We start from the raw sequence: 325303 nt of genomic DNA on the forward strand, positions 1-325303 counted from the left end.
AAGATCGATTTAGTGATACTCGATGAACTGTATTACCTGCCGTTCAGCACATCAGGCGGCGCTCTACTCTTCCACCTTCTCAGCAAACTTTATGAACGAACCAGCGTAATCATCACGACCAATCTTAGCTTTAGTAAATGGGCGACGGTCTTCGGTGACGCCAAGATGACCACTGCCTTGCTCGATCGGCTAACACACAGATGCCACATACTGGAGACTGGCAATGACAGTTACCGCTTCAAAGCCAGCGCTGAAATTGCAAAACAGAAACGAAAGGAAACAACACCATTGACCAAATCATGACGAAGAAAGCATAACGACTTAGCGGGTCAAATCTCGGTGACAATACCAGGTCAGTTCTAAGTGACATTCAACAGTGTCTCACTTTATGACACACCTGAACACACAATACCTAAGTACTTGAATTATAGTAAAATGGCGGAGACGAAGGGATTCGAACCCTCGAGACAGTTACCCATCTACGCCCTTAGCAGGGGCGCGCCTTCGACCACTCGGCCACATCTCCGAGACCGTTGCTATATAAAAGATGTTCTGATTTCAACGGTAATTATGCTGCGAATGGATTTCTTTTGTTAAAATCAAAAGAAGAAGTGCCCATTTGGCTATAATTCATATACCGCTAGCCCATAATTTTACCACGAGACAGCCATGACAATCAAAATAGACGCCCATATTCAAGCTTTACCTGCAACGATTCCCTTTGTGGCTCCCGAACGCACAGAAAGAGAATCAGGCAACCAATTTGTGGCGCGTCTTGGCGCGAATGAAAATAATCTGGGCTGTTCACCAAACGCCATTGAAGCAATGGCGCGTATCGCCAGCCAAAGTGTTGGCCAATATGCTGATCCTGAGAACTTTTCACTGAGGCTCGCACTTTGCCAACATCTCGGCATTGAAATGAACAATGTCGTTATTGGTTCAGGCATTGATGGGCTGCTTGGCTTGATTGTGCGTATATTCTCATCGCCCAAAGATACGATTTTGACGTCGGCTGGCGCTTACCCGACTTTCAACTACCATGTTGCAGCCTATGACCGCACATTGCTGACTGTGCCTTACCGAGATGACCATGAAGATCTTGATGCATTGGCACAAGAAGCGCAGAAAACGCATCCGGCCATTGTTTACGTCTCTAATCCGGACAATCCGATGGGAACATGGTGGCCTGCCAAGGATATTGAAGATTTCATCAACAAAATCCCTGAGGACACATTGATCATTCTTGATGAAGCCTATGGTGAAACAGCTCCCGAAGGCACCCTGCCCCCTATTGATTGCACGCGGGCGAACCTGCTGCGGGTTCGCACCTTTTCAAAAGCATATGGCATTGCAGGCCTTAGATGCGGCTATGCCATTGGCAACAGCGCATTGATTTTACCTTTCGAGAAAATTCGGAACCATTTTGGCATCAACATTATGGCGCAGGCTGCAAGTGAAGCAGCCTTGAAGGACCAGAAGTGGCTCATGCAGACACTTGAGACAAATGCGCAAGCACGTGATCGTTTGAGCGCAATCGCCATTGAAAACGGTCTAAAGCCAATAAAATCTGCAACGAATTTCGTGACAATTGATTGTGGGCAAGATGGCGCCTACGCAATGCAAGTTCTCAAAGGCCTCATGGAACGCAGAATTTTTGTGCGTAAACCAATGGCTCCTGTTCTTGATCGTTGCATCAGAGTTAGCACCGGCAAAGATGAAGAAATCAATCAGTTTTCAACGGCACTTGCCGCTGTGTTAAAAGATTTGCAATGAGCGACGAAAAAACGATTACCGGTTATGATGCCATTACATTGGCACGTGAAAGCCGTCACACACTCATCGAAGATATTTTCGCGATTTCCATCGGCGTTATCCTCGTTTCTTTTGGTGTATTTTTGTTCAAGCTTGCCGGCATCGTGCTCGGCGGCGTGGCCGGCATATCGCTGATCGTCAGCTATGCAACGGGCCTAAAATTTGGACTTTTGTTTTTTGTTATAAACTTGCCGTTTTATTTTTTCGGCATGGGTAGCATGGGCATTCGTTACATCGCCAAAACATTTTGCGCGGTGATGGGCATGTCTGTTCTTGTGCCATTTTTCCCAAACTATATCGAGATCGGCACCGTACATCCAGCGCTTGCGGCCATCGCAGGCGGAACCATGATTGGGCTGGGCTTGCTGGCGTTATTTCGTCATGGCGCAGGTCTCGGCGGCGTCAATATTTTGGTATATTGGCTGCAAAACAATAAAAACATGCGCGCAGGATATGTTCAGCTTGCGATCGACTTTATCATTTTAGGCGCAGCGGCCTTTGTCGTCACGTGGGAACAACTATTCTGGTCCGTGATCGGTGCATTGATTTTCAACATGATTTTGGGCGTCAACCACAAACCTGGCCGCTATATGGGTGCCAGCTAAGCGCCTCGTCTTCCAAATCATTGCCAAGCATCAGCACAGACTAATACATTTCCTATAGACGCGCCCCAATGTGGGCGCGGCAGTACACCAATTAGTGTGTTGTCATCCACTCACGTGCTGAACGCAAAGCTGAAGCAATTTCAGGTTTTGACATATATTCTGAAATCTCGCTGCGAAGCTGAGCTGCTCGCGGTGATCCTTTGATCGCTGCAATGTTAAGCCATTTATGTGCTTCAACAAGGTTGATTTCGCAGTCGCGACCTGTCGCAGCAACCAAACCCATTTCAAAAAGAATATCAGCAGTAGCGCCTCCGCCGATTGCTGCCATATCCGCATTTTCCATCTCAAAGCGTGCCATTTTACATTCCCCTGTATATTGTCACTGTTGTTTTATTTCTATCGAGCCTGTTTGAAGCCCGTTTTTGTTATGGGGGTAGAATGGCCCTAAATTTTGAATTCCTTGCTAAAAAGCGTCCTTAATTTTGAGCAAACACGATTAAAATACTTTATAAATTTATATTATCGTTAAACATTCAACACATTGATTTTAAATAGAAAAATAGTAAATTCTTATCTTGTAAACCATATGGGCTTCAACCATTCATTCACCTTGATTTGTGGAGGCCATAAAAATACGCGTTAAATTTGAAATGCATTTTACCTAAAATGATCTACATAGATCGCTCAACCGGCCTGTTGACGTTGCCCCGCTTCGCGTAAAATATCATTTTACTTTTACGTGTGCGTCAATATTATATATCGCAGGCTGGTCGAGAGTGACCGGACACATCGGGAGGACATCATGAAGAATACTTTTTTTGCGGCACTGGCCGCGACTGCATTGCTCACAACACCAGCGATGGCAGCAGATATTGAAGGCAATTGGCGCACTGCAAGCGGCGAGACTGCAAAGATCGCTAAATGCGGCGGGTCATTTTGTATCAATCTGACAACGGGCAAATATAAGGGCAAACAAATCGGCAAAGTTTCAGGCAGCGGCCCTTACACCGGCACTGTGACTGACCCTGCAGATGACAAGCAATATTCTGGCAAAGCAACCATATCAGGTTCTACGATGAAGATGCGTGGCTGCGCACTGAAAGTGTTCTGCAAAACACAAACGTGGAAAAAGCTCTAATCTTTCAAGCATCACCAAGACTATAAAGGCGGCCATGTGGTCGCCTTTTATTTTGCCCAGCAAGCCAAGCCCTTTAAACTCTAGCAGAACGTTAGTTGGACTTCTGGCCGAACAAAATGCTTTGGGCGGCATCATTGCCCGCAATGTTTGACTGCTTATCCAAGTCTTGGGCAATGGACATGCCGCGCTTTACAGCAGGACGGTCCATCATCGCCTCATACCAGCGTTTAAGGTTGGGAAATGTGTTTAAGTCTTGTCCTTGGCGTTCATGCCGACTGATCCAGCCGATGCATGCGATATCGGCGATTGAGTAATCAGCCCCTGCAAGCCATTCATTGTCAGCCAATCTGCGATCCATCACGCCATAAAGGCGGTTGCATTCATTTGTATAACGATCAACCGCGTACTCAATTTTTTCAGGCGCATAAATGCGGAAATGGTGCGCTTGGCCAGCCATAGGTCCGAGGCCGCCCATCTGCCACATCAACCATTCTTCAACCGCAACTCTGCTGCGTTCATCGTTAGGATATAATTTTCCGGTTTTACGCCCAAGATATTGAAGAATTGCGCCAGATTCAAAAATCGAAATCGGCGCACCATCTGGACCATTGGGGTCAACAATTGCAGGCATACGGTTATTGGGCGCAATATTGAGAAAAGACGGCTCGAATTGATCGCCCTTCCCGATATTCACGAAATTGACGTTATAAGGCAGGCCGAGCTCTTCCAATGCGATGGTAATTTTCCATCCATTGGGCGTCGGCCAATAATATAGTTCGATTGCAGCTGTCATTTTCATCTCCCGATGCGAGCAAATAAACAGACCGTCCCCTCATTGCCAAGGCCGCCTGCCCCTGAGATCGTCTGTTTTGTTCACTGCTGCAGATAGAAACCTGAACGGAATATGAATGAGGGTCTCAGCAATGGTTCACCGACAGCCCTGCATATTGTCCTTACACAATGAGGGACAGACAATGCTAACACGCCGCTTCACTATTATTTGTTTGATTGCAACGCTCTTCGCAATGGCAATCGTTTCGCTGCTCAATAATACGACACGTCCAGCTTACGCTCTACAAATCGATTTCAGCACACCGTGCATTTATCAGGCTCCTCATAGCTGCCGCGCGCAATAAGGAATTTACCTATGACTAATATTTATCAAAGATATCTTCGTCCGAGCTTACGCGTTGCTGCTCTTGTTATGCTTTTTGTAGGCCCACTTGCAGGCATCGCCTCAGCCATTGCTGATGGTAATAGCAAAAGCACCAATGGTGCTGGCTTCGTACTTTATGTATCTTTGATGCGCGGATAAGAAATCAACTTAATTTTCGTCAATTGACTGTCATTATTGTTGGTCTATAAATGGCCATGAAAACAGAAAACAAAATACACGCGGGCGCATCGGCGCTCAACACCCCCTCTACAAAAGCGAATTACTTGCTGCCGCCTGCTGCGCTGCCCCAATATTTCGATAATGCGGCAGATGCTGTTGCTGCGCTGACTGCGCTTTATGAACGCAACACGACATTCCTGTACGAGCATTTCAATAAACTCATTAAAGGCGGTGATAGTGATAAGCGGGTTCGCGCTTATTATCCCGCGCTTTCGATACGCTCCGATAGTTATGCAAAAGCAGATTCGCGTCTGGCATATGGTCATTTGGCTCAGCCTGGTCATTATGAGACGACGATCACGCGGCCAGACCTATTTAAAAATTACCTCACGCAGCAAATTGATCTTTTGATACGCAACCATGATGTCAAAGTGGAAGTGTCAGAAAGCGGCACGCCAATTCCGCTTCACTTTGCCTTTAAAGAAGGCACCTATGTCGATCAATCAGATCCCGACGCCATGGTTCGCCCTCTTCGCGATATTTTTGATGTGCCAGACCTTAATGTTACCAATGATGACATTGCCAATGGTGATTTTGAGCCGCGTGAAGGTGAGCCATCACCGCTTGCACCGTTTACCGGACAGAGAATTGATTATTCACTCGCGCGGCTTGCTCATTATACAGCAACAAGCCCGAGCCATTTCCAGAATTTCGTTCTGTTTACGAACTACCAGTTCTATATCGACGAATTTTGCGCCTATGCGCGCAATGAAATGGCTGACCCAAACAGTCAATATATCGCATTCGTTGAGCCCGGCAATCTTGTGACGAAACATGGTGAAACATCCCATGCTTCTGGTGTTGAACCACAACGGCTGCCGCAAATGCCTGCCTATCACCTCGTTAAAAAGAATGGCGGCGGCATCACGATGGTCAATATTGGCGTTGGACCTTCCAATGCGAAAACGATCACGGACCATATTGCCGTTCTTCGTCCCGATGCTTGGTTGATGCTTGGCCATTGCGCTGGCCTTCGCAACACGCAAGCGCTTGGCGATTATGTTCTTGCCCATGCCTATGTGCGCGAAGATTCAGTGCTGGATGATGATTTGCCATTGTCCGTTCCAGTCCCTGCGCTTGCAGAAGTTCAAGTTGCGCTTGAACAAGCCGTTGCCGAAGTCACAGGCCTTGAAGGCTATGAGCTTAAAGCAATTATGCGCACGGGCACGGTTGCCACCATCGACAACAGGAACTGGGAGCTGCGCGATCAACGCGGACCGGTTAAACGGCTTAGCCAGTCACGTGCTATTGCCTTGGATATGGAATCGGCGACGATTGCAGCAAATGGTTTCCGGTTCCGTGTGCCCTATGGCACATTGCTTTGTGTTTCTGACAAACCGCTACATGGCGAGTTAAAACTACCGGGCATGGCAACCGATTTCTACAAGCGGCAGGTCAACCAACATCTGATTATTGGTATTCGTGCAATGGAAAAGTTGGGCCAGATGCCTTCGGAACGTTTGCATTCACGTAAGCTTCGCAGCTTTTCAGAAACCGCATTTCAATAACAGAACACGGCATTTGTAATATTTGTAAGATTAGTTGAGTTCCACAATTAGCACTTTGAATGGAACTCACAAGCGCGACACGCATTGTAGACCCACACAAGGTGATATCTATAGAGCGTCATATGTTTACGTTCAAAGGTATCACCTCACTGCAATGCTATGTTCGCTTTGAACATGGCCAATTAAGAGGTCTAATCATGACTTTACGTAATAATATTATTGCCCTTACTTCAGCTGCAACGCTTGCGGCGCTGCCAATTGCTTCAAGTGCATATGCGCAGGATGCCGGTGTACAGCTTGGACAATTAACGTGTGACGTTGATGGCGGAACAGGGTTCGTGTTCGGCTCCTCTAAAGATATGACATGCTCATTCACACCCGCTAATGCCAGCGAACCAACAGAAACCTATGTTGGTCAAATCGACAAATATGGCGTGGATATCGGCTTTACAGGCAAATCAATTATTGGCTGGACTGTCGTTGCAGCCGAATCTGATAAATATGCCCCTAATGCCCTTGCCGGCACTTACTCAGGTGCATCTGCATCCGCAGCTTTTGCAGCAGGATTGGGCGCAAATGTCTTGGTTGGCGGCTCTGCTGATTCATTTGCCCTTCAACCGCTCAGCCTATCAGCATCTGAAGGCGCCAATATCGCTGTTGGCTTTACACAGATCACACTTAAATAATGTGACATTAAACTGATGAATTAAGATTGGCTCGGCTATTAATGCCGAGCCTTTTTGTATAAGTGTCATATGCATTGTTCGGGCTTGAGCCAATGCTGCAAATCACGCATGCTCTGCACAGATTTTGAGGACCGACATGCCAGCACTTCCCCGCTCTACAATGCCCTTATTTGTTGGGTCCGCCTTTCTTATGTTTGCGGGCGGCGTCAACGGGTTGATCTTGCCATTGCGCGGATCAGTCGAAGGCTTTTCGTCGTTTTCACTTGGCCTATTGGGTACGGGATGGGCAATTGGTTTTGTGCTCGGTTGCCTGCTGGTGCCGCGCACGGTGCAACGTGTCGGCCATATTCGCGCATTCGGCGCTATGACTGCGCTGGCTGTCGTTTCAATTCTTGGCTCGCTTATCATTATCCATCCTGCGGCGTGGATACCGCTACGCGGTGTTGCCGGATTTTGCTTTGCTGGCGCAGCGATGATCGTTGAAAGCTGGCTCAATGAGCGTTCCGAGGCCAATGTTCGTGGCCGCGTGTTTGGCATTTACACGATGGTCAATCTGGCAGCGGTCACAGCTGGCCAGATGGTCATCACATTGGGAGACAGCAATGCGCCCCTATTCTTCGTTATCGCTGCGATCTTCTATTCACTCGCTTTGTTGCCGACGGCGCTTTACACAGCCGAACAGCCGCAGCCTCTGACAGAGACAAAGCTTGATCTTGCAACGCTTTGGAAAAACTCTCCGATTGCCGTGGCGGCGGTTATTCTTATCGGTGTCTCCAATAGTGCCTTTGGTACGTTGGGTGCGGTTTACGGCGAACGCATTGGCCTGTCTGTGCCTGCGATTGCCCTGTTTATGAGTGTTTCAATTCTTGCAGGTGCCGTCGCGCAAATTCCCATTGGCTACATTTCTGACAAAATGGATCGACGCATCGTGCTTGTTGCCGTTGTAGCCATTGCAGCACTGTGTGATGCTTATTTTGTATTTTTGGAGCCACAAAGCGCAACAGCCGTGCTGATTGCATCAAGTCTTTTTGGCGCCTGTATTTTCGCCATGTATCCGGTCGTTGTTGCCCATGCCAATGACCACGCACCGGACAATTATTTTCTGCGCACATCATCAGGGCTGCTACTCTTGTTTGGCTGTGGCTCAATTGGCGGGCCGCTTATTGCTGGTGGCGTCATGTCATTTGTCGGCCCATCCGGCCTGTTCATCACAACGGCTGCGGCCCATGTTGTGTTGATTATTTATGCCATCTACCGGATCACACAGCGTGCACCAGTGCCTATGGATGAGCGCGGTGATTTCGTGAATATGTCGCCGACACGTATGCAAACAACTGAAACAATCGCGATGGACCCGCGTGTTGAAGAAGAAGAGCGTGAGACACAATCAGCGCAATAAAAAAGCGCGGGTTTAAAACCCGCGCTTTTATTCGTTTAGAATTGATCCGATAGATTACATATTCGGATAAACGGGCCCTTCGCCGCCTTGCGGCACTGTCCAGTTGATATTCTGGTTCGGGTCTTTGATATCACATGTTTTACAATGCACGCAGTTTTGCGCGTTGATCTGAAAGCGCACATCATCTGATGCTTCATAGTCATGTGGTGCGGTGATTGTATTGCCCGCGCTATCCACCCATTCATAAACACCAGCTGGGCAGTAACGATAAGAAAGCCCTGCAAATTCAGCGTATTCCGATGATTTTTGAAGTTCTTGATTCAAAACCTTCAAGTGAACAGGCTGGTTCTCTTCATGGTTCGTATTTGACAAAAACACCGATGAAAGCCGATCAAATGTAAGCACGCCATCTGGTTTTGGGTAATTGATTGGCTTATGCTTATCTGCTTTTTCAACAGAGGCAGCATCCGTTTTTCCATGCTTCAACGTGCCTAGCGGCGACCAACCCTTGGTGAGCTGGTTGATCCACATATCAATGCCGCCAATGCCGACACCAAGTGCAGTACCAAAACGTGACCATAGCGGCTTAACATTACGGACTTTCTTCAAGTCATCGCCGATTTCACTGCTACGCCATTCATTTTCATAGGTGATAAGCGCATCATCATTGGCCTTGCCAGCCGCTAAAGCTTCAACCACTTTTTCCGCAGCAATTATGCCAGAAAGAACCGCATTATGTGATCCTTTGATACGCGGTACATTCACAAATCCTGCCGAGCAACCAATCAGTGCGCCGCCTGGAAACGACACTTTCGGCACAGACTGCCAGCCGCCTTCAGTAATCGCGCGTGCGCCATAAGAAATGCGTTTGCCGCCTTCAAATGTTTCACGAATACGCGGATGCGTTTTGAAGCGCTGAAACTCTTCAAATGGCGAGAGGTATGGATTCTTGTAATTCAGATGCAGCACAAAGCCGACAGCAACCTGATTGTCTTCCAAATGATAAAGGAATGAACCACCGCCAGTTTTCATATCGAGCGGCCAGCCAAAAGAGTGCTGAACAAGGCCCGGCTTGTGCTTGGATGGATCGACCTGCCAAAGCTCTTTAATGCCGAGGCCGAATTTACCTGGTTCGCAATCCTTATCCAAATCAAACTTGTTAATCAGCTGCTTGGCGATAGAGCCGCGCACACCTTCTGCGATCAGCACATATTTGCCATGAAGCTCCATACCGCGAGCGAACATCGGACCGGGCGAGCCATCTTTTTCGATGCCCATATCGCCGGTTGCAACACCTTTCATTGCGCCATTATCATCGTAAATGATTTCAGCGGCAGCAAAGCCTGGATAAATTTCAACACCAAGCGCTTCGGCGCGGGCCGCCATCCAGCGTGCCACATTACCAAGCGAAACAATGTAATTGCCATGATTGTTCATCAATGGCGGCATTGCAAAATTTGGCAAGCGTATAGAGCCAGCAGGCCCGAGGAATAGAAACTGATCATCCGTAACGGGTGTTTTCATTGGATGATCGGGATCATTTCGCCAATCAGGGATTAATTTGTCGAGACCAATCGGATCAACCACCGCACCTGAAAGAATGTGAGCGCCGACTTCAGCCCCCTTTTCCAGAACAACAACGGAGAGATTTTCATCGAGTTGCTTGAGCTTAATCGCAGCGGCAAGACCAGCAGGACCAGCGCCAACAATAACGACATCAAACTCCATACTCTCGCGTGGTTCATTCATTGGGTTATCGCTCATCAATGTCTCCCGATTATTTGCCCAGCATTTGCTGAGGCTGTCTTATCTTTACAGTGCCAGACCCGCTAACCAAATACAGCCAGCATAGCAATCTCCAACACTTTTATTCTGTTTGTCGTATTTAATTTTGACGTTTACGTCAATAATGCAAGATAAAATGTCGCTATAAGACTGGAATGCATAACTATGCTTATTGAACTTTTGCCTTGGAATTTCCTTTTAATGCGTAACCGTGCACGATATAGAACACAACAATGAGCGATACCGAAAATACATCTGAAATGACTGTCGAGGAAATTCATTCCCTTTTGCGCTTTTATGCCGAAAGTGGATTAGATTTCCCCATATCAGATGTCGCTTTGGATCGTTTCGAGATGGCTCCCGAGCAAGCTGCACCTCAAAGTGTTGCACCTGTTGAAAACATCAAGGCTGAAAACAAAAAGAGCACTGATCCGCACGAACCTGAATTGATGGAAATGGACCCGCGCAAGCGCATGAAAGATGCGCCGCGCCCCATCGCACAGGCAAATTTAGCTGTTACGCTTCCGACAGAAGAAGTTGTCGCTAAAGCCGTTGCAATGGCCGATGCGGCACAGGATTTGGATGCACTCAAACAAGCGGTAGAAACTTTTGAGGGCTGTAATCTGAAAAGAAGCGCCCGCTCCACGATATTTGAAGGCGGAAAACGCGGCGCTAGGCTTATGATCATCGGCGGCGCGCCGACCGGTAACGACGACAATGCTGGCAGCGCATTTTCAGGGCCTAATGGTTTATTGCTTGAAAAAATGCTGGGTGCGATTGGCCTATCGCGCCATGAGGATGTTTATATGTCCTATTGCGTGCCGTGGAATCCACCGGGAAATTCCGCACCAACACCGCTGCATTTAGAAATGTGCGCTCCGTTTCTTGCAAGGCAAATCCAACTCGCAAAGCCCGAATTGATACTTGTGCTTGGCAATGGCGCTGTGCGTCATATTTTAAAGACGCGCCAAACAATTATGCAAGCGCGTGGAAAATGGACTGAACTGCCCAATTTCGGCATCCAAGCCATTGCAACCTTTGATCCAGCAATGCTGATTAATCAGCCAAAGTTGAAACGTCATGCTTGGCTGGATTTATTATCGGTGAAGGCAAAATTAGCCGCGCAATAGCGAGTATTCTATTTGCGTCACAAAGTTCATTTATATGTCGCATTTGTTTGACCTGAGCCAGTTCGAACAGCGCATAGAGCCCGCAAATTCACAGCCCTTTTTAATGGTGCAAAAGACAATGATTTTACAGCTTCGCCCCATTGCAGGACTGTTGATATCAACATTCTTCCTTCTTATCGGCTCCGGTTTGACCGGTATCCTATTGCCGCTGCGCGCTGGGCTGGAAGGCTGGTCTCCGCTGACCATTGGTTTTATGGGCGCATTTTATGCAGCATGTTTTGTTGGCGGCTGTGTTTACATTCCGCGCCTTGTTCGCCGTGTTGGTCATGTACGCGTTTATGCCGTTGTTGCAGCCATGTTGGCGATCTCATTGATGGCCCATGCGATTTTCGTCAATATTCCGGTTTGGTTTTTGCTGCGCGGCGTTGCGGGCTTTGCGTTGTCGGGTGCTTATATGGTGGTGGAAAGCTGGCTCAATGAGCGAAGCACCAACGAATCGCGCGGCCTTGTTTTCTCTTCTTATATGGTCACAAACACAGTCGGGCTGATGATCGGGCAATTTTTGCTGATTACATCGGACCCTGCCCTTACGACATTATTCATTCTTGCAGCCATGAGCTATGCCGCAGCAATTATTCCAACCGCCGTATCGCCAGCGATATCACCGCAGCCGCCAGCAGAAGTGAAAATTGATATCAGGCGCCTTTATGCAATGTCTCCTGTTGCAACCGTTGGCGCGTTTGTTACTGGTTTCACATTCGGAGCATGGAGCTATCAAGCACCTGTTTACGGCTCCCTGCTCGGCTATTCCGGCTCTCAGATCGCGATAATGCTTGTCGTGGCAATGCTGGGCGGCGTTTTGCTTCAGTTTCCGCTTGGGCGCGCTTCAGACAAAATGGACCGCCGCTATGTCATGCTTGCTGCAACAATCGTCGGCATTATCGTTTCTGGCATACTCACATTTTACGAACCGACCAATAATATAGCGCTGTTTATTGCCATGTTCGTGTTTGGCGGCATTATGATGCCACTCTACTCGCTCGTGGTTTCGCACGCCAATGACCACGCAGAGCCCGGTGCATTTATTGAAACATCATCGAGCCTGCTTATTGTTTATGCGATTGGCTCTATGGTCGGTCCGATTATTGCAGGCCTATTGATCGGCTTAATCGGAGGCTCTGGATTATTCTCGACAATCCTCGTTGGGTTTATTGCTTTTGCAATTTTCACAATATTGCGTCTGAAAGTGGCAGATGCGCCGACAGAAGAAGAACGCGGCGAATTTGCGTATACATCTTTTGGCCGCACGCAGACGCCGGAAATGTATCAGCTTGACCCCCGCTCAGATGAAGAAGTCGACCCTTCAGAAAGTGGCGTTTGAGGCTAAAGCCCCTTCATATTGGCGGATCTGCGTTCTGCAGAGCGTTTAATTCCCAAAGATCGCTCACGGAAGATGATGAAAATACCGGAGCCAACAACGATGAGCGAGCCGATAATCGTTGACCATGACGGTGCCTCGCTGAAAAGCCAGATGCCGATGGCAAGTGAAAAAATCACTGAGGTATATTCAAAGGGCGCAATGATCGATGTTTCCGCGTAGCGATAACTTTGCGTCAGCAGGATTTGGCCAAGCCCGCCGAAAACACCTGCAGCAACCAAAAAGCCTATTTGGTTCCAACTAAGGGGCTCCCAGCCGAACGGAAGCGTCATAAGTGCAAACGCACTGGCTGTGATTGAGAAATAAAGCACGATGGTCGGCGTGCGCTCGGTTTTGACAAGCTGCCTTACCAACACAAAAGCAAAGGATGCTACAACCGCCTGCAAAAGCGTTGCAATCACACCTAATGCTTCTTGGTTCTCAAACCCACCAGCGCCGCGCAAAATTTGAAGTTTCGGCCAAGAAATAATCATCACACCGACAAAACCAACCATCACCGCTCCCCAGCGGTAACGACGCACGACTTCGCCCAGAATGACAGCGCCTAACACAATGGTGATTAAGGGGCGCGAATAACTCAGCGCGATAGCATCCGGCAACGGTATGCGCGTCAGCCCATAAAATCCGAGCCCCATTGCAAACACGCCAATAGCCCCGCGCCAAATGTGGCTTTTTAAATGATTGGTTTTCAGCACGCCTTTATGTTGTTGGGTAATCAACAGATAGATGACAATTGGCCAAATGGCCCAAAATGAACGGTAAAATGCGATCTGCCCAACAGGCAATTGCCCTGCAAGTTTGATCACAGTTGCCATAACCAAAAACGCGCAAACAGAAATGATTTTGAGTGTGATTGCTAAAAGCGGATTACTTTCGTCCGCCTCATTTTGACCTTCTACTGCCACGATGCCCGTCACTTTCTTTGGGCAAGCCAATAGCAGAGGCAAGACGATATGACGAGGCTCATAAATGCTCTTTGAGGAAGATGTTACAAATTATTCAACGACATATAAAAAACGCCCCGCAATTTAATGCGAGGCGCATATAGAGCATTAGAAATCTGCGGTTAGCTTACCGCTGCAGACAGAGAGCGTTCAATTTCTGCGACAGGATGGTTCACTAAGGTTTTTGGCAATTCCATACAGATTTTGCTCTGCACTTCCTTATGCAAAAGCGGCCGAACCTCACCGAGTGTATCAGGATCAAGCGCTAAGACGACATTATCAAAAGACCCTTTATGTGCTTTTGCATAGAGGTCCTCTGCTAGTATTTTAGAAAATGTCATCTCCATGGATTCCTTATCCGACATATCCGGCGGCTGTTTTCCTGATGGACCTTGATCCGCCAGATTGCCCGGCTTTAATGAGCCTTCAGCTTTGAGTTTGATATTGAGGTTTGTGCCAATATTGCGAAAATATTGGGCTCCTTCACCGGAGCCAACGACAATCAGTGCGTCAGCTGGAACTGTGCCTTTAGACATTTTGTCTCCTTCGGGTTTTTCATTATTTATCGACCCAATTTAACAACGCTGAGCCGTGATGATTGTTCCCCCAAATTGCCACGAAATTTGGGCCCGATTGACCATTAGAATTGAAATAACTTTAGGGGCTTAACAACAGGCCATAGATTTACCTATAACCAAATTTCAACAGTCCCTATCTCTACACCTTAAGGTCATCTATGCGCACGCAAACTGGAACAGCAATTCTACTCGAAGACTACCGCCCAAGCGATTATCAGATAGACAAGGTGGATTTAGATTTCTCTTTAGATGCGCAGGAAACTCTTGTGACATCCATCCTGTCCATGCGCCGTGCTGAGGGCGTTGCGGAAGGCGCGCCTTTAGTGCTGCATGGTGATGAGCTTGAGCTCGTCTCTATTGCCGTTAATGATACGGCACTGAGCGAAGATGGTTATGAATTATCCGCCGATGGCATCAGCATAAACAAGCTGCCTGCGAGCGACGTCTTTACCCTAAAGATCGTCACAAAAATCAATCCGACAGCGAATAAAAAGTTGATGGGGCTTTACCGCACATCTGGTAATTTTTGTACGCAATGTGAAGCTGAAGGCTTTCGCCGCATTACCTATTATCTGGACCGACCAGACATTTTGTCTGTTTTCACTGTTCGCATTGAAGGTGACAGCAAGACCGTTCCGTTGCTTCTTTCAAACGGAAATTGCACCGATAAGGGCAGCCTTGAGAACGGCCGTCACTTTGCTGTCTGGCATGACCCACATCCAAAACCTGCTTATTTGTTTGCTTTATTCGCCGGAGATCTAGGCGTTCTGAAAGATCGCTTTAAGACCCGTTCCGGCCGCGATGTTGCTCTGGAAATCTATGTTGAACACGGCAAAGAACCACGTGCTGCTTATGCGATGGATTCGCTCATCCGCTCCATGAAATGGGACGAAGAGGTTTACGGCTGCGAATATGATCTGGACATATTCATGATCGTCGCGGTTTCAGATTTCAATATGGGCGCAATGGAAAACAAAGGCCTCAATGTTTTCAATGATAAATATGTCCTGGCCGATCCTGAAACGGCAACAGACCAAGACTATGCCAATATTGAAGCGATTATTGCGCATGAATATTTTCACAACTGGACCGGCAACCGCATTACTTGTCGTGACTGGTTCCAGCTTTGTTTGAAAGAAGGCCTTACAGTTTATCGTGACCATTCTTTTTCTGCCGATATGCGCTCTGCGCCCGTTAAGCGGATTGCGGAAGTGCGCGGCCTTCGCGCCCACCAATTTCCGGAAGATGCTGGCCCCCTTGCCCACCCTGTGCGTCCGCGCCGCTATTCCGAGATCAATAATTTCTACACCTCGACCGTCTATGAAAAGGGTTCTGAAGTCGTTGGCATGTTCAAAACCATTGTCGGCGAAGAAGGCTATAAGCGTGCGCTTGATTTATATTTCGAGCGCCATGACGGCGACGCGGCGACAATTGAAGATTTCATCAAATGTTTTGAAGATGCAACCGGTGCTGATCTCAAACAATTTTCGCTTTGGTATGATCAGGCTGGCACACCAAATCTAGCAATTGAGACAAATTATGACGAAGCGCACAAACGCTTTACGATCAACATTGCTCAGAGCCTGAAATCTTCTGTCGTCACGGGCAATGTTGAGCCGATGCATATTCCGGTACGATTTGGACTTGTTGGCCCGCAAGGCAATGATTTGGCTTATAGCGGTGTAACAGGTGCAGATGTGACCGGCGATGTCATTCATGTGCGCGAGCCGAAACACAGCATCCATTTTGAAGGTGTTGAACAAGCACCGGTCATTTCATTATTGCGCGGTTTTTCTGCGCCCGTGACGATTATTCCTGAACGCGCGGACAGTGAACTCGCGTTTTTAGCGCGACACGACAATGATGAATTTGCCCGCTGGGAGGCATTGTCCAGCCTTGCGATGCGCCAGCTACGCCAAGCCACGCATGATGTTGAGAGCGGCAAAGCCGTAAAATCGTCACCAGAGCTAACAACAATTCTCCATGAGATTTTGAGCGATGAAACGCTTGAACCCGCTTATCGTGCGTTATGTCTAAGCCTGCCGAGTGAGGCAAATATAGCCCGTGAAATTGGCAGCGACATTAATCCTGATGCGATCTACACTGCACGGTCGCAAATCCTCGATGATATTGCCAAAGAATGCCTTGCGACACTGCAGGCGACTTATGACAAACTTAATCCTGCAAAACCATTTGTGCCCGATGCTACGAGTGCAGGCATAAGGTCTTTGCGCAATAGGACCCTTGGTCTCATTGTGCGTGCAACGGGCGATGTGGAACTGGCTGCAAAGCATTTTTCTAATGCTGACAACATGACAGATCGTGCAGATGCTTTGAGCGTTCTTGCGCTGCAAGCGCCAGATGCGGAAGAAACAGCTCTTGCGCTCGAAACTTTCCGTGCGCGTTATGCGGATAATCCGATTGTTATGGATAAATGGTTTGCCATTCAGGCCATGATACCGGGCGGTGGTGCTTTAGAGCGTGTGGAACAATTGAGCAAATCCGAAAGCTTCTCTTGGGAAAATCCAAACCGTGTACGGGCGCTGATCGGATCATTCTCCGTTGGCAACGCAACAGGTTTTAACAGAGCTGATGGGGCGGGATACCGCTTTTTGTGCAATGCGACCGCGCGATTGGACGATATTAACCCGCAAGTTGCAGCCCGTTTGATAACGGCAATGCGATCATGGCGCAATTTAGAAAAGAAGCGTTCTGATTTTGCGCATGAAGCGCTTAAATCATTATTATCAAAAGAAAAGCTGTCACGAGACGTTCGCGACATTCTCGAACGTACTCTTGCTTAAAAACACGGGTAATAGTGCTTAAATTAAGTACTAAAAGTAAATAATTAAATTTTTTCTTAATTATTTGACTCTGAGGACTAGACACAGGGAATCACTTTTGATTCACTGTGTCTAGCTGCTTCGTTGTGTTTCGGCAGCGCGTATCCAAAATTTATCGACGAGAACAGCTATGGGGGCTGTTTTTATAAAGCGCGGCTTTGCGCTAAGGGGACTGCTTTGTCATTCGCTGATCTAACAAGATTTGATGCCGACGGAATGGAAGGTCATGCAAAGTTTCTTGCAGAGCCTGTAGCAAACCCGATCTCTGTACTTGAGCCTTATCTCAAGCGTTCTATCCCTATTCTTATTATGATTTTCCTTTGCGGGCTTTTCTTCGTGCGCGGTACGACTTTACTCGCTGACAGGCAGGCTTCTGGCGAACAGGGCCGCATGTTTGTTTCGCTTCTCGCATCTGCTGCAAAAAGCACGATTGAAGGCGCACGCGATGATGGCTTTGCCCCTGTAAATGGCTCGGACTTCGAGCAGATTCTCATTCGTGCCTTGCCGCAAGAAGCCACAAATGAAGGCCGGTTTGTTGTTGTCACAGATAGCGATGGAGAAATCATCGGTATGCGCGGCGGTGATCAATCATTGTTTGGCAAAAACCTTCCTTCTATTTTAAGCCAGTCACAAGCGCTGTTCCTCTTTGGTGAATCGGCAGGCGTTCAAACATTGCTGCTTAACGGTACATCGCATATTGTTAGTGCAACGAAGATCGGTGAAGGTTCTTCCGTTGTTGCCGTGCTGCAATCTGAAGCCGACTTATATGCCGCTTGGCAAAGACGATGCGCGCTCACGGTCACGGTCTTTGCGCTAACGTCCAGCATCTTGATCATTTTACTCTACGCTTATTTTGCGCAAATCGCGCGTAGCCGTTCGGCTGGTAAAGTTTATCGCGAAACATTAAAGCGCGTTGAAACGGCCCTCGCCCGTGGTCATTGCGGCCTATGGGACTGGGATTTGGCGCATGGCCGTATTTTCTGGTCGCGCTCCATGTTTGAAATGCTGGGGTATGAGCCTATCGACGACGTGCTGTCCTTTGGTGAAATTTCGCCCATGGTTCACAGCGAAGATTTAGACTTGTTTGAACTGGCGCAGCGCGCCGCAGCGCAAGAAATTACCGCTGTCGATGAAATCATCCGCATGCGCCATGCAGAGGGTCACTATGTCAGACTGCGTATCCGCACCAAGCTTGTGGAACATCCATCGGGTGGCAATCACCTCATTGGTATCGCTGTTGATGTTACTGAAAATCACCGCCTTGCGGAGCAATCCGAGATTGCCAGCCAAAACCTAAAAGCTGCGATTGAGAGCACTTCAGAATCCTTCTCGCTTTGGGATGATGATGACAAACTCGTTCTGTGTAACAAGAAATTTGCTGAATATAATGGTCTATCCGAAGAAGCCTTAATACCAGGCACACCGCGCAGCCAAATCTCAAAACTGGTCAGAGAACCACTTATCGAACGCCGTCTTGTCAGCGATGACAGTCTTGGAACGTCAAAAACCTATGAGCGCCAAATTGCCGATGGTCGCTGGTTGCAGGTCAATGAACGACGCACACAAGCTGGTGGCATGATCTCAGTTGGCACTGATATTACGCAATTGAAACTGCAAGAAGAGCGCCTGCAGGAAAGCAAGCGCTGCCTGATTTCATCGGTTGAACAAGTAACAATCGAGCGCACGAAATCACAGCTCAAAGCAATGGAACTTTCTGAACTCAACAAAAAGTATCTTAAAGCGAAGGAAGTCGCCGAGGCTGCATATCTGGCTAAAACCGAGTTTCTGGCCAATGTAAGCCATGAATTGCGCACGCCGCTCAACGCGATCATTGGCTTTTCAGATATCATGCAAAACCAAATGTTCGGCCCTCTTGGCTCTGGCCGTTATGATGAATATGCAAAAGACATCAATACGAGTGGCAACTTTCTATTGGGCGTTATCAACGACATTTTAGAAATGTCTAAGATTGAAGCTGGCCGCGTTATTCTTGAAAAAGAAGAGATTGAACTGCGCCCGCTAATTGAAGAAAGCGTACAGATGTTGTCGCTTCAAGCGGAGCAGAAAAACATTCATGTTGAGCAAGCAATTAGCTGCGACATGACGCTCATGGCTGATCGCCGCGCAATGAAGCAAATTTTGATTAATCTGGTTTCAAACGCCGTTAAGTTCACCGAACAAGGCGGCCGTATAAAAGTGCGCTGTAAAGCTCTTTCTACGGCTCTTCAAATCACCATCGAAGATACGGGCTGCGGCATACCAAAATCGGCTTTAAAGCGGATAGGAAAGCCATTTGAACAGGTGCAAAACCAGTTCTCAAAAAATCATACAGGTTCAGGTCTGGGCTTGGCGATTTCCAAATCACTGACGCAGCTGCATGGCGGTTCTATGAAAATCCGCTCAACGGAAGGCAAAGGAACGATTGTTTCTGTGCGCATTCCTTTGGAACTCGCTGCTCCATTGGAAGAGGCCGCTGAATAAACAACGGCCCCTCAAAAGTTTAGGCAGAATTAGCCGCGATCGCCGCGATCTTTCTTGCCTTTATGATGACCTTTGTTTTTGCCATGTTTTGGCATTTCTTCCATTGTGGCAAAGCCATCATCGTTTTTGTCCATCAGTGCAAAAACCTTCTGTTGACGGTTTTCCACTTCTTGGCGCGTGACTTCTTCATTGCCATCAAGGTCAAAGCGCTTGATTATTCCCATAGCGCGGCGCTTCTCGCCTTTTTTCTCTGTTTTGAGCGCTTCGATTTCGGCTTTGGTAACAATACCGTTTTTATCCGTGTCGAGTTCATCAAATTTTTCGATAAGTGGCGCATAGAATTCGGCTAAATCTAGCTTTCCGTCGCTATTAGCATCCATTTGTTCAAAGCGCATTGCTCCACGCTCGCCGCCACGATCTCCGCCACGTTTTTCGGCGAATGAAGCTGTGACAGAACCAGCGATTACTGCAACACTCAAGAGTGCGATTGTTGTTTTTTTAAATGCAGACATTTTATTCTCCATGCATAATAATTGAACCCAATGGAGTTGGCATGCCTGCACTTTTATCAGGACTACTCCAAAGGAATGTACCGTTCGAAAATGGATCGAACAGCGCGAGTATGCTCTTGAAGATGGGCTTCCAGTTGAATGATATCCGGCATATTTGTCGCCGCACATAATTCTTCTATTAGACCTTTGGTTGCGTTTTGCGGATCAAATTTCTCCGCCGAACATAGCGCAATCAATTGGCTAATCTTACTGTAAATGTCCAAAGCTGCGATCAGCTCTTTCCTGTCATTTTCAGCAATGATTTCTTCATCAAGCAGTTTCAGAATATCGCTTGCACCATGAGTATTCAAATTACGGTTCGTTAAATCACCCTTACAATTTGGTAAGTCAGTGAGCATCCAATATTGCGTTAAAAACTCAATATCGACGATACCGCCCGCAACCATTTTCAAATTCCATATTGACTTTGCAGGCTTTTCTTTTTGCAAGCGAAGTCGCATTGAACCGATATCAGCAATGGTTTTAACGCGGTCACGCTCAATACAAATAATTGCACTTCGCTCGGCCGAAAACCGTTCCATGAGCTGCGTATCGCCGCAAACAGGGCGTGCCCGTGTCAGCGCCATATGCTCCCACGTCCAAGCATCATCGCGTTGATATTTGGAAAAAGCTTTAAGAGACGTCGCGAGCGGCCCTTTATTGCCAGATGGCCGCAAGCGGAAGTCAACTTCATAAAGCACACCCTCCGCAGTAGGTGCAGACAAGGCGGCTATGAGCCGCTGCGTGAGGCGCGCGAAATATTGCGATGGTGCCAATGGTTTTTCGCCATTGCTTTCAGCCAATTCATCGGGCGCATCATATATCAACATCAGGTCAACATCGCTGCCAGCCGTCATCTCTTTGCTGCCAAGCTTTCCAAGAGCGACTAAGCACATGGACGCACCTTCAATTGTGCCATGCTTGGCCTCAACTTCATCGGTTACAGCAATGAGAGCTTTTTCCAGCAACATATCGGCAAGCGCCGACAGTGCTTTGGCAGTCGTTTCAGGATCAATCGATCCCGTCAGCATACGCACACCAATCAGGAAGCGTTGTTCTGCTGCAAAAATACGTAAGCGGTCCAGTACATCTTCATATACTCTGCCCTCACCGACAAAGAAGTTCAGGCGCTCCTGAAGCTCTGAATGATCAGGCATGCGCTCAAAAAAGGCTGGCTCCAACATGCCGTCAAAAATGAGCGGACGCGCTGTGACAATATTGGCAAGGCGCGGCGCCGACGACAAAATCTTAGACATGAGCCCAAGCAATTGCCGGTTAGAATTAAGCATCGACAATAGCTGCACACCAGCAGGCAGGCCCGCCAGAAGCTTATCGAACTTAATCAGCGTTTCATCAGCTTGGCCAAATTGTGCAAAGCTATCTAGCAGATTTGGTACGAGCACAGTGAGTTGCTCGCGCGCTTTGACTGACGATAAAGAGCGATAACGCCCAAAATGCCACGTGCGAATGATATTCCAAATATCTATCGCACGCTCAAAACCCATTGCATGTAAATTAGTCAAAGTGTCTGGGTCTGGGTCGCCGCCAGTGAAGACAAGGTTTCCTGCAGGGCCGCTTAATGTTTGACCATCTTCGAACAAATCGCCGAAATGTTTCTCAACAATTTTCAAATGCGCCATTAATTCGGCGCTGAATGCGGCAACGCCATCAATACCCAACAAGCCAGCAATGACGGCTAGGTCTTCATCGCTTTGCGGCAAGTCATGTGTCTGCTCATCAGCGACCATTTGAACAGCATGTTCAGCACGGCGCAAAAAGCTGTAGGCCGCCGTCATCTCGTCGCGCACATCAGCATCAATCCAATGCTCATCTGTGAGGCGGTTTAGCATTTCAACCGTTTCACGGTGCCGCAGACTCTCAGCGCGCCCGCCAGCAATCAATTGCTGCGTTTGTACGAAAAACTCAATTTCACGTATTCCGCCGCGGCCAAGTTTTAAATTATGGCCATGCACGGCAATCTTTCCATGCCCTTTGTGCGCATGTATCTGACGCTTAATCGACTGCACGTCAGAAATCGCTGCGTAATCAAGATATTTGCGCCAAATGAAGGGCTTAAGCTCGCTTAGAAAACGTGTGGAAGCTTGATGATCGCCTGCGACTGAACGGGCTTTTATGAACGCAGCGCGCTCCCAGTTTTGGCCCCTGCTCTCATAATAATTAAGCGCTGCCTCAACATTGATAGCCAAGGGTGTTGCTCCAGGATCAGGGCGCAATCTCAAATCAGTACGGAAAACATACCCATCACCCGTGCGCTCTTGCATAATGCGCACAAGACGCCGCACAAAACGGCTCATCACTTCGGTTGGATCTTGCCCTTCGGCAAATTGCAAACCTTTTGCATCAAGATCGAAGTAAATAACAATATCAATATCGGATGAATAATTTAGCTCACGGCCGCCAAGCTTGCCCATGCCGAGAATAACAAGGCCGCAGTCTTTGGACGGATCTTGCAAGTCATTAATGTTAATCTTGCCGCTTTGCGCTGTTGATTTGAGCAACCAATTGACTGCAGATGTTAAGCAGTTTTCAGCGAGCTGCGATAAGAAATTCGTTGTGTTCGCAACATTGTGGCACTGCGCCAAATCCCCAAGTGCAATCAGCATATGGGCTTCGTGCTTGAGCTTTCGCAGCCGCGTCATCAGCTCCGCTTCGCTCATATCGTCCGTTGAGCCAAGTTGGAGCGCCTCATCAATAAGGCTCTGAATACGCTTGTTCAAACCTTGATCGAACAAGACTTCCAAACTGCCTGCGAAATTCAAAATGCCGCCTCGCAGAAAAGGCGAAAGGCACATGATCTTCGCTAGAAAATCTGAAAGTGCGTCATCTTTGTTTTCAATTGATGAAGCGAGCCTATCTGCTCCTGCATTTTGTGCAGCTGCAAGCAGTGTTGCCTTAGCATCAGTGATTGCCTGCACATCAGAAAAGAACAGACGTGCAGGCGTTTTATCAAACCATTTTTCAGAAGCGCTCAAATCAAACCTCGACCTATTTTACTTAGGTCTTAGCAGTTGTCTTTTGAATTGGAAATGTCAGAACTGCGCGCAATCCGGGCTCTGCATCTTCTAAGACAAACGTGCCTTTATGCATGTCCATAATCGCAGCAACAAGGCTAAGGCCGAGGCCAGACCCTGGTTCCGAACGGCTCTCATCCAAACGAACAAAACGCTGTAGTGCACGTTCACGATTCTCAGGTGGAATGCCTAGCCCATTGTCCTCGATAATCAAGACAGCGCTTTTTTGGTCCTCAGAACGCCGTCCATATATGGAAATAACTGTATCTTCGCTGCGACCATATTTTACCGCATTGTCGACGAGATTTGTCAGTGCCTGCCCTATCAATTGGCGATTGCCCACGACCATTAGATTGTTATCAATAGAAGATACGAGCTTGCCGCCGAACTCATCCACCAAAGGTTCGTAAAGTTCAGCAACACCTTCTGCTATTTCTGTTAGCTGAAGTTCCGTTTCATTATGCTTGGAATATCCTGCTTCTACGCGAGATATCAGCAGCATCGCATTGAACAGCTGGATGAGTTGATCTGATTCAGCGATCATATCGTTTAATGCATCACGGTAATCCTCGTCCGATTTACCGCTACGCAAAGCCGCCTCAGCGCGATTGCGAAGCCGTGTTAGAGGCGTTTTTAAATCATGCGCAATATTGTCTGAAACTTCACGTAAACCGCTGTTCAACTTCTCAATACGGCCTAGCATAGCATTGAGACTAACAGACAAGCGGTCGAACTCATCGTTCGCCGTTGAGACAGGCAATCGTTTGCTTAAATCGCCGCCAACAATATGTGCACTTGCTTGCGATACGCTATCAATCCGGCGCAATGCACGGCGCCCGACAAAGAACCATATCAATAAACCGCCCACACCCATCATGCCAAGAGCAAGACCAAGTGAGCTTCGAATAATTTTTCTAAAGCGATCTGGCTCGCCCAAATCACGACCAACAAGGATTGTCAGTCCATTTGGAAACTTGATGCGTTGGCCGATTGCGCGTGGTGCGTCATCATCATCAAGCTCTTCATCCTGCTCACCAATGCGAGTGTAACGAAATGGCTTGGATGTGTAACCTTCGCTCTTTAAAACCCCAGCATCTATTTTAGCAATATTGCCCGCAAGAAACCGGCTTTCTTGATCTGAAATCAAATAAACAAAAGCATCTGGCCGACGCGAGCGCCGATCAATTTCTCGTACCAATAACCGTATTCCACCACGGTTATAAACACGGTTGAGGCTTTGCAATTCTTGATCCAAAGACACTTTTGTTTGGTTGACTAAAAAGCCACCAGCCAAATGTGTCATGTAAAAAACAAGAAAGATTGCGCATAAGGAAAACAACAGCAGGTAAAGCGCAGATAGCCGCGCTGCGGTTGTTTTCATCATAGAGGAAAATTTACATAGCATTAGGCGCGCATCACATAACCTGCACCACGGATCGTGTGCAAAAGAGGTTTCTCGAAACCTTTTTCAATCTTGCCGCGCAACCTTGAAATGTGAACGTCGATGACGTTTGTCTGAGGGTCAAAATGATAGTCCCATACGTGCTCTAATAGCATCGTGCGGGTGACGACTTGCCCTGCATTTCGCATCAGATACTCTAAAAGGCGGAATTCACGCGGCTGCAAAAGGATGGATTGGTCAGCGCGTTTTACATCGCGTGACAAACGATCAAGCACCAAATCACCAACTTGGTATTGCGATTGGTTATCGCTGGTACTGCCTCGCCTTACCAATGCTTCTAATCGTGCAAGCAATTCTGAAAAAGCATAAGGCTTGGTGAGATAATCATCGCCGCCAGCACGAAGGCCAGTGACACGGTCATCCACCTCACCGAGCGCTGACAAGATCAGAACAGGCGTATTGTCGCCATTCTCACGCAGTTCAGCAACCACAGAAAGGCCATCGCGTTTGGGCATCATACGGTCGACAACCAACGCATCATAGCCACCGTGGTCCGCCAAAGCGAAACCATCAATGCCGTTATGGGCCAAGTCAGCGACATGTCCCGCCTCGTCTAAAGCGTGCCGTAAATACTTTGCAGCTTCGACATCATCTTCAATAATAAGAAATTTCATACTCATGTTTAACAATGCCAAGCCAAAGAGAAAAGTAAAAATGCGGCAGCAAGTAAGGGCCTTGCTGCCGCAACGTTCACGGCTAAAAATTGATACTTGATGTACCAGCCGGAACTTGTGAGTTTAGAAGGTTAATCAACCTATCTGGACAGCGACGAAACGGCTGCGACTTTCATTTTCAAGTCTAAGCAATGCAGCTTTTCGGCCGTCTTTTTTGGCAGTTTCTAATTGCGCTTCGATATCGCGTGCAGAACTTACAGGCTCATTATTCACCTCGGAAATAATATCACCCGCACGAATGCCGACATCAGAGGCACTTGACCCTGGCTCAACCGAAGTGACCAGAATGCCATCGCCTTGATCATTCTTCATCACCGTAAGGCCGAGGTCTTCCATTGCCGTTGGCTGTACTTCAGCATTGGAACCAGAATCTGCAACGTCGACCGGAAGCTCACCAAGCTTTAGATTGATGGTTTTTTCCTTGCCGCTTCGCAAGATTTTGATTTCAACATCTGAGCCTGGATCAATAGCTGCAATCATTTTGGAAAGTGTGCGTGGGTCTTTGATTTCCGTGCCGTTGACTTCAGTAATGATATCGCCTGCACGAATGCCTGCGGCTTCCGCCGGAGCACCTTTTTGCGGCTGGGATACCAACGCGCCAGCTTGACCATCAAGCCCCAGTGACTCAGCTATATCTGCGGTTACGGGCTGTATCGCAACGCCTAGCCATCCACGCTCAACGGAGCCACCTTTCATCAGGTCAGAAATGACTTCTTTTGCAAGAGTAGCGGGTACAGCAAAGGCAATACCAACATTACCGCCTGACGGCGAATAGATTGCAGTGTTGATACCAACAACTTGTCCAGAAAGATTGAAAGTTGGTCCGCCCGAGTTACCGCGGTTAACTGCAGCATCGATTTGCAAGAAATCATCATATGGACCAGCGCCAATATCACGGCCTCTTGCTGATAATATGCCAGCGGTTACTGTGCCGCCAAGGCCAAACGGATTGCCAACAGCCACAACCCAATCGCCAATGCGCACATCGTTTTCATCGGCAAAATCTACATATGTGAATTCGCGGTCGTCATCGACTTTTAGCACGGCCAAATCGGTGCGTTGGTCTTTGCCAATTAACGTCGCATCAAGTTCGGTTCCGTCATCCATGAGAACAGTAAATTCTGTTCCACCTTCAACGACGTGATTATTGGTAACGAGAAAACCATCTTCGGAAATGAAGAAACCTGAACCCTGCCCAATTGGGCGGGCTTCCTCAAAGCGCTCAGAGCGGCGTTGACGGTTCGGACGCGCATTACCGCTTCTATCTTCGAAAAAGCGGCGCAGTTGGTCTTCAAAGTTGCCGCGCGGATTGAATTGGAAGTCTCCGCCTTGGCTAGCGACAGGGCGAATATTTGACTTTACACGGACAGATACGACGGCCGGAGACACAGCATCCACAACATCGGCAAATCCTGGCACTGCTGCCGTTTGAACATCCACGGCATCAGCATAAGCAGGCATAATTGAAGAAGCCGTATAGCCCGTAAAGCCTGCGCCGATGACGGCAAGAGCCATTGCAGTTTGAGAAAGACGTTTTGTAACTTTTTGCATTGTAATTCCTCGAATATACCTGCTGGAGGTCAGGTGTTGATCCAGTCAAAGAATGCGAACTTTCACGCTCCTTGTATGGTCATTGATATCGAGTCTCACATTGCGGCAACCTTTCCAAAGCATGAAATAACTGTAATATTAGCACCATCATTCAGCCATATTTATTCATATAGCGGCTGCTTAAATGACCTTTGTTATAATTTTTGCACCTTGCTCCAAAGTCTTATGAACTGGGCATTTATTGGCAATTTCGACAATTTTATCCGCTATTTCAGGGGAGATTTCTCCCTCTACCGAAATATGACGTTCAAAGCGATCTACTTTGCCTGATTTTTGCTGTTCATTTTGCGTGCATTCCTGACAGTCTTTAAAATGAACTTTTTTATGACTGACATCGACGGTCACGGCACCAAGGTCCAGCTTTTTGAAATCAGCATACATGCGCAATGTCATTGACGTGCAAGCACCAAGTGCTGCCCCCAACAAATCATAAGGGCTTGGGCCAGAATCAGCACCGCCAACCGATTGGGGTTCATCAGCGAAAAATCGGTGACTGCCTGCCTGAACCGTATTTTGAAATTTGCTGTCACGCGTTTCTTTGACACGTATATGTTCGATTTCGGCCACACCTTGCGGTGCATCTTTAGGCAATAATTTTGTTGCCCACGCCGAGATCATTTCAGATGCAAACTCTGCATCTTCTTCAACCGATAGAAGATGATCCGCACGATCAAGAGATATGAAAGATTTGGGATGTTTTGCGGCCACAAAAATTCGTGTCGCATTATCAACACCTACGGTCTGGTCGATGGGTGAATGCATAACCAGCAGCGAGGCTCTTATTTTTGCTACTTTATCCAGCAATTTTGTATCACGCGCAGCTTCTATAAACCCCTTACCAATCTTCATTTTTCGCCCGGCAAGAAAGACCTCTGCCACACCGTTTTCTTCGATTTCCGATATTTTTTCATCAAACATATGGAGCACATGTTCGGCATCGGCAGGTGCGCCAATTGTGACAACGCCTTTAATATCTGGAATTTCTGTTGCTGCTGCTAATACCGCCGCACCACCCAAGGAATGTCCTATCAGTATGGACGGTGCTTCTCCCTGTTCGCGCATATATTCTGCCGCTTTGACCAAATCTTCGACATTGGATGCAAAACTAGTATTGGCAAACTCACCTTGACTGGAACCAAGGCCAGTAAAGTCAAATCGCAGTACTGCAACGCCAAGACGCGCAAGATGTGTGGCGATACGCCGTGCAGCGAGAATATCTTTTGTGCAAGTGAAACAATGCGCAAAAAGCGCATAACCGCGAATCTTGCCATCTGGTCGATCAAATCGTGCAGCAAGCATTTCACCAGATATAGATTTAAATTCGCGTTTCTCAGTAGCCATAATACACCTCAGTTTGAACTTTCGGTATATTAGCGACAGTTACAGTAACCTACACCTCAAACTTTTGAGAGCAGTTATTTATCGTCTTCGTCGCCCAAAAGTTTGTTAAGGCGTTCTTCTTCTTCATGAGTAAGCGAGACTGGCCCGCTGGCGCTAGAACTATACCGCCTGCTATAGGCGAAAGCGGCAATCGCGCCCAAGATTAATACAAATATGGGTGTGCCCCATAAGAGAATATTACGCGCAGAGAATGCAGGCCTTAGCAAAACGAACTCACCATAGCGATCGACAACATAATCCATCACCTGCGCGTCTGTATCGCCCGATACCAAGCGCTCGCGCACGATGACACGTAAATCGCGTGCAAGCTCTGCATCTGAATCGTCGATGGATTGATTTTGGCAAACAAGACAACGAAGATTTGCTGAAATGTCACGCGCTCTTTGCTCAAGCTGTGGGTTGCCTAGAATTTCGTCTGGATTAACGGCAAAAGCTGGCGCAGCAGACAATAATAGCGCCAAGACGCAACTTAATAGAAAGCGGATAATCATTCAGCCGCCCCCGATGAGCTTTGCGACATTGGCTTTTGGCGCAGCTTAGCAGCAACAGGTGCACCGATGCGCAATCGGCGATCAGAAAGAGAAATGACGCCCGCAATAGTCATCATGAGGCAGCCCAACCAAATCAGCGTAATCATCGGCTTCCACCAAATACGCACGACAATTTCATCGCTACCTTCTGCTTTATCGCCCAATGACACATAGAACTGATTGAATGCGCTCGTTAAGATACCGGCTTCAGTTGTCGGCTGGCCGCTTGCCGTATAAATGCGTTTTTCCGGTTTAACCTCACCAACAATTTTGCCGTTTCGCATTACCGTAAACACGGCTTGTTCAAAGGTGTAGTTGGGGCCCTGATAGGCTTTGAGTTCTTCGAACTTCATGTCAAAGCCAACAAATTGAGTTGTTTGCCCCGACGCCATACGCAAAACGGTTTCATCTTCAAATGTTGTGACGGCAACAATGCCAAGCGTTGTTATACCAACGCCAGCATGCGCTAATGCGCCTCCCCATGCCGAACGCGGCAATCCTTTAAGGCGCGCCCAAGCGACGTTTGGTTTTGCTTTCGGCAAACCTGCTTTTGCCCAAAGGTCGGCAAGCGCACCAAAGATCAACCAGAATGCCATTGCAAAGGCTAAAACAGCCAAAATTGGTGCTCCATATATGACATAGGCAAACACGAGGGCAGCGAACAGCGATAGTCCGCCAGCAACCCAGAGCCTTTCAAACGCTCCATAAAGATTACCCCGCTTCCAAGCCAGAAACGGTCCAAAAGGAACGGCGATCAGCAGAGGGATCATCAGCGGTGCGAATGTCATGTTGAAGTATGGCGCGCCGACAGAGATTTTCTCACCGGAGACCGCTTCAACCAAAAGAGGATACAGCGTGCCGACCAATACGGTTGCTGCAGCCGTTGTCAAAAACAGATTGTTTAAAACAAGCGCGCCTTCACGTGAGATCGGATGAAACATGCCGCCATTCTTTAGCGTCGAAGCACGCATGGCAAAAAGCACTAATGCACCGCCGATAAAGGCGATAAGAATGAATAAGATAAACAATCCCCGCGATGGGTCATTGGCGAAGGAATGAACGGATGTCAAAACGCCAGAGCGAACTAGGAAAGTGCCCAAAAGCGAGAATGAGAACGCAAGGATAGACAACAGAATTGTCCATACTTTTAGTGCTTCACGCTTTTCCATAACCAATGCTGAATGGAGAAGTGCTGTACCGACGAGCCAAGGCATGAAGGATGCGTTTTCAACGGGGTCCCAGAACCACCAGCCGCCCCAACCCAATTCGTAATAAGCCCAATATGAGCCCATAGCGATTCCGGCAGTTAAAAAGAGCCATGCGGTTAAAGTCCAAGGGCGAACCCAACGTGCCCAAGCTGCATCAATGCGGCCTTCAATCAAGGCCGTTATCGCAAATGAAAAGCAGATCGAAAATCCAACATAACCAAGGTAAAGCAATGGCGGATGGATAGCCAAACCAATATCTTGCAAAATCGGATTGAGGTCTTGCCCTTCAATGGGTGCAGGCACCAAGCGAATAAACGGGTTTGAGGTCAAAAGAAGAAATGCCGTAAACGCAACGGTAATCGCGCCTTGCGTTGCCAAGACACCCGCTTTCAAACGGGCAGGCAAATTATTACCAAACAAGGCGACCAATGCACCAAAAAGAGCAAGAATTAGCACCCAAAGCAGCATCGAGCCTTCATGGTTGCCCCAAACGCCCGTAAATTTATAAAGCAAAGGTTTCGCAGAATAGGAGTTTTCCCACACATTCTTGACCGAAAAATCAGACGTAACATAGGCCCAAGTCAAGGCGCCAAACGCAAAGGCAATTGTCAGAAAAGTCGCAATCGATAAGGATGGAGCAATGGCGATAAATCGACGATCACCACTACGCAGCCCAGCATAAGGCAATATCATTTGTGCCAATGCTAAAGCAAAGGCCAGAACAAGAGCATAATGTCCAAGTTCAACAATCATTGTGTCTCATCACCCTTCCAGTAGCCCTGCTCTTTCAAGCTATCTGCGACTTCTCGTGGCATGTATGTTTCATCATGCTTGGCAAGAACGGTATCAGCAGAAAATGTACCATCGGGGCCCATGATACCTTCGGCCACGATGCCCTGTCCTTCACGAAATAAATCCGGCAAGATGCCTGCATAACGCACTTTCAACGCTGCATTTGCATCCTCCACTGCGAATGTCACACCATCGCCCGAGGAGCTATCGACTGAACCTTCAACGACAACGCCGCCAAGGCGCACACGTGAACTTTCATTCGGTATGACATTTACTAAATCCGAAGGTGTGCGGAAAAATGTCACTTGTTCACTCAGCGCCGTCAGCACGAGTGCAACGGCAACAGCCAATGTGCCCAAGGCACCAAAGATAACAATTGAACGCTTTTGTTTACGTGTCATTGACATTTTCTTCCGCCCTTATTGTATTTCTTTCAAACCAATATCTTTTGCAAAAGACTGAATTTGTAATTGCTTTTGCGGCTCGTCTGCAAAGGCAGCTATAGCACGCTTCACGGCTGCAACAGCTTCATCTCTTTGATTTAAGACCATGCGCGCGCGGATCAATCGTTGCCACTCTTCAACCGTGCCGACATTACTTTCAAGGCGGCTATCGAGTTGCTCGACCATACCGGCAATCATTTCTTGCCGATCTACTTCATTCATCTGCTCGGCGTCTTCGACTGCCTGCTTGTCTGGTCCGGGCAGATCAATGGCTTTTTGCCCTGCCAAACGTGCCATGCTTTGTGCAGCGACGACGCGCCAATTTCCATCAATGTTTTCATTATTCACAATGAGGTTCCATTGACGGGCAGCATCATCTGGACGTCCCGCTTGAGCATTTCTCAACCCAATATAATATAATGCACGGCCATTTGAAGGCTCTAGCGTCACAGCTTTTTGAAAATGCGCTTCGGCTTCAGCTGTCACAGCACCGCCAGCTTGTGCCGACAACACTTCGCCTAAGCCAGCAAGTCGCGGTGCGCTTTCGCCCAACAGCCGAATAGCGCTGCGATAGGCATCAGCTGCCTTTGCGCCCTGCCCCAAACGAAAATACACAGGCGCTAGCACATCCCAGCCGCGGCCATCTTCCGGATTTTCCGCCAAGTGTTTTTCTGCACGTTCAACAAGCTGTATCAGCTGTTTGTTTTCTTTTGTTGATTCTGCTTCCGCTTTTTTTATCATCTCAAGGCGAGCAGCCAGCGGCTGCGCTTTTATCGTTGGGGAGCCAAGTGAGGTATACATCAGCAGCGATAAGCCCGGTATAAAGATAATCGCCACAGCGCCTAGAATGCGATTACCGAAGACATGATCACGCCGCATATGCGTATCTGTTTTTTTAGACCCCAGCTTGTCTTCAGCCGCTAAAAGCCGCCGGACAATTTCAACACGTGCCTGCTTTGCATCATCTTTAGAGAAAACGCCGCTCGCCAGTTCCAAATCTAGCTCTGTTAGCTGATCCTTATAAACCGCAATATCATGCTCGAAATCAGCGACCTGATTATCGACATTGTCGCCTTGGTTTGCTTGTGAAAAAGCAGGCCAAAAAGCCAGAATCAAAACAGTAAGCGTTAGTACAGTAATTAAAATCCAGAAAATCATGGCTGCAGATATGCACTCGTCGTTCAAAATACCAAGTAAATTCGACTAGGTGCGACAAAGATGCCGTGAAATGCGGCTGGTAACAATCAGCTCAAGAGCGACCAACTACCACCCTCATTTCGGCATGCCGTTCCTTTGACCGATGATTCCACACCGCGATCAACCACAGTATGTTCATATTGGCGGCAGTCTTGCGAACCGACCCTATAGGGCTGCGAAGGCACGATGCGCCCAGAAAGCGTTTTACCTTGCCATAGCACTGCCTCGCCGGGCGCCGTATATTCAAGTGCAAGATACTCGTTTTGAAGGGCTGTGGATTTATCGCCGCGCACAACTTCATTGCCCTTTAAGCGCGTGATCAAGCCGCCATCCAAAGCCGCAATTAACTCACCGGAAGCCAGCACCTTTGTCTTTTGAGGCAAAATAGAAGGCGTTAGCGATGTATTCAACCCAGTAGAGGTGCAGCCCGCAAGCGCCATCAAAAGCGCCACACTACCCAATACTGATGATTGTCGAAGCGATGTCATATTTATCAAATACCCAAACTTCATTACTATCTTATTCTTCTCTATGACAAATGTTACGTGACAACAATGTGGCCTAATTACTGTTTACAGCGGGCAAATGTACAAATACTTGCAGCCCACCAAGGTCGCTTTTCCCAAGCACAACATCGCCGCCATAAGCGATAGCCGTATCATTAACGATCGAAAGTCCTAACCCTGTACCTGGTACTTTTTCATCTAAGCGCTGTCCCCGCTTGAGCGCTTTTTCATAACCATCCTGCGGAATTCCTTCACCATCATCTTCCACGCTAAGTATAATCCAAGGCCGCTCTGTATCATTACGCGCATCCAAGCGAGCGCTTATTAAAACTTTTCCAGAGGCCCATTTACATGCATTTTCAACAAGGTTTCCAAGAATTTCTTCAAAATCCTCTTTTTCACCAGCAAACAATAACTGATCAGCGCTTATGTCTACTTTGATTGCCAAATCAGGATTAAGTTTTCGCATGACTTTGGCCATGCGCTCAATTGCTTGAATAATGTCAGTGCGGAACGTCAAACTGCCTTGCTGGGCTGCGATGCGCGCACGGTTTAGGTAGTGATCAACCTGAATCTGCATTGATGCGGCTTGCGTTCTCACAATCTGCGAAGAAACGGGCGTGTCGGAGCGGCCTTCATTTTGAAGCACCGCAATGGGTGTTTTAAGAGAATGAGCAAGATTGCCGACTTGTGTTCTTGCTCGCTCAACAATGCGTTTATTGTTCTCAACGAGCGTATTCATCTCGGAAATCATAGGCTCCAGCTCTGTCGGAAAATCGCCGCTGAGCTTATCGGCGCGTCCATCACGGATTTCTCCGAGAGCAATACGAATGCGATCAAGCGGCTTTAAACCAAACAAAATGACCAGCACATTTATGACAACGACGCCCAAGCCAAAAGCACTCAATAAGCCGGCAGCATTCAGTGCGAAGTCACGAATTCCGCGTTCGAATTCGCTTTGATTGCCGCCAACTTGAAACAACGCAATGCGCCCTTCGCCCAGATCAATTTCTGATTCTTTGACGCGAATTTTAAGTTTCTTTGGTCCATTCACAAAATATGTACGAACAAACTGATTATCATAAGGGACGCTGTTCAAATCAGCACGTGGAAAGGTAAAGCCACTAAGCGATGGTGAAGCAAGAGCATTATTGGGTGTGTCGCCGATAATTTCAACGCGCCAGAACCAGCCTGATTCAGGTGCTAGAAAACTGTTTTCGCCAAGGTTAGGCGCGCCGGTAAGATTACCATTTTCGTTAATATCAACGGCACCAATTAACGAGAAAAGTTGTGCTTGCTGCAGCTCGGAAAAGTTTCTTTCTGCACCCGCTTTAAACTGCGCCAACAATAGCCAGCCTAAGATTACAATAGCCAGCACGGTCCACGCGCTGGATAGAATGGTAACCCTGCGTGTGAGCGAAAAGGCTTTCATGCCTATTTCAAGTCCTTGGTTTCTTTCGATGAGGGATCGGCCATCCGATAACCAAGCCCCCTTACGGTCTCAATCAAATTATGTCCTAGTTTCTTGCGCAAACGCCCAACGAACACTTCAACAGTATTGGAGTCGCGATCAAAATCCTGATCGTACATATGTTCAGTCAATTCGGTGCGTGACACGACTTCGGACTGGTGATGAATTAAATAAGATAGCAACCGAAATTCATGGGATGTGAGTTTTAGGGTTACCCCATCGACAACCGCCTTTGATGCTTTCACATCAACGCTTAGTGGACCACACCGCAATTCTGAGGAAGCATGACCTGCTGCACGCCGGATAAGAGCCCTTACCCGCGCTAAGATCTCTTCAATATGGAAAGGTTTGGTGACATAATCATCAGCACCAGCATCGATGCCAGATACTTTGTCACTCCAGCGGTCACGCGCGGTCAAAATTAAGACAGGCATTGAACGGCCATCTTCACGCCAGCGCTGCAAAACGCTAATGCCGTCCATTTGGGGCAGACCTATATCGAGAACGACACAATCATAGGGCTCTGTATCACCTAGATAATGCCCCTCTTCACCATCACTAGCCGTATCAACGACATATCCGGCATCCTCTAGCGCCTGCTTAAGTTGGCGGTTTAGATCAGCATCGTCTTCGACAACCAGAATGCGCATAAAGCTCCCCCGTAATGATTCTCTTGTTGTTCATCATCAAAGATGAAATCTAGAGCACACTCAAGGTGCTATTATTGCGGAATATAAGCGACTTCCCGCTTAGGCCGTTCACCATTATTCGCTTGTGTAAGAATAACGACCTTACACACGTTCTGGCCACCTTGTGTTGTAGCCTCGGCAGCAACAAGTGTTGAAGCTTGTCGTGCTGCATATTGCTGTCCTGCCGCAAAACAATTGTCTGCGGCAAGTTCTATTGCTTGCGCATTATGCGCTGAATAGCTCATGGCACTCAAAAAGAGTGCGGCTGACATGGTATGTTTAAATAATTTTCTCATCATGACACCACATATACAATTATCTGTCTGAATGGGACATGAACGCACGCACGTCAATTTATTTACGAAATTTTTGCGGAAGCAGAAACCCGGCCAAAGATTGTAATAATACCTGCAATGGCTGTTACCAACTGCAAAAGCCCGCTGCTTAAGCTCTCGCGCAGGCCATCATCAATTGTGATGCCAAAGAAAGCGGCTAGCGTTGCTATAATGCTGACTAAGGCTGCCCAAATCGTTTTTGATAGGTACCAAGGTTTATTCTCGTTCATGTTTGTTCCTTTCGGTTTGATGATTTAAGTGATCTCGATATGAGCAAATGCAGGGATACCCTCGCCCACTCTTTGGCTGAGTTGTGCGATACGCACCGACAGCGATGTTGGTTGTTCACCGAACATGTCGTTCGCCATGGTGGCTGTAAGAAGAAAATCCGGTTGGCTGGTTTCAAAGCTGCCGAGGATGACTTGGGCATTATCCAAAATATCGATTTTGTAACGCTCAAACGCTTCGCCAAGCGGTATATCCAAACCAAGCCAACTGTCAGCATTGGTGCGGCCACGGCGAAGCCATTTGATCAAAATGTCATTGTCTTCTAAGCGGCTTGCACAAATATGAACGGGGGATAGTGGCTTTAGAGCACGCAGACCGCCTTCTGCGCTAAATGTACTGTAATAACGGTCGGAAAAATCTTTACCGGCCTCACCAATACGGAAATTCAGAACACTACCAATCTCTGCATCCTTTAGCCCTAATGGCGTAACAGCATCATTAAGAAGTATGAATTTTGCACCGATGTTCGCACCGTATGATGAGAAGTCTTCTGTGCCCCCTTGCCCGCGCAAAAGCGCAGATAGTCGCCAAGTATCAGTGCTGATTTCCTCAGCATTGGCAAATTGCAAAACCTCCCAATCTCCATTCGCGACTTCAACCGCAGCAAGGTTTCGACCAGCGAATAGTGACAGCATATCAATGCTCTCCAACTCTCCGTTTCTTAAATCGACATCGATTGTATTGGCATAATCAAACCTGCCTGAAGCGGCAGGTATAAGAGGTGTAGCCAATGTAGCAATCGTTGCGTTCTGTTCAATAACACCGCGCAAATCGAACCCTTGCGTCGTTGCGCTCGCGAAAATATTTTGAGCACGTTCTGGCGAACTTAAAGATGCGACACGCAACTGCTCATTTTCAGACGCCCCACTTATCAACGGCAAATCAAGCACCGCCAATTCAGGTGGGCCGCCAAATGCACCATAAAACGCTGCAATCTCTTGGCCACCGGGCAATGTTGGCAAAACAGGAACCTGCCTTGGTTTTGAGATTGAGCGTGCTTCTATGGCCATGAAATCACTGAGGGTGATTTGCTCAATAATGAAATGCTGATCGGGAGCATCATCAAATGCGATCACATCCCCCGTACTCAATGCGCAATTTGATAAGGGCAGACCAAATTTGATTGTTTCACGGCCGGACCAAGCGTTTGACAAAATTCTATCAGCAAATTTACGCGCTTCATTTGCATCCAAGATCGCAGGAACATCTAAAACGACTTGGCGGTCTGCTGTATGCTCTCTTCGCCGCGAATAGCTTGTTCGCGCCTGATAATCTTGGAGTTGGTCTCGAAACCCAATCTGCACCTCGTTTGGCAGCTCACTGACCTGAGATAATGTTCGCTCGATAATTGGCTCGTTGCCATCAAGAACAATTGTTTCGCGGTCAAGAATATGCGTTTGATAAGCATCAATGCTTGAAAAACATAGGTCATCTGCATCACTAGCTATGCCGCCAAACAATTTAAGCAACGGCTCTATCGTTGCACGCACACTTGCAGGCGTTGATAAAACCATCCCCGTAATAGAGCCATTTAAAGTGTCTGTTTTGGGGTGTGGTAAACCGTGATCATTGAAAATAGCTGTAATGAGCTCTGCAGCAACGGCAGCTCCAAACCGGCCATTCATCCAGTGACCACGCAACCAGTTTTCGCCGTCTCCCCACACATTAACATTCAGCGGGAATGCCGGTAGCGGTCTTGCATCCCATGTCCAAACATAAAGCCTTTCAGGATCAACCATAAGCTTGTTTGTTAAAGTTGATCGCGGATTAGCGGCGACACCTGACGTCCAATGATTATGGTGCGCGCTTAAAAAAGCACGTTGAACATCATCGTCACGGCTACCATTTGAAAAATAAGGTAACTTGGTTTCACTCGAATTCTTATCAATGAAAGCATTGGGTTGGTTTGCGCCGCAATGAATTGCAGAACAACCTATCTCATCACACCAGGCTGCAGAAAATTGTGGTCCGCGCAGCCGCTCTGGGTCATGTGCAGAATATGCTTCTGCTACAATACCGTTTGGCCAAAGCAGGCGTCTTCTTGTCGGTTCATAACGCGGCCTTTCATAAGGTGCGTTTGCACAAATACCAGCTGGTCCCTCAATCATAACCTCACGAATATCGGCAAATGTTTCACCAACCAAAGCAATCGGCCCAGTTGGTGCGACCCTCAATAGGCCAGTCGCAATAGCGTGCACCCACGCACTTCCCGCCCGCGTTTTGCCGGACCCACGCCCACCCAATAACAGCCATGTACGCCAGTTACTGTCGTTAGGCGGTCTTTGAGATTGGCGCAGATTGAGTGTCGAGCTCGCTGCGACTTTTTTGACAGTCGCAAGAGATGTCATTTTCAAGTAGGATTGCATCGGCACGTTTCCTTGCGAGCTGTTCAATCCTTTCTTCAATCTCAATCAGTACATTTTTAATTGCAGTTTCTTCATCAGGCCGTTCAATGTCATCACCATCCTGCTTCTGAGCAAAGTCTTCTAGCTTCTCAACAACCTTCAATGTGGATTGAAGATTGTCTATGGCAGCTTTCGTAAAAGGCTCACCTTGCGGGTTCATCTCCAAAAGCATTTTTGCCTGGTTCCGAAGACCATCCAGCAATGCTTGAATAAGCTTTGGTTCCATGTCCTCAACTTTCGAACGTATATGTCATCAAAAAGCCGGCTGCTTTTACAACCGGCTCATCGACGCAATTCCGTGATTATGTCATGACAATACATCGCAACCGTCACGCTGTCAAGAATATATTCCTAACTTTTGAAATTATTTAAATCGAGATCATTTATGTCTATTGATGACCAATACCCGCCGCTTAAACCAGAACACAGTGGAATGCTGGGAAAATGCCCACGCTGCGGCAGCGGCAAATTATTCTCAGGTTTTTTAGGCATTGCCGATAAATGTAATGTCTGCGACCTTGATTATGGCTTTGCTGACGCTGGTGATGGGCCTGCATTTTTTGCAATTTGTATAGCAGTCGTGCCTGTAGCAGGCTTTTCGGTATGGCTGGAAGTCTCCGCTGGTGCACCCTATTGGCTCAATGCACTTTTAACTGCGCCGTTTCTCATATTGGCATGCTTGCTACCCATGCGCCCGCTCAAAGGCTATCTCATTGCGAGCCAATATTACTTTAAAGCGCGTGAAGGCCGTCTTGATGAGCTTAAAAATGATACAGTCGATCCTGAAGTTAACCGCGATTAATGTCGCCTCTTGTTGCCTGTTGCGAAATCGGGCAAAACAGATGGTGTAACGCACTATTGGGTGCGCGGTCGGGGCATATGCGACTATGAATAATCCACTGGATAATGATCCACATACAAAGGCAAAGCCTTACAAGAAATCATCTTTCCTTTTGGAAATTGATGCGTGGATCGATTCAACCCTTTATGAGGGTAAATTCGCAGCTGGTGAAATTTGGGAAGATATAACAATTTTCTTTCGACGCTTTCGCCCTTACGGTGCCAAACGCGTTTTTTTCGAATTAGCTGGCGAAGGCTTTACCCTCGGCATGGGCGGCTTGATCGTCATGCTTATGCTTGCTCTACCCGCAGCCGATGAAATTTCATCCAACTGGATGGACCGCAATGATTTTGCGGTGACGTTCCTTGACCGTTACGGCAATGAGATCGGTCAACGGGGCATTCTTCATTCCGAAGCTATTCCTATTGAAGAGCTGCCAGACCATTTAATCAAAGCCGTTTTAGCTACGGAAGACAGGCGCTTTTTTCAACATTATGGACTGGATTTCTTAGGCCTTGCCCGCGCGATGACTGAAAATGTGCGCGCAAATTCAGTTGTACAAGGCGGTTCAACACTTTCGCAGCAGCTTGCTAAAAACCTGTTTTTAACGAACGAGCGAACTCTCGACAGAAAAATCAAAGAAGCCTTTCTTGCGCTATGGCTGGAATCAAACCTTAGCAAGGATGAGATTTTAAAACTATATTTAGATCGCGCTTATATGGGCGGCGGTACATTTGGCGTCGCGGCTGCCACTGAGTTTTACTTCGACAAAAATGCACGTGATCTCACATTAGCGGAATCTGCTATTTTGGCTGGTCTGTTCAAAGCGCCTGCAAAATACGCACCGCATGTGAACTTGCCTGCTGCGCGTGCACGCGCCAATGAAGTTCTGACCAATATGGTTCAGGCAGAGTTTTTAACCGAAGGCCAGGTTACCGGCGCGAGGCGCAACCCGGCTGACGTGGTCATTCGAAATGATGCTGATAGCCCTGACTATTTTCTCGATTGGGCTTTCGATGAGGTGAAGAAATTCATCATCGATAACAAAATTCCGTCGCGGTCCGTGATTGTGCGAACCACTGTTGATCTTAATCTTCAACATGCGTCCGAGGAATCTATAGAGTTCTACCTTCGGCAAAATGGCCGCGAATATAATGTTACTGAATCTGCAGCTGTTTTGATTGAAAACAATGGTGCTGTGCGCGCGCTTGTTGGCGGGCGCGATTACGGGCTTAGTCAATTCAACCGCGCAACGCGCGCCGAAAGACAAGTTGGCTCCTCGTTCAAACCATTTGTATATGCAGCAGCCTTAGAAACAGGCTTGAAGCCTGAAAGTATTGTAAGAGACGAGCCCATTACTTGGCGCGGATGGTCACCGCAGAATTATAACCGGAGTTATTCCGGTTCGATCACCCTTGCCAACGCACTTGCTCGTTCAATAAACACAGTGCCGGTTCGGCTCACACGTGATTATATTGGTGGCACGCAGCCCGTCGTCGATCTTGCTCACAAGATGGGTGTCGAATCTGAAATCAGCGGCCACCATACGATGGTTCTAGGCACGCATGGTATGACGGTGCTCGATCAAGCCACAGGCTATATGACATTTGCCACGGGCGGCATTGCAGGGCTTAGACATGGATTTACGCAAATCATGTCAACCAATGGCGAAATTCTTTATGATCGACGTGCGACGCCTCCCACGACAGAGCGCGTATTATCTGAAGAAGCCGACATTGCCATGAACAACATGCTTGTGGGTGTTACAGAATTTGGTACAGCGCGCCGCGCCGCAATTGAAGGTTTCCGTGTCGCAGGAAAAACCGGCACCACTCAGTCCTACCGTGATGCATGGTTTGTAGGATATACAGGCAATTTTACGGCCGCCGTTTGGTACGGCAATGATGACTATACACCGACCAACAGATTGACTGGCGGTCGGCTACCAGCAGAAACTTTTCAACGTATCATGGCATACGCTCTACAAGGGGCCGAACTTAAACCGCTCATTGGCGTTGAGAACTCTATTCCCCTGCCCCAAACAGATAGCGATACAGAAGTTGCAGAAGAGGCTGGCGCTGAAGATGATCAACAATTAGCACAGATGCGACCGCGCTTGCTTTCGAAGGCAACATCAGATTTCTTACAGAATCTCACTTTAAAGCTGGAAAATACGCCGCCACTTAAGCGTGATCTTCAAAACATTTCCAGCACCAGCAATTGATTTGAATATGATGTCCTACACCATGAGCACTCGGCGACTATTCCTGAATATGATCTTGATTGGTTGCGAAGCTAAACATGTTTAAGCAGTTAACGCCGATACTTATCGCGCTTGTCATCGCTATCACGGGCGGCATTTATTCGGCGGATGTCATGACACGCGAATTTGCAGGGTTTGGTGCTCTTCAATATGGCGCATGGGTTTCTCACCCCCAAACGGGCACACAGGACGCTGACCCTTATGCGAGAGCTAGCGCAGCACGAACGGGTGAAATAGCTCTTGGCAGTGCCGAAGGGTTGGTTTTCATCGCTGCGCATGACGACCAAAAACAAATAATAGATGCTGCTTGTGATTACGTTATAGAAGGCAAAACACCTGCTGCGCGTGTTTGGTCACTGCGTATAACAGATAAAAACTTATTACCAATTCTTACTCAGAGCGGCGCAGTAAGCGGCCTTCATTCTGGCAACACATTAAGAAACGGCCAAAACGCGTTTAAAATTTCAATCTCTTCTGAAATCGCTGAAGGAAATTGGATTCCTCAAATGGGAAATGGCGAACGTCGTTTCGTCTTAACGCTTTATGACACCAGCGTTGCGAGCACGACGGGCGTGAGTGAAATAAAAATGCCAACGATCAAAGCGATAGGCTGTGATAATGAGTAGGTTCATTTTAGCTGTTTTCGCCGGTCTCATCGGTGCCGCTATATTGCATCTTGCAATTATCTTCATGCTTCCTTGGCTATCAGAGAACAGCAGCGCGGCTTATATACAGACTATTGCCGCCCCTTTTGAAACTGTCGTTCTTAAAAATGATGTATCGACAGAGCAGCATAATCCTCACATGGACCCACTGTTTGAAACTGCTTTATGCCGTTATGATTTATCTGAAGGTGCCGCACGGTTCAGTGCTTCTGGCCACCCACTTTATTGGTCATTATCGGTCTATGATGTGTCAGGGACTGTATTTTTCAGCGCAAATGACCGAATTGCCGATAGCACAAATGTTGATCTTGTTATTGCGAACAAGCAGCAACTTCGTTTTGTCAGAGAAAATACGCCCGATGAAATATCTCAAGCAATAATAGCACCCACAGATTCCGATATGGGCTTTGTTTTACTGCGCGTATTTTCACCAGATGCGAGCTGGAAACCTGTCGTCGACGATTACTTGAGCACCATTCAATGCCAAGCTATTGATATACAGAGGTAAGTTCCAACCCTAAAACGGCCTACGTTTTCTCTTGGCGCCAAGAGCGCCTCTTAATGGCGTGCCATCAGTTTCCGGAGGAACAACATCCGTTCGCTCATATTGAACACCCGTGAATAAAATAATCTCTGCATCACCCTGCTCTACATGAGTGGTTTGACGCGATAATCTTCGTAACTCGAACTCTTTAAACGCAACGATACTGCTCATGTGAGCCTCCATCTTTGGAGTTGCGACCAGTGTAAGCTTAGTCACTGGTTGGTTAACGTAATCCTAACAATTTTAAGCTATTTTCCCTAGGTAAAGTAACAGTAAATTGAGTAAATAGTATGGGTATTATGCATAATCATGTCGTAACATTAGTGCGTGATTTCTGTGCACTTAACCGGCCTAGCACTATTAAAAAAACACAGTTGCAAGATCTTCTAATGGAATATCAAAACTGCTTGTCGCCAGACGATCTAAAGACAATTTGTAGCCTTTTTGCGCAAAATAACAATGTTCCAAAACCATTAATCATCGCATTGTGCCATCACAGCGCCTCTATCTGTCACCCGCTTCTCTTAGCCTCTAGCATTCTAGCGAGTGATGATCTGATCGAAATCATTGATGCTAAAGGTTTGGAACATGCGCGCATAATCGCTCGGCGCAGCAATATCGACCCTAAACTCCGGTTTCATCTACGTGAACGAAACGACGAACGCATTGATCGTGCTCTCGAACTTCGGCAGATTCCGTTGCCTGTAGAAGGCAGCGTATCTCCGGCGTTTAAGAATATTCGCGTACACCAGATCAATTCGGCCCTTGATGAAGAGTTCATACAGCTCACCAAAGAAAGCGACATTAGTTTTATTCACACTGCATTAGTGGATAATTTATCGCTCGAATTTGTAAGCGTTCGTAATCTTTGCAGCGATTTTACTTCGCGCAATTTGCCAATAGCGCTGCATTATTTACGGCTGTCTACTCAGACTGCTTGGCTCGTTTTTGTATCTTTGGCGCATGAAACAAACCTTAGCGACGATGTCCACGCTCAATTTGTTAAAACATACGAGAACCTTGATTACTCAATTTCAGTCGCGACTGTTAAATCATGGCAGCAGGATGATCTAAGGGCTCGGAAAATTTACAGCAATGTTGCCAATCAATCGCGCTCAGAGCTTATAAAAAAGACTGCAAGCTAAACAATCAGAACGGTTTCTTTTAGCACCTGCGCCGATACGCCCTCAATATCGACAACCCAGAAGTCTGGGTCAAAGCGTTCTTCACGTATGAAGCGCTCATTTAGATCGAAATCCGTCTGCCCTTCTGCAAGAAGCGAAAAAGCGCGTGAATCGCGATCTAGTTCTTCATCTGATGCAACAAATTGCGGCACTGGTTCATAAAGGCAATAAGAGCGTGTTTCCACATCATAGAGTGTGATGAAAATCGCGCCAGCACCATCCGCACCGCGCCGCCTAATATAGGCCGCGCCCTGGTGCAGCGAAGCCATTCTGGTAATAGCTGAAATTACTATTGATGATGCAAGACGCGCCATTTTGAATTCTAATTGATCAAGCCAACGGCCGTCATTTTAGTGACGAGTTGCTCATCAATCTTACCGGTAGTCGGCAAGCGGAATAGGCTTTGAAACTCTTTTATCGCGTTTTGTGTATTTGACCCAAGTACGCCGTCAACCGATACCGTTTCATTGCCAAAAGCCCGAAGACCAGCCTGCACCTTTGCAACGGTGTTAGACTTCATCGTTGAGATATCCTGAACCTTTTTTGCAGGTGGGATATAGGCCGCAACTTCATCTTTTGGTTCAGCTTTAATTTCTACCGCTGGTGCTTTTGGTCGTGCTTTAGGCACAGCCGCTGTGACAATAAGGTTATTACGAGCGCTAAGTGCTAGCTCATCATAACTTAGATCAATTCCCTTAAGGCCGACATTTGCCTTATAGCTTTCAATCGCCGAACGCGTTTTCGGGCCTGTCAAACCATCCAAATCGCCATCATAATATCCAAGCTCAGCTAGCAGTTTTTGAAGTTCCGCAAGCGCTTTTTTGCCGTTATCTTCAACATCAAGCGAAGCGTTACCTTCACTTGCAGATGCAATTTCTGGACGCGGCATGACTGTTGGCAATGGCTTTGGCAACGACTGCGTGCGCGTTTCGGTGTCCGTATCATAAACAATACGTGTCACTTCTTTATCTGGTTCACTGGGTGCAACCGGCAGATCAAGTTCATCAACTTGCAACGCGCTATTTTGGCTTACAACGCGTGTTTCAAATATAGCCGCAGGATGTTTTCCGCTCTGAAAAAACAGTGCATTCGAGAATACGAAACCAACAGTTACAACGGCGCCAACTGTCCATGCGATATTGGACGGCTTGCTAAGTAAGTGGCCATACCGCGCTGACAATGCGTCCAATAAACCGTAAGGTTCGTCATCAAATTGATCATCCAACCTTGCGTGCGTCATGGCTGATCTCCTTGTTATTTACCTGTAAACTATTCAATTTCACATGCGGCAGCATGTCTTTAAGCTGGCTAAGGGCAGCGTTCTGCTCAGCGTTGCTGTCAGCTGTATCTTGGTCCGGAATATGGATAGAAATCCGAGTACCAACATCCTGCTTGCTGGTTATTGTCATTGTGCCGCCATGCAGCTCAACAAGACCTTTCACAAGAACGAGACCAAGACCAGTACCTTCACAATTACGCGTTGTACTATTGTCCAATTGTGCAAATGGCTTGCCGATTTTCTCTAACTCATGTGCTTCCATACCAATGCCGGTATCTGACACTTCAAACCAAAAGCCCGATTTGTCGTGATCTGCATCAACGGTAACAAAGCCGCCATCATGCGTATATTTTATCGCATTGGAGAGCAAATTGATGAGTATCTGTTTGATTGCACGACGGTCGCCATTAACGTGTTTTAACTCGCCAACTATGCGGTCGTTAATCTGCACGTTTTTAATCTTGGCCTGACCGGAAAGCATCGCGATACAATCGCGTGCAGTTACGCCGAATTCAAACTCGTCGCGGTGAATTTCATAAGCGCCAGAATCTAATTTTGATACATCAAGGATCGTATTGACCAATGATAGCAAGTGCGTGCCTGCACCATGGATTAGATTGACATATTCCTCTTGTGTTTCTTGCGGCAACGAGCGGCCAATGTCACTGCGCAGCACATCAGAAAAACCAATGATCGCATTAAGAGGCGTGCGCAACTCATGGCTCACAATCGTCAAAAAGCGGTTATTGTTCTGCTCTTTGGCATTTGTGTCTTCAGGCTCAAATACAACTTCTTGCTCTGCGATTTCAGTTTCTTGTTGTGCGATTTCATTGGCTGCCGACACAGCAATGTTTGCACCATCTCTTTGTAAAACAAGTGCCATCGTCTCGTAGCGCGGAACACTATTCGCAGCGCTTACATTGGCGCGAACTGATATTTCCACTTGCTCGTTCGTATCAGAGCGAAGGTCCGAAAGCGCACGCAAAAAGCTGACACGATCCGTTAAGTGAAGCCGCTCGGCAAGGTGCTCACCCGCTTTAATATGAAACGAACCGATACAAAAATCATGGATCGCCTCGCCTTTTGTATTGATAGAGTGTTCGCTGGGCGTTTCAGCTGTAATTGTATTTTGCATTTCTTGATGTGCAACAGTGTCACTTGATGCTTGGGCTTGCTTCGGCAATAAATCTGCCTTGTAAAAGCTTGCGCCCAATGCTGCGAGCATAATGGCTGCGGCGGCTGGATGTGTGCTTGCCACAAAGCCTGATGCTGCGAGCCAAACGGCCCCATTTGCTAGAAACGTATAATGCGGCGCAGCTTTACGTTTTAACATTACCAAGCTCAAAATACTGCTGGCTGCTAATGCAAAGCTTGCTGTTACAAGCACAGGCGCATCTACCTGCATAGCAATTAAACCTATACCGGCGCTTGCTGTTCCAAAACCCAACGCGCCAAGACGCAATGTTATATCGGCAGATATATCAGCTTTCTTTTGCTCAATAGCTGACTGCGTTGAAGGATCGCAAATGGCGCGCCTCGCAACGTTTTTGGCTGACTGATAAAATTCGCTGAGATATGACAACGTTTAAACACTCGGTACAAAATAAACAAAATAGCAATCGCTAACTTGTTCCATTTTGACCATTAGGCTTTAACGAATGCATAAATTTGCAAGCTAGCGAACGCGAATATGCCAAATTTTTCTCAAAATCGTTTGGTTTTATAAACGTGGTAAACAGGCGCTTAACAGATGCAAAGCCTCTAAAAACAAGCGAAAATTACTGATTGCTAAAATTTGATTTATATTTTGCTCAATTTGCGACACCAAAACTGAATAAAATTTCAGATGCTTATGTCATCACTGTTGCGGGACCGGCTTTTAAGCCAAACAGGATGAGACGATGCGATTTATATTCAAGCTTATGTTTTATGGATTCTTGGCTCTAGCAATTTTGCCAAGCTTTGCGGATTCACCGGTTGAAACGTCAATCAAAGATGAGCAAAGCCAAACCGCGCAAAAAGAAACAGCCCTTAACTCTGTTGAAGCACTGCAATTAGCAGCCAGTGTTGCAAGCGATGTGAGATCAATCTGTAGCCGCGACCCTTATGTTTGCGAAACTGGTCAGAAAATTGTTATAGCCACTTTGGAGCGTGCAAAACACGGAGCGCAAATTGTTGCTGGCATGGTCGAAAACCACCGTGACAAGCGCCAAAGTGAAGCCGACATAACGATTACCGGCAGTGTTCAATAGGCGTGAATAGAATACTTTAATGCGTGGGTTGCTGCATTGCATTACCGGGCCTATGTAAACGCTGTTAAAGTCAATAGCGGGGCAATATGGCCAACGACATCAAAACAATTATAGACGATTTTGAATTTCTCGACGATTGGGAAGATAAGTACCGTTATGTCATCGAACTTGGCAAAGCCATGCCGGAACTTGATGAAGCGCAGCGGACAGCAGAAAACAAAGTAAATGGCTGTGTTAGCCAAGTTTGGCTCGCGACATCCTGCACGGATGAAGACAAAAAAATCATTCATTTTGATGGCGCCTCTGATGCTCACATCGTACGCGGCCTCGTCGCGATTATGATCGCCGCTTTGTCTGATCGCCAAGCAAAAGATATCGTAGATTTTGATGCTGAAGGCTTGATGAAAAATTTAGGGCTTGATAGCCACCTGTCGCCGCAACGTTCAAATGGTTTGCGTGCAATGATCGAGCGCATGAAGTCAGACGCTGAAGCTGCGCTCGTTTAATACATTACATTTCTGGACGGTAATCTTCCTGTCCCCAGTGACGCGGCTTTGAAGTTCGCGTGCTCACTTGGGGCGGATTATAGTGGCGTGCCAACATAGACAGCGCCGTTTTGAGCATAAGTTTTGCTGATCTCCGCGGCCATTGCCTCTCTCTTTCTATATCTTCCATTCCTTTTAAGAAACAACACACATCAACCAGGACGCCAGATAATTCAGGGCCAACAGCATCAATTGCACGCTGCATGCGTGTGCGTGCACCTATTGCTCGATCTGAAAATGTTTGAGACGGCCTGCGACCACCTTTTCCACCATTTAGATGCGCTGTTGGATCCCATGAAGCCGTTATCTTGGGGCCCAATTGTGCATATTCAAAATCGACACGAAGGCGCTCTCCAGCATCAAACTCTGCCGAACTAAGCCAAGCCTTTTTTCCCGCGCCATAAGCTCTATAGAGACCAGAAAGCGGCGATTCTTTTATATTGCGTTTTACAGATTGGATACAGTCGCCCACTGTAATATGGTCTGTCTCAATTACTCTATGCTGTGCTGCATAATCATTCTCATCATTACGAATGACATGTTTACGCCCAAGCTCAGTAATAGATATTTTTTGGACATCTGCGGTAAGCGCCACCGAAACCAACTCATTGGCGATCCAGTTAGTCAGAATGGTTTTATCGCATTTTACACGCCGCACGCCTTCAAAATACAAGAAATAATATGCGCCATCAGCACTTGGCTCTAATATCGCCTGATGCTTGGCTAGCATCATGAGCAAACGTAAACTGCGTCTATGATCGAGTGATTGCTTATTTGTAATCATTATCACCAACCTTTGCTGATAAAACGTGCTTGAAAGCTGCACCAACAACCGCTTCCACACGTGTAATGATTAGATCAAATTCCTCATCATCGCGAAGGTCCTCAATAAGGTGGCAAGCATGGGTAACCGTGCTTTTGTCACGCGCAAACCCGTCGGCGATCAGGCGAATATTCAGGCAAAGTGTGACACGCGCAATATACATGCCGATTTGCCTCACACGGGCAATGTCTTTTCTGTCACGCTGCGGTGAACGCAATTGCCGCCCTGAAACATTGAAAAGCGCGGCCATTATATCAATCAAACCGTCACAAATCTCCATATGCAAATCTGCGCTTGCTGTGGCAGCACAATCGCACAAAGGTGTGTAAATCTGATCTTCAACGCGCTGTTTAGATGCTGCTGATGGTAGAAAATCATTCAGATAATTATTGCGTTTTATTGCTTTGGTCTTGCGCATTCAGTCCTCCGTATTGAGGACTATATTCCTACATCATTCCCACCTCTATTTTATAGGCATTTATTCCCATTTATTTAGAGATGCTAATTTTCTTTATAAAATCAAAGAAAATTCACTTGGAAGCGGCGAACTTATCCAACCATCAAAAACATTGAATAGATTTTAGATCGCCACAAACTCTAAAAGAGAACTGTCCATGATCTTTAACATTCACGAGCGCAGCTCATTTTTCATGCTCAAACTGCTTTTTGATATCTCGCCCAAGCAGCTCGATACGGCCCTGCCGCATCAAATCCGCGACTGGATTAAAACAATCGAAATAAAGCTCAATTTAGAGCGCAATCGTGGCCTGTCACGACATTATCGTTACGACCTAAATAAACACCTTGCTTTAGCATCAGCAAAGCATTTGTTACGTGCAAAACTATAATGATATGACTTGTTTATTTGCTTTTACGCCCCAGCCCCATCTCCTGAGCAAGCTTTGATCTACGCTCTGCATAAGATGGTGCAACCATCGGATAATCAGAAGGCAAATCCCACTTTTCACGATAGTCTTGCGGCGTTAGCCCGTGATGGCTCATGAGATGGCGTTTGAGCGATTTAAACTGCATTCCGTCCTCAAGACATGTAATGCAATCATCAAGAACAGATTTTTTCGGGTTCACAGCAGGCTTAGGTTTCTCAACTTCACCGGCTTGGACGTTTCCAACAGTACTGTTAAGTGCTCCGTGAACATTGCTAATCAGGCTAGGTAGTTCATCGGCCGTGATGTTGTTATTGCCAACATATGCCGATACTACTTGAGCCGTTAACTCTGCGAGATATTCGTTAAATTCAGTATTTTTTTCGTTCGAATCCATGAACCACCTATTATTGTTATTGTGGCGAGTGTTTTTGTAAAAAACAAAAACTAACCTGCACGCGTAATGATATTTAAAGAGTGAATCGCCTTAAGTTAAGTTAGTATCTAAAATAATAGTATGAACAATAAATTTATTCAATGCATATGCATACATAAAAAATTTATACACATGCAGCATACTTGATTTCTCTTATAGCAGAGGTTCAGTATTTTAGCTTTTGGTAATTTTCGATAATTTTCGTTTGTGTATAAAAACGAACCTACTGACAGCTTTAGTCAGCATGCAAATGTATAAGAGGCTTTTGAGGATATTATGCGCGCATCACTAAAACAAAAAATAATTACTGTTTGCGATTTGAAAATTGCACAAAAAGGAGACCAAGTTGGCCTCTCCTTCTATGCATTTTTTGCCAATAAGAACGACAATCCCGAACTATTAATGGAAGCGGCGCAGTGGTGGATTTCAACCCACCAACTAGATCACTTTGAAAAAGCGGTAAAAATAAAAAAACTTATTGAAACTGAGACCTGAAATTCAAAACAGGTCAGTCTTTCAATTCATCTATAACCGATATGTCTGTTAGCCTATAGCCAACTGCATAGGATGCTTTAGCCAATAGATGCGCGGAAATCGGTGCGGTTAGCAAGAAAAACACAACGCCAGCAAGAGCGCGTGTAAAGGTTGAAGTGTCCCCCACATGCGCGGCTAATGCCAAGAGCAGCAATCCAGACCCAAGCGTTCCAGCCTTTGAAGCAGCATGCATGCGCGTGTAAATATCAGGCAAACGCCATAAGCCAACGGCTGCTAGAAAAGCAAAAATTGAACCTGTGATAATCATTACGCCCGCAATTATGTCCGACAAGCCATCAATCATGATTTTGTCTCCGGTTTGGCTGGTGCTTTTCGTGATCGTGCTTTGGTGGTTTTTGTCGTTCTTTGTGCAGGAGTTTTCTTGGCTGCGGGCTTTTTCTTAGGTGTTGTTACCTCGGCTTCGGCCTTACCTTCTGAAACTCCCTGCACTGCTGCGCTTTTTTCGTGCTTTTGGTTGTCTTCATTGCGCTGTCTTTCGCGCCCCTCTTCTGTTTGCCCGCGCGCCAAGATAAAGCGTGCGAATGCAACAGTTGCCAAGAAGCCGACGAGGCCAAGCGCAATAGCGATATCCACATATAAAGTGTAACCGGTTTTAAGACCGATAACGGCAATGAAACCAATTGCTGCTGCAACCAGCATGTCGAGCGCCAAAATGCGATCGGGCAAAGTTGGCCCCATTATCACTTTGAACACGGTGAGTAGAAAGGCTGCGCTCAGTAATATGAGGGCAAACTGAACAGAGAAATTTAGAAATTCGGATGACATTATCGAAACGCCTCCAATATTTTGCGCTCGAAACCTTCCGCTATATCTTTGCGAATTTGATCTATGTCTGAGCAATCAAGTGCGTGGATATAAAGCGTTGATCTATCTTCCGATACATCAACTGACAATGTTCCCGGTGTCAGCGTAATGAGGTTTGCAAGCAGAGTGATTTCATGATCGCGGTCAACCTGCAGCTTATAGGCAAAGATGCCAGGCTTTAAGTTCATGTTTGGCTTAACCACCAAAATGGCGACACGTACAGCCGACATCACCAACTCATAGAGAAACAGCATAAGCAGCGACATAATGCGCCCCAGCTTTGAAAAATACCCGACAGAGCCTACCTGTTCGCGAATGAGCGACAATGCAACAGCAGAAAGCACAAAGCCGAAGATCATATTCCCTAAGCCGAATGAATCAGTCAGCGTCATCCAAGCTATTGCGAGCAATAGGTTTACAACATAGAGGTTCATAGCCCGTTTCCTCCTTGTTTCTCGCCAAACACCGCATCGATGTAAGTTTGAGGATGCGTTAGCTCAAATGCTACCCGATCGCTCACTTGTATAAATGGCTCTGGATAAACGCCAGCAATGACAGTCAATGCCGTTAACCCCAAAGCTGCGTAAAGCTTAATCCGGCCTTCGCGCGAGATTGGCCCTATTTCGACCAATCCTTCAGGGCGACTGCGCCAGAAGGCAAACAAGAACATGCGAACCACCGCTATAGTTGTCAAAAAGCCTGACACAATAATCGCAGCAGCAAGCCACCATGCACCAACATCAATGGAACCTTTTACGAGAAGAACTTTAGGCCAAAGGCCTGAAAACGGTGGCAGTCCAGAAACAGAGAAAGCAAGAATAAGGCAAAGCCCGCCAAGCCAAGGCGAGGCTTGATAAAGGCCACCCGCTTTATTGAGATCAAATGTTCCCATTAAGCGCCCAATAATGCCTGCCAACAAATAAAGCGCTGTCATAACAATCATCGAATGGGCAGCATAAAACACAGAGCCAGAAATGCCAATTTCGCTACCAAGTCCCAAGCCAGCCAACATCAGGCCAATGCCTGAAATAACCAGATAACCAAGAACACGGCGAATATCTGTTTGAGCTATCGCGCCTAATGCACCTATCAACATTGTGAGCGCTGCAATGATAGCAATGACACCGCCAAGCTCATCGCGGTCAGCAGGAAACAAGGTCAAGAATATGCGTAGCAATGCATAGACACCAACCTTCGTCAGCAAGCCAGCAAAGACAGCTGATACGGCAATGCGCGGCGTATGGTATGAAGCAGGCAGCCAAGCATTAAGCGGGAAAGCTGCCGCTTTCATGCCGAACGCAAAGAGAAACATAATTGCGATTGTAAAATGCGGCCCAGTATCCTGCAATGCAGGCGCTTTGCGCGCGATGTCAGCCATGTTCAACGTTCCAAACACGCCATACATATAGGCCACGCCGATTAGGAACAGTGTCGTCGCGATCAAATTCAAGAACGCGTATTTGATCGCACCATCCAATTGTCTGCGTTCAGAACCCAAAACGAGCAAGCCGAAGGATGAGATAAGCAACACTTCAAACCAGACGTAAAGATTGAAAATATCGCCGGTTAAAAACGCTGTTGTCACGCCTGCCAACATCAGCAGCAAGAATGGATAGAAACCATAACGCCGTGATGTGCTATCAACGTCGCTTAGCGCGTAAATACCGCCGGCTAATCCAACAATACCGGCCACAAGTGCAAATGTGGCGCCGAGCATATCTGCCGCAAAGGTTATGCCAAATGGTGGCAACCAACGCCCCATCGTCATCACGACAGTGCCGTTTTGCCAAACATTTATAAAAAGCCCGATATCTGCAATCAGCATCAATAACAGGCCGAAAAGTGCGATACGCGTTTGCACGATCACGTTTTTGCGCTGCATTAAACACAGCGCACCAAACAAAAAGCCCAAGATCAGCGGAGCCGCAACCAGCCAATCGGCCAGAGCCGGTTCGGTGAGCAGCATAGCATTTTCAAGATTTACATCAGTATTATTCGCAGAAGCCATTACATGTTCTTCCTAATAGCCAAGCGGAGGCGATGCTTCGCCTTTTGGTTCAGCATCACGCATTTCTGCCGTGTCATCAGTGCCAAGCTCTTGATAGGTGCGAAAAACCAGCACGAGCAAAAAAGCAAAGAATGAAAAGGCAATTACGATAGCCGTCAGTACGAGTGCCTGCGGCAATGGATTGGCAATACCCTCAAGTGGAACACTTGCATTATTGCCAATAATCGGTGGGATTTCCCGTGTAATTCGTCCCGCTGTGAAAATGGTCAAATTCACACCATTGCCAAGCATGGCCACCCCTAACAACACACGAATAATATGGCGTGAGAGTATCAGGTAGATCGATACGAGAAAAAACACGCCCGTCAGAATAACAATCGCAACTTCCATTAGTCACGCTCCCTTTCTTCCAAGGCTAGTGCTGTAGAGGTAATTGACCCAAGCACGACAAGGTACACGCCAATATCGAAGACAAGTGTTGTCGACAGCTTCAACTCAACACCAAAAATTTCAGGATAAATCCAAAGTCCGGTCAAAAACGGCACATTGACAAAAAGCGAGATAATGCCTGCAATCGCTGCCATAAAAAGACCAAACCCAGCAATCGCCATGGGATGGAACCGGATTGCACGACGCACCGGCGAAACACCGCAAGCAATACCATAAATTGCCAATGCTGACGCTGCGATCAAGCCGCCAATGAACCCGCCGCCTGGTTCGTTATGACCACGCAGTAGAACGAACACCGAATAAATAAGCATCAAGCTTGTGAAGTAAGGAGCAACGGTGCGGAAAATGAGCGTACGCATCAGATAATCTCCTCCGTATTTTCCGACCTTGGTAGATCAGGGTTCGTTTTCCTTGGCATAATTCGAATAAGCGCAAGAATGGCCAAACCCGACACCATGACAACAGCAATTTCTCCGAACGTATCCACCCCGCGGAAGTCAACGAGTATGACATTCACGATATTTTTGCCGTGGGCGATTGTGTAAGAATAAGCATTGAAGAATTCGGTTAAAGTAGGGTCAAATTCTGTTTGAACCACGCCAAGCAAAATGAGCGTCAGCGCTGTAGCAACACCCAGAGAAATCAAGCCATCCTGTACAATTTGATAGTTTGATCGATGGTCCTGCGGCAGTAGGCGTAGCCGCGTCATAACCAGAGCAAGAATGACAACAGATAATGTCTCCACCATGAATTGCGTGAAGGCCAAATCTGGCGCGCCCATCAGCATAAAGAGCAAAGCCACACCGAAGCCTTGAATACCCAGCGACACGATCGCAGTCAGGCGGTTTTTCGCGATAATGACGGAGAACAGACCGATCACGCAAATGAGTATCACAGCCCATTCATAGACAAACAGTCGTGGAAACTCTGGGATTTGCGGCCATTCATCAGCTTTATAAAGCCCGCCAAACAGGCTTGCGAGTAAAGCAACAAACACGATGGTGACATAAGTCTCCATTGAGCCTGTCTGTATTTTGCGCGTTAAAGCTGCTGCGCCTTTGACCAAACTTTGCATGAACTGGTCAAAGCCAATATCTGGCCCCCAGCCAATGGCCTCAAGAAGATTTGCCATACGGGCTCGAAGCCAAGCCATTGCCCAATACATAGCGACACCGAGCGCAACGGTTACCAATGATAAGGTGAGTGCCAAACCAAGATGCGGCACAACACTTATCTCAATTTTAAGCGGTGTACCTGCAACGGCAGAGGCCATTGGGCTAGAGAAGAATTTATGAAACGCGCCCGACAACAAGCCGCCGATCAAGCCTAATACGGCAAGGACAACAGGGCCAGCAAACATCAACAGTGGTGCTTCATGGGCAGCTTTAGGCGTTTCAACTTTAGGACCCAGAAACGGTTTTAGCGCGACAGCAAAACCGATGACGAGCATCAAAGCGTTGCCGACAATTGCGATCGCTGTAATGAACATCGACCACCCGTCTGCAGCAGCAATACCGTAGTAAATTTCTTCTTTTGCAAGAAAGCCAACAAATGGCGGCAGTCCGCCCATAGATAAAGCAGCAAGGAGAGCTGCGCCAAATGTTATTGGCATTGCTGCCATCAAGCCGCCAAGCTTTGTCACATCGCGCGTACCAGCTTCATGGTCGACATTACCCGCCACCATAAAGAGGCAACCTTTGAACAATGAGTGGGCGATCAGATATAAAACAGCACCTTCGATTGCTTTGTCAGTGCCAAATCCGGTCAACATCACAAGCAAGCCAAGCGAGGCAACCGTGGTATAAGCAAGCATCAGTTTTAGGTCAGTTTGGCGCACCGCCAACCAGGTTCCAACAAGCAGCGTCACGCCGCCAAACAATGGCAGAACTGTTTCCCATAAAACAGTGTCTCCCATCACTGGGTTCATCCGCATAAGCAGGAAAACGCCAGCTTTTACCATCGTTGCCGAATGAAGATAGGCAGACACTGGTGTTGGCGCTTCCATCGCATTTGGTAGCCAGAAATGAAGCGGGAACTGCGCAGATTTAGTAAACGCACCGCCCAAAATCAACAAGAATGCGGCGAGATAATAAGGGCTTTCGCGCAGCGCATCGCCCGTGCCTAATAGAAGTGAAATTTCAGAAACACCTGTGATGTTCCAAATGACAATCAATCCAGCCAAGAGAGACAAGCCGCCGAGGCCAGTTACCACCAGCGCCTGCATCGCAGCGCGGCGTGATCGCTCTTTATCGTGGTTGAAACCGATAAGCAGGAATGACGTTATGGACGTTAATTCCCAGAACACGAAAAACATCAGAAAACTATCTGAAAGCACCAAGCCCTGCATTGCGCCCATAAACATGAGCATAAATGAAAGAAAGCGCCCCTGCTGCGGATGGCCCTTCATATAACCAGCTGCATAGAGAATAATGAGCGTGCCTATACCTGTTATCAAAAGCGCGAATGTGAGCGATAAACCGTCGATAAACCAAGAAAAATTGACATTGAACGAAGGTATCCATTCAACGCCGCCGGTAACGCGTCCACCGTCTGCAATTTCAGGCAAAAACCCCGTATAATGAAAGAACAACAGCGCCGGCACCGCTGCGAGAATCCAACCTGCATTGTGGTTGAACATTCGAACGAGCATCGGCGCGAACAAAGCTGCGATAAACGGCGCAAAAAGAGCATAGAACGTAAGTTGCATAAGGTCGCTTCTGTCCTGTTTACGTGCGGTCGTATTTAATTTCGGCTTGTCGTGTTTTTAAAAGGCGAGATTATGTTGAGCAAGGTGCCGCGAGCAGGAAAAGTTTTTTTTACAGACATTTCTGCAATTCTGCGATCATGTTTTTGTGACTAAGCTTGCCGCAGATCAAAGCATTGCCTATTTGAGCACGTAATGAGGAGAATGGAAATGACAATTAATTCAGATCCTAAGGTTCACAAGAGTGAAGAAGAATGGCGCGAGCTTTTAACGCCTGAGCAATTTCACGTCTTACGCAAGCACGGCACAGAACGTGCGGGAAGCTCCACCCTCAATGATGAGCACCGAGACGGTACATTCATTTGTGCGGCATGTGACAATTTGCTCTTTAAGACAAATGCAAAATTTGAAAGTGGCACCGGTTGGCCAAGCTTCTTTCAACCCTATAGCGCGGATGCCATTACCGAGCATAAGGATCGCTCGTTTTTTATGACTCGCATCGAAGTGCGCTGCGCTAATTGCGATGGCCATTTGGGACATGTCTTTAAAGACGGCCCTCAACCAACAGGCCTTCGTTATTGTATGAATGGCGTTGCCATGAACTTTACGCCAGACGAGAATGACTAATTCTGCAACCTTTAATATCCGGATACCAAATGACAGCTTTAGCCTTTAGCACTGATCTTACACCACCTATTGCCGAAAAACGTGAGAGCAAAGATACGCGCCACGGCATTGAACGGATCGATGAATATGCATGGCTAAGGGCAGATAACTGGCAAGCCGTTTTCAAAGACACTTCTGTTCTCGACCCAGCAATACGCAGCCATTTGGATGCAGAAAACGAATACGCAAAATCATTGATGAGCGATACGGACGCATTGCAGAAGCAATTATTTGCCGAAATGAAGGGCCGCATCAAAGAAGATGATGAAAGTGTCCCTGCCCCACATGGCAACTTTTTCTACGGATCATCTTTTGTAACGGGCGGCCAGCAACCGCGGTTTTACCGTATTGAAGGCAGCGACATTAACGGCGAGCGTTCCATCATTTTAGACGGCGATAAAGAGGCTGAAGGCAAAGACTATTTCCGCCTTGCTAGCGCTGACCACTCGAACGATCATAGCCATATGATCTGGGGCTATGATGACAAGGGTTCAGAATATTTCACGCTTCGTGTTCGAGATTTGAATACACTTAAAGATATCGACGACCAGTTAGAAGATACAGCAGGCGGCGGCGTTTGGGATGCAAAGCGCGAAGGCATTTTCTATGCGAAAATGGATGAGAACCACCGCCCGAGCAAAGTTTTCTATCACAAAATAGGAACCGCTCAGAGCGACGATATTTTGATCTATGAAGAGCAGGATTCAGGTTTCTTCATGGGCGTAGGTGGCACGCGGCTTGATGATTATATCATCATTGATATTCATGATCACGAAACCTCGGAAATCCGCCTTTTACCTGCAAACGACCCAGCCGCTACGCCGGTTATCGTTGCGCCGCGTCAAGTTGGCGTTGAGTACTCCTTAGAAGAAGGCGGCGATGTCTGGCTCATATTGACCAATGCTGACGACGCGAAAGATTTTAAAATCATGACCGCGCCTGTCGACGCCCCACAAAAAGAAAATTGGCGCGAGCTTGTTGCACACACACCGGGCCGTCTTATCCTTTCAGTTGATGCCTACAAAGATCACATTGTATGGTTAGAGCGCGATGAAGGTCTGCCCCGCATTGCGATTATGGATCGCAAATCTGGCGACGTTCATCGCATTGCATTTGATGAAGAGGCCTATTCTTTAGGCATGTCCGGCTCATATGAATATGACACAGATATTATCCGCTTTTCATATTCGTCCATGTCTACACCAAGCCAGGTCTTTGATTACAATATGGTCACGCGTGAGCGCACACTGCTCAAAACTCAAGAAGTGCCATCTGGCCACAACAGTGACGACTATAAAACCGAGCGCTTGATGGTGCCATCACATGATGGAGCATTGGTGCCTGTGTCGCTCGTCATGCGCGCCGACACGAAACTGGATGGCACTGCGCCTTGCTTGCTCTATGGTTATGGTTCCTACGGCATGTCGATGCCAGCTTCATTCAGCACCACTTGTCTTTCACTGGTTGATCGCGGTTTTGTTTATGCCATTGCCCATATTCGCGGCGGAAAAGACAAGGGCTTTGCTTGGTATGAAGATGGCAAACGCCAAGCAAAAATGAATACGTTTAAGGACTTCATCGCCGTTGCCAAATATCTAGCAGAACACAAATACACAGCGGCTGAAAAAATCGTTGCCCATGGCGGTTCCGCTGGTGGCATGTTGATGGGTGCCGTGGCCAATATGGCACCGGAAGCCTTTGGAAGCATTATCGCAGAAGTTCCATTTGTTGATGTTTTGAACACGATGCTCGACGACACATTGCCGCTAACCCCGCCTGAGTGGCCAGAATGGGGCAACCCTGTCACCAATAAAGAGGATTATGAGAATATTGCCAGCTATTCACCTTATGACAATGTTGGTGCACGGCCTTACCCGCCCATTCTCGCAATCTCCGGCCTAACTGATCCACGGGTTACCTATTGGGAGCCGACAAAATGGGTTGCGCGTTTGCGTGATCATACAACATCGAACAATCCTGTCTTGCTTAAAACCAATATGGGCGCAGGTCATGGCGGCGCGTCTGGTCGTTTTTCAAGACTTGAAGAAGTTGCCTATTCTTACGCTTTTGCAGTCAAAACAGCGATAGGGGTAAACAATCAAGGCTAATTGACACGAAATAGTGAACAGTAAGTCAACGCAAAAGCATTTGCAGAAGCGCTGGTGAAATATAGATTAGACCATCAGCGTATATGCGCGATTGCAATACTTCCCGTCAATTAATCATGTTTAGGAACGAACTATATGAAACGTTTTGCCAAAATTGCAGCAGCACTTGCTGTTGCTACAGCTGCCGCAAGTATTACAACTGCACAAGCAGCAGAATGGACACTCGATTCAAGCCACAGCCAGATTGTATTTTCATATGATCACCTTGGTTTTTCGACAACAACTGGCATGTTTTCCGGCTTTACCGGTGACATTTCGTTCGACCCAGAAAATCCTGAAGCATCATCTGTGTCTGTTGAAATTCCAACAGAATCACTCATCACAGGCTGGCCTGACCGCGACAAGCATTTCTTGACTGCTGACTTTTTCGACAAGGACGCAGCGCCGCTTATCACATTTAAATCGACAGCAGTTGAAGTAACAGGTGATAACACTGCCAATATCACGGGTGATCTCACACTCAACAGTGTGACAAAGCCGGTTGTACTTGAGACAACCTTTAACGGTTCAAAAGAACACCCAATGATGAAGAAGCCTTGGGCTGGTTTTGATGCGACAGCAAAAATCGTTCGCTCTGAGTTCGATATGGGCAACTTCGCTCCATTCATCTCTGACGAAATCGACATCAAAATTTCAGTGGAAGCTATGCCTGCTGAATAAGCACATTTATCGTAATAAAACCGCGCAAACCTGTATGGCTTGCGCGGTTTTTTTATGTCTCAAATCGGTTGTTGATTAAGCTAAAAGCCCGATCATTGTTTTTCTGCGACAAGATCAATCATAATCTCAACGGGAAAACCGACTGAATCCTCATTTGCATATTTCTGAGCGCCAACCTCATAATCCATGCGGTTCAGCTCAGTGCGGGTCTGCATTTTCGCACGATTGCCCTCAAGGAAAAGTTCGAAGTTCAATGTGAACGGTTTAGCTACACCAGCAATCTCTAACGTGCCTTGTGCCTCATAGTTATTTTCACCAGTGCTTTGAAAATCATCGGATGTAAAACGTGCTTCTGCATATTCATCCGCATTCAAAAAGTCAGCACTTTTTGCCTGATCAGAAACACTGCCTAGCTGAAGACTGCCAACAGCAATGCGTGCATCAACAAACGATGTCTCCAAATTATCTGGATCAAAATTTATTACCGCATCCCAATTTTTAAATTCGCCTTCAACAGGTGAACCAAGCTGTTTGATGCTGATTTTCAAAGTGCTTTCAGCAGCAATGACTTTCCAAACTGCATCACCCTTCACATCAGCGGGCGTATTAATGACCTGCCCTTGGCTCGCACTATCAGCGGCCTTATTTTTAGCGCTTACGTTTAAGCCAATAGCGCCAAGGCTAAAACCAACAACAATGATTGCCGCAACAGCTGCCAAGCCTTTTGGCAGATGTTTTGCATCAGAATAGGCAAGTTTAAAGTCTTCACTTAATTTACTCGGCACCATGCGATCAATCGTGACATCTTTATCGATGACCAAATGCTTCAACGCACCGCCAATATGCGCAATCAAAGTCAATGTTATACCAAGCGCTAAAATCCAGTGCATCGACGCAAAGATTTTCGACAGGTTCTCACTTTGAGGCACGAAAGGTAGTTCTTGCCCAAACGGCCACCAAATCGGTGCAAAACCTGTACTGGATGCATGATAGAGAAGGCCTGTCACAGGCATCGCAACAATGGCGATATATAAAACCCAATGCGCGGTCTCAGCTGCAAAAGTTTCTAATTTCCGTTCAGGATGAAGCGGGTTAGGCCGCGGGTTAGCGAATGCCCAGACAATACGTAAAATCGCGACAAGCAGTACAATCACGCCGATCGTTTTATGCATAGAATACATGAAAACTTTTCGCGCGATTTGGTCGGCGGTTCCATCAGGCAAATATGTCATGATCGTACCGGCAATCAAAAGCCCCAAAATCAAGAGTGCCGTAAGCCAGTGGAAAATTTGTGCTACTTTACCGTAGCGCTCTTTTGTATTTGTCAGTGCCATAAATCATTATCCAAATGCAGTGTGGAGTTTCCTTACTCCATGCCGTGCGAACTGCAAGCATGACGGGTGTGAACACGCTGTATAGAAAATGAAATAGACGGGTGCTTATGGCTGGATAATCTTCAAATAAGCCGCAATGGCTTCGCGATCACTGGCAGGCACGAACGCATAATTAGCAGCAACATCTGCCATGGAGTTGCCGACGGAATCAAAATCCGGTGTGAACCCTGTTTCAAGCAAATATGCGATATCGCTCTCAGACCAGCTTTCTAAATCATCCGGTCCATTCGTAATACCTGGGATTCGGCCCTCACCTTCTGGCGACGGCGCTCCTTGCAACCAGTTGCTGCGTTTCATACCGCCAGCCAGCGAACGCGGCGTATGGCACTCACCGCAATGGCCAGGCCCCTCCACCAAATAACGTCCACGCAAAAGCTGTTCGTCATCGCCAATCGCTGCATCGCTTATGACGGGCATATCGTTCAAATAGAGCAATTTCCAAAACCCCAATCCGCGCCGCACATTGAAAGGAAAAGCAATATCGGAGGGTTTGTCAGCTTCTTCAGATGATGGGAGCTGTTTTAAAAATGCGAACAGATCAGATAAATCTTCAATCGTCATGTGAGCGTAAGACGCATAGGGAAATGCTGGATAATAGTGTCTGCCCTCAGGTGAAACGCCCTTTTTCATCGCGTTCGAAAAGTCTTCAAAAGACCAGCTACCTAGTCCATGCTCACGGCTTGGCGATATATTTGGCACGGCAAAGTCGCCAAATTCTGTTGCCAAAACCAATCCGCCTGAAAGAACTTTCTTAGCATCTCCCGACGCTTTGGGCGCGGCATGACAGGAGGCGCAGCCCCCTGCCCAAAAAAGCGTTTCGCCATTGCCCAAGTCGGGCTCATGGCCATCAATCGCAGCAAACAAGCTCTCATCAAGCCTTTGAGGCGCAGTCAATAACCAAAAGACAGCGCCTCCGATGAGGCCGGTAACAACGAGAGCAATAAGGAGACGTTTCAAACGAAACTCCAGAGTTATTTTTTAGAAATGCGGTACGCTTTATGGCAAACACCGCAGTTTGCGGCCACTTTGCCAAATGTCGTTTTAAATGCATCTAAATCAGCTGGTGCTGCAGCAATAGCCTCGGCTGTGTCTGTTTCAAATTTTGCAACAGCTGCTTCAAAACCCGCTCGGTCTTCCCAAATTTTAGGACTAACCGTTGTATCGCCGCCAGTTTCAGAACCTTCTGGAAAATAGCTCACGAAATCTTTGGAAACATCGTTCATTGTCTGAAAAGCAGCAAGTGCGGCGGCTGCGTCAAACGGTTTTTCACCTTTAATCATCTCGGATGCGCTTTTCGCAGCACCGCCAACCATCTTCATGGCTTTTTGGCGATCTGAAATAGGATCTTGCGCATAAGCGACACTAGCTGCGACCAATACGGCTGAAAGTGATAGAAATATTTTCTTTGAAGGCATAGCATCTCTCCTGATATTGCATATCTGTAAAGTATTACGGCTATTAAATGCGTTCACGTCAAGTCACAGAAACTTGATCAAGTATACCTAACAAAAACCCGACTTGAAAGCCGGGTTTTAAAATATTTATAGAGATGAATTACTTTGTAGCTTCTTCATACATTTTCTCGACATATTCCCAGTTGATCATATTATCAACGAATGCTTCGAGATATTTTGGACGCGCGTTGCGGTAATCAATGTAATAAGAATGTTCCCAAACATCGACACCCAAAATTGGCATCGCACCATGTACCAAAGGATTTTCTCCGTTTGGTGTTTTTGTGATTTCAAGCTTGCCGTCTTTAACAACAACCCAAGCCCAACCTGAACCGAATTGGCCAACACCAGCGGCAACGAAATCGGAACGGAATTTATCAAAACCACCTAGATCGCTATCGATAGAAGCCTGCAATTTACCAGGCAGCTTGTTACCGCCGCCATCTTTCTTCATCCAATTCCAAAAATGGACGTGGTTATAATGCTGGCCAGCATTATTGAAGAGTGGTGCGTTTGAGCCATAAGACTTTTTTACGATCTCTTCCAAAGATAGATCAGCCATGCCTGCAGCTTCTGCAAGTTCATTGCCTTTTGTCACATAAGCATTGTGGTGCTTGTCATGGTGAAACTCTAGTGTTTCTGCTGACATATAAGGTGCGAGTGCATCATATGCGTATGGAAGTTCTGGAAGTTTGAAGGCCATTTTTCTGTCCTCTTCATAGTTAAAGCGATCTGACACGACACTGCGCATCTGTTCACAAATTACATAGTTGTTCTACACTGATCCGACAACGGGCCGGAGCTGTTTGAATGAAATTAATTGAGTTAGCTATGCGCCCATTCCCAATAAAGTTCACGGGCTTTTTGCCCAACTGGTCCTGCCTGTATTTCTCGGTCTTCTACCTTGATAATAGGTACAACCTTTGAATGGTTCCCTGTTGAGAAAATCTCGTCCGCTTCCATCACGTCTTGCATCGTGATTGTTTGCTCTTTGGTCTTAAAACCATAGCCCAGCAATAAGTCCATAACACGGTGGCGCGTAATGCCTGTCAAAAACGAACCGTTACCGGCTGGCGTCATTACCTGTCCGTCTTTGACAAGGAAAATGTTTGATGTTCCGGTTTCACAAATATTGCCGAGCATGTCGCGTGTCAGGCAATTATCAAATCCGCGCTTTTTAGCCTCCATAATCGCCCGCCCGTTATTCGGGTACAGGCAACCAGCTTTGGCATCAGTTGGCATACACTCCATAGTTGGACGTCTGAAAGGCGACAAAGAAACAGAAAAACCTTTTGGTTCAATCATCGGAGATTCAAACATGCAAAGTGCAAAGCGTGTCGATTCTGGATCGGCAGGAACAGACATATATCCGCCATGCTCTGCCCAGTACATCGGACGGATATAAACAGCCGTCTTTCCGTCAAACTTTTTCAAACCATCTTTGGCCAGCGCAATGATTTCATCTGCTTCCATTGTTGGCTTAAGGCCAAGTGCAATTGCAGACCGGTTAACGCGTGCGCAATGTAGATCAAGGTCAGGCGCGACGCCTTCAAACCAGCGCGCTCCATCAAACACAGTAGAGCCGAGCCATACTGCGTGTGTGCGTGCGCCCATAATCGGCACATTACCTTCGTGCCAATCTCCATCCAAATAAGTCCAAGTCTGGCTTTGCGCCGTCGTATCAACCATCATAGATTGTCTCCTTTTAACGGCAGGCTTCGATTATTTTTGCCGAGAGGTCAATCCTCTTGTGACAAATCCAATACCTATAAAAAACCTCCCAAGCCATCAGTTTTGACGCAAACCCCAATGCAGGGTATTGGTATTTGAAAATTATTACCGTCGTTTGCTAGAGAAGATTACGCTCATGAGTTCTGACGCCTACGTGTTTGATGCCTATGGCACCTTATTTGACGTCCATTCAGCTGTACGCAAACATGCTGATGCATTAGGGCCAGCAGGCGCCCGCATGAGCCAAGTTTGGCGTCAAAAGCAGCTCGAATATTCTTGGGTACGCAGCCTAATGGGCTCTTACAGCGACTTTTGGAAGCTCACAGAAGAATCATTGGATTATGCGCTGGCGGCCAACGATCTCGGCGATAAAAACGGGCATTTACGCGAAATCCTATTGGAGGCCTATTGGACGCTCGATTGCTATCCAGAAGTGCCCAAAGTGCTCAAGCGATTGCGCAAGAATGGCGCACGTATCGGCATTTTATCCAATGGCTCACCTGAAATGCTGAACGCTGCAATCGAATCATCTGATCTTGGGCATTTAATCGATGATGTTTTTTCTGTTGATGCCGTCAAAAAGTTCAAAACCGCGCCGGATGTGTACCGAATGGTCACCGACAGCTGGGACATGAAGGCAAAAAAAGTGTCGTTTCAGTCATCAAATCGCTGGGATATAGCTGGAGCAACGAAATTCGGGTTCAAAACAGTGTGGATTAACCGCACAGAACAGCCTGACGAATACAAATCTTATGCCCCGAACAAAGTGCTTTCCACACTCGAAGAGCTATAATCTTTCTGCATATTTTTATAATCCCTCTTCCAGATGCGTCATCGCAGCGTTGCTAAAGCAACACAGCTGCCTAACTTCGTATGTCTTGGGCAGTTCCTTCTCACAATTGGTCTTTCCAGCGGACTGAGCTTTTCGTACTCAAAACGCACCAATCGAATCAGGGTGTGTTATGCAAAAACTAAACCGACGCAGTATTCTTAAATTCGGTGCTTTAGCACCTCTCGTTCTAACCGGCGCATGTTCGACAGTCGGCGGCGGCGCGAAAGAAGATGCCGCAACACTGCCACGCATAAAAAACCCACTACCATTTACAAAAGCACCAGAATTTCCTCCTTTTGAAGAAATGTATGCGGCAAAGTCCGATGGTGGCTTTTCCATCCCCGCTGTTCCTTATCAGAAAATCAATGAGCGCTATTTGCGCCAAGTCGTGAATGACCCAACGGGTGAAAAGCCAGGGACAATCATTGTTGATACAAGGTCGCACCACCTTTTCTTAGTACTACCAGGCGGCAAAGCTGTACGTTACGGCGTTGGCCTTGGTCGTGCAGGATTTGAATGGTCTGGACGCGCGGTAGTAAAGCGTAAAGCAGCATGGCCTAAATGGCATCCACCTGAAGAGATGATTGAACGCCAACCTAAGCTGGAAAAATACCGCACAACATATAATCGTGAGACCGGCATATATGAAGGTGGTATGGATGGCGGCCCATTTAACCCATTGGGTGCACGTGCACTTTACCTTTATCAGGGCAATGTAGACACATTGTACCGCCTGCACGGATCTCCAGAGTGGAACTCAATCGGCAAGTCTGTTTCTTCAGGCTGCGTGCGCCTTATGAATCAGGATGCGCTTGATCTACACAGCCGTGCAAATACTGGCGCTGAGGTTCTCGTCCGCTGATCTTTGCCGAATGTTTAAAATAAAAAGCGCCTTTTAAGGCGCTTTTTTTGGTTCATGCTTATCGCTCACAGACCACGTTTGATTGAGCCCAATATACCGCGCACCAAAGCTCTTCCCAGCGATGATGATACGCTTCGCACAATTGACTTCACTGCGGCTTCAGTTGGTGTTTGACGATTACCGTATTTAGAACGTGAACGAGACGATGTTTTACGTTTGGTTTTGGTTTTGCGGCGGCGGTCACGGTCATAATCACGATCATCGTCATCATCGTCGTCGTCGCCAAATCCAGGCAGGCGCCATTTAGAACGTGCGCTGCTGTCGCGATCATCATCTTCTTCTTCACGGCGGCGCTCTTCCTCTTCAAGTTCCGCCTCTTTTTTGGCGCGCGCAGCGAGTTTTTCAAACGCGCTTTCACGGTCTAATGTCTCATCATACTGGCCAAAAATAGGGCTTTGTTTAACATATTCAGCGCGTTCAGTATCGTTTAGCGGGCCAAGCCGCGATGATGGCGGGCGAATGAGCGTCCGTTGCACCATGCCGGGGACACCCTTAGCTTGCAGCGTAGAGACCAGTGCCTCGCCCACACCCAATTGTGTAATTGTCTCGAAACAATCAAAATCAGGATTGGGTCTGAAAGTATCTGCGGCTGTTTTTACGGCCTTTTGCTCGCGCGGTGTGTAGGCACGCAGCGCATGCTGAATGCGATTACCAAGCTGCGATAGAACACGGTCAGGCACATCAAGCGGGTTTTGCGTAACAAAGAAGACGCTTACTCCCTTTGAACGGATCAGGCGCACGACCTGCTCAACACGCTCGATCAGAATGTCTGGTGCTTCGGAAAACAACAAATGTGCTTCATCAAAGAAAAACACGAGGCGCGGTTTATCTGGGTCACCAATTTCAGGTAGTTCTTCGAACAATTCCGACAGCAACCAGAGCAAGAACACACCATAAAGGCGCGGGTTCATCATCAATTGATCTGCCGCCAAAACACTAATTGCGCCGCGCCCATCAGGTGTTGTGCGCATAATGTCAGATATTTTTAGAGCTGGCTCACCAAAGAACAACTCCGCGTGCTGCTGCTCAAGAACAAGCAGTTTACGCTGAATGGCACCAATGGACTGCTTGTTTACCGAACCGTACTCGCCTGAAAGCTCTGATGCGTGCTCTGCCATATGAAGCAGTAACGAGCGCAGATCCTTCATATCGAGAAGCAAAAGCCCCTCCTCGTCGGCAAGTTTGAAGGCAATATTGATAATGCCTTCTTGGGCATCGGTCAGGTCCATCATGCGTGAAAGCAGCAATGGTCCCATTTCCAAGATCGTTGCGCGGATCGGATGACCTTTTTTGCCAAATAAATCCCAAAAGAGCACTGGAAACTCTTGGAACACATAATCTTCAAAACCAATTTTTTCTGCGCGCTCGGTCAAGAATTCTTTGCCAACAGCACTGCCCATCGCAGCCACACCGGAAAGGTCGCCCTTCACATCGGCGCAAAAGACAGGAACGCCGGCATTTGAAAAGCCTTCTGCCAATATCTGCAAGGTAACCGTTTTTCCTGTACCCGTTGCGCCTGTAATCAAGCCATGCCGGTTCGCATAAGCCAAAGACATAAATTCTTTTTGTTGAATACTATCATCAGGCTTTCGGCTGGTGCCTAGGAAAATGCTGTTTGTCGGTTCGGTCATCTGATCGCTTCCGTTAAAATCTTTGTCCTTTGGCTATAATCAGCCCTGACGTTGCAAACAATGGCCAAGTAAAGATTTTGCCTCAAGATAAACTATTCAGTTAGTGTCTTGCATTCACGGCAAATTATGAACATATGACGTAAACGTCAAAATTTAACCGGAGATAATCATGGAACAACTAATCGCACGTATCGCAGACAATGTAGGAATTGATGCAGACAAAGCGACAAAAGCAGTCGGCGCTATCCTCGCTTTCCTTCAAAAAGAAGGTCCTGCAGATGAAGTTGGACAAATGCTTGCTGCTGTTCCTGGTTCTCAAGAAGCAATTGCCAATGCTGACAGCGGCGGATTTCTTTCCGGTGTAATGCCAGGTGTGATGGGCCTTGGCTCTCAGCTTATGGGCATGGGCCTTGGCATGGGCGAAATTCAGGGCGTTGCAAAAGAAACGATTTCTTTTGCCAAAGAAAATGCAGGCGAAGAAACAGTAGACAACGTTATCGCTGCTATTCCAGGTCTTGGTCAGTTCATCTGATCTTTCTCAATTTTACTATGAATATGATCCCGGCTTTGCGCCGGGATTTTTTTGCCGCTTAGATTTTTTGGTATTCATCTTGCATTGATATATGCATGAAGAAGAATTTCATCGATAGACGCCAATTTTTGATCCAAGCTGGCACATATGCGGCCGCATTGAGCTTTGCGCGTCCCGCATTGGCACGCGATGCACGTGAGTACGGCGTATTGCCAAACAGGCGTGAAGACCAAACACGCGCATTTCAAAAAATGATTGATCGTGCTGCCAAACAGCGCGTTAAAGTTTATCTTCCCAACGGAACTTATGCCATTTCTGGCGTGCAGCTTCCTGATTTTGTTGATCTAGTCGGCGATGGTGATCACGTAACGCTCGTCAATACCACAAGGAACCCTCTGCTTAACTCTCGTGGCGGATCAACGGCGCTGCTTGAGAACATTTTGATCGATGGCGTTCATTTGGGAGGCGAAGACAGCAACTCTGCGCTTATTGACCTTCGCCAAGTATCAAGAGTTGAACTCAAAGGCATTACGATTAGGCGTGCCAGATATGATGCTTTGCGCTTAGAGCGATGCAGTGGCTCCATCACACAATGCAACATCTCTGATAGTGGACGTTTTGGGCTTTATGCGATTGAAAGCAAAGCCTTGAATATCAGCCATAACACGGTTGAAGATTGTGCTGATGGCGGCATCATCATTCATCGTTATGAGCAAGGCTATGATGGTTCGCGCGTGCGCAATAACATTGTGCGCCGCATTTCTGCTGTGCGTGGCGGCACGGGTCAATGGGGCAACGGCATCAATATATTTAAGACAGATGATGTCGAAATCACCGACAATACGATTGAAGATTGCGCCTTTTCAGCCATGCGCGCCAACACCGCGCGTAATTTCAAAATGAACAACAACACATGTTTACGATCTGGTGAAATGGCAATTTTTGCCGAATTCGGTTTTCGTGACGCAGAAATAAAGGACAATATTGTCATTGGCGCTGCAAGCGGCATTTCTGCAACCAATGCCAATGTGGGCGGCGGCGGCGCTATCATTACTGGCAATATAGTAAAAGACATGAACGCCATTGGCCCATACAAGCCGCAAGCCCCCTACTTCGGTCAAGGTATTAGCGCCGAGGCGGACGCATTGGTGGCCCAAAACACAATCGAGAATACAGCTGGTTACGGTATCAATCTTGGTTGGGGACCATATTTGCGCAATGTTGATGTGATTGGCAACACGATCAAAAACGCCAAAATTGGTATTGGCATTTCCGCAGCGAAAGGCGCAGGTCCAGTCAGCATAAAAGGCAATCAGATCAATGCGCGCGAAGGTAATATCCGCACGCATGAATGGGATAAAATTAGCACAATAGATATTGGGCTAAAGCCAGATCAAGCGCCCAATCACATTACGCTAGAAGCCAATATCATTGGTTGAAGCATTGTTTACACGCCAACCGAGCGCATTTCACCGGTATTGATGCCGTTCCAATTATTAATTGGTCTTGTTGTCAGCGCCGTTATTGCCTCGCCCAGATCAGTGTCTTTGCCAAGTAGCTTATTTAGCACACCTGCAAGCATCATCTCAGCTGCACGTTCTGCTCCGTCATCCGCTTTCAGCGCAATACCAAGCCCAAGCTCTGGAATAGCGCCTGTATAAACGCCCTCCGCGCCAACTTTAGCAAAGATACGCCCTTTACCTATTTCCATAACACGGGTGCAAAAGCGGTTCGTGCCAGCCATATACCAAGGCTCGGCCATACAGGCTTGCATTAAACGATTAGCACTTTTAGCACGGATGGGTTCTAGCCCTGTGCCAGTTCCAAGCTTTGCAAACCCTTGCGCCAAGCCCTTTAAGCTGGCGGCAAGTGTTGGCGCAGAACAACCATCAACACCGCACTGATCGCCCGGTATCGCCTCACCTGTCACATCTTCCATCGTTGCAACAATGTTGCGTTGTAATTCATGGTCGTTATTCAAATAATCTTTTGTTTGCATGCCGCTATGTTTAGCACAGCACAAAAAGCCGGCATGTTTTCCTGAACAGTTATTATGAAGCTGCGATGGATTTTCGCCAGCACGGGCCATATCGATTTTGGCTTTTTCAGCAGCAGCACCGATTAAAGGCCAATGTGCGCCACATTCCATATCTGGTTCACTTAAACCCGCTGCGGCCAGCATTCTGCCAGCTGTTTGCGCATGTTCTGGTTCAGATGAATGGGACGCGCACGCAAGTGACAGCTCAACATTGCCAAAACCATAAGCATCAGCTGCCCCGCTTTCGACGAGCGGCAAGGCTTGAATCATCTTCATTGCCGAGCGCGGATATACAGGTCTATCCACAGTACCGACGGATAATACTGTACTTCCATCAGCATCAACCACAGCGATTGAGCCACGGTGAACGCTTTCAACGATAGCGCCTCTAATCAGTTCGACAAGAATTGGATGGTTCAAAAGATGCTCCACAGTTGCGTTAATTCAGCCTTATTTAGCCGCTATTCCTATCGCAATTATCCAATAAAGAAAGCCCGATGCGTTTCGTTTTTCGTTACAGTTTTATATTCCTGCTGCCGTTCTTGCTTCCAACCATAGGGGCTGCGGCGTGGTGGACGAGTGTTGAAAGACCAGCAACATGGCGCAGTGCAGACTGGGGCTCTTCGGGTCTTCTATCAAAACAGCGCGATAAAGATCAGGCCGCAATATACATTATGGCAGCACGTACTGGCGGATTTAAAGGTGCGTTCGCGGTACATAGCTGGATTGTGATAAAGCGCGAAGACCAAGATGGCTATGATCGTTATGACAAACTCGGATGGGGCAGTCCAATACGCAAAAACAATTATGCAGCTGACGCATATTGGTATTCGAACAAACCATCAATCATTGCCAAAGTAACGGGCGAAGAAGCCAAGCGCCTTATTCCAAAAGTTGAAAATGCTATTAGCGCCTACAGATATGCAAACGCTGGTGATTATACAATTTGGCCCGGGCCGAACTCAAACACCTTCGTTGCAGATGTTCTTAGAAACGTGCCGGAACTGAATGCGAGCTTGCCACCCAATGCTGTTGGCAAAGATTATTTGGGTGATGACACTTGGTTTATGCGCACGAGCAACAACAGCGATACTTATATTAATTTGGGCGGCTATATCGGCTTTGCATTTGGCCGTACCGTCGGTTTTGAACTACAGTTCATGGGGCAAACAATAGGCCTCGACATACAAAAGCCGGCAATAAAATTACCGGCTTTGGGCGTTTGGAATTAAGCAAAGATGCAGCGCTTTAAATCGACTGGTTGTATTCTCCAACTTCGTCGTTTTCGCGCAATATTGCATCTACGGCTTTGAACATTTCAAGCTTACGCTCTTCTGAGACAGGGCTTTCCACGACCACCACCAATTCAGGCTTGTTCGACGATGCGCGCACAAGTCCCCATGTACCGTCATCGCTAACGACACGGACGCCGTTTACTGTGACAAGATCAATGATATCATGGCCTGCAACTTTTTCGCCCGCTGCTTTCATCGCTTCAAAGCGTGCAACAACCTTATCCACAATCCCGTATTTTGTTTCATCAGGACAATGAGGCGACATTGTTGGCGAGCCAAAAGTCAGCGGCAAATCACGATATAGATCAGCCATTGTCTTATCTGGGTTACGTTCAAGCATTTCACAAACAGCTATGCCGGTAATAATGCCATCATCATAACCGCGGCCAATCGGCGGGTTGAAGAAGAAGTGACCAGATTTCTCAAAGCCTGCAATTGCACCAAGCTCTGCAACACGGCGTTTAATATAAGAATGACCCGTCTTATAGTAATCTGTTGTGGCGCCCTGCGCCTTTAGAACTGGGTCAGTCATATAAAGACCCGTTGATTTAACATCTGCAACAAAGACTGCATTTTCATGGTTTGCAGAAATATCACGTGCGAGCATCACGCCTACTTTATCGGCAAAAATCTCATTGCCTTCATTGTCAACAACGCCGCAGCGATCACCATCACCGTCAAAGCCAAGGCCGATATCTGCCCCTGTTTCCAACACTTTGTCGCGGATCGCATGGAGCATTTCCATGTCTTCAGGATTTGGGTTGTAGCGTGGGAATGTGTGATCAAGTTCAGCATCAAGCGGGATAACCTCAACACCAATGCGCTCCAAAGCTTCAGGCGCAAAGGCACCTGCAGTGCCGTTACCGCAGGCCGCAACAACTTTCAGTTTTCGTTTGATGTTTTTACCTTCAACAAGGTCGGCAATATATTTTTCGCGGAAGCCCTCGATATATTCATAAGACCCGCCGCTACCAGTTACAAAATCACCTTCAAGAACGATGGCTTTAAGTTCGTTCATTTCATCTGGACCAAATGTCAAAGGCCGTTCACAGCCCATTTTCACACCAGTCCAACCGTTTTCATTATGTGAAGCAGTGACCATCGCAACAGATGGAACATCCAGCTCAAATTGGCCGAAATAAGCCATAGGCGATAGCGCAAGACCGATGTCTTTTACTTGCATACCTGCTGCCATAAGCCCTTGAATGAGGGCTAATTTGATTGAAAGAGAATAGCTACGGAAATCATGGCCAACAACAATACCGCGATCAATGCCGCGGCGGCCAATCATCGTACCAATGCCCATGCCAAGCGCTTGTATGCCGATCAAATTAAGTTCAGGCGCTTTATCTGAGGCTGGATGACCAAACCACCAGCGTGCATCATATTCGCGAAAACCTGTCGGCTTGACCAGTGCAGTTGTTTCAAAGGCATAAGTATTAGGGCTGAGTTCTGAAACCGGCTTCATTCAATTGTCCATTCTATGAAAAATTAGTCTCTTCATACGTCAAAAGTGACATTTAGAACCTTAGTGCGAAAGAACAATGAATAAATTGAACTTACGTTTATCATTTACTATGCGCGGATATTTGGCACGCCAACCTGATCGCGTCCCAATGCAGCAAAGACAGTTTTGACAATGCTTGCGGCATCCAACCCAGCGAGTTCGTAAAGTCTTTCAGGAGAGGCTTGTTCGAAGAAGCGGTCAGGCATGAACATTGAGCGGAAACGTACAGATCCATCAAGATGGCCGCGACTGCTTAATAGCTGCGCCACATGGCTACCAAACCCGCCGATTGAGCCTTCTTCCACGGTGATAATCAATTCATGATTGCGCGCAAGATTTTCAATAAGTTCGTCATCAATTGGCTTGGCAAATCGAGCATCTGCAACGGTGGCCGAAAGACCATAGGTTTCCAAATCTTCGGCTGCGAGCAGCGCCTCTTTAAGCCTTGCGCCTAAAGAGACAATCGCAACTTTGCTGCCCTCGCGCATTATGCGCCCCTTACCGATTTGAAGAATTTCTCCGCGTTCCGGCATATCTACGCCTACGCCCTCGCCGCGCGGATATCGGAAAGCCATTGGCCCTTCATCATATTCGGCGGCCGTGCGGACCATATGTTTTAGATCAGCCTCATCACCAGCGGCCATAACAACCATGTTTGGAATACAGCTTAAATATGCAACATCGAATGATCCAGCATGTGTGGAGCCGTCGGCACCAACAAATCCAGCGCGGTCAATTGGAAAACGAACAGGCAGGCTCTGAATAGCGCAGTCGTGAACAACCTGATCATATGCGCGTTGTAGAAATGTGGAATAAATAGCGCAAAATGGCTTCATACCATCGGCAGCCATTCCCGCAGCAAATGTTACCGCATGCTGCTCGGCTATGCCAACATCATAGGTGCGATCAGGGTGAATTTGTTCAAATATATCAACACCCGTACCGCCAGGCATCGCTGCTGAAATCGCCACGATACGGTCGTCAAACGTGCCTTCTTGTGCCAATGACTGACCAAAAACCTTCGTGTAACTTGGCGCATTGGGTTTTGCTTTTGCTTGTGCACCAGTAACAACATCAAACTTGCTGACACCGTGATACTTGTCGCTTGCAGCTTCTGCAGGCGCATAGCCCTTGCCCTTTTGCGTCACAACATGAATGAGGATCGGGCCAACCTTTGCATCGCGCGCATTGCGTAATACAGGCAGCAAATGTTCCAAATTGTGCCCATCGATTGGACCAACATAGAAGAAACCCAATTCTTCAAACAGTGTCCCGCCTGACCAGAACGCCCGCGCATATTCTTCTGTTTTGCGCGCTTTATCTTGAAAAAACTTCGGCAAACGCTTGGATAATTGTTTGGCTGACTCACGCAGCGAAATATATGTCTTGCCGGAAACCAGACGTGCCAAATATGCACTCATCGCACCTGTTGGCGGTGCGATGGACATGTCGTTGTCATTAAGAATAACGATTTGCTGTGCATCTATCGCGCCAGCATTATTCATTGCTTCATAGGCCATGCCTGCCGACATTGAGCCATCACCAATGACAGATACAACATTGCGCTGTGTGCCTTGCAACCGTGCAGCCTCCACCATGCCAAGTCCAGCGGAGATAGAAGTGGACGAATGTGCCGCGCCAAAAGGATCAAATTCGCTTTCTGAGCGTTTCGTAAAGCCTGAAAGACCATCTTCTTTGCGAATGGTCGCCATCTGCGCCCGGCGGCCTGTCAACATTTTGTGCGGGTAACATTGATGCCCAACATCCCACAAAATGCGGTCGTGCGGCGTATCAAAAACATGGTGCAAAGCAACTGTAAGCTCCACAACGCCCAAATTAGAGCCTAAATGACCACCCGACTTTGAGACAGAATGAACCAAATCCGCACGCAATTCATCTGCAACTTGAGGCAGGTCTGCATCTGAAAATTTTCTGAGATCTGAAGGTGAATTGATCTGGTCGAGCAGCGGTGTAGCAGGCTTCGTCATATTTTCGGTCACTCCTGACACCAATACGCTTTTAAAAATCGAAATCGCCATAGGGCATTTACGAACGGTGTTTCTTGTTACACTACTATGTCCGGCTTTAATAAACGCGGCAATGTGGCATTTGTTTGCATTTAAAATCAGGCTTTAACTTAGAAAAGCACTGCGCTGCAAGCTGATACCCTCCGCGCTTAGTGCAAACTGTCTGGAATATGCGTTGAGCCCCAGACCATTATGTCCTGCCGCGCTCGTAATTTGGCAATGTGTGAGCCTAATTTCGGGCGGGCATTTTCAAATGTAATCAGTTCTCCGCGCTTAATGTCTTTCAACGCTGTACCATCTTGCAGCAAACCACAAGGCACGGCTGCTTTGGCACGCGATTCAAGCGCCGTCATTGTCCATGATCGGTAGCAATATTCACCCACAGCATCCAAAACTTCACCTGCTTTAATATCTCGCTTAGCAACAGCGCAAACATCAGCTACAGGCTTTGAAAGCGGCACCATATCGGCTTTGCCATGCAAGACAACACGCGCAGCCGTGAGTGGCACCTCCAGCGAGGTTAAATGATAAGGCCTATGGAAGGTGAAATATGGCCCCTCACCCATTTTCAGATCAGCCATACGCTCATGAACACGCGGATGTTCGGCTTTGATAACAACAAACACACCGGGCGAAACGCCTTTGCCTATTGAATAATCTACGCAGCCTGACTGTGTGAGAACACCGCCATCTTCAACAGGAATAAGCGTTTTTGCCAATTCGCTCACGCCAGCGCTTGGGCCGTGCATGCCCGGCACATCCGGCACGAGGCCCGTTGCATTGGCAATCGCTGCCATTTCAACCATCGTTTTTGAGCCATCAACAAACTCAACCAACATACGCACATTCATATTGCGGCGTTCAGCTTCCGCTCTGTAATCATCAGGCACGGCATGAAAATCGAGCGGGTTATTCTTCCCTTTACCAGCAGAAACAACCGAATGCCCCATAGCCGTTACAAACTCGATCAGCTCCATACATGATGAGGGTTCATCGCCAGCACCAAGCGTGTAAATGACACCAGCTTTGTCGGCTTCAGACTTTAAATAGGGGCCAATACAAACATCACATTCCACATTCATCATGATTAGATGTTTGCCAAACCCTATCGCGCGCATGCCGATGTCTGCACCGACTTCCGGAATACCTGTCGCGTCAATGACGACATCAATCATGTCATGGCTGAGCGCCAAATCCATGTCCTGCGTGACAGCGATTTTACCTGCTTCCATCGCAGCCGACATTTCATCATGCGTCGCGGTATCAACAGTGTGGCCATCTTCGCTATAGGCTAGTCTCGATGCTATATGGGCTTTCCCCTGGGTACGCTCTACGACTGCGCCGACCTTGATGCCCTGCATCATGGCGACCTGCGTAAAGATATCGGTTCCCATTTCGCCTGTACCAACAAGGCCGATACGAATTGGTTTTCCGTTTTCTTCAAGCGCTTTGAGTTCAGCGGCAAGGCCGACAAGCTGCACATTAGGCTTAAATGGAAACAAAAGATCACTCCAAAAACAATGCGCCTTCTTCCACTTTACTTAAGGAAAAAGCAATAACGAGCTTCAAATTATTGATATTATAGACGGAGTTTAAGGCTTGTAACCGTTGGGATTTTGCGATTGCCAGCGCCACGTATCAACGCACATATCTTCAAGCGTTTTGGTTGCTTTCCAGCCTATCAGCGCTTCTGCTTTTGACGCATCGGCATAACATGAGGCAATATCACCTGGGCGCCGCGCTGTAATTTCATAAGGCACCTTTTGTCCGCTTGCACTTTCAAACGCACGCACCATTTCAAGTACGCTGATACCGTTTCCAGTGCCCAGATTAACCGCCGTACATTGTGGCTTTGCCATAAGCTCAAGAGCCGCAACATGGCCTTTGGCCAGATCAACGACATGAATATAGTCGCGTACACCAGTGCCGTCGGGCGTATCATAATCATTGCCAAAGACAGATAATTTTTCACGCCGTCCAACAGCCGTTTGGCTAATGAACGGCATCAAATTATTGGGAATATCAGATGGATCTTCGCCTATCAGCCCAGACAAATGCGCGCCGACAGGATTAAAATATCGAAGAATACAAATAGACCATTCAGGGTCGGATGCATAAAGCGCACGCAGCATTTCCTCGACCATCAGCTTTGTTTGTCCGTAAACACTGGCCGTAGAAAGAGGATGATCTTCTGGTATCGGTAATTGCTGTGGATCACCATAAACGGTTGCAGAAGAAGAGAAAATCAACTTTTTAACGTTGGCGTTTCGCATCGCCGAAAGCAAACGTTCGCTTCCGCCGACATTTACCTCATAATATTTGAGCGGCTCTGCCATGCTTTCGCCAACGGCTTTATACCCTGCAAAGTGTATGACCGATTCGCATTGATATTCTTTAAGCGTGCGCTCAATCAGATCGGGATCGCGTATATCACCCTCAACAAAGATTGGTGCCTGCTGAAAAAGTTGGCTTAACCGTTCCAGCACCCCAGAAGAGGAATTGGAAAAATTATCCAATATAACAGGAGTGTAGCCAGCTTCCTTAAGCTCCACATAGGTGTGAGAACCAATATAGCCGGCGCCACCTGTTACAAGGATATTTTTACTCATTATCGAGTTCTGCAATGATACCACGTTTGGCCAAATCTGCGATGATAGCATCGGCAGATTGTTCAGCTGTCAAACTTGTCGTGTTAACGGTCATATCCGCATTTTCCGGTACTTCATAAGCAGAATCAATCCCTGTGAAGTTCTTAATCTCTCCGGCACGCGCCTTCTTGTAAAGCCCTTTTACATCGCGCTCTTCAGCCACGTTCAATGGCGTATCAACATAAACTTCAATGAACTCGCCCTCTTTGACCATCGCACGCGCCATACGCCGCTCTGCTTCAAACGGTGAAATAAATGATACCAATGTAATCAATCCAGCATCGACCATGAGCGATGATACTTCAGCCACACGGCGCACATTTTCAACACGGTCAGTATCCGTAAAGCCCAGATCCTTGTTCAAGCCGTGACGCACATTATCGCCGTCTAGCAACATGGTGTGATAACCAGCCGATGTAAGTTTTTTCTCAAGAACATTGGCAATCGTGGATTTACCAGAACCAGAAAGACCCGTGAACCAAAGAACACAAGGCTTTTGACCTTTAAGGCCAGCACGCGCTTCTTTGTTTACCTCTGTTGCCTGCCAATGGACATTGGCTGAACGGCGAAGTGCAAAGTTGAGCATGCCCATGCCGACTGTCGCATTGGACATTTTGTCGATCAGGATAAAACCACCTGTTTCGCGGTTCGCAGAATAAGGATCAAACGCAATATTCCGGTCGAGCGAAATATTACAAATACCGATCTCATTGAGCATCAAATTACGTGTGGCTTCATGCGCCATTGTATTGACGTCAATCTTGTATTTTGGTGTCGCAAGTGTTGCCTGCGCGTTCGACGTTCCGCACTTCATAATGTAAGTACGGCCCGGGAACATTTTCTCGTCCGACATCCAGATGATCTTGGCTTCGAACTGGCTGCCAATCTCGGCTGGCTGGTCCGCTTTACAGATCAAATCGCCACGTGAAATGTCGATCTCATCATTCAGCGTCAGTGTGATGGATTGACCCGCAACAGCCTCATCAAGTTCGCCATTCATTGTGACAATTGACTTAACCGTGCTTTCCTTTGCAGAAGGCAGAACTTTAATCTTATCGCCGGGCTTGATTGTACCGCCAGCAATTTGTCCGGCAAAACCACGGAAGTCCAAATTAGGACGGTTCACCCATTGGACTGGCAACCTAAATGGCAAAGCCTGATCGACTTCATCAATCGCTACATCTTCAAGGTGCTGCATGAGTGTTGGCCCCGAATACCAACATAAATTCTCGCCGCGCTCAACAACATTGTCTCCTGCAAGGGCAGACAATGGAATAGTCATAATATTGAAGTCAGCATTTAGTGTTTCGGCAAATGCGCGATACGCAACATCAATATTGTTGAATGTCTGCTGGTCGTAATCCACCAAATCCATCTTGTTAACAGCAAGCACAACATTACGAATACCAACACTGGACGCAATAAACGAATGGCGACGTGTTTGGGTCAATATGCCCTTACGCGCATCGATAAGAATAATGGCCAGATCAGCGGTTGAAGCGCCTGTTGCCATATTGCGGGTATATTGCTCGTGGCCCGGTGTATCAGCGACAATAAACTTGCGCTTTTCCGTTGAGAAAAAGCGGTAAGCAACATCAATCGTGATGCCCTGCTCACGCTCAGAAGCCAATCCATCTACAAGCAGGGCAAAATCTATTTCATCGCCCTGTGTGCCGGACTTCTTTGAATCAGCTTCCAATGAGGCAAGTTGGTCTTCAAAAATCATTTTCGATTCATAAAGCAATCGGCCAATAAGGGTCGACTTGCCGTCATCCACACTGCCGCAAGTAATAAAGCGCAGAAGCGATTTCTCCTCATGGCTTTTAAGATAAGCGTGAATATCGGATGCAATGAGGTCTGATTGATGGGCCATTAGAAGTAGCCCTCCTGCTTTTTCTTCTCCATCGACGCAGACTGATCGTGGTCGATCGCACGTCCCTGTCGCTCGGAGGTGGTTGTTAATAGCATCTCTTGGATGATTTCAGGCAATGTCGCCGCTTCACTTTCAACGGCGCCCGTTAGTGGGTAACAGCCTAGCGTTCTAAAGCGCACCATTTTTTCTTCAGGCACTTCGCCCTCTTTTAATGGCATTCTATCGTCGTCGACCATGATGAGCATGCCATCGCGCTCCACAACAGGACGTTTCGCTGAATAATAAAGAGGAACGATGTCGATATTCTCAAGATGGATATATTGCCAGATATCCAGCTCGGTCCAGTTCGATAGAGGAAATACGCGGATCGATTCCCCTTGCGCTTTGCGCGCATTGTACAGCTTCCAAAGTTCAGGACGCTGACTTTTAGGATCCCATCGGTGGTCTGCTGTACGGAACGAAAAGATGCGTTCTTTCGCACGGGACTTTTCTTCGTCGCGCCGCGCACCGCCAAAAGCAGCATCAAACTTATAATGATCCAAAGCCTGCTTGAGCGCCTGCGTTTTCATAACATCGGTATGCACTGCCGAGCCGTGCGAGAACGGGCCAACGCCCTGCTCTAACCCATCTGGGTTCGTGTGCGTTAAAAGCTCCATACCTGTCTTTTGAGCGATTTTATCGCGGAACTTATACATTTCCTGAAACTTCCATGTCGTATCAACATGCAGCAGCGGAAATGGCGGGCGTGATGGATAAAAGGCTTTTAGCGCCAAATGCAACATCACCGCCGAATCCTTGCCGATGGAATACATCATGACTGGATTTTCAACCTCAGCCACGACCTCGCGCATAATGTGTATGCTTTCAGCTTCCAGTCGCTGAAGATGCGTTAATGTTTTCATATCGGCCTACTGTTTTAATTTAAATGAGTATCAAGGTGCTAAGACAGGCACCGTTTAAAAGCATGTGGGCTACATGCTATGAAATTGGGATTCCGAAAGTCAGGCTTGCCATATTTAAAGGGCGAGCCGTCAATATTGACCACCTGACCACCAGCGCCAGATAAGACCGCATGTCCAGCGGCAGTGTCCCATTCCATCGTGGGTCCAAAGCGTGGATAAATGTCGGCTTCTCCTGCGGCCAAAACGCAAAACTTCAATGATGAGCCTGCGCTAACACATTCTGAAATCTTGTTTTTATCGAGGAAATCTTGTGTTTCAGGTGTATTATGAGACCGGCTGGCAACTGCAATCAGCGCAGAATCATCTGTGCAATCACGCACCCGCAAATCTTTTCGTTGATCATTTTCATCAAGCTCATAACAAGAACCATCTGTATCAGCGATAAACAACCGACCAAGTGCTGGCGCATAGACAATGCCCGCTGTCGGCACACCGTTTTCGATCAAGCCAATATTGATCGTGAACTCACCGGTCTTCTTGATAAATTCTTTCGTGCCATCAATTGGATCAACCAGAAAAAAGCGGCCACTTCCAATATCCAAATTATGGGTATCGGCCTGCTCTTCGGTCACCATTGGACAGGCAGGGAATTGATCAGCAATCCCTTTTGTTAAGATAGCATCGACCGCCAAATCAGCCTCAGTGACAGGTGAATGGTCAGCTTTATAAGCGACATCTATGTTCAGATCATAGATTTCCATCGCTTTTCGGCCAGCATCTCTTACCGTCGCTATTAAGTTTTTTAGGCGCATAATGCAGTGTCTCGCATCTTTATAAATCCCAGTATCACATGCAATTAACATCGACACTTCAAGTCAATGAAGAGCCGCCGGATATCGCAATTGTTTTACTAGGTCTACAGCGCCAGAAAAATGAAAACACATTTTCTAAAGTCTCTTGCGAGACCATATGTTTTTTCTACTAAGGAGCAATGGGGAAGAAATAAATTTGGCTGGGGTGGAAGGATTCGAACCTTCGGTACACGCTACCAAAAAGCGTTGCCTTACCGCTTGGCTACACCCCAACTGGAGTTGTGACTATCCAAACCAGCAAGCGATATCAAGTACATTTTTCACTATTTTCACATACAACCCCATACAATTTAATCTTGAACCGCTGCTTGCAAGGAACTTAACAGCTTTCAAGATGCCACAGTGGAGGAAATTTTTCTAAATTTGGTGCAATTTCAAACCTGCAAAGCGTCAATGAGGGTCTTGAATTATCACAGCCTTTATTCACCGCACATATGGCATTACGGACATTGAACGCCTTCAAGTCGAACTTTACAACGGATCGCCCTTATGTTGGCGATTCTGTCGTTTTCCTTTGCTGTATTGCGAATACTGGCTGGCAAAAAGATAACCGCAATTCAACATGGTAAAAGTACGGCTCCCACCTTTCGATGGCTAAACGACATTCACCCCAAAGCCTGCTCCCATATTTGAGGATAAGGTTTTGGGCTATTTTACGTTCTACTCTTGTCAAAAACCATTAAAAGCAGGCAGCTAAATCAGTCTAGTTTCTAAACTCAATCGCAGACCAAGAAAATCCAAAACACTGCAAAGACATTCCAGCGGCATTGCAACGCCCAAGGAATAATGGCTTCCATTCATTTCCATCCTTCATAGCAGGCGTTAATATAAAACTTGCCGGAGAAGCCAGATAAAAAGCATTGGTTGATGTTGGGGCACTGCCTTGCGTATCAAGCGCGCCTATTAAATGGTCCCTGAATGTTTCTGTAATAGCGCCACCTTTCTCATATCCAGGTTTAATCAATGCCAACGCATCATCGCCGCCAGCTGTTGCGCGAATTACCCCAGAAAGAACCATGGTTATAAGTAGCGATGTGTCACTTCTCGTTGCTGTGATTGAAGCGTTATCTGTCACCCTTGCCAGTGACGTTGTCGTGTTCGTGTAACCGGTGAGTTCAAGTCCTGCATTAACGTTTAAATCTAACCCAGCTTTGCTGCCACGACTTAAAACCCCTTCAGGAAAATCAACCTCCCCCGACGTTTTATTGATTTGCAAAGCCGTCAGCCAATTGCTGCCGTCTTCGGATGTCTTTATCGAAAAATCATCAGAGCCGATCAAACCAAATTCTGCACGTCCGCCCCATGCCGTTTGGAAAAGCACACTTGCAGTCGCGCTGCCAGCAACTTTGTTTATACTCATACGGTGGTCAGAACCATTATGGGTAAAAAGTGATGCGTTACCACGTACACTCAAAGCATTATTGGGATCTGGTCCCGTATTAACACCCAGATTATTTATCTGCGCGTTTTCAACTGATGTGAGCAATTTATCTGCGTAAAGCCCCCATAGGCCGTCTGCATAAATCAAAGATGTTGCTGTTTCTGTATCCCATACGAGCCAGCCTTCTTTGGGCGGGAAAAAAAGCCACGCCCCATCGGCATATGCAGCCAGCTTTTGCTCGTGCCCCTGCCAAGCGTCTGCCGCATTATCAGCAACAATGTAGCGTGCGCCTTCATCGGGCGCGATTGGCGGTGTGCTTAACGAGGCAGAAACGACGGCCAATTGAACCAAACTATCAAGCATTCTGATAGCTTCGTTGTGCGTAACATGTTTTTGTGCCTGAGAAGGCATAATATACGGTAATTTGATATTCGGCGATGTTTCCATAATAATCCATTTCAACAAATGGCTTATTATGGAATGTCATCCCACTGGGTGAATAAGTGCGGTGGCTTTATCTGCACATTCGTTTGTTATCAGCGCCTTACAAAAATGACGGCCGTAATTAATCCAACTTTTACTGCGTATTTTGAACAAAGTTCTGATTGCACCAATTGCCCCAAAAGCATGTAAAATACGTGTTGAGCGCAACGCTTAATGCTAATTTAAGCCCAAGAGAATGTTCTCTGGCGTTGCAGGTGTTTTGAGATCGAAACTACCTTCCTTATTTGAACCGATAGCATCTTTAATCGCCAGATATACCGAAATTGCCAGCATTAGCGGTGGCTCGCCAACAGCTTTTGAGCGGAAAACAGTTTCCTCAATATTGGAAGCATTGTTGAGCAGAGAGACATTAAATTCCGGCGGCACATCACGCGACCCTGGAATTTTATATGTTGAAGGCCCTATCGTGCGCAATTTCCCTTTTTTATCCCACCAAAGCTCTTCGCACGTTAGCCAGCCCATCCCCTGAACAAACGCTCCTTCAATTTGCCCAAGATCAATCGCTGGATTAAGTGAGGCACCACAATCTTGCAAAATGTCTGCGCGCAAGCAGCGGCTTTCGCCTGTAATTGTATCAATCGCTACTTCAGCGACTGCTGCACCATAGGTGAAGTAAAAGAACGGCCTGCCTTTTAGTTTTTGAGCATCCCAATGAATTTTTGGTGTCGCATAATGCCCCGCCTCTGACAGCGAGACACGTTGCGCCCAACTCAATCTTGCAAGTTCAGCAAATGTTAGCGACTGCCCCTCAGCATGAACTTCATTATCTTTGAAGAGAATATTGTCTTCATTCGCTTTAAAATGTTCGGCAGCGACTTTCAGCATGCGCGACTTAATCGCAGAAGCGGCGTTGAAAGCAGCCATACCATTGAGGTCTGAACCTGTAGATGCGGCGGTCGCGCTTGTGTTCGGCACTTTACCCGTTTGGGTTTCTGTAATTTTTACGCGGTCCACGTCTATCTGAAAGACTTCAGCGACAACCTGCGCAACTTTCATAAACAGGCCTTGCCCCATTTCAGTGCCGCCATGATTGAGATGAACAGAACCGTCCTGATATACATGGACCAAAGCGCCCGCCTGATTGAGCGATGGCAAGTTGAAAGAAATGCCAAATTTGACCGGCATCATGGCTAAACCCTTGCGGATAATTGGATTTTTTGCGTTATGCGCCTCGATTTCAGCGCGGCGCCGATCCCATTCAGCAGAGGCCAACAACGTTTCTGTAACGGGCACAAGCTGATTTTGCTCAACCTGCTGATCGTAGGGCGTTAACTCGCCATTATCAGGCGCGTAATAATTAATTGCTCTTACATCATTCGGGTTGAGGCCAAGTTCCCGTGCGATTTGATCAATAATCGTTTCCGAGGTGATAACCCCCTGCGGGCCACCAAAGCCACGGAACGCTGTATTTGAAACAGTGTTGGTCTTGCAGGCATGACCGACAATACGGGCATTTGGCACGAAATAAGCATTATCAGTATGAGTGATGGCGCGGGTTATTACCGGCCCTGTCAAGTCAGCGGAGTAACCTGCGCGCGCCAAATACTCGACATCCATGCCAAGAATTTTGCCCTCTGCAGTGACCCCCACACGCCATTTGGAAACCATATCATGACGCTTGCCGGTGGCCGTCATATCAACCGCGCGTTTAAGGCGCAATTTCGCAGGCTTGCCTGTTTTAAGCGATATCAATGCCGCGGCAGAGGCAATAATTGTTGCCTGACTTTCCTTGCCGCCAAAACCGCCACCCATGCGCCTGACTTTAACATCAACCGAATTTGCTAACGTCCCAAGCACGTGAGCTACATGGTGCTGCACTTCTGTTGGGTGCTGCGTTGACGAATAGACCAACATGTCATTGTCTTCGCCCGGTATCGTATAGGCGATTTGCGTTTCGAGATAAAAATGGTCCTGACCACCAATCTCTAACCTTCCTTCAAAAACATGCGCTGCATCTTTAAGCGCAGCTTCAACATCGCCTTGAATAAGCTCCTGCGCCGGCAACACATATTCTTTGCGTTGATGCGCGATCTCTACATCTAAAACAGGTTCGAGCTCTTCATAATCAATCACCACCGCATGAGCAGCTTTTATTGCAAGTTCAATGCTATCAGCGGCAATCACCCCAATCGGTTGACCAAGATGCTCAACTTTTTCATCTGTAAAAAGCGGCTCTCCAGACATGATCGGCGCAATATCATTATGGCCGGGAATATCTTTTGCTGTGAGAAACAAATGCACACCCTGCATTGCAAGGGCTTCTGTCGCATCGATGGATTTTATAATGCCATGGGCAATTGTTGATACAACCAAAGCAGCGTGAAGCGTACCTGGCAGTTCTGCCATATCATCAATATAAATTGCCTGACCTGCGACATGTTTTTTCGCGCTATCATGGGCAATGCCCTTGCCGACAACTGAGCGTTCCATTGATGTTGTTTGCATGTGCTTATTCATAGTGCCATCACCTCTACCGCTTCGCCGTTCAGATCGTGCATGAAGCGCTTAATCAGGCCTGATGCCACTTTCTCTCGGTAATTTGCGCTGCCGCGCCAATCGGACAAAGGTGTTAAATCCTCACCCAATAGCTTGCCTGCTTTTTCAACATTATCAGCTGTCATCGCTTTGCCTCTCAAGGCATCTTCAGCATGTTTCGCGCGTTTAGGGATTGCTGCCATACCGCCAAATGCCAAGCGAACATCCTCAACTGTATCGCCAGACATTTTCACCCAGAAAGCACCGCATACCGTTGAGATATCCTGATCGTAGCGTTTAGAAACCTTATAAACGCGGAAATGCTCATCTGACTTTGGCTTAGGAATGTGGATTGAAACAATGACCCCGTTCTGCGGTAATTCAGTCTTACGGTAATCAAGAAAGAAGTCTTCGAGCGGCATTGTGGTTTGAGTGCCATCCACGGCCGCAAATGTTATCTGCGCCCCAAGCGCAATCAATGCAGGCGGTCCATCACCAATCGGGCTCGCGGTGCCAATATTACCGCCCATCGTTCCCATGGAGCGAATCTGAGTGGAGCCGAACCTGCGGATCAGCGTGCCAAAACTCGGCAATGCCTGCCCCACATTCTCCAATATTTCTTGCCAAGTGACCGCAGCACCAAATGTCCAGCCAGCAGCATCTTCCTTTGTGCTACGCAGCTCTTTGACATTGTTTGTTACAATGATGGATGACCAGTCTTTCTCATAAGCGGCGCGTGCTACACCAAGGTCTGTACCGCCAGCCAGCAATGTCGCATTTGGCAATTCGCGGCGCGCTTCAAGCAATTCAGCAAGCGATGTCGGCCGTTTCGCAATAGAACCATCGAAACTGATTTCTTCATTTGAAACCGTGTTTTGCATTTCTGCAGCCGCTAAAAGATGGATTTTTCCTGCGGCCTTTTGTGCAGCTTCAACAATTGGGCGATAGCCTGTGCAGCGGCAAAGGTTTCCAGCCAAAGCATCATGGATCTGCTCTTCACTCGGTGCGGAATTTTTTGCAAGCAGTCCAGTTAGGGCAACAGCAATTCCAGGTGTACAAAATCCACATTGTGACGCACCATTTTCAGCCATCGCCTCTTGCAGAAGATTAAGCACGCCTTCATGCGCCAGCCCTTCAACCGTTGTAATTTCCGCACCATCAATTTGTGCGGCGGTCATTATGCAGGCGTTGGCAGCGTTGGCGATGCCTCCATTAATGCCCTTACGTTTAAGCAAAACAGTGCAAGCGCCACAATCACCCTCGGCACAGCCCTCTTTGGTTCCAGTTGTGTTTAACGGACCTCGAAGAAGATCAAGTACAGTCGTGTCTGGACGAACAGAAACACGTACAGGTTTACCATTAAGGGTAAAGGATATTGCTTGCGCCATAGGCACTCCTTGTCGTTCTGCTCAAGCGACGAATGGTCATCACGCTACAAGCTAGAATAGTGATATTATGTCCACCATGCTCTTAGACATCAAATTATTCAACGATAAGGTGCTAACAATCAATAGGCCAAACAGCGTTCAACAAAAAGCCGCGCCCAAAAGAGCGCGGCTTCTCAATAATTTTATTTAATATTACTTACGGCGAAAAATTGCTGCAACAGCAGGAATAAGCGCTGATGCCAATACAGCTTTTGTTAGTTCACCCAAAGCAAAGGGTGCAACACCAAAGGTCCAAGCTTTTTCAGCGCCAATCAGACCTGAAAGCCAAAGGTAGCCAAGCCCCATAAGAAGCACGGCTCCAAGCAGCGTTGCGCCAAACAATTTAAACGCGTTTGCGCCCCAACCGCGATCGACAGCAGAACCAATAACGGCAGCAGCAACAAGAAAACCTGCAAGAAAGCCACCTGTTGGTCCAGCCATATAAGCAAGCCCCGCACCGCCTGTGAATACTGGCAGGCCAGCAGCGCCTTGCGCTAGGTAAAGCGCAACAGTTGCAACAGCCAAATTACGGCCATATGCAGCGGCAATCATAAAGACTGCCAAGGTTTGAAGCGTTGCAGGAACGGGATAAAATGGCACTTTAATTTGGCCAGATATTGTAAGCAAAAGTGATCCGGCGATTGCCAACACGACCAAACCTGCAATGCGCGTTACACTTGCCTCGGGCAGCGCACGGTACACCAGCGCCTGCGCAGAAGTTGAAGTTGCCATTTTAATAATCCTGTTTACGTGAATCTGTTTTAAAACATTGCGCGTATCTTTAAGCGACAATATGCAAGTATATAACTTCCATTGCCATTCACAGCAAGCATAACAGTTAAGCGCAAATTTATGACTACAAATGATATGTTCAGCAAGAACTTTACACCGCAGCATGGAGAAGCTGTTTCGGTAGCTCCGAACGTTATGCGTGTTACTTGCGCCAATACCGGACCGTTTACTTTTCAAGGCACCAACTCCTATATTGTTGGCAGTGACACTCTTGCTGTTATTGATCCTGGTCCGGAAAATGATGCCCATTTACAAGCATTGCTTCAGGCAATTAACGGGCGAACCGTTAGCCATATCATCATTACCCATACACACATTGATCATTCTCCACTCGCTGCACGCTTGAAGAATCATACAGGTGCAAAAATTGTCGGAGCAGCGCCTCATTTTTCGGCACGAGAGCTTCACTTAGGTGAAGTGAATGCACTTGATGCCTCTGCAGATCGCGATTATGCGCCTGATGCCATACTTGCTGATGGTGAATTGGTAGAAGGTTCAGAGTGGGCGTTGCAGGCCATTTCAACACCTGGACATACAGCCAATCATTTATCTTTTGCTTTAAATGATACTGGCATTGTTTTTACAGGCGATCACATTATGGCATGGGCAACGTCAATTGTTGCCCCGCCCGATGGCTCTATGAACCAATATATGGATTCGCTCGATAAAATGCTCGCGCGTGATGATCGGTTATATTTTCCCGGACATGGTGGGCCCGTAACGAGCCCGAAAAGATTTGTGCGCGGGTTAAAAACACATAGAAAAATGCGTGAGGGTGCAATCCTAGAGCGTCTTTCTAAAGGCGATGAGACAATTCCCGAAATGGTGAGCCAGATTTATCGCAGCACCGATCCGCGGTTACATGGCGCAGCAGGACTGTCCGTATTTGCACAGTTAGAGGCCTTAATTGAAAGAGGGCTCGTCACTTGTGATGGCGATGCCTCACTCGAAAACCGCTTCAAACTCGCGAACGATAAAATTTAATCGCTGACTTGGCCAATGAGCGACAAGTCGATCTCGCGCAGAAATTCAGTGACAATTTGCGCGTTGGTTCCAAGGTCGTGAACAAGGCCGGGCATTTGCGACCGTATATCGAGGTAACTTGTGTCCCCCTCGTCTACAATCCGAACCACGGTTTCGATTGGAAAAGCCAGTAATGTTGTGTGGTGCATAAATTCGACGATAAGTTCATCGTCAGCACCAATGCGTCCTGAACGGTTAACGACACGCCAACCGAAGAGAGCTGCTTGTTTCAAAACGGTATCTAGCACCGTTTCTAGTGGCGCTTCATATTGTCTTCCAGTTATTGCAGGATAGCCATCGCGCAATTCACCAGCAACAATGATCGCGGCACGGTTTCCGAATTCGGCGATCTCGGCGCGGAACACGGGCGGATCAATTAAATCAGTAGATAGGTCCGCTTGAAGCGGTCTTGTGAACCAAAGGGTTGCCGAAAACACAAAAGGCGCAAGCACGATGGCGGCTAATATCAATGCCCATGTTGCGCGGCGTCCACCACGCTTCCCATGCGTCCAGAGGCTGCGAAATGCCACGACCACCAGAAAAAGCGTAAGGAGCCCCAAAAGTCCGACAACGGCCAGAAGAACAAGAAACGCTTGCGTATCCACGCTTGAGCCACGGTAGGCAAGAACCGACAATGCAGCCAAAACAGGCGTGAAAAGAGCAACACGCATCGCCCATTTTGCCGATTTTGATGGCAAGCGTCTCGGCAATGGCCGCATAATAAAATTCCAACTACCCAATTTTGTTTGCCGTTAAGGCAAAACATTGCATTGGATTTATCAATCAATTTGCCAAGGCGCAATAATCGTCGTCATCAAGCCAAGATTTTATCAATATGCCCCGCACTTAAAGGATTATTGCATCTTCTTAGAAATAGCTGCTTGCGCCGCCGCCAATCGTGCGATTGGCACCCTGTAAGGCGAACAGGATACATAATCGAGACCGAGATTGTCACAGAATGTAATTGAAGTCGGATCACCGCCATGCTCACCGGTAATTCCCAAAAGCAATTTTGGTTTTGCTTTGCGGCCACGCTCCGTAGCAATGCGCATGAGCTCGCCAACGCCCTCAACATCCAGATTGATGAACGGATCGAGTTGAATAACGCCTTTTCGAAGATAAGTTGACAGAAATGTCGACGCATCATCGCGCGAAATACCAAGCGTTGTTTGTGTTAAATCATTCGTACCAAAGGAAAAGAAATCAGCGCTTTGAGCGATTAATTCCGCACGAATAGCCGCACGAGGCAACTCAATGATACAGCCAACCAAATATTCGATTTTTTGATCGTGAGCAGCCATCACATCGTCGGCAACTTTATCAATGCGTGCTCGGATATATTCAAGCTCGGCATTGTACGCGACAAGCGGGACTACGATCTCTGGCACCACAAGTTCGCCGGACTTTCTGCCAGCCAAAATGGCAGCTTCAAAAATCGCACGGGTTTGCATTTCAGCAATTTCAGGGAAGCAAATTGCAAGCCGAACGCCGCGATTACCCAGCATAGGGTTGATCTCACGTAATTCTTCAACTCGGCGCATCATTTTTGCGCCATCAATCCCCAATGCTTTGGCCGATTTGAGAATGCTGTCTTCATCTTTCGGCAAAAATTCATGAAGCGGCGGATCGAAAAGACGAATAGCGACCGGTTGCCCCTGCATAATCTCAAACAGTTCAATAAAATCACTGCGCTGCATTGGCATTAGCCGATCCAAAACCGCACGGCGCTCTTCTTCGCTTTCAGCAACAATCATCTCGCGCATAATGTTTGAACGCTCACCCTCGGTGAACATATGTTCTGTGCGGCAAAGGCCAATGCCATCGGCCTGAAAATTACGTGCAACTTTCGCCTCGGTTGGCGTATCAGCATTTGTGCGTACTTTTAAGCGCCGTTCCGCATCGCTCCAAGCCATCAAGGTTGCAAAATCGCCCGACAGCTCGCTGTCGACCATTGGCAGCTTACCTTCCAGCACCTGCCCTTTATTACCATCCAGCGTCAGATAATCGCCGCCGCGCAGCATAACACCGCCAGCAACCAGCGCTTTGTTATGCTTGTCGATACGCATGCCGCCTGCGCCAGTAATGCAAGGCTTACCCATACCACGTGCGACAACGGCAGCGTGGCTAGTCATCCCGCCCCGCGATGTCAAAATACCAACGGCAGCTTCCATGCCATGAATGTCATCGGGACTTGTTTCTGGACGCACAAGAATAACACTTCGCCCTTCTGCTTTAGCTGCAACAGCATCGGCAGATGAAAAAACAATTTCACCGCAAGCAGCACCGGGGGAAGCAGGCAAGCCGGACGCAATAATTTTGCGCTGCGCTTTGGGGTCAATTGAAGGGTGCAGTAATTGATCCAGCGAAGACGCATCAACACGCATTAAAGCTGTTTGCCGTGTAATCACGTTATTATTGGCCATTTCAATTGCAATGCGGATAGCCGCTTTAGCGGTTCGCTTTCCGGCGCGGGTTTGCAAAAGCCACAGTCTTCCTGCTTCAACCGTAAACTCGATATCCTGCATATCACCAAAATGCTGCTCAAGATCATTGGCTAAGCTGATCAAGGTTTTATAGGATTCCGGCAGGCGCTCCTGCATGGATGCACCGGGCTTATCGCTAACAATACTAAGCGGGTCAGGTGTTCTAAAACCAGCCACAACATCTTCGCCCTGAGCATCGACGAGAAACTCACCAAAGAGGATATTTTCTCCCGTTGAAGGGTTACGTGTGAAGGCAACGCCCGTTGCCGAATTGGGGCCGGAGTTGCCAAAAACCATCGCCTGTACGGTTACGGCTGTGCCCCATTCAACAGGGATATTGTGCAAAGCGCGATAGGTAACTGCGCGCGGGTTATTCCAGCTTTTGAAAACAGCTTCGACTGTGCGCCACAATTGCTCTTTTGGATCTTGGGGAAATGTTTCGTCCAGATCATCTTGAATGGCATGTTTGTAAGCTTTTACAACTTTGCGCAAATCATCAACGCCAAGTTCATTGTCTCTTAGCGCGCCTGCACTTTCACGTGCTTCGTCAAGAATATCTTCAAACAATCCATGATCGCAGCCCATAACAACAGTTGCGTACATCTGAATAAAACGGCGGTAGGTGTCATAAGCAAAGCGTTCATCGCCGCTTTGCTCGCTTAATGCCTCAACAGTTTCATCATTAAGACCAAGGTTGAGGACGGTATCCATCATACCGGGCATGGAAACACGCGCACCGGAGCGAACCGACACGACCAGCGGATTGCTGGTTGCACCGAATTTTTTGCCGCTCATTATTTCGCAATGACGCAGCGCCGCATCGACTTGGTCACGTACGCGTTTTGAAATTTCACCGTCTTGAAGCGCGCGATTGCAAGCATCCGTCGTGATGGTAAATCCTGGCGGAACAGGCAGCCCAATACGGCTCATTTCAGCAAGATTTGCGCCTTTACCGCCAAGTAGCGCTACATCAGCAGCTGAACCCTCGGCCATACCGTCAGCAAATGTGTAGACCCATTTTCTCATTTAGCACAATTCTTCGTTCGGGTTACAGCTTCAACGGCATCCACAGCACTATAAGTCTGGATAGTTCAACATACTAGGTCTAGCTTGCCTCACGAAGTTCTTCTGCTTCTTGAAGGTCAACCGAAACCAGCTGAGATACGCCCTGCTCTTTCATGGTAACACCGAACAAGCGGTCCATACGGGCCATCGTGATCGGGTTATGCGTAATAATCACAAAGCGTGTATCTGTTTCTGCGCTCATCTTATCCATCAGATCGCAGAAGCGCTCCACATTGTGATCATCCAGCGGCGCATCAACCTCATCCAGCACGCAAATCGGTGCGGGATTGGTCAAGAATACCGCGAAAATCAAAGCCATCGCTGTCAATGCCTGCTCACCACCGGAAAGAAGTGTCATTGTTTGCGGCTTTTTGCCCGGAGGTCGCGCAATGATTTCAAGTCCAGCTTCCAGCGGATCATCGCTCTCGATAAGCTGCAACTCTGCCGTTCCACCATTGAACAAATGCGTGAAAAGACGTTTGAAATGATCCTGTACAGCTTCGAACGCAACGAGAAGACGTTCACGGCCCTCTTTGTTGAGCGACGAAATAGCCGAACGCAATTCTGCAATAGCCTGAACAACATCTTCACGTTCAGAGGTAATCAAACCAAAGCGCTCAGATAATTCGTTTTGTTCTTCTTCAGCACGCAAGTTGACTGCGCCGAGACGCTCACGTTCAATTTTTAGACGTTCGAGGCGTTTTTCGGTCGGGTCCATGTCCGGCATTGCGTCATCGACAGCTAAGCCCGTTTGTTCAAATGCTTTATGTGGTTCACAGTTCAGTGCTTCATGAATTCTAGCTTCAATATCACTGCGGCGCTCAGATGCAGCAGCAGCACGTTCTTCTGCACGCGCACGCGCTTCGCGTGATGTTGATAAATCTTGGATTGTAGCTGTTGCCGCGCGGTCAGCTTCAGCAGCAGACGTTTCAGCTTTTGCCAGCTTGTCGGCAGCTTCATTGCGTTTTGCTTCAGCGGCTTCTATCTGACGCAGTAACTCACGTTGGCGGGCTTCAAACTCGCCGGGGCTATCTGCCAACTCTTCCAGAAGCTTCTGTGTTTCTGTCTCGCGGGCACGTAGAATTGCAATCTGGCTGTCAGCATTCGCGCGGCGGTCTGTCCAGCTTTTGGTCTCGCGCTCAATCGCCTTGAGCCTTTGGCGTCTTGCTTCAACCTCACGCGAAAGACCTTGATGCTCAGCGCGTAGTTCTGCCAAAACAGCACGGTCTTTTGCAACATCTGTCTGCAAGCTTTGAAGGCGTGCATCAAAAGCTGTGACTTCTGGCTCTGCGGCCAATGCAGCTTCCGCTTCGGCCAAAACGCCAACAGCTTCATTTAAATCAATACGAATACGCCCGAATGATTCATCTAATACAGCACGGCGGCGCGAAAGTTCACCAGAGGAACGCTCTGCAGCGGCGAGTTCATCGCGGGCTTTGCGTGCATCATTTTGCCGATCTTTTAATGATTGGCGGGCCGAATTTTCTGCCGCTACAGCATTACGCGTTGCCGTTTCTGCAGCTTGCATTGATGCTTCAATCGCAGTTTTTGCTTTGGTTGCATCGACAATTTCGGCATCAAGTTCGCTCAAGCGGTTCTTCTGTGCGAGGCGCTGCGCTGCCATTGTTGGCGCATCAGCTGCGGCACGATATCCATCCCAGCGCCATAGAGCGCCTTGCTTCGTGACAAGGCGCTGTCCCGTTTTTAGGGATGGCGCTAAAGCGGCACCTGCCGCATCATCGGCAACGATACCAATCTGGTTTAAACGACGGCCAATCGCATCACCGCCGCGCACATGTTCACCAAGCGGTGTCGCGCCTGCAGGCAATTGCGGATCATCGCTGGCAATTTGTGCGCCTGCAAAATACACGGCAGCATTTGCGTCTGTTGGCACGTCCAAATCATCGCCCAAGGCAGCGCCCAATGCGGTTTCAAAACCCTTATCGACTTTGAGGCTTTCGATGATTGCTGGAAATAGATCATTGCCACCAGCATTGAGCAATTTTGCGATCGTGCGGGCTTCGGCTTCAAGCGTATTAAGTGCCTCACGTGCCGTTGCAAGATCAGGCCGCAGCTGTGTTTCGACAGCACGTGCTTTGGCAACATCGCTTTCGCTTTGCGTAACGGTCTTTTCCGCATCAACAATCGAAGCTTCTGCCTTTTCGACAAGCGCTTGCTTCTCTGCAGGATCATCCAATTGGCTGATCTTATCATTGAGCGTTGTTAATTCAGCATCAACATTGCGTTCTTGTGTCTCAAGGCGCGTGCGACGGTCTGTCAGCTCACCGATACGGCGCTGTAATTGTGTGCGAAGCGCTTGTGCTTCTGCGCGTTCAGCTGTGATTTTTGACAGTTCTGCTTCTGAGCTTTCTAATTCAGCCTTAGCAGTCTCTACTTTCGCGGCCAGCTCTGCTTCGCGCTCGTCTGCGCCTTCGTCTTGCGCTTTAAGTGTTTTTTCTTCTTCGCTTAACTGACTAAGAATATCAGCATTCTCAACCAACATGCGCTCTTCACGCTCTATATCGGTGGATAGCTGCGTAATACGTTGCTCATATTCACGTTTGCGCGCACGCAAGCGTTCAGCTTCCGTGTCCAGTTGATCACGCGCAATTGTCAAGCGTTGCAGGGCTGCTGCTGCGGCCGCTTCTGCCTCACGCAGAGGCGGTAATGCTTTTTGAGCAATACCTTGCAAGCGCGCTGCATCCATTTGCAATTGCGCACGTTCAGCAACTTCGTTCGTTGCTTTGGAAAGCGTTGATTGGCTTTCACCTTCAGCCGTTTTTGCTTGCATCCATTTTAGATGCAGTAATGTCGCCTCAGCTTGGCGGATATCGCGCGATAATGTGCGGAACCTGTTTGCTTGACGCGCTTGACGTTTCAAGCTTTCGATCTGGCTTTCGAGTTCGGATGTTACATCATCCAAACGCTCCAAATTGGTCTCTGCACCGCGCAAGCGCAATTCGGCTTCGTGACGCCGCGAATGGAGCCCCGAAATACCCGCAGCTTCTTCTAAAAGCGCACGCCTTGCCTGTGGTTTTGCTTGAATAAGCTCACCAATTCGCCCCTGCCCGACCATTGAAGGAGAACGGGCACCGGTGGACTGATCGGCAAACAAAAGTTGCACATCTTTTGCACGGGCATCCTTACCGTTGATACGGTAAGCAGAACCGTTTTCGCGTTCGATCCTGCGCGTTACCTGCAGCAACTCGCTATCATTGAAAGCGGCAGGTGCAGTGCGATCGTCATTATCGAGAAAAAGCGCAACTTCTGCCGAGTTACGTGATGGACGGGTTCCGGAACCGGAAAAGATGACATCATCCATGCCCGAAGCGCGCATGTTTTTGTATGAGCTTTCGCCCATCACCCAGCGCAACGCTTCGACCAAATTGGATTTGCCACAACCGTTCGGGCCGACCACACCGGTCAGGCCACGTTCAATCGCAAACTCTGTTGGCTCAACAAATGATTTGAAACCAAGAAGGCGTAATTTATTAAACTTCATACGCCACCACCTTCGCGCAAAGCCAAGCTTTGCGCGATAAATTTCTGCTTAGAGCAGATCGTCAATGATGGCAGACAGTTGATCAATTGTCAGCGCTCCGGCGTATTTTTCGCCATTGATAAAAAATGTTGGGGTCGCGTTTACTTCAAACTCAGTCTGACCACGTTCCCGTACTTTATTCACATCATTCAAAAGCTGCTGGTCGGTCAAGCATTTCTCGAATGACTCCTGTGTAAAACCAGCTAATTTGGCAATGTTTTCCAACGGAGCACGTGCATTTTCTGCTCGCGCCCATGTTGCTTGCTGTTTGAATAACACATCAACCATTGGAAAATAAGCACCATTTGGCGCGCAGCGTGCAAGCATGAAGGCTGCTGCAGCGCGTGGATCAAATGGAAACTCACGCAAAATCAAGCGTACCTTTCCGGTATCGATATATTTTTCTTTTAGCTCAGGGTAAGTGTTTTTATGGAAACTCGCACAATGTCCACATGTCATGGAAGCATATTCAACAATCGTAACGGGAGCATCTTCTTCGCCTTCAAACATTTCTGGCAAAGCACCTTCAGACATTAGTTTTTCTACATCCACGCTGCCTTCGGACTTTGGCGCACTTTGTGCAAAAGCAGGCAGAGTAGTAACACTCAACGCAGCAGGAATTGCGGCCATGGATAAAAGGGCATTACGGCGAGAAATCAGCGTTGACTGAGACATTAACAGCTCCAAATTACTTAGTTTTGCGATCTTATAGCGGTTTGAATCGGGCAGTACCAAGGCAAATATTGCCTCATCTACAGCGAACTCTTCACGAAGTTGTTATGATACCGCCCAGATATTTCTAGTTCGTGCAGAAATAATCGCCATTTGCGTCGCGCAACGCCTGCGAATAAGAGCCATCGGCATTTAAGCAACTGGGCGCGCTATCAACATCACCCTGATAGGCTTGGCTATCATAGCTATAGTCTGAGTTGCTATTGCCACCTGTAACCGCATTACCAACGGCCTTACCGCCGCGGTAAACAAGTTTTCCTGCACCCACAGTGCCTTTAACAGCTGTTTTGGCGACAAACACGGTGGAGCCAACGACTGTGTCCGCGACAGCTATTGCCGCGCACCCCTGAAGCAGGAATGGCAATAGGATTACAGCAGAAAACTTAGCGTTTTTTAGAATACATCTTCTCATAATCGATAAAATGCATCGGAAAGCCTTAATGTTTGATTAGGCTTCACTGGTCAGATGTAGCACGACCTGCCGATTATGCGGCCTGTCACGATGTTCAAACAAATAGATGCCCTGCCATGTGCCGAGCACCATTTGCCCGCTGATGACAGGAATTCCGATTGACGTTTGCGTCAACGCCGCTTTGATATGCGCTGGCATATCATCAGGCCCCTCATAGGTATGCCGAAGATAAGACATTGAAGGATCACTCGTTGGTGGCACCAATCGGGCAAAAAACGCCTTCATATCCGATTGAACTTCACTATCTGCATTTTCCTGCACCAAAAGTGAGCAAGAAGTGTGGCGCACAAAGAGCGTTAAAAGAGCATCGCTTGGCGCGTGCTCTTCAACAAATTGCTTCACATCGTATGTAAATTCATACAGTCCCTGCCCGTGCGTGTTTAGCTTAACAATGTGATGTGGCATGGTTTTCACTTTCAGCAATAGTTGGAACGCAACGCATTTGACTTACACGAGATATGCAAACGGATGAATATGGTCGAGATACATGAAAGCTGGCTAAACCATTTAAGCCAAGAGTTTGACAGTCCCTATATGGCGAAACTTAAAGCTTTTTTGCAGTCAGAGCGTGATGCTGGAAAGCAAATATTCCCACCATCTGAGCTTTGGTTCAAAGCGCTGGATATGACGCCGCTCGACCAAGTGAAAATCGTCATTCTGGGACAAGACCCTTATCATGGTCCTGGCCAAGCGCATGGTTTGAGTTTTTCTGTTCCCCAAGGCGTGCGCACGCCGCCATCACTCGTCAACATATTTAAAGAACTCAATAGTGATCTTGGTATCGAACCCGCCAGCCATGGAAATCTGGAAGCATGGGCACAGCAAGGCGTGCTTCTTCTCAATTCAGTTTTAACCGTCGAAGCGCATAGGGCTGGCTCGCACCAGAAAAAAGGCTGGGAAACATTTACGGATGCTGTGATCAGGCTCGTTAATGAACAATCGCGCCCAATCGTTTTTATATTATGGGGCGCATATGCGCAGGCAAAAGCTTCTTTTGTTGATGAAAGCAGACATTTGGTTATCCGCTCGGTTCACCCTTCCCCGCTCTCTGCTCATAGGGGTTTTTTCGGCACGAAACCATTTTCCAAAGCCAATGCCTTCTTGGAGAAAAACGATGTCACGCCAATAGATTGGGCCTTATAAAAAACCCGGCTCCATGGCCGGGTTTTGTATTCTATTTAGCTGTTCTTACTGATCCAAGAAAGAGCGCAACTTGCGGCTTCGGCTTGGGTGCTTCAGCTTGCGAAGCGCTTTCGCCTCAATCTGACGAATACGTTCACGCGTAACAGAGAACTGCTGACCCACTTCTTCAAGTGTGTGGTCGGTGTTCATGCCGATACCAAAGCGCATACGAAGAACACGTTCCTCACGCGGTGTCAGTGAAGCCAAAACGCGTGTTGTTGTTTCGCGTAGGTTCGCTTGAATAGCCGCATCGATCGGCAAGATTGCCTGCTTGTCCTCAATGAAATCGCCCAGATGTGAATCGTCCTCATCGCCAACTGGCGTTTCGAGCGAAATCGGTTCTTTTGCGATCTTGAGAACTTTACGAACTTTTTCCAATGGCATTGCCAGTTTTTCTGACAATTCTTCTGGCGTTGGTTCGCGGCCAATCTCATGCAACATCTGACGTGATGTACGCACAATTTTGTTGATCGTTTCAATCATGTGGACAGGAATACGGATCGTGCGTGCTTGGTCAGCGATTGAACGCGTAATAGCCTGACGAATCCACCATGTCGCATAGGTCGAGAATTTGTAACCACGGCGATATTCGAACTTATCCACGGCCTTCATCAGACCAATGTTGCCCTCTTGAATGAGATCAAGGAACTGTAGGCCACGGTTCGTGTATTTTTTCGCAATAGAAATCACGAGACGAAGGTTCGCTTCGACCATTTCTTTCTTAGCTATGCGTGCTTCGCGTTCACCTTTTTGAACCTGATTCACAATACGGCGGAATTCAGGAATAGCGATACCGGTTTCAGTGGCAAGCTCTTGAATTTCCGCACGCAGGTCTTCAATCGTGTGCGGCTCTTTTTCTGCGAATGTTTTCCACGCTTTGGAATCAATTTGCGAGATTGTCTCAACCCAATTTGGATCAAGCTCAGAACCTTGGTAATGCTTCAAAAACGCTTCACGGCTTACGCCATAAGTTTCTGCAAGTCGTAGCAAACGGCCTTCGTTTTGAACGAAACCACGGTTAATCGAGTAAAGCTGTTCAACAAGCGCATCAATACGCTGATTGTTAAGCGATAGAGACTTAACCAGCGTAATCAGTTCATCCTGAAGTTGCTTGTAACGGCGCTTCTGGCTTGATGACAATTCACCCTCATCGGCCAAGGCGCTTTCAACTTGCTGATCCTGTAGTTTACGCAACTTGCTATAAACATTAGCAATGTTGTCGAAAATTTCCATGACCTGCGGACGTAGCTCGCCCTCCATCGCCGCTAGCGATAGGTTCACTTCGTCTTCTTCGTCATCATCATCGTCGATCTGACCTTCACCACCAACATTGGTAATGTCATCATCACGGCGACGCGGCTGACGCAGCAGACGTTCTTTTTCTTCACGCTCTTTGCGCGCCTGATCAATTTCTTCAGGCGTTGGCACCTTTGGTGTCGCCTTAGCCTCAGGACCGGCATAGGTTGTTTCAAGGTCAATAATATCGCGCAGGAGGATGTTTTCCTCCATCAGCTCATCACGCCAGATAATAATCGCTTGGAATGACAACGGGCTTTCACAAAGACCAGCGATCATCGTTTCACGGCCAGCCTCAATGCGCTTGGCAATTGCGATTTCGCCTTCGCGTGAAAGCAGTTCAACCTGCCCCATCTCACGCAAATACATGCGAACCGGATCATCGGTTCGATCGGTTGGTTCTTTTTTCTTAACCGTTGTTGTAACGGCGCTGCCACTTGCTGTTGCAACTTCTTTAGAACCGGCCGTAGCATCAGCGTCGTTCGTATCAGCATCGCTGTCGTCGTCGTCTTCCACGACATTAATGCCCATTTCTGACAGCGCGGACATAACGTCCTCAATCTTGTCAGGATCGGTCTGATCGGAAGGTAAGACAGAGTTCAGCTCGTCGACAGTAACAAAGCCGCGCTTTTTTGCAGCGCGTATCATTTTTTTGACGGTATCAGCCGTTAGATCGAGCAATGGCCCATCTGCGGTCTGCGCCTCTGTACTCGGGGCCCCAGATTCGGGATTTTTTTTTGTTTTAGTCGTTGTCGCCATAGACGTTTGTTCTCCGGCGTATTAAGGCAATTAAGCCGTCGCCTTGTTCACTTTGTTTATTCGGTAATTACCGAATCAGTCGCATGTAGCCAAAAGCTAACAACCGCGTCTTAAACATTGATTAAGTGTGTTTATCTGAAAGCCATTTCTATGTTGCTTCTCTTATGGAAATAGTGCTGCCCACTGCAGATTTCCACCTTCGCGTATAATTATAACTCTGATTCCCGTGATTCGGCCTCACGTCAAGCGTTTCTGTGAATTAATTGACATGATTCTTTTGCCAAAAAGCGCAAAATCTCGCTTAAAAGTTACGACTCGGACGTCCTGAGGAGACACCAAAGCCCTCAACAAGCGCATCAAGCCCTTGTGTACGGCGCACCTGTAATTGGATATCTTGGAACCTTGCCCAGTTGGCTTCTGACCCATCAAGAGCCAATGCATCTTCTGCCGCTTTAAGGTCTTTATTGAGGCCGCGCGCACGTTGATACAGTTGCACAGCCTGTTCAAATGCGGACAAAGCGTCTTCAAAAGCCGCCTCTTCGGTAAAGACCCAAAGCCGCGAACGGCTAATAACTTTATCAACCTGATCGATAACATGTGCGTAAGCAACAAGGGCTGGATGCCGCACCAAATCAGCACGCAATCGCGCAGCAGTTTCGCCATGCGCTTCGATGACCGCGCTGCGCAAATCACGCAAACTTTTATTATCGAACTCAAACGACATGAATGTGTCAAAAGAATCGACCAAAATATCTGGATGGCAAATAATTGCGCTCATGAGCGCGGCTTCACGCACCGACATGTCTGACACATTGACAATGCCTGTCTTGGTCATGCGAGAATTTGCCAATTGTGACGATACCGCAATGCGTCCCTTTACGCCGCCGCCTTTTGAACGATTGTAACTATTATTGCCGTAATTATTCTTATTGCCACCAGACCTGTTATTGCTAGCGGGTGCCGTGCCGAAAAACATCGCCACGCGCTCACGCATGTCTTGGCCATAATGACGCCGCACGCTTTCGTCTGAAATCTGGTTGGTGACTTCGCGCATCGTCTGTTCAAGTTTAGCGCGCCGTTCAGGTGTATCGAATGTCTGGCCACCAGTTTCTCGCAGCCAAAGCATATCAGCGGCTGACTTTGCAGCAGCAATCACATCTTTAAAGGCCTCTGGGCCTTGCTTTTTAACAAGATCATCAGGATCAAGGCCATCGGGAAGCATTGCAAAACGGACTGATTTTCCAGGCTTTAATTCACTAAGTGCCATTTCCAGCCCGCGAAATGCAGCGCGAAGGCCGGCTTTATCGCCATCAAAGCAAAGGACTGGCTCATCTGTGGCGCGCCATAATTTTGCCAGTTGGTTTTCTGTCAGCGCTGTACCAAGCGGCGCAACTGCATTTGCAAAGCCAGCCTGATCTAGCGCGATCACATCCATATAGCCTTCAACAGCAATCAATGTTCCGCCTTGTTTGGCCTGAACGGAACGCGCACGTTTAAAGTTGAAGAGAATATCGCCCTTATGAAAAAGCTCTGTTTCTGGTGAGTTCAAATATTTGGCGGGAACATCGGCGCTCATTGCGCGGCCGCCAAATGCGATGACGCGGCCCTGCTGATCCTCAATAGGAAACATAATCCGGTCACGGAAACGATCATAGGAAACGGCAATATCTTCGCCAAAGACAACCATTCCCGTCGCTTCGATTTGCTCTTTACTCGCACCTTTAGAAGCAAGGAACTCTTTAACGCCACTGCGATTATTGGGTGCAAATCCTAAGCGGAATTTATTGACGGTTGAAGCGTTTAAACCACGGTCGCGAAGATAGGCCCGCGCGACCGCACCGCCTTGCAGTTGCAATTGCTCTTCATAATAGGACGCAGCCATATCCATATATTCATAGAGCGTTTTGCGTTTTTCCTCGCGCTTTTCAGCCTCTGGATCAGGTGACGGCATCGCAATGCCCGCCATGCCAGCAACGCGTTCAACAGCTTCAGGAAAGCTAATGCCTTCCACCTCCGTCAAAAAGCGGAAATGATCGCCCGATGCACCGCAGCCAAAACAATAGTAGCGGCCTTTTTTATCTTCGCAGTGGAAGCTCGGCGTGTTTTCACCATGAATGGGACAGCACGCCCAATAATCACCACGATTCGCATTGGTTTTCTTTTTATCCCAAGTCACATGGCGCTGAATGACATCCGAAACCGGGACACGGTCTCTAATCTCATCCAAAAATGACTGGCCAAAACGCATCTTATCTATCCGTGGGTAATATCAAGCACTCTCATATGGCCTAAAATTGAAACCAGCGGGGCGGTTTTTCAATGCACCGCACAGCTAAATCTCAAATTTGTGGATAAGTTGTGCGTACTCATGGAAATTTAACACCACCAGGCCACCACAACAAATCGGTGCGCGTATTAACGCAGCATGTTTTTCACAATGCCAGAAGCTTTGGTAAAATCCATTTGGCCAGGATATTGGGTTTTAAGTGCATTCATGCACTTACCCATATCCCGCAAGCCTTCGGCGCCGGTATTCTCAACGACTTCAGCGCAAACCTGTTTGACACTGTCTTCGCATAGTTGTTCCGGCAAAAACTCTGCAATAACAGCGCTTTCAATGCGTTCCAACTCAGCAAATTCCAACCGACCAGCTTCTTCGTAGCTTTTGGCTGATTCTTCGCGTTGCTTGATCATTTTCGTCAAGATTTCAGAAATTTCAGCTTCTGAGACAGGATCTTTGCCAGCGCTGCGTGCAGCACTGTCACGGTCTTTTACCGCTGCCTTTATAAGGCGCAGCGTACAGACTCGCGTTTTATCCTGTGATTTCTCAGCTTCTTTAAGCGCCGTGTGAATTGCTTCGCGCATATTTGAACCCTATTTCGATCGTCGGAACATACTGATACCTAGCAGCAATGGCAAGCCATACGCCCGACCCTAAGCCATTGAAATAAAACAACAATAAAATAACTTCAAATCTAAAACTTAAACTTACCCAAGGAAAGCTAGCTTACATAACTCTCTGTGCGGTTTCAAAAATCATTGATTTTTGATTACCTCTTACCAGTTGCGTTTATACTCGATATGGTGTTTGCACTCAATTGCGGCAACCGCACATCCATTATAAAAACGAAGGTCAGTTATGACACAACTGCATGATACAGGAAACACACCTGCGCCTTGGACTGAGCATAAAGCAACGGCGGTCTTGGTTTTAGCCGACGGCACAGTGTTCAAAGGCAAGGGTTTTGGTGCAACTGGTGCGATTGAAGCTGAGGTTTGCTTCAACACCGCGCTCACCGGTTATCAGGAAATTATGACAGACCCGTCCTATGCGGGACAAATCGTAACCTTCACATTCCCGCACATCGGTAATGTCGGCACCAATATTGAAGATATTGAAGATTTAACACCGGCGAGCCGCCACGGCGCTGTTGGCGCAATATTTAAAGCAGCCATTACTGATCCGTCGAACTATCGCTCAGCTGAACATCTCGACACATGGCTAAAAGCGCGCGGCATTATTGGCCTTTCAGGCATTGATACACGTGCCTTGACCGCTCACATTCGCAACAATGGTGTTCCTAACGCTGTTATTGCCCATGACGAAAACGGCGTGTTCGATATTCCAGCATTGAAAAAACGTGCTGCTGATTGGTCTGGCCTCGTCGATCTTGATTTGGCGAAAGACGTAACCGTTGGCCAGACAACCTCATGGTCCGAAAAGCCATGGGTGTGGGACCAAGGGCACAGCGAAAATTCAGACACAGCCATTCACATCGTCGCTCTCGACTATGGTGTGAAACGCAATATTCTGCGTTTGATCGCAGGTCTTGGCGCTAAAATTACAATACTACCTGCAAAATCAACAGCAGAAGATGTGCTTGCGCTTAAGCCAGATGGCATTTTCCTTTCCAATGGTCCGGGCGATCCTGCAGCAACGGGCGAATATGCAGTACCAACGATCAAAACGCTGATTGATAGCGGCATTCCGCTTTTCGGCATTTGTCTTGGCCATCAATTGTTGGCACTGGCTGTTGGCGGCAATACCGTTAAAATGCACCAAGGCCACCACGGTGCGAACCATCCGGTAAAAGACTACACAACCAACAAGGTTGAGATTGTATCCATGAATCACGGCTTTGCTGTTGATTCCAAATCACTTCCAGCAGGCATCACTGAAACGCATGTCTCGCTATTTGATGGATCAAACTGCGGCCTTTCAGTGGATGGCAAACCTGTCTTTTCCGTACAGCATCACCCTGAGGCCTCACCTGGCCCACAAGATAGCCACTACCTTTTCCGCCGGTTCTTTAATTTGATCCGCGAAAAGCAAGACAAGGAAAAGCTAGCGGAACGCGCTTAGTATAAAGCTCTTATAAGAGGTAGAATTCAAAGACTTCCAATGTGTGCAGTTTCGTTTATTCTGCATATATGGACCCGAACTTGAACACCGCTTGGAATTCTTTTCTCCTCTTCTTTCATCAGGCAAAAAATTACCTGACTGAGCCTTGGGCTGCCTATCAATTGGCTATAATTGCCGGTTGTTACGCCATTGCTTGGTTGTTGTCTTTTAAGCTTGAACCGATTGTTGAAGCGCGTGCGCGAACGATCAAAGGGAACCCCGGCCTGCTGCGCATCATCGTCGCTTTCATGCGGCGTCTAGAGTGGGTTTTCTTTCTAATCTTCGTCTACATTGCGCGCGAGATTGTTCTTTTGAACACTTGGCCAAGCCGAACTTTCGTGCTCACAGCAGCTCTTGTTTTGGCATCTGCTTGGCTCGCATTGGTTGTTCTCACGCGGATTATTCAAAACAGAACCATCGCCCGCGTTGTTGCCATTGGTGCCTTTGCTTACATAGCGCTTGGCGTGTTGGATATACGTGGTCCCGTTTCAGAAGCACTTGATAATGCAGCCATTAATCTGGGCGACTTCAAACTCTCGATACTATTTGTCTTACGCATCGTTTTTCTAACATCGCTATTTTTGTGGCTGGCGACGCTGTTCGGCACATTTTTCGACAATCGAATCAATGCTATTTCGGACCTCTCGCCGTCCTTCAAAGTCCTTTCAGGCAAAATAGTAAAAGTTGGTCTTATCGTTATTGCCCTCGTTGTTGCGCTGACAGCTGCGGGGCTTGACCTTACCACGCTGACAATTTTCTCTGGTGCCGTTGGTATCGGTCTTGGTTTCGGCCTGCAAAAAGTCGTTTCCAACTTTATCTCAGGCGTGATTATTCTGGTCGATAAATCAATCAAGCCCGGCGATACGATTGAGCTTGGTGACACATTTGGCTGGATACGAGAACTGCGTGCGCGCTTTGTCTCGGTCATTACCCGCGATGGGCGCGAATACCTTATTCCAAATGAGGATTTCATCACGCAGCAGGTGGTTAACTGGTCTTTTTCCAATAAGCTTGTGCGTTTAGATGTGGAATTTGGCGTATCTTACGACAGCAACCCGCATGAAGTTGCAAGAATTGCGATTGAAGCAGCCAAAGACATACCCCGCGTACTTACTCACAAAGCACCGGTTTGTTGGATGACCGAATTTGGCGCATCTTCGCTCGATTTTAAATTACGCTTCTGGATCGGCGATCCCCAAGAGGGCCTAACCAATATACGCGGTCAGGTTTTACTCGCCCTTTGGGATGCATTCCAAGAAAACGGAATCGGCATCCCATACCCGCACCGCGAAATCATTATGAAAACGCCGATTGAGGTGAAGCGCAGCGAATAATTGTTTAGCTGCGATCTTCCTTCACCTTTTAAACATCATTGTTGAAGGTATCGCAGGCTTCCAGTTTACCGCTTTCAAAACCACGTCCAAACCATTCGCGGCGCTGTGCTGATGTGCCGTGATTGAAGCTTTCCGGCACCACATAACCTTGGGTACGGCGCTGAATCGTATCATCACCGATCTGCGTTGCGGCATTGAGCGCCTCTTCCAAATCGCCGCGTGACAGCAGACCTTTTTGTTCGGTGTAATAGCCCCATACACCCGCGAAACAATCAGCCTGTAGCTCCACACGAATGGACATCGCATTGGCTTCAGCTTGGCTCATACGCTGGCGCATCTGATTAAATTTTGGCAAAACACCAATAATATTTTGAACGTGATGACCAACTTCATGCGCAATTACATAAGCCTGTGCAAAGTCACCACCTGCTTTAAATTTTTGCTCTAACTCATCGAAGAAATTCAAATCGATGTAGAGCTTTTTGTCACCGGGGCAATAAAACGGACCAGATGCGGCGCTAGCAAAGCCACATGCAGAGCGCACTTGATTAGAGAACAGAACCAAGACTGGTTCCGGATATTGTTGGCCATTTGCTTTAAAAATACCGTTCCAGACATCTTCTGTCTCGGCTAGAACGCGGCTAACAAACTCGGTCTGTGCATCTGTACGCGGCGTAGCCCTAGGCGTTTGGTTTTGTGTCTGCGTTTGTGGAAGCATCTGCTCAAAGCCGCTGCCGCCGCTACTGCCAGCCAATATCTGCAATGGATCAATGCCGCAGCTGCGCAAAACAAAGAACAAGACAACAAGCAAGATAATGCCGCCAAGGCCTCCGCCTGATGAACGGACAGTCCGTCCTCCAGATGGCAAGCGAACACGTTGTGTGGTTCTTCCGAAACCACCCCGACTGCTGGAGCCGGATCCGCGCATATCCTGAATATTCGTACTTTTGCGACGTCCACCTAAACGCATTGCCCACTCCAAATGTCATGCTTCTGTTTGTGTGTGACTTTGTGCCGCAAAAGCTGAACTGGTTCAACAAAGAAAGCGGCCGCCAATTTGGCGACCGCTAAATATTCAATGATTTACACTGGCTTATGCAGCTTTAATTTCTCGGTCATGGCGTCCTTCTTCCACCTCTTCAACGATCTTGGCGTTAAAGGCATCGAGATCGTCAGGATTGCGGGACGTGATAATCGCATTGGAAACTACGACTTCTTCATCCACCCAATCGGCACCGGCATTGATCATATCCGTTTTAATAGATGGATATGACGTTGCCTTGCGGTCACGCAGTGCATCTGCCTCAATGAGCAGCCAAGGCGCATGACATATAGCAGCGAGCGTTTTTCCGCTTTTTGCGAACTCACGCACGAATGAGATCGCATCTTCGTTCACACGTAAAAGGTCTGGATTGATTTGCCCGCCGGGTAGAACCAGCGCATCATAATCAGCAACGGCTACATCTGACACGAGCTTATCGACAGCAACGCTATCGCCCCAATTGTCCTCATCCCAGCTTTTAATCTCACCGGATTTGATAGATACAATGTGTACTTCTGCACCTGCGCCTTTGAGATGCTCAAGCGGTTTACGCAACTCCGAGCGTTCATAACCATCGGTTGCAAGTATCGCGATTTTTGCTTCAGAAATATTCGGCATATTTTTCTCCTTTCGCTGTTGAAAGGCCAATGCTTCAATGCTGCAATTGTTCCAAAGACTACAAAAATGCCAAACAGCGCTGAATCTATGTTGAAAGCCTAAATTTCATTGCTTAATGGGGTTACATCGCGCGCGCATATGAATATAAGACAGCCTTAGCCACAAAATAATTGCGTTAGTGCCGGTTGTCTTTGCATCCGGTTTTTCGCGTAAGCTAAACGGATGCCCCATGCCAAAGCGTAATGATATAGATACAGTCCTCATCATCGGTGCAGGACCGATTGTGATTGGTCAAGCGTGTGAGTTTGATTACTCCGGAACGCAGGCCTGTAAAGCATTGCGCGAAGAAGGGTATCGCGTCGTTCTGGTGAATTCTAACCCAGCGACGATCATGACAGACCCTGATCTTGCCGACGCAACCTATGTCGAGCCGATCACACCGGAAATTGTTGAAAAGATCATCATCAAAGAGCGTAAGGAACACCCTAACGATAAGATGGTTGTTCTGCCAACGATGGGCGGACAAACAGCGCTCAACACGGCTCTTTCGCTCAAAGCGATGGGCGTGCTCGACAAATGGGATGTCGAGATGATTGGCGCCACACCAGAAGCCATTGATAAAGCTGAAGACCGTTCGCTGTTCCGTGAAGCAATGGAGCGCATTGGTTTGGAATGCCCGCGCTCAATGCTGGTCAATGCGACAGCCGTTAAAGATAAAGACCGCACAGCCCACGAAACCAAGAAGGCTGAACTTGAAAAGCAATTTTCAGGCGAAGAGCTGAATGCAGCGCTTGATGCACTTGAACTAGAATGGCGCCACAGCACTGCCGAGCGCAAACAGCGCTATATGAGCCATGCGATGGCACAAGCGGCAACTGCCCTTGATGAAATCGGCCTACCTGCCGTTATCCGACCATCGTTCACACTTGGCGGCACAGGCGGCGGTATCGCTTATAACCGTTCCGAGTTTATGGATTTCGTTGAAAGCGGGCTTGATGCTTCGCCGACGACTGAAGTGCTGATCGACGAAAGCGTTCTTGGCTGGAAAGAATATGAGATGGAGGTTGTTCGTGACAAAGCAGACAACTGCATCATCATCTGCTCGATTGAAAACATCGACCCAATGGGCGTGCACACAGGCGACTCGATTACCGTTGCCCCTGCGCTAACGCTCACAGACAAAGAATATCAAATCATGCGTAACGCATCGATTGCGGTCTTGCGTGAAATCGGCGTTGAAACAGGCGGATCAAACGTACAGTTTGCGGTTAATCCTGAGGATGGCCGTCTAGTTGTTATCGAAATGAACCCGCGCGTATCGCGCTCATCTGCGCTTGCATCAAAAGCAACAGGTTTTCCGATTGCAAAAATCGCAGCAAAACTGGCTATTGGTTATACGCTGGATGAACTTGAGAATGATATTACGGGCGGTGCGACACCGGCTTCGTTTGAACCATCAATCGATTATGTCGTTACAAAAATTCCGCGCTTTGCATTTGAAAAATTCCCCGGCGCAAAACCTCATTTAACCACGGCGATGAAATCCGTTGGCGAAGTCATGGCCATTGGACGGACATTTGCGGAGAGCTTGCAAAAAGCGCTGCGCGGCCTTGAAACCGGCCTTACAGGACTTGACGATATTGAAGTGCCCGGCCTTGGCGAAGGCGACGATAAGAATGCGATCCGTGCGGCAATTGGCGCACCAACACCGGACCGTTTGCGGATGGTTGCGCAAGCTATTCGTTTGGGCTTCAGCCTTAAAGACATACATGCCGGTTGCAAAATCGACCCTTGGTTCTTGGAGCAATTCAAAAACATTATCGATATGGAAGCCCGTGTAAAAGCACACGGCCTGCCGCTTGATGCCGACAATATGCGCATGCTCAAATCAATGGGCTTTTCAGACCAGCGCTTGGCCACACTGATTGGCAAGAATGAAAGTGATGTGGTTTCGGCCCGCCGCGCCTTGGATGTGCGCCCTGTTTACAAACGCATTGATACATGCGCGGCAGAATTCGCCTCCCCTACGGCCTATATGTATTCAACATATGAGCAGCCATTCATCGGTGCACCTGAGAATGAAGCGCAAATATCAACACGCGATAAAGTTGTCATTTTAGGCGGCGGTCCTAACCGTATTGGTCAAGGTATCGAGTTTGACTATTGCTGCTGTCATGCTGCTTTTGCACTGCGTGATGCTGGTTATGAAGCCATCATGATCAATTGTAACCCTGAAACGGTTTCAACAGATTATGATACATCTGACCGCCTTTATTTCGAGCCATTGACCAATGAAGATGTGCTTGAAATTCTAGAAATGGAGCAGAAATCCGGCAATCTTAAAGGCGTTATCGTTCAATTTGGCGGCCAAACTCCTTTGAAACTAGCTAATGCGATTGAACGTGCTGGCATTCCAATTCTTGGTACATCGCCCGATGCGATTGATTTGGCAGAGGACCGCGACAGGTTCCAAAAATTGCTTATGAAGCTCAATCTCTTACAGCCTAAAAATGGCATTGCCCATTCGGTTGAACAAGCACGGTTGATTGCAACTGGTCTTGGCTTCCCGCTTGTGGTGCGTCCATCTTACGTGCTTGGCGGCCGTGCGATGCAGATCGTGCGCGACGAGACTTCGCTTTCTACCTACCTGCTTGAAACAGTTCCTGAGCTTATTCCTGAAGATATCAAAGCACGTTATCCAAACGACAAAACAGGTCAGATCAACACGCTCTTGGGCACCAACCCATTGCTGTTTGATACTTATCTACAGGGCGCTATCGAAGTTGATGTCGACTGCTTGTGTGACGGCGATGATGTCTATGTTTCGGGCATTATGGAGCATATTGAAGAAGCTGGCATCCACTCAGGCGACTCAGCCTGTTCTCTGCCTGTGAATACACTCAGCGATGAGATTGTTGAGCAATTGCACATTCAAACCGCAGCAATGGCAAAAGCGCTGAATGTTGGCGGCCTCATGAACGTTCAATATGCGATCAAAGACGACGAGATTTATGTCCTCGAAGTCAATCCGCGTGCGTCACGTACGGTTCCGTTCGTTGCTAAGACAATTGGTCTTCCGATTGCGAAGATTGCAGCACGTATTATGGCCGGTGAAACACTTTCAGAGGCCATTGCTCATTACGGTACGCGCAAACATGCTTCTGACATCAAGCACATTGCGGTTAAAGAAGCGGTGTTCCCGTTCTCGAAGTTCCCCGGTGTTGACACCCTGCTCGGCCCTGAAATGCGCTCAACAGGTGAAGTCATTGGCCTTGATAAAGACTTTGCAATGGCTTTTGCCAAAGCGCAGCTTGGTGCCAGTGTGGTACTGCCGAAAGATGGCAATGTTTTCATCTCTGTCAAAGACGAAGATAAAGCCAATGCTCTTGCCTCTGCAAAAGTGCTTGCAGGACTAGGTTTTGGCATCATCGCAACCGGTGGCACGCAACGTTATTTGGCAGAAAATGGTGTTGAAGCACGCAAAATCAACAAGGTTTTGGAAGGACGTCCACATATCGAGGATGCCATCCGCAACCGTGAAGTGCAGCTTGTGATCAATACAACGAGCGGCAAAAAAGCACTGTCTGATTCCAAGTCGCTGCGCCGTGCTGCTCTTGAGAACAAAGTACCTTATTTCACAACAATGGCGGGCGCTAAAGCAACCACCCAAGCGATCGAAGCCCTATCAAAAGGTGAGATCGAAGTGCGCCCTCTACAAGCTTATTTCGAGTAAAGTCGATAGAGCCCATAAAAGGGCTGGAAATCAGCTAGAGACATTGCCATATTGAGCAAGGCGGTTCCGGAACGCAAATCCGGAGCCGTTTTTATTTATAGATTAAGTCCGGTTAAAAACTGGCAGGAAAGGAAGGACCATGGTCGAGAAGGTCCCAATGACGAGTAAAGGCTTTGATGCGCTGAACGAAGAGATTCGCTGGCGGCAGCAGGAAGAGCGTCCACGCATTATTGAAGCGATCTCGGAAGCGCGCGCCCACGGCGACCTTTCGGAAAACGCCGAATATCATGCTGCGAAAGAATCTCAATCGCACAATGAGGGCCGAATTAGCCAGCTTGAAGGCTTAATTGGCCGCGCCGACGTTATTGACGTAGCAACAATGACAGGTGACACCATTCGTTTTGGTGCCACTGTTACGTTGACGGACGATGATACAGGCGAAGAAGTCACGTATCAAATTGTCGGTGATCAGGAAGCCAACCCAAAAGAAGGTCGCATCTCGATCTCATCTCCAATCTCGCGTGCACTCATCGGCAAAACTGTTGGCGATTCTATTGAGGTCAAAGCGCCTAAGGGTGATCGCGGATATGAAATTGAAGCGGTAAAATACGTCTAAGAAATCGTCACTTATAGAAAGTTTGGCATGATCATTTTCAACGATTTTGATAAATTGGAAGTGATTGCGCCAAACTTTAAACGTCGCTTATCCGGTGTGACGTCTACAATAATTCAATTGGTGCCAGTTCAAAACGCTGCTGGCATCACTATCGCTACAATTGGTCCTGGATTACCCAACCATCTTCCCAAAATTCGCTACCGTGATTTGTGGAAATTATGGAAAAAACCAAACTCCGGCAAAAACCGTATTTGGCATGCGCGCCGCAATACAGAAATGCTGGCAGGATTTATCATGCGTGATGTTCTGCGCATGCCGGTTAAGCTGGTTTTCACATCTGCAGCGCAGCGTAATCACAGCAATTACACCAAATGGCTCATTCGGCGCATGGATAGTATTATTGCGACGAGCGGTAAATCAGGCGCATTCTTAGAAGTTCCTCATACCGTTATTATGCACGGCATTGATACAGATCGCTTTATACCGCCAACCAGCAAAGAAATTGCAAAACAAGCATTGCATATCGATGCATCACGCAAGATTGTCGGCTGTACAGGGCGTGTTCGTCCGTCGAAGGGCACTGATTTGTTTGTTGATGCAATGCTTGAGTTGCTCCCACAATATCCGCAGTGGGACGCTGTGATTACCGGACGAACAACAGCAGAATTTAGTGCCTTCAAATCGAACCTTGAGGTAAAAATCACGGCAGCCGGCATGCAAGATCGCATCCATTTTTATGGAGAGGTGCCTGATATATTGCCATTGTATCAAGCGTTTGACTTGTTTGTCGCGCCATCACGAAATGAAGGTTTCGGATTGACACCACTTGAAGCTATGTCTTGCGGCGTGCCGGTTGTAACCAGCACGGCTGGTTCGTTCGAAGAGATGGTAAAGCAAGGCGAAAATGGTTTTATAGCCACTAAAAGCGCCTCTAAAGAATTATCAGTCGCCATAAGCAATGCCTTTGATTACATAAAAAAAGACCGTTTCAATACTCCATCCATTCGGCAGGCTGTAGAAGACGAATTCAAAATTGAAAATGAAGCGGACCGTATCAATAAAATCTATATTGAACTGATGGAGACGCTATGACCTCCAAGCACATAGACCTGCCCGCAAAAATAAACGCGGCTTATATTCTGCATTTGAAACGCTCCACACAGCGTGCTGCTCAAGTTGAAAAATTACAAGCGTTGCTTGGCAACAAAGCCCATGTTTTTGATGCTGTCGACAGTCAGAAAATGACAATGGAACAGCGTGCGCAATTCTATATACAGAAGCTACAGAAACCTTATTACCCATTTGAACTTTCAGACAATGAAATTGCCTGCTTCCTCAGTCACCGCGCGATTTGGGCTAAAATCATTGATGATAATCATGACTATGCGCTTGTCGTTGAAGATGATGTTGATCTCAACGTAACAACATTCCAAAACGCTCTGAATTTGTTTGAGAAGGCGCCGGAGCAAAACGGATTTTTCCGTTTCCCCGAAGAAAAAAAGCCCCCCTCTGATTTACTAAGAGCAACTTGCAAGAGCGCCATAAAAATTGGTCTTGGTATGCAGGCACAAATTATCTCGCTACAGGCGGCGAAAAAGCTTCTTGAGGCAACAGAAAAAATTGATCGCCCTGTCGATACAACGCTTCAGATGCAATGGATACATGGTGTTCCATTTTTAGAAATTTATCCATCCGGCGTCACAGAAATTGATCAGGATTTGGGCGGAACGACGATACAACGAAGAAATAAGACATTATCAGAGAATGTCGTTCGGGCTGTCTTGCGTGCCAAGTACAGATCTCATATCAAAATAAAGAGTACTTTATCCCACCTCAGAAAATCTTCCGTTTAAAATGTCCAAAAATATTTTCATCGTCGGCAACGGCCCTGTGAGCGAAAACATATCCGCACATGTTGATGCGGCCGATTATGTCGTTCGGTTTAATGAACCCAAAGCATCTGTCGGCATGACTGGCGTTAAAACGAGCATCTTATTTATCAACAATAGCGATAAGCCGATGCAAAACAGATTGGAAAATGAGGCATATTGGAAAAGTGATATTGTAAATGCAGCTGAAAAAATTGTTTTTGTTTACAATCGAGCAGTCATTAAAAAATACGTCAAACCAATAAATTGGCATCGGCAGCTTCGAGGGCGACGTGCAGACTGGACCCGTGATGCGTTTGAAGCGTACAGCAATGTTGGCAAATATGTCCGTGCACTATCTTTACAAGAATATGAAGACGGTTATCGCGAGCTTGGCTTAAGCGATAAAGATGCAATGAAAAAGTTTCCGAGCACCGGCTATTACGGAATAAGATATGTGCTTCGCGAAATTGCTAATGATAAAAGCCAAATCAGTATTTGTGGTTTTTCTTTTGAAGGCTGGGCTAAGCATAGCTGGAGCGAAGAGCGCCACTGGTTGGAAAAACAAAAAAACGCATATAATTTCAAAATTTGGCCGTAATTGACATTTCATGCGAACTAAATAGCGAGAGAGATTTCATGACGCAGGATTTACGTTTTTTTATAGGTTGGGATTCACGCGAACCTATTGCTTATGATGTTGCAAAAGCATCGCTACTCGCAAACACAAACGAGGATGTGAGTGTCTCACCGATTAAGTTAGATGAATTGGTAAAACAGGGACTTTATACAAGAGATGTCGACCCTCTTGCTTCAACTGAATTTACATATTCCAGATTTTTTACGCCACTCTTAGCTGACTTCAAAGGTTGGGCTATCTTTTGTGACTGTGACTTTTTGTTTTTCTCAGATGTAGCAAACCTGCGTCAATATATGCGTGACGATATTGCCGTCGCTTGTGTTAAGCATGATTACACACCAACAGCTACGACTAAAATGGATGGTAAAGCCCAAACAGTTTACCCGCGGAAAAACTGGTCTTCATTCATGATTTTTAATTGTGACCACCCATCGACACAAAAACTAACACAACAACTGATTAACACTGAATCAGGGGCTTATTTACATCGGATGCAATGGGCGCAGGACAATGAAATCGGTGACGTGCCGACGAATTGGAACTGGCTTGAGGGCTGGAATGAAAAACCAGCTACAGGTTACCCTAACGCAGTTCATTTCACTAATGGCGGTCCATGGTTTAAAGACTGGCAAGATGTCGATTATGCTCAAGAATGGCGAGACTGGGCAGATAAGGTGGATTCTAACTGGAAACCGATATAATTTCTTAGAAACCACAAATTCATCGCAGACTAGGTCATAAGCATTAATCAGGCGCCAGAACGAATGGCGTCTGCACATCGCAAGTAAAAATGTCGCGGTCGGCCCCACATGTCGTTCGGTGGAACAAAACCTGTTTTATTTGAACAAAAAAGCACTTATCTCATCGCTCATGTGAGTAATCTTAATTACCACACACATTCATACCACTAATGCGTGGATTGGCCCGATCGTGCCTTGATAGAACATGTCTGTATGGCCATATTGAACTTTAAAGAAATCACAGGCTATTTGACATGACGAAAACAATTCACTCCAAAATGCTCATCATCGGTTCTGGCCCTGCTGGTTATACCGCAGCGATATATGCTTCGCGTGCGATGCTGAAACCCGTCATGGTTGCTGGCTTGCAACAAGGTGGTCAGTTGATGATCACCACAGAAGTCGAAAACTATCCAGGTTATGCCGACGCTGTAGAAGGCCCGTGGATGATGGATCAAATGCGCCAACAGGCTGAAAATGTCGGCACACAAATCGAGCAAGACATTATTGTTGAAGTTGATCTCGATAGTCGCCCATTTAAAGCTGTGGGTGATAGCGGCACCATTTACACAGGTGACACACTGGTTATCTGCACAGGAGCGCAGGCTAAATGGCTCGGCCTTGAAAGCGAACAAACCTATATGGGCTTTGGCGTATCTGCCTGTGCGACATGTGATGGCTTTTTCTACCGTGGCAAGGAAGTTGTCGTTGTTGGCGGCGGTAATACAGCCGTTGAAGAAGCGCTTTATCTTTCAAACCTTGCTTCTAAGGTAACGCTCGTTCATCGCCGCGACGAATTGCGCTCTGAGAAAATTCTTGAAGAACGGCTGCTCAAAAAAGCAAATGTGGAAATCATTTGGGATACCGAAGTTGAGGAAATCCTCGGCGAAAAAGCCAATCCCGCCCTTCCCGCATCTGTTACTGGCGTTAAGCTGAAAAACAGGAAAACAGGCGAAATTACTGAAATGGCTACACACGGCGTGTTTGTAGCCATCGGCCATGCACCCGCAGTGGCGCTGTTTGAAGGTAAGCTGAAACAGAAGCCAAACAACTATCTGTGGACTGCTCCTGACAGCACTGTAACCTCTGTGGCTGGCGTATTTGCAGCTGGTGATGTAACAGATGATATATATAGACAGGCCGTTACAGCTGCAGGAATGGGCTGTATGGCTGCTTTGGAAGCTGAAAAGTTTGTGGCTGCACAAGAAAGCCTGCTTGAAGCGGCTGAATAAGATTGGATTGAACCGTGCCGCTAGATTGGGACAAATTACGCGTATTTCATGCGGCGGCACAGGCAGGCTCGTTCACCCATGCCGGTGAAGTTTTGCATATTTCTCAATCGGCAGTCAGTCGGCAAATTTCATCCTTAGAGCAAGAAATTGGCGCGCCGCTTTTTAATCGCCATGCACGCGGCTTGGTGCTGACAGAGCAAGGCGACATGCTCTATGCCACAGCGCATGAAGTGTTTCTAAAATTAGAATCGGTAAGCTCCGAGCTTAAGGAAACCAAAGATAAGCCCTCTGGTATTTTGCGCATTACAACGACCGTTGGTCTTGGTGCAGGCTGGCTTTCTTATCGCATTCAAGAATTTATCGAGCTTTACCCTGATATCAGTGTCAAATTGATGCTTTCCAATGAAGAGCTTGATTTGAATATGCGCGAGGCGGACTGCGCTATTCGTCTGCGGCAACCTCAACAGCCTGATCTTATTCAGCGGCGTTTGTTCACCGTGCATCTACACGTCTATGCATCACCAGAATATATCAAGCGTTTTGGCCGACCAGAAACACTGACGGACTTAGAAGAACACCGAATTATAAGCTTTGGCGAACCAGCGCCCAATTATCTATCAGACCTAAACGCATTGCTGACCGTTGAGCGTGAAGGCAAACAACCTTTGAAACCGACACTTGAAATCAACTCTGTGATGTCCGTCAAAAGGGCAGCACAAATTGGCATTGGTCTCGCACTGCTGCCCGATTATGCCGTTGAACGCGATTCCGGTCTTGTACGGGTGTTAGAGGACGTAGAACTACCAAGTTTCGATACATTCTTCGTCTATGCAGAAACAATGAGAAACTCTGCGAAACTACAAGCGATTCGAGATTTTCTCTTTGCAAAAGCACGGGGCTGGGAATTCTAATCTATTTAGCTTTTCAAGCACTAAGCTATGCATTTTCTGCATAGCAGCATTGCAAAATGCTGCATTGCACAATTTCCAACTAAAGCGCATACATCATTTCAACAACAGCGCATAATTCCTCCCAGATGGTGCTGTTGCCAAGGATCAAGCATCCTCCTCCCAGCTTGGTCCAAGAATTACGACCGGACTGCATCCTCCTCCCGCAGTCCGGTCTTTTTCATTTTTAATCCCCCTTTTTTATCGACATTATATTTCTTGTAGCTTCGTGCGACCTTGCATGCGCTTAGCGCTGTTTATCTTTGTGCGTGGCAATAAAAAACCGCCGGCATGAACGAACACACCGGCGGCCAAATCAATCTCTAGGCAGTTTTAACGCGTTAGTTTTTTATAGGTCACGCGTTTCGGATTAACGCTTTCAGGTCCAAGACGGCGAATCTTGTCCTGTTCATAATCTTCAAAGTTACCTTCGAACCATTCAACATGGCTATCGCCTTCGAATGCAAGAATATGCGTCGCCAACCGGTCAAGGAACATACGGTCGTGGCTGATTACGACAGCACAGCCCGCATAGTTTTCCAATGCTTCCTCCAGCGCACCGAGTGTCTCTGTGTCCAGATCGTTGGTCGGCTCATCGAGGAGCAGTACGTTACCGCCAGCTTTGACCATTTTGGCCAAATGCACACGGTTACGCTGACCGCCAGACAATGTGCCTACAGGTTGCTGCTGGTCGCCGCCCTTAAAGTTAAACGCACCGCAATATGCGCGGCTGTTCATCTCATGATTGCCAAGCTTGATGATGTCATTACCGCCGGAGATTTCTTCCCAAACAGTACTTTTACCTGAAAGTGCATCGCGGCTCTGATCAACATAAGAAAGGTTGACCGTGTCACCGATTGTGATTGTGCCACTATCAGGTTGTTCTTGACCGGTAATCATACGGAACAATGTTGATTTACCAGCACCGTTTGGCCCGATAACACCGACGATACCGCCAGGCGGTAATTTGAAAGAGAGGTTATCGATCAAAACGCGGTCGCCATACCCTTTGGTCAGACCTTCAGCTTCAATCACCACATTACCGAGGCGCTCGCCGGCTGGAATAATGATCTGCGCATCGCCAGGTTTGCGATTATTGGCGCTTTCGACCAATTCGTCATAGGCTTTAATACGTGCTTTTGATTTCGCCTGACGTGCTTTGGGTGATGATGCCATCCATTCCTGCTCGCGAGAAAGCGCTTTTTGCTTTGCATCGTCTTCGCGGCCCTCTTGGTGCAAACGCTTGGCTTTTGCTTGAAGGTAGGCTGTGTAGTTGCCTTCATATGGAATGCCGCGGCCGCGGTCCAACTCAAGAATCCACCCTGTCACATTATCAAGGAAGTAACGGTCGTGGGTAATCATTAGGACAGAGCCTGGATATTCTCGCAGGTGCTTTTCCAGCCACGCAATGGTCTCAGCGTCCAAATGGTTGGTTGGCTCGTCGAGCAATAGCATATCAGGCTGGCTCAGAAGCAACTGGCAAAGTGCAACGCGGCGAATTTCACCACCTGACAGCTTTTCAACTGACGCATCGGCTGGCGGGCATCGTAATGCGTCCATTGCCTGTTCGACTTGGCTTTCCAAATCCCAAAGGTTTTGGCTGTCGATCATATCTTGAAGTTTTGAACCCTCATCCGCTGTTTCATCGGAATAGTTCATCATCAGCTCATTATAGCGGTCAAGAATCGCTTTCTTATCCGCCACGCCAAGCATGACATTTTCCATAACGTTCAGATTTGGATCAAGTTGAGGCTCTTGCGGCAAATATCCGCGGGTTGCGCCTTCGGCAATCCAAGCCTCGCCTGTAAATTCATTATCCAGCCCTGCCATAATGCGCATGACTGTGGATTTACCTGCGCCGTTCGGGCCCAAGATACCAATCTTTGCATCACCATAAAATTGCAGGTGAATATTTTCGAGAATTTTCTTTGATCCATAGACCTTATTGAGGCCGGACATGTGATAAATATATTGGCGTGCCATCTTAAATCGGTTCCAAATGCTTTGAAGTTTGGCCGATATCTATGGGAAAATTCCCATCGGGGCAAGGCAAGCATTTGCTTGGCGTTAAACACTGCGCCGACATTTATTCACACGCGCACAAGCAAATGCTTCACGGAATGAACATTATTAAATAGTAGCATTTTTTAGTTATTCACACTCATAGACTTGCATAGGCTTGACTGCAAAAAAAGTGGTGCGCACCTTACCCTAAGGGAGTTCGTCTTAAACATGAATCACTACACATTCGATACGAAAAAAAGAATTGTTAGCGCCTCGGGTGCCGACATAAATTGTTATGTCAAACATGCTGCAAGTGACGCGCGCTGTATTGTTCATATAAATCATGGTCTTGCTGAACATGCTGAGCGCTATGCGCGCTTTGCAACGAAGCTTAGTGAAGCTGGCTGTCATGTTTATGCCCATGATCACCGTGGTCATGGCCTCACAAAAGCAAAAGATGCTCCCCAAGGGGTTTTTTCGCTGGATGGAGATGGCGTAAAAAAAGTAATGCTGGACTGTGCCGCGGTGCAGGAAAATGCCCGTGCTCACCATCCAGATCTTCCGCTCATCATGTTTGGTCATTCTATGGGCGGCTTGATAACGATGAATTATGCGCTTGCGCATGCTGATCGCCTTGCGGGCGCGGCTGTATGGAATTCAAATTTTTCTGGCGGGCTCGCCGGCCGTTTAGCGCAAGGCATATTGCATTATGAGCGCTTTAGGTTGGGTTCAGATGTGCCATCTCGTATATTACCGAAGCTTACCTTTGAGACATGGGGCAAGAAAATCCCCAATCATCGCACTGATTTTGATTGGCTTTCCCATATCGAAAAAGAGGTGGATGCCTATATCGCTGATCCAAACTGCGGATGGAATGCCTCTGTATCAATGTGGCAAGACCTTTTTGACCTGGTCTTCAATGGTAGCCGTGTGCGCGGTGCAAGCAAGAAGACTAAAATACTCCCCATTCAGCTTCTTGGCGGCGGCAAGGATCCCGCAACAGACAATGCGATCGCCACACAAGCCCAATGCAAGCGGCTCAAAGCTGCTGGCTTTACTGCGGTTAAAAAGATTGTTTTCCCCAGCGCAAGACATGAAACTTTAAATGATGAAGATCAGGATGCAGCAACTGAAGCATTTATCGTTTTTTTGCATTCATGTACTGACAAATAGTTCGAGCGCTCTATTTTCCACTGCAATCACGTGAAGCTAGGGTGACGCATCTATAGCCCTCTGCTAATACTGCATCAAAATCTTCTTGGAGAATACGCAATGGAATTGCTTGCCGGTCTATTTACAATAGACAATCTGATTACTTTTCTCATCCTTACCGCACTTGAAACAGTGCTCGGTTTTGACAATTTGCTCTATATTTCACTGGAAGCAAAGAAAGTCGGGGCGCAACACGAAGCCCGTGTACGGCGCTTGGGCATCATTTTAGCGATTGTTCTTCGCATCGTGCTTCTGTTTGTCGTGCTTCAACTGATTAAGGTTTTCCAAGAACCATTTTATACGTTCAATTGGGCTGGCATCGCTGAAGGCGAAGTAAGCGGTCATGCAATCATCGTTTTGGCTGGTGGTGTTTTCTTGATGTACACAGCAATCAAAGAAATCACCCATATGTTGGCTTTAGACGATATGGACCACGATATGGGCAACCGCGCCATGACATCGGTTCGCAAAGCGCTATTCTGGATCGTTGCCATGAACGTTGTCTTCTCGTTCGATACCGTTCTTTCAGCCGTTGCTTTAACTGATCATTTCATCGTTATGGTCGCAGCGATTATTATTTCCGGCATTTTGATGGTTGCTATGGCCGAAACGGTTGCAAACTTCTTGAACCGAAATCGCATGTATGAGGTCGTTGGCCTTTTCGTTCTCTTGCTCGTCGGTATCTTGCTGACGACAGAAGGCGGCCATCTGGCACATCTGAAATTCTTCGGCTTCTCTGTTGAGGCAATGAGCAAAACAACATTCTACTTCGTGCTTGTGACGATGGTTCTGGTTGAAATTGTTCAGGGTCGTTATCAGCGCAAACTCATGGCTGAAAAACAATTGTTGCAACGCAAAACGGGCGCGACAAACATAAATGTCTAAACCGCTTGAAGGTGTGCGCGTTGTTGAATTAGCGCGCGTACTTGCGGGACCGTGGGCAGGTCAATTGCTCGCGGACCTTGGCGCCGACGTCATTAAAATCGAAAACCCTGATGGCGGCGATGAAACCCGCCATTGGGGACCGCCTTTTATAAAAGGTGCAAATGGCGAAGACCTATCGGCGGCCTATTTTCACAGTGCCAATCGCGGTAAACGCTCAGCTGCGCTCGATCTTAAAAACGCCGAACATTTAAACGCGTTAAAAAAACTTATAAGCACGGCAGATGTCGTCATTGAAAATTACAAAGTCGGTGGATTGAAGAAATTCGGCCTCGATTATGAAAGCCTTTCAAAGGCTAATCCCAATCTGGTCTATTGCTCCATTACTGGTTTTGGACAGACCGGCCCTTATGCGCATCGCGCAGGATATGATTTCATTATCCAAGGTATGAGCGGCTTTATGTCTATTACCGGAGAACCGGATGGACAGCCAATGAAGGCCGGCGTTGCAATCACCGATATTCTAACTGGCCTTTATGCTGTATCTGCAATCAACGCAGCGCTGGTTAAATCTCTTAAGCACAACAAGGGTAGCCACATCGATATCGCATTGATGGAGGTGATGGCCGCTTCGCTTGCCAATCAAAATATGAATTACCTTGCGACAGGCAGCGCCCCTGCCCGACTTGGCAATGCGCATCCAAATATTGCGCCTTATCAGGTCATCCCTGTGAAGGATGGGCATATCATTTTAGCCGTCGGCAATGATGGGCAATTTGCACGTCTATGTGAAATTCTAAGAACGCAAGAGCTAGCGCAAAATCCGCTTTTTGCGACGAACCAAAAGCGAGTTGAAAACCGAGATGCTTTAACAATCAGCCTTACAGCGACTACAACCGAATGGGCACGCGATGCGCTGATTGAAGCATGTGAGAATCATGCGGTGCCCGTCGGTGCAATCAATACAATCGAAGACATGTTCAACGATCCACATGTCAAAGCACGCGAACTGCAAATTGCAACATCGCTTGGTGTTCCGGGCGTTCGTTCACCATTTTTGATTGATGGGCAAGTGACATCAAACATCGATACAGCGCCTGCATTGGGAGCAGACACGCAGAGTGTTTTGAATGGATTGGCGCACGGTTGGCCCGCAAGAGATTAAAGTGCTGGTTGAGCAACTTCACAAACTGATTCAACGCAAAGCCATTTAAAGGCATTGCGCTAAATATGAATCATTTGAATCAGTTAGATTGATTGCTTAATTCAGGCGACTTGCCGCGCCAGCGCACATTGCGACCAGAGTTCACTCAGTGAGCTTACCAAATGTGCAATGTCTTCCGGTGAATGGGCAGGTGTTGGCGTAATGCGCAAACGCTCCGTACCAACAGGCACCGTCGGGTAGTTGATTGGCTGAACATAGATGCCATGGCGCTCAAGCAAAATATCGGAAATCCATTTACACTTGGACGCATCGCCCACCATTACCGGAACGATATGGCTCGGATTCGGCATATGCGGAATGCCGCGTTTATCGAAGGCAGCACGAACGGCCGCTACATTACGTTTTTGTGCTTCACGCTCGACGCGGCTTTCTTTCAAATGCTTGATCGAAGCCGTTGCCCCCGCTGCGACCGCTGGCGGCAATGCGGTTGAAAAGATAAAACCAGAAGCAAAAGAGCGCACAAAATCGATCAGGTTTTTTGAGCCTGTGATGTATCCACCCATAACGCCGAACGCCTTGCCGAGCGTTCCTTCAATCACGTCCAAGCGGTGCATGATACCTTCGCGCTCAGCAACGCCGCCGCCGCGCGGGCCATACATGCCAACAGCATGCACTTCATCGATATATTTAAGAGCGCCAAATTTGTCGGCTACATCGCAAATATCTTCAATCGGCGCGATGTCGCCATCCATTGAATAGACGCTTTCAAACGCGACGAGCTTCGGTGCGTTTGGGTCATCCTGCGCCATGAGTTCTTCAAGATGAGCAACATCATTATGACGGAAGATTCGTTTCTCACAGCGTGAATGGCGAATGCCTTCAATCATGGAAGCATGGTTCAATGCATCTGTGTAGCAAATGATGTTTGGAATTTTGGTAAGCAATGTGCCGAGCGCTGCCCAGTTGGACACATAACCAGATGTGAAGATAAGCGCATCTTCCTTGCCGTGAAGATCAGCAAGCTCATTCTCAAGTTTCACATGATAATGGTTCGTGCCGGAAATATTGCGCGTACCGCCTGCTCCGGTGCCGCATTTGTCAATTGCTTCATGCATAGCCGCAGTTACAGACGCGTGCTGGCCCATGCCTAAATAGTCGTTCGAGCACCAAACCGTTACTTCATGCGTCGTGCCGTCTTCGCGGTGGCGCAACGCCTTTGGAAACGCACCAGCTTTACGCTCAAGATCAGCAAATACACGGTAATTGCCAGCTTCAACTAAGCCAGCAAGTTTATCGGCAAAAAAGCGATTAAAATCCAAAACTCTAACCCTTCGTCCGCAACACTTAAAATACCAGCGCCGCTCTCATACAATTTTCTCAAACTTTCTATAACGGGCTAAGACAAAAATTGGAATAGTTCGAAACTGACCGATTGTCGCAACCTGTGAAAAAGCAAACACAGTCAATCAAGCATTCGTGAACGTGTTTCCCGCCCGAAAAAACAATTATTCCCAAGATGCTTCATAAATTGGAATTCCATTTCTTATACACGCCGATGCGAAACCCTATTTTCAGGACTACTGAAAAGGAAAGCCTATGCGTCATTTTCCAATATTTTTAAATGTAGTCGGTCGCCGCATTATTGTTTCAGGCGCAGGTGAATGTGCAATCGCAAAACTGCGCCTACTGCTTAAGACCGAGGCTCATATTATAGTGTTTGGTCTTGAAGCAGAAGATCAGGTTCGTGCTTGGGCTTCAACAGGCAAATTAACGTTGGTCGAGCGCGCGCTTGAAATTGGCGACGCAGACGGCGCAGCGATGCTTTATGCAGCCAATGAAGATGACATTGAAGATGCACGCGTTGCCAAGATCGGCCACGATGCAGGCGCACTTATAAATATCGTCGACAATCTGGAAGATAGCGAATTCATCACGCCGGCAATTGTTGACCGCGACCCTGTAACAATTGCAATCGGTACGGAAGGTGCTGCACCCGTACTCGCACGGCGCATCAAGGCAGACATTGAAGAGCGCCTCCCTGCGTCGCTCGGCATTCTCGCACGCATTGGTCAGGCATTTCGTGGCCGCGCCGATATGTTGCCGCAAGGACGTATTCGTCGTGACTTTTGGAGCCGTTACTATGAGGGCGCAGGCGATGCGGCGCTTCAAACGGGCGGCGAAAAAGCCGTTAATGATGCACTCAACGATTTATTGACTGACGCCATCGAAACCCGTCCGCGCGAAGGCCATGTTTCTTTGATTGGTACAGGTCCAGGTGATCCAGAACTATTGACCTTGAAAGCACGCCGCCTTTTGCACGAAGCAGATGTCGTTTTGCATGACCAACTCGTACCGCAAGCGATTCTTGAATTAGCTCGCCGCGAAGCGATTGTGATTGAAGTTGGCAAAAAAGGGTACGGCCCTTCTTGGAAACAAGATGACATCAACGCGTTGATGATTAAGCATGCTGCCAAGGGTGCACAGGTCGCACGCTTGAAATCCGGTGATCCTGCGATCTTTGGCCGTCTTGATGAAGAACTTGATGCGCTCGATGAAGCAGCGATCTCTTTTGATATTGTGCCGGGCATAACATCAGCTTCTGCTGCTGCGGCAACGATTGGAACATCATTGACACGGCGCGGACGCAACTCAGCATTACGCATCCTCACTGGCCGTGAGGTCGAAGGCTTTGCCGAGCATGATTGGCGTGATCTAGCCAAACAAGATTCAGTCGCTGCGATTTACATGGGTGTACGCGCTGCTCATTTTCTGCGCGGCCGCCTGTTGATGCATGGCGCTCACTCTGAAACGCCTGTGACAGCGATTGAGAATGTATCACGCAGCGATCAGAAAATCATATCCACAACGCTGGCAAAACTGCCGGACACACTCAACGCCGCTTCAATCACAGGGCCTGCTATTATTTTATATGGCCTTTGTCCGCGCGATGCTGTTGCCGCATCCGTAACGCTTGAAGATGCACCCGAACTATATTCTGCAGGAGCGCTGTAATGGCCCGCAATTTTGTACCGCAAATCATCACTGCCAATGATCTTTTTGAAGGCGATGTAATCTATCTCAAAGCAGACGGAACTTGGGCACGCGATATTGCTGAAGCGCATATCGCTGACTCGGTTGAACAGGTTGAAACCATGCTTAAGATTGCAAATGGCCAACAGGGTTCTATCGTTGGTGCCTATGCTATGAAGATTGAAATCGACGCTGATGGCAAACCTGCGCCCGATCATTTTCGCGAAGAGTTTCGCACCCGCGGCCCGTCCAATTACTTTCACGGCAAGCAAGCCGACACCAAACAAATCGGAGCGTAATTATGTACGCATATTCAGAGTTCGATGAAACATTTGTGCGCAACCGTGTTGCGCAATTTCGCAGTCAAGTTGAGCGTCGCATCGACGGCTCGCTCACAGAGGACGAGTTCAAGCCGCTGCGTTTGATGAATGGCCTTTATCTGCAATTGCACGCTTATATGCTGCGTGTTGCTGTGCCTTACGGTACGCTAAACTCACGCCAAATGAATCAGTTAGCCTATATTGCTGACAAATGGGATAAGGGTTACGGCCACTTTACCACACGTCAAAACATTCAGTTCAACTGGCCTAAACTGCGTGATGTTCCAGAAATTTTGGAAGCGCTTGCTGATGTTCAAATGCATGCAATCCAAACATCGGGAAATTGTATCCGCAATGTTACTGCTGACCATTTTTCAGGTGCAGCGGCAGATGAGATCGAAGACCCGCGCCCGACTGCGGAACTGCTTCGCCAGTGGTCAACCGACCATCCTGAGTTTCAGTTTTTGCCGCGCAAATTCAAGATTGCGATCACAGGCGCTCCCAATGACCGAGCTGTAACGAAGGCCCACGATATTGGTTTGCGCATGGTGCGCAATGAATCCGGTGATCCTGGTTATGAAGTGATTGTCGGCGGCGGTCTTGGCCGTACACCAATGGTTGGTAAGACCATGCGTGAATTTCTGCCTAAGGCTGATTTGCTGCCTTATCTGGAAGCAATTTTACGCGTCTATAATTTGAATGGACGCCGCGATAACAAATATAAAGCGCGTATCAAAATTCTGGTTCACGAGACTGGCACTGATGAAATCAGAGCGCTGATTGAAGAAGCGTTTATCGAGCAGAAGAAGTTCTTCCAAGCGCCGCCAGCCGCATTGATCGAAGGCCTAGAAGCTGCCTTTGCACCACCGCTTTTTGACAATACGCAATCGCTCGCATTCGATCATGCGCAAATTGAAAATGCTGCGTTCCGCTCATTTGTGGAAACCAATGTGGCAGAGCACAAGAATCCTGCCTATGGCATTATCTCTGTCTCGCTCAAACCTGTTGGTGGCACACCGGGTGATGCAACATCAGACCAGATGCGTGTTCTTGCTGAACTGGCACTTAAATACGGTCATGATGAACTGCGCGTTAGCCATGAGCAGAATATTATTCTTCCTCATGTGCGCAAGGCAGACATTCCGGCGGTTTATGCCGCACTTAAGGAAGCTGGTTTAGGAACGGCTAATATCGGCCTTCTGTCTGATATTATCGCCTGCCCCGGCATGGATTATTGCGCACTGGCAACAGCACGTTCTATTCCAATTGCGCAAGAGATTGCGGTTCGTTTTGATGAGTTAAAACTCGAACGTGAGATTGGCCCGCTGAAAATTAAAATATCAGGCTGTATCAATGCTTGTGGTCACCACCATGTTGGTCATATCGGTATTTTGGGACTGGATAAGGCTGGCGTTGAAAACTACCAAATTACGCTGGGCGGCGATGGTACTGAAACAGCGACCATTGGCGAGCGCACTGGTCCAGGTTTTGCTGTTGAAGACCTTATTCCTGCCATAGAAGCTATTATTCAAACCTATCTCGACATTCGCGAAGCTGCAGATGAAACATTTTTGCAAGCCTACCGCCGTGTCGGTGCTGCCCCTTTTAAGGCAGCAATTTATAAGGATGAAACAAATGCCCGCGCTGCATGATCTACAAGAAAAAGCGATCGATCTTCTTGGTGATGCGTTCATCACAAAGAAGCACGGCAAAATTACTGCGGTATCTTCATTTGGTGCAGAATCATCGGTGCTTTTGCACCTTTTGTCCCGCGTCGACAAAGCCGCACCGGTTTTGTTCATCGACACACGCATGCTGTTTGAAGAGACGCTTCAATATAAGGCTGATCTTATACACCATCTTGGCCTTACCAATGTTCAAACAATCTCACCTTCTTCACAGACGATCAGAGAAAAAGATGTTTGGGGCCGTATGCACAAAGACAATGCAGATAAATGCTGCGATTTTCGCAAAACATCTGTTCTTGCAGAAGCCATCAAAGATTATGACGGCTGGATAACAGGACGCAAACGCTTTCAAGCTTTCACACGCAGCACCATTGCTCCTGTTGAAACAACGGCTGAAGGCAAAATTAAAATCAATCCTCTTGCCGATTGGGCGCCTGAAGATTTGTCTGAATATATGGAGTGGTTTGATTTGCCGCGCCATCCATTGGTCAATCACGGCTATGCATCAATTGGTTGCGCAACCTGTACTTCGCCCATTAAAGCTGGAGAAGATGCGCGTTCAGGCCGTTGGCGCGGTATGAACAAGGTTGAATGTGGAATTCATTTCGAGAACGGAAGCGCCGTTCGGGAAAGCAAGCAAAATGTCTGAAGAACAAGAATTTATCATCGTTACGGACCAAGGCTTTCTTGGCACGCAAAATAATAGCAATGCTGTTCTTACTCTTGAAAACACAGCCGATGCGAATGAAGTCGTCCAACATTTGAGCGGCGTTGAGCGTATTGATGTTGTCTTCCCCTCATTTGCTGATGGTCGCGGCTTTTCGCTTGCTATGGATTTACGCCGTGCAGGCTATAAAGGCCCGCTTCGCGCTGTCGGCCGTTTGATTGCCGATCAATATGCACATGCACGGCGGTGCGGGTTCAATGATGTTGCAATTTCTGCGGCCGATGCCGAGCGCCAACCTGAAAATCAGTGGCTCGAGCAGGTAGGACGTATCGACACAACTTATCAAACACGATTGCAACAAGCTGCATTAGCTGTTTAAGAGAGTTTATGACCATGAATGATATGACACCCATCGCCGAGAAATCTGCGGCGCTACTGCCTGACGGGCAGACCGTTACCGAAGTGAAGCACTACACGGATCGACTTTTCTCTTTCCGTTTAACGCGGCCGCAATCGCTGCGTTTCCGCTCTGGTGAGTTTGTTATGATCGGCTTGATGGGCGAGCCTGTTGGCGACAAGCCTGCGCGTCCAATTTTGAGAGCCTATTCTATTGCTTCCCCATCATGGGATGAAGAATTAGAATTTTATTCCATTAAGGTTCCAGATGGACCGCTGACGTCAAAGCTACAAAAGATCAAAGTTGGCGATCAGGTTATCTTGAAAACGAAACCTGTTGGCACGCTTGTTGTTGACGCGCTACTGCCGGGCAAACGCCTTTATATGCTTGCCACGGGCACTGGTATTGCCCCCTTTGCCTCGCTCATTCGCGACCCAGAAGTGTATGAAAAATTCGATCAAGTTATTCTGACGCATACGTGCCGCGAAAATGCTGAACTAACTTATGGCAAGGAACTCGTCGAAAATCTGCGCAATGATCCGCTGATCGGCGAGATGGTTGAAGGTAAGCTTATTTATTACCCTACGACAACGCGTGAGCAGTCGGACAATATGGGCCGTGTGACGGACAAAATTCGCTCCGGTGAAATTTTTGCTGAAATTGGTGTACCGGCTTTCAACGCAGAAGAAGATCGCGTGATGATCTGCGGCTCGATGGGACTTAATATTGAAATTAAGGAACTCCTAGAGGCTGCAGGAATGGAAGAAGGCGCAAACTCTAAGCCTGGGCATTTTGTTGTTGAAAAGGCATTTGTTGGCGAGCCAGAAAACGCCTAAATGAGAAGTGACACAATCGTGCCTTTTACATAATAAAGAAAAGCGGTACGCAGGTGCCGCTTTTACTTTTTTAAGGACGTAGCAATTTGTCAAATCAGATCATCATCGTAGGTGGTAGCCATGCTGCCATTTCTGTTGCAGATAATTTGCGCAAGCTAAATTTTGACGGCGCGATTAAAATCATCACTGCTGAAAGTAACCTACCTTATCAGCGCCCGCCTTTATCCAAAGCCTATATGTCTGGTGATATGACACTTGATCGGCTGCATTTGCGCCCCGCACAATGGTACACTGACAACAATATTGATCTCATTTTAAGCACCTGTGCCACTGCCATTGATCGCGGCAACAAGCAGTTACAGCTCGAAGGTGGCACATCTGTTGCCTATGACACGCTTGTGTTGGCGACTGGCGCTGAGGCGCGCAAATTACCTGCTGAAATGGGCGGCGCGCTCGACAATGTGCATGTCATGCGCGACCTTAAAGATGCAGATACTTTAATGGCAAAAATGATTTCGGGCAAAAAACTCGTGGTTATTGGCGGTGGCTATATTGGTCTAGAAGCTGCAGCCGAAGCTTCAAAGAAAGGACTGTCGGTGACCGTTCTGGAAGCTGCGCCGCGTATTTTGCAACGTGTCGCATGCGCTGAGACCGCAAACACATTCCGTGCATTACACCAAAGCCATAGCGTGAAAATTCTGGAAAATGTGAGTATTTCTAAAATTCGCGATGATGGGAATGGCGCTTGTAACGGTGTTGTTCTTGCCGATGGTCAAGTGATTGACGCAGACATTGTTATTACCGGCATCGGCATTATACCGAATATGGAATTGGCCATTGCTGCTGAACTTGAAACAGATGCAGGCATCATAGTTAATGCGTATGGCCGCACAAATGACCCTGATATTTATGCCTGCGGCGATGTTGCTCTACTGCCATTTGAAGAACAGCCAACGCGTCTCGAATCTGTTCAAAATGCCCATGATCAAGGGGCAATTGTAGCCAGTAATATTGTGGGCTTGAATAAAGCCTACCACCCGGAACCGTGGTTCTGGTCAGATCAGTATGACATGAAATTACAGATTGCCGGCCTCAACCGCGGTTATGATAATGTGGTTATTAGAACTGGAAAGCGCGAAGGAAGTGTTTCGCATTTCTACTTCTCAAACGGCAAATTCATTGCGGTTGACTGCATGAATGATGCGGCAACTTACGCCATGTCTAAGCGTATCCTTGCTTCTGGCGCAACACTGACTGCGGCGATGGCGTCGGATCAAAGCTTTGTTTTAAAGTCGCTTTTATCTTAAGCGACTTTTTCCACTGTTCTGACACCATCTTGGGCTGAACCACGATCTAATGCGTAATTCATCATAAAATCCATGAAGAGTGCTTGCGGCATAGGCTTGCCGCAGAAATATCCCTGCATTTCGTCGCAACCTTCTGAACGTAGAAAATCAATATGACTTTCCTGCTCGACACCTTCAGCGACGATACGCAAGTTCAAATTCTGCCCTAGCCCAATACATGTACGAATAACGGATTTCAGCTGCTCGCGCTTATCCATATCCATAATAAAAGAGCGATCGATTTTCAGCTTATCAAATGGGAACGATATCAACGATGACAGGGACGAGAAGCCCGTACCAAAATCGTCCATTGCCAAGCCAACGCCAAGATTTTTAATGCCGCGCAACACATGGAGCGCATGCTCGAAATCTTCAATGAGAACCGTTTCGGTTATTTCTAGTTCCAGACGTCTTGCTGGAAAGCCTGTCTCAAGCAAGATCGTTTGTATGTCATTGACGAGGTCTGTGTGACGCACCTGTACCGCAGAAATGTTCACGGCGACTTTGATGTCCGCTTTCCATTCACGGCCAAGCTGGCAGGCTTTACGTAAAATAAGCTTGCCAAGATCTTCAATCAGCCCGCAATCTTCAGCGATTTTGATGAATATATCAGGGCGAATTGGGCCATCTTCTGGGTGTATCCAACGCGCCAATGCTTCACAGCCAATGAGGTTGCCGCTGCTGAGGTCAAATTGCGGCTGGAAGAAAACATCTAACTGTTCTTCGCGGATAGCAGATTGCAAATCATTTGTAAGGCGGCGTTGTTCACGCACCGCTTCATCTAAGCCTGAATCGTAGTACTCTACTCTTGGACCGTCCTTTGCCTTTGCACGATACATCGCAATATCAGAGTATGACAAAAGGTCTTGAGCCGTTTGAGCGTGTTTGGGGAAGCTTGCCACACCAATACTGACGCTCATATTAAGCCTACGGCCGTCGACCATGATATTGTTTTCAAGCTGCGCAAAAATACGGTCTTCTAGCTTTTCTGTTCGGTCATCGTCACCATCATGCAGCTGGATAGCAATGAACTCATCACCGCCGATTCTTGCCAGATAATCACCCTGAGCACATGCGTTTTGAAAAAGCGCCGATAGTTTTACTAACAACGCATCGCCAAAAGGATGGCCGTAAATATCATTGTAACTTTTGAATTTATCCAGATCGATATTGAGCAGGCTGAAGTTCTTACCGGAACGTATGGTCTCTTCTAGTTTTTCTGTGAAAGCCAACCGGTTTGGCAGGCCTGTCATAGAGCAGGTTTTAGCTTGGTGAGCTGCTTTTTCTTCAGCAAGTTCGCGCTGTCGTAGCGCGCTCAAATGTTCAGAAATATCATGCAGCATGATCACACTTCGCCCATCGGGCAAGTGAGTGACTTTTTTCTCATGCTTGGTTTTTTCGACCAAACTTGACTGCTCTGCTTCAGATACCTGTGTTGCAAACTCTGCAACGGCATCATGACTTTCAAGTAAAGCTGAATTTAATTTTGCGATTGCTAGGAATTCTGGATTCCAAATTTGCGGCGTCCCCACAGTATCGACAACGCAAATTGCAGCTTTAACATTAGACAGTACGGAGGAGAATAATTCTTGGCGGCGCGCATTGGCAATCGCATAGCGGATTGCACGTTCAATCAAAGGTCCGTTGATATCTGCTTTGCTAAGATAATCAGAAGCCCCCGCAGCAAGCGCCTTATCGTCGAGTTCACGTTGTGAAACTCCCGTAAGCAAAATAATAGGTGTCGATAGGCCTTTGCTGCGAATTTGTTTGATTAAATCAATTCCCGTCAGCGCACCCATTCGGTAATCAGTTAGGATGACATCAAAGCTTTTCCGCTCCAGAATTTTAAGGGCAACAAGCGGATCATTGGCGATTGTGATTTTATATTCTTCATCAGAAATATCACTCAGCGCATCGCGGATGATGAAAACATCATCTGGATCATCATCAACCATCAAAATAGATTTTACCGGTTTCAGCACGGAACATCTCCTATCATCGTGCTAAATTGCCTCGCAAAGACAAATAAACCCTGAAGATGGATGCGTTATCCCGAACAGCAAACAAATGCGGTTAATGCGGCATTAAAAAATTAGCTAAAATTTCCCCATTGAAGGCACAAATAATGGAAAAGGCCGCACGAGTAATTTCAACTCATGCGGCCCAACATTACTTATATTTAGGGTGTTTTGACGCTTACATGAAGCGGTTAACGAGGTTTTCAAGGCGTTCTTGCTTGCCTGAACGAGGTTCAGGATTGACATCACCACCGCGAACATATTCTTCGATGCTTTCAAGCGAATGACCGCCTTCCAACATCTTTTTGGCTTCTGGTTCATTCCAGCCAGCGTAACGCGCGTTACGCTCTTGCTCTAATTTACCATTCTCAAACATTGCAGCGGCTTTCTTAAAGCCCAATGCACACACATCCATTGCGCCCACATGACCCGCGATCAGATCAACTGGATCGAGACTCTGACGGCGTAGTTTAGCATCAAAGTTCGTGCCGCCTGTTTTAAATCCGCCCGCCTTGATGACTTCGTAATAGGCAAGCGCGATTTCAGGTACATTGTTCGGGAACTGGTCCGTATCCCAGCCAGACTGGTAATCATTGCGGTTCATATCGATTGAGCCAAAAATGCCGAGCGCTGCTGCCATCGCAAGTTCATGTTCAAAAGAATGGCCTGCAAGAATTGCATGGCCCTGCTCGATATTCATTTGAACTTCGTTCTCAAGTCCAAACTCTTTTAAGAACCCATATACGGTAGCAACATCATAATCATATTGATGCTTCGTTGGCTCTTGCGGTTTTGGCTCAATAAGAATTGCGCCTTTGAAGCCGATTTTATGTTTGTAATCGACAGCCATCTGCAACATGCGGCCTGCTTGTGCGCGTTCTTGTTTCAGATCGGTGTTGAGCAGCGTTTCATAGCCTTCACGGCCGCCCCAAAGAACATAGTTCTCACCGCCAAGCTTTAGCGTTGCGTCCATACATGTTTTGATCGTAGCTGCTGAATAAGCAAAGACCTCAGGATCAGGGTTTGTTGCGGCACCTGACATGAAACGGCGATGGGAGAACAGGTTCGCAGTGCCCCAAAGAAGTTTGGTCTCTGCGGTTTCCATTTTGGTGCCGATGTAATCAACCATCTCTTCCAGATTGCGCGTGTTTTCGGCAAAGTTGTCGCCTTCTGGGCGCATGTCAGCATCGTGGAAACAAAAATAAGGCTGACCGATAATTTTGAACATATCGAAAGCAACGTCAGCTTTTAGCTTTGCTTTGTCCATTGTGCTGCCAAACCAAGGACGATCAAATGTTCGGCCACCGAAAGGATCTCCACCTTCCCATGCAAAGCTATGCCAATAGGCGACGGCAAAACGCAAATGATCTTCCATGCGTTTGCCCATAACAATCTCGTTGGCATCGTAATGACGATAACAAAGCTCGCTGTCGCTATCAGGGCCTTCATATTCTACAGCGTCAATACCTTTGAAAAAGTCGGTCATGTTAGATTCCTTATAGATTTGTAAGCTTCGCGGTAGCGCTGGTGCGCATCAGCAAAGGCATTCGATAATTGAAGATTAGGAGTGATCGTTTTGGCAACCTGAGGGCGTGTCACAATATCTGTACTTGCACCTGCGGCCATCATGCCCAAACGGGCAGCCCCCAGCGCACCGCCGAAATCGCCAGCAACCGGCACATCGATTGGCATTTGAAGTGACGTTGCAATCGCAGATAGCCAGTAATCAGATTTAGAACCGCCGCCCACCGCCATGATGCGATCAATTTTGGTGCCCGTTGATGTGAGTGCGTCGAAACTATCGCGAAACGCATGAACCACACCTTCAAGCACAGCGCGCGTTCCTGCAGCCGTATCTGTTGCATGTTCCAAGCCTATGAATGCGCCGCGCACAGCTGCATCATTATGCGGCGTACGTTCGCCTCCTAAGTAAGGCATAAACAATGTCTTGCTCGGCGCCTCAAGTTCACCAAGCGCTTTGGTCAGCTGCGTAGCGTCCTGTCCAACAAGCTTTGCATACCAATTAAGCGAATCTGTTGCTGACAATATCACGCCCATTTGGTGCCAAGTTTTCGGCAATGCATGGCAAAATGTGTGGACTGCAGAAGCAGCATCCGGTGCATAACCATCGCTTGCAGCAAATAAAACACCCGATGTGCCAAGCGATACAAATGCGTCACCTGCTTTTGCGACACCAACGCCGATGCCTGACGCAGCATTATCGCCGCCGCCGCCTGCTACAACCACGCTTTGGGTAATGCCATATTTTTGGCAAAGCACAGATCTAAGCGTACCAGAGACTTCATTGCCTTCAACAAGGCTCGGCATCTGGTCGCGGGTTAAACCTGTTTTTTGCAACAAACTGTTAGACCAGTCACGCTTGCCCGTATCTAGCCAGCTTGTGCCAGCTGCATCTGACATTTCGGCAACGTGCCCACCTGTCAGCCATAAGCGTAAGTAATCTTTCGGAAGCAGAACTTTTGCAATCTGATTGAAAATTTCAGGTTCATTGTTCCTTACCCAAGCGACCTTGGGTGCTGTAAAGCCAGGGAAAACAATATTGCCGGACACGCTGCGAAATTCAGCATCGATGTCCATTTCAGCCGCTTCAACATGGCTGCGCGTATCATTCCACAAGGTGCAAGGCCGCAAAACCTTGTCGTTCTTATCGATCAACGTTGCGCCATGCATATGGCCACTCAAGCCAATTGACACCAATTTTGACAAATCAGTCTTTTGGGCCAATGCATCAAAAACGCTTTCTGCGCCTTTAATCCACTCGGCTGGGTCTTGTTCGGACCAGCCGTCTTGTGGGCGTGACACAGCCATTGGAGCTGTTGCCTCAGCGATAATCTTTTGATTATCGTCGATCAACAGCCCTTTTATGCTTGAAGTGCCAAGGTCTAATCCAAGATGCATAATGTGCTCCTTATTCTTGGATTGCACCTGGACCTGGAATGGCACCAGGAGGGCATTTTCCAAGAATGATCATTCCAAGCACTTCATCCTTGGTCACATCACCTGTTTTTGCGGTGCCAACCATTTGCCCGTTTTTCATCACAGCAACACGGTCAGCAAGATCGAACACATCTTCAATGTCATGGCTGATAAGGAAGATGCCGATACCATCTTTCTTCAATTGCTTAATCAACTCACCAACTTGCGCCGTTTCTTGCGGTCCAAGTGCAGCCGTTGGTTCATCCATAATCAGAATGCGTGCATTGAAAAGAATGGCACGAGCGATCGCCACAGATTGGCGCTGACCGCCTGATAATTGTTTGACCGGATCCTTAAAACGCTGAAAATTCGGGTTCAAACGCCCCATAACTTTTCGCGCTTCGGCTTCCATGCCCACATCATCCAATGTTCCCCAGCGCGTGAGCATTTCACGGCCTAAGAACAAATTGGCTGCAGCATCCACATTATCGGCAAGTGCGAGCGTCTGGTAAATCGTCTCGATACCATAGTCTTTCGCATCACGCGGATTGGCGATTGCCGCCTTTTCTCCGCGCACATAAATATCGCCTGCATCACGTTTATATGCACCGGAGAGAATTTTAATCAGTGTCGATTTTCCTGCACCGTTGTGCCCAAGCAAAGCCACAACTTCACCAGGAAACAAATCGACTGAAGCCTGATCAACCGCTTTAATACCGCCGAATGATATCGAAATATCACGAAGATCAATAAGCGCAGTTTGTTTTTCTTGCTGTTCCATCATCGTTCCCCAATTATTGTGCGCGTTTGCGGTACATTGTGTCGACCCAAACGGCGACAACAAGAACTGAACCAACAACGATCTGCTGCACTGCTGCGTCAAACCCGATCAAGACCATGCCAGCTTGAAGGCTCTGCATAACGACCGCTCCGAGAATGGCGCCGTAAATCGTTCCAACACCACCGGCAAAGGATGTGCCGCCAATAACGGCCGCGGCGATTACATAAAGCTCATCAAGTGTTCCAAGGTTACCAGAAGCAGAGTTCAACCTTGCGCTGGCAACCACGGCGGATAGACCGCTCAAGAAGCCCATGAGTGCAAAGATTTTCACTGTCACCCAGCGCGTATTGATACCAGCAAGTTCTGCGGCTTCAGGATTGCCGCCGATAGCAAAGACGTAGCGACCGAACCGAGTACGGGTGGTCAAAAATGTCATGGCCAATCCGACAAGGATCAAGATCAAAACAGGAATTGCAAAACCGTGTGAGATGAAGAGACCTCCATCCGGCACCTCGATATTATTCGCCGCTGCATATTGGCGTACAATACCGCGCGGCCAAGGATATGCATTGACGAGCATCACAAACCCAAGGATCAATCCACAGCCAACAACACCCAAGAATGTGTCAGCCCAAACTGGACGTAATGGAAACTGAAAACGCTTGCGTTGTTTGCGGCCAGAAAGCAGCATAAAAACCACGCCTAATGAGGCGATAATGCCGAGCACCCAGCTCCATGTAGACCCTACCGCTCCGTAAGGACCGCCGCCCAGCAGTGCAAAGGTTGAATCCATCGGTGCAATTGTTTCGCCGCGCGTAATCAAGAAGGTCGCGCCGCGCCAAACCAAAAGGCCGCCAAGCGTTACGATGAAAGCGGGTATGCCACGATAGGCAATTAACCAGCCATGAAAAGCGCCAACAAGTGTGCCGACCAACAAGCCGACAGCAATTGCGATAAGCCATATGGCAGGATGCCCAAGTCCGAGAATATCTGGCAAGATATTGACCTGCGTCACCGCCATCATCATCGCCGCAAAGCCAAGAATTGAGCCGACCGAGAGGTCAATGTGGCGCGTAACAATAACGAGAACCATGCCCGTTGCCATGATACCGATGGATGATGTCTGAACCGACAAATTCCATAAGTTACGCGGTGTTATGAACGCGGCAAAACCGTTGACGATACCGCCATAAAGGTGGAAGCCAAGCCAGATAAGGACGAGAGCACCGATCATGCCCAGCAATCTGCTGTCTATTTCTGTGGCTTTTAAAAAGCGTTTCACAGGTCCGGTACGAGCATCATCGGACAAGTGTTCTAAATTAGGGCTTACCATAATTTCCTCCTGATGTGGATCATCAGTTACCGCAGGTTGTGCGGCTTAAAACATCGAAAATAATATAAATTCTTTGGGCCTTTTGAACCAAAGCCCGCCGAAAATCGGCGGACTTTGTCAATATTAGGCAAGTTAACGTGCGCTAATTAGCAGCCGTTAACACCGTCGACAGCGCCTTCGCAGACTTTGTCTTTGGCAATGTGGCCAGCATCAATAACAGCATTAATGTTGTCTTTTGTTATTGGTGTTGGTGCAAGGAAAATCGCGTTCATTTCAATGCCTTTCGATCCACCTGACCATACGACTGCATCAGGAATATCAGACATCTCTTTTCCGTCAGCAAGCATTGCAGCAATGTTGCCGGCTGCTTTACCAAGTTGGCGTGCATCTTTCCATACAGACACAACCTGTGTGCCGCGAGCAACGCGGTTAAGCGCAGCATGGTCACCATCTTGGCCACCAACTGGAACGTTCATGCCCTGTGCCTGCAACGCTGCAATAGCGCCGCCTGCCATGCCATCATTTTCAGCAAGAACAGCATCTACTTTGTTGTCGTTCGCTGTAAGGATCTGCTCCATATTTTTCTGAGCGTTGTCTGGCTTCCAACCATCAGTGAAAGCTTCACCAACAACTGTGATTTTACCAGCTTCAACGTCCGGACCAATCACTTCCATCATGCCTTCAAGCAAGAAGAGTGCGTTCGGATCGCCCTTGTCGCCTTTGATGATTGCGTAATTGCCTTCAGGCTGAACAGCTTTAACGCTTTCAGCGATGATACGGCCAACACCTTTGTTGTCGAAAGTCAGGTAGAAAGCACGTTCGTCTTCAACAAGACGGTCATAACCAAGAACAGGAATACCTTCAGCAGCAGCTGCATCAACAGCTGCGCCAACGGCGCCTGAGTCAACGGATAGAATAACGAGTGCATCAGCACCCTGCGCGATTAAGCTTTCAACATCAGTAAGCTGTTTAGCTGCAGATGCTTGAGCGTCGGCAGAGATATACTCATCGCCATTTTCTTCGATGGCAGCTTTCATCGCTGCTTCATCTGTTTTCCAGCGCTCTTCTTGGAAATTTGACCAGCTTACGCCAATCTTTTTACCTTCAGCCATAGCCGCTGTTGAAACAGATGCCATTGCCACAGCAGCGAAAGCTGCCACAGAGATAAATTTACGCATTTTATAAATCCTCCCGAGATTAATACGCCATGCCTGGCCGCCTCGATAACTACACCGAGTGTACCAACATCATGGATTTATTTTTTTCAGTTGTCAAAAAATAAATTGACCATTTTTCGAATTAAGTGATAAATATTAATCACAAATGGGAGGCTTCTGGGATTTTAGGCGTTTTATTCGCCGCTTAATTTCAGTTGATGAATTAATGTTGCAGCACAACAATAACACCGAACACATTCAAGGCGTCGGGCCGCTTATTGCGCAATCGTCCGATATAAGCCGAACTTTAAAGCAGCAAATATTTGAACATGTTCGCGGCGCAGGCCTGTGTGCGCGCGTTGATATTTCAAGCAGCCTGCGCATTAGTCCCGCCAGTGTAACCGCACTCGTCAATGAACTTATACAGGCTGGTTTTGTACATGAAGTGACAACACCGCCGCGTGAAGGCGAGCCTATCCGTGGGCGGCCACCTGTTTCTATCGCTATTCGTAAAGACGCTTTCTTTGTCGCAGGCATCAAAACCAACGACAAAACGCACACTGCGGTCATCATGGACTTTGCAGGCAACATGTTGGGCTCGGCCGACATCGCTCACAACAGTGCATCACGCGGCGCAAATGACATATTAAAAGAGATCAATGATGTTCTGCAGATGGCACTTAAAGAGAGCGGCATAAAACAATCCCAACTTTCAGCCATTGGCATGGGACTTCCTGGCTTGATCGATTGCGCTGCTGGCAAAGTTATTTGGTCACCCATGCTCGATCAACAAAACATTGCTCTTGCAGCTATGGCCAGCGAAGTTTTGAATTGCCCTGTCTTTATAGACAATGACACCAATCTCGTCACACTAGCCGAACTTTGGTTTGGCAAAGGGCGCACGGTTTCTGACTTCGCAGTTGTTACCATTGAGCACGGCATAGGCATGGGGCTTGTCGTCAACCATAGAATTTACCGCGGTGCACATGGTGTGGGCATGGAGCTTGGCCACACAAAAGTGCAGCTTGATGGCGCATTGTGCCGATGTGGCCAGCGTGGATGCCTTGAGGCCTATGTCGCTGACTATGCACTTGTGCGTGAAGCCTCAACTGCGCTCACTTTGGACCCCAGTGAAATGGGCGATATCAGTTTGATTCTAGATAGGCTTTTTGAGGAAGCCAAAAACGGCCATGAAGCTGCGACGACAATTTTCAAACGTGCTGGCCGCTACCTTGCGACTGGCCTTGCCAATGTCGTCAATCTTTTCGACCCAAGCTTAGTCATTCTATCCGGTGCTCGCATGCAATATGACTTTCTATACGAGGATGAAGTGTTGCAGGAAATGGAGCGCCAAACGCTGGATTGGCAACGCACGAGGCCAGATATTGAAGTTCACACTTGGGGTGACCTACTCTGGGCACAGGGCGCTGCAGCACTTGCACTTTCTGAGCTAACCGAAACATTGCTTAGCGCAACGAGCACCAATCAATAGGCCCGCCGCATTGAACAAGTTTGCCCTCACACTGACTGCTCTTCTCACCTCATCGCTTGCTTTTGCAGATGATGTTAAGTTTGAGTCTCGCGCAAAGACTTTTGATTTTGAGCACATATATAATGGTGGCTGGGAGTTTTTTGTTGGCGGTGGCATGGCGACATTTGATTGTAATGGCGATGCCTTTCCCGATGTGTTTCTTGCAGGCGGCGAAAACATGTCGCGCATTGCGGTCAACACGACGACACAAGCAGGCGCTGCAATTCAGTTTCAAGATCTGCCGAATACTGGCGCTGAATTTGATTCAGTAACCGGTGCCTACCCTATCAACATTGATAATGATGAGCACATAGATTTGTTCGTCATGCGCGTGGGCGAGAACAAAATTCTGCGCGGCTTAGGAAACTGTCACTTTGAAGAAGCGAATACCCTGTGGCATTTCAATGGGCTTGATCGCTGGACCACATCCTTCTCGGCAACATGGGAAGAAAACGCAAGCTTGCCGACATTAGCCGTTGGCAATTATGTTGACCGCGATAATCCTGAAGGGCCGTTTGGTGCTTGCGATGTAAACCATCTGTACCGGCCGGAGGGCTTACATTACCAAGAACCTATAACGCTCGATCCGGGCTACTGCGCACTTTCCATGCTCTTTTCAGACTGGACGCGAAACGGACGCCGCGATCTACGCATTTCCAACGACCGCCATTATTATTTGCGTGACGGCGAGGAGCAAATGTTTCGCCTCGATGAAATGCGCTTCCTTACACGTGAAGACGGCTGGTTGCCTATTTCCGTTTGGGGAATGGGGATCGCCAGTCAGGATCTAAACGGCGATAAAGCGCCCGATATAATGCTCACATCTATGGGTGATCAGCTAATCCAATTTTATGCAGGCGGCGCAAAAATGGAAAATGCGCCGTTCAATATCGGCGCTTATGCACAGCGTCCCTATACCGGCGATGATGGTCGCCCTTCTACTGGTTGGCATGCAGAGTTTAACGACATAAATAATGATGGTCTTGCTGATCTTTTTATCGCCAAGGGCAATGTCGACCAAATGCCCGGCATGGCCATGAAAGACCCGAATAATCTACTCGTACAAAAACCGGATGGCACTTTTGTTGAGGTGGGACTTGAAGCAGGGCTTGCAGACACAGCCCGTTCACGTGGTGCTTCAATCGCAGATTTTAATCTGGATGGAAAACTGGATATCGCGGTTATGAACCGACGCGCCGCGTTCGATATCTATGAGAATGTGAGCACGAATAGCGGTAATTATACGTCTATCAAACTCCAACAAAACGACAGTAATGTTGATGCTATCGGCGCTTGGATTGAATTACGCACTGCATCTGACAGCAAAGTACAAACACAAGAAATCACAATCGGCGGCGGTCATGCCAGCGGTAAAATCGGTCCTACCCATTTTGGTTTAGGTTTAGCCAAGCAAGCAGAAATACGCGTCATATGGCCTGATGGCTCCACATCTGAATGGACAAAAATCGAGGCGAACAGCAGAATTATTGCTAAGCGCGGAGCCAACAATCAAATCGAGCTTAGCCCGATTTAAAGTTCACTTAACACAGCAACGGGTCGCTTACTTGTCGACCGGCAAACCGCTTGGCAGCGTGCTTGGCACACCAAGCCGCGAAGTCAGACTTTTCTTATCTTCCAAAGCACCCATAAAAGCCATTAAAGCATCAATCTCACCTGCTGCCAGTTTTACACCAGACCAGCGAACGGCATCTTTGATTGCTTGATTTTCTTTTGCATCTTCTAGTGCTGCCCAATCATTTTTAGGCGGCGTGTAGTCACTAAACTGGGCTTCACTTTTGTCGTAATAATCAACTGCCGTAGAGGGCTCGACATGCGCCTCAAGGAAATGACGCAAATTACGATAAGCGCCTGAATGTCCGTAAGGTGCAGTCAAAGTCACATTGCGTAAAGACGGCGTGCGAAATGCATATGCATCTTCAAGCCTTCCTGTAACTCGCATTCGGCCTGTGTCTTGACTATGGCTTTCGAACCGCTCGGCTTTTCCGGGGCCAATTTGCGGCACACCCATTGCATGAAACTTATGGTCTGTTTGAAACGGTCCTGTGTGGCAAGATGCGCATTGAGCTTTACCGTAGAACAAGTCCATGCCTTGCGCCGCGACATCATCAAGCTGCGCTTCGCCGCGAAGATAATTGTCGAACGGGCTCTCGTCTGATCGCCACTCAAAGGCGATAAATGCAGCAATAGCATTTGAAATATCTGTAAACCCGATTGGCTTGCCCTGCGCTATTTCAGGATCAACTTCATCGAACATCTTTTGATATTCATCAATCGCAGCAACACGCTTTGAGATAATATCCCACGCGCCATCGGTGCCTGTTATCAAACCGCGGCGAACAGCTTTAGCAACATCGTTCTCGCTATAATGCCCTGCCATTTCATCTGACGACAAAACTGGAAACATAGACTGCGCAGATAACACACCGGAGAACCCAACGGTCATGTCATCGTCTAGCGGTGTGCGTAATCCAGATTTTTTTGTCTCATCGGCTTCAAGTCGCCCATCATGAAACATGACAGTAAATTCTTTTGCGCCAAGGTTAAACAATGCCGGCGCATTACGCGGAATACGCTGCTCAGGAATATTGCTTTTATCAACCATCCGATCGGGCCCCAACCCGATACCGCCCTCGCCGATTGACAGTGAAACGCCGTCGGCAGTGCCAAGCTTTGGATGATGACATGTACCGCAGGAAATATTCTTGTTACCCGACAAAATAGGGTCCCAAAACAGCAGCTGGCCCAGCTGTGCCTGCTTCATATCAATTTCCACGAAGGCATCATCATCGACCGCTTTGATTTCGAGCGCATAAGCAAAAGGCAAATGTAAAAACATTGCTGTCGTCAATAATAAGGCTTGTTTTTTCATGCATTAAGCCTGCCATAAACAGTTTAATTTGCACAGAAAATTTTGGCTGTTATGAGAGATTTAAGCGTATTTTCGCTTGATGTTAAACACAAGCTCGCTCCCCTCTTCCGCCACAAGTTTGCTCAACACTTCGTCAAGTTCACCCGCTTCATCTTAAGAATATTGTAGTTCCTGACTGCTATCATTCTACAAGTTCATAAATATATGAAAGAGATTTAAGCGTGGATCAGCAGCAAGAAAACCACACTTCGAAAAACCTTGAAGATCACTCAGCCGGTCGTTTGGGCCGTGCGGTGAAGCAAATCAAAAATCTCGGTATAACCGGCATTATTGACCTTTTGAGAAAGCACGGCTTACGCGGTTCTTATCAATTCATCACGCGCAATATCCAACATTTATCAGCTAACTATTTTGCTAAACGTTGGGACCGAAAACACGGTGTCGACACCGCAGGTTCCATTCGGTTGGACTTGCTAAATGTTGTTGGCCCCAACAAAGATCTTGGTAATGAGTGTGTCTGTACGTCGCCGAGTAGTTTCCGTTTTATAATGGAAAATATGCCCGATGATATGGGCCAAAGTAACCGCACATTTATTGATCTTGGTTGCGGCAAGGGAAGAACTTTATTGCTCGCAGCACAATACAAGTTTCCCAAAATTGTTGGCGTTGAATTTGCATCGGAACTTGTGGATGTTGCCAAACTGAATATTGAGCAATTTTTCAAATCGGATGTGCGGAAAAACGATGTTAGTGTTCTTGAAGAAGACGCAACCAGCTATGTGTTTCCGGACACAGATTTGCTCGTTTATTTCTATAATCCATTTTCCAAACCCGTCTTCGACAAAGTGATTGAAAGCCTTTTAAATAACCTTGCCGAAAAACCGCGCAATTGCTTTATCGTATATGGCAGCTCAAGCCATGACGCGATCGGCTGGGCTGCTCCAACAATACTTGAAACCGGACATTTTAGTCAGCTACCAACTCGAAAAATGCCGTATTTTATCGACTCGATAAGAAGAATAAATTTTGCAATTTTCAAATATGAGGCAGACAAAAAGTCATCGATTTGAGTGATTGTAACGGCCACAGCCTTACCCTTGATCAGATCTGCCAAAGTTAAGAACCCGCCGCGTCAAAACGCGGTAAAGGGTAATCGGCAAATCCACAATTGCGGGCATTGGATCATCAATCTTGAAAGTTGCGCCGCAACGATTTTGTGCAACAGATTTAATGTAACCAAGGACCGAAAACTGTTTTCTTTGTATGAGTTTTACAGCAGCGAAAATATCGCGTGTTGCATAGCTCCAAGTGACACCTATTTCTGCGGTTTGGGGAATCGGATTGCCTTCCGCCTCCCCTTCAAATATTAATTTACCCAAATCCAGCGATGCACATTTACATAAACCGAACCATGACCAAGGCCGTGGGTTAACATCGAGAAGCTTCAGCTCTCCGTCTCGTTGATCGCGCTTAAATTCAATTTCGATCAAGCCAGTAAAATTTGCTGATCTAAGTAGTTTATGGGCACAGTTGATGACATCTTCGTCTTCTACGGTTTCAACAAATGTGCTTGTTAACCCAAAATCGACTGGATATTGCCGCGTTCGACGCGCAACAAACTCTCCAACCGGGCCATGTTTCGACCAATAGCCCGCATAGGAATATTGGTTGCTTCCGTCACCTGGTATGAGTTCTTGAAGCACGAGGTTTTGAATTCCGATTTGTTTTTCAGCACTGCTGATTTCAGCAGACAAATCCTCATCATTATCTATGCGAATAACCTTTTGCTTTGTGAGTTTATTTTCGCCGCCACCCATGTTTGGCTTTAGCACCAAAGGAAAGCGAAAGGATTGCTCTTCAAGGTCAGCGAGTGATTTTAATTGGTAAGTTTCAGGTATCGCTATCGAAAGCGCTTTAGCGCGCTCATAGAGCAAAGGCTTATCACACAGCCAATGAAGATCATGCCAATTGGGCGTAGGCATTTCGAAATGCTTTGACAAGCTATCATGATTTTCAGCGATGAATTGAACTTCCGCATCCCCACCAGCAATAATGATGTGGTTACGCAATTCATATTTTTCAGATACTTCTAGCAGAAACGCCAGCGCGCTTTGATTTTGTGGGCCGCTCCATCTGAGCGTTCGCGATATATGCCTCGACCACACAGCTAAATTAGAGTCTTTTGTGATGAAAGTTACACTGCCACCGCTAGCGCCTACACTTCTGGCAAGAGCAAGCGCGCCGTGAGATCCGCCAACAATAACTATACCTTCAATCGCCATTCAGCCACTCCAATTGGTATAGACATAGTTGCGAAAGGTTAAACTATTGTACGGCTTAAGTTTGGGAATTTGTTTTCGCTTGGAGAATAGGTCAAAATTGAAAGACTGGTTAAAAAACATTTGAGTTTGATCGGAAATAATCTGAAGACCCTATTTGTTATTGATCGTAAAAACGGACGTATTTAACACTTTTTTTGCAAGCCGCTTTGCAGTGAAACAGAAAGCCTAATGAGTGACTAACTATCGCTACCTACGTCATGGTCAAGCCAAAGCAGCCTACGCAGGTCAGCATCAAACTGGATCGCTTGATTGAGCTCTTCCTGTCCTAGCTGCTCCATTAGATTTTTCTTATCTGAATATAGCGAAACGCCGAGCGCTGCAGCACCTTCTGGTAGTTCGTAACCAAGCATTTCAAGAATGGTTGGATAAACATCCATCATAGAGGCGCTTCGATCAATTTCTTCTGGCTTAATGTTTGGACCAAAGGCCATAAAGAAGTTTCTACGTTCGAGCTTATTAAGCCGTGATGTAAAATCTGAGCCCATCATCAAATGGTCACTTTGGATAATGACAATTGTGTTTTCGAGCAGGCCATCAGCATCTAAAGAATGCAACATATCGCGCGTTAAAGCGTTTGCGCACTCAAGACCAATTCCCATAGGTTCCGTTGATTTGATCGCAATTGTACCATCCAAACAGCCAGCAGAAGGGTAGCCGGAAGGCGGGTGCCCGCCTATAGTCGCTAATGTTAGCAAGACAGGCTGATCCTTTTTTGAAAGCTTCCGAAAACTTTTCTCTGCGTGGATAAAAATTGCTTGGTCGCTTAAACCCCATTCATTCCTTTCATTGGGATAGTATTTATATAATTCTTGCAGGCCCATAACATTTTCAAAACCATGATCACGCGCAAAAAGATCTGTTCCAGCAAATCGAACATCTGCACCAATCATATACTCAGTATGATAACCATCTGATTTTAAGACGTCTCCTAAACACGTTATATTGGGCATGAAACGACCCTGGATGTGATCGGCATTTCGTGTTGTCAACCACGGCTGAATTAGCGGCACACCGCAAGTCGCTGCAATTGTACCAGCAATCGTCCACTCCGTATTTTTGACTTGAGAGATGTTCGTTGCGCTTAAGCCTTTTGTTTTAAATTCCAAAAGCGGTTGCATAACGGGTCCAAAATACTCTTCATTTTCGAGTGTTTGTTCAGCGCTCTCCAAGAAAATGTGAATGACATTCGGGCGATCTGAACCATCGTGTCTTATGTTGACAGCAGGGTGGTAGTACGCAGGAAGACTTTGCTGCTCACCAGCGCCTAAACCTAACCCCTGAGCAGTTTCGATAACAAAAGGGTTAAAGACTATCAAAGGAACAAAGGCGAACTTATCAATTTTTGAGAATAACGGACTTTGTCGTACGCCCATAATCATAGCTGCTATTATGATCAAAACACCTATCAAACAGAAAAGACCAAAGAGGAAATATTGCTTGGGTATTCCCTCCGATGTAAATCCATACACCGAGTGATAGATTAATGCCTGAACGTTGTAGTCCTCAAACAAAGTGTGCACGGTTGCCCAAAAAGCAAACATTAAAGCTGGGATGCTAAGATAGGCAAAACGGCGCCTCGTTGTAGTTTCACCGCTTAAATAAATGCGGAAAAGAAGAGCCAAAACAACAGTGTAGAAAAACACAACATACGAATATATAGGGAAGTCTGGACTAACATAAAAGTATAGCGCTGCCGTAATCACCCCCATGATAGCAGCAACAAGGATAAACTTTATAATACTAGATGCTATTATGAAATTTCGCATCATTGCCCCTCGCTCCTATTCAAGAAACATTTATATGCTTTTTGTTAAGATAAAGTTTGAGCGACTTTGATAGTATACAGCCTGCGCTTCCGATAAATACTGCCTAACACACGACCACAGGTTGGGTTTTTAGAAACTGTTAGTTAGGTTCATCAGAGGATGCACTGCTCCCCCGTACTTCGTTGTAGATTAAGTAACGTTGACCGGTAACCACAGCGCCGGACCTTCTCCACATACCTCGTTATGAATTGGCAATCGCCGCAGCGATATCGTATCAGTTAATTGGATCAACGTGTAACCAGAGCCGCAAAAATAAACAATATTTAACCGCAATGTGCGCGGCTTCATGTGTAAAATTGTTACAGATCGAAACTTATTTATACAGTAAGTGCCAGCCCGAACTTTAGCGCAAAGGCAAAATGGTTTATTAACTTGCCCAAGGCCTACCATTTATGCGAAATGCCGTGCAAAAACTTTACCAAGCTGGCGCAATGACACGCAAGCTAAAAAAGGACTGCAACAACATCGAGCTTGCAGAACTTTACAGTTACAAAATTTAATAGATCTGTTTTGCAGTATCACGGCATGAAAACAATTAGCGACCATTGTCAAACAACGCAGACGAACCGTTGGCGACCCCATAAGAAGCCTATCGATTTCACACACCCTTTGTGGGGCCGGAGGGCCCAGAATCTATTTGCATTTACAATAACTTACCACGAAGTGGGACTAAAATAAGAGAATTACAAATCAATGAGTTAGCTAGAAGAGTGTCCCACAAAATTCTGTGACATTGACTGTTTATGCAGCTCCACGAGAGAGTACATGTCATCAAATACAATCGCATCAAATCTTTAATTAAATCAATGTGCCGTATATTGCTCTGACGGTTTTTCTACGTATTTTTCAATTATATCGCGGACTGCTTTAGCGTCCCTCGCTTGCACGGCTTTTCTTAGTTGCTTGAACATTTGTGCAACCTCCGCTTGAGACAAAGACTTCTCGTTTGCGTGGAAAATCTTTTCATGTGGCGAGTTTATTTTTGAAACATTATCGATAAGGACTTCTTCGTATAGTTTTTCACCTGGTCGCAAACCTGTGATCTCAATCGTGATATCACCATTTGGATTTTCTTCATCGCATATTGTGCGACCTGCAAGCTCAATCATCTTGCGCGCAAGATCTATAATCTTAACCGGCTTACCCATATCTAGAACAAACAAATCATCGCCAGTTGAGTGAGAACCCGCAATCAAAACTAGGCGTGCAGCCTCTGGAATCGTCATAAAATAGCGCGTGACATCAGCATGCGTGACCGTTACAGGCCCGCCTTTAGCGATCTGCCTGTTAAACAAAGGCACGACGGAGCCGGATGATCCAAGCACATTTCCAAAACGTACCATTGAGTATTTAGTTTTGGTCGTTTTTGATTGAACATCATGAACAAGCTGTTCAGCAAGACGCTTCGTCGCTCCCATAACATTGGTAGGGCGAACAGCTTTATCGGTAGATATAAGAATAAACCGTTCAATTTCAGCGACACGCGCGGCATCTGCAACCTCAAAGGTACCGATTATATTGTTGCGTGCACCTTCAACTTCATTCTCTTCAACCATTGGAACATGCTTGTAAGCTGCTGCATGCAAAATGACCTCGACATCGTGAGTGCGGATGGCGGCATCGACAGCTGCTCTATCCGTAACAGACCCTAAACAGCGTACCATCTCAATATCGTTAGACTGCGTAAAAGCGCGTAACTCATTGTCGATTTCGTAGAGTGCATGTTCGCTACGTTCGAACATTACTAATTTGCGCGGATTAAATGATAGTAATTGCTTGCAAAGTTCAGAGCCAATTGAACCACCTGCGCCTGTCACCATAACACAGCGGCCAGCATAAGTGTTCTTCAATTCTGCGCTATCAAGATCAACAATATTACGATTCAACAGCTCATCTGGCGTAACCTGCCTCAGATCACTTACAGTATTGCGTCCAGAGATCAGATCTACGTAAGATGGTATGACTTGAATTTCACACCCTAACGTTGATAATTTTGAAACAAGTCTGGCACGGTCACCGCCTGTTAGAGAAGGAATTGCGATCAATACTCTTTGTATGATCCCCTTCTTGACAAGGCTCTCCAAAACGCTTGGCTTACAAACCTTCAAACCTGCAACAATCATTCCTTTGATTGATGGATTATCATCAACAAAACAATATGGGCGTACTTCTTTAGATTGTTTCAGAGCAAGCGCCAATTGTATGCCTGCTGAACCCGCCCCATAAATAGCAACAGAGTCCACCGTGTTATCCAACCTTGAAAGCGCTTGGATGAGATGTATAAAAACAATACGAGAAACAATAGCAAATAAGAAAAATGACGCGCCATATAAAATTGGCACGGATCGCGGCACCCCTGAATAAGCAAAGAAATCAACCAAACCAGCAATCGCGATTAACACAAAAGAAAAGCGGGCAAGCTTACTGATAGCCCATATGTCAAACGCATTTAATTTTAATCGATAAAGTTTGAAAAATAAGAGCGCAACGTAAGACAACACAATGATTGCGATAAGATCGCCGGAGTTCACGTAAGTTGTTGGATCTAAAATCCCTAAACGAAAGCCGAACGCAGCCCATAAACTAAATGGTAACAAAAAACCATCAAGAGCAATTGTCATTATGCTTTTGATTCGCCGAGGCAGATTTACTGGATCAATCGGCAGCAACCATCGTAAATATTTCTTCATAAATATAAACCACTAATATATCAATTGCGCCATGGTCACACAACTACAGCCTCAAAGCCGCAATTTCTACAAAAAATCGCTTAAATAAATATGCATAATGAAAGACATTCAAAATACGCCAACGGATACCCGAAAGAATAAAGTGCGGTTACCCGCTATACATGTTCGCCATGCCCGGGATAATCCCCATAATTTAGTGGCGGCATGGCGCGCAAACTTCTAGAACCACCGGCCGAATTCAAGCCTCGCTGGCCTGCCCCCCCCCTGGAACATGCTGATCAGTCGGCGAACAATCAAAATCTGAACAGTGCTAACTTATAAATGTGAACTCAACGGGGAGCAGCTCATGTTGAAACGAAGTGCTGTCAAAGCTCTACTTTACCGTTTATTGGAGGCAGATCAGCCGCTACTTAGACACTTTTGAATTAAAACTTAATGTGGAACGATGGAAAAACAGCAATAATTGCAGTTGCAATCAGAATGTTAGTCCGCATTTATACCATAGTTAAATCCTGCACCAGTTATCAAAATTAAAGACAGCTCCTGAGGTCATCTCTCACAGTCTGACTAGCTAGCGGATTTAAAAATATGTAGCGATTGGTATGAGATTTTCATGTTTCCAAAACTGAATCTAGGGTATTGACCCAACAAATAATATAATTTGTAATTGAGGATTAACGTTATGAAGGTCATAGATATCGGGTGTGGGAGAAAAAAAATTCCTGGGAGTATAGGAATAGATTTTTCTGATTACGCTGATGTAGATATAAAATTGGATTTGAATACCTCTAAACTACCCTTCAAAGACAATTCAATAGATTTTGTTCATACGTCACATTGCCTTGAACATTTATCTCATGTTGGTTTTCTAAATATGATTGGCGAAATGTATCGGGTATGTAAATCGGCGGGTACGATTTTTATTGCTGTACCCTACTTTCAACAATCAGCAAATTTGGCCAATCCATTCCACAATAATAACATTTGTTTTAATGAACATACCTTTCGTTTTTTTTCCAGCGATCAAGATTGTCCACCTGCTTTAGTTCCTCAAGATTACATCTCACCGTCATGTCCACAATGGGGACTGCGTTACAGTGCGGTTGATGAGATTGCCATTGAACTTAAACTTGAAAAGCTTGAGTATCTGTATTTCAAAGAATACGAAAACTGTGATGAAGATTATTTGAGAGACTGTCGCAAACGCTATTTAGGTGTTGTCGAGAGTATTCACTACTGGCTTAAACCAATCAAACCTGCACCGACATATTTTGACAATACCACTATGGAAAAGCAAACAGCCGAAGATATAATAAAATTCATTAACGGGCAGCAAGAATATCTGAAAAACCAAATAGACTGGCTTCAAAATTTAAAAGACAAAAATTTCTCTAATTCGCATCCCGTTGAAAAACTAAAAAATAAGAATGTCGGCAGTTACTTAGATGAAATATTAATTCCAAATGCCGTTTTACTTAATAGCAATTCAGCATTGTATACTTTAGAAGGAATGATTTGCCCATACCATGAAGTCGTACGAAACTACGACAAGACAATCCAATCGATCCGCGTTTGCATTGATGACATTAATGATAACCTGTAGATTTTCGATAATTTGCCCCAAACACTTTATCCGTAACTGGGCACTGGCGTTCGCGAGTATCTGAAATTGTATTCATCTCCCGCGTCCTTAATCCATGAGCCTAATAAAATGACATAATCATCGCCTCCTAAAGCCTTTAAAACCTGAACTACGTATTGGCCAACCCCTCAGTGGACTGGGTAATCCTTCCTAAAATAAAGGTGTTTCAAACTAGAATTTTCTCGGCATAATGGACCAGGAGATTTTGAATGAAAACGACCCGATATAGTGAAACGCAGATCATGGCGATTCTTCACCAAGCTGCTCTTCATTGTACCGTCGCAGAAACGAATTCTTTTGGAAGAGTTCCATATTCCATAAGTCGGCGAATACTTACGATCTTTAAGCCAAAGATCTTATCGTTGCCATTTAGCAGGGGAGCCAAGAGACTTTGCCTCTTTCATCCCCTCGCTAAATAATAATGACCGTGGCTCGGCTAAAGAAGCCTGCGCCCGCACCACTCATCAAGATTTAGCTTTACCCCTTCCATCACCATCCTCGCCGGAAGCAGAGCTGCAGGCAGCTCTTGCTCTAGTTTGTCATTCTTTGAACCCGTATAGCCGTCCACCCGCAGCCTTCGCTTTCTGTGTGATCTCACGCGCAATCATTTCGATTGGATAATTGCTCCATGTGAACGGCAGTTCTGCGCCTAAGCAGTTAAGAGCGTTCAGTCCTGAAATCGCTGTCTCCATGACAATGAGCTCTTGCTCGATAAGTTCGATTGCGCAATCGCGGTAATTAAACCAGCCAGCTGAGTTTAGAAAATCCTTGTACTTTTCTAATTCTTGATCTGATCCATCGGCTGAAAAAGGTGTGTCTGTGTATGCACAGAAGATGGCCCCCTTTTCGCCCGAGCTAAAACTCGTCGCATCACATTTGTCCGTTCTCACGGACAATATTTTGATTATTTCCAGCAATAGTTTTTTGTTTTCTAAAAGCTGTCTTCGTAATTTTTGATAGGTAGGCGCTTTTACAATGATGGCATCATTAACGTGCTCTGCGCTCATATTCTCAAGCAGATCACTTGAGAGTTGTTCTTCATAATAGTTCGACATCGTGGACCTCATACGCCAACATTTTGCACCCATCAGCATTGTCTCAAAGAATCATGAAAATGTAAAAACGTGAGCGCCATAAAACAGCGCAAACCTTATTTGCTTTTTCTTTGCAGCCTTTTTTGGTATTTTGAGAATGAAGGCAAAAGAGGCTTAGCCAGCTATGACGGATATCCGCCTAAGGGCGAATAATCCATCAACTGGTCAGGGGGAATAATCCCCCGTGAACCCCCTCCATTTTATGAGAATGTCGAAGTCGGAGACTAGAAAACGCGATGTACAGATATTGGTGCGCCTTTCTGAAGAAGAAGCGGCAGCCCTTGATTCTGTGCGCGGTAAGCGCTCTAGACCTGAGTGGCTGCGCCTACAGCTTCAGACTGCCGTGCCTTCTCTTGACGTTGCCCCTGAGCCTAAAAAGAAGAAGCCTTCATTCCGATTTAATAAACAAGACGCGTCGTTAAATAACGAATTACTGACGGCCAACATAAACGTTGCGCGCAACACCGGTGCTATTATCCAGTTGGCTAAAGCAGTTCGCATTCATGGCAATGCACCATCACTGCATGCTGACATAGAGGGCCACCTAAGCGCTGGTAAAAAAGTGTTAGCTGAAATCCAATCGGCTCTGCGCAGTGCGGAGGAAGCTCAATGATCAATTGGCTCAAACCGCATGACGGCCATGATGCTTTGAGAAAGCATTTGCTAAAGACCGGTGATAACGAGCAGATCAATATCACTGCCAGCGGCCTGATCAGCGACGACATGGCTGAGCAGTTTGGTGAGCTACAATTGCTTGCCAAAGGAGCGCGCACGTCAAACCCATTCTTTCATATGTTTGCATCGCCATCGCTTACCTATTCTGAAAAAGACTGGGAATTCTATTGGGCGTTTTTAGAAGAAGAGTTCGGGCTTGAGGCGCAGCCCTATATCGAGGTGGAGCATGTTAAGTTTGGTGCTGGCGGGCGCCTACCGCCGCATAAGCACCGCTTGTATTTAAGAATATTGCCCAACGGCAAATGTATCAGCGATAGCCATTCAGCAGCACGCATACACAAGGTGGCGCGCCTATCAGAGATCGCAGCAGGCGAAACACTGACCGACGGTCCTTACAACGCTTCGATTGTGAAAGCCTTAGAGGCTGAGGGCAAGCTCGCTGTTGCAGAGCATCTAAAAAGCAAAGGCTTTGAGGAACGGGTTTCATCAACAAAAGTCAGTCCTGATGAGCGTGCTGAAGCCAAGCGCAGAAAAGATATCGCACCGAAGGAAATTATTCGCCGTGCATATGCTGCATGGGCATTAAGCGATACAGGCCGCGCATTGGACCAATCGCTACAAAACCATGGGCTGTTGTTGTTTGAAGGGCGCAATGGCCGCCCCATGGTGCTGACACCTGGCGGAGCAGAAAAGCGTTTGGCATCTCTGATCAATTCAGGATCATCAGCAGAAAAAGGCAGCAAACCACGGCTCAAAGACCTATTGCAGAAGCTGGGCGACATGCAGCTGCGCACACGGGCAAAAGCTCTATCGCTCCATAATATTTTGGGACTAAACGAAGAGCATGATGCGAGCGTTACAGGCATAACCCATCGCGCACTATTGGCTGAGGTTCCACCAACCGTACCAGACATTGTGGATGATGATGAAGGTACGATCTTCACTGATCCCACTGAGGACGCGGCAAGCTTCACAGAGCCACCGCAAGCTGCACCTGTCTTCATCGCGCCGCAGCCTTTGATTGAGCCCGTAATCCGTACCGTTTTAACCGACGCACAAATTGCGGCCATAGAAGCGTTTGAAGAAGATCTGGATGGCGGCGCCGAAATGCGCGTAAAGCAATTAATTGCAGAGCAAACCGCTGAATCTAAGAAACGAGTACAACAGCAGGAAAGAGCCGTTCGGCGCGCAAGGAGGTTGGCTACCGAAGGGTGCATCGGACAGATTGGTTTTGCGGAAATATTCAAAGCCAAGCTTGCAGGCGTTCCGGCTGAATATGGCGCTCAGATCAGGTGGGTACAGAGCCTGCCAGGTCCGGTAAAACAAATACAGCTGAAAACCGGTGCAGCACTCGTTTCGACACCGAACCTAATCACATCACCCAATGCTTCAATCGAGGCGATGAAACTCATGGTGGCATATGCAATCGAACGGCAATGGGATCCTGTCGAGGTAACCGGAGGGTCACTCGCCTGGCAGGCGGCCATCAAGCAGATAATGCGCGATCAGGGCTTAAACATAGCCGGAGAAGAATCCACCATTGCAGAGCCAGCGCACTACGAAGAACATGACGAAGAGGTGCCACTACCATCCAGACCGGCATTTTAGTTTTCTAAGGCAAGGCTCAGAAAAGCAGAGTTTTTTTGGAGATTGGCCATCGCTCGTGTTCGCGTACGCGAACATGGGGAATTGATGACGGCTGAATAGGTAGCAAACATTCATTTCCATTAAAACTTGTAGTTGTAAAGCCATTGATAGCGTTACCAGATCCGTCAATGTTGCTCGGTTTTCAATCTCTTCATATACTAGGGTGTGAGCCTAATTCAATAACTTGAGTTTGCTTGCGAAGGTGTGACCCACGATTTCTATTGATGAAAATTGTAATGGCATGAATTGATCTAACAGATGAGGAATGGGCGGTTGTTGCTCCCCTTCTTCCCAAAACAAGGCCGCGGCCCCGTGCGCAAGGAGGATCGGAAAGTCCTCAATGGCATTTTCTATATTCTGCGTACCGGCGCACCGTGGCGCGACCTAGCAGATCGATATGGTCCCCATACCACAGTCTATAATCGCTATGTTCGATGAAGTGAAGAGGGTGTCTGGCAGGGCATATTTGAATATTTGACCGAAGAGTGTGAAGACGCCTGGTCTTAATCGACGGTTCCATCGTCAATGCCCACCGCGCAGTGGCTGGGTCAAAAAAGGGAACTGGAAGAAGGTATTGACCGCTTTCAACGGCGCTTCGTTTGTCTTTCGCCAGTGGCTCACGAGGAGGTCGCACCAGTAATGTTCACGCAGCTGTAGACGCCAAGAAAACCCTCTTGAGGTTAACAATCCCCGGAGGCCAATTACGTGACATCCGGATGATGCATGATTTTCTGGATTCGGTGGTTCCACCGCTCGATATTGTTGCCAACAAAGCTTACGGCAGCAAGAAGATCAGACAACAGATTGCCGACGAAAACGCGTTGGCGGTCACTCCATTAAAAAGCGATGCGCCGCACCGCGTTGATCACGATGCAAACCTTTAGCGACACAGGAACTCCGTCGAACGTTACTTTAGCAAGATGAAAATATGCGACGACTGGAAACAAGATTCGAGAAGAAATCCCAAAACTTCTTCTCGATGGTGCAACTCTTCGCAATCAGTTGCCTGGCAATTTAGCCCCCTCCCCTGTAATGGTATGTCGAAAACGCTCCCTAAGGCAACAAGGGCAATCAGTCCATTAGCATTGATGGGGAACATTTGGCTGACCAACACAAGCGCAAATAATTATGTTAAAGATTCATTCAAAAGTGGGTGTCTGCAGAAGTGTAAAATATACTAACCAGCGGTCAGGTTGTATAACTCCAATCACCTGTTCTTCTAAACATAAATAAGCTACATTTAGGCATTCGAATTTTCCGTCTGCTTGTATCCCAAAAATTCGGCTAGACTGCACAATGTTTAAAACCTATTAAGCTCGCTATCAAGCAATTCGAAAGCCTGAATTAATGCCTAAATATTATGCTATCAATTTAGCCCGTTCCCATGAGCGCTGGTCGGTGTTATCTAAAAGTGCACAAGCTTATAAAATTGATTTGACGCGGGTTGAGGCTGTCGATGGCAGTTTTCTGGACCCAAACAAATGGGAAAGCTTTGATACAGAGAAATTTAAGAGATGTAATGGTCGTCCTGCAAAACCAGGCGAGTATGGCTGTTACCAAAGTCACATTAATGCACTTAATTTATTTTTAAAATCAGGTCATCCAACAGGCGTAATCTTAGAGGATGACGTTCTATTAAATTCAAATTTAGAGCCTTTTTGCGATTTTTTAGATAAAAATTATAAAAAAGAATTATTGATTGTTAGGTTAACCTCACACCGCATTCCTTGGTTTGAAAAACAAACAGTCCGAGTGCTGGGATTTGCCATCGGTAGATGCTGGTTTGGTCCAACCGGCAGTTCAGCTGCATATTGGATTACGCGCGCTGGAGCCGAACAGTTATTGTCGAAACTAAATCCGGGTTATCTGCCAGTTGATATTATGATTGAACGTAGTTGGCATCACGGTGTAGATGTAATTCAAACGAAACCTACTATGTTGAAACTACCAGCAAATAACATTTCTGTCATTGAAGAGGACAAAGGCAACCCATATTACGCAAAATTTCGCTGGTATAAGCGCTTTCCTACTTATTACTTTAGAACATTTGAATTATTCCGACGTTTTTTTTATAATGCGCGCTCTAGAAGCATAAATTTCGAATGATAAGTGGTTTTTACAAATTTTTCTACTGGCGCAGCCGCGGTTTCGATTCTCTCGTTCTTGCATCGGCACCAGTGTTATTCATTTTAAACCCTTCTTCGATTGGTATTCTTAATGCTGTATTCTCAATTACAGGCATTTGGCTAATCTGCGGCAGACATAATTCCAGCCGATATTTAAATAGAAATTTATATTTTCTAGGCTTAATCATTGCGACTTATACTATAGCTCGATTAATTTTGGTTATGATGAGCACTCAGCAATGGTCATTAATATGCACTCCATACCAAGCATATCTCGCACTTATTGGGCCCCTTACAATAGGCTTAGTGTTGATTCGCGATCCATTGCGAACATTAATACTTAGTTGCCGTATAACTATTATTATTTCCTCATTTTATTCTGCATATTGGATCATAGAAACCAATAACGTGCGGTTAGGCTTTGGCACTAACCCACTCATTGCTGGCTATGTGCTTATGCTTTTTTCCTGTATAACTCGCTTTCCTCTGCGCCCCAATGAGCCCAGACTAATTAATCTGATACCGTTTTATTTAAGCTTTCTGATTGTTATTGCGACAGGCAACCGTATCATATTGATCTTCTATGTCATTACGTTCCTTTGGGATTCTGCGTGTGCCGTCCATCGATTGATCAAAGAAGATAGCTTAAATTTCAAAATTTCGATTCTAATCGTGGGAGGTATTATCACTAGCATTGCTATAATTGCATTTTTTGGAGAGCAATTTAGACTCGCGAATACACTTAATTTAATATTCATCGAAGCAAGTGCTGATCAGTCATTTTTACTGAGATTACATATGTGGGATCTTGGAATGCAGCTTTTTTCCCAAGCCCCTTTTCTCGGTGTTGGACAATGTAATATTCCTGATTTAACATTATCGCATTTCGAAACAGAGCTGAATATAGTTTTAAGCTTCAACCATCTCCACAACGTTTTCATTCATGAGCTTGCAGCTCATGGTATTATCGGCTTTCTATTAGTATTTTCGTTTCATGTTTTGTTATTTATGTATTTATACAAAAATATGCGTAATACTAACCAAAGAGCATCATTGATTATTTTATTTTTTGGTATCTTTATCTATGGATTGACTGGCTCGCATCTATCAGATGACCGTATGATGGCTGCAACGGGACTTACTTTTGGTGTTTTAGTTGCTGCTGCAGGCCGATTGAAACATAAATCTAAATTGTCGCACTAGACTAAGTTAAGACACCTTTGGCACGACAATAACATGACTATACAACATTTAAATTTCGGCACGATTTAAAGCGTGTTGTCATAATCATTCAGACTACTAGAATTTCTATATTAATTACCAATATAAAAACCATAACGAACTAAGCCGGATGTATTATACAGTGAAAGAAGAATAGAAATACTGCTGGGTATCTGAATGCCTTTGCGAAACAAGTGAGCATTATTTATGATATTTAGAATGCGGACATATTAATGGTTAAGAGAATATCTCTTTTTCCTAGCCACACCTGCACCCGAGGCAATCATTAAATTCTTCCGAGCTAATATTATGGACCAAAATTTCAAGCAAAAACGTTTCTCAGCTATAGCCCTGACTATGAGCGCTCGGAAATTGCGAAAATAAGTAGAAATTATCTACTTCCCATAGGTACATTGTGATCTTCATAAATCTTTCTAACAGCAGCCTTGCGTTCCATTTTGTTTGGTGCAAATGAACTCTTAGACTCCCTTTTAATGCTCTCCATTGTGGCAGCCTGAAATTAAGATTACATCGGGCGATAGAATTTACATGTGTTGAAAGTCGTTTTGATGGCACACTTATGCCTTAGAGTTACCGATATGATTTTAGTCCTTGATATAGATGACACAGTATACATTACCGAATTTAGTTATGAATTATCTAGAGTATTATTAGCAGATGCCCAACCTTTCGAAACATAGTCCTGCCTTCGATAAAAATCGATGATCACGGATCATCGAAGGAAAATAAACACATAAGCTAATGGAACTAAAAAAAACATGATTAAAGCGCTCGAAATTGAATGCGTAAAAGTTATTTGCCCTCGAATTTATCGTGATGACAGAGGTTTTTTCTCTGAAACGTACAATAAAAAAGCTTTAAAAGAGGCTGGGATTGACGTTGAGTTTGTTCAAGACAATCATTCGCTTTCCGTTCAAAAAGGAGTTATTCGTGGACTTCATTATCAATCACCGCCTTTCTCGCAAGGAAAACTGGTGAGGGTCGTCCAAGGAACTATTTTTGATGTCGCTGTTGATATAAGGCATGGCTCCCCCTCATTTGGCCGTCACATTTCTCGCATTCTTTCAGCTGAAAATTGGGAACAACTCTGGATCCCGCCAGGCTTCGCTCATGGGTTTTGTACGCTTGAAGCAAATACAGAAGTGGTTTACAAAACTACCTCATTCTACGCGCCGCAGTGTGACCACGGAATTTATTGGGCTGATAAAGACTTGAACATCGATTGGCCAGTGGCAAACGCGCAATTATCTGAGAAAGACAAGCTGCACCCACCATTTTCTGAAACACCTGCACATTTTACTTTTACTTTATCTAAATAAGATGATCTCATTATGAACAAACGTATTATAGTTACAGGCGGCGCTGGCTTTATTGGATCGGCCCTATGCCGCTATCTCATAGAATCGCAAAACGTTGAATTACTCAACATTGATAAATTAACATATGCAGCCAATCTAGATTCTCTCAAAACAATTGACAACAATGAGAGATATCAGTTTCTACATGCCGATATAACTGACGCCGATGCAATGCGCAGAGCTATAGCTGATTTTGACCCTGATGCTATTATTCATTTAGCCGCTGAAAGTCATGTAGATCGCTCTATCAGTGGTGCTGGTGAGTTCATTCAGACCAATATAATAGGAACGTTTAACCTGCTGGAAGCTGCTCGGCATTTTTGGGATGGACTTATTGGCGAGCGTAAGGCCGCTTTTCGCTTTTTGCACGTATCTACCGATGAAGTGTATGGATCATTAAGTGATACGGGCCTTTTTAAAGAAACTACTGCTTATGACCCAAGCTCGCCCTACTCCGCAAGTAAAGCTGCGTCCGACCACTTGGTGATTGCTTGGTATCGAACATATGGCTTTCCCGCACTGATATCGAATTGTTCGAACAATTACGGACCTTTTCAGTTTCCTGAAAAGCTGATACCGCTCGTGATTTTAAACGCTCTAGAAGGTCGCGATCTGCCAGTCTACGGCGACGGTAAAAACCTGCGCGACTGGTTATTTGTAGATGATCATGTCCGGGCCTTATGGACAATCTTAACGAAAGGTCGAGTAGGTGAAAAATACAATGTTGGGGGGCGTAACGAACTAACGAATCTGGACGTTGTACATAGGATTTGTGACTTAGTTGATAAGAATTCTGAAAAAACAATAGAGAGCCGCAGTTTAATTAAGTTTGTTGCCGACCGTCCAGGCCACGACCAACGATACGCGATAGATGCGACTAAGCTAGAAACTGAATTGGGCTGGAGAGCGCAAGAGACATTTGAAACAGGGTTAGAGAAAACTGTTTTATGGTATCTATCACGGGAAGATTGGTGGTACAAACTACGCAAGGATGTTTACGATGGGGGCCGACTGGGTTTGTTGAAAACGACCAACTCGGTTGATGTACAGTCTAAATAATTGTTGCCGACGAAATTAGTGAATGCATTTAGGAATGAGGAATAGGGTAAGATTATGAAGGGCATTATATTAGCAGGTGGGAGTGGGACACGACTCCATCCGATGACTAAGGTCGTATCGAAGCAGCTGTTGCCCGTTTATGATAAACCAATGATCTATTATCCACTTAGCACACTAATGCTAGCAGGGATAAAAGAAATATTACTTATTTCAACACCACAAGATTTACCCCAATATCAGCAACTTATAGGTAGCGGCGAACAGTGGGGAATAGATGTTACTTACGCCGCACAGCCTAAACCTGATGGTCTAGCGCAAGCCTATATAATCGGCGCCGATTTTGTTGGTGACTCAAACACCGCACTCATATTGGGCGACAATATTTTCTACGGTCATGGGTTGAGTGAATTGTTGACGGAAGCGTCCCAAACAGAAAGCGGAGCAACAGTGTTTGCTTATCATGTCAGCGACCCAGAGCGATATGGTGTTGTTGAAATGAACGCTGATGGTAAAGTACTTTCACTAGAGGAAAAGCCGGAACATCCGAAATCATCTTGGGCGGTAACCGGCATATATTTTTACGACAAACAAGTCGTCGACATTGCAGCCAACTTGAAGCCCTCACAAAGGGGAGAACTTGAAATAACAGATGTCAACTTAGCTTACATGGCACGCAATCAGCTTAAAGTTAAGAAAATGGGACGAGGTTATGCTTGGCTCGACACTGGGACACCAGAAAGTCTAAATGAGGCCTCCGATTTTGTAAGAGCACTAGAGAAAAGGCAGTCTTTCCGAATTGCATGTCCCGAGGAGGTATCTTTCCGAATGGGCTTTATTGATGAGGAACAATTACAAAAGCTAGCAATGTCACTTGGCAAATCCTCCTATGGTAAATATCTTGCTTCCATAACTAAGAACTAAAAATATTAGTTTGCCTTTTGGTTGAATCCTATAAGATTTAATAAAAAGCTGTTACTGGAGATTCTATCTCCTCGTAAATATCTCATCAACTCAAGCTACTAGGAATAGACAATTATGTCTGCACAAAACATTCAAGTCCTCAAGCCTAAATTCGAGATAGAAGAAACATTGAACGAAATCCGCCAGTGTCTCGAAATAGGCTGGACTGGTGCTGGCTTTAAAACGGTTGAGATGGAGGAGGCTTGGAAAAAGTACACTGATTTACCACATGCGCATTTTGTGGCTTCAGCTACAGCAGCTTTACATATAGCAGTTGCGATTTTGAAGCTACGCCACAATTGGAAAGATGGAGATGAGATCGTTTCCACAGGAATGACTTTCATATCTACAAACCATGCAATTGCAGCGGAGAACATGAAACCTATTTTTGCTGACATTGATTCATACGGTTGCATGGACCCAGAATCATTAGAGAGCAAGATTGGTCCAAAGACGCGCGCTGTTATTTTTGTTGGACTAGGTGGCAATACAGGACAATTAGAAAAAATTGTAGAAATTTGCAACCGTCATAACGTCAAACTGATTCTTGATGCAGCGCATATGGCAGGCACGACATTAAACGGCGAATGCCCAGCAAAACTTGTAGACATTACCTGTTACTCCTTCCAGGCAGTCAAAAACTTGCCAACTGGAGACGCCGGAATGATATGCTGTATGGACGCAGAACTTGATGCCATGGCTCGCAAGTTCGCTTGGCTAGGAATAAGCCAAGACACTTATTCGCGCACCGGCGCAAAGGGTGATTATAAATGGATGTATGACATTGAGTATCTTGGCTATAAATATAACGGCAATGCTATTATGGCTGCTATTGGCTTGGTAGCGCTACGACATCTTGATGAACAAAATGCGTATCGCCGTCAGATTTCCGCATGGTATAGAGAACTTCTTGGTGGTCATGAAGGTATAGAGCTGATTGAAATGGCGCCTAATTGTCAAGCATCACAACATCTATGCCAGATTTTGGTACAGGACCGTGATAAGATGATGCAGGATCTATATGCTGAAGGCATTTTTCCTGGCGTACATTATCGAGATAATACACAATATAAGATGTACTCTTACGGCCAAGGTACTGTTCCAAAAACAGCATATTTTTCAAATCATATTTTATCGTTGCCTTTGCATTTGCATCTGGAAAAAGCCGACATTAAGCGAATTACGAGAGCTGTTATCAATAGCATTAGTGAGGGGTGAGAAAAACAACACACAAGAATGTGAACTCAGAAGATAGCAAATTATGGCCAACGTTGACGATATTGATCTTTCAGGAAGCGAATGGAAAAGTTGGGCGGTTAAAGGTGCAATTCCAAATATTCTTGTTATCCACCCAGGTCTTATTCCCTCGGTGATTATTGGTGTTTTACGCCCACTTTTATCACTCGAACGAAAAAAACGGATCTCTCTCTCTGTTTGCACAGAAACTCAGTGGACAACTGATGATATAAACCGATCTGACATAGTTGTTTTCTGTAGAAATCAAAGTCAAAACGCGTACTCAGCATTGCTTTGCGCCAAAGCTGCAAAAAAACATGTCATCTATGAAATAGATGACAATTTTTTTGAGGCACCTCTAAACATTTCTATTGGGCGTACCTTACGAATCCCTAGGAGCTTGCACACTGTTCGACGGATGTTTGAATTGGCAGATATTACGCGAGTTTACACCCGGCCAATGGTCGATCTCGCAACTAACTTTGGCGCTCGTGTACACCTTGTTCGTTCGTATTTTGATCACTATATTATTGATGAAGTACCACTGGTAAAATCAAACAAGGTCGTAAAAATTGCTTTTGCAACTGGCAGAAGTGCGGACCCAAAGTTGGATGTGATGCTAGAAGATGCCGTTAAGGATATCTTGGATAAGTATGGATCAAAAGTTGAATTTCATTTTTGGCGCAAACCATCAAAACAATTGAGAGATTACCCTCAAGTAAAGATTAACCTCATTGAAACAGATTATAACAAATTTATAAAGTCATTTTATCAATCTGGTTTTGACATCGGTTTAGCGCCACTTTTGAAAACTATTTTTTATGAGTCAAAAACTAATAATAAATTTCGTGAATATGGTGGTTGCAGTATTGCTGGCATTTACAGCGATGCGGCCCCTTATCTCGACAGCGTAGGAGACGGTGTAACAGGTCTAATTGTAGAAAACACGCGCGAGCAATGGTTTGAAGCAATGACCAAGTTGATAGACAACCCGCAGCTGCGCGAAGTAATAGTCGAAAACGCCAAATCTATAATTCATAAAAATTATAATTACAAACAAGCTGTCCAATCGTGGTTTGATGATTTCAACTATCTATCAAAAACACCTCCAATTTCGACCAACCTTAAAGCATCCTTGTACCATCGTAATATATTGGTAGATCATAAACGGTGGCTTGCAACACTTAATGACATTTATCCTTCCGTGATTGGTAGTGATGTCAAAAATAACATTTTGTATAATATAATATGCTTAAACGAAGATACAGATAAAATAAATAATTACCGTATACTTCAACTGAACAATACTCTTACTTGGGTGATGGTTCAAGAACCTCTCAAGGTCAAGCCTGCTTTTCTAACAACTATTGCGGATGGCTCATTTGGTCTAGTTGTTGACCTGAGCAAAAACAAGCTAGAAAAATTATCATCGTTCTTAAAGAGCATTGAAAGTTTTGACATAAAACTTGTAGTCGTGATAACGAGCCAGCAGTTTGTTGATTTGCCATTGTCGATGCTACCGATAAGCGCTACCGAAAAAAGAAACGTGCTCGAACGCGTTTGTCATGACACATACCCCCGAAGTGAACATTTTAAAATACCCTCTGGTTATGTGGTGATCACGCCAAGTTCGGAAATCCCATATTTAAATGTATCGCTTAACTCCACTGAAGGTCTCATTTCTGAGATTTTAGACTGCATGATCGCGCAATACCCTACCCCTAGAAGTCAAGCGATGGGTTTAGGCTTAGTCAGCGCCACGATTCTACGAAGCAAGTTTTTGTCGCCAAGTAAGAAAATCAATTTATTAAATAAATTGTCACAACACGAGCCGACCCCAAAAGTTATCGGGCGAACCGCCTACAGGAAATTTTTGGAGAGATTCTATCTTTTCCGCTGGAGATCTGCACGTTGGCTCATAGCTCAACGGAGCACAAAACATATAGATATTGATGAAACCAATGAGCTTGATCTGTTATTATAAATTACAGCAAGTAGGAACCCAAATATCATCTCAGCGAGCATTTTGAAAGCAGCACAATGAGCAAAGCTCAAGATCATCTTAAAAATATGAAGTTGGGACGATCATCAGCATCATTGCCCGTGATCGACCGCAATGGATATGAATGCGCACAACTTGTGCCAATTGGCAAAGCTGATACTCAGGATGATTACCTGATCAAGAGTATATTTAAGTGGCGTAATCGGCACATGGAATCCTTTGCAACTCGCATTGCAAATCCATCAATTGAGAAAACCCGATCATATCTTGAAAATATTCCAATAGGTAAACCCGACAGAATTCTATTTCGTTTAATTGCGAAAGGAAAACTGGTTGGGCATGTTGGACTGTGCTCCGTCAATAACACTAAGATTTGCGATATCGATAACCTCATGATAGGCGAAGTCGGTTTGGGACTTGAGTTAGCAATGTTTTGTGAACTTACACTTTTGCATTTTTGTTTCGACCAGTTAGATGTGAGTGAAGTTGCGGCAGATGTACTCAACACAAATCGTGCTGCTTACGGCCTTCATAGATTAGTAGGTATGAAGGTTAAAGAACGTATACCGCTAATTGCGACAATTAAAGAAAACGGTGATGAGTTTCTGACGCCTAGATTAAGCAGCCAAAGGCTTAACAGTGATGTGTTTTTTAATCGCATGACAGTTAATCGAGAACTATTTATGACCACACATAAACAATGGATTGAAGGCTTAAAAGCTATTTAAATTGAAAATCGTTAGAGAAGAGAAGGAAAAGCTAATGCTTGAACGCGACAAGGTAGTTGCTATTATAACGGACGAGATCAGTCAGGTGACAGATCAAAAAACCGCAATAATTAACGAGAATACACCCCTTATGGGCGACGGAGCTGTAATTGATTCCCAAGGGATTCTGACTGTTCTTCTTGCTTTGGAAGATTTGGCAATGGATGAGCGCGGCGCAGAATTTGACTGGTCTAGCAATGCTACTTTCTCATCACGTAACAGCCCCCTGCTTTCTGTAGGCTCTTTGGCCGATTTCTTTATCATGAAAGTTGAAGGAAAATGAGTGACAAAAAGGTGATTGTGGTAACTGGCGCTAGCCGCGGTTTGGGTCAGTACATCGCTCAACAAGCGCTTGCCACTGGATACGAAGTAATCGGTGCCGCACGCAGCGCCGGTGAAGGGCAAGGATACCCTATCTTTGCCTGCGACGTTTCCGACGCTGACGCGGTGAAGTCATTCGCAAGCAGTGTCCAAAAACAAGCAGGAAAAAATCTTTATGGTGTGATCAACAGTGCCGGTGTGGCGGCAATGAATCTTGCTGTTACAACCCCAACGGCAACTGTTCGCAAAGTCATCGACATTAATTTGATAGGCAGTATTTTCATGTGCCAAAAATTTTCAACTTTGCTAATGAGAAGAAAAAATGGACGTATAATCAATTTTTCAACGATAGCAGTACCATTAGCATTAAGCGGAGAATCCGTTTATGTTGCCTCCAAGGCAGGGATCGAAGGTTTTACTCGTACATTTGCCCGCGAGATTTCTGGGTTTGGACTTACCGCCAACTGCATTGCACCAGGACCTATTGATACAGATCTTATTGCTGGTGTAAGTGACAAAAGTATTAATAAAATTATTGATCGCCAAGTCGTAAAGAAGAAGGGAACGAAAGCCGACATTTGGAATATCGTAGACATACTACTTGATGAAAAGTCAAACATGATATCCGGGCAAACAATCAACGTTGGAGGTGTCTAGTTTTGACTGTTTCAGTTATCGACGAAATTGCCGAGCGTCAGGCGGGTATTGAACGTCCCATTTTAGTCGGACAGTCAGGCAACCTGCATTTTTCTGATATAACTTCAGCCAATCAGGTTGATTTAAGCGATGTGCAAATGGGTGATATCGTTGCATTAGTGGGTGACTTTGACGCCAGTTCCATTGCCACACTTCTTCGCCTTGTTGATCTCAAAGTAATTTTAGTACCGCTTACGACTGCCACTAAGGCGGATCACTCATATTTTCATGATGCAGCCCACGTAAACGTGGTTATCGAAGATGGAAAGGTTATCAGAACCAATCAACGTGGCACCGATCAAAGAGAAATTACTCATTTGCGAGAATTGAATCACGCGGGCTTGGTCTTATTCTCGTCCGGTACTACCGGACGACCAAAAGCTATTTTACATGATTTCGAGAAATTTCTTGTCCGCTACCGCACCCCGCGGGCTGCGCTAGTTACGTTAAGCTTTCTTCTCTTTGACCACATTGGCGGAATTAACACACTTTTTCATACCCTCTACAACAAAGGTCAAGTTGTTGTGCCACGCGAACGCAAAGTTGAAGCCGTTATTGAAGACATAAAGACATACGGCGTAGAGCTTTTGCCTACCAGTCCAACCTTTCTGCGAATGATGCTAATGAGTGGGACTGCTGAACGACTGAACGATACTAAACTCAAAATGGTGACATACGGCACCGAGCGCATGGATCAAGGAACACTTAAGCAGCTATGCGCGGCTATGCCCCATATTGATTTTCGTCAGACTTATGGCATGTCGGAGCTCGGTATTTTACGAGTGAAAACTAAAGCACGAGACAGTTTGTTTATGCAAGTTGGTGGCGAAGGCGTAGAGCTTCACGTGTCGGATAACAACGTTCTTAAGATTAGATCAAAAAATAGAATGCTTGGCTACCTTAACGCTGAATCACCCTTTGATGAAAATGGATGGTACGATACTAAGGACATTGTCGAGACTGATGGCGATTACATTCGTGTTGTCGGGCGTCAATCTGATCTTATTAACGTTGGCGGACAGAAAATCCTACCTGCCGAAATAGAGCGTGCTGCTCTGGCGCACCCCAAAGTTGCTATGGCAAAAGCTGTGGGCATTGATAATCCGATTACTGGACAGCATATTGAAGTTTCTGTCGAACCAAAAGAAGGCTGTACGCTGGATCGCAAGGAAATGTTTGCACATTTTACTTCATTACTGCCATCGGGGCTACGCCCTCATCGGGTTAAGATTGCAAAAATAGCTGTCGGTCATCGCTTTAAGCAAATGTAGCTTCAACCGACAAAGCGGAGTTTTCGTACCTGATGGCAAATATCCTCGCACTTACGCGGCATACACGGCAGGCTGCGTCCAGCAGGCTCCGACACTTTGACCTTATTCCATATTTGGAAGATTATGGACATACGGTATCGGTTCAAAGCCTTCTGGATGATAAATATTTGGCTGGCCTTTATGGCGAACAGCCAAAGGCCAGTATGGCGTATATATCTCGAAAATATATTGATCGCGTGCGTTGGCTGCGATCAGGAGACCCAAATTCTGTTTTGTGGATTGAGAAAGAACTTTTTCCTTACCTGCCGTTCTACGCAGAATCATTAGCATTAAAAGGTTTCGCACGATCTATTCTTGACTTAGACGATGCTTGGTTTCTACGATACGAGCGATTGAATCCACGTTTAGGGCTCAAATCAATGTCACAGAAATACAGCAAGTTGTTGTCCTCAGTGGACATTGTTACTGTTCCAAATTCCTTTCTTGCGGAAGCGGTTTTGGCAAGAGGAGCAAAACAGGTGAAAATCATACCACCTTTCATTGACGCCGAGCGATACTCTTATACACAACGGTCGAATGCACCAGGAAAACCACCTGTTATCGGATGGATTGGGTCGCCTCTCAATGCACGAAAATATCTTTCACCATGGGTGGATTTACTTAACAAAATCGTGGCTGAAAAGGTAGCAGATATTGTTCTTATCGGTGCCGGAGATGAAGTACCTCACTTAAATGCCAGAAGGTTGGATTGGTCGGAAGAGACTGAGGTTGCACAGATCAACGAGATCGATATTGGTATAATGCCAATTGAGGACTGCGAATGGGACCGCTGTAAATCAGGCTATAAGCTTGTTCAATGCATGATTAGTGGCAAACCGGTTATCGCGTCAGCAATCGGTTTTAATCGCGTTCTAGTTGAACATTCCGTCAATGGATATCTGGTAGAAAATACCACCCACGCATGGGAGACTGCTATACGACGTATGGCGGCAAGCAGAGATATAATTCAAACAATGGGGGTGAATGCACGGCAAAGCATAATTAAGCGATTTAGCGATCGCCGTGTGGGCTTGGATATACTATTAGATTTAGTAGAATAATAGTATTTACATCAACATAGAGCCAATCAATCCAATTCATTAGGACTTATTAGCTCAGATAAAGTTGCAGGAAAACTGCATTGACGTCTTCTTCACTGATGGGAGATGACCGTGCGAGCGTGAGTGAGGCCTCTCCCATTTGCCGCGTCCTATCAGGATCGTCCTCCATTTCTGACATTTTTCGGGCTAATTCATTTGGGGAAGATGGTTCTGTCATCCAACCATTGACCCCATTTTCAATTATTTGTTCAACGGAAGGTTGCCGACTCGCAAGCAATGCCACTCCTGAAGCGGCAGCTTCGATCAATACACGCGGAAAGCCTTCGCGCAGACGAGTTGGCAAACATACAACGTCAACACTCCGCAGTAGATCTGGCATTGCATCTCCAGGGACAGCACCAGCCAGATTAACTAAACCTTCAGCTTGAGACTCTTCCAATTTATAGGCGGGAAATGCATCTGGATTATTCGGATCCAGCAGGCCGGCGATAGTAAATTTGGCATCCGAACCTTGATGCCGTCGTTGACGTGCGGCTTCAATGAAATCTTCTACGCCTTTAGAGTGAATGAGGCGTGAAGCAAACAGAAAATGTAAAGGGCCATTACGCTTTTCTGTTGCGGGTTTAAACAGTTTAGCCTTGATTCCTGCGCCAAAAGTAACCCTTGTCTGTTCGGGGCGGAATATGCCGAGGCTGATGAAATAATCTCTGTCGCTTTCGTTTTCAAATGTGGCATGGCAATCGAGGTGGCGGGCAAAAAATCGCATAGTGCCTACAATCAATTTTCGCCTAACCTGCGATACGATGTCTGTATCCTCAAACACTCGACCAAGACCTGGAAATGTGAGAATGACGCGTGGCACCTTGCTTGATCTTAAAAACAAACTCTTTAAACCGAAACCAACCATCGTGTATAGAATAGGTTTGATGGTGATGGCATGTACGACTTCTGCATTTATAGATCGTGCCAAGCGAACGATCTTTAGGGCCGCCAATGCATCAGCCAAAGGAGTAAAACGGTGTCGTTCAATATTGAGTTCTACAAGATCAAAGTCAGACAAGTACCCCCTAGGTTTTTCGTCACCGGCGCACACAGTGGCGTGCCAACCTTTTTCTATTATTGCCTGAACTGGTGGTAGCCTGTGCAGAAGAAAATAATTCCATTCATTACAACAATACAAGATAACGCGGTTGGTCGGCATTTGGGTCTCAACCATTATTGCACACTAAGGTATCGGTGCATTGCCATTTCCCATTAATGAAATTTTTTATAACGTCCAATGCTCTGAGGCTAGGCTCCCGTTTTAGAAGCTGCTTTACCTTTGTACAATCCACTACAGAAGCCGAAACATCGCTATGGTACCTGCCAGTAAATATTGAGTCAATAAAACGCCCCTTAGCTCTTAAACACAAGCCGAGGATTTGTGTTACTACTGCACCGACAACGCGGCCAAAACTCAGGACTTGATGTCCCAGAATGCTAACAACATCGTCTAACACTGTAAGGTGCGCTTCATCCATAGCCATATTTTGAATAGAGTCACTCAGGGGTATTATGATAACTACTATATAATAATGATGATAAATCTTGGATTCAGGATGCGGAAAAAGTGTCACACGCGTCCATATTGGCACAAAATTATCGGCAGTTAATTCAGCTATTCGACTACACCTATGACAACCGGTGAGATTAAAATACTGCGAGGGAACTCCCCTACATACCTGCGCTCTAGCCCATTTGACGAACAGCTTTACATCCTCAAGATTAGTGTGTTCAGATGCCGAACGCGGATGCTTATCTAATGATAGTATCTCATGGAGATGTGATGTGCTCGCTGCGGTTACATGGCTACAGATATATCCGGCCTCGCCTGTATTTAATACTTGCATAGTGCAAACCGCGAACATCTAAACCTTTGCCTGTTTATCATTGTTATGATCTGCATAAAAAGTTGCAATACTACCGCCTTTTGATTCGCCTTGTTCTCCGGCATCATAAATTGTATAATCTTCTATGGCTTGCAATTAAAGTGTTAATTTCTTCGCGGAGACGGCCTATCTAATAATTTTGAATCTTTTATCTGGGCTTGACACCATCGTCAGGGACCTAAATAACCCCTAAAATTGCAGACGATTTCTTCCCTACAGAATATGGAAAAGAGGATATTCTCGACAATGCATCACGAGTATTCTAAACACACCTAAAAATCATCGCTGAATCGGAACAGTATGCATGTGCGATTACGCTCAACTAAATGCTTCATTGATACTAATTTACTTTGTAGCGAGCACTAAAAAATTATGACGCAGTCACAAATATCTACGACCTTTTCCGCATTGACGGATGTACCGCTTTTACAAAGAGTTATGCGCTCGTTTGTCACGTTATTTGAGGTTTTCTTTCGCTATCGTGAGATTTGGGGGTTTCTTGCCTTACAAGATATAAAATCTCGTTTTCGAAGAAGCTCTCTGGGCGTTTTTTGGATTGTCGCCCAACAGCTCGCGTTTGCTGTGGGGGGGGGGATGGTGTGGTCTGCTATTTTCGGTATATCCATGGCTGAATTTATACCATTTATCGCTTCAGGCTTTGCCATATGGGGCTTTTTATCACTCGCTTTTGTAGAAGGATGTAATACTTTTATTATGGCGCAAGGCTTTGCCAAACAAGTTGCGCTTCCTATGCAAATTTACATTTGGCGTCATGTAGCGAGTGGCTTATTCACTTTCGCGATCGGTATTGTGGTCGCTCTTTTAGTAATTTTCGCATATAAAGGATTTAGTGCGTTTGCTGGTCTGCACTACTTACTAATTGGCCTGATTCTAATTACGCTCATAGGAGTTATGGTCACCGGAACAATGGCTTATATGGGCGCAATATTTGGCGACCTCGCTCATGGAATGGCCAGTTTGTTTACTATGCTGTTTGTTATCTCACCTGTCATTTATCCGCCCAGCGTACTGATCTCGAAGGGGTTAGGATGGGCAGTTTCATTAAATCCTCTTTCGGCTCTACTTGAAATCGTGAGAGTTCCTTTGGTTGATCAACAAGCAGCAGACTTTCATAATTATGTTATGGCCGTTGTAGTGCTAATAATCGCTACGGTGATATATCTTGTTCTCGATGCACGGATCGGTCGCCGCATCGTTTATTATCTATAGTCGGAATAATATTTTGAGTCACATATCAGTAAAAAATCTTTCTGTTGAATTTCCTCTCTACTCTGCCTCGCAACGAAGTTTAAAGAGCAACATCTTCTCGGTGATGAACAATCGTTCTGCTACGCCCACAAAAACCTATAGCGCACTAAATGATGTTTCGTTTGATATACTATCCGGCGATCGCGTATGCCTTGTAGGCTTAAACGGTGCCGGGAAGACAACACTCCTTCGTGCCTTGGCAGGAATTCTACCGCCCACCAAGGGAACCATTGAAGTCACCGGTTCGGTCTCTCCACTACTAGATTTTGCAACTGGCTTTGAAATGGAGATGACAGGGCACGATAACATTTTGGCACGTGGTATGTTTTTGGGTGTACCCGCCGCTCAAATGCGCCTTCAACAGAATGAGATCGCTGAATTTAGTGGTCTTGGCGATTTTATTTATGAACCTGTAAAGACCTATTCTGCTGGTATGTTTGTTCGATTAGCTTTTGCTATTATTACTTCGATTGAACCAGAGATTTTAATCGTTGATGAAATTGTTGGGGCGGGGGATAAGTCCTTTGCTAAAAAAGCGCAGGACAGGATGATTAGCCTTATAGAGAAAGGAAGTATCGTTGTGCTGGCAACTCACTCAACAAATCTGGCACTAGAACTGTGCAATAAAGGTATCTGGCTTGAGGACGGCAAGATTGTGACGTGCGGTGATATCGAAGAGACAATTCGTCGTTACGTAGAAAATGATCGTTAATGGACTTGTCCCGTTTTAATTCCGCATCCAGTTCTCGTTTAAGCCATTTTTCGTTCGAAGTCTGCCGGTGATATTCCTCCTATTGCTGAGTGACGACGGCGGCTGTTGTAGAAGCCATTGATGTATTTGAAGAGCGCATCAGTCACTTGTTGGCGTGTTTGCCATTGATGCCTCCAAACGAGCTCTGCTTTCAATGTTTTGAAGAAGGTTTCGACAGCGGCATTATCATAACAATTTCCTTTCCCGCTCATGGATACTTTGAAGCCAAGCTGACGAAGCCGCTTTTGATAGTCATGAGAGCAGTATTGGCTTCCTCGGTCAGAGTGATGTACACATCCTGCGGGTGGGTTTCGAAGCGCGACTGCATGGCTCAATGCACGTAACGCAAGATCATGCTTCAACCTATTGCTAACTGACCAGCCAACAACTCGCCTTGAGTGAAGATCGATAATGACAGCAAGATAGAGCCAGCCTTCACGTGTCCAGATGTATGTGATGTCTGCCGCCCATTTTTGGTTTGGGCGATCAGCAGTAAAATCCCGATCAAGCCAGTTTGGAGCAATGTTGAACTTATGATTGCTGTTGGTTGTAGTCTTGTATTTACGGGTTCTGACAACACGCAAACCGTTTTGGCGCATTAAACGTCCAATACGGCGATGACCTACACGCAGGCCCAGCTCCTTCAACTCCTGCGTCATTCTCGGGCGACCGTAACTTCCCAAGCTATGATGATGTTGCTCTCGGATATGGGCCAGCAAGACCATGTCCTGCCTCTGCCGATCACTCACCGGACGTCTACGCCACGATCGGTATCCTCGCGATGTAACGCCCAGAATAAGACAAAGCCGGTCAACGGAAATGTGTGTTCGGTGCTCTTCCACAAAAGCAAATTTCACTTGCTTTGATTTGCAAAGAACACCGTCGCTTTTTTTAACACCTCCCGCTCCTCCAGGAGCAAGCGGTTCTCTTTGCGAAGCCGTTCATTCTTTTTGGCCAAATCAATATCTGCTGCCGGTGGAAGATCATCAGGCTTGGACTGCTGAATCCATTTGGCCAGTGTTGAGAAACCGACATCTAAATCGGATGCTACTTGTCGACGTGTAAGCCCACTTGTCAGTGCAATGCGCACCGCTTCACGTTTGAATTCATCGTTGTGTTTGCGTGCCATAGTTGTTCTCCTTGATGGCGATTATTCCATTCAAGGACACGGAACAAAACCGTGACAAGTCCATACTGGCTCTGAGCAATACCCTCCCCTCTAGATGAGAAAGCTAGGATCGTTCTATATGAGGCTTCTTGGTGCCGTTCGGTTCTCCGTCTCATAATTTACTCCCTGACGGTAACGTTGAGCCAAAAACACTCCGTTAGGCAACTAAACCAATTAGTCCATTAGGCGTTGATGGCGAACAATCATTGACCATTTCATAATCGAATGGACGGAAAAATAGTATCAATCCCCTTTATAAACCCTATCGCCACCACCGCGGCCTAAAAACGTTGAAGCAATGATCTTGAGATCAAACGGAATAGATCTCAAAGCCATGTACTGTGAATCCATCTTAGCAAGTCTTTCTGGATCGCTCATATCAATACCATTGACCTGCGCATATCCAGTTATACCAGGCAAAATATCAAAAACGCCCAGTGTGTCTCTTGCAGAAATGAGCTCTTTTTGAATAGGCAAGCACGGACGAGGCCCGACTAATCCAACCTCACCACGTAAAATATTAAACACTTGCAATAGTTCATCTAGTTTAGTTTTACGCAATAAAGCTCCAACCTTGGTCACCGAGGCAGCTTGCACCTCATGCGTACCAGCGGATATTGTGCCTACTTTCATTGTACGAAACTTGTAACATGTGAATGGCTTCTGGTTCTTACCAATACGAGTTTGTGCAAAAATACTCTTACCGTCAGAGTCCAAACGAATAGTGATGTATATGATCAACATCAGCCACCAAAATAAAAAGATAACGGAAAGTGCAAAGCCATAATCGATCAGTTTCTTAAATGAGCTATAGGCCCAATTTCCATACTGATTGTCAGACACAATCTGTTCTGAAAATCTAGATTCTTTAAGAGATCGGATCGTAGCTTGGACAACATGATTCATATGAACAGTTGGGCGCAAAGCTGCCAAGAGCTTAAATGCGAACGGCCTTACTATTTCAGGAACTTTATTAAGGATTGAAAGACGCCCCCTGAATGCCTCTCCATAAACAGCAGGTAAGCGAAGTATGATAATATCTATACAGTCTACATGCGATAAGATTTCTTCGGCTTTGGCTTTGCTTTCACCGTAGTCTGTTTGATCATGCTTTAAAGCGTGCGTCGTCGAAAAATGAATCAAGCGTTTGACGCCCGCAGACTTTGAAGCGGCTATCAACCTCTCCAAAAAAAGAACATTTGCATCCTGATAATCGTTAGCTGTTAAACCTGCTTGTGGTACAGCTGCTGCCGCATTCACGATCACATCAACTTCTGCTAGTCTTTCAAACTGAGTATAATCGGCAACGTTGTGTTCAGCAAATAGTTTTCCTAGTTTGTTTATATCTCTACCATATAATAAAAGTTCATAGCCGTGACCAGCCAGTTGCCGCACTAAATTTTGCCCAATGTGGCCAGACGCGCCTATAATTGCAACATGCAAATCACTCTCCCATATAAAACTGGATGAATATATGGAGCGAGCGGATACGAAGCGCAAGAATTACTTACGATATAGCTTTTTATACAACCAAACATTTTCAGGGACCGCACAAGAAGGAATGCTATGGCACCTGCGACAAATGAGTTAGTAGTCATCAAAAATGCGGCCCGTTTGCTTGCTGTTCTTGATTCTTGCGCCATTGAGATGCCCGCCAAATGGTCGAACTTAGCCACTGGCAATCTGGCACGCTCTATCGCCCAACTAGCGCATGCTTTAAGAGTCGCCCCGATAGAGAGCGCATAGCTTGTTAACCGTGTTTATAAAGCGTGGATTGATTTTTTAAAATCACTGGTCATTTTAAGGTGGCTGGCGATTTCACGTCAGCATCTAGGCGCGGCACCGCTAAAAAAGCGGTGCACCTCGGACGGCAATCCAAGGGCACCTGGCCAACATCAACTCCAGTTCAGTGGAGCTAAATATGGTTGCGTTCAGCAATAACGATCGACGCACGTCGGTCAATACTGGCATTTGCCAAAATACCTTTCCAAGCCAACAATTAGGTTTCGGTAATACGACAATCACCTGTTGCCTTCTCCGTCATTGGAGGGCTGCATCATGAAGCTTATTACTGTGATCAGCACGATCGAAGACATAATCGTACTTACTCCGACCTGTGCCCCTGACTTAGTGCGCAGAGATTACGTCAAGAACTTTGGCTCTGGCTACTTAATCGGCTGCTTCGTGCCACCTGCACATACCCGCATATGCGATATTCTCGCACGCGCTGAGCTTCGCTTTTCAAAATTCAGAGTGTCGCCCAGTGCTTACAGAATATCGCGCTGCAGAATCATTCGGTGGTTACTCTGGGAGATTTATGGCCGTCCCAACATCATCAAGGCCTATCGGCGCATCAGACGGCCAATCAACAAATTGATCAGCTTGTTGAGGTATTGTTTCATGGGCAGACCGAAGGAATAGTGAAGATGGTTAGTAATCCAACTGAATTGACTTTTTCGGGCCCGATATCGCCGGACTCGATAACCCTGCAAATGTCAAATTCAAAAAAGTTGAAAATACCCAACCAGTTTTCCAAAAATACAAAATATTTTTGCATCTTCGACAGCCATTTTAGACCTGAAGGAAAAAGTACAGGTTCTAAAGTGCAGCACAAACGGCCAAATGTTCGACCGATTTTATACAAGCGCATCAGCGCTGCGGCTGCGCTCGACATATCACCGGCCACATTCGATCTATGGGTTGAGCAAGGCTTGGTACCCAAAGGCCAAAAGATTGGAGGGTTAAGGATGTGGCGAATTAGCGAACTCGAAGCCGCCGTGGATGATCTTATTGAAGGCTTGAGCAACAGGAACGGACACCTTGATCATGGAGCAGCTTTTGAAGACTTTGAAGGCTAAAATTGGCCGAAAATATGTAATTTGCGACAAAGACCGGCATGGTAATTTGCGTTGGTATCTGCGCCTACGAGGCCGTCCCAAACATCGTTTCAACGAACTGCCGTTCAACGAAGATGGTCAAATCCGCACAGAATTCCTTCAGGAGTACGATGCAGCGTTCTCCAACGCTATCATTTCAAATGGTGTGGAGGAAGTGCCAGCAGATGATAATTATAGTCTGAATTTTTTACTGAAGCAGTATTTTGCTTCGCAAAAATTCCGTAAGCAGAAAGCGGTTACTCAAAGAGACAAACGTAGTGTTCTGGAAAAGTACGCCGCTGAGCACGGTCATCGTCCCTATCGAGGCTTCACGCGTAAGCATTTGCAAATGAGCGTATCGAAGCGGGCTGATACACCAGCAGCAGCAGACAAACTGATAAAATACCTAAAGGCGGTTTTTAATTGGGCAATTATAGAAGACTTGGCTGAAAAGAATCCGGCTATCGGCATCGAAAAAATAAATAGGACTGAAGGTCACCATGCTTGGAGTATGGAAGAAATTGAAAAATTTAGATCGGTTCATCCGATCGGCACAATGGCTCGTGCAGCCTTAGAACTGGCATTAAATACGGGTGCGAGAAGGGAAGATTTAATCAACTTAGGTCCGAAGAATTTGGTTGTGGATAAAATTACCTATACCCCTAGCAAGAGCACAAATAGTTCCAGCCAGAGTAGAGTTACTAATCCAATGTTTAGGAGCACCTTTGTGGCGATTGAAGCCACACGTCAAAAAGGACTGACGTTCCTTTTGAACGAGTATAATCGAGGCTTTACTGGCAACGGGTTTGGAAACCGTATGCGAAAGTGGTGCGATGAAGCTGACCTACCTCATTGCTCAACGCATGGGTTAAGAAAATCCGCGGCAATACGCCTTGCTTATGCAGGAGTAAGCGAGAGAGAACTCATGGCGGCCTTTGGTTGGAGCGATTCAAAAACTGCGCACTATTATATAAAACAGGCTGATAATGACCGCCTGTCAGATAGTGCGTTTGCCAAACTAATGGCAAATGAAGTGACATAAAGTGAACAAAAGTGTCCCACCGAAATTTACGAAATCTCGAAAGTGGGATTAAAACTTCAAATAACGCAATAAAATCAATACAAACAAGGGGGGAATGGTGGGCCCGGAGGGACTCGAACCCCCGACCAAGCGGTTATGAGCCGCCGGCTCTAACCAACTGAGCTACAGGCCCCACCTTGAAGTGTGCTGCATATTCCCTCAAACATTTTAGTCAATACTTATCTTAAAAAGACAAGCACCAAACTTGCGAAAAGGTTCAATGCTATTGCGGTTGGTTAGCCTATTCTTTTTGCTACGACAAGCGCCCAATTTATATCTTGGAAAAATTTTATTCTCGTCACAATCCTAGCACATATCCGATAGATAAGCTTCTTGAGGGATGAAACTTTAGAGGCGAATTTACTATGAAATTTTTGATGACACCCGCAATTGCTAGTCTAGCGGTACTTGGAGCCAGCGTTATGTCTTTGCCAGCCATGGCCGATGAATCACAAACACCCACGATCTCTGTTACTGGCAACGGCACCGCCAATGTTGCGCCGGATATGGCCATAATCTCAATGGGCGTGACCAAAGAAGCCGAAACGGCCCGCGAAGCATTAAACGCGAATACCGAGGCTATGAAAAAAGTGCTCGAAGAAATGCAAAGTGCAGGTATTGAAGCCCGCGATCTTCAAACATCTGATTTTTCCATTCAGCCGCAATATGTTTACCCAAATAACAGCAATGATGAGCAAAAGCCTCGTATTACCGGCTATGTTGTTCGCAACAGCTTGAGTGTGCGGGTGCGCGACCTTGAAAAAGTTGGCGATGTCTTGGATGCATCGGTCTCGCTTGGCGTTAATGATGGCGGCAATCTTGTTTTCACCAATGACAACCCTGATGAAGTCATCAATCAAGCACGCTCAAACGCTGTGAAAGACGCCATCGCTAAAGCCAAGACTTTGGCAGAAGCTGCCGGTGTGGAGCTTGGAGCGATTAAAACGATCAGCGAGCAAGCCAACAACGATGCGCCGCGCCCGATGGCCAAAATGCGCAGTATGGAAATGGTGGCATCAAGTGCGCCAGTGCCTATCGCCGCAGGCGAAAATAGCTATGATGTAACCGTCAATATTACATTCGAAATCGCACAATAATTCTTATTGTAAGTATTATCTTTTACTGCAAGATCAGCGTTGTCTTCTTCGCTGGTCTTGCGCCCCTTTAAGCTAGGCTTTTCATCCAGAAAGCCATCGGCTTTTCAGTTTCTTCCTTATCGCCAAGGTCTTTCCACGGAAAACTGCCTTTGATATCAGCAAGTTGCCCATACCCTAGACGCTGCCAAAATGCGTCGAGCGGCACATAGTCTTGAGGCTTTTCCGGCGCGTCAGCATTTCTGATAACCGCGCTGAACACAGCTTGATGAAACCCTTGCCGCACAGCCTCTGCTTCTCGTTGTTCAAAAAACTGTCTACCTGCGCCTAGCCCGCGAAAGGCTAGCAGAAGAACCGATTCTGCAAGATAGAAAACTTGAGAGATATCATAACCAGCCGATCGCAAGGGCGCTGCAAAGGCCTCATCATGATCGGCAAGCGGCATTGCTGTTGAGGCACCGACAATATCGCCTGCATAAAAAGCGCCGACCATAAAAGTGCGCTCATTGTCCACATATGAACGCAAATAAGTGCGCTCATAATCCATATCGCCATCATATAAATATGGCCATTCGCGAAACACCCTCATGCGCAAATATGCAAGATCATCAATGTAATGATGAAAATCCGAATGTGTTATCGGATGAATTTCTAGTTTCGCATCCACCAGATCAAGAAACCTGTGCGATCCAATCGTTCAAATTGTAATAGGTCGTAACGCGAGTGATTAATCCGTCATCAACCTCAAAGAATATGCCCGCAGGTAGATCGTAAGTTTGACCATTGGCTGCAGGCAAACCTTCTGCTGTTGCAATATATTTGCCATGCACCGTGAATTCAGCAGCAGCGCGAACGCCGCCTTCATCAACCATAATAGCGATATCTGTGAGCTCTTCTTTGTAATGGCGTGCCATCTCGCCATTGAACCAACGGAATTTATCTTTGCCAATCTGACGTTCACCCTGATTGATGTCATGCGCGACATCATCATGCAGCAGCGCAAGCATAGCTTCGCTATCGCTGTCATTGAAGGCTGCGAAGTATTTTGAAATGATTTCGTGGGTTGTGTTCTGGCTCATGAAATGTCCAATCCGCTAAGCTATGTTGTGCGCAAAGTTAAATCCTGCGCGAGGTGATCATGCAAGCTTAAAGCGAACCATCGACCAAGTGTTCCAAATATTCTCCATCATGGGTCATATCTTGCTCAAAGGCTGTCACCGCGCGTTGCATGGAAATGTCAGCCTTGTGGACACTGTTTGCATCACCGCTAATCAAAGGGTGCCAATCAAAAAGAGGTTTCCCCTCATTGAGCAAACGATAGGCACAAGTGGTTGGCAACCAAGCAATTTCACCAACATTTTGCGGTGTCAATTTCACGCAATCAGAGACTTTTTGTTGGCGGTTTTCATAATCTGAACAGCGGCAACTATCTGCATCAAACAAGCGGCAAGCAACCGTCGTGTAATAAATCTCATCGGTATCATCATCGATAAGCTTGGACATGCAGCATTTACCACAGCCATCGCATAGGGCTTCCCACTCACCAGCCGTCATTTCAGCCAGTGTTTTTTCTTCCCAGTAAGGTTTCTCTACAGTCACTTTATTTGCTCAGTTTTTCTAGTGGGTGATGCGATTACTTCTTATCGCGCATGACGCTTTGTCCAAACCGCTTGAGAGATTCTTTTAAGGCTTCATCCTCAATCCCGTCTGCCAGTCTATCTATCTTGCGTTTCTCACCCTCAGTGATGGGTTTCAAGCGCTTTTTCGGTTTTTTCTTTTCGATAGGTTTTTGCATGAGCTTAATGCGTGCGATTGCACGATATCCCATGAAAGCGTTCACGCGGTCTATGACTTCGCCTGTCTGGTGCTGAATGTGCAATGCGGCCATGCCTTCTGCTGCAACAAGAAGCGTGCCTGGTTGAAAGGCATCGTCTTCGCTGGTTCGGCTTGGCCAACGCACTTTGATCGGCATCGACATATCAGCCAAATCACGGCCTACGATTTCACTCCAAGCAGTAATCAACGCTGTTGATACCCCTGCCCGCTTGGCCAACAAAGGATCAAGAATTTTATTGATATATCCGGCTGCCGATTTCGACATCGTGATTTCCTTTGATTTGGCCCTTTCAATAGCCCTCATGCAGCAATTGCGCAAATTAGAGTTGATCTTTGTCCAGCGCTTTCGATACACCGCAGCATGGATGACACTCATAACATAAGCGCGAAACTGCTTGACTGGTACGATGTACACGCACGCGAATTGCCTTGGCGCATATCGCCGCAAGATCGTGCACGCGATGTTTTGCCAGATCCCTATCGTGTTTGGATGTCTGAAATCATGCTGCAGCAAACAACTGTCGCCACCGTGAAGGACTATTTTTTAAAGTTCACGGCCAAATGGCCAAATGTTGAAGCCTTATCAAAAGCCAGCGAAGATGATGTTCTACGCGCTTGGGCTGGTCTTGGTTATTATTCACGGGCGCGCAATTTAAAGAAATGCGCCGATATGGTGGTTGCCGAACATGGTGGCAATTTCCCTGCAGATGTTAAGGCGCTGAAAGCTTTGCCCGGTATTGGCGATTATACTGCCGCAGCCATCGCATCCATTGCCTTCGATATTCCAGCGCCTGTTGTGGATGGTAATGTGGAGCGTGTTTTTTCACGCCTTTTCGCTATTGATACGCCTCTGCCTGCTGCAAAACCGCTTATCAAGACCAAAGTTGATAGCGTTTTGTGCCCAATGAGGGCTGGTGATTTTGCACAGGCGACGATGGATTTAGGCGCAACGATCTGCACCCCTAAGAAACCAGCCTGCACGCACTGCCCTATCCGTGACAATTGCCGCGCGCTGGCTGATTTTGATCCAGAATTATTTCCTTATAAGCTCGCCAAGAAAGAAAAGCCCAAACGCAAAGGGGCAGCCTTTGTTGCCGTTTCGCCATCCGGTGATGTTTTATTGGAGCAACGCCCATCAACCGGGCTTTTAGCGTCCATGGCGCAGGTGCCAACAACCGAATGGACCTCGCGCCAAGACGGTGTATCAGACATCAATGGCGCACCATTTTCTGCTGACTGGAAACATCGCGGCACAATCCGCCATGTTTTTACGCATTTTGAACTCGAACTCATTGTATGGCACGCGGAAAATGTACATTCTGACGGTGAAAACTATTGGTGGTCAACGCGCGAAAATTTGCCTGATGAAGCGCTGCCCACTGTCATGAAAAAAGTAATTTCATGTGCCATACCTGAGCTCTTTTAAAACAATGATTGAGTAATAATGACTGAGATAAAACACATCGTTTTCGATATTGGACAAATCCTGATCCATTATGATCCGAATATTCCCTTTTCAAACCTCATTCCAGATGAAGAAAAGCGTCAATTTTTCTTTGACAGAATATGCACGAGCGCATGGAATATTGAGCAAGATCGTGGCCGCACATGGCCAGAGGCTGAAGCGTTGTTGATTGCAGAATACCCTGATTGGGAAACTGAAATTCGCGCTTTTCGCAAGCATTGGCACGAAATGGTTTCCCACGCTTTGGATGAGCGTGTCGGCCACTTATTGCGCCTTCAAGACGAAGGCCATGATGTAACGCTGCTTACCAATTTTGCATCTGACACTTTTCGCCAAGCGCAAGAAATGTATCCATTCTTGAAAACAGGGCGCGGCGTTACGGTTTCCGGTGATGTCAAACTCATCAAACCTGACCCAGCCATTTATGAACTACATGTAGAAACATTTGATCTTGAACCATCAAAAACACTGTTCATTGATGATAGCCTGCCCAACATCGAAGCCTGCCGCGCACTTGGCTGGCACGGCATTCATTTGACACCAGATATGGACCTTGCCCCTGAGCTTCACAAACTCGGGCTTTAAAACCGAAAACGCTCCGGCATTTCTGACGGAGCGTTCTCTCAGTAGGCTTGGTACGAGATACTGGAGGCCAAGCTAAGTTCTATATTCTTTTAAGCGCCTGCTTTTGACATTTGATCGCGCACAATCTGGCGCAAGCTATCAATCGGCATAAGTTTTTTGGTTTTCGGACACTCAAAATGCCAGAACGTCCAACCATTGCAGGCATCTAGTTCTTGAACTGTTGCGCCCATTTTATGAATTGAGGCTTGAACACCATCGCGTGACAATGAGCCATCGGCCTGCACTGTTGCTGTCCAGCGGCGTTTTGTATCGGTTAATTCCATGCCTGAATTGACGAGTCCGGCATCAATCAAAGCGGAAAATGCGACACGCGGTTCGGCGCGTTTACTTGTTACAATTTTCAAATCATGCGCTGGCAGTTCATCAACAGCATTAATACGTGCAGTTGCTGCATCAATATAATCTTGTTCACGTTCAATGCCGATAAAATTACGGCCCAAACGCTTTGCAACTGCGCCGGTTGTACCTGTGCCAAAGAATGGATCAAGGATCACGTCACCCGGCTTAGACGCACTCATGAGAACGCGAGCGAGCAATGCTTCCGGTTTCTGCGTTGGGTGAACCTTATTGCCGTCTTCGCCTTTGAGACGTTCGCCGCCATTACAGATTGGAAACAGCCAATCAGAACGCATTTGAACATCATCATTCGCTGCCTTCATCGATTCATAATTGAAGGTGTAGCCTTTGCCCTTTTGATCTTTCGATGCCCAAATCATTGTTTCATGCGCATTAGCAAAACGACGGCCACGAAAGTTTGGCATTGGATTGGTTTTGCGCCAAATCACATCGTTCAAAATCCAGAAGCCCAAATCTTGCATCTTCGCGCCAACGCGGAAGATGTTATGATATGAGCCAATGACCCAGATCGTACCATTTGGTTTCAAGACACGGCGCGCCGCTAAAAGCCAAGCACGGGTGAAATCATCGTAAGCTTGAAATGAATCAAACTGATCCCAATGGTCATCAACCGCATCGACTTTTGATTGGTCAGGGCGCTGGAGGTCGCCCTGAAGTTGTAGGTTATAGGGTGGGTCGGCAAAGATCATATCGACGGAGTTATCCGGCAATTTATCCATTGCTGCCACGCAGTCCCCTTTCATAATTGTATTCACATATGATGGGACTGCTGTGACAGTTGTTTTGGCCGATCTGGCCAGGTGTACGCGAGACATGAAGCACCTGATTACAAAATTACTCTATGTCCCTATGGTTACTGATCAGGGTAAACGTCTGGTGAACGTTTATGGTTAATGACAATTAAATTGTGTTAATTTGAATTTTACATATGCCCTTGAACTTCAATGACTTGTCGCTCAGTGCCTAAAATTTAAGCAGACATGAAAACATTTGTGCAGCGCAATGGCTGGACAGTTTGCGACCTCTGCCCCCAAATACATATTTGATAGATTCAGTGACGGAGTTGTTCGTGCTAGAAACGCAATCTGAAAAAGCATCCCAGCGTTTAATGAACAATCTGGCTCAGCTCGTTGCAGCCGTTTATCCAGAACATGATACCCAAACGCTCAGCCAAAATGTGATTGATCGCTTTTGGCAAAATGACAAACGGCCACGCATGCGTGGGCGCGTTGCTGGAAATGCGCAATGGAGCGAAAAAGACAATTATCTGATCGCCTATGGCAATACGATTATTGACGGTGAGCACAAGCCACTTGATTTATTGCGTGACTTTGCAGAACAGCACTTGGAAGGCACGATAAACGGGATCCACATTTTACCGTTTTTCCCTTTTACTTCCGATGATGGTTTTGCTGTGACGGACTACCGACAGGTCAATAGCGAGCTTGGTGCTTGGGAAGACATTACAAGAATCAGCGAGCATTTTCGCCTAATGTCTGATCTCGTCTTGAACCATGGCTCAAGCCAAAGCGTATGGTTTAATGAGTATCTGCAAGGCCATGCGCCCTATGATAAGTATTTTTTCGAAGCATCGCCTGACGATGATTTGAGCGACGTTGTTCGCCCAAGAGCGCACCCTCTTCTGCGCGAAGTTGAAACAGCCAATGGCACCAAGCATGTGTGGTGCACATTTAGTCACGACCAAGTGGATTTCGATTTTCGCAATCCAGATGTGTTGTTAGAATTTCTAGAAATTCTTCGGTTTCATATCGATATGGGCGTGCGCACAGTGCGCCTTGATGCTGTTGCTTTTCTTTGGAAACAAGCAGGTACGAGCAGCATCCATTTAAAGCAAACACATGACATCGTGAAAATAATGCGTTTGCTTTGTGATTACTGCGAAGAACGCGTCATATTGATCACCGAGACCAATGTACCGCGCGCTGAAAATCTTAGTTATTTCGGTAATCGCAATGAAGCGCATATGGTCTATAATTTTTCATTACCGCCATTGGTGCTTCACGCGCTTCTCAAAGGGACGTCAAAATACTTAAAAGCATGGCAAATGAGTATGCCGCCCGCTCAACTTGGATGCACCTATTTCAATTTTACCGCCTCTCATGACGGCATAGGGTTGCGCCCAGCAGAAGGCATTATTCCAAACGATCAGCTCACTGAAATGCTCAACACAGTTCAAAGTTTCGGTGCGCGCGTTTCAATGCGCGAGACGAAAGACGGGCCTAAACCATATGAGCTTAATGTTGCGCTTTATGATGCGTTTAAAGGCACCGTGGATGGCATCGACGAGTATCAGGCAGCAAGATTTATTTGCAGCCAAACAATCGCTATGGGCTTAGAAGGCATACCAGCTTTCTACTTCCATTCGCTTGTGGCTGCGGGCAACGATAGCGAAGGCGTTGAACGTCTAGGTTATAACCGCGCAATCAACCGCGCGCGGTTTGATTATTCTGAATTACGGGCCGAATTAAGCAACTCGAAAAGCCCTCAAGCTATTGTATTTAATCAACTTAAACGCAGAATAAGAATCCGCAGTAAACAGCCAGCATTTCATCCAAACGCAACGCAATTTACTCTGCATCTTGGCGACGAAATTTTCGGATTTTGGCGACAAAGTCTTGATCGGGCGCAATCTATTTTCGCCATTTCAAATCTTACAAAAGATGAAATTTCTCTGCCAGCGGTTTCGCTCAATCTCATTGATGGCAATGACTGGATGGATTTGCTGACCGGCGCACCAATCCAATCGCTTGAGGGAGATTTAACGCTTACTCCATATCAAACCATGTGGATCACGAACCGGATGGCCAATTGATGGCAGATCGCAATCTTCTCATCTTTACTGATCTTGATGGCACTTTGCTGGACCATGAAACTTATAGCTATGAAGCGGCATTGTCAGCTATTGAGTTGTTACGGCAGCGCGGCATCGGACTTGTGCTCGCATCTTCCAAAACGGCTGCTGAAATAGCGCCTCTTCGTGCCGAGTTAGGGTTTTCACATTGCCCAGCAATCGTTGAAAATGGCGCAGGGCTTATGCTCCCTCATATGCAAGCGGGTGAAGCATCTGGAGATTACGAGAAAATTCAATCAGCCCTCAATATGCTGCCCAATGAACTGCGCTCGCAATTTACAGGTTTTTCGCAAATGAGTGTTGAGGATGTTATTGCTGTGACAGGCCTTACACGCGAAGCCTCGCAACTTGCTAAGAAACGGCAGTTTTCTGAACCCGGTATCTTTCATGGCAATCGGGAACAACGAGAAGCGTTTGTGGAGGCTGCAAAAGCCGCAGGATTAATTGCCAAACAAGGCGGCCGTTTTCTAACATTCTCATTTGGAGGCGACAAAGCCGAACAGATGCAAGCAATTCTAGCAAAACAAGAAAATGAAACTATCTCAATAGCGCTTGGCGACGCACCCAACGACATTGCCATGCTTGAGGCTGCAGATATTGGTGTCATTATTGCGAACCCAGCACATGATAAAATTAAGCATCTTATTGGTGAAGATCATGGTAAAATTATACGCGCGTCCAAGAACGGTCCTGAAGGCTGGAACCTAGCTGTGCTCAAACTCGTTGAAGACCATGGCGCTTTAAAATCAATCAAAAGTAAGGATTAGATAATGGGTGACTTCCACCAGAATGGAAGTGTTGCGACACTTCATAATCTATCAAAAATGCCTGTTGATGACATTGAAAACCAACTGCGTTCATTTGCACAAAACCGGAAGATTACACTCATATTACCATCGCTCTTTTCAGAGCTACAAACGCCAGCGCTTGCAGGTATTGTCGATGAATTATGCAATGCAGACTATATCAGTAATATCGTTATTGGTCTGGATCAAGCGAATGAAGAAGAGTTCAAATTTGCAAAACAGTACTTTTCCATTTTGCCTCAAAATCACGATATTTTATGGAATGATGGGCCGCGCTTACGTGCAATTCACGACCGCTTAGCAGACGCAGATATCGCCCCGAAAGAAGCAGGCAAAGGCCGTAATGTCTGGTATTGCATTGGCTATACACTGGCCTCACAAAACTCAGACGTGGTCGCACTGCATGACTGCGATATTGTAACTTATAAACGCGAGATGCTGGCGCGGCTTGTCTATCCTGTCGCAAACCCCAACTTCCCCTATCAGTTTTGCAAAGGTTATTATCCGCGCATCGCTGATGGTAAGTTAAACGGGCGCGTAACCCGCCTTCTCGTCACGCCCTTGCTGCTCGCATTACAAAAAACCTGTGGCCACAATGATTATGTCGAATATTTACAAGGCTTTAGATATCCGCTTGCTGGCGAATTCGCTATGCGTACATCGATCTTACCTAATATGCGTATTCCGTCCGATTGGGGTTTAGAGATTGGTGTTCTTTCTGAAGTTTGGCGTAACTTGAACCGCAACTCGGTTTGCCAAGTCGACATTTCAGATGCTTACGACCACAAACACCAACCGCTTTCAAAAGAAGATGCGAATAAGGGCCTGTCGCGCATGTCGGCGGACATTGCAAAGGCACTCTTTCGCAAGCTCGCCACGGACGGCGTTACATTTAGCAACGAACGATTCCGCACCTTAAAGGCAACCTATTATCGCACCGCTCTCGATTTGATTGAAATGTACTACAACGATGCGATTTTCAACGGATTACACGTTGATCGCCATACGGAAGAAGAAGCGGTAGAGCTATTTGCGGCCAACATCGTCGAGGCTGGCCACACCTTCCTTGAGAACCCGATGGAAACACCTTTCATTCCAAATTGGAGCCGTGTCCAATCTGCAGATCCTGATATTTTACCGGATATTCTTTCTGCCGTTAATGCAGATAAAAAAGTCTAACGGCTAATCACGGCGTACCGTATGGGCCTTCATCAAAACCAACCAAGATTTGCAAGTTACGCACACTCGGTTCCGGCAAGACAATCTGGTCATCTTTATAAATGAACTGAGATGCACCAGCACCTGGCGTCACCGTAACATCGAATTTGCCAAGGCGCGAATAAGGCAAGCCTTCGCCTGATTTAACCGCCACACGAATTGGCATATTAATATTGCCGCCCGTGCCTTTTGGACCATTCACGACACGGCCAGCTGCCGCAACAGTGATGAAGAGCTGCCCATTGCGATATTTACAAGTGCGCGTGACATCTGAAATTAGCGCCTGATAAATAACCTCATCGGCGTTACCATCATTACCTTTTGTGTAGGTTCTGAAATATGCGGTCCCATCATTAAGGGTCACACGCGGACAATAAGCACGCAGATCGTCTTCCGTGACCTTGTCCTCAGCCACATCCAATGTGTCTTGCGTTGTTGCTGTTTGGCAAGAAGCCAAAGCTATTGCCGAGATAGCCAATACACCAGCACGTACGAACTTACCTAAATCCAAGCTCTTATCACTCGCTAACAATGCCATTTTTCACCCTTTGCCTACACTCGCAACGCTTTTCAGCGGATATGAATTCACATTTCTCTTCTATGCGCAATTGGGCAGCAATAGGTCAACTCTTGATCTATTTATAGCCACAAGGCATTTCCCTCTTATTTTTACGCGCAATCCTTTGCAGCGCAAAGAAAATTACGCTAATGAGCGGCAGACTTTAAAGCGAAAGCATAATTATGCTTCCTCATATCTTAAAGGTTTTTTAGAGCAGTGAAATATGTTTCGACACGTGGACAAGCCACGGCCCTTAGTTTCCGAGACACGATGCTGGCAGGTCTTGCCTCTGATGGCGGGCTTTTTGTTCCTGAAAGCTGGCCGCAATTCTCCCATGATGAAATCGCCAAACTGGCTGGAAAGTCATATTCTGATGTGGCTATTGAAATCATGTGGCCTTTTGTTGAAGGCGAGATAGAACGCGCAGCTTTTGAAAGCATTGTTCGTGAAAGCTACGCGACATTTCGGCACGACGCCGTTTGCCCTTTGGTCCAAACGGGCGACAACGAGTTTCTACTAGAGCTTTTTCATGGCCCAACGCTGGCTTTCAAAGATGTTGCAATGCAGCTTATCGGCCGCTTAATGGATCATGTTCTAACTGAGCGTGACCAACGTGCGACGATTGTTGGTGCAACGTCAGGTGATACTGGCGGCGCGGCAATTGACGCCTTTGCTGGCCGTGATCGCACTGACATGTTTATCCTGTTTCCAGAGGGGCGTGTTTCGCCTGTTCAGCAGCGCCAGATGACGTCATCAACGGCCTTAAACGTTCACGCATTAGCGATTGACGGTAATTTTGACGACTGCCAAGCGCATGTAAAATCCATGTTTAACCATGCTGACTTCCGCAATAGCGTTAGTCTTTCAGGCATCAATTCGATCAACTGGGCACGGATCATGGCCCAAATCGTTTATTATTTCACAAGCGCTGTCTCATTGGGTGCACCGCACCGCACCGTTTCGTTCTGCGTACCGACAGGCAATTTTGGTGACATATTTGCAGGCTATGCTGCAAAACAAATGGGCCTTCCCATCGACAAATTGATCATTGCAACAAATGACAATGATATTTTGGCGCGCACATTGGAAACCGGCTCATATTCCATGTCGGGCGTTGTTGAAACAACATCTCCTTCTATGGACATTCAGATTTCATCAAATTTTGAACGCCTTCTTTATAAGGCTTCTGGTGATGATGACCGTGAAGTTACAGCCTATATGGGCACGCTCAAACAATCTGGTGAGTTCACAATTAAACCGGAAACACTCAAAGCAATCCGTTCAGATTTTTTAGCGGGTCGGGCGGATGTTGGGCAAACCAAACAAACAATCAAAGATGTTGCCGAGCAGTGTAGCTATACGCTTGACCCACATAGCGCTATCGGCGTTCATGTGGCGCGCAATCACAAGCGCGATGGCGTGCCTATGATTGTTCTTGGAACGGCACATCCGGCCAAATTTCCAGATGCCGTCAAACAAGCGACAGGCGTTGAACCTGCTTTACCTGCATGGCTAGGTGATCTTATGTCTCGTAAAGAAAACTTTACCCCCCTTTCATCTGACCTAAAAATAATAGAAGATTACATTTCAAAGCACACACGTGCTTAAAATAATAACAAGTCGGCGTTTTTAAAACTAACATGACCGGCACGGGAGCATATTGATGACGGTGGAGACAACCGTATTGGCAAACGGAATTACCGTTGCCACTCAACATTTTGTACATGTCGAAAGTATTTCTCTTGGCATGTGGGTAAAAGCTGGCTCCCGCAACGAGTTGATTGATGAGCATGGCATTGCTCATTTGCTCGAGCATATGGCTTTTAAAGGCACAACAAATCGAACGGCTCAAAAGCTCGTCGAGTCGGTGGAAAATGTAGGCGGCGATATCAATGCCGCAACGAGCGTAGAAACCACATCCTATTATCTGCGGATGCTCAAAGAAGACACAGAACTTGGTGTCGATATTCTTGCTGATATTTTGCAAAACGCAAAATTTGATGAAGATGAACTTGCCCGTGAAAAACACGTTATTCTTCAAGAATTAGGCGCTGCAAATGATACGCCTGATGATTGTGTATTTGATCGCTTTACAGAAGCAGCATACCGCCATCAGACATTGGGACGCTCTATCTTAGGCACCCGCGAAACACTTAAATCTTTCACTCCAGATATGATCCGCGGATATATTAACCGCGAATATTCAGGCGAGCGCATGGTTTTCGCAGCAACCGGCGCGGTCGATCATGATGAAATCGTAAAGCTGGTCGAATCTCGTTTTTCTACCATTCAGAAAAAATCAAACTATTCGACATCACCCGTTGCTCATTATGTGGGCGGTGATTACCGCGAACCGCGTGCTTTGGAAGACACACAGCTGGTTCTAGGGTTTGAAGGTCGCGCCTATCATGTGCGTGATTATTACGCGAGCCAAGTCCTTGCGATGCTGCTTGGCGGCGGCATGTCTTCACGCCTGTTCCAAGAAATCCGAGAAAAACGCGGGCTGTGCTACTCCATTTATGCGTTCCATTGGGGATTTTCTGACACCGGCATTTTCGGCGTTCATGCTGCCACTGAGCCTGGCGATCTTCCCGAGCTTGTTGAGTTGATTTTACGCGAACTCAAGCGCGCGTCGCAAGATATTAGCGATATTGAGTTGCACCGTGCACGAGCGCAATTCCGTGCATCATTGTTGATGTCTGGCGAAAGCGCGCCTGCGCGTGCAGGACAAATCGCGCGGCAAATTCTCTTATTTGGGCGTCCTATTCCAAACGCTGAACTTTTATCGCGTCTCGACAATTTGGATAAGGGGCGTATCAACGATCTTGCAAACCGCTTGTTTACAGCCTCTAAGCCTACAATTTCGGCTGTTGGGCCAGTCGAAAATTTGCTGGACATGCGTGAGATTACAGAAAAACTCGCTCAGTTTGGCGATCAAGGAACGGTACATCATCGCGCTCCTTCTGCTGCAGAATAACACTGCAAAATGGGGTCGGCGTGATTTTTTCGATAATATCAGGCGCGACGGCTGATCCGGTTACCAGAGGAAAAACAGTCCAACTGCGCTTTCCCCATGCTTCGGATTACGCAGCATGGGCACGTCTTCGCGCTGCAAGCTCTGAGTTCTTGCAGCCTTGGGAGCCGCGTTGGCCAAGCGATGATTTGACGCGCGACTCCTATCGCAAAAGGCTTAAGCGCTACAATCAAGAGATTAAGGCTCAAACCGGCTTTCCTTTTTTTATAGAACGGCGATCTGACAAAGCACTTTTGGGTGGGATAAGTCTGGGACATGTTCGGCGCGGTGTTTCCCAATCGGGTCAAATAGGCTATTGGATTGGTAAGGATTTTGCAGGCCAAGGACATATGCGTGAAGGATTGGAATTATTATGCAATTTTGCATTTTCCAGTTTAAATCTTCATCGTTTGGAGGCCGCCTGCGTCCCCTCTAATGAGCGTTCAATTGGACTCCTTGAAAAAGCCGGATTCGAGCGTGAAGGACACTTGAGGTCATACTTAAAAATTAACGGCAACTGGCAGGACCATATTTTGTATTCACGTATTAACCCATTTCATGGCGCGGACTTTGGCTCGCGAACTGACAAAAGGGACGCGTGAAATGGCTTTTCAGAGAACCCATTGCTTGAAAACGTGTATGCACATGCTGCTTGTTTGCAGTGCATTGCTTTTATCTGCGCTCAGCGCCTTTAGTGCAGAAACAATTTCCATCAACCGCGATGATACTGCGCTTGATCTGACGAAGGCGATTTCAATATTTAGAGATCGAGGCGAAACCTTTCAGGTTTCTACGGCGCCTGATTCTGAAGGCATTGTGCGCACGATTGAAGTGCAAGCAAGCAATCGCGAAACAGCTGGCGATTGGGCTGTGATGGTGCTGGCCAATACAACCGATCAACAGATTGACCGCTTGATTGTGGCACCGCATTTTAGAATGGCAGGCTCTGGTCTCCTATGGCCTGATTTAGGGTCAGACCGCATTGTTGCAATGACGCCGAGCTCTGGTTTCTCTCTTGATCGTCTTGACAGTAATGATGCTGATATCTTTTCGATCACGCTGAACCCGGGTTCCGTTGTTACTCTTGTCGCAGAGCTTTCCTCGCCCAACTTGCCGCAAGTTTATTTGTGGGAAGAAAGTGCCTATAAGGAAATCGAGAACTCCTACACATTTTATCGCGGTATTGTGCTGGGCATTTCAGGGCTTCTAGCCTTGTTTCTCACTATTTTATTCGTGGTTCGGGGCACCTCTACTTTTCCCGCAGCGGCGGCTCTTGCTTGGGCTGTTCTTGCCTATATCACCATTGATTTCGGCTTTATCGAACAACTTATTCCACTATCTAACGATGATCTGCGCACATGGCGCGCGCTATCAGAAGTAGCGATTAGTGCGACATTAGCGCTGTTTTTGTTCACCCATTTAAGCCTCAACAGGTGGAATGACTCGCTTCACTATGGAGCCATAGCTTGGGTTATCGCCATCGTTCTGCTCTCAAGCATCGTGCTTTATGATGCGACTATTGCTGCAGGCATTGCGCGTTTGGCGATGGCTGCGACAGCTGCTTTTGGTTTTGCATTGATCATCGTTCTCAGCCTTCGCGGTTTTGACCGCGCTATCATGCTCATACCAGCTTGGGCTTTGTTAATGGCTTGGATTTTTGGTGGATGGATGACCGTCACCGGCCAAGTGGACAACGACATCATTCAGCCGGCTTTAGCGGGTGGGTTGGTTCTGATCGTTTTGCTTATCGGCTTTACCGTTATGCAGCATGCGTTTTCTGGCGGTACATTCCAACAAAACCTATTCTCCAATGTCGAGTTACAAGCGCTTGCGGTCACCGGCTCTGGCGGGATTGTTTGGGACTGGGATGTTGGCCGAGATCGCCTGACCACAACACCAGACTTGGGCCGAAAATTAGGCATTGGCGTCGGCGCGCTACAAGGTCCGGCAAAAAACTGGCTAAAGCATATTCATTCTGATGACCGTGATAGTTTTCGAACTGCGCTTGATGCCGTGGTCGAACAACGCCGAGGAAAGATCAATCTCGATATACGTCTTATGACGCAAGAGAACCATTTTACTTGGTACAAAATCAAAGCGCGCCCTGTCGCTGGCGCCAATGGTGAAGTTATACGCTGTATTGGTACAGCCAGTGATGTCAGCGGTCAAAAACGTGCAGAAGAGCGCCTTTTGCATGATGCCGTACACGATAATCTGACCGGTCTGCCTAACCGGGAGTTGTTCTTTGACCGCATTCGTAGTGTGATGGCATTATCGGCTGTTGATACTGAAATTCGTCCAACTGTTTTCATTGTAGATTTGGACCGTTTCAAAGAAATCAATGATAATGTTGGCATTTCGGCTGGTGATACGCTGCTCATAACGGTTGCGCGTCGCCTCCGCCGTTTACTGCGTCCGCACGACACATTGGCCCGTATTGGCGGCGATGTATTTGGTATTTTGCTTCTGTCGGAAACAGACCCAACAGAAATCGCCAACCTTGCTGATCAACTTAAAAAGACAATCAAAGCCCCTATTTCTTTTGCCGAGCGTGAATTCGTCATTACACCATCGGTTGGTTTGGCAACTTGGGCACCATCTCGCGTGCAAGGCGATGATTTGTTCAAGGATGCAGAACTCGCGCTACACCAAGCCAAACGTTTTGGCGGTGACCGCGTAGAGCCTTTCCGTCCAGCTTTTCGCGATACCGCTGGAAACGAAGTGCAACTGGTTGCTGATTTAAGACGTGCGATTGAACGCTCTGAACTCACGCTGGCCTATCAACCGATCGTAAAAGCGGCAACGGGTCACGTATCTGGTTTTGAGGCACTGCTTCGTTGGAACCACCCGCGCCGCGGCGAAGTATCACCGTCTGAATTTGTACCATTGGCAGAAAAAAATGGCCTTATAAGCGATTTGGGTCGTTACGCGCTAGAGCTCGCAGCCATGCAGTTGATGGACTGGGATGCAATTATGGTTGACACGCCAATCTTCGTGTCAGTGAATGTATCTGCACAACAGGTCGGCCAACGTGATTTTGTAAATATGGTCGACGGTATTTTGGCTCGTTACCCTGTGCGTCATCACACTTTGAGATTAGAGATTACTGAAACGACATTAATGCAGAATCCGGAACAGAACTGCCGCGTTCTGGAAAACATCAAGAAGTCAGGCATTAAGCTTGCTATTGATGATTTTGGCACTGGATATTCGTCGCTTTCCTATCTGACACGTTTTCCGTTTGATACGCTGAAAATTGATCAGTCGTTTATGAGAAGCCAACCAACGAACCGCGATGTGATGCTGCGTTCAATTGTCGACATGGCTCATTCGCTCAATCTGGATGTTGTGTGTGAAGGTGTTGAAGACGATGAAGAGGTAACATTGCTACGTGGTCTGGGTGTCGACTACATACAGGGGTTTGTCGCTGGTGCAGCAATGAGTTCAACGGATGCAGCTGAAATTGTTATTCGTCAAAACCCGCTCATTATAACGGACGCTGCTGCTGAATAGATTTTAGCGCTTAGGCGCTTCCGGCTTGGGCAATAAAATGCGCAGGCGTTATACCCATTGCAACGAGCATGCGTTCATATTTTCCTTCGTGCCGTGGGTCAAACACGACATCAATATCTGCATCTAAAGTTAGCCATGCATTATCGGCGACCTCTTGCTCCAATTGCCCAGGGCCCCATCCAGCATAACCAAGCGACACTGCTAAACGTGACGGCCCTTCTCCATGAATAATAGAGCGTAGAATTTCGACATTTGAAGTCAGATAGACATGTTCACAAATCGGGATTGTTGTATCGCAGTGATAATCACCAGAATGTAAAACAAAGCCGCGGTGTTCATCGACAGGTCCGCCATAGCGTACCAAATTCGACGTTACGGCCGAGCTTTTAGAGATAGACTTTGTTTCTTGGCCAATATCTGTCTTGCTGATCAACTCTTTAATTGTCATATCGCACGGCTTATTGACCTGAAACCCCATAGCGCCATCATGTGAATGGGCGCACATATAGATGATTGACCGATCAAATATTGACGCCTCAAGCGTGGGCATAGCGAGCAGAAACTTGCCTTCGAATTGGCCTGTTTCCTCCCCTTTATCACTCATCAAATTGTCCATGCCATATATGCTCATTTGAAAATCGTAACATTCTGCCAAGAAATTGATAGCCTTAAACTGGAAGAGGACTTTCGCACCGATTACTCCAAGAAAATGCAAATGTGTATTTTCACGAAGAAATGATTGATTTTCAAAGATGTTGATTTGAGATTTTCACACCGCATGCGAATAAGAAAATATGAGATCATTTACGAAAATAGCGATGTTTACAGCATCATCACTCTTGTTGAGCAGCCAAGTTTCTTTGGCAGCCCAAACCGGTTGGCTCAAAACTGAAGGCGGTAATATTCGCATTATCACAGAGCCTTATATGCAAGGTGCAAGTAAAATACGCGGCGTCATTGACATTGACCTATTAGATGGTTGGAAGACCTATTGGCGCGATCCTGGCGCTGGTGGAATTCCGCCGAGTTTTGATTTTTCAAATACGGCGCTCGTTAATGCGGCCGACATACATTTCCCTGCGCCTACATGGGTGAAAAGCAGCTATGGCGATTTTGCTGGCTATAAACAGCCAATCCAAATCCCATTCACACTAGCGCTATCCAGCCCCGCAAAAGAAACGACTGTGAATGCGCGCTTGATGGTTGGTATCTGTGCTGAAATTTGCATACCGGCCTTTGATAACTTCTCAATTAAACTTGAAGAAGCGACCGGCTCTACACGCGATAGCGCGATTGTTATGAATGCCTTCTCTGCCCTGCCCAAAACGGCTACCGACCTTGGTGTTACAGTTAATCTGGAACACCTAAGCGACGTTGGCGCATACAATCTGCAACTCAATGGAAACCTTGATCAACTCCAACTATTCGTTTCGAGCAAAAACGGAATTCAATTTAAAAAACCGCTCTTGTTGAGCGAGACAAATGATCAAAAAACCTACCGCATTGAGCCGTTGCATGCGCTTGATCAAGACGTGAGCGTCGACCTCCTCATTACCGGAACAACGCCTCAAGGCTCATTTGAAATTAGCTGTCAATAGATTTCAGTGATTATTGGAAGATTGTTGCCTTAATCGCCCTTCTTATTTGCCTTAATGTGCTTATCTAACGGTATAAACATACATATATAATTCGGAGAATTTCATGATTTCGACTGGCGATAAACTACCTTCTATGGACCTGATGGTTATGACGAATGACGGCCCTGCAAAACAAGCCTCGTCGGAAATTTTCGACGGTAAAAAGGTTGTTCTGTTTGCTGTACCTGGCGCATTTACACCAACCTGCACCCTCAACCACTTGCCTGGTTATGTGGAAAATGCAGAAGCGATCAAAGCCAAGGGCGTTGATGATATCGCTGTGATTGCTGTAAACGACCCATTTGTGACCAAAGCTTGGGCAGATCAGGCGAACGCCAAAGGAAAAGTCACATTCCTATCTGATTGGGATGCAGGCTTTACCAAAGCTCTTGGTATGGAGACAGATCTTTCTGCCGCTGGCCTTGGCCAACGCTCAAAGCGTTTTTCTATGGTCGTCGACAACGGTGTTGTGACAGCGCTGAATGTTGAAGATTCACCGGGTGAAGCAACATTGTCAGGCGCAGCGAAAATGCTTGAAATTCTGTAATTAAATTAAGCCAACGCTCTTAGTGCCGGTCATTTAAACAATGATCGGCATTATTTTTTCTTGTAAGGCTCCATGCCCGCACGCGCCAATTCATCAGCACGTTCATTTTCCGGATGACCGGCGTGACCTTTAACCCAGTGCCATGTCACTTTGTGTAATTTGGTTGCTGCATCAAGCGCTTGCCATAATTCCGCATTCTTGACCGGTTTTTTCGCAGCCGTCTTCCATCCGTTTTTCTTCCAGCCATGTATCCAGCTGGAAATGCCGTCTTTCACATAGGACGAGTCCGTATAAAGCGCGACATCGTGAGGCCCACCTTTAAGCGCGTTAAGCGCACTGATAGCAGCCATAAGCTCCATACGATTATTGGTTGTGTCGGCTTCGCCGCCCTTAAGTTCTTTTTCATTATCACTGGCTTTAAGAATTGCACCCCAACCGCCAGGACCCGGATTGCCAGAACAGGCACCGTCTGTAAAAATCGATACGTTAGCCATCAGTGCATTAATCCATAAGTTGAAATGTCGCTCACCTGCGCATGGAACCGCATTTTTATAATATACTCTTCTGGGTCTTTTTTAACCACGAGAGAGCCTTCCGGTGTCGTCACCCAATCATATAGGCGCGTCAGCATGAAACGCAGCGCTGCCCCTTCACAAAGCATTGGCATAGCTTGGCGTTCTTCATCTGATAGCTTGCGTGAGGCATTATATGCTTCCAGCAACGCCGCCCCTTTAGCAGCATTGAAACCATGGTCAGCCTCAAAGCACCATGCATTGATGCAAACGGCGATGTCGTAAGCCAGCGCATCACTGCAGGCGAAATAAAAGTCGATGATACCGGAAAGTTCACCGCCAAGGAAAAACACATTATCGGGGAACAAGTCCGCATGAATGATACCGCGCTCTAGCTTTTCAGGCCAATTGGCTTCGAACTTATTGAGCGCTGCCTCAACCGCAACACGCAGCGCATCTTCCATATTAGGATGGGCTTCCACGCATTTATTCCAAAGTGGACGCCAGTCGCCCACAGTCAGTGAATTTTTGCGCTGCATGTTAAAGCCTTTTCCGGCTTCATGCATTTTTGCAAGCGTCGTGCCCAGAGCTCTACAGTGCTCAATGGTCGGCTCACGCATCCACACCCCTTCAAGAAAGGTGATCATTGCCGCAGGACGGCCAGCCAGTTGCCCAAGCACTTTTCCATCCTTGCGCACAACCGGCAGAGGACAGTTGATGCCGCTTTGCGCCAAATGCTCCATCAAGTTCAAGAAAAACGGTAGATCATCAGGGTTCACGCGTTTTTCGTAAAGCGTCAGAATGAAGTTAGCCTTCTCACAATGGACAAGGAAATTTGTGTTCTCAACACCTTCCGCGATGCCTTTATAGGAGAGCAAATCTCCAACATCATACTGCGCAATAAAAGCGGTTAGTTCGGCTTCAGTAATATCAGTGTAGACGGCCAATTATGCACCCGGTCCATTTAAAAACGCCATATCAGATGGCAAAAGTTCGGTTTCACGCAGATCCCGCATTACAGGAAAATTCTCATTTTCCTCAGCCGTCAGTGCTATTTCAATTGTCACATCGAAGTGCTGGCGAAAAGCATCAATGATTTCATCAACAACGATTTCAGGGGCAGATGCACCTGCAGACATGCCTAAGGTGCGAACATCTTTTAAAAGGCTAAAATCGAGCTCTGATGCGCGCTGTACCAACATGGAGCCTTTTGCCCCATGGCGCTTGGCAACTTCAACGAGGCGCATAGAATTGGAAGAATTTGGCGCCCCTACGATGATAAACATATCCGTTCCAACGGCGGCTTGTTTTACCGCTTCTTGGCGGTTTGTGGTTGCATAACAAATGCTCTCAGATGACGGTGCCGTTAGATTTTTAAATCGTGCTTCCAAAGCTGCGACCACATCAGCCGTATCATCAACAGACAAAGTGGTCTGCGTTACATAGCCGACATTGTTTTCATCTGGCACCTGTAATTCAGCCACCTGCTCTGGTGTCTCCACGAGCGTAACATCTTGAGGTTCAAGCTGGCCCATCGTGCCGATGACTTCGGGATGACCTGCATGGCCAATAAGCAGCACATGACGGCCAAGCCGCTGATGCCGCATGGCTTGTTTATGAACTTTTGAAACCAGCGGGCATGTTGCATCCAAATAGAAGAAATTGCGCGCTGCTGCGTCTTCAGGAACAGATTGCGGCACGCCATGAGCGGAAAATACAACCGGACGATCTTTATGTTCAGCAGGAATATCATCTAGCTCTTTAACAAAAATCGCGCCCCTATCCTTCAACCCATCAACGACAAATTTGTTATGGACAATTTCATGACGGACATAGACTGGTGTGCCGTATTTTTTGAGCGCTAAAACGACGATCTGGATTGCACGGTCGACGCCTGCGCAAAAGCCGCGAGGGGCGCACAGGCGTATAGTCAAAGGTGATTTGGAGGATTGAGCCATTAGAGTTTACTGCCTTGGCAAGCTAGTGTTGTAAAGACCTAAGAACCTCTGCGGTATCTTATCAAATAGTAACCCAAGACACCTATAAGTGTCAGCGCTAAACCAAACCATGTAACCGCATATTGCAAATGATTATTGGGCAAATTGATCATTGTCACGCCGCCAAAAGGCAAGAGTGAACGATTAGAATTGCGGTTTTGGTCAATAAAGAACGGCAGAAATTGATCAGCAGGTTTACCGGTTCGCGCAATCATTGCGTCCATGTCTTTCCAGTGAAAAACATTTTTCTCAACATCGTTTTCTGGAACGACCCAGCCCGCTTTTTCTTTAGGGGCTTTACGCGCTAAACCTGTGACATCTTGCGCGAATGAGACCAGCGTTTCAGGGCGTGATTTAGCATCCTTTAGCGCATAAGGCACAAACCCACGATTGACAAAAACATAGCGGTCTTTCTCAAGGTTGAGCGGCGTATAAATATAATAGCCCGACAAGCCGTCAAAAGTTGCAAAGAAATGCTGTTCATTATCGTGGTCGAAATAGCCCTGCGTTTTCACGGGCACATATTCGATATCATCACCTGTTTCAAAACGCTTCAGCAATTCAGCTAACGCAATTGGTTCGTCCGCAGTACGCGCTTCAATTGTCGCTAAAAGTTCTTCTTTCCATATAAGCCGCTTAACTTGCCATGTGCCAAGCGACACCAGAACGGCCAGCGTAATTGTACCGAAGAATAAAGCCAGCAAGAGCCATTTCTTTTTATTGTTAGGTGAAGCTGCTTCTGCTGTCATTTTTGTAGCCTTAAATGCAAACGGGCGACCATGTTTCCATGCCCGCCCGCTTAGCAATATTCAGATCATAATTAGCCGTGGTAAATCGGCGCGCCCCATGATCCCCAGATGTAAATCACGAAGAACAGGAAGAGCCATACAACGTCAACAAAATGCCAGTACCAAGCTGCGGCTTCAAAACCAAAGTGCTGTTTAGCTGTGAAATGACCAGCCATGGCACGTAGCAAACAAACGATCAGGAAGATTGTACCGACGAGAACATGGAAGCCATGGAAGCCAGTCGCCATGAAGAATGTCGCGCCATAAAGTGAATCAGAGAATGAATATGGCGCATGCGCATATTCATAAGCCTGAACACCGGTAAACACGACGCCGAGACCAATGGTTAGCGCGAGGCCCCATTTAAGACCAGAGCGGTCATTGTGAAGCAGTGCGTGGTGCGCCCAAGTGATTGTTGTGCCAGATAGAAGCAAAAGCAAAGTGTTATAAAGCGGCAAATGTAGAGGGTCGAGAACCTCCATGCCTGCAGGTGGCCACTGACCGCCTGTATAGCTCATACGGCTTACTTGAATTGCTTCATCATAGAAAATGCTGGCATCAAAAACAGCCCAGAACCATGCCACAAAGAACATAACTTCTGATGCAATAAACATGATCATGCCATAGCGAAGATGTATGGACACAACACGTGTATGATGACCTTCATGTGCTTCTTTGACGGTGTCAGACCACCAGCCAAACATTGTATAAAGCACAATTGCGAGGCCAATAAAGAACAGCCACGGATTTGCAAGCGGTAAGCCGAGCAAAGAGAAGTCATTGCCCTTTCCTGCTTGCATCCAGCCAACTGCGCCAATCATCATTACCAATGCGCCAAATGAGCCGAGAAACGGCCAAGGGCTTGGGTCGATGATGTGATAATCGTGATTTTTTGCGTGTGCGTCAGCCATAAAGACTACCCCCGGTTTCCAGCGATGTCAGATTTTTCATCGCCAAGCTTTGGTGTTTTTGTACTCAATTTTTCTGTTGGTGCAAGTGTTTCAACAGATTGAATTTTGTTGCCGCTTACCGCGCTTACTTGTGCAGGCGCATCGGCTTCATAAAAAGTGTATGACAGCGTGATCGTGCCAATATTTTTTGTTTCTATAGCGTTGACTATTTCTGGATCAACAAAGAACACAACAGGCATTTCCATGCTTTCGCCTGGTTGCAATGTTGTTTCAGTAAAACAAAAACATTCCATCTTGTTAAAATAGGCGCCTGCAGCTTGCGGCGTTACATTAAAGGTAGCTGTGCCTGTGGTTGGCACTGAAAGCATATTTTGCGCGCTATAAGCAATTTTCGTTTGCTCGCCAATTTTAATCGTAACTTCGCGCTGCAATGGTTTGAACTTCCAACCAAGCGCGCTGTCACCAATGTTCGAATCAAAGCGAACATTGATCGTTTTATCAAGAATGGTCTGTGAAGCTGCTTCAGTACGCTGCGTTGTTCCACCATAGCCTGTTACCTTGCAGAACAGGCTGTAAAGCGGAACAGAAGCATAGGCCAAACAAATCATGCCCGTAAAAAATGCGAAGCATGAAAAAGCAAGGCGCGCATTTTTATGCTTGCTGCTTTGGTCTGAAACTGTCTTTTGAACTGTCTCGCTCATTGCTGGTTAAAGCCTCGATTTTGCATAATTGCTGGACCAAATTTTACGACAGTGGCCACATAAAATACACCAACAAAAGCTACCAAACATAGTGCGATCGCAATGTTTCGCGCTTTGCGTGATTTAGCTTGCTTGTCGGTCAAGCTCACAAGCTCGATTATTTCACCCTCTTTGTGACGTGCTTCGGCCATTAGAAAATATCTCCTAGAGTGAAGGCAAGACCAAAAGTGCGAAACACAACTGCTTCAACGAGCAATGTGGCAAACACAGCGAACAACAAGAAAATGGAAAAGCCGAACAGATATTTTTCAGCTTTCAAACTTTCATCGGCGCCAGCAATCGCCCAGACCTTATAAGTCAGCCACAGAAAAGTGCCCGCGAGCAGCGTTGAAATGACGGCATAGGTAACGCCGCCAAATCCAAGAAATGCAGGCGCAACCGTTACAGGCAACAATAGCGCCGCATAAATGAGCATCTGATCGCGCGTTTTCTTTTCGCCAACAACATTCGGCAACATCGGCACACCGGCGTTATCGTAGTCACGCATTTTCCATAGCGCCAACGCCCAGAAATGCGGCGGCGTCCAAAGGAAGATGATCGCGAACAGTACCGCACTATCGATAGTCAACGTGCCAGTTACACAAGCCCAACCGATCATCGGCGGGAAAGCACCAGCAGCGCCGCCAATAACAATATTTTGCGGCGTCGAACGTTTTAGCCAGACGGTATAGATCACGGCATAGAAGAAGATTGTAAAGGCAAGCAGTCCTCCAGCGACCCAATTGGCCACAAGGCCAAGCGTGAGCACAGATAGAACCGATAGAATCACACCAAAGATCAGCGCTTCTGTTGGCGTAACACGGCCCGAAGGCACAGGACGTTTAACTGTGCGGGTCATGACGCCATCAATGTCGGAATCATACCACATGTTCAAAGCGCCAGATGCGCCTGCACCAACAGCAATTGCCAAAACAGAGAAGACGGCAAGGAATGGGTTGATTGCGCCGGGCGCTGCAAGCATGCCAACGAGCGCGGTAAAAACAACAAGGCGCATGACTTTTGGTTTAAGCAGCTCAAAATAATCCGCCGGTGTCGCTTCAGACACACGCGCATCATTTAAAACTATGTCTTCAACCATTGCCATTTAGCTTTGCTCTTTTAAAAAATGTCTTGTTTCTTTTGCTACTGCCCGAACCATTTGCATGATCCGGGCAGTGGAAGGTTTTAAATTGCCAATTTGCTTATTTAATGCGCGGCAATTGTTCCCACTGGTGGAACGGCGGCGGTGAAGGCAACTGCCATTCGAGTGTTGTTGCACCCTCGCCCCATGGGTTTGCGCCAGCTTCACGCTTGCGGGCAAATGCCTCAAACACACCCCAAAGGAAGATCAGGACACCAAAGGCAGACAGATAAGAACCATATGATGACACGAGGTTCCAGCCAGCATAGGCATCAGGATAATCGATATAGCGGCGCGGCATACCTGCAAGACCAAGGAAGTGCTGCGGGAAGAACAACAAGTTCACGCCAATGAACGTAACCCAGAAGTGAATACGGGCGATCATTGATGAGTACATGTAACCAGTCATTTTAGGGAACCAGTAGTACCATGCAGCAAAGATAGCGAACACAGCGCCCAGTGACAGAACATAGTGGAAGTGAGCAACCACGTAATATGTGTCATGAAGCGAGCGGTCGAGACCAGCATTGGCAAGCTGCACGCCCGTTACACCACCAACGGTGAACAGGAAGATGAAGCCGATTGCCCAAAGCATTGGTGAACGCATCTCAATAGAGCCGCCCCACATTGTGGCGATCCAAGAGAAGATTTTCACGCCTGTTGGCACCGCGATAACCATTGTTGCGAATACGAAGTAACGCTGAGTATCGAGTGAAAGGCCAACTGTGTACATGTGGTGCGCCCACACGATGAAGCCGACAACACCGATAGCAACCATCGCGTAAGCCATGCCCAAATAGCCAAATACTGGCTTCTTAGAGAATGTTGAAACGATGTGGCTGACAATACCGAATGCAGGCAAAATCAAAATATACACTTCAGGGTGACCAAAGAACCAGAACAAATGCTGGAACAAGATCGGATCACCACCGCCATCTGGTGCAAAGAATGCTGTACCAAAGTTACGGTCTGTCAAAAGCATTGTGATCGCGCCAGCAAGTACCGGCAATGAAAGAAGAAGCAAGAAAGCTGTGATCAATACAGACCATGCAAACAACGGCATTTTGTGCAGGGTCATGCCCGGCGCACGCATGTTGAAGATTGTCGTAATGAAGTTGATTGCACCAAGGATAGATGATGCACCAGCGATATGAAGCGACAGGATAGCAAAATCGACCGCAGGGCCAGGCTGACCTGACGTTGAAAGCGGCGGATACATTGTCCAACCACCGCCAACACCAAAGGCACCGGGTGCAGAAGGCATAAACATTGAAATCAGAAGCAAGATGAATGCCGGAGGCAACAACCAGAACGAGATATTGTTCATGCGAGGGAATGCCATGTCCGGCGCACCGATCATGATCGGCACCATCCAGTTAGCAAAACCACCAATAAGCGCTGGCATAACCATGAAGAAGATCATGACCAGACCATGGCCGGTGGTGAACACATTATACATGTGTTTACCGGCATCGAGCGCAGCATCGCCCTCTACACCATAAACCATTGAAGCAAGACCATGGAAGATCTGAATGCCCGGTTCAGCGAGTTCCCAACGCATCATAACGGAAAGGAAACCACCGAATACGCCTGCAAAGATCGCGAAGATCAAATAGAGCGTACCGATATCTTTATGGTTCGTCGAGAATACCCAGCGGCGAATAAAGCCCTGTGGTTTGTGATCGTCATGTGCACCATGTGCTACTGCGTCAGCCATGTAATTGTGCTCCTAAAAGGTCTTTAAAACTAATCTTATTCAGCGCTTGCGAGCTTATTTTTTACTTCGAGCGAAGCCATGAGGTTTTTATTTGCCTCATCAAGGCTTGCTTTTGCTGTACCTGCCCAAGCTTCATAATCCGCTTTTGAAACAGCACGAACGGCGATTGGCATAAACGCGTGGTCTTTGCCGCAAAGCTCTGAACACTGGCCATAATAAAGGCCTTCTTTTTCCACGTTAAACCAAGTCTCGTTCAAACGGCCAGGAACCGCGTCCATTTTAATGCCAAAAGAAGGCATTGCCCAGTTATGCAAAACATCACCAGCAGTCACGAGAATACGAACGGTTGTATTAACAGGCACGACAACTTCGTTATCAACAGCTAGCAAGCGCGGATAAACAGAAAGGTCTTCTTTACCTGCAGGGCGACCAGCTTCTGGCAACAGGATTGCGTCAAAAGAGATCGCATCTTCTTCTGTTTCGCCAATCTGGTACTCATAGCCCCAATACCACTGGTATCCGGTTGCTTTGATTGTCAGCTCAGCTTCACTTGGCGGCGTAAACTGACGCTCAAGAAGCTGGAATGATGGAACAGCCAAGAATAAGAGAATGACAACTGGCGCAACAGTCCAGACGACCTCAATCATTGTATGGTGGCTTGTACGTGATGGAATTGGATTAGCTTTGGCGCTAAACTTCACGATTACATAGATCAGAAGTGCCAATACCAACAAGGTGATCGGAATGATGAACCACAATGTGTATTCTTCAAACCAAATGATTTCACGCATAATGTCTGTCGCAGGCTCCTGAAAACGATACTGCCAAGGAGTTGGCTGATCGGCATAGGCCGCAACAGGCGCAAAAAGCCCTGTTAAAGATGTAAGTGCCAGTGCGGCACGGCGAGTCGTAGAATTGAACACGCTTTATTCTCCCGAATTGGACGGAATCGGATTCCGGCCACGTTTACTCGATTTATGGTAGGTCTTTACACTCTAAAGCAATCCAATCGCAACCATATGTGTGGCCAAATTGTGCGTCATTTGATCGCTACGCACCAGTTTTCCCACAGAGTCACACTATAACCGCCCACACAAATGCGGCAACAATCACTTTTTAACGCTTTACGCCATCTTTTTGCCGCGCTCAGGACCGCATAACAACGCCATCGGGGGTATCAATGGAAGACGCTATCAACTTGCGGTTTCTTTTAATCGCCTGTCGTCGTAAAAATAACCGTGGCGATTCGTGACGATTGCCTATTGGTCAATACCAACACATTAGATGGTTTATTCGCTTAATGATAAAATCGCTTACCAGTTTCAAATCTTCCCTCACTACTCTTGCAGCAAGTGCTGTCATTTTAATGACTGCATTGGCACCTCAAAGTGCTAGCGCTCAACAAGGTATTGTTCGCTCTACACATGGCGCTTGGTCAATCATTTGCGATACACCGGCAGGTGCTTCAAGCGAACAATGCGTATTGATGCAAAATGTCATCGCGGAAGATCGTCCAGAGCTTGGCCTATCTGTCATCGTTGTCAAAACCGCCGATAAGAAAGCCCGCATCTTGCGCGTTCTAGCGCCATTAGGGGTTCTGCTTCCAAACGGCCTTGGCCTCAACATTGACGGCAAAGACATAGGACGTGCATATTTTGTACGCTGCTTTGCAGATGGATGTTACGCGGAAGTCATATTGGAAGATTCGCTTCTCAGCAATTTCCAAGGCGGAACAGGCGCAACATTCATCGTGTTCCAAACACCTGAAGAAGGCATCGGCATTCCTGTGGACCTGTCCGGGTTTACAGAAGGCTTTAATGCGCTGCCTTAAAGTGACAAAACCTTGGCTGATCTATTTATCAGCCTTCGTTTTCTCGCCAGCTCTGGGGCAATAGGCTTTCAATGCGAATGACAAAGCGCTTGGAAAATTCTGCCCCACGCCCTTCTGCATCCAAACCAAACAGAAGCCTGCCCCAGCCTAAATTCTTGATGATCAAATGATAGGACAGCATTGAAAGCAATGCAGTGCCTATCATTACGGTTGCTAGGCTTGTTGAAAAACCAAAGCCATTTTTGATTGTGTAATAAAGCAGACCAACAATAATGGTCTGGTGAACAATGTAGAGTGGATAAACAGCTTTATTAAAGTAGCTTATGAAACCGTTTTTAAAGTTCAAGAAACGCAAGCCTAGAATTAAAAGCGTGTAAATCATCATCAGCGATAAGCAGATCGAGAAGGCTTTATATAAAGCGGTATGGTTTCCTCGATTACCAAGATTTAAATCAAACACATCGATCCAGAACAGAACATACATTGAAACGGAAACAATGACCGTCAGTGTAATAATCTCGGCTGTATGCAGAACAAGAAACCTATTTGCGACGATATGATTGCGCGCATAAAGATATCCAAACCCAAACCATGACAGATACACCGCTAGCCAAGCGAAATCATTGTAAAGTGTATTTGTTGCGCGTGGGAACCAAGGCGTTAACATCAGGTTCAAGGCCAAGGGCAGCAAAAACAGACAATATGAAGCGCGCGTTTGAAAGATCGTTGCAAAAACATTGTTGATCTTATCGCCAAGACGCGTGTTGAGAAACTTCATGACAGGGAAGAACAACATCGTCATCGTAAACAGGTAACCAACGAACCACATATGTGCCCAAGTGAAATTTCCGGTCGGGTATTTTCCTTCCATGAAATAACGCTCTGTCCAAAACTGCCAGAAATTTCCCTTATATCCATCAACGAGCATTCGCTCATACCAAACCTGCGGCGCACAAATGAGCGCCATTGCAAATAGTAATGGAACAACAAGCCTAACAGTTCTGGCTGTAATGAACTGAACATCAGATTGTTTGCGGAACGCAAAGTAAGTGCCTGCGCCAGAGATAAAGAACAGAAGCGATAAACGCCATACGCGCGGAAGATCCATGAGCAGCTCTAAGGTAGCGCTGGTATTTGGACTACTGATCAACCAAAAATCATTCGGGAAAAAACCCACCGCTGAATGATAAATAATAAGAATAGCAAATGCGATAACCCGCAACCAATCCAGATAATGTAAGCGTTCGCTGCTAGCCATTAAAACTCGCCTCTTGATACGCACCTCAGGTGCCATTTGGTCAGCTTTCAGTTTAACAAGTATATATCAAACGTAAAATAATGACTTAAAACAGAATCATTGCCACAAAGGTTCTACTGGCCACTCGAAATTAGCATTCATCCGGCCTATGTAAGTTTATATTATACAACTAGCCGGAGTGCTTCATGTCAGCCGTACCTAATCTGCTCGATCAGTTTGATATTTCAGAAGAGCGCGTAAGAGCATTGGTCTCTAACGCACTTACAAAAGCTGATGACGGCGAACTCTTTATGGAATATTCCGAAGGAGAAGTGCTTGGCTTTGATAATGGGCGTTTAAAAACCGGTTCATTCAACACATCTTCCGGCTTTGGGCTGCGCACTGTCGCTGGTGAGGCTGTCGGTTATGCTGAAAGTGATAATTTTTCAGAAGGTGCCCTTCTGCGTGCCGCAGATGCTGTAAGCGCTGTTACGGCCAATCATTCAGGCACATATTCCGACGCTCCGCAGCGCACAAACAAAAAGCTGTATGTTGATGGCAACCCAATTGGTGAGCCTTCATTCGAAACCAAAGTTAAGCTCTTACAAGACATTGATGCTTATGTTCGCGGCAAAGACGAACGTGTACGGCAGGTTTCTGCATCGCTTGCCGCCTCTTGGCAAGTTATCGAAATCCTGCGCGCAGATGGACATTTGGCAAAAGATATACGCCCAATGGTTCGCGTTAATGTGTCTGTTATTGTTGGTGAAGGTGACCGGCAAGAAACCGGTTCGCATGGTATGGGTGGGCGGCAATTATTCGGTGATTTTATCGCAACCGACACATGGCAACAGGCAGCTGATAGTGCGCTGCGCCAAGCACTGGTTAATCTTGAAGCGCGCCCTTCTCCAGCTGGTACAATGGATGTGGTGCTGGCCAATGGATGGCCTGGCGTGATGCTGCATGAAGCTGTGGGCCATGGGCTTGAAGGTGATTTCAACCGCAAAGGCACATCTGCTTTTGCGGGGCTTATGGGGCAGCAAGTTGCAGCAAAAGGCGTGACAGTGGTTGATGATGGCACGATTGATAATCGTCGCGGCTCATTGTCTATCGATGATGAAGGCACGCCATCTGGCTATAATGTTCTGATTGAGGACGGCAAACTCGTTGGCTATATGCAAGACAGGCAAAATGCCCGCCTTATGGGCATGAAACCGACGGGCAATGGCCGTCGTCAATCTTATGCTCATGTGCCAATGCCGCGCATGACAAATACTTACATGCTTGCTGGCGACAAGACCTCTGAAGAGATCATCTCATCGGTAAAGCGCGGCTTATATGCTGTGTCATTTGGCGGCGGACAGGTGGATATCACATCTGGTAAATTCGTTTTTGGCGCAACCGAAGCCTACATGATCGAGGATGGTAAAATCACTTATCCGGTCAAAGGTGCGATGATGATTGGTAACGGACCTGATGCCATGCACCGCGTTTCAATGGTCGGCAATGATCTTGCACTCGATAATGGCGTTGGCACCTGTGGTAAAGCTGGACAAGGTGTTCCCGTTGGCATTGGCCAGCCACATTTGCGCATGGACCAGATGACGATTGGTGGCACCGAGGCTTAAGCCTTGGACCACACATTTGATGACAGCGGCTTCCTTAGCGGCGTATAAAAGGCGTCGTGCTTTTTACGCCTTCTTTTAGCTGGCCATTCTCATCAAAATCATTATCTGCGTTAAACGTAATCATTGGAAGCGTATCGAAATTGGTGACTAACTCAGCTTGAGCTTTAAGTGTTTTCTGCAATCGAGTTTCAAGCTCAACGAGACGGTCGCCGCGGTTATATCCATGAACCCGATGCGCAAAGACCGGCTTCAAAACATCAAAGCCACAATAGCGCAGCGTATATGCCGATGGCCAAAGCAACATATTGGCATCAGCTTCTTTGCCATGCGGAGCGCTTTCAAGTTCACTTGATCCGGTGGTAACACAAAAGAGCGCTTTCTTGCCACGGCACATGCCGTTGTCGAAACGCTCTTGGACATTATGAAGCGCGCCATGTGCCAAAACTCTATCAAACCACCCCTTTAGAATTGCAGGCGGCCCGAACCACCACATTGGGAAATGGAAAATGAGGCGATCGGCTTTTTTGATTTTTTCAATCTCAGCAGCAATTTGCGGTGACAATTTGCTTTGTTCTGCTGCTTGTTCCTGCGCTTTTAGCGGATCAAAAGGGCCATCGTGATCAACGTAAAAATCAGCCCGCTCCGCAGGATCAAATCCCATGCGGTATAAATCCGACCATAGAACGTCATCACCCTGAGCCTGAGCTGCGCTAGCAGATGCTGCGGCCCAATTGGCATTGAAAGATGTAACCTCGGGATGAGCAAGAATAATGAGTGTGGTTGTCAAGCGGCTCTCCTATCGAGCCGTTATTAACACCCGCCTATTCAAATGCAAATTTTCCTCACATTTATTCAGCCCCTTATGGGGTGATTTTAGCGATTTGCTAAAACGTGCTCAAACATAGCATCTATAAAGTGAGATAGTGCACGCCCGACGAACGGACGCGCGACCTAATTATCTACTTCTTTTTCGGCTGTGCATTCATCGGAGATGCAGCGCCAATTTTCAAACCGCCGCTTACAGGTGCTGCCACAGCAGTCACTTTTTCCTTCTTGGGCTTTCGAGCTTCTTTGTTGCCGCGTATTTGACCTTTGGCCATGGCAAAATTCCTTTAAAAAACACCCGGATCGGGCACGCGAGAGCCTACACCCTGTCGCTGCCTCAAATATGGAGGAATTGCGGCGAAGAAAAATATATGTAATTCGACATATCTGTTTCAAAGTGATGCTCAACCATGACCTATGCTATACCCGCTCCAAGCCAACCAACTCTTGCGATCAACGGTTCAGATGATCTGTTTCCAGCCAGACGCATTTATTGTATCGGCCGCAACTATGCCGAACATGCGCGCGAAATGGGTCATGACCCTGATAAGGCCCCACCATTTTTCTTTGAAAAGCATCCCTCTTGCCTGCTTACAGGTGAAGGCCAACTGATTTTTCCATACCCTTCCGCGACACAAGATGTTCACCATGAGATCGAGCTTGTTGTTGCTTTAAAAGCAGGCGGAAAAGATTTGAGTGCAGAAGAAGCCGATAAAGCGATCTTTGGTTATGCGGTTGGCGTTGATCTCACCCGCCGCGATCTTCAAGCGGAAGCCAAGAAGCAAGGGCGCCCATGGGCTGTCGCAAAATCTTTTGATTATTCTGCGCCCTGCTCCGCACTTACCTGCATCGACAATCCTAATGATATTGCAAACGCAAAAATCTGGCTCGATAGAAACGGCGAACGCGTTCAGACAGGCACACTCGATCAGATGATCTGGCCTGTGCGCGATGCAATTGCCTATCTGTCGACTTTGTTTGAGTTGTTTCCTGGCGATCTTATTATGACCGGAACACCTGCTGGCGTTGGGCCTGTGGTGAGCGGTGATATATTGCAAGGCGGCGTAGAGGGCGTCGGAGAAGTTCAGTTCTTGGTCAAATAGGTCAACACTGCAGCGCTAGCCCAATAGAAAATGGCCGCATAAGAGCGGCCATAATTTGTTTCAGCATTCACTTGGCGAGCAAAGCCACATCAAGCGATGGCTTTGAGTGTCACCACATTCGTTTTTGCTGCTTCCTCGAAATGGTCACTCCAAAGACCATCGCGAATTTGCTGCGCTAAAAGGTCTTCAAACATATTGTTTGGCATTGGCTTTCCAAACAGGAACCCTTGAACCAACTGGCAACCTTCATTGCTCAAAGCAGACAAATGCGCTTCTGTTTCAACACCTTCTGCAAGCACAGGTATTTTCAAGCTGTTGCCCAAAATCATTGTTGATTTCAAAATCGCTGCAGAATGTTCGTTACGATCAATATCTTTGATAAACTCGCGGTCAATCTTGATCTTATCGAATGGAAAGTTGTGCAATGTAGCCAGTGTGGAATAGCCAGTACCATAATCATCCATAGCAATCAGCACGCCGAGTGCCTTCAATTTCTTGATGATTTTTAGTGCTTGTGAAGCATCTCCAATAATGCCGCTCTCCGTCACTTCTAGCTCAAGGCGTGATGGCTCCAAGCCTGTTTCATCCAGAACGTTCTTGACGATATCTGCGAATGAAGGATCGGCAAGCTGTTTGGCTGCAACATTGACCGCAACTTTAATCGGCACACTCCATTTTGAGGCAACAGTACATGCTTCTCTTAGCACCCAAGTGCCAAGCTCATTGATGAAACCTGTTTCTTCCGCAATTGGAATAAACACATCGGGCGTTATGTTGCCGCGCGCAGGATTATGCCAACGCAGCAGCGCTTCAACACCGGTAATTTTGCGTGTTTGAGCGTCATTTTGAAGCTGATAATGAACCGTTAGCTCTTCATTCTCGATTGCAGAGGCAAGCGCTGTCGCCAAAGTTGCGCGCTCTCTATTGGCGCTATCCATGGCTTTGTTATACCCAACAACACAGTCTTTACCGCTGCTCTTGGCGTGATACATCGCCAAATCAGCCTGCTCCAACAATTTGATCGGGTTTTCGCTATCCCAAGGGAACATTGAAAAGCCGAGGCTGGCTTTTGTTGAGATATCAGCATCATTCCACATGATCGGCTGACGTATCGCTTTTAAAATACGCTCTGCAAATTCGGAAGCATCGCTTTTGCCAGAGACACCTGACTTGAGTGCAACAAACTCATCACCGCCAAAGCGACCAATCATTTCACCGGGCTTAAGGTTTTGTGATACATGCGCACTGATGGATTTAAGCAAATGGTCGCCTGCGGCATGGCCATGAACATCGTTGATGCTCTTAAAGCGGTCCAAATCAATACCAACCACTGCAACGCCGTGATTATCTGGCAATGGCGCCAAGATAAAATCTTTCAGGTATTTTTCGCATCCGTGCCGATTTGGAATACCCGTCAATGGATCATGTAGCGCAAGGTATTTATAATGCTCAGAAGTTGCGCTTTCATTCTTCATATCGATCATGCTGGTAATGAATGTTGTTAGGTACAAACATCCCATTAGGACGATAATACCAGATCCAAGCGCAGCATTAGAAACAAGCTTTTCAACTTCAACGCTCATATTGGCAGGTATGAGCGTCAAACCGCTCATACTGGTAAAATGCATCAAAGCCACAGCAACGATGAAGGCAGCAGCGCCCCAATGATTATGGTGTTTTGTAAAATTCCTAGCAGTGAGTGAAACACAAACTATGCCGATTAATGCTCCAAGCAAGATCGAAGCAACCACAGTTGGGGTGTCCCAATGTATGCCGCCTTGGATTTTCATTGCGGCCATTCCGGTATAGTGCATTGAACTGATGCCTATGCCGAGAACCGCGCCTCCAATTTCAATAAGTAAAGAGTTTGTTTTTTGTGATGCGATCGCAAAACCAAGCATCGTCGTACAAACAACGATTACCAAAGAAACGATTGTAAGTGTCAGATCATAGCCAAGAATAAGATCACTCTTATAGGCCAGCATAGCAACGAAATGGGTGCTCCAAATGGTGCCGCCGCCAATCATGCCCGACAATATCAACCAGAGCCTCTGAATCTCATTTCTGGTTTCTCGCGCCCGTGTAAACAGGCGTATCGTCACAATTGATCCGATGAATAGAATAAGTACTGCACACGCCAATAATATTGGATCATGAAGGTATACGACACAATTGAATAGTTTTTGCATAAATCCACCGCTTTGTTTCGTGTGCAGTGGCGCGTTTCTAGTAAATTCAATGTTAAAAACGGACGCAAGTTCTTCTAAACTGTGCGCAGACGGCTCTCAAAAAGCCGAATAATGCGCGCTATAGTTGATGAAATTTTAAGGGAACCGCTCAAATACAAGACAATGGTGCTAAATGCTTACTTTTGGATTTAGCCAAGCTTCCAAATAAGGCACCAACAACTCCACTGTGGATTGGCAGTTGTGTATAGCACAAAATTTTAAAGCCATCGCCTGCACTGAAAACGCTTGAACACCTTCTGCAAGCATTTGAGGTGAAACATCGGTTCGAAATGGTCCATCAGAAAGCCAATCTGCAAGAACCCTTGCCTGACGATCAAAAGTCATCGCAATAGCCCCGACCTCCTGAATAGCAGCAGCCCCAGAGTGCCTTATAATCACATCAAACACATAGCGCTCACTCGTCATGAAATCTAAGAGCGGCATCATCATTTCAACGAGATGAGGAACATCTTTAGGCTTAGGATTCGTTTCAATCTTATCCAGCAGCATATCGATTCTGGAGCCTATACACAGTTCCATGAGAGCGTCTTTATCTTTGAAATGAGAAAAGAACGTTCCCTTGGCAACACCTGCACCCGTTACCACGTCTTCGACGCGCAATGCTTCGAATCCGTTCTTATCGATTAGCTCGTTTGAGACGCTAATCAAACGCGAACGTGTCACTTTCGATCTACTTTGGACAGGTGTCTTCATGTCTGTGCCTTCTCATAGTTTGTGACCGCAGTCAAATTAGCAGTTGACCGCGGTCAATTTCATCATATAAATGACCGCAGTCACTTTTGAGGATAATCATGAAAAAGCGCATATACATTCTTAACGGACATCCAGCTGAGAGTTCGCTTTCTAAAATCTTTGCAGAAACTTATGCCAAAACTGCTCGTGCGGCAGGCCATGAAGTACGGCTTTCCCATCTGCGAGATTTTCAATTCGACAGCGATTTTGGACATTCCAGTTTCAATAAAGCCAAACCACTTGAACCATCTTTAGAAAAGCTTCTTTTAGATATTGAGTGGAGCGAACATATGGTTTTAACATCCCCTTTATGGTGGGGTGGCTTACCCGCAAAACTTAAAGGCGCAATTGATCGCGCATTCCTGCCCGGGCGAACATTTGATACACGTGTGAAAGACGGAACTTTTCCAAAACCTTTACTGAGCGGGAGAAGCGCACGCGTGATAATCACATCGGATACGCCCAATTGGTATCTACATATTTTTTATCGCAACGCTATATTTCAACAACTTAAGAAACAAATTCTGGGCTTTGTCGGGCTAAAGCCTTCTCGGTTCACTCACTTTTCAGGTGCAAGTAATGCAAAGCCAAAGGATATAGCTCGATGGGTTTCGAAAATTGAAAAGATAGCTGCCACAGCAAAATAGCGCGATTACTCACCTTCGATCATACGAAGTTTACCAGCCCGCGCTTACACGGCAAATCATCATAAGATTTTAAATGTCAGTAGAATTGCCGCTTTTAGATATTGTGTAATTGTTTTGTGGCCTCAAGCACCTAAATAAGCAGCTCTAAGGGGACACGCATGAACAATAACGCCGACATTCTGATCGACATCAAAAACATTACCAAGAAATATGACAACGGCTTCACAGCGCTAGACGATGTTAGCTTGCAAATTAAGAAAGGCGAGATCATTGCCCTTCTCGGCCCAAATGGTGCAGGTAAGACAACGCTTATTTCAACCATTTGTGGCATTATAACACCAACATCCGGTAACATTAGTGTGGGTGGTTTCGATACATTAAAAGATTACCGCGACACACGCAAAATGATTGGCCTTGTTCCGCAAGAACTAACGACCGATGCTTTTGAAACTGTGTTTGATACCGTGTCATTCACGCGCGGTCTTTTTGGCAAGCCGCGTGATAAGTCAATCATTGAAAAAATACTGAAAGACCTGTCTCTTTGGGACAAAAAAGATAACAAGCTGCGCGAATTATCTGGCGGCATGAAGCGCCGCGTTTTGATTGCCAAAGCTTTGTCGCACGAACCAGACATTTTATTCCTTGATGAGCCAACAGCAGGTGTTGATGTCGAACTGCGTAAAGATATGTGGAACGTTATGCGTGCGCTTTCGAAAACCGGCGTCACCATCATTTTGACCACCCACTATATTGAAGAAGCAGAAGAAATGGCGGACCGTATCGGCGTTATTTCCAAAGGGCGTATATTGCTGGTGGAGCAAACCTCAGAACTCATGCGCAAGCTTGGTCATAAGGAAATGCTTATTGAGATTAGCGAGCCGCTGGATACGCTACCTGCTTCGCTTCAGGCATTTGATCTGACTTTGTCTGATGATCGCAAATTGATTACTTATTCTTACAATGCCAACCAAGAACATCCGGGGATTACGCGCCTGCTCAAAGCTCTTATCGAAGCGGACATACGTACGACCGATATTTCAACGAAGCAAAGTTCGCTTGAAGATATTTTCGTCAACTTGGTGAGGGACGCAGCATGAACATTCACGCGATATCTTCAATTTACAGATTTGAAATGAACCGCATGTGGCGCACGATGGGCCAATCCATTGTTTCGCCAGTTATATCAACATCACTGTACTTCATTGTGTTCGGGGCTGCTATTGGCCGTCAAATGGGCGATATTGATGGCATTTCTTATGGTGCATTCCTCGTGCCGGGCTTAGTCATGCTCTCCTTGCTGACACAATCGGTATCGAATGCAGCATTCGGCATTTATTTTCCGAAATTCACCGGCACGATTTATGAAATACTTTCAGCGCCGGTTTCAGCATTGGAAATTGTGATCGGCTATGTTGGCGCTGCAGCAACCAAGTCGCTGATCCTTGGCGTAATCATCATGCTGACAGCAACATTATTCGTGGATTTGAAAATTGCACACCCATTTTGGATGCTATTTTTCCTCGTGCTCACAGCAACAACATTTTCGCTGCTCGGCTTTATAATTGGAATTTGGGCTGATGGCTTTGATCAATTGCAGATCGTGCCGCTTTTAATCATTACGCCACTGACATTTCTGGGCGGAAGCTTTTATTCCATCAAAATGTTGCCGGAGTTTTGGCAAACTGTAACGCTTGCCAATCCAGTGCTTTATCTTGTTTCCGGTTTCCGGTGGAGCTTTTATGAGATTTCAGATGTGAGCCCAGGAATTTCAATCGCAATGATTTTGGTATTCCTGAGCCTGTGTGCCGGCATTGTTTATTGGATATTCAAAACCGGCTACCGTATCAAAAGTTAAGCTGCTTGCGCTTGGCCGTTGACCGCGTTTTCAACGGCCTTTCGTGCCCACTGCTTGATTTCTTCTTCAAGCTGCTCGTTATGTTTGCGAAGTTCTTCAATTTCACTATCAACTTTATCACGTTCTGCCTGATGGATTGCATCAAGCTCAGCTTTGAGTTTTTTGTTCTCTTCGATGAGAGATTCTTTATCGTTGCCGCTCATCATGTCGATTGTATTTTCAAGCGAGGCAAAGCGTGATGCGGTCTTGCTTTGAAACTGTGTAAATGCAGCGCTAGCGTCTTCACTGTTTCCAACGGATGCGCTGGCTCCAGCCTTAGGCATTGTGAAAATGGCTGCGATAGAAAAGATTGCAAAACTTGCAACCGGAATAGCGGTGAGTGATCCGAGCATCGGTGCCAAGCCCATATGGCCGACATCAAAAGTTGCCGCAAACAAAACAGTTGCGCTCAAGACAGATGATACGCTGAAAACTTTATGAAGCAGTGGTCCCAGCCCACCCTTTTTCTTTTCATCTTTCGTTGCAGTTTCTGCTTTTTTATTCGCGGTCATCTACGATTCCCCAGACAGTGCGGCACGATGGCCGACTGACAAAATCAATGTCGATTATTTAACATACCGCATATTGTTAGGCTTAGCGGTTATGAGCACGCATCATGCTTCTCTTCAGAGGCTCATCGTCAACTTAAGATAGTGGGGTTTATGAAGCGTTAACCATGGCTTTGATGAACGTTGAATCATGGATAAAAACGCGTTTTATCCCAATCTGCATTTGCATCCTGACGGCTAAAGATAATTCGGTCATGAAGCCTGAACATGCCGTCTTTCCAAAACTCAATATAGGTCGGAATAATACGAATACCGCTCCAATATTCTGGACGGGGAATTTCGCCAATGGCGAATTTGGCGGTGTATTTGGCGACTTCTTTTTCAAGAGCAAATCGGCTCTCCAGTGGACGTGACTGCTTGGATGCCCATGCACCGATGCGGCTGCCGCGCGCACGCGACTTATAATAATCGTCGGCTTCTTGGTCCGTAACAATCTCGATTTCGCCGCGCACCCTCACCTGCCTACGCAAACTTTTCCAATGAAAGCACATCGCGGCCTTTTTCTGACCAATGATTTCTTCACCCTTTTGGCTTTCAAAATTGGTATAGAAAACGAAGCCGCGCTCATCAAATCCTTTGAGCAGAACCATACGCACATTCGGCAAACCATCAGCATCTACACTTGCAAGCGCTGTCGCATTTGGATCATTTGGCTCAGACTTTTCAGCCTCAGACAACCATTCTTGGAATGTCACAAAAGGATCGGTTGCCTCTGAAATGTCACGACTTGTTAACTTAGTATCAGTCATACTTAACCTTGGACTTATTATGGGTTATTGCGAGTAATGCTATCCACACATACATGTGATCTATTGTCGGCGAAGGTCAAGGTTTCGATTGTACCTGCGGCAATATTGTGCGTTGTGATCATGCTCTCGGGCTGCGCTATTGGCACCAATGCAATTGACGATGCGCTTACAACGTCCTCCATTTCCATCGCGGACAGCACGCCCACCATTTCAAACGATCCGTTCAGCAAAATCGACTCTCAAACAGATGCCGCAACATCCGATAAACTACTGGACGAAGATACAATACGTTTAGCTGTGACAGCTGCTGACATGTCGAAGGTGAAAACTGAAGGTCTATCTTGGGCCAATGAAGCGACAGGGTCTTCTGGCAACATTACGAATATTGCACAGCGCGAAGAATCTGGCCAAACTTGTCGCAGCTTTAATGCAACACGCACCTCTTATGATGGGGTAACATTATACCGAGGTGCCGTTTGTCTTGATAAGAAATCGGGCTGGTGGACGCGTTCACTCGCACCGCTTGGTTAGTTGGATTTGTAAGATGCACTGGAATTTTGTGCGGACTACCTCCATATAGAATGCATAGTGTTTACAAAAAAGCGAGTAATTGTCGATGCGTGATCCATACGCAGTTCTAGGTGTGTCAAAAACCGCAACAGCTGGCGAGATCAAATCCGCCTTCCGTACCCTTGCGAAAAAATACCACCCAGATGCCAATAAAGATGACCCAAAAGCAAAAGAGCGTTTTAGCGAAATCTCTTCGGCCTATGAAATTCTAGGCGATGAAAGCAAACGCAAGCAGTTTGATCGCGGTGAAATAGATAGTGACGGCAGAGAAACCCACGGCTTTGGCGGTGGCGGCGATCCATTTGGCGGGTTCCGTCAACGCGGCGGATCTGGCGGTGCAGGATTTGACCCCGAAGATATTTTGAAAACTATGTTTGGCGGCGGCTCTGCGCGTGGCGGTTTTGGCGGCGCAGATCCATTTGGTAGCGCACGCCCACGTCAACGCCAGGCCCAACCACAAAAAGGCAAAGACATTGAAGTTTCGCTTCCTGTCACTGCCAGCGACATACTGAATGATGGAAAAGCGAAGCTCAAACTGCCGGACGGTCGCACTGTTGCTGTGACTATTCCCGTTGGCGTTGAAAATGGTCAAGTTATCCGCTTGAAAGGCCAAGGACATGCTTCACCAACGGGGCACCGCGGCGACATTTTAGCGAAAGTTGCTTTCAAAACGGAAAATGGCGTTCGAATTGAAGGCCCTCATGTTGTGATGGATGTTGATGTTCCTCTTGCAACCGCAGTTATGGGTGGAAAAGTCACTGTTGCAACGCCTCAGGGCAAAATTGCCTTAAAAGTTGCTCCTTGGTCCAATTCTGGCACTGCAATGCGCCTTAAAGGGCGTGGTTTGCCTAAAAAAGCCAATGGAAGCGGTGATTTGATCGCAATTTTGCGCATCCTGATGGATGATAATGACCGCAAAGCGCTCGAAACTATATTCGATAGACGCAATGAAACGGTGGAACCTTAACGTAAATACTTGAACCTGCTTGATGCTTTGGAATCTCTATGCGATATGCTCCTCAATTCTTAAACAATTGACATAGCAGGAGAACCGCATGTCTATCGGCTCGGGTATCATGAAAGGCAAGCGCGGCCTTATTATTGGCCTTGCGAACAACCGTTCAATGGCATGGGGCATAGCGAAAGCTTGCGCCGACCAAGGCGCTGAACTTGCTCTGACCTATCAAGGCGACGCAATCAAGAAACGTGTAGAGCCGCTAGCTGAAGAGCTTGGCGCGATGCTCGCTGGCCATCTCGATGTGACCGATGTTGATAGTGTTGAGGCTGTCTTTAGCCATTTGGAAAAGACTTGGGGCCGTTTGGACTTTTTGGTTCATGCCGTTGGCTTTTCCGACAAAAACGAACTTACAGGCCGCTATGTAGACACGTCACATAGCAATTTCATGATGACGATGGATATTTCCGTCTATTCGCTTACACGTCTCGTCAAACGCGCAGAGCCATTGATGAGCAATGGCGGTTCTGTTGTCACATTGACCTATTATGGCTCAGAGCGCGTGATGCCTCACTATAATGTAATGGGCGTTGCAAAGGCAGCACTTGAAGCAAGTGTTCGCTATCTTGCGGTTGATCTTGGCCCTAAAAACATTCGCGTCAATGCGGTTTCGGCTGGTCCAGTAAAAACACTTGCCGCATCTGGCATCGGTGATTTCCGTTATATTTTGAAATGGAACGAATATAATTCTCCGCTACGCCGTACAGTGACGATTGACGAAGTTGGCGATTCAACGCTCTATTTGCTTTCAGATCTTTCGCGCGCAGTGACCGGCGAATGTCACCATGTTGATAGCGGCTATCATGTTGTTGGCATGAAAGCTGTTGATGCACCGGACATTGAAAAAACATAACGCTTAGAACTTATAAGGCCATTTCTCATGTTAATCCCACCACATCCGTTCTTCATGATTAGACATGGCGAAACGGATTGGAACCGCGAAGGCCGCTTCCAAGGCCAAGTTGATATTGACCTCAATGATCTTGGCCGCAGCCAAGCGGCCGGCAATGGCAAAGCACTGGCTGCCCTTATTGATCCATCTCAATGGGCGTTCATTTGTAGCCCTATGTCTCGCACACGCGAGACAATGGAGCTTATCCGAGAAAATATGGGCCTGCCCCGCGAAGGGTATGCGATTGATGAACGGCTTATCGAGGTCACATTTGGTGACTGGGAAAAGCATACATTCTCCGATATTGATGCGAAATGGCCTGATCAAGCAAAGCTTCGCCATGAGAATAAATGGGAATATGTGCCGCCAAATGGCGAGTCATATCGCGCAGCTGCAGAGCGCATGCGCCCCGTTCTTGAAAATCTCAAGCAACCATCCGTTATTGTTACACATGGCGGCATCATTCGCGGAATGCGGGTTTATATTGAAGATACAAATCCTGATGACACCGCGCACGGCGCCACACCACAGGACCAGCTTTATTTTTATGATGGCGATGAAGGCGGCTGGCTTGATAAAGACGATGGAGCAGAGGCTTAGATCATGTCACATAATAGTTTTGGCCATCTATTCCGCGTTACAACTTGGGGCGAAAGCCACGGCCCAGCGCTTGGGTGCGTCATTGATGGCTGCCCTCCGGGGATAGAGTTTACCGTGGCCGAAGTTCAGGCCTATCTTGATAAGCGTAAGCCTGGGCAATCAAAATTTACCACGCAGCGCCGCGAAGCTGACGAAGTAAAAGTTCTGTCAGGCGTTTTGCCAAAAGATGACGGCGTAACCCTTGTTACGACTGGTACTCCGATTTCGATGATGATCGAGAATACCGATCAGCGCTCCAAAGACTATTCAGACATTGCCAAGCGCTACCGCCCCGGCCATGCCGATTACACCTATGACGTAAAATACGGCATTCGCGATTATCGCGGCGGTGGGCGTTCATCTGCGCGTGAAACGGCTGCCCGTGTTGCTGCTGGCGCGATTGCACGTAAAGTCGTACCGGGCATGATTGTGCGCGGTGCAATGGTTGCTATGGGCACCGAAGAAATCAACCGCGACAATTGGGATTGGGATCAAATCGATCAGAACCCGTTTTTCTCGCCCGATGCCAGCTCGGTGGATCGTTTTGCAGATTATCTTGATGGTATCCGCAAACAAGGTTCTTCCGTTGGTGCTGTAATCGAAATTATTGCAGAAGGTGTTCCTGCAGGTTTGGGTGCGCCTGTCTACTCCAAACTGGATCAAGATATAGCGTCATATTTGATGAGCATAAATGCTGTTAAAGGCGTTGAAATCGGCAACGGCTTTGAAGCTGCACGTATCACGGGCCCTGAAAACGCCGATGAAATGCGCATGGGTAAAGACGGAAAACCAGTATTTTTATCCAACCACGCAGGCGGTATTCTAGGCGGCATTTCAACGGGTGAAGCTGTTGTGTCGCGCTTTGCAATTAAACCGACATCATCCATGCTCACGCCAACTAAATCTATTAACGCCGACGGCGAAGAAGTCGACGTTGTCACCAAAGGCCGCCATGACCCATGCGTTGGTATTCGCGCAGTGCCTATTGGCGAAGCAATGGTTGCCTGTGCGATAGCAGATCATTATTTACGTCACCGCGGTCAAACCGGTCGAATTTAGGAGCAGTAATGAGCCTTGAGTTTTTAATCACTTCGCTGATTGTTATTCTCCTGCCCGGTACTGGCGTCATCTACACAATGGCAATCGGTTTAGGACGCGGGTTTCGCTCATCCATTATGGCAGCTTTCGGATGCACGCTCGGTATAATCCCAAGTGTTTTTGCAAGCGTCGTTGGGCTTGCAGCATTGTTACATACAAGTGCGATTGCCTTTTCAATTATCAAATATCTCGGCGTTATATATCTTTTATATATGGCTTGGAGCATTGTGCGTGATGGCAGCCCCCTTGATTTGGAAGAAAACAGTGAGCAGCGATCTAACTGGCTTATTGTTCGTGATGCAATTGCTATCAATGCACTGAACCCAAAGCTTTCCATCTTCTTTCTCGCTTTTTTACCTCAATTCGTATCAAGCGAAACGAACAACCCAACACTATCTATGCTGGTGCTTGCTTCAAGTTTCATGGCAATGACCTTTCTCGTCTTTGTGCTTTATGGTGGCCTTGCGTCTCTTGCACGAGATTATGTAATCAGCAGGCCAAAAGTTACAATTTGGCTTAAACGCAGTTTTGCCGGAGTGTTCGCGCTTCTCGGCTTACGTCTTGCCCTTTCGGAGCGATAAAATGCCTTATGATCAAGCAAAAGTTGTCGAAGCTATTCGTGCTTTCGAACGCGGTGAAGTGGTTGTCGTCATGGATGATGACGGCCGCGAGAATGAAGGTGATTTGATCTGCGCTGCGGTTCATACAACACCGGAAATCATGGCACTTATGGTGCGTCATACATCCGGCATCATTTGCGCGCCAATGACAGTGCAAGATGCCAAACGGCTAAACCTTCAACCGATGGTGGCTGATAACACCGATGCGAAAGGCACTGCCTTCACCGTATCTGTGGACTATAAACACGGCACGACAACAGGCATTTCTGCCGACGACAGAACGCTTAGTGTTCGCAATCTTGCCAACCCAAATGCTGGCGCGGATGATTTTAGCAGGCCCGGTCATGTGTTCCCGCTCGTTGCCCGCGAAGGCGGCGTTTTGATGCGTTCAGGCCATACGGAAGCTGCGGTTGATCTGTGCAAACTTGCAGGATTGCCTACCGTTGGTGTGATCTCGGAGCTGGTAAATGATGATGGCAGCGTTATGCGCGGGCCACAGGTTTCTGCCTTTGCTAAAGAACATGGCTTCTTGGAGGTTTCTGTTGCTGATCTGATTGCCTATCGTCAGCGCAAAGAAAAACTCATCGAACATATTGAAGAAGAAATTGTCGAAACCGCTGCTGGCAAAGCCGTTGCACGCACCTATAGATTGCCTTGGGACCCGATGCAGCACCTTGCCATTGTTGCAGGTGATGTTCGTGATGGTCGCGATATTCCGGTCCGCTTGCACCTTGAAAGCGTTGTCGATGATGTTTTTGGCAAAAAGCGCGAACCGGTTGAACAGCTTCAGTCCATGGTTGAGAAATATGGACGCGGCGTTATTGTCTATCTACGTGAAGGCTCCGTTGGCGTTGCAACAGGCGGTGGACGCCCACATGGCGAAGACCACGCGGAAGCACAAGAGCGCGAAAGCGAATGGCGTGAAATCGGTTTGGGTGCTCAAATCCTCAAGGATTTAGGTGTCACCTCAATCAAGCTCTATTCATCACGCGAGCGCCGCTATATCGGCCTTGAAGGTTTTGGCATTGAAATTTCTTCTACAGAAATCATGGATAGCTAGTGACGCCTGCTACGCATCGATCATTTAACCAGAATGAGAGTGATGCGTGATTGCTTAGTAGAGAGCGGTGGAAAGAGTTTAACGAACTGGTTCCCTCGCGCTAAAAATACGCTATGTAGCAATTATGGTTACGCGTTATTATGAGCACGACATTTTCAAAGAACACGTCACGCCGCCCGGTCATCCCGAGCGCGTGGATCGTTTGCGTGCGCTTGAAACGGCACTAACGGCCGAACAATTCGGCACATTAGATCGCCAACAAGCGCCCATCGCTGATGAAAGTGCAATACTTCTGGCGCACCCTGAGGAATTTTTGCTGCGTGTAAAAGCTCAGATACCTGAAGAAGGTATTGCCCGCATTGATGCCGATACCGTTGTTGGCCCTCAAAGCCTTAACGCTGCAATGCACGGTGTTGGTGCGTCCATGGCAGCTGTGGATGATGTTTTTTCTGGCACTGCTGACAATGTGTTTGTTGCATCGCGCCCACCTGGCCACCACGCAGAAAAAAACACTGCTATGGGTTTTTGCCTGTTTAACAATGTTGCTATTGCCGCACGTCACGCTCAGAAAAAGCACGACGTCGAACGTGTAGCGATCATTGATTGGGATGTTCACCACGGCAACGGTACACAAGATATATTCTGGGACGATCCGACAGTTCTTTACTGCTCTACCCACCAAATGCCGCTCTATCCCGGCACTGGCGCAAAAGGCGAAACCGGCTCAAAGAACACAATCTGTAATGCGCCGCTTAATGCTGGCGATGGCGGTGATAAGTTTCGAGCAGCTTTCAAAGATCGCGTTATGCCTGCGGTGCAAAACTTTGAACCGGACCTCATTATCATTTCCGCAGGCTTTGATGCCCATTACCGCGATCCGCTTGCGCAGCTTAATCTTGACGATGAAGACTTTGATTGGGCAACAGGGCGCATGATGGAGCTCGCCGACCGATTTTGCTCCAATCGCCTTATCAGTGTTCTGGAAGGCGGATATGATTTAGAAGGGTTAGCTGTCTCTGGCGCTGCCCACATACACAGAATGATGCGAGGCTAAATGAGCGACCAACAACAACAAACTATAGACCCTTCTACACTTTCCTTTGAACGTGCACTGAAAGAGCTTGAAGGCATTGTTGACCGCTTAGAACGCGGCGATGTGGAACTTGAAGAAAGCATTACGATTTATGAGCGCGGCGAAGCTTTGCGCAACCGCTGTGATGCGCTTCTCAAATCTGCTGAAATGAAAATCGAAAAAATCAAAGCTGGCCGCGATGGGCAAGCCAATGGCACCGAACCTCTTGACGGCTAAAATGTTTATTCACGGGCGCTGTTAGGCTTCTGATAACCGAAAGTTTTCAGATTTTTTTAGCCCCGTTTCTTTGCGTGAAAATAACCTGAGCCATGTAGACCAATCCTCGAGTAAGGGGATTGGTATAATGACTTTCAAGAGCGCGACTAAAAGCGTCGGATTGTCAATTTTGGGCGCTTTGACGATTGCTGTACTATGTAGCACAGCAGCCAAGGCTGAACCTAAATATGACGAAACGCTCGCACGAAAAATTGCGACACATGTCGCTGAAAAGCTAGGCGAATTGCGCTCTGGATTTGAGCCGCATGAAGCGCCTATGTTTGTGACATCAAAAGATATCAAGCAACAACGTATCACTGACACGCTTGAACAAGAAGGCATGAAGCTTATCAAGCCGATTAGCTTTCTTCCCGAGCAACAAAAAAACGGTGATTTTGTTTATGCCAGCTATGAGCCACGTTCCGTGCGTATCGTTTATGATGGTATCATAATTCAAAACTGAGCGTAATTTACTTGCCATCGACTAGCAGCGTCTGCCACTAGTGTGGTGGATTTAACATTTGGTTCCCACTTCAGGCAGGGCGCATAGCCAAATGTTAAATCCGAAACCACACTAGAATCATATAATTGCTAGTGTTCTTTTCGCATCCGACATTCGTTTGGAGCGTGCTGCAAAGGGAATCGAATGTCGGATACGGAACACTAGTCGCTTATGGCATATACAGACACCACAGATCATATCCGGCTCGACAACCTGCTTGTCGAATTGAAACACTTCACAAGTCGCAGTCGCGCGCTTGATGCAATTAAACGCGGCACCATCTTTGTTGATGGAAAGCTCGCGAAAAAAGCCTCGGTGCTCGTTCACCCAAAGGCTGACATTCGTATTGATGATCCAGCCCAACATTATGTATCGCGCGCAGCTATGAAACTGGTTGCAGCGTTAGATCACTTTAAAATTGATCCAGCTGACAAGAATTGTCTTGATGTTGGCGCATCGACCGGTGGATTTACGCAAGTATTGCTCGAACGTGGTGCAGCGCACGTGATTGCGCTTGATGTCGGCCATGATCAACTAGATGAGACTTTAAGAGCTGATGAGCGCGTCACTGTTTTTGAAGGCCTCAATGCCCGTGATCTTGAAGAACAACATCTTGGCGATCATTTACCAGACATCATCGTTTCAGATGTGAGCTTCATCTCACTCAAACTTGCTTTGCCGCCTGCCCTTGAATTAGCAGCAGCTGGTGCGCTTTGTATTCTTTTGGTCAAACCGCAATTTGAGGTTGGGCGCGAAAATGTTGGCAGGGGCGGCATCGTTACGCCTGAACTGGGCGAAGCAGCATCTAAGGATTTGGAAGCTTGGCTTGGTTCGCTACAAGGTTGGCGCACCACCGGCATCATCGCATCGCCGATCGCTGGCGGCGATGGCAATCAGGAATATCTTTTGACAGGACGAAAAGATGGCTAGTCAGACACTTGAAGTAAAATCGCTTGGCGCGCTTGGCGACGGCATCGCTGCCAATGGTGTTTTTGTACCGGGTGCATTGCCGGGCGACGTGGTCGAAGCCAATGTCGAAAAAGGTCGTGCTTCTGTTCGCACATGGCAGATCAAAAGCGATTTGCATGTCACACCAGTCTGCAAGCATTTTGGCGATTGTGGTGGCTGCAAGATGCAGCACTTGGATATGGCTGCCTATAGCGCATGGAAAGCGTCATTGGTTTCAGATGCGCTCTCACAGGAAGGCATTCATATTGACCTTCAGCCAATGGTCACTTGCGAACCAAATTCTCGTCGCCGCGCTGTTTTTTCAGTAGTCGTGAAAGATGAAGGTGTTGATGTTGGATTTCAGCGCGCTGGGTCAAACCATGTCGTCGCGATCGAAGAATGCCACGTCATCACAGAACGTTTGGCGGGCGCGACCCAAACCATTGGCCAACTGGCAAAAACCTTTCAGCCGCGCGGCAAAACAGCAAGCTTTACAGTTCTTGATACCAGAACGGGCTTTGATGTGAGCATTTCGGGCGATTACAAACTGAAAGACAATGACCGCCGCGCCATAAGTGCATTCGCTGTGAAAACAAAATTAGCACGCGTTACAGTCAATGGTGAAACAATTATTGAGAATAACCGGCCAATGCTGAGCCTTTCAGGCTTTGATGTTGCACCGCCAGCGGGCGGATTTGTGCAAGCGGTACAAACGATTGAAGACGTTATGGTTCAGCTCGTCTGTGACCATTTATCAAAGTGCAAACGCATTGCAGACATCTTTTCCGGTAGCGGCACATTCACGCTTCCGCTGGCGCGCATCGGCTCTGTCGTTGCAGCAGAAGGAGAAGCGGCGGCTCTCAATGCGCTTGATCGCGCATGGCGCGAGGCTGCGGGCAAAGGTTTAAAGCCGCTCAAAACAGAAAAGCGCGACCTGCATCACCGTCCATTCATGGCCAAAGAATTGGAATTGATGAAAACGCAAGGCGCTGTGTTTGACCCGCCGCGGGCTGGCGCTGAAATGCAAGCCAAAGAGCTGGCAAAATCAAAAGTTAAGCGTATCGCGGCCGTCTCGTGCAATCCGACGACGCTGGCGCGCGATCTTCGCATCTTAATTGATGGCGGCTACACTTTGCAATCTGTCACGCCGCTGGACCAGTTTTTATGGTCTCCACATGTTGAGGCGGTTGCTCTGCTTGTTCGCGGAAAAGGATAATTCATGCACTGGCTTTATTTAGCGATAGCGATCACGGGAGAGATTATCGGCACAACTGCGCTGAAAGCTTCAAACGGATTTACCAATCTAGGGTCGAGCGTTATCGCCGTGATTGGCTATGGTGTCGCATTTTATTTTCTTGCGCTTGTATTAAAAACCGTTCCGGTCGGTATTGCCTATGCGATTTGGTCCGGTGCAGGTGTCGCAATTATTGCGCTTATTGGCCTCGTCGCCTTTGGCCAAAAGCTCGATATAGCCGGAATAATTGGCATTAGTCTCATCGTAATCGGTGTGATTGTGCTCAATGTTTTTTCAAACACAACCGCACACTAAATTCGGCGACAAAGCTATTTTTTGCGGGTCATGAAAGCCATGAAAGCAGTCTGCGCTTCTTGTGATTTAAGCTGCGCAGCAAACAGTTTGCCTTCTTCTAAAATCCGCGCTTTGACGGTTTCAACGTCTGGCCGCATAAGCCGCTTGGCATGAGCCATGGCTTGCGGTGCACGCGCGGCAAGCTTCTCAGCTGTTTCCGCAACGGTGCTTTCTAAAACATCGGCCTCAACAACCTTATAAATCAAGCCAGCATCCAGCGCTTGTTGTGCTTTAAGCGCTTCGCCCATAGCCAATAATGCGTAGGCACGTTGATGCCCCATAATCACAGGCGCAAGCAGGCTGGAGGCCGCCTCAGGCACCAATCCCAAATCCACAAAGGGTGTTTTGAAAACCGATTGCGGCGTCGCAAAAGTTAAATCGCAATGCATATGGATTGTCGTGCCAATGCCAATCGCCAGTCCATCGACACCGGAAACAAAAGGTTTTTTCAAGCTTGCCATGCAATTCAGGAAGTCGAAAACTTCTGTTCCCATATCGCCCGATGCAGCAAATGCCATAAAGTCTTGCAGATCATTACCAGAAGAAAAAGCGCCGGGTGTTCCCAATATAACATGGCACCGTATCGCATCATCCGCTTCACCAGATGATAAGGCCGCCGTCATTTGCGCATACATGTCGCGGGTAATGGCGTTCTTTTTGTCTGGCCGATTAAAGCGAATTGTCTGCACCGCACCTTGTGTCGATACTAATATGTGGTCGCTCATAATAATCCTCAATCTACAAGTGAAGCAGCTGCTGCTTCAAAACTGTCAGCGCCCTGCTCTACGCGGTTTTTAAGTGCGGCAGCACCGTTTGCATGGTTTTCCGCAAAGAACCGACAAAGCGCTGCGCGATCTTTTGCATCTGGCACTGCAAGCGCCGACTTAGCAAGATAGATGCCGCCTGCAACCAAACCAAACAATGTTTGATAGGGTGTCGCGGCCGCTAGCACATGCTGAGTTTCACCAGCCTTGGACTTTGTGTTTAGCCAATTTGTTGCAGATTTTAGCGCTTCCATTGCCTCTGACAAAACAGCCATTGAATTACCAAAGGCAGGTTCGTTAGAAGCACGTAGTTGTTCTAAAGTGCCATCAAGTTCGTCAAAATATGCTGAAACACATTGCCCTTCAGAAAGAGGCAATTTTCGCTGAACAAGGTCAATGGCTTGAATGCCGTTCGTGCCTTCATAAATTTGCGCAATACGTGCATCACGCATGAAGATTGCAGCGCCGGTTTCTTCGATAAAGCCCATGCCGCCATGCACTTGTACGCCAATCGACGCGACCTCTGAGCCAATATCAGTCGAATATGCTTTGGCAATCGGCGTCAATAAACTTGCGCGTTCTGACCAAAACTTCTTGTCTTCGTCTGAGCCAATTTTTGCCAAATCAAGCGCATGCGCACACGAATAGCAAATGGCGCGCGCGGCTTGTGTCAGCGATTTCATAGTCAAAAGATTGCGCTGAATATCAGGATGGAAAACGATTGGCGCCATGCCTTCACCATCCCATGACGGCGCTTTACCTTGCTTGCGCTCATTGGCGAAAGCTATCGCCTTTTGCGTAGCCGCCTCTGCAATCGCAACACCCTGCACGCCAACAGCAAGGCGCGCATTGTTCATCATTGTGAACATGCAATTTAAGCCGCGATTTTCTTCACCGATCAACCAACCTATGGCGCCGGGCTTGTCGCCAAATTTTCCGTCACCATAAATCATTGTGCATGTCGGCGAGGCATGAACACCTAATTTATGTTCAAGGCCACTGCAAAATGCGTCATTGCGTTCGCCTAATGAGCCATCATCATTGACCAAGAACTTAGGCACGGCAAAGAGCGAGATACCGCGCGTTCCAGCAGGCGCATCGGGCAGACGCGCCAAAACAAGATGCACGATATTATCGGTCATATCGTGCTCACCATAGGTGATAAATATTTTCTGCCCAAATATCCGGTAAGTACCATCACCTTGCGGCTCTGCACGTGATTTAAGCGCTGCAAGATCTGATCCTGCTTGCGGCTCTGTCAGGTTCATTGAACCTGTCCACTCACCCGATATCAGCTTTTCAAAATAAACAGCTTTTAATTCATCGCTCGCATGCGCTTCAAAAGCCTCAATTGCCCCCATCGTCAACATTGGACAAAGACCAAAAGCCATGGAACCGGAGTTCCACATTTCAGTTGCAGCCATAGCAAGTGTGGACGGCAGATTTTGCCCACCATATTCCTCAGGGCCAGAAAGCGCATTCCAGCCACCGGCGATCCAGCTCTGGTACAGTTCTTTCCAACCTGGCGGCGTGGTAACAGCGTCATTAGCCAGCTTAGAGCCATGCTGATCACCAACCATCAATAATGGCGCGATCTGATCAGTCGCGAACTTTCCAGCTTCTTCTAGAATAGCATCAACAAGATCTTCGCTAAGCTCACCAGCTTGTCCGCTTTCAATCGCGTTGGACAGACCTGCAACATGTTTAATCGCATGCGCTATTTCATCAACGGGTGCACGATACATTGGCTTTCTCCTCCACTCAGAATTCGCTAACTGCTTTTTACGTAAACGTCAATTATCCAATCGCATATTACAACATTTTATCCAAGTGTTCTCATCTAAGAATTCAGTCGAGTTCAACAAAGTGTGGCTTTAGCGGCACCCGATAACCCCTTAGCATTATATGTTTGTTAACCATAAATCGCCACCATGAAGGATTAAAGCTATTGTTGGAGCAGAAGCATTGGGTCTTTCAAATTTTATCTGCGGTAGTTTTGTCGCTGCAATCATGACATTTAGTGCAGCCTCTGTTTTCGCTTCTGAATTTAACCAAGCGTGGCGCAACAAAAACCGTGCGCTTATTTTAGATGGTTATGAGTTCAACCAAATCAACATAAAGCAAATAACGACCAACAAGCGTGTTGCAGCTTTTATTCACAAAGCCTCTGACGGGTTGCCCGCACCTTATCGATGCACCGGCGATAACGCAGTTAAAAGCCTTTGTGTCGAGAAGTGGCGTCGTTATTCAATCGCGCGGGAACTTTACCACACGCGCCGCGCTCTAGCTAAAAAATCAGGTCTGAAATGGGGTGCATATCATTTGGCACGATCAGGCAATCCGCTCGATCAGGCCCGTCATTTCTTGGATTATGCCGAACCAACTGAAGACGAAGCTATTGTCATCGACATAGAAGATAATGATCCTGATAAATGGATGTCTCTTGATGATGCTGAAATTTTTGCACGTTACATTTACCGCAGACTTGGCCGATGGCCGATGCTTTATACCAATGGAAGCACGGCACAATTTATTGCCAACAACCGTGAAAAGTACGAAATTTTATCACGGCTTCCACTTTGGTATGCGCGTTATAAGCCAGATATCGGCACACATTTTCCAAAAGGACATTGGGAAAAATATGACATCTGGCAGTTTCAAGCGCAAATAAATTGTTCGGCGAAAAAATGTCCTTACCGCGTAAACGGTACAAATGATGATATCGACATTAATGTCGTCGACATGACAGTGAAAGAGCTGCATGCAGCATGGCCAATGGATCAACTCAGAGAAGTTATCGAGCCAGATAGTGCAGAAGAACTATTTATAGCTTCGCTGCCAAAAGCAGATTCGTCGCAAGCCGAAGAAAACATCGCCGCATCATCTTCAAATGATCAAAAGCTTTATTTGGCCCATCGCGAGCTGGCTGAAGCACGTGGAGCGGAAGTTCCACCATTAAACGTCGATAATACAGTAACAGCGTCTACCAAACCTGCGCCCATTAACGACCTCTATTGAGTTCATATTTCGGGCGTAGATATCGATTTCTACGTCCTGACTATTGCGCTGCCTTGATTGCTGCTTACATGTGAGTGAGAGCAACCCAAGAGGCTATAAAACGTGAAAAAAGTGCTTAAAAAGCTTATTCCAGCGAAATTTCGTAAAACAAACCCCGTTGTTCCTGTGGTTCGGTTAAAAGGCGTGATATCCGCAGGTGGCAATGCGTTTAACCCTGCCCTATCGCTTGCGAGCTGCGCAGAGATGCTGGAAAAGGCTTTCAAGAACAAAGAAGCGCCAGCCGTTGCGATCTCGGTTAACTCACCAGGTGGCTCGCCCGTACAGTCGCGTTTGATTTTCCGCCGTATCCGCGATCTTGCCGAAGAGCATAATAAGAAAGTTCTCGTTTTCACTGAGGATGCGGCGGCATCTGGCGGCTATATGATTGCGGTTGCTGGCGATGAAATTATCGCTGACCCTTCATCTATCATTGGCTCAATCGGCGTTATTTCATCTGGTTTTGGCTTTGTAGAAGCAATTGACAAGCTCGGCATTGAGCGCCGCGTTTATACCGCTGGGCAAAACAAATCGACACTCGACCCGTTTCAGCCTGCCAAAAAAGAAGACATTGAGCGTATCAAAGAGCTTCAGCTTGAAATCCATGATGTCTTTATTGATCTTGTTAAAAGCCGCAGAGCAGACAAATTGAGCGACAATCCGGACATTTTTACTGGCCGCTTTTGGGCTGGCCAAAAAGCAAAAGAGCTTGGCCTTGTCGACGAAATCGGCGATATGCGCTCATTCTTGAAAGCACGCTTTGGCCCTAAAACTGAACTAAAACTCATTACACCACAGCGCGGTCTTTTCGGCCGGCGTCAACCTTCTGCAACAGCGTCACTTTTTTCAGGTGTTAATACTGCGCAACTCTCATCAGATATGCTAGAAGGCGCTATGCATAATCTTGATGAGCGTGGTTATTGGAGCAGGCTCGGCCTTTAGATTGGGAGACCAAAATGCCTCAACTTTTACTCCTAGCAGCGGCTGCTGCCGTCGGCATTTGGGGCTATAAAAAGTTTCTGAATGAAGCTGAACGCGTTTCAAAAAGCGTCAGGCGTGCAGAAAAGGAACAAGCCAACCAAGCGCATGGCACATTGATCGAAGATCCTGAGACGGGTGAATACCGTCCTATGCGCGAAGATGAGCTTCAGAAATAACCTAGCAGACGCTTCGCATCTTGACGCTCGGCGTGTCGCATGCGACTTCGGTTAAAAATCAGGCCAACGGCAGAACAAAATGACCGCGCATACAAAAATTGACCCTACTCATCCATCCCGTTCATTTCAGGGATTGATATTAACGCTCCATAATTATTGGGCCCAATATGGGTGTGCGATTCTTCAACCCTACGATATGGAAGTTGGCGCTGGTACGTTTCATCCAGCAACAACTTTGCGTTCACTGGGACCAAAACCTTGGAAAGCTGCTTATGTGCAGCCTTCGCGGCGTCCGACAGATGGTCGTTACGGCGAAAACCCAAACCGTTTGCAGCATTACTACCAATACCAAGTTATTTTGAAGCCATCACCGCCGAACCTGCAGGAGCTTTACCTTGGCTCTCTCAAGGCAATCGGCATTGATCCCCTCCTCCATGATATTCGCTTTGTCGAAGATGACTGGGAAAGCCCAACACTTGGTGCTTGGGGCTTGGGCTGGGAATGTTGGTGCGATGGTATGGAAGTATCGCAGTTTACCTATTTCCAACAGGTTTGCGGCGTTGAATGTTCACCTGTCGCCGGTGAATTGACATATGGTTTGGAACGTCTTGCGATGTATGTTCAAGGCGTAGACAATGTCTATGACTTGAACTTCAACGGCATGGAAGGTGATGAGAAAATCACCTATGGCGACGTGTTTTTGCAGGCAGAGCAAGAATATTCTCGCCACAACTTTGAATACGCCAACACAGAAATTTTGCTTCAACATTTTAAAGATGCAGAGAAAGAATGTGTGGCTTTGCTCGCAGCTGGTGCACCTGCAGAAGGCTCTGATGCTGCGCTACATAAATGCGTGTTCCCTGCCTATGACCAATGTATCAAAGCATCTCATGTCTTTAACCTGCTTGATGCACGCGGCGTTATTTCGGTTACTGAGCGCCAGAGCTACATTTTAAAAGTACGCGACCTGTCAAAAGCCTGCGGCGAAGCATTTCTGAAAACAGAAGCTGGCGGCGCAACGCTATAAGAGCATAGCGCTTTTATCTTATCGTGCTGCGCTACCCCACAAGGTGTGCGGCATAGACAAATAACGCTTAATCGCCAGTGTATCAGCCCTATCAACTTATTGTGTTTGAAGGCCATGGAAACATTTGGACGCCCGCGCGTTCACATGGTGCACACTCTAATGTCTAATCACCAATAGGCGCATTAGTCGTTATCGAGGCATGCCCCGAAAGCTGGCAACCCCTCGCCGGTTTGAAGGGCGGGACACCCCGTACGCATATCGTGCGGGGTGTTCATATTTTCAGCCCATGAAAGCGCTGTGCAGTTATACACGCAACAGCTGAAAGCACGTGACATCGCACGCTTAGCTGTTTACTTTCCTTGTATTGTTAAAATTCGAGGGGAAAGTCATGTTTAGTGGCGGCACAATTACGCTTATTATCGTTGTAGCCTTAGTAGCTTATGCGATCATTATTTATAATGGTCTCGTTCGTTTGCGCCAGATGGTGCAAGAAGCATGGAGTGGCATTGACGTGCAGCTCAAACGCCGTGCAGATCTTATTCCCAATCTTCTCAACACGGTAAAAGGTTACGCAGACCATGAACAAGACACGCTGCGCGAAGTTACCGAAATGCGTACTCGCGCCCAAGCAGTTCCTGCGGGTGATATCGCGGGCAGAGCAGCGGCCGAAGGCATGCTGAGCCAAGCGCTTGGCAAACTGTTTGCAGTTGCAGAAGCCTATCCTGATCTGAAAGCCAATGAAAATTTCAAAGATCTACAGGACACGCTTGAGACAATTGAACGTGAAATCCAGATGTCGCGGCGCTATTACAACGGCTCTGCGCGTGATCTTAACATTAAGGTCGAAAGCTTCCCGTCAAATCTGGTCGCAAATAATTTCGGCTTCACCCAAGCTGCTTATTTCGAATTGGAAGATGCCAGCGACCGCGCCGTGCCGACTGTTGATTTTAGCAAATAGGTTTTCTAATGCGCCGTTTTCTCGTCCTGATTTTCATTGCTTTGCTGGGTGCTGCACTTCCAGCAAGCGCTTCTGAACGCATTCTTAGCTACAACTCGGATATCATCGTCGAGAAAGATGGTGCGTTTCTGGTGACAGAAACCATCACGGTTAATGCAGAAGGCAATCAAATAAGGCGCGGGATTTTTCGAGATTTTCCAACGGTGTTCGCAGATGACAATGACCGCGAACATAAGGTCGGGTTTGAGCTTATATCTGTTACCCGAAACGGCAATCCAGAACCTTCTACTGTGGAAAAAGGATCGCGCGCCTTAAATATACGCATTGGCAATGCAAATCATTTTCTGTCGCATGGTCGCCACACCTATGAGATAAAATATAGGACAACGCGTCAATTAAGACGTTTTGAAACATATGATGAAGTCTATTGGAATGCCACGGGTACACAGTGGGCATTCCCCATCGATAAAGCGCGCGTTACGATTACCCTGCCTGAAGGCGGCAAAATCGAAGATAGTATTTTCTTCACTGGCTCGTTCGGTGAACAAGGTAAAAACGCTCGGGCGGCAATCACATCAAACGGTCGTTCTGCACGTTTTGAAACAACTCAACCCTTGGGGCCACGTGAAGGTCTTGCAGCTGCTATCAAGTTTCAAAAAGGGCTGATCCCAGAACTAACACAGCAGCAAGAAATGCGGTTTTTCTTGCAAGATTATATCAGCGAAATCATTGCCTTTGTCGGGCTTGCTGTAATCTTTCTATATTACATGTTGATGTGGCTGCGTGTTGGGCGTGATCCAGCCAAAGGAACAATCGTTCCACGGTGGGACCTGCCAAAAGAAATATCACCGGCTTTATCCCACTACATTTATCACCATAGCCTCAAGAAGCAGGGCTTTACCGCCTTATCTGCGGCCGCCTTGTCTCTTGCCGTAAAAGGTATTGTGACACTGGATAATGCCAACGACACATTGACGATTACCCAAACGGGCAAAAATGCGAGCGATAAGCTTCCGGTTGGTGAAGCGCTTTTATTATCGCGCGTTAAAATGGCTGGCGGCACATTTAAAATTAACAAAAGTAACGGGCCGGCAGTCCAAAAAATGGCTTCCGCGTTTCGAAGCGGCATGGAAAGCGAACACCGTGGTAAATTTTTCAAGCAAAACTTAGGTTATGCTGTTCTTGGAATTTTCTTTTCCATTTGTGTTTTCATTCTCGCATTGGCGCTTGGCGGCTTTGATGAAGAAGTTATCGTTGTTCTTGTTCCTGCGATCATAATTGGCACGGTAACAACATCGCTTATTGTTAGCCTCACCAAATCATCAGGCAGCGGCCTATGGAGCAAAGTGCGCAAGGTTTTCACCTTGTTCTTTATTGTCGCCATCGTGGGCAATATTGGCGGCGTTCTCATCAGCCAGTGGGACTTTATAAGCCTGCCGATGTCTTTGATCTTGGCGCTTGTAACGATCATCATGGTCAATATCTTGTTTTTCCACCTATTGGGCGCTCCAACGCAAATTGGCCAAAAACACGCAGGCGAGATTGAGGGGCTAAAGCATTATTTGTCCGTCGCCGAAGAAGATCGCATGAATATGCTCAACTCACCGGAAATGTCTCCTCAGCATTATGAAACATTACTGCCCTATGCCGTAGCATTGGGGGTTGAAAAACCATGGTCAAAAGCATTCCAAGGCTGGCTCGCGGCGGCTGTTGCAGCTGGTGCTGCGGCGGCTGTTGCTTATAGCAACCGTGGTCCGGGCTGGTATCATGGTACAGACTTTTCCACAGACCGCATCAGTGACACGTTTGGTAAAATCGGCGACGACATGTCGAACACGATGACGTCCTCTCTGCCTGCGCCAAAAAGTTCATCATCAGGCTTTTCTGGTGGTGGCGGCTCATCCGGCGGCGGTGGTGGTGGCGGCGGCGGTGGCGGCTGGTAATGCCTGACAAAGCAAAAATGCTTGGCACAGCATGTGTTTTGCTTGTGCGCGACTTTGAAAAAGGCGTCGCTTACTGGAAAAACTGTCTCGGATTTACGGCTCACATATGGGGAGAGCCGCCCAATTTTGCGATTATGGAGCGCGATAATATTCGCGTCATGCTCTCTCATGCCCCCGATCACAACAACAAGCCCAATTGGGAAGTTGGCGGCGGCATTTGGAATGGCTATTTTTGGGGTGGACGATGGGCAATCAATTTATCAAGAGTTTATAGCCAACGGCGCCAAGATAGACTACACGCTGCATGAAAAGCCTTACGGAGTTTTGGAGTTCGGTATTCAAGACCTCGACGGGCATGACATCGCCTTTGGTCAAGATTTGAACTAAAGGCCCAAACTATCTGGACTGATAATGCCTGATTTATTGCTTGAACTGTTTTCAGAAGAAATTCCTGCCCGTATGCAGCGTAAAGCCGCTGGTGATTTGCGCGCGCGTGTTACCAACGCATTGGTGGACGCTGGGCTTACCTATGAGGGTGCAAAAGAATATTGGACCCCGCGCCGCCTGACCCTTGATCTGCGCGGTCTAACGGCACGATCAGCGGATATTTCAGAAGAGCGTAAAGGCCCACGCACAGACGCGCCAGAAAAAGCAATTGAAGGCTTTTTGCGCGGTGCAGGCCTTTCTTCCATTGAAGAAGCAACGATCAAGAGCGACCCTAAAAAGGGTGATTTCTATGTTGCGATCATCAAAAAAGAAGGCCGCAGCGCCCAAGATATTATCGCGGAGATTATGCCCGGCATTATCCGGGATTTCCCTTGGCCAAAATCAATGCGCTGGGGCGCACAGTCCGCAACCCCTGGTTCCTTGCGTTGGGTTCGCCCACTGCAATCAATCCTATGTACATTCGGGCCTGAAACCGAAGAGCCAGAAGTGATCGACTTTGAAGTTGCAGGCATTAAATCCGGCAACACCACACGCGGACATAGGTTTCACGCAGGCGAAGAATTCACTGTGCGCCGTTTTGATGATTATGTTGCAAAGCTTGAGAAGAACTTTGTGATATTGGATGGCGAGCGCCGCAAAGAAATTATTGCCAATGATGCGAAAAATCTCGCCTTCGCCAATGGTGTTGATCTTGTAGAAGATGAAGGCCTGCTGGATGAAGTTTCCGGTCTTGTTGAATGGCCTGTCGTGCTCATGGGTGAGTTTGAAGAAGATTTCTTGCAAATTCCTGATGATGTGACGCGCCTGACGATTAAAACAAACCAGAAATGCTTTGTTTGCCGCGTTCAAGGCTCTGATAAGCTGACCAACAAGTTCATTCTGGTTTCTAACATTGCAGCCAAAGATGGCGGCGCGGAAATTTCACACGGTAATGGCAAGGTAGTGCGTGCGCGTCTTTCCGATGCATTGCATTTCTGGAAAACAGACCAAGCCGACCTGCCAGACCTTGCGCAGCTTAAAGCTTCGGCTGAAAAGTTTGGCCTTGATCTTAAAAAGCCGCTCGACCAGCGCATGGCTAAGCTTGATAATCTTGGCGTGACATTCCATGCCAAAATCGGCACGCAAGGCGAACGTGTTGCGCGTATTGCAGCATTGGCTGAAGAACTTGCACCCATCGTCGGGGCGAACCCTCAAGAGGCTAAACGCGCCGCGCATTTGGCAAAAGCTGACCTGCCGACAGAAGCCGTTGGCGAGTTTCCTGAATTGCAGGGTGCCATGGGCCGCCGCTATGCTGAATTGCAAGGCGAAAGCAAAGCTGTATCCGCTGCGATAGAAGATCACTATAAGCCGCAAGGCCCGTCTGATGCCGTGCCAAGTGATCCGGTGGCGATTGCCGTCGCGCTGGCTGATAAGCTCGATACGCTGGTTGCGTTCTGGGCGATTGACGAAAAGCCAACGGGTTCAAAAGACCCTTATGCGCTAAGACGTGCGGCGTTAGGTGTTATTCGTATTGTTGTTGAGAATGGGCTTCAAATCCGTTTGAAAGATCTACTCCTCAAACATCATCCACGCATCTACCAACGTGAAGAACTCGCATTTCGTTTATTAACAAGAAACGTCGATGGATTATTTGAATACCCGACATTCTGGAACGAAATCAATTGGCCATATATCACCGATGATGGCGATGAATACTATCCAGTTGATAAATTTAAGTTCAACCATGATCAGAAAATTTGGATTTATCCTGAAGCCTTAATTCCAGATTGGCGAGATGACGTTCCACAAGAGTTAGAGTTCCAAAAAATTAGCTTTGGACCAAACTCAATATTTGATAAAACCAAAGATATTGAAAAGGTCTGCCAAACTCTCAATAGTTCTTTTGAGGCGATTGCAGACCTCCTCTCCTTCTTCCACGATCGCCTCAAAGTCTACCTTAAAGACAAGGGTGCGCGGCATGATTTGATTGATGCGGTGCTTTCTGAAGGCGATGATGATTTGCTGCTTGTTGTACGCCGTGTCGAAGCGCTCGGCAAATTGCTGACAAGCGAAGATGGCGCGAACATGCTGGCTGGCATAAAGCGTGCGCTCAATATTCTTAGCGCTGAAGAGAAGAAAGACGGCGAAGGCACATTTGATCAAGACATCGATCAAGCCCTGTTGACCGACCAAGCTGAGAAAGATTTATCAGATACAATTCTTGCCGTTCGCGACGATGTTGACCACTGTATCAAAGCAGAAGATTATGAAGGCGCATTTGCGATTTTGGCGCAGCTTCGCCCAAGTGTTGATGCTTTCTTTGATGGTGTGATGGTCAATGCAGACGATGCAGCTGTGCGGATCAACCGTTTGCGTCTTCTGGCATCGCTACGCGCCACAACGCAGAAGCTGGCGGACTTTTCAAAGATCGCCGGATAATCTCTTAATCTAAACGACAAAAAACCCGCATCGCTTTCGCAGTGCGGGTTTTCTTTTAAGCTCGTCTAAGCTGACCTGATTTTAGCGCAGTGCTGCGCCTTCAAATATTTTTTCTTCAACAGCGTCTTTGATGATCCTGTCTTCAATATCTTTGTCGCTTGTCTTTTCTAAATCAGCGATTGCATCTTCGACGCGCTCATCAACAGATTTAGATTTCTTTGTAGGGCCGCCAAGCTTCGCCTGTTTATTGCCTTGCGAACGGGCCGGCTCACTCGTCACCACTGGCAGCGCTGGGTCCATAATTGACGCGCTATTTGATGATGCTTTAATCACGACAGGCTCAGCGTCATCACCGCTAAACTCTACAAAGATGACAGATGGTAGCGACGTATCTTCCATCAAAGAATAGTCAGCCGAAGCTGGAATTGCACTTGCAGTTGTTAGCGCAGAAGCCGCGAACAATGTCTTATATAATGTGTTCATATCAGTTCCCCGTATTTACATTTGACGCAACAATAACAAAAACCTGTGTACGTCCGGTTTGAAAAGCTGGTTAATCTGACCTTAAAAAACGAGCGTTGCTGTGTTGTCATTTGCGCGTTAGAACGCCGTTATGAAACACGAAAACAGCGATAGAATTTTACCCGCCACAAGTGAAGCGATGGCGCGCGCGCTTACAATTCTTGGCAATGGCGGGCTTGTCGCTGTGCCAACGGAAACCGTTTACGGCCTTGCCGCTGATGCCACCAATGGCGAAGCTGTTGCAGGCATATTTTCGGCCAAAGGCAGACCGCAATTTAACCCGCTTATCTGCCATGTTTCGAGCCTTGAAATGGCACAAGAATATGCTGTTTTTGACGCGGCTTCTTTGGCTCTTGCAAAAGCGTTTTGGCCAGGGCCATTAACCTTGGTTTTGCCGCTTAAAAAAGACACAAAAATTCACCCCTTAGTGACAGCCGGATTAGACACAATTGGGCTGCGTTTTCCCAAAGGATTAACGGCAGAATTGATCGCGCAATATGGCAAACCACTTGCAGCACCAAGCGCCAATTCATCCGGTAAGATCAGCCCGACAACGGCGCTCGCAGTCTATCAAAGTTTGGGCAATAAGGTTGATTTAATACTCGATGATGGTCCATGTGCTGTTGGACTTGAAAGCACAATTGTTAAAGTGTCCGCTGGCACCGCTACGATTTTGCGCCCCGGCGGCATTACGTTAAGTGACCTTCGAAAGATGAGTCATTTGAATCTGTTAGAAGCAGAAGCAAATGCATCGATTCAAGCGCCCGGCATGATGGCATCGCATTATGCTCCCAACGCGCTGATGCGTCTTAATGCTGAGAAATTACTTGAAGGTGAAGCGCTTCTAGCATTTGGCCCTCACCGTATTAACGGCGCTGATAAAGCTGCGACACTGTTAAATCTATCTCCTTCTGGTGATTTGATTGAAGCTGCGGCAAACCTGTTTTCAATGATGTCTGAACTGGACAATTCAGGTGTCGCAAAAATAGCTGTTGAGCCAATCACAATGAGTGGTATTGGCGTTGCCATTAATGACAGACTAAAGCGCGCAGCAGCGCCAAGGGATAGTGACCATGAATGAGAATTTACGCGAAAAATTTATCGCAATTGTAGGCGCAAAAAATGCCCGCGTAAGCCAAGATGATATTGCCCCTTATTTGCACGAATGGCGCGACCGCTGGGAAGGCAAAAGCGACCTCGTTTTACTGCCCGCAAACACACAAGAAGTTAGCCAGATTCTCGCACTGGCAACAGAAACAAAAACACCGGTTATACCGCAAGGTGGCCATACTGGACTTGTTGGCGGCGGCATGCCAGATATGAGCGGCGACGCGATTATTTTAGCGACTGGCCGCATGAACAAGGTGCGCAACATAGACACAGCAGGCAACACGATTACTGTTGAGGCTGGCTGCATATTGCAATCCGTTCAAGAAGCTGCCGATGATGCTGGAAAGCTTTTCCCGCTTTCACTTGGCGCTCAAGGCTCATGCCAAATTGGCGGCAATCTATCCTCTAATGCTGGGGGCACTGGTGCCCTTGCATATGGTGTTGCGCGCGATTTGGTTTTGGGATTGGAAGTCGTCTTACCCACCGGCGAAATCTTGAATGATTTGAATTCGCTAAAAAAAGATAATACTGGCTATAATCTGCGCCATCTCTTTATTGGCGCTGAAGGCACGCTCGGCATCATCACCGCGGCCGTCTTAAAATTATTCCCTAAGCCTAAAGGTCAGGTTACTGCATTTTTGGCTTTGGAAACGCCTGCAGCTGCATTGGAACTCTTTCAAGCAGCACGCGATTTTGCTGGTCAGTCACTTACAGCCTTCGAGCTGATGCCACGCCTTGGTGTGGAATTTACCAGCAAACATGTAGACGGTGTTCGTGATCCGCTGACTGAGCCCTACCCTTGGTATGTGTTGATTGAAGTTTCGTCTGGTGAAAGCGAAGCACATGCGCAAACTTTGCTTGAGAACTTGCTAGAAAACCAAATGGAAGCCGGTATCGTTATTGATGGTGCTGTTGCAGCTTCAGTTTCACAATCAAAAGAGTTTTGGCATTTGCGTGAAGCGATGTCGGAAAGCCAGAAACCAGAAGGCGGTTCCATCAAGCACGACATTTCTGTGCCGGTTCATGCAATTCCCTCCTTTATGCAAGATGCAGAAAAAGCTGTTCTGGCGATTGAACCCAACGCTCGCATTTGCGCCTTTGGTCATTTGGGCGATGGAAACCTGCATTATAATATTTCCCAACCTGTCGGGGCGGACAAACAGGAATTTCTGGCTATGGACGCGGTCATCACCCCTGCGGTTCATGCGCTTGTGTTAAACTATAATGGTTCAATTTCTGCCGAGCACGGTATCGGCCAGATGAAACGAGACGAGTTAGCTAAGGTAAAAGACCCTGTCGCTCTCGATCTCATGCGCCGCATCAAAGCAAACTTCGATCCGGCAGGCATTATGAATCCGAATAAAGTCATATAACGGCACAGTTTTAGCCCTGTTGAGACGTATCGGATACGTAATTTAACCTATTCTATACTTCTCCTACCATTTCGTTACAGCTGGTAGAAAAGCGGTAACCATCTCTAAAAGCAGTATTTTCTTAACTCTGTCTGTTAGGTCCATTTTGTCGTCTTTCCACTAATTTGGTTTTTGACGAGATGGCAAAGACCATCCGTTTACAGGGACTTTTTAGTGAGAAGAGCAAAGAGGCAAAAGCCCGCGCTCTTGAAGAAGACAGGCGAGATGTCAAACATGTCAACAGTTGCGCAACCGGTTTGGGCCGGCCAAGAATTTAGACTTGATCCAACACGGCTACCACAGCAGGTGTCTTATGCATCACGCGTAAGTGGTAAAGCGGTTGAGATTACGGTCAATAAACGCGGTGCCGTATTGAAGCACAGCAGCGAAACCGATCTTGCTGATTTCAATATCGCATTGCCAAACAACTCATTTCGCGGTGTTGCAGCACGCGCAACGGAAACAGGGCCGGATACAGCTCTCGTGACCCTTGAGCTATTGCACGAAGATGAAGCGCTGTGCGTTCCGTTGCGTGTTGGCCATGAGCTTGCAGATATTGCAACCGACTGGCAGCTATGGGCGGAGCTGTTAAAGCTTCCGATGATGATTATTGATGCAGACGGTGTTGCACGTACACTCGAAGAAAGCGCTGCAAACGCAGTAATCAATGATCCCAATGGGCGCGGCCACAATGCGATGTTTGCTGAAGATCGTCCGCGCTATACTGCGCGTCGCCGTCTTGGCAATCTGGGTGTGCGTCTCATGGTTGACGGCAAAGAAATTATTGCCCGCAACTAATGCATCAATCAGATGGCGGCAGAAATCCCTGCCGCTATCAAGCCTGCAAAGATGATCCAACCGACAATGGTGTTGGATTTAAATAAGGCTAAGCACTGATCCCCATTATCAATGTCAATCACAATGATCTGACGCGCGAGATGAATCGCCGCCGCAACAAGACCGATATAAGCGATCCACGATGCGCCTGCGGTGTAAAAAGCGGCTGCGAAAAATATCAGCATCAATGAATAAAGAATGACAAGTGCAAATTTGGTTTTTTCTCCAAACAGACGTGCAGTTGAGCGAACGCCAACCAATGCGTCATCTTCTTTATCTTGATGGGCATAAATCGTGTCATAGCCAATCGTCCAAAAGATGCAGCCGATATATAGAAGAAACGGCGTTATCGTCAGCGCTCCAAAATAAGCAGCCCATCCCATAAATGCGCCCCATGAGAACGCAAATCCAAGAAACAGCTGCGGCCAATCGGTCACGCGCTTCATAAAGGGATAAATAGCAACAACGCCGAGTGAACAGAAACCAACAATTATCGCGTAATTATTAAATTGCAGCAGGACTAACAGTCCGACCAGAGCTTGCCCCACCAAAAATGTTTTCGCCTGTAGCCGCGATACTTGGCCAGATGGCAAAGGCCGCGAGCGGGTACGTGCAACTTGATCGTCAATTTTCTGATCTATGAGGTCATTATATGTGCAGCCTGCGCCGCGCATGGCTACTGCGCCAATGAGAAACAAAATCAAATGCCAAATATTAGGCAGAATTGCCGTTTCACTCATACCAATCGCAAGCGGTGCCAATGCTGCGGACCACCAACACGGCCAGAGCAACAACCACCACCCGATAGGGCGGTCCCATCTGGCAAGCTGAGCAAACGGCCACGCACTGCGCGGCAGCAATTTATAGGTCCAGTGTCCCGAAGGCGCGTCAGCTACACGCCCTTGCGCATCATGTGATTGAATCGAATCCATATTATTGAGTTACAAGGCGTGGACAAAAGGTCAAGTGGTGCCTCAGATATTGACCTGCGGCACTGCAGCGCTTAGCCAGACTTTTAAACACAGGAGAGTGATGATGAATGTGCTTTTGATCGGTTCTGGCGGGCGTGAACATGCCTTGGCATGGAAACTCGCACAATCTCCCCTACTTGGAACGCTGTTCTGCGCACCGGGCAATCCCGGCATAGCTGATGAAGCAACCAATGTTGTTCTTGATATAAGCAATCATCAGGCTGTTATTGATTTCTGCCGCTTGCAGAACATTTCACTTGTCATTGTTGGGCCGGAAGCACCGTTGGTTGACGGTATCGCTGATAGTTTGCGGGCGGCCAATATTTCAGTGTTTGGCCCGTCACAAGCAGCCTCACAATTAGAAGGCTCCAAAGGTTTCACCAAAGATCTCTGTGCAAAATACAATATTCCGACAGCGGCCTATCAGCGCTTTAATAATGCGCCAAAGGCAAAAGCCTATATTCGAGCACAGGGCGCACCTATTGTTATTAAAGCGGACGGTTTAGCGGCTGGCAAAGGCGTAACCGTTGCGATGACAATGGCTGAGGCCATGGATGCTATCGATGATTGTTTTGAAGGCGCATTTGGTGAAGCAGGCGCTGAAGTTGTTGTTGAAGAATATTTGGAAGGGCCGGAAATTAGCTTTTTCTGCCTTTGCGATGGAAAAATTGCAGTTCCGATGACGTCGGCTCAAGATCACAAGCGCGTCGGTGAAGGTGATACAGGGCCAAACACTGGCGGAATGGGCGCTTATTCCCCTGCTCCGCTGTTTGATGCTGAAATGCAAGCTGATGTGATGAAACGGATCATCGAGCCAACGATGCTCGGCATGGCTGAAATGGGTAATCCATTCTCAGGTGTGTTGTTCTGCGGCATTATGGTGACAGAAGATGGTCCAAAACTCATCGAATATAATGTTCGCTTTGGTGATCCGGAATGTGAAGTTTTAATGCTTCGTCTTGAAAACGATCTCTTACCATTGCTCAAAGCATCTGCGGATAATGATCTGACCGATGCTAAACTTAAATGGAGCGATGATACGGCTCTTACTGTTGTTATGTGTGCACCTAATTATCCTGCTACGCCGCAAAAGGGATCAAAAATTGATCTTGAAACAGTAAGCGCAATCAGCAGCGTGAAAATTTTTCATGCAGGCACAGCTCTAAAAGACGGCGCTTTGATCGCCAATGGCGGGCGGGTTCTGGCTGTTTGTGGCTCTGGCAGCACGGTTAAAGAAGCTCAAACCAAGGCCTATGAAGGCGTTAAAGCTGTTAATTGGCCGGAAGGCTTTTACCGCAGCGATATCGGCTGGCGCGCACTTTAAAATACGGGCGATGTGTTCGCATCGCCCGATTATCAATCATGTCATTGTGACATCAATTTATTGTCAAATTCAGTGGCGTAAATGGATGCAGGACGCGCCATACAGCGGTCTAACCAAGCATCAATGACAGGATCGCCCGGCTTGCCAAACCAGCTATAAGGCGAATGGACGAGCAGATCAGCTGCCGTATATTCATTACCTGTTAAAAACGGCTGGTCTGTAAGATGTTTTATCAGCTGTTGTTTCATCTCTATGCCGCCGCGAAATGTCGCCTCGATAAAGGGATGCGTAAGATTTGCTGCTTCCAATACCATTACCGGTTCCATGACACCTGAATACCAAGCAAACCAACTCAAATAAGAGCCGCGTTTTGCATCGCCCTGCGGGATATTCAACCCTGCATCAGGAAACAAATCCGCCAGATACAGCATGATCGCACTGCTCTCCCAAATTTCAACGCCATCATGGACGAGAAACGGTACTTTGCCATCGTGGTGTGGATTTTTAGGATCACGTTCGCCGCTTCCATCTTGGCGCGGTATCGTAACAACTTCAATGTTTACTGCGTCTAACGCATTGAGTTCTTTAAGCAAAGCGACCACGCGGGTCGAACGGGTTCTGGGTGAATGATAAAGGGTGAGCACTGTGAAATCTCCATATAGTGAAACGAACAGCCACCCGCTTAACACAGGCTAATTGACAACGTCTGTCAGGAGAGTTTGCTTGCTTGATATTAAATATCAAAAAGTGCCTGTTCACCATTTATCAATGCATCAGCACGCGGCGTGAAATCGCGGCCTTCCTCGTTATGCAAGATAAGCGGCGCGGTCATCTCCAGCTTTTTCTTGGAGCCCTTTTTGCCTGTCACCAAAATACGAATCGCATCTTCATACATACGTGGATGAACAGGCGTTATGCGCAGCGCTCCGAAACGTCCCATAAAACCGGCCAAAATCTCGCCGATGGACTGCGGACGCACAATTATTGAAAAATAACCGCTCGGCTTGGCGATTGATGCAGCTGTTCGCGACCATAGCTCAATGGTTTTGCCGTCCATCACATGCGCGAAAGAGCGCTCACTATGCGGGGAACGGCGATCATCGCTTTCATTAAATGGTGGATTTGCGATGACCCAATCAAAACTGTTTTGAACAAGCCCGCAGCGTGAACGTATTTCTCCGCTCGCGGTTATATCGGCCTTAAATATCTTGGTGCGCGCCGCAAAATTTTCATTATCGCTGTGCGCCAATGTTCGCTGAGCGCAGTCGATCATGGTATCGGACATTTCAAACAGAGAAGCACGTGCTTGCTGGCAGCGGCTCAGCACAGCCAATCCGGCTGCACCTGCGCCAGAGCCAAGGTCTGCAAGCTCTCCATCAAAGCCATCCGCAACACATGCGGCCAGTAACATGGCGTCTATACCTGCACGATGACCGCCTTTTTGCGGCTGTACCAGTGTAAATTTTCCGCGGTGAAAAGTGTCCGTTGTGAATTCAGTCACAGGCATCAACCATTATCCCGCAACTCTTTTTCCAACCCCACTTCAATGATGATCTGGCGCGCTTCTTGTAATTTAGCAGTTTCCACAAGTATGCGCTGCGGGATTGCCCCCACAGATCCTTCCAAAGTGCTCATATTTTGATCAGCCCATAAACATTCGATTTCAGCATCGCGCATGAGCGATTGAACGAATGATAGGGTGATTAAATTGTTAGATCGCAGTAATTCTTCCATCGGAATCATATACGCGTCTTTTTACCCAACTGCAAAACACTACTCATCACAGATTACTGATAATTTGTGTCCAACCAAATGCCTTCCGCGCCAATTCGCCACTTGCCCCAAAGCCTGCAAGTTTTTAAAGTGTTTATGCAACAAAGGAGAAGTATGTTGGGCGTTGTCGTATCACTCAATGAGTCACGTAAAGACAATGGCATCACGGCCCTAACGGAGCTTTGCGCAGACGGTATGAATAACGTCAACGCATTGATCCTTTCAAAGGCTGGTTCCGATGTCGAAATGATCCCAGAAGTGGCGCGCCATTTGATCTCGTCTGGCGGCAAACGACTGCGCCCTATGCTTACTTTGGCTGCTGCTGAATTATGTGGGTATCAAGGCGACGGCGATGTTAAGCTGGCAACCAGCGTTGAATTCATGCACACTGCAACATTGCTGCATGATGATGTTGTGGATGAGAGTGATCGCCGCCGTTCTAAACCAACAGCCCGTATGATCTGGGGCAACCAAGCCTCTGTTCTTGTCGGTGATTTTCTACTTGGCCAAGCCTTTAAGATGATGGTTGAAGTTGGCTCAATGGAAGCGCTGGATGTGCTTTCGTCTGCTGCGTCAATTATTGCTGAAGGCGAAGTGATGCAGCTTGCTGCCGCCAAGAACCTTAGTACTACCGAAGATGAATATCTGGCGGTTATCAATGCAAAAACAGCCGCTTTGTTCTCGGCTGCTGCCGAAGTTGGGCCCATTATTGCTGGCTCACCAAAAGACGAACGCGCTGCACTTAAATCCTATGGCACGAATCTTGGCCTTGCATTTCAGCTTGTTGATGATGTTTTGGATTATGGCGGCAATGCTAAAGATCTTGGCAAAAATGTCGGCGATGATTTTCGTGAAGGCAAAATCACCCTGCCTGTTCTTCTCGCATATCGCCGCGGCAACGATGAAGAGCGCATTTTCTGGCGTGAAAGCCTAGAGGGCGACAATAACACAGATGAGCGCCTAGATCATGCTCGCGCCTTGATGGCCAAGCATGGTGCCTTATCCGACACGATTACACGCGCCAAGCACTTTGGTGCGATAGCACGTGATGCGCTTGGGCCGTTCAAAAAGTCGCCAATGAAGAATGCAATGCTAGACGTCGTTGAATTTTGCATATCGCGCGTTAGTTAAGCCAAGAAGCGCGCCATTGCGGGTTTATCTTAAATTGGCCATTGTGCGTGTTATATTCGTAAAAACGATTCAGATCAGGTAGTTTAATGGCTCAACTTTCAATGCGTAGTTCTCTTGCCGCGTCTCTTCTTAGCGCAACTCTTTTGGTTGGCTCTGCGCATGCGCAGGAAAACTTGGAGCTTGAACTCAAATCGGCATCTACTTTTGCCGGTGCATTTTTGGCAGGTGGTGCAGCGTTACAAAATTATGATTTCGATGCCGCCGCGTTCTACTATGCCGATGCGTTAAATTATGACCCTGAAAATGTTGATTTGCAGCGCGAATTAATGATCGCCCTCATCAACACTGGTAAATTTGATCAGGCCCTTCCGCTTGCTGAAAAACTTAAAGATCAAATCGAAGTAGAACGTATTGCCCGTCTTGTCTTAGGCATTCAGGCAATTCGCGATGGGCGCTATACTGACGCGCAACCAATGTTGATTTTGAAACAGGCCAATGACATTGAACGCCTTATGACTGGCATTATGAGCGCATGGGCATCCCATGGTTCAGGCAATACGGATGCAGCACTTAAAACCGTCGATGGCCTAGCTGGGCCTGACTGGTTTGACATTTTCAAAACGTATCACGGCGCTCTGATTGCAAATGCTGCTGGCCGTGAAGATGACGCGATGAAGCGCTTTGAAGAGGCAATGAATGATGCAACGGGCGGCAGTGCTTCTCCGCTCACTTACCTTCGCATTGCACAAGTCTACGCTGTTAAACAGGCAACAAAGGGCAATATTGATGGCGCGCGTGCCACGATTGAACGAGGCTTGGCAATCGCGCCGAACAATCCGCCATTGCTGCAGTTAAAAGAAACGATCGCAGATAATCCAAAAACAATATCTGTTGCTACGCCAATTGATGGTGTTGGAGAAGTCCTTCTCAACCTTGGTTCTGCAATCAACAGAGAGGGCGCGGAGACTTTTGCAACGATCTATCTTGAGTTGGCACGCGTTGCGACACCCAATGAACCTCAGATATTGTTTGAACTTGGCGATATTGCAGAACGTCTCAGCCTGACTGAGAAAGCAATCGCGCTTTACGCTGCTGTACCAGAGAATTCGGCACTGTTTAGACCCGCCTCCCTTCAACAAGGCCTTGCTTTATCAATGCTCAAACGCAACGATGAAGCGATCTCGAAACTCCAAGCCTTGGTCAAAGAAAACCCGTTAGACTATGCCGGTTACATGGCTCTCGGCGGCGTTCTTTCGATAGAAAAGAAATATGACGAGGCGATTGAAGTCTATCAACAAGCTCTCACTAACCTTGATGCTGATGATCCGCGTTTTTGGCCGCTGCATTACCGTCTGGGCATTTCCTTTGAACGCACGAAGCAATGGCCAGAGGCAGAGAAGACTTTTCTTCACGCGCTTGAGCTATCGCCTAATCAAGCTGATGTGCTGAATTATCTTGGTTATTCATGGGTTGATATGAATATCAAACTCGATGAAGGCCTGGAAATGATCCAAAAAGCCGTCGAGATGCGTCCGCGCGATGGCTATATTACAGACTCACTTGGTTGGGCCTATTACCGTCTTGGCGATTTTGAAAAAGCTGTTGAGGCTTTGGAACGGGCGACTGATTTGCGTTCAAGAGATGCAACTATCAATGATCATTTGGGCGATGCCTATTGGCGTGTTGGGCGTAAACTGGAAGCGGTCTATCAGTGGAGCCAAGTGCTGAGCATGGATGGCGAAGATATCGACCAGAAGCGTGTGATCGAGAAGATTAATGCAGCGCATCAGGGCGATGCTTCAAAGTTCGTGGCCGAAAGTATTGATGACAGCTTAGCCAAAGATGCTGAAGCTGCAACGGACAATAAGAATGGGGCTTCAAGCGCCACCGATGGTGGTTAAAAACCATGCAATTACTCAATGCACCCGCGAAGATTAATCTCGCACTGCATGTAACCGGCCAACGTGAAGATGGTTACCATCTGATCGATTCACTTGTTGTGTTTGCTGGCACTGTTGATGCCTGCGATACAGTCCATGTTAGCACGTCAATTGTTGATGGTTTTGGTGTAAGTGGCCCTTTTGCCCATGACCTTACGAATGATGTTAATGGCGAGAATTTAGTTATCAATGCGCGTGACCATGTGCGCCTTGGTGCCATTAAAGCAGGTGTTTCGGTCCCTGCAGTCCACATTAGCCTTGAAAAACGCCTTCCCATTGCCTCTGGCCTTGGCGGTGGTTCATCTGATGCTGCGGCTGCCCTAACGCTTTTGCACAAGCATTGGAAGGTTCCATTTGATCCCGATCATAGTGGTCCGGCCGCCCTATCCCAAAAATTGGGTGCTGATGTTCCAATGTGCATGCTTAAAAAACCAGTGCATGTCACAGGCATTGGCGAGAAAGTTTCTATTTTGAAAAACTTTCCAAAACTCAATCTGGTTCTAGTCAATTGTGGGCAACAAATATCGACCCCAGACGTTTTTTCCGCTCTGAAAACCAAAAATAATTCAGCAATCTTTGACCTTCCAGACGATGCAGAAGAAATCGTGCCATTTCTGAAAGATCGCACACGCAATGATCTTGAAGAAGCAGCTATCGATCTATGCCCCGATATTCAAAAATCGCTCCACCTGCTTTATAGCGAAGGCGCAATTCTAGCGCGCATGAGCGGTTCAGGCGCGACTTGCTTCGGTATTTTCGATACTGCGCTTGCTGCAAGAACTGCCGCTCAAGCAATCAATGATGCAGAACCTAAATGGTGGGTAAAAGCAACACGAACGACTTCTTCATCATAGGAAATTGACATGAGCAGAATTGATGAGACGCGCCCGTTTATTCCGGTCAGCATCGCTGTTCTCACTGTATCAGATACGCGACTTATCGAAGAAGACAAATCTGGCAATACACTTATCTTGCGTATTGAAAAAGCAGGCCACAAATTAGCTGCCCGCGCTATCTGCCGCGATGAAACAGGGGACATTGCCAAGCAAGTTACTGAATGGTCCAAACGCGAAGACATTGATGTGGTAATCACAACCGGCGGCACAGGCTTTACGGGCCGTGATGTTACGCCTGAAGCGCTTGAGCCATTATTTGAAAAACGCATGGATGGATTTTCTGTTCTTTTTCATCAATTATCAGCGGAGAAAATTGGAACATCTACCATTCAATCACGCGCTACAGCTGGCTTAATCAACCAAACTTTCGTGTTTGTGTTGCCCGGCTCTCCCGGCGCTTGCAAAGATGCTTGGGACGGCATTTTGAACAGACAGTTAGACTACAGGCATATGCCGTGTAACTTCGTGGAAATCATGCCACGCTTAGATGAACACCTTAAACGGGGCGGCAATAAATCCGCTTAGATTAAGCTCGTATTATTTTCGCGCGTAACCGTTTGACCGCAAGTCCGCGCATCAGTTCAGCCGCTGTTTCCTGAGATTTGAAATTAGCGCGTGCTTGCCGCTTCGATATTAATAAACCACATGCAAGCGGGCTTTTAAAAACGCGCGGCTTTAAAAACCTTTGCCAAAATGGGCGGGCATTGCTTACAGTGAGTTGAAATGATGCCGCGCCACCGTCGGCATTCGCATGTGCGCTGACAATATCGGCCCAGCCAGCCGCAAGCGTTGCTCCGGCCTCCATGAACAATAGCCAGTCACCGCGTGCATCTGAACAAACCGCTTGAAAGTTCTTGTTCTCAACAAGATTGCAACCAGCTTCTTCAGCCAAATGACGTGTCATATCATCAAGCGCGTCATGCAGCACAATAACCTCCTGCACAAAGCCTTCCAACGCATAGGAGATAAGGTTCTCTAGCGTTTTGGCGAGTTGCTGGGTGCCGTTCTCTTCAACTGTCACAATTACCGTAATCATATGCATTTCTTAAGCCATGTTTCGCTGCAACGCAAAATGCATTTTGTTCTTGCTCTGTTCTCTTTATGTGATAGGAATATAGTCATCAACAAGCAGAATCGCTTTCACGATTGGAAAAATCATGAAGTACACAATACTGGATTCTATCAAATCAGCAGATAATGCCGCTTTTAGCCGCGCAGGAGAAGCAGGTACAAATCTTGCCAATGGCTTGATCGCGGAAGCAAGCTTACGCGTTCATGAGCGTCGCTCACGCGGGCGTGGTTCTGCGATGAACCCAACAGGGCGTTTCGAAGCTTTTACCCGCACAGAGATTGATGATGGCTGGCAGACAATTGATGAGCTACCGCCCTTTAAAACAGAAGTGACTGTTGAGCGCGCGCGCACCATTATTACTAAAAACACATCGCCTGATATTTCCTTTGATAAGTCGATCAATCCTTATCGTGGATGCGAACACGGCTGTGTGTATTGCTTTGCTCGGCCAACACATGCCTATCAAGGCTTGTCTGCAGGGCTCGACTTTGAAAGCAAGCTATTTGCCAAGCCTGACGCGGCTAAATTGCTTGAACGCGAGATTACGCGCCCTGGTTATAAGGTTAAGCCGATAGCCATCGGCACAAACACTGATCCTTATCAGCCCATTGAACGTGATTGGCTGATCATGCGCTCCATTTTGGAAGTGTTAGAGAAATATAATCATCCTGTTGGCATTGTTACCAAGTCTGCCCTTGTGACACGGGATATCGATATTCTGGCTCGGATGGCAAAAAAGGGACTTGCTAAAGTTGCTTTATCCATCACCACGCTTGATCGAACTTTGGCACGCACAATGGAGCCGCGCTGTTCGACGCCATCCAAGCGCCTTGAAGCAATCAAGCAATTAACAGATGCGGGTATTCCGACATCTGTGATGGTTGCGCCCATTATTCCAGGTCTTAATGACTATGAACTAGAGCGGATTTTGGACAGCGCTTTTGCTGCTGGTGCGCGTGAAGCAGGTTATGTCTTGCTGCGCCTACCTTTGGAGGTTGCGCCGGTCTTTAAGGAATGGCTTCTGCGCCATTACCCTGAGCGTTATCGCCATGTGATGTCGCTTATTCGCTCTATGCGCGGTGGAAAAGATTATGACGCTGACTGGCGCAAACGTATGCGCGGTACGGGACCTTATGCTTGGCAAATATCGAGGCGTGTTGAGATGACTTGCAAGCGCCTTGGTATGAATACCAATCGCCTTAAGCTAAACGCCGATCTTTTTATCAACCCAAAGCCAGACCAAGAGCAATTGGAGCTTTTGTAAATTTACCCCTTCACAGCATTTTTCTCCCCCATGAAGAGTGCTGTGTGGTCGTTGTTCAGTTTTTGTTATCTGCGATGCCCCCACCTCGTCGCCGATGCTTGATTATCCCAATCCACTGGTTTCAAGTGATTACATTGACTGAACACTTGCAGAGAGCTGGTTGTCATGCCAAATCATCATGACGATGAATAAGCGCGATGTCGGCTCTCTGCCCCTTTTCCAAACACCACAAGGTGCAAATGCGCCTTTTCCAGATTTTCCATTTGATGCTAAATCTGTTCCGGATTTTCAGTTCGAAAACTATCTTCACGCCCAGGGATTTAACTCTATCGCTGGGACAGATGAAGCGGGCCGCGGGCCACTTGCTGGCCCTGTCGTTGCTGCGGCAGTCATTCTGCCTCTTGGCGCTCAAATTGAGGGGCTGAATGATTCCAAGAAGCTTAGCATCGCAAAACGTAACATTCTTTTTGATGTCGTCATGGATGTCGCGCTTTCAGTTGCTGTCACATCGATATCTGCCGAAACAATTGATCGCACCGACATTCGCAAAGCAAGCCTAGAGGCAATGCGCCGCTCCATTATGCGGCTCGGAGTCCTACCAGATTTTGTTCTGGCAGACGGGCGCGATATACCGCCCGCACTACCCTCACACATGCCAGCCAAAGCACTCGTCAAAGGCGATGGTCGCAGCATGACGATTGCAGCCGCTGCTATTGTTGCAAAGGTAACACGTGACCGCATGATGGCGCAGATTGGGCTGGAAAACGAAGGTTACGGCTTAGAGAAGCATATGGGCTACGGTTCAGCCCAGCACAGGGCTAAGATTGAAAATAAGGGCGGTATCACGCGCATACACCGATTTTCATTTAGGCCATTACGCAAAGACGACCTTTCGTAAACTTCATTGTCTAAAATGCAAAAACCGCGCTCAGTTTCCTGAACGCGGCTTTCAAATTCTTATCAAAGCTTGATTAGTTCAAGCCAGATTTAACCTGTGCGATAGATTGTTTGAACAAATCACCCGATGACTTCGCTGTCATCTTTTCTGCTAGAAGTTTTTCAGTTGCAGCAACCGCAACATCAACAGCTGTTGAACGAACGGCATTGATCGCATCTGTTTCAGCCTGAGCGATTTTTTGCTCTGCCATTTGTGTACGGCGCTCAACATATTCTTCTGTCTTAGCGCGTGCTTCTGATGCAATTGCGTCAGCTTCACGTTTAGCAGCAGCAACAACGTTTTCTGCTTCTTTTTCAGCTTCAATACTTTTGCGCTTATATTCTGCGAGTACACCTTCAGCTTCTTCACGAAGCTTGCGTGCTTCTTCCAGTTCATTGCGAATTTTGTCCGCACGGCCATCAAGACCCTTTGCGATCATAGCCGGTACTTTGAAGTAGGCTATAACAGCAAAAAAGATGATAAGACCGACGAGTGCCCAAAATGTTGCGTCCATGTCTGTCTCCTTTACTTGCCAGAAGCCGCTACGGCTTTAGCAAGATCAGCTTTCGTGACAGTGCCACCGATAAGCTGTGTGAAAATTTCTGATGCTGCTTCTTCAGCGATACCACCAACTTCAGACATTGCTTTTTCGCGAATGTCAGCAATGCGTGCTTCAGCAGCTGAAAGTTTAGTGCCTAGCTCGGCCTCTACTTTTGCACGCTCTGCATTGGCTTCAGCGTTTGCTTTTTCGCGCGCTATTTGGCCAATTTCATTTGCTTTGGCTTTTGCCTCAGCAAGCTCTTGCTCATAAGCTGCGATAGATGCATCGGCATCATCACGAAACTCGCGCGCTTTGTCCAAATCCTGCGCAATGCGGTCTTGGCGGGTTTCAAGAATGTTCCCAATACGTGGAACAATGACTTTTGACATGAACCAGAGGAAAAAGCCGAATGTGATCGCAAGCCAAAAAAGCTGCGATGCAAATGTAGAAGTGTCGAATGGCGGGAATATACCGCTTTCGGCATGCTCGCCTACAGCTTCCGTTCCTGCTGCCATTGCTTCGGTGATAAACATTGCTATCGATCCCAGATCTTAAAATTAGATGATTGCACGACGAATGCCCACAATCTCGGCGAAGAAAGTCACCGCGCTTTTGTCAAGACGACTGCCGCTACAATGCAGCGACAGTCAATCCAAAGACAATTCTTATCGTATTATTACGAGAAGAGGATAAGGAATGCGATAAGCAATGAGAAAATGCCCAAAGCTTCTGTTACCGCAAAGCCGAAAATAAGACGGCCGAACTGACCATCAGCTGCTGACGGGTTGCGCAATGCACCTGACAGAAAACTACTGAAAATTGTACCAAGACCCATAGCAGCGCCCGCCATGCCGAGACATGCGATACCTGCGCCGATGTATTTTGCTGCTTCCGCTTCCATTTTAAGCTCCTTTGGATTGTAAATGCAGATTAGTAGTTCAGTTAAACGGGTTGCCCCGCTATCCTCGATTAGTGTGACGGATGCAATGCATCATTGAGATACATGCACGTCAGGACTGCAAACACATATGCTTGCAAGAATGACACAAGGAATTCCAGACCGGTCAAAGCGACAACCATAATTAATGGCAGTATTGAGCCACCGATACCAATTGCGCCAAGGCTAGACATCGAAACGATAAAGCCGGCGAACACTTTGAGTGTGATGTGACCTGCGAGCATATTCGCAAACAGTCGAATGGAAAGTGATATCGGGCGTGACAAGAATGAGATGACTTCAATCGCAGCAACAAGCGGTATCAATATGCCGGGAATGCCATCGGGCACGAACAAGCCCAAAAATTTCACACCGTGTTTAGCAACCCCATAAACAACCACGGTGCCCATAACGAGCATCGACAAGGCGAATGTTACAATGATCTGCGCTGTGACCGTGAAGAAATATGGGAACATGCCCAAAAGATTGGCGACCAGAATGAACATGAACAGTGAGAAAACAAACGGGAAGAACCGCATGCCTTCAGTTCCGGCAGCATCGCGCAACATAGAGGCAACAAATTCATAAGCCGATTCGGCAATTGATTGTCCGCGCGAAGGAATTAGACCACGTTTTGCTGTCGCAAAATATAGGAATGAAGATGCAAGTGCGACAGTACCAACCATAGCCAGTGATGAGTTCGTGAACGATAGATCAAGACCGCCAACATTCTCCAACGGTATGATTTTATTCGTCACGAACTGTGCGGTCGGATCGTTTGCCACTTCAGTCACCCTAAATTTTATTGCCTGTCGGCATCTGGTTTATCTTTATCAGACACCTTGTCGGGCATCCGGCTTTCAGGCTCGGCAAAGTTGCCAGAAGCCCGCATTACATTAAAAGTCCCGGCCGCAAAGCCAAGTAACAAGAACACAATAAGTCCCCAAGGACTTGTTCCTGCAATTTTGTCGATCAAGTAACCGATTCCGGCACCAACCAAAACCCCGCTGATGAATTCACTCGAGATTTTAACAGCTGCGCCCCAACCGGCACTATCACGTTCATTGTCCGTATCAACCTGACCTTTTTTCTCACCAACTTTTTTGGCAAGGGCAGCATCCAGATTGGCGCGCCTATCGTTCAGATTGTTATCATCAGAGCCAGTCATTGCACCTCACAAACCTCATTATCACGCAGCATAACACATTGCTTGCTGCTGTGTGGTGTATGTTCATTCGTTGCTAGAAAGCCCTTTTGAATTTGGCGGCAACATAGTTTCGCACCCCCTGCTAGTCAAGGCAGTTTAAGACGAATAGAAAAAGCCTTATAAGACTTTAAATACAAAGACTTATAAGACTCTTAGCAAAAGGTCGCAGATGAAGTTTTTATGATTGCAACTAGGTTTGGCTGATTCCGCCTATATTAGCTCCAGCCACCGCCATAGGTACGATAGAAGATGTGCAAGCCAATCTTACCGACTCGTTTCATGTGGCGCGCCCAACGTGGGTTTACGTAAGTTGCGTGATAATGCGTGGATGAGCCAACTTCTTTAAACCAAATTTTTCCAGCTGAAACAGCAATTGCAACGTCTTGTGCTGTCTTCCATGAAGTCGGTGAATTGATACGATCGCGGATGCCATCGCATGCAAAAGAGAACTGGCAACGATTGCGCCAAGATTTATTTTGATAAACAACGCCGCAAATCGTTTTCGGATATGCAGGGTTACGAACGCGGTTTAGAATAACTTGTGCTACGGCTGCTTGACCAGAAACCGGCTCGCCGCGTGCTTCAAAATAAATGCCTTCCGCAAGGCACGTCTGCTCTTTGCTTGAAAAAGCATAAGCAGGCAAAGGCTGCCTTGCCCAAGCATGATCATTTTCACCGATTGGTGGAATGAACCGGCCGCGTTTATCTTTGTCATTGTTGAGCAAGCTATCAAACGGTGATTGCGCCGAAAAATCCGGCTTTGCGGGCGCGTAGGCTGTCGCTAGAATGTCTGCATTATCGTTCGTAACGAGGCTGGCAAGCATTTTAGGAACACCAGGACTTGCCACTTTGGGCTGTGTTTTAAAAAATGTCTTAGCTATCTTTATTTCTTCGCCCTTAATATCGGACTTAGCAAAAGCCATTTTAACTGCGCCATCAACCGCAGGGCGCAAAAGATTGCTTTGGCGTTCAAAAATAGATCCGGCAGAGAAATCTTTTGGCGGTGCGACAGGCGTAACGGCAGCAACCCGCCCTGATTTACCTTTTGAGTTGATACGCATTTCGTCTGGTGTGTCTGGCAAAACCGTTTTGGCAGCGTTGAGAGTTATATGCCCAAGATTTTTTGTACGTACACCGACAGATCCCGTCACCGTAGGATCTACACCGAACGGCATCTCAGCCTGATGCGTTGAACCTGATGATGAGCGCAGCATTGTGACCTTCCAGCGATCAACAGAAGATTCGCCTCCCGAGATCAAACTCGACATATCCTGCAATGCAATTTGACTTGGATTAGCTATAAAAAAAGCTGTGGCAAAAAACACCGGTGCGGCAAGCCGCGCCGCAACTCGGCGACCGGCATTCAAACGCAAATTACGCAACACTCATACTCCAGACAGAAACTCAAAACGCTGTTAACTATATTGGAGAATGAAGCATTAACCTTGATGTCCGGTTAATGACGCGGTGAGGATTTGTTAATCATCGCCCCTAAAACGGTAAAATACACAGCAGATACGAAAATCCCCAGCGCAAAGGCTGGGGATTTAATTGAGATAAACTGCTTAGTTTTTGCGTTTTGCTTTGTGTGCAAACGGATTATCGCCGCCGCGCAACATCATGCGAATTGGCACGCCGGGCATATCAAAATCCTCGCGCAGCGCATTGACCATATAACGCTGATAACTTTCTGGCACCGCGTCTGGACGCGTACAAGAGATTACAAAGCCCGGCGGGCGGGTTTTGGCCTGCGTCATGTATTTTAATTTCAAACGGCGACCACGCACCGCTGGCGGTGGATGGTGAGCAATCACCATTTCAAGCCAACGATTGAGCTTTGCCGTAGGAATGCGCTTGTTCCAAGTTTTGTGGGTTGCCACAATCTCTTTCATCAAGATATCGAGGCCCGCACCCGTTTGACCAGAGATAGGCACCGCACGGAGGCCGCGTATCTGCGGCAGAAGGCGCGTTGTTTTCTCGCGCAACTCTGCCAGCACTTCCTGTCGGTTCTCGATCAAATCCCATTTATTAAATGCGATTACCGGTGCCCTGCCCTCACGCGCAATAAGATCAACAATCTGCAAATCTTGTTTTTCAAAAGGAATGGTCGCATCAAAAACGATCACGACAACTTCCGCAAAGCGAATTGCACGCAGACCGTCACCGACGGACATTTTTTCCAGCTTTTCCTGAACTCTCGCCTTACGGCGCATACCGGCCGTGTCGAATAGACGAATTTTTCGCCCTTCCCACTCCCAGTCAACAGAAATACTATCACGGGTAATACCCGCTTCTGGACCTGTTAGAAGGCGCTCTTCTTGCACCATCTGATTGATGAGTGTCGACTTGCCAGCATTAGGACGACCGACAATAGCGATTTGCATTGGTTTGCTATCATCATATTCCGGCTCAGTTTCATCGTCTTCAAATTCATCATCATGAACAGTGACGTTAACGCGCGCTTCGAAGGTCTTGCCTCCTTCAGCATAGGCAACATCCTCGCCGACAGCTTCAACGATTGCTTGGCGCAGATCAGTCATGCCTTCGCCGTGCTCAGCAGAAATTGGAACAGGCTCGCCTAAACCAAGACGAAACGATTCATAATAGCCTGCATCCGAATCCTTTGATTCAGACTTATTCGCAACCAGCACGACCGGCTTGTTTGCACGGCGCAAAATATCTGCAAAAGTTTTATCGTCTGAGGTCAGGCCCCATTTGGCATCGACCAAAAAGAGCACCATGTCGGCTTCTTCAACAGCCGTCAGTGTTTGGATTCTCATCCGGCCCGACATTGTCTCGGCTGCACCTTCTTCAAGGCCAGCGGTATCAATGACTTCAAATTTCAGATCATACAGGCGCGCATCATGACGTCTGCGGTCACGCGTAACGCCAGGCTGATCGTCCACGATGGCAATTTTTTGGCCAACAAGACGGTTGAATAAAGTCGATTTGCCGACATTGGGGCGCCCGACAATGGCAACGGCGAAACTCATCCTTCTACTACCTTGCCGCTCGCTGTTATAAGTTCGAGCATTATGCGAGCACGCTGTGCAACGCCGCTTGGCGATTGCTCATCGTTTATTATGTCGCTGAAAAATGTTTGGGCGTCTGCAAATTTCTCTGCACGCCATGCTGCAAGCCCCATTGCTTCACGCGCTGCATGACGCAATGTGTTTTCGGTTGATGAAAGCACTTCAACGCGCTTTGCAACCTCATCATATTCAGCAGTATCAACAAGTGCGTAGCCTGCTCGCAGTTTTGCAATATCGCGAATGGCAACCGGCACCGAACTATCTGCGGCAACAGCATCGAACATGCCAACAGCTTCATCGACCTTACCATCATTGGCAAGAACAGTCGCCGCACGCATACGGGCAAGAACAGGATATTGACCAAAGCCATCCTTTTCCAAGTCCTGAAGTGCAGTTAGTGCCTCTTCGGATTTACCGTCATTGGCAAGATTAAGCGCGACCAGAAAACGGTCCCCAGACTCATTTGCCTTGCTTGATGTGTAATAATCATAAAACCGCGTTGCAGCCGTTGCTACAACAAGCAAAACAGCGGCACCAATGATGAATGTGCCAAAGCGATCCCAAAATGATTTGAGGCGATCAGAGCGTAGCTCTTCCTCGACTTCGCGAATAAAACTGTCGTCAGACATCAGTACACCTTTGAATAATATCGCCTGCGTTTAGCGATAAATGCGTCGAAATGTAAGGGGGTATCGCTTTCAAGAGTGAATAAAGCGATTTTGAACACCTTCTATAAGGTTAAAATCAACTGCCCAAGCTAATATTAATAGCTCGGGCAGTGATTTACGAACCTATCGGGCGTTAAACGGCGCTATCAGCTTCGCTATTTTTCTGTAGCCATTCTTTATCGATATCTGGCAGATCTTCATTATCAATGGCGGCTTCAAATGCCTTCAACCGTTTATGAATAGAAAGCAGGTCGACGACTGTTGGCCATGAATTCACCAAATATTGGAATGAACTTGAAACCTGACTAAATGCAGTCAAAACCTGCTGCATAACACCGAAGGTGAAGCCAATAGCTGCCCCAGCAATAATACTTGGAATAAGCAGCAACATGGCGAAGATATTATCGGCTTGAATATAAGCAAAACGGAATACGTTGAAATACATATATTCAAGATAAAGCCTAAAATAATTCCGGCGAACATCATTAAATAAATCAATCATTTTCGGCAGCTCAGCACGATCAAAATCGTCTTCGCCATAGACTAGTTCTTTACGGAAAGCTGCTTCAACGCGTTGATTTTTAAATTCAAGCCCCGGCAAGCGAATGCCCGTAACAGCAAGTAGAACAGTACCAAAAATGGACCATAGGATTGCCGCCCAAACAAGCGCTTGAGGCACGGCACCAAAGAATGGAATTTCCGGTACGTATTCAGACAATCCCCAAAGGATAGGCAAGAAGGCGATCAACGTCATGACGGCATCAACCGCGGAAACACCAAGCCCCTCCATAATCGAGGCAAAGCGCATTGTATCTTCTTGAACACGCTGCGATGCGCCCTCAATGTGACGAACCTGCTTCCAACGCTCAAGATAATAGTCGTTCATCGCTGTACGCCAACGAAAAATCCAATGGCTGACGAAAAACCTGAACACAACGATTACAGAGATGAATAGGAAAGCCAGTTGCACGAATATCCAAATATAGGTGAACAAATCCGCAGCAGTGGTTGTCGAACTATCACTCAATGCATTTTGAACAGCATCAAAGAACGGTCTACGCCAATTGTTGATTGCGACTGAAACTTGAACATTGAAGTAAGTCACAAATAACAATACCGCCGAGCCTGTTACAGACCAGATTTCCCAAGGGTGTTTCTCTTTAAAATGCCAAAAGGCGATAAAAATGCCCGCAAACACGATAAAGAATATATAAAACCAAAGGAATTCAGGTGTAATAAAATGCCCAAGACCGATGACCGGAGCAGCTTCAGAGTCGCTCGAACCAAATATACCAGCACCAAGTTCTGCTCCCCCTCCGTACCAAGCCAAAACTGATACTGCGCACCACACTATAAAAGATGAAAAAAACAACTTTGGCGACGGGAAGAACGATTTGAACACGGAATGAAGTACTCTCAATTATTATGTTTATAATTATCTGACGTGACGAACGACATTGTAGTTTTTATGTCATTGTACATAAATGAACAGGAAAAAATTCTAAACACCCCGCACATCACGTTATCGTGCAAAAACAAACCCTTTAAGGCAGATCATCATATGGAACATATTCAGGCAAACCTTGGCGCAGTGGGCATATATGTCGCGCTTAATTTTTTCATTCTTGTTTGGATTGCAAACTCAACGGGCTCATTGCGCCGAAAGCTTAAAATTTCGATTGGAAATGGTGGTAACCAACATTTAGAGCGCATCATGCGCGGTCACGCCAACGCCGCAGAAAACATCCCTATTTTCTTGATCGGACTGACTGTAGGCGCACTGATCGGCATGCCTTTAATCGCAATCCATCTATTGGGAATAGTCTTTACAATTGGCCGTGCCATTCATGCCCATCACTTTATTATGGAAGATGCACCATTCAAAACCAGAATGATTGGCTTTGGCATTGCCTTGCTCGCAATGCTGGTTCTGTTTGCCGGACTATTCGTGCACGGTATATGGGCCCTCTTTGGCTGATGTGCTTATCGCGCGACGCTTAACTAAAATGGTTCGGTGACAAAAATTCTGTTGGCATTACCAGTTGTTTTGATAGCTGATATTACCGTTGAAGAATTTGAGAAAGTGGCCTGATGAACGCTGTCATTAAAGAAATGATCACCTACCCGATTAAAGGCCTTTCAGGACAATCGCTTGAGGTGGTTGCGTTGGAACAATCGCGCGGCTTTCCACTTGATCGCGCCTTTGCTTTTGCTCGCCATGACAGCGGCATGGACCCTGCCAGCCCAAGACCAATGCCAAAGAGCAAGTTTTTGGTGCTGGCGCGCGATGCTGCGCTTGCGCGGCTAAACACGCGTTTTGACACCGCAACAAAAGCGCTTTTCATTCAAGATGGAAAAGAAGAGCACGTATTTGACTGCTCTACCGATCAAGGCATGAGTGACGCATCTCAATTCCTATCGACCGTCGTTGGCCTTGAGGCGGACAAAACACCCAACTTTATTAATGGCGGCGATTTGCGCTTTACCGATGTTTGCGTGACCTCACCGCAATATATGCACGCAATTTCCATTATTAATCTGGCATCAGTTCGCGCATTGTCTGACGCGACTGGCCGTGATGTTGACCCGCATCGTTTTCGCGGCAATTTGCTCATTGATGGGTGGGAACCATTTAGCGAACTCAAAATGCTCGGCCGTGACATTGAAATTAACGGCGTGAAGCTACGTGTTCTTAAAAGAATAGTGCGTTGTCCGGCGACACAGGTGAACCTTCAAACCGCGGAGCGCGACATGGATGTACCCGCGCTCATCGAGGAACATTTCGGCCACCGCGATATGGGCATTTATGCGGAAGTTTTGGTCGGCGGTGACATCAAAATCGGTGATGAAGTAAGCTCAAACTAAGAGCTTACTCCCACTCAATCGTGCCCGGCGGCTTAGACGTTACATCATACACGACGCGGTTAATGCCGCGCACTTCATTGATGATACGGGTCGCCGCATTGCCGAGGAAATTCATATCGTAATGATAAAAATCAGCGGTCATGCCATCGACAGATGTAACCGCACGCAGTGCGCACACAAATTCATATGTGCGTCCATCGCCCATCACACCAACGGTTTGAACAGGTAGAAGCACGGCAAAAGCCTGCCAGATTTCATCGTAAAGGCCAGCTTTGCGGATTTCATCTAGGTAAATCGCATCGGCTTTACGCAGTATTTCCAATTTTTCACGGCTGATACCGCCCGGACAACGGATCGCAAGACCAGGCCCTGGGAATGGATGACGACCGATAAAGCTTTCTGGCAAACCAAGTTCTTTACCAAGCAGGCGCACTTCATCTTTGAACAGCTCACGCAGCGGTTCAACCAGTTGCATGTTCATACGTTCCGGCAAACCGCCCACATTATGGTGCGATTTGATTGTCACGCTTGGACCGCCCGTAAAGCTCACGCTTTCGATCACGTCTGGATAGAGCGTGCCTTGCGCTAAGAATTGCGCATCTTTGCCCTGCTCCGCAAGTTCCTTAGCTTCGCGCTCAAATACCTCAATGAACAGACGGCCGATAGTTTTACGCTTGATCTCTGGATCGCTTTCGCCTTCCAGCGCAGAAATAAATTCGTCTGAGGCATCGATACATTTCAGGTCAAGATTGTAATGCTCGGTGAACATTTCAACAACTTGTTCCGCTTCGCCCATGCGCATCAAGCCATGATCCACAAGAATACATGACAAGCGATCGCCGATCGCTTCATTGATAAGCAGCGCAGCAACAGACGAATCAACGCCGCCTGACAATGCACAAATAACGCGCCCCTCTGGCCCAACCTGATCGCGAATGGCTTGAACAGCCTGCTCGCGGTATGCAGCCATAGACCAGTTGGATTTAAGTCCTGCAATCTTGTGAACAAAGTTCGACAAGAGCTTGGCACCGTCTGGCGTATGCACCACCTCTGGGTGGAACTGTGTTGTGTAGTAACGACGCTCTTCATTCGCAGCGATAGCAAGCGGCGCATTGGGCGATGTCGCTATGACTTCAAACCCTTCTGGCAGTTCTGTTACGCGGTCGCCGTGGCTCATCCATACAGGGTAGTCTTTGCCAACTTCCCAAACGCCTTCAAAAAGCGGGCTTTCTTTGTGGATAGTAATGCGCGCGCGGCCAAACTCACGGTGATGCCCGCCTTCGACTTTTCCACCCAGTTGATGTGCCGTTACCTGCTGGCCATAGCATATGCCTAAAACAGGAATATCAGCTTCGAAAATTTCTTGCGGAGCGAGCGGCGCATTTTCATCATGCACCGAGGCCGGGCTGCCAGAAAGAATGACCGCTTTAGGCTTCAAGCGATGATACGCATCACTAGCAAGTTGAAAAGGAACGATCTCACAATAAACGCCAGCCTCACGGACACGGCGCGCAATCAGCTGTGTAACCTGACTGCCAAAGTCAATGATGAGAATATTATCGGAATGGGAGGTGATATCTGTCATGAAAAGCCTTTACGGCGAGTCAGATAAATATTCAATCGTTTAGCGAAAGAGAAATCACTTACAGCAAAATAGTTAAGTGATTTTTCCCCAGTTTGTATCAAAAAAGGAACTTTCGCAGCTATATGATTGAGTGAAGCCTACAAAATAGCTCGTATCGCAATCATGATAGCACCGATCAAAAGTGCATAGCCGCTGTTGTTAACGCGCCAGCTGAGCTTCCAGCAAATCGACTGCATGGGTTAGATTTTGATCGACGACATGCAAATATTGCGTCCAGTCGCTCAGTTTAGAAAGCGCCTCGTTGCCATCTGAAATACCGCGCAGGCCAATCATCGGCACGTCGAATGCCATACAGGCGCGCAAAATTGCAAAGGTTTCCATATCCACCATGTCCGCGTCGATTTCATCATAATCTGCGCCAGACACGATATTTGCACCTGTTGATAAACGCGCAGCTTCAACGCCGTCAATTTGAACAGCCATAGGAATTTCAACGGGCAAATCTATCAATGGTGTCTGCCCCTTTTCAAACCCCAAGGGCGAAGCGTCCATATCGCGGTAACTCACAGAGGACGCTTGATAGACAGCGCCCTGTTTTAAGGTTCTTGAACCACCAGAGCCCAATGACACCAAAAGGTCTGGCTTAATATTGCCAAGTGCTTTGGTTACCGCAACGGCGCTTTCAACAGGGCCAATGCCACACATGAGCGGCGTAATGCGCTGTTTGAGATGGTCGCCATATTCAGGATTAGCGGCCATAACATAGAGGATGGATTTTGAACCGATTTTCTTAAGCAAAATTGAGCCACCACAAGGAAATGTTTAAGAGCGAAGCAAAGCCTATCCAGCACAAATATGGTATCATCAACCAGCCAGCCACGCGGTCTTTGCTCCATACGCTTACAATAAAAATCGCGGTCAACACGATCATTGCCAAGATGATTAGCGCAGCAAAGAGCGTCCAATGATAGGTGAAAAACACCGGTGACCAGGTGAAATTCAGCGCAATCTGGGCGAACCAAATCTTCATCAAAGTGCCATTGGCATTGCGTATCCAAGTGCGCCAACCCGCAACAGCAATCATTGCATAAAGAACAGTCCAAACTGGACCAAAAAGCCAAGATGGTGGATTAAAAAACGGTTTCGTTAAGCCGTCATACCAATCACCGGGCAGGTTCTGCGTTCCGATGAGCGCCCCGCCGCCAACACAAAGAATAAGAAATGCGATAAACGATATATATTTTGCAGGCATATCTACATCTTACTCCGACTAATTTATTTGTTTCTCTGCGCGGCACTTAACTGCCGCCAAGGCAGTGTATTTTCTGGAAACATATCGCCAACAACTTCTAATACCAACATTAAAATAGCAACAACCATCGTTGACACCACAGCCATAGCTGCTGCTTGTGTGGGCAAACCTGCATCTTCTAAATTAAGTAGAACGACGCCTATCGTTTCAGTACCAGCCGACCAAAGCAGCGCAGAAACAGTCAACTCATTAAAAGCAATAAGAAACACCATGAGCGCTCCAGCCAGAAGTGAGGGAAGGATCAAGGGCATAATAATCGATAATAATCTTTGGCGAAGACCAGCGCCATCCAAAAGTGCGGCCTCTTCTATATCGCGGTCCAATGAGGTAATTGCCGCAAAAATAGGTTTAAGCGCAATCGCCATGAAGCTCGCGCAATAAGCAAACAATATAACCCATTTTGTTGCGTAGATAGATACGCCGATAATAGGCAGTGGACGAGCGAACAAGAGTATACAAGCAATGCCCACCACCACACCCGGCAAAGCATAGGGCATCTCAACGAGCGCTAATATTGTGGACCTTATGCGCGTTAGGCGGCGGTCCAGCACATAGGCCAATAGCATACAGAATATTGACAATATAATAGCGGCAAATGAGGCATAAATCATAGAATTTGAGAATGCGCGGCGCGTAATATCTTGTCGCCACAACACCTCAACATACTGATCAAGCGTTAAAGTATCAAAGCGTAATAGCATGCCGTAAGCTGGAACAATTGATGTCGCCAATAGTGACATCATAGGAATGAAAATGGTCAATATAAAAAACGACCAAAGTCCACATTCGATCCAAACACGCCAGCGGCCTGCATTGATGAATACGGCCAACCTATCGCCACCCTGCAATCGAACATTGTTGCGTGATAACAACCTTGCAGAAGCAATAACGCCTATGCTGGCTATTACGCCGATCAGCATTGAGATTAATGCCGCTTCGGCAATTGTGTTGGTGCCGAAACTCGCCAATTTTTGAAAGATCAATGTCGGCAACGTCATATAACCAACAGGTAGCCCTAACAATGCAGGAATACCAAAGTTGCCGACACCTGCCACAAAAGCGAGCAACAATGCAGACGCCACATGTGGACGCACCAAGGGAAGCAATATGCGCGAGAAAATTGCCAGTGGTTTTGCTCCATCCAAAAGCGCAGCTTCAATGATAGAATGCGGCACACGCGAAAGACCTGCTGCCAAAGTAATAGCAACAAGAGGAGCATGTTGAAGTCCCATAACCAGCACAATCCCGCCAAAGCCCAGCATCGGATTGGGTGTACCTGGCGGCGGGGCAAGTCCAAACGCTTTTAACAATGGAGATGCTGGGCCAGCCAGTGTTTTAAATGCAAGTGCTGATATCTGCGGCGAGATCATCAATGACAGTATAAATACAAACGCCAACAGCCGCCGCGCGCGCAACTGCACAGTCATTAAAATTAAAGTGAGTGAAATGCCTATCGCACCAGCGATAATGGTAGAGGCGAGAGCGACTGAAATTGTATTCGAAGTAGCCGTCAGTATTTGAGCCGAGAAAAAAGTTTTTAGCGTCGTTTCAACACCTGCAGAAAATGAACCAGTTGCAGCTAAGACCAACTGCAAGATTGGCACACCGCAGATGACCAAAACGACAAAAAGGGCGCATATCGCAAGTGGGCCGCCCTCATGCAACGTCCAATCGCCGGCAGATGTTCGCGTGTTTATCCGCCGACGCGATAGTGTGTTAATCATTTCGATGATTATCTCAAACGATGCTTACTGGCTGAAAATTTCTGCAAATTTGGCTTTATCGCTTTCTGCTGAATTCAGTGCAGCTGCCGCATCAAATGACATAATCTTAATATCATTCAGTGCTGGGAAACCCTCAGGTGCAGCCACATCAGGATGCGCAGGCATATAGCCTTGTGATGCAGCCAGTTCCTGACCTTCTTTTGAAACTAAGAAATCGATAAATGCTTTTGCCGCTTCTGGATTTTTAGTACCTGCCAAAATTGCGACCGGTTCAGAAATTGCAGAAACACCTTCCTCTGGGAAAACGAAATCAACAGGTGCGCCTTTTGCTTTTTCACGGATCGGTAGAAAATCAACGACCATGCCATAAAGCTTTTCACCACCTGCGACGGCTTTTAAAACACCGCCATTACCACCGGATGCCTGCGCGCCATTTGCGGCAAGATTTTCGTAATAACCCCAACCCGCATCTAAATTGTTGATGAGCGTGGCTGTGTGAATGAGCGCTGCGCCTGATGTTAATGGGGATGGCATAGCAACCTGACCTTTGGCAGCTTCACCGAGTAAATCATTCCATGATTTAGGTGTAACCGGTGCCGCAGTATTATAGATAATGCCCGTTGTTATCAGCTTCGTGGCGAACCACATCTTTTCTTCATCATGAATACCTGATGCATATGCAGAAATATCAGCGCCTTCATGCGCCATTAGTAAATCGTCTGCTGCCAAGCTCTCCATTGTTACGCTATCTGCAATCAACAACACATCTGCTGGTGTTGCGCCTGCTTGCAATTCAGCGCGTAACTTAGCCATGATTTTCGTCGTACCATCACGCACAAAAGATATATCGACATCAGGATATTTTTCTTTGAATGCATCGATGGTTTTTTGAGCATCGTCATTCGGCTGGCTTGTATAAAGCGTCAATGTTCCATCAATGGCGTGCGCAAAGCCTGCGCTTAATAGAACAGTGGTAGCAGCAAGAATCGAGGTAATTAATTTACGCATTTAACATTTCCTTCGGTGTTTGCATTAAACCGAAGGCCTATGGCTTTTGTGTAACTTTTAAATGACAGTTACACAAAATCACAACATCATTTCAAGCGTTGAAGTACGGCAAAAAAGAAGCCGTCTGTCCCCGTTGTTCGCGGTGTTAAGGTTACACAATTAAAATCCGTGGTCCACGGCTTTGGTGCATCCGTACCAAAAAGTTCTTCCCAAACTTCGCCTGCGCCTAATAAATCAAAATCGTCATGCCGGTCGCCAAAAGCGTAGATTTGATCCTCATTCTCATCCTGAAAAATGGAACAAGTGATGTAGCAAAGATAACCGCCCGGCTTTACGAAGTTGCGCGCTGTATCGAGAATAGCTGCCTGCTCCAGCTTGCGGCTCTCCAGCTGATCTTCCGTCAACTTCCATTTAGCATCTGGATGGCGGCGCCATGTGCCTGAACCAGTACAAGGTGCATCCACAACAACACGGTCAAAGCTACCATGTAAATGATCTATCTCTGCATCAGCGGCATGAACCTGCACATTGCGTGTCCCTGCCCGTTTTAAACGATCAAATATCGGTGCCAAACGCTGCTTGTCAGCATCGTAAGCATGCACCTGACCTTTATTGTCCATCGTGGCGGCCAGCGCCAAAGTTTTGCCGCCAGCACCTGCGCAATAATCGAAAACTTGCTCGCCGCCTTGTGCAAAAACAAGATCAGCAACGATCTGGCTTCCCTCGTCTTGAACTTCAAACCAACCTTTTTGAAATGCCGGTTCCGCAGTCACATTCGGCATGCGGCTTGCGCCACCTTTGGCTGAAATGCGCATACCTTGGCGCGCAATTTTAGAAGGCTTTGCACCCTGTTTTGATAGTTGCTTCAAAACTTTTTCGCGCTCTGCTTTCAGTGTGTTAACGCGCATATCAAGTGGCGGGCGTTCAGCAAGTGCTTTTGCTTCTTCGACCCATTCATCACCGAATGCTTCTTCAAGGTGATCGCTTACCCATGCAGGCACATCCGCCTCAACCTCAGATGGCATGAAAGCCAAATCTTTTTGCGATGCAGCTTCTATGCGTGCAACAGGAATTTCCGGCGCAAACTTATCATCGGCCAGCGCTTCCTGAATCTGAGCAAGGCTCATGCCCCATTGACGTAGCAAAGTGCCAAAGATTAGCGCTTCTGCATCTTCCCCGCCAAACATATAGCCAGTCGATGCGCGTTTGCGCAGGGCATCATAGACCAAATTGCCAATGGCATTACGGTCCCCAGAGCCAGCAAACCGATGGTTGTTGCCCCAATCTTTAAGGGCCACGGATACGGGCCGATTACGGCTCTCCATATCTTGTAAAACTTCTATCGCTGCTTGAATTCGTCCGCCTAGGCGCATGTCGGTGATCCCGTCTTTAAAATGATACATGTCAGTATGATGCACTTGCCCCAAGTGCAAGGTGAATCCGCGCTTTGTACATTATCATGGCTTCAACATGCATAAATAATCGCAAACAGGATTAATCAATCCAATCACCGTCACATTCGTATGTATGTTAAAGCTGTTAGGGAGAACCATATGAAATACCGTACAACAATTCTTATCTCCGCCGCGCTTATATCCGGTACAGTTTCAGCCAGCGCTTTTGAAATTAAAGGCACGAATGGCACCGCAATTGAAGCGACAGAGATTGCCATTTTCAACGAACCATGGGCGATGGTCATGGGCCAAAGCGGCGACGCGCTGATCACTGAAAAATCTGGCCAATTATTTCACCTGTCAAAAGATGGTGTGAAAACGGAAATTAAGGGCGTTCCAGAAGTCTTTTATGGCGGACAAGGCGGGCTGGGCGATGTCATCTTTGCTGGTGATGCCGAAGATGAAATTTACCTCTCCTATGTTGAACAAGATGCCGACAATTTTGGTGCCGTGGTTGTTAAAGCCAAGCTGGAGAGCGCCGAAAACGGTAAACTTCAACTGGCAGATATTGCGCGCATTTGGGAGCAAAACAAACAAGGCCGCCAAGGGCACTATTCCCATAAGCTGGCCATCGGCCCTGATAGCAAGCTCTACATCACATCTGGTGACAGACAGATGCAAAAACCCGCACAAGATATGAGCGTGAACCTTGGTAAGGTGATAAGGCTTAATCTTGATGGTTCAGTGCCGGAAGATAATCCGTTTCAAAGCGATGGCGAGATTGCCAAAACATTTTGGACAATAGGCCATCGCAACTTACTCGGCATTGCTTTTGGCGCAGATGGAAAGTTGTGGACGCATGAAATGGGCCCGCGTCATGGCGATGAATTAAACCTGATTGAGAAAGGCGAAAACTACGGATGGCCGCTTGTCTCAAATGGTGACAATTATTCAGGCATTCCCATTCCAGACCATGAGAGCGATCCAAAATTCAATGCACCGCAAGCATTTTGGGTGCCAACGATCGCACCATCAGGACTCGTCATTTATAATGGAGATCAATTTGCCGACTGGAATGGCGCTGCGCTGATTGGCGGCCTTGCTAGTCAGGCGCTTATCCATGTTGATATCAACGGCACATCAGCGACAGAAAATGAGCGCTTTGAATGGGGCAGCCGCGTGCGCGAGGTCGAGCAAGGCACAAATGGCGAAGTCTATGTGCTTGAAGACGGCCCCGAAGGGCGCTTGCTTAAGCTAGAACCAAACGGATAGCGAACCAGATGCAGTAAAGAGTGCACACACATAATGACGCAAGAAATATTTGGAAGCGCCATTTCAGCTTGTTGGCTGTGATGTAAACAAAGCTGTGCACCGTTTTAAGGGTGACAAATATCCACGCCAAAGCCAGCGCCACCATATCCACCAAGCCTGCAGAGTGAAACGCCAGTGTTATTGCAAAAAAGAGAACGGGCAATTCAAACTGGTTGGAAACCGCATTGCCAAACTTAGCAATTTCTGGCGGCTCATTTTGCTTTGGCAGTTTGTAGTCATGCGCTTTTGCCTGACCACTTTTTACTGAACCAATCCTTGCCCGCCCCATTGGTAAATACAAATAGAGCGAGACTAAAGCCTGAATAATAAGCGGCCAAAAGATGAGGTTCTGGTTCATGGTTTTTACCTAACCTGCGTTTGGATAATTCGGGCTTTCACGTGTAATCGTTACGTCATGTGTATGGCTTTCACGAAGGCCGGCATTGGTAATACGCACGAAGCGTGATTTTTCGCGGAATGTTTCCAAATCAGGACATCCTGTGTAACCCATTGCAGCGCGCAAACCACCGGCTAATTGATGCAATACTGCGCCAACTGGGCCTTTATATGGCACCTGTCCTTCAATGCCTTCTGGTACGAGTTTTAATGTATCACGTACTTCGCCTTGGAAGTAACGGTCCGCTGAACCACGCGCCATCGCTCCGACAGAGCCCATGCCACGGTATGATTTAAATGAGCGGCCTTGGTATAGATATACTTCGCCCGGGCTTTCGTCTGTGCCTGCAAGCATTGAACCAACCATAACGGCATGTGCACCAGCAGCGAGTGCTTTTGCCATATCGCCAGAAAGCTTTATGCCGCCATCGGCGATTACAGGAATACCAGCTTTTGAGGCTGCCTCTACCGCTGACATAATCGCACTTAGCTGAGGAACACCGACACCCGCAACAACGCGCGTTGTGCAGATAGAGCCAGGCCCAATGCCGACTTTAATCGCATCTGCGCCAGCATCTACCAGCGCCTTTGCACCATCTGCCGTTGCAATATTACCTGCCATAATGCGCACTGCATTGGACATTTTTTTAACTTGCGTTACGGCATCCAATACGCGCTGAGAATGGCCGTGCGCAGTATCGACAACGATCAAATCAACACCTGCAGCAATCAGTCTTTCAGCACGCTCAATGGCGTCATCACCAACTGAAACCGCAGCACCGACACGCAAACGTCCCTGCCCGTCTTTGGCAGCATTTGGGTTAAGCTGAGATTTTTCAATGTCTTTAACTGTAATCAAGCCAACGCAATAACCGCGATTATCTGTAACCAGCAATTTTTCAATGCGGTGGTGGTGAAGCAAGCGTTTTGCTTCATCTTGACTGACATTTTCGCTCACCGTGATGAGATTTTCATGCGTCATCAGTTCGGAAATTTTTTGATCTGGATTAGATGCAAAACGCACATCGCGGTTGGTCAAAATGCCGACCAGTTTACCCGGCTTCTGACTTCCGGCTCCTGAGCTTTCAACGACAGGAATACCTGAAATATTATATCGCTTCATCAATCCAAGCGCATCGGCCAATGTTGCATCCGGTCCAATCGTCACCGGATTAACAACCATGCCGCTTTCGAATTTTTTGACCTGATAAACTTCTTCTGCCTGCGCTGCAGGATCAAGGTTTCGGTGCACAATACCAATGCCGCCCGCTTGCGCCATCGCAATTGCGAGCTTGCTCTCTGTAACCGTGTCCATCGCCGCTGACATAATTGGCAATGACAATTCAATACCATCAGCAATTGTCGTCGATATATTGGTTTGGCCTGGCATCACTTCAGAGTGTGCAGGTTGCAACAAAACATCATCGAAGGTTAGCGCTTGCTCACCTGTGGGCGTCATAAGAATTTTGGACATGGGTGTCATCCGTCTTTGGGGCAAACTTGCGATTGCCGATTGATGCGTTGACACCGGCTGCTACCACGGCTTTGCAATTTATAAAAGACCCTTGCGTCGCTTTAACAAAAGTTTGCCCTCTAATTTTAAGAGAGCAAACCGATTGTGGGCTTTTAGTTGTACCAGCCACCCATTTTAGTTTCGATTTCACCTTCAAGCAGTTCTGCGAATTCTGCAGGATCTTGAGTGCCATTGTCACGGCCGCGATAATGATATGGATAAACATATGTCGGTTTGAATTCAGAAACAGCAGAGGCTGCTGCTTTCACATCCATAGTGAATGGCAGGTTCATACACACAAATGCTAGGTCGATATTTTCAAGCGCACGCATTTCTGGCGTGTCTTCGGTGTCGCCGGAAATATAGATCGTAAAACCATCAAATCCGAGTACATAACCATTGTCTCGCCCTTTTGGGTGAAATTGAAGCCGCTCTTCAGTCGTATTATAGGCTGGTATCGCAGAAATTTTGAGACCGTTAAACTCTGTATCCTCGCCATTTGCGATTGCAGATGCTTTTGATTTCAAATCATCAGGCAACATAGCCAGCACAGCAGGATTGGTAATCAATTTCGTTTTGTCGGTCGCCAACGCGCCAAGTGTTTCAGCATTATAATGATCGCCATGTTCATGAGTAATCAAAATCAAATCTGGCGATGGAAAATCAGCATAGGCTGAAGCATCATCAACGGCATCGACATAGATTGTGCCGACTGGTGTTTCCATAACGAAAGATGCGTGCGCAACGGGATGAACGATAATATCGCCAGCGTTCGATTTAAACACATCGCTTGCATGGCCAGCTGCACGGGCAGCATAGGGCAAAAATGTCACCGCCGCTGTCATTGCAGCGCTACGGTGAATGAATTGACGTCTTGAAATGGACATGAAGAGCTCCCTTTGGTGTTGAGCTTGATGATATGGCGCAGCTCTTTGAAAAGACAACGCGACCCAGTTCAACTCTTCGAGAGCTTATCGCTTTATATTTTAAGACTCTTGCGGTTTCGCCTTAAAATCTTTTGCCAATAGATAGAGCTCAACACTTTCAGACCGGCTCGATGGCGGCTTAATATGGGCAACGGTTTTGAAGTTCGCTTTCAGCAAATCAAGCAGCGCTTTCTCGGTGCCGCCCTGAAAGGTTTTTGCCAAGAAATGTCCGCCCGGCTTTAACACTTTAATTGCAAAGTCTGCGGCCACTTCAACAAGATACATTGTGCGCATATGATCGGTATTTCTGTGCCCAACTGTTGGCGCGGCCATATCAGACAATACGATATCAGGTGCAGCGCCGAGCGCTTCTATCAGCGCGTCTGGTGCATCATCATCCAAAAAGTCTTTTTGAAAAACGTGGACACCTGGCATTTGGTCCATTTCAAGAAAATCGATAGCGACAATAGATTTATTCTCATCTGAAGAGCCGCATCTATTAACCGCCACTTGGCACCAACCACCCGGCGCGGCACCCAGATCGATAATCTTAGAGCCTTTTTTCAAAATCTTATGTTTGTCGTCAATCTCGATCAGCTTATAGGCCGCACGAGAGCGCATGCCTTCTGCTTTGGCGCGTTGAACATAAGGGTCATTCAATTGGCGCTCAATCCAACGGCGTGACGAAGGTTTAAGCTTCTGTCCTCTTTTGACATGAGCATTGATAGACCGACCGCTAATTGACGCCGCACGGCGCTCGCTTCCAGACTTCTTTTTCATCGGTTTGGCCCTTGCCTATTCTTTGATTTCCAATTGCGGTTATAACCCCGATTGCGTCTGCGCCAAGCGCCATCTGAAGCCATCATCTCGGTCAATATACCTTCGCGCAGCCCACGATCCGCAACGCGCAAGCGCTCTGAAGGCCAAGCTTTGCGAATTGCTTCTAAAATTGCACAGCCCGCCAAGACCAAATCTGCGCGGTCCGAACCTATACAAGCATTGGCCGAACGTTCCGCAAAAGTCCAATTGAGAAGTTTATGATTAATCGCATCTACTTGGTTCGATGACATCCACAATCCATCAACACGGCGGCGATCATAGCGCGGTAAATCAAGATGAATACCCGCCAAAGTGGTTACAGTTCCTGATGTGCCAATAAGGTGGAAATCGTCATCAATAACACTTCTTGCGCCAAATGAGCTACTTGCCATGAGATCGGCATCACCATGCTCATGGAGCAGGTTCAATGCATAGTCGACCATATCATCAAACTTGGCGTGGGTGACATTTTCACCGCCAAATTTTTCCGCCATCGTGACCACGCCAACGGGCAGCGATGTCCACGCACGAATATGATTGGCAAGGCGGCCACCACGGTGATTTTCAGCGTTGACCAGTGCTATCTCAGAAGAACCGCCACCAATATCAAACAGGATAATAGATTTTGCGCTTCGGTCAACCAGCGATGAACAACCCGATACGGCCAGTCGCGCTTCCGTTTCCCGGTCCACAACTTCCAGCTTTAAGCCCGTTTCCTGTTCGACGCGCAAAAGAAAATCACCGCCATTGACCGCAGATCGGCAAGCCTCCGTTGCGATCAATCGCGCCTTTTGAATTGGCCGTGCATAAAGCTTGTCGCGGCAGACCTTTAAAGCTTCAATCGCTCTGTCCATTGCTGCATCAGACAAACGGCCCGTTGCGCCAAATCCCTCGCCCAAGCGTACAATGCGCGAAAATGCATCAATCACGCGAAAACTGCCCGGCTTGGTTGGAACAGCAATCAACAAGCGGCAATTATTCGTGCCCAGATCAAGTGCCGCATAAGCGTCATTTGAATGATGGACGATAGGGCGCGCTGCGTTTGGATGTGCTTTACCGTTATGAAGGTCAGCTGCCCCATTACCAAGCTTTGCACCACCAATGCTTGCTCCACTTTCAACGGCACCATTGGATGATTGCGAAGGTTGATGACCTACGTTGGCGCCACCACGTCTTCTGCGACGTTTGCGTCTCCGCTTCTTTGACTTTTGTCCGTCAGACACGTCACTGCCGGTATCTGGCAAGTTAGAGGAAGGCCTCTCATTGAGAGAACGCACCTCTTTTGCCTGCCCCGAGCCATCTGCAGAAGAGGCCACTTGGCTCTTACCTGCAACAGCTTCGGGACGCCGAGCTTGTCGATCAGCACTGAAATTTTCAGATACTGATCCCGATGACGAGGCTGACATATCGGGGATAGACCCCGATTTGCCAGTATTAGTCACGTTCATACCTCTCACGCGGTGCAGCCATAGGCGCAACACACGTTTAATGTTCAAGTTGATAAGAGGGTAACAGCCATGGCGTGAATCGCCAATATGAAATTTACAAATAAGATATTTGCATTTCGATATTAAGATGACTATATCACGCGGCGCTGAGTATCTGATTACTCATGCTCTTGGGGAATAGGTTAACGGTAGACCCGCAGACTCTGACTCTGTTAGTCCTGGTTCGAATCCAGGTTCCCCAGCCAGCTCAAACTTCCCTTTTATATAACGTATTGTTTTTAAAAGATTTTCACTCTCACTGAGAATCTTTTGTGTCACACGAAATTCTGCTTGTTACACAGATATGTAGCACAAAGCTGTAGCACAGCTTTGTGCTCGGAATGAGCACTCGAATGACGAATAATCTAATAAGACGTGGAAAAACATACTATTGGCGCGCCAGAATTCCATCATCTCTTGCAACCTTCAGCAATTGCACTCACCTTTGTCTTTCCCTCAAAACTCAAGATCTGCAACAGGCTGAATGCCTCGCACGAAGACTGAATTTGAAAAGAGATGAAATGAGCTTATTTGCGCCAGAAAAACTGATAACTAAAAATGACCTGACAACTATCTTTAAAGTTGAACGCGAACGCTACGATGAAAAAATCGGAAGAATAGCAACGTGTGCGAGGTTAAATGTTCAGGCGCACAATCCTGAAGAACTAGAAGCAGACCACGATAATGGCTGGGCTTATATGGTCGCGGCTGTTTTTGGTCATAAAGTAAGCACTAATTTTTCACCTGATTGCCACGTTGGTAAGTATCTGATGCGCAGTGGTGTGCCTAAATCCCGAATAAAAGGGATCAACATGTGTTACGGACTAATTCATCAAAGGTTCTCCTACCAACCCAGTATAGACCGCATTGCGAATCCTATTATTCAGAGGCTCGGAGTGGAGCTAACCGCACTGAACCAACAAGCTATCCTGACAGAAATATTCAAAGCGCGTGCGCAAACCTTATTAGATTATGAAAAGCGCTGGCCAGCGATAGACCCAGCTATCTTAGAAGACACTCATAGCGATTTAGGCAATGAGACAAATCCAGCGATCAATACAACAATTGATGACATGCTAAAAAGTGCTTTAGCCACCGCTGAGCCAGCCAATGCCGACATAACCAATGGTATCGAGCCTCAAACACCAATCATTCAGCAGCATTTTGAGCAAACACATGCTTCTCATGATAGCACTGCCTATCAAAATACGCCGCTACCTGATGGTTTGACAGACATCTCAACATCCGATTTCGATCATTATCTAGACGATCTGTGTGAAATAAAAGATGCAGACGGCCAATGGGATGCGAAAACCAAGCAACAAGCACGTCAAACCATCAAACTCTTCCGCGCCATATTGGATGAAGCTGAAGTCACGCACACATCTGAAATTAGACAAAAACACGTAAAAGATTTTTCACAATTTCTGCGCCAAATACATAAGGACTATGGCCGTAGCATTCGAAGCGATCAGCCATATCCAACACCGGCGCAATTACGGTCAAGAGCCGCATATTTAAAGAAACAGGGCGCGAAAACAGGACTGAGCGCACCTACGATCAGACGGCATTTCGTCTATGTTCAAGCTTTTGAAAAGCATTTGCGATCAGCAGGTGTTCGTGTGATCAAATTTGATTATGACGGCTTGCTTCCCCCGAAGAAAAGTAAATCCCAACAAAATGCAGCTTCGCCAAAACCTGAACTCGATAAACTCGAAGGTGTATTTAAGCTTCCACCCTTCACTGGATGTAAGAGTGAGTTAAAGCAGTCATATCCAGGTAATGAAGTTTATCATACAGGTGTCTACTGGTGCATGCTCGCGCTTGTTTATACAGCGTGTAGAAGGGGTGAAATCGCACAATTAGATGTCAAAGACATCGAAGAGATTGATGGCATTCCGATTATTCATTTTAGAAACTCTGAAACGAAGCGCGTTAAGAACATTTCGTCTATCCGCAAGATACCGGTTCCGCGTGAAATGCTCCGACTTGGTTTCTTGGATTATGTAAGCAAGATTAAAAAACTGGGGTACGAAAAGCTATTTCCAGATTTATTTCACGCTCACATAAAGAACGACCCAGGCGAGCGAATATACCACATTTTAGACAAGTCACGAAAAGCATATAACGCTGAACATACAGCTGAGCTTATTAGTTGGGATCGCATGCTGCATGCAATTCGTCACGGGATAAATACTGCTTTGTATCGTGCTGGTGTCAGCTCTGAAGACCGCAGAACGCTGATGGGGCAAACAGGTGCATCCACGAATGAGATTGTTTACACCGGCTCGGCCACACCTCAGCAAATTCGCGATGTGATGGATAAGCTACCCATTATTACAGCTCACTTGAAAGCAAGACCCATTAACTTGCTTCCGTGGATCGCCGAAAAACGAATAGCACCTTGGGGCCGAATACCGGCGCTTAAGAAACTTAACTGAGTAATTATGACAAGTATTTTGCGCTGAGGATCTACCGATGGCAGTTGGAAGAAGACGCTACCAGCAGACTGCTTGGCAAGCAAAACGTGATGCTCAAAAAAGAGATACGGGCACACCCAGCACCACAGTAATACAGCAAGCGCTCTATAAAACTCATCGTCAGTTTATCGATGTAGCGCTTGAACGACAGTGGGTAAATACTGCCCGGTCTTATTGTGTAATTATAGACAAAATTCGAGACGACTTGCTGAATCAGCGCAAGCGAAATCCTGACAGCCAGGATGATCCTGACGTTGATAAGGAGATCCCGCGTTGGGCCACGCACCAGATTGAGAACCACTTGAATCGCGCTTTTAGATACAAAGAACTGAAAGCTTTGAGCAAACAAACGAAAGACAGCTAAACTGATGGCGCAAACTGTCTAATAAGCTCAGGGTGATGGGGTAAGAAGATAAGATCAAAAATACCAACTTGTAGCGATAGAAGCCCACATTGGGTGAAATGGGCATTTAGGCTTAGACAGTCTTCCGTCGCTTTCGACCCAAATTAACCAATAGGCAGCTATAGCAGTGTTACTATGTAGTATCCGCATGATGGACGTTGGCTTCCGCACTCAAAAACCCTATAAAGCAGCAGTAAACCAGCGAGGCATACAGATGGAACGTGAACCCAATATTGTCAGTTCGAGCGCCTCTCAGCGCACTATTGTGGATGGGGTGCCGTTCAAAGTGGATATCTACAAACTGGAAGGTGGCGATGGCTGGACGCTGGAAGTTGTGAGCGCAGATGGAACATCTACTGTCTGGGATGATCTCTTTGACGACGACCAAACAGCACTTGCAGTGGCACTTAAAACCATTCGCACTGAAGGTGCCGTTGCATTTGCGAATGGTGGGTCAAACGTCATTCCATTCAAGCATTCGGTGAAGTAAGATCGGCCCTTAACGGACATCGGTGTTCATTGCAGCAAAGGTCTGTTTAGAGCCCTCTTTGACCGATGTTGCAGGATGCTGGAATGTCTGTTTTGGCAACACAGCAAAACATTTTACATGAGTTCGTGAGTTTTGAACGGCATTTGTTGCGGCGTAAAATCTGCATGATCTCAGCCCTGCAAAAATGTAACGTCTATTGAACGCAAACACCCTTGGCGAAGCACACTATGATACATTTAGTTCGTCGTTACCCCAGATAGATCTGGCCGGATGGATACTTCACGCGTGGAACACTGCGGGTTGCCAGAAAAAAACCGATGGCTAGCGGGCCGACACGGCCAAGAAACATTACAAAAATAAGGACTGCGCGGCCGAATCCGTCCAGTTCACCTGTCGCACCGCGAGAAAGGCCGACAGTGCCAAAAGCCGATGTCACCTCGAACGCCAAATCCATGAAGTCACCATCATGGCTGATCGAGACGATAAAAATGCCTGTCAGCACGAGCAACATGGAGATTGTGGTGAGCGCCATGACCTTCATGACCTCATCTAGACCGATTGACCGACCGAACGCATGAAGAGTTGTTCGCCTGCGGAAGAAAGCCAAAGTCGCCAGCAGAAGAACTGCAAGCGTGGTCACCTTGATTCCGCCAGCGGTAGACGTACTCCCGCCCCCCACGACCATCAAGGTCATCGTCAGTAAGGTTGAGCTGTCGTGCATACCACCCGTGTTGATCGTATTGAAACCGGCTGTGCGAGGTGTCACACCCTGAAACCAGCTGGCCCAGAGCTTTTCGGCAGTGGTGAGCTTGCCGAGCGTGTCGGGGTTGGACCATTCCAGCAGGCCAAATGCGATGCTGCCCCAGAGGATCAAGATAATCGTGCCCACCAGCATTAGTTTTGTATGCAGGGTAAGCCGCGTCCAGTTTCGTTTCTGATAAATATCGCCCAGCACGATGAAACCGATACCTCCAAAAATGAACAGCAGCGGGATCACGATGTTGATAACCCAGTTGCCAACCCATTGTGATAGACTGTCCGGATGCAGCGCAAAACCCGCGTTGTTGAAGGCAGAGACCGAATGGAACACCGCTTGCCATATGCCATTCCATCCGTATTGCGGGACGAATACGAAAGCGAGGAAGATTGCGCCCATGGTTTGGCAGATTAACGCGATGATAAGAATGATGCGCACCAAAACTGTGAGATTAGACAAGGAAGTCTGGTTCACCTCCTCCCGCAAAACCATGCGCTGCGGCATACCAACCTGAATACCCAATGCGCCCAGAACTAGCACGGCAGTTGTCATTAACCCTAGGCCACCGAGCTGTATGAGGATCGCTATGACAGCCTGACCAAATCCAGTAAAGGCCGATCCGGTATCAGCGAGCACCAACCCTGTCACTGTCACAGCAGAGGTTGATGTGAAAATCGCTTCACTGAAGCCTATGTCACCTGTGTGTGAAACTGGCAGCCACAGTAGCAGCCCGCCAAGGAAGATGAAAACGATATAAACCAACACCAAAATAGCGGGTGGTGACAGGCTAATGGACCTGTCGAACCGCAATTTACGCATGAAGCGGCGCAGCGGTTTCACAGGCTACTGGCGAAATCGCGCAGGTTCTTGCGCTGGCCTAAAAGCAGGAGAAGATCAGCACGCTCAAGCACGCAATCGCTGCCATCCTGACCCAGAAATTCGGTTCCCCGCATCACGCCGATGCAGCGCAGATCAAAGCCGGATGTATGTTTCAGATCCGATAGAGATTTGCCTTCAAGACTTTCGGGGATCCGGAAATTTACTACATGGTAGCCATTGCCCAGACTGACGTATTCCCGCACGAGCGGATTGTGCAGAACTTGTGCAATATGCTGCCCGACCTCGACTTCTGGATGCACGACGCGATCCACGCCAAGTTTGCTTAGGATGCGGTGGTGCGTCTTGGTGGTTGCCTTTGCCCAGACAACAGGCACTCCGATCAGCTTGAGATTGATTGCAGCGAGAATGCTGGCTTCAAGATCAGAGCCCATCGCGACCAGACCAATTGCGCAATCTGCCAACCCAGCTTCACGCAAAGCAGCATCGTCGCGGGCGTCCACAATCATAGCCTGCGAGAGATTTTCCGCATACTTGGTAACTCTCGCCTCGTTGATATCGATGCCGATCACATGGTTGCCAAAACGTTGCAACTCGGTCGCAACTGTGCTTCCGAAGTTTCCAAGACCAATGACACCAAATGTGCGGTTGTTGTGCTTTGCCATGATATTATTATTCGAACTGCCCATCTGGTTTCGTCATGTGGATGAGGCCCCACCTACTGTGCGTCATTTGAAAACGCAAATGATACGTTTTTTTTCATAACTTGCTCGTTCCAAAATACAAGGTTTATTCAACACTTCTCTGAACCGGACTTTGGTGCACTCGCAGCGGAAGTCCGGAAAGTCCGCAAAGCAGACCTCCATGCATTACGCAGCGAATGACCGCTTCCCGCCCATTGTGTCGATCTACACGAGCGGCCCATTGATGCCGTTCGCGATGCCGCAGCATGGCCCGCCAAAGAAGACGTTCACATTAACTGCGAACTGTCTTTAACCTCTCCAGTCCTCTATGTAGAGTTGGTTCTCATTGGAAAGTTCAATAACCTTGTGTTCTTTCAAGATAGTTTCAGCTTTTGTTCCGTATTTGTGTATCTCATCAATCGCAATAAATGTCTGGCGGTTAAACGAAACATATAGTTCTATAAGATGGGCCACTGCCTCGTTCTCAATGTTCTTAAAAAGCACAGAGTCATGGATTACAAAGGGAAGAGCGGTTGTTTGTAGAATTGCCAGATCCAGCAGAACTAAGTTGGAATATGCTTTCCCGGTCCCTGTATCCTCAACAGCCGAGAAACTGTAGTTATTGTTACTGATTTCCAACTTTGGGCTTGTTCTATGCTCATCATAGACAACATCGACCAGCTTTCGTATTTTGTTGTTTATAATATTTGAGATATGGGCCGAGATCGAATTCCTGACTTCGGCCAGTCGTAATTTATCATCGCGCAGATTTTCAGTTACTTCTTTTTCAGTTTCAAAATAGTCGATCTTTCTCATCGCGTTACTGCGTCGAACAGCGAGGTCGTGGACCCTGTCTACAATAACAGTAGGTTGATCGATTTTTCCGAGCGTTTCTCTAATCTCCAGATCGACTGTATCTAATGCACCTTCCAACTCGTAGAGAGTCGTGGTTAGTTCTTTTTCGCTGGCCTTAAGCTCGTCTCTGAGGATGCTCGCAATCTTTGAATGAAAGTGTTCGATCTCACCAAACCTATCGAGATCAGATTCGGGAAAGAACTTTTCGAGATTCTTAAAAGCTTTACTTTTTATATAATTGTTTTTGTTCAGATCTCTGGTCACCCTCGAAAGATTGATGGAAGCTTTATCTCTTTCTCCTATTAGCGCATCTCTGGTTTCCTTTAGTTCAAAGACCCTACGATTTACAATTTCGCCGATGCTGACAGCATATTTGGCAAGATTGTTTTTGATCTCTTTTATTTCGGTATCGATCTCGGACAACGATTCCAGACTGTCCTTGTATTCTCTCTTCGTGCTTTTGGGTATTAGGTTTTGCTTATAAGCGCTTGTGACCGTTTTTTTCTTTTCAGCCAGCGCCTTTACTGAATCTGACAAAGCGTCAATGTCATCATACTCTTTGTAGAGCTTGATTAGGCTGTCAATCCGATTAGCGGATGTTTCCTTTATATGTGAATGCAGCGGTTGTTTTACATCTAGATTGTCTTTGCCCCATATTCGAGAAAACAGCGAGGTAATAGCTCTAAATGTTAACTTCACGTCGTCCAAAGAGTAGGCAGACTTTAAGAAGGCTCTATAATCCTCAATTGATATAGGGGTCTCTTCTTTGGAACCCGCACCAAGCTGGTGAACTAGGTCGGGGGTGTCCGTGTTTCGGACAAAGTGAACATCCTTAGCTTCAAACTTAAAGCGGAAATGGTAATCATGGTGCCCTAGCACTTTGGGCACATCGCTGTTGTGTTGAAGAAAACTGTCCCCGCCGAAAGCGAAGTCTAGAACCATCAGAAGATTGGACTTACCGATAGAGTTAGTTGCGGCATGATCACCTAGCACTACGTTTAAACCTGGATGAAACTTTATGGTTTTGGTTTTAAACTTCTCACAGTGAATTTCAGTCAACATAAGTAAGCATCCCCGTACTTTCGTTGAAGTCGATCTTGCCGAGTGCAAAGAGTGTGTCCAAGGCTAATATAAAGTCCGACACGTTCGGAAAGAATTTTTCTGTTTCTGAACGCAATTGGCCAACTGTCACTTGGGTGCCAACTTCCATGAGTAGTTTTGTCGATTTTCCTAATATTGAGTTATCGATGGAGGTAAATTTGTCAGGGCAGATCATTCGAAAACCTCGCAATTTTGGATAAAGAAGGAGGTGATGATTTCTGCAGCATCATTAGATTCTGCCTTTGTTTTGGCATTGAGCCATTTTACAATGTTGTCGAATGCCGCCTGCTGGCCAACACCATTTCCTTTTTGAATGAGGTAAAAACCCTTAATTTGATTAGAAATTATTTCGGAGGTGCAGTCACCTGCCTTGTCTAACAACACCAATTTTTCTCGAATGAACGTGTAATAGGCGGTCACGTTATTTTTGATTTTTCTTCGCGTAGGTTTGGAAATAGTATCGTTGAGTTTCTCGTCGACCTTCATGGAATTAAAGGTAATTTCCGCTTCAATGCCTTCGTCCGCATCGGCATAAATGGCACTCACAATCTCTAATATGCTTTCCTTGATAGGATTTGTCTTCCATAGCTCCTCTTGGCTGCTTCGTTCAATTGCCTTCTTTTTTATTGCAACAAGTTCCTGATAACCCTCAACTGTCCTTGGTTTGTCGAACTTAGTATGGCAAGTCGTGCAAAGCGGAATGAGGTTGTCCTCATCATTAACGTCTAATCCAAGACGCTCTTCCTTTTCCAAAAGACTTTCTTCATTAGAAGTAGGATTTAATGGGTAAATGTGAGCGATCTCGTAATTCTTGAACGACCTTGTGCCTGTTTTGTAAAATAGCGGCTCCGCGTCCAATGGGCACACACGATTAACTTGTGAAATAAGAGCAAGCTCTTGCGCGGGGGAAAGCTTTTTTCTTTCGTTTGACAATATTTGTACCGCCTAAAATAGTCATTTGGCCTAGCATAAATTTTTTTTCAACTTCACTAATAATCATTTTTCATCAAAGTCACATACCAGATTTTTAAAAGAGGTTACTTCGATAGTGTTTCCGGCGTAAGAGTTGTTGCAGTCGAGCATTGAACGCCGAGCCAGTATTTGCGCTTTGACGAAGATAATATCGAATGCAAGTTGGCTGTAAATATCCGGCGAAACCAATAAACATTCCAAAGTCAGCTATCGAGTTTATTACATCGCTAATGCATCCGCAGCGAATGTCGGCTTCCCGCCCATATTGCCATTCAATGGAACCGCGCTTTTAGACACAAAGAACTGAAAGCTTTGAGCAAACAAACGATGACAAATTTGAGCGATTTCTGTCGCCGACGTGTCTAATTCGAAGGCAATTGTTTGGTGAGCTTGACTGCAATATTTACCGTCGCGTCCGAGCCATACTCAGCGAACTCATCGCATAAACAGAACACGACCTGTCATTTAACGGTGGCAAATATGCCAATGTTGAGCACGAACGAGCTAGGCAGGTCGTCTTTGTTTGGAGGCGATAAATTACTTATTGGCTGCCGTATTTATCAACGCTGACGGGTCGCCTGATATCGCATTCTAAGAAAATACAGTTTTTGCCTGCTGATTTTTCGCTTTTAGCGCGAACGCCCCCGTTACTGTATCAAAAAATAACACAAGACCTTCACTTTGTAACACAAGACCTTCAAATTTTAAAAAGCAGCTCTATTCGTGCAAAACCCCCATGAAAATTTGCAAAATAACGAGCAAGGAAACGAGGGCGGAAAAAACTAGTAAAACATGTTTCCTTTTTGGCCTTGCTGTCAACACTGGCAAAATAGCAGCTCTAAAGCCTTATATACTGGGGCGTTGTCAAAAAAACTGTAACACAAGACCAGCATTCAGTAACACTTTACCTTCATTTAGTAACACAAGACCTTCATTTAGTAACACAAGACCTTCATTTAGTAACATCGGTCGTGCAATTTTCTGGTCCAGTATACTGGACCTAAATTCAGATGTTCATTTGCATAGAAGCCTTAACGCGGCTTCTTAGCGATTGAGCCCAGCTTTTGGCACTAAAACAGCGCTTTTTTTTTGCGAAGATAAGAGGGCTATCCTCTCTTATGCCAGGCCGCCAACGAAGCCTTCGGTTTCAGCTTCCATCGTAAGAGCGAGGCGAACACGGCCTCTGCATCCCCGTTTATAACAAACCAATTGTGCCTCTGCTTCATCCAGATAAGCAAACTCAAGTCCGGGGCGTTGTGCCAACTCCTGCGGGTCCTCATAACGCGTATGACCGCATATACGGCAGGTGACCTCTAATTGCTCACCCTCGCCTATATCGGTCAGTTGGATTTCTGTGCGCCAGTTCACCAAAAATCCTCCGCACGCGGTATTCTTGTGAAACTGATTTTGCCGCCAAGATGCCCACCCTTTGGCGGGGTCCATGGCCCGAGCGTGACGATTGAACCGCTATACTTTGCATTGAGATGGTCAATCGCATGAGAAACCTGTTCCCACTTTTGACGCTCTGGATCATCATTTAAAAGAATGTCTGTCTGGCGCTGCCCAGCAAGCTTTAAATCTCCAAACGTGACGCCCACACGAATGATCCGGCTTGATCGTGGCACAGATGCTTCCAGTCGCGCCCACACGGCTTTGAGGCCATCTATGCAGGCTTTGTCGTCATGAACACCTGATAACGCAATAGAGGTGCCAAATGAGCGTTCACGCATACCGCACCACAAATGCAGCTTGTGAGAATAGTAACCAGCTTTGCGCATACGACGCGCCGCCTTGATCAGTAACATTCGGGCTATCTGAAACGCTTCCGGTATTGAACGCTGGTCAGGTGGCAATACACGGCCATGGCCAAACATACCGCGCTCAGACTTTTGTGCTTGGAGTGCATATCCGTTGAGAACATACCAAAGCCGCTCACCTGTCACGCTATTCCATATTTTGCGCATATGCTTTGGTGACAAAGCCAATAATCGCTGCATGTCATAAACGCCAATCTTATTGAGGCGTCTTTGCATATTTTCCCCGATGCCTGGAATGTCATCAAAGGGTAACGGAAACAGAACTTCAGGAACCAGATCAGGTGTCCATATTGTCGTTCCATTTGGTTTGTCCTGCTTGCATGCAATTTTAGCCAATTGCCGATTAGCAGCAAAACCAATTGAGCAGGTGATATGCGGGCCAACATAGCGCTCAATTCTATTATGTATTTTGTCAGCCAAGTCATGAGGGTTCTTGATCTGAGAAGTATCAAGCCGGCATGTAAGCTCATCAATAGACTTCACAGCATCTATCGGAATAATAGTGTTGATCTCTGCTAAAAGCGTATTGTGCGCGCGCCGGTATAAATCAGGCGTCTGCGGCACCAATATAAGGTCAGGACAGGCCTTAAGCGCATCAGGCACCTTCATCACATTGTGACAGCCTTTCGCCTTTGCTTCTTTGGAGCACGCGATAACAACGGTATGCTGTGTTCCTTCAAACGGAACGATACCAATCGGCTTACCACGCAGAGCTGGTCGTGCTTGCTGTTCAACTGACGCAAAGAACCCATCAAAGTCTAAATACAGCGTTTCGATCGTTGTTGGTTTGCGCATTATTCGATTCCCATAAAGAGAACAAAATAGGAACTTAATCTCATGCGAGTCAATTGATTTTAGGAATTATATCCTCTTATTATCCACACTTGACGCTAAAAAAATATGGCCTCATAGTTTTAAGGCACAGTCCTTTATCGCAGGAGATAGCCATGTCCGGATACGATAAGCAAAAAGACTATGGTGGCCCTACCCCGACATGGTGGGGGTCCGCACTATTAATAATGGCAATAATTGCATCAGCGACACTGGCGATGATGTATGCTGGTGTTTAAGAATGGCAGCAGCTAATTGTTACACCAAACACGCGGTTTGTGAGGCCATTTAACGGCCAGACGCTCGGCCAACAATATATCACCTGCCATCCGACCGTTTCGTAGCTTAATGCTCACAAGGTCGCGCTTCATGCCGCCTTTTTCGCCATGCCATATAATCGTATAACCACCTGACATGAGCTGCTTGAGACGAGCTGTTGCTCTTGCAGCAATTGCTGGTTCCCTCGCACATTCTGCATGGCCTGCATATTCTGGCGTGTCCCAACCTTTGGCGCGCCATTTAACGCCCTTTTCCCAACCTGTATCGCCATCCACTAAACAGGTGACTTTTCGTGCTGCACGATCACCACCTTTGCAAAGTTCAATTGCAGAGGCCGAAGTGGATAGAATTATGCCGCTTAGGATTACGGCGCTTAGAATCGGTGTTTTCATAAAGATGATAAATACGTGCGGACACTTATTGGGTCCAGACTAAATCTATGGCCGCCAATGTCATATCAGTCGGGCAAATTGCGAACTTCACACATGTTTAAAGACACTTCACACACAAATGGAGTGGAAGTTGTGGTGAAATACTTTTTGCGATTTTTAGCGAGTATTTTTCGGCTTCATTTATCGAGCCAAGACAACCTCCTAACCGACGATAATTATTAGATAATTCTTCCTGGAAAAGAAGAAATTTGTGCGTTCAATAGGTTTAACTTCACACGGTATTTTTGTAACTTCACACAGTTTGGACGCCAAAAGTGTGGTGAAATAAAAAAACGACATAAAATGCGCGTGAAAAGACCAAAATTGAGCGTTTTTACGCATATTTGGGGGCTATTTCGCTACTTTATCGAACCTCTAACACCACCGTAAACCATTGTTATTACGTCTCAAAATGGAAATATTGACAATTTACATGTAACTTCACACACTTTGACAGGCAAATGTGTGGTGAAATCATAAAAACATGTGTGAAGTTAATTGGACCCAGATTCAGCTGCTCGATTTTTCAATCAAAGCAGCCGCTTTTAGGCGCAACGCCCTCACCACTAATTTTGCGGTAGAATTACCCGCTAAAAACCACAATAAATCGTAATCTTGGCAATGCTTATGTGAATTTCCTCTCAAGCTTGGCGCATCTCTTGTTCGCGAATATCAATGAGGCGTTCGACATAGCGCTTCAGATTGCGGATAGATCCCTTAGTCTTGCGCATGGTAGTTTTGCCTGTGTTTATGCTGAGCCAATGTGCTTGGATGATATTCAGCTCTACAATGCTGAGCGGTGTTGCCCAACGGCTATCGTAGCCTCGGCTCTTGTATTCAGCTTTCAAAATATTGCTTGCAATGATCGGCATATGCTCTGCTGATGGTTCTGAGCATTTGAGAACTTTTAAACGATTGAGCAATGGCGATGTAATTGAAGCCACGTCATTGGCTGTAAATATCCAATTGATGCAGCCATAATTAATGGGCGCCTCAAAATACTTATCAACTGTGCTTGATGCGGTGGATGGCTCTAACATTGATAATAAATTTGCTCGGATATCACCGTTACGGGTTGAGCCGCCTGCCTTATCAAGCTCATCAAGAATGATGATTGGGTTTGCCACACGGCCATCCATTATAGCTTGGAAATGAAGGCCTGGTGCAGAGCTGTGCCATTTGCGTGATGAACCTAGCAACATGGCATCAGTTGAACCACCGATATCGGCGCAGACATGATGTGTTTGCAGCTCTTGTGCTAATCGCCGTACAAAGGTGCTTTTGCCGCTGCCAGGCTTGCCTAATAAAAGTATCGGCGGCATGCGAACACTGTTTTGTGCCCTCATGGTGTTAAGTATTGCATCAATGACATTTTCAAAATGCGGAAACTCAGCCATCAAATGGCTGCGTACGGTTACTAGATCCGGCTTTTTGGTAAGCGGTAACCATGCACCAATCAGCGGTTTGATTTGTTCGAATGTGCTTTGAGCATCGCTGCCTCCTATAGATGCCGGTGCGTTGGGCATAATGATCGCTACCTCATGGCCATCGGACAACCTAAAGGACTGTGTGATGTCTATTCCTGCAATAGGGCTACAGTCAGTTTCCACTTGGAAACTATCGATGCTGCTTGCCTCGCCTGTACCCTTTTGAGCTTTCGCTGCAGCCTCTTCTTGCCTCCCCGCTTTGACAGCGATCTGAGACAATATGTTTCGGACATTAGAGCTGGGTGATAGTAGCGGCATAGTGTTTGACATGGATGCAATCTCGACCTGCTCATAAAGAAGGTCAGCCAGTGTTTCATAGCGATGTGGATCCACGGGCAGGTTCAATAAGGTGTCAGTTTCTTCACCGCTGCTGCTCTTGGTGTTTAGCCGATTGATATCCTCAATACTGGCATCGCCCTGCCCATTTTCGTCATCCCTGTAATGGTCGAAAATGGCGTCTTCTTCGTCCGCATTTGTATCCGCGTCTGGATGAAGGTCAGGCTCTCTTGGTTGCGCGTCAGGCATCAATCTGACAATGGGGTCTTGAACCTCTACGGCGGCAACTTCATTAACGAGCCTGTTCAGATCATAGCCTTCGTTAATCAGCTGCGTGCGTACTGCGTCAGCAATATCATCAAACAGACAGCTGCCTGCAACATCCACCAGTGAGCTGCGGGCTCGTTCCGGTCTATACAGACCAAAGGTAACCCAAGTCTCGCGCTCAAAACCATCAAATATGTTTGCAACCTCACTATCCAGCAGATGTAATAATAATCGTGCCATGGCTATTTTGTTGGCATGATGGGGAGCCTTGCTGCCAATAACGTCGCCGTAGCGCCCATCAATATCGGTGACGGATAGTTCCTGAAGATAAGTTGTTGCTGTCTGATCATCCGCACGCACACGGTCGATCGCCATCAAGATCAATTCCTTTGCACGCGTTTCATAAATCATGGGAACAAGCAGGCGATCTGCCAGATCCAATATCCAACGTTCACCGCGTGAAGCAGCTTTGCTCCAAAGATGTCTGATACCCGACGCAGCAAGTGCGCTGTCACTCCCCCAACGTTTTGTATCGGCTTCCGGCATGCCATTGAGAAGCATGGCAGCCTTATTCCAATCTGCACTGCTAACGCTCGGATGAACCTCATCTGCGTTACACAGCATAACGACCAGATCTGAGACCATGGCGAGAGGATCACCGGCATCGAGCTTGATATTTAGGTCTGTGGCATTCCACGCAGCTCGCCCATCCATCACAGCAAGCGTCTGGTGCTGAACTCTGGTCTTTAAACTGGCATCAGAACCGGCAGCCCAATTGCTTTGCTCGCTGAGCCAATCATCCAAACGATAGGTTCTAAAATCTATTCTCGTTCCATTCGGCATCTCATGAAAAGGTGCGCCAATGGCTGGCACGTTAAAATGCTTCAAGCGTTTGCGTGGCTGCGACAGCATTAATTTAGACGCGTCTTCGGAAAGAATTTTATCTGATCGCGTATCGCCTGAAGCGGTCGCTTCGCTGTCAACATTGATGGCCAAATTGCTGTCAACATTAGTACCTTCGCTCGATATGGCACTATCAGGCTGTTTAATGGCTTTTTGAGCGCCCTCTTCACACAGTGTGCTGTCAACACTCGCCTCTTTCGATCTGCTGTCAACACTGGCACTTTTATCAAGGTCACTCATAGCGCACTCCTTGCGGATACGGACGGCTGCCTGCATTTTATCGTTGCCCTATATGATAGGTGATCGTCAGCGCTTACTGCTGCTGCTTCATTCTGATGAATAGACATCGTGCTTCTCCATCTGCCTGCGCTTAAGCGACAGGCAGTGATTATTCATGATTGGGATTGGTAGGCCTGCGCTTATGCGCAGGCTCAACTAATGGGCTTTCGCAGCGATAAACTTCTGGCGCGCGACCGCTGGGCTGAATTGAAAGTTAGCAATCCGCAGAGCTGGCTCGTTGATGTTGATCTCAGAGTCATAATCCATCAGGTCAGCCTGAATGGCTTCTTCTGGCATAGGAAAACCAAAATCATCCGCATCATGCTTGCTTAGTTCTGCATTCTCGCCTGCGGAGCGAGAGCCAGACGCTTTACGCACGGCCATTGAGCAAGCACTAAACTCTTTGTTGAATACGGCCATATGGCGGATGATCTCATAGCCAAAATAATGATCCAGATCACAGCCATTGATTTTCAAACTATCAGCATAGCCAGATTGCGCATATAGATCGATCACACGAACGTCTTCAGTGAGGCTACCAAACTTATGCGCGCTCATTGCCCAACTGTGTAATGAACTTAATGACGCTTTGAGTTTCTTCTCAAGATGCGCTTTTGATGATGAATCTGAATTACCCGTCCCACGCTTACAATCAAACGCGCCGATATAGCCTGAGACAGGATCAATCACGACGAGATCAGCACGGTAGATCTCTTTGATCGTGTCTGTTTCAGGCATATTTACTTTTCGCAGTGCATCGATGTCATTGCATGACGCCATACGACAGGCGGTCAGCATCAAAGGTATCGGTGCTTCACGAATAACTTTTAGACCATGGAACGTTAGAACGGCCGTCAGTGCGACTGGCAATGCCATTCCATGTTGGCGCTGTAGTTTAGCACCAAGCGATATGAGCGTATTGTCTGAACCAAGGACTGGATCGAGCGATAAGCCGGTTACTTTTGTTTTTGTAACGGCTTTCTGCGCCATAGCGCGCAGCTTTTTATGCAGTTCAGCCTCGGCTTTTGTAACTGCTCCTGTCGCCTGAGTGGCTGTGTTTGCTGCAGTTTCAACAGCAGCAACACTGGCATCGCCAGTAAATGAAGCTGATGAGTTATATTCCTGTGCATCGAACAAAGTATCGATCACATTATGGGATTCTGTAAACATGATATGCGCCTTTAAAAAAGGCAGCCAGTTTCATTCAATCATCGCACATGCGAGCTGTACCCGCCTTCCCCGACACAAGCCCTGCCAAACAAGGACCGAGCATTCTGGGAAAAGACGATAACGCACACCTACCAGCGCATAAGCGCCAGCAGCCATGATCAAAAGAATGGCCGCGATTAGATTGAGAAGTTGGATGAAATGGATGCAGGTCCGTTTGCGCGTAAAGCACGGCAACAGGACGCATAATGATCCAAAATTCCAGAACGCATATTTTTATGATTTAGGGATTCACGAATGATCCCAAATTGAGTAGAGCTGTTCATAGCCTCTATCCTTATCGTACAAGGTTGTGAGGTCAGGCTTCGGTTGAGTGTACCACCACTCGGCTGAAGCCGACTTAACTGCACAATTGCAGCACCAATCAGTATCTCCCACCAAAATATTTTAGCAAGCGCGATCGGCCGACACGGTTAATTTGTCTGAATAAAAAATACTAAAGTTTTAATAGACCACCAACGGCAAACTTAAGACTTGGTAACAAGATCTAGCTACTTGGTGCTCGTCTAATCAAAAATGAGTTTAAACGTAAGAATGCGATGATACCTAGGTCTATGCGCGAGTTTTAATGTTAAAATCGACTATGATGAGTGCGCTACTTGCAGATGGAATTTCTCAGCCAAGCTTTTGTTAAAACCTACGAGCAACTTCTTTTCGACTGACTGAGCTTCCGTTAATCCGGCGAGCCATTCTACATTTAAAGCCTGCAAATCTTGCCATCTAATACTAGCCTTATGTGTATTCCGAATTGTAGAAACCACATCATTATCAAGCAACTTTGTGCAGCTTGGTGAATTCCGCCTTGCAACCTCAAATATTTCTTTCTCAATGAGCGCGTCCCAATCCAATTCCATCTCTTTGTCAGATATGAAGAGAAGACAATGTCGTGTCCCTGCCGGTGACATCGACATTTCTTGCAATCTTTTGAACAGCAGACCATATTTCAATAGCTGATCGATATTTTTCCTGCCACCAAGTTTCAATTCGCAGGCGACTACTTGATTATGTTCGCGATCATAACAGAGGTTGTCCATCTGCATATCAGGCATCGTCGAGGTCTGAAATCGCCCCCCATTCCCATGAGTTGTCCAGCAACCGTCAAATTGTAGTCCAAGTGCCTTTGTGAAAAAAGAATTTATGTAAGCATCAGAAGCTAATGACATAAAGATATCGAACTCTTTATTCAGATAGTCTTCTGAAAAATATCTAGCTCTCCGGAGGCATTCATAAGGCTTTGCGATTAAGGATTGAGGAGTTTCATATGGCTCGAATGCCTCACTTGCATTTACTTCATCAGCCAATCGTTTCTTAACAAACGCGACCTTGTCAGCCATTGTTAAGGCGGCGATTTCTGGTACGTCTACCCAATTCAAAATGCGTTGCCAATATACCGTTTTTGATACACCAAGTACCGATGCAGTATACCAAGCTATATGCTCGTAAATATTTGAAACACCTTCAGTCCATGGAATTTCATCACCCAAGCTCTCCATGCGTCCAAAATATCTGATGTAGGCATTTTCCTTGGCCATATGAGACTCCAACGATTGCAGTTGGTAGAATTATAATGAGAAGAAATTAAATTAGTTTTGCGGCTTTGCCGTCAAAAACGATAATTAACAATATTCCAACTCTCGATAACATTCACTTATCACGACTTACTACGACCATCGATCAACATTTGCATCAGCCAATAATGTCGCTCACTGATTGCAAATATCACGATAACTAATTTAGCTGAGCAAAGTGCATGGTGGAATTAAACTGCAAGCTATGCCAATGATCGCTGGAGGACAAAGGGACGCGTTCGTTGACTAACAAAGAAGCCACAGCAAGAATAAAAATCAACCGACTTTTAGAAGATGCCGGTTGGCGTTTTTTTGACGATGAGTTTGGGTCGGCCAATATAGTTTTGGAGCCAAATGTCAAAATAACTGAGAACGACTTAAGCAATCTCGGTGAAGATCTAGAAAAAACTGTGAATGGGTTCGTAGATTTTTTACTCTTAGATCACGACGGTAAACCACTAGTCGTTTTGGAAGCGAAATCAGAAACTAAAAACCCGCTATCTGCCAAAGAACAAGCTCGACGCTATGCCCGGTCTCAAAACGCGCGGTTTGTAATACTCAGCAACGGAAATATCCACTACTTCTGGGATCTGCGGCAGGGAAGCCCAACTGTTATCTCCGCCTTTCCAGCACCTGACCAAATTGGGAACCATTACCAATTTGAACCTGATGTGAACCGTCTCGCTAATGAGCAAGTGTCCGACGATTATATAACTCTGACACAAATGCCCGGTTATGCTCAGGACGCCGCATGGAAAGCAGAAAACGAACGTGCCAACTTCATTGAAAAGAACAAGTTGCGATTTTTGCGAGAGTACCAATTGGGCGCAATAAGAAGTGTTCAAGATGCTGCAAAACTTGGTTCCACACGGTTTTTGTTTGAGATGGCAACAGGAACGGGGAAAACTCTCACCTCTGCGGCCTTAATCAAGTTATTTTTAAAGACACGAAACGCGAAGCGGGTTTTGTTCTTAGTTGATCGCCTAGAGTTGGAAATCCAAGCGGACAAGGCATTCAAAGCCTACCTCAAAAACGATTTCACCACAGTGATTTATAAAGAACAGCGAGACGATTGGCGAAAGGCCGATATTGTTGTCACCACCGTTCAATCTCTATTGTTCAACGACAAGTATCGTCATCAATTTTCCCCAACCGATTTTGATTTAGTTATTTCTGATGAAGCCCATCGCTCAATCGGGGGGAATGCGCGTGCGGTATTTGAGTACTTCATCGGTTATAAACTCGGTCTCACGGCAACGCCAAAAGACTATCTAAAAGGAAGCAAGGCGACGGGAATTAAACGCGATCCCAGAGAAACTGAGCGTAGAATGATGCTTGATACTTATCGCATCTTTGGTTGCGTATCTGGAGATCCGACATTCCGCTATTCACTTATTGATGGCGTAAAAGACGGGTTTCTAATTAATCCATATGTCATTGATGCTCGGACTGGTGTCACTACACAGCTCTTGTCTGACGAAGGCTTTGTGGTTGAAACAACTGACGATAACGGCAATGAAATCAGTGAGGCATTTGCTGGACGAGATTTTGAAAAAAAGTTCTTCGCTGAACATACTAATATCACGCTATGTAAAACGCTTTTGGAGAATGGGTTGCGTGATCCAATTTCGCGTGAATTTGGTAAGACAATTGCGTTCGCAGTCAGCCAAAATCATGCCGCTAAGATAACCCAAATTTTAAACCAAATGGCCGACCAACTTTGGCCGCATAAATACAATTCTGACTTCGCTATGCAAGTCACAAGTGACGTTTCTGATGCTCAGCGAATGACTGTGAATTTCGTGAATAATAATCTTGGTGGGCGTAACGATTTCTTGGAAAACTATCGGACTTGCAAAACTAGAGTTTGCGTGACAGTGGGAATGATGACCACCGGCTATGACTGCCCAGACTTATTGAACATAGCGCTTATGCGCCCGATTTTTTCACCCTCGGATTTCGTACAAGTTAAGGGACGAGGGACGCGGAAACATAACTTTGTTGAAGAGATGTTTGATCCAGCCCAGAAGCACGCGCTTGGGGATGTTCAGAAGGATGTTTTCCGCTTGTTCGACTTTTTCGCAAGTTGCGAGTTCTTCGAGAAAAAATTTAATTACGATGAACAACTAAAGGTACCTTCTGTTTCAATGCCTGCGGCGATTACCGGCGGTGGAAATGAGGGAGGTAGCGTATATGTTGTGGGTCCGGGCTCATATGAACACTTCGACCCTGACGAGATTGTCTCGCAAACTGAAACGCAGATCGGTTTAGATGGCATGCGGATTGACCGCGAACTATTCCAAAAGTTCGAGGAGGCCGCTCGTAGTGATATTATGCTTAGCAACTTAGTTGAGGCACACAATTGGGAAGCAGCTACCCGCCATGTAATCGAGGAAATCTTCAACAAGCCTGCCGAGTTCTACAACCTTGAAAAGCTACGCCGCGCCGCCGGAGTTGATCGCAGAATTTCAGTCCGGGAATTAATCGAAAAGGCATTTGGTTTTATCCCAAAATTCAGAAGTAAGTCCGAGCTAATCGAAGATGAGTTTCAAAAATTTTTGTCAGACCAACAGCCTGAAGAAGGAGAAAAAATCCGTGAAATGCGCTATTTCTTTGAGGCGTACATATGTGAAGCACATGTTCGCACTAAAATAGACGATGGAATGTTTGCAGATCTCAATGTTAATCCCACCTTTACAACACGAGACCTTAAAGATGTGCCGTCTGCGTGGCGAAAACGAATTCCCGAATATATAAAAGACTATGTGTCTTTGAACCCATTTCTATAGCGAAAGCCCGACATGCTGGATAGTGAAACCAAACGCCGAATTGATACGTGCCGAGACATCCTCGTCGGAAAAGTCCCTGATCCGAAAAGCCAAGTTGAACAAATTACGGTTGCCCTTATCTATAAGTTCATGGACGACATGGATCTAGAAGCAGAAGAATTAGGCGGCAAAGTATCATTCTTCACGGGAGAATACAAACGCTACCGTTGGTCAAAGTTGGTGGCTCCGGGTGTCACTGGACAAGAGATGCTAAACACGTATTCAGAAGCGCTAACGAAGATGGTCGAAAATGTTGGCTTGCCAGAGTTGTTTCGGTCGATCTTTCGCAATGCTTACCTGCCATATCGCGATCCAGAAACGCTACGGTCGTTTTTACGGGAGATTAACGGGTTTTCCTATGAGAACAGCGAGCGGCTCGGTGATGCCTTTGAATACCTACTTTCGGTCTTGGGCAGTCAAGGGGATGCGGGACAGTTTCGCACACCGCGCCACATTATCGACTTTATGGTTGAAATTATTGACCCAAAGAAAAACGAAGTCATTATGGACCCGGCCTGTGGCACGGCTGGATTTTTGATTTCGGCTTACAAACACATTCTGAAAAATAACTCGACCAACGCAAACAGCGGTAATGGGGTGTCCGAAGGCACAGATGCATCTGAGCAGGCACTGGAAAGCCCTTTGCGTTATGCGGGCGACCTCTTGAGCCAAGCAGATCGTGCGCTTATTGCAAAGAACATCAAAGGTTATGACATCTCGCCTGACATGGTGCGGCTTAGCCTCGTGAACCTCTACTTACATGGCTTTGCCGACCCTAAGATCGAGGAGTACGATACGCTCACGTCGGAAGATAAATGGGGCGAGATGGCGGATGTGATCCTCGCCAACCCGCCGTTCATGTCTCCGAAGGGAGGGATCAAGCCACATACCAAGTTTCAGGTCCAATCGAAGCGCAGCGAAGTTTTGTTTGTGGACTACATCGCGGAACATCTAACACCACAGGGTCGCGCTGCTATCGTCGTGCCGGAAGGTGTCGTTTTCCAAAGCCAAAGTGCCTACGTCGCTTTGCGCAAAATGTTGGAAGCAAGCTATCTCGCCGCTGTGATTTCGCTACCTGCAGGTGTTTTCAACCCGTACTCTGGCGTCAAGACGTCCATATTGATCCTTGATCGTGCAGTCGCCAAAGCAAGCAAGCATGTCGCATTTTTCAAGATTGAAAATGATGGGTTTGCTCTTGGAGCGCAGCGTAAGGCTCAAAAGGGATCGGAGCTTCAACAGGTTAAGGCCGAGCTTTCCGATTGGTTGCAAGCCGCACGTGCTGGCGGTGGCGAAGAGCTTGAAAGCCAACACGGGTTTTCAGTCAAGCGCACAGAACTGATCGAAAATGAATTTAATTTCAGTGGAGAGCTGTACCGGACCGAAGAAAAGCAAGAGTACGCAATTCCTCGTGTCCCGATTGGTGAAATTTGTAAAATCAACCCACCCAAAAGCCAACTTAAAGAACTGGACGGCGACACCGAAGTTTCCTTTGCGCCAATGGCTGACCTTAATGAATGGCGTATTGGGTTTGAACCCTCTGAAACAATGCTTCTGAGCGAAGTGGGGAGCAGTTACACCTACTTTGCCGATGGCGATGTTTTACTCGCAAAAGTCACACCATGCTTTGAAAACGGGAAAGCCGGGATCGCGCAGAACCTTGCCAACGGGATTGGCTTTGGGTCAAGCGAATATTATGTAATCCGGCCAAGCGAGAAGGTCTTGCCACAGTGGATTTATCGCTGCGTGATGCACGAGGCATTCCGTTCACGAGCTATCCCGCAAATGACAGGAACGGGTGGTTTGCAAAGGGTGCCACGCGGGTTTATTGAAAGGTTTGAAATCCCTTTGCCGCCGCTTGAAGTGCAAAGGGAAATTGTGAAAGAGATCGAAAGCTATCAGCGTGTGATAGACGGTGCCCGCGACGTCATCGACAACTATGGCCCATACATTCCAATTGATCCCGAGTGGGGCAGTAACAAACTAAAGAACCTGATCGAGACGGTAACGCCAAAGCTGAAATTACAGACAGATGACTATATGCTGGAAGGTGAAATACCAATCATTGACCAGTCGAAAGAGCTGATCGCCGGGTGGACGAATGAGGTTCAAGGCGCGATCCAACCCAACGAAGGGTTGGTAATTTTTGGAGATCATACATGCGTAGTGAAGTTTGTCGACCAGCCTTTTGTTCAAGGGGCTGATGGCATCAAAATTTTAAAAGCAAAAGATGGCGTGTTAGCCCGTTATCTCGCCTATTTCCTTCGGGCATATCCATTGCCACAAGATGGTTACCGCCGCCACTTCTCAAAACTCAAGGAGCGGGAAATCTTGTTGCCGTCGCCGGATGAACAAGCTTCAATCGTTCAGGAGCTAGATGCCGAGCAGGCCATAGTCGACGGCAACCGTGACCTGATCGTCCGCTTTGAAAAGAAAATCGACGCTGCAATCGCCCGGGTCTGGGGGGAAGCCAAGTCGGCTGACGAGGCGGCGGCATGATTGAGGGTGCAGAAACAATCCATTATTACTTGCCTGTTTCTTATCACACAGGAAAAGAGCGTGACTATGTGAGTTTTTTGTGGGACGCCTATGTCACAAACGTCGAGCACGACAAATACCAGTTTGCTTTCCTCGCCTACCACATGCTCGTGATGAGCTTTGTTTATTTCAACATCTGGCAGATCAAGCTGATCCGTCCGGTGCAATTTGAAACCGCGATGGTTGGGTTCAACAAGAACATGGAAAAGGACCTGATGGCGGCGACATCGCCGTTCGTGTTCAGTGTTGTCAACGAAAGCACGGTACTCCGGTTTCTCAAGCTGATCCAATGCGACAATGGCAAAATCGGGACCTATGCCAAGCTCGTTGGTGAACGAAACAACACTGCCCATGCAAACGGGAACATCTTCTTCAATTCAGAAAACGAATTTGGCCGTAAGGTGGTCGACATCTTACGAACAGTTGAAGAAATCCAACGGCACAGCTCCGATATCATAAAAGAAGGCTACCGCAACTTCCTGATAGCCTCACAAGATGAGGAAGAACGCGAATACGTTGATGTAAGCGAACAAGTTGTCGAAGTGCTTGTGAAGCAGTTTTATATGTCGATGAGCGATATCGACTGTTGATTTTCAGCAGATTTTGACCCATCTTTTCATTTGAATCTGCCCCACCGAAACAGGTGTAACTAGTTACAGGTAAAAAGCTTTTCGCATTGAAGCTGGATCATGACGAAACGGCAAACTGGATCAATCTCACCCGACAATTAACAGTCCGGCGTTTTTATCTGATAAAACGTCGATCAAATCCGAGCCAGTAAGTAGACCAAAAGCGGCTTTGGCGGACCCTTACACACCGACGAAATAGAGAAGTTACTTAACTTAAATATTTCTGTAAGCGCGACCGACTTTATTCACTCCGTATGATCTGATGACAGCTTGCGCCAGATGGAAGGTCAAAAAAGTTTTTCTATTTAGGGAACCTTCCAGCGCTGGAATGTTGTTTACCTTTTGCAAACGCAAAGGAGAGAGCCATGGGCTATTCGAGATTTTTCGCAATGATCATTACATCCACAGCTGTGATGTTTGGGCTGATGTACTTGAATAGTTGGGCTTTGGATCATGTGTTCTTTAGTGAGACACGAACCTATATGGCGCTTTATATGGGAGCCGTAATGGCGGTAATAATGCTCGCCTTCACGCTAAGTATGTACACAAACAAGAAGATGAATATCGCTATTTTTGCAGGCGCAGCATTGCTATTTTCAGGATCGCTTTATCTGGTGCGCAGCCAAGATACGGTAGACGATGTCTCATGGATGAAGGCGATGATACCCCATCACTCAATCGCCATTCTTACGAGTAGTCGCGCAAACATATCTGACCCACGTGTGCGAAAACTTGCCGATGATATTATTGAAGCACAGAAAAACGAAATTGCTGAAATGAAGGCGCTCATTATCGACCTAAACGGAGGCCAAGCAGCAACACCGGAAGTCGAAAGGAAATCACAATGATGAACGACATGATGAACGACATGATGAGTAACGGAATGGCGGGCTATGGCATGTTTGGCATGGCACTGATTGGCATCGTTGTCATTTTAGCAATAGCAGCTTTGATCAAATATTTGATGAAATGAACCGCATTGAACATTGATTCAATCTGGAAGTTGCCGAACATCGACCAAATAAAAATGACGAAAGTAAGCAGGAGGCAGGCGTATATTATTACGCCTGCCTGACTTTTTTTATTACTTCAATTCAGTAACTGTTAGTTTGCCTTTAACGCGATCAGCAACGAACTCGATTGGCTGACCTTCCTTCAATTTCTCCAGCATCGCCTCATCAATTGTACGAAACACCATAGTCATGGCGGGCATGTCTAAGTTTGTCAGTTCCTCATGTTTGATGGTAACTTTTTTCTGCTTCATATCCACCTTAGTCACGGTGCCTTTAGTATATTCCACGGCGAAAGATGCCGTCATAGAAGCGATGATAATTGCTGCTGCCGTCGCTGTTTTTACGATAGTTTTCATAGTATTTTCCTTTTTGATAAATTATTTAACGGCAACTTGAATTTTGCCCTTCATGCCTGACTCGTAGTGTCCAGGAATTAGGCAGGCGAACTCAAATGTGCCAGCAGTTGTGAATGTCCAAATGATCTCGCCATCGGTGCCCTCGATCAAACGCACGGCGTTTGGATCGTCATGTTCCATCTCCGGCATTTTCTCCATGGCCGCTTTGTGCATCATGATATTATCGTGTTCGTCTAGAACGAATTCGTGCTCTAACTCACCGATATTTTTGACGGCAAAACGAACAGTTTCAAACTTTTTTACTTGGATTGTATTGGGTTCAAAGAGCATGTCTCCGTCATCCGTCTCTTTCATTATGACCTCAATTGTACGGGTAGCTTTTGATGCTTTGCCGGGCACACCGATCTTCATTTGGTCATGCCCACCTGCATGACTTCCAGCAGCAAAGGCGTTGCCAGCAACAAGAAGAGCGAGGGCTGTGATTGTCAGTGAAATTTTCATTGAATTTCCTTTCTAGGGTTGAATAATAGTTCGGCGCTAAAGTTAACCATTTTTACCGTGAGCCATTTTTGTGGATGCCGGTTTAGGGGTGATCTTAGTCGATGCGTCAGCCGCTTTTGCATGTTCCGGTAGATCGCCAGTCCACTCCCATGCCTGTGTTCCAGGAGGATTTTCGTACCAACCTGGATCGGAGTAATCATCTGCGTCTATGCCTTCACGGACTTTGACGACGGAAAACATGCCGCCCATTTCAATGGGGCCATATGGTCCCCATCCTGTCATCATGGGGATGGTGTTATCTGGCAGCGGCATTTCCATAACACCCATATCCGCCATGCCGTTCGTACCCATCGGCATATAGTCAGGTTGAACTTTACGAATTTTCTTGGCCAACTTGGACTTATCTACACCGATAAAAGTAGGAACATCGTGCCCCATGGCATTCATAGTATGATGCGATTTATGACAATGGATTGCCCAATCACCCAGATGATCGGCAACGAACTCATATGCACGCATAGCGCCCACGGGAATGTCGATAGAAACTTCCGGCCATTGTGCAGTTTCAGGCACCCAGCCGCCGTCAGTGCAAGTAACCTTGAAGTCATAACCATGCATGTGAATCGGATGATTTGTCATGGTTAAGTTGCCAACTCGAACACGAACCTTGTCGCCCTTGTTCACAACAAGCGGGTCAATGTCTGGAAAGATGCGGCTATTCCACGTCCATAAATTGAAATCCGTCATTGTCATAATTTTTGGAATATATGACCCAGGATCGATGTCGAACGCGTTGAGCATTATCAAGAAGTCGCGATCCACCGGCATAAAGGTTGGATCTTTCGGATGGACAATGAAAAAACCCATCATCCCCATAGCCATCTGCACCATCTCGTCGGCATGTGGGTGGTACATAAAGGTGCCGCTTTTCACGAGGTCGAACTCGTAAACATAGGTCTTTCCGCTAGGTATACCTGGGTGTGACAGTCCTCCGACACCATCCATTCCCGAAGGTAAAATCAATCCATGCCAATGCACTGTCGTGTGTTCAGGCAATTTATTTGTCACATATATACGAACGCGATCACCCTCAACCGCTTCAATTGTCGGGCCTGTCGATTGACCATTATACCCCCAAAGATAGGCGGTCATTCCATCAGCTAATTCTCGCTCGACAGGCTCTGCAACAAGATGAAATTCTTTCACGCCATTGTTCATACGAAATGGAAGCGTCCAGCCATTTAGCGTCACGACAGGATTGTAGTCCAAACCTGTCGTCGGCCGCACTGGGCTCTGCGTAGAAGCAGATTCCATAATGGCCGCTTCAGGCAAGCCCATATTCGAAGTCTTTGCCCATGCCGACGTTGAGGCCAACGCCGCACCGGCTGCACCTGCTCCAAGAAGACGACGTCTGCTTATATCAGTCATTTCAATTTTCCTTTCGAGGTGTTGTTAGTGACCGCCGCCAGCATCAGCGAGGGTTACGGCACTACCACCGCCACCTGCCGAAGCGCCGCCGCCATAAATTGCCGCGTTCAGATTTGCGTCCGCCAGCCAGAAATCGCGCTTGGCATTAACGGATTGCAAGAGCGTGCCGATCTTTGCGCGTGTATCTGCGAGTAGCTCAAATGTGTTGGTAATCATGCCATTGTAAGTGAGCAGGCTTTCGGCTTCGATTTTCGTGCGAAGTGGCAAAACACTGTTCTTATAATGGCGGGCAATATCGTAACTAGAACGATAGCCTTTGTACGCTGAGCGCGCTTCGGAACGAATGTTGATCGCTTTTTCTGCAAGCAAATTTGCATCGCGCATATAAGCAAGTTCTGCTTTTCTAAGCCGCGCTTTACCACTATCAAAAATCGGTATTACAAATTCAAACTCTACTTGAGGCGATATAGAGGTTTCAACACCGTCCTCTTCTCTTTCACGTTCAACTTCTGCACCGCTAATGATCTCCAAGTCAGTCAAATAACGCGTGGATTCCGTTAAACCATAAGCTTTCGCTGATGCTTCGAGCTGAAGTTTAGCAACTTGCAAATCAACTCTTTTTTGTAGCGCTTCGCTTTCAACCGCATTTTTGGTTTGTATCGTTCTTGGAAGCTTTGGCTGCTTATCAGGAACAAAGTAATCAACCTCCGTTCCCCACAATCCCATAATGCGCGTAAGCTCTTCCTTAGCCAATTGTGCTGCAAGTTTAGCTTCTGCTGTTTGCCCAGTTAACTCAGCGTAAAAAGCGTGTTCACGTGCTTGCCCTGCTTTAGGTAAAGCACCACTTTGGCCAAGTTTTTGTGCCAATTCTGATGCCGCATCTGCTGCAGCTTTACCTTGATTAAGGTAATAGATTGTCTCGAATGACGACACCGCTGTTATCCAAGCGCGACGCGTTTCAACAGCAACTCTCAGTGTTTCAACCGCAGCCTTGTATTGAGCTTGCCTAAACTTGGTATCAGCTAAATCTACACGGCGCTTGCGTGTCATGCTGGATAAAATATTGGTTGCAATCATTCCCTCAACGGCACGAAATAGCCCAAGGTCGGGTGCTGCTATGCCCAATATGCCAACCGACATCACTGGATTTTCTGGAAGAGATTGTTGCCAAACTTCAGCAGCGGACATGCCTATATCGGCGTAGGCTGCCTGAAGGCCCTTGTTGTTGAGCAACGCAACTTGGACAGCTGTATCAGCACTGATGGTTTTTTTATGAACCATAGTGTGTGCACGCTTTGAAAGCGCGGTTGCCTGTTCTTGGTTTTGCACCCAAACTGATTGTTTGCCGGTCGCAACCAAAGTTGAAGAAGCTACTTTTGCAAACACAGCATTTTTTTCACCATAGATGCCACCATCATCCGTTGACATACAGCCAGCAAGTACAAGCGGTGTAAGAATAGTTGCGATACGAATAAGTTTTGTACGTGTCATGATTAACCTCCCATCGCTGGAGGAAGTGCATCATTTAATTCCCGCCACGGTTTTGGGTCCACCGGTTCGCGGTGTGTGTAGTCACCGATGATGTTGTGGTGATGTGTATTGCGGATGGCCAAATGAGCATCCACAGGTGATCGCAAGGCGAGCGTATTGGTTGGTGGCGTGGTTGTCTCGTTCAACAACGTGCACCCACTCAGCGCCGTCGAAGCAACGACAGCAATAGCTAGATTTTTCATGAAAAAATGCCTGAAATAAAAATTATTCGTGTTCTGCATACGATCTAGTACGCAGAGGTTCAGCTCATTCGAGCGGAGACGAAATCAGGCGTTTGGTGGGCGGTGTAGCTCAAACTTGCCATCTGCAAACAGCAAGACACTTGGCAAAGATAAATGTTCTTCAGGGATGGATTGGCGATAAATGTTGTTCGGCGATGTAATCAAAAATGAAAAACAAAAGAACATGCTGCAGCCAGAACCATTCTCACTCGTGTTTTTTTCATGGTCGCCTGTGTTCTCTTGATCCACCTTTTGGTGACTAGAACGATCATGTATATTTTCGGGGCTAATATGTGAATGAGCACTATTTGCGATTGAAAGATGATTATCAATTTGAGCAATGGAAGCGGAAGCATGGTCAGCCAGCAACGGAAGTGAAAACAGTGAGTAAATCACTGCTATGCAAATCAGGCGGATTGTTTTCAAACCAAGCTTCAAAACCAGTAGCCATTTCATTTATCAAAAGCGACTTGCACGAATCGTGAGGCCGACAAAAAACAATGATGGACCTTCCATGAGGAGGAAGGTCAAGCATATTTGCGTCCTCAATCATATTTGGGACGGATTTATGTTCACGTTTTGGTTTATACTTGTATTTCATTCGCAGGTTTTGCCTACCCAACTCAACCTTTTTTTTAATTCACCAAATGGCATACCTATCCCAGCAAAGTACAAATCAATCCCACTATTATGCATTCCAAGCAAGCAATGCAGAGGCAGTATGCGCTCATTATGCTAACGTTTATTCACATCCGCATCACCGAGAACTGAACGGCTCCAAGAAGTCGCAGATAAAACCAACACAGAATTCTGTCGTCAGATACGATACAAATACAGATCATGTCCTTTGGGCTTAAAGCCCAGAGAGCTATGCGTTTGGGAGGTGTGCTCATACGGACTCGAACCGCAGACCTACTGTTTACAAGTCAATCTTTTATAAAGCGCAGTGCCACTGGAATGAGCGCTGTCAGGAAAATTATTCGCAATACATGGTGGGCTGCAATAAAGGCGGGGTTGGCATCCATCATTATGCCCATCGCCGCCATAGTTTCCAAACCACCAGGTGCGAATGCTATAAGTAAATGTGCTGACGGCACATCAATAAACATTCCGACGATAAGCGCAGCGGCACCAGACACCAGAAGCGCAACACCTGTTACCACTAGTGAAGCAGTGAGTGCACCACTCAGAAGCGTCCATGTGGCTCCATTAAACCTTGTGCCAATCAATATACCCATGAGAATAAAGGCAGGCGATGTTAGCCAGAGTGGTATTATACCCGTCAATATTTCAGTCACATGAAAGAAGGCAGAAACGATCAATCCACCCATCAAAAGCGCAGCGGGCATTTTAAGCTTAGTCAAAACCACCCCTACCGCAACCGCTACTGAAGATAAAATAAACAACCCTTTAAACGTAATAGGTGCTCCTTCGAGCCCAAAGCTTGGTTCTAAGTCAGGATAGATAAGAGCAACGATGAAAGGAACCGCTAGTGTAAGCGTCAGCACCCGCATAGTCTGAACAATGGATAAGACAGGTATATCAGCTTTGGTTTCCGTGGATAGGCTGAGTACATAGCTTAAATGTCCAGGTGTGGCAGATAGTAAAGCTGTGTGCTTGTCATAACCAAACAACGTGCTCAAAAATCGCGCACTCACAATCATAATGATGATCAGTCCTGCAAATAGCATCAAAATTGAAAGCGGCCATTTAGCAGCGGTGGCAACTGTTTCAGGTGTAATACCGGCACCCATCGTCATACCGATCACAACGAAAACCCCATTACGTAGAAAGTTGGGCATGAATAACGGAACACCTAAAACACCTGCTAGCGAAACTACCAAAGCTGGCCCCGTCAAAAACGGTGCAGGAAAACCAATTACCAGAGCTATCATCGCAGCACCAAATCCCAGTACCAAGGCATAAAGTATCGACTTCAATTGAGATGATGGCAGTTGCTGTTGTAAGTACTTAGAAAGTGGATTTTTCATTTTAATCTACAAATGAAGCTGTTTCGTTTGATTTAGCTGCAGTGGACTTTACTCCGCTGGCTTATCTGGCCCGTCATATGTCCAAAAATACTGTGGAGGCGTTGGCCCTTTGTTTCGTCCTCCTTGGTTCATCTGCTCCCAAGCATGAGAAAGAATACCAACGGATCGTGAGAGGCAGAAAAGCCCGCGTGCAAGCGGTCCAGCAAAACCAAGTTCTGCATAGATGATTGCAGTCGCGCCATCTATGTTCATAGGCACCGGCCTGCCCTTCTCATCATTTAGATATTTTTGTATCAAACGCCCGATAGATGCGTACTGGCCTCCGACAATGCTATCTTCCACCGCTTGATCGACAAGCGCCAAAAGCCGTGGTGCGCGCGGATCTTCAGGTTTGTGAAATCGGTGACCAAATCCAGGAATGAACTTTGTGCGTTCACTACGCCATCGTTCAACGGCATCAGAAACCGCGATCGTAATCGGCACGCCATCTTTCATAGCATCATGCGCCCAACCATAAAGCTCAACCGCTTGCTCCCCAGCGCCCCCATGAACATCGTCCAGCATATTGACCGCAGACGCCATTGCTCCATTTAAATCCAAGCCGCAAGTCACAGCCATGCGCGCTGTCGCGATTGATGGTGCTTGCGGACCGTGATCAACAGCTGAGACCAACGCACATTCAAAAAGCTTAGCATGTTCGTCGCTCGGCAATTGTCCACGTATCATGAGCCAGATCATTTGAGGAAAAGTCACATTGCCAATCAAATCTTGAATAGGATGTCCACGCAAATTAATTTTGCCCGGCTCCATATCGATAATTGATGTTGTCCACCAATCAGAAACATCACTATGCCTTTTTTTCAAATTATCGCCTCACTTTTGAGTTGAGCAAGTTCTTCTGGTGAAACACCAACTTCGAGCCAAATAGAGTCGTTATCTTGACCCAGCTCAGGCGGAGGTGCATCTACGCTAGGCGCAGCCCCACCCAACTTTATACCTGTTGTCACTAACGTAACATCACGTCCAACCCCAGGAACATTCTTGTAGTCTTTGCAAAAACCACGATCAGCGATCTGAGGCATTTTCAGGACTTCAGGTACAGTCAAAACAGCGCCTGCAGGTACGCCCAATGCGTTCAATTCTTTTGCCCAGTCGCGCGCAGGGCGCTGCAATAGTGCTGCCTCTAATTCAGTTTTCAAAGCAAGTCTGTTTTTCTTGCGCTTTTCGCGTGAAACATACTCAGGGCGATCAATCAGCTCAGGCAATCCGAGATGGTTGGCTAGAATAACCCATTGCTCATCCTTGTTGGCTGCAATGTTAAGTAGCCCACCCTGCGCTTCAAAAGCACCTGATGGCGCAGATGTCATGTTTTCATTGCCATTGGGGCTTGGCTCCACACCCGCCACCAGATAGTTGGAAACCACCCACCCCATTGTCGCCAGCACAGATTCCAACATTGACACATCAATGAAAGTGCCTCGCGGTGAAGTGTTGAGCGCCGCCGATATCGCGAACGCTGCTGTCATGCCGCCAACGGTGTCAGCAACCGGATATCCAACACGCAAAGGGGCGCTTTGCGAATCGCCCGTTATAGACATAATGCCCGATGCACCTTGAATAATTTGATCATATGCAGGGCGACCAACCCACGGGCCTTCTTGTCCAAAACCCGAAATAGCACAATAGATCAGCGTTGGCTTAATGGTTTTAAGTTTCTCATAATCAACACCAAGACGTTTCATTACGCTGGGGCGAAAATTTTCCACAAGCACATCTGCTGTTTCAACAAGACGTTCAAATAGCGCGCGCCCTTTTTCAGATTTCAGATTCAGCGTGACAGACTTTTTACCAGCATTTTGCGCCAGAAAAGAAACGCCCATATTCTTTTCGTTAAGTGCTGGGTCAGCACCCAATTGACGCGCAAGATCCCCGCGTCCAATTGCTTCCACTTTGATCACTTCGGCCCCTAAATGTGCCAATTGATGGCAACAAAAGGGACCGGCGAGCACATTGGTAAGATCGAGCACGCGTATACCTGCAAGTGGTTTACTCATTTCATGGTCCTAGTCGGCACTGGCTGCATCTTTCGTTTTGTTTCGCATCTTCGCAAAAACCGGAGAGAGCATAGGTACGAAAAGACACAACACAGCAATGGTTAAAATTGCCAGCGTGAGCGGACGCTCCCAGAGAAATGACCAGCTGTCATTATTGATGAGCAATGCACGGCGAAGGTTTTCCTCCATCATGCCGCCTAGAATAAAGCCCAAAATCATCGGTGCGAGCGAAAAGGAAAGAAGTCGCAATACCGTTGCTGCAAGGCCAAACAACACCATCAGCTGAATATCAAATGTATTGAATGATACGAAATAAACGCCGATCAATGAAAAAAACAAAATAAGTGGCAGTAAAAAACGAGCAGGAATAGCAAGTACACGAGCGATATACGGAATAAGCGGTAGGTTCAAAACGAGAAGAATGATATTTCCGAGCCACATTGATACGATCACCGACCAGAACACGTCCGGCTGATCAATATAAAGCCGAGGGCCAGGCTGGATGCCATAACCAATTAGCGCACCAAGCATAATGGCAGTTGTACCAGAGCCAGGAATACCAAGTGTCAAAAGCGGTACAAAAGAGCCCGTCGCAGCAGCATTATTGGCTGTTTCAGGTGCCGTCAGTCCGCGTATAGAACCTTTGCCAAAGAGCTTGCCTTTTTCTGCACCCGCAATGCGCTGCTCTGTACCATAAGCTAGGAAGCTGGCAATCGTGGCACCCGCTCCCGGCAAAACACCAATGATAAAACCAAGTACAGATGAACGCCCTATAACAGGCACCATCTCTTTGACTTCTTCTTTTGAAATGGCCATTGAGCCAAGTTGTGCAGCGGCTTTGCGTTCTTCTTCGCGTTTACTTTCATCAATCTTTTTGATGATGGCCATCAGCGCTTCAGACAAAGCAAATGTTGCCATTACAAGGAGCAAGAACGAAATGCCGTCGACCAAATCGATCATACCAAGTGTAAAGCGCGGCACACCAACGGTCTGGTCAGTACCAACGGTAGATAGCATGAGGCCAAACACTGTCATTAACAGTGCTTTGATAACCTCACCTTTACCGGCAAATGCCGCAACAGCAGAAAGACCAAGAACCATCAGCGCAAAGTAGTCAGTTGATTGAAAGGAAAGAGAAACAGATGCCAAATATGGCGCGGTAAGCATCAACAAGAGCGCTGCAATAACGCCGCCTGAAAATGAGGAATACGCAGCAATAGCAAGCGCTTTGCCCGCCTTGCCAGCCTTAGCCATCGGGTAGCCATCAAAGGATGTCGCAACTGTTGAAGCAACACCCGGCGCATTAATAAGAATAGATGAAGTTGAGCCACCAAAAATTGCGCCATAATAAACAGCCGCCATCAAGATTATACCAGCAGAAGGGTCAAGGCTGGCGGCGATTGGAATCATCAAAGCAATGGCCGACATAGGTCCAAGGCCCGGCAGCATGCCGATAAACGTGCCGACCAAACAGCCCATAATGACAAACATGATGTTTTGCAGCGTAAATGCGGTCGCAAGACCTATGAGAATACCGTCAATCATGACCTAATCCCTCAAAAACGATGGTAATGGCTGGACGGTAACGTCTAAGCCATAATTCATAAGAGCCCAGAAAAGAACGACCAGCGGCACGGCGACAAGCACAAGCTTAACTGGGCTGCGTTCACCCAACATCGCAAACCCTGCAATCAAGAAGGCAGATGTTGCGAGAAGAAAACCAAACGGACGAACCGTAAATCCATAAAGCGACATGAGCACTAGAAATGCTAATCCCAGCGGCCAGTTAAACTCCCTTATGGAGAAACGCTCTCGATTTGTTGGAAAGATAATAAGCGCCATGGACAAAATAATACCGACAATCGCCAAAGCTTCGGGCATTGTACGTGCGGTAAAGGCTTGATCGGCCTGAAATGGTAACAGTCTGATGTTGCCAATCTTAAGCGCATAGAAGCAGCAAAAGATGAGCAGAAGAATACCGCCAATACGGTCTTTGGTAAAAAACATAGCGCCCTCCCAAGCGTGGTGCCTCTTATTTCGTGCACACTCATTCTTGAGTGCTACGCGGAGTAGTTTGAGGCCGCACCATTGCAGCGCGGCCACAGCCATTAAATGGCGGTTGTCGGAAAAACTTTGGCTTACAAGAAGCCAAGTTCTTTCATCAGGCTTCCAATTTGTTCTTCTTGTGCTTCAAGGAATTTAACAAAATCGGCGTCTGGGTTATAAATATCAACCCAGCCATTGCGATCACGCACAGTCACCCATTCAGGTGTTTCATACATTTTCTGAAAAGCATCAATATAGGCTGCTTTCTTCTCATCGGACATGCCAGGCGCGCCGAAAAAGCCGCGCCAGTTAACGAATTCTGTACCCGTTGATCCAGCTTCATTACATGTAGGCACTTCAGCCATAGCGTCGTTACGCTCCGTAGATGTTACGCAAAGAATGCGCACTTCACCTTGCCGCGCAAGAGCTATCGCTTCACCAAATCCAGTAGCCAGCCCTCTAATTTCACCTGAAAGCAAACCTGCCATTGCTTTACCGCCAGCATCATAAGGAATGTATTTTACCTTCGTTGCATCCGCACCAGCATTTTTCATAACGAGTGCAGCAATCAGATGGTCCATACCACCAGCAACAGAACCGCCGCCAACAGCGACCTTTGTCGGATCAGCTTCGTAAGCTTCAACAAGACCGGCAAGATTTTGAATGTCGGAGTCTTTATTTACAACAATCGCACCGTAGTCGCCAACGGTACCCGCAATAGGTGTTAGATCGCGAAACGATTGTGGAAACACGCCCGTCAATGAACGAATTACGATTGGTGTTGAGTTCACCATCAAAGTATTTTCATCATTTGCTTCAATGATATGGGCGATTGCCTTACCGCCGCCACCGCCAGACATATTTTCATATGAAGCCGAACCAACAAGGCCAGCTTTAGTCAGGGCTTCGCCTGTACCGCGCGCTGTACCATCCCAGCCGCCACCTGCACCACCAGGAATGAGAAACTTAATTTCTTCAACAACCTGATGACCTGCAGCTTGTAGCGCAGTATGTGCACCAAAAAGAACAGCACCAGCAGCCAGAGCCACTTTCAACGATTTAATCATTTGATTCCTCCCAAGGATCTGTCATCCGCAAAGTGTTGTGCGGAAGTGAGAGCAATCAAACAGACAAACCTGACATGAACCTGACAGGCAATACTTTCGTCTTATTCTCCTAGAAGTGCTTTGTTCCACTGTTTAATAAAACGCGCACGTTTTACCTGATCTAAATAGGCTACCAAACCTGGCCCAATAGAAATTGGTCGGAGACGCGCACCATATTTTTTCTTAAAGGCCGAAGCTGTGTTTTCGCCAAGAACAAGCGGGTTTATGGATGGTAGCTCCAACTCATCAGCCATAATGGTTTGCCCCTGCGCAGACATTAAAAAGCTGAGTGCTTTTCGTCCCAAATCAGGTTGCGCAGCTGCTTCTGGTACAAGTGCAATACGCGACAAAACAACTGTATAATCCTGTGGATGTATTATACCGATACTCGGCGAGGCAGAAGCCCATTGTTGCGCATAAGAGCCAAGAACATTGTAACCAAGAACCAAACGGCCATCTTTTACCCGCTCCAAAACAGACGAAGAGTTGGAATATAATTTAACGCCCGCCGCTCCCATAGCCCTTACAAGTTTCCAAATGTCGCGATCATGTTCGCCGTCACGTGCTAGAAACAGATATCCTAAACCTGAGCTTTCAATGTCGTAGGTGCCAATTTTCCCGTGAAGACTATCGCCAGGTTGATCCAACAACATACGTAAGTCGGCGCGATTTTGCGGAACAGGCTTATCTTGAAAATAGTCTTTATTATAAACGATGACCGACGGCTCAAATGTGATGCCAAAAGCACTATCTCGCCAAGATGCCCATTTCGGCCATGGCTCAATCGTATTGCTAATTCGCGCAGCATAACCATCATTTGCCAGCTTAACTTGAAGATCCATAGCTGATGAAATTAAAAGATCAGCTGTCGCCAAACCTGCGTCCGTCTCTTCTATCGCACGCGTATAGATTTCTATGGTCTGCAAATCATAGTAATGAATCTCAACATTTGGTTCCAGCACTTGAAAAGCGCTTAACAAAGGGCGCGACACCTCTGCATCCAAAGAGGAGTAAATTGTAAGAACACGACTATTTTCTTCACTCTTGGCGGGCAATACCATTTGCGCACACGCGAATTGAATCGAAACAAAAAGAATAAACAGTGAGGATAAGATTCTAAGAAACATGCCCCATACTGACTATAATATTTGAAGTTCACAATCCCCTCTGCATGCAATAGATTATCCAAGGGAGGCCACATGCGAATTTTACTGGTGGAAGACAATGTACAACTTGGCGAAGGTCTAAAGACACTGCTTGAGCAGTCCTATGCTGTTGATCACGTACTCAACGGTGAAGATGCGTTATTGGCTGTGAAGTCCCATACTTACGATCTTGCTATACTCGATTTGAGCCTACCCGATATGGACGGTCTTGATGTATTAAGAGAGATACGTGGCAGTAAAATGTCGTTGCCTATACTTATCTTAACAGCGCGCGGCAAACTGGACGATCGTATTGCAGGGCTTGATCGCGGTGCGGATGATTACATGGCAAAACCCTTTGAGTATTCAGAATTGGAAGCGCGAATTCGCGCCCTACTTCGGCGTCTATCAATGGAGAAAACATCGCAGTTAAAACTTGGCTCGATACAATTTGACTTGCGTAATAATAGAGTAACCGCCGATGATACCACGATTGAGCTTTCTGCACGTGAGACCATGGTACTGCGTGCCTTGATGTTAGCCAACGGCCGAGTTTTATCCAAACCCCAACTCTTAGATACGATCACAAATCTCGAAGATGATGTTAGCGAAAACGCCGTGGAACAATATGTCAGCCGCTTACGTAAGAAACTACAACAGCATGGCATATCAATCAATGCGGCGAGAGGTCTTGGATATCACTTAAGCGAGACAGCGTGACAAGTAGCCCAGAAATTTTCTCTACCAATTCTATTAGAAGTCAATTGCTTCTTTGGATGCTTGGACCACTTCTTATTATCGGTTCAATTGCGATTATAGATGGTTACCGTGCTGCCCGTTCCACAGCTAATGCCGTGTCTGATCGCGTATTATCAGGCTCTGCACTAGCAATTGCCGAGCGTGTTTTCGTCAATGGTGAGAACGGCCTGGAAGTCGACATTCCCTACGTTGCGCTTCAAATGTTGACATCACTTGAAGACGACCGTGTATTTTATAAAATCGAAAAAAATGATGGTGGGTTTATAACGGGTTATCGCGACTTGGCACTTCCAGAAACAAATGCAAGCCTGAATGATGTAACATTTGCTGATAGCGTATTTCGTGGCGCTGAAGTGCGCATCGCGACATTTCATGGTGCAGCATCTTCGACTACAAGATCATTCAGTTTTCGGGTAGCCGTTGCCGAAACTACAAATGCACGTGTCGCAGTAGCACAATCAATCCTTATACGTTCGCTCCTGCGCCAAGGTATCTTGCTGTTAAGTGCGGCGATACTCATTTGGCTTGTTGTCAGTCATGCCTTGAAACCGTTGCGGCGGCTTGAGATGGCTGTCAGCCGTAGAAGCCCCGATGATGTACGCCCTATTGAACACTCTGTCCCGCAAGAGGTTCAAGGTTTAGTCTTTACAATCAATGGCCTTGTAGAGCGCTTTTCTTCATCCATTAAGGCATTGCAAAATTTTACGTCCAATGCGAGCCACCAATTCCGAACCCCGCTTTCATTGATCAAGACCCATTTGGAAGTAGCCGTTCGCGAAAAGGACCCTGCCAAGCAAATACAGGCAATTGATCGGGCAGGAAAAGCAGTCAATGATGCTGAGCGCCTCATGTATCAAATGTTATTGCTTGCCCAGTTGGATGCGGCTTCAAAGCAGAAACTACAAGAACAAAAATGTGATCTAACATCAGTCGCACGCGATGCTTGTAATGATTTCATCCTTCAGTTGTCTCATAATAAACGAAGCGATGTCGACTTAGGTTTTCATACCGACGGAGACATCAATGTGCGTGGCGACAAAACACTTATTCAAGAGATAGTTCGTAATCTCATCGACAATGCCATTAAACATAGCGGTTCGCCTTCACACATTGACGTCGAAATTACAGCAAATAATAAATATGGCATTCTCAAAGTAAGTGACCAAGGGTGCGGTTTTGACGAACAATTCCTCGCAAGCGAAATAGATGAACAGCTTGGTAGCCTAAAGAACGCAGACAAAACAAATTTTGGTCTGGGGTTGTCCATTGTAAAAGATATTGTGAAGCTTCACGGCGGAAAAATAACGGCGCGACGTTTAAGTTTACCAACAGGCATGTCAGTTATTGTAAAATTGCCGCTCACCAAATGAATGAGAGGTGATAGTTACTGCGCAGATGAAGAACCTTTTCCTCAATCTCGACCGGCGTCCGATTATAGTGCTGCTTTGGAATAGATGGGCGGTTGATTAGGCCAGCTTCGCCTTGCTTGGCATAGCCTTCACGCCAACGATAAAAACTTGAGCGACCTATACCAAAATATCGACATTTTTTAACGACGCGGCCGATATCTTCGGCGTGTTTAAGTATGCGTAATTTATGTTGAACTTCGCGTTGATTTTTGTTCATAAACATCTCCTACTTCCCAGAATTGGGAGCTTATCGAAAATGTTCTGCGAGTAACGAGATATCTAAAGCCCTCTAGCATCATAATCCACAGCACCATAGCCATCGCGGCCCAAAACGCAACGAGTAAAAGAACGGCCTGAAACCAAAAAAAACAGCGCGAGACCTGTCCATTAAATTTCGTATGTGGCGCGCAAAGTTCATCTTTACGCTAATATAATAACGGCAGCACCCACTCGCTCACACTATTCTAATTAAAACCCAATGAATTTCAAAGCATGAAACGTACTTAAACTAATTGAGCCATTACACTTTAATTGCTGTACTTCTGCAACCCGTACAGGATTGGAGGTATTTGCATCGAGAACACAATTATCTGCTGCATTATACTCTGAGTATTCAGCGCACAAGCATCATAGATTTTATGGATCTATGCGTGGTTTTCTCCGCTAGCGACCATCAATAAACGGCTGCTTTGAGTGACAGTAATTTTCTGCCTACTACTCTTAACAAACCCTTGCTGCTCCCATGCGCTTAAAAGCCTTGAGACGGTATGAAGTGTCGTACCGGTCATTTCCGAAATGTCTTGGCGTGAGATGGGGAAATCAATCAAAATCCCCTCATCCGTCTTTTTACCAGTTTGATTTGCAAGCTTTAGTATGACACTAGCAACACGCTGTTCAACGCGTTCTGTTGCCATCTCCACAATTCGGTCTTGAGCGTCCTGAAGGCGCGCGCCAATCATCGCATATGTGTTGGTTGCAAAACTTGGGTATCGCTGAATAGTTTGTTCCCAAACTTTATCTGGCCACGATAAAGCCACACAATCAACGGCGGCAACTGCATTTGCAGGATAAACATCACGTCCCATGGCATGGGCGATACCAAACAATTCACCGCTTGAAATATAACGTGCAATGACCTGCTCACCGTGCGGCGTCACCTTAACAACGCGAATATGCCCATCTAAAAGCAGGAAAAAAGAATGAGCATTTCCACCTTGCTCGAAAATATGCGCGCCTCTTTCATAATGCGCTGATGTGGCTTGGCTAAGCAGCTCGTTAAGGTCTTGAATTTCGATATCAGCGAACGGCGGCAAACCAGCCAAAAGAGAAGCATCGAGTCTTTTCATAAATGTACCTAGAGGTTGCGTAAGCGCAAACTCGTTCACGAGATCTAATGTTATCAACAATACATACACACATGTATGACCCTGAAAGGCAACAAAATGCGTAAAATTTTACTACTAACAACCTTGATCAGTACTATTTTTATCTCTGGCCTAGCCCAAGCCGCAGAATTTGAAGTTCAAATGCTGAATAAGGGCGAAAAAGGCGGCATGGTCTTCCAACCTGATTTTGTTAAAGCTGCTCCTGGTGATACAATTAAATTTATCCCGACCGATAAGGGGCATAATGTCGAATCCATTAAAGGTATGGTTCCAGATAGCGTTGAGAAATTCAAAAGCAATTTCAACAAAGAGTTTGTACTTACCGTCGAGAAAGATGGCCTCTATGGCGTTAAGTGCTCACCGCATTACGGTATGGGTATGGTGGCTTTGATCGCAGTTGGCGAACCAACCAACGAAGCAGAAGCGATTGCGGTGAAGCAAAAAGGTAAAGCTAAAGAACGCTTTACGGCTATATTTGAAGAGTACGAAGCTTCTAAATAGCGTATAATTAGATAGATTTATGAGGCGGGTTGGCTTTTTCCAATCCGCCTTTTACCATTTGAATCTGGAGGCTTAAAATGTCAATTACTCCCCCTTCCAAAAGACTTATCCGACCTCGCATAAAAAAGTACTAAACATTTAGCTGCCAGTCAGCAAAATCCACCAATTGCGCGCACGTTGAAATGAAAAAAAAGCAGGATTATCACGTACCAATCGGATACCGAGATAGTCTGGAGACGGGCCAACACCGCAACCACCGGATTTTGCATCTTGAATAAAGATTGTCATGTAGGAGCGATGTTTTCCTTCCACGACACGAATGGTGCAGTTTTCCTTGCCGGAGGTTACTATCTCACCATTCATATTTACAACCGAGCGCTGATAGCACGTATCTGTCCACTCCCAAATATTGCCGGATTGATCATAGATACCGAGTTCATTGGCACCATATTCGCCTTTAGGCTTAACGATTGGATCAGACTTAATGTTTAGGTCGATTACCTGTTGGTATTTCAGCAGAGCGCGCTTTGACGGATCAGCTGAATCGCTATCTAACGCATCATCAAAGAAGCGACTTCCTGCCGAATAAGCCCACTCAGCATCGGAGGGTAAGCGCCAAGTGATGCCTGTTTTCTGCGTGAGCCAACGTGCGTAACTCTGCGCATCAATAAAGCTCACACCTGTCACAGGCTTATCGTCAATAAGCGGATATTTTTGTTTGAATGGCAATGCGCAGGCAGCATCAGCAACACATTGCGCATATTCTCGGTTCGAAACCTGATACTTCATCACGGATAATGAGCGAGCAAAGCGAACATCTATTTTGGGAGCGCTAGACGGTTTTCCGTCTTTTAAGAAATCTCCCGCCATACGATATTCATGTTGTCCTGCAGAAATTTCTTCAAGTTCAGGAACAAGAATATTGTCGCTAAAACTGCTTGTTGCAGTGATTATTGCTGCACAAGAAAGCAACAATCCGCCGGCTGTTATCAGTTTTTGTTTCATTGCAACCTCCAGCACTTCAGTCCGCAATCATAGGACTGCGGACTGAAATTGTGTCTATTAATGTAGGTTTATGGCAGCGCTTTTTTGCTTTTGTAGATCGCGCTAACATCCTCGCCATAGGGGCTTGGTGCGACAACCTGAGCCATCAAATCATTATTCCAATCTCCTTCAACAACGAAGTGAGCTGTCGCTCCAAGATTTACGGCTTCAATCAAATTATGGTTTACATAGGCATAGACGCCCGGTTGGCGGAATGTGTAAAGAGCTGCACCCGCTGAGCCACCGCGGATAAACCATGTCTCATTATCGCGTTGTGGTGGATTATTAAACTTGCCAGTTTCCCAGACAAGATCTCCATGCCCTCCAATCAAGTGCGGGCGTGTATCGCGGTTGGCCTGAGAGTGCACAATCAATACACGATCACCAACATTAGCCGTAAGCGCATTGTCACCAGTGAGCGCTCCTGCCTTGCCATTAAAAACCACATGGGTCGGTATGAGACCATTCATGACTTCCAGTGTTTCACCGTATGAACTACCGACATCTTCGAAACGTTTGAAATTGCCGTTCGCATCTCTGGGAATATAAAAATCGTTTTCGCCAATATAGAACACTTTATCATAGCTTACGGGCTGTCCCTTATCGTCTTTAAGACCTTCACGCGGCAAAACCATTATGGCGCCACTCATGCCAGAAACCACATGCCATGGGATCATCGGGCCGCCCGGAGCACAGTGATAGACAAAGGTACCAGGCCTATCAGCTTTAAACCGAAGCACAGTTTTTTCACCCGGATTAACAAGTGTCAGCGCACCACCACCAAGACCACCAGTGGCAGCATGAAAATCAATGTTATGTTGCATCTGATTTTCAGGAGGGTTGATCAATGTGAGCTCGACATAATCGCCTTCATGAACAACCATCAATGGGCCAGGAATAGAGCCATCAAAGGTCATACCCTGAAGCATCGTACCTTCGTCATCAATCTCGTGTTCTTTTTCAACGATTAACAATTCAAACTCAACGATGCTTGGCGGATCCTTAGCAACTTGATCATGCACATGAACAAATGGCGGCGGCACCAGTTTCACTTTTTTCCTTGCCACTTTGCTCAAGTCAACTTTTTCACCTATGGGCGTCATGCTTTCAGAATCGGCTGATGCCACAGTTATTCCGGAAGCGATCGGCGCTACCGCAGACAGTGCTACACCCATCAGGGCTGTACGACGTGTGATCATAGTAATTTCCCTTCACCAACCTCATAATTGAAGCGATGTAGACAAATTAGCTCTTTTCGCAGCCGCGCTCTTTGCGCTAGTGCAAACAAATGTGCCTTTCGCAAAAATGTACTGACTATTGATATTCTGCAGAAATATAAGAATTCAGATAGCAGCTGGAATAAGCGTTTGCTGATAATTGCATGATAAGGTTTTTGATTTCAACCAGAAGTGACCCGGTTAGTCATCTAATTTCCATTGAGAATTGACCCATGTGAACCTTCCTCCAAAGCAATTTTCTGCGGGGGACAACGGAGTGATCCACATGGGACTTTTAAACATCATCAGACGTATGGCATTACGAGAGAAGTTGCCGATCCGAGAGATCGCGCGGCGGATCGGAATGTCGCGCAATACCATCGAGAAGTATTTGAACGCGGGAACTATCGAGCCGCAGTTTGCGACGCCAGAACGGCAGAGCAAGCTTGACCCTTTTGCAGAGAAGCTTGCAAACTAGTTGAAGACTGAAGCGGGTAAGTCGCGCAAGCAACGGCGCACGCTTAAGCAAATGCATGCTGATCTGGTTGTTCTCGGTTTTACCGGGTCATACGGCCGGGTGGCAGCTTTTGCGCGAGATTGGCGGGCTGATCGGCAGCGGGAGCAGCAGACCACGGGGCGCGGCACCTTCGTGCCATTGATCTTCAGCCCAGGTGAAGCATTCCAGTTCGACTGGAGCGAGGATTTTGCCGTTTGGGGCGGGGAGCGCACAAAGTTGCAAGTCGCCCACATCAAGCTCTCGCACAGCCGGGCTTTCTTGGTCCGAGCCTATTTGCTGCAAACTCATGAGATGCTGTTCGATGCTCACTGGCACGGCTTCCGCGTCTTTGGCGGTGTTCCCGAGCGCGGCATCTACGATAATATGCGCACCGCCGTTGACCGTGTCGGTTGCGGGAAAGAACGGCAAATTAATATGCGTTTTCTGGCAATGGCGAACCATTATGTGTTCGAGCCAGAGTTCTGCAACCCTGCGGCGGGATGGGAGAAAGGTCAGGTTGAGAAGAATTTCCGAGACGCCCGGCACCGGTTCTGGCAGCCTATGCCCGAGCACTGCGATCTTACAGCGCTGAACGCTTGGTTGGAACAGCGCTGTATAAGTCTATGGCCTGAGATTCCTCACGGAGGTCTGCCCGGCAGCATTGCCGATGTTTAGTTCCATGAGCAGGCGGCACTGATGCCGTTGCCACGCGCTTTTGATGGCTTTGTCGAACATAGCAAGCGAGTCTCCCCTACATGTCTGATCAACTTTGAACGCAATCGTTACAGCGTTCCTGCATCTTTTGCTAACCGGCCTGCCAGTTTACGGGTCTATCCCGAACGGCTTGCTGTAGCCGCCGAAGGTCATATTTTGTGCGAACACACACGCATTATCGACCGCTCACATAAAAATCTGGCGCGCACGATTTATGACTGGAGGCATTACTTAGCAGTCATCCAGCGCAAGCCAGGAGCACTCAGGAATGGCGCACCTTTTGCA

299 protein-coding genes, 4 tRNA genes and 4 pseudogenes are annotated in these 325303 nt (G+C 47.0%); 143 read left to right on the top strand and 164 right to left on the bottom strand.

Annotation, left to right across the window (positions count from 1 at the left end; translation table 11 throughout):
* Window positions 1-303: ATP-binding protein (locus tag N530_RS0106200; RefSeq protein ID WP_026479054.1), on the top strand; the 303-nt coding region annotated here is incomplete at its 5' end.
* A gap of 133 nt (window positions 304-436) precedes the next feature.
* Here the strand turns inward: N530_RS0106200 and N530_RS0106205 are convergent.
* Window positions 437-526, bottom strand: a tRNA-Ser gene (locus N530_RS0106205).
* Between the two features lie 143 nt (window positions 527-669).
* On the opposite strand from N530_RS0106205, the gene N530_RS0106210 reads away from it, so the two are divergent.
* On the top strand, window positions 670-1773 hold the full coding sequence (locus N530_RS0106210) for a pyridoxal phosphate-dependent aminotransferase (RefSeq protein ID WP_026479990.1): 1104 nt from the start codon (window positions 670-672) through the stop codon (window positions 1771-1773).
* Window positions 1770-2417, top strand: a complete 648-nt coding sequence (locus tag N530_RS0106215; protein ID WP_026479991.1) for a YitT family protein — start codon at window positions 1770-1772, stop codon at window positions 2415-2417. Before N530_RS0106210 ends, N530_RS0106215 begins: the two co-directional genes overlap by 4 nt.
* Before the next feature lie 91 nt (window positions 2418-2508).
* On the opposite strand, the gene N530_RS0106220 is transcribed toward N530_RS0106215, so the two are convergent.
* Window positions 2509-2775, bottom strand: coding sequence for a sel1 repeat family protein (locus N530_RS0106220; protein ID WP_018687389.1), 267 nt, complete (start codon window positions 2773-2775; stop codon window positions 2509-2511).
* Window positions 2776-3219: 444 nt separating this feature from the next.
* Between N530_RS0106220 and N530_RS0106225 the strand changes: the two genes are divergently transcribed.
* Window positions 3220-3555: a DUF2147 domain-containing protein gene (locus N530_RS0106225; protein WP_026479992.1), complete on the top strand. Its 336-nt coding sequence runs from the start codon at window positions 3220-3222 to the stop codon at window positions 3553-3555.
* Window positions 3556-3646: 91 nt separating this feature from the next.
* Here N530_RS0106225 and N530_RS0106230 read toward each other — a convergent pair whose 3' ends face one another.
* Window positions 3647-4348 (bottom strand): glutathione binding-like protein, encoded by a 702-nt coding sequence (locus N530_RS0106230; RefSeq protein ID WP_026479993.1) that lies wholly within the window; start codon window positions 4346-4348, stop codon window positions 3647-3649.
* A 354-nt stretch (window positions 4349-4702) separates the two neighbouring features.
* Here N530_RS0106230 and N530_RS19020 point away from each other — a divergent pair, with 354 nt between their 5' ends.
* From N530_RS19020 to N530_RS0106255, 4 genes are all read left to right on the top strand, one after another.
* Window positions 4703-4870, top strand: a complete 168-nt coding sequence (locus N530_RS19020; protein WP_155851938.1) for a hypothetical protein — start codon at window positions 4703-4705, stop codon at window positions 4868-4870.
* Between the two features lie 50 nt (window positions 4871-4920).
* Window positions 4921-6459, top strand: a complete 1539-nt coding sequence (locus tag N530_RS0106245; RefSeq protein ID WP_018687384.1) for an AMP nucleosidase — start codon at window positions 4921-4923, stop codon at window positions 6457-6459.
* Window positions 6460-6656: 197 nt separating this feature from the next.
* On the top strand, window positions 6657-7145 hold the full coding sequence (locus N530_RS0106250; RefSeq protein WP_026479994.1) for a DUF992 domain-containing protein: 489 nt from the start codon (window positions 6657-6659) through the stop codon (window positions 7143-7145).
* Window positions 7146-7281: 136 nt separating this feature from the next.
* A complete protein-coding gene (locus N530_RS0106255; RefSeq protein WP_026479995.1) occupies window positions 7282-8544 on the top strand; it encodes an MFS transporter in 1263 nt (420 codons plus the stop codon).
* A 54-nt stretch (window positions 8545-8598) separates the two neighbouring features.
* Here N530_RS0106255 and N530_RS0106260 read toward each other — a convergent pair whose 3' ends face one another.
* The gene (locus N530_RS0106260) at window positions 8599-10308 is read right to left on the bottom strand and encodes an electron transfer flavoprotein-ubiquinone oxidoreductase (protein WP_026479996.1); all 1710 of its coding nucleotides are present in this window, start codon (window positions 10306-10308) and stop codon (window positions 8599-8601) included.
* 254 nt (window positions 10309-10562) lie between these two features.
* On the opposite strand from N530_RS0106260, the gene N530_RS0106265 reads away from it, so the two are divergent.
* The gene (locus N530_RS0106265) at window positions 10563-11459 is read left to right on the top strand and encodes a uracil-DNA glycosylase (RefSeq protein ID WP_026479997.1); all 897 of its coding nucleotides are present in this window, start codon (window positions 10563-10565) and stop codon (window positions 11457-11459) included.
* Between the two features lie 118 nt (window positions 11460-11577).
* Complete coding sequence (locus tag N530_RS0106270) at window positions 11578-12840, top strand: MFS transporter (protein WP_026479998.1); 1263 nt, start codon at window positions 11578-11580, stop codon at window positions 12838-12840.
* Window positions 12841-12842: 2 nt separating this feature from the next.
* On the opposite strand, the gene N530_RS0106275 is transcribed toward N530_RS0106270, so the two are convergent.
* Window positions 12843-13832, bottom strand: coding sequence for a DMT family transporter (locus N530_RS0106275; protein WP_081773903.1), 990 nt, complete (start codon window positions 13830-13832; stop codon window positions 12843-12845).
* 131 nt (window positions 13833-13963) lie between these two features.
* Window positions 13964-14377 carry a host attachment family protein gene (locus tag N530_RS0106280; protein ID WP_026480000.1) on the bottom strand — a complete coding sequence of 138 codons (414 nt, stop codon included), beginning with the start codon at window positions 14375-14377 and terminating at the stop codon, window positions 13964-13966.
* 200 nt (window positions 14378-14577) lie between these two features.
* Between N530_RS0106280 and pepN the strand changes: the two genes are divergently transcribed.
* Both pepN and N530_RS0106290 read left to right on the top strand, forming a co-directional pair.
* Complete coding sequence (gene pepN, locus N530_RS0106285; RefSeq protein WP_026480001.1) at window positions 14578-17223, top strand: aminopeptidase N; 2646 nt, start codon at window positions 14578-14580, stop codon at window positions 17221-17223.
* A 216-nt stretch (window positions 17224-17439) separates the two neighbouring features.
* Complete coding sequence (locus tag N530_RS0106290; protein ID WP_026480002.1) at window positions 17440-19743, top strand: ATP-binding protein; 2304 nt, start codon at window positions 17440-17442, stop codon at window positions 19741-19743.
* 29 nt (window positions 19744-19772) lie between these two features.
* Here the strand turns inward: N530_RS0106290 and N530_RS0106295 are convergent, their stop codons facing one another.
* The 17 genes from N530_RS0106295 to N530_RS0106375 all read right to left on the bottom strand — a co-directional run bounded on the left by N530_RS0106295 (window position 19773) and on the right by N530_RS0106375 (window position 38564).
* Window positions 19773-20255, bottom strand: a complete 483-nt coding sequence (locus tag N530_RS0106295; protein WP_026480003.1) for an EF-hand domain-containing protein — start codon at window positions 20253-20255, stop codon at window positions 19773-19775.
* A 62-nt stretch (window positions 20256-20317) separates the two neighbouring features.
* The gene (locus N530_RS0106300; RefSeq protein WP_026480004.1) at window positions 20318-23287 is read right to left on the bottom strand and encodes a bifunctional [glutamine synthetase] adenylyltransferase/[glutamine synthetase]-adenylyl-L-tyrosine phosphorylase; all 2970 of its coding nucleotides are present in this window, start codon (window positions 23285-23287) and stop codon (window positions 20318-20320) included.
* 22 nt (window positions 23288-23309) lie between these two features.
* Window positions 23310-24731, bottom strand: coding sequence for an ATP-binding protein (locus N530_RS0106305; RefSeq protein ID WP_026480005.1), 1422 nt, complete (start codon window positions 24729-24731; stop codon window positions 23310-23312).
* On the bottom strand, window positions 24731-25402 hold the full coding sequence (locus tag N530_RS0106310) for a response regulator transcription factor (protein ID WP_026480006.1): 672 nt from the start codon (window positions 25400-25402) through the stop codon (window positions 24731-24733). Before N530_RS0106310 ends, N530_RS0106305 begins: the two co-directional genes overlap by 1 nt.
* A gap of 135 nt (window positions 25403-25537) precedes the next feature.
* On the bottom strand, window positions 25538-27013 hold the full coding sequence (locus N530_RS0106315) for a Do family serine endopeptidase (protein ID WP_035266551.1): 1476 nt from the start codon (window positions 27011-27013) through the stop codon (window positions 25538-25540).
* Between the two features lie 180 nt (window positions 27014-27193).
* Window positions 27194-28414 carry a bifunctional alpha/beta hydrolase/OsmC family protein gene (locus N530_RS0106320; protein WP_026480008.1) on the bottom strand — a complete coding sequence of 407 codons (1221 nt, stop codon included), beginning with the start codon at window positions 28412-28414 and terminating at the stop codon, window positions 27194-27196.
* A 74-nt stretch (window positions 28415-28488) separates the two neighbouring features.
* Entirely contained in the window at window positions 28489-28965 is a 477-nt protein-coding gene (locus N530_RS0106325) for a cytochrome c-type biogenesis protein (RefSeq protein WP_026480009.1), read from the bottom strand.
* On the bottom strand, window positions 28962-30965 hold the full coding sequence (locus N530_RS0106330; RefSeq protein ID WP_026480010.1) for a heme lyase CcmF/NrfE family subunit: 2004 nt from the start codon (window positions 30963-30965) through the stop codon (window positions 28962-28964). The genes N530_RS0106325 and N530_RS0106330 overlap by 4 nt, the downstream gene beginning before the upstream one ends.
* Window positions 30962-31405 carry a cytochrome c maturation protein CcmE gene (gene ccmE / locus N530_RS0106335; RefSeq protein WP_026317100.1) on the bottom strand — a complete coding sequence of 148 codons (444 nt, stop codon included), beginning with the start codon at window positions 31403-31405 and terminating at the stop codon, window positions 30962-30964. Before ccmE ends, N530_RS0106330 begins: the two co-directional genes overlap by 4 nt.
* A gap of 18 nt (window positions 31406-31423) precedes the next feature.
* Window positions 31424-32605: a c-type cytochrome biogenesis protein CcmI gene (ccmI, locus tag N530_RS17505; RefSeq protein WP_035266552.1), complete on the bottom strand. Its 1182-nt coding sequence runs from the start codon at window positions 32603-32605 to the stop codon at window positions 31424-31426.
* Window positions 32606-32691: 86 nt separating this feature from the next.
* Window positions 32692-33132, bottom strand: coding sequence for a hypothetical protein (locus N530_RS0106345; RefSeq protein WP_026480011.1), 441 nt, complete (start codon window positions 33130-33132; stop codon window positions 32692-32694).
* Window positions 33133-33205: 73 nt separating this feature from the next.
* A complete protein-coding gene (locus N530_RS0106350; RefSeq protein WP_035266553.1) occupies window positions 33206-34582 on the bottom strand; it encodes an ATP-binding protein in 1377 nt (458 codons plus the stop codon).
* Between the two features lie 2 nt (window positions 34583-34584).
* Window positions 34585-35271, bottom strand: coding sequence for a response regulator transcription factor (locus tag N530_RS0106355; RefSeq protein WP_018687362.1), 687 nt, complete (start codon window positions 35269-35271; stop codon window positions 34585-34587).
* 71 nt (window positions 35272-35342) lie between these two features.
* The gene (locus N530_RS0106360) at window positions 35343-35609 is read right to left on the bottom strand and encodes a hypothetical protein (protein ID WP_162150939.1); all 267 of its coding nucleotides are present in this window, start codon (window positions 35607-35609) and stop codon (window positions 35343-35345) included.
* Between the two features lie 59 nt (window positions 35610-35668).
* Window positions 35669-35875 carry a hypothetical protein gene (locus tag N530_RS0106365; RefSeq protein ID WP_026480014.1) on the bottom strand — a complete coding sequence of 69 codons (207 nt, stop codon included), beginning with the start codon at window positions 35873-35875 and terminating at the stop codon, window positions 35669-35671.
* A gap of 24 nt (window positions 35876-35899) precedes the next feature.
* Window positions 35900-38281 (bottom strand): glycoside hydrolase TIM-barrel-like domain-containing protein, encoded by a 2382-nt coding sequence (locus N530_RS17510; protein WP_247869176.1) that lies wholly within the window; start codon window positions 38279-38281, stop codon window positions 35900-35902.
* Complete coding sequence (locus N530_RS0106375) at window positions 38205-38564, bottom strand: hypothetical protein (RefSeq protein WP_026480015.1); 360 nt, start codon at window positions 38562-38564, stop codon at window positions 38205-38207. Before N530_RS0106375 ends, N530_RS17510 begins: the two co-directional genes overlap by 77 nt.
* Window positions 38565-38723: 159 nt before the next feature.
* Here N530_RS0106375 and N530_RS0106380 point away from each other — a divergent pair, with 159 nt between their 5' ends.
* The 4 genes from N530_RS0106380 (at window position 38724) to N530_RS0106395 (ending at window position 42615) form a co-directional block, all read left to right on the top strand.
* Window positions 38724-39140: a DUF983 domain-containing protein gene (locus tag N530_RS0106380; protein ID WP_026480016.1), complete on the top strand. Its 417-nt coding sequence runs from the start codon at window positions 38724-38726 to the stop codon at window positions 39138-39140.
* 85 nt (window positions 39141-39225) lie between these two features.
* Window positions 39226-41403: a transglycosylase domain-containing protein gene (locus N530_RS0106385; RefSeq protein ID WP_026480017.1), complete on the top strand. Its 2178-nt coding sequence runs from the start codon at window positions 39226-39228 to the stop codon at window positions 41401-41403.
* 77 nt (window positions 41404-41480) lie between these two features.
* Entirely contained in the window at window positions 41481-42068 is a 588-nt protein-coding gene (locus N530_RS0106390; RefSeq protein WP_026480018.1) for a DUF1214 domain-containing protein, read from the top strand.
* Window positions 42061-42615, top strand: a complete 555-nt coding sequence (locus N530_RS0106395) for a DUF1254 domain-containing protein (RefSeq protein WP_026480019.1) — start codon at window positions 42061-42063, stop codon at window positions 42613-42615. The genes N530_RS0106390 and N530_RS0106395 overlap by 8 nt, the downstream gene beginning before the upstream one ends.
* A gap of 9 nt (window positions 42616-42624) precedes the next feature.
* On the opposite strand, the gene N530_RS0106400 is transcribed toward N530_RS0106395, so the two are convergent.
* Window positions 42625-42822 carry a hypothetical protein gene (locus N530_RS0106400; protein ID WP_026480020.1) on the bottom strand — a complete coding sequence of 66 codons (198 nt, stop codon included), beginning with the start codon at window positions 42820-42822 and terminating at the stop codon, window positions 42625-42627.
* A gap of 218 nt (window positions 42823-43040) precedes the next feature.
* Between N530_RS0106400 and N530_RS0106405 the strand changes: the two genes are divergently transcribed.
* A complete protein-coding gene (locus tag N530_RS0106405) occupies window positions 43041-43796 on the top strand; it encodes a hypothetical protein (protein ID WP_155851939.1) in 756 nt (251 codons plus the stop codon).
* Here N530_RS0106405 and N530_RS0106410 read toward each other — a convergent pair.
* From N530_RS0106410 to N530_RS18555, 3 genes are read right to left on the bottom strand one after another with little or no spacing between them, the layout of a single operon-like run.
* Window positions 43793-44149, bottom strand: a complete 357-nt coding sequence (locus N530_RS0106410; protein ID WP_051540795.1) for a DUF1491 family protein — start codon at window positions 44147-44149, stop codon at window positions 43793-43795. The two genes, N530_RS0106405 and N530_RS0106410, sit on opposite strands and share 4 nt — an antisense overlap.
* An 8-nt stretch (window positions 44150-44157) precedes the next feature.
* Window positions 44158-45075 (bottom strand): peptidoglycan-binding protein, encoded by a 918-nt coding sequence (locus N530_RS0106415; protein WP_026480023.1) that lies wholly within the window; start codon window positions 45073-45075, stop codon window positions 44158-44160.
* Entirely contained in the window at window positions 45053-46696 is a 1644-nt protein-coding gene (locus N530_RS18555) for a HAMP domain-containing sensor histidine kinase (RefSeq protein WP_051540796.1), read from the bottom strand. Before N530_RS18555 ends, N530_RS0106415 begins: the two co-directional genes overlap by 23 nt.
* A gap of 319 nt (window positions 46697-47015) precedes the next feature.
* Between N530_RS18555 and N530_RS0106425 the strand changes: the two genes are divergently transcribed.
* Both N530_RS0106425 and N530_RS0106430 read left to right on the top strand, forming a co-directional pair.
* The gene (locus N530_RS0106425) at window positions 47016-47366 is read left to right on the top strand and encodes a DUF5330 domain-containing protein (RefSeq protein ID WP_026480024.1); all 351 of its coding nucleotides are present in this window, start codon (window positions 47016-47018) and stop codon (window positions 47364-47366) included.
* An 86-nt stretch (window positions 47367-47452) separates the two neighbouring features.
* Complete coding sequence (locus N530_RS0106430) at window positions 47453-47872, top strand: SufE family protein (RefSeq protein WP_026480025.1); 420 nt, start codon at window positions 47453-47455, stop codon at window positions 47870-47872.
* 4 nt (window positions 47873-47876) lie between these two features.
* Here N530_RS0106430 and N530_RS0106435 read toward each other — a convergent pair whose 3' ends face one another.
* Together N530_RS0106435 and N530_RS17520 are read right to left on the bottom strand one after the other, a co-directional pair.
* Window positions 47877-48695, bottom strand: a complete 819-nt coding sequence (locus N530_RS0106435) for a DUF6456 domain-containing protein (RefSeq protein WP_081773906.1) — start codon at window positions 48693-48695, stop codon at window positions 47877-47879.
* Window positions 48682-49152, bottom strand: a complete 471-nt coding sequence (locus N530_RS17520) for a helix-turn-helix domain-containing protein (protein ID WP_202899034.1) — start codon at window positions 49150-49152, stop codon at window positions 48682-48684. Before N530_RS17520 ends, N530_RS0106435 begins: the two co-directional genes overlap by 14 nt.
* Before the next feature lie 196 nt (window positions 49153-49348).
* Between N530_RS17520 and N530_RS0106445 the strand changes: the two genes are divergently transcribed.
* The gene (locus N530_RS0106445; protein ID WP_026480028.1) at window positions 49349-49582 is read left to right on the top strand and encodes a hypothetical protein; all 234 of its coding nucleotides are present in this window, start codon (window positions 49349-49351) and stop codon (window positions 49580-49582) included.
* 13 nt (window positions 49583-49595) lie between these two features.
* Here N530_RS0106445 and N530_RS0106450 read toward each other — a convergent pair whose 3' ends face one another.
* Window positions 49596-50015 carry a MucR family transcriptional regulator gene (locus tag N530_RS0106450; protein ID WP_026480029.1) on the bottom strand — a complete coding sequence of 140 codons (420 nt, stop codon included), beginning with the start codon at window positions 50013-50015 and terminating at the stop codon, window positions 49596-49598.
* A gap of 315 nt (window positions 50016-50330) precedes the next feature.
* On the opposite strand from N530_RS0106450, the gene N530_RS0106455 reads away from it, so the two are divergent.
* On the top strand, window positions 50331-50549 hold the full coding sequence (locus N530_RS0106455; protein WP_026480030.1) for a DUF6500 family protein: 219 nt from the start codon (window positions 50331-50333) through the stop codon (window positions 50547-50549).
* A gap of 13 nt (window positions 50550-50562) precedes the next feature.
* On the opposite strand, the gene mnhG is transcribed toward N530_RS0106455, so the two are convergent.
* From mnhG to N530_RS0106490, 7 genes are read right to left on the bottom strand one after another with little or no spacing between them, the layout of a single operon-like run.
* Window positions 50563-50892 (bottom strand): monovalent cation/H(+) antiporter subunit G, encoded by a 330-nt coding sequence (gene mnhG / locus N530_RS0106460; protein ID WP_018687332.1) that lies wholly within the window; start codon window positions 50890-50892, stop codon window positions 50563-50565.
* Window positions 50889-51374: a cation:proton antiporter gene (locus N530_RS19320; protein WP_026480031.1), complete on the bottom strand. Its 486-nt coding sequence runs from the start codon at window positions 51372-51374 to the stop codon at window positions 50889-50891. The genes mnhG and N530_RS19320 overlap by 4 nt, the downstream gene beginning before the upstream one ends.
* Window positions 51374-51847, bottom strand: a complete 474-nt coding sequence (locus N530_RS0106470) for a Na+/H+ antiporter subunit E (protein WP_026480032.1) — start codon at window positions 51845-51847, stop codon at window positions 51374-51376. Before N530_RS0106470 ends, N530_RS19320 begins: the two co-directional genes overlap by 1 nt.
* The gene (locus N530_RS0106475; RefSeq protein WP_026480033.1) at window positions 51844-53421 is read right to left on the bottom strand and encodes a Na+/H+ antiporter subunit D; all 1578 of its coding nucleotides are present in this window, start codon (window positions 53419-53421) and stop codon (window positions 51844-51846) included. Before N530_RS0106475 ends, N530_RS0106470 begins: the two co-directional genes overlap by 4 nt.
* A gap of 12 nt (window positions 53422-53433) precedes the next feature.
* Complete coding sequence (locus N530_RS0106480) at window positions 53434-53811, bottom strand: Na+/H+ antiporter subunit C (protein WP_026480034.1); 378 nt, start codon at window positions 53809-53811, stop codon at window positions 53434-53436.
* A complete protein-coding gene (locus N530_RS0106485; RefSeq protein ID WP_018687327.1) occupies window positions 53811-54230 on the bottom strand; it encodes a Na+/H+ antiporter subunit B in 420 nt (139 codons plus the stop codon). The genes N530_RS0106480 and N530_RS0106485 overlap by 1 nt, the downstream gene beginning before the upstream one ends.
* Entirely contained in the window at window positions 54230-56578 is a 2349-nt protein-coding gene (locus N530_RS0106490; protein ID WP_026480035.1) for a putative monovalent cation/H+ antiporter subunit A, read from the bottom strand. The genes N530_RS0106485 and N530_RS0106490 overlap by 1 nt, the downstream gene beginning before the upstream one ends.
* 207 nt (window positions 56579-56785) lie before the next feature.
* On the opposite strand from N530_RS0106490, the gene msrB reads away from it, so the two are divergent.
* From msrB to N530_RS0106505, 3 genes are all read left to right on the top strand, one after another.
* On the top strand, window positions 56786-57202 hold the full coding sequence (msrB, locus tag N530_RS0106495) for a peptide-methionine (R)-S-oxide reductase MsrB (RefSeq protein WP_026480036.1): 417 nt from the start codon (window positions 56786-56788) through the stop codon (window positions 57200-57202).
* Between the two features lie 29 nt (window positions 57203-57231).
* Entirely contained in the window at window positions 57232-59349 is a 2118-nt protein-coding gene (locus N530_RS0106500) for a S9 family peptidase (protein WP_026480037.1), read from the top strand.
* 135 nt (window positions 59350-59484) lie between these two features.
* Complete coding sequence (locus tag N530_RS0106505; RefSeq protein WP_026480038.1) at window positions 59485-60069, top strand: YceI family protein; 585 nt, start codon at window positions 59485-59487, stop codon at window positions 60067-60069.
* A gap of 92 nt (window positions 60070-60161) precedes the next feature.
* Here N530_RS0106505 and N530_RS0106510 read toward each other — a convergent pair whose 3' ends face one another.
* The 5 genes from N530_RS0106510 to N530_RS0106530 form a co-directional block, all read right to left on the bottom strand.
* Window positions 60162-61403 carry a cytochrome b/b6 domain-containing protein gene (locus N530_RS0106510; RefSeq protein WP_026480039.1) on the bottom strand — a complete coding sequence of 414 codons (1242 nt, stop codon included), beginning with the start codon at window positions 61401-61403 and terminating at the stop codon, window positions 60162-60164.
* Window positions 61404-61508: 105 nt separating this feature from the next.
* Entirely contained in the window at window positions 61509-62420 is a 912-nt protein-coding gene (locus N530_RS0106515; RefSeq protein ID WP_026480040.1) for a cytochrome c, read from the bottom strand.
* Window positions 62421-62434: 14 nt separating this feature from the next.
* Window positions 62435-62878, bottom strand: a complete 444-nt coding sequence (locus N530_RS0106520) for a cytochrome c (RefSeq protein WP_026480041.1) — start codon at window positions 62876-62878, stop codon at window positions 62435-62437.
* A 139-nt stretch (window positions 62879-63017) separates the two neighbouring features.
* Window positions 63018-63620 carry a superoxide dismutase gene (locus tag N530_RS0106525; RefSeq protein ID WP_026480042.1) on the bottom strand — a complete coding sequence of 201 codons (603 nt, stop codon included), beginning with the start codon at window positions 63618-63620 and terminating at the stop codon, window positions 63018-63020.
* Window positions 63621-63742: 122 nt separating this feature from the next.
* The gene (locus tag N530_RS0106530; protein ID WP_026480043.1) at window positions 63743-64609 is read right to left on the bottom strand and encodes a branched-chain amino acid aminotransferase; all 867 of its coding nucleotides are present in this window, start codon (window positions 64607-64609) and stop codon (window positions 63743-63745) included.
* A 175-nt stretch (window positions 64610-64784) separates the two neighbouring features.
* Here N530_RS0106530 and N530_RS0106535 point away from each other — a divergent pair, with 175 nt between their 5' ends.
* Complete coding sequence (locus tag N530_RS0106535; RefSeq protein WP_026480044.1) at window positions 64785-65441, top strand: haloacid dehalogenase type II; 657 nt, start codon at window positions 64785-64787, stop codon at window positions 65439-65441.
* 169 nt (window positions 65442-65610) lie between these two features.
* Window positions 65611-66342: a L,D-transpeptidase gene (locus tag N530_RS0106540; RefSeq protein ID WP_026480045.1), complete on the top strand. Its 732-nt coding sequence runs from the start codon at window positions 65611-65613 to the stop codon at window positions 66340-66342.
* Between the two features lie 65 nt (window positions 66343-66407).
* On the opposite strand, the gene N530_RS0106545 is transcribed toward N530_RS0106540, so the two are convergent.
* Window positions 66408-68033 carry a helicase HerA-like C-terminal domain-containing protein gene (locus N530_RS0106545; RefSeq protein WP_026480046.1) on the bottom strand — a complete coding sequence of 542 codons (1626 nt, stop codon included), beginning with the start codon at window positions 68031-68033 and terminating at the stop codon, window positions 66408-66410.
* Window positions 68034-68202: 169 nt separating this feature from the next.
* On the opposite strand from N530_RS0106545, the gene N530_RS0106550 reads away from it, so the two are divergent.
* Complete coding sequence (locus N530_RS0106550) at window positions 68203-68565, top strand: hypothetical protein (protein WP_026480047.1); 363 nt, start codon at window positions 68203-68205, stop codon at window positions 68563-68565.
* 95 nt (window positions 68566-68660) lie between these two features.
* On the top strand, window positions 68661-70004 hold the full coding sequence (locus N530_RS17525; protein WP_051540797.1) for a TIGR03808 family TAT-translocated repetitive protein: 1344 nt from the start codon (window positions 68661-68663) through the stop codon (window positions 70002-70004).
* Window positions 70005-70012: 8 nt separating this feature from the next.
* Here N530_RS17525 and N530_RS0106560 read toward each other — a convergent pair whose 3' ends face one another.
* Window positions 70013-71023: an asparaginase gene (locus tag N530_RS0106560; RefSeq protein ID WP_026480048.1), complete on the bottom strand. Its 1011-nt coding sequence runs from the start codon at window positions 71021-71023 to the stop codon at window positions 70013-70015.
* 77 nt (window positions 71024-71100) lie between these two features.
* Here N530_RS0106560 and N530_RS0106565 point away from each other — a divergent pair, with 77 nt between their 5' ends.
* Window positions 71101-71835 (top strand): DUF3750 domain-containing protein, encoded by a 735-nt coding sequence (locus N530_RS0106565; protein WP_026480049.1) that lies wholly within the window; start codon window positions 71101-71103, stop codon window positions 71833-71835.
* 16 nt (window positions 71836-71851) lie between these two features.
* On the opposite strand, the gene N530_RS0106570 is transcribed toward N530_RS0106565, so the two are convergent.
* From N530_RS0106570 to N530_RS0106630, 12 genes are all read right to left on the bottom strand, one after another.
* Window positions 71852-73366 carry a phosphomannomutase/phosphoglucomutase gene (locus N530_RS0106570; RefSeq protein WP_026480050.1) on the bottom strand — a complete coding sequence of 505 codons (1515 nt, stop codon included), beginning with the start codon at window positions 73364-73366 and terminating at the stop codon, window positions 71852-71854.
* A 107-nt stretch (window positions 73367-73473) separates the two neighbouring features.
* Entirely contained in the window at window positions 73474-75393 is a 1920-nt protein-coding gene (dxs, locus tag N530_RS0106575) for a 1-deoxy-D-xylulose-5-phosphate synthase (protein WP_026480051.1), read from the bottom strand.
* Between the two features lie 188 nt (window positions 75394-75581).
* Entirely contained in the window at window positions 75582-76934 is a 1353-nt protein-coding gene (locus tag N530_RS0106580; RefSeq protein WP_026480052.1) for an NAD(P)H-dependent oxidoreductase, read from the bottom strand.
* A gap of 90 nt (window positions 76935-77024) precedes the next feature.
* Window positions 77025-78041 carry a UDP-glucose 4-epimerase GalE gene (gene galE / locus N530_RS0106585; protein ID WP_026480053.1) on the bottom strand — a complete coding sequence of 339 codons (1017 nt, stop codon included), beginning with the start codon at window positions 78039-78041 and terminating at the stop codon, window positions 77025-77027.
* The gene (gene cysN / locus N530_RS0106590; protein ID WP_026480054.1) at window positions 78034-79953 is read right to left on the bottom strand and encodes a sulfate adenylyltransferase subunit CysN; all 1920 of its coding nucleotides are present in this window, start codon (window positions 79951-79953) and stop codon (window positions 78034-78036) included. The genes galE and cysN overlap by 8 nt, the downstream gene beginning before the upstream one ends.
* On the bottom strand, window positions 79953-80855 hold the full coding sequence (cysD, locus tag N530_RS0106595; protein ID WP_026480055.1) for a sulfate adenylyltransferase subunit CysD: 903 nt from the start codon (window positions 80853-80855) through the stop codon (window positions 79953-79955). The genes cysN and cysD overlap by 1 nt, the downstream gene beginning before the upstream one ends.
* A 38-nt stretch (window positions 80856-80893) precedes the next feature.
* Window positions 80894-81667 (bottom strand): 3'(2'),5'-bisphosphate nucleotidase CysQ, encoded by a 774-nt coding sequence (gene cysQ / locus N530_RS0106600; protein WP_026480056.1) that lies wholly within the window; start codon window positions 81665-81667, stop codon window positions 80894-80896.
* Between the two features lie 197 nt (window positions 81668-81864).
* A tRNA-Gln gene (locus N530_RS0106605) sits at window positions 81865-81939 on the bottom strand.
* A gap of 491 nt (window positions 81940-82430) precedes the next feature.
* Window positions 82431-83555 carry a DUF2793 domain-containing protein gene (locus N530_RS18560; RefSeq protein ID WP_051540798.1) on the bottom strand — a complete coding sequence of 375 codons (1125 nt, stop codon included), beginning with the start codon at window positions 83553-83555 and terminating at the stop codon, window positions 82431-82433.
* A gap of 213 nt (window positions 83556-83768) precedes the next feature.
* Window positions 83769-86069, bottom strand: a complete 2301-nt coding sequence (gene xdhB / locus N530_RS0106620) for a xanthine dehydrogenase molybdopterin binding subunit (RefSeq protein ID WP_081773907.1) — start codon at window positions 86067-86069, stop codon at window positions 83769-83771.
* Window positions 86066-87475: a xanthine dehydrogenase small subunit gene (gene xdhA, locus N530_RS0106625; protein WP_026480058.1), complete on the bottom strand. Its 1410-nt coding sequence runs from the start codon at window positions 87473-87475 to the stop codon at window positions 86066-86068. Before xdhA ends, xdhB begins: the two co-directional genes overlap by 4 nt.
* A 192-nt stretch (window positions 87476-87667) precedes the next feature.
* Window positions 87668-88246 (bottom strand): biotin transporter BioY, encoded by a 579-nt coding sequence (locus tag N530_RS0106630; RefSeq protein WP_026480059.1) that lies wholly within the window; start codon window positions 88244-88246, stop codon window positions 87668-87670.
* 120 nt (window positions 88247-88366) lie between these two features.
* On the opposite strand from N530_RS0106630, the gene N530_RS0106635 reads away from it, so the two are divergent.
* Window positions 88367-89290, top strand: a complete 924-nt coding sequence (locus N530_RS0106635; protein WP_211097864.1) for an MBL fold metallo-hydrolase — start codon at window positions 88367-88369, stop codon at window positions 89288-89290.
* On the opposite strand, the gene N530_RS0106640 is transcribed toward N530_RS0106635, so the two are convergent.
* The 6 genes from N530_RS0106640 to N530_RS0106665 all read right to left on the bottom strand — a co-directional run bounded on the left by N530_RS0106640 (window position 89287) and on the right by N530_RS0106665 (window position 98027).
* A complete protein-coding gene (locus tag N530_RS0106640; protein ID WP_026480061.1) occupies window positions 89287-90048 on the bottom strand; it encodes a DUF1499 domain-containing protein in 762 nt (253 codons plus the stop codon). The two genes, N530_RS0106635 and N530_RS0106640, sit on opposite strands and share 4 nt — an antisense overlap.
* 135 nt (window positions 90049-90183) lie before the next feature.
* The gene (gene ppdK / locus N530_RS0106645) at window positions 90184-92838 is read right to left on the bottom strand and encodes a pyruvate, phosphate dikinase (RefSeq protein ID WP_026480062.1); all 2655 of its coding nucleotides are present in this window, start codon (window positions 92836-92838) and stop codon (window positions 90184-90186) included.
* A gap of 79 nt (window positions 92839-92917) precedes the next feature.
* Window positions 92918-96379, bottom strand: coding sequence for a chromosome segregation protein SMC (gene smc / locus N530_RS0106650; RefSeq protein ID WP_026480063.1), 3462 nt, complete (start codon window positions 96377-96379; stop codon window positions 92918-92920).
* Window positions 96380-96427: 48 nt separating this feature from the next.
* Window positions 96428-97093: a DsbA family protein gene (locus N530_RS0106655; RefSeq protein WP_026480064.1), complete on the bottom strand. Its 666-nt coding sequence runs from the start codon at window positions 97091-97093 to the stop codon at window positions 96428-96430.
* A gap of 124 nt (window positions 97094-97217) precedes the next feature.
* Window positions 97218-97562 carry a hypothetical protein gene (locus N530_RS19025; protein WP_155851941.1) on the bottom strand — a complete coding sequence of 115 codons (345 nt, stop codon included), beginning with the start codon at window positions 97560-97562 and terminating at the stop codon, window positions 97218-97220.
* Between the two features lie 36 nt (window positions 97563-97598).
* Complete coding sequence (locus tag N530_RS0106665; RefSeq protein ID WP_026480066.1) at window positions 97599-98027, bottom strand: secondary thiamine-phosphate synthase enzyme YjbQ; 429 nt, start codon at window positions 98025-98027, stop codon at window positions 97599-97601.
* Between the two features lie 63 nt (window positions 98028-98090).
* On the opposite strand from N530_RS0106665, the gene ung reads away from it, so the two are divergent.
* Window positions 98091-98765, top strand: a complete 675-nt coding sequence (ung, locus tag N530_RS0106670; protein ID WP_026480067.1) for a uracil-DNA glycosylase — start codon at window positions 98091-98093, stop codon at window positions 98763-98765.
* Window positions 98766-98810: 45 nt separating this feature from the next.
* On the opposite strand, the gene rpoD is transcribed toward ung, so the two are convergent.
* From rpoD to N530_RS0106685, 3 genes are all read right to left on the bottom strand, one after another.
* Window positions 98811-100859, bottom strand: a complete 2049-nt coding sequence (gene rpoD, locus N530_RS0106675; RefSeq protein WP_026480068.1) for an RNA polymerase sigma factor RpoD — start codon at window positions 100857-100859, stop codon at window positions 98811-98813.
* Between the two features lie 301 nt (window positions 100860-101160).
* Window positions 101161-103107: a DNA primase gene (gene dnaG / locus N530_RS0106680; protein ID WP_026480069.1), complete on the bottom strand. Its 1947-nt coding sequence runs from the start codon at window positions 103105-103107 to the stop codon at window positions 101161-101163.
* A gap of 167 nt (window positions 103108-103274) precedes the next feature.
* Window positions 103275-103724 carry a GatB/YqeY domain-containing protein gene (locus tag N530_RS0106685; protein ID WP_018687286.1) on the bottom strand — a complete coding sequence of 150 codons (450 nt, stop codon included), beginning with the start codon at window positions 103722-103724 and terminating at the stop codon, window positions 103275-103277.
* Between the two features lie 274 nt (window positions 103725-103998).
* On the opposite strand from N530_RS0106685, the gene carA reads away from it, so the two are divergent.
* Both carA and N530_RS0106695 read left to right on the top strand, forming a co-directional pair.
* Window positions 103999-105222 carry a glutamine-hydrolyzing carbamoyl-phosphate synthase small subunit gene (gene carA / locus N530_RS0106690; RefSeq protein WP_026480070.1) on the top strand — a complete coding sequence of 408 codons (1224 nt, stop codon included), beginning with the start codon at window positions 103999-104001 and terminating at the stop codon, window positions 105220-105222.
* A gap of 68 nt (window positions 105223-105290) precedes the next feature.
* Complete coding sequence (locus tag N530_RS0106695) at window positions 105291-106595, top strand: mechanosensitive ion channel family protein (RefSeq protein WP_026480071.1); 1305 nt, start codon at window positions 105291-105293, stop codon at window positions 106593-106595.
* 28 nt (window positions 106596-106623) lie between these two features.
* Here N530_RS0106695 and N530_RS0106700 read toward each other — a convergent pair whose 3' ends face one another.
* Together N530_RS0106700 and N530_RS0106710 are read right to left on the bottom strand one after the other, a co-directional pair.
* Complete coding sequence (locus N530_RS0106700) at window positions 106624-107565, bottom strand: neutral zinc metallopeptidase (RefSeq protein WP_026480072.1); 942 nt, start codon at window positions 107563-107565, stop codon at window positions 106624-106626.
* A gap of 123 nt (window positions 107566-107688) precedes the next feature.
* Window positions 107689-108255 (bottom strand): type 1 glutamine amidotransferase domain-containing protein, encoded by a 567-nt coding sequence (locus tag N530_RS0106710; protein WP_026480073.1) that lies wholly within the window; start codon window positions 108253-108255, stop codon window positions 107689-107691.
* Between the two features lie 229 nt (window positions 108256-108484).
* Here N530_RS0106710 and carB point away from each other — a divergent pair, with 229 nt between their 5' ends.
* From carB to N530_RS0106750, 8 genes are all read left to right on the top strand, one after another.
* The gene (gene carB / locus N530_RS0106715; RefSeq protein ID WP_026480074.1) at window positions 108485-111988 is read left to right on the top strand and encodes a carbamoyl-phosphate synthase large subunit; all 3504 of its coding nucleotides are present in this window, start codon (window positions 108485-108487) and stop codon (window positions 111986-111988) included.
* Between the two features lie 139 nt (window positions 111989-112127).
* Complete coding sequence (greA, locus tag N530_RS0106720) at window positions 112128-112604, top strand: transcription elongation factor GreA (RefSeq protein ID WP_018687279.1); 477 nt, start codon at window positions 112128-112130, stop codon at window positions 112602-112604.
* Window positions 112605-112631: 27 nt separating this feature from the next.
* Window positions 112632-113696, top strand: a complete 1065-nt coding sequence (locus N530_RS0106725) for a glycosyltransferase family 4 protein (protein WP_026480075.1) — start codon at window positions 112632-112634, stop codon at window positions 113694-113696.
* Complete coding sequence (locus N530_RS0106730) at window positions 113693-114457, top strand: glycosyltransferase family 25 protein (RefSeq protein ID WP_051540799.1); 765 nt, start codon at window positions 113693-113695, stop codon at window positions 114455-114457. The genes N530_RS0106725 and N530_RS0106730 overlap by 4 nt, the downstream gene beginning before the upstream one ends.
* Window positions 114458-114572: 115 nt before the next feature.
* Window positions 114573-115073, top strand: a complete 501-nt coding sequence (locus N530_RS0106735; protein WP_155851942.1) for a hypothetical protein — start codon at window positions 114573-114575, stop codon at window positions 115071-115073.
* A 38-nt stretch (window positions 115074-115111) separates the two neighbouring features.
* The gene (locus N530_RS0106740) at window positions 115112-115813 is read left to right on the top strand and encodes a hypothetical protein (RefSeq protein WP_026480078.1); all 702 of its coding nucleotides are present in this window, start codon (window positions 115112-115114) and stop codon (window positions 115811-115813) included.
* A gap of 293 nt (window positions 115814-116106) precedes the next feature.
* Window positions 116107-117084, top strand: coding sequence for a thioredoxin-disulfide reductase (gene trxB, locus N530_RS0106745; protein ID WP_026480079.1), 978 nt, complete (start codon window positions 116107-116109; stop codon window positions 117082-117084).
* 14 nt (window positions 117085-117098) lie between these two features.
* Complete coding sequence (locus tag N530_RS0106750; RefSeq protein ID WP_026480080.1) at window positions 117099-117995, top strand: LysR family transcriptional regulator; 897 nt, start codon at window positions 117099-117101, stop codon at window positions 117993-117995.
* Between the two features lie 369 nt (window positions 117996-118364).
* Here the strand turns inward: N530_RS0106750 and ettA are convergent, their stop codons facing one another.
* Complete coding sequence (gene ettA, locus N530_RS0106755; RefSeq protein WP_026480081.1) at window positions 118365-120014, bottom strand: energy-dependent translational throttle protein EttA; 1650 nt, start codon at window positions 120012-120014, stop codon at window positions 118365-118367.
* Between the two features lie 249 nt (window positions 120015-120263).
* On the opposite strand from ettA, the gene N530_RS0106760 reads away from it, so the two are divergent.
* The 3 genes from N530_RS0106760 to N530_RS0106770 all read left to right on the top strand — a co-directional run bounded on the left by N530_RS0106760 (window position 120264) and on the right by N530_RS0106770 (window position 123294).
* Window positions 120264-121208, top strand: a complete 945-nt coding sequence (locus tag N530_RS0106760) for an alpha/beta fold hydrolase (RefSeq protein WP_026480082.1) — start codon at window positions 120264-120266, stop codon at window positions 121206-121208.
* A 99-nt stretch (window positions 121209-121307) separates the two neighbouring features.
* Window positions 121308-122132: a TerC family protein gene (locus N530_RS0106765; RefSeq protein ID WP_026480083.1), complete on the top strand. Its 825-nt coding sequence runs from the start codon at window positions 121308-121310 to the stop codon at window positions 122130-122132.
* Window positions 122125-123294, top strand: coding sequence for a CaiB/BaiF CoA-transferase family protein (locus tag N530_RS0106770; protein ID WP_026480084.1), 1170 nt, complete (start codon window positions 122125-122127; stop codon window positions 123292-123294). The genes N530_RS0106765 and N530_RS0106770 overlap by 8 nt, the downstream gene beginning before the upstream one ends.
* A 101-nt stretch (window positions 123295-123395) precedes the next feature.
* On the opposite strand, the gene hemA is transcribed toward N530_RS0106770, so the two are convergent.
* The gene (hemA, locus tag N530_RS0106775) at window positions 123396-124613 is read right to left on the bottom strand and encodes a 5-aminolevulinate synthase (RefSeq protein WP_026480085.1); all 1218 of its coding nucleotides are present in this window, start codon (window positions 124611-124613) and stop codon (window positions 123396-123398) included.
* 277 nt (window positions 124614-124890) lie between these two features.
* Here hemA and cysG point away from each other — a divergent pair, with 277 nt between their 5' ends.
* The 7 genes from cysG to N530_RS0106810 all read left to right on the top strand — a co-directional run bounded on the left by cysG (window position 124891) and on the right by N530_RS0106810 (window position 131539).
* Window positions 124891-126306 (top strand): siroheme synthase CysG, encoded by a 1416-nt coding sequence (gene cysG, locus N530_RS0106780; protein ID WP_026480086.1) that lies wholly within the window; start codon window positions 124891-124893, stop codon window positions 126304-126306.
* Window positions 126306-126623 (top strand): DUF2849 domain-containing protein, encoded by a 318-nt coding sequence (locus tag N530_RS0106785; RefSeq protein WP_026480087.1) that lies wholly within the window; start codon window positions 126306-126308, stop codon window positions 126621-126623. The genes cysG and N530_RS0106785 overlap by 1 nt, the downstream gene beginning before the upstream one ends.
* A gap of 2 nt (window positions 126624-126625) precedes the next feature.
* Entirely contained in the window at window positions 126626-128296 is a 1671-nt protein-coding gene (locus N530_RS0106790) for a nitrite/sulfite reductase (RefSeq protein ID WP_026480088.1), read from the top strand.
* On the top strand, window positions 128280-128981 hold the full coding sequence (locus N530_RS0106795) for a phosphoadenylyl-sulfate reductase (RefSeq protein WP_211097865.1): 702 nt from the start codon (window positions 128280-128282) through the stop codon (window positions 128979-128981). Before N530_RS0106790 ends, N530_RS0106795 begins: the two co-directional genes overlap by 17 nt.
* Window positions 128974-129378, top strand: coding sequence for a DUF934 domain-containing protein (locus tag N530_RS0106800; protein WP_026480090.1), 405 nt, complete (start codon window positions 128974-128976; stop codon window positions 129376-129378). Before N530_RS0106795 ends, N530_RS0106800 begins: the two co-directional genes overlap by 8 nt.
* Before the next feature lie 14 nt (window positions 129379-129392).
* Window positions 129393-130232: a ferredoxin--NADP reductase gene (locus N530_RS0106805; RefSeq protein ID WP_026480091.1), complete on the top strand. Its 840-nt coding sequence runs from the start codon at window positions 129393-129395 to the stop codon at window positions 130230-130232.
* 86 nt (window positions 130233-130318) lie between these two features.
* Window positions 130319-131539, top strand: coding sequence for an NAD(P)/FAD-dependent oxidoreductase (locus N530_RS0106810; RefSeq protein ID WP_026480092.1), 1221 nt, complete (start codon window positions 130319-130321; stop codon window positions 131537-131539).
* Here N530_RS0106810 and N530_RS17535 read toward each other — a convergent pair.
* From N530_RS17535 to N530_RS0106840, 6 genes are all read right to left on the bottom strand, one after another.
* On the bottom strand, window positions 131536-133560 hold the full coding sequence (locus N530_RS17535) for a bifunctional diguanylate cyclase/phosphodiesterase (protein ID WP_051540800.1): 2025 nt from the start codon (window positions 133558-133560) through the stop codon (window positions 131536-131538). The two genes, N530_RS0106810 and N530_RS17535, sit on opposite strands and share 4 nt — an antisense overlap.
* 214 nt (window positions 133561-133774) lie before the next feature.
* The gene (gene xylA, locus N530_RS0106820; protein WP_026480093.1) at window positions 133775-135082 is read right to left on the bottom strand and encodes a xylose isomerase; all 1308 of its coding nucleotides are present in this window, start codon (window positions 135080-135082) and stop codon (window positions 133775-133777) included.
* Window positions 135079-136515, bottom strand: a complete 1437-nt coding sequence (gene xylB, locus N530_RS0106825) for a xylulokinase (RefSeq protein WP_026480094.1) — start codon at window positions 136513-136515, stop codon at window positions 135079-135081. The genes xylA and xylB overlap by 4 nt, the downstream gene beginning before the upstream one ends.
* Before the next feature lie 10 nt (window positions 136516-136525).
* Window positions 136526-137314, bottom strand: a complete 789-nt coding sequence (locus tag N530_RS0106830; protein ID WP_162150945.1) for an ATP-binding cassette domain-containing protein — start codon at window positions 137312-137314, stop codon at window positions 136526-136528.
* 13 nt (window positions 137315-137327) lie between these two features.
* A complete protein-coding gene (locus N530_RS0106835) occupies window positions 137328-138647 on the bottom strand; it encodes a sugar ABC transporter permease (protein ID WP_026480096.1) in 1320 nt (439 codons plus the stop codon).
* A 146-nt stretch (window positions 138648-138793) separates the two neighbouring features.
* On the bottom strand, window positions 138794-139825 hold the full coding sequence (locus tag N530_RS0106840; RefSeq protein WP_026480097.1) for a substrate-binding domain-containing protein: 1032 nt from the start codon (window positions 139823-139825) through the stop codon (window positions 138794-138796).
* 205 nt (window positions 139826-140030) lie between these two features.
* Between N530_RS0106840 and N530_RS0106845 the strand changes: the two genes are divergently transcribed.
* Window positions 140031-141296: an ROK family protein gene (locus N530_RS0106845; protein ID WP_051540824.1), complete on the top strand. Its 1266-nt coding sequence runs from the start codon at window positions 140031-140033 to the stop codon at window positions 141294-141296.
* 10 nt (window positions 141297-141306) lie between these two features.
* Entirely contained in the window at window positions 141307-142869 is a 1563-nt protein-coding gene (locus tag N530_RS0106850) for a CRTAC1 family protein (protein ID WP_026480099.1), read from the top strand.
* Window positions 142870-142896: 27 nt separating this feature from the next.
* On the opposite strand, the gene N530_RS0106855 is transcribed toward N530_RS0106850, so the two are convergent.
* Window positions 142897-144225, bottom strand: a complete 1329-nt coding sequence (locus tag N530_RS0106855) for a cytochrome-c peroxidase (RefSeq protein ID WP_026480100.1) — start codon at window positions 144223-144225, stop codon at window positions 142897-142899.
* A 221-nt stretch (window positions 144226-144446) separates the two neighbouring features.
* On the opposite strand from N530_RS0106855, the gene N530_RS0106860 reads away from it, so the two are divergent.
* Window positions 144447-145295, top strand: coding sequence for a class I SAM-dependent methyltransferase (locus N530_RS0106860; protein WP_026480101.1), 849 nt, complete (start codon window positions 144447-144449; stop codon window positions 145293-145295).
* A gap of 21 nt (window positions 145296-145316) precedes the next feature.
* On the opposite strand, the gene N530_RS0106865 is transcribed toward N530_RS0106860, so the two are convergent.
* The 3 genes from N530_RS0106865 to N530_RS0106880 all read right to left on the bottom strand — a co-directional run bounded on the left by N530_RS0106865 (window position 145317) and on the right by N530_RS0106880 (window position 151014).
* Entirely contained in the window at window positions 145317-146507 is a 1191-nt protein-coding gene (locus tag N530_RS0106865; protein ID WP_026480102.1) for a hypothetical protein, read from the bottom strand.
* Between the two features lie 236 nt (window positions 146508-146743).
* Window positions 146744-148336 carry a sulfatase-like hydrolase/transferase gene (locus tag N530_RS0106870; RefSeq protein ID WP_026480103.1) on the bottom strand — a complete coding sequence of 531 codons (1593 nt, stop codon included), beginning with the start codon at window positions 148334-148336 and terminating at the stop codon, window positions 146744-146746.
* Between the two features lie 860 nt (window positions 148337-149196).
* Entirely contained in the window at window positions 149197-151014 is a 1818-nt protein-coding gene (locus tag N530_RS0106880) for a nucleoside-diphosphate sugar epimerase/dehydratase (protein ID WP_211097866.1), read from the bottom strand.
* Window positions 151015-151765: 751 nt separating this feature from the next.
* Here N530_RS0106880 and N530_RS18565 point away from each other — a divergent pair.
* Window positions 151766-152686, top strand: coding sequence for a methyltransferase domain-containing protein (locus tag N530_RS18565; RefSeq protein ID WP_051540801.1), 921 nt, complete (start codon window positions 151766-151768; stop codon window positions 152684-152686).
* 578 nt (window positions 152687-153264) lie between these two features.
* On the opposite strand, the gene N530_RS0106890 is transcribed toward N530_RS18565, so the two are convergent.
* Window positions 153265-153780, bottom strand: coding sequence for a hypothetical protein (locus N530_RS0106890; RefSeq protein WP_026480105.1), 516 nt, complete (start codon window positions 153778-153780; stop codon window positions 153265-153267).
* Window positions 153781-154066: 286 nt separating this feature from the next.
* Here N530_RS0106890 and N530_RS0106895 point away from each other — a divergent pair, with 286 nt between their 5' ends.
* The 16 genes from N530_RS0106895 to N530_RS17560 all read left to right on the top strand — a co-directional run bounded on the left by N530_RS0106895 (window position 154067) and on the right by N530_RS17560 (window position 170279).
* A complete protein-coding gene (locus N530_RS0106895) occupies window positions 154067-154432 on the top strand; it encodes a hypothetical protein (protein WP_026480106.1) in 366 nt (121 codons plus the stop codon).
* Complete coding sequence (locus tag N530_RS0106900) at window positions 154429-156102, top strand: hypothetical protein (protein WP_026480107.1); 1674 nt, start codon at window positions 154429-154431, stop codon at window positions 156100-156102. The genes N530_RS0106895 and N530_RS0106900 overlap by 4 nt, the downstream gene beginning before the upstream one ends.
* Before the next feature lie 297 nt (window positions 156103-156399).
* Window positions 156400-156579: a transposase gene (locus N530_RS18835; protein WP_081773908.1), complete on the top strand. Its 180-nt coding sequence runs from the start codon at window positions 156400-156402 to the stop codon at window positions 156577-156579.
* 161 nt (window positions 156580-156740) lie between these two features.
* On the top strand, window positions 156741-157025 hold the full coding sequence (locus N530_RS19030) for a transposase (protein ID WP_155851944.1): 285 nt from the start codon (window positions 156741-156743) through the stop codon (window positions 157023-157025).
* Between the two features lie 463 nt (window positions 157026-157488).
* On the top strand, window positions 157489-158247 hold the full coding sequence (locus N530_RS17545; RefSeq protein ID WP_051540802.1) for a glycosyltransferase family 25 protein: 759 nt from the start codon (window positions 157489-157491) through the stop codon (window positions 158245-158247).
* Complete coding sequence (locus N530_RS0106915; RefSeq protein WP_026480108.1) at window positions 158244-159470, top strand: O-antigen ligase; 1227 nt, start codon at window positions 158244-158246, stop codon at window positions 159468-159470. The genes N530_RS17545 and N530_RS0106915 overlap by 4 nt, the downstream gene beginning before the upstream one ends.
* 797 nt (window positions 159471-160267) lie before the next feature.
* Window positions 160268-160828: a dTDP-4-dehydrorhamnose 3,5-epimerase gene (gene rfbC / locus N530_RS0106920; RefSeq protein ID WP_026480109.1), complete on the top strand. Its 561-nt coding sequence runs from the start codon at window positions 160268-160270 to the stop codon at window positions 160826-160828.
* A 12-nt stretch (window positions 160829-160840) separates the two neighbouring features.
* The gene (rfbB, locus tag N530_RS0106925; RefSeq protein WP_035266562.1) at window positions 160841-161926 is read left to right on the top strand and encodes a dTDP-glucose 4,6-dehydratase; all 1086 of its coding nucleotides are present in this window, start codon (window positions 160841-160843) and stop codon (window positions 161924-161926) included.
* Window positions 161927-161980: 54 nt separating this feature from the next.
* Complete coding sequence (rfbA, locus tag N530_RS0106930; protein WP_026480111.1) at window positions 161981-162847, top strand: glucose-1-phosphate thymidylyltransferase RfbA; 867 nt, start codon at window positions 161981-161983, stop codon at window positions 162845-162847.
* Window positions 162848-162961: 114 nt separating this feature from the next.
* Window positions 162962-164104: a DegT/DnrJ/EryC1/StrS aminotransferase family protein gene (locus tag N530_RS17550; RefSeq protein ID WP_035266566.1), complete on the top strand. Its 1143-nt coding sequence runs from the start codon at window positions 162962-162964 to the stop codon at window positions 164102-164104.
* 43 nt (window positions 164105-164147) lie between these two features.
* Window positions 164148-166106 carry a glycosyltransferase gene (locus N530_RS0106940; RefSeq protein WP_026480112.1) on the top strand — a complete coding sequence of 653 codons (1959 nt, stop codon included), beginning with the start codon at window positions 164148-164150 and terminating at the stop codon, window positions 166104-166106.
* 56 nt (window positions 166107-166162) lie between these two features.
* Window positions 166163-166852 carry a GNAT family N-acetyltransferase gene (locus N530_RS0106945; protein ID WP_026480113.1) on the top strand — a complete coding sequence of 230 codons (690 nt, stop codon included), beginning with the start codon at window positions 166163-166165 and terminating at the stop codon, window positions 166850-166852.
* A 34-nt stretch (window positions 166853-166886) separates the two neighbouring features.
* On the top strand, window positions 166887-167174 hold the full coding sequence (locus tag N530_RS17555) for a hypothetical protein (protein ID WP_051540803.1): 288 nt from the start codon (window positions 166887-166889) through the stop codon (window positions 167172-167174).
* On the top strand, window positions 167171-167869 hold the full coding sequence (locus tag N530_RS0106955) for an SDR family NAD(P)-dependent oxidoreductase (protein ID WP_035266569.1): 699 nt from the start codon (window positions 167171-167173) through the stop codon (window positions 167867-167869). The genes N530_RS17555 and N530_RS0106955 overlap by 4 nt, the downstream gene beginning before the upstream one ends.
* A gap of 2 nt (window positions 167870-167871) precedes the next feature.
* Complete coding sequence (locus N530_RS0106960) at window positions 167872-169179, top strand: fatty acid--CoA ligase family protein (RefSeq protein ID WP_026480115.1); 1308 nt, start codon at window positions 167872-167874, stop codon at window positions 169177-169179.
* Between the two features lie 32 nt (window positions 169180-169211).
* Window positions 169212-170279 carry a glycosyltransferase family 4 protein gene (locus tag N530_RS17560; protein WP_051540804.1) on the top strand — a complete coding sequence of 356 codons (1068 nt, stop codon included), beginning with the start codon at window positions 169212-169214 and terminating at the stop codon, window positions 170277-170279.
* Between the two features lie 49 nt (window positions 170280-170328).
* On the opposite strand, the gene N530_RS0106970 is transcribed toward N530_RS17560, so the two are convergent.
* A complete protein-coding gene (locus N530_RS0106970) occupies window positions 170329-171480 on the bottom strand; it encodes a glycosyltransferase (protein ID WP_162150941.1) in 1152 nt (383 codons plus the stop codon).
* 1099 nt (window positions 171481-172579) lie between these two features.
* On the opposite strand from N530_RS0106970, the gene N530_RS0106985 reads away from it, so the two are divergent.
* Both N530_RS0106985 and N530_RS0106990 read left to right on the top strand, forming a co-directional pair.
* Window positions 172580-173437 (top strand): ABC transporter permease, encoded by an 858-nt coding sequence (locus tag N530_RS0106985; RefSeq protein ID WP_026480118.1) that lies wholly within the window; start codon window positions 172580-172582, stop codon window positions 173435-173437.
* A 13-nt stretch (window positions 173438-173450) separates the two neighbouring features.
* On the top strand, window positions 173451-174188 hold the full coding sequence (locus N530_RS0106990) for an ABC transporter ATP-binding protein (protein WP_035266573.1): 738 nt from the start codon (window positions 173451-173453) through the stop codon (window positions 174186-174188).
* Between the two features lie 38 nt (window positions 174189-174226).
* Here N530_RS0106990 and N530_RS0106995 read toward each other — a convergent pair.
* Window positions 174227-175356 (bottom strand): IS3 family transposase gene (locus tag N530_RS0106995; protein WP_371179698.1). Its coding sequence is split into 2 segments (ribosomal slippage): window positions 174227-175110 and window positions 175110-175356, totalling 1131 coding nucleotides; the frame shifts between segments, so codons are not numbered across the junction.
* Between the two features lie 282 nt (window positions 175357-175638).
* The gene (locus N530_RS19325) at window positions 175639-176838 is read right to left on the bottom strand and encodes a sugar transferase (RefSeq protein ID WP_202899037.1); all 1200 of its coding nucleotides are present in this window, start codon (window positions 176836-176838) and stop codon (window positions 175639-175641) included.
* A 123-nt stretch (window positions 176839-176961) separates the two neighbouring features.
* Here N530_RS19325 and N530_RS0107010 point away from each other — a divergent pair, with 123 nt between their 5' ends.
* The 3 genes from N530_RS0107010 to N530_RS17575 all read left to right on the top strand — a co-directional run bounded on the left by N530_RS0107010 (window position 176962) and on the right by N530_RS17575 (window position 179313).
* Window positions 176962-177141 (top strand): hypothetical protein, encoded by a 180-nt coding sequence (locus N530_RS0107010; protein ID WP_026480123.1) that lies wholly within the window; start codon window positions 176962-176964, stop codon window positions 177139-177141.
* A gap of 551 nt (window positions 177142-177692) precedes the next feature.
* Complete coding sequence (locus tag N530_RS19330) at window positions 177693-178253, top strand: hypothetical protein (RefSeq protein WP_202899038.1); 561 nt, start codon at window positions 177693-177695, stop codon at window positions 178251-178253.
* The gene (locus N530_RS17575) at window positions 178234-179313 is read left to right on the top strand and encodes a site-specific integrase (RefSeq protein WP_162150942.1); all 1080 of its coding nucleotides are present in this window, start codon (window positions 178234-178236) and stop codon (window positions 179311-179313) included. The genes N530_RS19330 and N530_RS17575 overlap by 20 nt, the downstream gene beginning before the upstream one ends.
* Before the next feature lie 95 nt (window positions 179314-179408).
* Here the strand turns inward: N530_RS17575 and N530_RS0107030 are convergent.
* Window positions 179409-179485 (bottom strand) — tRNA-Ile (locus tag N530_RS0107030).
* Between the two features lie 232 nt (window positions 179486-179717).
* Between N530_RS0107030 and N530_RS0107035 the strand changes: the two genes are divergently transcribed.
* Window positions 179718-180449 carry an SIMPL domain-containing protein gene (locus N530_RS0107035; RefSeq protein ID WP_026480124.1) on the top strand — a complete coding sequence of 244 codons (732 nt, stop codon included), beginning with the start codon at window positions 179718-179720 and terminating at the stop codon, window positions 180447-180449.
* A gap of 67 nt (window positions 180450-180516) precedes the next feature.
* On the opposite strand, the gene N530_RS0107040 is transcribed toward N530_RS0107035, so the two are convergent.
* The 4 genes from N530_RS0107040 to N530_RS0107055 form a co-directional block, all read right to left on the bottom strand.
* On the bottom strand, window positions 180517-181113 hold the full coding sequence (locus N530_RS0107040; RefSeq protein WP_051540807.1) for a hypothetical protein: 597 nt from the start codon (window positions 181111-181113) through the stop codon (window positions 180517-180519).
* Between the two features lie 4 nt (window positions 181114-181117).
* Window positions 181118-181525 (bottom strand): ketosteroid isomerase-related protein, encoded by a 408-nt coding sequence (locus N530_RS0107045; RefSeq protein WP_026480126.1) that lies wholly within the window; start codon window positions 181523-181525, stop codon window positions 181118-181120.
* Between the two features lie 67 nt (window positions 181526-181592).
* Entirely contained in the window at window positions 181593-182045 is a 453-nt protein-coding gene (locus N530_RS0107050; protein ID WP_026480127.1) for a YcgN family cysteine cluster protein, read from the bottom strand.
* A 34-nt stretch (window positions 182046-182079) separates the two neighbouring features.
* Window positions 182080-182547 carry a DUF721 domain-containing protein gene (locus tag N530_RS0107055; RefSeq protein ID WP_026480128.1) on the bottom strand — a complete coding sequence of 156 codons (468 nt, stop codon included), beginning with the start codon at window positions 182545-182547 and terminating at the stop codon, window positions 182080-182082.
* 96 nt (window positions 182548-182643) lie between these two features.
* On the opposite strand from N530_RS0107055, the gene mutY reads away from it, so the two are divergent.
* Both mutY and N530_RS17580 read left to right on the top strand, forming a co-directional pair.
* Complete coding sequence (gene mutY / locus N530_RS0107060) at window positions 182644-183708, top strand: A/G-specific adenine glycosylase (protein ID WP_026480129.1); 1065 nt, start codon at window positions 182644-182646, stop codon at window positions 183706-183708.
* Between the two features lie 18 nt (window positions 183709-183726).
* Complete coding sequence (locus tag N530_RS17580) at window positions 183727-184332, top strand: HAD family phosphatase (RefSeq protein ID WP_035266578.1); 606 nt, start codon at window positions 183727-183729, stop codon at window positions 184330-184332.
* A gap of 89 nt (window positions 184333-184421) precedes the next feature.
* Here N530_RS17580 and N530_RS0107070 read toward each other — a convergent pair whose 3' ends face one another.
* Window positions 184422-185564, bottom strand: coding sequence for a site-specific DNA-methyltransferase (locus N530_RS0107070; protein ID WP_035266582.1), 1143 nt, complete (start codon window positions 185562-185564; stop codon window positions 184422-184424).
* Window positions 185565-185818: 254 nt separating this feature from the next.
* Between N530_RS0107070 and N530_RS0107075 the strand changes: the two genes are divergently transcribed.
* From N530_RS0107075 to N530_RS0107085, 3 genes are read left to right on the top strand one after another with little or no spacing between them, the layout of a single operon-like run.
* Window positions 185819-187582: a sugar phosphorylase gene (locus N530_RS0107075; RefSeq protein WP_026480131.1), complete on the top strand. Its 1764-nt coding sequence runs from the start codon at window positions 185819-185821 to the stop codon at window positions 187580-187582.
* Window positions 187582-188388 carry a mannosyl-3-phosphoglycerate phosphatase gene (locus N530_RS0107080; protein ID WP_035266584.1) on the top strand — a complete coding sequence of 269 codons (807 nt, stop codon included), beginning with the start codon at window positions 187582-187584 and terminating at the stop codon, window positions 188386-188388. The genes N530_RS0107075 and N530_RS0107080 overlap by 1 nt, the downstream gene beginning before the upstream one ends.
* Before the next feature lie 3 nt (window positions 188389-188391).
* Window positions 188392-189606: a glycosyl transferase gene (locus N530_RS0107085; protein ID WP_026480133.1), complete on the top strand. Its 1215-nt coding sequence runs from the start codon at window positions 188392-188394 to the stop codon at window positions 189604-189606.
* Between the two features lie 7 nt (window positions 189607-189613).
* On the opposite strand, the gene N530_RS0107090 is transcribed toward N530_RS0107085, so the two are convergent.
* Window positions 189614-190183, bottom strand: a complete 570-nt coding sequence (locus N530_RS0107090; protein ID WP_018689371.1) for a hypothetical protein — start codon at window positions 190181-190183, stop codon at window positions 189614-189616.
* Window positions 190184-190420: 237 nt separating this feature from the next.
* Here N530_RS0107090 and thrC point away from each other — a divergent pair, with 237 nt between their 5' ends.
* The 4 genes from thrC to N530_RS17590 are packed head-to-tail and all read left to right on the top strand — an operon-like array spanning window position 190421 to window position 196730.
* Window positions 190421-191812 (top strand): threonine synthase, encoded by a 1392-nt coding sequence (gene thrC, locus N530_RS0107095; protein WP_026480134.1) that lies wholly within the window; start codon window positions 190421-190423, stop codon window positions 191810-191812.
* Between the two features lie 55 nt (window positions 191813-191867).
* Complete coding sequence (locus N530_RS0107100; protein ID WP_026480135.1) at window positions 191868-193181, top strand: pitrilysin family protein; 1314 nt, start codon at window positions 191868-191870, stop codon at window positions 193179-193181.
* 23 nt (window positions 193182-193204) lie between these two features.
* Window positions 193205-193819, top strand: a complete 615-nt coding sequence (locus tag N530_RS17585) for a GNAT family N-acetyltransferase (protein WP_051540829.1) — start codon at window positions 193205-193207, stop codon at window positions 193817-193819.
* A 37-nt stretch (window positions 193820-193856) separates the two neighbouring features.
* On the top strand, window positions 193857-196730 hold the full coding sequence (locus N530_RS17590) for an EAL domain-containing protein (RefSeq protein ID WP_035266586.1): 2874 nt from the start codon (window positions 193857-193859) through the stop codon (window positions 196728-196730).
* 10 nt (window positions 196731-196740) lie between these two features.
* Here the strand turns inward: N530_RS17590 and N530_RS0107115 are convergent, their stop codons facing one another.
* Window positions 196741-197334 (bottom strand): YqgE/AlgH family protein, encoded by a 594-nt coding sequence (locus N530_RS0107115; protein WP_035266651.1) that lies wholly within the window; start codon window positions 197332-197334, stop codon window positions 196741-196743.
* Window positions 197335-197548: 214 nt separating this feature from the next.
* On the opposite strand from N530_RS0107115, the gene N530_RS18570 reads away from it, so the two are divergent.
* The gene (locus N530_RS18570; protein WP_051540808.1) at window positions 197549-198328 is read left to right on the top strand and encodes a protein-disulfide reductase DsbD domain-containing protein; all 780 of its coding nucleotides are present in this window, start codon (window positions 197549-197551) and stop codon (window positions 198326-198328) included.
* A 103-nt stretch (window positions 198329-198431) separates the two neighbouring features.
* A complete protein-coding gene (locus N530_RS0107125) occupies window positions 198432-198914 on the top strand; it encodes a peroxiredoxin (protein WP_026480137.1) in 483 nt (160 codons plus the stop codon).
* Window positions 198915-198964: 50 nt separating this feature from the next.
* Here N530_RS0107125 and rnhA read toward each other — a convergent pair whose 3' ends face one another.
* The 10 genes from rnhA to coxB form a co-directional block, all read right to left on the bottom strand.
* Complete coding sequence (gene rnhA, locus N530_RS0107130) at window positions 198965-199408, bottom strand: ribonuclease HI (protein ID WP_018689379.1); 444 nt, start codon at window positions 199406-199408, stop codon at window positions 198965-198967.
* The gene (locus tag N530_RS0107135) at window positions 199408-200373 is read right to left on the bottom strand and encodes a homoserine kinase (protein ID WP_026480138.1); all 966 of its coding nucleotides are present in this window, start codon (window positions 200371-200373) and stop codon (window positions 199408-199410) included. Before N530_RS0107135 ends, rnhA begins: the two co-directional genes overlap by 1 nt.
* A complete protein-coding gene (ispH, locus tag N530_RS0107140; RefSeq protein ID WP_026480139.1) occupies window positions 200374-201384 on the bottom strand; it encodes a 4-hydroxy-3-methylbut-2-enyl diphosphate reductase in 1011 nt (336 codons plus the stop codon).
* Window positions 201385-201422: 38 nt separating this feature from the next.
* Window positions 201423-202172, bottom strand: a complete 750-nt coding sequence (locus N530_RS0107145) for an SURF1 family protein (protein WP_026480140.1) — start codon at window positions 202170-202172, stop codon at window positions 201423-201425.
* Between the two features lie 71 nt (window positions 202173-202243).
* Window positions 202244-203122, bottom strand: a complete 879-nt coding sequence (locus N530_RS0107150) for a cytochrome c oxidase subunit 3 (protein WP_018689383.1) — start codon at window positions 203120-203122, stop codon at window positions 202244-202246.
* A gap of 5 nt (window positions 203123-203127) precedes the next feature.
* Window positions 203128-203823, bottom strand: a complete 696-nt coding sequence (locus N530_RS0107155; RefSeq protein WP_026480141.1) for a cytochrome c oxidase assembly protein — start codon at window positions 203821-203823, stop codon at window positions 203128-203130.
* Entirely contained in the window at window positions 203820-204014 is a 195-nt protein-coding gene (locus N530_RS0107160) for a hypothetical protein (protein WP_035266589.1), read from the bottom strand. Before N530_RS0107160 ends, N530_RS0107155 begins: the two co-directional genes overlap by 4 nt.
* Window positions 204014-204967, bottom strand: a complete 954-nt coding sequence (locus N530_RS0107165; protein WP_026480143.1) for a heme o synthase — start codon at window positions 204965-204967, stop codon at window positions 204014-204016. The genes N530_RS0107160 and N530_RS0107165 overlap by 1 nt, the downstream gene beginning before the upstream one ends.
* Before the next feature lie 97 nt (window positions 204968-205064).
* Window positions 205065-206720 (bottom strand): cytochrome c oxidase subunit I, encoded by a 1656-nt coding sequence (ctaD, locus tag N530_RS0107170; protein WP_026480144.1) that lies wholly within the window; start codon window positions 206718-206720, stop codon window positions 205065-205067.
* 35 nt (window positions 206721-206755) lie between these two features.
* Window positions 206756-207643: a cytochrome c oxidase subunit II gene (coxB, locus tag N530_RS0107175; protein WP_026480145.1), complete on the bottom strand. Its 888-nt coding sequence runs from the start codon at window positions 207641-207643 to the stop codon at window positions 206756-206758.
* A gap of 377 nt (window positions 207644-208020) precedes the next feature.
* On the opposite strand from coxB, the gene N530_RS0107180 reads away from it, so the two are divergent.
* The gene (locus N530_RS0107180; protein WP_026480146.1) at window positions 208021-208551 is read left to right on the top strand and encodes an invasion associated locus B family protein; all 531 of its coding nucleotides are present in this window, start codon (window positions 208021-208023) and stop codon (window positions 208549-208551) included.
* Window positions 208552-208579: 28 nt separating this feature from the next.
* Here N530_RS0107180 and N530_RS17600 read toward each other — a convergent pair whose 3' ends face one another.
* Complete coding sequence (locus N530_RS17600; RefSeq protein ID WP_051540809.1) at window positions 208580-209809, bottom strand: acyltransferase; 1230 nt, start codon at window positions 209807-209809, stop codon at window positions 208580-208582.
* Window positions 209810-209994: 185 nt separating this feature from the next.
* Here N530_RS17600 and tldD point away from each other — a divergent pair, with 185 nt between their 5' ends.
* Window positions 209995-211416 carry a metalloprotease TldD gene (gene tldD / locus N530_RS0107190; RefSeq protein ID WP_026480147.1) on the top strand — a complete coding sequence of 474 codons (1422 nt, stop codon included), beginning with the start codon at window positions 209995-209997 and terminating at the stop codon, window positions 211414-211416.
* A gap of 34 nt (window positions 211417-211450) precedes the next feature.
* On the opposite strand, the gene N530_RS0107195 is transcribed toward tldD, so the two are convergent.
* Both N530_RS0107195 and N530_RS19185 read right to left on the bottom strand, forming a co-directional pair.
* Window positions 211451-212203, bottom strand: a complete 753-nt coding sequence (locus N530_RS0107195) for an NAD(P)H-dependent oxidoreductase (RefSeq protein ID WP_026480148.1) — start codon at window positions 212201-212203, stop codon at window positions 211451-211453.
* A 172-nt stretch (window positions 212204-212375) separates the two neighbouring features.
* Window positions 212376-212516: a hypothetical protein gene (locus N530_RS19185; protein ID WP_202899040.1), complete on the bottom strand. Its 141-nt coding sequence runs from the start codon at window positions 212514-212516 to the stop codon at window positions 212376-212378.
* 135 nt (window positions 212517-212651) lie between these two features.
* Between N530_RS19185 and N530_RS0107205 the strand changes: the two genes are divergently transcribed.
* Window positions 212652-213344, top strand: coding sequence for a fumarylacetoacetate hydrolase family protein (locus tag N530_RS0107205; protein WP_026480149.1), 693 nt, complete (start codon window positions 212652-212654; stop codon window positions 213342-213344).
* 89 nt (window positions 213345-213433) lie between these two features.
* Here the strand turns inward: N530_RS0107205 and N530_RS17605 are convergent, their stop codons facing one another.
* Together N530_RS17605 and N530_RS0107215 are read right to left on the bottom strand one after the other, a co-directional pair.
* Window positions 213434-215533 carry a bifunctional diguanylate cyclase/phosphodiesterase gene (locus N530_RS17605; protein WP_081773915.1) on the bottom strand — a complete coding sequence of 700 codons (2100 nt, stop codon included), beginning with the start codon at window positions 215531-215533 and terminating at the stop codon, window positions 213434-213436.
* A gap of 168 nt (window positions 215534-215701) precedes the next feature.
* Window positions 215702-216286, bottom strand: a complete 585-nt coding sequence (locus N530_RS0107215; RefSeq protein WP_026480150.1) for a TetR/AcrR family transcriptional regulator — start codon at window positions 216284-216286, stop codon at window positions 215702-215704.
* Between the two features lie 98 nt (window positions 216287-216384).
* Between N530_RS0107215 and N530_RS0107220 the strand changes: the two genes are divergently transcribed.
* The 3 genes from N530_RS0107220 (at window position 216385) to N530_RS0107230 (ending at window position 218827) form a co-directional block, all read left to right on the top strand.
* Window positions 216385-216972: an NAD(P)H-dependent oxidoreductase gene (locus N530_RS0107220; RefSeq protein ID WP_035266591.1), complete on the top strand. Its 588-nt coding sequence runs from the start codon at window positions 216385-216387 to the stop codon at window positions 216970-216972.
* Window positions 216973-217130: 158 nt separating this feature from the next.
* Window positions 217131-218069, top strand: a complete 939-nt coding sequence (locus N530_RS0107225) for an ABC transporter ATP-binding protein (RefSeq protein WP_026480152.1) — start codon at window positions 217131-217133, stop codon at window positions 218067-218069.
* Window positions 218066-218827, top strand: coding sequence for an ABC transporter permease (locus N530_RS0107230; protein WP_026480153.1), 762 nt, complete (start codon window positions 218066-218068; stop codon window positions 218825-218827). Before N530_RS0107225 ends, N530_RS0107230 begins: the two co-directional genes overlap by 4 nt.
* On the opposite strand, the gene N530_RS0107235 is transcribed toward N530_RS0107230, so the two are convergent.
* Window positions 218824-219378, bottom strand: a complete 555-nt coding sequence (locus tag N530_RS0107235) for a hypothetical protein (protein ID WP_026480154.1) — start codon at window positions 219376-219378, stop codon at window positions 218824-218826. The two genes, N530_RS0107230 and N530_RS0107235, sit on opposite strands and share 4 nt — an antisense overlap.
* A 185-nt stretch (window positions 219379-219563) precedes the next feature.
* Entirely contained in the window at window positions 219564-220184 is a 621-nt protein-coding gene (pdxH, locus tag N530_RS0107240; RefSeq protein ID WP_026480155.1) for a pyridoxamine 5'-phosphate oxidase, read from the bottom strand.
* Window positions 220185-220220: 36 nt separating this feature from the next.
* Between pdxH and N530_RS18575 the strand changes: the two genes are divergently transcribed.
* From N530_RS18575 to N530_RS0107305, 13 genes are all read left to right on the top strand, one after another.
* A complete protein-coding gene (locus N530_RS18575) occupies window positions 220221-220715 on the top strand; it encodes an RT0821/Lpp0805 family surface protein (RefSeq protein ID WP_051540811.1) in 495 nt (164 codons plus the stop codon).
* Window positions 220716-220800: 85 nt separating this feature from the next.
* Window positions 220801-221721, top strand: coding sequence for a DnaJ C-terminal domain-containing protein (locus N530_RS0107250; protein WP_026480156.1), 921 nt, complete (start codon window positions 220801-220803; stop codon window positions 221719-221721).
* 88 nt (window positions 221722-221809) lie between these two features.
* The gene (gene fabI, locus N530_RS0107255) at window positions 221810-222622 is read left to right on the top strand and encodes an enoyl-ACP reductase FabI (protein ID WP_018689401.1); all 813 of its coding nucleotides are present in this window, start codon (window positions 221810-221812) and stop codon (window positions 222620-222622) included.
* 27 nt (window positions 222623-222649) lie between these two features.
* Window positions 222650-223261 (top strand): histidine phosphatase family protein, encoded by a 612-nt coding sequence (locus N530_RS17615; RefSeq protein WP_035266594.1) that lies wholly within the window; start codon window positions 222650-222652, stop codon window positions 223259-223261.
* A gap of 3 nt (window positions 223262-223264) precedes the next feature.
* Window positions 223265-224359: a chorismate synthase gene (gene aroC / locus N530_RS0107265; RefSeq protein ID WP_026480157.1), complete on the top strand. Its 1095-nt coding sequence runs from the start codon at window positions 223265-223267 to the stop codon at window positions 224357-224359.
* Between the two features lie 8 nt (window positions 224360-224367).
* Window positions 224368-224979 (top strand): LysE family translocator, encoded by a 612-nt coding sequence (locus tag N530_RS0107270; protein WP_026480158.1) that lies wholly within the window; start codon window positions 224368-224370, stop codon window positions 224977-224979.
* Window position 224980: 1 nt separating this feature from the next.
* Entirely contained in the window at window positions 224981-226078 is a 1098-nt protein-coding gene (gene ribB, locus N530_RS0107275; RefSeq protein WP_026480159.1) for a 3,4-dihydroxy-2-butanone-4-phosphate synthase, read from the top strand.
* 124 nt (window positions 226079-226202) lie between these two features.
* Entirely contained in the window at window positions 226203-227132 is a 930-nt protein-coding gene (locus N530_RS0107280) for a histone deacetylase family protein (protein ID WP_026480160.1), read from the top strand.
* Window positions 227133-227387: an exodeoxyribonuclease VII small subunit gene (locus N530_RS0107285; protein ID WP_026480161.1), complete on the top strand. Its 255-nt coding sequence runs from the start codon at window positions 227133-227135 to the stop codon at window positions 227385-227387.
* A 127-nt stretch (window positions 227388-227514) separates the two neighbouring features.
* Window positions 227515-227889, top strand: a complete 375-nt coding sequence (locus N530_RS0107290) for a hypothetical protein (RefSeq protein WP_026480162.1) — start codon at window positions 227515-227517, stop codon at window positions 227887-227889.
* Between the two features lie 210 nt (window positions 227890-228099).
* Window positions 228100-228858, top strand: a complete 759-nt coding sequence (locus N530_RS0107295) for a TlyA family RNA methyltransferase (protein ID WP_026480163.1) — start codon at window positions 228100-228102, stop codon at window positions 228856-228858.
* On the top strand, window positions 228851-230092 hold the full coding sequence (locus N530_RS0107300; RefSeq protein WP_026480164.1) for a class I SAM-dependent RNA methyltransferase: 1242 nt from the start codon (window positions 228851-228853) through the stop codon (window positions 230090-230092). Before N530_RS0107295 ends, N530_RS0107300 begins: the two co-directional genes overlap by 8 nt.
* A gap of 3 nt (window positions 230093-230095) precedes the next feature.
* Window positions 230096-230425: a multidrug efflux SMR transporter gene (locus N530_RS0107305; protein WP_026480165.1), complete on the top strand. Its 330-nt coding sequence runs from the start codon at window positions 230096-230098 to the stop codon at window positions 230423-230425.
* A 14-nt stretch (window positions 230426-230439) separates the two neighbouring features.
* Here N530_RS0107305 and N530_RS0107310 read toward each other — a convergent pair whose 3' ends face one another.
* Together N530_RS0107310 and N530_RS0107315 are read right to left on the bottom strand one after the other, a co-directional pair.
* Window positions 230440-231189, bottom strand: coding sequence for a crotonase/enoyl-CoA hydratase family protein (locus tag N530_RS0107310; RefSeq protein ID WP_026480166.1), 750 nt, complete (start codon window positions 231187-231189; stop codon window positions 230440-230442).
* Between the two features lie 8 nt (window positions 231190-231197).
* On the bottom strand, window positions 231198-232973 hold the full coding sequence (locus N530_RS0107315) for an acyl-CoA dehydrogenase (protein WP_026480167.1): 1776 nt from the start codon (window positions 232971-232973) through the stop codon (window positions 231198-231200).
* A 220-nt stretch (window positions 232974-233193) separates the two neighbouring features.
* Between N530_RS0107315 and N530_RS0107320 the strand changes: the two genes are divergently transcribed.
* The 9 genes and pseudogenes from N530_RS0107320 to N530_RS19490 form a co-directional block, all read left to right on the top strand.
* A complete protein-coding gene (locus N530_RS0107320; RefSeq protein ID WP_026480168.1) occupies window positions 233194-234246 on the top strand; it encodes a glycoside hydrolase family 25 protein in 1053 nt (350 codons plus the stop codon).
* Window positions 234247-234348: 102 nt separating this feature from the next.
* Window positions 234349-235224: a S49 family peptidase gene (locus N530_RS0107325; protein ID WP_026480169.1), complete on the top strand. Its 876-nt coding sequence runs from the start codon at window positions 234349-234351 to the stop codon at window positions 235222-235224.
* Between the two features lie 14 nt (window positions 235225-235238).
* A complete protein-coding gene (locus N530_RS0107330; RefSeq protein ID WP_018689415.1) occupies window positions 235239-235439 on the top strand; it encodes a hypothetical protein in 201 nt (66 codons plus the stop codon).
* A gap of 79 nt (window positions 235440-235518) precedes the next feature.
* The gene (locus N530_RS0107335; RefSeq protein ID WP_026480170.1) at window positions 235519-236466 is read left to right on the top strand and encodes a glycine--tRNA ligase subunit alpha; all 948 of its coding nucleotides are present in this window, start codon (window positions 235519-235521) and stop codon (window positions 236464-236466) included.
* Window positions 236467-236854: 388 nt separating this feature from the next.
* Window positions 236855-237424, top strand: coding sequence for a LemA family protein (locus tag N530_RS0107340; RefSeq protein ID WP_018689417.1), 570 nt, complete (start codon window positions 236855-236857; stop codon window positions 237422-237424).
* Between the two features lie 8 nt (window positions 237425-237432).
* The gene (locus N530_RS0107345; RefSeq protein ID WP_026480171.1) at window positions 237433-239367 is read left to right on the top strand and encodes a DUF2207 domain-containing protein; all 1935 of its coding nucleotides are present in this window, start codon (window positions 237433-237435) and stop codon (window positions 239365-239367) included.
* On the top strand, window positions 239367-239675 hold the full coding sequence (locus tag N530_RS17620) for a hypothetical protein (protein ID WP_202899041.1): 309 nt from the start codon (window positions 239367-239369) through the stop codon (window positions 239673-239675). The genes N530_RS0107345 and N530_RS17620 overlap by 1 nt, the downstream gene beginning before the upstream one ends.
* 103 nt (window positions 239676-239778) lie before the next feature.
* A pseudogene (gene glyS, locus N530_RS19485) lies at window positions 239779-241327 on the top strand (glycine--tRNA ligase subunit beta); the annotation flags it as partial.
* A gap of 377 nt (window positions 241328-241704) precedes the next feature.
* Window positions 241705-242232 (top strand): annotated as a pseudogene (locus N530_RS19490) (DALR anticodon-binding domain-containing protein); the annotation flags it as partial.
* An 81-nt stretch (window positions 242233-242313) separates the two neighbouring features.
* Here N530_RS19490 and N530_RS0107360 read toward each other — a convergent pair.
* The gene (locus N530_RS0107360) at window positions 242314-242715 is read right to left on the bottom strand and encodes a hypothetical protein (RefSeq protein ID WP_026480173.1); all 402 of its coding nucleotides are present in this window, start codon (window positions 242713-242715) and stop codon (window positions 242314-242316) included.
* 130 nt (window positions 242716-242845) lie between these two features.
* On the opposite strand from N530_RS0107360, the gene N530_RS0107365 reads away from it, so the two are divergent.
* The 3 genes from N530_RS0107365 (at window position 242846) to N530_RS0107375 (ending at window position 246074) form a co-directional block, all read left to right on the top strand.
* A complete protein-coding gene (locus N530_RS0107365) occupies window positions 242846-243835 on the top strand; it encodes an L-threonylcarbamoyladenylate synthase (RefSeq protein ID WP_051540812.1) in 990 nt (329 codons plus the stop codon).
* Window positions 243828-245237 (top strand): FAD-binding oxidoreductase, encoded by a 1410-nt coding sequence (locus N530_RS0107370; protein ID WP_026480175.1) that lies wholly within the window; start codon window positions 243828-243830, stop codon window positions 245235-245237. The genes N530_RS0107365 and N530_RS0107370 overlap by 8 nt, the downstream gene beginning before the upstream one ends.
* A gap of 273 nt (window positions 245238-245510) precedes the next feature.
* Window positions 245511-246074, top strand: coding sequence for a DUF6101 family protein (locus tag N530_RS0107375; protein ID WP_051540813.1), 564 nt, complete (start codon window positions 245511-245513; stop codon window positions 246072-246074).
* Window positions 246075-246082: 8 nt separating this feature from the next.
* On the opposite strand, the gene ubiA is transcribed toward N530_RS0107375, so the two are convergent.
* Window positions 246083-247045, bottom strand: a complete 963-nt coding sequence (gene ubiA, locus N530_RS0107380) for a 4-hydroxybenzoate octaprenyltransferase (protein WP_026480177.1) — start codon at window positions 247043-247045, stop codon at window positions 246083-246085.
* Window positions 247046-247148: 103 nt separating this feature from the next.
* Here ubiA and purD point away from each other — a divergent pair, with 103 nt between their 5' ends.
* Window positions 247149-248408 carry a phosphoribosylamine--glycine ligase gene (gene purD, locus N530_RS0107385; RefSeq protein ID WP_026480178.1) on the top strand — a complete coding sequence of 420 codons (1260 nt, stop codon included), beginning with the start codon at window positions 247149-247151 and terminating at the stop codon, window positions 248406-248408.
* 41 nt (window positions 248409-248449) lie between these two features.
* Here purD and N530_RS0107390 read toward each other — a convergent pair whose 3' ends face one another.
* From N530_RS0107390 to N530_RS0107400, 3 genes are all read right to left on the bottom strand, one after another.
* Entirely contained in the window at window positions 248450-249052 is a 603-nt protein-coding gene (locus tag N530_RS0107390) for a glutathione S-transferase family protein (RefSeq protein ID WP_026480179.1), read from the bottom strand.
* An 89-nt stretch (window positions 249053-249141) separates the two neighbouring features.
* A complete protein-coding gene (locus tag N530_RS0107395; protein WP_026480180.1) occupies window positions 249142-249915 on the bottom strand; it encodes a tRNA1(Val) (adenine(37)-N6)-methyltransferase in 774 nt (257 codons plus the stop codon).
* Complete coding sequence (locus N530_RS0107400) at window positions 249915-250151, bottom strand: DUF2007 domain-containing protein (RefSeq protein ID WP_155851947.1); 237 nt, start codon at window positions 250149-250151, stop codon at window positions 249915-249917. The genes N530_RS0107395 and N530_RS0107400 overlap by 1 nt, the downstream gene beginning before the upstream one ends.
* A gap of 147 nt (window positions 250152-250298) precedes the next feature.
* On the opposite strand from N530_RS0107400, the gene N530_RS0107405 reads away from it, so the two are divergent.
* From N530_RS0107405 to moaB, 4 genes are all read left to right on the top strand, one after another.
* Complete coding sequence (locus N530_RS0107405) at window positions 250299-251312, top strand: polyprenyl synthetase family protein (protein ID WP_026480182.1); 1014 nt, start codon at window positions 250299-250301, stop codon at window positions 251310-251312.
* Between the two features lie 86 nt (window positions 251313-251398).
* Window positions 251399-253213, top strand: a complete 1815-nt coding sequence (locus N530_RS17625) for a tetratricopeptide repeat protein (RefSeq protein ID WP_051540814.1) — start codon at window positions 251399-251401, stop codon at window positions 253211-253213.
* Window positions 253214-253218: 5 nt separating this feature from the next.
* Window positions 253219-254106, top strand: a complete 888-nt coding sequence (locus tag N530_RS0107415; RefSeq protein WP_026480183.1) for a 4-(cytidine 5'-diphospho)-2-C-methyl-D-erythritol kinase — start codon at window positions 253219-253221, stop codon at window positions 254104-254106.
* Window positions 254107-254115: 9 nt separating this feature from the next.
* Window positions 254116-254673 (top strand): molybdenum cofactor biosynthesis protein B, encoded by a 558-nt coding sequence (gene moaB / locus N530_RS0107420; protein WP_026480184.1) that lies wholly within the window; start codon window positions 254116-254118, stop codon window positions 254671-254673.
* Window position 254674: 1 nt separating this feature from the next.
* Here moaB and N530_RS0107425 read toward each other — a convergent pair whose 3' ends face one another.
* Entirely contained in the window at window positions 254675-255184 is a 510-nt protein-coding gene (locus N530_RS0107425) for a hypothetical protein (RefSeq protein ID WP_026480185.1), read from the bottom strand.
* Between the two features lie 121 nt (window positions 255185-255305).
* Between N530_RS0107425 and N530_RS0107430 the strand changes: the two genes are divergently transcribed.
* Window positions 255306-256484 (top strand): PA0069 family radical SAM protein, encoded by a 1179-nt coding sequence (locus N530_RS0107430; protein WP_035266596.1) that lies wholly within the window; start codon window positions 255306-255308, stop codon window positions 256482-256484.
* 178 nt (window positions 256485-256662) lie between these two features.
* Window positions 256663-257382, top strand: coding sequence for a ribonuclease HII (locus N530_RS0107435; RefSeq protein WP_026480187.1), 720 nt, complete (start codon window positions 256663-256665; stop codon window positions 257380-257382).
* A gap of 73 nt (window positions 257383-257455) precedes the next feature.
* Here the strand turns inward: N530_RS0107435 and N530_RS0107440 are convergent, their stop codons facing one another.
* The 9 genes from N530_RS0107440 to sbmA form a co-directional block, all read right to left on the bottom strand.
* A complete protein-coding gene (locus tag N530_RS0107440) occupies window positions 257456-257935 on the bottom strand; it encodes a F0F1 ATP synthase subunit B (RefSeq protein ID WP_018689437.1) in 480 nt (159 codons plus the stop codon).
* An 11-nt stretch (window positions 257936-257946) separates the two neighbouring features.
* Entirely contained in the window at window positions 257947-258495 is a 549-nt protein-coding gene (locus tag N530_RS0107445; RefSeq protein WP_026480188.1) for a F0F1 ATP synthase subunit B, read from the bottom strand.
* Between the two features lie 143 nt (window positions 258496-258638).
* Window positions 258639-258863, bottom strand: a complete 225-nt coding sequence (locus N530_RS0107450) for a F0F1 ATP synthase subunit C (RefSeq protein ID WP_018689439.1) — start codon at window positions 258861-258863, stop codon at window positions 258639-258641.
* 68 nt (window positions 258864-258931) lie between these two features.
* Window positions 258932-259684 (bottom strand): F0F1 ATP synthase subunit A, encoded by a 753-nt coding sequence (locus tag N530_RS0107455; protein WP_026480189.1) that lies wholly within the window; start codon window positions 259682-259684, stop codon window positions 258932-258934.
* 17 nt (window positions 259685-259701) lie between these two features.
* Window positions 259702-260067, bottom strand: a complete 366-nt coding sequence (locus N530_RS0107460; RefSeq protein ID WP_018689441.1) for an ATP synthase subunit — start codon at window positions 260065-260067, stop codon at window positions 259702-259704.
* A 254-nt stretch (window positions 260068-260321) separates the two neighbouring features.
* Window positions 260322-261491 (bottom strand): cell wall hydrolase, encoded by a 1170-nt coding sequence (locus N530_RS0107465; protein ID WP_026480190.1) that lies wholly within the window; start codon window positions 261489-261491, stop codon window positions 260322-260324.
* Window positions 261492-261671: 180 nt separating this feature from the next.
* Entirely contained in the window at window positions 261672-263099 is a 1428-nt protein-coding gene (gene der / locus N530_RS0107470) for a ribosome biogenesis GTPase Der (RefSeq protein WP_026480191.1), read from the bottom strand.
* On the bottom strand, window positions 263096-263767 hold the full coding sequence (locus N530_RS0107475) for a tetratricopeptide repeat protein (RefSeq protein WP_026480192.1): 672 nt from the start codon (window positions 263765-263767) through the stop codon (window positions 263096-263098). Before N530_RS0107475 ends, der begins: the two co-directional genes overlap by 4 nt.
* Window positions 263768-263939: 172 nt before the next feature.
* Window positions 263940-265208: a peptide antibiotic transporter SbmA gene (sbmA, locus tag N530_RS0107480; RefSeq protein WP_026480193.1), complete on the bottom strand. Its 1269-nt coding sequence runs from the start codon at window positions 265206-265208 to the stop codon at window positions 263940-263942.
* Window positions 265209-265367: 159 nt separating this feature from the next.
* On the opposite strand from sbmA, the gene N530_RS0107485 reads away from it, so the two are divergent.
* Both N530_RS0107485 and N530_RS0107490 read left to right on the top strand, forming a co-directional pair.
* Window positions 265368-265784: an MAPEG family protein gene (locus tag N530_RS0107485; RefSeq protein WP_026480194.1), complete on the top strand. Its 417-nt coding sequence runs from the start codon at window positions 265368-265370 to the stop codon at window positions 265782-265784.
* Between the two features lie 113 nt (window positions 265785-265897).
* Window positions 265898-266671, top strand: a complete 774-nt coding sequence (locus N530_RS0107490) for an MOSC domain-containing protein (RefSeq protein ID WP_026480195.1) — start codon at window positions 265898-265900, stop codon at window positions 266669-266671.
* A 4-nt stretch (window positions 266672-266675) separates the two neighbouring features.
* On the opposite strand, the gene guaA is transcribed toward N530_RS0107490, so the two are convergent.
* The 6 genes from guaA to N530_RS0107520 form a co-directional block, all read right to left on the bottom strand.
* Window positions 266676-268256 carry a glutamine-hydrolyzing GMP synthase gene (gene guaA / locus N530_RS0107495; RefSeq protein ID WP_026480196.1) on the bottom strand — a complete coding sequence of 527 codons (1581 nt, stop codon included), beginning with the start codon at window positions 268254-268256 and terminating at the stop codon, window positions 266676-266678.
* Between the two features lie 198 nt (window positions 268257-268454).
* A complete protein-coding gene (locus N530_RS0107500; RefSeq protein WP_051540815.1) occupies window positions 268455-269015 on the bottom strand; it encodes a 5'-methylthioadenosine/S-adenosylhomocysteine nucleosidase in 561 nt (186 codons plus the stop codon).
* 31 nt (window positions 269016-269046) lie between these two features.
* A complete protein-coding gene (locus N530_RS0107505; RefSeq protein WP_051540816.1) occupies window positions 269047-269508 on the bottom strand; it encodes a TspO/MBR family protein in 462 nt (153 codons plus the stop codon).
* A gap of 23 nt (window positions 269509-269531) precedes the next feature.
* Window positions 269532-271292: an iron ABC transporter permease gene (locus tag N530_RS0107510; protein ID WP_026480199.1), complete on the bottom strand. Its 1761-nt coding sequence runs from the start codon at window positions 271290-271292 to the stop codon at window positions 269532-269534.
* Window positions 271293-271316: 24 nt separating this feature from the next.
* Window positions 271317-272300, bottom strand: a complete 984-nt coding sequence (locus N530_RS0107515; RefSeq protein ID WP_026480200.1) for an ABC transporter substrate-binding protein — start codon at window positions 272298-272300, stop codon at window positions 271317-271319.
* A gap of 86 nt (window positions 272301-272386) precedes the next feature.
* Window positions 272387-273673, bottom strand: coding sequence for an RsmB/NOP family class I SAM-dependent RNA methyltransferase (locus N530_RS0107520; protein ID WP_026317417.1), 1287 nt, complete (start codon window positions 273671-273673; stop codon window positions 272387-272389).
* A 180-nt stretch (window positions 273674-273853) separates the two neighbouring features.
* On the opposite strand from N530_RS0107520, the gene N530_RS0107525 reads away from it, so the two are divergent.
* Entirely contained in the window at window positions 273854-274966 is a 1113-nt protein-coding gene (locus N530_RS0107525; RefSeq protein WP_026480201.1) for a PQQ-dependent sugar dehydrogenase, read from the top strand.
* Here N530_RS0107525 and N530_RS0107530 read toward each other — a convergent pair.
* The 5 genes from N530_RS0107530 to N530_RS17630 form a co-directional block, all read right to left on the bottom strand.
* Window positions 274944-275363, bottom strand: a complete 420-nt coding sequence (locus tag N530_RS0107530) for an MAPEG family protein (protein ID WP_026480202.1) — start codon at window positions 275361-275363, stop codon at window positions 274944-274946. The genes N530_RS0107525 and N530_RS0107530 overlap by 23 nt on opposite strands.
* A gap of 9 nt (window positions 275364-275372) precedes the next feature.
* Window positions 275373-276875, bottom strand: a complete 1503-nt coding sequence (guaB, locus tag N530_RS0107535; protein ID WP_026480203.1) for an IMP dehydrogenase — start codon at window positions 276873-276875, stop codon at window positions 275373-275375.
* Between the two features lie 152 nt (window positions 276876-277027).
* On the bottom strand, window positions 277028-277801 hold the full coding sequence (locus N530_RS0107540; protein WP_026480204.1) for an MBL fold metallo-hydrolase: 774 nt from the start codon (window positions 277799-277801) through the stop codon (window positions 277028-277030).
* 99 nt (window positions 277802-277900) lie between these two features.
* Window positions 277901-278620, bottom strand: coding sequence for an RlmE family RNA methyltransferase (locus N530_RS0107545; protein WP_018689462.1), 720 nt, complete (start codon window positions 278618-278620; stop codon window positions 277901-277903).
* Window positions 278617-280107: a Ppx/GppA phosphatase family protein gene (locus N530_RS17630; protein WP_211097867.1), complete on the bottom strand. Its 1491-nt coding sequence runs from the start codon at window positions 280105-280107 to the stop codon at window positions 278617-278619. The genes N530_RS0107545 and N530_RS17630 overlap by 4 nt, the downstream gene beginning before the upstream one ends.
* 171 nt (window positions 280108-280278) lie before the next feature.
* Between N530_RS17630 and N530_RS0107555 the strand changes: the two genes are divergently transcribed.
* The 4 genes from N530_RS0107555 to N530_RS0107570 all read left to right on the top strand — a co-directional run bounded on the left by N530_RS0107555 (window position 280279) and on the right by N530_RS0107570 (window position 283519).
* A tRNA-Gln gene (locus N530_RS0107555) sits at window positions 280279-280352 on the top strand.
* 147 nt (window positions 280353-280499) lie between these two features.
* Window positions 280500-282587, top strand: coding sequence for a DUF6538 domain-containing protein (locus N530_RS0107560; protein ID WP_162150943.1), 2088 nt, complete (start codon window positions 280500-280502; stop codon window positions 282585-282587).
* A 37-nt stretch (window positions 282588-282624) separates the two neighbouring features.
* Window positions 282625-282990 carry a hypothetical protein gene (locus tag N530_RS0107565; protein WP_026480206.1) on the top strand — a complete coding sequence of 122 codons (366 nt, stop codon included), beginning with the start codon at window positions 282625-282627 and terminating at the stop codon, window positions 282988-282990.
* Window positions 282991-283177: 187 nt separating this feature from the next.
* Window positions 283178-283519: a hypothetical protein gene (locus N530_RS0107570; RefSeq protein ID WP_247869173.1), complete on the top strand. Its 342-nt coding sequence runs from the start codon at window positions 283178-283180 to the stop codon at window positions 283517-283519.
* A gap of 247 nt (window positions 283520-283766) precedes the next feature.
* Here N530_RS0107570 and N530_RS0107575 read toward each other — a convergent pair whose 3' ends face one another.
* The 7 genes from N530_RS0107575 to N530_RS0107610 form a co-directional block, all read right to left on the bottom strand.
* Window positions 283767-285116 (bottom strand): TrkH family potassium uptake protein, encoded by a 1350-nt coding sequence (locus N530_RS0107575; RefSeq protein WP_247869174.1) that lies wholly within the window; start codon window positions 285114-285116, stop codon window positions 283767-283769.
* Entirely contained in the window at window positions 285113-285778 is a 666-nt protein-coding gene (locus N530_RS0107580) for a TrkA family potassium uptake protein (protein ID WP_026480209.1), read from the bottom strand. Before N530_RS0107580 ends, N530_RS0107575 begins: the two co-directional genes overlap by 4 nt.
* 327 nt (window positions 285779-286105) lie before the next feature.
* Complete coding sequence (locus N530_RS0107590) at window positions 286106-287713, bottom strand: DUF2326 domain-containing protein (protein WP_026480210.1); 1608 nt, start codon at window positions 287711-287713, stop codon at window positions 286106-286108.
* On the bottom strand, window positions 287703-287927 hold the full coding sequence (locus N530_RS0107595; protein ID WP_026480211.1) for an ABC-three component system middle component 7: 225 nt from the start codon (window positions 287925-287927) through the stop codon (window positions 287703-287705). Before N530_RS0107595 ends, N530_RS0107590 begins: the two co-directional genes overlap by 11 nt.
* The gene (locus N530_RS0107600; RefSeq protein ID WP_026480212.1) at window positions 287924-288685 is read right to left on the bottom strand and encodes an ABC-three component system protein; all 762 of its coding nucleotides are present in this window, start codon (window positions 288683-288685) and stop codon (window positions 287924-287926) included. Before N530_RS0107600 ends, N530_RS0107595 begins: the two co-directional genes overlap by 4 nt.
* A 1155-nt stretch (window positions 288686-289840) precedes the next feature.
* Window positions 289841-290092 carry a hypothetical protein gene (locus N530_RS0107605; RefSeq protein WP_026480213.1) on the bottom strand — a complete coding sequence of 84 codons (252 nt, stop codon included), beginning with the start codon at window positions 290090-290092 and terminating at the stop codon, window positions 289841-289843.
* A complete protein-coding gene (locus N530_RS0107610) occupies window positions 290089-291336 on the bottom strand; it encodes a type VI secretion protein ImpB (RefSeq protein ID WP_026480214.1) in 1248 nt (415 codons plus the stop codon). Before N530_RS0107610 ends, N530_RS0107605 begins: the two co-directional genes overlap by 4 nt.
* A gap of 152 nt (window positions 291337-291488) precedes the next feature.
* Here N530_RS0107610 and N530_RS19395 point away from each other — a divergent pair, with 152 nt between their 5' ends.
* On the top strand, window positions 291489-291611 hold the full coding sequence (locus N530_RS19395) for a hypothetical protein (RefSeq protein ID WP_256374313.1): 123 nt from the start codon (window positions 291489-291491) through the stop codon (window positions 291609-291611).
* Window positions 291612-291623: 12 nt separating this feature from the next.
* On the opposite strand, the gene N530_RS17635 is transcribed toward N530_RS19395, so the two are convergent.
* The 4 genes from N530_RS17635 to N530_RS0107635 form a co-directional block, all read right to left on the bottom strand.
* Window positions 291624-292043, bottom strand: a complete 420-nt coding sequence (locus tag N530_RS17635) for a hypothetical protein (RefSeq protein WP_051540817.1) — start codon at window positions 292041-292043, stop codon at window positions 291624-291626.
* A 680-nt stretch (window positions 292044-292723) separates the two neighbouring features.
* A complete protein-coding gene (locus N530_RS0107625) occupies window positions 292724-295255 on the bottom strand; it encodes an AAA family ATPase (RefSeq protein WP_026480215.1) in 2532 nt (843 codons plus the stop codon).
* Between the two features lie 195 nt (window positions 295256-295450).
* Window positions 295451-296464 carry a hypothetical protein gene (locus tag N530_RS0107630; protein WP_026480216.1) on the bottom strand — a complete coding sequence of 338 codons (1014 nt, stop codon included), beginning with the start codon at window positions 296462-296464 and terminating at the stop codon, window positions 295451-295453.
* A 638-nt stretch (window positions 296465-297102) separates the two neighbouring features.
* The gene (locus N530_RS0107635; RefSeq protein ID WP_026480217.1) at window positions 297103-298053 is read right to left on the bottom strand and encodes a hypothetical protein; all 951 of its coding nucleotides are present in this window, start codon (window positions 298051-298053) and stop codon (window positions 297103-297105) included.
* Between the two features lie 278 nt (window positions 298054-298331).
* Here N530_RS0107635 and N530_RS0107640 point away from each other — a divergent pair, with 278 nt between their 5' ends.
* From N530_RS0107640 to N530_RS19400, 5 genes are all read left to right on the top strand, one after another.
* Window positions 298332-300878: a DEAD/DEAH box helicase family protein gene (locus tag N530_RS0107640; protein ID WP_026480218.1), complete on the top strand. Its 2547-nt coding sequence runs from the start codon at window positions 298332-298334 to the stop codon at window positions 300876-300878.
* A 12-nt stretch (window positions 300879-300890) separates the two neighbouring features.
* Window positions 300891-303413 carry an N-6 DNA methylase gene (locus N530_RS0107645; protein WP_026480219.1) on the top strand — a complete coding sequence of 841 codons (2523 nt, stop codon included), beginning with the start codon at window positions 300891-300893 and terminating at the stop codon, window positions 303411-303413.
* Window positions 303410-304042: a hypothetical protein gene (locus tag N530_RS17640; RefSeq protein ID WP_051540818.1), complete on the top strand. Its 633-nt coding sequence runs from the start codon at window positions 303410-303412 to the stop codon at window positions 304040-304042. The genes N530_RS0107645 and N530_RS17640 overlap by 4 nt, the downstream gene beginning before the upstream one ends.
* Before the next feature lie 404 nt (window positions 304043-304446).
* The gene (locus N530_RS0107655; RefSeq protein ID WP_026480220.1) at window positions 304447-304929 is read left to right on the top strand and encodes a DUF305 domain-containing protein; all 483 of its coding nucleotides are present in this window, start codon (window positions 304447-304449) and stop codon (window positions 304927-304929) included.
* Entirely contained in the window at window positions 304926-305054 is a 129-nt protein-coding gene (locus N530_RS19400; protein ID WP_256374314.1) for a hypothetical protein, read from the top strand. The genes N530_RS0107655 and N530_RS19400 overlap by 4 nt, the downstream gene beginning before the upstream one ends.
* Before the next feature lie 111 nt (window positions 305055-305165).
* Here N530_RS19400 and N530_RS19245 read toward each other — a convergent pair whose 3' ends face one another.
* The 13 genes from N530_RS19245 to N530_RS0107725 form a co-directional block, all read right to left on the bottom strand.
* On the bottom strand, window positions 305166-305450 hold the full coding sequence (locus tag N530_RS19245; protein WP_026480221.1) for a copper-binding protein: 285 nt from the start codon (window positions 305448-305450) through the stop codon (window positions 305166-305168).
* A gap of 21 nt (window positions 305451-305471) precedes the next feature.
* Window positions 305472-305951, bottom strand: a complete 480-nt coding sequence (locus N530_RS19250; protein WP_026480222.1) for a plastocyanin/azurin family copper-binding protein — start codon at window positions 305949-305951, stop codon at window positions 305472-305474.
* A gap of 42 nt (window positions 305952-305993) precedes the next feature.
* The gene (locus tag N530_RS0107675; protein WP_035266600.1) at window positions 305994-307379 is read right to left on the bottom strand and encodes a multicopper oxidase family protein; all 1386 of its coding nucleotides are present in this window, start codon (window positions 307377-307379) and stop codon (window positions 305994-305996) included.
* A 24-nt stretch (window positions 307380-307403) separates the two neighbouring features.
* Entirely contained in the window at window positions 307404-308870 is a 1467-nt protein-coding gene (locus tag N530_RS0107680; RefSeq protein ID WP_026480224.1) for a TolC family protein, read from the bottom strand.
* Window positions 308871-308872: 2 nt separating this feature from the next.
* Window positions 308873-309112, bottom strand: coding sequence for a hypothetical protein (locus N530_RS18580; RefSeq protein WP_155851948.1), 240 nt, complete (start codon window positions 309110-309112; stop codon window positions 308873-308875).
* 84 nt (window positions 309113-309196) lie between these two features.
* Window positions 309197-309607: a hypothetical protein gene (locus N530_RS0107690; protein ID WP_026480225.1), complete on the bottom strand. Its 411-nt coding sequence runs from the start codon at window positions 309605-309607 to the stop codon at window positions 309197-309199.
* Window positions 309608-310077: 470 nt separating this feature from the next.
* Window positions 310078-311142, bottom strand: a complete 1065-nt coding sequence (locus N530_RS0107695) for an AbrB family transcriptional regulator (RefSeq protein ID WP_081773919.1) — start codon at window positions 311140-311142, stop codon at window positions 310078-310080.
* 48 nt (window positions 311143-311190) lie between these two features.
* Complete coding sequence (locus N530_RS0107700; protein WP_247869179.1) at window positions 311191-311952, bottom strand: citryl-CoA lyase; 762 nt, start codon at window positions 311950-311952, stop codon at window positions 311191-311193.
* A gap of 50 nt (window positions 311953-312002) precedes the next feature.
* On the bottom strand, window positions 312003-313196 hold the full coding sequence (locus N530_RS0107705; protein WP_026480228.1) for a CaiB/BaiF CoA-transferase family protein: 1194 nt from the start codon (window positions 313194-313196) through the stop codon (window positions 312003-312005).
* A gap of 9 nt (window positions 313197-313205) precedes the next feature.
* Window positions 313206-314741, bottom strand: a complete 1536-nt coding sequence (locus N530_RS0107710; RefSeq protein WP_026480229.1) for a tripartite tricarboxylate transporter permease — start codon at window positions 314739-314741, stop codon at window positions 313206-313208.
* A 3-nt stretch (window positions 314742-314744) separates the two neighbouring features.
* Entirely contained in the window at window positions 314745-315203 is a 459-nt protein-coding gene (locus N530_RS0107715; RefSeq protein ID WP_026480230.1) for a tripartite tricarboxylate transporter TctB family protein, read from the bottom strand.
* Window positions 315204-315334: 131 nt separating this feature from the next.
* On the bottom strand, window positions 315335-316309 hold the full coding sequence (locus N530_RS0107720) for a tripartite tricarboxylate transporter substrate binding protein (protein WP_026480231.1): 975 nt from the start codon (window positions 316307-316309) through the stop codon (window positions 315335-315337).
* A 101-nt stretch (window positions 316310-316410) separates the two neighbouring features.
* Window positions 316411-317409 (bottom strand): ABC transporter substrate-binding protein, encoded by a 999-nt coding sequence (locus N530_RS0107725; protein ID WP_155851949.1) that lies wholly within the window; start codon window positions 317407-317409, stop codon window positions 316411-316413.
* Window positions 317410-317547: 138 nt separating this feature from the next.
* Here N530_RS0107725 and N530_RS0107730 point away from each other — a divergent pair, with 138 nt between their 5' ends.
* Both N530_RS0107730 and N530_RS17650 read left to right on the top strand, forming a co-directional pair.
* Window positions 317548-318213: a response regulator transcription factor gene (locus N530_RS0107730; RefSeq protein WP_026480233.1), complete on the top strand. Its 666-nt coding sequence runs from the start codon at window positions 317548-317550 to the stop codon at window positions 318211-318213.
* On the top strand, window positions 318210-319622 hold the full coding sequence (locus tag N530_RS17650) for a sensor histidine kinase (protein ID WP_162150944.1): 1413 nt from the start codon (window positions 318210-318212) through the stop codon (window positions 319620-319622). Before N530_RS0107730 ends, N530_RS17650 begins: the two co-directional genes overlap by 4 nt.
* 4 nt (window positions 319623-319626) lie before the next feature.
* On the opposite strand, the pseudogene N530_RS0107740 reads toward N530_RS17650, so the two are convergent.
* Both N530_RS0107740 and N530_RS0107745 read right to left on the bottom strand, forming a co-directional pair.
* Window positions 319627-319878 (bottom strand): annotated as a pseudogene (locus N530_RS0107740) (helix-turn-helix domain-containing protein); the annotation flags it as partial.
* Between the two features lie 427 nt (window positions 319879-320305).
* Window positions 320306-321007: a Crp/Fnr family transcriptional regulator gene (locus N530_RS0107745; RefSeq protein WP_026480235.1), complete on the bottom strand. Its 702-nt coding sequence runs from the start codon at window positions 321005-321007 to the stop codon at window positions 320306-320308.
* A 96-nt stretch (window positions 321008-321103) separates the two neighbouring features.
* Here N530_RS0107745 and N530_RS0107750 point away from each other — a divergent pair, with 96 nt between their 5' ends.
* Window positions 321104-321547 carry a pseudoazurin gene (locus tag N530_RS0107750; RefSeq protein ID WP_026480236.1) on the top strand — a complete coding sequence of 148 codons (444 nt, stop codon included), beginning with the start codon at window positions 321104-321106 and terminating at the stop codon, window positions 321545-321547.
* A gap of 138 nt (window positions 321548-321685) precedes the next feature.
* Here N530_RS0107750 and N530_RS0107755 read toward each other — a convergent pair whose 3' ends face one another.
* Together N530_RS0107755 and nirK are read right to left on the bottom strand one after the other, a co-directional pair.
* Window positions 321686-322552 carry an SUMF1/EgtB/PvdO family nonheme iron enzyme gene (locus N530_RS0107755; RefSeq protein ID WP_035266604.1) on the bottom strand — a complete coding sequence of 289 codons (867 nt, stop codon included), beginning with the start codon at window positions 322550-322552 and terminating at the stop codon, window positions 321686-321688.
* Window positions 322553-322620: 68 nt separating this feature from the next.
* Window positions 322621-323790, bottom strand: coding sequence for a copper-containing nitrite reductase (nirK, locus tag N530_RS0107760; protein ID WP_026480238.1), 1170 nt, complete (start codon window positions 323788-323790; stop codon window positions 322621-322623).
* A gap of 304 nt (window positions 323791-324094) precedes the next feature.
* Here nirK and istA point away from each other — a divergent pair.
* Window positions 324095-325303 (top strand): annotated as a pseudogene (istA, locus tag N530_RS17655) (IS21 family transposase); the annotation flags it as partial.

Origin of the sequence: Ahrensia sp. 13_GOM-1096m, assembly GCF_000620605.1 — a bacterium.
Lineage (GTDB): Bacteria > Pseudomonadota > Alphaproteobacteria > Rhizobiales > Rhizobiaceae > Ahrensia > Ahrensia kielensis.

Excerpts from the sequence above, each read along its gene's own strand:
- N530_RS0106260 (WP_026479996.1), bottom strand. The coding sequence starts at position 10,308 with ATGAGCGATAACCCAATGAATGAACCACGCGAGAGTATGGAGTTTGAT.
- N530_RS19250 (WP_026480222.1), bottom strand. The coding sequence starts at position 305,951 with ATGAAAATTTCACTGACAATCACAGCCCTCGCTCTTCTTGTTGCTGGC.
- N530_RS0106345 (WP_026480011.1), bottom strand. The coding sequence starts at position 33,132 with ATGACATCGCTTCGACAATCATCAGTATTGGGTAGTGTGGCGCTTTTG.
- mnhG (WP_018687332.1), bottom strand. The coding sequence starts at position 50,892 with ATGATTGATGGCTTGTCGGACATAATTGCGGGCGTAATGATTATCACA.
- N530_RS0106475 (WP_026480033.1), bottom strand. The coding sequence starts at position 53,421 with ATGGCTTCTGCGAATAATACTGATGTAAATCTTGAAAATGCTATGCTG.
- N530_RS0107155 (WP_026480141.1), bottom strand. The coding sequence starts at position 203,823 with ATGAGCGAGACAGTTCAAAAGACAGTTTCAGACCAAAGCAGCAAGCAT.
- mutY (WP_026480129.1), top strand. The coding sequence starts at position 182,644 with ATGGATGACACTCATAACATAAGCGCGAAACTGCTTGACTGGTACGAT.
- N530_RS0107715 (WP_026480230.1), bottom strand. The coding sequence starts at position 315,203 with ATGTTTTTTACCAAAGACCGTATTGGCGGTATTCTTCTGCTCATCTTT.
- rfbC (WP_026480109.1), top strand. The coding sequence starts at position 160,268 with ATGATTAAAGCGCTCGAAATTGAATGCGTAAAAGTTATTTGCCCTCGA.
- N530_RS0106380 (WP_026480016.1), top strand. The coding sequence starts at position 38,724 with ATGTCTATTGATGACCAATACCCGCCGCTTAAACCAGAACACAGTGGA.
- xylA (WP_026480093.1), bottom strand. The coding sequence starts at position 135,082 with ATGACCGACTTTTTCAAAGGTATTGACGCTGTAGAATATGAAGGCCCT.
- N530_RS0106735 (WP_155851942.1), top strand. The coding sequence starts at position 114,573 with ATGACTGGCGTTAAAACGAGCATCTTATTTATCAACAATAGCGATAAG.
- N530_RS0107080 (WP_035266584.1), top strand. The coding sequence starts at position 187,582 with ATGGCAGATCGCAATCTTCTCATCTTTACTGATCTTGATGGCACTTTG.
- guaB (WP_026480203.1), bottom strand. The coding sequence starts at position 276,875 with ATGTCCAAAATTCTTATGACGCCCACAGGTGAGCAAGCGCTAACCTTC.
- ribB (WP_026480159.1), top strand. The coding sequence starts at position 224,981 with ATGCCTTATGATCAAGCAAAAGTTGTCGAAGCTATTCGTGCTTTCGAA.
- trxB (WP_026480079.1), top strand. The coding sequence starts at position 116,107 with ATGACGAAAACAATTCACTCCAAAATGCTCATCATCGGTTCTGGCCCT.
- N530_RS0107505 (WP_051540816.1), bottom strand. The coding sequence starts at position 269,508 with ATGCCTGCAAAATATATATCGTTTATCGCATTTCTTATTCTTTGTGTT.
- N530_RS0107305 (WP_026480165.1), top strand. The coding sequence starts at position 230,096 with ATGCACTGGCTTTATTTAGCGATAGCGATCACGGGAGAGATTATCGGC.
- fabI (WP_018689401.1), top strand. The coding sequence starts at position 221,810 with ATGTCTATCGGCTCGGGTATCATGAAAGGCAAGCGCGGCCTTATTATT.
- N530_RS0107100 (WP_026480135.1), top strand. The coding sequence starts at position 191,868 with ATGACGGTGGAGACAACCGTATTGGCAAACGGAATTACCGTTGCCACT.
- N530_RS17580 (WP_035266578.1), top strand. The coding sequence starts at position 183,727 with ATGACTGAGATAAAACACATCGTTTTCGATATTGGACAAATCCTGATC.
- N530_RS0107560 (WP_162150943.1), top strand. The coding sequence starts at position 280,500 with ATGACGAATAATCTAATAAGACGTGGAAAAACATACTATTGGCGCGCC.
- N530_RS19400 (WP_256374314.1), top strand. The coding sequence starts at position 304,926 with ATGATGAACGACATGATGAACGACATGATGAGTAACGGAATGGCGGGC.
- N530_RS0107090 (WP_018689371.1), bottom strand. The coding sequence starts at position 190,183 with ATGGCATTGTTAGCGAGTGATAAGAGCTTGGATTTAGGTAAGTTCGTA.
- ppdK (WP_026480062.1), bottom strand. The coding sequence starts at position 92,838 with ATGAGAAAATGGGTCTACACATTTGCTGACGGTATGGCCGAGGGTTCA.
- xylB (WP_026480094.1), bottom strand. The coding sequence starts at position 136,515 with ATGCATCTTGGATTAGACCTTGGCACTTCAAGCATAAAAGGGCTGTTG.
- N530_RS0106390 (WP_026480018.1), top strand. The coding sequence starts at position 41,481 with ATGTTTAAGCAGTTAACGCCGATACTTATCGCGCTTGTCATCGCTATC.
- tldD (WP_026480147.1), top strand. The coding sequence starts at position 209,995 with ATGTCAGCCGTACCTAATCTGCTCGATCAGTTTGATATTTCAGAAGAG.
- N530_RS0106940 (WP_026480112.1), top strand. The coding sequence starts at position 164,148 with ATGGCCAACGTTGACGATATTGATCTTTCAGGAAGCGAATGGAAAAGT.
- N530_RS0107400 (WP_155851947.1), bottom strand. The coding sequence starts at position 250,151 with ATGATTCCGATGGAAGAATTACTGCGATCTAACAATTTAATCACCCTA.
- N530_RS0107035 (WP_026480124.1), top strand. The coding sequence starts at position 179,718 with ATGAAATTTTTGATGACACCCGCAATTGCTAGTCTAGCGGTACTTGGA.
- N530_RS0107285 (WP_026480161.1), top strand. The coding sequence starts at position 227,133 with ATGAGCGACCAACAACAACAAACTATAGACCCTTCTACACTTTCCTTT.
- guaA (WP_026480196.1), bottom strand. The coding sequence starts at position 268,256 with ATGACAGATATCACCTCCCATTCCGATAATATTCTCATCATTGACTTT.
- N530_RS17510 (WP_247869176.1), bottom strand. The coding sequence starts at position 38,281 with ATGACATCTCTTGCGACTGTCAAAAAAGTCGCAGCGAGCTCGACACTC.
- rpoD (WP_026480068.1), bottom strand. The coding sequence starts at position 100,859 with ATGGCGACAACGACTAAAACAAAAAAAAATCCCGAATCTGGGGCCCCG.
- N530_RS0107590 (WP_026480210.1), bottom strand. The coding sequence starts at position 287,713 with ATGTTGACTGAAATTCACTGTGAGAAGTTTAAAACCAAAACCATAAAG.
- N530_RS0106570 (WP_026480050.1), bottom strand. The coding sequence starts at position 73,366 with ATGAAGCCGGTTTCAGAACTCAGCCCTAATACTTATGCCTTTGAAACA.
- N530_RS0106710 (WP_026480073.1), bottom strand. The coding sequence starts at position 108,255 with ATGCCGAATATTTCTGAAGCAAAAATCGCGATACTTGCAACCGATGGT.
- N530_RS0107300 (WP_026480164.1), top strand. The coding sequence starts at position 228,851 with ATGGCTAGTCAGACACTTGAAGTAAAATCGCTTGGCGCGCTTGGCGAC.
- N530_RS0107340 (WP_018689417.1), top strand. The coding sequence starts at position 236,855 with ATGTTTAGTGGCGGCACAATTACGCTTATTATCGTTGTAGCCTTAGTA.
- N530_RS0107545 (WP_018689462.1), bottom strand. The coding sequence starts at position 278,620 with ATGAAAAAGAAGTCTGGAAGCGAGCGCCGTGCGGCGTCAATTAGCGGT.
- N530_RS0106230 (WP_026479993.1), bottom strand. The coding sequence starts at position 4,348 with ATGACAGCTGCAATCGAACTATATTATTGGCCGACGCCCAATGGATGG.
- pdxH (WP_026480155.1), bottom strand. The coding sequence starts at position 220,184 with ATGACTGATACTAAGTTAACAAGTCGTGACATTTCAGAGGCAACCGAT.
- N530_RS17625 (WP_051540814.1), top strand. The coding sequence starts at position 251,399 with ATGGCTCAACTTTCAATGCGTAGTTCTCTTGCCGCGTCTCTTCTTAGC.
- N530_RS18560 (WP_051540798.1), bottom strand. The coding sequence starts at position 83,555 with ATGGAAACATCGCCGAATATCAAATTACCGTATATTATGCCTTCTCAG.
- N530_RS0106770 (WP_026480084.1), top strand. The coding sequence starts at position 122,125 with ATGTCTAAACCGCTTGAAGGTGTGCGCGTTGTTGAATTAGCGCGCGTA.
- N530_RS0107755 (WP_035266604.1), bottom strand. The coding sequence starts at position 322,552 with ATGAAACAAAAACTGATAACAGCCGGCGGATTGTTGCTTTCTTGTGCA.
- N530_RS0107290 (WP_026480162.1), top strand. The coding sequence starts at position 227,515 with ATGACTTTCAAGAGCGCGACTAAAAGCGTCGGATTGTCAATTTTGGGC.
- N530_RS0106870 (WP_026480103.1), bottom strand. The coding sequence starts at position 148,336 with ATGATGCGAAATTTCATAATAGCATCTAGTATTATAAAGTTTATCCTT.
- N530_RS0106985 (WP_026480118.1), top strand. The coding sequence starts at position 172,580 with ATGACGCAGTCACAAATATCTACGACCTTTTCCGCATTGACGGATGTA.
- N530_RS0107750 (WP_026480236.1), top strand. The coding sequence starts at position 321,104 with ATGCGTAAAATTTTACTACTAACAACCTTGATCAGTACTATTTTTATC.
- N530_RS0106350 (WP_035266553.1), bottom strand. The coding sequence starts at position 34,582 with ATGAAAGCCTTTTCGCTCACACGCAGGGTTACCATTCTATCCAGCGCG.
- N530_RS0106890 (WP_026480105.1), bottom strand. The coding sequence starts at position 153,780 with ATGTCGAACTATTATGAAGAACAACTCTCAAGTGATCTGCTTGAGAAT.
- N530_RS0107705 (WP_026480228.1), bottom strand. The coding sequence starts at position 313,196 with ATGAGTAAACCACTTGCAGGTATACGCGTGCTCGATCTTACCAATGTG.
- N530_RS0106455 (WP_026480030.1), top strand. The coding sequence starts at position 50,331 with ATGCGCGCATCACTAAAACAAAAAATAATTACTGTTTGCGATTTGAAA.
- N530_RS0107680 (WP_026480224.1), bottom strand. The coding sequence starts at position 308,870 with ATGACACGTACAAAACTTATTCGTATCGCAACTATTCTTACACCGCTT.
- N530_RS0107655 (WP_026480220.1), top strand. The coding sequence starts at position 304,447 with ATGGGCTATTCGAGATTTTTCGCAATGATCATTACATCCACAGCTGTG.
- N530_RS17630 (WP_211097867.1), bottom strand. The coding sequence starts at position 280,107 with ATGAACGTGACTAATACTGGCAAATCGGGGTCTATCCCCGATATGTCA.
- ettA (WP_026480081.1), bottom strand. The coding sequence starts at position 120,014 with ATGGCACGCCAATATATTTATCACATGTCCGGCCTCAATAAGGTCTAT.
- N530_RS0106655 (WP_026480064.1), bottom strand. The coding sequence starts at position 97,093 with ATGTCTCAGTCAACGCTGATTTCTCGCCGTAATGCCCTTTTATCCATG.
- N530_RS0106530 (WP_026480043.1), bottom strand. The coding sequence starts at position 64,609 with ATGATGGTTGATACGACGGCGCAAAGCCAGACTTGGACTTATTTGGAT.
- N530_RS17520 (WP_202899034.1), bottom strand. The coding sequence starts at position 49,152 with ATGCGCAAGACCAAAGCAATAAAACGCAATAATTATCTGAATGATTTT.
- N530_RS0107500 (WP_051540815.1), bottom strand. The coding sequence starts at position 269,015 with ATGGCCGCTAATCCTGAATATGGCGACCATCTCAAACAGCGCATTACG.
- N530_RS0107540 (WP_026480204.1), bottom strand. The coding sequence starts at position 277,801 with ATGTCCATTTCAAGACGTCAATTCATTCACCGTAGCGCTGCAATGACA.
- N530_RS19185 (WP_202899040.1), bottom strand. The coding sequence starts at position 212,516 with ATGGCCAAAGGTCAAATACGCGGCAACAAAGAAGCTCGAAAGCCCAAG.
- N530_RS0107425 (WP_026480185.1), bottom strand. The coding sequence starts at position 255,184 with ATGATTACGGTAATTGTGACAGTTGAAGAGAACGGCACCCAGCAACTC.
- N530_RS0107335 (WP_026480170.1), top strand. The coding sequence starts at position 235,519 with ATGACCGCGCATACAAAAATTGACCCTACTCATCCATCCCGTTCATTT.
- moaB (WP_026480184.1), top strand. The coding sequence starts at position 254,116 with ATGAGCAGAATTGATGAGACGCGCCCGTTTATTCCGGTCAGCATCGCT.
- N530_RS0106480 (WP_026480034.1), bottom strand. The coding sequence starts at position 53,811 with ATGGAAGTTGCGATTGTTATTCTGACGGGCGTGTTTTTTCTCGTATCG.
- N530_RS0106470 (WP_026480032.1), bottom strand. The coding sequence starts at position 51,847 with ATGAACCTCTATGTTGTAAACCTATTGCTCGCAATAGCTTGGATGACG.
- N530_RS0107225 (WP_026480152.1), top strand. The coding sequence starts at position 217,131 with ATGAACAATAACGCCGACATTCTGATCGACATCAAAAACATTACCAAG.
- N530_RS0107395 (WP_026480180.1), bottom strand. The coding sequence starts at position 249,915 with ATGCCTGTGACTGAATTCACAACGGACACTTTTCACCGCGGAAAATTT.
- N530_RS0106970 (WP_162150941.1), bottom strand. The coding sequence starts at position 171,480 with ATGCCGACCAACCGCGTTATCTTGTATTGTTGTAATGAATGGAATTAT.
- N530_RS0107435 (WP_026480187.1), top strand. The coding sequence starts at position 256,663 with ATGACGATGAATAAGCGCGATGTCGGCTCTCTGCCCCTTTTCCAAACA.
- N530_RS0107280 (WP_026480160.1), top strand. The coding sequence starts at position 226,203 with ATGGTTACGCGTTATTATGAGCACGACATTTTCAAAGAACACGTCACG.
- xdhA (WP_026480058.1), bottom strand. The coding sequence starts at position 87,475 with ATGGCGCAAGCAATATCCTTTACCCTTAATGGTAAACCTGTACGTGTT.
- N530_RS17550 (WP_035266566.1), top strand. The coding sequence starts at position 162,962 with ATGTCTGCACAAAACATTCAAGTCCTCAAGCCTAAATTCGAGATAGAA.
- N530_RS18575 (WP_051540811.1), top strand. The coding sequence starts at position 220,221 with ATGCTATCCACACATACATGTGATCTATTGTCGGCGAAGGTCAAGGTT.
- N530_RS0107230 (WP_026480153.1), top strand. The coding sequence starts at position 218,066 with ATGAACATTCACGCGATATCTTCAATTTACAGATTTGAAATGAACCGC.
- N530_RS0107235 (WP_026480154.1), bottom strand. The coding sequence starts at position 219,378 with ATGACCGCGAATAAAAAAGCAGAAACTGCAACGAAAGATGAAAAGAAA.
- N530_RS0107635 (WP_026480217.1), bottom strand. The coding sequence starts at position 298,053 with ATGGCCAAGGAAAATGCCTACATCAGATATTTTGGACGCATGGAGAGC.
- N530_RS0106880 (WP_211097866.1), bottom strand. The coding sequence starts at position 151,014 with ATGACAATTGCTCTTGATGGTTTTTTGTTACCATTTAGTTTATGGGCT.
- N530_RS0107165 (WP_026480143.1), bottom strand. The coding sequence starts at position 204,967 with ATGGCAATGGTTGAAGACATAGTTTTAAATGATGCGCGTGTGTCTGAA.
- N530_RS0106765 (WP_026480083.1), top strand. The coding sequence starts at position 121,308 with ATGGAATTGCTTGCCGGTCTATTTACAATAGACAATCTGATTACTTTT.
- ctaD (WP_026480144.1), bottom strand. The coding sequence starts at position 206,720 with ATGGCTGACGCAGTAGCACATGGTGCACATGACGATCACAAACCACAG.
- N530_RS0106255 (WP_026479995.1), top strand. The coding sequence starts at position 7,282 with ATGCCAGCACTTCCCCGCTCTACAATGCCCTTATTTGTTGGGTCCGCC.
- N530_RS0106830 (WP_162150945.1), bottom strand. The coding sequence starts at position 137,314 with ATGGAACAGCAAGAAAAACAAACTGCGCTTATTGATCTTCGTGATATT.
- N530_RS0107180 (WP_026480146.1), top strand. The coding sequence starts at position 208,021 with ATGATAAAATCGCTTACCAGTTTCAAATCTTCCCTCACTACTCTTGCA.
- N530_RS0106220 (WP_018687389.1), bottom strand. The coding sequence starts at position 2,775 with ATGGCACGCTTTGAGATGGAAAATGCGGATATGGCAGCAATCGGCGGA.
- N530_RS0106630 (WP_026480059.1), bottom strand. The coding sequence starts at position 88,246 with ATGGCAACTTCAACTTCTGCGCAGGCGCTGGTGTACCGTGCGCTGCCC.
- rfbB (WP_035266562.1), top strand. The coding sequence starts at position 160,841 with ATGAACAAACGTATTATAGTTACAGGCGGCGCTGGCTTTATTGGATCG.
- N530_RS0107215 (WP_026480150.1), bottom strand. The coding sequence starts at position 216,286 with ATGAAGACACCTGTCCAAAGTAGATCGAAAGTGACACGTTCGCGTTTG.
- N530_RS0107595 (WP_026480211.1), bottom strand. The coding sequence starts at position 287,927 with ATGATCTGCCCTGACAAATTTACCTCCATCGATAACTCAATATTAGGA.
- N530_RS0107160 (WP_035266589.1), bottom strand. The coding sequence starts at position 204,014 with ATGGCCGAAGCACGTCACAAAGAGGGTGAAATAATCGAGCTTGTGAGC.
- der (WP_026480191.1), bottom strand. The coding sequence starts at position 263,099 with ATGAGTTTCGCCGTTGCCATTGTCGGGCGCCCCAATGTCGGCAAATCG.
- N530_RS0106795 (WP_211097865.1), top strand. The coding sequence starts at position 128,280 with ATGCCCGCGCTGCATGATCTACAAGAAAAAGCGATCGATCTTCTTGGT.
- N530_RS0106695 (WP_026480071.1), top strand. The coding sequence starts at position 105,291 with ATGGACCCGAACTTGAACACCGCTTGGAATTCTTTTCTCCTCTTCTTT.
- N530_RS0107730 (WP_026480233.1), top strand. The coding sequence starts at position 317,548 with ATGCGAATTTTACTGGTGGAAGACAATGTACAACTTGGCGAAGGTCTA.
- N530_RS0106415 (WP_026480023.1), bottom strand. The coding sequence starts at position 45,075 with ATGACGCACGCAAGGTTGGATGATCAATTTGATGACGAACCTTACGGT.
- N530_RS17600 (WP_051540809.1), bottom strand. The coding sequence starts at position 209,809 with ATGGCTAGCAGCGAACGCTTACATTATCTGGATTGGTTGCGGGTTATC.
- N530_RS0106330 (WP_026480010.1), bottom strand. The coding sequence starts at position 30,965 with ATGATTGTTGAACTTGGACATTATGCTCTTGTTCTGGCCTTTGCTTTA.
- N530_RS0106310 (WP_026480006.1), bottom strand. The coding sequence starts at position 25,402 with ATGAAATTTCTTATTATTGAAGATGATGTCGAAGCTGCAAAGTATTTA.
- N530_RS0106955 (WP_035266569.1), top strand. The coding sequence starts at position 167,171 with ATGAGTGACAAAAAGGTGATTGTGGTAACTGGCGCTAGCCGCGGTTTG.
- N530_RS0106550 (WP_026480047.1), top strand. The coding sequence starts at position 68,203 with ATGGAACAACTAATCGCACGTATCGCAGACAATGTAGGAATTGATGCA.
- N530_RS0106520 (WP_026480041.1), bottom strand. The coding sequence starts at position 62,878 with ATGCCTTCAAAGAAAATATTTCTATCACTTTCAGCCGTATTGGTCGCA.
- N530_RS17560 (WP_051540804.1), top strand. The coding sequence starts at position 169,212 with ATGGCAAATATCCTCGCACTTACGCGGCATACACGGCAGGCTGCGTCC.
- N530_RS0106545 (WP_026480046.1), bottom strand. The coding sequence starts at position 68,033 with ATGACCGAACCGACAAACAGCATTTTCCTAGGCACCAGCCGAAAGCCT.
- ccmE (WP_026317100.1), bottom strand. The coding sequence starts at position 31,405 with ATGACACGTAAACAAAAGCGTTCAATTGTTATCTTTGGTGCCTTGGGC.
- N530_RS0106450 (WP_026480029.1), bottom strand. The coding sequence starts at position 50,015 with ATGGATTCGAACGAAAAAAATACTGAATTTAACGAATATCTCGCAGAG.
- carA (WP_026480070.1), top strand. The coding sequence starts at position 103,999 with ATGACACAACTGCATGATACAGGAAACACACCTGCGCCTTGGACTGAG.
- N530_RS0107570 (WP_247869173.1), top strand. The coding sequence starts at position 283,178 with ATGATGGACGTTGGCTTCCGCACTCAAAAACCCTATAAAGCAGCAGTA.
- N530_RS0107125 (WP_026480137.1), top strand. The coding sequence starts at position 198,432 with ATGATTTCGACTGGCGATAAACTACCTTCTATGGACCTGATGGTTATG.
- N530_RS0107360 (WP_026480173.1), bottom strand. The coding sequence starts at position 242,715 with ATGAACACATTATATAAGACATTGTTCGCGGCTTCTGCGCTAACAACT.
- N530_RS19025 (WP_155851941.1), bottom strand. The coding sequence starts at position 97,562 with ATGAGAAGATGTATTCTAAAAAACGCTAAGTTTTCTGCTGTAATCCTA.
- ubiA (WP_026480177.1), bottom strand. The coding sequence starts at position 247,045 with ATGGATTCGATTCAATCACATGATGCGCAAGGGCGTGTAGCTGACGCG.
- N530_RS0107345 (WP_026480171.1), top strand. The coding sequence starts at position 237,433 with ATGCGCCGTTTTCTCGTCCTGATTTTCATTGCTTTGCTGGGTGCTGCA.
- N530_RS0106665 (WP_026480066.1), bottom strand. The coding sequence starts at position 98,027 with ATGCCACATCACATTGTTAAGCTAAACACGCACGGGCAGGGACTGTAT.
- ung (WP_026480067.1), top strand. The coding sequence starts at position 98,091 with ATGAATATGGTCGAGATACATGAAAGCTGGCTAAACCATTTAAGCCAA.
- N530_RS0106535 (WP_026480044.1), top strand. The coding sequence starts at position 64,785 with ATGAGTTCTGACGCCTACGTGTTTGATGCCTATGGCACCTTATTTGAC.
- N530_RS0107725 (WP_155851949.1), bottom strand. The coding sequence starts at position 317,409 with ATGGTATTGCCCGCCAAGAGTGAAGAAAATAGTCGTGTTCTTACAATT.
- N530_RS18570 (WP_051540808.1), top strand. The coding sequence starts at position 197,549 with ATGTTTACAGCATCATCACTCTTGTTGAGCAGCCAAGTTTCTTTGGCA.
- N530_RS0107370 (WP_026480175.1), top strand. The coding sequence starts at position 243,828 with ATGAATGAGAATTTACGCGAAAAATTTATCGCAATTGTAGGCGCAAAA.
- N530_RS0106525 (WP_026480042.1), bottom strand. The coding sequence starts at position 63,620 with ATGGCCTTCAAACTTCCAGAACTTCCATACGCATATGATGCACTCGCA.
- N530_RS0107430 (WP_035266596.1), top strand. The coding sequence starts at position 255,306 with ATGAAGTACACAATACTGGATTCTATCAAATCAGCAGATAATGCCGCT.
- N530_RS18565 (WP_051540801.1), top strand. The coding sequence starts at position 151,766 with ATGAAGGTCATAGATATCGGGTGTGGGAGAAAAAAAATTCCTGGGAGT.
- N530_RS0106915 (WP_026480108.1), top strand. The coding sequence starts at position 158,244 with ATGATAAGTGGTTTTTACAAATTTTTCTACTGGCGCAGCCGCGGTTTC.
- N530_RS0106210 (WP_026479990.1), top strand. The coding sequence starts at position 670 with ATGACAATCAAAATAGACGCCCATATTCAAGCTTTACCTGCAACGATT.
- N530_RS0107745 (WP_026480235.1), bottom strand. The coding sequence starts at position 321,007 with ATGAAAAGACTCGATGCTTCTCTTTTGGCTGGTTTGCCGCCGTTCGCT.
- N530_RS0106355 (WP_018687362.1), bottom strand. The coding sequence starts at position 35,271 with ATGCGCATTCTGGTTGTCGAAGACGATGCTGATCTAAACCGCCAACTT.
- N530_RS0106435 (WP_081773906.1), bottom strand. The coding sequence starts at position 48,695 with ATGATTACAAATAAGCAATCACTCGATCATAGACGCAGTTTACGTTTG.
- purD (WP_026480178.1), top strand. The coding sequence starts at position 247,149 with ATGAATGTGCTTTTGATCGGTTCTGGCGGGCGTGAACATGCCTTGGCA.
- N530_RS17605 (WP_081773915.1), bottom strand. The coding sequence starts at position 215,533 with ATGCAAAAACTATTCAATTGTGTCGTATACCTTCATGATCCAATATTA.
- N530_RS0106305 (WP_026480005.1), bottom strand. The coding sequence starts at position 24,731 with ATGCTATGTAAATTTTCCTCTATGATGAAAACAACCGCAGCGCGGCTA.
- N530_RS0106405 (WP_155851939.1), top strand. The coding sequence starts at position 43,041 with ATGGAATATCAAAACTGCTTGTCGCCAGACGATCTAAAGACAATTTGT.
- N530_RS0107010 (WP_026480123.1), top strand. The coding sequence starts at position 176,962 with ATGGCACCTGCGACAAATGAGTTAGTAGTCATCAAAAATGCGGCCCGT.
- carB (WP_026480074.1), top strand. The coding sequence starts at position 108,485 with ATGCCAAAGCGTAATGATATAGATACAGTCCTCATCATCGGTGCAGGA.
- N530_RS0106835 (WP_026480096.1), bottom strand. The coding sequence starts at position 138,647 with ATGGTAAGCCCTAATTTAGAACACTTGTCCGATGATGCTCGTACCGGA.
- N530_RS0106320 (WP_026480008.1), bottom strand. The coding sequence starts at position 28,414 with ATGGCTACTGAGAAACGCGAATTTAAATCTATATCTGGTGAAATGCTT.
- N530_RS0106685 (WP_018687286.1), bottom strand. The coding sequence starts at position 103,724 with ATGCGCGAAGCAATTCACACGGCGCTTAAAGAAGCTGAGAAATCACAG.
- rnhA (WP_018689379.1), bottom strand. The coding sequence starts at position 199,408 with ATGGCTAACGTATCGATTTTTACAGACGGTGCCTGTTCTGGCAATCCG.
- N530_RS0106505 (WP_026480038.1), top strand. The coding sequence starts at position 59,485 with ATGAAACGTTTTGCCAAAATTGCAGCAGCACTTGCTGTTGCTACAGCT.
- N530_RS0107045 (WP_026480126.1), bottom strand. The coding sequence starts at position 181,525 with ATGAGCCAGAACACAACCCACGAAATCATTTCAAAATACTTCGCAGCC.
- cysD (WP_026480055.1), bottom strand. The coding sequence starts at position 80,855 with ATGAAAACATTAACGCATCTTCAGCGACTGGAAGCTGAAAGCATACAC.
- N530_RS0106635 (WP_211097864.1), top strand. The coding sequence starts at position 88,367 with ATGACTACAAATGATATGTTCAGCAAGAACTTTACACCGCAGCATGGA.
- N530_RS0107645 (WP_026480219.1), top strand. The coding sequence starts at position 300,891 with ATGCTGGATAGTGAAACCAAACGCCGAATTGATACGTGCCGAGACATC.
- N530_RS0107630 (WP_026480216.1), bottom strand. The coding sequence starts at position 296,464 with ATGTTTACAGAATCCCATAATGTGATCGATACTTTGTTCGATGCACAG.
- N530_RS0106385 (WP_026480017.1), top strand. The coding sequence starts at position 39,226 with ATGAATAATCCACTGGATAATGATCCACATACAAAGGCAAAGCCTTAC.
- N530_RS18580 (WP_155851948.1), bottom strand. The coding sequence starts at position 309,112 with ATGAAAAATCTAGCTATTGCTGTCGTTGCTTCGACGGCGCTGAGTGGG.
- N530_RS0106700 (WP_026480072.1), bottom strand. The coding sequence starts at position 107,565 with ATGCGTTTAGGTGGACGTCGCAAAAGTACGAATATTCAGGATATGCGC.
- dxs (WP_026480051.1), bottom strand. The coding sequence starts at position 75,393 with ATGACGAAGCCTGCTACACCGCTGCTCGACCAGATCAATTCACCTTCA.
- N530_RS0106760 (WP_026480082.1), top strand. The coding sequence starts at position 120,264 with ATGAATCACTACACATTCGATACGAAAAAAAGAATTGTTAGCGCCTCG.
- N530_RS0106740 (WP_026480078.1), top strand. The coding sequence starts at position 115,112 with ATGACGCAGGATTTACGTTTTTTTATAGGTTGGGATTCACGCGAACCT.
- N530_RS0106500 (WP_026480037.1), top strand. The coding sequence starts at position 57,232 with ATGACAGCTTTAGCCTTTAGCACTGATCTTACACCACCTATTGCCGAA.
- N530_RS0106725 (WP_026480075.1), top strand. The coding sequence starts at position 112,632 with ATGATCATTTTCAACGATTTTGATAAATTGGAAGTGATTGCGCCAAAC.
- N530_RS0106565 (WP_026480049.1), top strand. The coding sequence starts at position 71,101 with ATGCGTTTCGTTTTTCGTTACAGTTTTATATTCCTGCTGCCGTTCTTG.
- N530_RS0107295 (WP_026480163.1), top strand. The coding sequence starts at position 228,100 with ATGGCATATACAGACACCACAGATCATATCCGGCTCGACAACCTGCTT.
- N530_RS0107310 (WP_026480166.1), bottom strand. The coding sequence starts at position 231,189 with ATGAGCGACCACATATTAGTATCGACACAAGGTGCGGTGCAGACAATT.
- N530_RS0107700 (WP_247869179.1), bottom strand. The coding sequence starts at position 311,952 with ATGGAGCCGGGCAAAATTAATTTGCGTGGACATCCTATTCAAGATTTG.
- N530_RS0107145 (WP_026480140.1), bottom strand. The coding sequence starts at position 202,172 with ATGACAGCAGAAGCAGCTTCACCTAACAATAAAAAGAAATGGCTCTTG.
- N530_RS17635 (WP_051540817.1), bottom strand. The coding sequence starts at position 292,043 with ATGAAAACACCGATTCTAAGCGCCGTAATCCTAAGCGGCATAATTCTA.
- N530_RS0107085 (WP_026480133.1), top strand. The coding sequence starts at position 188,392 with ATGGGTGACTTCCACCAGAATGGAAGTGTTGCGACACTTCATAATCTA.
- N530_RS0106790 (WP_026480088.1), top strand. The coding sequence starts at position 126,626 with ATGTACGCATATTCAGAGTTCGATGAAACATTTGTGCGCAACCGTGTT.
- N530_RS0106485 (WP_018687327.1), bottom strand. The coding sequence starts at position 54,230 with ATGCGTACGCTCATTTTCCGCACCGTTGCTCCTTACTTCACAAGCTTG.
- ispH (WP_026480139.1), bottom strand. The coding sequence starts at position 201,384 with ATGGCTCAATCCTCCAAATCACCTTTGACTATACGCCTGTGCGCCCCT.
- N530_RS0106430 (WP_026480025.1), top strand. The coding sequence starts at position 47,453 with ATGGCCAACGACATCAAAACAATTATAGACGATTTTGAATTTCTCGAC.
- N530_RS0107525 (WP_026480201.1), top strand. The coding sequence starts at position 273,854 with ATGAAATACCGTACAACAATTCTTATCTCCGCCGCGCTTATATCCGGT.
- N530_RS0106250 (WP_026479994.1), top strand. The coding sequence starts at position 6,657 with ATGACTTTACGTAATAATATTATTGCCCTTACTTCAGCTGCAACGCTT.
- N530_RS0106410 (WP_051540795.1), bottom strand. The coding sequence starts at position 44,149 with ATGGCGCGTCTTGCATCATCAATAGTAATTTCAGCTATTACCAGAATG.
- N530_RS0107515 (WP_026480200.1), bottom strand. The coding sequence starts at position 272,300 with ATGCGTAAATTAATTACCTCGATTCTTGCTGCTACCACTGTTCTATTA.
- N530_RS0106325 (WP_026480009.1), bottom strand. The coding sequence starts at position 28,965 with ATGATTATCCGCTTTCTATTAAGTTGCGTCTTGGCGCTATTATTGTCT.
- N530_RS0106540 (WP_026480045.1), top strand. The coding sequence starts at position 65,611 with ATGCAAAAACTAAACCGACGCAGTATTCTTAAATTCGGTGCTTTAGCA.
- N530_RS19020 (WP_155851938.1), top strand. The coding sequence starts at position 4,703 with ATGACTAATATTTATCAAAGATATCTTCGTCCGAGCTTACGCGTTGCT.
- N530_RS0107485 (WP_026480194.1), top strand. The coding sequence starts at position 265,368 with ATGGAACATATTCAGGCAAACCTTGGCGCAGTGGGCATATATGTCGCG.
- N530_RS0107070 (WP_035266582.1), bottom strand. The coding sequence starts at position 185,564 with ATGTCTCGCGTACACCTGGCCAGATCGGCCAAAACAACTGTCACAGCA.
- N530_RS0107220 (WP_035266591.1), top strand. The coding sequence starts at position 216,385 with ATGAAAAAGCGCATATACATTCTTAACGGACATCCAGCTGAGAGTTCG.
- N530_RS18835 (WP_081773908.1), top strand. The coding sequence starts at position 156,400 with ATGAGGAATGGGCGGTTGTTGCTCCCCTTCTTCCCAAAACAAGGCCGC.
- N530_RS0107610 (WP_026480214.1), bottom strand. The coding sequence starts at position 291,336 with ATGCGCAAACCAACAACGATCGAAACGCTGTATTTAGACTTTGATGGG.
- greA (WP_018687279.1), top strand. The coding sequence starts at position 112,128 with ATGGTCGAGAAGGTCCCAATGACGAGTAAAGGCTTTGATGCGCTGAAC.
- N530_RS0107375 (WP_051540813.1), top strand. The coding sequence starts at position 245,511 with ATGTCAACAGTTGCGCAACCGGTTTGGGCCGGCCAAGAATTTAGACTT.
- N530_RS0107055 (WP_026480128.1), bottom strand. The coding sequence starts at position 182,547 with ATGTCGAAATCGGCAGCCGGATATATCAATAAAATTCTTGATCCTTTG.
- N530_RS0106360 (WP_162150939.1), bottom strand. The coding sequence starts at position 35,609 with ATGATGAGAAAATTATTTAAACATACCATGTCAGCCGCACTCTTTTTG.
- N530_RS0107675 (WP_035266600.1), bottom strand. The coding sequence starts at position 307,379 with ATGACTGATATAAGCAGACGTCGTCTTCTTGGAGCAGGTGCAGCCGGT.
- N530_RS0107475 (WP_026480192.1), bottom strand. The coding sequence starts at position 263,767 with ATGTCTGACGACAGTTTTATTCGCGAAGTCGAGGAAGAGCTACGCTCT.
- N530_RS0107460 (WP_018689441.1), bottom strand. The coding sequence starts at position 260,067 with ATGACTGGCTCTGATGATAACAATCTGAACGATAGGCGCGCCAATCTG.
- N530_RS19245 (WP_026480221.1), bottom strand. The coding sequence starts at position 305,450 with ATGAAAACTATCGTAAAAACAGCGACGGCAGCAGCAATTATCATCGCT.
- N530_RS0106295 (WP_026480003.1), bottom strand. The coding sequence starts at position 20,255 with ATGTCTGCATTTAAAAAAACAACAATCGCACTCTTGAGTGTTGCAGTA.
- N530_RS0106640 (WP_026480061.1), bottom strand. The coding sequence starts at position 90,048 with ATGCGGCCATTGCCGAGACGCTTGCCATCAAAATCGGCAAAATGGGCG.
- N530_RS0106270 (WP_026479998.1), top strand. The coding sequence starts at position 11,578 with ATGATTTTACAGCTTCGCCCCATTGCAGGACTGTTGATATCAACATTC.
- N530_RS0106840 (WP_026480097.1), bottom strand. The coding sequence starts at position 139,825 with ATGCGTAAATTTATCTCTGTGGCAGCTTTCGCTGCTGTGGCAATGGCA.
- N530_RS17620 (WP_202899041.1), top strand. The coding sequence starts at position 239,367 with ATGCCTGACAAAGCAAAAATGCTTGGCACAGCATGTGTTTTGCTTGTG.
- N530_RS0106215 (WP_026479991.1), top strand. The coding sequence starts at position 1,770 with ATGAGCGACGAAAAAACGATTACCGGTTATGATGCCATTACATTGGCA.
- N530_RS0107250 (WP_026480156.1), top strand. The coding sequence starts at position 220,801 with ATGCGTGATCCATACGCAGTTCTAGGTGTGTCAAAAACCGCAACAGCT.
- pepN (WP_026480001.1), top strand. The coding sequence starts at position 14,578 with ATGCGCACGCAAACTGGAACAGCAATTCTACTCGAAGACTACCGCCCA.
- N530_RS0106315 (WP_035266551.1), bottom strand. The coding sequence starts at position 27,013 with ATGCAAAAAGTTACAAAACGTCTTTCTCAAACTGCAATGGCTCTTGCC.
- galE (WP_026480053.1), bottom strand. The coding sequence starts at position 78,041 with ATGAGTAAAAATATCCTTGTAACAGGTGGCGCCGGCTATATTGGTTCT.
- N530_RS17590 (WP_035266586.1), top strand. The coding sequence starts at position 193,857 with ATGCACATGCTGCTTGTTTGCAGTGCATTGCTTTTATCTGCGCTCAGC.
- N530_RS0107490 (WP_026480195.1), top strand. The coding sequence starts at position 265,898 with ATGAACGCTGTCATTAAAGAAATGATCACCTACCCGATTAAAGGCCTT.
- N530_RS0106730 (WP_051540799.1), top strand. The coding sequence starts at position 113,693 with ATGACCTCCAAGCACATAGACCTGCCCGCAAAAATAAACGCGGCTTAT.
- N530_RS0107530 (WP_026480202.1), bottom strand. The coding sequence starts at position 275,363 with ATGAACCAGAACCTCATCTTTTGGCCGCTTATTATTCAGGCTTTAGTC.
- N530_RS0106945 (WP_026480113.1), top strand. The coding sequence starts at position 166,163 with ATGAGCAAAGCTCAAGATCATCTTAAAAATATGAAGTTGGGACGATCA.
- N530_RS19320 (WP_026480031.1), bottom strand. The coding sequence starts at position 51,374 with ATGTCATCCGAATTTCTAAATTTCTCTGTTCAGTTTGCCCTCATATTA.
- N530_RS0107315 (WP_026480167.1), bottom strand. The coding sequence starts at position 232,973 with ATGTATCGTGCACCCGTTGATGAAATAGCGCATGCGATTAAACATGTT.
- N530_RS0106225 (WP_026479992.1), top strand. The coding sequence starts at position 3,220 with ATGAAGAATACTTTTTTTGCGGCACTGGCCGCGACTGCATTGCTCACA.
- N530_RS0107565 (WP_026480206.1), top strand. The coding sequence starts at position 282,625 with ATGGCAGTTGGAAGAAGACGCTACCAGCAGACTGCTTGGCAAGCAAAA.
- dnaG (WP_026480069.1), bottom strand. The coding sequence starts at position 103,107 with ATGCGTTTTGGCCAGTCATTTTTGGATGAGATTAGAGACCGTGTCCCG.
- N530_RS0107510 (WP_026480199.1), bottom strand. The coding sequence starts at position 271,292 with ATGATTAACACACTATCGCGTCGGCGGATAAACACGCGAACATCTGCC.
- N530_RS0106400 (WP_026480020.1), bottom strand. The coding sequence starts at position 42,822 with ATGAGCAGTATCGTTGCGTTTAAAGAGTTCGAGTTACGAAGATTATCG.
- N530_RS0107115 (WP_035266651.1), bottom strand. The coding sequence starts at position 197,334 with ATGAGTGATAAAGGGGAGGAAACAGGCCAATTCGAAGGCAAGTTTCTG.
- N530_RS17640 (WP_051540818.1), top strand. The coding sequence starts at position 303,410 with ATGATTGAGGGTGCAGAAACAATCCATTATTACTTGCCTGTTTCTTAT.
- N530_RS0107330 (WP_018689415.1), top strand. The coding sequence starts at position 235,239 with ATGCCTCAACTTTTACTCCTAGCAGCGGCTGCTGCCGTCGGCATTTGG.
- N530_RS0106395 (WP_026480019.1), top strand. The coding sequence starts at position 42,061 with ATGAGTAGGTTCATTTTAGCTGTTTTCGCCGGTCTCATCGGTGCCGCT.
- N530_RS0106445 (WP_026480028.1), top strand. The coding sequence starts at position 49,349 with ATGATCTTTAACATTCACGAGCGCAGCTCATTTTTCATGCTCAAACTG.
- N530_RS17615 (WP_035266594.1), top strand. The coding sequence starts at position 222,650 with ATGTTAATCCCACCACATCCGTTCTTCATGATTAGACATGGCGAAACG.
- N530_RS0106280 (WP_026480000.1), bottom strand. The coding sequence starts at position 14,377 with ATGTCTAAAGGCACAGTTCCAGCTGACGCACTGATTGTCGTTGGCTCC.
- N530_RS0107205 (WP_026480149.1), top strand. The coding sequence starts at position 212,652 with ATGACCTATGCTATACCCGCTCCAAGCCAACCAACTCTTGCGATCAAC.
- cysN (WP_026480054.1), bottom strand. The coding sequence starts at position 79,953 with ATGGCCCATCAATCAGACCTCATTGCATCCGATATTCACGCTTATCTT.
- N530_RS17555 (WP_051540803.1), top strand. The coding sequence starts at position 166,887 with ATGCTTGAACGCGACAAGGTAGTTGCTATTATAACGGACGAGATCAGT.
- N530_RS17545 (WP_051540802.1), top strand. The coding sequence starts at position 157,489 with ATGCCTAAATATTATGCTATCAATTTAGCCCGTTCCCATGAGCGCTGG.
- N530_RS0107710 (WP_026480229.1), bottom strand. The coding sequence starts at position 314,741 with ATGATTGACGGTATTCTCATAGGTCTTGCGACCGCATTTACGCTGCAA.
- aroC (WP_026480157.1), top strand. The coding sequence starts at position 223,265 with ATGTCACATAATAGTTTTGGCCATCTATTCCGCGTTACAACTTGGGGC.
- N530_RS0107695 (WP_081773919.1), bottom strand. The coding sequence starts at position 311,142 with ATGAAAAATCCACTTTCTAAGTACTTACAACAGCAACTGCCATCATCT.
- msrB (WP_026480036.1), top strand. The coding sequence starts at position 56,786 with ATGACAATTAATTCAGATCCTAAGGTTCACAAGAGTGAAGAAGAATGG.
- N530_RS19395 (WP_256374313.1), top strand. The coding sequence starts at position 291,489 with ATGTCCGGATACGATAAGCAAAAAGACTATGGTGGCCCTACCCCGACA.
- N530_RS0106245 (WP_018687384.1), top strand. The coding sequence starts at position 4,921 with ATGGCCATGAAAACAGAAAACAAAATACACGCGGGCGCATCGGCGCTC.
- N530_RS0107440 (WP_018689437.1), bottom strand. The coding sequence starts at position 257,935 with ATGGACGCAACATTTTGGGCACTCGTCGGTCTTATCATCTTTTTTGCT.
- N530_RS0106865 (WP_026480102.1), bottom strand. The coding sequence starts at position 146,507 with ATGGCGATTGAAGGTATAGTTATTGTTGGCGGATCTCACGGCGCGCTT.
- N530_RS0106800 (WP_026480090.1), top strand. The coding sequence starts at position 128,974 with ATGTCTGAAGAACAAGAATTTATCATCGTTACGGACCAAGGCTTTCTT.
- N530_RS0106265 (WP_026479997.1), top strand. The coding sequence starts at position 10,563 with ATGAGCGATACCGAAAATACATCTGAAATGACTGTCGAGGAAATTCAT.
- smc (WP_026480063.1), bottom strand. The coding sequence starts at position 96,379 with ATGAAGTTTAATAAATTACGCCTTCTTGGTTTCAAATCATTTGTTGAG.
- N530_RS0106375 (WP_026480015.1), bottom strand. The coding sequence starts at position 38,564 with ATGGAACCAAAGCTTATTCAAGCATTGCTGGATGGTCTTCGGAACCAG.
- N530_RS0107150 (WP_018689383.1), bottom strand. The coding sequence starts at position 203,122 with ATGGCTGACGCACACGCAAAAAATCACGATTATCACATCATCGACCCA.
- ccmI (WP_035266552.1), bottom strand. The coding sequence starts at position 32,605 with ATGATTTTCTGGATTTTAATTACTGTACTAACGCTTACTGTTTTGATT.
- N530_RS0107270 (WP_026480158.1), top strand. The coding sequence starts at position 224,368 with ATGAGCCTTGAGTTTTTAATCACTTCGCTGATTGTTATTCTCCTGCCC.
- N530_RS0106805 (WP_026480091.1), top strand. The coding sequence starts at position 129,393 with ATGAATGATATGACACCCATCGCCGAGAAATCTGCGGCGCTACTGCCT.
- N530_RS0107415 (WP_026480183.1), top strand. The coding sequence starts at position 253,219 with ATGCAATTACTCAATGCACCCGCGAAGATTAATCTCGCACTGCATGTA.
- N530_RS0107580 (WP_026480209.1), bottom strand. The coding sequence starts at position 285,778 with ATGGCAAAGCACAACAACCGCACATTTGGTGTCATTGGTCTTGGAAAC.
- N530_RS0106900 (WP_026480107.1), top strand. The coding sequence starts at position 154,429 with ATGATCAATTGGCTCAAACCGCATGACGGCCATGATGCTTTGAGAAAG.
- N530_RS0106425 (WP_026480024.1), top strand. The coding sequence starts at position 47,016 with ATGCGATTTATATTCAAGCTTATGTTTTATGGATTCTTGGCTCTAGCA.
- N530_RS0106845 (WP_051540824.1), top strand. The coding sequence starts at position 140,031 with ATGTTGCAGCACAACAATAACACCGAACACATTCAAGGCGTCGGGCCG.
- N530_RS0107450 (WP_018689439.1), bottom strand. The coding sequence starts at position 258,863 with ATGGAAGCGGAAGCAGCAAAATACATCGGCGCAGGTATCGCATGTCTC.
- N530_RS0106490 (WP_026480035.1), bottom strand. The coding sequence starts at position 56,578 with ATGCAACTTACGTTCTATGCTCTTTTTGCGCCGTTTATCGCAGCTTTG.
- N530_RS0107625 (WP_026480215.1), bottom strand. The coding sequence starts at position 295,255 with ATGAGTGACCTTGATAAAAGTGCCAGTGTTGACAGCAGATCGAAAGAG.
- N530_RS0107720 (WP_026480231.1), bottom strand. The coding sequence starts at position 316,309 with ATGATTAAATCGTTGAAAGTGGCTCTGGCTGCTGGTGCTGTTCTTTTT.
- N530_RS0106510 (WP_026480039.1), bottom strand. The coding sequence starts at position 61,403 with ATGGCACTGACAAATACAAAAGAGCGCTACGGTAAAGTAGCACAAATT.
- cysG (WP_026480086.1), top strand. The coding sequence starts at position 124,891 with ATGCGTCATTTTCCAATATTTTTAAATGTAGTCGGTCGCCGCATTATT.
- N530_RS17525 (WP_051540797.1), top strand. The coding sequence starts at position 68,661 with ATGAAGAAGAATTTCATCGATAGACGCCAATTTTTGATCCAAGCTGGC.
- N530_RS0106855 (WP_026480100.1), bottom strand. The coding sequence starts at position 144,225 with ATGAAAAAACAAGCCTTATTATTGACGACAGCAATGTTTTTACATTTG.
- N530_RS0106785 (WP_026480087.1), top strand. The coding sequence starts at position 126,306 with ATGGCCCGCAATTTTGTACCGCAAATCATCACTGCCAATGATCTTTTT.
- N530_RS0106365 (WP_026480014.1), bottom strand. The coding sequence starts at position 35,875 with ATGAACGAGAATAAACCTTGGTACCTATCAAAAACGATTTGGGCAGCC.
- N530_RS0107365 (WP_051540812.1), top strand. The coding sequence starts at position 242,846 with ATGAAACACGAAAACAGCGATAGAATTTTACCCGCCACAAGTGAAGCG.
- cysQ (WP_026480056.1), bottom strand. The coding sequence starts at position 81,667 with ATGCGCCTAAAAAACTTAATAGCGACGGTAAGAGATGCTGGCCGAAAA.
- rfbA (WP_026480111.1), top strand. The coding sequence starts at position 161,981 with ATGAAGGGCATTATATTAGCAGGTGGGAGTGGGACACGACTCCATCCG.
- xdhB (WP_081773907.1), bottom strand. The coding sequence starts at position 86,069 with ATGAATAAGCACATGCAAACAACATCAATGGAACGCTCAGTTGTCGGC.
- nirK (WP_026480238.1), bottom strand. The coding sequence starts at position 323,790 with ATGATCACACGTCGTACAGCCCTGATGGGTGTAGCACTGTCTGCGGTA.
- N530_RS0107690 (WP_026480225.1), bottom strand. The coding sequence starts at position 309,607 with ATGAAATGGCTACTGGTTTTGAAGCTTGGTTTGAAAACAATCCGCCTG.
- N530_RS0107445 (WP_026480188.1), bottom strand. The coding sequence starts at position 258,495 with ATGTTTATCACCGAAGCAATGGCAGCAGGAACGGAAGCTGTAGGCGAG.
- N530_RS0107520 (WP_026317417.1), bottom strand. The coding sequence starts at position 273,673 with ATGCGCCTAGGCGGACGAATTCAAGCAGCGATAGAAGTTTTACAAGAT.